General features: G+C 67.6%; 383 protein-coding genes, 5 tRNA genes, 3 rRNA genes and 14 pseudogenes (2 of these 405 only partly in view). 191 read left to right on the forward strand and 214 right to left on the reverse strand.

What is annotated here, in order from left to right; translation table 11 throughout:
- A protein-coding gene (locus CBM2586_RS06960) for a CaiB/BaiF CoA transferase family protein (protein ID WP_115687093.1) crosses the window boundary here: on the reverse strand, positions 1–10 show its start. 1,199 nt of this gene lie to the left of the window's left edge; the window shows 10 of its 1,209 coding nt (coding positions 1–10); its start codon is at positions 8–10; its stop codon lies off the left edge, out of view.
- Positions 11–27: 17 nt separating this feature from the next.
- Positions 28–1,002 (reverse strand): Bug family tripartite tricarboxylate transporter substrate binding protein, encoded by a 975-nt coding sequence (locus CBM2586_RS06965; protein WP_115687094.1) that lies wholly within the window; start codon positions 1,000–1,002, stop codon positions 28–30.
- A gap of 113 nt (positions 1,003–1,115) precedes the next feature.
- On the opposite strand from CBM2586_RS06965, the gene CBM2586_RS06970 reads away from it, so the two are divergent.
- Together CBM2586_RS06970 and CBM2586_RS32530 are read left to right on the forward strand one after the other, a co-directional pair.
- Complete coding sequence (locus CBM2586_RS06970; protein ID WP_115687095.1) at positions 1,116–2,099, forward strand: LysR family transcriptional regulator; 984 nt, start codon at positions 1,116–1,118, stop codon at positions 2,097–2,099.
- Positions 2,100–2,458: 359 nt separating this feature from the next.
- Entirely contained in the window at positions 2,459–2,962 is a 504-nt protein-coding gene (locus CBM2586_RS32530; protein WP_306418315.1) for a hypothetical protein, read from the forward strand.
- Here the strand turns inward: CBM2586_RS32530 and CBM2586_RS06980 are convergent.
- The 7 genes and pseudogenes from CBM2586_RS06980 to CBM2586_RS07010 all read right to left on the reverse strand — a co-directional run.
- Complete coding sequence (locus tag CBM2586_RS06980) at positions 2,929–3,723, reverse strand: c-type cytochrome (RefSeq protein WP_115662275.1); 795 nt, start codon at positions 3,721–3,723, stop codon at positions 2,929–2,931. The genes CBM2586_RS32530 and CBM2586_RS06980 overlap by 34 nt on opposite strands.
- Positions 3,724–3,771: 48 nt before the next feature.
- Positions 3,772–5,393, reverse strand: a pseudogene (locus CBM2586_RS06985) (cbb3-type cytochrome c oxidase subunit I).
- Positions 5,380–5,880, reverse strand: coding sequence for a cytochrome C oxidase subunit II (locus CBM2586_RS06990; protein WP_172583311.1), 501 nt, complete (start codon positions 5,878–5,880; stop codon positions 5,380–5,382). The pseudogene CBM2586_RS06985 and the gene CBM2586_RS06990 overlap by 14 nt, the downstream one beginning before the upstream one ends.
- 80 nt (positions 5,881–5,960) lie before the next feature.
- Complete coding sequence (locus tag CBM2586_RS06995) at positions 5,961–6,137, reverse strand: hypothetical protein (protein WP_172587064.1); 177 nt, start codon at positions 6,135–6,137, stop codon at positions 5,961–5,963.
- Positions 6,138–6,163: 26 nt separating this feature from the next.
- A complete protein-coding gene (locus CBM2586_RS07000) occupies positions 6,164–7,483 on the reverse strand; it encodes a c-type cytochrome (protein ID WP_240987897.1) in 1,320 nt (439 codons plus the stop codon).
- 10 nt (positions 7,484–7,493) lie between these two features.
- Complete coding sequence (locus tag CBM2586_RS07005) at positions 7,494–8,240, reverse strand: c-type cytochrome (protein ID WP_115687096.1); 747 nt, start codon at positions 8,238–8,240, stop codon at positions 7,494–7,496.
- 203 nt (positions 8,241–8,443) lie between these two features.
- Positions 8,444–8,752: pseudogene (locus CBM2586_RS07010) on the reverse strand (tyrosine-type recombinase/integrase); the annotation flags it as partial.
- An 89-nt stretch (positions 8,753–8,841) separates the two neighbouring features.
- On the opposite strand from CBM2586_RS07010, the pseudogene CBM2586_RS32535 reads away from it, so the two are divergent.
- The 3 genes and pseudogenes from CBM2586_RS32535 to CBM2586_RS07025 form a co-directional block, all read left to right on the forward strand.
- Positions 8,842–9,066, forward strand: a pseudogene (locus CBM2586_RS32535) (DUF4158 domain-containing protein); the annotation flags it as partial.
- A gap of 385 nt (positions 9,067–9,451) precedes the next feature.
- On the forward strand, positions 9,452–12,094 hold the full coding sequence (locus CBM2586_RS07020; protein ID WP_115687100.1) for a bifunctional diguanylate cyclase/phosphodiesterase: 2,643 nt from the start codon (positions 9,452–9,454) through the stop codon (positions 12,092–12,094).
- Positions 12,095–12,279: 185 nt separating this feature from the next.
- Positions 12,280–12,483 (forward strand): annotated as a pseudogene (locus CBM2586_RS07025) (hypothetical protein); the annotation flags it as partial.
- Between the two features lie 19 nt (positions 12,484–12,502).
- Here the strand turns inward: CBM2586_RS07025 and CBM2586_RS07030 are convergent.
- Positions 12,503–13,123, reverse strand: coding sequence for a hemerythrin domain-containing protein (locus CBM2586_RS07030; RefSeq protein ID WP_115687101.1), 621 nt, complete (start codon positions 13,121–13,123; stop codon positions 12,503–12,505).
- Between the two features lie 99 nt (positions 13,124–13,222).
- Here CBM2586_RS07030 and CBM2586_RS07035 point away from each other — a divergent pair, with 99 nt between their 5' ends.
- Both CBM2586_RS07035 and CBM2586_RS07040 read left to right on the forward strand, forming a co-directional pair.
- A complete protein-coding gene (locus CBM2586_RS07035) occupies positions 13,223–13,852 on the forward strand; it encodes a hypothetical protein (RefSeq protein WP_115687102.1) in 630 nt (209 codons plus the stop codon).
- Between the two features lie 791 nt (positions 13,853–14,643).
- Positions 14,644–16,716 (forward strand): hypothetical protein, encoded by a 2,073-nt coding sequence (locus CBM2586_RS07040; protein ID WP_240987899.1) that lies wholly within the window; start codon positions 14,644–14,646, stop codon positions 16,714–16,716.
- 498 nt (positions 16,717–17,214) lie between these two features.
- On the opposite strand, the gene CBM2586_RS07045 is transcribed toward CBM2586_RS07040, so the two are convergent.
- Entirely contained in the window at positions 17,215–18,318 is a 1,104-nt protein-coding gene (locus CBM2586_RS07045) for an extracellular catalytic domain type 2 short-chain-length polyhydroxyalkanoate depolymerase (RefSeq protein WP_115687104.1), read from the reverse strand.
- A 375-nt stretch (positions 18,319–18,693) separates the two neighbouring features.
- Here CBM2586_RS07045 and CBM2586_RS07050 point away from each other — a divergent pair, with 375 nt between their 5' ends.
- A complete protein-coding gene (locus tag CBM2586_RS07050; protein WP_115662265.1) occupies positions 18,694–19,152 on the forward strand; it encodes a fumarate hydratase in 459 nt (152 codons plus the stop codon).
- A 160-nt stretch (positions 19,153–19,312) separates the two neighbouring features.
- On the opposite strand, the pseudogene CBM2586_RS32005 reads toward CBM2586_RS07050, so the two are convergent.
- The 3 genes and pseudogenes from CBM2586_RS32005 to CBM2586_RS07060 all read right to left on the reverse strand — a co-directional run.
- Positions 19,313–19,556, reverse strand: a pseudogene (locus tag CBM2586_RS32005) (PHA-granule associated protein 4); the annotation flags it as partial.
- Positions 19,557–19,761: 205 nt separating this feature from the next.
- Positions 19,762–20,973, reverse strand: a complete 1,212-nt coding sequence (phaZ, locus tag CBM2586_RS07055; RefSeq protein ID WP_306418317.1) for a polyhydroxyalkanoate depolymerase — start codon at positions 20,971–20,973, stop codon at positions 19,762–19,764.
- Between the two features lie 122 nt (positions 20,974–21,095).
- Entirely contained in the window at positions 21,096–21,296 is a 201-nt protein-coding gene (locus CBM2586_RS07060; protein ID WP_115687105.1) for a hypothetical protein, read from the reverse strand.
- 714 nt (positions 21,297–22,010) lie between these two features.
- Here CBM2586_RS07060 and CBM2586_RS07065 point away from each other — a divergent pair.
- The 3 genes and pseudogenes from CBM2586_RS07065 to CBM2586_RS32540 all read left to right on the forward strand — a co-directional run.
- Positions 22,011–22,322 (forward strand): H-NS family nucleoid-associated regulatory protein, encoded by a 312-nt coding sequence (locus CBM2586_RS07065; protein WP_115662262.1) that lies wholly within the window; start codon positions 22,011–22,013, stop codon positions 22,320–22,322.
- A 76-nt stretch (positions 22,323–22,398) separates the two neighbouring features.
- Complete coding sequence (locus CBM2586_RS07070) at positions 22,399–22,725, forward strand: hypothetical protein (protein WP_115687106.1); 327 nt, start codon at positions 22,399–22,401, stop codon at positions 22,723–22,725.
- A 36-nt stretch (positions 22,726–22,761) separates the two neighbouring features.
- A pseudogene (locus CBM2586_RS32540) lies at positions 22,762–22,971 on the forward strand (HAD hydrolase-like protein); the annotation flags it as partial.
- A 290-nt stretch (positions 22,972–23,261) separates the two neighbouring features.
- Here the strand turns inward: CBM2586_RS32540 and CBM2586_RS07080 are convergent.
- Complete coding sequence (locus tag CBM2586_RS07080) at positions 23,262–24,281, reverse strand: Bug family tripartite tricarboxylate transporter substrate binding protein (protein WP_115687107.1); 1,020 nt, start codon at positions 24,279–24,281, stop codon at positions 23,262–23,264.
- A gap of 46 nt (positions 24,282–24,327) precedes the next feature.
- Positions 24,328–25,368, reverse strand: a pseudogene (gene uxuA, locus CBM2586_RS07085) (mannonate dehydratase).
- Between the two features lie 253 nt (positions 25,369–25,621).
- Between uxuA and CBM2586_RS07090 the strand changes: the two are divergent.
- Positions 25,622–26,362: a FadR/GntR family transcriptional regulator gene (locus CBM2586_RS07090; protein ID WP_115662258.1), complete on the forward strand. Its 741-nt coding sequence runs from the start codon at positions 25,622–25,624 to the stop codon at positions 26,360–26,362.
- Positions 26,363–26,937: 575 nt separating this feature from the next.
- A complete protein-coding gene (locus tag CBM2586_RS07095; RefSeq protein ID WP_115662257.1) occupies positions 26,938–27,525 on the forward strand; it encodes a hypothetical protein in 588 nt (195 codons plus the stop codon).
- Between the two features lie 67 nt (positions 27,526–27,592).
- Here CBM2586_RS07095 and CBM2586_RS07100 read toward each other — a convergent pair.
- Positions 27,593–27,705, reverse strand: a pseudogene (locus CBM2586_RS07100) (GMC oxidoreductase); the annotation flags it as partial.
- A gap of 376 nt (positions 27,706–28,081) precedes the next feature.
- Between CBM2586_RS07100 and CBM2586_RS07105 the strand changes: the two are divergent.
- From CBM2586_RS07105 to CBM2586_RS07125, 5 genes are all read left to right on the forward strand, one after another.
- Entirely contained in the window at positions 28,082–28,333 is a 252-nt protein-coding gene (locus tag CBM2586_RS07105) for a hypothetical protein (RefSeq protein WP_145987393.1), read from the forward strand.
- A complete protein-coding gene (locus tag CBM2586_RS07110) occupies positions 28,330–29,403 on the forward strand; it encodes a porin (RefSeq protein WP_115687108.1) in 1,074 nt (357 codons plus the stop codon). Before CBM2586_RS07105 ends, CBM2586_RS07110 begins: the two co-directional genes overlap by 4 nt.
- A gap of 162 nt (positions 29,404–29,565) precedes the next feature.
- The gene (locus tag CBM2586_RS07115) at positions 29,566–30,426 is read left to right on the forward strand and encodes an FAS1-like dehydratase domain-containing protein (protein WP_373424196.1); all 861 of its coding nucleotides are present in this window, start codon (positions 29,566–29,568) and stop codon (positions 30,424–30,426) included.
- 21 nt (positions 30,427–30,447) lie between these two features.
- Entirely contained in the window at positions 30,448–31,638 is a 1,191-nt protein-coding gene (locus tag CBM2586_RS07120) for a CaiB/BaiF CoA transferase family protein (RefSeq protein WP_115687109.1), read from the forward strand.
- 53 nt (positions 31,639–31,691) lie between these two features.
- Positions 31,692–33,038 (forward strand): class-II fumarase/aspartase family protein, encoded by a 1,347-nt coding sequence (locus tag CBM2586_RS07125; protein WP_115662254.1) that lies wholly within the window; start codon positions 31,692–31,694, stop codon positions 33,036–33,038.
- Between the two features lie 185 nt (positions 33,039–33,223).
- On the opposite strand, the gene CBM2586_RS07130 is transcribed toward CBM2586_RS07125, so the two are convergent.
- A complete protein-coding gene (locus tag CBM2586_RS07130; RefSeq protein WP_115662253.1) occupies positions 33,224–34,153 on the reverse strand; it encodes a LysR family transcriptional regulator in 930 nt (309 codons plus the stop codon).
- Between the two features lie 145 nt (positions 34,154–34,298).
- Here CBM2586_RS07130 and CBM2586_RS07135 point away from each other — a divergent pair, with 145 nt between their 5' ends.
- On the forward strand, positions 34,299–35,270 hold the full coding sequence (locus tag CBM2586_RS07135; RefSeq protein WP_115687110.1) for a Bug family tripartite tricarboxylate transporter substrate binding protein: 972 nt from the start codon (positions 34,299–34,301) through the stop codon (positions 35,268–35,270).
- A 1-nt stretch (position 35,271) separates the two neighbouring features.
- Complete coding sequence (locus tag CBM2586_RS07140; protein ID WP_115662251.1) at positions 35,272–37,299, forward strand: 4-oxalomesaconate tautomerase; 2,028 nt, start codon at positions 35,272–35,274, stop codon at positions 37,297–37,299.
- Positions 37,300–37,860: 561 nt separating this feature from the next.
- Here CBM2586_RS07140 and CBM2586_RS07145 read toward each other — a convergent pair.
- Positions 37,861–38,688: a fused MFS/spermidine synthase gene (locus CBM2586_RS07145; protein WP_115688676.1), complete on the reverse strand. Its 828-nt coding sequence runs from the start codon at positions 38,686–38,688 to the stop codon at positions 37,861–37,863.
- Between the two features lie 14 nt (positions 38,689–38,702).
- A complete protein-coding gene (locus tag CBM2586_RS07150) occupies positions 38,703–38,975 on the reverse strand; it encodes an HPr family phosphocarrier protein (protein ID WP_115687111.1) in 273 nt (90 codons plus the stop codon).
- A gap of 136 nt (positions 38,976–39,111) precedes the next feature.
- Between CBM2586_RS07150 and CBM2586_RS07155 the strand changes: the two genes are divergently transcribed.
- Positions 39,112–39,315, forward strand: coding sequence for a CopG family transcriptional regulator (locus tag CBM2586_RS07155; protein ID WP_115687112.1), 204 nt, complete (start codon positions 39,112–39,114; stop codon positions 39,313–39,315).
- Positions 39,316–39,672: 357 nt separating this feature from the next.
- Positions 39,673–40,014 (forward strand): zinc ribbon domain-containing protein YjdM, encoded by a 342-nt coding sequence (locus CBM2586_RS07160; RefSeq protein ID WP_115687113.1) that lies wholly within the window; start codon positions 39,673–39,675, stop codon positions 40,012–40,014.
- Between the two features lie 246 nt (positions 40,015–40,260).
- On the opposite strand, the gene CBM2586_RS07165 is transcribed toward CBM2586_RS07160, so the two are convergent.
- The gene (locus tag CBM2586_RS07165) at positions 40,261–41,541 is read right to left on the reverse strand and encodes a multidrug effflux MFS transporter (protein ID WP_240987900.1); all 1,281 of its coding nucleotides are present in this window, start codon (positions 41,539–41,541) and stop codon (positions 40,261–40,263) included.
- Positions 41,542–41,792: 251 nt separating this feature from the next.
- Between CBM2586_RS07165 and CBM2586_RS07170 the strand changes: the two genes are divergently transcribed.
- Both CBM2586_RS07170 and CBM2586_RS32010 read left to right on the forward strand, forming a co-directional pair.
- Entirely contained in the window at positions 41,793–42,026 is a 234-nt protein-coding gene (locus CBM2586_RS07170; RefSeq protein ID WP_145987394.1) for a hypothetical protein, read from the forward strand.
- Positions 42,027–42,125 (forward strand): annotated as a pseudogene (locus CBM2586_RS32010) (tol-pal system protein YbgF); the annotation flags it as partial.
- A gap of 276 nt (positions 42,126–42,401) precedes the next feature.
- On the opposite strand, the gene CBM2586_RS07175 reads toward CBM2586_RS32010, so the two are convergent.
- A complete protein-coding gene (locus CBM2586_RS07175; protein ID WP_115662247.1) occupies positions 42,402–43,844 on the reverse strand; it encodes an anion permease in 1,443 nt (480 codons plus the stop codon).
- A gap of 106 nt (positions 43,845–43,950) precedes the next feature.
- On the opposite strand from CBM2586_RS07175, the gene CBM2586_RS07180 reads away from it, so the two are divergent.
- The 4 genes from CBM2586_RS07180 (at position 43,951) to CBM2586_RS07195 (ending at position 48,083) form a co-directional block, all read left to right on the forward strand.
- Positions 43,951–44,589, forward strand: coding sequence for a 2Fe-2S iron-sulfur cluster-binding protein (locus CBM2586_RS07180; protein ID WP_115687114.1), 639 nt, complete (start codon positions 43,951–43,953; stop codon positions 44,587–44,589).
- Between the two features lie 15 nt (positions 44,590–44,604).
- Positions 44,605–46,254 carry an FAD-binding protein gene (locus CBM2586_RS07185; protein ID WP_115687115.1) on the forward strand — a complete coding sequence of 550 codons (1,650 nt, stop codon included), beginning with the start codon at positions 44,605–44,607 and terminating at the stop codon, positions 46,252–46,254.
- 19 nt (positions 46,255–46,273) lie between these two features.
- Positions 46,274–47,518 carry a complex I 51 kDa subunit family protein gene (locus tag CBM2586_RS07190; protein WP_115662244.1) on the forward strand — a complete coding sequence of 415 codons (1,245 nt, stop codon included), beginning with the start codon at positions 46,274–46,276 and terminating at the stop codon, positions 47,516–47,518.
- Positions 47,519–47,735: 217 nt separating this feature from the next.
- Positions 47,736–48,083, forward strand: a complete 348-nt coding sequence (locus tag CBM2586_RS07195) for a hypothetical protein (RefSeq protein ID WP_231942483.1) — start codon at positions 47,736–47,738, stop codon at positions 48,081–48,083.
- Positions 48,084–48,117: 34 nt separating this feature from the next.
- Here CBM2586_RS07195 and cax read toward each other — a convergent pair whose 3' ends face one another.
- From cax to CBM2586_RS07210, 3 genes are all read right to left on the reverse strand, one after another.
- Positions 48,118–49,191 carry a calcium/proton exchanger gene (gene cax / locus CBM2586_RS07200; RefSeq protein ID WP_115662243.1) on the reverse strand — a complete coding sequence of 358 codons (1,074 nt, stop codon included), beginning with the start codon at positions 49,189–49,191 and terminating at the stop codon, positions 48,118–48,120.
- 238 nt (positions 49,192–49,429) lie between these two features.
- Positions 49,430–49,918: a DUF1302 family protein gene (locus CBM2586_RS07205; protein WP_240987901.1), complete on the reverse strand. Its 489-nt coding sequence runs from the start codon at positions 49,916–49,918 to the stop codon at positions 49,430–49,432.
- The gene (locus CBM2586_RS07210) at positions 49,894–50,361 is read right to left on the reverse strand and encodes a GNAT family N-acetyltransferase (RefSeq protein ID WP_115662242.1); all 468 of its coding nucleotides are present in this window, start codon (positions 50,359–50,361) and stop codon (positions 49,894–49,896) included. Before CBM2586_RS07210 ends, CBM2586_RS07205 begins: the two co-directional genes overlap by 25 nt.
- 394 nt (positions 50,362–50,755) lie before the next feature.
- Between CBM2586_RS07210 and CBM2586_RS07215 the strand changes: the two genes are divergently transcribed.
- Positions 50,756–51,853 carry an enolase C-terminal domain-like protein gene (locus CBM2586_RS07215; protein WP_115687116.1) on the forward strand — a complete coding sequence of 366 codons (1,098 nt, stop codon included), beginning with the start codon at positions 50,756–50,758 and terminating at the stop codon, positions 51,851–51,853.
- 103 nt (positions 51,854–51,956) lie between these two features.
- Here the strand turns inward: CBM2586_RS07215 and CBM2586_RS07220 are convergent, their stop codons facing one another.
- On the reverse strand, positions 51,957–53,417 hold the full coding sequence (locus tag CBM2586_RS07220; protein WP_115662240.1) for an efflux transporter outer membrane subunit: 1,461 nt from the start codon (positions 53,415–53,417) through the stop codon (positions 51,957–51,959).
- An 89-nt stretch (positions 53,418–53,506) separates the two neighbouring features.
- Between CBM2586_RS07220 and CBM2586_RS07225 the strand changes: the two genes are divergently transcribed.
- The 3 genes from CBM2586_RS07225 to CBM2586_RS07235 all read left to right on the forward strand — a co-directional run bounded on the left by CBM2586_RS07225 (position 53,507) and on the right by CBM2586_RS07235 (position 58,437).
- A complete protein-coding gene (locus tag CBM2586_RS07225) occupies positions 53,507–54,121 on the forward strand; it encodes a TetR/AcrR family transcriptional regulator (protein ID WP_115662239.1) in 615 nt (204 codons plus the stop codon).
- A gap of 87 nt (positions 54,122–54,208) precedes the next feature.
- Positions 54,209–55,333 carry an efflux RND transporter periplasmic adaptor subunit gene (locus tag CBM2586_RS07230; RefSeq protein WP_115662238.1) on the forward strand — a complete coding sequence of 375 codons (1,125 nt, stop codon included), beginning with the start codon at positions 54,209–54,211 and terminating at the stop codon, positions 55,331–55,333.
- Positions 55,330–58,437, forward strand: a complete 3,108-nt coding sequence (locus tag CBM2586_RS07235; RefSeq protein ID WP_115687117.1) for an efflux RND transporter permease subunit — start codon at positions 55,330–55,332, stop codon at positions 58,435–58,437. Before CBM2586_RS07230 ends, CBM2586_RS07235 begins: the two co-directional genes overlap by 4 nt.
- 115 nt (positions 58,438–58,552) lie before the next feature.
- On the opposite strand, the gene CBM2586_RS07240 is transcribed toward CBM2586_RS07235, so the two are convergent.
- Both CBM2586_RS07240 and CBM2586_RS07245 read right to left on the reverse strand, forming a co-directional pair.
- Positions 58,553–59,950, reverse strand: coding sequence for an amino acid permease (locus tag CBM2586_RS07240; RefSeq protein WP_115662236.1), 1,398 nt, complete (start codon positions 59,948–59,950; stop codon positions 58,553–58,555).
- A gap of 266 nt (positions 59,951–60,216) precedes the next feature.
- Complete coding sequence (locus tag CBM2586_RS07245; RefSeq protein WP_115662235.1) at positions 60,217–61,311, reverse strand: branched-chain amino acid aminotransferase; 1,095 nt, start codon at positions 61,309–61,311, stop codon at positions 60,217–60,219.
- A 702-nt stretch (positions 61,312–62,013) separates the two neighbouring features.
- Here CBM2586_RS07245 and CBM2586_RS07250 point away from each other — a divergent pair.
- On the forward strand, positions 62,014–63,282 hold the full coding sequence (locus CBM2586_RS07250) for a patatin-like phospholipase family protein (RefSeq protein WP_115662234.1): 1,269 nt from the start codon (positions 62,014–62,016) through the stop codon (positions 63,280–63,282).
- A gap of 196 nt (positions 63,283–63,478) precedes the next feature.
- On the opposite strand, the gene CBM2586_RS07255 is transcribed toward CBM2586_RS07250, so the two are convergent.
- From CBM2586_RS07255 to cyoA, 8 genes and pseudogenes are all read right to left on the reverse strand, one after another.
- On the reverse strand, positions 63,479–64,270 hold the full coding sequence (locus tag CBM2586_RS07255; protein ID WP_115662233.1) for a transporter substrate-binding domain-containing protein: 792 nt from the start codon (positions 64,268–64,270) through the stop codon (positions 63,479–63,481).
- A gap of 125 nt (positions 64,271–64,395) precedes the next feature.
- Positions 64,396–65,295 carry a MipA/OmpV family protein gene (locus tag CBM2586_RS07260; protein WP_115662232.1) on the reverse strand — a complete coding sequence of 300 codons (900 nt, stop codon included), beginning with the start codon at positions 65,293–65,295 and terminating at the stop codon, positions 64,396–64,398.
- A 100-nt stretch (positions 65,296–65,395) separates the two neighbouring features.
- Positions 65,396–65,644 carry a hypothetical protein gene (locus tag CBM2586_RS07265; protein WP_115662231.1) on the reverse strand — a complete coding sequence of 83 codons (249 nt, stop codon included), beginning with the start codon at positions 65,642–65,644 and terminating at the stop codon, positions 65,396–65,398.
- 18 nt (positions 65,645–65,662) lie between these two features.
- Positions 65,663–67,377, reverse strand: a pseudogene (locus CBM2586_RS07270) (nitrite/sulfite reductase).
- A 27-nt stretch (positions 67,378–67,404) separates the two neighbouring features.
- Positions 67,405–67,782, reverse strand: coding sequence for a cytochrome o ubiquinol oxidase subunit IV (gene cyoD, locus CBM2586_RS07275; protein WP_115687118.1), 378 nt, complete (start codon positions 67,780–67,782; stop codon positions 67,405–67,407).
- The gene (cyoC, locus tag CBM2586_RS07280) at positions 67,779–68,423 is read right to left on the reverse strand and encodes a cytochrome o ubiquinol oxidase subunit III (RefSeq protein WP_115687119.1); all 645 of its coding nucleotides are present in this window, start codon (positions 68,421–68,423) and stop codon (positions 67,779–67,781) included. The genes cyoD and cyoC overlap by 4 nt, the downstream gene beginning before the upstream one ends.
- 2 nt (positions 68,424–68,425) lie before the next feature.
- Positions 68,426–70,402, reverse strand: a complete 1,977-nt coding sequence (gene cyoB / locus CBM2586_RS07285) for a cytochrome o ubiquinol oxidase subunit I (RefSeq protein WP_115687120.1) — start codon at positions 70,400–70,402, stop codon at positions 68,426–68,428.
- A gap of 1 nt (position 70,403) precedes the next feature.
- The gene (cyoA, locus tag CBM2586_RS07290) at positions 70,404–71,411 is read right to left on the reverse strand and encodes a ubiquinol oxidase subunit II (protein ID WP_115687121.1); all 1,008 of its coding nucleotides are present in this window, start codon (positions 71,409–71,411) and stop codon (positions 70,404–70,406) included.
- 168 nt (positions 71,412–71,579) lie between these two features.
- Here cyoA and CBM2586_RS07295 point away from each other — a divergent pair, with 168 nt between their 5' ends.
- On the forward strand, positions 71,580–72,959 hold the full coding sequence (locus CBM2586_RS07295; RefSeq protein WP_115687122.1) for a PLP-dependent aminotransferase family protein: 1,380 nt from the start codon (positions 71,580–71,582) through the stop codon (positions 72,957–72,959).
- Between the two features lie 55 nt (positions 72,960–73,014).
- Here the strand turns inward: CBM2586_RS07295 and CBM2586_RS07300 are convergent, their stop codons facing one another.
- A complete protein-coding gene (locus CBM2586_RS07300; RefSeq protein ID WP_115687123.1) occupies positions 73,015–73,236 on the reverse strand; it encodes a DUF2798 domain-containing protein in 222 nt (73 codons plus the stop codon).
- 95 nt (positions 73,237–73,331) lie between these two features.
- Positions 73,332–74,135: an SDR family NAD(P)-dependent oxidoreductase gene (locus CBM2586_RS07305; protein ID WP_115687124.1), complete on the reverse strand. Its 804-nt coding sequence runs from the start codon at positions 74,133–74,135 to the stop codon at positions 73,332–73,334.
- Positions 74,136–74,310: 175 nt separating this feature from the next.
- On the opposite strand from CBM2586_RS07305, the gene CBM2586_RS07310 reads away from it, so the two are divergent.
- The 4 genes from CBM2586_RS07310 to CBM2586_RS07325 all read left to right on the forward strand — a co-directional run bounded on the left by CBM2586_RS07310 (position 74,311) and on the right by CBM2586_RS07325 (position 80,030).
- On the forward strand, positions 74,311–75,261 hold the full coding sequence (locus tag CBM2586_RS07310) for a GlxA family transcriptional regulator (protein WP_115687125.1): 951 nt from the start codon (positions 74,311–74,313) through the stop codon (positions 75,259–75,261).
- Between the two features lie 81 nt (positions 75,262–75,342).
- A complete protein-coding gene (gene ppk1 / locus CBM2586_RS07315) occupies positions 75,343–77,466 on the forward strand; it encodes a polyphosphate kinase 1 (RefSeq protein ID WP_115662221.1) in 2,124 nt (707 codons plus the stop codon).
- 265 nt (positions 77,467–77,731) lie between these two features.
- A tRNA-Asp gene (locus CBM2586_RS07320) sits at positions 77,732–77,808 on the forward strand.
- A 287-nt stretch (positions 77,809–78,095) separates the two neighbouring features.
- The gene (locus tag CBM2586_RS07325; protein WP_115687126.1) at positions 78,096–80,030 is read left to right on the forward strand and encodes a SurA N-terminal domain-containing protein; all 1,935 of its coding nucleotides are present in this window, start codon (positions 78,096–78,098) and stop codon (positions 80,028–80,030) included.
- A 75-nt stretch (positions 80,031–80,105) separates the two neighbouring features.
- Here the strand turns inward: CBM2586_RS07325 and CBM2586_RS07330 are convergent, their stop codons facing one another.
- Complete coding sequence (locus tag CBM2586_RS07330; RefSeq protein WP_115687127.1) at positions 80,106–80,792, reverse strand: arylesterase; 687 nt, start codon at positions 80,790–80,792, stop codon at positions 80,106–80,108.
- Here CBM2586_RS07330 and CBM2586_RS07335 point away from each other — a divergent pair.
- On the forward strand, positions 80,791–81,489 hold the full coding sequence (locus CBM2586_RS07335) for an ABC transporter ATP-binding protein (RefSeq protein ID WP_115662218.1): 699 nt from the start codon (positions 80,791–80,793) through the stop codon (positions 81,487–81,489). The genes CBM2586_RS07330 and CBM2586_RS07335 overlap by 2 nt on opposite strands.
- A gap of 3 nt (positions 81,490–81,492) precedes the next feature.
- On the opposite strand, the gene pgi is transcribed toward CBM2586_RS07335, so the two are convergent.
- The 10 genes from pgi to CBM2586_RS07385 all read right to left on the reverse strand — a co-directional run bounded on the left by pgi (position 81,493) and on the right by CBM2586_RS07385 (position 92,917).
- Complete coding sequence (gene pgi, locus CBM2586_RS07340; RefSeq protein ID WP_115662217.1) at positions 81,493–83,136, reverse strand: glucose-6-phosphate isomerase; 1,644 nt, start codon at positions 83,134–83,136, stop codon at positions 81,493–81,495.
- A gap of 262 nt (positions 83,137–83,398) precedes the next feature.
- Complete coding sequence (locus tag CBM2586_RS07345) at positions 83,399–84,988, reverse strand: NAD(P)H-hydrate dehydratase (RefSeq protein WP_115687128.1); 1,590 nt, start codon at positions 84,986–84,988, stop codon at positions 83,399–83,401.
- 7 nt (positions 84,989–84,995) lie between these two features.
- On the reverse strand, positions 84,996–86,303 hold the full coding sequence (locus CBM2586_RS07350; protein WP_115662215.1) for a D-amino acid dehydrogenase: 1,308 nt from the start codon (positions 86,301–86,303) through the stop codon (positions 84,996–84,998).
- A gap of 45 nt (positions 86,304–86,348) precedes the next feature.
- The gene (locus CBM2586_RS07355; RefSeq protein WP_115662214.1) at positions 86,349–87,659 is read right to left on the reverse strand and encodes a TRAP transporter large permease; all 1,311 of its coding nucleotides are present in this window, start codon (positions 87,657–87,659) and stop codon (positions 86,349–86,351) included.
- The gene (locus tag CBM2586_RS07360) at positions 87,659–88,210 is read right to left on the reverse strand and encodes a TRAP transporter small permease subunit (protein WP_115662213.1); all 552 of its coding nucleotides are present in this window, start codon (positions 88,208–88,210) and stop codon (positions 87,659–87,661) included. Before CBM2586_RS07360 ends, CBM2586_RS07355 begins: the two co-directional genes overlap by 1 nt.
- Before the next feature lie 105 nt (positions 88,211–88,315).
- Entirely contained in the window at positions 88,316–89,281 is a 966-nt protein-coding gene (locus CBM2586_RS07365; RefSeq protein WP_115687129.1) for a TRAP transporter substrate-binding protein, read from the reverse strand.
- A gap of 124 nt (positions 89,282–89,405) precedes the next feature.
- On the reverse strand, positions 89,406–90,782 hold the full coding sequence (locus CBM2586_RS07370; protein WP_115662211.1) for an amidase: 1,377 nt from the start codon (positions 90,780–90,782) through the stop codon (positions 89,406–89,408).
- A 136-nt stretch (positions 90,783–90,918) separates the two neighbouring features.
- A complete protein-coding gene (locus tag CBM2586_RS07375) occupies positions 90,919–92,034 on the reverse strand; it encodes a sensor histidine kinase (protein WP_115687130.1) in 1,116 nt (371 codons plus the stop codon).
- Between the two features lie 164 nt (positions 92,035–92,198).
- A complete protein-coding gene (locus CBM2586_RS07380; RefSeq protein ID WP_115687131.1) occupies positions 92,199–92,417 on the reverse strand; it encodes a DUF2188 domain-containing protein in 219 nt (72 codons plus the stop codon).
- Between the two features lie 218 nt (positions 92,418–92,635).
- Positions 92,636–92,917 carry a hypothetical protein gene (locus CBM2586_RS07385; protein WP_115662208.1) on the reverse strand — a complete coding sequence of 94 codons (282 nt, stop codon included), beginning with the start codon at positions 92,915–92,917 and terminating at the stop codon, positions 92,636–92,638.
- 484 nt (positions 92,918–93,401) lie between these two features.
- Here CBM2586_RS07385 and CBM2586_RS07395 point away from each other — a divergent pair, with 484 nt between their 5' ends.
- A complete protein-coding gene (locus CBM2586_RS07395) occupies positions 93,402–93,989 on the forward strand; it encodes a winged helix DNA-binding protein (RefSeq protein ID WP_115687132.1) in 588 nt (195 codons plus the stop codon).
- 200 nt (positions 93,990–94,189) lie between these two features.
- A complete protein-coding gene (gene purL, locus CBM2586_RS07400; protein WP_115687133.1) occupies positions 94,190–98,236 on the forward strand; it encodes a phosphoribosylformylglycinamidine synthase in 4,047 nt (1,348 codons plus the stop codon).
- A 273-nt stretch (positions 98,237–98,509) separates the two neighbouring features.
- Here purL and CBM2586_RS07405 read toward each other — a convergent pair whose 3' ends face one another.
- The 6 genes from CBM2586_RS07405 to CBM2586_RS07430 form a co-directional block, all read right to left on the reverse strand.
- Positions 98,510–98,809, reverse strand: a complete 300-nt coding sequence (locus CBM2586_RS07405; protein WP_115687134.1) for a hypothetical protein — start codon at positions 98,807–98,809, stop codon at positions 98,510–98,512.
- 42 nt (positions 98,810–98,851) lie between these two features.
- Positions 98,852–99,646 carry a peptidylprolyl isomerase gene (locus CBM2586_RS07410; protein ID WP_115687135.1) on the reverse strand — a complete coding sequence of 265 codons (795 nt, stop codon included), beginning with the start codon at positions 99,644–99,646 and terminating at the stop codon, positions 98,852–98,854.
- A gap of 4 nt (positions 99,647–99,650) precedes the next feature.
- A complete protein-coding gene (locus tag CBM2586_RS07415; protein ID WP_115662202.1) occupies positions 99,651–99,977 on the reverse strand; it encodes a BolA family protein in 327 nt (108 codons plus the stop codon).
- Positions 99,978–100,026: 49 nt separating this feature from the next.
- A complete protein-coding gene (locus CBM2586_RS07420) occupies positions 100,027–100,566 on the reverse strand; it encodes a septation protein A (RefSeq protein ID WP_115663757.1) in 540 nt (179 codons plus the stop codon).
- 45 nt (positions 100,567–100,611) lie between these two features.
- On the reverse strand, positions 100,612–101,067 hold the full coding sequence (msrB, locus tag CBM2586_RS07425; protein ID WP_115687136.1) for a peptide-methionine (R)-S-oxide reductase MsrB: 456 nt from the start codon (positions 101,065–101,067) through the stop codon (positions 100,612–100,614).
- Positions 101,068–101,251: 184 nt separating this feature from the next.
- Entirely contained in the window at positions 101,252–102,829 is a 1,578-nt protein-coding gene (locus CBM2586_RS07430) for a protein adenylyltransferase SelO (protein ID WP_115687137.1), read from the reverse strand.
- Between the two features lie 438 nt (positions 102,830–103,267).
- Here CBM2586_RS07430 and CBM2586_RS07435 point away from each other — a divergent pair, with 438 nt between their 5' ends.
- From CBM2586_RS07435 to CBM2586_RS07460, 6 genes are all read left to right on the forward strand, one after another.
- Entirely contained in the window at positions 103,268–104,893 is a 1,626-nt protein-coding gene (locus CBM2586_RS07435; protein ID WP_115687138.1) for a 3-(methylthio)propionyl-CoA ligase, read from the forward strand.
- Positions 104,894–105,041: 148 nt separating this feature from the next.
- Positions 105,042–106,292, forward strand: a complete 1,251-nt coding sequence (locus CBM2586_RS07440; RefSeq protein WP_115662198.1) for a branched-chain amino acid ABC transporter substrate-binding protein — start codon at positions 105,042–105,044, stop codon at positions 106,290–106,292.
- A 220-nt stretch (positions 106,293–106,512) separates the two neighbouring features.
- Positions 106,513–107,460, forward strand: a complete 948-nt coding sequence (locus CBM2586_RS07445) for a branched-chain amino acid ABC transporter permease (protein ID WP_115662197.1) — start codon at positions 106,513–106,515, stop codon at positions 107,458–107,460.
- A gap of 4 nt (positions 107,461–107,464) precedes the next feature.
- Complete coding sequence (locus CBM2586_RS07450) at positions 107,465–108,778, forward strand: branched-chain amino acid ABC transporter permease (protein ID WP_115662196.1); 1,314 nt, start codon at positions 107,465–107,467, stop codon at positions 108,776–108,778.
- Entirely contained in the window at positions 108,775–109,551 is a 777-nt protein-coding gene (locus CBM2586_RS07455) for an ABC transporter ATP-binding protein (RefSeq protein ID WP_115662195.1), read from the forward strand. The genes CBM2586_RS07450 and CBM2586_RS07455 overlap by 4 nt, the downstream gene beginning before the upstream one ends.
- Positions 109,551–110,264, forward strand: coding sequence for an ABC transporter ATP-binding protein (locus CBM2586_RS07460; RefSeq protein WP_115662194.1), 714 nt, complete (start codon positions 109,551–109,553; stop codon positions 110,262–110,264). The genes CBM2586_RS07455 and CBM2586_RS07460 overlap by 1 nt, the downstream gene beginning before the upstream one ends.
- A 10-nt stretch (positions 110,265–110,274) precedes the next feature.
- Here the strand turns inward: CBM2586_RS07460 and CBM2586_RS07465 are convergent, their stop codons facing one another.
- On the reverse strand, positions 110,275–111,792 hold the full coding sequence (locus CBM2586_RS07465; RefSeq protein WP_115662193.1) for an amino acid permease: 1,518 nt from the start codon (positions 111,790–111,792) through the stop codon (positions 110,275–110,277).
- Positions 111,793–112,277: 485 nt separating this feature from the next.
- On the opposite strand from CBM2586_RS07465, the gene CBM2586_RS07470 reads away from it, so the two are divergent.
- The 10 genes from CBM2586_RS07470 to CBM2586_RS07515 all read left to right on the forward strand — a co-directional run bounded on the left by CBM2586_RS07470 (position 112,278) and on the right by CBM2586_RS07515 (position 123,735).
- Positions 112,278–114,359 (forward strand): 3-hydroxyacyl-CoA dehydrogenase NAD-binding domain-containing protein, encoded by a 2,082-nt coding sequence (locus CBM2586_RS07470; protein ID WP_115687139.1) that lies wholly within the window; start codon positions 112,278–112,280, stop codon positions 114,357–114,359.
- Between the two features lie 30 nt (positions 114,360–114,389).
- The gene (gene pncA / locus CBM2586_RS07475) at positions 114,390–115,034 is read left to right on the forward strand and encodes a bifunctional nicotinamidase/pyrazinamidase (RefSeq protein WP_115662191.1); all 645 of its coding nucleotides are present in this window, start codon (positions 114,390–114,392) and stop codon (positions 115,032–115,034) included.
- Between the two features lie 45 nt (positions 115,035–115,079).
- Positions 115,080–116,258, forward strand: coding sequence for an acetyl-CoA C-acyltransferase (locus CBM2586_RS07480; RefSeq protein ID WP_115687140.1), 1,179 nt, complete (start codon positions 115,080–115,082; stop codon positions 116,256–116,258).
- A 246-nt stretch (positions 116,259–116,504) separates the two neighbouring features.
- A complete protein-coding gene (locus CBM2586_RS07485) occupies positions 116,505–118,367 on the forward strand; it encodes an acyl-CoA dehydrogenase (RefSeq protein WP_115687141.1) in 1,863 nt (620 codons plus the stop codon).
- Between the two features lie 55 nt (positions 118,368–118,422).
- Positions 118,423–119,205 (forward strand): SDR family oxidoreductase, encoded by a 783-nt coding sequence (locus CBM2586_RS07490; RefSeq protein WP_115662188.1) that lies wholly within the window; start codon positions 118,423–118,425, stop codon positions 119,203–119,205.
- A gap of 92 nt (positions 119,206–119,297) precedes the next feature.
- A complete protein-coding gene (locus CBM2586_RS07495; protein WP_111521010.1) occupies positions 119,298–119,735 on the forward strand; it encodes a PaaI family thioesterase in 438 nt (145 codons plus the stop codon).
- Between the two features lie 96 nt (positions 119,736–119,831).
- Entirely contained in the window at positions 119,832–120,842 is a 1,011-nt protein-coding gene (locus CBM2586_RS07500) for an NADP-dependent oxidoreductase (RefSeq protein WP_115662187.1), read from the forward strand.
- A gap of 78 nt (positions 120,843–120,920) precedes the next feature.
- Positions 120,921–121,769 (forward strand): class II aldolase/adducin family protein, encoded by an 849-nt coding sequence (locus CBM2586_RS07505; protein WP_115687142.1) that lies wholly within the window; start codon positions 120,921–120,923, stop codon positions 121,767–121,769.
- Between the two features lie 62 nt (positions 121,770–121,831).
- The gene (locus tag CBM2586_RS07510) at positions 121,832–122,734 is read left to right on the forward strand and encodes an SDR family oxidoreductase (protein WP_115662185.1); all 903 of its coding nucleotides are present in this window, start codon (positions 121,832–121,834) and stop codon (positions 122,732–122,734) included.
- A gap of 53 nt (positions 122,735–122,787) precedes the next feature.
- Positions 122,788–123,735, forward strand: coding sequence for an alpha/beta fold hydrolase (locus CBM2586_RS07515; protein ID WP_115687143.1), 948 nt, complete (start codon positions 122,788–122,790; stop codon positions 123,733–123,735).
- A 55-nt stretch (positions 123,736–123,790) separates the two neighbouring features.
- Here the strand turns inward: CBM2586_RS07515 and CBM2586_RS07520 are convergent, their stop codons facing one another.
- Positions 123,791–124,312, reverse strand: coding sequence for an O-acetyl-ADP-ribose deacetylase (locus CBM2586_RS07520; protein ID WP_115662183.1), 522 nt, complete (start codon positions 124,310–124,312; stop codon positions 123,791–123,793).
- Positions 124,313–124,400: 88 nt separating this feature from the next.
- A complete protein-coding gene (locus CBM2586_RS07525; RefSeq protein ID WP_115687144.1) occupies positions 124,401–125,549 on the reverse strand; it encodes an iron-containing alcohol dehydrogenase in 1,149 nt (382 codons plus the stop codon).
- A 342-nt stretch (positions 125,550–125,891) separates the two neighbouring features.
- Between CBM2586_RS07525 and CBM2586_RS07530 the strand changes: the two genes are divergently transcribed.
- The 3 genes from CBM2586_RS07530 (at position 125,892) to CBM2586_RS07540 (ending at position 128,523) form a co-directional block, all read left to right on the forward strand.
- The gene (locus CBM2586_RS07530; protein ID WP_115687145.1) at positions 125,892–126,905 is read left to right on the forward strand and encodes an alpha/beta hydrolase; all 1,014 of its coding nucleotides are present in this window, start codon (positions 125,892–125,894) and stop codon (positions 126,903–126,905) included.
- A 73-nt stretch (positions 126,906–126,978) separates the two neighbouring features.
- Complete coding sequence (locus CBM2586_RS07535; protein ID WP_115662180.1) at positions 126,979–127,962, forward strand: tripartite tricarboxylate transporter substrate binding protein; 984 nt, start codon at positions 126,979–126,981, stop codon at positions 127,960–127,962.
- A gap of 120 nt (positions 127,963–128,082) precedes the next feature.
- Positions 128,083–128,523 carry a YbgC/FadM family acyl-CoA thioesterase gene (locus tag CBM2586_RS07540; protein WP_115662179.1) on the forward strand — a complete coding sequence of 147 codons (441 nt, stop codon included), beginning with the start codon at positions 128,083–128,085 and terminating at the stop codon, positions 128,521–128,523.
- A 190-nt stretch (positions 128,524–128,713) separates the two neighbouring features.
- On the opposite strand, the gene denD is transcribed toward CBM2586_RS07540, so the two are convergent.
- The 7 genes from denD to CBM2586_RS07575 form a co-directional block, all read right to left on the reverse strand.
- The gene (gene denD, locus CBM2586_RS07545; protein WP_115687146.1) at positions 128,714–129,688 is read right to left on the reverse strand and encodes a D-erythronate dehydrogenase; all 975 of its coding nucleotides are present in this window, start codon (positions 129,686–129,688) and stop codon (positions 128,714–128,716) included.
- Between the two features lie 26 nt (positions 129,689–129,714).
- Positions 129,715–130,497 (reverse strand): 2-oxo-tetronate isomerase, encoded by a 783-nt coding sequence (gene otnI / locus CBM2586_RS07550; RefSeq protein ID WP_115687147.1) that lies wholly within the window; start codon positions 130,495–130,497, stop codon positions 129,715–129,717.
- A 26-nt stretch (positions 130,498–130,523) separates the two neighbouring features.
- On the reverse strand, positions 130,524–131,888 hold the full coding sequence (locus CBM2586_RS07555; protein ID WP_115662176.1) for an MFS transporter: 1,365 nt from the start codon (positions 131,886–131,888) through the stop codon (positions 130,524–130,526).
- A 142-nt stretch (positions 131,889–132,030) separates the two neighbouring features.
- On the reverse strand, positions 132,031–132,684 hold the full coding sequence (locus CBM2586_RS07560; RefSeq protein WP_115662175.1) for an aldolase: 654 nt from the start codon (positions 132,682–132,684) through the stop codon (positions 132,031–132,033).
- Positions 132,684–133,955 (reverse strand): 3-oxo-tetronate kinase, encoded by a 1,272-nt coding sequence (gene otnK, locus CBM2586_RS07565; protein WP_115687148.1) that lies wholly within the window; start codon positions 133,953–133,955, stop codon positions 132,684–132,686. Before otnK ends, CBM2586_RS07560 begins: the two co-directional genes overlap by 1 nt.
- 12 nt (positions 133,956–133,967) lie before the next feature.
- A complete protein-coding gene (ltnD, locus tag CBM2586_RS07570) occupies positions 133,968–134,861 on the reverse strand; it encodes an L-threonate dehydrogenase (protein WP_115687149.1) in 894 nt (297 codons plus the stop codon).
- Positions 134,862–134,909: 48 nt separating this feature from the next.
- Positions 134,910–135,656: a FadR/GntR family transcriptional regulator gene (locus tag CBM2586_RS07575; RefSeq protein WP_115662172.1), complete on the reverse strand. Its 747-nt coding sequence runs from the start codon at positions 135,654–135,656 to the stop codon at positions 134,910–134,912.
- 194 nt (positions 135,657–135,850) lie between these two features.
- Between CBM2586_RS07575 and CBM2586_RS07580 the strand changes: the two genes are divergently transcribed.
- A complete protein-coding gene (locus tag CBM2586_RS07580; protein WP_115688680.1) occupies positions 135,851–136,279 on the forward strand; it encodes a GNAT family N-acetyltransferase in 429 nt (142 codons plus the stop codon).
- 104 nt (positions 136,280–136,383) lie between these two features.
- Here CBM2586_RS07580 and CBM2586_RS07585 read toward each other — a convergent pair whose 3' ends face one another.
- From CBM2586_RS07585 to CBM2586_RS07595, 3 genes are all read right to left on the reverse strand, one after another.
- On the reverse strand, positions 136,384–137,211 hold the full coding sequence (locus tag CBM2586_RS07585) for an NRDE family protein (RefSeq protein ID WP_115662171.1): 828 nt from the start codon (positions 137,209–137,211) through the stop codon (positions 136,384–136,386).
- Positions 137,212–137,300: 89 nt separating this feature from the next.
- On the reverse strand, positions 137,301–137,591 hold the full coding sequence (locus tag CBM2586_RS07590; RefSeq protein ID WP_115662170.1) for a DUF4936 family protein: 291 nt from the start codon (positions 137,589–137,591) through the stop codon (positions 137,301–137,303).
- Between the two features lie 17 nt (positions 137,592–137,608).
- On the reverse strand, positions 137,609–138,625 hold the full coding sequence (locus CBM2586_RS07595) for a YgfZ/GcvT domain-containing protein (RefSeq protein ID WP_115687150.1): 1,017 nt from the start codon (positions 138,623–138,625) through the stop codon (positions 137,609–137,611).
- A gap of 218 nt (positions 138,626–138,843) precedes the next feature.
- Here CBM2586_RS07595 and mltG point away from each other — a divergent pair, with 218 nt between their 5' ends.
- The 8 genes from mltG (at position 138,844) to CBM2586_RS07635 (ending at position 144,602) form a co-directional block, all read left to right on the forward strand.
- Positions 138,844–139,839: an endolytic transglycosylase MltG gene (gene mltG / locus CBM2586_RS07600; protein ID WP_115687151.1), complete on the forward strand. Its 996-nt coding sequence runs from the start codon at positions 138,844–138,846 to the stop codon at positions 139,837–139,839.
- Between the two features lie 7 nt (positions 139,840–139,846).
- Positions 139,847–140,458 carry a dTMP kinase gene (gene tmk, locus CBM2586_RS07605; protein WP_115662168.1) on the forward strand — a complete coding sequence of 204 codons (612 nt, stop codon included), beginning with the start codon at positions 139,847–139,849 and terminating at the stop codon, positions 140,456–140,458.
- Positions 140,459–140,535: 77 nt separating this feature from the next.
- Positions 140,536–141,543, forward strand: coding sequence for a DNA polymerase III subunit delta' (locus tag CBM2586_RS07610; protein WP_115687152.1), 1,008 nt, complete (start codon positions 140,536–140,538; stop codon positions 141,541–141,543).
- 65 nt (positions 141,544–141,608) lie between these two features.
- A complete protein-coding gene (locus tag CBM2586_RS07615; protein ID WP_115662166.1) occupies positions 141,609–142,016 on the forward strand; it encodes a PilZ domain-containing protein in 408 nt (135 codons plus the stop codon).
- Positions 142,017–142,053: 37 nt separating this feature from the next.
- Entirely contained in the window at positions 142,054–142,560 is a 507-nt protein-coding gene (locus CBM2586_RS07620; protein ID WP_115687153.1) for a GNAT family N-acetyltransferase, read from the forward strand.
- Between the two features lie 91 nt (positions 142,561–142,651).
- The gene (locus CBM2586_RS07625; RefSeq protein WP_115687154.1) at positions 142,652–143,446 is read left to right on the forward strand and encodes a TatD family hydrolase; all 795 of its coding nucleotides are present in this window, start codon (positions 142,652–142,654) and stop codon (positions 143,444–143,446) included.
- Positions 143,439–144,185 carry an ankyrin repeat domain-containing protein gene (locus CBM2586_RS07630; RefSeq protein WP_115687155.1) on the forward strand — a complete coding sequence of 249 codons (747 nt, stop codon included), beginning with the start codon at positions 143,439–143,441 and terminating at the stop codon, positions 144,183–144,185. The genes CBM2586_RS07625 and CBM2586_RS07630 overlap by 8 nt, the downstream gene beginning before the upstream one ends.
- Positions 144,186–144,200: 15 nt before the next feature.
- On the forward strand, positions 144,201–144,602 hold the full coding sequence (locus tag CBM2586_RS07635) for a YkvA family protein (RefSeq protein ID WP_115687156.1): 402 nt from the start codon (positions 144,201–144,203) through the stop codon (positions 144,600–144,602).
- On the opposite strand, the gene egtB is transcribed toward CBM2586_RS07635, so the two are convergent.
- Together egtB and CBM2586_RS07645 are read right to left on the reverse strand one after the other, a co-directional pair.
- Complete coding sequence (gene egtB / locus CBM2586_RS07640) at positions 144,599–145,888, reverse strand: ergothioneine biosynthesis protein EgtB (RefSeq protein ID WP_115662161.1); 1,290 nt, start codon at positions 145,886–145,888, stop codon at positions 144,599–144,601. The genes CBM2586_RS07635 and egtB overlap by 4 nt on opposite strands.
- 199 nt (positions 145,889–146,087) lie before the next feature.
- The gene (locus CBM2586_RS07645; protein ID WP_115662160.1) at positions 146,088–146,708 is read right to left on the reverse strand and encodes an FMN-dependent NADH-azoreductase; all 621 of its coding nucleotides are present in this window, start codon (positions 146,706–146,708) and stop codon (positions 146,088–146,090) included.
- 162 nt (positions 146,709–146,870) lie between these two features.
- On the opposite strand from CBM2586_RS07645, the gene CBM2586_RS07650 reads away from it, so the two are divergent.
- The 3 genes from CBM2586_RS07650 (at position 146,871) to CBM2586_RS07660 (ending at position 149,008) form a co-directional block, all read left to right on the forward strand.
- Positions 146,871–147,818: a LysR family transcriptional regulator gene (locus CBM2586_RS07650; protein ID WP_115687157.1), complete on the forward strand. Its 948-nt coding sequence runs from the start codon at positions 146,871–146,873 to the stop codon at positions 147,816–147,818.
- 136 nt (positions 147,819–147,954) lie between these two features.
- Positions 147,955–148,374 carry a DoxX family protein gene (locus CBM2586_RS07655; protein ID WP_115662158.1) on the forward strand — a complete coding sequence of 140 codons (420 nt, stop codon included), beginning with the start codon at positions 147,955–147,957 and terminating at the stop codon, positions 148,372–148,374.
- Between the two features lie 55 nt (positions 148,375–148,429).
- A complete protein-coding gene (locus CBM2586_RS07660) occupies positions 148,430–149,008 on the forward strand; it encodes a DUF4136 domain-containing protein (protein WP_231942481.1) in 579 nt (192 codons plus the stop codon).
- Between the two features lie 18 nt (positions 149,009–149,026).
- On the opposite strand, the gene CBM2586_RS07665 is transcribed toward CBM2586_RS07660, so the two are convergent.
- Complete coding sequence (locus CBM2586_RS07665; protein WP_115687158.1) at positions 149,027–150,250, reverse strand: EAL domain-containing response regulator; 1,224 nt, start codon at positions 150,248–150,250, stop codon at positions 149,027–149,029.
- Positions 150,251–150,510: 260 nt separating this feature from the next.
- On the opposite strand from CBM2586_RS07665, the gene CBM2586_RS07670 reads away from it, so the two are divergent.
- Both CBM2586_RS07670 and CBM2586_RS07675 read left to right on the forward strand, forming a co-directional pair.
- A complete protein-coding gene (locus CBM2586_RS07670; RefSeq protein WP_115687159.1) occupies positions 150,511–153,897 on the forward strand; it encodes an FtsK/SpoIIIE family DNA translocase in 3,387 nt (1,128 codons plus the stop codon).
- 26 nt (positions 153,898–153,923) lie between these two features.
- Complete coding sequence (locus CBM2586_RS07675) at positions 153,924–154,265, forward strand: cupin domain-containing protein (RefSeq protein ID WP_115687160.1); 342 nt, start codon at positions 153,924–153,926, stop codon at positions 154,263–154,265.
- 133 nt (positions 154,266–154,398) lie between these two features.
- Here the strand turns inward: CBM2586_RS07675 and CBM2586_RS07680 are convergent, their stop codons facing one another.
- The 4 genes from CBM2586_RS07680 to CBM2586_RS07695 are packed head-to-tail and all read right to left on the reverse strand — an operon-like array spanning position 154,399 to position 158,050.
- Entirely contained in the window at positions 154,399–155,001 is a 603-nt protein-coding gene (locus CBM2586_RS07680) for a peroxidase-related enzyme (protein WP_115687161.1), read from the reverse strand.
- Positions 154,998–155,531, reverse strand: coding sequence for a CMD domain protein (locus tag CBM2586_RS07685; RefSeq protein ID WP_115687162.1), 534 nt, complete (start codon positions 155,529–155,531; stop codon positions 154,998–155,000). Before CBM2586_RS07685 ends, CBM2586_RS07680 begins: the two co-directional genes overlap by 4 nt.
- A 34-nt stretch (positions 155,532–155,565) precedes the next feature.
- The gene (locus CBM2586_RS07690; RefSeq protein ID WP_115687163.1) at positions 155,566–157,029 is read right to left on the reverse strand and encodes an FAD-dependent oxidoreductase; all 1,464 of its coding nucleotides are present in this window, start codon (positions 157,027–157,029) and stop codon (positions 155,566–155,568) included.
- Positions 157,022–158,050, reverse strand: a complete 1,029-nt coding sequence (locus CBM2586_RS07695; protein WP_115687164.1) for a LysR family transcriptional regulator — start codon at positions 158,048–158,050, stop codon at positions 157,022–157,024. The genes CBM2586_RS07690 and CBM2586_RS07695 overlap by 8 nt, the downstream gene beginning before the upstream one ends.
- A 218-nt stretch (positions 158,051–158,268) precedes the next feature.
- Here CBM2586_RS07695 and CBM2586_RS07700 point away from each other — a divergent pair, with 218 nt between their 5' ends.
- Positions 158,269–159,747, forward strand: a complete 1,479-nt coding sequence (locus CBM2586_RS07700) for a glycine betaine ABC transporter substrate-binding protein (RefSeq protein ID WP_115688682.1) — start codon at positions 158,269–158,271, stop codon at positions 159,745–159,747.
- On the opposite strand, the gene CBM2586_RS07705 is transcribed toward CBM2586_RS07700, so the two are convergent.
- The gene (locus tag CBM2586_RS07705) at positions 159,744–161,159 is read right to left on the reverse strand and encodes a PLP-dependent aminotransferase family protein (protein WP_115662150.1); all 1,416 of its coding nucleotides are present in this window, start codon (positions 161,157–161,159) and stop codon (positions 159,744–159,746) included. The two genes, CBM2586_RS07700 and CBM2586_RS07705, sit on opposite strands and share 4 nt — an antisense overlap.
- A 156-nt stretch (positions 161,160–161,315) precedes the next feature.
- Between CBM2586_RS07705 and CBM2586_RS07710 the strand changes: the two genes are divergently transcribed.
- The 3 genes from CBM2586_RS07710 to CBM2586_RS07720 are packed head-to-tail and all read left to right on the forward strand — an operon-like array spanning position 161,316 to position 164,701.
- Positions 161,316–161,501 carry a DUF2970 domain-containing protein gene (locus CBM2586_RS07710; protein ID WP_115662149.1) on the forward strand — a complete coding sequence of 62 codons (186 nt, stop codon included), beginning with the start codon at positions 161,316–161,318 and terminating at the stop codon, positions 161,499–161,501.
- A gap of 13 nt (positions 161,502–161,514) precedes the next feature.
- The gene (locus CBM2586_RS07715; RefSeq protein WP_115687165.1) at positions 161,515–162,843 is read left to right on the forward strand and encodes a cytochrome c; all 1,329 of its coding nucleotides are present in this window, start codon (positions 161,515–161,517) and stop codon (positions 162,841–162,843) included.
- 7 nt (positions 162,844–162,850) lie between these two features.
- On the forward strand, positions 162,851–164,701 hold the full coding sequence (locus tag CBM2586_RS07720) for an NAD(P)/FAD-dependent oxidoreductase (protein WP_115687166.1): 1,851 nt from the start codon (positions 162,851–162,853) through the stop codon (positions 164,699–164,701).
- A 6-nt stretch (positions 164,702–164,707) separates the two neighbouring features.
- Here CBM2586_RS07720 and CBM2586_RS07725 read toward each other — a convergent pair whose 3' ends face one another.
- Together CBM2586_RS07725 and CBM2586_RS07730 are read right to left on the reverse strand one after the other, a co-directional pair.
- Positions 164,708–165,610: an acyltransferase gene (locus tag CBM2586_RS07725; protein WP_115662146.1), complete on the reverse strand. Its 903-nt coding sequence runs from the start codon at positions 165,608–165,610 to the stop codon at positions 164,708–164,710.
- A 205-nt stretch (positions 165,611–165,815) separates the two neighbouring features.
- On the reverse strand, positions 165,816–166,772 hold the full coding sequence (locus tag CBM2586_RS07730) for a SphA family protein (protein ID WP_115688684.1): 957 nt from the start codon (positions 166,770–166,772) through the stop codon (positions 165,816–165,818).
- 220 nt (positions 166,773–166,992) lie between these two features.
- Here CBM2586_RS07730 and CBM2586_RS07735 point away from each other — a divergent pair, with 220 nt between their 5' ends.
- The 13 genes from CBM2586_RS07735 (at position 166,993) to CBM2586_RS07795 (ending at position 184,532) form a co-directional block, all read left to right on the forward strand.
- The gene (locus tag CBM2586_RS07735) at positions 166,993–168,141 is read left to right on the forward strand and encodes a BamA/TamA family outer membrane protein (protein WP_115663753.1); all 1,149 of its coding nucleotides are present in this window, start codon (positions 166,993–166,995) and stop codon (positions 168,139–168,141) included.
- Positions 168,142–168,276: 135 nt separating this feature from the next.
- Entirely contained in the window at positions 168,277–169,521 is a 1,245-nt protein-coding gene (locus CBM2586_RS07740) for a formylglycine-generating enzyme family protein (protein ID WP_240987902.1), read from the forward strand.
- Positions 169,522–169,577: 56 nt separating this feature from the next.
- Positions 169,578–170,651 (forward strand): HAD family hydrolase, encoded by a 1,074-nt coding sequence (locus CBM2586_RS07745; protein ID WP_115662144.1) that lies wholly within the window; start codon positions 169,578–169,580, stop codon positions 170,649–170,651.
- A gap of 54 nt (positions 170,652–170,705) precedes the next feature.
- Entirely contained in the window at positions 170,706–172,463 is a 1,758-nt protein-coding gene (locus tag CBM2586_RS07750; protein ID WP_231942478.1) for an arylsulfatase, read from the forward strand.
- A gap of 68 nt (positions 172,464–172,531) precedes the next feature.
- Complete coding sequence (locus tag CBM2586_RS07755) at positions 172,532–175,150, forward strand: fused MFS/spermidine synthase (RefSeq protein WP_115687168.1); 2,619 nt, start codon at positions 172,532–172,534, stop codon at positions 175,148–175,150.
- A complete protein-coding gene (locus CBM2586_RS07760) occupies positions 175,147–176,121 on the forward strand; it encodes an AAA family ATPase (RefSeq protein ID WP_115687169.1) in 975 nt (324 codons plus the stop codon). The genes CBM2586_RS07755 and CBM2586_RS07760 overlap by 4 nt, the downstream gene beginning before the upstream one ends.
- 20 nt (positions 176,122–176,141) lie before the next feature.
- Positions 176,142–177,164: a DUF58 domain-containing protein gene (locus CBM2586_RS07765; RefSeq protein ID WP_115662140.1), complete on the forward strand. Its 1,023-nt coding sequence runs from the start codon at positions 176,142–176,144 to the stop codon at positions 177,162–177,164.
- Positions 177,161–177,676, forward strand: a complete 516-nt coding sequence (locus tag CBM2586_RS07770; RefSeq protein WP_115687170.1) for a DUF4381 domain-containing protein — start codon at positions 177,161–177,163, stop codon at positions 177,674–177,676. Before CBM2586_RS07765 ends, CBM2586_RS07770 begins: the two co-directional genes overlap by 4 nt.
- Positions 177,663–178,739 carry a VWA domain-containing protein gene (locus tag CBM2586_RS07775; protein ID WP_115687171.1) on the forward strand — a complete coding sequence of 359 codons (1,077 nt, stop codon included), beginning with the start codon at positions 177,663–177,665 and terminating at the stop codon, positions 178,737–178,739. The genes CBM2586_RS07770 and CBM2586_RS07775 overlap by 14 nt, the downstream gene beginning before the upstream one ends.
- Entirely contained in the window at positions 178,739–180,400 is a 1,662-nt protein-coding gene (locus tag CBM2586_RS07780; RefSeq protein WP_115687172.1) for a VWA domain-containing protein, read from the forward strand. The genes CBM2586_RS07775 and CBM2586_RS07780 overlap by 1 nt, the downstream gene beginning before the upstream one ends.
- An 11-nt stretch (positions 180,401–180,411) precedes the next feature.
- Positions 180,412–181,788 (forward strand): BatD family protein, encoded by a 1,377-nt coding sequence (locus CBM2586_RS07785; RefSeq protein ID WP_240987903.1) that lies wholly within the window; start codon positions 180,412–180,414, stop codon positions 181,786–181,788.
- A 36-nt stretch (positions 181,789–181,824) separates the two neighbouring features.
- Positions 181,825–183,522: an aspartate-alanine antiporter gene (aspT, locus tag CBM2586_RS07790; protein ID WP_115687174.1), complete on the forward strand. Its 1,698-nt coding sequence runs from the start codon at positions 181,825–181,827 to the stop codon at positions 183,520–183,522.
- Between the two features lie 131 nt (positions 183,523–183,653).
- The gene (locus tag CBM2586_RS07795) at positions 183,654–184,532 is read left to right on the forward strand and encodes a class II glutamine amidotransferase (RefSeq protein ID WP_115662137.1); all 879 of its coding nucleotides are present in this window, start codon (positions 183,654–183,656) and stop codon (positions 184,530–184,532) included.
- 30 nt (positions 184,533–184,562) lie between these two features.
- On the opposite strand, the gene CBM2586_RS07800 is transcribed toward CBM2586_RS07795, so the two are convergent.
- The 11 genes from CBM2586_RS07800 to CBM2586_RS07850 form a co-directional block, all read right to left on the reverse strand.
- Positions 184,563–186,974 (reverse strand): SAM-dependent methyltransferase, encoded by a 2,412-nt coding sequence (locus CBM2586_RS07800; protein ID WP_115688688.1) that lies wholly within the window; start codon positions 186,972–186,974, stop codon positions 184,563–184,565.
- Between the two features lie 39 nt (positions 186,975–187,013).
- The gene (locus CBM2586_RS07805) at positions 187,014–187,745 is read right to left on the reverse strand and encodes a protein-L-isoaspartate(D-aspartate) O-methyltransferase (RefSeq protein WP_240987905.1); all 732 of its coding nucleotides are present in this window, start codon (positions 187,743–187,745) and stop codon (positions 187,014–187,016) included.
- A 127-nt stretch (positions 187,746–187,872) separates the two neighbouring features.
- On the reverse strand, positions 187,873–190,653 hold the full coding sequence (locus tag CBM2586_RS07810; protein WP_115687175.1) for an Hsp70 family protein: 2,781 nt from the start codon (positions 190,651–190,653) through the stop codon (positions 187,873–187,875).
- Between the two features lie 16 nt (positions 190,654–190,669).
- Positions 190,670–192,517 carry an Hsp70 family protein gene (locus CBM2586_RS07815; protein WP_115687176.1) on the reverse strand — a complete coding sequence of 616 codons (1,848 nt, stop codon included), beginning with the start codon at positions 192,515–192,517 and terminating at the stop codon, positions 190,670–190,672.
- Positions 192,514–193,098, reverse strand: a complete 585-nt coding sequence (locus CBM2586_RS07820; protein ID WP_115687177.1) for a DUF2760 domain-containing protein — start codon at positions 193,096–193,098, stop codon at positions 192,514–192,516. The genes CBM2586_RS07815 and CBM2586_RS07820 overlap by 4 nt, the downstream gene beginning before the upstream one ends.
- 37 nt (positions 193,099–193,135) lie before the next feature.
- Positions 193,136–195,100 carry an RNA polymerase sigma factor RpoD gene (rpoD, locus tag CBM2586_RS07825; protein ID WP_115687178.1) on the reverse strand — a complete coding sequence of 655 codons (1,965 nt, stop codon included), beginning with the start codon at positions 195,098–195,100 and terminating at the stop codon, positions 193,136–193,138.
- Positions 195,101–195,428: 328 nt separating this feature from the next.
- A complete protein-coding gene (locus CBM2586_RS07830) occupies positions 195,429–195,887 on the reverse strand; it encodes an Lrp/AsnC family transcriptional regulator (RefSeq protein WP_115662132.1) in 459 nt (152 codons plus the stop codon).
- A 56-nt stretch (positions 195,888–195,943) separates the two neighbouring features.
- On the reverse strand, positions 195,944–196,507 hold the full coding sequence (locus CBM2586_RS07835) for a cysteine dioxygenase family protein (protein ID WP_115662131.1): 564 nt from the start codon (positions 196,505–196,507) through the stop codon (positions 195,944–195,946).
- 200 nt (positions 196,508–196,707) lie between these two features.
- Positions 196,708–197,472 carry a cell envelope integrity protein TolA gene (tolA, locus tag CBM2586_RS07840; protein WP_115662130.1) on the reverse strand — a complete coding sequence of 255 codons (765 nt, stop codon included), beginning with the start codon at positions 197,470–197,472 and terminating at the stop codon, positions 196,708–196,710.
- A 127-nt stretch (positions 197,473–197,599) separates the two neighbouring features.
- Positions 197,600–197,968: a VOC family protein gene (locus tag CBM2586_RS07845; RefSeq protein ID WP_115687179.1), complete on the reverse strand. Its 369-nt coding sequence runs from the start codon at positions 197,966–197,968 to the stop codon at positions 197,600–197,602.
- A 74-nt stretch (positions 197,969–198,042) separates the two neighbouring features.
- Positions 198,043–198,738, reverse strand: a complete 696-nt coding sequence (locus CBM2586_RS07850; RefSeq protein ID WP_115688692.1) for a TetR/AcrR family transcriptional regulator — start codon at positions 198,736–198,738, stop codon at positions 198,043–198,045.
- Between the two features lie 343 nt (positions 198,739–199,081).
- Between CBM2586_RS07850 and CBM2586_RS07855 the strand changes: the two genes are divergently transcribed.
- From CBM2586_RS07855 to CBM2586_RS07920, 15 genes and pseudogenes are all read left to right on the forward strand, one after another.
- Entirely contained in the window at positions 199,082–200,806 is a 1,725-nt protein-coding gene (locus tag CBM2586_RS07855) for an AMP-binding protein (protein WP_115687180.1), read from the forward strand.
- Positions 200,807–200,863: 57 nt separating this feature from the next.
- On the forward strand, positions 200,864–202,471 hold the full coding sequence (locus CBM2586_RS07860) for a carboxyl transferase domain-containing protein (RefSeq protein WP_115662127.1): 1,608 nt from the start codon (positions 200,864–200,866) through the stop codon (positions 202,469–202,471).
- 31 nt (positions 202,472–202,502) lie between these two features.
- On the forward strand, positions 202,503–204,530 hold the full coding sequence (locus CBM2586_RS07865; RefSeq protein WP_115687181.1) for an acetyl/propionyl/methylcrotonyl-CoA carboxylase subunit alpha: 2,028 nt from the start codon (positions 202,503–202,505) through the stop codon (positions 204,528–204,530).
- A 62-nt stretch (positions 204,531–204,592) separates the two neighbouring features.
- Positions 204,593–205,198 (forward strand): glutathione S-transferase family protein, encoded by a 606-nt coding sequence (locus CBM2586_RS07870; RefSeq protein WP_115662126.1) that lies wholly within the window; start codon positions 204,593–204,595, stop codon positions 205,196–205,198.
- Positions 205,199–205,390: 192 nt separating this feature from the next.
- Positions 205,391–205,885: a VOC family protein gene (locus CBM2586_RS07875; protein WP_115662125.1), complete on the forward strand. Its 495-nt coding sequence runs from the start codon at positions 205,391–205,393 to the stop codon at positions 205,883–205,885.
- 63 nt (positions 205,886–205,948) lie between these two features.
- Positions 205,949–208,315, forward strand: a complete 2,367-nt coding sequence (locus CBM2586_RS07880) for a DNA polymerase II (protein WP_115687182.1) — start codon at positions 205,949–205,951, stop codon at positions 208,313–208,315.
- Positions 208,316–208,509: 194 nt separating this feature from the next.
- Complete coding sequence (locus tag CBM2586_RS07885; RefSeq protein WP_115687183.1) at positions 208,510–210,396, forward strand: sigma-54-dependent Fis family transcriptional regulator; 1,887 nt, start codon at positions 208,510–208,512, stop codon at positions 210,394–210,396.
- A 290-nt stretch (positions 210,397–210,686) separates the two neighbouring features.
- Complete coding sequence (locus CBM2586_RS32415; RefSeq protein ID WP_258874940.1) at positions 210,687–210,809, forward strand: hypothetical protein; 123 nt, start codon at positions 210,687–210,689, stop codon at positions 210,807–210,809.
- Between the two features lie 18 nt (positions 210,810–210,827).
- Positions 210,828–212,105: pseudogene (locus CBM2586_RS07890) on the forward strand (aldehyde dehydrogenase family protein); the annotation flags it as partial.
- A gap of 112 nt (positions 212,106–212,217) precedes the next feature.
- Positions 212,218–213,123, forward strand: coding sequence for a transporter (locus tag CBM2586_RS07895; RefSeq protein ID WP_373424197.1), 906 nt, complete (start codon positions 212,218–212,220; stop codon positions 213,121–213,123).
- A gap of 34 nt (positions 213,124–213,157) precedes the next feature.
- Positions 213,158–215,338: a PQQ-dependent dehydrogenase, methanol/ethanol family gene (locus CBM2586_RS07900; protein WP_115687185.1), complete on the forward strand. Its 2,181-nt coding sequence runs from the start codon at positions 213,158–213,160 to the stop codon at positions 215,336–215,338.
- 544 nt (positions 215,339–215,882) lie between these two features.
- Positions 215,883–217,414 (forward strand): 16S ribosomal RNA (locus tag CBM2586_RS07905).
- A 322-nt stretch (positions 217,415–217,736) separates the two neighbouring features.
- Positions 217,737–220,611, forward strand: a 23S ribosomal RNA gene (locus CBM2586_RS07910).
- 113 nt (positions 220,612–220,724) lie between these two features.
- Positions 220,725–220,838: ribosomal RNA gene (gene rrf / locus CBM2586_RS07915) — 5S ribosomal RNA — on the forward strand.
- The 16S, 23S and 5S rRNA genes sit together here, the layout of an rRNA operon.
- Before the next feature lie 285 nt (positions 220,839–221,123).
- Complete coding sequence (locus CBM2586_RS07920; RefSeq protein ID WP_115662119.1) at positions 221,124–221,378, forward strand: RNA-binding protein; 255 nt, start codon at positions 221,124–221,126, stop codon at positions 221,376–221,378.
- 15 nt (positions 221,379–221,393) lie between these two features.
- Here CBM2586_RS07920 and CBM2586_RS07925 read toward each other — a convergent pair whose 3' ends face one another.
- From CBM2586_RS07925 to CBM2586_RS07935, 3 genes are all read right to left on the reverse strand, one after another.
- Positions 221,394–222,071, reverse strand: coding sequence for an SOS response-associated peptidase family protein (locus CBM2586_RS07925; protein WP_115687186.1), 678 nt, complete (start codon positions 222,069–222,071; stop codon positions 221,394–221,396).
- Positions 222,072–222,198: 127 nt separating this feature from the next.
- Positions 222,199–222,738: a DUF4142 domain-containing protein gene (locus tag CBM2586_RS07930; protein WP_115662117.1), complete on the reverse strand. Its 540-nt coding sequence runs from the start codon at positions 222,736–222,738 to the stop codon at positions 222,199–222,201.
- A gap of 71 nt (positions 222,739–222,809) precedes the next feature.
- Positions 222,810–224,537 carry a glyoxal oxidase gene (locus CBM2586_RS07935; protein WP_240988068.1) on the reverse strand — a complete coding sequence of 576 codons (1,728 nt, stop codon included), beginning with the start codon at positions 224,535–224,537 and terminating at the stop codon, positions 222,810–222,812.
- Between the two features lie 369 nt (positions 224,538–224,906).
- Between CBM2586_RS07935 and CBM2586_RS07940 the strand changes: the two genes are divergently transcribed.
- Positions 224,907–226,307 (forward strand): ISNCY family transposase, encoded by a 1,401-nt coding sequence (locus CBM2586_RS07940; protein WP_115687187.1) that lies wholly within the window; start codon positions 224,907–224,909, stop codon positions 226,305–226,307.
- 434 nt (positions 226,308–226,741) lie between these two features.
- A complete protein-coding gene (locus tag CBM2586_RS07945; RefSeq protein ID WP_115687188.1) occupies positions 226,742–227,794 on the forward strand; it encodes a glycosyltransferase family 4 protein in 1,053 nt (350 codons plus the stop codon).
- Here CBM2586_RS07945 and CBM2586_RS07950 read toward each other — a convergent pair.
- Positions 227,791–228,006: a hypothetical protein gene (locus CBM2586_RS07950; protein WP_115662115.1), complete on the reverse strand. Its 216-nt coding sequence runs from the start codon at positions 228,004–228,006 to the stop codon at positions 227,791–227,793. The two genes, CBM2586_RS07945 and CBM2586_RS07950, sit on opposite strands and share 4 nt — an antisense overlap.
- A 321-nt stretch (positions 228,007–228,327) precedes the next feature.
- Here CBM2586_RS07950 and CBM2586_RS07955 point away from each other — a divergent pair, with 321 nt between their 5' ends.
- Genes CBM2586_RS07955 through CBM2586_RS07975 form a run of 5 tightly spaced genes read left to right on the forward strand, consistent with a single transcriptional unit; the run spans position 228,328 to position 233,560 of the window.
- A complete protein-coding gene (locus CBM2586_RS07955) occupies positions 228,328–229,293 on the forward strand; it encodes a hypothetical protein (protein WP_115687189.1) in 966 nt (321 codons plus the stop codon).
- On the forward strand, positions 229,290–230,174 hold the full coding sequence (locus CBM2586_RS07960) for a HesA/MoeB/ThiF family protein (protein WP_115687190.1): 885 nt from the start codon (positions 229,290–229,292) through the stop codon (positions 230,172–230,174). The genes CBM2586_RS07955 and CBM2586_RS07960 overlap by 4 nt, the downstream gene beginning before the upstream one ends.
- 2 nt (positions 230,175–230,176) lie before the next feature.
- Positions 230,177–231,424, forward strand: coding sequence for a hypothetical protein (locus CBM2586_RS07965; protein WP_115687191.1), 1,248 nt, complete (start codon positions 230,177–230,179; stop codon positions 231,422–231,424).
- Positions 231,421–232,530 (forward strand): GNAT family N-acetyltransferase, encoded by a 1,110-nt coding sequence (locus CBM2586_RS07970; RefSeq protein WP_115687192.1) that lies wholly within the window; start codon positions 231,421–231,423, stop codon positions 232,528–232,530. Before CBM2586_RS07965 ends, CBM2586_RS07970 begins: the two co-directional genes overlap by 4 nt.
- 4 nt (positions 232,531–232,534) lie before the next feature.
- The gene (locus CBM2586_RS07975) at positions 232,535–233,560 is read left to right on the forward strand and encodes a hypothetical protein (RefSeq protein WP_115687193.1); all 1,026 of its coding nucleotides are present in this window, start codon (positions 232,535–232,537) and stop codon (positions 233,558–233,560) included.
- On the opposite strand, the gene CBM2586_RS07980 is transcribed toward CBM2586_RS07975, so the two are convergent.
- From CBM2586_RS07980 to CBM2586_RS07995, 4 genes are all read right to left on the reverse strand, one after another.
- Positions 233,557–235,224 carry a c-type cytochrome gene (locus CBM2586_RS07980; protein ID WP_115687194.1) on the reverse strand — a complete coding sequence of 556 codons (1,668 nt, stop codon included), beginning with the start codon at positions 235,222–235,224 and terminating at the stop codon, positions 233,557–233,559. The genes CBM2586_RS07975 and CBM2586_RS07980 overlap by 4 nt on opposite strands.
- Before the next feature lie 5 nt (positions 235,225–235,229).
- The gene (locus tag CBM2586_RS07985) at positions 235,230–235,415 is read right to left on the reverse strand and encodes a hypothetical protein (protein WP_115687195.1); all 186 of its coding nucleotides are present in this window, start codon (positions 235,413–235,415) and stop codon (positions 235,230–235,232) included.
- 117 nt (positions 235,416–235,532) lie between these two features.
- Positions 235,533–236,354 (reverse strand): class I SAM-dependent methyltransferase, encoded by an 822-nt coding sequence (locus tag CBM2586_RS07990; protein WP_115662109.1) that lies wholly within the window; start codon positions 236,352–236,354, stop codon positions 235,533–235,535.
- Positions 236,355–236,446: 92 nt separating this feature from the next.
- The gene (locus CBM2586_RS07995; RefSeq protein WP_115687196.1) at positions 236,447–237,238 is read right to left on the reverse strand and encodes a TorF family putative porin; all 792 of its coding nucleotides are present in this window, start codon (positions 237,236–237,238) and stop codon (positions 236,447–236,449) included.
- 257 nt (positions 237,239–237,495) lie between these two features.
- Between CBM2586_RS07995 and CBM2586_RS08000 the strand changes: the two genes are divergently transcribed.
- A complete protein-coding gene (locus CBM2586_RS08000; RefSeq protein WP_115663746.1) occupies positions 237,496–238,365 on the forward strand; it encodes a DUF72 domain-containing protein in 870 nt (289 codons plus the stop codon).
- Positions 238,366–238,519: 154 nt separating this feature from the next.
- Here CBM2586_RS08000 and CBM2586_RS08005 read toward each other — a convergent pair whose 3' ends face one another.
- From CBM2586_RS08005 to CBM2586_RS08030, 6 genes are read right to left on the reverse strand one after another with little or no spacing between them, the layout of a single operon-like run.
- Positions 238,520–238,864 (reverse strand): Na+/H+ antiporter subunit G, encoded by a 345-nt coding sequence (locus CBM2586_RS08005; protein ID WP_115662107.1) that lies wholly within the window; start codon positions 238,862–238,864, stop codon positions 238,520–238,522.
- Between the two features lie 11 nt (positions 238,865–238,875).
- A complete protein-coding gene (locus tag CBM2586_RS08010) occupies positions 238,876–239,148 on the reverse strand; it encodes a K+/H+ antiporter subunit F (protein ID WP_115662106.1) in 273 nt (90 codons plus the stop codon).
- Positions 239,133–239,636, reverse strand: coding sequence for a Na+/H+ antiporter subunit E (locus CBM2586_RS08015; protein WP_115687197.1), 504 nt, complete (start codon positions 239,634–239,636; stop codon positions 239,133–239,135). Before CBM2586_RS08015 ends, CBM2586_RS08010 begins: the two co-directional genes overlap by 16 nt.
- Positions 239,633–241,180 carry a monovalent cation/H+ antiporter subunit D gene (locus tag CBM2586_RS08020; RefSeq protein ID WP_115687198.1) on the reverse strand — a complete coding sequence of 516 codons (1,548 nt, stop codon included), beginning with the start codon at positions 241,178–241,180 and terminating at the stop codon, positions 239,633–239,635. Before CBM2586_RS08020 ends, CBM2586_RS08015 begins: the two co-directional genes overlap by 4 nt.
- Positions 241,177–241,563 (reverse strand): Na+/H+ antiporter subunit C, encoded by a 387-nt coding sequence (locus CBM2586_RS08025; RefSeq protein ID WP_115662103.1) that lies wholly within the window; start codon positions 241,561–241,563, stop codon positions 241,177–241,179. Before CBM2586_RS08025 ends, CBM2586_RS08020 begins: the two co-directional genes overlap by 4 nt.
- Complete coding sequence (locus CBM2586_RS08030; RefSeq protein ID WP_115688696.1) at positions 241,563–244,379, reverse strand: monovalent cation/H+ antiporter subunit A; 2,817 nt, start codon at positions 244,377–244,379, stop codon at positions 241,563–241,565. Before CBM2586_RS08030 ends, CBM2586_RS08025 begins: the two co-directional genes overlap by 1 nt.
- Positions 244,380–244,744: 365 nt before the next feature.
- Here CBM2586_RS08030 and CBM2586_RS08035 point away from each other — a divergent pair, with 365 nt between their 5' ends.
- The 3 genes from CBM2586_RS08035 (at position 244,745) to CBM2586_RS08045 (ending at position 248,280) form a co-directional block, all read left to right on the forward strand.
- Complete coding sequence (locus tag CBM2586_RS08035; protein ID WP_115687199.1) at positions 244,745–246,181, forward strand: amidase; 1,437 nt, start codon at positions 244,745–244,747, stop codon at positions 246,179–246,181.
- 29 nt (positions 246,182–246,210) lie between these two features.
- Positions 246,211–247,197 carry a Bug family tripartite tricarboxylate transporter substrate binding protein gene (locus tag CBM2586_RS08040; protein WP_172583259.1) on the forward strand — a complete coding sequence of 329 codons (987 nt, stop codon included), beginning with the start codon at positions 246,211–246,213 and terminating at the stop codon, positions 247,195–247,197.
- Positions 247,198–247,482: 285 nt separating this feature from the next.
- Entirely contained in the window at positions 247,483–248,280 is a 798-nt protein-coding gene (locus CBM2586_RS08045) for a crotonase/enoyl-CoA hydratase family protein (RefSeq protein WP_115662101.1), read from the forward strand.
- A gap of 30 nt (positions 248,281–248,310) precedes the next feature.
- On the opposite strand, the gene CBM2586_RS08050 is transcribed toward CBM2586_RS08045, so the two are convergent.
- Entirely contained in the window at positions 248,311–249,126 is an 816-nt protein-coding gene (locus CBM2586_RS08050) for an IclR family transcriptional regulator (RefSeq protein ID WP_115662100.1), read from the reverse strand.
- A 217-nt stretch (positions 249,127–249,343) separates the two neighbouring features.
- Here CBM2586_RS08050 and CBM2586_RS08055 point away from each other — a divergent pair, with 217 nt between their 5' ends.
- From CBM2586_RS08055 to purT, 7 genes are all read left to right on the forward strand, one after another.
- Positions 249,344–250,522 (forward strand): thiolase family protein, encoded by a 1,179-nt coding sequence (locus CBM2586_RS08055; protein WP_115662099.1) that lies wholly within the window; start codon positions 249,344–249,346, stop codon positions 250,520–250,522.
- 40 nt (positions 250,523–250,562) lie between these two features.
- Positions 250,563–251,327, forward strand: coding sequence for an SDR family NAD(P)-dependent oxidoreductase (locus tag CBM2586_RS08060; RefSeq protein WP_115662098.1), 765 nt, complete (start codon positions 250,563–250,565; stop codon positions 251,325–251,327).
- Between the two features lie 26 nt (positions 251,328–251,353).
- Complete coding sequence (locus tag CBM2586_RS08065) at positions 251,354–252,118, forward strand: crotonase/enoyl-CoA hydratase family protein (protein ID WP_115662097.1); 765 nt, start codon at positions 251,354–251,356, stop codon at positions 252,116–252,118.
- Between the two features lie 89 nt (positions 252,119–252,207).
- Positions 252,208–253,209 (forward strand): Bug family tripartite tricarboxylate transporter substrate binding protein, encoded by a 1,002-nt coding sequence (locus CBM2586_RS08070; protein WP_115687200.1) that lies wholly within the window; start codon positions 252,208–252,210, stop codon positions 253,207–253,209.
- Between the two features lie 292 nt (positions 253,210–253,501).
- Positions 253,502–254,671 (forward strand): MFS transporter, encoded by a 1,170-nt coding sequence (locus CBM2586_RS08075; protein ID WP_172583310.1) that lies wholly within the window; start codon positions 253,502–253,504, stop codon positions 254,669–254,671.
- Between the two features lie 145 nt (positions 254,672–254,816).
- Entirely contained in the window at positions 254,817–255,296 is a 480-nt protein-coding gene (locus CBM2586_RS08080) for a hypothetical protein (RefSeq protein WP_115662094.1), read from the forward strand.
- Between the two features lie 70 nt (positions 255,297–255,366).
- Positions 255,367–256,572 carry a formate-dependent phosphoribosylglycinamide formyltransferase gene (gene purT, locus CBM2586_RS08085; RefSeq protein ID WP_115662093.1) on the forward strand — a complete coding sequence of 402 codons (1,206 nt, stop codon included), beginning with the start codon at positions 255,367–255,369 and terminating at the stop codon, positions 256,570–256,572.
- A 22-nt stretch (positions 256,573–256,594) separates the two neighbouring features.
- Here the strand turns inward: purT and CBM2586_RS08090 are convergent, their stop codons facing one another.
- Positions 256,595–257,923: a mechanosensitive ion channel family protein gene (locus tag CBM2586_RS08090; protein WP_115662092.1), complete on the reverse strand. Its 1,329-nt coding sequence runs from the start codon at positions 257,921–257,923 to the stop codon at positions 256,595–256,597.
- 81 nt (positions 257,924–258,004) lie between these two features.
- Positions 258,005–258,322, reverse strand: coding sequence for a DMT family transporter (locus CBM2586_RS08095; RefSeq protein WP_115662091.1), 318 nt, complete (start codon positions 258,320–258,322; stop codon positions 258,005–258,007).
- A gap of 116 nt (positions 258,323–258,438) precedes the next feature.
- Between CBM2586_RS08095 and CBM2586_RS08100 the strand changes: the two genes are divergently transcribed.
- Entirely contained in the window at positions 258,439–259,347 is a 909-nt protein-coding gene (locus CBM2586_RS08100; RefSeq protein WP_115662090.1) for a LysR family transcriptional regulator, read from the forward strand.
- 44 nt (positions 259,348–259,391) lie between these two features.
- Here CBM2586_RS08100 and CBM2586_RS08105 read toward each other — a convergent pair whose 3' ends face one another.
- The gene (locus tag CBM2586_RS08105) at positions 259,392–260,603 is read right to left on the reverse strand and encodes an HD-GYP domain-containing protein (protein WP_115687202.1); all 1,212 of its coding nucleotides are present in this window, start codon (positions 260,601–260,603) and stop codon (positions 259,392–259,394) included.
- Between the two features lie 223 nt (positions 260,604–260,826).
- On the opposite strand from CBM2586_RS08105, the gene CBM2586_RS08110 reads away from it, so the two are divergent.
- Positions 260,827–261,120, forward strand: coding sequence for a putative quinol monooxygenase (locus CBM2586_RS08110; RefSeq protein WP_062799507.1), 294 nt, complete (start codon positions 260,827–260,829; stop codon positions 261,118–261,120).
- Between the two features lie 122 nt (positions 261,121–261,242).
- A complete protein-coding gene (locus CBM2586_RS08115) occupies positions 261,243–262,244 on the forward strand; it encodes a cysteine synthase A (protein ID WP_115662088.1) in 1,002 nt (333 codons plus the stop codon).
- 8 nt (positions 262,245–262,252) lie between these two features.
- Here CBM2586_RS08115 and prpR read toward each other — a convergent pair whose 3' ends face one another.
- Positions 262,253–264,226, reverse strand: coding sequence for a propionate catabolism operon regulatory protein PrpR (gene prpR / locus CBM2586_RS08120; RefSeq protein WP_115662087.1), 1,974 nt, complete (start codon positions 264,224–264,226; stop codon positions 262,253–262,255).
- A 280-nt stretch (positions 264,227–264,506) separates the two neighbouring features.
- Between prpR and prpB the strand changes: the two genes are divergently transcribed.
- From prpB to CBM2586_RS08145, 5 genes are all read left to right on the forward strand, one after another.
- Positions 264,507–265,415 (forward strand): methylisocitrate lyase, encoded by a 909-nt coding sequence (prpB, locus tag CBM2586_RS08125; protein WP_115662086.1) that lies wholly within the window; start codon positions 264,507–264,509, stop codon positions 265,413–265,415.
- A 102-nt stretch (positions 265,416–265,517) separates the two neighbouring features.
- Positions 265,518–266,675, forward strand: a complete 1,158-nt coding sequence (gene prpC, locus CBM2586_RS08130; protein WP_115662085.1) for a bifunctional 2-methylcitrate synthase/citrate synthase — start codon at positions 265,518–265,520, stop codon at positions 266,673–266,675.
- Between the two features lie 120 nt (positions 266,676–266,795).
- Complete coding sequence (acnD, locus tag CBM2586_RS08135) at positions 266,796–269,408, forward strand: Fe/S-dependent 2-methylisocitrate dehydratase AcnD (RefSeq protein ID WP_115687203.1); 2,613 nt, start codon at positions 266,796–266,798, stop codon at positions 269,406–269,408.
- Between the two features lie 235 nt (positions 269,409–269,643).
- Complete coding sequence (gene prpF, locus CBM2586_RS08140) at positions 269,644–270,834, forward strand: 2-methylaconitate cis-trans isomerase PrpF (RefSeq protein WP_115687204.1); 1,191 nt, start codon at positions 269,644–269,646, stop codon at positions 270,832–270,834.
- A 296-nt stretch (positions 270,835–271,130) separates the two neighbouring features.
- Positions 271,131–272,255: an asparaginase gene (locus tag CBM2586_RS08145; protein WP_115687205.1), complete on the forward strand. Its 1,125-nt coding sequence runs from the start codon at positions 271,131–271,133 to the stop codon at positions 272,253–272,255.
- A gap of 364 nt (positions 272,256–272,619) precedes the next feature.
- On the opposite strand, the gene CBM2586_RS08150 is transcribed toward CBM2586_RS08145, so the two are convergent.
- Positions 272,620–273,105 (reverse strand): PaaI family thioesterase, encoded by a 486-nt coding sequence (locus CBM2586_RS08150; protein ID WP_115687206.1) that lies wholly within the window; start codon positions 273,103–273,105, stop codon positions 272,620–272,622.
- Between the two features lie 207 nt (positions 273,106–273,312).
- Here CBM2586_RS08150 and CBM2586_RS08155 point away from each other — a divergent pair, with 207 nt between their 5' ends.
- Entirely contained in the window at positions 273,313–273,564 is a 252-nt protein-coding gene (locus CBM2586_RS08155) for a DUF1289 domain-containing protein (protein WP_115662080.1), read from the forward strand.
- Positions 273,565–273,584: 20 nt separating this feature from the next.
- On the opposite strand, the gene CBM2586_RS08160 is transcribed toward CBM2586_RS08155, so the two are convergent.
- The 4 genes from CBM2586_RS08160 to CBM2586_RS08175 all read right to left on the reverse strand — a co-directional run bounded on the left by CBM2586_RS08160 (position 273,585) and on the right by CBM2586_RS08175 (position 279,155).
- Positions 273,585–274,304 carry an MOSC domain-containing protein gene (locus CBM2586_RS08160; RefSeq protein ID WP_115662079.1) on the reverse strand — a complete coding sequence of 240 codons (720 nt, stop codon included), beginning with the start codon at positions 274,302–274,304 and terminating at the stop codon, positions 273,585–273,587.
- Positions 274,301–275,008 (reverse strand): glutamine amidotransferase, encoded by a 708-nt coding sequence (locus tag CBM2586_RS08165; protein ID WP_115687207.1) that lies wholly within the window; start codon positions 275,006–275,008, stop codon positions 274,301–274,303. Before CBM2586_RS08165 ends, CBM2586_RS08160 begins: the two co-directional genes overlap by 4 nt.
- A gap of 130 nt (positions 275,009–275,138) precedes the next feature.
- Positions 275,139–277,598 carry a penicillin acylase family protein gene (locus tag CBM2586_RS08170; protein WP_115687208.1) on the reverse strand — a complete coding sequence of 820 codons (2,460 nt, stop codon included), beginning with the start codon at positions 277,596–277,598 and terminating at the stop codon, positions 275,139–275,141.
- Positions 277,599–277,721: 123 nt separating this feature from the next.
- Positions 277,722–279,155 carry an aldehyde dehydrogenase family protein gene (locus CBM2586_RS08175; protein WP_115662077.1) on the reverse strand — a complete coding sequence of 478 codons (1,434 nt, stop codon included), beginning with the start codon at positions 279,153–279,155 and terminating at the stop codon, positions 277,722–277,724.
- Between the two features lie 246 nt (positions 279,156–279,401).
- Between CBM2586_RS08175 and CBM2586_RS08180 the strand changes: the two genes are divergently transcribed.
- On the forward strand, positions 279,402–280,004 hold the full coding sequence (locus tag CBM2586_RS08180) for a hypothetical protein (protein WP_115687209.1): 603 nt from the start codon (positions 279,402–279,404) through the stop codon (positions 280,002–280,004).
- Between the two features lie 81 nt (positions 280,005–280,085).
- On the opposite strand, the gene CBM2586_RS08185 is transcribed toward CBM2586_RS08180, so the two are convergent.
- The 6 genes from CBM2586_RS08185 to CBM2586_RS08210 all read right to left on the reverse strand — a co-directional run bounded on the left by CBM2586_RS08185 (position 280,086) and on the right by CBM2586_RS08210 (position 285,558).
- Positions 280,086–281,708: an ABC-F family ATPase gene (locus tag CBM2586_RS08185; RefSeq protein WP_115662075.1), complete on the reverse strand. Its 1,623-nt coding sequence runs from the start codon at positions 281,706–281,708 to the stop codon at positions 280,086–280,088.
- A gap of 164 nt (positions 281,709–281,872) precedes the next feature.
- Complete coding sequence (ldcA, locus tag CBM2586_RS08190; RefSeq protein WP_115687210.1) at positions 281,873–282,829, reverse strand: muramoyltetrapeptide carboxypeptidase; 957 nt, start codon at positions 282,827–282,829, stop codon at positions 281,873–281,875.
- Positions 282,826–283,419, reverse strand: a complete 594-nt coding sequence (gene tadA, locus CBM2586_RS08195) for a tRNA adenosine(34) deaminase TadA (protein WP_172587066.1) — start codon at positions 283,417–283,419, stop codon at positions 282,826–282,828. Before tadA ends, ldcA begins: the two co-directional genes overlap by 4 nt.
- 10 nt (positions 283,420–283,429) lie before the next feature.
- Entirely contained in the window at positions 283,430–283,906 is a 477-nt protein-coding gene (locus tag CBM2586_RS08200; protein ID WP_115687211.1) for a 6-pyruvoyl trahydropterin synthase family protein, read from the reverse strand.
- A 159-nt stretch (positions 283,907–284,065) separates the two neighbouring features.
- Positions 284,066–284,701 carry a 7-carboxy-7-deazaguanine synthase gene (gene queE, locus CBM2586_RS08205; protein WP_115662073.1) on the reverse strand — a complete coding sequence of 212 codons (636 nt, stop codon included), beginning with the start codon at positions 284,699–284,701 and terminating at the stop codon, positions 284,066–284,068.
- A gap of 350 nt (positions 284,702–285,051) precedes the next feature.
- Complete coding sequence (locus tag CBM2586_RS08210; RefSeq protein ID WP_115662072.1) at positions 285,052–285,558, reverse strand: DUF1993 domain-containing protein; 507 nt, start codon at positions 285,556–285,558, stop codon at positions 285,052–285,054.
- A 193-nt stretch (positions 285,559–285,751) separates the two neighbouring features.
- Between CBM2586_RS08210 and CBM2586_RS08215 the strand changes: the two genes are divergently transcribed.
- Complete coding sequence (locus CBM2586_RS08215; protein WP_115662071.1) at positions 285,752–286,153, forward strand: hypothetical protein; 402 nt, start codon at positions 285,752–285,754, stop codon at positions 286,151–286,153.
- 9 nt (positions 286,154–286,162) lie between these two features.
- On the opposite strand, the gene CBM2586_RS08220 is transcribed toward CBM2586_RS08215, so the two are convergent.
- A complete protein-coding gene (locus CBM2586_RS08220; protein WP_115687212.1) occupies positions 286,163–286,777 on the reverse strand; it encodes a DUF2239 family protein in 615 nt (204 codons plus the stop codon).
- Positions 286,778–286,972: 195 nt separating this feature from the next.
- Here CBM2586_RS08220 and CBM2586_RS08225 point away from each other — a divergent pair, with 195 nt between their 5' ends.
- Complete coding sequence (locus CBM2586_RS08225) at positions 286,973–288,502, forward strand: FAD-dependent oxidoreductase (RefSeq protein WP_240987906.1); 1,530 nt, start codon at positions 286,973–286,975, stop codon at positions 288,500–288,502.
- Between the two features lie 116 nt (positions 288,503–288,618).
- Positions 288,619–289,059, forward strand: a complete 441-nt coding sequence (locus tag CBM2586_RS08230) for a DUF2231 domain-containing protein (protein WP_115688700.1) — start codon at positions 288,619–288,621, stop codon at positions 289,057–289,059.
- A gap of 15 nt (positions 289,060–289,074) precedes the next feature.
- Here the strand turns inward: CBM2586_RS08230 and CBM2586_RS08235 are convergent, their stop codons facing one another.
- On the reverse strand, positions 289,075–290,385 hold the full coding sequence (locus CBM2586_RS08235) for an NAD(P)/FAD-dependent oxidoreductase (protein ID WP_115687213.1): 1,311 nt from the start codon (positions 290,383–290,385) through the stop codon (positions 289,075–289,077).
- A gap of 32 nt (positions 290,386–290,417) precedes the next feature.
- The gene (locus CBM2586_RS08240; protein WP_115687214.1) at positions 290,418–291,845 is read right to left on the reverse strand and encodes a homospermidine synthase; all 1,428 of its coding nucleotides are present in this window, start codon (positions 291,843–291,845) and stop codon (positions 290,418–290,420) included.
- A gap of 244 nt (positions 291,846–292,089) precedes the next feature.
- Here CBM2586_RS08240 and CBM2586_RS08245 point away from each other — a divergent pair, with 244 nt between their 5' ends.
- On the forward strand, positions 292,090–292,551 hold the full coding sequence (locus CBM2586_RS08245) for a hypothetical protein (RefSeq protein WP_231942472.1): 462 nt from the start codon (positions 292,090–292,092) through the stop codon (positions 292,549–292,551).
- A 33-nt stretch (positions 292,552–292,584) separates the two neighbouring features.
- Here the strand turns inward: CBM2586_RS08245 and CBM2586_RS08250 are convergent, their stop codons facing one another.
- The gene (locus CBM2586_RS08250) at positions 292,585–296,262 is read right to left on the reverse strand and encodes a putative Ig domain-containing protein (protein ID WP_240987907.1); all 3,678 of its coding nucleotides are present in this window, start codon (positions 296,260–296,262) and stop codon (positions 292,585–292,587) included.
- Between the two features lie 915 nt (positions 296,263–297,177).
- On the opposite strand from CBM2586_RS08250, the gene CBM2586_RS08255 reads away from it, so the two are divergent.
- The 4 genes from CBM2586_RS08255 to CBM2586_RS32015 all read left to right on the forward strand — a co-directional run bounded on the left by CBM2586_RS08255 (position 297,178) and on the right by CBM2586_RS32015 (position 299,331).
- Positions 297,178–297,726 (forward strand): phage tail protein, encoded by a 549-nt coding sequence (locus tag CBM2586_RS08255; RefSeq protein WP_115688702.1) that lies wholly within the window; start codon positions 297,178–297,180, stop codon positions 297,724–297,726.
- A 9-nt stretch (positions 297,727–297,735) separates the two neighbouring features.
- On the forward strand, positions 297,736–298,272 hold the full coding sequence (locus tag CBM2586_RS08260) for a phage tail protein (RefSeq protein ID WP_115662063.1): 537 nt from the start codon (positions 297,736–297,738) through the stop codon (positions 298,270–298,272).
- 13 nt (positions 298,273–298,285) lie between these two features.
- Positions 298,286–298,807, forward strand: coding sequence for a phage tail protein (locus CBM2586_RS08265; protein ID WP_115687215.1), 522 nt, complete (start codon positions 298,286–298,288; stop codon positions 298,805–298,807).
- A 344-nt stretch (positions 298,808–299,151) separates the two neighbouring features.
- Positions 299,152–299,331 carry a hypothetical protein gene (locus tag CBM2586_RS32015; protein WP_240987936.1) on the forward strand — a complete coding sequence of 60 codons (180 nt, stop codon included), beginning with the start codon at positions 299,152–299,154 and terminating at the stop codon, positions 299,329–299,331.
- A gap of 251 nt (positions 299,332–299,582) precedes the next feature.
- Here CBM2586_RS32015 and CBM2586_RS08275 read toward each other — a convergent pair whose 3' ends face one another.
- Positions 299,583–300,284 (reverse strand): helix-turn-helix transcriptional regulator, encoded by a 702-nt coding sequence (locus CBM2586_RS08275; protein ID WP_181924344.1) that lies wholly within the window; start codon positions 300,282–300,284, stop codon positions 299,583–299,585.
- A gap of 226 nt (positions 300,285–300,510) precedes the next feature.
- Here CBM2586_RS08275 and CBM2586_RS08280 point away from each other — a divergent pair, with 226 nt between their 5' ends.
- From CBM2586_RS08280 to CBM2586_RS08290, 3 genes are all read left to right on the forward strand, one after another.
- Positions 300,511–301,197 carry a VTT domain-containing protein gene (locus CBM2586_RS08280; RefSeq protein ID WP_115688704.1) on the forward strand — a complete coding sequence of 229 codons (687 nt, stop codon included), beginning with the start codon at positions 300,511–300,513 and terminating at the stop codon, positions 301,195–301,197.
- A gap of 191 nt (positions 301,198–301,388) precedes the next feature.
- The gene (locus CBM2586_RS08285) at positions 301,389–301,715 is read left to right on the forward strand and encodes a helix-turn-helix transcriptional regulator (RefSeq protein ID WP_115662060.1); all 327 of its coding nucleotides are present in this window, start codon (positions 301,389–301,391) and stop codon (positions 301,713–301,715) included.
- 2 nt (positions 301,716–301,717) lie between these two features.
- Entirely contained in the window at positions 301,718–303,064 is a 1,347-nt protein-coding gene (locus CBM2586_RS08290; RefSeq protein ID WP_172587067.1) for a type II toxin-antitoxin system HipA family toxin, read from the forward strand.
- A 61-nt stretch (positions 303,065–303,125) separates the two neighbouring features.
- On the opposite strand, the gene CBM2586_RS08295 is transcribed toward CBM2586_RS08290, so the two are convergent.
- The 8 genes from CBM2586_RS08295 to CBM2586_RS08330 all read right to left on the reverse strand — a co-directional run bounded on the left by CBM2586_RS08295 (position 303,126) and on the right by CBM2586_RS08330 (position 310,488).
- A tRNA-Thr gene (locus CBM2586_RS08295) sits at positions 303,126–303,200 on the reverse strand.
- Positions 303,201–303,233: 33 nt separating this feature from the next.
- Positions 303,234–303,309, reverse strand: a tRNA-Gly gene (locus tag CBM2586_RS08300).
- Positions 303,310–303,313: 4 nt separating this feature from the next.
- A tRNA-Asn gene (locus CBM2586_RS08305) sits at positions 303,314–303,389 on the reverse strand.
- 120 nt (positions 303,390–303,509) lie between these two features.
- On the reverse strand, positions 303,510–304,592 hold the full coding sequence (locus CBM2586_RS08310; RefSeq protein WP_115687217.1) for an alpha/beta fold hydrolase: 1,083 nt from the start codon (positions 304,590–304,592) through the stop codon (positions 303,510–303,512).
- Positions 304,593–304,760: 168 nt separating this feature from the next.
- The gene (locus CBM2586_RS08315) at positions 304,761–305,678 is read right to left on the reverse strand and encodes a transcriptional regulator (RefSeq protein ID WP_231942470.1); all 918 of its coding nucleotides are present in this window, start codon (positions 305,676–305,678) and stop codon (positions 304,761–304,763) included.
- A 658-nt stretch (positions 305,679–306,336) separates the two neighbouring features.
- Entirely contained in the window at positions 306,337–307,458 is a 1,122-nt protein-coding gene (locus CBM2586_RS08320; protein ID WP_115662056.1) for a hypothetical protein, read from the reverse strand.
- 193 nt (positions 307,459–307,651) lie between these two features.
- A complete protein-coding gene (locus CBM2586_RS08325) occupies positions 307,652–309,358 on the reverse strand; it encodes a hypothetical protein (RefSeq protein WP_115687218.1) in 1,707 nt (568 codons plus the stop codon).
- A 308-nt stretch (positions 309,359–309,666) separates the two neighbouring features.
- Positions 309,667–310,488, reverse strand: coding sequence for a transcriptional regulator (locus CBM2586_RS08330; RefSeq protein ID WP_115687219.1), 822 nt, complete (start codon positions 310,486–310,488; stop codon positions 309,667–309,669).
- A 661-nt stretch (positions 310,489–311,149) separates the two neighbouring features.
- Between CBM2586_RS08330 and CBM2586_RS08335 the strand changes: the two genes are divergently transcribed.
- Together CBM2586_RS08335 and CBM2586_RS08340 are read left to right on the forward strand one after the other, a co-directional pair.
- The gene (locus tag CBM2586_RS08335) at positions 311,150–312,529 is read left to right on the forward strand and encodes an undecaprenyl-phosphate glucose phosphotransferase (protein ID WP_115662053.1); all 1,380 of its coding nucleotides are present in this window, start codon (positions 311,150–311,152) and stop codon (positions 312,527–312,529) included.
- A gap of 48 nt (positions 312,530–312,577) precedes the next feature.
- Positions 312,578–313,690, forward strand: a complete 1,113-nt coding sequence (locus tag CBM2586_RS08340) for a glycosyltransferase (RefSeq protein WP_115662052.1) — start codon at positions 312,578–312,580, stop codon at positions 313,688–313,690.
- A 20-nt stretch (positions 313,691–313,710) separates the two neighbouring features.
- Here CBM2586_RS08340 and CBM2586_RS08345 read toward each other — a convergent pair whose 3' ends face one another.
- Genes CBM2586_RS08345 through CBM2586_RS08375 form a run of 7 tightly spaced genes read right to left on the reverse strand, consistent with a single transcriptional unit; the run spans position 313,711 to position 322,320 of the window.
- The gene (locus CBM2586_RS08345; RefSeq protein WP_115662051.1) at positions 313,711–315,021 is read right to left on the reverse strand and encodes a hypothetical protein; all 1,311 of its coding nucleotides are present in this window, start codon (positions 315,019–315,021) and stop codon (positions 313,711–313,713) included.
- A complete protein-coding gene (locus tag CBM2586_RS08350) occupies positions 315,008–316,207 on the reverse strand; it encodes a lipopolysaccharide biosynthesis protein (RefSeq protein ID WP_115662050.1) in 1,200 nt (399 codons plus the stop codon). Before CBM2586_RS08350 ends, CBM2586_RS08345 begins: the two co-directional genes overlap by 14 nt.
- Positions 316,207–317,445 carry a polysaccharide pyruvyl transferase family protein gene (locus CBM2586_RS08355; protein ID WP_115662049.1) on the reverse strand — a complete coding sequence of 413 codons (1,239 nt, stop codon included), beginning with the start codon at positions 317,443–317,445 and terminating at the stop codon, positions 316,207–316,209. The genes CBM2586_RS08350 and CBM2586_RS08355 overlap by 1 nt, the downstream gene beginning before the upstream one ends.
- On the reverse strand, positions 317,408–318,487 hold the full coding sequence (locus CBM2586_RS08360; protein WP_115662048.1) for a hypothetical protein: 1,080 nt from the start codon (positions 318,485–318,487) through the stop codon (positions 317,408–317,410). The genes CBM2586_RS08355 and CBM2586_RS08360 overlap by 38 nt, the downstream gene beginning before the upstream one ends.
- A 3-nt stretch (positions 318,488–318,490) precedes the next feature.
- On the reverse strand, positions 318,491–320,725 hold the full coding sequence (locus CBM2586_RS08365; RefSeq protein WP_115687220.1) for a polysaccharide biosynthesis tyrosine autokinase: 2,235 nt from the start codon (positions 320,723–320,725) through the stop codon (positions 318,491–318,493).
- Between the two features lie 21 nt (positions 320,726–320,746).
- Positions 320,747–321,184, reverse strand: coding sequence for a low molecular weight protein-tyrosine-phosphatase (locus CBM2586_RS08370; protein WP_115662046.1), 438 nt, complete (start codon positions 321,182–321,184; stop codon positions 320,747–320,749).
- Complete coding sequence (locus CBM2586_RS08375) at positions 321,181–322,320, reverse strand: polysaccharide biosynthesis/export family protein (protein WP_115687221.1); 1,140 nt, start codon at positions 322,318–322,320, stop codon at positions 321,181–321,183. The genes CBM2586_RS08370 and CBM2586_RS08375 overlap by 4 nt, the downstream gene beginning before the upstream one ends.
- A gap of 538 nt (positions 322,321–322,858) precedes the next feature.
- Here CBM2586_RS08375 and galU point away from each other — a divergent pair.
- The 3 genes from galU to CBM2586_RS08390 all read left to right on the forward strand — a co-directional run bounded on the left by galU (position 322,859) and on the right by CBM2586_RS08390 (position 325,329).
- On the forward strand, positions 322,859–323,755 hold the full coding sequence (gene galU / locus CBM2586_RS08380) for a UTP--glucose-1-phosphate uridylyltransferase GalU (protein ID WP_115662044.1): 897 nt from the start codon (positions 322,859–322,861) through the stop codon (positions 323,753–323,755).
- Positions 323,756–323,828: 73 nt separating this feature from the next.
- The gene (locus CBM2586_RS08385; protein ID WP_115662043.1) at positions 323,829–324,644 is read left to right on the forward strand and encodes an undecaprenyl-diphosphate phosphatase; all 816 of its coding nucleotides are present in this window, start codon (positions 323,829–323,831) and stop codon (positions 324,642–324,644) included.
- 133 nt (positions 324,645–324,777) lie between these two features.
- Positions 324,778–325,329, forward strand: a complete 552-nt coding sequence (locus CBM2586_RS08390; protein ID WP_115687222.1) for a GNAT family N-acetyltransferase — start codon at positions 324,778–324,780, stop codon at positions 325,327–325,329.
- A gap of 202 nt (positions 325,330–325,531) precedes the next feature.
- Here the strand turns inward: CBM2586_RS08390 and phaZ (CBM2586_RS08395) are convergent, their stop codons facing one another.
- The 5 genes from phaZ (CBM2586_RS08395) to CBM2586_RS08415 all read right to left on the reverse strand — a co-directional run bounded on the left by phaZ (CBM2586_RS08395) (position 325,532) and on the right by CBM2586_RS08415 (position 330,511).
- Entirely contained in the window at positions 325,532–326,401 is an 870-nt protein-coding gene (gene phaZ / locus CBM2586_RS08395) for a poly(3-hydroxyalkanoate) depolymerase (protein WP_172583256.1), read from the reverse strand.
- Positions 326,402–326,464: 63 nt separating this feature from the next.
- Positions 326,465–326,905, reverse strand: a complete 441-nt coding sequence (locus tag CBM2586_RS08400; protein WP_115687223.1) for a phasin family protein — start codon at positions 326,903–326,905, stop codon at positions 326,465–326,467.
- Positions 326,906–326,976: 71 nt separating this feature from the next.
- Entirely contained in the window at positions 326,977–328,659 is a 1,683-nt protein-coding gene (locus CBM2586_RS08405; RefSeq protein ID WP_115687224.1) for an alpha/beta fold hydrolase, read from the reverse strand.
- 120 nt (positions 328,660–328,779) lie between these two features.
- Positions 328,780–329,244 (reverse strand): MaoC family dehydratase, encoded by a 465-nt coding sequence (locus CBM2586_RS08410; RefSeq protein ID WP_115662040.1) that lies wholly within the window; start codon positions 329,242–329,244, stop codon positions 328,780–328,782.
- 247 nt (positions 329,245–329,491) lie between these two features.
- Positions 329,492–330,511 (reverse strand): AraC family transcriptional regulator, encoded by a 1,020-nt coding sequence (locus tag CBM2586_RS08415; protein WP_172583308.1) that lies wholly within the window; start codon positions 330,509–330,511, stop codon positions 329,492–329,494.
- Between the two features lie 248 nt (positions 330,512–330,759).
- Between CBM2586_RS08415 and CBM2586_RS08420 the strand changes: the two genes are divergently transcribed.
- The gene (locus CBM2586_RS08420) at positions 330,760–331,518 is read left to right on the forward strand and encodes a DsbA family oxidoreductase (RefSeq protein WP_115687225.1); all 759 of its coding nucleotides are present in this window, start codon (positions 330,760–330,762) and stop codon (positions 331,516–331,518) included.
- 119 nt (positions 331,519–331,637) lie between these two features.
- Here CBM2586_RS08420 and CBM2586_RS08425 read toward each other — a convergent pair whose 3' ends face one another.
- Together CBM2586_RS08425 and CBM2586_RS08430 are read right to left on the reverse strand one after the other, a co-directional pair.
- On the reverse strand, positions 331,638–333,284 hold the full coding sequence (locus CBM2586_RS08425) for a fatty acid--CoA ligase (protein ID WP_115687226.1): 1,647 nt from the start codon (positions 333,282–333,284) through the stop codon (positions 331,638–331,640).
- Positions 333,285–333,541: 257 nt separating this feature from the next.
- Positions 333,542–335,293: a SulP family inorganic anion transporter gene (locus CBM2586_RS08430; RefSeq protein WP_115687227.1), complete on the reverse strand. Its 1,752-nt coding sequence runs from the start codon at positions 335,291–335,293 to the stop codon at positions 333,542–333,544.
- 267 nt (positions 335,294–335,560) lie between these two features.
- Between CBM2586_RS08430 and CBM2586_RS32645 the strand changes: the two are divergent.
- Positions 335,561–335,893, forward strand: a pseudogene (locus tag CBM2586_RS32645) (hypothetical protein).
- A 515-nt stretch (positions 335,894–336,408) separates the two neighbouring features.
- Entirely contained in the window at positions 336,409–337,308 is a 900-nt protein-coding gene (gene ppk2, locus CBM2586_RS08440; protein WP_115663737.1) for a polyphosphate kinase 2, read from the forward strand.
- A 33-nt stretch (positions 337,309–337,341) separates the two neighbouring features.
- Here ppk2 and CBM2586_RS08445 read toward each other — a convergent pair whose 3' ends face one another.
- Complete coding sequence (locus CBM2586_RS08445; protein ID WP_115687228.1) at positions 337,342–337,728, reverse strand: hypothetical protein; 387 nt, start codon at positions 337,726–337,728, stop codon at positions 337,342–337,344.
- A gap of 10 nt (positions 337,729–337,738) precedes the next feature.
- The gene (locus tag CBM2586_RS08450; RefSeq protein ID WP_115687229.1) at positions 337,739–337,993 is read right to left on the reverse strand and encodes an RNA-binding protein; all 255 of its coding nucleotides are present in this window, start codon (positions 337,991–337,993) and stop codon (positions 337,739–337,741) included.
- 275 nt (positions 337,994–338,268) lie between these two features.
- Here CBM2586_RS08450 and CBM2586_RS08455 point away from each other — a divergent pair, with 275 nt between their 5' ends.
- Complete coding sequence (locus CBM2586_RS08455) at positions 338,269–339,288, forward strand: hypothetical protein (protein WP_115688706.1); 1,020 nt, start codon at positions 338,269–338,271, stop codon at positions 339,286–339,288.
- A 103-nt stretch (positions 339,289–339,391) separates the two neighbouring features.
- Here the strand turns inward: CBM2586_RS08455 and CBM2586_RS32550 are convergent.
- Positions 339,392–344,922 (reverse strand): annotated as a pseudogene (locus CBM2586_RS32550) (AAA domain-containing protein).
- Entirely contained in the window at positions 344,919–346,112 is a 1,194-nt protein-coding gene (locus CBM2586_RS08465) for a M48 family metalloprotease (protein ID WP_115687230.1), read from the reverse strand. The pseudogene CBM2586_RS32550 and the gene CBM2586_RS08465 overlap by 4 nt, the downstream one beginning before the upstream one ends.
- Positions 346,113–346,476: 364 nt before the next feature.
- Between CBM2586_RS08465 and CBM2586_RS08470 the strand changes: the two genes are divergently transcribed.
- Together CBM2586_RS08470 and CBM2586_RS08475 are read left to right on the forward strand one after the other, a co-directional pair.
- On the forward strand, positions 346,477–346,863 hold the full coding sequence (locus CBM2586_RS08470; RefSeq protein ID WP_115687231.1) for a hypothetical protein: 387 nt from the start codon (positions 346,477–346,479) through the stop codon (positions 346,861–346,863).
- Positions 346,864–347,406: 543 nt separating this feature from the next.
- Positions 347,407–347,718 (forward strand): DUF3303 domain-containing protein, encoded by a 312-nt coding sequence (locus tag CBM2586_RS08475; RefSeq protein WP_115662031.1) that lies wholly within the window; start codon positions 347,407–347,409, stop codon positions 347,716–347,718.
- A gap of 175 nt (positions 347,719–347,893) precedes the next feature.
- Here the strand turns inward: CBM2586_RS08475 and CBM2586_RS08480 are convergent, their stop codons facing one another.
- A complete protein-coding gene (locus tag CBM2586_RS08480) occupies positions 347,894–348,220 on the reverse strand; it encodes a hypothetical protein (RefSeq protein WP_115662030.1) in 327 nt (108 codons plus the stop codon).
- A gap of 31 nt (positions 348,221–348,251) precedes the next feature.
- Entirely contained in the window at positions 348,252–349,133 is an 882-nt protein-coding gene (locus tag CBM2586_RS08485; RefSeq protein WP_115662029.1) for a helix-turn-helix domain-containing protein, read from the reverse strand.
- A 242-nt stretch (positions 349,134–349,375) separates the two neighbouring features.
- Here CBM2586_RS08485 and CBM2586_RS08490 point away from each other — a divergent pair, with 242 nt between their 5' ends.
- The 9 genes and pseudogenes from CBM2586_RS08490 to CBM2586_RS08530 all read left to right on the forward strand — a co-directional run bounded on the left by CBM2586_RS08490 (position 349,376) and on the right by CBM2586_RS08530 (position 359,419).
- Positions 349,376–350,614, forward strand: coding sequence for an MFS transporter (locus CBM2586_RS08490; protein ID WP_115687232.1), 1,239 nt, complete (start codon positions 349,376–349,378; stop codon positions 350,612–350,614).
- 200 nt (positions 350,615–350,814) lie between these two features.
- Positions 350,815–351,531 (forward strand): dihydroorotate dehydrogenase electron transfer subunit, encoded by a 717-nt coding sequence (locus CBM2586_RS08495; RefSeq protein WP_231942467.1) that lies wholly within the window; start codon positions 350,815–350,817, stop codon positions 351,529–351,531.
- Positions 351,524–352,474, forward strand: a complete 951-nt coding sequence (locus CBM2586_RS08500; protein WP_115687233.1) for a dihydroorotate dehydrogenase — start codon at positions 351,524–351,526, stop codon at positions 352,472–352,474. Before CBM2586_RS08495 ends, CBM2586_RS08500 begins: the two co-directional genes overlap by 8 nt.
- 16 nt (positions 352,475–352,490) lie before the next feature.
- Positions 352,491–353,762 carry a Zn-dependent hydrolase gene (locus tag CBM2586_RS08505; RefSeq protein ID WP_115687234.1) on the forward strand — a complete coding sequence of 424 codons (1,272 nt, stop codon included), beginning with the start codon at positions 352,491–352,493 and terminating at the stop codon, positions 353,760–353,762.
- A complete protein-coding gene (gene pyrC, locus CBM2586_RS08510; RefSeq protein ID WP_115687235.1) occupies positions 353,759–354,802 on the forward strand; it encodes a dihydroorotase in 1,044 nt (347 codons plus the stop codon). Before CBM2586_RS08505 ends, pyrC begins: the two co-directional genes overlap by 4 nt.
- Positions 354,803–354,830: 28 nt before the next feature.
- A complete protein-coding gene (gene aspA / locus CBM2586_RS08515; RefSeq protein ID WP_373424198.1) occupies positions 354,831–356,252 on the forward strand; it encodes an aspartate ammonia-lyase in 1,422 nt (473 codons plus the stop codon).
- The gene (locus CBM2586_RS08520) at positions 356,249–356,941 is read left to right on the forward strand and encodes an orotate phosphoribosyltransferase (protein WP_240987909.1); all 693 of its coding nucleotides are present in this window, start codon (positions 356,249–356,251) and stop codon (positions 356,939–356,941) included. Before aspA ends, CBM2586_RS08520 begins: the two co-directional genes overlap by 4 nt.
- Before the next feature lie 86 nt (positions 356,942–357,027).
- Positions 357,028–358,290 (forward strand): annotated as a pseudogene (locus tag CBM2586_RS08525) (malic enzyme-like NAD(P)-binding protein); the annotation flags it as partial.
- Positions 358,291–358,351: 61 nt separating this feature from the next.
- The gene (locus CBM2586_RS08530) at positions 358,352–359,419 is read left to right on the forward strand and encodes a porin (protein WP_115662021.1); all 1,068 of its coding nucleotides are present in this window, start codon (positions 358,352–358,354) and stop codon (positions 359,417–359,419) included.
- Between the two features lie 56 nt (positions 359,420–359,475).
- On the opposite strand, the gene CBM2586_RS08535 is transcribed toward CBM2586_RS08530, so the two are convergent.
- The 10 genes from CBM2586_RS08535 to CBM2586_RS08580 form a co-directional block, all read right to left on the reverse strand.
- Positions 359,476–360,537, reverse strand: coding sequence for a phosphotransferase (locus tag CBM2586_RS08535; RefSeq protein WP_115687237.1), 1,062 nt, complete (start codon positions 360,535–360,537; stop codon positions 359,476–359,478).
- Positions 360,530–361,726 (reverse strand): acyl-CoA dehydrogenase family protein, encoded by a 1,197-nt coding sequence (locus tag CBM2586_RS08540; RefSeq protein WP_115687238.1) that lies wholly within the window; start codon positions 361,724–361,726, stop codon positions 360,530–360,532. The genes CBM2586_RS08535 and CBM2586_RS08540 overlap by 8 nt, the downstream gene beginning before the upstream one ends.
- A gap of 11 nt (positions 361,727–361,737) precedes the next feature.
- Complete coding sequence (locus tag CBM2586_RS08545; protein WP_115662018.1) at positions 361,738–362,529, reverse strand: SDR family NAD(P)-dependent oxidoreductase; 792 nt, start codon at positions 362,527–362,529, stop codon at positions 361,738–361,740.
- 46 nt (positions 362,530–362,575) lie between these two features.
- Positions 362,576–364,042, reverse strand: a complete 1,467-nt coding sequence (locus tag CBM2586_RS08550; protein ID WP_115687239.1) for an NAD(P)(+) transhydrogenase (Re/Si-specific) subunit beta — start codon at positions 364,040–364,042, stop codon at positions 362,576–362,578.
- Positions 364,039–364,392, reverse strand: a complete 354-nt coding sequence (locus CBM2586_RS08555; protein ID WP_115662016.1) for an NAD(P) transhydrogenase subunit alpha — start codon at positions 364,390–364,392, stop codon at positions 364,039–364,041. The genes CBM2586_RS08550 and CBM2586_RS08555 overlap by 4 nt, the downstream gene beginning before the upstream one ends.
- Positions 364,393–364,402: 10 nt before the next feature.
- Positions 364,403–365,521, reverse strand: a complete 1,119-nt coding sequence (locus CBM2586_RS08560) for a Re/Si-specific NAD(P)(+) transhydrogenase subunit alpha (protein ID WP_115687240.1) — start codon at positions 365,519–365,521, stop codon at positions 364,403–364,405.
- A 106-nt stretch (positions 365,522–365,627) separates the two neighbouring features.
- Entirely contained in the window at positions 365,628–366,422 is a 795-nt protein-coding gene (locus CBM2586_RS08565) for a TauD/TfdA dioxygenase family protein (RefSeq protein ID WP_115687241.1), read from the reverse strand.
- A 25-nt stretch (positions 366,423–366,447) separates the two neighbouring features.
- Positions 366,448–367,419 carry a zinc-binding dehydrogenase gene (locus tag CBM2586_RS08570; protein WP_115688710.1) on the reverse strand — a complete coding sequence of 324 codons (972 nt, stop codon included), beginning with the start codon at positions 367,417–367,419 and terminating at the stop codon, positions 366,448–366,450.
- A 43-nt stretch (positions 367,420–367,462) separates the two neighbouring features.
- Positions 367,463–367,828 carry a hypothetical protein gene (locus CBM2586_RS08575; RefSeq protein ID WP_115687242.1) on the reverse strand — a complete coding sequence of 122 codons (366 nt, stop codon included), beginning with the start codon at positions 367,826–367,828 and terminating at the stop codon, positions 367,463–367,465.
- Positions 367,818–368,279 (reverse strand): hypothetical protein, encoded by a 462-nt coding sequence (locus tag CBM2586_RS08580; protein ID WP_115687243.1) that lies wholly within the window; start codon positions 368,277–368,279, stop codon positions 367,818–367,820. Before CBM2586_RS08580 ends, CBM2586_RS08575 begins: the two co-directional genes overlap by 11 nt.
- Before the next feature lie 205 nt (positions 368,280–368,484).
- Here CBM2586_RS08580 and CBM2586_RS08585 point away from each other — a divergent pair, with 205 nt between their 5' ends.
- The 6 genes from CBM2586_RS08585 (at position 368,485) to CBM2586_RS08610 (ending at position 376,409) form a co-directional block, all read left to right on the forward strand.
- Positions 368,485–368,775, forward strand: coding sequence for a UxaA family hydrolase (locus CBM2586_RS08585; protein ID WP_115687244.1), 291 nt, complete (start codon positions 368,485–368,487; stop codon positions 368,773–368,775).
- A gap of 5 nt (positions 368,776–368,780) precedes the next feature.
- A complete protein-coding gene (locus tag CBM2586_RS08590) occupies positions 368,781–369,935 on the forward strand; it encodes a UxaA family hydrolase (RefSeq protein WP_115687245.1) in 1,155 nt (384 codons plus the stop codon).
- Positions 369,936–369,941: 6 nt separating this feature from the next.
- Positions 369,942–370,646, forward strand: coding sequence for a GntR family transcriptional regulator (locus CBM2586_RS08595; protein ID WP_011301409.1), 705 nt, complete (start codon positions 369,942–369,944; stop codon positions 370,644–370,646).
- Positions 370,643–371,677 carry an Ldh family oxidoreductase gene (locus CBM2586_RS08600; protein WP_115687246.1) on the forward strand — a complete coding sequence of 345 codons (1,035 nt, stop codon included), beginning with the start codon at positions 370,643–370,645 and terminating at the stop codon, positions 371,675–371,677. Before CBM2586_RS08595 ends, CBM2586_RS08600 begins: the two co-directional genes overlap by 4 nt.
- A gap of 94 nt (positions 371,678–371,771) precedes the next feature.
- The gene (locus CBM2586_RS08605) at positions 371,772–375,329 is read left to right on the forward strand and encodes an indolepyruvate ferredoxin oxidoreductase family protein (RefSeq protein WP_115687247.1); all 3,558 of its coding nucleotides are present in this window, start codon (positions 371,772–371,774) and stop codon (positions 375,327–375,329) included.
- Positions 375,330–375,428: 99 nt separating this feature from the next.
- A complete protein-coding gene (locus CBM2586_RS08610; RefSeq protein ID WP_115662007.1) occupies positions 375,429–376,409 on the forward strand; it encodes a tripartite tricarboxylate transporter substrate binding protein in 981 nt (326 codons plus the stop codon).
- Positions 376,410–376,620: 211 nt separating this feature from the next.
- Here the strand turns inward: CBM2586_RS08610 and guaA are convergent, their stop codons facing one another.
- The 3 genes from guaA to guaB form a co-directional block, all read right to left on the reverse strand.
- A complete protein-coding gene (gene guaA / locus CBM2586_RS08615) occupies positions 376,621–378,240 on the reverse strand; it encodes a glutamine-hydrolyzing GMP synthase (protein WP_115662006.1) in 1,620 nt (539 codons plus the stop codon).
- Positions 378,215–378,826: a hypothetical protein gene (locus CBM2586_RS08620; RefSeq protein ID WP_115662005.1), complete on the reverse strand. Its 612-nt coding sequence runs from the start codon at positions 378,824–378,826 to the stop codon at positions 378,215–378,217. Before CBM2586_RS08620 ends, guaA begins: the two co-directional genes overlap by 26 nt.
- 174 nt (positions 378,827–379,000) lie before the next feature.
- On the reverse strand, positions 379,001–380,464 hold the full coding sequence (gene guaB, locus CBM2586_RS08625) for an IMP dehydrogenase (protein WP_115687248.1): 1,464 nt from the start codon (positions 380,462–380,464) through the stop codon (positions 379,001–379,003).
- A 123-nt stretch (positions 380,465–380,587) separates the two neighbouring features.
- Between guaB and CBM2586_RS08630 the strand changes: the two genes are divergently transcribed.
- Both CBM2586_RS08630 and CBM2586_RS08635 read left to right on the forward strand, forming a co-directional pair.
- Positions 380,588–381,547 (forward strand): DMT family transporter, encoded by a 960-nt coding sequence (locus CBM2586_RS08630; protein ID WP_115662003.1) that lies wholly within the window; start codon positions 380,588–380,590, stop codon positions 381,545–381,547.
- A 185-nt stretch (positions 381,548–381,732) separates the two neighbouring features.
- Complete coding sequence (locus tag CBM2586_RS08635) at positions 381,733–382,254, forward strand: DUF4124 domain-containing protein (protein ID WP_115687249.1); 522 nt, start codon at positions 381,733–381,735, stop codon at positions 382,252–382,254.
- A gap of 55 nt (positions 382,255–382,309) precedes the next feature.
- Here the strand turns inward: CBM2586_RS08635 and CBM2586_RS08640 are convergent, their stop codons facing one another.
- Both CBM2586_RS08640 and CBM2586_RS08645 read right to left on the reverse strand, forming a co-directional pair.
- Positions 382,310–382,657, reverse strand: a complete 348-nt coding sequence (locus CBM2586_RS08640; protein ID WP_115687250.1) for an RnfH family protein — start codon at positions 382,655–382,657, stop codon at positions 382,310–382,312.
- On the reverse strand, positions 382,644–383,081 hold the full coding sequence (locus CBM2586_RS08645) for a type II toxin-antitoxin system RatA family toxin (protein ID WP_115663733.1): 438 nt from the start codon (positions 383,079–383,081) through the stop codon (positions 382,644–382,646). The genes CBM2586_RS08640 and CBM2586_RS08645 overlap by 14 nt, the downstream gene beginning before the upstream one ends.
- Positions 383,082–383,260: 179 nt before the next feature.
- Between CBM2586_RS08645 and smpB the strand changes: the two genes are divergently transcribed.
- Positions 383,261–383,713, forward strand: a complete 453-nt coding sequence (gene smpB / locus CBM2586_RS08650; RefSeq protein WP_115662000.1) for an SsrA-binding protein SmpB — start codon at positions 383,261–383,263, stop codon at positions 383,711–383,713.
- Between the two features lie 24 nt (positions 383,714–383,737).
- Here the strand turns inward: smpB and CBM2586_RS08655 are convergent, their stop codons facing one another.
- From CBM2586_RS08655 to ppsA, 3 genes are all read right to left on the reverse strand, one after another.
- Positions 383,738–384,670 (reverse strand): SPFH domain-containing protein, encoded by a 933-nt coding sequence (locus CBM2586_RS08655; RefSeq protein ID WP_115661999.1) that lies wholly within the window; start codon positions 384,668–384,670, stop codon positions 383,738–383,740.
- A gap of 108 nt (positions 384,671–384,778) precedes the next feature.
- Entirely contained in the window at positions 384,779–385,213 is a 435-nt protein-coding gene (locus CBM2586_RS08660) for an NfeD family protein (protein ID WP_115661998.1), read from the reverse strand.
- 151 nt (positions 385,214–385,364) lie between these two features.
- Positions 385,365–387,749, reverse strand: coding sequence for a phosphoenolpyruvate synthase (gene ppsA, locus CBM2586_RS08665; RefSeq protein WP_115661997.1), 2,385 nt, complete (start codon positions 387,747–387,749; stop codon positions 385,365–385,367).
- A 406-nt stretch (positions 387,750–388,155) separates the two neighbouring features.
- Between ppsA and ppsR the strand changes: the two genes are divergently transcribed.
- Positions 388,156–388,959 carry a posphoenolpyruvate synthetase regulatory kinase/phosphorylase PpsR gene (gene ppsR / locus CBM2586_RS08670; protein ID WP_172587068.1) on the forward strand — a complete coding sequence of 268 codons (804 nt, stop codon included), beginning with the start codon at positions 388,156–388,158 and terminating at the stop codon, positions 388,957–388,959.
- A 51-nt stretch (positions 388,960–389,010) separates the two neighbouring features.
- Here the strand turns inward: ppsR and CBM2586_RS08675 are convergent, their stop codons facing one another.
- The 16 genes from CBM2586_RS08675 to rpsB form a co-directional block, all read right to left on the reverse strand.
- Complete coding sequence (locus CBM2586_RS08675; protein WP_115687252.1) at positions 389,011–389,793, reverse strand: TrmH family RNA methyltransferase; 783 nt, start codon at positions 389,791–389,793, stop codon at positions 389,011–389,013.
- Positions 389,790–390,584 (reverse strand): ribonuclease HII, encoded by a 795-nt coding sequence (gene rnhB, locus CBM2586_RS08680; RefSeq protein ID WP_115687253.1) that lies wholly within the window; start codon positions 390,582–390,584, stop codon positions 389,790–389,792. The genes CBM2586_RS08675 and rnhB overlap by 4 nt, the downstream gene beginning before the upstream one ends.
- A complete protein-coding gene (gene lpxB / locus CBM2586_RS08685; protein WP_373424215.1) occupies positions 390,584–391,726 on the reverse strand; it encodes a lipid-A-disaccharide synthase in 1,143 nt (380 codons plus the stop codon). Before lpxB ends, rnhB begins: the two co-directional genes overlap by 1 nt.
- Before the next feature lie 87 nt (positions 391,727–391,813).
- Positions 391,814–392,617, reverse strand: a complete 804-nt coding sequence (gene lpxA, locus CBM2586_RS08690) for an acyl-ACP--UDP-N-acetylglucosamine O-acyltransferase (protein WP_115661993.1) — start codon at positions 392,615–392,617, stop codon at positions 391,814–391,816.
- Positions 392,618–392,750: 133 nt separating this feature from the next.
- Positions 392,751–393,200 carry a 3-hydroxyacyl-ACP dehydratase FabZ gene (gene fabZ, locus CBM2586_RS08695; protein WP_010809590.1) on the reverse strand — a complete coding sequence of 150 codons (450 nt, stop codon included), beginning with the start codon at positions 393,198–393,200 and terminating at the stop codon, positions 392,751–392,753.
- Between the two features lie 12 nt (positions 393,201–393,212).
- Positions 393,213–394,304, reverse strand: a complete 1,092-nt coding sequence (lpxD, locus tag CBM2586_RS08700; RefSeq protein ID WP_115661992.1) for a UDP-3-O-(3-hydroxymyristoyl)glucosamine N-acyltransferase — start codon at positions 394,302–394,304, stop codon at positions 393,213–393,215.
- A gap of 53 nt (positions 394,305–394,357) precedes the next feature.
- A complete protein-coding gene (locus CBM2586_RS08705; RefSeq protein WP_115661991.1) occupies positions 394,358–394,885 on the reverse strand; it encodes an OmpH family outer membrane protein in 528 nt (175 codons plus the stop codon).
- Between the two features lie 22 nt (positions 394,886–394,907).
- A complete protein-coding gene (bamA, locus tag CBM2586_RS08710; RefSeq protein WP_172583255.1) occupies positions 394,908–397,241 on the reverse strand; it encodes an outer membrane protein assembly factor BamA in 2,334 nt (777 codons plus the stop codon).
- A 99-nt stretch (positions 397,242–397,340) separates the two neighbouring features.
- Entirely contained in the window at positions 397,341–398,744 is a 1,404-nt protein-coding gene (rseP, locus tag CBM2586_RS08715) for an RIP metalloprotease RseP (protein WP_115687255.1), read from the reverse strand.
- Positions 398,745–398,846: 102 nt separating this feature from the next.
- A complete protein-coding gene (gene ispC / locus CBM2586_RS08720; RefSeq protein ID WP_115687256.1) occupies positions 398,847–400,028 on the reverse strand; it encodes a 1-deoxy-D-xylulose-5-phosphate reductoisomerase in 1,182 nt (393 codons plus the stop codon).
- Between the two features lie 11 nt (positions 400,029–400,039).
- Positions 400,040–400,861, reverse strand: coding sequence for a phosphatidate cytidylyltransferase (locus tag CBM2586_RS08725; protein WP_115661987.1), 822 nt, complete (start codon positions 400,859–400,861; stop codon positions 400,040–400,042).
- A gap of 36 nt (positions 400,862–400,897) precedes the next feature.
- Complete coding sequence (locus tag CBM2586_RS08730) at positions 400,898–401,668, reverse strand: isoprenyl transferase (RefSeq protein ID WP_012352950.1); 771 nt, start codon at positions 401,666–401,668, stop codon at positions 400,898–400,900.
- Positions 401,669–401,714: 46 nt separating this feature from the next.
- Positions 401,715–402,275 (reverse strand): ribosome recycling factor, encoded by a 561-nt coding sequence (gene frr / locus CBM2586_RS08735; RefSeq protein ID WP_115661986.1) that lies wholly within the window; start codon positions 402,273–402,275, stop codon positions 401,715–401,717.
- A 141-nt stretch (positions 402,276–402,416) separates the two neighbouring features.
- The gene (gene pyrH, locus CBM2586_RS08740; protein WP_012352952.1) at positions 402,417–403,127 is read right to left on the reverse strand and encodes a UMP kinase; all 711 of its coding nucleotides are present in this window, start codon (positions 403,125–403,127) and stop codon (positions 402,417–402,419) included.
- Positions 403,128–403,428: 301 nt separating this feature from the next.
- A complete protein-coding gene (tsf, locus tag CBM2586_RS08745; protein ID WP_115661985.1) occupies positions 403,429–404,307 on the reverse strand; it encodes a translation elongation factor Ts in 879 nt (292 codons plus the stop codon).
- Between the two features lie 282 nt (positions 404,308–404,589).
- Positions 404,590–405,333, reverse strand: coding sequence for a 30S ribosomal protein S2 (gene rpsB / locus CBM2586_RS08750; protein WP_012352954.1), 744 nt, complete (start codon positions 405,331–405,333; stop codon positions 404,590–404,592).
- Positions 405,334–405,667: 334 nt separating this feature from the next.
- On the opposite strand from rpsB, the gene map reads away from it, so the two are divergent.
- From map to CBM2586_RS08765, 3 genes are all read left to right on the forward strand, one after another.
- Entirely contained in the window at positions 405,668–406,486 is an 819-nt protein-coding gene (gene map / locus CBM2586_RS08755) for a type I methionyl aminopeptidase (RefSeq protein WP_111517873.1), read from the forward strand.
- A 77-nt stretch (positions 406,487–406,563) separates the two neighbouring features.
- Positions 406,564–409,146 (forward strand): [protein-PII] uridylyltransferase, encoded by a 2,583-nt coding sequence (locus CBM2586_RS08760; protein ID WP_115661984.1) that lies wholly within the window; start codon positions 406,564–406,566, stop codon positions 409,144–409,146.
- A 22-nt stretch (positions 409,147–409,168) separates the two neighbouring features.
- Positions 409,169–410,926, forward strand: a complete 1,758-nt coding sequence (locus tag CBM2586_RS08765) for a pseudouridine synthase (RefSeq protein ID WP_115661983.1) — start codon at positions 409,169–409,171, stop codon at positions 410,924–410,926.
- A gap of 137 nt (positions 410,927–411,063) precedes the next feature.
- On the opposite strand, the gene def is transcribed toward CBM2586_RS08765, so the two are convergent.
- The 4 genes from def to smc form a co-directional block, all read right to left on the reverse strand.
- The gene (def, locus tag CBM2586_RS08770) at positions 411,064–411,597 is read right to left on the reverse strand and encodes a peptide deformylase (protein ID WP_115661982.1); all 534 of its coding nucleotides are present in this window, start codon (positions 411,595–411,597) and stop codon (positions 411,064–411,066) included.
- Positions 411,598–411,611: 14 nt separating this feature from the next.
- Positions 411,612–413,741 carry an NAD-dependent DNA ligase LigA gene (gene ligA / locus CBM2586_RS08775; protein ID WP_115661981.1) on the reverse strand — a complete coding sequence of 710 codons (2,130 nt, stop codon included), beginning with the start codon at positions 413,739–413,741 and terminating at the stop codon, positions 411,612–411,614.
- A 12-nt stretch (positions 413,742–413,753) separates the two neighbouring features.
- The gene (locus CBM2586_RS08780) at positions 413,754–415,121 is read right to left on the reverse strand and encodes a cell division protein ZipA C-terminal FtsZ-binding domain-containing protein (RefSeq protein ID WP_115687257.1); all 1,368 of its coding nucleotides are present in this window, start codon (positions 415,119–415,121) and stop codon (positions 413,754–413,756) included.
- A 106-nt stretch (positions 415,122–415,227) separates the two neighbouring features.
- A complete protein-coding gene (gene smc / locus CBM2586_RS08785; RefSeq protein ID WP_115687258.1) occupies positions 415,228–418,743 on the reverse strand; it encodes a chromosome segregation protein SMC in 3,516 nt (1,171 codons plus the stop codon).
- 452 nt (positions 418,744–419,195) lie between these two features.
- Between smc and CBM2586_RS08790 the strand changes: the two genes are divergently transcribed.
- A complete protein-coding gene (locus CBM2586_RS08790) occupies positions 419,196–420,023 on the forward strand; it encodes a ferritin-like domain-containing protein (protein WP_115687259.1) in 828 nt (275 codons plus the stop codon).
- A gap of 11 nt (positions 420,024–420,034) precedes the next feature.
- On the opposite strand, the gene CBM2586_RS08795 is transcribed toward CBM2586_RS08790, so the two are convergent.
- Positions 420,035–421,003, reverse strand: coding sequence for a DMT family transporter (locus tag CBM2586_RS08795; RefSeq protein WP_115661977.1), 969 nt, complete (start codon positions 421,001–421,003; stop codon positions 420,035–420,037).
- 207 nt (positions 421,004–421,210) lie between these two features.
- Here CBM2586_RS08795 and dapC point away from each other — a divergent pair, with 207 nt between their 5' ends.
- The 10 genes from dapC to CBM2586_RS08845 all read left to right on the forward strand — a co-directional run bounded on the left by dapC (position 421,211) and on the right by CBM2586_RS08845 (position 430,755).
- A complete protein-coding gene (gene dapC / locus CBM2586_RS08800) occupies positions 421,211–422,410 on the forward strand; it encodes a succinyldiaminopimelate transaminase (protein ID WP_115687260.1) in 1,200 nt (399 codons plus the stop codon).
- A gap of 206 nt (positions 422,411–422,616) precedes the next feature.
- Positions 422,617–423,444 (forward strand): 2,3,4,5-tetrahydropyridine-2,6-dicarboxylate N-succinyltransferase, encoded by an 828-nt coding sequence (dapD, locus tag CBM2586_RS08805; protein ID WP_115661975.1) that lies wholly within the window; start codon positions 422,617–422,619, stop codon positions 423,442–423,444.
- A gap of 89 nt (positions 423,445–423,533) precedes the next feature.
- Positions 423,534–423,917 (forward strand): hypothetical protein, encoded by a 384-nt coding sequence (locus CBM2586_RS08810; protein WP_115663732.1) that lies wholly within the window; start codon positions 423,534–423,536, stop codon positions 423,915–423,917.
- Positions 423,918–423,944: 27 nt separating this feature from the next.
- Positions 423,945–424,292 carry an ArsC family reductase gene (locus CBM2586_RS08815; protein ID WP_115687261.1) on the forward strand — a complete coding sequence of 116 codons (348 nt, stop codon included), beginning with the start codon at positions 423,945–423,947 and terminating at the stop codon, positions 424,290–424,292.
- A 19-nt stretch (positions 424,293–424,311) separates the two neighbouring features.
- Positions 424,312–425,463, forward strand: coding sequence for a succinyl-diaminopimelate desuccinylase (dapE, locus tag CBM2586_RS08820; protein WP_115661974.1), 1,152 nt, complete (start codon positions 424,312–424,314; stop codon positions 425,461–425,463).
- 22 nt (positions 425,464–425,485) lie between these two features.
- On the forward strand, positions 425,486–426,379 hold the full coding sequence (prmB, locus tag CBM2586_RS08825; RefSeq protein WP_115687262.1) for a 50S ribosomal protein L3 N(5)-glutamine methyltransferase: 894 nt from the start codon (positions 425,486–425,488) through the stop codon (positions 426,377–426,379).
- Between the two features lie 181 nt (positions 426,380–426,560).
- On the forward strand, positions 426,561–427,832 hold the full coding sequence (locus tag CBM2586_RS08830) for an MFS transporter (RefSeq protein WP_115687263.1): 1,272 nt from the start codon (positions 426,561–426,563) through the stop codon (positions 427,830–427,832).
- A gap of 182 nt (positions 427,833–428,014) precedes the next feature.
- Positions 428,015–429,013: a tripartite tricarboxylate transporter substrate binding protein gene (locus CBM2586_RS08835; protein ID WP_115687264.1), complete on the forward strand. Its 999-nt coding sequence runs from the start codon at positions 428,015–428,017 to the stop codon at positions 429,011–429,013.
- Between the two features lie 30 nt (positions 429,014–429,043).
- Positions 429,044–430,594, forward strand: coding sequence for a class I adenylate-forming enzyme family protein (locus CBM2586_RS08840; RefSeq protein ID WP_115687265.1), 1,551 nt, complete (start codon positions 429,044–429,046; stop codon positions 430,592–430,594).
- An 84-nt stretch (positions 430,595–430,678) separates the two neighbouring features.
- Positions 430,679–430,755, forward strand: a tRNA-Val gene (locus CBM2586_RS08845).
- Positions 430,756–430,819: 64 nt separating this feature from the next.
- Here the strand turns inward: CBM2586_RS08845 and CBM2586_RS08850 are convergent.
- From CBM2586_RS08850 to CBM2586_RS08860, 3 genes are read right to left on the reverse strand one after another with little or no spacing between them, the layout of a single operon-like run.
- A complete protein-coding gene (locus CBM2586_RS08850; RefSeq protein WP_115661969.1) occupies positions 430,820–431,971 on the reverse strand; it encodes a CaiB/BaiF CoA transferase family protein in 1,152 nt (383 codons plus the stop codon).
- A 13-nt stretch (positions 431,972–431,984) separates the two neighbouring features.
- A complete protein-coding gene (locus CBM2586_RS08855) occupies positions 431,985–432,998 on the reverse strand; it encodes an NADPH:quinone oxidoreductase family protein (RefSeq protein WP_115663731.1) in 1,014 nt (337 codons plus the stop codon).
- 11 nt (positions 432,999–433,009) lie between these two features.
- Positions 433,010–434,017 carry a tripartite tricarboxylate transporter substrate binding protein gene (locus tag CBM2586_RS08860; RefSeq protein ID WP_115661968.1) on the reverse strand — a complete coding sequence of 336 codons (1,008 nt, stop codon included), beginning with the start codon at positions 434,015–434,017 and terminating at the stop codon, positions 433,010–433,012.
- Between the two features lie 184 nt (positions 434,018–434,201).
- Here CBM2586_RS08860 and CBM2586_RS08865 point away from each other — a divergent pair, with 184 nt between their 5' ends.
- On the forward strand, positions 434,202–435,101 hold the full coding sequence (locus tag CBM2586_RS08865) for a LysR family transcriptional regulator (RefSeq protein WP_115687266.1): 900 nt from the start codon (positions 434,202–434,204) through the stop codon (positions 435,099–435,101).
- A 13-nt stretch (positions 435,102–435,114) separates the two neighbouring features.
- Here CBM2586_RS08865 and CBM2586_RS08870 read toward each other — a convergent pair whose 3' ends face one another.
- The 16 genes from CBM2586_RS08870 to CBM2586_RS08945 form a co-directional block, all read right to left on the reverse strand.
- Positions 435,115–436,077, reverse strand: coding sequence for a phosphatidate cytidylyltransferase (locus CBM2586_RS08870; protein ID WP_115661966.1), 963 nt, complete (start codon positions 436,075–436,077; stop codon positions 435,115–435,117).
- Positions 436,074–436,700 (reverse strand): lysophospholipid acyltransferase family protein, encoded by a 627-nt coding sequence (locus CBM2586_RS08875; protein ID WP_115661965.1) that lies wholly within the window; start codon positions 436,698–436,700, stop codon positions 436,074–436,076. Before CBM2586_RS08875 ends, CBM2586_RS08870 begins: the two co-directional genes overlap by 4 nt.
- 6 nt (positions 436,701–436,706) lie before the next feature.
- Positions 436,707–437,150: a hypothetical protein gene (locus CBM2586_RS08880; protein ID WP_115687267.1), complete on the reverse strand. Its 444-nt coding sequence runs from the start codon at positions 437,148–437,150 to the stop codon at positions 436,707–436,709.
- Positions 437,140–438,516, reverse strand: a complete 1,377-nt coding sequence (locus CBM2586_RS08885; RefSeq protein ID WP_115661963.1) for a phosphatase PAP2/dual specificity phosphatase family protein — start codon at positions 438,514–438,516, stop codon at positions 437,140–437,142. The genes CBM2586_RS08880 and CBM2586_RS08885 overlap by 11 nt, the downstream gene beginning before the upstream one ends.
- Positions 438,513–440,282, reverse strand: coding sequence for a bifunctional alpha/beta hydrolase/class I SAM-dependent methyltransferase (locus tag CBM2586_RS08890; RefSeq protein WP_115687268.1), 1,770 nt, complete (start codon positions 440,280–440,282; stop codon positions 438,513–438,515). The genes CBM2586_RS08885 and CBM2586_RS08890 overlap by 4 nt, the downstream gene beginning before the upstream one ends.
- A 4-nt stretch (positions 440,283–440,286) precedes the next feature.
- Positions 440,287–440,913, reverse strand: coding sequence for a CDP-alcohol phosphatidyltransferase family protein (locus CBM2586_RS08895; protein ID WP_115688712.1), 627 nt, complete (start codon positions 440,911–440,913; stop codon positions 440,287–440,289).
- Between the two features lie 197 nt (positions 440,914–441,110).
- Entirely contained in the window at positions 441,111–442,181 is a 1,071-nt protein-coding gene (locus CBM2586_RS08900; RefSeq protein ID WP_115687269.1) for a M14 family metallopeptidase, read from the reverse strand.
- Positions 442,182–442,244: 63 nt separating this feature from the next.
- Positions 442,245–443,015 carry a hypothetical protein gene (locus tag CBM2586_RS08905; RefSeq protein WP_115687270.1) on the reverse strand — a complete coding sequence of 257 codons (771 nt, stop codon included), beginning with the start codon at positions 443,013–443,015 and terminating at the stop codon, positions 442,245–442,247.
- Positions 443,016–443,098: 83 nt separating this feature from the next.
- Complete coding sequence (locus tag CBM2586_RS08910) at positions 443,099–443,917, reverse strand: M55 family metallopeptidase (protein WP_115661959.1); 819 nt, start codon at positions 443,915–443,917, stop codon at positions 443,099–443,101.
- Positions 443,917–444,963 carry a P1 family peptidase gene (locus tag CBM2586_RS08915; protein WP_115661958.1) on the reverse strand — a complete coding sequence of 349 codons (1,047 nt, stop codon included), beginning with the start codon at positions 444,961–444,963 and terminating at the stop codon, positions 443,917–443,919. Before CBM2586_RS08915 ends, CBM2586_RS08910 begins: the two co-directional genes overlap by 1 nt.
- Positions 444,964–444,965: 2 nt before the next feature.
- A complete protein-coding gene (gsiD, locus tag CBM2586_RS08920; protein ID WP_115661957.1) occupies positions 444,966–445,880 on the reverse strand; it encodes a glutathione ABC transporter permease GsiD in 915 nt (304 codons plus the stop codon).
- 7 nt (positions 445,881–445,887) lie between these two features.
- Positions 445,888–446,808 (reverse strand): glutathione ABC transporter permease GsiC, encoded by a 921-nt coding sequence (gene gsiC, locus CBM2586_RS08925; RefSeq protein ID WP_115687271.1) that lies wholly within the window; start codon positions 446,806–446,808, stop codon positions 445,888–445,890.
- Between the two features lie 302 nt (positions 446,809–447,110).
- Complete coding sequence (gene gsiB / locus CBM2586_RS08930) at positions 447,111–448,667, reverse strand: glutathione ABC transporter substrate-binding protein GsiB (RefSeq protein WP_115661954.1); 1,557 nt, start codon at positions 448,665–448,667, stop codon at positions 447,111–447,113.
- Between the two features lie 28 nt (positions 448,668–448,695).
- A complete protein-coding gene (locus tag CBM2586_RS08935) occupies positions 448,696–450,555 on the reverse strand; it encodes a dipeptide ABC transporter ATP-binding protein (RefSeq protein ID WP_115661953.1) in 1,860 nt (619 codons plus the stop codon).
- 90 nt (positions 450,556–450,645) lie between these two features.
- The gene (locus tag CBM2586_RS08940; RefSeq protein WP_115687272.1) at positions 450,646–451,617 is read right to left on the reverse strand and encodes an isoaspartyl peptidase/L-asparaginase family protein; all 972 of its coding nucleotides are present in this window, start codon (positions 451,615–451,617) and stop codon (positions 450,646–450,648) included.
- Positions 451,618–451,633: 16 nt separating this feature from the next.
- Positions 451,634–452,596, reverse strand: coding sequence for a MurR/RpiR family transcriptional regulator (locus tag CBM2586_RS08945; protein WP_115661951.1), 963 nt, complete (start codon positions 452,594–452,596; stop codon positions 451,634–451,636).
- 302 nt (positions 452,597–452,898) lie between these two features.
- Between CBM2586_RS08945 and CBM2586_RS08950 the strand changes: the two genes are divergently transcribed.
- On the forward strand, positions 452,899–454,833 hold the full coding sequence (locus CBM2586_RS08950) for an ATP-binding cassette domain-containing protein (RefSeq protein WP_115661950.1): 1,935 nt from the start codon (positions 452,899–452,901) through the stop codon (positions 454,831–454,833).
- Positions 454,834–455,013: 180 nt separating this feature from the next.
- On the opposite strand, the gene CBM2586_RS08955 is transcribed toward CBM2586_RS08950, so the two are convergent.
- The 4 genes from CBM2586_RS08955 to alr form a co-directional block, all read right to left on the reverse strand.
- Positions 455,014–456,126 (reverse strand): IS481 family transposase, encoded by a 1,113-nt coding sequence (locus tag CBM2586_RS08955; RefSeq protein WP_115661616.1) that lies wholly within the window; start codon positions 456,124–456,126, stop codon positions 455,014–455,016.
- Positions 456,127–456,321: 195 nt separating this feature from the next.
- The gene (locus tag CBM2586_RS08960; RefSeq protein WP_115661949.1) at positions 456,322–456,807 is read right to left on the reverse strand and encodes a disulfide bond formation protein B; all 486 of its coding nucleotides are present in this window, start codon (positions 456,805–456,807) and stop codon (positions 456,322–456,324) included.
- Positions 456,808–456,948: 141 nt separating this feature from the next.
- Positions 456,949–458,310 (reverse strand): DNA repair protein RadA, encoded by a 1,362-nt coding sequence (radA, locus tag CBM2586_RS08965; protein WP_115687273.1) that lies wholly within the window; start codon positions 458,308–458,310, stop codon positions 456,949–456,951.
- Positions 458,311–458,469: 159 nt separating this feature from the next.
- On the reverse strand, positions 458,470–459,170 hold the 3' portion of the coding sequence (alr, locus tag CBM2586_RS08970; RefSeq protein WP_115661947.1) for an alanine racemase. Its footprint extends 421 nt past the window's final position; the window shows 701 of its 1,122 coding nt (coding positions 422–1,122); its start codon lies off the right edge, out of view — the gene reads right to left on this strand; its stop codon occupies positions 458,470–458,472.

Here is a 459,170-nt window from a genome sequence, read left to right on the forward strand (position 1 = left end):
ATGGTTGCATGGCTTGAGATTCCTTTTTCATTCCGGCTGGATGCCAAGTCCACGCGCAACGTTCGTCCAGCGCTCGGCGTCCGTTCGGACGAAGCTGACGAGCTGATCGGGACGGGTTGGCATCGGCTCTGCGCCACGATTGCGTAGCGCCGCAACGTATTCGGGGTCATTGACGGCCTTTGCCGCAGCCGCTCGCAAACGGTCGACCGCTGCCTTAGGAGTCTGTGCAGATGCCTGTAGGGAGAACCAGAACTTCAGGTCTGCGCCTGGGTATCCGGCCTCTTTGAGCGTCGGGACGTCCGGCAGCATGGGGGATCGCTGCGAAGCCGTAATGGCAAGTGGCTTCAGCTTGCCGCCCTGTATCTGGCCGATGCAAGTCGTAAAGGAGTCAAACACAAAATCGACCTGGCCGGCCATCACGTCCGTGAGCGCCGGCGAGCTGCCTTTATAGGGCACCGCAACCGCTTGGAAGTCCGCCTTTTTCTGAAGCAGGGAGCCATAAATGTGCGGCGACGATCCAGCACCAAAGGTGGCATATGTCAGTGCGCCAGACTTCGCCTTCCCCAGTTGGACCAGATCGGCTAGCGTCTTTGCCTTGAGTTTGTCGGGGTGCACGACCAGGACGTTTGGCATGGAGCCCGTCGTAGCGATGGGCACGAAATCTCGTCCTGGCTGAAAGCGGGCGTGCGGGTACATCAACGGATTCACCGCTTGCATTGCCACGGTGTTATGCAAGAGGGTGTAGCCATCGTTGCCGCTATCGAGCACATGCTGAGCACCGATGTTGCCGCTGGCGCCAGGGCGATTGTCAATGACCACCGCTTGGCCCAGTTCCTTGGACAAGGCCGTGGCCAGCAAGCGAGCGATAAAGTCGGTGGGCCCGCCGGCGGCAAATGGCACAACGATCCGTACTGGCTTGGTCGGCCATTCAGCGGCAAAAATGGGGCCCGCCATGACGGCCGCAGCCGCTCCAAGCACCAAGGTGCGTCGTCTCGGATTCATGCTTGTCTCCTGTGATTCTGCGCAAGCATGCCCATTTGCGAGATATAAATCCAAGACAGAATATAGATATCCGATATAAGATTTCGGTATATCTCACGATTGACGCGTGCCCCATGGCTCTCGAACTACGTACCCTGCGGGGATTCGTCGCGGTTTGTGCAGCTGGCTCCATTTCCCGAGCCGCCGAGCGCTTGCACATCGCCCAGCCGGCGTTGAGCCTGCAGATGAAGAATCTGGAGGAGGAGTTCGGCGCGGACCTGCTCGAACGGACCCCGCGCGGCGTGGTCGCGACCGCAGCGGGAGAAATGCTGCGGTCGCATGCGACGGACATCCTGCGGCGAGTCGAGGTCGCGTACGAGGACGTCAGAACAGCCATCAAGCAGCCTCAAGGCAGGGTCGCAGTGGGGCTGCCGCAGTCGTTGGCAAAGCTGCTAACAGTGCCGCTCGTGAAGGAAGTCTGCGCGGAATGGCCGGGGATTGATCTCCAGATCATCGAGCAGAGCACCGGATATATTCCGCAAGGGCTGCTGACTGGCCATCTGGACATTGGCATGACGTTCGGCGCTACGCCCGAGCCAGGGTTAAGAGCGGATCGCGTGCTTGAAGAGCGGCTGCTGCTTGTTGGCCCGCCGGGCGAGCTGTCCGCGCATGGGATAGGCGGCATCAGCGCTGCAGTCGGCGTCCCGTTTTCCCAACTGGGCCGCTATCCGTTAATTCTCCCTGCCGGACTACATGGTTTGCGTAGTCTCATCGACCGGTTCAGCGCGTCCCATGACACCGAGCTTCAGGTTATCGCCGAAGTGAATGCAATCCCGGAGCTCATTGCCCTTGCCGCAGCGGCGGCAGGCTTTACTATCCTGTCGCACGCATCAGTGCAAGAGGAGTGGCGAAGCGGGGTCGTGTCGTGCGGCCGTATCGCCGAAGAGGGAATCACGCGACAGGTGTACCTTTGCCGGGCGGCAACACTACCCGCCTCCTTGGCTGTGACGACTGTATGGCAACGTGTTCTCGCGATTACCAAACGGCTAGTGGACGGGGGGGAGTGGCCGGTTTACCGCTTCAATGCCGGAGGAGAAGGCATGGGTATCCAGCGGTGAGGGGCCTGCTTCAGGTCGAATCCGGGGTAAAGGATTTGAGGGGGCAGGTATCCAGCACATCGAAATGCGCCCGTGGATCGGGTAACGGGAGGTAGCCAAAACATTCGGCCTCGCTCCGGCACTGATGGTACGAAAAGTTGGTGGCGCTTGTAAGTCAATGGTTTATAAGGAAGTTCAATTCCCTTGCAAGGCGTAGGTCGGGGGGTTCGAACCCCTCAGCATCCACCACCGCACGGCCGGCAAGAATCAAAGGACTTGGAGCGATCCAGGTCCTTTTTTTATGCCTGTCTCACCACCGGCAGGATCTGGTGTTCCAGTGGTGGAATGGGGATGCGTCTCCGAAAGCCCGAGCCAAAACGTTGGACTATCTCTCAAAGCGGTTTGACGACATCTTCGGGCAGGCCGGCTGTGTCGGACTGAAATTCCACGACCTGCGGCACGAGGCGGTGAGCCGGCTCTTTGAAAAGGCGACCCTGGCCGAGAGCCAAATCATGAAGATCAGCGGTCATAGGTTTCGTGAAGCCTATTCATATCGGGGATATGGTCATGCCGCTCACCCTCAAACTGGCGCGGGCTATTTTGAAGAACCGAATGCCCCTTGTGGCAGGGCGTACGCCGCCTCAAGCTTCAGTCGTTCGCCTCGAGACTTGAGTGCCTGGATGCTCAGAGAGGGAGTAGCACTGACAAACCTGATTTGCGAGCAGCGTCTGATGCGAGCAATGTTTGATGTGTCGCAAGGCAAGCAACATGGCCGGTATGGATTTGCTTGTCGCGAACGCCGTAATACCGTCTTCTACGACCGCTTTGGCGAGACCCACTCTTGCTTTGACTACTGCCCTTCGGTCGCCGCTTTTCGCGCGTAAAAACCCGCCACCTCTTCAATCTCCTTGTCCGTCATTGCCCTGGCCATGTTGCGCATCTGGCCTTCGGCATCGTTGCGCCGCTGCCCATTGCGAAAGGCGCGCAGTTCAGTGGTGAGGTAGTCATGCGGCATGCCTTCCAGCCAGGGTGCGCCGAACTTCTGGTCAACGCCGCCGTGGCACGAGATGCACGGGGCAATGTTGCGCAGCGGGTCGCCCACGCGGACGAGTGGGGGCAGGGATTCGTCGTAGGTGGTCGGTGCGGTGCGAGCCTTGGGGAGCGAGGCGTAGTAGGCGGCGAGGTCGGTGATGTCGCGTTCGGACAGGTTGCGGGCCAGCGATTCCATAATCGCGCTGCCGCGCTTGCCGGATTTGTAGTCCTGCAACTGCTTGACGACGACTTCCGGGTACTGTCCGGCAAGGTTGGGCGCATTGGACGCGCTCATGCCGCGCGCACCGTGGCACATCGTGCAATTGTTCAGGGCCAGCGTGGCGCCGCGGCCGATGACGTCGGCGGGGGCGGCATGGGCCATGCTCCGGTCGAGCACGACGTTGGTGGCGATGTGGCTGTTGCGTGAGGTGCCCTGGCTATTCCAGCTGGCTGGCGCGCCGGCGGCGCGGCAGATGGCATCCCACACGCCGCGCGCGGAGAAATCGCCTTGTACGGAGGGCAACCAGATAAAGCCGACCAGCGCCAGCACCACCGTCAGCACGACCAGCGCCAGTACGCTCTTGTTGCCGATGGGATTGTGATGCGCGGACATTGACGGTTCTCCTGTTGAGCCTGTGGGCAGGCGAGTCAGCGGCTACCGTCATCGGCTTCCAATCGGCACCACCGGCACCGATGCGTTGTCAAGCACAGCCAGCTGGACGATCGGATAACCGTAGTTGACCAGCGTCAGCGCGATCATCATTGCCACCCACAGCGCGAAGCCGTTCAGCGCTGCCGGAGGACGGGCCTCCGGATGCAGCGTCTCGCTGAAGGCGTAGGGCGCGGGTGTGCCGGCCGGGCGGCGGTGGCCCATGACGAGGACAATGACGAAGAGCAGCGCCGACAGCACCATCACCAGCCCGCCGAGCGTAGAGGCGATGACCGTCCACGCCTGCGGCTGCAGCGCGGGGTGGCTGTAGTCGTAGTACGCCATGCGGCGTGGCATGCCGAGCAGCCCCACCCAGTGCCACGGTAGCGACAGCACCAGCATGCCAAGGAACCATAGCCACAGCTGCAGGCGCATCAGCCCGGCCGGCAGCGGCCCGCGGCCGGTCAGCTGCGGCCAGAGGTCGTAGGCGAGCGCCATGTACATGATGACGATCGCGCCGCCAAAGATCAGGTGGAAGTGGCCGGTGACCCATTGGGTGTTGTGGATTGTCTCGTTTAGCTGGTAGCTCATGTTGATGATGCCCCCCGCGCCGCCGAGGCCCAGCATGATGAACGAGAATGTCACCGCCAGCATCATCGGGTTGTGCCACGGAAGCGCAGCCAACCAGCCGAACGGGCCCTGGCCGCCGCGCAGCCGGGCGGCGATCTCGACCGAGGCGACGATGGTGAAGACCGTCAGCAGCGTGGGGACCGACACCATTGCCGTCATCGCTGCATGGACGAACTTGAAGCCTGAACCGACTTGCGGGTCGGCGAACAGGTGGTGGATGCCGATCGGCATCGAGAAGACCAGGAAGAGCGCAAACGCCACGCGGCCCATGGTGTCGCTGTAGAGCCGTCCGCCGATGGCGCGCGGTACGATGCTGTAGAAGGCGACGTAGGCAGGGATCAGCCAGAAATAGACGATGGCATGGAGTGTCCAGGAGAAAAAGACTCGTGCCAGTCCGGCGTTGATGGTGTCGGTCAGTCCGAGCGATGCTGGCAGGATCAGCACCAGCACCTCGATAGCCGCGCCCAGCGAGGTCCATGCCCAAAGGTAGGCGCCTGCCACGATGCCGTACATGGCAAGCGGCACGGTCGCGCCCGGGTTATCGCGCTTCCAGGCGGCCAGGTTGGCCGACATCAGCGCTACCCATATCCACGAGCCGACCACCACCAGCACTACGCCGAAGTAGTAGAACGGGCTGCCGATCATCGGCGGTAGAAGGTATAGAGGACCGACGCCTTGCCCAGCCCCATGGTCACCGCCGCCAGCACCGTGCCGGCGATGACCAGCCAATAGCCGATCCACGCCCAGCGCACGCCCAGCAGCGCCCGCTTGAGCGAGAGCTCGCTGACTGCGTAGCCGAACCCCATTGCTACCAGCGTGGGCATCACGTACGCCATCACGGTGCCGTGCGCGGTGACGGAGCGGTAGTAATGCTCGGGATTATTGACCCACTGCGCCAGCGGACTGCGGATGAACATCTGCCATTCGCCGAGCAGGATGGCGCCCAGAAAGGCGATGAATGCCACCCAGAAATGGGCGAGAACGAGCTTTCTAGCGAGGAACACAGGTCATCCTTTCCGTGTTGCGCGCACGGGCCAAGAAATCCTCACGCGGGAGGACCTGCACCTTCGCCCACATGGCCTCGTGGCCGATGCCGCAGTACTCGTGACAGGGCATCAGGTGCTCGCCCGTCTGGTTGAAGGTGGTGGTGAACGTCGCCACGAAGCCAGGAATCAACATGGTGTTGGCGTTGGTCGTGCCGACGATGAATCCATGCACCGCGTCGGCGCTGGTGCCGCGGAACGTCACCGGCATGCCCTGCGGCACTACGATGCACTGCGGCTCGAATGAATACTGCTGGGCAACCAGCCGCACTGTGACCTTGCCGTCCGGGTCCACCGCCGTGCCGAGGTTGCCTTCGACGAATTCGCCTTCGAGATGCAGTGTCCTGACATTGACCGTTTCCACCCGTGATGGCGGCATTGACGCCCAGTGGAGGCCGGCGAAGATCATGAGCAGGACGATGACTGCGATGATGAGCCCGACCACCATGGCCCAGCGGCGCTCGGCCGCCACGGCGACCGCCTCGGCGTGATGGCCATCCGGCGCAGCGGGCCTTTGCGGCGCGGCGGTCACTGGACCAGCCCCCGCGGCACGTGCACGAAGAAAAAGAAGACGAGGTAGATGAGAACGACGATAGCCGTCGCCACACCGGCCACGGCGAAGGTGCCGGACGGTCCCGCGCTGACCACGCGATGCACCTCGTCATCGGCCGGGCGCGGCTCGTTGTGATCGAGAGGTTCTGGCATATCTGGCCTCGTCTAGTTGCGCTCGGCTATTCCGGCAGCAGCTTGCGCAACTCGTTGACCTGCGTCGCTGCCACCGGGGTGCCGGTATTGCCCCAGGCTACGCGGATATAAGTCACCACGGCGGCGGCCTGGTCGTCATTGAGGATGTGCGAGAAGGGCGGCATGCCGTGCGGGCGTGGGTTCTTCTGCGTGCCGGGCGCATAGCCGCCGTTCAGCACCATGCGGATGGCATTGACCGGAGACGACATCGTGATCGACTGGTTTGCCGCCAGCGGCGGATAGGATGGCGGATGGCCCTTGCCGTCTTCGGCGTGGCACATCGCACATTGCTGCAGGTAGATCTGGCGGCCTGCCTCCATCACGGCCGGCTGTACCAGTCGCTCGTGGCTAGCGGGCGGCGCCTCGGTGTCGCGCTGCGGCAGGGCCTTCAGGTAGACGGCCATCGCCTGGACGTCCTCGTCGGTCATGTATTGCAGGCTGTTATAGACGACCTCCGCCATCGGGCCATACACCGTGGCACGGTGCGAGACGCCTACCTGCAGCAGGTCGACGATATCCTGGATCGGCCAGTTGCCCAGCCCTGCCTCGCGGTTCGAGGTGAGTGACGGCGCATACCAGTTCTGGTTCGGAATCATGCCACCTTCGAATTCCTTCGACTCGCTGGAGCCGCCCAGCGCATTGATGGCGGTATGGCACATGGCGCAGTGGCCGAGCCCCTGCACGAGATAGGCGCCGCGGTTCCATTGGGCCGACTGGTTCGGGTCGGGCTTGAACTCGCCTTCCGTGAAGTAGAGTGTGCGCCACCCGATCAGCAGTTCGCGCTTGTTGAACGGGAAGCGCAGTTCGTGTGGATGGTTCTTGCGCTTTACCGGTGGCACCGACATCAGGTACGCGTAGATCGCGTCCGAATCCTCGCGCGTGACCTTGGTGTACGAGGCGAATGGCATTGCCGGGTAGAGCAGGGAGCCGTCGCGCGAGACGCCGGTGTGCATCATCCGGTAGAAGTCGTCGGCGCTCCATTGGCCGATGCCGGTCTCGTCGTCGGGCGTAATGTTAGGGACATACAGGTTGCCGAAGGGCGTCGGCATGGCGCGTCCGCCGGCGAAGGCGGGATTGTTCGGCTCGGTATGGCAGGCCACGCAATCGCCGGCGCGGGCAAGGTACTCGCCCTTGGCGATGATCTGGCTGGCGGGGTTCAGCGCGCCGGCCGGCTTCCCGCCGCTTGCCGCGGTGACGGGTGGGGGCGCTTTTGCAGGTTCGCGATGCATCAGCCGCACGGCCAGGGCGCCCAACGCCGCCACAACGACGATGCCGATGACGAGAATGAGCAACCCGCGCGCTTTCATGGCGTGCCTCTCATCGCTGGCTGCCGCATGCCAGCGGCATGCGCACGACGTTGGACGACTCGGGCGACGGGTCCTTGGGCGGCTGTTGCTGCGACAGCCAGGCGGCTACTGCCGAGATGTCGGCATCCGACAGCCGCGAGGCGACGCGCTTCATGCAGTCCGGCTCCGCCGCGTGCCGTTCCCCCACCTTCCAGCGCGTGAGCTGGCCGACGATGTAGGCGTGCCGCAGGCCAACCAGGCCCGGAATGCCCGGCTCCATGCCGGTAAGCCCGGCGCCGTGGCAGGCGGCACAGGCGGGAATTCCCTGCTTGGGATCGCCGCTCGCGACCAGCGCCTGCCCGCGCGCCATGGTGGCCTGCGGGACGTCGGTAGGGGCACTTGGCGCGAAAGGTGGGCGCAGCTTGGCGAAATACTCGGCGATTTCCTTCAGGTAGGGGTCGGGCAGGTAGGCGACCAGGTAGTTCATCGGCGGATAGCGCCGGGTGCCATCTCGGAACGCGACCAGCTGGTTATAGAGATAGCCGGCTGGCTTGCCAGCAATGCGCGGGTAGTAGCCATTGCCAGTGCCCTGGCCGCTCTGTCCGTGGCAGGTAACGCAGCCCTGCACGCGGGCTTCCATTGAGTCGACTGTCTTGAAGGCGGGTATCACCTCCTGCGGTGGTGTCGGACCTGGCAGGGACTGCGCACGACCGTGGAGCGGCAAGCTGCTCAGCCAGACGAGAAGCGACGCCATCAGCCAATCACGCAGCAATGCCATCCGAGTGGGGCGCATGGTCCATCTGCTGTCCGGTGCAAACAGACTCATACTATGCGCTGTGCTGCATTTGTCAAAGTTGAGCTCAACCTCGACTGCGGGCGGCCGCGGCCTGGCGAAGCTACGTGCAGCCCAATCGCCTCGATTGGTCACGTGCCGTGGGGCGGGTCTGCCTTCGAGAAAAGCGATGATGTGGGTCGTGCCGGCTAGTACTTCTCATGAGTGCCCCAACCGATGCGGTGCCGCTCCTGCGTGGCCTCATGCCGCGAGTCCTCCTCGCTGTGCAGGTAGCCGCTCGTTGTCGAGATGGACGAATGCCCAAAGTTGTCCCGCACGTAACGCAGATCCACCTGCCGATCCGGCATGTGCGAGCCGGCGGTATGGCGCGGCCAGTGGGCCGGGGCGCTGGCCAGCACCGCGGCCTGTGCTTCCCACTCAGCCCCGCGTGCGCGCAGGCGCGCGGCCGCCAGGCCGAACACCTCCTTCAGAATCAGGTGCAGCGCCCCACCCGATAGGCCTCCGCAAATGGAGACTGGACAATCTGCGACGATGACGAGGTCCGGTACCTCTGGCGCATCAATCTGGACGTGGTGCGGCGCTGAGGATGCAGCCGAGCCACGAAACCGCCTATCCAACGCTGCCGGCTGAACTGACCGCCGCCGAACTGGAAGCTGCGTTCACGCCGACACCAGCCGAGATCCGCTTCGCGCGCAGCCAGTCTCGTCGGGCCTCAACGTCCGTCGTGATTCTCGTGCAACTCAAACTGCTGCAGCGCCTCGGCTACTTCCCGATGCTGACTGATGTGCCACCCATCGTGATAGCCAAGGTCTTCTCCCTGTCTTCCAGAACTGTTCCGCCGCCCCGGGGCCGATATCGGACATCCTCGAACAGCGAGCGTGCCAGGGAAAGGAATTTGGCCGCCTTTGATGACAGGTTGATGGGCCAAGCGCTCTTGTCTTCCCCTAGCCTAAGCATTCTCCGGAGCAACTCTCTTTTTTCCGTTGGTTGGGGCAGGGCGTGCCAAGCGGATGCTCAGGCGTGGATTCCCAGATAAATCAAAGGGTTGCAAGAGATGTGACGGATTTTTTTGGAAGCCCCGTCAACCCTCAGGTACCGTCCCATGCGGTGGGCAAATCTGAGCTGCTTGTCGGGTTCGCTGAACTCGACTAGCCTGCTATCGATGCCGATTCTTCGCTGCACTGCGATAACCATTAATGCTAGAACGCTCGACCACTGGGTATGGCAAGGCGCTGCAGGGCCTGCGGCAAGTCTTTTCCCCCTTGAACCTGGGCGCAGCGGCGTGGCTGATTGCAACATGGGCATTCTCGGCGTTCCAACTCGTGAGCGAGCGGGACCGTCTGCTTCACGAAGCCGCGGTGCGAACTCAGGCGCAGGCGCAGGCGTTCGCCGCATACTCGAAATCAAGCATCCTGCGGCTGTCCGAGTTCCTCCTCGATTTACGGGCCAGTTGGCTGGTCAGCCAGCCGGGGTTCGTCGACATGGTGCGCGAGCGGGAAAGCCTGGTGGTGGACCTTTCGTTCCAGGTGTCCGTGATCGACAAGCATGGCCTGCTCATCTACTCGTCCATCGCGGCGCCGGCGCCGGGCGAGAAGGTTGACCTGAGCGGGCGCGAACATTTCCGGGTCCATCAGAGTGCGGGCGGACGCGACATGCTGTTCATCAGCGACCCGGTGAAAGGCAAGGTCTCACGTAAATGGTCGATTCAATTCACGCGCCCCATCCTGCGCGCCGGCAGCTTCGACGGGGTCATCGTAGTCTCGGTCAGTCCAGAACAGTTCGCCAGTTTTGCGCAGACATTCATTAACCGCGATGGCGAAGTGGCGTCGGTTATCAAGGATTCGGGCCAGGTCATTGCGCGCGTGCCCGCCCTGGAGGGCTCGCTGGCAAGGGCGGTCAGCAACCGGCCGTACCTCGCCAGCGTGGCGCCCCAGTCTGGCAGTTATCGCGCGGTGTCAGGCTCGGAAGGCGTGGAGCGGGTCTTCGGCTATTACCGTATGCCGGAATTCGGGCTTAACTTCGTGGTGGGCGAGTCGGTGGGCTTGGTGCTGGCGCCCTACGAAGTCTATCGCCGCGTTGCCTTGGCGGGAGCCATCGCTTCTACGCTGCTGCTCGGCCTGTTGTACTACAGCCTGCGCCGCTCCATGGCGGATAGACGGCGTCATATGGAAGAGATGCGGCTGGCTTCGCTGGTCTATTCATCCAGTAGCGAGGCCATGGTGGTGACGTCGCTCGATGGCACCATCATCGACGTGAATCCGGCCTTTGCTGCCGCCACTGGCTATACCGCCGGGGAGATCAAGGGCCGCGCGGGCCATAGCATCAGCGGGGCAAGCAACGAGGCCGGGCTGGTTGACCGCCTGCGTGCTACCGTGCAAGCCAAGGGCAGATGGAGCGGTGAGTTGTCGATCCGCCGCAAGGACGGCAGCGAGTTTCCTGCATACCTGACCGTGGATACCTATCTGGCTCACGCGTATGGCGAGCGTCGCCGTGTCGCATTGATCCATGACATGACCGAGAAGCGCCAGGCGGAGCAAGTCATCCGCCACCAGGCAAATTTCGACGCGCTCACCGACCTGCCTAACCGCCGCCTGTTCTTCGACAGGCTGGAGTACGAGATTGAACGCTCGCGCCGTACGAAGGATGGCCTTGCGCTGCTGTTCATAGACCTGGATCGCTTCAAGGAGGTCAACGATACCCTCGGCCATGATCAGGGTGACCTTTTGCTGCTGGAGGCGACGCGGCGCATTGCGGCATCGGTGCGCGCGTCGGATACCGTGGCGCGGCTGGCGGGCGACGAGTTCACCGTGATCCTGCCCTCGGTAGGGGACTCCGCCGTTGCCGCAGACATCGCCCAGACCATCCTCGAGCGGATTGCTGCGCCTTACCACCTGGCCAGCGAGTTGGTGGCGGTGTCAGCCAGCGTCGGCGTGGCCACGTGTCCCAAGGACGCTGACAACGCCGAGGCCCTTCTGGTGTGCGCGGACCAGGCGATGTTTGCCGCCAAGGCGGAGGGCCGCAATCGATGGAAAATCTTCACCCCCTCTCTGCTGCAGGCAGAGAGGGAGCGCCTGCGTATCACCCAGGATCTACGCACAGCGCTGGCGGCCGGACAGTTCGCGCTGCACTACCAGCCGATTGTTAATCTGCACACGGGCAAGGTCTGCAAGGCCGAAGCCCTGATTCGCTGGGACCATCCGGTGCGCGGGCCGATCCAGCCTGCGGATTTTATTGCCGTAGCAGAGGAGTCCGGCCTCATCATCGACATCGGCCGCTGGGTGTTGACGGAAGCGCTGGACCAGCTTTCGCGCTGGCAGATGCTGATAGGCAAAGACTTCCAGATTTCGGTCAACAAGTCACCAGTGGAGTTCTGCGCGCCGTCGAACGGACCCGAATCTTGGTCGAGCGTGATAGAGCGCAGGAACGTGCCGGTGGGCAGCCTCATCATCGAGATTACCGAAGGCTCGTTGATGGAGCAGAACGCCGATGTTATGGATCAGCTCTCACGCTTTCAGGCAGCCGGCATCGAAGTCGCGCTCGACGACTTCGGCACCGGCTACTCTTCCTTGTCGTACCTGCGGCGACTGGACATTGACTACATCAAAATCGACCAGTCTTTCATCCGGTCGCTGACGCGCGGACCGGACGACGTGGCCCTGTGCCGCGCCATCATCAGCATGGCGCATGCACTACGCATCCGCGTGATTGCCGAGGGCGTCGAGACCGGATTGCAGCGCGACATCCTGGTGGCTGCCGGCTGCGATTACGGGCAAGGGCACTTTTTTTGCCCGCCAGTGGAGGCCAGCGAGTTCGAAGCCTTCGTGGGCGCCGTGACTTGAGGGGCACGCCGCCCTTCGACGGCTTGGCCGGGGGCTCATCTGGACGTCGTCCCTGGCTTACTCAGACGTACGGATTCTGCACTCTTACCCAGGTATCAAGCGCTCCGGCAACGCGTCCATGAATGGGCGCAACGCGTTCGACAAATACGGCTCACGGTATATCCCATCTTCTCACTCGCTTAAGCATCTCCCATTGGTCAAGTGTCGATTTTCATTTTCAGGCCGCCAAGAAGCGTTTACTGAAGCTGCGCGCCGACACGAAGAAGCCGATCGAATCAGCAAAGCGTGAGGTGGCAAAGGCAATCGAGGCGGCAAAGGCTGCGGCTCGCTTCGGAAAGCAGGCGGCAAAGGAAATGGCGGCCGCAAAGAACGCCAAGGCGGCCGGCAGTCCAGCGTAGCGGTCGGTGTTCAGTGCATGGACGCCTTCGCTTCGCTGTCGATCTGCTTGCGCAAGGTAGCGAAGCGCTTCTTCACATTGGCGCCGAACAGCGGATCGGCACTGGCCGGCTCGGTGGTGGCGACCTCCGCCCAGTCCGCGTCGGTCAGGAACCGGGCGGCGCGCGGCATAACCTGCTTCTCCTCGGTGGACAGATGGTTGCGGTAGTACACCAGGTACATGGCGGCGGCCGCTTCAAATGCCGATCGCGAGGTGACGGCTTCGCTCTCGACTTCACGCAGGCGGTCGAGCAAGTCTGCGCCGACCGTGGCGATCACGCGATGCTCTTGCAGCAGCCGGCTGATGATGATTTGCGTGCCGGGATCCCGTTCCACGAGCAGGGCGTAGGCGACATCCTCGCGGGGGTGGTGCACGCTATCGCCATAGTCGCGCATGTATTGGATGATCGTCGTCATCAGGCCGTAGTCGGGCTGCTCGCCCTGATGGAAGGTGCTGACCTGCTTTTCCAGAAGGTCGAGCAGCGAGGCAAAATGGATATGGTCGGTGTGCCAGGCGGCAAGCGGGTTCGGGCTCGGTGTGGGAAGCGTGGTAGACGGAGAAGTCGAAAGCGAAGTGACGAGTGGGGTGGCCATGGCGCGCTCCTGGAAGCTGGGCAAGCAGACCGTTAAGTCCCCGATATCGGGGCTCGCGGGGCCCTCATTGAAACCATAGTTTCCCTACATGAATTGGGTTTGACGAAGATCAACGCGGCGCTAAGGGGCGGCGGAGGCCTTATCCGCCGGCGTGTCCAGGTCCTGCTCACCACCCATAGTTCGCAGCTTGCGGCCAGTGCCGAGCTTGAGACCATGACAATGATCGTCGGTAACCGTGCCTTTCCGCCGGGTAGGTCCCATACCCGGCTCGAACCCGACGACTATGACTTCCTTCGTCGGTTTCTTGACGCTACAAAAGCTGACCTGTTCTTCGCCCGCGCGCTGCCGCCGATCAGGCCGATGGTCTTCATGTTCGCCGCGCCAGCCGGCGCGCCAACGCGCTTGCCACCTGTCGCGACGCTTTCGAATGGCAGCGCGGTCGATCTGCTCAGCTTGGCGGCACGGTACCGCTTCGGTAACGATCTCGATTACGCGACGATCGAGCCGGGATTCGACCGCGTGATCGAGCTGGTCGGCGAGGATGTAGCGCGGGCCATTGAGAAAGGTTGGATCAGTGCGGCCAAAACCATCGCGCTGGGCCCCGCCCAACGTGGCACACGAGGCTCCATCGCAGCCGCATCCCGTCGCACCGACGGTGCTGGCCGGCATCGATCGCATGCTCGCGATGGATCCGCCCGCAACCCAGGATTTGCCGTACCGCGGCCCTGATCGCGCTCAAATCGGCGGCTGCCTGGGCCCATACTGACCGTCCCGCTGAGGAACGGCGGTTGCGCTGGGCACTGGAATGCCTGGCCCGGGGCTGGGTGGGAGGGCAGTGCTGCCTTGGCGGCGTTCTGGCAAGCGTCCCTGGACAATGGCGCGCGCCGAAGACAAGCGGATGGGGCTGCGCCAGCGCGAGCAAGGCGTCGTCCCGGCGCTGACTGGTTCCGACTCCGGGAAGACGATGTCGAGCCCGACGCTGCCCCGAAGTTCGGGCTCTCGCCCGCCCAACATCAGCAGTAAGACAGGAGCGAGGTATTTTCGCAACCTGTTAATGGCGCTGGCGAGTGGCATTCATCAGGAATACATCTGGCATTAACCGCGGCGCGATGCGCCTGCCTCCTGCATTCATGGCAAGCGGGGCCGCTTCATTTCGACGCGATATCACGGAAGTCTTGATATCAAAAATCGCGCGCGATTATATGAGTCCGTACGGAATGGTGTCCATAACTTGAACAATTTCTCACATGTGATCCTTCCTCCGGTAATCAAAACGCCGCATCAATGCCCTGCATCAGTGCACATGTGGCGTGCGGGCAAAGCACACGTAACCCATTGTTACTTGTCTGTACGCTGTCCAACACATAGCCCTAGCATCGCGGCTGCCGGGTTTCCTCCAACGGGTTAACCCCATTCGCTTTTTCTGCCACAGCAACTCGTCGCGCACATCGCCGATAGGCGTCTGCCTTAGGTGCGGGGATGTTTTGTGCACTTTTAATTTTCAAGTTACTTATAAATCAATGACAGGGACAAAATCAGCCGCGAATACCGCGACTCAAGCACGACAAGCGCGTAATTCCTACATCCTCAGCGTCCTGGCCGCTACCGGCGCCGCTGTGGTGCTTTCAGCATGCGGCGGTGGCGACGAAGAATCCTCAGGAAGTTATTTTGCGACCCAGGCGGCCCATGGTTCGCGCCGCAATTCCACGAGTCCCACGACTTCGACGAGTTCCACGAGTCCTGCGACCACCACGACGCCTACGGACACTGCGACAGCCACGACCCAAAGCCCCGATGCCATTTTTGACGCCTCTGGCAATCTGAATGCCACTGAATATGTCGCCATTGGCTCGGATTACAGCAGCGACAAGGCCATCGCTTATCGGTACGGCGCAAGTAATTCGACCGCCGCAGCGGTCCAGACTTATTGGAAGCCCTCGGACAAAACCTTTTATCCGCATGGTAATACCTGCTACCAGCAGGAATTCCCCGGCGAGCAGATGGATACCAGCACCAGCATCGTTTATCAGCTGGGCAGCATCGATTGCGGCCGTAACGACTTCGGCAGCAACATGGGTGACGTGATTTACCGCTCCGACGTGGCTTCGGACCCCGGTGTCACGCCGCTGCTGACGCTGGACCTGAGCGCCGGCACGATTGCCGAAAAGCCGCAGACGGCCTGGTTCTTTGGCAATGCCACGACCAATCCGCAACTGAACAACCACGTTGCCGCCAACGGCGGCGTCATGCCGAAGCAGCCGATTGCAATGGGCCGTTGCAGCGAGCATGACTGCGCACAGTCGCTGGTGGCGTTCCAGGACGGCCTGATTGCCTCGGTCGGCAGCAATACCGCCTCGCACTCGGCATCGGTGAAGCTGCCCGCGGGCAAGGTGCCGACGGCAATCGCTATCACGACGAATTCCGAATTCGCCCTGGTCACCATCTGGGACACGATCAACCTGAAGGGCCAGGTGGCGGTGATCGCGCTCGGCAGTCTTGCCGACGGCAGCGAAGTGGGTGGTCCTTATGACTCCAGCGATATGTCATGGGCAGGTCTCTATCCGGGCCTGCGCAATATGTCGAACTTCGTCTTCATGAAGCTGCTGGGCTTCGTTGACCTGCCTGGCATGGTGGCACCGACGGACATTTCCGCGGTAACCGATTTCGGCACCATGCAGGACAACACGACCCAGGGCTGGCTGTACGACCCGGTCGGTAACGCCGGCGCCAGCCTGTCGCTGCGCCAGCTCACTCCTGCCTTGAGCGATGCCAACCGCAAGAGCTTTGCCCCGGGCGGTGTGAATGCCAACCTGATTTCCCGCTCCGGCGTTGCCGCGGTGATTTCGAAGTCGGAAAAGAAGGTGGTGTTCCTGGACCTGAAGCCGCTGTTCGACAAGGTCAACAAGACCTATTTCGAAGGCACTTTGACCAGCCTGAAAAGCACCCTGGCAAATACCGGCCTGGGGGACTCGCAGTGGCCGCAGGCGTTTTCTGTGAACAACTATGCGCCGACCATCGTCAAGACCATGGCACTGGCTCAAAAGCCCACGGCCGTGAAGGTGTCGATCCTGGCCAACCCTGGCCAGGCCTGGGTGGCGACGGAAGACGGCACGCTCCACGCGATTTCGGTGGCTGGCGTGCAGTCCGGTACCAACCTCGATCCGTCGCTGATTCAGGAAGTGACCAGCCTGCAGGTGGGCAAGAACCCCACCAGCATTACCCACAATGTGAACCGGGACGCGTTTGGCAACTCCAACACCAAGATCTGGGTGGTGTCGCGCGGCGAGCAGAAGGTTTCGCTGGTGGATATGGCCACGCAAACGATCGAGAAGACGCTGCAGGACGCGCGCATCGTCGATCCGATCTCGGTGTCTGAAACCCAGCAAAGTCCGCTGCTGACCAGCGTCATTTCGCTGACCGACTATGCCGGCAAGCAGGTGATGAACTACCGCTATGCACCGATTTCGCTGCAGGGCGGCAATACCCCGCTGAATATCGGCGTGGGTCAGTCGGGCAATGACCAGTTCGAGTTTGGCGGCGCCTATGCAGTGGCGGGCAAGCCGTTCAACTTTACCCAGAGCAATGTACCCTGAGCGTCATGTCAGCCTGAGCGTCATGTCAGCCTGAGGCGCGTCGGTTAATCCCGGCACGCTTCCCAAGCGGTCAGACCGCTTCCCTGAAGCCCGCACGGTTCGCGCCGCGCGGGCTTTTTCCATGTTTTGCGGACAGCCAATCCGGCCCATGGCTGTCGTGCTTGCCAAAATCCATCGTATTCACGATCCTTCTTCGTGAGGACGAGCAATCGCTTCAATCGAGGACTCAAGATGAACGCACTGGTCGCTTATGGCTCGTCGGACCGGCGATGGGTGATTGGGCCGCGGTAGGTTGCCGGTCGCTGGCTCGATGCCAACGCAGTGATAGCGATGCTCAAGGGAGAGCCAAGCATGCTTGATCGGCTGCGTGGGCCCCTGCCGTCCGACTTCGGGCTTCCGTCAATCGTTGCCCATGAGCTGGCGTTTTGGCATTGGCAGGCACACGGCTGTGCCACGACGCTCAACTTCCCGTTTATCCGACCAGAGCATGAAGACTCGTCATCGGATAGAGCTCAAGCGATCAATCATGCCCTTGACCGCCTTAAGCTGGACTCCCTCTTTCGTATCCCATTTGTCCGAGCCAGTGTAGCCCCACCAGTCCCAGCAACCCTTCGGATTGTAAGGTGTGCCGCCTGATGCCATGGTCTGGGGATAGAGGACCACGATGGAATTTGTGTCGGCCCATGGGTTATAGCCTGCGTGCTCGATAAATCTTCGCTGGACATCGGAGAAACTCTGACTGCAGCCGTGAAATACCACATGCAGACGGCAGCGCTTTGACGCACAGCTCTCTGGTACGTAGAGCCACCCTGTGCGCGCCATGCCCTGGCTCTCCGGGGCATGAAGGAACTCGGTCTGGTCGAATTCGATCAGGTGCCCACGGGGCAGGCCATCGTTACGCAGTTGAAGATTTCCATAGAGATGCTTCAGGATCCGTCCGGCGGCATCAAAGCCGCAATCGCTAATGTAAGGTGCGGCGGAAGTCGAGCAGCGGTTCCCGTCCCGGTAAGAATCGGTGGGGAAGGTATGGTCTGCGTCCGGGACCGTTTCATAGCGCAGATTTTCCGCTCGCACGAAACTCCGGTAATAGGCCTCCAATGCATTCATGACCGCCGGCTTGACGGTATGATCGCGCATTCCAGAGACTAAGAGAACGCGTTGAGTTCGCAGGTTTGTCACTGGATCAATTTCACCTGCGCTCGCTCGCTTGCGCGTTGCCTCTACCGAAAGAGCTACGTCGGGTGCATCCGTTCCGGCACAGATTGCAAGCCCCAGGAAACACCACGCGCGCTGCCAGATAGAGTAGCTACCAGCCATGCATGGGCCGAGTGCGCGCTGCAGATTCGCGTGCTCTCCTTTTCCCGTTTGCGCGCAGGCATATGGCCCACCTGCAATTACCCCGGCACCTTTGATGAGGGCGGAGTGGACCACATGCATTTGTACCGCCATGTAGCCGCCGGAGGAGATGCCGGACGTGGTGATCTGATCCGGCTGTACGTGTTCCGGCGGAAGTTGAACCGGCGCTGCCAAAGCCAAAGTGCCAAGTATCAGGCTGCAAGCGCAGATCATGCATTTCGTCACTGACTTGTGACGCAGGTCCATCAGTAGCTCCTTCAGTGCCCGCAAGATATACCACCTGACGGAGACAGGCCCATTTGGGAAGGCACGAAACGGCAGCAGGCGGGCCTTCCCCGAAGGAAGGCATGATCACTCTGCGCGAATTTCATTGTAGGGTAGATCGTGAAAACCACAGCCAGGACCATCCGAGGAGCAGTTTGGCCGAGGCCATCGCCGATGCCAGAGCAGCTGACTTCGGAAATGCAAGCGGTGGTGTCGCGGTGTCAACCGCCGGTGCAGTTTCTGATCGAACACCCACTGCATTAGAACGGTATTCCACGCCAAGACCAAGATCGACCTCTTTTGGGCGGGCACACATACGGTTATACTCCGCGCTTCACAACTAGCGGGTAATCGACAATGGTCGCTGCAACGAAAGCAACGAAGGTCAGGGCAGTCTCGAAGAGCAAGCCTGCCGAAAAGAAGGTCACCGTGCCAACGAAAAAGGCCAGCGTGCTCGCACGTGAGGCTCAGGCAGCAAAAAAGCGTTTGTTGAAGCTGCGCGCCGACACAAAAAAGGCGATCGAAGCGGCAAAGCGTGAAGTCGCTCAGGCAATGGAAGCCGCAAGGTCCGCGCTTCGCTTCGAGAAGCAAGCCGCGAAGGACAAGCTGGCGGCGAAGAGGGCAAAGGCTGCAGGCGGCAAGAAGGCCGCAGGCAAAGCGGCCGCCACGAAGGCTTCCACGAACAAGGTTGTGGCCGGCAGCAAAGCTCCTGCGAAAGCCGCCCCGAAGAAGGCCGCAGTGAAAGCCGTGGCGAAAAAGCGGACTTCCGCAAAGAAATCGGTTCGGGCCGTAGCGACACCGGAAGCTTCGGCATAATCATTGCCTTGGCGGTACGGTACTTCGCCAACTGCCAATGACGGAAGCAGGGCGCGCACAGCTTGGCGCCCTGCCGAATGCTCAGCCGAACCCGGGGGGCGAGAAAAAGAAGGCCAGGGTATTCAACGCCACGGCACGATCTGGGCCAACTGGCGAGGCGCTACTCGTTGCATGCCGCGTTGACGTCCCTCGCAAGATGTCCCGCCAGGATGTACTCCCCAAGTCGCGCTGCTTTTGCCTCCAGGCGCTTCCAGTTCACTGGCTGGCAGCTCGCTTAGTGCAAATTGGCAGTAAAGATTGCGTTGGCGAAATGTCCCCTTGAGCCGATTCAGTCCAGCAACAAGCACCGCCGGCGAACTGACCGCCATGCTTTCATGGCAGCGATACTGCACGCTTACGCCACGCGGGGGCATCATGGCGAGCCATGCAAATTGGCGCATCGATTTGGCGCCGTCGCTGGGATTTTCTTAGAGAGCCTTTTGCCATCAGGGTATCTGGCAGCTTGCGCGCCCCGCTATCGCGTCAGGTTCCAGCAGGGGAACGTCGTCGAGGCCCTGACGGCGCGTTTCGCGCGCAGTCGCCCGCCAAGCGGTTGCGCATAATGACGTGTCAAGTCGCAAATGCTGGGGAAGACTTTGGTGCGCCAGGTAGGTCCACGGAACAAATCGTAGTGACTGCATCCGGGATAGTGACGAGTCGCTTGTCGCGCGAGGACAGGCCTCGGCACAGATCATGCGCGGCGTGGGTCTGTCCGCGGCCGGATATGTCGTCAAGCTCGCCTTCGATGGTCAGCAACGCGGTAGAACGGATATCCTGCGGACGCACAGCCTGACCCCGCACTTGCCAGCTACCGAAGGCCATCTGGAACTCCTGAAACACGGTCCGAACAGTGTCGAGATAGAAGTCGGCGGCCATGTCAAGCACCGCGCTATAGTCCAGCAATGCTTGCCAGTGGGAATTGGCAAGCTCGGCGTCGCCACGCGCAAGAGTCGCACAGTAGTCCGCATATAGGTCCCACAGTGGAGCTGACTGGGCAGCGGCAAGTCCGGAAAGCTGCACGAAACTCGGACAGACCTGACGGCCGGCGCCTGCATATGGCTGGGGCACGGTGTACACCAGATTGCGTCGGAACCACTGAATTGAGTGGCTCGAGGCGAGGCGCCCAATTGCCGTGGGGCTGCGACGCGCATCGATGGGGCCACCGATGAGAGTCAGGCTGCTTGGCGTCCTCTCGTCGCGGCTTGCCAACAGGGCGATGGCGCCCAATGCGGGCACAGTGGCTTGGCAAACGGCGAGCACATGCAGCGACGCCACGTCGATCTCACGGATAAATTCCTGAACGTGAGTGACATAGTCGTCCAGATGAAACGAGCCGTCCGCCACCGGTATGTGGCGCGCATTGCTCCAGTCCGTGACATAAACAATGTGCTCTTGCAGCAGCGATTGCACCACCTCACGAAGCATGACGGCATGATGGCCGGCAAGGGGAGCACAGACGAGGACTGCGGGAACCGCTCGCTGCACGTCGCCGTGTCTCGCCGAGGTAGGGGCTTCAAACCGCCGCAAGCGGCAAAACGGACTCTCCCAGACGATTTGCTCGACCACGGGAACGACACAACCGTCACGAACAATGTCCGGGATGCCAAACGTAGGTTCGTCGCCGCCCGTACTGAGACAGTGAAGTCTTTCCCAGCCCGCAGCAAAGTGCTTCGCACCCGGAATATAGGCGAATGGACTGAACGGGTTGACAAAGGCTTGGGCCGATTGATCCGCCCACGCCAGCATCATTGCCCGCTGATACTCATAAATCTGATAGAGCATGGCGACCCCGACCAAGCAATCAGTCTCATGTAGCTACCCGGCTTCGATAAGTGCAATCGAAAGAAGCGAAGGCGGGTTCGCCCGTTGTGGCCCGGCGCACCGGTTGCTCGCGGATTGCGATCTCATCGAATGCGGCGCACCGCGTCGAGCATGGAATGCCCCTGGCTCGTCAGTCGCGGATGGGCATTGCCGCTGCTATGCCCATGCTCGATCGTCACGAGCTTGTGTTCCAACAAGGCATCCATTTGCTCGGGGTCGAGGTCGTGGATGTCTGGCGCATCACCGAGCAGCAGCAGAGCTGCGATTTCGTGCGGACTTAGCATGTCGGCCTCCTTTGTTGGGTCAAGAGGAAAATGCGACTGCTGATCCGTGGACTGCGTCACGGAGGAAAGCGAGAACCGCTATGGATGTATCGGTGCAAAAACGCGCTGGGAGCGCACACCGAACGGCCACAGTAAACCCTTTGATCGCAGGACGCAAGCGATCGCTATGCTGCGGAGCAGCGGGGAGAACCAGGCCATCCGTGATGGCGGGCCGATCAGGCAATTACCCCTCAGCGCTGTCCGTTGCCCGTCACTCGCCTGATTGAAGTGCAGCGAAGCGGATGTCTCGTGTTGGTGCTGCTTCCGACTCACGGGAAGCGCTCCCATTCCATAGCAATCTATCCCCGAGATTTCTCAAAGTAGCCTTCGGAGCAGCCTCGATCGCGTACCGTTGGAGTGTCGAGAATTTGCCGGAGGGGCTTCGGCTGCGGACCCCTTTCAGGTCCGTACCGGCGCAAGCCTGGACAGGTGTTCGCCTTGTTTTGGATGCAAATGGTGAGCGGCTCTTATCGCCGGTCCCGCGGCTCATCGCACGGCGTCGGCCATCTGTTGTGGTCGGATATTGTCGCGCATTTCTAGTGATGATTCAGAAGCCCCAAGCGAGTATTTTGGCTGGTCTTATACCGGTAAGATGAAAATTATGGTGTGACAAAGTTGATATTGGATATAAACTACCTTGTATCTGCATCCCTTCACCGGAAAGGAAAACAGCGAATGGCAACTTACAAAGAACTGATGGCGCAGAAGGCAGCTCTGGAGGCGCACCTGGAAGAGGTACGTGCCAATGAGGTTGCTTCGGTTATCGAAAAAATCCAGAATCTAATGGCGGAATACGGGCTGACTGTCGAAGATATTACCAAGCGCCGTCGTGGCCGTCCCGCCGGCAGTGGTGTTGCCAAGACAAAAGCGGCGCTGCCCCCGAAATACCAAGACCCGAAGACCGGAAAAACCTGGTCTGGCCGTGGCCGTCAACCGGCCTGGCTTGGCAAGAACCCCAACAAATTCCTGATCGCAGAAGAGGCGTAATCTAGGCCTCGCCCAGCGCGATAGCGTAGCGTCAACCCCTGCATGCAGGGGTTTTTCTTTTCTGAGTGCAAGCGCCATGTCCTTTGAAGCAATGCACGCCGACATCATGCTCGCCCGACCCTACCTGCTTCCCCGCGGACGTACAGAGCGAGGGATACGGAATGGATATTCTTATTGGCTGCGGCTTCCTCCTGGCAAGCAGCTCAGGATCATCCGCTTGTCGCAACAATTTGGGAAGAGCTATAAGTTGGTGCGTTCGGCCAGCGAGCGAAGAATGCGCCAAAAGATTCGTCAGCGCTTTTCCGGAGCGCTGGCCGAGCTTTTAGCCATCATTGACGAAGAAATCGACATCATCCGGGAGGATGCGCTCTCGATATCGAAGCCAGGTTCGTCGGCTTGCTAAGGCGCAAGGGAGAATTGGCTGCGCCTATGGGTAGAGCTTCGGGCGTTGGTCTCGTCCGCTGGTGTGCGTGCGCACGAGGCTTTGTATGTCGGCGACGATATCCGCGACGCGGAAGCCGCTAGCGCCGCCGGTATGGCGTTGCGCGGCGTAGCCTGTGGCTACGCGGCCGCGGCGGCGTTGCAGTTGCACTGCGCAACACCACCGCTTGCACGCCCGCAGGACCGGCTTGATTTGTCCCGCACCTGAACTACATGGCAATAATGTGCTCGTCGAATCCGGTAAAGCGCGGCTCATGCGTCGGGATCCGGGCCGGCTCAAAGATGCCATCGTGGTCGCGTGGCAATTCGACATCGCGCAATCGTATGCGTATGCGAGGCCTCGCTCATAAGACGTCCCTCGAGGGAAAGTGGACGACCGCTCATGTCCGGACTCAGCCGTCGGATCATCGGTCTTCCGTGCATTATCTGCGTGGAGCGCGGACGTAGTGTTGCGACGCGGCGCTGGCGACAGGCCGGCATTCACCGGCCTGCGCAGCCTTAATCAGCCGTGATGTTGTTGGCCTTCACCACCTCGCCCCACATCTTGTAGTGGGTGCGGGTCAGCGTTGCGAGCTGCTCGGGCGTGCCGCCGCCGGGCTCGTCGCCGCGGTCGACAATGCTCTTGACCACGGCCGGGTCCTTCAGCGCGGTATTCAATGCGGCGTTGGCTTTCTTGACGATGTCAGGGCTTAGCCCCGGCGGTCCGTACAGGCCGATGAACGAGATGATGGTGAAGTCCCTGATGCCGCTTTCGGTGGCCGTTGGCACGTCCGGGATCATGGCCACCCGCTTGGATCCCGTGACCATCAGCGGCCGCAACTGGCCCGACTTGATGAAAGGCGCCACGACCGACGTGGCATCGAACATCGCATCCAGGCGTCCGGCCATCAGGTCGACCATGGCCGGGCTGCTGCCCTTGTAGGGCACATGGTTCATCCTGGGGCCGCCCATGCGCTCGCGCAGCAGTTCCATCGTGACATGCGGCAATGCGCCGGAACCGCCCGAGCCATAGTCGACGGTCTTGCCCGACTTGTCGCGGGCCTTGACCTCCTCGACGAACTGCGCGTAAGTCTTGATGGGCGAACTGGCGGGCACGACAAGGACCAGCGGCGACTGCAGCATCATGCCTATCGGCGTCAGCTTCTGCGGATCGACGATGCCAAGCTTGGTGTAGACATGCGGCATGATCGTCATCGAGCCGTTGCCTACCAGCAGCTTGTTCCCGTCGGGCGCCGCGCGCATGACCTCAATGGAGGCGATATTGCCGTTCACGCCGGCCTTGTTGTCGATGACAAACGACTGCCCGAGCGAACTCTGCAGGCCGTTAAGCAGCGCACGTCCCGCAAAGTCGGTCTGGCCACCGGGCGGAAAGCCGACCAGCAGTGTCACCGGCTTGGTGGGCCAGGTGGTCTGCGCCCGCGCGGCGGTCGTCGCCAGCGCGCCAAGGCCGAGCACAGCGACGCTCAGGATCAATGCGGAACGGCGCGAATTCACGGGCGATTTCATAGTGATTGTCATGACAGGTCTCCGATTATGTTTTAAATGGACCGCAGTCCATGGCGCTTCAGGTCGCCTTTTCCATCGCTTCCCACATCCCGTTGATATAGACCGCGCCGAGTGCCCGGTCATAGAGGCCGTATCCCGGTTTGCCCGTCTCGCCCCAGATCATGCGGCCGTGGTCGGGGCGGTAATAGCCCTGGAAGCCGACGTCGTGGTACGCCTTGACGATCGCGGCAATATCCAGCGATCCGCAACTCGACAGGTGGGCGGTTTCCTCGAAATCGCCTTCCGGCGTGATCTTGACGTTGCGGATATGGGCGAAGTGGATGCGTCCCATGCCGCCGAACTCGCGCACCAGCGCCTCGACGTTGTTCTGCGGGCCGGCGCCAAGCGAGCCGGAGCACAGCGTCAGACCGTTTGCCGGCGTGTCGACGATCCCCAGGATGCGTGCCAGGTCGTCGCGGTTCTTGACGATGCGCTGCAGTCCGAAAATGGGGCGCGGCGGATCGTCCGGATGAATGGCCATCTTGATGCCGCACTCCTGGGCCACCGGAATGATCGCGCGCAGGAAATGCTCCAGGTGTTCCCAGAGGCTGCCTTCGTCGATGCCACGATATTCGGCCAGCAGCTACTGCAGTTCTCCTGGCGTGTAGCTGGAATCCCAGCCGGGCAGGGCGATACCCTGGCTGACGTCGACCTGTTCGACCTCGCGGTTGCTGAAGGCAAGGCAGGTCGAGCCGTCATCGAGCTTTTTTGCCAGTTCCGTACGGGTCCAGTCGAACACCGGCATGAAGTTGTAGCAGATGACCTCGATGCCCGCGGCGGCCAGGTTCCTGATGTTCTGCTGGTAGTTCGCGACCAGCCGCTCGCGCGTCGGCTTGCCGAGCTTGATGTCCTCATGGACCGGAACCGACTCCACCACCTTGAACTGCAGCCCCGCCGCCTCGATGGTGGACTTGAGCGCCAGGATCTTGTCCAGCGGCCATACCTCGCCGACCGGTTCGTCGTAGATGGCGGAGACGATGTGGGTCATGCCCGGGATCTGCCGGATGTATTCGAGAGGGATCGGGTCGGTGGGGCCAAACCAGCGGAACGACATCTTCATAGGGGGCTTCCTCGAGGCGTCTCTGTTGCGGCAGAAGGGGCGGAATGGGGTCTGGTCTGAACCCACGCCGTCATGGCCTGATCGTCATGCGGCATTGGTGTGCCGGATTGGATTAAGTGGTTCACCAATTGTGATCGTGGTTGCCCACTTTTGCCGTCATGGTTTACCATGGTCTGCATCAGGCACTGCCCGATAGGCCTTGTGGCGAGTGGTCAACCGGTGACCATACGTGGCAGATGCCGCCTAACCTGCGATGACACATTCTCCCAGCGATCTTGCAACCCGTGCGACAGTCGAGAACCCGCCAGCCGCCAGCGACCGTTCGTACCTGAGCCTGGCCAGCCAGGTGCAGGCATTGATCGCATCCGGAGAGTTCTCCGCCGGCATGCGGCTGCCATCCGAACGCACGCTGGCCGAGCGGTTCAGCGTCAGCCGTACCCTGGTGCGCGAGGCCATCATCGCGCTGGAGGTGCAGGGGCTAGTCGAAGTGCGCGGCGGCTCCGGGATCTACGTCTGCGCAGAAGCGCCCGCGCCTGGTCGCGAGCCGTTCGAGATGCCCTGGCGGCCGGGGCCGATAGAATCGCTGCGCGCCCGGGTGCTGATCGAATCGGAGATCGCCGGCCTGGCGGCCAGTGAGCGTAAGGACGGCGACCTTGACCGTATGTTCGCGGCCCTGAGCCTGATGCGCGAGCACATGGACGACAAGCAGGCCAACGAGGCGGCGGACCGGCAGTTCCACCTGTGCCTGGCCGAATCGACCGGCAACAGGGTCCTGCTGCATATGGTCACCGCACTGTGGGACAGCGGGCGCAGCGATCCGCTATGGGGCAAGATTGAGGAACACTTCCATACCACGCGGCTGCGGGAGGCGTCGCAGGAAGACCATCAGCAGATCTTCGCGGCGGTGATGGCGCGCGACGCGACAGCGGCGCGGGCGGCAATGCGTAACCACCTGGAGAGGGTGATCAGCGAGTTCACTCAGGCGTGGCGTTGAGGGATAGCCCGTTGGGCCAATTGGAAATTTGTTGCACGGACCGCTCAGGTCGGGCGTGGGGTAAAAACCGCCGGTCGCGCGGAAAGTCGCCTCAGGGCAAGGCGAACCAGCCGCACCGACCGGCGTCGCGACGCTTCAACAGCGGGGCGGACCATCAACTCCTTGATCTTGCCGATGGCCGGCCAGATAGCGGCGGTGCTGTAACGCCATGGCTAGCGGCTGCTTCGGGCACACTCAGGCCATGTTCGGTGATCGTTTGCGCTTCGCTTTCGACTGTTCACAGTGCGTATATCTCCCTTGCACGCTCCGCTCGGGAACCTCTATTCTCTTGGTTGGAAACCTCGACGTGAAGTACGGGTTACCGGAATACAACAGCACCGAGCGCATGGAAGGTAACGACACTAGGCCAGCCGTCAGGCTGAACTTTCGACACGCTCGGCGACATCAGCCAAAAAAAGCGGAAAGGCCATAGGACGACAAGCTCAATGATCTTGTGATTAGACAGGGCTTCAGTTGAGGCGCGACTGGAAGCGTTGGCTGGTTGACTACTGCAAGGCTAGCAAACGGAGGATGGCATGAAAGGCAAGACACTACTGGCCACGGCGGCGATGCTGGTGGCAATCACGGCTGCATGGGCGCAACCCAAAACCCGCGTGGACGTCACGCAGTCGCCTGAGGGGGCGACTGCGACTGGAACCGCGAAGCTCACCGCCACGATCACCAAGATCGATGCGCCGAGACGAACTGTCTCCTTGAAATCCGGCGACGGCAAGATAACAGATCTCGTGGTGGGGCCGGAGGCCAGGAACTTCGAACAGTTAAAGGTCGGCGACACTGTCTCGATCGAGTACAGGGAAGCGCTGACCATGAGCCTCAAGAAGGGAAGCGGACCGCTTGCTATGCATGAGCGCGAGATCTCGGAGCGCGCTGCGCCGGGTGCAAAGCCGGGAGGTTCAGTCGGCCGGGAAGTGACCGTCACGGCTGACGTCGTTGCCTTCGACACCGACGCCAGATCCGTCACCCTGAAGGGGCCAAAGGGACGCACCGTGGTTCTGCTGGTAGGCGATCCGACACGCCTAAACGGCATCCAGAAGGGAGACCGGGTCGAAGCGGTCTATACCGAGGCCGTTGCCGTGTCCGTTCAGCCGGTCGCAGGCAAGTAGGGGAAACCGAGGAGAGCGCCGGTCGACCACGCAGGCACGCCTTCCTTTCGACGCGGATCAGGGCCGTGATCGAGGAATCGGCTACGCGCAGCCCGAGGGTACCCCGGGCGCGCAGTTCGGGGTCAACCACCGCCATGTCGTCCACCCCCATCTTGCAGAACCTAACGGGTGCCACCTCGTCTGTCCCGTGGCCTTGATGTCGACCAGCAGGCCGGCATCGTCCTGACCGTCGATGCCCGGCCGGGTCTCCCTTTCCACCAATCCCGCGAGCCCGCGTTGCCGGGCCGGGCATGTGCTCGTCCAATACCAATGCGGCGTCGATCATGATCGGCGAGAAGGCCGCGGACCTAGTACTTGAATGAACCGGTTGCGTTGACGAAGGTTCGTTGTCGATAGACTTTCGGTCGTTCAAACGTCGCCTGGAAGCTCTGTGTGGTAGTCCGGCACGGGTTGGGCAAGCGACCGTTCGCCGGCCGTGATGTCGTCAAAACTTCAGTCTGCTCCGCTCTTTCCGGTGACCTCCAGCCACCAGCGCTTGATGCCTTGGACATAGCGCGTGCAGAAGAAGGGCTCCCATGGCCGCGTCGGTGACGTCGGCCACCAGGCACGGCGTGCACGTATTGAAGCTTCACAGCTAGTCGAGGAGGTTGGTCATCCTGGGTTGATGCGCTGGCTGCATCAATTCTTCGAAACATTGCAATTCCCCCTTTCTGCTGATCCGTCCAAACTGGCTTCAAATCGCCATCCAACCTTGCCCGCATGCAAGGAACGGCGAAATACCAGAACAAGCCCAGGGGAGATCAAATGAGCATCATGCTGCCGCGAGGGAATGGCGGAAACAAGAAGATGGCGGCTGCGGCCGTCCTTGGGATCATCATCACCGGTTCCGTTCAAGCGCAGACATCGTCCGGGGTAACACTGTATGGCATTATCGATACCACGGTCCGTTACTCGAACAATAATGCCGGCGACAACAACTTGGCCGAACTGACCGACGGGTACTTCAACGGCTCGCGCTGGGGCATGCGCGGCAGCGAGGCGCTCGGCGGAGGTCTGTCCGCCATCTTTAATCTGGAAAGCGGCTTTGATCCGACCACTGGGATATCGTCGCAGGGTACCGCAACGGCCAACTATGGGCAGCAAAGCACGGGCGGACAGGGACGTTTGTTCGGACGGCAGGCCTGGGTGGGGCTGAACCACGACACCCTCGGAAAGTTGAGCTTTGGGCGGCAGTTCACCACGGCCTACGATGCGACCTCCCGTTTCCAGCCTAATGGGCATCCGAATCTGGACGCCGTTACTATCCTCAACGGTTATACGGGGCCGCGCCAGGACAACATGGCGAAGTACTTTGGGCAATGGGGCGCGCTATCAGCGGGGGCGCACTATACCTTTGGCGAGGTGGCCGGCCATATGAAGCCAAGTTCCAGCTATGGGGTCTCCCTTGGCTATAAGCAGGGACCAGTGGACGTGGGCGCCTTCTGGCAACAGGCAAATGCACTGACGACACCTGAGGCGAGAAAGGTGTGGGGCTTGGGCGGCAACTACCAGTGGGGAATCGTCAAGCTGACCTTCGGCTATCTGAACAATCGATTTGACGTAAGTCCGACCCGCAACGACGTATTCACGGGTGGCTTTGCAGTGTCGGCCACCCAAGCCCTGACCTTATCGGTGGCGTCACATTACGACCGGCAGCGCAACGCTGACGGCAGCCGGATCATGGTCACCGGGGTCGCCGACTACAACCTTTCAAAGCGTACGGACGTTTATGCGGAGGTCGATTTTAACCGCATCAATGGAGCCTACGCACTCCCCGCGTTCATGGGCGTCAAGGGTAGCAAAGTCGGCGGCGGTATCGGTCTGCGACACCGATTCTGAGGCGTGGCCATTTGCGCTGAGGGATGGGGGCGCGTCCCGGACTTCGCCAGTGTATTGCGGAATCCCGCACCAGTATCGAAAGCATGCAACTCCCTCCGCAAGCGCGTGTACTCACAATCGGTGTGAGCCAGCGGGCCAATTACATATTGCAAGGAGTCATCAGTGGAAGAGCGGGCAATCGACCCTAAGACATGGATCGGACGCAGCGAGCAGCGGGAGGACACGGTTACAGCCGCACCCGTTGCGGCGCTACGGGCGACATTTGACTATCCGGCGACAGCGCAACCGGCCGGCACTCAGCTGCCACCCCTGTGGCATTGGCTCTACTTCTTGCCCATGCATCGCCAGAGCGAGATCGGGCCGGACGGACATGCCAAGCGCGGGGGGTTCCTGCCTCCCGTGCCGCTCCCGCGACGCATGTGGGCAGGGGGGCAGTTCGAGTTCCGCGCTCCTCTCCGGGTGGGCGACCGAATCGTACGCACTTCGACGATCGATGATGTCTCCCTGAAGCAGGGGAGAACCGGCAAGCTGGTATTCGTTAAGGTCCGCCACGAGGTATGCGTGGAAGGGGGCGTGGAGCCGGCCTTGGTGGAGTTCCACGACATTGTCTACCGCGAAGCCCAGCAGTCAGGCGATGTGGAGGCCATGCGCCAGGCCGCGCCGGCGGAAGCAGCGTGGCAGCGCCAGATCGTGCCGGACGACGTCCTGCTGTTCCGCTATTCGGCGCTGACTTTCAATGGGCACCGCATCCACTATGACCGCCGCTATGTGACCGAGGTCGAAGGCTATCCTGGCCTGATCGTCCACGGCCCATTGATCGCGACACTGTTGCTGGATCTGCTGGGGCGGCAGTTGCCCGCGGCCGACGTGGCCAGTTTCCGTTTCCGCGCAGTACGTCCGACCTTCGACCTCCATCCGTTCCACGTCAGCGGGCAACCTCAGTCAGACGGCAAGACCATTCGTTTGTGGGCGTCCGACCATGAAGGCCTGCTGACCATGGATGCCACCGCGGTTCTGCGCTGATTCGCCACACCGGAAAGCACCATGCAACCCCTCAAGAACCTGACTGTCGTGACTTTCGAACACGCTATCGCGGCGCCGTTCGCTACGCGCCAGCTTGCCGATCTCGGTGCGCGTGTCATCAAGATCGAGCGGCCGGGGGGCGGCGACTTCGCCCGTGGATACGACGAACGCGTCCGCGGCATGGCGTCTCATTTCGTCTGGACCAATCGGTCTAAGGAAAGCCTGACCCTTGACATCAAGCATCCGGCCGCCGCAAACGTACTCAAGCGACTGATCGAGGAGAAGGCGGATGTGATAGTTCAGAACCTGGCACCAGGCGCTGCAGCGCGCCTTGGGTTAGGTTACGACACACTTTCTGCCGTCAAGCCTGAATTGATTGTTTGCGATATCTCGGGCTATGGCGATGATCCGGAGCGTCCCGGGCCGTACCGTGACAAGAAGGCCTATGATCTCCTTGTTCAAAGCGAGGCTGGTTTCGTATCGGTCACGGGAACGGACGAAGTGCCCTGCAAGGCTGGCCCTTCGATCGCCGATATTGCGGCCGCTATGTACGCCTATTCAAACATCCTGGCAGCCCTGCTGCAGCGCAGCCAGACCGGACGGGGCCAGCGCATTGACATCTCGATGCTCGAGTCGCTGACCGAGTGGAACAGCTATCCCCTCTACTACGCATTCGATGGTGCCGAGCAGCCACCACGGACCGGTGCCAGCCATGCGACCATCTACCCGTATGGACCTTTTCCGGCGGGCGACAGCGCGACAGTGATGCTGGGGCTGCAGAACGAGCGCGAATGGGCGAGCTTCTGCCGAAATGTGCTGCTGCGCCCCGAACTCGTTGACGACTCTCGCTTCGGCTCGAACTCAAGACGCGTGGCCGAGCGCGCCGCTCTGCGGCAGATTATCGTGGACACCTTTGCTTCCCTGACCGGAGCACAAGTGGTGGAGCGTCTAGAACAGGCGCAGATCGCGAATGCCCGGGTCAACGACATGCGGGGCGTCTGGGAGCACCCCCAGTTGAGGGCGCGCGGGCGCTGGACCGAAGTCAACTCGCCACAGGGCGTGCTGCCGGCACTGTTGCCGCCTGGTACATGGAACGAACGGCCTCGCATGGATCCGATACCGGCATTGGGCGAACACACCGACGCGATTCTCGCGGAACTTGGATATGCCTCCCACGAAATCGCGACGATGCACGCGGAAGGCGTTGTGTGATAGTCCCTTGTCGGGCGGCGACACATCCGACACCAATGGAGAGGTAGAACACTATGGCTTCCACCATCATCGACTCCCGCATCTTTGGCGATATGTTCAGCGACGTACGCATGCGCGAGGTCTGGTCCGACGAAAATCGAACCGCCAGGTACCTTGACATCGAACGAGCGTTGGCAAAGGTGCAGGGTGAGCTTGGCATCATCCCGCAGGAAGCAGCGGATGAAATCGTTCGCAACTGCGAACTATCGAAAATTGACTGGGTGAAGCTTAAGGCGAAGACCGAGCAGATCGGCTATCCGATTATTGCGGTGGTCAACCAGATCAACGCTAACTGCAGGGACGGGCTCGGCGAGTTCTGTCACTGGGGTGCCACGACTCAAGACATTACGGACACGGCGGCAGTGCTGCAGATGCGTGAGGGGCTTGCACTCATCGAGACGGATCTCGATGAGATCGCCGACGCGCTCGCGGCGCTGGCCAGGAAGTACCGCGACACACCGGTAATCGGTCGGTCCAACCTGCAGCAGGCAACGCCCATTACGTTCGGCTACAAGATGGCCAGCATCCTCGCCGGCATTGATCGCCACCGCGAGCGGCTGCAGCAACTGAAGCCTCGCGTGCTGATGGGGGAGTTTGGCGGAGCATCAGGTACGTTGTCCTCGCTGCAGACGGGCGCCATGGAAACACAGGCGGCGCTGATGAAAGAACTAGGTCTGGTGCAGCCGCTGATTTCCTGGCACACGGTGCGCGATACCATCGCTGAAGTTGGCGCTTTTCTCGGCCTTGTCGGTGGTTCGCTGGGCAAGATCGCGATGGATGTGAAGCTGATGATGCAGACCGAGGTTGCCGAGGTGTTCGAGCCATTCGCCCCTGGACGTGGCTCTTCGTCAACCATGCCGCAGAAGCGCAATCCGATCTCCTGTCTGTACATCCATGCCAACATTTCGGTGGCGCGACAGCATGCGGCTGCACTGATGGACGCCATGGTCGCCGACCACGAGCGTTCGACCGGGCCGTGGGAGATCGAATGGGTTTCGCTGCCGGAAATCTTCTGCCTGATTTCTGGCGCGTTGAAGCAGGCGAAGTTCGTCTTGCAGGGATTGGAAGTAGACGCAGCTCGCATGCGTGAGAATATCGACATCACGAACGGTCTGGTGATGTCCGAGGCGGTGATGATGGGGCTCGGTCCCTACATTGGCCGCGAGTACGCGCATGACCTGGTCTACGACCTCTGTCGCGAGGCTATCACTACCAACCGGCAGTTGATCGAGATTCTCGCGGCCCACCCGGAGATCAGCCGCCACGTGTCTCGCGAACAGCTAGAGGCGATGTGCGAGCCGGGAAATAATCTGGGCCAAGCTGGAGTGATGGTCGACCGGGTGTTGTCGAGTCGCGCCTAGGCTGGGCGCCCGGTTGCGTGGCGGTGGAAAGGCCGGCTGGGCTTCGCACTTGAGCTGGACTCAGGCTGCCCCACTTTGGTACCTGGCTGCGGCCCCGGTCGTCAGCGCGCCGGGCACGCCAGTTTCCCCGGCCGCCATCTCGTCCAGGTTTGCGATCGCAAAAAGTCGCATTGCAGCCGTACCGGTCACCGCCCGCGCCGGCGACCGGCACCTTTGGTACGCACTGCCCTGATCTCGCTGAGAAAATCATAAAGCTGCTGCGCTGCTGGCGTCAGTGCGCGGCTTTTACGGCGTATCAGGCCAATCTTGCGCGTGACAACCGGATCGGTCAGCGGCACGCTGACAAGGAGCGGATGGTCCGGTCCCGGCATGGCGATCGATGGCACCGCAGCAATGCCGAGGCCAGCTTCCACCAGGCCCAGCGTGGTGGTCACATGCTGAGTCTCATAGATACTCTGAGGCAATCCTTGCACGTTGGACAGTGCCTGATCAAGGAGTAGCCGATTGCCGGATGCCTTGCTAACGGAGATGTAATCATACCCGGCAAGATCGGCCCATGTGACTTGCCGCCGCTTTGCGAGCGGGTGATCGCGGCGACAAGCTGCCACGAACCGCTCCTCCAGTAACGGGCTGAATTCAATATCCGCCTCTTGTCCACCCACGAAGTTGAGGCCAAAGTCCGCTTCGCTGCGCGACACCGCTGTCAGCACCTCGTTTGCACTGGCGTCGAGAATCTTGACCCGGATCTTCGGATACTGCGCGTGGTAGCGCGAAATGACCTGCGACAGAAAGTAGTAGACCGTCGAAGGTACGCAGGCGATGGTCACCTCCCCCATGCGCGTGGTCGTCACCCCCCGTATGCCAAGCAGCGTCTGATCCAGGTCATCGAGCAGCTCCTTAACCTTTCGATCGAACTCCCGACCGACCGCAGTCAGACTCACCCGGCGCGTGGTGCGCTCCAGTAAGCGCACGCCGAGTGCCTCTTCAAGTTTTTCTATGCGCCGACTGAACGCTGGCTGGGACACATGCAGGGAGGCTGCCGCCTTGCGAAAACTGTTCAGTTCTGCCACCGCGCGGAACGCCTGAAGATCGTTGAGGTTGAAGTTGATGGTCATTGTTCGTTCTCCCGTGCCTTGAGCCACTGATCCACAGTGTGCATCAATTGATCCTAAAAACTCAATTCACTTAAGAGCGGGAAATGACGACCATACGTATGCGGCCGGACCGGCTGACGGCATAACGACATTACGGAGCAGACAAATGCAATCGACCAAGCGGCTTTTTCTCAGGGGCCTTGCCATCGCGGCTGCACTCACCACGACAAGCGTCCTGGCCGCCTACCCGGAAAAGCGGATCGCCCTGGTGGTACCCACCGCCGCAGGGGGAGCCAACGATGCCATGGCCCGAGTGGTCGGCCAGGCCATGTCATCGATCCTCAAGCAAACCGTCGTGGTCGACAACAAGGCCGGTGCCAATGGCGCCATTGCGAGCGAGTTCGTAATGCGTGCCCCCGCTGATGGCTACACGCTGCTGCTCGGTTACGTGGCCACGCATGCGATGAACCCCGCGCTCCAGACCCTGCGCTATGACCCGATCAAGGATTTCGTGCCGGTCGGGATGGTCGGCTCTTCGGCCACCGTCATGGTGGTCAATCCGAGCCTGAAGGCCGCAGATGCAAAGGCAGTTGTAGCGCTGCTCAAGGCGGCGCCCGGAAAGCTGAGCTATGCCTCTGCCGGCAATGGAACAGCCCCTCATTTCGCGGCCGAAATGTTCAAGATTTCCACTGGCACAAACATGCTCCACGTACCCTACAAGGGATCCGCACCGGCGATCAATGACACGGTTGCCGGACAGACACAGGTGATGTTTCCGAGCCTTTTTACCGCTTTGCCCCAGTTGAAGAACGGCAAGCTCAAGGCCGTCGGTATTGCGGGCAGCAAACGCTCTGCGCTGATGCCGGAAGTGCCGACCTTGAAGGAGCAGGGTATCAACGACGTTGACGTCTCCCAGTGGTACGCCATTTTTGCACCAGCAAACACCCCGGCGCCAGTCGTGGAGACGCTTAACAAGGCGCTCAATCAGGCGCTGGCCGACAAGACGGTGGTGCAGCGCCTGGAAGGCCAGGGCGCGGAAGTTACGACCATGACCACCAGCCAGATGCGCACCTTCATGCAACAGGAGCAGATCAAGTGGAAAGCGGTGGTGCAAGCTGCAAAGCTGAAGGCGGACTGAGATGAGCAAGACGATACCTTGCGTGCTGATGCGTGCAGGCACCTCGCGCGGGCCGTTCTTCCTGCGGGAATGGCTTCCAGAGGGCGATGAGGCGCGCGACCAGGCGCTGATTGGCGCCATCGGCGCGTCGGATCCGCTGCAACTGGATGGCGTCGGCGGTGGCAGTACGCTCAATAGCAAGGTCGCAATCGTTTCGCGATCGACGCAGCCTGGCTGTGATCTGGATTACCTCTTCGCGCAGGTCGGCGTCGGCAACTGCTCGGTAGATACGCGGCCGAACTGCGGCAATATGCTGTCCGGCGTTGCCCCTTTTGCCATTGAGCAGGGACTCATCCCTGCCCAGGATGGATCTACCCGTGTCCGCGTTCATAACGTCAACACGGGCGCCAGGATCGATGTGACGGTACGTACGCCGGGAGGCCGGGTGAGCTATGACGGCGACACCCGGATCGATGGCGTTGCCGGCACCGGGGCCCCGATCTTGCTCGACTTCCTCGACGCCTGGGGTGCTGTGACTGGCAAGATCTTTCCTACTGGTAAACGCATCGACCTGATCAATGGGGTCGAGGTGACCTGCATTGACGCAGCAATGCCCCTAATGATTGTTCGAGCGCGCGACCTGGGAGTCAGCGGGCGCGAGGCGCCTGCCACTCTCGATAATGACGCCGCGCTTCTCGAGCGTCTTGAGGCGTTACGCTTGCAAGCCGGACGGATGATGGGGCTCGGCGATGTCTCCGACAGCGTCATTCCTAAGCCGGTGTTAGTCGCCCCTGGCGACTCGCCGAATAGCATCACGTCGCGTTACTTTACGCCGCGCAAATGCCATGCATCTCATGCCGTCACCGGCGCCATCGGTGTGGCAAGCGCGTTCGCACTGCCAGGCACAGTTGCCAGCGAACACAGCCGCCCGGCCGGCCGGCATGCCCTGGTGGTCTTGCATCCCGCTGGACGTATTGAGGTAGAGGTGGAACTGGAAGGTGAGGGTGATGAAGCGAGTGTTATTCGCGCTGCACTCGTTCGCACGGCACGGAAGATCATGGATGGGCAACTCCACCTGCCAGACTATGTCTTCTCGCGGCCAGAACAGGCGGACCAGGCGAGCCGGGTTTCGCAATCGAAACCCCTTCGGATCATCGTGCCGACGCGCGCGGGTGGCGGCAACGATGCGGTGGCGCACCTTGTCGGCGCTCGGCTTGCACGCCTGCTTGGGCAGGAGGTAATCATCGACAATCGTGCCGGCGCCAACGGCGGGATCGCATGTGAGTATGTGGCACGGGCGGTGCCTGACGGCCAGACCCTGTTGCTCGGCTATGTGGGCACCCACGCGATGAATCCGGCGCTTCAGCAGGTGGCATACGATCCCATCGACAGCTTCGCACCGATAGGGCTGATCGGATCGTCGCCGATCCTGCTGGTTGGAAACCCCGCCCAGACGCCCGCCGAGTTGGGCACACTGATCGACAACCTGCGGCGGACGCCCCGAAGCCTCAGCTATGCTTCCGCGGGCGACGGAACGCCGCCGCACTTTGCAGCCGAGCTGTTTCAGCTGGCCACCGGCACGTCGATGCGCGGTAACACCTTCGATGGGGCGGCACCCGCGATTGCATCGATCATCGATGGGCGCTCGCAGCTCATGTTTTCCAGCCTGCTTACCGCCTATCGCCCGCTGCGCGCTGGTCAAGTGCATGCGCTGGCGGTCGCCGCTTCACGACGCATCCCTGAACTGCCCGAGGTACCGACGCTTGCGGAGTTCGGCATCGCCGGGATGGAAATGACGCAGTGGTACGCTCTCTTTGCCCCGGCAGCTACTCCTGCAAAGGTGGTGGATCAAGTCAATTGCGCCCTAAGTGAGGTGCTGACGGATCCGGAGGTTAAGCTCGGCTTCGAGACCTTTGGGGCCGCGCCTGCCCCTGGCCGACCTGAACAACTCGCTGCACGCGTGGCGGCTGAGTTGGCGCGCTGGCGGCGCGTGGTGCGGGAATCATCCTTGTTGCCATCAAAACGAAACGTTGAATCGTTTGGAGAGTGATGGTGATCTGTATGCAATTGGATGTCCCGATGCAACTGCCCGGCAATTAGCAAAGGAGAATCGCGCGCATTGCCAACTCACGCCGGATCTCTGCCTATTTTTCCTTTTAAACGATGATAACTTGCGAACCCTCGGATAGCACCGAACCGTTGGAAGATCTTCCGCTTGGGAGCGAAACCTCGCCGTCTGCGCTGGCGCGTGGTAGCGCGTTGCCAGTGGTGGTCAAGCTACTTCTGCAGCAGCCTGACGGCGATGATCTCTGGAACATTGCCTTACTCGGATACAACTGAACACCAAGTGCCTTTGTTTCCATGACTGCACGCGTGTTCTAGTGCACGGGCCAGATCAAGCTGGCCCGCAACGGCGGGGCAGCGCCTTAAAGTGCAGACGAATATCGTCCAGCAATACTGGTGCACCGCCAGAAAACCTCCAGCATTGGGCGCTCCAGCAACCAACGTCAGGTACCGGCCAATTGCGATTGTTTCCGGGCTGCGATCCCATTTCGGTCAGCTTACGCAAGTATGGAATTGACATGGCTGAGGCTGGCGCCGGCGAGTGTTGTCACCGCATCTGAAGTCTTGCCGGCTTAGGCCAGGAGGCGCGATCCGACACAATGCGCTCGCCACGCTTCAACTGGCGTGCTGTCCTAGTCAGGTTCAGGGAATGCGTGGTCTCCAGGATGCGCGCACGCGCCAACAGTGCATTGAGAGCGGGTAGCTTCGCTGGTCCTTTCCAGGCGAACAGCGTGTAATTGGCACTGTCTTCGGCAAGGGAGAGGGACATCGACTGGCCGAATGCGGTACTGGCCTGCTCCAGGTAAAACGGGATATCGGGATCGCTCTCCAAAAAGTTCGCGACCAGCACCCCCGTATTGGCAAGCCGTGCATGACAGGCGGCATAGAAGTCGGCGGTGCCAAGCTGTACCGGCATGCCGTGGGCAAGAAACCCGTCCACCAGGATCACGTCGGGACGCGCGTTCTGGTTTGCGACATATTCGGCGCCATCCGCGCAAACCACTTCGAGTCGTTCATCCTCCGGAGGGATCTGGAACTGTTCGCGCAAGGCGATGACCTCCGGGTTGATCTCAATTGCCACAACTTTGGTATGGGGTAGATGGCGGTGGCAGTATTTGGCAAGTGAGCCGCCACCCAAGCCGATCATCGAGATTCTGGCTGGAGCCGGATGCAACAGCAGGAATCCCATCATCGTCCGGGTGTAACCCAGCACGAGCTTGTCGGGATCCTTGAGTGACATGAGGCTTTGGGTGGCCAGTGCGTTGAAATGCAGCGAAAGCGCATGCCGGGTTTCCAACACCTGGGGCGCCCCGTCGCTGGCCGCCTCTGCCAGGAATTTCATATAGGCCTCGAACGAGGAGCGGTCGGCTTGCATCTGGTCGGTTTTCACTAGAGAGACTTGGGGAGCGCCTCTCCCCGCAGCAGTGCGGCGACGGTGACGAGAGCAGCCGCCTCGTCTGGTCCGATTGTCTGGATTCGCATATGCGTGCCCGCCCGCGCAGACAGCCGCATGACCTCCATCACGTCCTTTGCATTGGCAACCCAGGGCCCGCTGGCGAGCAAGATCTCGCACTCGAACTGATTGGCCGTGAAAGCCAACCTCGCTGAGTTACGTCCCTGAAATGCGTCCCTGGCAGTGAGTTCGATCGTTACTTCTACCACTGATCCCTCATCAAGAAATAGTGCGCCTCAAGCCCCATCTGAACTGGCGTGCGGTCGGCGCGTCGTCGGATGCGCCGCATCCGTGTAGTTGTATACTATGATAATACAATTATCATGCAATGATACTCAAGAGCATATGGAAACGAAGACTGCTCGTCTGACCGTATTGATTGACCCGGTGAAGAAGAAGGCTTTTGAGGCGCTGTGTGCTGCCCAGGACCAAACACCGTCGCAAGTCGTTCGCCAGTTGATTCGTGACTATCTGCAACAGCACGAGGTCGACTACGCCACCAGGCCGAAAGCACCTTCGCTGGTAGAGGACGTGGGTGACGCGCCGTAGGAATTTCCTTCACCTGAGCCAGGCAGGTTGGATCCCTTCGCTGGTGGACCAGTCGCGAGCAGCGCCCTCCGACCTATGATGAGAAAGTTGGAGGGGGCGGACGAGGACCGCCTTCAATGCATCTCCCCTGTCTGCCGAAACTGCTCACGCGCCCAAGCGTGCGGCGACCATCCGCATGCTTCACGAGCGGATACGTTTGAGCCGCGTTCAGGCGAAGCTGAGGCCCGAGGGCTACGGCGGGATTCCCGATACTCTTCCAGCCCGTGGTTGGAGCGTGCTGCCTCCGACGCAATGTAGTCTGCCCGCCGGCGAGGGCGGTATACTTGCGGCCCTTCGCTACACACCGAAAGCTTACCCATGAGCGCGTTGCCTTCTTGCCCGAAATGTAAGTCCGAGCTCACCTATGAAGACGGAGGGCTCTTCATTTGTCCGGAATGCGCTCATGAATGGTCGGCGCAGACATCGGCGCCGGCCGAAGCGGAGGTCAGGATTTATCGCGATTCAGCGGGCAACGTACTCGAGGATGGGGATACTGTCACTGTCATCAAAGATCTCAGGCTGAAAGGATCGGCCGGTGTGATCAAGATGGGCACCAAGGTAAAGAACATTCGCTTGGTCGACGGTGACCACGATATCGATTGCAAGATCGACGGCATTGGTGCCATGAGCCTGAAATCAGAGTTCGTAAAGAAGGTTTGACGTCGGCGGCGACCGTGCGCTATTGGGCCAGGTCGCATAGAGAATCGACGAGCCGGTGTCTCAAACCGGCTACTGGCGCTGCGCTGCCCTGAGGTGCGTAGCGTTGCGGGCGATGAGCAAAGTGGCGGCGAAAAGGACCGCTGGCGTGCCGGGCCCCTTGATGTCATTCATCTGCTCAAGCAGGTTTCTGGCCATACCGCCCCGGATCGCGCAGGGGGGGCGCCACGCGCGATACCACGCGGACGATCATGGGTTGAAGGGTGGCGTTGGGATGACGGGACGATCCCCGCCGAGCGGTTGCGACTGGTCCATTGAACGTAGCGCCAGGCATGCCAGGAGAGCGCCAATGCACTGGATCGCCAGCATGCCAAGCGCCATTCGGGTGATCGAGACCGAAAGGAGCGGCATGACCAGCGCGGACAACAGCGCATTTCCGACCTGCTGAAACGTCAGGTAGCAACTGGCCGCCAGGCCTCGACGCTCCGGCGCGCAATCCAGAGCGAGCAATTGCAGGCTCGGCTGGGTCAGCATCATGCCGAAGGCAAAGCATGGCAGAGCCATCACGATCCACGGCAGCGCGGGTGCATGGGACATGGCGAGGGAAAGATTGACCACTGCCGCAGCGAACATGAGGACGTGCCCCCCGGCGATGGTCTTCCCTGGGCTCACCCTGCCAGCAACACCAAACAGCGTGAGCGAGCCTAGCAGCAAGCCCGTCACAATCGGCACGAACAGCCATGCGAAGGATTGCGGATTCAATCCGAGGTGCTGCGTGACGAAGCTGGGCGCGCCGAGTACATAGACGTAGATGGCCATGTTGACGCCAGCATTGGCCAGCGCCAGCAACACAAAGCCGGGATTGGAAAGAACGTCGCGATACGCCCGGGCAAGCCGGACGGGACGCAGCGCATGCCGTGCGGGCGGCGGCAGGGTTTCAGGCAGCCACAGCCAGCAAGTCCAGAGCAAGCCTGCGGACAGCAGGGCAAGAAAGAGGAAGATGCTTCGCCATCCCGCCCAGGCCAGCAGTAAGCCACCGCAGACCGGTGCCAGGGCGGGGGCCAGCGCGAACAGCATGCCGACCAGGGCCAGTTGCCTTTGTGCGGTTGCCCCGCTGGCGACGTCCCGGACCATGGCCCGACCAACGACGGCGCCAACTCCCGCACTCAGCCCCTGCAAGAAGCGGCCCGCGTACAAGGTCTCTATCTGCGAAGCCGCTGCACAGACCAGCGACCCCAAGGCAAACAGCGCGAGTCCGGCGAGGACGGACCGGCGACGGCCGATTGCGTCGGAGATGGCTCCGTGCCACAGCATCATCAGCCCGAAGGGAAGCATGTATGCCGTCAGAGACTGCTGTACTTCTGCCGGACTGGCCGACAACGCCGCGCCGAGGGTGCCGAAGGCGGGCAGATAGGTCCCGATGGCGAATTGACCAAGCATCACGAGGCCGCCCACGAGTATCGTAAAGCGCGGCCCGGTCCTGGTTGTGGCCGGCACCTGCGCTGGCATCTCCGGGCTTATCAGGTTCATGGAATCATCGCGTAACATCATGCTACCCATAAATGGATAACCGGCTGGAGATGGCGAGCGGACTGCCTTCTCCCATGGAGGTGGAGCGCGCGGGTCGCGGCGCTTTACGTGGCAGGTGGAATCAGGCAGGTACAGGGACGGACGATCCCCCGTACCTCCACGCGGTTGGATCCCGGCTTACAGAACCAAGATCCGCAATGCAATGACCGGATGCAGCTATCCTGCGTCTCCTTTTGCTATGGCTTCAACGCATGGCGCGTTGCTATCAAGGTAAGCGCTGGGGCTATTTCCAGGCTTTGCCTTCCATGCCAAAAGCTTTGCGTTCGGCGCCAGGAAACGGCGTCGCGTTTCTCGGCTTGATCGGGGTCAATGACCGGCCGCTGCAACTGGTCGATGTGCTGCGTACCAGTGATTCGCGCATGGAGTCGAGCGAATGGACTCCGAGCCCTTTTGCAAAGCGCGGAACGCGCACGAATCCGGCCTAGGAGGCTGCCGCGCGCAAAGCGCTGGAACAAGTGGTGGCCAAGTATCCCGGCACCGAAGGCGCGCGTGCGGCGAACAACCGGATGAGGACGCTGAAGTAAGTGCGTGCGGCTTCCAGCCGGCCGCACCACGCGCCGAAGGCCCTGCTTTAGGTGGGTCTCCGGATTTTGACTATGAGGTTGGAAAGCTTTGCTGCAAGCGGCTCCGGAAGGGGCGCCGTATCAATCCGCGACACAAGGACGATCACCCTGATTGAGCGTGCTGCTGGTCAATCCGGGATGATCGTGCTTTCGTAGCGAAATGAAACCCCTCGAGGTCGCGCAAGGGCCAGGGTCGGAGAAGGAATCGCATCGGGCCGCATGGCTAGAGGCTACGTTTCAAAGCAAGAGCGGCACGCCGATCGCCAGGAACACAGCAATGTAGATCACGCCAAAGATGGCGCCAAGCCTCCAGTAGTCACTGGCGGGCAGGTAGCCGCTGCCGAAATAGACCGGGCTCGGACCGGTGCCATAGGGTGTGAGGATGCCCATGAGGCCCAGCGTCAGGGCCAGCATCAACGCAAAGGATTCCATCGGCATGCCGGGTATGGTCGAGCCGACGCTGAGCATGACCGGAAGCATCGCCGTCGTATGGGCGGTGACGCTGGCGAACATGTAATGCGTGAAGTAGAAAACCAGCACCAGGATCACTGCCGCTGCCAGTGGCGGAAAGCCGCTCATGTGGCTGGCCATGGTGTCGGAGAACCACTTAACGAAGCCGGTCCGGCTCAGGCCGTCCGCCAGCGCGATAAGCGTTGCAAACCACGCCAGGGTATTCCACGCCTGCTTGTTCGCAAGCATGTCGTTCCAGCTCACCACACCGGTCACCAGCATCAGGCCAATGACCATCAACGCCGCGGTGGTCGCATTGACGTGCTTATCGCCGAAGATCCAGAGCGCCAGCGCGACCAGCACCAGCAGCGCGAGCAGCAACTCCCGGCGGCTAGGCGGACCCATTTGCTGGAGTTCACGCGCAGCCCAGGCCGGCACTTCCGTGCCTTCCTTCACTTCCGGCGGATACAGCAAGTAGGCGAGGAGCGGCACGGCCAGCAACAGCAGGATCCCGACGGGCGCGAAGGCCATGAACCACTGCATCCAGCTCAGGTCGACCTGGACCGTCTTGCGGATCAGCTCGGCGGCGAGCAGGTTGGGCGCCAGCGCGGTGAGGAACATCGAACTGGTAACGCACGTGGTGGCGATCGCGGTCCACATGATGTACGAGCCGATCCGCCGTGCCGACGGATCGTTCGGCTTCGAGTCGTACAGCGGCGGCAGGTTGCGGATGACGGGAAAGATGGTGCCGCCGCTGCGCGCGGTATTGGACGGGGTAAACGGCGCCAGCAATGCATCGGCCATCATCACCGCATAGCCCAGCGTCAACGTCCTGCGGCCCATCGCCCGTACCAGCAACAAGGCGATGCGCCGGCCCAGGCCGGTCTTCTCGTATCCCAGCGCGAACATGAAGGCGCCAAAGATCAGCCACACCGTACTGTTGCCAAATCCGGAAAGCGCCCACGCGAGGGCCGCGTTGGCCGGGTTGAAGCCGGGCTTGGCCAGTTGCTCGGGGCTGTAGAACACCCATTCACACAGCACGGTCACCAGCGTCACCGCGATCAGGCCAATGGCGGCGCCCGGGAGCGGCTCGAGCATCAGCCCCACGATGACGCCCACAAAGATTGCGAAGTATAGCCACGTGTGCAGCGCAAGCCCCGCCGGCGCCGGGATCAGGGCAACCACAATCGCTGCAACGACGGGCGCAAGCGCCTTCAGCCAGGTTTCCATGCGGCTCCCTTAGGCAAAGACCTTCGCTGTGCTATGGTTTATATGACCTTTTCGGACCGAGCGCCAGTAAATGTGCGGCTGGCGCCCCCGACCTACAGAGTGTGCAATGGTACGTCTGAGCATCGAAGGGCGGCCGATCGAGGCGCCGGCAAACTGCTCCATCCTCCAGGCCTTCCTGCACGCGGGAGAAATGCTGGTCGAAGGAGTGGGCTGCATGGGCCAGGGCGTGTGCGGCTCGTGCCGGGTCATGGTGCGCCGCAGCGGCGAGCAGGATGTGCGCACGGCGCTGGCCTGCGAGACGCTGGTCGAAGACGGCATGCAGGTCGCTTTCCTGGACTACTTCACCGCGTCGGAGCGGCACGTCTATCGCATGGACGAGATCGGCGAGAGCTGGGAGGCCTTGCAGACGATCGCCACGACCTTTCCTGAGGCCGCGCATTGCCGCCACTGCAGCGGATGCGACCGCGCTTGCCCGAAGGAACTGGCAGTCCAGCAGGGCGTGCAATTCGCGGTGGAAGGCAAGCTCACGGCGGCCAGCCAGGTCTTCGACGAATGCGTCATGTGCAACCTCTGCACGCTGGCCTGCCCGGAACACATTCGCCCCAACCATCTTGGCCTGTTCGTGCGGCGGATGATCGCGGCGCAAACGCTGCGGCCGGCCAATCTGATGCTGCGCCTGCAGCAGATCGAAAGCGGCGCGATGACGATCGACTTTGACGCGCCCGGCGCACAGCCGCTGCGCTGACGGGGGCACACGACCATGCCGACCGGCATCCCATACGACGAAGCGCGCCGGCGCTACCGGCCCGGCGCCGCGGCGGCGATGCGCGCCGACGACGCCAGCGTCGAAGCGCTGCTCAAGGGCTATCACCCTGACCACGGGCCCGATGCGCGCGTCGCGCTGGCCGTTGGCGTGAACCGTGGCGAGCCCTGCCAGCCGGATCTCGCGCGCTGCCTGCAGGCTAACGCGCTGATCGATGACGTCGACATCGCCGGTGCCCAACTGGTCTCCACCGATGTGCTGATCATCGGCGGCGGCGGGGGCGGCTGCGCGGCGGCATTGACCGCGGCCGGGCAGGGCGCGCAGGTGATCCTCGCCACCAAGCTGCGCCTGGGCGACAGCAACACCGTCATGGCCGAGGGGGGGATCCAGGCGGCCATCGGCGAGGATGACAGTCCGCAACTGCACTTCGAGGACACTCTGCGCGCCGGCCATTTTCGCGGTGAGCCGGAACTGGTGGCGCAAATGGTGATGGACGGACCGGATGTGATCCGCTGGCTGATCCGGCTGGGCATGATGTTCGACCAGGAGGAGGACCGTCCCTTTGGTGGCAACCTGCTGCGCAAGAAGCCGGGCGGGGCGTCCGCTGCGCGCATCCTGTCCCATCGGGACTACACCGGGCTGGAGATGATGCGCGTGCTGCGCGAGGCAGTGGACCTGGAGCCCGGGATTGCCGTGTGGAACCGCTGTCCCGCGGTCGAGCTGCTGTCCGACGAACGCGGCCGCTGCGCCGGCGCCGTGATCTACAACCTCGAATGGCGCACCTTCATGCTGGTGCGCGCGCGTGCCGTGATTCTCGCCACCGGCGGGGCGGGGCGGCTGCACCTGAACAGCTTCCCCACGTCCAATCACTATGGCGCTACCGCGGACGGCCTGGTGCTTGCCTATCGGCTGGGCGCGCGGCTGCGCGAGCTCGATTCGTTCCAGTACCACCCCACTGGCATCGCCTACCCGCCGCACCTGGCGGGCGGCCTGATCTCGGAGGCGGCGCGCTCGGCCGGCGCGCGGCTGCTCAACGGCGAGGGCGAGCGCTTTGTCGATGAGCTCAAGGCCCGCGACGTCGTGGCTTCGGCCATCCTGCGCGAATGCGCGCAGGGTCGCGGCATCGAGCGGGGCGGGCAGGTCGGGGTATTCCTCGACACCCCGACGCTGGAAATGGAGAACCCCGGCATCCTGGCCAGGCGCCTGGTCACACTGCGCCATCTCGCGCACAAGTGCGGACAAGATGCGGCGCAGGAGCCTTTCCTGGTCTATCCGACCCTGCATTACCAGAATGGTGGCGTTGCCGTCGACAAGGAAGGCGCGACCAGCGTGCCGGGACTTTACTGCGTGGGCGAGGTCACGGGCGGCATCCACGGGCGCAACCGGCTGATGGGCAACGCGCTGCTCGATATCCTGAGCATGGGTCGGCGTGCCGGAGCCAGCGCGGCGCAAGCCGGGCGCGCCGGGATGGCCGTGCGCGCCGGCATCGGCCACGTGCACGCGTGGCAGCGGGAACTGACGCTGGCCGGGCTGCCACTGCATGTCAAGGCACCGCAGCTGTTTCCCGGCTATGCGCATTTCGACCTGCGCGTCGATGCCGGATTGCGCGCCGGCGTACGGGGCCGCACGGTCGGCGGCACGCGGTGACCGATCCACGGAGCGCGCGATGGAACACCTGAATCAGGTACTCCTCAATGACGATATCCGCGTCGGCGCGGACCTCGATGGCTGGCTTGCGCGGGGCGGCGGAGAGGGGCTGGCCAGGGCGCTGCGCGATCCGGCCACGATCATTGCGGAAATCGAACAGGCGGACCTGCGCGGGATGGGCGGCGCCGGCTTCGCGACGCATCGCAAGTGGGCGCCGGTGGCCGCGGCCGCGGATGGCGACAAATACATCATCTGCAATGGCAATGAAGACGAGCCGGGAACCTTCAAGGACCGGTTCTTGCTGGAACATACGCCGCACCAGGTCATAGAGGGCGCCCTGATCGCCGCGGCCGCCACCCGTGCCAACCACGTCGTGCTGTACGTCAATCCGCACCAGCCGCAGGCCCTCGACATGACGCGGCAGGCGGTGCAGCAGTGGCAGGCGCATGCGCAGTTCGCCGAACTGGCGCAACGGGTCGGCGGGCCGGTATCGCTCAGCGTCGTGCCGAGTTCGGGCTTGTACATCGGCGGCGAGGAGACCGCGGTGATCGCGAGCGTGGAGGGCGGGTTCCCGTTTCCGCGCCGCAAGCCGCCTTTTCCCGCCCAACACGGAGTGCATGGCGCACCGACGGTCGTCAACAACACCGAGACGCTGGCCCACGTGCCCGGCATCCTGCGCCACGGCGCGCAGTGGTATCGCAGCCTCGGCATCGGCAATGCCGCGGGCACCAAGCTGTATTCGCTGTCGGGCGACGTGCTGCGGCCCGGGCTGTACGAGCTGCCGATGGGCACGAGCCTGGAGACCCTGGTGTTCGGGCATGGCGGCGGCATGCTCCAGGGCAAGGAGTTCAAGGCGGTCTTTACGGGCGGGCCTTCCAATACCCTGCTGACCAAGCGCGACCTCGACGTGGCACTGGACTTCGATTCCGTGCGGCAACGTCGTTCGCGGCTGGGGACCGGCGCGATGATCGTGGTGTCGGAAGGGACCAGCATCGTCCGCAAGGTGGCCGAGTATGTGAGCTTCTTCGCGCAGGGTTCGTGCGGCCAGTGCCCGCCATGCAAGGGCGGGACCTTCCAGCTGATGCGGCTGCTCAATCGGATCGATACCGGCCGCGGGGTGCGCGCGGACGTGGAAGCGTTGGAAAACCTGTGCCGCATCCTTCCGGGCAGCGGGCGCTGTGGCCTGATCGATGGCGCCGTGACGGTGGTGAACAGCTCCCTGGATCAGTTCCGGGAAGAATACGAGGCGCTTCTGATGGCATAGTCCCAGCAAGCGCGGCTGCCCGGCAGGACATCCGGCGCGGTCATGGAGTCAACCATGCATTGCATTGCAGCTTGCGTGCTGTCCTTGTCGGTGCCACTGGTTTCCGCATGCGGAAAGACCGAGCAGCTGCATACTGCTGAGAGCAGACGATGGCAACAGCCATGTTGCCCAATGCCAGGCCCTTTTCTGACTTGCGAAGAGGGACAGCCGGAATTCAATGGAGGGCATCACCATGCAGCACACCCGTATTGGCCTCGCAATAGCTCCCTTGCTCGCGCTGGCGGCATGCACCTACTATGGTTACCCCGCGCCGGGAGCACCGGCCAGCTACGAGCGCTCGTTCTACGCCGCGGCAGATGCGATGCGGGACCAGGGAGTGGTGATCACTGCCCAAGAGGCGAACACCGGCACTGTCGCAGGCACGGCAGGCAGTGATATCGTTACGGCCACCGTTCGCCAGCAGGGCGACGGCAGCGTACGGGTCGAATTCAACGCGGCCAATCCTCGCGACACCGGTTTGCTTGACCGCATTTCACGCAGCTATGACCGTCGCATGGGGCGCTGACACGGGCCGCAGCCGCCTTGGCCAGCATGACGGGCTAGCGCGGCAGGAAGAAAAAAGTAAGGGCGAGGGCGATGTAGACGACCAGGAGTTGTGCGCCCTTGAACCAGTCGGCGTGGCCGTCGCTCGCCATTTGTGCCGTGACCACGACGGAGAGAATCACAATCAGAACGAGAGCTGGACGGAAGGACAGATCCATCGGGGCTGGCCCCAGAAAGTGGCTTGCCAGCACCAGCACTGGCGCGACAAATAACGCCACCTGCACACTTGAACCCACCGCAATGGAAAACGACAGGTCCATCCGGTTCCTGAGGGCTGCGGTAATGGCCGACGCATGCTCGGCGGCGTTGCCGAGTATCGCGACCACGAATGCGCCGACGAAAATGTCGCTCAATGCGTAATCGCGCATAAGCGGGGCAAGCGAGCCCACCATGATCTCGCTCACCCAGGCTGTGCCTACGGTGGCTGTCGCCAATAAAGCCAGCGCCCGCCCTGAGGAAGAGGGGTTGGCCTTCATCTCCTCGCCGTCGGTGCCAACGCTCTGAGCCTCGTAGGCGCTTCGGAACAGCCCAGGGTGCGTGACCAGCGAGAACAGCAGATACAGCGCATAGACGACAAGAAGTGCGAACGAAATCCAGACGCTGAGTTGGTGCAGCGCTGCGGTCTTTCCCTCTACCGCTTCGAAGGTGGCAGGAAGAATCAGGGCAACGGCAGACAATATCAGCATGGTTGCCTGAGAACGTGCGCCGCGCGGGTTAAACCGTTGCTCGGGATACCGAATGCCCCCGACAAGCATCGCGGCTCCAAACACCAGCAGCAGGTTCCCGACAATGGAACCGACGATGGAGGCTTCCACCACTTCGTGGAGCCCGGCGCGCAAAGCGGCCAGTGCGATGATAAGTTCCGCCGCGTTGCCGAAGGTTGCATTGAGCAATCCCCCGACCGCCTCTCCCATACGTTCCGCCAACTGCTCGGTGGCATGGCTCATGCATCCCGCAAGCGGCAGGATCGCCAGGGAGGATGCAATAAAGATGAGCAGATGTTGATCAGCAGCCAGGAGTTCCAATGCAATCGCGATCGGGACAAAAATGAGAAGCAAATTCATCCACATGGATGACCTCCTTCTTCCGGGTAGGCCAGACCGTGCTCAGAGGCTGATTCAATCACCCAAGGACCGAAGAGGCGCTGTCACGCGCCGTCCGTGAGGATCCGCTTGCCAGGGATGCAGCCCTGGCAGGTGCCCCCGGATAATCGGTTTCCATCGCGGGAGAAGCACGCGCGCCGCGTCAGTTCAGCATAGCGCACCCCAATTCCGCTAGCAGCGGTCATTCAGCCGGTGGAAGATTCTCTTATCTCAGCGTCAGAAAAAATTCAATTCTGTTGTCGCGGAAGGCGACGGTGAGTATCAGCAAGACGGATGTTCCGCACTGGCCGCACCACACCCACCAAGTCGCTAGTACTGAAATAGTTGCCGGGTGCGGAGAGTCGTTGCCGGGTGCGGAGAGTCGGTTCGGCTTGCAGGTGAACAGGTAATAGCCCATCAGGCAAAAGGAAGGCGTCACCTCCCACTGGACCGGGACCTGTGGTACGGGCAGCAGAATGTCCTTTACTCCTGCGCCAGGCACGAACGCCTTGGTCGCATCCGCAGGCCCTTGTGTACCGGCAATATTGGCGATGAATACGCTTTCGCCCAGGGAACTACCTGGTTGCCGGGCTTGAACCTGAGCTGCGTGTTTTCCATCGGCACCGCGCCGCAGACATAGGCATCCAGCAGCTGGGCACGCGACGCCGCTGCCAAACTGGGCAACCGTTCCTACCGCAACTCGCAATGCATGCACAGTGCGGGCGGAATGCCAGCAATCTTCAATGTGTGCGAGGCACGGACCGCGGCGGGAAGCGTCTCAGCCGAGATCAGCGTGAATCCGTATCGAGAGAAATAGCTTGGCGCATGGCTGGTCGCCAGTACCGCGCGGCGCGCCCCCTGGGCGCGAGCGCGCATCAGGACAGCGGACACCAGATGGGTCGCCACGCCCTGTTGTCGGTACTTAGGAAGAACGGCAACCGAGCGTATCACGGCGACGTCGTCAAACCGCTCCACGCCGGCACATCCGATAATTTCGCCGTTGAGTTCGGCGACATGGAAGGCGTCTTGATCTCCACCCAGAAGGGGATCGACCGCGCCGCCGAGATCATCCACTTGGAGGTTGCACGCCGCGACGACCGTGGCCACGGCGGGTAGATCGTTGCTTGTCGCAAGACGAATGCGCAGGTCTCTGAGCATGATAAAGCGATGCGCCGGGAATGCTCTTAACCCGGCAAACAGTATGGCTGTCGTTCGAGCATTCAAAGTACCGTGTCAGACCCATGTCCGCCTAGGTTTTCGGACACGGGGAAAACCCCGGATTCCGCGAGCGGATTCAACCCGGGACTTGGCTGATCTCGCGGGCAGCGCATCCTGATTCAGCACTCTTTGGCACTACCGCAATAGCTGCCCCGCCTATAGTGAAACTCTGGTAGTGCAAGCGGCTCCACTCTGGCAAGAGGCGCAACGATGCGTCGGGGATGCGGCCCAAGACGTTGCGGTGCTGTTCGATGCGCTGGCCAGACTCGAGTCTCGATGAGAAGTTCTTTTTTCTGAATGGTGGGGTTGTACTGGTCCTCAGGGAGGTACCGTCATGGAGATCGAATCGCTCACTTACCAAAGCGTCGAGACCCGTGCGGTTCTGATTCCGTTAAGGCGATCGATCATCTCGAAGGTGGGTGCATACGACCAGTGGCCGCTGATTCTGGTCGACCTATACACCCGGGAAGGTATTGTCGGCCGCAGCTATCTTGAGCCATATCTGGTGCAGGCGGCGAAGTACATTGTGCCGGCGATCCGGGATCTCGCGGCATCGCGGGCCGGCAGCAGGATCGCACCGCTGGATGACTTCCAGAATGCCCGACGCTCAACGCATCTGCTGGGCTACGAAGGCATCGCGATGATCGCTATCGCAGGGCTCGACATAGCCGCGTGGGACGCGCTCGGCAAGGCTGCGGGCCTGCCTCTGGCCGCGTTGCTTGGCGGGACAGTGGGCAACGTGCAGGCGTACAACAGTAACGGGCTATGGCTGAGTAACGTGGACGGTCTTGCCGAAGAGGCAAGTTCGCTCGTTGCCGAGGGAGAGTTCAACGCTCTGAAACTGCGGCTGGGCCGCGAAAAGCTGCAAGACGACCTCGATGCCATTCGCGCCGTGCGCGAAGCGGCAGGGGACGAGATCAAGCTAATGGTGGATTTCAACCAGGGCCTGTCGTTTGATGAAGGTCTGCGCCGCTGCCATGCGCTCGACGATGAGGGGCTATATTGGTTCGAAGAGCCTCTCGCCTACAACAACACCAGCGGTCATGCGCAACTGGCCCGTGAGATCAAGACGCCGATCCAACTGGGCGAGAACTTCTATGGTCCGCGCGAATTGTTGAAGGCAGTGCAGGCCGAGGCATGTGACTGCGTCATGCTGGACATGATGCGGATCGGCGGCGTTTCGGGGTGGCTGCGATCTGCGCCGATCGCTTCGGCAGCGGGAATCCCTGTCTCCACGCATCTGTATCCGGAAATCTGCGCACACCTGATGCGCATCACCGAGTCAGCGCACTGGCTGGAATGGCAGGACTGGGCCTATCCCGTGCTGAAGGAGCCCTTTGCACTTGCGGGTGGCCAACTGGCGGTGCCGGACAGGCCTGGATTAGGCATCGGGTGGGACGAGAGCGCGGCAAAGCGGTTTCAGTACGACTAACGCTGGCGGCGACGCGCACGACGAACGTTGGTGTTGGGAGTTCGAGAAGATTACCGCAGCCGATGACGCTTCTATGGCATATGAGCCACCCCGGAATGCGCCGCTAACTGCTGGCAACGGCGGCCGCTTCGTCCGGCTGCCAGCCGCCGCCCAGCGCCTTGAATGCCGCGACGGCCGCGCGCGCTGCCTCCGTTTGCGCCTGTGCGCGGGCGTCTGACGCGCGCAACAGACTTTCATCGGCTTGCAGCACTTCGATCAGGCTGACGACGCCCTTCTGGTAGGCGGCAAACGAAGCGTTGCGGGCGCGGCCGAGCGAGTCCACGCCTTGGGCGAGCACGGCCGCCTGCTCCTCGCGCTTGACCAGCGTGGAGAAGGCGCCTTCGACGTCTTCCGCGGCGCGCAGCACGGCGAGCCGGTAGGCGGCGAGCATTTCCGCCTCTTGCCCCCTGGCCTGGTCGATTTGCGCATTGATGCGGCCGAAATCGAACAGGCGCCAGCGCAGGCCCAGCACGCCGGCAAACTGGCTGGCACCGCTGCCGAACAGGCTTCCGGCACCCAGCGACGTGGCGCTGCCGAGCAGCCCGCCGAGCGAGAATTTCGGGTAATACTCCGCCATGGCGACGCCGATGCGCGCGCTGGCAGCCGCCAGGCGGCGCTCGGCGACGATCAGGTCGGGGCGGCGTCGCAGCAATTCGCCGGGCGATGCGGTCGGGGTGAGCTGCGGCGCGGCCGGGATCTCCCCGCCTTGCGCAAGCTCAGCGCGGTGCGTACCCGGCAGCGAGCCGAGCATCACGTCGAGCGCGTTCATGGCTGCATCGAGGGCCGCTTCAAGCTGCGGGATGGAAGCGCGGACCTGCGCCAGCGCGCCTTCGGCTTGCCTGACCCGAAGCTCGGCCGCCAGTCCCTTGCCGTACAGCAGGTTGACGGTGGACAGCAGATCCTGCTGCGTCTGCGCCTGGTGGCGCGCCACCTGCAGGCGCGTCTGCAAGCCACGGATGGTGATGTAGATGTCGGCAGTCTGTGCGGCCACGGCCAGCCGTGTGGCCACCGCGCCCGCCTGGGAGGCCTGGTAGTCGGCCAGCGCCGCCTCGCGGCCACGGCGCAGGCCGCCGAATACGTCCAGTTCCCAGCTTGCGCTGGCATCGACCGCGAAAGCGTTGCCGTAGCGGTCGAAGCCAGGGCTTGTATTCAACACGCGGCCCAGAGGGGTTTCGACGGACTGGTACGCGCGCGCAGCGTGGCCGGTGACATTGCCGGAAGGCAACAACGCGGCGTTGGCTGCGCCAAGGCCGGCACGGGCTTGCGTGACGCGGGCGAAGGCCTGCGCCAGGTCCAGGTTCTGTGCCAGCGTGACCTGCACCAATCGCGTCAGTTCCGGATCGCCAAAGCCGGCCCACCACGCGGAAAGATCGGCTGTGGTGTTGACGGTTCGCTGTTCGACCGCCGTCTGTCCCAGGAATCGTTGAGGGACCGGTACTTCGGGTTTCGCATAGTCCGGGCCGACGGCACAACCGCTTGCCAGGCCGGCAAGGTAGAGGGCGGCAAAGGAACGCTTTGGCAACATGGGATCTTCCATTCAATCGGAGTTTTGGTGACTATAGTGCAAAACGGTCACAAGTTGTTCGATTATCCTGACTCGCGTAAGCTGTGCCCATGAAAGCCACTCCTTACCCCATCTCGGCCCGTGGCCCGGCGGACCACGACGTGCGTGACCAGATCGTCACCGCTGCCACCGAGCACTTCAGCCGCTACGGCTACGAGAAGACCGCCGTTTCCGACCTGGCCAAGGCCATTGGTTTCTCCAAGGCGTACATCTACAAGTTCTTCGAGTCCAAGCAGGCCATTGGCGAGATGATCTGCGCCAACTGCCTGCGCGAGATCGAGGCCGAGGTGGATGCCGCCATGGCCGCCGCCGACTCCCCGCCGGAGAAACTGCGGCGCATGTTCCGCGCCTTGACCGAGGCCAGCCTTCGCCTGTTTTCGCAGGACCGCAAGCTGTACGAGATCGCCGCGTCGGCGGCGACCGAGCGCTGGCAGGCGGTGATCGCCTACGAGGAACGCATCCAGAAGCTGCTGCGCGAGGTCCTGCAGCAAGGCCGGGAGAGCGGCGACTTCGAGCGCAAGACGCCGCTTGACGAAGCCACCAAGGCCATCTACCTGGTCATGCGCCCGTACATGAACCCGTTGCTGTTGCAGCACAGCTTCGATCACACGCAAAGTGCGCCCGGGCTGCTTTCCAGCCTCGTACTGCGCAGCCTTTCGCCCTGACGCGAAGATATTTGATTCGTGACCATTGACTAAAATGGTCACAAGAATAAGAATGAAGGCCCAGATCCTTTCATCGATGGGGCCTTCATGCTTCCGCGCCGCCTTGTTATCTCCGCCGTTACCTTTGCCGTTACCTCCGCGTTGGCGCTCGCATTGAGCGCTTGCGGTGAACAGGTCACTGTCGATCCCCGCAGCAAGGCGCCCCTGGTGCGGGCTGCGCTGGTTCAGCCAGTCGCTTCCGCATCGCGTTCTTTCACCGGGATCGTCGGGGCCCGGGTGCAGAGCGATCTCGGCTTCCGCGTGTCCGGCAAGGTGCTGGAGCGACTGGTGGACGCGGGCCAGCCTGTCAGGCGCGGCCAGCCGCTGATGCGTATCGACCCGGTCGATCTGAAGCTGGCCGCGCAGGCGCAGCAAGAGGCCGTGAGCGCCGCACGGGCACGCGCGCAACAGACCGCCGAAGACGAGGCCCGCTATCGCGATCTGCGCGGCACGGGCGCCATTTCAGCCTCGGCCTATGACCAGGCCAGGGCGGCGGCGGACGCGGCCAGAGCCCAGTTGAGCGCGGCGCAGGCGCAGGCCGATGTCGCGCGCAACGCCAGCCGCTACGCCGAGCTTGTTGCCGATGGCGACGGCGTCGTCATGGAAACGCTGGCCGAGCCCGGCCAGGTCGTCAACGCGGGGCAGGCGGTTGTGCGCCTTGCCCACGCCGGCCGCCGCGAAGCGGTAGTCCAGTTGCCGGAGACGTTGCGGCCGGCGCTCGGCTCGGCCGCACAGGCCACGCTTTTCGGCAACGAAAGCGCCGTCGTCCCGGCGAAGCTGCGGCAGCTGTCAGACGCTGCCGATCGGCTGACCCGCACCTTCGAAGCGCGCTATGTGCTGGAGGGCGAACTGGCCAATGCGCCGCTGGGCGCCACCGTGACGATCGAGATCGCCGATCGGCTTGCCACTGCGCCCGAGCTGCAGGTACCGCTCGGCGCCGTGTTCGATGCCGGCAAGGGCCCGGGCGTGTGGGTCATCCACGGCGACCCGGCCAGGGTGTCGTGGCGGTCGGTCACCATCGTGCGCGTCGGCGACGAAGCTGCACGGGTGGCAGGCCAGCTCAGGCAAGGCGACCGGATCGTCGCGCTCGGTGCACAACTGCTGCGCGAAGGACAGGCAGTCCGCGTGGCGGCAGAGGGTGCCACGACTGCCACGGCGGAGGTGCGACTGTGAGCCCGGGTCGTTTCAACCTGTCGGCGCTGGCGGTGCGCGAGCGCGCCGTCACGGTGTTCCTGATTTGCCTGATTTCCCTGGCAGGCGTGGTCTCCTTCTTCAAGCTGGGCCGCGCGGAGGACCCGGACTTCACCGTGAAGGTGATGACCATCGTGACCGCGTGGCCCGGCGCCACCGCCCAGGAAATGCAGGACCAGGTGGCAGAGAAAATCGAAAAGCGCTTGCAGGAGCTGCGCTGGTACGACCGCACCGAAACGTACACCCGGCCCGGCCTGGCGTTCACCACGCTGACCTTGCTCGACAGCACGCCGCCAGCGGAAGTCCAGCAGGAGTTCTACCAGGCGCGCAAGAAGGCCGGCGACGAGGTGGGCAACCTCCCGCCCGGCGTGATCGGGCCGATGCTCAATGACGAATATGCGGACGTGACCTTTGCGCTGTTCGCGCTCAAGGCACAGGGCGAGCCGCAACGCGCGCTGGTGCGCGACGCGGAGGCGCTGCGCCAGCGCTTGCTGCACGTGCCCGGCGTGAAGAAGGTCAACATCATCGGCGAGCAGCCGGAGCGCATCTACGTCGAGTTTTCCCATCAGCGCCTGGCGACGCTGGGCGTCAGTCCGCAGGACGTATTTAACGCGCTCAACAGCCAGAATGCGCTGACGGCGGCAGGCTCGGTGGAGACCAAAGGGCCGCAGGTCCTTATCCGCCTGGATGGCGCGTTCGACAAGCTGCAGAAGATTCGCGATACGCCGGTGGTGTCGCAGGGCCGCACCCTGAAGCTGTCGGACCTTGCCACGGTCAGGCGCGGCTATGAAGACCCGGCCACCTTCATGGTGCGCAATGGCGGGCAGCCGGCCTTGCTGCTGGGCCTCGTCATGCGCGAAGGCTGGAATGGGCTGGACCTGGGCAAGGCGCTGGACCGGGAGGTCAGCGCCATCAACGCCGACATGCCGCTCGGCATGAGCCTGACCAAGGTCACGGACCAGGCGGTCAACATCAGCGCCGCTGTCGACGAGTTCATGCTCAAGTTCTTCGCCGCGCTGCTGGTGGTGATGCTGGTGAGTTTCGTCAGCATGGGCTGGCGCGCGGGGCTGGTGGTGGCCGCGGCGGTGCCGCTGACACTGGCGGTGGTGTTCGTGGTGATGGCCGCCACCGGCAAGAACTTCGACCGCATCACCCTCGGCTCGCTGATCCTGGCGCTGGGCCTGCTGGTCGACGATGCCATCATCGCGATCGAGATGATGGTGGTGAAGATGGAAGAGGGCTACAGCCGCGTGGCCGCTTCGGCCTACGCATGGAGCCATACCGCCGCGCCCATGCTGTCGGGCACGCTGGTGACGGCAGTCGGCTTCATGCCCAACGGCTTTGCCCGCTCCACCGCGGGCGAATACACCAGCAACATGTTCTGGATCGTCGGCATTGCGCTGATCGCTTCGTGGATCGTCGCCGTCGTCTTCACGCCTTACCTGGGCGTGAAGATGCTGCCCGACTTCACCAAGGTCGAGGGGGGCCACGATGCGATCTATGACACGCCGCGCTATAACCGTTTCAGGCGATTGCTGGGGCGCGTGATCGCACGAAAATGGCTGGTTGCGGGTGCGGTAGTGGCATTGTTTGCCTTGTCGATCCTCGGCATGGCGGTGGTCAAGAAGCAGTTCTTCCCGATTTCGGATCGCCCCGAAGTGCTGGTCGAAGTGCAGATGCCCTATGGCACGTCGATCAACCAGACCAGCGCCGCGACGGCAAAGGTCGAAGCCTGGCTCGCGCAACAGCAGGCAGCCCGGATCGTGACGTCGTACATTGGCCAGGGGGCGCCGCGCTTCTACCTGGCGATGGGGCCGGAACTGCCGGATCCGTCGTTCGCCAAGATCGTAGTCCGTACCGATAGCCAGGCACAGCGCGATGCGCTGAAACTGCGCCTGCGCCAGGCGATCGCCGATGGCCTCGCCCCGGAGGCGCGCGTGCGGGTGACGCAACTCGTGTTCGGCCCGTACTCGCCGTTTCCGGTCGCCTACCGCGTGACGGGGCCGGACGCACGGGAACTGCGCCGCATCGCGGCCGAGGTCCGGCAAGTCATGGATGCGAGCCCGCTGATGCGCACGGTCAACACCGATTGGGGAGCGCGGGTCCCGACGCTGCATTTCACCTTGCAGCAGGACCGCTTGCAGGCGGTAGGACTGACCTCCAGCGCGGTCGCGCAGCAACTGCAGTTCCTGCTCAACGGCATTCCGGTGACGGCCGTGCGCGAAGATATTCGCACCGTGCAGGTGATCGCGCGCTCGGCGGGCGAGATCCGGCTCGATCCCGCCAGGATCGGCGATTTCACGCTGGCCGGTGCCAACGGGCAACGCATTCCGCTATCCCAGGTGGGCCAGATCGAGGTGCGCATGGAAGAGCCCGTGATGCGCCGGCGCGACCGCATGCCGACCATCACGGTGCGCGGCGATATTGCCGATGGCCTGCAGCCGCCGGACGTGTCGACGGCCATCAGCCAGCAGCTGCAGCCCATCGTCGAGAAGTTGCCGAGCGGATACCGCATCGAAGCAGCGGGCTCCATTGAAGAGTCGGACAAGGCCACCAGAGCCATGCTGCCGCTGTTCCCGATCATGCTGGCGGTGACGCTGCTGATCCTGATGTTCCAGGTGCGTTCCATCCCGGCGATGGTGATGGTGTTCCTGACCAGCCCGCTCGGCCTGATCGGCGTGGTGCCGACCCTGATCCTGTTTGGCCAGCCATTCGGCATCAACGCGCTGGTCGGCCTGATTGCGCTGTCTGGCATCCTGATGCGCAACACGCTGATCCTGATCGGGCAGATCCAGCACAACAAAAGGGAAGGGTTGGACCCGTTCAATGCCGTGGTGGAAGCCACCGTCCAGCGGGCGCGGCCGGTGATCCTCACCGCGCTGGCCGCGATCCTGGCCTTCATTCCACTGACCCATTCGGTGTTCTGGGGCGCACTGGCTTACACGCTGATCGGCGGAACCTTCGCCGGGACGATCCTGACGCTGGTGTTCCTGCCGGCGATGTACGCGATCTGGTTCGGGATCCGGCCCCTCAACGCCGAGGCGCGGCAGCGCTGGCAGGCCGCCGCCGAAGCGGTGCCAGAGTGATGCCGAGATCCGCGCGATTCTGGTCAGCGCAGGTTTTCGATTCTTCGCAAAGGGGTGTCAAGGAGGCGGGGCAAGTAAGGACCTGGAGCGATCCGGGTCCTCACCGTCCCGGCGCCTACCTGGCGCCACTATGCAGCACGGCATTGCGCCGCGCATAGGCGAAGTAGATCACCAGCCCCAGCACCAGCCACACCAGGAAGGCGGCCCAGGTCAGCGCCTGCAGGTGTGCCATCAGGAACAGGCAGAAGCCGATCGACAGCAGCGGCACCACCGGCACGCCCGGGCAGCGGAACGCGCGCGGCAGCTCTGGCCGGGTCTTGCGCAGCACCAGCACCGCCACCGAGATCAGCGTAAAGGCCGCCAGCGTGCCGATGTTGATCAGCTCGGCGAGCACGTTCAGCGGCACGAATGCGGCAATCGCGGCAAACACCAGGCCGACGGTCCAGGTGGCGAAATACGGCGTGGCATGCACCGGATGCACCGACGACAGCCGCTCGGGCAGCAGGCCGTCGCGCGACATGGCGAAGATCACGCGGGTCTGGCCGTAGGTCATCACCAGGATCACCGTGGTCATGCCGAGGATCGCGCCGAGGTCGACAAAGCCCGCCACCCAGTTCTGCCCGGCGAACTGCAGCGCCAGCGAGACCGGGTGGTCCACGCCGGCGAACTTCGCGAACGGCACGATGCCGGTCATGATCGCCGCCACCACCACGTACAGCACGGTGCAGACCGCGAGCGAGCCGATGATGCCGATCGGCAGGTCGCGGCGCGGGTTGCGCACTTCTTCCGCGGCCGAGGTCACGGCATCGAAGCCGATAAAGGCGAAGAACACCAGCGCCGCCGCATTGAAGATGCCGGTAAAGCCGAACGGCGCGAACGGCTGCCAGTTGGCCGGCTGCACGTGCCACACGCCCACCGCGATAAACAGCAGCACCACGCCGATCTTCACCGCCACCATCAGGTTGTTGACGCGCGCGGACTCGCGCACGCCGTAGGACACCACCCAGGTGATGGCCAGCATGATCAGGCACGCCGGCAGGTTCAGCACGGTGTGCACGCCCGGCACCGAGCCCGGCGCCGCGCTCAGCGCCGCCGGCAGCTTGATGCCGAAACCCGCCATCAGCGACTGGAAATAGCCCGACCAGCCCACCGACACCGCCGAGGTGGCCAGCCCGTATTCCAGCAGCAGATCCCAGCCGATCATCCACGCGACGATTTCGCCCAGCGTGGCGTAGCTGTAGGTGTAGATCGAGCCCGACACCGGGATCGCCGAGGCGAATTCGGCGTAGCACAGCGCGGCAAAGCCGCACGCCAGCGCCGCGATCACGAACGACACCGTCAGCGCCGGCCCGGCGGTCAGCGCGCCGGTGCCGGTCAGCACGAAAATGCCGGTGCCGATGATGGCGCCGATGCCCATCAATACCAGGTCGACCGGACCCAGCACCTGCTTCAGGCCGGCGACGTGCCTCTGCGCCAGCATGGCGTCAATATTCTTGGTTCGGAACAAGCTCATAGAGGGATCTCCTGCATGATCGTGCCGCGCGCGCTTACGCCTGCGCGCCAGAGATGGCGGCGAGGCCTGCGCTGCGATGGCATCCGGGGCAGCGCGCCGACGGGTAGACGGCGCGGGCTTGCCGGCACGCAGGTCGCGCACCGGCCCCGGTAGTTTTTTGCAATGGCCCGGACCGCGCGGGCGGCCGGGACGGACGTCAATCCTGATCAACGCGGCGCGCGTGCCTTGCGCTTCCTTGCACGCCGCCGAGGTCAATCACGCCGCTCTCAATCGACGTGATGCACCCATCCGAACGGGTCGGCGATGCTGCCGCGCTGGATGCCGGTCAGCAACGAGCGCAGGCGTTGCGTGACTTCGCCTTCGCCGCCGTTGCCGATGGTGAATTCCCCGCCAGCGTGGCGCACCTGCCCGATGGCGGTGACGACCGCGGCCGTGCCGCAGGCGAACGTTTCCCTGACCCGGCCACTGGCTGCATCGGCGCGCCACGACTCGAAGTCGTAGGGCGTTTCGTCGACCGGAATGCCCTCGTGGCGCGCCAGTTCGATGATCGAAGCGCGGGTAATGCCCGGCAGGATGGTCCCTTTGAGGGGAGGCGTGCGCAGCGAGCCGTCGTCCATCACGAAAAACACATTCATGCCGCCGAGCTCCTCGATCCAGCGGTGCTCCGCCGCATCAAGGAACACGACCTGGTCGCAGCCCTTGGCCGCGGCCTCGGTCTGGGCGATCAGGCTGGCCGCGTAATTGCCGCCGCATTTGGCGGCGCCGGTGCCACCCGATGCCGCGCGGGTGTATTGGTCCGAGACCCATACCGTCACCGCCGACTTGCCGGGCTTGAAATACGGGCCGACCGGACACGCGATCACGCAGAAGATATATTCGGCCGCGGCGCGCACGCCGAGAAAGCTCTCCGACGCAAACATGAACGGGCGCAGATAGAGGCTGCCCTGGCTACCCGGAATCCAGGCGCGGTCAATATCGACGAGCGCTTCCACGGCTTGCAGGAAGGTGGCCTCGGGCAGGTCCGCCATCGACATGCGGGCCGCGGAGGCGCGAAAACGCCTGGCGTTTTCCTCAGGCCGGAACAGCGAGATCTTGCCGCCCTCGCCACGGTATGCCTTCATGCCCTCGAAGATCTCCTGCGCGTAGTGCAGGACCGCGCAGGCGGGATCGATCTGGAAAGGGCGGCGTGCCTCGACCCTGGCGTCATGCCAGCCGCGACCTTCGGTCCACCGGATCGTGACCATGTGATCGGTGAAAACGCGACCGAAGACGGGATTCTCCAGCCTGGCAGCGATCTGGTCGGCGGGGGTGGGGGTGGGATGGGGTTCCAGATGGAACTGCAATGTATTTTCGGTGCTCATGCTTCAGGGCTCGGGGGATGTTGGGCCATATGGCCTGGCCGCCGCGGTGGCGTGACCGGGGCGGGTGCGCTACCAGGGCGTGCTGGTCGCGAAAAAGAGCGGCGCGCGGTCGGGCGACGGCAGACGCACCAGCGTGGATGGCGATTATGTCGACGGCGCCCGGTCGAGGTTGTGGTTGTTGCCCGGTCGTTGCGGGGCCGCGGCCTCGTGCGGCTTGGCGTGTATTGTCGCATTCACGATGTCTGTCTCCGGATGCTTTTATTTGTCCGGAGGAGTGTATGAAGCGGCCGCGCCGCCGTAAATTCAAGAATTCCAACATCTGGTATCTTCAAAACGCATAGCGGGCGATGGACTTTGACCTGCCGGAATTCGTGCTTTCTTGCCAGCGGAGCCACTCCGGCTGCCGAGGCGGCTACGTGCCGTTGCCTGCGTCATGCCATATCATGTCGAGGAATCGACCTCATCTCACCATTCCATCCTGCAGGCTGCGCCCCGCCAAGAATGTCTCGTCATGATCGCACTCTACGCCGCAAGCGCTGCCTGCCCGCGCGAAGCGGCAGGCCAGGCAGCGGGCGCGGCACTTGGGCAAGGGCCTGCCGGGCGCTGACGCTGCTTCTGCTTGCGGCAGTCGGTGCCTGCGGATCGCTTGCTCACAATGTCCCCCGCAATAAGCCTCAGGCGGCCGCCAGTGCAACCGTACCCATGCGCGAGCCCACCGACGTCGCCGGGCCGACTACCATCGCCATGGCGTTCTCGGGTGGCGGTACGCGGGCCGCGGCCTTCGCCTTCGGCGCGCTGCAGGGGCTCGATGCGCTGGGACGTCCCGGCGGCGCGACCTTGCTCGACGACGTGGCCTTTATCAGCAGCGTGTCCGGCGGCTCCCTCACCGCCGCATACTACGGGCTGCACGGCAAGGACAGCCTGGCTACGTTCCGAACGGTGCTTCTGAAGGACGGAGAGGCCCGGCTTCGCTTCAGCCTGCTGAATCCCGTCAACGTTGCGCGGCTCTTCGCCGGCGGGCTGAACAATCGGGAAGATCTCCAGGCATGGCTGGACGAAGACGTGTTCAAGGGGGCCACCTACGCCGACATGTTTCGCCGCGGCAAGCCGCTGGTGTGGATCAACGCCACCAACGTCTATTACCGGGTCGCGTTTCCGTTCAGCCAGCTGGCATTCGATGCGCTTTGCAGCGATCTCGCAAGCTTTCCCGTCTCCGAGGCCGTCGCCGCCTCCATGGCGGTGCCGCTGTTCTTTGCGCCCATCGTGCTGGAGAAGCATCCCGACGCATGCCGTGCGCCGCTGCCGAACCTTGAGCGCGCCCAGGAGCCCGGGCAATCGCTGCTGCTTGGCGCACTGGCGGTCGCGGTTCGCGGCCACCGGGATCTGTCGAAGGGGAAGTACATCAAGCTGGTCGACGGTGGCGTGACGGACAATTATGGCCTGGCCACCATTTTCCAATCCCGCCTGCTGCTGGGCACGGCTTACGGACCCATGAGCGAGAACGACGCGATCAAGGTGCGGCGGCTGCTGTTCGTCGTGGTGGATGCCGGCCAGGGTCCGCGTGGCGACTGGAACCAGAGCCAGGACGGCCCGTCGGGAATCGAAGTCGCCAACGCCTCGATCGATGCGGCAATGGCCACTAACGTGCGCATGAGCTATGACGCCTTCGTCCCGATGATGCGCCAGTGGCGCAACGACCTCGTCGCGTATCGGTGCGCCATGCCGTTTGGCCGGCAGCAGGAGATTGCCCAACACCGTCCGGGCTGGCGCTGCGACGACGTCGAGTTCTTCGTCACGCGAATTGCCTTCGACGCCCTCGACAAGGCGCGTGCTGCCAGCCTGAACGAGCTGCCGACCCGGCTTCGGCTGCCCGAGAAGGATGTCGATCGCCTGATCGAAGCGGGCCGGGATGCCATCCTGGGCAACCCGGTGATCCGCGAATTCGAGCGCGAAGCCAACGCAGCCCGATAGGCCCGGCACAAAAGTGGGCGGCCTTTCGGCCAAGCCGGCGGGAATGCCATCGCGCCGGACGATTGGTGTCGGCGCGGTCACAGTGCGTGTACCTCGGCGGCACTACCGGTGCCACCGCCGCGCGGCTACGATTCATCGCAAGCGGTTCCCGCGTGACCTCCGCCGCGGGTCCGCCGGCCATCCGGGGTGCGCAACGCTATTTCCCCAGCCAGGCCGCACGCCGTGCATCGAACTCACCGCCGGCCTTGGCCAGGTGCAGCCACTGGTCGACATACCGCTTGAACACCTCGTCGCCATTCGGCAGCAGATATCCCATTTCAGCGTACTGGAGCGGCTTGTCGGGATTGACGGCGCATAGCTCGGGATGAGCCTTGCTCTGGACGATGGCCTCGGCGGCTTCGGTGACGAAGACGTCGGCGCGGCCCTGGATGACCTCGTCGAAGATCGTCAGGTTGTCCTTGTGCATGGTCAGCCTGGCCTGGGGCAGGTGCGTGCGGGCGAAGCGCTCGTTGCTGCCGCCGGGATTGGCAATCACGCGCACGCCGGGCTGGTTGATGGCTGCCACGGTCTGGAAGCGCGATGCATTCTCGCAGCGAGTGAGCGGCGTCTTGCCATTGACCATGTAGGGCGCGCTGAAATATGCCTGCTTCTGGCGTTCCAGCGACACCGAGATGCCCCCGGCGCCGATATCGCACTTGCCGCCGACGAAGTCCGGCATCAGCGTCGCCCAGGTGGTCTTGACGAACTGCGGTCTGGCGCCGAGCGAGCTGGCCAGCGACACCATCAGGTCCACGTCGAGCCCTTCGTACTGGCCTTCCGACTTCATGAAGCTGAAGGGCTTGTAGTCGCCCGGCGTGCAGACCCGCAGCACGCCCGCTTGCGCGACGCGGGTCAATGTGGGCGACAGCCCGGCGGCCGGCGTGGCCGGCTGCGAGAACACCGGGGCGGCGCAGAGCAGGGCAACGGCGCTGACGATCGTCCTTGTCATTGGCATTTTCGTTTTTCTCTGTGTGGGATTCGGGAATATGGCCAGGGCGGCATGCGGAAATATATCGCATGGGTCTGCACGGAGCGCATCTCTACCGCCGCTAGGCAGTCAGGCGTGCCGTGGCCTTATTCCCGGCTCGGTACGTATGTCGATGACTGGCCGAAGATCCAGCTCAGGGCCAGTCCGGCGGCAAAGGCGTCGTTCTGGCGCACCAGCGGGCTGTTCTCGAAGCTGGCGCCGTCGAGCCGGTCATAGCGGACGAAGGCGCCGAACCAGACATGGCGAAAGCGCTTGGACAGCGAAGCCAGCGCCATGCTGCCGGAATAGCCGCCCGGTGCGCGGTAGGCCGGACGCGCCGCGGTCGCGAACTGCGCTTCGACCGAATAGAAATACTGGTTGTAGCGCGCGCTCGAGAACAGCGGCCCTGCCATCAGGCCCAGGTTCCAGCCGGGCAGGCCGCCGACGTTGGCAACGTCGAGGTTCAGGTTTGGCGAGAAGATCCAGCCGATCGCCCTGGGCGACGATTCGACCGTCACCGCCAGCCGGACCGGAAGCCGGAGGTCGAGCCGGGTACGGTCCTCGGCGGAACGCCAAAGCGTGACCGCCAGCGACGGCCCGATTTCCACGGCGGTCTTGAGATCGGGCATGCCGCGGCGGGCTTCGTCCTGGCTGCTGTCGACGGGGAGCGAGATGCCGAGGCTGATATTGGCCTCGATCCGGTCGCTATCGAACAGCTTGCCGCGCACGCCGCTGCGGTCGGCCCGCAGATGCTCGCCGCGATAGACAAAGTAGGGCACCGGGAACAGCAGGCTGGCGCGTGCATCCGAGCCCCGGTAGTGCGGCAGGGTGATGCCGCCGAGCCCAAGCCCGGCTTCCCACAGCGGCCGCTCGATGGCATCGAAATCCTGTGCCCAGCAGGTCGTAGCGAATGCCGCGGCAATTGCCGGGAACGCGCGGTAGCGCTTGCGCAACCCCGCTTCTGGCAAGGCAGGCCGTGGGCGGCTGGCGCAATGCCCGGTTCGCATGGCGTGGCTCCGGAGAACTTTGGTGGAACTGCGGGGGACAACCGAGCACGACGGAAACTAGGGCAAGTATAACCAGAGTGGTTGGCGGTGCGGTCCGCTTTCAGCCTCGGTATTTTTCCCACATCGCGCGCACGATCGGCTCCGGCGGGGGCGCCGGGGCGAATCCGGCGACATTGCCGAACACGCCGGCAATGCGGCGCCTGAACGAATCGAGGTCACCCGTCGGTCCCGGCGCCGCATGGTCGAGATCGATGATGGTATGCAGCTGCCCGGCGGAAAGCGCGGCGATCGCACGCCACAGGTCTTCCGGGCTGGACAGCGGCTGGGCCACACCAGGCAGGGCAAGCATCGGTCATCTCCACGCGGATCAAGAAGGCTGGTGCGGCGCCGCCCCGCGCTTGTTGCCGTCCCGGTACACGGCCGCCTGGAACGGGGCCAGGCCGATGCGCGCGACCACGTCGACGAAGCGCTCGGCGTCGCTGTCGCGGTGCGCGAGGTAGGTGCCGATCAGCTTCTCGATGACGTCCGGCACCTGTTCCTGCGCGAACGAGGGGCCGATTATGCGGCCGATCGCCGCGCCGCCGCCGCCGTCCTGGCTGTCGGCGCCGTTCTGCCGCCCGCCGATGGTGACCTGGTACCAGGCCTCGCCGGCCTTGTCGACGCCAAGGATGCCGATATGGCCGACATGGTGGTGCCCGCACGAATTGATGCAGCCCGAGATGTTCAGGTCGAGCTCGCCGATGTCGTGGACATGGTCGAGATCCTCGAAACGTTCCTGGATCGCCTGTGCCAGCGGAATCGACACCGCATTGGCGAGCGAGCAGAAGTCGCCGCCAGGGCAGGCGATGATGTTGGTGATCCTGCCGACGTTGGCGTGGCGAGGCCGGCGGCATCAAGCGCGCGCCACAGCCCGGGCAGGCCGCTGCGCCGCACATCGGCCAGGATCAGGTTCTGCTCGTGCGAGACCCGCAGCTCGCCAAAGCCGTGGCGCTCGGCGAGCTCGGCCATCAGGTCCATCTGCTCGGCAGTGATATCGCCCGGTGCGCGGCCGGTTGCCTTGAGCGACGCGGTCACTGCCGCATAGCCCGGAACGCGGTGCGGATGGACATTGCTGCGCAGCCAGAGCCGGAACGCGCGGTCGGTCCGGGCGAGTTCCGCGCTCTCATCGGCATCGTGCGCCGCGGCCGGATCATAAGGCGGCACCGTGAAGCGCGCCGACACCGACGCGACAAAGTCCTCGGTGACGGTATCCGGGCCGCCGCGGATGCGCTGCCACTGCTCCGCAACCTGCTCGCGGAAGACCTCGGGGGTGAGATCCTTCACCAGGATCTTGATGCGCGCCTTGTACTTGTTGTCGCGCCTGCCATGCAGGTTGTAGACGCGCAGCGTGGCCTGCAGGTAGGTCAGCAGGTCCTGCCACGCTACGAAGGGATTGATCAGCTTGCCCACCATGGGCGTGCGCCCCATGCCGCCGCCGACCCACACGCGGAAGCCGACCTCGCCGTCCTGCTCGACCGCCTGCAGCCCGATGTCGTGCACGCCGACCGCGGCCCGGTCGGTGGTGGCGCCGCTGATCGCTATCTTGAACTTGCGCGGCAGGTAGGCGAACTCGGGGTGCAGCATGGACCATTGCCGCACGATCTCGCACCACACCAGCGGGTTCACCAGCTCGTCGGGCGCGATGCCGGCGAAGTGGTCGGTGGTGGTGTTGCGGATGCAGTTGCCGCTGGTCTGGATGGCGTGCATCTGCACGGTGGCGAGTTCGGCGAGGATGGCGGGCGCGTCTTCCAGGCGCGGCCAGTTGAACTGCAGGTTCTGCCGCGTGCTGAAGTGCCCGTAGCCGCGGTCCCAGCGGCGGGCGATCTCCGCCAGCTTGCGCAGCTGCGTTGACGCCAGCATGCCGTAGGGAATGGCCACGCGCAGCATGGGGGCATGGCGCTGGATGTACAGGCCGTTCTGCAGCCGCAGCACGCGGAATTCTTCCTCGTCGAGCTCGCCGTCCAGGAAGCGGCGGGTCTGGTCGGTGAACTGCACGACCCGTTCGTCGACCAGCCTCTGGTCGATCTCGTCATAGACATACATGGTGAAGGTCTCCTTGCGCGCGCGGCGCTAGTCTTTTGCCCGTGCCCGTTCGATGGACATGTCGGTCGGCATCATGTTGAGGTCGGCGTTGTGCATCACCCACAGCGAGCCGGCGACGACGATGACGATCAGGAAGCCGGTGCAGGCGAAGATGGCGGTATTGCCGCGCTGGCCGGGAGCGGTGCCCAGGTGCAGGAAATACAGCAGCTGCACCAGCAGCTGCGCGACGCACAGGCCCACCACCAGCGTGATCGCGGCCTGGCTCTGCAGCGCGCCCGTCATGACCGTGGCAAACGACGCCACGGTGAGCGCAACCGACAGCAGCAGGCCGATGGTGTAGCTGCGCACGCTGCCGTGGCTGGCGTGCTCGCCCGGCTGGACTGAGTGAAGATGGGACGGCTTCATGCGAACTCCCGCAGGTAGACGAAGGTGAAGACGCAGATCCAGACCAGGTCCAGGAAGTGCCAGAACAGGCTCAGGCACGCCAGCCGGCGGCGCACGATGTCGTCGAGGCCGAAGCGGCGGATCTGGTGGATCATCACGGCCAGCCAGCACAGTCCCGCGGTGACGTGCAGGCCATGGGTGCCGACCAGCGTGAAGAAGGCCGACAGGTAGGCGCTCACGCCGGGGCCGGCGCCCTGGTGCAGCAGATGGGCGAACTCGTAGACCTCCATGGCGACGAACAGCGCGCCCAGCACGAAGGTGGCCGCGAGCCAGCGGATCATGCGCGGCGCGGCATTCGCGTCCTGCCGCAGCATGGCCAGGCCGAAGGTGTAGCTGCTGAGCAGCAGCACCATGGTTTCGGCGAACACGAACGGCAGCTCGAACAGTTGCCGCCCGCCCGGCCCGCCCGCCGTGTTGCCGGACAGCACGCCAAAGGTGGCGAACAGCACCGCGAAGATCAGGCAGTCGCTCATCAGGTAGAGCCAGAAGCCCAGCGTGGTATGGGCGCCGGCATCGTGATGGCCGTGGTCGGCGGCGTGGGTGGTCGCGTGTGCGGCGTCCGGGCCCGGTTGGTGCAGGGTAGGGGAAAGCGTCGGGGTCATGGTCAGGCAGCTTGCTGCAGTTGGGCGTAGCGGGCGCGCTCGATGCGCTCGACTTCGGCGGCCGGGACGTAGTAGTCGACATCGCGGTCGTAGCTGCGCAGCACGAAGGTCGCAATCGCTCCGAGCAGCCCCGCGATGGCCACCAGCCACATGTGCCAGACCAGCGCGAAGCAGGACACCAGCCCGAATACGGACACGAGGAAGCCGGCCGCGGTGGGGCGTGGCATGTGGATGTCCTCGTAGTGGGCCGGCTGGCGCCATGCGCGTCCGGCTTCCTTGTCGTCCCAGTGCTGTTCCAGCGAAGTGATGTGCGGCACCGTCGCGAAGTTGTAGAACGGCGCCGGCGATGCCGTCGACCATTCCAGGCTGCGGCCGTCCCACGGGTCGCCGGTCAGGTCCTGATTCTGCTTGCGGTCGCGGATGCTGACAGCCAGTTGCACGATCATCGCCAGGATGCCGGCGCCGATGACGAAGGCGCCGATCATCGCCACCACCAGGTAGGGATGCCAGTCCACATTGGCGTAGTGGTTCATCCGGCGCGTCATGCCCTTGAAGCCCAGCACGTAGAGCGGCATGAAGGCCAGGAAGAAGCCGGCCAGCCAGCACCAGAACGAGACCTTGCCCCAGAACTCGTTCAGCTTGAAGCCGAACACCTTGGGGAACCAGAAGCTGATCGCCGCCAGGCAGCCGAACAGTACGCCGCCGATGATCACGTTATGGAAGTGGGCCACCAGGAACAGGCTGTTGTGCAGCACGAAGTCCGCGCCCGGCACCGCCAGCAGCACGCCGGTCATGCCACCGACCGCGAACGTCACCATGAAGCCGATGGTCCACATGGTCGAGGTATGGAAGCGGATCCTGCCGCGGTACATGGTGAACAGCCAGTTGAACAGCTTCACGCCGGTGGGGATCGAGATGATCGAGGTCATGATGCCGAAGAAGGCGTTGACGTTGGCGCCAGAGCCCATGGTGAAGAAGTGGTGCAGCCAGACGAAGAACGACAGCACGCCGATCGACGAGGTGGCATACACCATCGACTTGTAGCCGAACAGCGGCTTGCGCGAGAACGTGGCGATGATTTCCGAGAACGCGCCGAACGCGGGCAGGATCAGCACATAGACCTCGGGGTGCCCCCAGATCCAGATCAGGTTCACGTACATCATGGCGTTGCCGCCCAGCTCGTTGGTGAAGAAGTGCATGCCGAGGTAGCGGTCGGCGGTGAGCAGGGCCAGCGTGGCAGTCAGCACCGGGAAGATGGCGACGATCAGGATGTTGGTGATCAGCGCGGTCCAGGTGAACACCGGCATCTTCATCAGCGTCAGGCCCGGCGCGCGCATGCGCAGGATCGTGACGATGAAGTTGATGCCGGTCAGCGTGGTGCCCAGCCCGGATATCTGCAATGACCAGATGTAGTAGTCGACGCCGACGGTGGGGCTGTAGCCGAGTTCCGACAATGGCGGGTAGGCCACCCAGCCGGTCGCGGCGAAGTCGCCGACGAACATCGACAGCATCACCAGCACCGCCCCCATGGCCGACAGCCAGAAGCTCAGCGAGTTGACGAACGGGAAGGCCACGTCGCGCGCGCCGATCTGCAGCGGCACGATCACGTTCATCAGCCCCACCACCAGCGGCGTGGCCACGTAGAAGATCATGATCACGCCGTGCGCCGTGAAGATCTGGTCGTAGTGGTGCGGCGGCAGGTAGCCGGCGGCATCGCCATAGGCGACGGCCTGCTGCGTGCGCATCAGGATCGCGTCGGCGAAGCCGCGCAGCAGCATGACCAGCGCCAGGATGATGTACATCACGCCGACCTTCTTGTGGTCGACCGAGCAGATCCATTCCGTCCACAGGTATTTCCACTTGCCGTATCTGGTGATGGCGCCGAGCAGCGCGGCGCCCAGCACCAGCACCACGGCCAGCGTCACCATGATGATCGGCTCGTGGTAGGGGATGGCCTCGAGGTTGAGTTTTCCTAGCATGTCATTGCTCCAGGCGGCCGGGGAGCGCCGACGGGACGCGTTGGAAGGCCTGCAGTGATTCGGGGGTGTTCGCGCGGCAGATCGCGCCGTTGGCCTGCATGTACTTGTCGACGACCTGGTCGAACAGCTTCGGCGCCACCGATGCATACAGCGCGACGGGGTCCTTGGTGCTGGGCTGCTCCAGCGCGCGGTAGGTGTCCGCGTCAAGCGCCTGCGCCGAGGCCCGCGCCTTGCGGATCCACGCGTCGAAGTCCTCGCGCGAGGTCGCCAGCGTCTTGAAATGCATGTCCGAGAAGCCCGCGCCGCTGTAGGCCGCGGATTGGCCGAGATAGACGCCCGGCGTGTCGGCGATCAGGTGCAGGCGGGTCTGCATGCCCGCCATGGTGTAGACCATGCTGCCAAGCTGCGGAATGAAGAAGGCATTCATCATCGATTCCGCGGTCAGCCGGAAGTTGACCGGCGTGCCGACCGGGATGGCGAGCTGGTTGACCGAGGCGACGCCGTACTCGGGATAGATGAACAGCCATTTCCAGTTCAGCGCGATGACATCGACCTGCAGCGGCTTGACCTCGGACTCGAGCGGCCGATAGGGGTCGAGCTTGTGCGTGGAGTCCCAGATCAGCACGGCCAGGCAGGCCACGATCACGCACGGGATGCCCCACACGACGATCTCGATCCTGGTCGAGTGCGACCACTTGGGCGCATAGGCCGCGCGCGTGTTGCTTTCGCGGTAGCGCCAGGCAAACCACAGCGTCAGGAAGATCACCGGGATGACAACCATCAGCATGACGAACAACGCGATCAGGATCAGCGATTTCTCCTGCTCGCCGATGCTGCCCCTGGGATTGAGCAGTTCGAGGTTGCAGCCGCCGAGCAGGGCGCTCAGGCCGGCGGCCAGCAGCAGGACGCCGATGCGCAGCGGCACGGCGCGCGATGCGCTACGGCTGGGGGACGGGGAGGGCGGGCCTTGTCGATCTTGGTTTGCCGGCCCGGCGTTAGGTTTGAGCATGTCGGACACCTTGGTTACGGATTACCGAAGGCATCCGGCCACGCGCTCCGATTCAAGTGCTGGGTTAGCCCCGCGCGGGCGTGGCTTGTATGGATTCCTTCGGCAATGTCTGGCATGCTAGTCGAAGACAAAGGCCATACATCGAGGAGAATTTTGGCGACAGGATCCATGCAAGATGACGGAATCGCGGCCAAATGGGATCTGCGGATCACGGCATCCGGCGGCGCGCGCTATCTGCAGATCGTCGACTTCATCGAGCGGGCCATCGGTGAAGGGCGGTTCGTGGCCGGCGACCGCGTGCCGCCGCAGCGCAACCTGGCGAAGTCCCTGGGCGTCGACCTGACCACCGTCACGCGCGCCTATAACGAGGCCCGGCGGCGCCAGCTGATCGAAGCCAGGGGTGCGCTCGGCACGTTCATCGCCGCGCCGCGCGCTGAACTCGCGCGGGTGGTCGACATGAGCATGAACGTGCCGCCGCCGGCGGGCGTGGATTTCCAGGACCTGTTGCGGCGCGGCCTGAACCAGGTCCTGCTGCGCAGCGACCCGCACCTGCTGATGACCTACCAGCTTGGCGGCGGCAGCGCTTCGGACCGGTCGGCCGGGGCGCTCTGGCTTACGCCGATCTTCGGGCAGGTCGACGCCGCGCGGCTGGTGGTGTGCCCCGGCGCCCAGGCCGCGCTGGCCGCCGTGATCCTGAGCCGGACCCGGCCCGGCGAGGCGATCGTGACCGAGCCGCTGGCCTATCCGGGCATTCGCGCCGCGGCGGCGCAACTGGGCCGGCGCGTGGTGGTCGCACCGTGCGACGCGGACGGGATGCTGCCTGATGCGCTTGCCGCTGCGCGCGCCAAAGGGGCCACGCTGGCCTACCTCAACCCGACGGCGCAGAACCCCACCACGCACACCATGCCGGCCTCGCGCCGGGCAGAGATCGCCAGCGCCGCGAATCGCTGCGATATCGCCTTGCTGGAGGACGACCCGTACTGGCTGCTGACGCCGTCAGCGCCGCCGCCGCTCGCCACCTTTGCGCCCGAGCGCACCTGCTACGTGGCGACGCTGTCCAAGGCGCTCACGCCGGGCCTGCGCACGGCGTATGTGCTGTTGCCGGAGGGGAGTGGTGGCGACGACCTGCTGGCAGCGCTGCGCGCCTTCGCGCTGATGGCGGCGCCGATGACCGCGGCGCTGGCCACGCAATGGATCCATGACGGCTCGGCCATGCAGCTGCTCGACGGCATCCGCACCGAAGCGCTGGCGCGGTGCGCGCTGGCAAGCCGGTGGCTGAGCGGGATCGGCCAGCTGCCGCCCAGCGCCATCCACGTCTGGCACCGCCTGCCCGCGCAGTGGTCGGCGCAGCAGCTCACCCGGGCCGCGCTGGCGGAAGACCTGCGGGTGACGCCTTCCGATGCGTTCTGGGACGGCGCGGGCGCACCCAATGCCATCCGGATCTCGCTGGGCGGCGTCGCCGACCGGGCCCAGCTGGCGCACGCGCTGCGCAGGCTCGCGGCGCTGCTGGAGCGTGGGCCGCGGCAGCATCCCATTACCATCGTCTAGCGCTGCGGCCGCCTGGGCCGGCGTCGTCAGCCCGAACTGGCTTGCGGCCCGGGCATCAACGGACCCAGCGCTCGACCTGCGCTTGCAGGCGCGGCCCGACCAGAAGGATGGCGGGGATGACGATCACATAGCCGAGGCCCCACGAGCGCAGCCAGGCCAGCGCAAAGTCCTCGGTGAATCCCCTGTTGAAAGCGATCAGGGCGAACGAGATGATCCCCGTGGTCACCACGCCCATCGACAGCGCGAAGGCGATTTTGCGTTTCAGTTCTACGTTCATGGCGAGTTGGTGTCGTAAAGGTTGCGGGCGGCAGCTTGGCGGCGGCTGCGCACCCGGCGGACATGGCGCGCAAGGCCGCCTCCGGACGCGGAGGTCTACCGTGCCATGCGGTACCGTGCGGCCGGCTGCGCACGCGAAAGACCGGGCCCCAGCGCGGCGCGTGCCGCCTCGAATGCGTGCCAGTCGGCAGCGTCAGGCAACGACGGAAGCGTGATCACTTCGCCCTGGTCCAGCCCTGCCAGCGCCGCGTCCACCAGGTCGTCACCGTCCATCACCAGCGCTGCGGGCAGGTTTTCGACGGGGTGCCCGGCAACGTCCCAGAACGCCGTGCGGGTCGCCCCGGGCAGCACCGCCTGGACCCGCACGCCCTTGCCGGCAAGTTCATGCTGCAGCGACTGGGTAAAGCCCAGCACAAAGGCCTTGGAGCCGCCGTAGACGCCGTTCAGCAGCTCGGGCGCGATCGCGACGATCGACGCAATATTGATGATCGTGCCCTGGCCGCGCGTCACGAAGGCCGGCGCAGCAGCATAGGTGAGGCGGGTCAGCGCGGTCACGTTGAGTTCGATCATCGCCTGCATCGTGTCCACATCCGACGCCAGCAAGGGCCATGCCCCACCGAAACCCGCGTTGTTGACCAGCGTGGTGATGCTGGCATCCGTCCTCAGGATGTTCTCGATGCGTCGCAGCTCGGCTGGCTGGCCCAGGTCGGCCGTCACGATTTCGACGGAGCGGCCGGTCTGGTCGGTGATGCGCCGCGCCAGTGCCTCGAGCCGGCTGCGGTTGCGCGCCACCAGGATCAGGTCATGGCCGCGGCGGGCGAGCCGATCCGCATAAATGGCCCCGATCCCCGAGGAAGCCCCGGTGATCAGGGCGGTGCCAGCGTAGGTGTCAATGGTCACGTTGCAGCTCCATAGCAGTGGTAAGACGGTGGGATGGTCCGTGGCAGCCGGCCGTGCGTGGCGCCGCTGCGTGCATCGAAGATTAGGTGCACAATGGCGATGGCAGCAATGTCGTAGATCCCACCTTTTATGCCATCGCAGGGAAGATGCCTGCCACTGCCGTGAGGAGTTCGCCATGCACCATGTGGCTCTTGCCCTTTATCCCGGCTTCCAGGCGCTGAACCTTGCGGTCTCGACCGTGCTCGAGTTCGCCAACCGGGCGCTTGGCGAGCCGCTGTACCAGGTTCACTTGCTGTCGGAACATGGCGGCCCCGTGGCCAGTTCCGGGGGCTTTGCGGTCAGCACCGCGCCCTTTGGCCGGCGTCGCTTCGATACCGTGCTGGTGGTGGGAGACAATGACGTCCTGCCTGCGCCGCCCGCCCTGGTGAGGTTCCTGCAGCGCGCGGGGCGGACTTCGCGGCGCATCGGCGCGACTTGCACCGGTGCCTTCAGCCTGGCGCAGGCGGGCTTGCTGGCCGGCCGCCGTGCCACCACGCACTGGTATTACGCGCAGGAGCTGCGACGCCGCTTCCCGGACGTCAGCGTGGAGGAGGACCGCATCTTCATCATCGACGGCCCGGTCTGGACCTCGGCCGGCATGTCGGCCTGCATCGACCTGGCGCTGGCACTGGTGGAGAAGGACGCGGGCGCCGCGGTCGCGCGCGGCGTGGCCAGGAACCTGGTTGTGTACCATCGCCGCGCCGGCGGTCAGTCGCAGTTTTCGGCGCTGCTGGAGCTGGAGCCGCGCTCGGATCGCATTCGTGGCGCGCTGGATTTCGCGCGGCAGAACCTGCAACAGGACCTCTCGGTAGCGCAATTGGCGAGTGCCGCGCACCTCAGCGCCCGCCAGTTCTCGCGCGCGTTCCGCGACGAAACCGGCCAGAGTCCGGCCAAGGCCGTCGAGCGCCTGCGCGTGGAGGCAGCGCGGCTGATGATGGAAAGCGGCCGCCATTCCATCGATGTGGTGGCCCGGGATACCGGCTTTGGCGATCCCGAGCGCATGCGGAGGGCCTTCCTGCGGGCGTTCGGGCAACCGCCGCAGGCGCTGCGCCGCATCGCGCGCGGCGGCGTACCGCAGCCGGCTTAGCTGGTGCAAGCGTCACATCGTCTTGAGGTGGGTGTTCCGCGCCAGCTAGAATCTGAAAACAGCTTCCCTTGGCACGGCATCATGAGACACGAATCTGGCGTCATGCAGGATGAGTCGCAGGGCCCACGCGGGGGTGAGCCGGCGGATGAGGCGATGTTGCCCAATGGCAATGCGCGCCACATCAACCGCGAACTGAGCCAGCTGGAATTTTTCTACCGCGTCTTGCAGCAGGCGGCCGACCCAGCCATTCCGCTGCTCGAGCGCCTGCGTGCCCTGTGCACCTTCAGCAGCAACCTCGATGAGTTCTACGAAGTCCGGGTGGCGGGGTTGAAGGAGCAGTGCGTGCTGACGTCGCCGGTGGTGGGCCCGGACGGGCTGACGCCGCAGGCGGTCTATGCCGCGGTCAACCGGCGGGTGCGCGAGCTGGTCGAGCAACAGTACGGGCTGTTCAATGACGTGCTGATTCCCGCCCTGGCACAGGAGCAGATCTGTTTCCTGCGGCGGCCATCGTGGAACGCCCGTCAGCAGGACTGGATTCGCGAATTCTTCTTTGCCGAGCTGATGCCGGTCCTGACGCCGATCAGGCTGGACCCCGCGCATCCGTTTCCGCGGGTCCTGAACAAGAGCCTGAACTTCGCCGTTGAGCTCGAAGGCAAGGATGCGTTCGGCCGCAGCTCGGGCAATGCCATCGTGCAGGCGCCGAGGGCGTTGCCACGCGTGATCGCGCTGCCCGCCGCAATTGCCGGATGCCGGCACGGCTTCGTTTTCCTTTCCTCGATCCTGCATGCCCACGTCGGCGAGCTGTTCAGCGGCATGACGGTTCGCGGCTGCTACCAGTTCCGGGTCACGCGAAACAGCCAGCTGTTTGTCGACGAGGAAGAGGTCAAGAACCTGCGCGAGGCGCTGCAGGGCGAACTGCCGCACCGGCATCTCGGCGATGCGGTCCGGCTGGAGGTGGCCGACAATTGCCCGCCCGCCATGACGGCATTCCTGCAGCAACAGTTTGGCCTCGCGCCAGGCGAGGTGTTCGCGGTCAATGGCCCGGTCAACCTGGTGCGCCTGATGCAGGTGCCGGACCAGGTCGACCGGCCGGAACTGAAGTACCTGCCGTTCCGGCCGGGTTTGCCGAAGGCGCTGCTGGACCAGCCCGACGTGTTCCGCGCCATGCGCGATGGCGACATCCTGCTGCACCATCCGTTCCAGTCGTTTGCGCCGGTGGTCGATTTCGTCAGGCAGGCGGCGCAGGATCCCGATGTCGTGGCGATCAGCCAGACCGTGTATCGCGCCGGGCACGACTCGGCGCTGCTGTCGTCGCTGATCGATGCGGCGCGCCACGGCAAGGAGGTCACTGCCGTGGTGGAGCTGATGGCGCGTTTCGATGAAGAGGCCAACATCGGCTGGGCGGCGCAGCTCGAGGAGGTTGGCGCGCATGTGGTCTATGGCGTGGTCGGCTTCAAGGCGCATGCCAAGATCCTGATGGTGGTGCGGCGCGAGGACGGACGGCTCAGGCGCTATGTGCATCTCGGCACCGGCAACTATCATCACGAGACCTCGCGCAGCTATACGGATTTCGGCTTGCTGACCTGCGATGAATCGCTGACCCGCGACGTGGCACAGGTCTTCAGCCAGCTGACCGGTCGCGGCCAGACGCAAAGCATGACCCATATCTGGCAATCGCCGTTTACGCTGAAGCAGCAGTTGCTGGCAGCGATCCGGGGCGAAGCCGAGCATGCCAGGGCCGGGCGCAAGGGGCGCATCATCGCCAAGATGAATGCGCTGCTGGAGCCCGAGCTGATCGAGGCTCTGTACGACGCATCGGGCCAGGGCGTGCACATCGACCTGATTATCCGCGGCGCATGCGCGCTGCGCCCGGGTATCGCCGGACTGTCCGAGCACATCACGGTGAAGTCGGTGATGGGCCGGTTCCTCGAGCACTCGCGCATCTTCTGCTTCCACGACGGCGGCGCCGACAAGGTCATGCTGTCGAGCGGCGAATGGATGGAACGCAGCCTGTCGCGTCGCATCGAGATTTGTTTTCCCGTGCTCGATCCCCGCCTGAAGCAGCGGATCATTGCCGAGGGCCTGGAGCCGTATCTTTCCGACCAGAGCGAAGCGTGGAGGATGACGCCTGAAGGCAACTATGTGCGCCAGCCCGTGCCGGACGGCGAGTCGGCGCAGCGCAGGCTGCTGGCCGCGCTGACCTGACTGCTGACAGCTGGCGGCACACCATGCATGTTGATGCCGCCTGGCAGCCGCGAGCGCGAACCGGGGGCAGGGTATTGCACCGCTGCGCGACACGCGCTATAGTTCGGCCTCCTGCAGCACGGCACTGCCCGCAAGGCACCCGGGTGATTGGCCCAGGTCCATGATTCGCAAAGGAAGTCTGGTTTCCTTAGAGGCATGGCCCGGACCGCACGAGGTTGCGCCAGCGCGATCCGTTGCATGCCATCACGATGCGGGAACCGACACAGGAGTGGTAGTTCAGTCGGTTAGAATACCGGCCTGTCACGCCGGGGGTCGCGGGTTCGAGTCCCGTCCACTCCGCCAGTATCAAGAAACGCCCGCGCCAGCGGGCGTTTTTCGTTTTGCGGAGTGGAGGAAGCCGCCTGCGCGGCTTCCGGCGGGAATCGAAGGGCTGCGCTTGCCAGCGCAGCCGCGGCCCGCAGGATGTGGGCGAGTCCCGTCCACTCCGCCAGTATCAAGAAACCCCCGCGCCAGCGGGCGTTTTTCATTTGTGGTCCATGTTCGCCACCCTGCACAAAGGGCGCCGGCCCACCGGCTCCTGATAGAATCGCGGAGTTTGTCTTTCGTGCCAATCCACTACCCGAATCCGCATGCTTGATTTCGTACGCAACAACCGGCGCCTGATGCTCTTGCTGCTGCTGGTGCTTGTTTTCCCGTCGTTCGTGTTCTTCGGCGTGGAAAGCTATTCGCGCTTCATGGACAGCTCGCACGATGCCGCCAAGGTCGACGGCCGGGCCATCAGCGTGCAGGAGGTCGACAATGTGGTGCGCGACCAGAGCGAGCGCGCGCGCCAGATCCTGGGCGCCAGCTATGACCCGCGCCAGTTCGAGGGCCCGGAGGCACGCAAGGCCGTGCTCGAGCAGCTGATCCAGCAGCGCGTGCTGGCCAATGCGGTGGCCAGCGAGCACCTGACGGTGTCGGACGCCAAGCTGCTCGAAGAGATCAGCAACCTGCCGGCGATTGCGCAGCTGCCGCGCGGCAAGGACGGCAAGATCGACGACAAGGCTTACCTGCAGCTGCTGCAAGCGCAGGGCATGACGCCCGAGCAGTTCGATGCGCGCATGCGCTTCGAGCTGGCCAGCCAGCAGCTGGGCACGTCGGTTGCCGCGACCGCGTTCGTGCCGAAGTCGCTGATCGAGCGCCTGATGGCGGTGCGCGACCAGCAGCGCGAGGTGCAGGCGCTGCTGTTCAAGCCCGCGGGCTACACCGCCAAGGTCCAGTCCGACGCCGCCGCGCTCAAGGCCTACTACGACAGCCACCAGCAGGACTTCTCGGTGCCGGAGCAGGCCCAGGTCGAATACCTGGTGCTGTCCGGCGAAGCGCTGGCCGCGTCGCAGGCGGTGACGCCGGAAGAGCTGAAGTCGTACTACGAAAGCAATATCGCGCGCTTCCGCGTCGACGAGCAGCGCCGCGCCAGCCATATCCTGATCAGCGCGCCGAAGGATGCGCCGGCGGCGCAGCGCCAGGCCGCCAAGGACAAGGCCACCAGGCTGCTGGAAGAAGTGCGCAAGCATCCTGACACCTTCGCCGAGGTGGCGCGCAAGAACTCGCAGGACCCGGGTTCGGCCGAGAAGGGCGGCGACCTCGGCTTCATGGGCCGCGGCGCGCTGGTCAAGCCGTTCGAGGACGCCATGTACGCGCTCAAGGAAGGCCAGATCAGCGACGTGGTCGAGACCGACTTCGGCTACCACATCATCAAGCTGACCGGCACCAAGCCCGCCGAAACCCGGCCGCTGGAGGCGGTGCGCACCGAGCTGGAAGCCGAGTTGCGCAAGCAGTTCGCCGACAAGAAGTTTGCCGAGCAGGCCGATGCCTTCGGCAATACCGTCTACGAGCAGGCCGACAGCCTCAAGCCTGCCGCCGACAAGTTCAAGCTGACCATCCAGACCGCCGACAACGTCACGCGCCAGCCGAATCCGACGCTGGGCGCGCAGAGCCCGCTGAACAACGAGAAGCTGCTCAAGGCACTGTTCAGCGACGACGCCATCAAGAACAAGCGCAACACCGAGGCCGTCCAGGTCGCCCCCAACACGCTGGTGGCCGCGCGCATCGTCGCGTACCGCCCGGCGACCGTGCGCAAGTTCGAGGAAGTCGAAGCGCAGGTGCGCGAAGGCTATATCGCGCAGCAGGCGGCGGCACTGGCGCGCAAGGATGGCGAGGCACGACTGGCGGCGCTGAAGCAGGCCGACAATGCCGAGGGCTTTGGCGCGGCGCAGACGGTGTCGCGCACCAAGGCCGAGGGCATGGCGCCGCAGGCGGTGGAAGCGGTGATGCGCGCCGATGCCGCCAAGCTGCCGGCGCTGGTGGGGGTCGACCTGGGTGCGCAGGGCTATGCGGTCTACCGCATCACCAAGGTCAGCCAGCCGGCGCAGGCCAATCCGGCCCGGCGCCAGGCCGAGGCGCAGCAGCTGGCGCAGCTGGCGGGCCAGACCGACCTGCAGGCCTTCTATGAAAGCCTGAAGGCCCGCTCCAAGGTCAAGCTGCTGGCGCCGGCGGGTGCGGCGAAGGAGCAAGGCGGCGAGTGATCCGTGCCGGGCCGGCGCCACGCCGGCCACGCCTGAATCAAGAACCCCTGGCTTGCGACAGGGGTTTTTTTATGGTCACTTGGCGGCGCCGCGCTTGAGCAGTGGCTTGAGCTGCGGCCACACCGTATCGAGCAAGGCGGGCTGCGCCGCGGCGGTCGGGTGGATGCGGTCGGGCTGGAACCAGTCCTGCCGCCCGATCACCTGGTCGAGGAAGAAGGGCACCAGCCGCACCTTGTATTCGCCCGCCAGCCTGGGATAGAGCGAGACGAACTTCTCGGTGTAGTCCTGGCCATAGTTGGGCGGGATGCGCATGCCGATCAGCAATACGCTGGCGCCGGCCTGCTGCGCCGTGGTGACCAGGTTGCGCAGGTTGGCCTCGGTCGACTGCAGCGGCAGGCCGCGCAGCGCGTCATTGGCGCCGAGCTCGATCACCACGATGGCGGGGCGGTGCCGCGTCAGCAGTTCGGGCAGGCGGGTCTTGCCGCCGATGGTGGTCTCGCCGCTGATGCTGGCATTGACGACGCTATAATCGAAGCGCTCCTGCCGCAGCCGGTCCTGCAGCAGCGTGACCCAGCCCGCGCCGCGCGCGATGCCGTATTCGGCCGACAGGCTGTCGCCCAGTACCAGCAGCGCGGGCCCGGCGGCCGGGGCCGCGGTCTTTGCCGGGGCCTGGGCCCGGGCCGGTCCGGCGGCCGCAAGCGCCAGCGCCATGCCGGCTGCCAGCAGCAGCCTGCGCTTTTTCCCTCGGATCCCTATATCCATGTCTTCTTCCATTCTTGCAGTCGAATCTCTTGGAAAGACCGTAGCCGACACGACCGGTTCGCTGACGATTTTGCACGACGTGACGTTTTCCGTCACGCCGGGCGAAACGCTCGCCATCGTGGGCGCGTCCGGATCGGGCAAGTCGACGCTGCTGGGGCTGCTGGCCGGGCTGGACCTGCCCAGCACGGGCACGGTGCGGCTGCAGGGCCAGGACCTGTATGCGCTGGACGAGGACCAGCGCGCCGCGGTGCGCGGCCGGCATGTCGGCTTCGTGTTCCAGTCGTTCCAGCTGGTGGCCCACCTGACCGCGCTGGAGAACGTGATGCTGCCGCTGGAGCTGCGCGGCGAGACCGCGCAGGTGCGCGAGCGCGCCGTCGACATGCTGCAGCGCGTGGGCCTGGGCGCGCGCCTGGGCCACTACCCGCGCACGCTGTCGGGCGGCGAGCAGCAGCGCGTGGCGCTGGCGCGCGCCTTCGTCGCGCGTCCGGACATCCTGTTCGCCGATGAACCGACCGGCAGTCTCGACACCGCCACCGGCGAAGCCGTGATCGCGCTGATGTTTGAACTGAACCGCGACGCCGGCTCGACGCTGGTGCTGGTCACGCACGACCGCTCGGTGGCGTCGCGCTGCGGGCGCGTGCTGACCATCGACGCCGGCCGCGTGGCCAGCGACGAATGGATCGGCGTTGAGGTCTAGCGGCTAGCTGGCCGCGCCCGCCTGCAGCACCGCGCGGGCTCGCGCGATCAGTGCGGCGGTGGAGGCATCGTGCTGGCCGGTGGCGGTGCCGGCGAGTTCGGCCTCGATTGGCCGCGCCAGGATCTTGCCCAGCTCCACGCCCCACTGGTCGAACGAGTTGATGCGCCACACCACGCCCTGCACGAAGGTGCGGTGCTCATACAGCGCAATCAGCGCGCCGAGCACATTGGGCGTCAGGTCCTCCATCAGCAGCGTGTTGCTGGGGCGGTTGCCGTCGAACACCATATGGGCGATGCGCACCTCGTCCTTCAGTCCGGCGGCGCGCAGCTCGTCGGCGCTGCGCCCGCGCATCAGCGCCTCGGCCTGCGCGAAGCAATTGGCCAGCAGCTTGGCGTGATGGCCCGGCAGGCGGCGCGGCGGCACCAGCGGCGCGACGAAGTCTACCGGCACCACCTGCGAGCCCTGGTGGATCTGCTGGAAGTAGGCATGCTGGCCGTTGGTGCCGGCCGTGCCCCACACCACCGGCGAGGTATGCGTGCGGATGCGCTGCCCGTCGAGCTGCACGGACTTGCCGTTGCTTTCCATCTCCAGCTGCTGCAGGAAGGCCGGGAACAGCTCCAGCGAAGTGGAGTAGGGCGCCATGCAGCTGGTGGGCAGGTTCCAGAAATTGCGGTACCAGATGCCCAGCATGCCGAGGATCACCGGCATGTTGCGCTCGAGCGGCGCGGTGCGGAAATGCTCGTCCATCGCGCGGCCGCCGGCGAGCAGGTCGGCGAAGGCCTCGAAGCCCACCGCGAGCGTGATCGACAGGCCGACCGACGACCACAGCGAAAAGCGCCCGCCGATCCAGTCCCAGAACTCGAACATATTGGCCGGGTCGATGCCGAACTCGCGCACCGCCTCGGTATTGGTCGAGACCGCGACGAAGTGCTTGGCCAGGTCCTGCTCGGCCACGCCGCCGGCGACAAACCAGGCGCGCGCGCTGCGCGCGTTGGCCATGGTCTCGAGCGTGGTAAAGGTCTTGGAACAGACGATCACCAGGGTGCGCTGCGGATCCAGCCGCACCAGGGTCTCGGCGAGGTCGGTGCCGTCGACATTGGAGACGAAGTGCATGCGCGGCGCGGTGTTGCCATCGGCATCGGCCAGGTGCGACAGCGCGCGGCACACCATGCGCGGCCCCAGGTCCGAGCCGCCGATGCCGATGTTGATGACATCGGTGATGCGCTCGCCGGTCGCGCCCTTCCAGGCGCCGCTGCGCACGCGCGCGGAGAAGTCGCGCATGCGCGCCAGCACCTGCTGGATCGCCGGCACCACGGCTTCGCCGTCGACCCTGTAGCCGGCGCCGGCGGTGGCGCGCAGGGCCACGTGCAAGGCCGCGCGGTCTTCGGTGGTGTTGATATGCTCGCCCGCGAACATCGCGTCGCGGCGCCGCGTGACGCCGGCCTCGGCCGCGAGCTGCATCAGCAGGCCCATGGTCTGCGCGGTGATGCGGTTCTTCGAGTAATCGAGGTAGAGGCCGGCGGCCTCGAGCGAGCATTGCGCGACGCGCTGTGCGCCTTCGCGATCGAACCATTCGCGCATCTGGGCGTCACGAAGGGTGTCATGGTGCCGCAGCAGGGCGTTCCAGGCGTGAAGGTCAGTGGGCATGCAGGACTAGCTGGGTTGCGGGGCGCGAGCCGCGTGGCAAATTGCCGGCTTGCAAGACGGAGCGGTAAGTATATCGCCAGCGATCGCGGCATCGAGGCTCGCGGCGGCGTCATATCGTTACCACTTGCAACATAACAGCCGTGGCGCCGCGCGGGTATCGGGCGTTGTCTGACGGCGGGTGCGGCGGGCGCCGCCGGTCGTTGCCGGAAACGTGCCCCTCACGCGTGCCTCACGCGTGCCTCACGCGTGCCTCACGCGTGCCTCACGCGTGCGCTGCGCCCAGCAACTGGTTGAATACGCCGCGTGCCGGCGCATACAGTTCGCTCGCGGTGACGCCTGCCGGGCCCGTGCCTTGTTCGACCAGCACATCGGCGGCACGGCCGTGGATCCACACCGCCGCCTGCGCCGCGGCCAGCGGCGCCATGCCTTGCGCCAGCAGCGCGCCGAGCATGCCGGCCAGCACGTCGCCGGTGCCGGCGCTGGCCAGCGCCGCATTGCCGGTGGGGTTCAGCGTCCACGGGCTGCCGTCGGCGGCGGCGATCACGCTGCCCGATCCCTTCAGCACCACCACCGCCTGCCATTGCGCGGCCAGCGCCGCGGCGGCGGCGGGGCGGTCGCGCTGGACCTCGGCCACCGTCACGCCCATCAGCCGCGCGGCCTCGAGCGGGTGCGGCGTCATCACGGTGGCCGCGCCGCGCGTGGCCAGCGCGCCGGCCAGCGCCGGATCGGACGCCAGCAGGTTCAGCGCATCGGCATCCAGCACCAGCGGCTGCGTGGTGGCCTGCAGCAGCCGCGCGAACTGCTGGCGGGCGTTGCCATCGGTGCCCATGCCCGGCCCGATCACCAGCGCCGACATCGAGGCGAGCGCCAGTGCGTCGACCGCATGCAGCATCAGTTCCGGATGCAGCGGATCGAGCAGCGGCGCCGGCTGCGCCAGGAAGCCGATATGCACCTTGCCGGCGCCGAGCCATTGCGCGGCCCGCGCGCCGAGCAGCGGCGCGCCGGTCATGCCGAGGTTGCCGCCGATGACGGCCAGCGCGCCATGCGTGCCCTTGTTGCTGGCGTGGCGTCGGCGCGGCAGCGCGGCACCGAACAGCGCGGGGCCGTTCACCAGGCCTTGCGGCGCTTCGTGGGGGGGATAGTCGAGGCCGATCGGCGCGATCTCGACCGCGCCGGCGCAGTCGCGCCCGTCCAGCGTCAGCAGGCCGGGCTTGGCGGCAATGAAGGTCAGCGTGCGCCGCGCGCGCACGGCCGGCGCGCCCGCGCCGGTGTCGGCGCACAGGCCGCTGGGAATGTCCAGCGCAAACACCGGCAGCGCGGCGCGGTTGAGTTGGTCGATCCACCATGCCATGCGGCCATCGGCGGGGCGGTTCAGGCCGATGCCGAGCAGGCCGTCGATGATCGCGGCGGTGCCGGCGGGCCAGTGCGCGTCGCGCGCGGCATCCACCTCGGCCATCACGCTCGCCGGCACGCCCGCGGCCTGCGCCTGCTGCCACGCGATGGCGGCATCGGCGGGCAGGCGCTGTGGCTCGGCGGCCAGCCAGACCTGCACCGTGCGCCCGGCGCGGTGCAGCTGCATGGCGGCGACCAGCGCATCGCCGCCGTTATTGCCGGGGCCGGCCAGGAACAGCAGCGGGCCGTCGGGCGCATGGCGGGCGAGCCAGCGCGCCGCCGCCGTGCCGGCGCGCGACATCAGCGTGAAGGCCGGCAGCTGTGCCAGCGCGGCGCGCTCGATGCCGCGGATCGCGGCCACGTTGTAGAGCGGCACCGGGGCCGGCGCGGCCGCATCGAGGGCAAGCCAGTCTGGCTGGTGGTCGTCGGGCGTGATGGCGGTGGCGGCAGGGCGGGTCATGTCGGGCTTAGTTGGCCGGCCCCAGCCCATAGCGATCCGGCAGCAGGCCTTCCATGTCGATGTCCGGACCGCCACGGCTGGCGCAAGTGCCAGCGCTGGCGGCGATCTGGTCAGCCGCAATCTTGCCTGATCCGCAGCTCATCGCCCAGCCCGTCGAACCATGGCCGAGGTTGAGGAACAGGCCGGGCACCGCGGTAGGGCCGATCAGCGGCGGGCCGTCGGGCAGCATTGGCCGCGCGCCGGCCCATTGCGTGGCTTCCTGGTAGTTGCCGGCCACCGGGAACCAGTCGCGCGCCACCTTGACCAGCGTGTGCAGCGCGGCGGGGCGCAGGTCGAGCCGGCGCGAGCCCAGTTCCGCCGTGCCGGCCACGCGCAGCCGGTTGCCCATGCGCGTCATCGCGACCTTGTACGACTCATCCATCAGCGCGCCCAGCGGGGCCTGCAGTTCGTCGCGGATCAGTACCGTCACCGAATAGCCCTTGACCGGATACAGCGGCACGCGCAGGCCCAGCGGGCGCAGCAGCGCGGCGCTGTCGGCGCCGGCCGCGACCAGCACGCGGTCGGCGCTCAGCACCGGGGCCGCACCCTGTGCGCCGGCGCGGCACAGTTCGAGCTCGAGCCTGCCGGCCCGGCCCGGGCGGATGCGCATCACCCTGGTGTCGAAGCGGAACGACACGCCCGCCGCCTGCGCATGCCGGTGCAGCGCGCGCACGAACATCGGGCAATTGCCGGACTCGTCTTCGGGCAGGTGCAGCCCGCCGGCCAGCGGCGTGCCGGCGGCCAGGCCCGGTTCGATCCGGCGGCATTCCTGCGCGCTGACCAGCCGGTGCGGCACGTTGTTCTCGCGCAGCAGGGCCACGGCGGGCGCGGCCAGGTCCAGGTCGCGTGCGGTGCGGAACAGCTGCAGGTAGCCTTGCGACTGTTCGTAGTCGATCTCCAGTTCGCTGCGCAGCCGGTGCAGGCAGGCGCGGCTGTAGAACGCCAGCCGCTGCATGCGCAGCTTGTTGGCGCGGTAGCGCTCGAGCCGGCATTCGCGCAGCCAGCGGGCGATCCAGCGCCACATCGCCGGGTCGGCGGCGGGGCGGAACAGCACCGGCGCCTCGCGCGCGAACAGCGTGCGCAGGATCTTGGCCGGCATGCCGGGCGCGGCCCAGGGCGTGACGTAGCCGGGCGCGATCACGCCGGCATTGCCGAAGCTGGCTTCCTGCGCCGGCGCGCCGCGGCGCTCGAGCACGGTCACGTCGAAACCGGCCTGGCGCAGGTACCACGCGGAACTGACGCCGATCGCGCCGGCGCCGATGACGATCACATGCATCGGTCCGGGTACCTCGGTACGGAGTGGTTGCGGTGCCCGCCCATGCTATTTGACTTCCTGCTGCATGACCATGTCCGGCAGCCAGGTGACCACGCCGGGCCAGATCGTGACGATGGCGATCGCCACCACCATCATCATGAAGAACGGCAGCGAGACCCGCGCGATATAGTTGCTGTCCTTGCCGGTCATGCTCTGCAGCACGAACAGGTTGAAGCCCACCGGCGGCGTGACTTCGGCAATCTCCACCAGCAGGACGATGAAGATGCCGAACCAGACCAGGTCGAAGCCCGCCGCCTGCACCATCGGCAGCACCGTGGCGGTGGTCAGCGCGATCATCGAGATGCCGTCCAGCGCCGTGCCCAGCACGATGTAGATCACCGTCAGCACCGCGATCAGCGCCCACGGCGACAGCTGCAGCGCCGCCACCCACTCGGCCAGCGCGCGCGGGATGCCGGTAAAGCTCATGGTCACCGACAGGAACGAGGTCGCGCCCAGCACGAACATGATCATCGCGGTCAGGCGCGTGGCCGACATCAGGCTGTCCCAGAACGCCGCGCGCGTGAGCGAGCCGCCCACCCACGCCAGCGCCAGCGACGCGACCACGCCATAGGCGGCGGCTTCGGTCGCGGTGGAGTAGCCGGTCACCATGATGGCGGTGATGAAGGCGATCAGCACGATGCAAGGCAGCAGCTGCCGGATCGACGCCAGCCGCGCGCGCCAGTCGAAGTGCTCCGAGGGCGGGGTCTTGTCCGGATTGGCCAGCGCCCAGGCCACGATGTAGCCCGAGAACAGCAGCATCAGCAGCAGCCCCGGGATAAAGCCCGCCAGGAACACGCGGATGATCGACACGTCCGCCGAGACCGCGTACACCACCATCGTGATCGACGGCGGGATCAGGATGCCGAGCGTGCCGGCGCACGACAGCGAGCCCAGCGTGATGCGCTCGTCGTAGCCGCGCCGCGTCAGTTCGGGCAGCGCCGACTTGGCGATGGTGGCGCAGGTGGCCGCCGACGAGCCCGACACCGAGCCGAAGATGCCGCAGCCCAGGATGTTGACGTGCATCAGCCGCCCGGGCAGCCAGCTCAGCCATGGCGACAGCCCGCTGAACATCTGCTCCGACAGCCGGGTGCGGAACAGGATCTCGCCCATCCACACGAACAGCGGCAGCGACGCCAGGGTGTACGAGGCGCTCGATGACCACCACGCATTGGCCAGGCTGACCAGGGCCTCGCGGTCGGAGAACACCACCAGCCCGACCCACGACGTGACCGCGATGGCCACGGGAATCCACGCGCCCAGCGCGAGGAAGACGATCAGCACCAGCAGCAGGATCAGGGCAACCACGACCGTGCTCATCAGACCGTCTCCCCGAAATCGCCGGCGGCAAGCTTGGCTTCCTGGGCCAGCTGGTAGCGCGGCTTCTGCCGCCGCACCACGCGCAGCCATTCATCCGCGACCGCCAGCAGGAAACCGGCACAGCCCAGCACGGCGAAGCTTTGCGGCATCCACAGCGGGATCACGATCTGGCCCTGCGAGACATCGCCGATGTCCCAGCTTTGCCAGGCAAAGGTGCCCAGCGCCCAGACCGCGTAGGCGGCGAACCCCAGGCAGATGGTCAGCGAGACCAGCTCCAGCAGCCAGCGCCGGCGCGGCCCGACCGCGCCCAGCAGCATCTCCACGCGCACGATGCCGCCATGCTGGAAGGTCTGGCCCAGCACCAGGAAGGCGGAGGCGGCGCACAGCCAGGCCACGATGTCGTCGCCGCCCTTGAAGATCACCGAGGTCTCGCGCGACAGCGACATCAGGATCATGATCACGCAGACGGCGAGGATGCACAGCGCGCCGAGCGCGGCGAACAGGTCCAGCACGCGGTCGAGCCAGCGCTTGGAGGAGGGGGCAGTGGGCATGGTTGGCGGCGCAAGGGAAGGATGGGTTCCCCGCAAGGCAGCCGGCGCGGCCGCGATGCAGGGCGCTGGAGGTCGGTGGACGCGGATCGGGTGCGGCCCGCGCGCTTACTTGCGGTAGGCGTCGAGGATGGCCTTGCCGTCGGCGCCCGCGCTCTTGGCCCAGTCGTCGACCATGGTCTGGCCGAGCTTCTGCATGTCGGCCTTGAGCTGCGGCGACGGCTGCTGCACCGTCATGCCGTTCTTGGCCAGCGTGGCCAGGTACTCCCTGGTCTTCTGCTCCGACACCTGCCAGCCGCGCTTCTCGGCGTCGGCGACGGCCTTGAGCAGCGCGTCCTGGGTGGGCTTGTCGAGCGCGGCGAAGGCCTTCTTGCTGACCACCAGCATGTTCTTGGGCAGCCAGGCATCGACGGCATAGAAGTACTTCACGCTCTCCCACACCTTGGTGTCGACGCCGGTGGCGCCCGACGACATGAAGGAGTTGACGGTGCCGGTGGCCAGCGCCTGCGCCAGGTCGGCGGCCTGGATGGTCACGGGCTGGGCGCCCACCAGCTCGGCGATGCGCGAGGTGGCGGGATTGTAGGCGCGCCACTTCAGGCCCTTCATGTCGGCGGCCGAGTTGATCGGCTTGTTGGCGTAGATGCCCTGCGGCGGCCAGGCCACCGCGTACAGCAGCTTGAGCCCCTGCTTGTCGAGCACCTTTTCCGTGACCGGCCGCGACGCCTGCCACAGCCTGTAGGCATCGGCATAGCTGGTGGCCAGGAACGGCACCGCGTCGACGCCGAACACCGGGTTCTCGTTGGCCAGCAGCGACATCAGGATCTCGCCCATCTGCACCTGGCCGGTCTGCACGCCGCGCTTGATCTCGTTGGCCTTGAGCAGCGAGCCGTTGGGATGCAGCACGATCTTGAGCTTGCCGCCGGTGGCCTTGTCGACATCGCTGGCCATCTGCTGCAGGTTCTCGGTGTGCAGGTTGGCGACCGGGTAGCCGGTGGGCAGGTCCCACTTGGTGTCCGCCTGTGCCGCCACGGCGGCCAGCATCAGCGTGGCCGCGATCATTGCCTTGACTCGCATCTCGATCTCTCCTGGTGTGCGCGCGAGGGCGCGGTTGTACAGCGGGTTGCGTACTACCTGGTGCCACGCGCAGGCCTGGTTTTGGGCCGGCGCGTGGCGCAAGATCAACGGCGCGGCGGCGGGCTCAGTCGTCGCGCGCCGAGGGCTGTATGACGGGCTGCACGATGCGTTCCAATGCAAGCGCCGTGCCGAGCAGGGCCGCGTCGCGCATCGGCCCGTGCGACAGCATCAGCCCCACCGGCAGCTCGTCCGGCGCGTGGCAGGGCATGGACACCGAGCAGCCGTCGAAGAAATTGAAGGCGGAGGTATTGCGCAACAGCAGGGCATTGACGCGGAAGAACTGCGCGTCATCGGTGCGCAGCGGTGCAATCTCGGGCGCCACCATCGGCACGGTGGGGCAGACCACGGCGTCGAAGCCGGCCAGGCGCGCTTCCATGCGCGCAATCCACTCCAGCCGCGCGCGGCCCAGGTCGATATAGTCGGCGGCGCTGATGCCGGCGCCGCGGTCGATGCGCGACGCCACGCGCGCGTCGTAGCGGTCGCGGCGGGCCGCCAGCAGGTGGCGGTGGATGGCATAGGCCTCGGCCGCGCTGAAGCCGCCATGCGCGTTCAACGCGGCCAGTTCGGCGAGTTCGGGCAGGTCGACATGCTCGAGCCGCACGCCGGCGGCCGAGAGCCGGCCCAGGGCGCGGTCGAAGGCGCGCGCCACCACCGGGTCGAGATCGTCCAGCAGCAACTGGCGCGGGATCGCCAGCCGCGTGGCGGCGGGATCGGTCACGCGCGGCAGCACCGCGCTGTCGGCGATCACGCTGTCGACCGCGATGCAATCGCCGACCGTGCGCGCCATGGCGCAGGCGGTGTCGAGCGTGTACGACAGCGGGAAGGCGCCGGCCAGCGGCACGCGCCGCGCGGTGGGCTTGAAGCCGGTGATGCCGCACAGCGCGGCCGGGATGCGGATCGAGCCGCCGGTGTCGCTGCCGAGCGCGGCCACCGCCAGTCCCAGCGCCACCGATACCGCGGCGCCTGACGACGATCCGCCCGGGATGCGCGCGGCGCCATCGCCGCCGGCCGGATTGGCGGGCGTGCCGTAATGGGGATTGATGCCCACGCCCGAGAACGCGAACTCGGTCATGTTGGTGCGACCCACCAGCGCCGCGCCGGCCGCGCGTAGCCGTGCCACCACGGCGGCGTCGGCGGCGGCCGGCGCGGCATCGGCGCGCACCAGCGAGGCGGCACGGGTGACCTCGCCCGCCACGTCGTAAAGGTCCTTGACCGAGACCGGCAGGCCCGCCAGCGGATGCAGCGCCTTGCCGGCACGGCTGGCGGCATCGGCGGCGCGCGCCACCTGGGCGGCGGTGTCGAAGGTGCTGTGCAGGAACACGGCCGCGGCCGCCGGCCCGGCCGCGCGGGCCGCGGCCTGCTCGATGACCTGCGCGCGGCTGGTGGCGCCGTCGCGCAGGCGGGCGTTGAGGGTATCGAGGTCGGGAAGCATCAAGGGCATGGGTCTGCAAATGAGGTGCGGAGGCGCGCGCCCGGGGGGCGGCCTGGGAACCTCAAGGGTAGCAAGAAGCCCTGCAAGGCGACAGGTAGGGATGGCCTCTATGTGATGGCGCGCAGGCCGCTGGTAGCACCGCCGGCTAGGCCTGGCGCGGCAGGCGTACCTCGAACACGGTGCCGGCCGCATCGGAGCGGACCTCGATCGAGCCAAGGTGGGCCTTGGCGATTTCGCTCGCGATATACAGCCCGAGCCCCAGCCCGGGGGGGTTCTTGTCGTGCGGATCGTCGCCCCGCCGGAGCGGGTCGAAGATCTGGCTCAAGGTCTGCGGACCGATCGGCGGCCCGCTGTTCCAGACCGCGACACGGACCTCCGCATCATCGCCGGTAACGACCACGCGGACCGGCGCATCCGCCTCGCCGTACATGACCGCATTGGTGACCAGGTTGGAAAGCAGCTGCTGCAGCCGCAAGCCGTCCCAGACGCCTTGCACGTTGCCACGGACCACGAACTCGATGCGGTGGTCCGGGTGGGCGGCGCGCAGCTGGTCCACGGCGTCGCCGAACACCTGTGCCAGATTGACGTCGCCGGGAGCGATGTTGATGCCCAGGCCGAGCTTGGTCCGGTTGAAATCGCACAGGTCGTCCAGCAGCGCGTTCATGCGGGCACCGCTGCGGATCAGGCGGGCCGCGGCCTCGGAGACTTTTTCGCCGGCATTGAGCGCCGCGAGGTAGCTCGCGGTGGCCTGGATGGTCTGCAGCGGGCTGCGCATGTCGTGGCCCAGCATGCCGAGCAGGAGGTTGCGCGACTGCTCGACTTGCGCATCGAAATAGCCGACCGATTCGGCGACGGCCTGGTCGATGGCTTCGTTGAAGCGGATCATGTCACCGCGATCCGGCAGGTCCGGATGGCAAGCGTCGATCCACAGGCGCAGCACGCTCGCGCGCAGGGCGCGGTACTCGCCGACTATCTGGTTGATGTTGAAGCCATGGCGCGCCCGCAGCAGCGCGTGGGTCTGGGCCGCGGTCTCCGGGGCGTCGGGCAGGCGCGGGGCCCGCCCCAGCGATTTTTCCCGCTGGGCGTGGGGCGTCTGCGGAGTCGACAGGTCCCTGGCCACGGCCTGGAGGATCTGCAGCGCGTGATCGCGCAGCGCGGGTGAATCCATGTGCCTGGCGGCCGGCATCAGGGTGGCGGCAAACGCCTCCCATTCCGTCAGGATCCGGCTCATGTCGCGCAAGATGAAATCGGCAAGTCGCATGTGTGCTCCGGCAGGATTGGGGAACCCGTCTATGCACCTGGGTGGGAGCCATCTTACGCTGATTGCCGGCGATTCCGACGACCGCAGGTCCATGGGGGCGCGCCACCGGTCACGGCAAGAGCCTCGGCAGTGATCCGTGCCGGGGCCTGCGGCCGCCGGCGATCTCAGCCTTGTGATGCTTCGGCGCTGCTAGCCGCAGCGCGCAGGCGTACGCCGCCATCATGGCGATGGACATGCAGTTCGCCGTTCACGCGTTCGGCCTGCGCCCATCCCGCCGAGATTGCCGCCTCGAGTGTCGCGAACCGTTGTGTCCGTATCAGGCTTTCGGACTCCAGTGCCCAGCCATAGTCGATCGGCATAACGCGAATGATTCGCGCTTGCATGTTGCCTCCCGAGTCAGGGGCCGAAAAAAAAGCGCCCGCTACGTCTAGCGGGCGGTCGAAGCCGAATGGGTGAACGCATTCGACAGGCCGATATTGCCGCGCCGTGTTGGCCTTAGCATATCCCCACTCAAGTGGTAGCGTCGCAAACATGCATCACGACCTGATGCTTCGTGGCGAGGCCACGGCTTCGGCCATCCGGGCGCGGAACCGTCCCTGCTTCAGGCAGGCTCGGCGCGATAGGCCGACCAGTAATAGTGGCTGTGGCGGTTGTGGCGCGCAAGCTTCTTCACGATAAACAGCCGGACCGTGCCGAGATGGCCGGCTTCGACCAGCACCTCGTGGTGATTGGGCGCGTCTGCCGTGGCGCGCGGCAGGGTCTGCAGCGCGGCGGCGACATGGTGCCCCTGCACTTGCGCCAGGATGCCGTTCGCCCCGGGCACCGGATACTCGGGCGCTGCGGCCGGCAGGTGGCAGCTTGCCGCCCGTTTGCGGTTGCCCATGGTTACCTCCCCCCGGGCACGATGCGCACGCCGTCCCGGCAGACCTCGATCCGGGGCTGGTGGCCATAGGCGCGCAGCAGCCGGACCTCCGTCCTGGCGGAAGCGGGAATGTCCTGGCGGCAAGCCAGCGCGCTGCGGCTGATATGGTAGGCGCCGCAGGCTGGGCACCGGTAGAGGTAGCCGCGGGGCGCGGCGCGCGTGCGCTCGGCAGCAGCGCCGCAGAGGGGGCAGTTTGCAGGTTCGGGCGACATGGGGGGGGCTCCGTGAGTACTGTATGGATATACAGTATAGCGCCTCCGGACGCTCTGAGAAGAGTCCGAAACGCCGCGGGGCCGGTCAGGGCACCCGGCCAGGCGGGGTGCCCGAAATGTCGTTTTATTCCTGGTAATTCACCGATAAACTGTCAGGCCCAAGGCGGTGGCCCCTGGTCGATCCGGCGTAATCCGGCCGTGCAACCCGCCCCCAATTGAAAGGATCCAGCCCCATGTCACGCAAGCCTGCCGCAAGCGCGCCCGCCGCCGTGGCCAACGATGCCTCTGCCGGCAGGCCAGCCGCGCTGTCGCGCGCCGCCGGCGCCAATATCGTGTCGTCCTCGCACCTGGTGTCGGTGCGCAGCCCCGAACTGTCGGAATTCGAGTTCGGCCTGAACACCGCCTACAACGCTTACAGCCGCTGGGTGGTGCGCTGCATGGGCGCGGCCGGCGTGCGCGACCTGACCTTCCTCGACGTGCTGGTGCTGCACCATGTCAACCACCGTGGCCGCTCCAAGCGGCTGGCCGATATCTGCTTCGTGCTCAACGTGGAAGACACCCACCTGGTCACCTACGCGCTGAAAAAGCTGCAGGGGCTGGGGCTGGTGAGCGGGGAGCGGGTGGGCAAGGAGGCGACCTATTCGACCACCGAGGCCGGCGCCGAGGCGTGTGCGCGCTACCGCGAGATCCGCGAGCAATGCCTGACCAGCAATTTCACCGAGGGCAGTGAAGAGAATGCCGAAATCGGCGAGCTGGCCCGGCTGATGCGCGTGCTGACCGGCCTGTACGAGCAGGCCGCGCGCTCGGCGACATCACTCTGATGCTCTCGTCGCCATCAAGTGATGCATAGGCATTATCACGAATTGGCCTGACACAGCGCGGCCGCGATGTCGCAGTGCAAAAAGCGGGGGCCGGCAAGGTACAATAGCGGTTTCCCGCCAGCCGGCACCCCATGCAGCGGTGCCGAGCAAGCAGCAGCCCCTACCAGGCTTTACCTCCACGCCTTCCGACCGCTACGATCATGGCGCATTTCTCGTGCTTCCCCGGCGCTTTGGCGCTTTCCGCCTTCCGTCAGCAACGCCTGCTCACCGCTCTCCGGCAAATCGACGCCGATATCGAGTCGGTGCACGGCCAGTTCCTGCATTTCGTCGACGCGCAGACGCCGCTGTCGGCCGACGACCAGTCGCGCGTGGCGGCGCTGCTGACCTATGGCGCACCGTTCGCCGAGCAGCCCGAGGGCGACCGCTTCGTCGTGATCCCGCGCTTCGGCACGATCTCGCCGTGGGCCAGCAAGGCGACCGACATTGCCCACAACTGCGGCCTCGCGCATATCCACCGCATCGAGCGCGGCATCGAGATCACCGTGATCTGCAAGAAGGGCCTGCTGCGCGGCCGCAAGTCGCTGGACGCGGATACACGCGCCGCCGTCGCCGCGCACCTGTTCGACCGCATGACCGAGACCGTGGTCGCCACGCGTGACGATGCCGCCGGCCTGTTCCAGGAACTGCCGGCCAAGCCGCTGCGCTTTATCGACATCGCCGCCGGCCGCAGCGCACTGGCAGCGGCCAACGTCGAGATGGGCCTGGCGCTGTCCGAGGACGAGATCGACTACCTGGTCGATGCCTACGCGAAGCTGGAGCGCAACCCGACTGACGTCGAGCTGATGATGTTCGCGCAGGCCAACAGCGAACACTGCCGCCACAAGATCTTCAACGCCACCTGGACCATCGACGGCGTGCAGCAGGACAAGTCGCTGTTCGCGATGATCCGCAATACGCACCAGCTCAATCCGCAAGGCTCGATCGTGGCCTACTCGGACAACTCGGCGGTGATGGAAGGCGATGTGGCCGAGCGCTGGTTCCCGCGCGGCAACGACCACAAGTACGGCCGCCACGAGGCGCTGACGCACACGCTGATGAAGGTGGAGACGCACAACCACCCGACCGCAATCTCGCCGTTCCCGGGCGCTTCGACCGGCGCCGGCGGTGAAATCCGCGACGAAGGCGCGACCGGCCGCGGCGCCAAGCCCAAGGCCGGCCTGACCGGCTTCACGGTGTCCAACCTGATGCTGCCGGACGCCGTCGAATCGTGGGAGAACGACCGCGACGCCGCGCAGCCGGTGGCGCACCGCAACCCCGACGACAAGCCCGGCGTGACCGGCAAGCCAGACCGCATCGCTTCGCCGCTGCAGATCATGATCGACGGGCCGCTGGGCGGCGCCGCGTTCAACAATGAATTCGGCCGCGCCAATCTGGGCGGCTACTTCCGCGTCTACGAGCAGAACGTCGGCGGTACCGTGCGCGGCTACCACAAGCCGATCATGATCGCGGGGGGCATCGGCAATATCGACGCCTCGCACACGCACAAGAACCCGCTGCCGGCCGGCACGCTGCTGATCCAGCTGGGCGGCCCGGGCATGCGCATCGGCATGGGCGGCGGCGCCGCCAGCTCGATGGCGACCGGCACCAATACCGCCGACCTGGACTTCGATTCGGTCCAGCGTGGCAACCCCGAGATGGAGCGCCGCGCGCAGGAAGTGATCAACGCCTGCTGGCAACTGGGCGACGCCAATCCGATCCTGTCGATCCACGACGTCGGCGCGGGCGGCATCTCCAACGCCTTCCCTGAACTGGTCGACGGCGCCGACCGCGGCGCGCGCTTCGACCTGCGCCAGGTGCACCTGGAAGAGTCCGGCCTGTCGCCGGCGGAGATCTGGTGCAACGAGTCGCAGGAGCGCTATGTGCTGGCGATCGCGCCGGACAGCTTCCCGCAGTTCCAGGCCATGTGCGAGCGCGAGCGTTCGCCGTTCGCCGTGGTCGGCATTGCCACCGAGGAAAAGCAGTTGCAACTGGTCGACGCCAGCGTCGACGCCGCGCTCAAGGAACACTACGCCGTCAACATGCCGATGGACGTGCTGCTGGGCAAGCCCCCGCGCATGCACCGCGACGTCAGGCGCGTCGAGCAGCCGCTGCCGGCCGTGGACGTGACCGGCATCAGCCTGGAGCAGGCCGTGCGCGATGTGCTGCGCCATCCGACCGTGGCCAGCAAGTCGTTCCTGATCAGCATCGGCGACCGCACCGTGGGCGGCATGAACGCGCGCGACCAGATGGTCGGGCCGTGGCAGGTGCCGGTGGCCGACGTGGCCGTGACCACGCTGGACTACCAGGGCACCGCCGGCGAGGCGATGACCATGGGCGAGCGCACCCCGCTGGCCGTGATCGACGCGCCGGCCTCGGGCCGCATGGCGATCGGCGAGGCGCTGACCAACCTGGCCGCGGCGCCGGTCAAGGACCTGGGCAAGGTCAAGCTGTCGGCCAACTGGATGGCGGCCTGCGGTGTGGAAGGTGAAGACGCCAAGCTCTATGACACGGTGCACGCCGTTGGCATGGAGCTGTGCCCGGCGCTGGGCATCAGCATCCCGGTCGGCAAGGATTCGCTGTCGATGCGCACCAAGTGGCAGGACGATGGCGTCGACAAGGAAGTGGTCGCGCCGGTATCGCTGATCATCTCGGCCTTTGCCGCGGTCGACGACGTCAACCGCACGCTGACGCCGCAACTGCGCACCGACGCCGGCGACACCGTGCTGATCGCCATCGACCTGGGCCGTGGCAAGAACCGCATGGCCGGCAGCATCCTGGCGCAGGTGACGCAGCAGGTGGGCGACAGCGCCCCCGACGTCGACAACGCCGAAGACCTGAAGAACTTCTTCAACGTGATCCAGCGCCTGAACCGCGAACGCAAGCTGCTGGCCTACCATGACCGTTCCGACGGCGGCTTCCTGGCGGCGCTGGCGGAGATGGCCTTTGCCGGCCATTGCGGCATCTCGCTCAACGTCGACATGCTGGCGCTGGACCCGCAGCAGGAACAGGACTATGGCGACGCCAAGAACTGGGCCCAGCAGATCGCCGAGCGCCGCAATGACCAGACCCTGCGCGCGCTGTTCTCGGAAGAACTGGGCGCGGTGGTGCAGGTGCGCATGGAAGACCGCGACGCCGTGTTCGCGGTGCTGCGCGAGGCCGGCCTGTCGGCATGCAGCCATGTGGTGGGCAAGCCCAACACGACCGACCAGGTGGAAATCTATCGCGACGCCAAGAAGGTGTTCGGCGCCTCGCGCACCGACCTGCAGCGCAACTGGAGCGAGGTCAGCTGGCGCATCGCGCGCCTGCGCGACAACCCGGCCTGCGCCGACAGCGAGTATGACCGCCTGCTGGACGCCGCCGACCCCGGCATCAGCCCGGTGCTGACCTTCGATCCGGCCGACGACATCGCCGCGCCGTTTGTCACCACGGGCGCGCGTCCGCGCGTGGCGATCCTGCGCGAGCAGGGCGTCAACTCGCAGATCGAGATGGCGTACAGCATGGACCGCGCCGGCTTCGACACGCACGACGTGCACATGAGCGACCTGATCGCCGGGCGCGCCAACCTGGCCGACTTCAAGGGCTTCGTCGCCTGCGGCGGCTTCAGCTACGGCGACGTGCTGGGCGCGGGCGAGGGCTGGGCCAAGACCATCCTGTTCAACGCGCAGATGGCCGAGCAGTTCGCGGCCTTCTTCAACCGCCAGGACACGTTTGCGCTGGGCGTCTGCAACGGCTGCCAGATGATGAGCAACCTGGCCCCGATCATCCCGGGCGCCGGCGCCTGGCCCAAGTTCACGCGCAACCAGTCGGAGCAGTACGAGGCGCGCTATGTCACGGTCGAGGTGCAGTCGTCGCCGTCGATCTTCTTCGCCGGCATGGAAGGCAGCCGCATCCCCATTGTGGTCGCGCACGGCGAAGGGTTTGCCGACTTCTCGCAGCAGGGCAATATCGACCAGGCCCATGTGGCGCTGCGCTTTGTCGACAACTACGGCGCGGTCACGCAGACCTATCCGCTCAACCCGAACGGCTCGCCGGACGGCATCACCTCGGTGACCACCGTCGACGGCCGCTTCACCGTGCTGATGCCGCACCCGGAGCGCGTGTTCCGCGCCGCGACCATGAGCTGGGCACCGGACGCGTGGAAGCAGGTCGCCGACGGCGGCAGCCCGTGGATGCGGATGTTCCGCAATGCGAGGAAGTGGGTGGGGTAAGGCGCTGCGCCAAGGCGACGAACTGCTGAGGGCTTGCCCGCTCTTGCATACGGAGAGGGCAGTCCTCACCCCAACCGTCTCCCGCAAGCGGGGGAGCCAGTACACAAACGGGAGCTGCAAGGCATCGAAGCAATGATGCCGCTGCGTGTTTGCTTCCCTCTCCCCGCTTGCGGGAGAGGGGCGGGGGTGAGGGCCGGAGCATCAACGAAGTCAGGCGCTCAATCCGGAACGCATCAGCCCGATATCCACATCCCCTGAGCCACAACCCCAGCGTCAGGCGGCAGCCACACTTCCCGGCCTCGAACTCCAGGCCACATGCACATACGTCAGCATCCGCGCGCCCTCATATCCGCGCGCAGGCACCAGCGCGCCGCTGGCCACTTGATAGGCCACGACCGCATACAAAGTCTTTTCCGGGGAATACCGATCCCGCAAAGGGAGGTGGGGATGGAGCCGGCGCCAGCCGGGGGCGGCGCCGTCCAGGGTGGCCCAGGCCAGTGCGCAATAGCACAGGCCCCGGGACGAGAGATGCCAGAGCTGCCAGTAGCGGCCGGTCTTCTGCACGCGCTGCATCCTGGATGGCTGCAGGCCGGCGGGGGCGACCGGCACGCGCGCTTACTGGATCTTGGCCTTGTCCTTCAGCGACTTCATCATGGCCTGGAACTGCTCGCGCTGCCAGTTCTGGTCGCCCATCAGCATCTGCGTCAGCTGCGGCTTCACTTCTTCGAACGACGGGATCTTGGCGTCGCGCACGTCGAGCAGCTCGATGATGTGCCAGCCGAACTGGGTCTTGACCGGGGTATCGGTCATCTGGCCCTTCTTCAGGCCGGTCATGGCGGCGGAGAATTCGGGCACGTAGCTGCTGCTGTTGGCCCAGTCCAGGTCGCCGCCGTTGGCGCCCGATCCCGGATCCTTGGACGAGGTCTTGGCGATCTCCTCGAACTTGGCGCCGCCCTTGATCTTGGCGATGATGGCCTTGGCGTCGGCTTCCTTTTCCACCAGGATGTGGCGGGCATGGTATTCCTTGCCGTTGCCAAACTGCGACTTGATCTTGTCGTATTGCTTGCGCAGCTCGGCGTCGCTGGCGCCATGGCTCTTGACGTAGTCTTCGAACACCGCGCCGGCCAGCACGTTCAGGCGGGCCTGTTCCAGTTGCTCCTGCACGTCGTCGCGCTGGGTCAGGCCGCGCTTGTTGGCTTCCTGCACGAGCAGTTCGCGGTCGATCAGCATGTTGCGGGCGCGCGTGCGCAGCTCCGGGCTGTCGGGCTGGCCGGTGCCGGCGATCAACTTGTCCAGCTTTGCCGACGGAATGGCCTTGCCATTCACGACGGCGGCATTCTGGGCGATGGCCGGCAGGCTGCCGGCAGCAAGCACAGCCGCCAGGCTGAACGAGAGGACGGTGGTCTTCATGGAATCAGGTCTGAGAGTTGCTGGAAGAATCGCGTGACGATGCGAGGGATTGTGCGCGGGACTGGTACTCCTGGTCGGTGAACGCAGTCACGGCGAGGGCGTGGATCTGCGTGGGGAACAGACCGCGCAGCGCATCATACACCATGCGGTGTCGGGCAACCCGGTTGTGACCCGCAAAGCGCTCGCTGACGATTGTCACGTCGTAATGTCCGCCGCCGGACGCGGCGCCGGCGTGTCCGGCGTGCAGCGCGCTGTCGTCGCGCACGGCCAGGTGGCTGGGGGCGAGCGCTGCGCGCAGCATTGCCTCGATCGTAGCGGGATCGGCTGCCATCAATGGTTTCCTTCGGTTCTTGGAGGCGGGACGGGGCGCGGCGGCGCCGTCAGTCCTGGGTGTTTTCGGGCATGTGGCGCGACAGCCAGACGCTCTGCGCGACGATGAAGACCAGCATCAGCCCCATGCTGCCGAACAGCTTGAAGTTGACCCAGGCCTCGGTCGAGAACTGGTAGGCCACGTACAGGTTGAGCACGCCCATGGCGGCGAAGAAGCCGGCCCAGGCGAGGTTCAGCCGCGCCCACACCGGATCCGGCAGGGACACCTGCTTTTCCATCATGGCGCGGATCAGGTTCTTGCGCCACACCAGCACCGAGCCCAGCAGCGCGGCCGCGAACAGCCAGTACAGCACGGTCGGCTTCCACTTGATGAAGGTCTCGTTGTGCAGCACCAGCGTGGCGCCGCCGAAGACCGCGATGATCAGCAGGCTGATCCACTGCATCGGTTCGACCTTGCGGTGGCGGAACCAGACCCAGCCGATCTGCAGCACCGTGGCGCCGATGGCCACGGCGGTGGCGGTGTAGATGTCGGCCAGCTTGAATGCGGCAAAGAAAAGGATGACCGGGAACAGGTCGAACAGGAATTTCATGCGGGTCCAGGTTGTGCCCGGCGGCATGGCCGGGCAATTCGGGCGTCAGGGCTGTGGGTCGCGCTTGGGCGCGTCGCCAGCGTGGGCATCATCCGCCGCACGCTGCGCCGGGTCGCGATCGTCGAATTTTAACGCAGCCGAGTTGATGCAATAGCGCAGCCCGGTCGGCGCCGGGCCATCCTCGAACACGTGCCCCAGGTGGCTGCCGCATTCCTTGCAGCGGACTTCGATGCGCGTCATGCCGTGGCTGTGGTCGACATGCTCGGCGATGACCTCGCCGTTGATCGGGCGGAAATAGCTGGGCCAGCCGCAGCCGGCATCGAACTTGGTGGCGGATTCGAACAGCGGCGTGCCGCAGCCGACGCAGTGGTAGATGCCCTGGTCCCAGTGGTCCCAGTAGCGGCCGGTGAACGGGCGCTCGGTGGCGGCTTCGCGGGTGACGCGGTATTCGATCTCGGAGAGTTGTGCACGCCACTCGGCGTCGGTCTTGGTGGTGGTCATGGTTGTCCTCGCGGTGTTCCCTTGGAGTAGCAGGCCGGTCAGTCGTTCAGCGCCCGTCGCCGGTCCTTGCCGCTGATCCTTGCCGCTGGTCCTCGGCATTGGTCCTCGGCGTTCGTCGCCGGAAATGCGCGAACCTTACACCGGCTTGCGCCGGCTTGCATGCGCGCGCATCGCAGCGCCGGCTTCAAGACGAGCAGCTGACCTCCAGCCCCGCGGCCCAGTCCGGCGGCAGCGCGGCGTAGTGCTCGGCCTCGGGCTGTTCGTCGAACGGGCGCGACAGCACCGCCAGCAGCCGGTCCACCTCGCTGAAGTCCTTGTCCTCGCGCGCACGGCGGATGGCGGTCTCGGCCAGGTGGTTGCGCAGCACGTATTTGGGGTTGACCGCCAGCATTTCCAGCTCGCGGGCGGCATCGTGCGATTGCTCGGCGCGCAGGCGCACGCGGTAGTCGGCCACCCAGGCGTCGAAGGCCGCGCGGTCGAGGAACAGGTCGCGCACCGGCGCGTCGCGCGAGGCATCGGTGGCCGAAATGCCGCACAGCTTGCGCCAGAACAGCGTGTAGTCGACGCGCTGGCCGTGCAGCAGCTGGAACAGGCTGGTCAGCAGCGGCTCGTCGGTCTTGTCGTCGCCGCCGGCGGGGGGGCGCAGGCCCAGCTTGGCGCGGTAGTGGCGGAAGAACGCCGCGGCGTAGCGCTCGCGGAACGGGTCCAGCGCGGCGCGCGCGGCTTCGACCGCGGCATCGCGCGCGGCTTCCTGGTCAGCCTGCGCGGGCGGCAGCCACAGCGGCAGCAGCGCCTGCGCCAGGCAGTGCAGGTTCCAGAACGCCACCTGCGGCTGCTGGCTGTAGGCGTAGCGGCCCTGGGTGTCGGAGTGGTTGCAGATATGGTTGGCGTCGAACGCGTCGAGGAAGCCGAACGGGCCGTAATCGATGGTCAGGCCCAGGATCGACATATTGTCGGTGTTCATCACGCCGTGGCAGAAGCCCACCGCCTGCCAGTGCGCGATCAGGTCGGCGGTGCGCAGCGAGACCTCGCGCAGCAGCGCCTGGTAGGGCTGGCTGTCGTCGCGGCAGGCGGGCATGAAGTTATCGATGACGAAGTCAGCCAGCTTGCGCAGCGCGGCCACGTCGTCGTGCGCGGCGAAATGCTCGAAGTGCCCGAAGCGGATGAAGGTGGGCGACAGCCGGGTCACCACCGCGGCGGTCTCGATGGTCTCGCGCCGCACCGGCGCGTCAGAGCCCATGATCGACAGCGCACGCGTGGTCGGCACGCCCAGCGCGGCCATGGCCTCCGAGCACAGGTACTCGCGGATCGAGGAGCGCAGCACCGCGCGTCCGTCGGCCATGCGCGAATAGGGCGTCAGGCCCGCCCCCTTGAGCTGGATTTCCCAGGGACCGGTGTCGGTCTGCGCCTGCGCCAGGCGGATGGCGCGGCCGTCGCCGAGCTGGCCGGCCCAGACTCCGAACTGGTGCCCGGAATAGACCGTCGCCAGTGGCTCGGCCCAGTCCGGCACCTGGTTGCCGATGAAGGTGTCGATGAAGTCCTGCCGGCTGCCGACGCCGGCATCCCAGCCCAGCAGCGCCGCGGCCGCCGGCGCCACGCTCACCAGGTATGGCGACGGCAGCGGCGTCGGACGCAGGCGCGTGAAGAAGTGCGGGCCCAGTTCGGCAAAGCCGGGCGCGGTCGGGAAGGGCAGCGGCAGGGTCGCCGGCGTGGCGGTATCGGCAACGGCTTGCGGAGCGTGCGGCGGGGGCGTGTCGGGCATCGCGTAGGGGCGCTCGGGCGCCGGGTGGCAGTGCGCTTTCGGTGCCCTCGGTGCGGTACCGCGGCACGCGTTCGAGGCGGTGCGGCGCGGCATGCGGAAGGCACGAAAATGCGATGGTGGCTAGGGAAAACGACATGTTGAGGTGCAACATGCCACGCAGTATTGTACGTCCTCAACGGTACCAGACCGCGGCACAGACTGCGCCCGGCCAGACATGCCGCCATGCACCGCAAGGTTATTTCCCGCCTTCACTTAGCCCATGAATCCGGTGCATGGACTTCCGCAGAATTGCGGCCCCGACGAAAGCAGCGCGACGACAGTACGGCAGTGCACGACCGGATCGGCTCCATGCCGATGCCATAGATGCGAACGACCGTCCAAAAATAGAACGGTTGTTCGTTTTTCGGTGGAACAGAACAGCATTCAGGAGGCAGGTTCATGGCATTGATGGGTCAAATGATGAGCGCACCGCTGCTCATTTCCTCCATCATCAAACACGCCGCGCGTTATTACGGCAGCACCGAGATCGTCTCGCGGCGCACGGAGGGCGACCTGCATCGCCATACGTACCGCGACTGCGAGCTGCGTGCCCGCAAGCTGGCGCAGGCGCTTGGCGCGCTCGGCGTGAAGCAGGGCGAGCGCGTCGGCACGCTGGCCTGGAACGGCTACCGCCACCTCGAGGTCTACTACGGCGTGTCCGGCATGGGGGCCGTCTGCCATACCGTCAATCCGCGCCTGTTCCCCGAGCAGATCGCCTATATCGTCAACCACGCGGAAGACGGCTATATCTTTTTCGACCTTACCTTCCTGCCGCTGGTCGAAGGCGTGGCCCCGCATTGCCCCAACGTCAGGGGCTGGGTGGCGATGACCGACCGCGCGCACATGCCGGCCGAAGCCAAGGTGCCGCTGCTGTGCTACGAGGAACTGCTCGAGGCCCAGGACGGCAACTACCAATGGCCGCAGTTCGACGAGAACCTCGCGTCGAGCCTGTGCTACACCTCGGGCACCACCGGCAATCCGAAGGGCGCGCTGTATTCGCACCGCTCCACGGTGCTGCACTCCTATGCCTCGGCCATGCCGGATGCGCTCGGCTGCTCGGCCAGCGACGTGATCCTGCCGGTGGTGCCGATGTTCCACGTCAATGCCTGGGGCCTGCCGTATTCGGTGCCGCTGGTCGGCGCCAAGCTGGTGCTGCCGGGGCCCAAGCTCGACGGCGCCTCGCTCTATGAGCTGTTCGAGCAGGAGCAGGTGACCTTCTCCGCCGGCGTGCCGACGGTGTGGCTGGGCCTGCTGCAGCACGTACAGGCCAACCAGCTCAGGTTCTCCACCTTCCGTCGCACCGTGATCGGCGGCTCGGCCGCGCCGCCGGCGATGATCCGCGCGCTCGAGGCGCACGACGTGGAGGTGATCCACGCCTGGGGCATGACCGAGATGTCGCCGCTGGGCACCGCAAGCAAGCTGCTGGCCAAGCACCACGACCTGCCCGACGCCGAGCGCCACAAGATCCAGGAAAAACAGGGCCGCGTGATCTACGGCGTCGACATGAAGATCATCGACGGCGAGGGCAAGGAACTGCCGTGGGACGGCAAGGCCTTCGGCGACCTGCTGGTGCGCGGGCCGTGGATCATCGACCGCTATTTCCGCAATGACGCCAGCCCGCTGGTCGACGGCTGGTTCCCCACCGGCGACGTCGCCACCATCGATGCCGACGGCTTCATGCAGATCACCGACCGCAGCAAGGACGTGATCAAGTCCGGCGGCGAATGGATTTCGTCGATCGATATCGAGAACGTCGCCGCGGCGCATCCCGCGGTGCATATGGCGGCCTGCATCTCCGCCTACCACCCCAAGTGGGACGAGCGCCCGCTGCTGGTGGTGGTGAAGAAGCCCGGCGCCGAGGTCAGCCGCGAGGAACTGCTTCAGTTCTTCGAGGGCAAGGTCGCCAAGTGGTGGATTCCGGACGACGTGGCCTTTGTCACCGAGATTCCGCTGACCGCCACCGGCAAGATGCAGAAGCTGCGGCTGCGCGAGCAGTTCAAGGACTACAAGCTGCCGACGGCCTGAGGCCGGCGGGCCAGCATCCGGTGCGCCGGCCGGCTTGCGGCACGGCGCTGCCGGGGCCGGCCGCGCGGCGCGAACAGGAGGGCGCCACGCGTCCGGCCGCATCGACGACATCGAACCATAAGCCACGACAAGAGTGAAGGAGACAGGTATGACGAAAATGCGTCCGCTGGTGGCCGGTGTGGCCACGTTTGCCGCACTGGGTTCTGCGCTGGTTTCGGGGTCCGCACTCGCGGATACGGTGAAGATCGCCTTTATCGATCCGCTCTCGGGGCTGATGGCCCCGGTTGGCCAGAACCAGCTCAAGAGCTGGCAGTATGTGGCCGATGTCGCCAACCAGAAGGGCTGGGCCGGCCCGCACAAGTTCGAGGTGGTGGGCTTCGACAACAAGCTGTCGCCGCAGGAAAGCCTGACCATCCTCAAGCAGGCGATCGACCAGGGCATCCGCTACGTGGTGCAGGGCAACGGCTCGTCGGTCGGGCTGGCGCTGCAGGATGCGGTGGCCAAGCACAACGAGCGCAACCCCGGCAAGGAGATCGTCTACCTGAACTACGCCGCGGTGGATCCGGACATGACCAATGCCAAGTGCAACTACTGGCATTTCCGCCTGGACGCCAACTCCGACATGAAGATGGAGGCGCTGACCACCTTCCTGGCCAAGGATCCGAACGTCAAGAAGGTCTACCTGATCAACCAGAACTACTCGTTCGGCCACCAGGTGGCGCGCGCCGCCAAGGACTACCTGAAGCGCAAGCGCCCGGACATCCAGATCGTCGGCGAAGACCTGCATCCGCTGGCGCAGGTCAAGGACTTCGCGCCCTACGCGGCCAAGATCAAGGCCTCCGGCGCCGACACCGTGATCACCGGCAACTGGGGCAGCGACCTCGCGCTGCTGATCAAGGCCGGCAAGGACGCCGGCCTCGCCACCAACTACTACACCTACTACGCCGGCACCACCGGCGTGCCGACCGCCATGGGTTCGGCCGGCGCCGAGCACGTCAAGTACGTGGGCTACTACAACCCCAACAACAAGGGCTTCCGCGGCGCCGACATCATCGAGGGCTACAAGAAGAAGTACAACGACGACTTCTACGTGATGGCCTCGTACACCGGCATTGCCATGCTCAGCAAGGCGATCAAGGACACCAACTCGACCGACCCGGTCAAGGTGGCCAAGGCGCTCGAAGGCATCAAGGTCGACAGCATGAACGGCACGGTCGAGATGCGCAACACCGACCACCAGGCGCAGCAGTCGCTGGTGGTGGCCACCTGGACCAAGGTCGACGGCAAGGAAGTCAAGTACGACCAGGAAAACACCGGCTACGGCTGGAAGACCAACGCGCTGATGGACCAGTACGTGTCGGCCCAGCCGACCTCGTGCCAGATGAAGCGGCCGGGCTGATCCTTGCGGGAACGCGCGGCCGCGCTGGCAAGGTGGCCGCGCGGCCTGCATACTTCCGGTCTTTCCGGCCGGCATTCCGGTCTTTGTCTCAGACCATAACGGGGCGTTTCCGGGGGCGATGTCCGTCCCCGGGGGCGGCGCTCACCCCCGATCGACCCCGATCGACCCGGACCGATGCCGGCATGCCCGCGCGTGGCGGCACCAGCTTGAAGGACACGCTGTGGAATTCTTCGTCATCTCACTGCTGAACGGCATCAGCTACGGGCTGCTGCTGTTCATGCTGTCGTCGGGCCTTACGCTGATCTTCAGCATGATGGGCGTGCTCAACTTTGCCCATGCCAGCTTCTACATGCTGGGCGCCTACTTTGCCTACACCATCGCCAGCAAGGCCGGCTTCTGGCCGGCGCTGATCTTCGCGCCGCTGCTGGTGGCGGGCGCGGGCGCGCTGGTGGAGCGCTTCGGCCTGCGCACGGTGCACAAGTATGGCCATGTGGCCGAGTTGCTGTTTACCTTCGGCCTGGCCTACCTGATCGAGGAGGGCGTCAAGCTGGTGTGGGGCCTGGCCGCGGTGCCGTACCGGATTCCGGCCGAACTGGACGGGCCGCTGTTCACGGTGTTCACGTCGTCGTTCCCCAAGTACCGCGCCTTCATGATGCTGGTGTCGCTCGGCATGCTGGTGGCGATCTACCTGGTGCTGACCCGCACCCGCATCGGGCTGGTGATCCAGGCCGCGCTGACGCATCCGGAAATGGTCGAGGCGCTGGGCCACAACGTGCCGCGCGTGTTCATGATGGTGTTCGGCGGCGGCGCCGCGCTGGCCGGGCTGGCCGGCGTGATCGGCGGCAACGCCTTCGTCACCGAGCCGTCGATGGCCGCGGCGGTGGGGTCGATCGTGTTCGTGGTGGCGGTGGTGGGCGGCATGGGGTCGCTGGTGGGCGCGTTCATCGCGTCGATCCTGATCGGCGTGCTGCAGACCTTCGCGGTCACCATCGACGCCTCGCTGGCGGGCCTGCTGACCGGCCTGGGGCTGGCGGTGAGCGAGGCCACGCCGTTCTATTCGCTGTGGAAGCTGACGGTGGCCCAGGTGGCGCCGGTGCTGCCGTACCTGCTGCTGGTGGTGATGCTGATCTTCCGCCCGCGTGGACTGATGGGAACCCGGGAGAGCTGACGCCATGGAGCAAGCGATGCAACAACCCCGCGATCCGGTGGCGACCGGCCGCACCCTGCGCTACCGCCCGCTGAACCTGGCGCGCTGGATCATCTGGAGCCTGACGGTGCTGGTCATGCTGGTGCTGCCGCTGTACTTCACCGGGGGTTTCGCCATTACGCTGATGTCGCAGATGGGCATCATGATCATCTTCGCGCTGTCGTACAACATGCTGCTGGGGCAGACCGGCATGCTGTCGTTCGGCCATGCGGTGTATTCCGGGCTGGGCGCCTTTATCGCCGTGCATGTGCTGAACATGGTCGGCGCCGGCAAGATGTGGCTGCCGGTGTCGATGCTGCCGCTGGTGGGCGGCCTGGCCGGCGCGTTCTTCGGCGTCATCTTCGGCTACGTCACCACCAAGAAGGCCGGCACCACCTTCGCCATGATCACCATGGGCATCGGCGAGATGGTCTTTGCCAGCTCGCTGATGTTTCCGGAGTTCTTCGGCGGCGAGGGCGGCATCTCCACCAACCGCGTGGTCGGCGACCCGTTCCTCGGCATCAGCTTCGGGCCCGGGCGCCAGGTCTACTACCTGATCGCGGCGTGGTGCCTGGTGTCGATGGTGGCGATGTACGCCTGGACCCAGACGCCGCTGGGCCGCATCGCCAACGCGGTGCGCGACAACCCCGAGCGGGTCGAGTTCATCGGCTACAACACCCAGCGCGTGCGCTACCTGGTGCTGATCCTGTCGGCGTTCTTCGCCGGCATCTCCGGCGCGCTGGCGGCGATCAACTTCGAGATCGTCTCGGCCGAGAACGTCAGCGCGGTGCGTTCCGGCGGCGTGCTGCTGGCGGTATTCATCGGCGGCGCCGGGGTGTTCTTCGGGCCGGTCATCGGCGCGGTGGTGTTCGTGCTGTTCGCGGTGGCGCTGTCGGACCTGACCAAGGCCTGGCTGCTCTACCTGGGCCTGTTCTTCGTGCTGATGGTGATGTTCGTGCCGGGCGGCCTGGCCAGCCTGCTGCTGATGCAGCTGCCGCTGCTGGGCAAGGGCAAGCTGGGCCGCATGCTGCCGTACTACGCGCGTGCCGGCGGCGCCGGCGTGGTGCTGCTGCTGGCCATGATCGTCACGGTCGAACTGGTCTACAAGGTCCAGGTCGACAGCGCCAACGGCACCGCCATGAAGCTGTTCGGCATCGGCTTCGATGCCGCCACCTGGGCCCCGTGGCTGGCGGCCGCGGCGCTGTGGGCGGTGGGGCTGGCGGCGTGGCGGCTGGCGGTGCGCGCGTCGCGCGCGCAATGGGACAAGGTGCAGGCAGAAATCGCAGGAGGCAGGGCATGAGCGCGGCGGCACTGGAACTGACCGATGTACGCAAGAAGTTCGGCCAGACGGAAATCATCCGCGGCGTGAACCTGAGCATCCCCAAGGGCGAGCGCCATGCGCTGATCGGCCCCAATGGGGCCGGCAAGTCGACCACCTTCAACCTGATCTCGGGCCGCTTCGCGCCGAGCAGCGGCACGGTGCGCCTGAACGGCGAAGAAATCGGCGGGCTGCAGCCCTTCGTCATCAACCGCATGGGGCTGTCGCGCAGCTTCCAGATCACCAATATCTTCCACCGGCTGTCGGTGTTCGAGAACCTGCGCTGCGCGGTGCTGTGGTCGCTCGGCTACAAGTATTCGTTCTGGCACCGGCTCACCGGCCTGCGCGACGCGCGCGAACGCGCCGAGGACGTGCTCGAGCTGATCGGCATGCAGCATCGCCGCGATACCCAGGCCGGCCTGCTCACCTATGCCGAGCAGCGCGCGCTGGAAATCGGCATCACCATCGCCGGCGGCGCCGAGGTGATCCTGCTGGACGAGCCCACCGCGGGCATGAGCCGCTCGGAATCGGACCACGCGGTCGAGCTGATCCGCAAGGTCACGGTGGGCAAGACGCTGGTGATGGTCGAGCACGACATGAGTGTGGTGTTCGGGCTGGCCGACCGCATCTCGGTGCTGGTCTACGGCGAGGTCATCGCCACCGATACGCCGCAGGCGATCCGCACCAACCGCAAGGTCAAGGAAGCGTACCTCGGCACCACGCTCGACGAGGCCACCACCGAAGGAGCGCACTGATGGGCAAGCGCATGCTGGAAGTCACGGGCCTGCACGCCTACTACGGCAAGAGCCATATCCTGCACGGCGTCGACGCGCATATCGACGAGGGCGAGATCGTGGCGCTGCTTGGGCGCAACGGAGTCGGGCGCTCGACCATGGCCAAGGCCATCCTCGGCATGGTCAAGGCCGAAGGGTCGGTCAGGTTCCGGGGCGAAGAGATCCTCGGGCGGCGCACCTTCGAGATCGCGCATCTCGGCATCGGCTACGTGCCGGAGAACCGCGACATTTTCCCGACGCTGACGGTGCGGCAGAACCTGCTGCTGGGCGAGAAGCGCAACCCGCGCCAGCCGAAGCCGCGCTGGACCGTCGAAGACATGTTCAAGATGTTCCCGCGGCTCAAGGAGCGCGAGAACACCTCAGCCGGCGTGCTCTCCGGCGGCGAGCAGCAGATGCTGACGCTGTGCCGCACGCTGATGGGCGATCCCGACCTGGTCCTGATCGACGAACCCACCGAAGGGCTGGCGCCGATGATCGTGGCGCTGGTGGGCGATTACCTGAAGACGCTGAAGGAACGCGGCGTTTCCGTGCTGCTGATCGAGCAGAAGCTGGCGATTGCGCTGGATATCTCGCAGCGCGTTTACGTCATGGGCCACGGGCATATCGTGTTCGAGGGTACGCCGGCTGAGTTGAAGGCGAACGGGCAGGTGAGGAAGGAGTGGCTGGAGGTGTAGGACCAAGCCCTTATTTCCCCCGTTCCGTAAACTCAAACGGCATATCCTCATACGCAATCAGCCGCGATCCGGTAACCAGCCGATATCCCAGCCACAACACCAGAAACACCGGCACGCCAATATAGGTAGCGACGATCTCCGGCCACCGGTTGGGGATGTCCGCGAAAGCCTGGTAATTCTGACCCCCGATAATCACCAGGCACAGCACCGCCGAAAAGATCGGCCCGAACGGATACAGCGGCGAGCGGTAAGCGAGCTTGCCAGGGTCATGCCCCTGGTGCGCCATGCCCTGGCGGAAGCGATAGTGGCTGACGGCGATGCCGAGCCAGGCGATGAAGCCGGTCATGGCCGAGGTGTTGAGCAGCCACAGGTACGCGGTCTTGTTGCCGAGCAGCGAACTGAGGAAGCACAGCGCGCCGATGCCGGTGGTCGCCAGCAACGCACAGAACGGCACGCCGTTCCGCGTCAGCCGGGCGAACACGCGCGGCGCGCGGCGGCTGGCGGCGAGGCCATACAGGATTCGCGTCGACACGTACATGCTGGAGGTGCCCGCCGACAGCAGCGCGGTCAGCACCACCGCGTTCATCAGCCCGGCGGCGGAGGCCAGCCCGGCGTGGCGGAACACCAGCGCGAACGGGCTCACGCCGACGTCGGTCACGTCGTTGCGCAGCAGGTTGGGGTCGGTATAGGGGATCAGCACGCCGATCACCAGGATCGCCAGCACGTAGAACAGCAGGATGCGCCAGAAGGTCTGGCGGATCGCGCGCGGAATCGTGATGGCAGGCCGTTCGGCCTCACCGGCGGCGACGCCGACGGTTTCGGTGCCGAGGAAGGAAAAGCCCGCGATCATGGCCACGCCGAACATGGCCGGGATGCCGCCGACGAAGGGCGCGTCGCCGGTGGTGAAGTTGTGCCAGCCGGACTGCGGGCCGCCCCGCATGATGCCGAAGATCATCAGCAGGCCCACGCCCAGGAACACCACCACGGTGACCACCTTGACCAGCGCGAACCAGTACTCGGCCTCGCCGAAGCCGCGCACCGAGAACGCGTTGAGCCCGAACATCAGCAGCAGGAAGCCGGCGCTCCAGAGCACCCCGGGCACGTCGGGTAACCAGTACTGCATCACCAGCTGCGCCGCGGTCAGTTCGACCGCGATGGTCACCGCCAGGCTGAACCAGTAGTTCCAGCCCAGCGCGAAGCCGAAGCCTTCGTCGACATAGAGCGCGCTGTAGGTGACAAAGGAGCCGGCCACCGGCATGTGCACCGCCAGCTCGCCCAGGCTGGTCATCAGGCAATAGACCATCAGGCCGAGCAGCATGTATATCAGCAGCGCGCCGCCGGGGCCGGCCTGCGCGATCGAGGCGCCCGAGGCCACGAACAGGCCGGTGCCGACCGCGCCGCCGACCGCGATCATGGTCAGGTGGCGGGCCTTGAGCTTGCGCTGGAGGTCGTCGTGTTCGACCACCGGGTGCTGGTGTTCCTGCACCCGGGCAGGGTGTTCGGATGAAGTATGGATGGGGGAAGACATCAGGGTCGCCGGACCTTCCGCCGCCCGGCGTCTGGTGAAGGCCGGGGGCAAAAAACGAAAAGCCGCGAGTCTACCGTGTCTGTCCGGCCGATTTTCCCGTACCGGTCAAATAAAGTCCGATACTGGTCTGGGGGCGTCGTGCGCGCAGGACGGCAAAGTGGCTTGACCGGCATCGCGGACGGCTTCCTTGCTGTGGTTAAGCAGCGGCTCCATGCAGCGCGATCAGGGGCGACATTCGCGTTGCGCATGGCCCCGTAAATGTTCGGAAATTAAAATTGAACGACCGTGCTATTTTGTGTATGCTTGTTTCGCCCAGGCGCCGGAGTGCGTTGCAGGGCGCGGGAAAGCGGCAACTCTGGTCAAGGGTTAACCCACCCATGACAGCCGCCACCCGGGGCGCCGGCCGCAGCCGGCACGCCCGCGCTGCATAAAACATTCATTCGAGAATTCGAATCCCGAGACAATACTTTCGTAAAGGAACCAGCATGACAGCGCAGTATCAGGTTCAGGACGGCGTAGCCGTCATCACGCTCGACAATCCCCCTGTCAACGGCCTGGGTCACAGCACCCGGCTTGGCATCGTCGAAGGCATGACCCGTGCGCTGGACGATGCCGCCGTCAAGGCCGTCGTCATCACCGGCGCCGGCAAGGCTTTCTCGGGCGGCGCCGACATCCGCGAATTCAATACGCCCAAGGCCATGCAGGAGCCGACCCTGCACTCGGTGATCCGCGTGCTGGAAGCGTCGTCCAAGCCGGTGGTCGCGGCCGTGCACTCGGTCGCGATGGGCGGCGGCCTGGAACTGGCGCTGGGCTGCAACTACCGCGTGGCCTCCAAGGGCGCGCAGATCGCGCTGCCGGAGGTCAAGCTGGGCCTGCTGCCCGGCGCCGGCGGCACGCAACGCCTGCCGCGCGTGATCGGCCTGGAAGCCGCCGCCAACATGATCGTGTCGGGCACCGCGGTGCCGTCCGAGAAGTTCGCCGGTACCAAGCTGTTCGACGAGATCGTCGACGGTGACGTGCTGCCCGCGGCGGTCAAGTTCGCCCAGAACGTCGGCGCCGCCAGCGGCCCGCATCCGAAGGTGCGCGACCTCAAGGTGCGCCACGAAAACGCGGAAGGCTACCTCGGCTTCGCCCGCAACACCGTGGCCGCGATGGCCAAGAACTTCCCGGCGCCGCTGAAGTGCCTGGAAGCGGTGGCCGGCTCGCTCAAGCCGTTCGAGCAGGGCCTGAAGCAGGAGCGCGAGGGCTTCCTGTTCCTGGTGACCACGCCGGAATCGCGCGCGCTGCGCCACGCCTTCTTTGGCGAGCGTGCCGCCAGCAAGATCCCCGACGTGCCCGAAGGCACCCCGGTGCGCAAGATCGAGAAGGTTGCCGTGATCGGCGCCGGCACCATGGGTGGCGGCATCAGCATGAACTTCCTCAACGCCGGCATCCCGGTCACCATCCTGGAAACCAAGCAGGAAGCGCTGGACCGCGGCGTCGGCATCATCCGCAAGAACTACGAGAACAGTGCCAAGAAGGGCAAGCTCACGCAGGAGAAGGTCGAGCAGCGCATGGGCCTGCTGAGCACCACGCTGTCCTATGACGACATCAAGGATGCCGACATGGTCATCGAGGCCGTGTTCGAGGAAATGGGCGTCAAGGAAATCGTCTTCAAGAAGCTGGACGAAGTGATGAAGCAGGGCGCCATCCTGGCTTCGAACACCTCCACGCTGGACGTCAACAAGATCGCCTCGTTCACCAAGCGTCCGCAGGACGTGGTCGGCATGCACTTCTTCAGCCCGGCCAACGTGATGAAGCTGCTGGAAGTGGTGCGCGGCGAGAAGACCGGCAAGGACGTGCTGGCCACGGTCATGCAGATCGGCAAGAAGATCAAGAAGACCGCGGTGGTGTCGGGCGTGTGCGACGGCTTTATCGGCAACCGCATGATCGAGCAGTACAGCCGCCAGGCCGGCTACCTGCTGGACGAAGGCGCGCTGCCGGAACAGGTCGACAAGGCCATCGAGAAGTTCGGCTTTGCCATGGGCCCGTTCCGCATGGGCGACCTGGCCGGCAACGACATCGGCTGGGCCATCCGCAAGCGCCGCGCCGTGGACAAGCCGGACATCCAGTACTCCAAGACCGCCGACCTGCTGTGCGAGATGGGCCGTTACGGCCAGAAGACCGGCGCGGGCTGGTACGACTACAAGGCGGGCGACCGCAAGCCGTACCCGAACCAGCAGGTCAACGACATGATCGTGCAGCACTCCAAGGACCTTGGCATCACGCGCCGCAAGATCTCTGACGAAGAGATCGTCGAGCGCCTGGTGTTCGCGCTGGTCAACGAAGGCGCCAGGATCCTGGAAGAGGGCATTGCTTCCAAGGCCTCGGATATCGACATGGTGTACCTGACCGGCTACGGCTTCCCGCTGTTCCGCGGCGGCCCGATGCTGTACGCGGACCAGGTCGGCCTGTACAACGTGGCGCTGGCAATGAAGCGCTACGCCAAGGGCTACCACGGCGAAGCCTGGCAGGTCGCGCCGCTGCTGCAGAAGCTGGCGGACGAAGGCAAGGGCTTTAACGGTTAATACGCCACGAGGGTTCAGCCTGGAGCTGAGATGAACACCACCATCGGACCGGACGATTGCCTGCTGGTGATCGACGTGCAGAACGACTTCATGCCGGGCGGCGCGCTTGCCGTGCCCAGCGGCGATGAGGTGGTGCCCGTCATCAACCGGCTGGCGCGCGCGTTCGGGCATGTGGTGGTGACGCAGGACTGGCATCCGGCCGCGCACGTTTCATTCGCGGCCAACCATGCCGGCACGCAGCCGTTCCAGATGCTTACGCTGCCGTATGGCGAGCAGGTGTTGTGGCCGGTGCACTGCGTGCAGGACACACCCGGCGCCGCGCTGCATGCGGGCCTGCACGTGCCGCACGCCCGGCTGGTGATCCGCAAGGGCCACCATGCCGACGTGGACAGCTACTCCGCCTTCCTTGAAGCGGACCGCACCACGCGCACCGGGCTGGCAGGCTACCTGCGCGAGCATGGCGTGAAGCGCGTGTTCTGCGCCGGGCTGGCGACGGACTACTGCGTGGCCTGGAGCGCGCTCGATGCGCGCGCCGCGGGCTTCGAGGCCGCGGTGATCGAGGATGCGTGCCGCGCCATCGACCTGCGGGGGTCGCTGGCCAGGGCATGGCAGGACCTCGGCGCCGCCGGCGTCGCGCGTGTCATGTCCGCGGATGTGCTCAAGGGCCAGGGCTGAACCGAACCACCGAACTGATCGACACAAGATTCCGAGGAGCAACACATGAACGAAGCAGTCATCGTATCCACCGCACGTACCGCGCTGGCAAAGAGCTGGAAGGGCGCCTTCAACATGACCCACGGCGCCACGCTGGGTGGCCACGCCGTGCAGCACGCCATCGCCCGCGCCAGGATCGAGGCCGCCGAAGTGGAAGACGTGCTGATGGGCTGCGCCAACCCGGAAGGCGCCACCGGTGCCAATATCGCGCGCCAGATCGCACTGCGCGCCGGCTGCCCGGTCACCGTGCCCGGTGCCACCGTCAACCGCTTCTGCTCGTCGGGCCTGCAGACCATCGCCATGGCGGCGCAGCGCGTGATCGCCGATGAGGGCGACATCTTCGTCGCCGGCGGCGTGGAGAGCATCTCGTGCGTGCAGCAGGAGATGAACCGCCATATGGTCCAGGAAAGCTGGCTGACCAAGAACAAGCCGGAAATCTACTGGAACATGCTGCAGACCGCCGAGAACGTGGCCAAGCGCTACAGCATCTCGAAGGATCGCCAGGACGAGTACGGCGTGCGCAGCCAGCAGCGCGCCGCCGCCGCGCAGGAAGCCGGCAAGTTCAAGGACGAGATCGTGCCGATGACGGTGCTTGCCGGCGTCGCCGACAAGTCCACCGGCCAGCTGGTGACGAAGGAAGTCACGATCTCTGCCGACGAAGGCATCCGCGCCGACACCACGCTGGAAGGCGTGGCCAAGATCCGCAGCGCGGTGCCGGGTGGCGTGATCACCGCCGGCAATGCCTCGCAGTTCTCGGACGGCGCCTCGGCGGCCGTGGTGATGAATGCACGCGTGGCCGAGGCCAAGGGCCTGCAGCCGCTGGGCGTGTTCCGCGGCTTTGCCGTGGCCGGTTGCGAGCCGGACGAGATGGGCATCGGCCCCGTCTTCGCGGTGCCCAAGCTGCTGAAGAAGGCCGGCCTGAAGGTCGAGGACATCGGCCTGTGGGAGCTGAACGAAGCCTTCGCCGTGCAGGTGCTGTACTGCGCCGACAAGCTGGGCATCCCGATGGACCGCCTCAATGTCAACGGCGGCGCGATTGCGGTGGGGCATCCGTATGGTGTGTCGGGTGCGCGCCTGGTCGGCCATGCGCTGATCGAGGGCAAGCGCCGTGGGGTGAAGTATGTGGTGGTGACGATGTGCATTGGCGGCGGGCAGGGAGCTGCCGGTCTGTTCGAAGTTCTGTAACGACCGACCGCTTGTTTGCTCTCCTCTCCCGCCTGCGGGAGAGAGGCCGGGGGAGAGGGCGGGAGCTCGCAGTACCGACGCGCGTCCCTTCGTGGCCACGCCGGCCCTCTCCCCATCCCTCTCCCGCAAGCGGGAGAGGGAGCCCGCCATTGGTCATCCAAAGCAAAGCGTTCTTCAAGCGCTACGCCGTCCCGAGAACAGAAAAAAATTGCGAGCGCCCCACGCAGCGCTCCGCCTGGAGACACCATGTCGATGATCCTTTCCCGCCGCGACCTGAACTTCATTCTGTATGAATGGCTCAAGGTCGACGAGCTGACCCGCATTCCGCGCTACGCCGACCACTCGCGCGAGACCTTCGATGCCGCGCTGGATACCTGCGAGAAGATCGCCACCGACCTGTTCGCGCCGCACAACAAGAAGAACGACCAGCACGAACCCGAATTCGACGGCGAGACCGTCACCATCATCCCCGAGGTCAGCACCGCGCTGAAGGCCTTCTGCGAGGCCGGCCTGATGGCCGCCGGCCAGGACTACGAGCTGGGCGGCATGCAGCTGCCGGTGGTGGTCGAGAAGGCCGGCTTCGCCTACTTCAAGGGCGCCAACGTCGGCACCAGCTCCTACCCCTTCCTGACCATCGGCAACGCCAACCTGCTGCTGACGCACGGCACGCCAGCGCAGGTCGAGACCTTCGTCAAGCCGGAGATGGCAGGGCGCTTCTTCGGCACCATGTGCCTGTCGGAGCCGCAGGCCGGCTCGTCGCTGTCGGATATCACGACGCGCGCCGAATATGAAGGCGAATCGCCGCTGGGCGCGCAATACCGCCTGCGCGGCAACAAGATGTGGATTTCCGCCGGCGAGCACGAACTGTCGGACAACATCGTCCACCTGGTGCTGGCCAAGATCCCCGGCCCGGACGGCAAGCTGATCCCGGGCGTGAAGGGCATCTCGCTGTTTATCGTGCCCAAGTACCTGGTCAACGAGGATGGCTCGCTGGGCGAGCACAACGACGTGGTGCTGGCCGGCCTGAACCACAAGATGGGCTACCGCGGCACCACCAACTGCCTGCTGAATTTCGGCGAGGGCATGAAGTACCATCCGGGCGGCAAGGCCGGCGCCATCGGCTACCTGGTAGGCGAGCCGCACAAGGGCCTGGCCTGCATGTTCCACATGATGAACGAGGCGCGCATCGGCGTGGGCCTGGGCGCGGTGATGCTCGGCTATACCGGCTACCTGCATGCGCTGGACTATGCGCGCAACCGTCCGCAAGGCCGTCCCGTCGGCCCCGGCGGGAAGGACGCGGCCAGCCCGCAGGTGAAGCTGGTCGAGCACGCCGATATCCGCCGCATGCTGCTGGCGCAGAAGAGCTATGTCGAGGGCGGCCTGGCGCTGAACCTGTACTGCGCGCGGCTGGTGGACGAGGAAGAGGCCGCTGGCGCCGCCGGCGACCAGGAAGCGCATGCGCGCCTGGCGCTGCTGCTCGACATCCTGACCCCGATCGCCAAGAGCTGGCCGTCGCAATGGTGCCTGGAGGCCAACAACCTGGCGATCCAGGTGCATGGCGGCTACGGCTACACCCGCGAATACAACGTCGAGCAGTTCTACCGCGACAACCGCCTGAACCCGATCCACGAAGGCACGCATGGCATCCAGGGCCTGGACCTGCTGGGCCGCAAGGTGGTGATGAAGGATGGCGCCGCGTTCAGGCTGCTGGGCGAGCGCGTGCAGGCCACCATCGGCCGCGCGCTGGGCGCGGACGATGCCGAACTGGCGCGGCAGGCGCGCTCGCTCGGCGCCGCTGCCGCGCGCCTGGCCGAAGTGACCCAGGCGCTGTGGAGTGCCGGCGATGCCAACGTGACGCTGGCCAACGCCTCGGTCTACCTTGAAGCCTTCGGGCACGTGGTGGTCGCGTGGATCTGGCTGGAGCAGGCGCTGCTGGCACAGGTGGCGCTGGCGCGGGACAGCGGCAAGGAGGACCAGGACTTCTATCGCGGCAAGCTGGCGGCGGCGGCGTACTTCTTCCGCTTCGAGCTGCCCAGGGTCGGCCCCCAGCTCGACTTGCTGGCATCGCTCGACCGCACCACGCTGGACATGCAGGACGCCTGGTTCTGATCGCTGGTTCTGATCGCTTGCCACATCATTCAAAGACAACCAAGGAAGAGACAACATGCGCACCATCCAGCAACTGTTTGACCTGAAGGGCAAGACCGCGCTGATCACCGGCGGCTCGCGCGGCCTTGGCCTGCAGATCGCCGAGGCATTGGGCGAGCAGGGCGCGCGTATCGTGCTGTCGGCGCGCAAGGCCGACGAGCTGCGCGCGGCGCAGGAACACCTGAAGGGCCTCGGCATCGAGGCCGACTGGATCGCCGCCGACGGCTCGCAAGAGGCGGACATCGCGCGCCTGGCCGACGAGGCCATCGCCAGGCTCGGTCACGTCGACATCCTGGTCAACAACGCCGGCGCCACCTGGGGCGCGCCGGCCGAAGACCATCCGGTGGAAGCGTGGGACAAGGTGATGAACCTGAATATCCGCGGCCTGTTCCTGCTGAGCCAGCGCATCGGCAAGCTGTCGATGATCCCGCGCCGCTACGGCCGCATCATCAACGTGGCGTCGATCGCGGGCCTGGCGGGCAATCCGCCGGGGTCGATGGAGACCATCGCCTACAACACCTCGAAGGGCGCGGTGGTCAATTTCACCCGCACGCTGGCGGCGGAGTGGGGCGAGCACAATATCACCGTCAATGCGCTGGCGCCGGGCTTCTTCCCGTCCAAGATGACCAAGGGCTCGCTCGAGCGCATGGGCGTCGAGGCCATGTGCGCCGGCGTGCCGCTGCACCGCCTGGGTGACGACGAAGACCTCAAGGGCGCCGCGCTGCTGTTCGCCAGCGATGCCGGCAAGCACATCACGGGTCAGATCCTGGCGGTCGACGGCGGCGTCAGCGCGGTCTGAGCGACTGCCGTCGTTTGCGGCAATAATGCGGGGTCGGCGCCGGCGGGCAAACTGCCGGTGCCTCTCCAACCCCCACTCCCATTCGCATTGCCATGAACCAGTACACCGGCTCCCTGAGCCATATCCCGTTCCTCGCCGAGCTCGGCGTGACCTGTAGCCTGGCCGAGGGCGGGCGCAGCGAGATCTCGCTGCCGACCGAAAAGCGCCACCAGAACAGCTGGGACATGGCCCACGGCGGCGTGATCATGACGCTGCTCGACGTGGCCATGGCGGTGGCCGGGCGCAGCAGCGATGCCGACGGCCGCGGCGTGGTCACCATCGAAATGAAGAGCAGCTTCATGGCGCCGGGCCGCGGCCACCTGACCGCGCGCGGCACCACCGTGCACCGCACCACCACCATGGTGTTCTGCGAGGCCGAGATCGTCGATGCCGACGGCAAGACCGTGGCGCGCGGCTCGGGCACGTTCAAGTACATCCGGCGCATGCCGCCGCAGCGCCCCGGCGAAACCGATACCGGCGCCGACGGCTGAGCGCCGGCGCAGGACAGGCGGGGCGCTCATGTGCCGGATTGCCCCGCAGCAGCAGTTTCCATGCAGTTTCCATCTCCCCTTGGAAGGAACCCGACCATGTCCAACACGTTCAAGCGCATCGTCCTGGCCTCGCGTCCCGAAGGCGCGGTGACGCCGGCCAATTTCCGCCTGGAAGAAGTGCCCGTGCCGCAGCTCGCCGACGGCCAGGTGCTGGTGCGCAACCATTACCTATCGCTCGACCCGTATATGCGCGGCCGCATGAATGACAGCAAGTCCTACGCCGCGCCGCAGCCGCTTAATGAAGTGATGATCGGCGGCACCGTCGGCGAGGTGGTGGAAAGCAAGAACAGCAAGTTCAAGCCGGGCGACAAGGTCGTCGGCATGTTCGGCTGGCAGGAAATGGGCGTCAGCGACGGCACCGGCCTGCAGCCGGTCGATACCACGCACATCCCGCTGTCGGCCTACCTCGGCTCGGTCGGCATGCCCGGCGTGACCGCATGGTATGGCCTGAACAAGATCATACAGCCCAAGGCGGGCAAGACCATCGCGGTCAGCGCCGCGTCAGGCGCGGTCGGCAGCGTGGTGGGCCAGCTGGCCAAGCTGGCGGGCTGCCGCGCGGTGGGCTTCGCCGGCGGCAAGGACAAGTGCGACTACGTGGTCAACGAGCTGGGTTTCGATGCCTGCATCGACTACAAGGCGGCGAAGGACCCGAAGGAGCTCTACACCATGCTCAAGGAGGCCACGCCCGACGGCATCGACGGCTATTTCGAGAACGTCGGCGGCGACATCCTCGACGCGGTGCTGTCGCGCATGAACGCCTTCGGCCGCATCGCCATGTGCGGCATGATCGCCGGCTATGACGGCCAGCCGCTGCCGCTGAAGAACCCGCAGCTGATCCTGGTTTCGCGCCTGACCATCGAGGGCTTTATCGTCTCCGAGCATATGGAAGTCTGGCCGCAGGCGCTGAAGGAACTGGGCAGCGCGGTCGCCCAAGGCAAGCTCAAGTTCCGCGAAAGCATTGCCGAGGGCCTGGCCAGCGCGCCGGAAGCCTTCATGGGCCTGCTCAAGGGCAAGAACTTCGGCAAGCAGCTGGTCAAGCTGGTCTGACGGCGCCTGCAGGGCCGCGGCGCGCCGGACCGGCGCCGCGGGCAACGGATATCACTGGACCCGCCACAGGAGACACCGATGAATGCCCCGCAAGCCCCGCAAAGCCAGGGTGCCGACGAGATCGGCGCCGGCCTGCCTGAAGAGGTCAAGGCCCGCTACCGCAACCTGCCGCGGCCGCCGCAGTTCGCCACCGTGGGCGAGGAGCGCCTGCACCGCAAGCAGCGCCTGGCCGCCGCCTTCCGGCTGTTCTCGAAATTCGGCTTCGACGAAGGCGTGGCCGGCCATATCACCGCGCGCGATCCCGGGTTCCCCGACACCTTCTGGGTCAATCCGTTCGGCGTGCATTTCAGCCAGGTCAGGGTCTCCAACCTGATCCGCTGCGACCACCACGGCGACGTGGTCGAGGGCGACTACCCGGTCAACGCCGCGGCCTTTGCCATTCATTCGCGCGTGCACCAGACCCGCCCCGATGCGGTCGCCGCCGCGCACTCGCACAGCACCCATGGCCGCGCGTGGTCGACGCTTGGCCGGCCACTCGACCCGCTGACGCAGGACGTGTGCGCCTTCTACCACGACCATGCGGTCTATGACGACTTTGGCGGCGTGGTGGTAGAGCTCGACGAGGGCCAGCGCATCGCCAATGCGCTCGGGCAGAACAAGGCCGCGATCCTGCAGAACCACGGCCTGCTGACGGTCGGCAAGACCGTCGACGAAGCGGCGTGGTGGTTCATCACCATGGAGCGCTCCTGCCAGGTGCAGCTGCTGGCCGAAGCGGCCGCGGCGCGCACGCAGGCGCCGCTGAAGGTGATTGCCGACGCGGCCGCACGGCAGGCGTATTCGATCGTCGGCACCGCGCAGGCGGGCTGGTTCCAGTTCCAGCCACTCTACGCCCGCATCGTCAAGGAACAGCCCGACCTGCTGGACTGAGCCCGCATGCCTGCCATGCGGCGGGCAGCCCCCCATTTGATTCACGCGACAGGACAGACGACATGAAGGATTTCTCCAACAAGGTGGCCGTGATCACCGGCGGGGCCTCGGGCTTCGGCAAGGAATTTGCCCGCATCGCCGCCGACCTCGGCATGAAGCTGGTGCTGGCCGATGTGCAGGAAGACGCGCTGGACGCGACCGTCGCCGAATTCCAGGCGCGCAACGTGCCGGTGATCGGCCTGCGCACCGACGTCTCGCAAGCCGCGCAGGTGCAGGCGCTGGCCGATGCCGCGATCGAGACCTTCGGCCAGGTCAACCTGCTGTTCAACAATGCCGGCGTCGGCGCGGGCGGCCTGATCTGGGAAAACTCGGAGCGGGACTGGGAATGGGTGCTGGGCGTCAACCTGTACGGCGTGGTGCACGGCGTGCGCATCTTCACGCCGCTGATGCTGGCCGCCGCGGAGAAGGACCCGGCGTTCGAGGGGCATATCGTCAACACCGCATCGATGGCGGGCTTGCTGAATCCGCCGGCGATGGGCGTCTACAACGTGTCCAAGCACGCGGTGGTGGCGCTGACCGAAACGCTGTACCAGGACCTCGGGCTGGTGACGCAGCAGGTGCGCTGCTCGGTGCTGTGCCCGTATTTCGTGCCGACCGGCATCAGCCAGTCGCAGCGCAACCGGCCCGCCGGCCTGGCCAACCAGGCGCCGCCGACGCGCTCGCAGCTGGTGTCGCAGGCCTTGTCCGACAAGGCCGTCGGCTCGGGCAAGGTGACCGCGGCGGAAGTGGCACGGATCACCTTCGATGCCATCCGCGACGAAAGCTTCTATATTTATTCCCACCCCCAGGCGCTCGCCCCCGTGCGCCAGCGCTTCGAGGATATCGTCGGGCAGCGCAATCCCGGCGATCCGTTTGCCGACAAGCCCGAGGTCCGCGCGGGCCTGGTTGCCGCGTTGCGCGGCTGAGTCGACGTTCGCCAACGCTGGCCAGCACCACGCCACAACCAGGAGGACCGCATATGGAGAGCAACATGGCAGCGCCCGCCGCCGTGATCCGCCACCTGCAGTACGCCACGCTGCCCAATGAAACCCGGCTGCACTACGCCAGCGCCGGCGAGCGCGGCAAGCCGCTGATGCTGTTCGTGCACGGCTTTCCGGAATTCTGGTTCGAATGGGAGGCGCAGCTGGCCGAGTTCGGGCGCACGCATTTCGCCGTCGCGCCCGACCTGCGCGGCTTCAACCTGTCGAGCAAGCCCGCCGACTTCAGCGCCTACCGGCCGCGCCATATCGTCGAAGACCTGGTGCAGCTGATCGGCGCGCTGGGCTATGACCAGGCCGTGGTGGTGGCGCACGACTGGGGCGGGGCGATCTGCTGGAACCTGGCGATCCAGTTCCCGCAGCTGGTGCGCCAGCTGGTCATCGTCAATTCGCCGCACCCGTACCTGTTCGCGCGCGCGCTCGCCACCGATCCGGCGCAGCAGGCGGCCTCGGCCTACATGAACTGGCTGCGCAAGCCGGGCTCGGAACAGGCGCTGGCGGCCAACGACTTCGCGCTGCTGGACCGGATGCTGTCCGACGACGACGGCAAGCCGGCGGCGTGGTACACCGCCGAGACCCGCGCCAGGTACCACGCGGCGTGGTCGCAGCCGGGCGAGGGCAGGGACATCGGGGTGCATCCGCTCACCGGCGGTGTCAACTTCTACCGGGCTTCGCCGATGCATCCGCCGGGCGAGGGCGAGCCGCCGCCCGACATTGCGCGGCTGGACCCGGCCGCGTTCGTGGTGCGGGTGCCGACGCTGGTGGTGTGGGGCGAGCGCGACCGCGCGCTGCCAAAGTCGCTGGTGGACGGCCTGGCCGACTTCGTGCCCGACCTGCGGCTCGAGCGCATCCCCGAGGGCACGCACTGGGTGATCCACGAGCAGCCGGAACGGATCAACCTGCTGATCCGCAGCGCGCTGCCGGCCTGAGCGCTGGCTCCGCAAAACCCCGCCTGCGGCGGCACCGGCCGCCGCGGGCAGGGTTTCAGCTCAGCCGCTCGCGGTAAAGCCGGTAGTTCTCGTCATCGAAGCAGACGAAGGTGACCTGCTCGATTTCCGGCGCCCCCGCCAGCGCCTCGCGCACCGCGGCGATGGCGATATCCGCCGCGCGTTCGCGCGGGAAGCCATAGATGCCGGTGCTGAGGTTGGGAAAGGCGAGCGTGCGCAGGTGGTGCTGCGCGGCCACGCGGATGCTGTTGCGGTAGGCGTTGGCAAGCTGTTCGTCCTCGTCCTGGCCGCCGCCATGCCAGACCGGGCCGACCGCGTGGATCACGTACGGCGCGGGCAGGCGCCCGCCAGTGGTGATCACCGCCTCGCCGGTGGGGCAGCCGCCCTGCGCGTCGCGGATCGCGCGGCAGGCCTCCATGATGGCAGGGCCGCCGGCCCCGTGGATGGCCCCGTCGACGCCGCCGCCGCCGAGCAGGCCGCTGTTGGCCGCATTGACGATGGCATCGACTTCCATCCGGGTGATATCGCCATGGACTACCTGCAAGTGCTCGCCGCTCATGGTGTCTCCTGCGCTGTGGAGGGAGGGCCGCCGGACAGCCGCTTGGTCGGTCCGACCGGCGGGAAGCCGCTGGGTGCTACGCGGTGTGCTACATGGACTGCTCAAGCATACGCCGATAATCCGCGGCGCTGGCTTCTTTCGGGTTGGTCTTGTGGCAATGGTCGAGCAGCGCGCCGGCGATCACCTTGTCGAACATGTCCTCGGTGACGCCCATCTGGCGCAGCCCGGTCGGCAGGCCCAGGCGCGCGGTCATGTCATGCACCGCCTGCGCCAGGTCGGCGCCGTCGGGCAGGTGCATGGCGCGGCGCAGGCGCGCGTAGCGCTGATCGCGCACCACGGTGGGCGCGTCGGCATTGAAGCGCAGCACCGCCGGCATCACCACCGCGTTGAGGGTGCCGTGGTGCAGGCCGGTGCGGCCGTCGATCTTCAGCCCGCCCAGCGGGTGCGACAGCGAATGCACGCAGCCCAGTCCCTTCTGGAACGCCATTGCGCCCTGCATCGACGCGCTCATCATGTTCAGGCGCGCATCGCGGTCCTTGCCGTCGCGGGTGGCGCGCTCGATATGGGTCCAGCCGCGCTCCAGGCCGTCGAGCGCGATGCCGTCCGCGGGCGGGTTGAAGGCGGGCGCCAGGAAGGTCTCGATGCAGTGGGCGATGGCGTCCATGCCGGTGGCGGCGGTCAGGCCGGCGGGCAGTCCCAGGGTCAGCTCGGGGTCGCATACCGCGGACTTGGGCAGCAGGTGCCAGGAATGGAAGCCCAGCTTGCGGCCGTCGTCCAGGATGATGATGGCGCCGCGCGCGACCTCGCTGCCGGTGCCGGACGTGGTGGGCACAGCGATCAGCGGCGCGGCCTGGTCGGTGATGCGGCCGCTGCCGCCCTCGATGGTGGCATAGCTGGTCAGCTCGCCCGCGTGCGTGGCCAGGATGGCGATGCCCTTGGCCAGGTCGATCGACGAGCCGCCGCCCACCGCGACCAGGCCGTCGCAGCCTTGCTCGCGGTACTGCGCGGCGGCCTTGCGCACCATGGCCTCGGTCGGGTTCGACGGGGTCTCGTCGAACACCGCCACCGGCAGGCCCTGCATCGCATCGATGGCGCGCTGCGCCACGCCGGCCGCAACCACGCCCCGGTCAGTCACCAGCAGCGGCCGGCGGATGCCGATGCGCTCGCATTCCGACTTCAGCACGTTGACCGCGCCGAAATCCAGGTGAATGTGGGTCAGATAGTAGATGAACGCCATGTTTGCTTGTCTCCTGCTGGGATCTGCCGCGAAAGCGTTGGAATTCGTTGTTGTCACGGGCCTGGCGCGCCGCTGGCATCGTGCGCCGGCTTGGGGTTCAATGGCACTGTCGCACCGTTTCCGCAGGTCCCGGCGCCGCTGCAGCCGATGATCGCGCAAAAACTGCTGGCGTGGCAGGGCGGGCAGGACTTTTCCGGGTTATCTCGGACTGCCCGGGCTCGGAAACATCTGGCATCATACTAAAATCGAACGATCGTTCACTATTCGAACTTGTCCCGATGCCGACGCCGCGCCAGCGCTGCTGCGCGGGGCCGGCGCCGGGTTTGCGCCGCATCACGCCCTATGTCTGTTGTACCGTCTTCCCCATCCGCCACGCCAGGCCTGCCGGACAGCCCGCTGGACCCGCAGCTGGCCGCGTTGCTGGCCCTGATCGCGCGCGCCAAGCGGCCGCCGATCCACGCCATGGCGCCGGAAGACGCCAAGATCGCCTACGAGAAAAGCGCGCCGATCCTCGACATCGACCCGCCGCCGGTGCATACCGCGGAAGACCTGCTGGTGCCAGCCCGCGACGGCCACGCCATCCCGGTGCGGCTGTACACGCCGCGCGCGGCCAGCTGGATCGAGCCGCTGCCGCTGCTGGTGTACTTCCACGGCGGCGGCTTCACGGTGGGCAGCGTCGATTCGCACGATCCGCTGTGCCGCCTGCTGTGCGGCCAGGCCGATTGCATGGTGCTGTCGGTGGCTTACCGTCTGGGGCCCGAGTGGCGTTTCCCGACCGCGGTCGACGACGCCTTCGATGTGCTGCACTGGGTCTTCGCCGAAGCCGACAAGCTCGGCGCCGACCCGGCGCGCATCGGCCTGGGGGGCGACAGTGCCGGCGGCACGCTGGCCGCGGCCTGCGCGGTCGAGGCGCGCGATGCCGGCCTGGCACCGGTGCTGCAGCTGCTGATCTATCCGGGCACCAGCGCGCGCCAGGATACGCCGTCGTACCGCGCGCTGGCCGATGGCTACCTGCTGACGGCGGACATGATCGGCTGGTTCTTCGCGCAGTACCTGGACCGGGATGCCAGCCGCGACGACTGGCGCTTTGCCCCGCTCGACGGCGGCGGCACCGGTGCCGAGGTGGGCGGGGTGTGCCCGGCCTGGATCGCGGTGGCCGGCTACGACCCGCTGCATGACGAGGGCGTGGCCTACGCCGAAAAGCTGCGCGCCGCCGGCGTTGCCGCCACGCTGGCCGACTACCCCGGCATGATCCATGATTTCTTCAAGCTGGGCCGGTTCGTGCCAGCGGTGGCACAGGCGCATGCCGATGCCGTCGCCGCGCTGCGCGCCGCGTTCGGCACCTCGCCGGACTAGGCCACCGCCTTGCGGTCGCGCCGGTCCATGCATTTTTCATGCAGTGATTTGCAGTACTAGGAGACATCGTCATATGCAACGCCGCCAATTCCTCGCCCGCGCGGGCCTCGCCGCCGCCACCGCGGCCCTCGGTCTTGCCGCCGTGCCTGCCCAGGCCCAGGCCGACAAGTTCCCGCAGCGCCCGATCCGGCTGGTGATCGGCTACACCGCCGGCGGCTCCACGGATATCCCGTTCCGCGTGCTGGCCGACAACGCCTCGAAAATCCTGGGCCAGCCCGTGATCGTCGAGAACAAGCCTGGTGCCGGCGGCGTGCTGCCGGCGCAGCTGATGCAGAGCACCGCGCCCGACGGCTACACGCTGGCGCAGGTGGCCATGCCGGTCTACCGCCTGCCGTACACCACCAAGATCAACTGGGACCCGGTCAAGGACCTGAGCTACATCATCAACCTGGCCGGCTATTCGTTCGGCCTGGTGGTGCCGGCGGATTCGCCGATCAAGACCATGCAGGACTACATCGCCTACGCCAAGGCCAACCCCGGCAAGCTGACCTACGGCTCGCCGGGCTCGATGACCACGCTGCACCTGACCATGGAAGAGCTGGCGATGAAGCAGGGCGTGCAGTTCTCGCACATTCCGTACAAGGGCAATTCGGAATCGATGCAGGCGCTGCTGGGCGGCCACGTGATGTCGGTGGCCGACACGCCGGCCTGGGCGCCGTACGTGGAGCAGGGCAAGCTGCGCCTGCTGTCGACCTGGGGCGAGAAGCGCTCGGCGCGCTTCCCCAACGTGCCGACGCTGAAGGAGCTGGGCATGGGCATCGTGCAGACCTCGCCGTTCGGCCTGGTCGCGCCCAAGGGCACCGACCCGAAGATCGTGCAGAAGCTGCATGACGCCTTCAAGAAGGCCATGGAGATGCCCAACTACCGCGAGTCGCTGGCCAAGTTCGACATGGAGCCGTTCTACATGAACACCCAGCAGTACGCGCAGTTCGCGGCCGACACCGTCAAGAAGGAAAAGGCGATCATCGAAAAGCTGGGGCTGGCCAAGCCGCAGTAAATCCGCAGCGATCCATCACCTTGCATGCATCCAGGCCGCCGCGCCTGCCGGCCTCGCTCCGGCGGGCGCGGCGGCCTGGCTGCTTTGCGTCCGGCACCATCAACAAGGAAACCGACGTCCATGGCCAAAGAGGAATTCCGCCATACCATCCCGCTGCGCGTGCGCTGGTCCGAAGTCGATCCGCAATCGATCGTCTTCAATGCGCACTACCTGACGTATTGCGATATCTGCGTGACCGAGTACTGGCGCGCGCTGGGCATCCGCTATCCGGAAGACGTGCTGCACGCGCACGGCGTCGATATCTTCGTGGTCAAGTCCACGCTGGAGTACCACGCCTCGGCGCGCTTCGACGATGAGCTGGACATCCGCGGCCGCATGGCGCGGCTGGGACGGTCCAGCATGCTGTTCCGGGTGGAGATGTACCGCGGCGACGAGCACCTGATCACCGGTGAGATCGTCTATGTGTGCGCGGATCCGGCGACGCAGAAGTCGGCGCCGATTCCGGGGGTGGTGCGGGAGGTGATCGAGGGGTATGAAGCGGTGAAGCCGGCTTCGGCTTGACCATTTCGCTTGTTTGCTCCCCTCTCCCGCTTGCGGGAGAGGGGCCGGGGAGAGGGCAGGCGTGTGCCTTGCGATAAGGCATCCTGGTCATCGACGTCCTGCCCTCTCCCTAACCCTCTCCCGCAAGCGGGAGAGGGGACCGGCGCTCAGAAAACGAAGAGGCGGTCGCCAATGCGAAGGGATAGTGGCCTTACTTCCCCACCCCCGCATCCTCCATATAAGCCCGGATCACCGCATCAAAGCTGGCATCGCTTGCGAACCCCAGCGCCAGCGCACGCTCGGCATTCCATGCCGCCGGCCACGTGCCGACGATCTTCTCGACGCGTTCCTCGCGTTGCCACGTCACCAGGTCCGCCACCGCATCGCCGGCGACGCGACGCAGCGCGTCGACCATGCCCGCGGCGGTGACCGACAGCCCCGGCAGGTTGACCACGCGGCGGTTGCCCAGGCGCTCGCCCGCCAGCTCGATACCATTGACCAGCGCGGCCACCGCCGCGCGCGGCGACAGCAGCCACAGTCTGGTCTCGGGCGCCACCGGGCAGTTCGCTGCCACGCCCGCCAGCGGCTCGCGGATGATGCCGCTGGCGAACGACGACGCGGCCGCGTTGGGCTTGCCCGGGCGCACGCTGATGGTAGGCAGGCGCAGCACGCGGCCGTCGACGAAGCCGCGGCGGCTGTAGTCGGACAGCAGCAGTTCGCCGATGGCCTTCTGCACGCCGTACGACGATTGCGGATTCAGCGCGGTGTCGTCCTGCACCACCGGCGGCAGCTCGCCGCCATAGACCGCGACCGAGCTGGTGAACAGCACGCGCGGCTGGTGGCCGAGTTCGCGGCAGGTTTCCAGCAGCGCGCGCGACGCGTCCAGGTTGACGCGCATGCCGAGCTCGAAATCGGCCTCGGCCTGGCCGCTGACCACGGCGGCGAGATGGAACACCGCGCCGGTGTCCTGGTCGATGGCCTGGCGCAGCACCGCCGGATCGGACAGGTCGCCGGTGACCACGCGCACGCGCGCATCGTCGAGGCCCTGCGGCGCGACCACGTCGAGCAGCGTCAGGCGCTTGAAGGCAACGGCCTCGCCGTCCAGGTTCAGGGTGCCGCGTTGCAGCAGCAGCCGGGCCAGCTGCAGGCCGAGGAAGCCGGCGCCGCCGGTAATCAGTACGTTCATGGCAAGAGCTCTTCAGTGGTTTGCGATCAGCGGCCGAGGTAGGGCTTGAGCCAGCCCAGGCCTTCCGACGTGCCGGCGCGCGGGCGGTATTCGCAGCCGATCCAGCCGGCATAGCCGAGCGCGTCGATGACGTCGAACAGGTAGGGGTAGTGCAGTTCGCCCAGGTCCGGCTCATGGCGCTCGGGCACGCCGGCAATCTGGATATGGCCGATGCCGGCGAAGTCGCGCCTGAGCTTCATCGCCACATCGCCCTCGACGATCTGGCAGTGGTAGCAGTCGAACTGCACCTTCAGGTTGGGCGCGCCGACCTCCTTGCAGATCGACTGGCCGTCGTCCTGGCGGTTGAGGAAATAGCCCGGCATGTCGCGCGTATTGATCGGTTCGATCAGCACGGTCACGCCCTGCGCGGCCGCCGCCCTGGCGGCGAAGGCCAGGTTTTCCAGGTAGGCGGCGCGGCAGCGCGCGGGGGCGGCATCGGCCGGGACCAGGCCGGCCATCACGTGGATGCGGTCGTTGCCGATCACGCCGGCGTAGTCGAGCGCGCGGCCGATGCTGCCGCGGAATTCCGCCTCGCGCCCGGGCAGCGCGGCGAGGCCTCGCTCGCCCGCCGCCCAGTCGCCCGGCGGGGCATTGAACAGCGCCTGCGCGAGGCCGTTCGCGTCGAGGCGCGCGCGCAGCTCGGCGGCGGGGTGCTCGTACGGGAACAGGTACTCGACCGCCCGGAAGCCGTCGGCCGCGGCAGCGGCAAAGCGGTCCAGGAAGGCGTGCTCTTGGTACATCATCGACAGGTTGGCGGCAAAGCGCGGCATGGGAAACTCCGGAAGCGAAAGCGGGTTCAGCGATTGACCAGTTTAGCGGGCGTCAGCCACACCAGCACGGCGCCCACCACCAGGATCGCCGACAGCACGTACATCGGCAGCTGCGTGCTGTGCGTCAGGTCCTTGAGCGCGCCCACCATGTACGGCGACACGAAGCCCGCCAGGTTGCCCACCGAGTTGACCACCGCGATGCCAGAGGCCGCGGCGATGCCCGACAGGAACGAGGTCGGCAGCGACCAGAACAGCGGCGCGCAGGTCAGCACGCCGGCGGCGGCCAGCGACAGCGCGGCAATCGCCACGGTCGTATTGGTGGTGAACGAGGCGGCGATGGCAAAGCCCGCCGCACCCATCAGCGCCGGCACGATCAGGTGCCAGCGGCGCTCGCGGCGCGCGTCGGCACTGTGGCCGAGGATGTTCATCACCACCACCGCGCAGAGGAACGGGATCGCCGACAGCAGGCCGATGTTGAAGTTGCCGGTCACGCCGCTGGACTTCACCAGCGTGGGCATCCAGAAGGTCAGCGCGTACTGGCCGGTGACGAAGCAGAAGTAGATCAGGCACATCCACCACACGCGGCGGTCGGCAAACACCGCGCCCAGCGAGTGGCCATGTCCCTTGCCGGCGGCGGCGCCCGCATTGCGCTGGTCTTCCTCGATATTGCGCTTGAGCACGCGCTTCTCGTCGGCGTCGAGCCACGGGGCCTTGTCGATGCCGTCGCGCAGCACGAAGATCGTCAGCAGGCCGATCACGAACGCCGGCAGGGCCTCGAGCAGGAACATCCACTGCCAGCCGCGCATGCCGTGGGTGCCGTTGAACGCGTCCATGATCCAGCCCGACAGCGGGTTGCCGAACATGCCGGCGATGGGGATGCCGGACATGAACAGCGCGATCATCTTGGCGCGGCGGTTGGCCGGGAACCAGTAGGTCAGGTACAGGATCACGCCGGGATAGAAGCCCGCTTCGGCCAGGCCCAGCAGGAAGCGCATCACGTAGAACTGCGTCGGCGTCTGCACGAACAGGAACAGCGCCGAGATGATGCCCCACGTGATCATGATGCGCGCGATCCAGATGCGCGCGCCGATCTTGTGCATCAGCAGGTTGCTGGGCAGCTCGAACAGGAAGTAGCCGATGAAGAAGAGTCCGGCGCCGAGGCCGAACACGGTTTCGGAGAAGGCCAGGTCCTGGCCCATCTGCAGCTTGGCGAAGCCGACGTTGACGCGGTCGAGGTAGGCGACCACGTAGCACAGCATCAGGAACGGCATGATGCGCCAGAACACCTTGCTGTAGGCACGCTTCTCGATCTGGGCGTCGGCATCGAGCCGGGCGTTGCCGCCCAGGCTGTCGAAGGCGGGCACGCTGGCCGCCGGTTGGTTGGATGGCATCGGTGGTCTCCGGGTATGGTGGTGGGTCTGGTCTTGTCGTAGCGGCCACGCGCGGATCGCAGGCGTGCGCGTCCCCGCGCGGTGGCCGGGGCCGCCGCGCCAGGATCAGGCCGGGGTGGTCAGGGAAGCAGCGGGGCTGGTGCTACCAGCGCGCCTGGAAGGCGTCGCGCAGCTCAGCCAGGGCGCTGTCGGGCAGCGCCGCGCGGGCGGCAAAGCCCGGCACGTCTTTCATGGTCATCCATAGCTTGGCGGTCTCCTCCAGTTCTTCCAGCGCGAACGCGGCGCGCGAGACGCTGGACTCCCACACCACCGGTCCCAGGCGCTCCAGCAGCACGCCTCGCACCTGCGCGGCCAGCGTGGCCACGCGCGCGGCCACCGCGGGATCGCCGGGGCGATGGTAGGGAATCAGCGGGACATGGCCGACCTTCATCACGTAGTAGGGCGTGAGCGGCGGCAGTACGTCGTCGGGTTGCCAGACCCCGGCCAGCGTCAGGGCCACGAGGTGCGTCGAGTGCGTATGCACCACGGCGTGCGCCCCGGGGTTGTTGTCATAGATGGCGCGATGCAGCGTCAGGGTCTTGGACGGCTTGTCGCCCGAGACCCAGCTGCCGTCGGTAGCCACCTTGGCGACCGCGGCCGGATCCATCATGCCCAGGCAGGCATCGGTCGGCGTGATCAGCCAGCCATCGTCGAGCCGTGCGCTGATATTGCCGGCCGAGCCGACGGTATAGCCGCGCTGGTACAGGCTGGCGCCGATGCGGCAGATCTCTTCGCGCAGCTTGCTTTCGGTGCTCATCACTGGCCTCCCAGCTGGCGCAGCGCTTCGTCGAAAAAGTCCGGGCCGCCGAAGTTGCCCGACTTGAGCGCCAGCGCCAGCGGCGTGGCATCCAGCGTGACGGTGGCCGGCACGCCCGGGGCGATCTGCGCGCCGATGCGCAGCGCGCGCACGCCCAGCGCCTGCACCACCGCGCCCGAGGTCTCGCCGCCCGCCACCACGAAGCGGCGCGTGCCGCGTGCCTTCAGCGCGGCGGCGACCGTGGCCAGGCATTGCTCGACTAGGTGGCCGGCGCGCGCCACGCCCAGCTCGGCCTGCACCGCCTTGACCTCGTCCGGGCTGGAAGTCGCATAGACCAGCACAGGCTCGTCATGCGCGGCGGCAAAGGCCAGCGCCGCGTCGGCCACGACCTCGCCGCGCGCCAGCGCGAGCGGGTCGATGCGCAGCGCCGGGCGGCCTTGCTCGAGCCAGCGTGCCACCTGGCCATTGGTCGCGCGCGAGGCGCTGCCGGCCAGCACCACGCCGGGGCCGTCGATGGCCGGCACCGCGTCGGCGTCGGCGCGCTGCGGCAGCAGGCCGGCGCGGCGGAAGTTCGCGGGCAGGCCCAGCGCGATGCCGGAGCCGCCGGTGACCAGCGGCAGGCCGGCGCAGGCCTCACCCAGCGTCAGCAGGTCGGCGTCGCAGACCGCATCGGCAATTGCCATGCGCACGCCGTCGCCGCGCAGCGCGGCGATGCGCGCGGCCGTGGCGTTTGCGCCTTGCGCGACCGCGTCATGGCGCAGCAGCCCCACCTTGTGCTTGCTCTGGCGCTGCAGCACCCGCACCAGGTTGGCATCGGTCATCGGCGTCAGCGGATGGTGCTCCATGCCCGATTCGTTCAGCAGCGCATCGCCGACGAACAGGTGGCCGCGGAAAATGGTGCGGCCGTTCTCGGGGAAGGCCGGGCAGGCGATGGTGAAGTCGCTGTTCAGCGCCGCCAGCAAGGCCTCGGACACCGGCCCGATATTGCCGGCGTCGGTCGAATCGAAGGTGGAGCAGTACTTGAAGACGAACTGGCGGCAGCCCTGCGCGCGCAGCCACTGCAGCGCGGCCAGCGACTCGGCCACGGCCTGGGCCGCCGGCACGGTGCGCGACTTGAGCGCGACCACCACCGCGTCGGCGCTGCCGATATCGGCCATGGATCCGGGCACGCCGATGGTCTGCACGGTACGCATGCCATTGCGCACCAGCGTGTTGGCGAGGTCGGTGGCGCCGGTAAAGTCGTCGGCGATACAACCAAGGAGGGCGGTCATGGTTCCGGCTCCTTATTCAGCCTGGCCCGGCAGTTCGATGCCCGGGAAGATCTTGATCACCGCCGAATCGTCCTCGCCGCCATGGCCGGCGGTGGACGCCATCATGAACATCTGGTGCGCGGCCGCCGACAGCGGCAGCGGGAATTTGCTGGTGCGTGCGGTGTCGAGCACCATGCCCAGGTCCTTGACAAAGATGTCGACCGCCGAAAGCGGCGTGTAGTCGCCCTTCAGGATATGCGGCACGCGGTTCTCGAACATCCACGAGTTGCCGGCGCTGTGGGTGATCACGTCATAGAGCGCGTCCGGGTCCACGCCTTCGCGCAGGCCCAGCGCCATCGCTTCGGCGGCGGCGGCGATATGCACGCCGGCGAGCAACTGGTTGATGATCTTGACCCTGGAGCCGGCGCCGTGCGCGGCACCCAGGCGATACACCTTGCCGGCGATGGCGGCCAGCACGTCCTCGGCGAGCGCATAGGCTTCGGCGGGGCCGGAGGTCATCATGGTCATCTCGCCGCTGGCGGCGCGCGCGGCACCGCCCGAGACCGGCGCGTCGAGCATCAGCAGGCCTTTTTCGGCGAGGCGCTGTGCCAGGGTCTCGGCAAAGCCGGGCGGCACCGTGGCGCTGGCGATCACCAGCTTGCCCGGCTGCATCGCCGCCACGGCACCGTCGGCGCCGAACAGCACGGCCTCGGTCTGCTGCGCGTTGACCACCAGCGTCAGCACCACCTCGCAGTGGCTGCCCAGTTCGGCGGGCGAGGCGCACGGCACGCCGCCGGCATCGGCAAAGCGCTGCAGCACTTCGGCACGCAGGTCGCAGGCATGCACGTTGAAACCGGCCCGCAGCAGCGACTGCGCGACACCAAAGCCCATGGCACCAAGGCCGATGACGCCGATATTCCTGGACATAGGGACTCCCTGAAACAGATTCGGATGATTCGGTGCTAGCGGCGCGCTTCAGTTGGTGGCGCCGCGCTGGTTACCGCTCTTGTCGCCGCTCTCGTCGGCGCCCAGCTGGGCCAGCCGGTGCGCGGCGTTGTACATGTGGTTCTGCGCGGCATTGCGCGCGGCCAGCGGGTCACCGGCGCGGATCGCGGCGACGATGGCCTGGTGTTCCTCGCGCACCTGGCGCGAAAAGTCCGCGCGCCGCGCCTCGTTGGTGCGGGTCACGCGCGTGGCGGCTTCCAGGTACTGGCTCAGGAATTCGAGCGTCTTGAGGAAATAAGGGTTGCCGGTCGCTTCGGCGATGGCGCGGTGGAAGCCCACGTCCTCGGCGACGCCGTCGCCACCCTGCGCCACCACCTCGTCGAGCCGGGCCAGCGCGGCGTCGATCGCCGCCATCGAGGCATCGGTGCGGCGCCGGGCCGCCTGCGCGGCGACCTCGGCCTCGATCGCCCGGCGCAGCTCGACGATCTGCAGCACGGATTCCAGCGTGCCGGTGTCGGTGTAGTCGATGCGCAGCGGCCGGATGCCGGCCTGCAGCGTCACGAACACGCCGCTGCCCTGGCGCGACTCGACCACGCCTTCGTATTTGAGCCGGGAGATGGCCTCGCGCACCACGGTGCGGCTGACGCCGAACTCTTCGGACAGCACCGCCTCGGTCGGCAGCTTGGCGCCGCGGGCGAAGGCGCCGCTCTGGATCTTGTCCAGCAGCTGTTCGGCGACGTTGTCGGTCAGGGCACGGGCAGGGACTTTCTGGAACACGGCAAGTTTCCCGGTGATGCGGTAATCAGGTCATCATACAAATTTGCTATACGGCTGCCGATCCCAGGTAAACCCTGACATGGTGCAGATGGACAGGGAATAGTGCGGACAGCGCTCCACATTGGTGCGGCTGCTATGGGTCCGGTCCTGGCGTATCATTGGCGCCCGCCTTCCACTTGCCCGCTTTCACCGCCATGCCCGCCACAGTGCTGATCTGTCCCTGGTCCGAAGCCCGCGAACGCGCGCGCGCCATCCGCTACAACGTTTTTGTCGAGGAGCAGGGTGTGCCGGTGGAACTGGAGTGGGACGAATGGGACGAGCCCAGCTGGCACGCGCTGGCGCTGGCCGACGACGGCACGCCACTGGCCACCGGCCGGCTGCTGCCCGACGGCCATATCGGCCGCATGGCGGTGCTGAAGCCGGCGCGCGGCAGCGGCGTCGGCGCGCTGGTGCTGGAGGCGCTGATGCGCAAGGCCGAACAGCTGGGGTATCCGGAACTGGTGCTCAACGCGCAGACCCACGCGGCGCCGTTCTACGCGCGCGTGGGCTTCGAGCAGGTGGGGCCGGAATTCGAAGAGGCGGGCATCCCGCACGTGGAGATGCGCAAGCGCCTGCCGGGATAAGGCGATAAGGCGATAAGGCGATAAGGCGATAAGGCGATAAGGCGATAAGGCGATAAGGCGATAAGGCGATAAGGCGATAAGGCGATAAGGCGCCGGCGCGGCGCTCAGCGCGGCGCCGGCACGATGCCGGTGTCGCGCGACAGGTTCAGCGTGCCGTGGTATGCCACGTCGCCGATGCGGCCGTCGGCGTCGAAGCTGCGCTCGTTCAGGTCGAAGCGCCCGTCGTGGCGGATGCGCAGTACCGTGCTGGCGCGCGTGCCGTACATCGGCGAGCGGATAAAGGCGGACGACAGCAGCTTTTCCCACTCCGGCGCCACGCCGGTGGCGGGCAGCTCGAAATCGGCGGCCTGGCGTTCGTCGGCCAGCATCTGCAGGTAGGGTTCGGCGCTGGCGGTGGCCTGGCCGCTGTCGGCGGCCAGTACTTCGGCCAGCGCGCCGACGCGGCTGCGCACCTTGGGCCAGGGCGTATCGAGCAGCGCGTTGGACAAGCCGTACAGGCCCGGACGCAGCCGCTGCGGCTGGCGCGACGCCGAGCGGTTGCTGTACCACCACAATTCGCGTAGGTCGCTCGCCAGCAGGTTGAAGCCGTTGTAGCCGCCGTCTTCGCCGGCGAGGCCGTCGAGGTAGTCGAACGGGGCCGCGTGGCCGCGCAGGAAGCCCGCCACCAGTTCGCCGCGCGAGCGCGCGTCGGTGCGTTTTTCGGAGGGGGCGCGGTAGTTGGTCAGCGCGGCGAAGCGGCCGTCGGCGTTGACGCCCATCCAGGTGCCGGGCTCGCCGATGACCTCGGCGAGGTCGCGGCCGGCCAGCACCTGGGGCGCATCCTGCCACCAGTGCGCGGCCGCCGCAGGGCGGGCATAGAATTCATCGCGGTTGCCGGCGACGACCAGGGCATAGTCCGGGTGGGATTGCCAGGCAACCAGGATCAGACACATCGTTTTGCTTCCTTTGCCGGGGGACCGCGCCAGCGGTTCCCGCATACTTCAGTCCGACGGCGCCCGCGCGACGTCGTGTCATCAGGCGCCTACAGCACGTCCAGGTCGATAAAGTGTTCGGTGCGCCGCTCGCCTTCGACCCACTGGTCCAGCCCGCTCTGTCGCCACAGCCCTTCGAGCGTGGCATCGAACGCGGGCGGCACGTCGGCGTAGCATTCCATCCAGGTCTGCACGCCGGCGCGGGTTTCCGGCCTGCGCATCAGCGTACCACCAATTCCGGTGGCTTCGGCCACCGTTTCCATCCAGCGATGCCAGTGCGGCAGCGCCTCGGCGGCGACGGCCTCCGGCACACGGAAATAGACGTAGAGGTGAGCGCTCATGGCGGCTCCCGTGGCAATCAGCCGGCGGCCTGCGCGGCTTCCCCCAGCGGCACCGCGTAGGGCAGGGTGGCGGTGGCCACCGGCGCGCCCTCGGCGCTGCCCAGGCGCAGCACGCTGCCGGCGGCATCGATCTTCAGTTCGGCCAGCCCGGCCCAGCCGCCATCGGGCGCGGGCGCGGCGTTGACGATCATGCCGCAGGGCTGGCCCGGATCTTCCGGTCGATAGATCTCGGTCGCGGGGGCGGGCACCTCGCCTTCGCCTTGCACCAGCCACATGCGGCGCTTGAGCGTGCCGCGGTACTGGCTGCGCGCCACCACTTCCTGGCCGGGATAGCAGCCCTTGCGGAAGTTGACGCCGCCGACCAGCTCGAAATTGATCATCTGCGGCACGAACTGCTCCTGCGTCGCGGCGACGATGCGGGGCAGGCCCGATTGCACTTCGAGCCAGTCCCACAACGCCGGCGCGGCGGCTGCCAGCGTGGCCGACAGTGCCGCGCGCACCGCGTCGGCGCGCTCGGCCGGCAGCACCAGCTGCCAGCGCGGCCGGCCGGCGCTGTCCGGCAGGCGGATCACGGTGGCGCCATCGGCCGCGGCCACGGCAAAGGCGGCTTCGGGCGCGGCCAGCCCGGCCGCGGCCAGCGCCCGGGCGGCGCCGGCGCCGGCGACGCCGAGGATGACGTGGGTCGGGGTGATATCGGACAGCCGGGCCTTGGCGCGCAGCACGAACATCGACAGCCGCTTCTGCACCGCGGCCTGGATCTCGGCCGACAGCTGCAGCACGATGCCGTCGGCGTCGCGCCACATCAGGAAGGTGGCCAGCAGCCGGCCCTTGGGCGAGCAGTAGCCGGCCAGGCGCGCCGTGCCCGGCGCCAGGTCTTCGACCGCGTTGGTCAGCTGGGTGTGCAGGAAGCTGGCGGCATCGTCGCCCGCAACGCGAACGAGGCCGAGCCCGGCCGGGGCGCAGACCACGCCGCCGGCCTGCAGCGCGTCAAGGTTGGCGGCGAGTTGCTGGGCTTGGGGATTCAATGCTGGCATTGCGAGGCAGTCGTCGAGGCAAATCGGGTAGGAAAGAAAACGGGCCGCACCGACGGTGCGCGGCGCCGGGCGCGCGGGAGGCGCCGGCGCCACGGCTCACGGTCGGTGCCAGGCTGCCGGTTATTATATGGGGCTATGAGATTTTCGGCCGGCGCCGGCGGCTGCCGCGGCGCATCCTTGCCCCGGCGGTGCCGGGGGGCGGTCGCGACGACTGATACATGAAACGTTTATTCCTCAGCCTTGGGCTTGCCGTGCTGGTGTTCGCGCTGGCGGCCGTGGGCGGCTTTGCGTGGTGGGCCAATCAGCCGGTGTCGCTGGTCAAGTCGCCGGTGGAAGTGGTGATCAAGCCCAATTCCGGCGTGGCCAGCGTCGGCCGGCAGATCCAGCGCGGCGGCGTGGGCATGGATCCGCGCCTGTTCGTGCTGCTGGCGCGCCTGACCGGGCATGGCGCGGACCTGAAGGCCGGCGGCTATGAGTTCGAAACCGGCGCCACGCCGCTGTCGATCATCGGCAAGCTTGCGCGCGGCGAGGTCACGCACTACGTGGTCACGGTGATCGAGGGCTGGGAATTCCGCAAGATGCGCGCCGCGGTCGATGCCAGCCCGGCGCTGCGCCACGACACGCGCGCCATGTCCGACGCCGAACTGATGAAGGCCATCGGCGCGACCGAGGTTTCGCCCGAGGGGCTGTTTTTCCCCGACACCTACCTGTTCGCGCGCGGCAGCAGCGACCTCGAGCTGTACAAGCGCGCCTACCGCGCCATGCAGCGCCGCCTGAACGAGGCCTGGAACGCGCGCTCGCCCGACCTGCCCTACAAGACCCCGTACGAGGCGCTGGTGATGGCGTCGATCGTCGAGAAGGAAACCGGCCAGGCCGCCGAACGCCCGATGATCGCCGCGGTGTTCATCAACCGGCTGCGCAAGAACATGCTGCTGCAGACCGACCCCACCGTGATCTACGGCCTGGGCGAGGCCTTCGACGGCGACCTGCGCAAGCGCGACCTGCAGGCCGACACCCCGTACAATACCTACACCCGCACCGGCCTGCCGCCCACGCCGATCGCGCTGCCGGGGCTGGCCTCGCTGGCGGCGGCGACCACGCCGGCGCCGTCCGACGCGCTGTACTTCGTCGCCCGCGGCGACGGCAGCAGCCATTTCTCCAACTCGCTACCCGAACACAACCGCGCGGTCGACAAGTACCAGCGCGGCAAATAGGCATTCCATGCGCGGAAAATTCATTACCTTCGAGGGCATCGACGGCGCCGGCAAGAGCACCCACATCGACTGGGTCGCCGACCGCCTGCGCGCGCGCGCCGACATCGCCGGGGTCGTCACCACGCGCGAGCCCGGCGGCACGTCGCTGGGCGAAGACCTGCGCCAGATCCTGCTGCATCGCAAGATGCACCTGGAAACCGAGGCGCTGCTGATGTTCGCGGCGCGGCGCGAGCATATCGCCGAAGTCATCGCCCCGGCGCTGGAGCGCGGAAAGTGGGTCATTTCCGACCGGTTCACCGATGCCACCTTTGCCTACCAGGGCGGCGGCCGGGGCCTCGCCACCGGCCGGCTCGAAGTGCTGGAAAGCTGGGTCCAGGGCGGCCTGCAGCCGGACCTGACGCTGCTGTTCGACGTGCCGCTGGAAACCGCCAGCGCGCGCCTGGCCGCGGCGCGCATGCCGGACAAGTTCGAGGCCGAGTCGCGCGCCTTCTTCCAGCGCACCCGCGATGAGTACCTGCGCCGCGCGGCGCAGTCGCCGCAGCGCTTCCGCGTCATCGACGCCACGCGCAGCATTGCCGATATTCGCGACGAACTTGAGAAGATCCTCGCAACTATCTGATTGGCCGGCATTTTCAGCCGGCGTCACGGCAATATTCAGTCAGTACTCGAAGTTTGACCGCTAACCTGTTGATTTACATGCTATATCCCTGGCAGAACGAAGACTGGAAACGGCTCGGCGCGCTGCGCGCGCGGCTGCCGCATGCCTTGCTGATCCACGGCCAGCAAGGCATCGGCAAGCGCGACCTGGCGCTGCATTTCGCCCAGGGGCTGCTGTGCGAGGCGCCGCTGGCGGACGGCCAGCCCTGCGGCCAGTGCGCCGCCTGCCACTGGTTCACCCAGGGCAACCATCCGGACTTCACCGTGGTTCGGCCCGAGGCCCTCGACGCTTCGGCCGAGGCGGAAACCGACGAAGGCGGCAAGAAGAAGGCCCCCAGCAAGATCATCCGCATGGAGCAGGTGCGCGCGCTGATCGAGGCCGTCGGGGTGGGCACGCACCGCGCCGGGCTGCGCGTGGTGGTGGTCTATCCGCTCGACGCGCTGCAGGCCGAGGGCGCCAACGCCTTGCTCAAGACGCTGGAAGAACCGCCGCCGTCGACGGTGTTCCTGCTGGTGACCGACCGCCTCGACCGCATCCTGCCGACCATCCTGTCGCGCTGCCGCCAGTTCCCGGCCCAGCGGCCGACGCCCGAGGCCGCATTGGCGTGGCTGCGCGGCCAGGGCGTGGCGGATGCCGAGGCCCAGCTGGCGCTGGCCGGCGGCTCGCCGCTGACCGCGCTGCACGCCGCGGAGGCGGAAGAGCAGCCGCTGCAGCGCTGGCTGGTCGGCCAGCTCGGCGCCGCAGCCGCGTTCGATCCCGCCGCGGCGGCCGAGCAACTGCAGAAGCTGCCGGTGCCCGCCGTGCTTGGCATCCTGCAGCGCTGGACGTACGATCTGCTGGCGCTGCGCCTGGATGGCGGTGCCACGCCGCGGTACTTCCCCAGGGAGCGGGCCGTGCTGGTGCGCTGCGCCGGCGCCACCGACGCGCACGGCCTGCAGGCGTTTGCCGCACGCCTGAACGCGCATCGCCGCAGCGAGAACCATCCGCTGGCGGCGCGGCTGGTGATGGAAGCGGTATTCCTGGAGTACCGGCAACTGTTCCGCTAGCGCGGCAGGTCGCCGGAGCCAGGCCATAACAACAAGCAGCACGGTCATTACTCAGGGGGTCAACCATGAACACTGCAGTCGCCGGCCCGGAGCCGGCCGCGCCGGGGTTTGGCAACGCAACGGGCAGCGGGGCGGCATCGCGCCCCAACGTGCTGTCGCTGTCGATCAAGGACCAGGCCGGGCTGTACGCGGCCTATATGCCGTTCCTGGCGCGCGGCGGCATCTTCGTGCCGTCGAACCGGCCGTTCCGGCTGGGCGAGCAGGTGTTCCTGGTATTGTCGCTGCTGGACCGGCCGCAGAAGTACCAGATCGCGGGCCACGTGGCATGGATCACGCCCGCCGGCACGCCGATGAAGACGCCGGGGGTCGGCGTGCACCTGCCCGACGACGAAAACGGGCGCAACCTGCGGCGCGCCGTGGAAGAAATCCTGGGCAAGATGCTGGAGTCCGGGCGCCCCACCCAAACCTTATGAACGTTGCGAGGATTCGCTCGCAACCTTTTGATTCTCGATGAATTTTTCGCTGCGTATTGCCGAGCCCCGCGACCTGCCGGGCATCGTCGCCATCTACAACAGCACCGTGGCTTCGCGCATGGTCACCGCCGATACCGAGCCCGTCACCGTGGCCTCGCGCCAGGCCTGGTTCGACGCCCACCAGCCCGGGCGCCGTCCGCTGTGGGTGTGCGAAGATGCTGACGGCAGCATGGCCGGCTGGATGAGCTTTTCCGACTTCTACGGGCGCCCGGCCTACGGCGCCACCGCCGAGGTGTCGATCTACCTCGACGCGCAGCGGCGCGGCCAGGGCCTGGGGCGCTACCTGCTGCAGCAGGCCATCGAGCACGCGCCCGCGGTCGGGGTGAACACGCTGCTGGGCTTTATCTTCGGCCACAACGCGCCCAGCCTGGGCCTGTTCGCGGCGCTGGGCTTCACGCGCTGGGGCAACCTGCCGCGCGTCGCCGTGCTCGACGGCGTCGAGCGCGACCTGATCATCGTCGGTCGCCGCGTGGACGCGGCCTGAGGGGCCCGACCAAGGGCCCAACCGAGGGCCCAACCAAGGACCAACCGAGGGCCAATTGAGCACCAGCTGAAGGCCGCACCAGAGAATTCCCATGTTTGTCGATTCCCACTGCCATATCGATTTCCCCGAACTGGCCGCGCGCCTGCCGGAACTGCTCGAGAACATGCGCGCCAACCAGGTCACGCATGCGTTGTGCATCTCGGTCACGCTGGAAGATTTCCCGCGCGTGCTGGCGCTGGCCGAGCAGCATCCCAACCTCTACGCGTCGGTCGGCGTGCATCCGGACTATGAAGAAGGCGAAGACCCGACCCTGGAGCGGCTGGTGGCGCTGTCCGCCCACCCGCGCGTGGTCGGCACCGGCGAGACCGGGCTGGACTACTACCGGCTGAACGGCCGCAGCATCGCCGAGATGGAATGGCAGCGCGAACGCTTCCGCACCCATATCCGCGCCGCGCGCCAGACCGGCAAGCCGCTGATCATCCATACCCGTTCCTCGGCAGATGACACCTTGCGGCTGATGCGCGAGGAAAACGCGGGCGAAGCCGGCGGCGTGATGCACTGCTTTACCGAAACCTGGGAAGTCGCCCGCCAGGCGCTCGACCAGGGCTTCCATATCTCGTTTTCCGGCATCGTCACCTTCAAGAGCGCGGCGGAGCTGCAGGAAACCGCGCGCAGGGTGCCGCTGGACCGCATGCTGATCGAGACCGATTCCCCCTACCTGGCACCAGTGCCGTACCGCGGCAAGACCAACGAGCCGGCCTGGGTGCGCCATGTGGGCGCGTTCATCGCGCAGCTGCGCGGCCTCCCGGTGGAGCAGGTGGCGGAACAGACGACGGAAAATTTCTTTAATCTATTCACGCACATTGACAGGAAATCTCATGGTTGACATGAAGTTTGTCCGCCGTGCCGTTGGCGCGGTCGCGCTGGCCGCCGCCGCGCTTGCGCAGGCCGCCCCGGCCGACGACATGCGCAAGGCGGTGGAATTCGACGACGCCAATACCGTCAAGAAGCTGCTGGCCAGGGGCGTCGACCCCAATGTGGTCGACAACCGCGGCAACCCGGCGCTGGTGCTGGCGCTGCGCGAGAAGTCGCTGAAGGCCGCCACGGTGCTGATCCGCGCCAAGGACATCGATTTCGACAAGGCCAACCCGGCCGGCGAAACCCCGCTGATGATGGCGGCGCTGCAGGGCCAGCTCGACATGGTCAAGCTGATGGTCGACGACATGGAGGCCGAGATCAACAAGACCGGCTGGGCCCCGCTGCACTATGCCGCCACCAACGGCCACAACGACGTGGTCAAGTACCTGGTCGACCATGCCGCGTATATCGACGCCGAAAGCCCCAACGGCACCACGCCGCTGATGATGGCCGCGCGCGGCGGCCATATCGAGACCGTCAAGCTGCTGCTGGACGAAGGCGCCGACATGCGCCTGAAGAACCAGCAGGGCATGACCGCGATCGATTTTGCCGAGCGCTACAACCAGGCCGAGATCGCCAGCGGGCTGAAGGCGCGCTGGCAGAAGCTGTATCCGCAGGCGCCGATCGTGCCGGCGCCGCCGCTCAAGCCGCCCGTCGCCGAGCCCGGCGGCCAGCGGCCCGCGGCGCCGCAAGGCAAGGGCTGGTAAGCCGGCGCGGCGGCGATGGCGAGCGGCTCGCGCCTGCGCCAGTGGGCGCGCCGGCTCAAGGGCAGCCTGCTGATGCTGTGGTTCTGCAGCCGCCACCCCGGCACGCCGTGGGCGGCGCGGCTGCTGGGCGCGCTGGTGGTGGCCTATGCCTTCAGCCCGATCGACCTGATCCCGGATTTCATCCCGGTGCTCGGCTATCTGGATGACGTGCTGCTGGTCCCGCTGGGAATCTGGCTCACGCTGCGGATGATTCCCGTCGCGGTCAGGGACGAATGCCGCGACCGCGCCGACGCCTGGCAGGCCACCCACGCGCAACGGCCGCGCAATCGCGCGGCCGCCGTGGTCATCGTGCTGGTGTGGGTGGTGCTTGCCTGGCTGGCGTGGCGCTGGCTGGCGCCGCACTGGCGCCAGCCCTAGGCATCGTCGGCGAGCCGCACGCCGGTGAACTGCCAGCGCTGGTGCGGATAGAAGAAGTTGCGGTAGGTCGCGCGGATATGCGATTCGGGGGTGACGCAGGAACCGCCGCGCAGCACCATCTGGCCGCTCATGAACTTGCCGTTGTACTCGCCCACCGCGCCCGGGTTGGGGCGGAAGCCGGGATAGGGCAGGAAGGCGCTGGCGGTCCATTCCCATACGTCGCCGAACATCTGGCGCAGCACGCCGGCGGTGTTCTGCCGGTCGGGCAGCGGCCGCAGCGCGCGCCCCTCGACGAAATTCCCGGTGGCCGGCAGGCGGCTGGCGGCATGTTCCCATTCCGCCTCGGTCGGCAGCCGGCGCTCGGCCCAGCGGGCGAACGCGTCGGCCTCATAGAAGCTGAGGTGGGTCACCGGGCTGTCCGGGTCGACCGGGTGCATGCCGCGCAGCGTCATCTGCCACCAGGTGCCGTCGCGCTCTTCCCAGTAGAGCGGCGCCTGGATGCCTTGCTCGCCGACCCAGCGCCAGCCGTCGGACAGCCACAGCCCGGCGCTCTGGTAGCCGCCATCCTCGATGAACTCGAACCATTGCCGGTTGCTGACGGGGTGCGAGCACAGCGTGAAGGGATGCAGGTAGGCCTTGTGGCGCGGTCCTTCGCAATCGAAGGCGAAGCTCTCGCCGCGGTGGCCGATTTCGACCAGCCCGCCGTCGAAGCCGATCCAGTCCGGCGCGGGGCGCGGGTCGGCAATGACCGGCGCGGGCAGCTCCGGGGCAAAGGCGGGGCGCAGCGGGTTCTGCGCGAACAGATGCAGCACGTCGGTCAGCAGCAGCTCCTGGTGCTGCTGTTCATGCTGCAGGCCGAGCGTGATCAGCGCGGCTTCGCCATCGGTCTGCGCGCTGCCCAGCAGCGACAGCATCGCTTCGTCGACGGCCTCGCGATAGGCCAGCACTTCGTCCAGCGACGGCCGCGTCAGCAGGCCGCGCTGCGGGCGCGGATGGCGCGCGCCGACCGCTTCATAGTAAGAGTTGAAGAGATAGCGGTAGGCCGGGTCGACCGGCTCGTAGTCCGGCAGGCGCGCGGCCAGCACGAATTCCTCGAAGAACCACGTGGTGTGCGCCAGGTGCCATTTTGCCGGGCTGGCGTCGTCCATGGACTGCACGGTGGCATCGGCATCGGACAGGTCGGCCACCAGGGTCTCGGTGGCGGCGCGTACGTGCCGGTACTGCGAAAGCAGGGCGGGTTCGTGCGGCGGATGGAGGGCGGCTCCTGGCAACAGGGCTGAAGTCATGCGGGCTCCCGGGTTGGATCGGTCGATGACTGCAGGCGGTGCACTGCCGCGGCCAGGGGCCGTGGCCGCGCGCCGCCCATGGCACGCGGGGCGCCGTAGCGCCCCGAACCATCATAGACCCGATCCGGTCCCGCGGCGAGCCGGCGCCGTCCTACAGCGCCGGCCCGGTCCCCGTGGCTTCAGTCGGCTTCAGTCGGCGTCAGGCCGCCAGGCGGCTGGCGTCGTTCAGCGCCGCGATCTCGGTGCGGGCGCTGGCCAGGCCGGCTTCGCGGAACTGCGGCCCCATCGCCAGGCCGTGGGCGCGCACGTAGGTGATGTCGGTGATGCCCAGGAAGCGGAACACGACATCGACGGTCTTTTCGTGCAGGTCCAGCTCGCTGGCATCCTGGCGCACGCCGCCACGCGACGACACCACGATCACGCGCTTGCCGCCGGCCAGGCCGACCGGGCCGTTCTCGGTGTACTTGAAAGTACGGCCAGCCTGCGCGATGCGGTCGATCCAGGCCTTGAGCTGGCTGGGGATGCTGAAGTTGTACTGCGGCACGCCCACCACCAGCACGTCGGCAGCCAGGAACTCGGCCAGCCACTGCTCGGTGCGCTGCAGCTCGGCTTGCTGCACGGCGTCGAGGCCGTCCTTGGGCCCGCCCAGCACGGGCAGCAGGTTGCCGGAGAGGTGCGCCGGTGCATCCTGGTCCAGGTCGCGCACGGTGACGACGGCGCCGGGGTTGGCGGCGACCAGGTCGGCCACCACGCTGGCGGTCAGGCTGCGCGAAACGGAGTTGTCGCCGAGGACGCTGGAATCGATCTGCAGGATGTTCATGTCTATCTCCACAAGGGTGCGGTTGCGATGGAGGAAAGATAGCGGCTGGCCATTGGTATCGGTAGTGAGGCAAAATGCAAATGATTGTTCTACCGATGCAACGCCATTGCGGGCGGCATCCGCGCCGGGCCGCGGGCCGTCCGGGTGACTCCGGAGCCCTCCATGCAAGACCTCAATGACCTGTCGCTGTTTGCCCAAGTGGTCGAGCACGGCAGTTTCTCGGCCGCCAGCCGCGCCACCGGCGTGCCCAAGTCGCGCCTGAGCCGGCGCATCGCCCAGCTCGAGCGCGACCTCGGGGTCCAGCTGCTGCGGCGGACCACGCGCCAGGTGCGCGTGACTCCGCTGGGGGAATCCTTCTACGAGCGCTGCCGCGCCATGCTCAACGAGGCCGCGGCGGCGCGCGAGGTCATCGAGCAGGCGCGCGAGCAGCCCGGCGGCACGCTGCGGGTGAGCTGCCCGATCGCGATCGCGCAGATCCTGCTGGCGCCGGCGATCGGCCATTTCATGCGGGCCAACCCGGCGGTGCGGATCGAACTGGAAACCACCAACCGGCGCGTCGACGTGATCGGCGAGGGCTTCGACCTGGCGCTGCGCGTGCGCGAGGTGATGGAAGACTCCAGCCTGGCGGTGCGCACCTTTGGCGAAAGCGAACTGATGCTGGTGGCCAGCCCGGCGCTGCTCGACAGCATCGGCCGGCCACGCACGCCGCAGGCGCTCGACGGCATGCCCGGCGTCGGCCAGCAGCCGCACGACGGCAAGCATGCCTGGATCCTGCGCTGCAAGAGCGGCGACTCGATCCAGATCGCCTACGATCCGCGCCTGGTCACCGACGAGTTCGCGCTGCTGCGCGAGGCCGCCATCGCCGGCGTCGGCGTCGCCATGCTGCCGCGCATGTTCTGCCGCGAGGCGCTGGAGAACGGCGAGCTGGAACTGGTGCTGCCGCAGTACGACATGCCGGTCGGGACGTTGCACGCCGTGTTCCCGTCGCGCAAGGGCGTCACGCCGGCCACCCGGCGCTTCCTCGACTTCCTCGGCGAGGTATTGCCCGAGTGCGCGCACAAGGTCGGCATGCAGGAGCCCCGGCCGCCGTCGATGCACCGGGTGGTGTAGCGCCGGCCGCCCGCGCGCATTTGCGGCTTTACGTTCACGCCGCCCCGAACTAAGGTACAGGGGGCGAACTTTGCGCGTGAGGGTAAAGGCGCATGGATCGACGACCAATACGCAGACAACGGCAAGGAGAATGGCCATGGCTGGCTCTCAGGATTCCCAGGACTTGGGCAAGGCGCTGCTGCGCATCGTGCTTGGCGTGCTTATCCTGATGCACGGCATCGCCAAGCTGACCGGCGATTCCGGCATCGGCTTCGTGTCGAAGCTGGTCGCTGACGTCGGCTTGCCGGCCTGGGTGGCCTACGGCGTCTACATCGGCGAAGTGGTGGCGCCGATCCTGCTGATCATCGGGCTGTGGAGCCGGCTGGCGGCGCTGGTCGTGGCCATCAACATGCTGTTCGCAGTGGCGCTGGTGCACACCAAGGAGCTCGCCATGCTGTCCAAGACCGGCGGCTGGGCCCTGGAGCTGCAGGGCATGTTCCTGGGCGCGGCGCTGGCGGTGGCCCTGCTGGGGGCGGGCAGGTTCAGCGTGGGCGGCATCAACGGCAAGCTCAACTAGTGCCTCCCGCGGCGGCGCGGCACGGCGCGCCGCCGTCAATTCCTGGAGATGTATCGTGAATGCGTTCCGGCAATTCTTCCCGGTGGCGGTCCCGGTGGCGGCCGCGGCGCTGCTGCTGTGGGGCTGCGCCAGCGTGCCCGACATCAAGACCGACTATAACCGCGCCACGGACTTCAGCGCCTACCGCACCTTCGGCTTCGTCGAGCGTCCCGGCACCGACCGCGCGGGCTATGAAAGCCTGACCACCCAGTACTTCAAGACCGCGGTCGAGCGCGAACTGGGCGCGCGCGGCTACCGCTACGCGGCGCAGTCGCCGGACCTGCTGGTCAACTTCAATGCCAGGCTGCAGGAAAAGGTGGAGGTCAGCCCGGCCCCCGCGCCGATGATGGGCTATTACGGCTATCGCGGCGGGCTGTATGCGCCGTGGCCGGGGTATGGCTTCTATAACGACGTGTACCGCTACACCGAGGGCACCGTGAACATCGACCTGGTCGACCGGCGCCAGATGAAACTGGTGTGGGAAGGCGTGGCGGTCGGCAGCGTCGACACCAGCGACAAGGCCAGCGCCCAGCAGCGCATCGACAAGACAGTGGCGCAGATCTTCGCCAAGTATCCGTTCCGGGCCGGGCAGTAAGGCTGGTGGCGGCGCCGCTCAGGCCGGTGGCGTGGCCGCCGCGCGCTCGATGGCGTCGGCGACGAAGGCCTCGGCCGGTCTGGGCGCCGACCACAGGTAGCCCTGGCCCAGTGGGCAGCCCAGTGCCCGCAGCGCGGCGCGCTGGGCCTCGGTCTCGACGCCCTCGGCCACGCACTCCAGCCCCAGCTCCCGCGCCAGGCCGATCATGCTGCGGCAGATCGTGGCGCGCTGGCCGTGCCGGTCGACTTCGGCGACGAACCAGCGGTCGACTTTCAGTTGCGTAAACGGCAGGTCCGCCAGCAGCTTGAGCGTGGCGATGCCCACGCCGAAATCGTCGATCGCCACGCCATAGCCGAGCAGCCGCAGCCGGTTCAGCGCCACCGACAGCGCCAGCGTGTCGGGCACCGGGCAGCTTTCAGTCAGCTCCACCGTCAGCGCCTGCCGCGGCACGCCGCTGGCTGCCACCAGCGCATCGAACGATTCCAGCACGCCCGGCCGGCACAGCGTCTGCGCCGACGCGTTGAGGCCCAGCGCAATTTCGACCCCGGCGGCACGCAGGCGCTGCAGCGCCGCCAGGCACTGCCGCGCGACCAGGAAGAACACCCGGTCGGCCGCGTCCATGGCCTCGAGCTGCGGAATGAACTGGTCGGGTGGCACCAGCCCATGCTCTGGATGGCGCCAGCGCACCAGCGCTTCGGCCCCGGCCAGGCGGCCGCTGGCAAGGTCGTGCTGGGGCTGCAGCATGACCAGCAGGTCCGCGCCGGCCCGGGTCGCGGCGAGCAGTTCCTCGGCGTCGGGCGTCCAGGCGGGCACGCCCGCCGCGGTATCCTGGCGCACCAGGGCGTCGGCCAGGATCACTTCGAGCGCGTCAGGCGACAGCGGCTTGCGCAGCGCGTGCACGCGCGGGATGCCGGCGGCATGCGCCAGGCCGCGATTGGAATCGAGGATGTCTTCGGCCAGCGCCGTGACCCAGACCCAGACCGGCGGCGCGCCGGCAAAGGCGCGCGGGCCGCGCCGGTGCAGTTCGGCGATCAGCTCGGGGCCGTTGCAGCCGGGCATTTCGATGTCGCACAGCACCACGTCGAATGGCTCGCGCGCCAGCAGCTCGGCCGCCTGCGTGCCGTCGTGCGCGCTGGCCAGGGCCTGCACGCCGACATGGCGCAGCAGCCCCTCGGCGGCGGCGCGCTGGAACGGGTGGTCTTCGACGACGAGGATGCGCAGCCTGGCGTAGTGGATTGGCATGGAGCGTGGGCAGAAGGGCAGCGCGGCGCGTCGCCGCCATGCGCGGCGAGCGGGTTTGCCGAATGGTAGCGCGGCGCGGCTGCGCCAGGCGCCGGCGGCGTCATGGCATGGGCGTGAAGATGCCCGCGATCGCCCTGCCATCGTTGCGCAATGGCGTTGAAACCGCGCCGCGTTACGAATATTTGCGCTTTCCGATTCAATCGCCGACTGCCATAACCGCTACAATCGCTGCCCGGTGTTTTGAAGATGGCATGTCGATAATGGGTTTGGGCTGGTTCGGGTTTTCGACTTTCTGGATAGTACCGCTGCTGTGGCGGCTGGTGACGCGCTGGCTGGCCGGCGAGCGGCGCCTGGCCGGGCCCGGCTCGCTGCGCGTGTGGCTGGGCACGCTGGCCGTGCTGTGCGCGAGCGCCAGCCTGGAGGCACTGACCAGCGGCGCGGATCCGGAATCGACCGCCGGCGGCGGCGTCGGCCGCGCGCTGGCCGGCGGCTTCGGCAACCTGTTCGGCTGGACCGGCGCCCTGCTGCTGATGCTGGGCGTGCTGGCGCTGGCCGCGCCGATGGTGTTCGGCGAGACCTGGCGCAGCCTGTTCGCGCGCAAGCCGCGCCGTGCCGCCGCGCCCCCCGCGGCGCCGGAAGAGGCGCCGGTGTCCTTCGCCGCCACCCAGCCGCTGCGCGAGGCCGAGCGTCGCGACGCACCGGCAGCCGGCCACGCCGGCTGGACTGCGCCCGCGCCGCGCCATCGCAGTTTTGAAGCCGTCTCCGCGCGCCGCCAGCCGGCCTGGCAGCCGCCGCGCCGCACCCGCGAATCGCCGCCGCAGCCCGGTGAAATCTGGCTGCATCATGCCGACGCGCCGGGCGCGCCCAAGCCCGTGCGCGCGCCGCAGCCAGCACCGGCCGCCGCCGCGCCGGCAACGCGTTCCGCCCAGCCCGCGACACGCAAGCCGGTCGCCGCCGCGCCCGCACCGGCTTCCACACCGGTTTGCGCACCGCGGCCGGCACAGCCGTTGCGCGGCACCGTGGTCAGCAGCCCGTTCCGCCAGCCGCAGCCGCTGGTCCGTTCGGCAATCACGACGCTGCCGGTAGCGTCCGCGCAGCCCGCCGCCGCAGCGGTGCCGACCGCCGCCGCCACTGCCACCGCCACCGCCACCGCAGCGGTTGGGATGGCTGTCGCCACGCCGGCGGCCGCGCGTGCCGAACAGCATGCGATCGCACCGGCGCAGGCCATCGCCGCGCCCGAGACAGAGCCGTCGCCCGAGCCGACGCCCGAGCCGACGCCCGAGCCGACGCCCGAGCCGGAAATCGTGATGGCGGCGCCGGCCACCCCATCCGCTCCGGTGGACGACGCTGTCGCCGCCGTCCCGGCCGAGCCCCTTGCGCTGGATGGCGATGCCCCATCGCTTGACGCGATCCGGCAGGAAGCGCTCGACCTGCTGGCCGAATTGAAGGCGCTGGCGGGCAAGTCCGCGGCCATGCAGGCTGCCGCTCCGGCATCGGACCAGGTGCCCGAGGCCATGCCCGATGCGGCCGCAGTCCTGGCCGTCGACGCAAGCGCTGCAGAGCCCGCCCCGGTTGCGATACAGCCGCTGGCTGACATTGCGGTGGAAACCCCCATCGAGGCTGTGGCTGAAGCGCTGCTGGCCGACGTGCCGGCTAGCACGAGCGCGACCGCGCCGGCAAGCGAAGCAAGCGAGCCTGATAACTGCGCCGACGCCGTGGCCCACGCCGTGGCAAGTTCCGCGATGGAGGAGGGCGGCGAGTCCGGGTCCATGGCGCTGGCGCCGGCAGACGAGGCCGGCACGGAAAGCGCCCTGATGGATGGCAACGGCCTGGTGGGCGAGGTCGAGCCGGAGGACTTGCCGGCCCTCGACGCAGCCGACGCCGAGACTGTCGCAGCCGTCGCCGAAACCGTCGCCGAAACCGACGCCGAGACCGACGCCGAAACCGCCGCCGAAACCGTGGCCGTCGAGCCTGCCGCATCCACTGAAACCCGGACCCCGGTCGAAGCCGAGCCGGCCAGCGCGCCGCCCGCGCCGCCAGCCAAGCCCCGCATCGTGCTGCCCGCCGTGGTCGGCCGCACCGTGCCGCTGGCGGCCGCGACGCAGCCTGCCGCCGCCCCGGCGCCCGCACCGGTGGCGCCACCGCCGCCGCGCCCGGCGGTCGACTACCGCCTGCCGCCGGCGGACCTGCTCGAGCGCGAAGTCGACAGCGCCGAGCAGGTGTCGGAAGAACGCCTGCGCGAAACCGGCGAACTGATCGCCCAGCGGCTGGCCGAGTTCAAGGTGCCGGTCGCCGTGGTCGGCGCCGGCGCCGGCCCCGTCATCACCCGCTTCGAGGTCGAGCCCGCCATGGGCGTGCGCGGCGCGCAGGTGGTGGGGCTGATGAAGGACCTTGCGCGCGCGCTGGGCGTGACTTCGATCCGCGTGGTCGAGACCATCCCCGGCAAGACCTGCATGGGGCTGGAGTTGCCCAATGCGCGCCGCCAGATGATCCGGCTGTCCGAGATCGTCAACGCCGCCTCGTTCCAGGCGCATCACTCGCGGCTGGTGCTGGCGATGGGCAAGGACATCACCGGCCATCCCGTGGTGACCGACCTGGCCCGCGCGCCGCACCTGCTGGTGGCCGGCACCACCGGCTCGGGCAAGTCGGTGGCGGTCAACGCCATGATCCTGTCGATGCTGTACAAGGCCACGCCGGAAGATGTGCGCCTGATCATGATCGACCCGAAGATGCTGGAGCTGTCGGTCTACGAGGGCATTCCGCACCTGCTGGCGCCGGTGGTCACCGACATGAAGCAGGCCGCGCACGCGCTCAACTGGTGCGTCGGCGAAATGGAAAAGCGCTACAAGCTGATGTCGGCGCTGGGGGTGCGCAACCTGGCCGGCTACAACCAGAAGATCCGCGCCGCCGAGGCCGCGGGGCAGAAGGTGCCCAACCCGTTCTCGCTGACGCCGGACGCGCCCGAGCCGCTGTCGCGCCTGCCGATGATCGTGGTGGTGATCGATGAGCTCGCCGACCTGATGATGGTCGCCGGCAAGAAGATCGAGGAACTGATCGCGCGCCTGGCGCAGAAGGCGCGCGCCGCCGGCATCCACCTGATCCTGGCCACGCAGCGCCCCTCGGTCGACGTGATCACGGGCCTGATCAAGGCCAATATCCCCACGCGCGTGGCGTTCCAGGTCTCGTCCAAGATCGATTCGCGCACCATCCTCGACCAGATGGGCGCCGAGAGCCTGCTCGGCCAGGGCGACATGCTGTTCCTGCCGCCGGGCACCGGCTATCCGCAGCGCGTGCATGGCGCCTTTGTCGCCGACGACGAAGTGCACCGCGTGGTCGAGCACTGGAAGCAGTTCGGCGAGCCCGACTACGATGACGCCATCCTCGCCGGCGACCCGGCCGAGGCCGGCGGCGCCGACCTGTTCGGCGACGGCGGTGGCGGCGATGGCGAGGCCGACCCGCTCTACGACGAGGCCGCCAGCTTCGTGCTGACCAGCCGCCGCGCCTCGATCTCGGCGGTGCAGCGCCAGCTGCGCATCGGCTACAACCGCGCGGCGCGGCTGATCGAGCAGATGGAGGTCGCCGGACTGGTCTCGCCGATGGGCCGCAACGGCGCGCGCGACGTGCTCGCGCCCGGGCCGGCGGAATAACGCAACGTTACCTTCGGGAGGCGGTGATGGCGCTCGAGCATGGAAGCTTGCTGGCCGACGTGCCGGTGAACCTGGCGGAGGAAGTGTTCGAGCCGCTGCTGGCGCGGCCTGGGCTGAAGATCGAGCGGATCGTCTCCAACGGGCAGGTCACTCCGGAAGGATTCTGGTACGACAGCGCCCAAGCCGAATGGGTGTTGCTGGTCAGCGGCAGTGCTGCGCTGGAGATCGAGGGTAAGGAAGGCCGGCATGTGATGCGGCCCGGCGACTGGCTGCACTTGCCCGCGCAATGCCGGCATCGCGTGGCGTGGACTGACGAAGGGCAGCCGACGGTCTGGCTGGCGGTGCATTATGGGAGTGGCGAAGGCTAGGAGCAGTGCAGGCTCGCGCTCGCAGATGCGCGTCAGAACCGCGTTAGAAGCGCGCATCGGGCTTGCGATGCGCGGCTGTCTGCTCCCCTCTCCCGCTTGCGGGAGAGGGGAATGCGTGGGATCGTGGCCTTGGTCAAGCGACCGCCACCTGCTCCTGCGGAAACACCGGCTCCCCAAGATTCAGCATCAACCGGTTCGCCCACGCAAAGATGGCAATCGAGTGGATCAGGTCCAGGATCTCCCCATCGCTCAAACCGGCCTCGCGCAGCGGCTTGAGCTGTTCGGCGGTGACTTCGGCCGGCCGCTCGGTCAGTTCCGCCGAGAACCTGGCGATGGCGCGTTCGCGCGCGGAGGTGCCGGCGCTGTAGGGATCGTCGAAGACCTGGCGGATCACGTCGTTGCGCTTGGCCAGCTGTTCGAAGCGCTGGGCATGGACCGAGGCGCAGTAGACGCAGCCATTGATGCGCGACACGACCGTGGTCGACAGCTCGCGTTCGGCGCGCGGCATGCCGCCGGGCGCGTACATGATGGCGTTGAAGGCGGTCGAGCGCTGGCGCAGGATCTCGGGCTGGTGGACCAGGAAGCGGTAGTAGTCCTGCACCTTGGCCTTGGGGTGGCTTTCCTCGAGCACGGCGATCTGCTCGGGCGTGGCCTGGTCGAGGTCGACCACGTCCAGCCATGCCTTCCAGTCGAGCACTTCGTTGGTGAAGCCGTGGGATTTGATGATTTCGCTCATGCCTGCGCTCCTGCGGCGTCGTTCAGGGATTTCAAGGCGTCGATGCCGGCCACCAGCCGCACCTGGTACGACAGGAACGCAATCAGTTGCGCCAGCGTGACCACGGCAGGCGTGCTCAGGCCCGCGGCCGGCAGCGCCTGCAGCGCGTGCTTGTCGCCTTCGACCGGTTTTTCGATCAGCTTGCGGGTGAATTCAAGCATGGCGCGCAGACGCGGCTCGGCGATGTCCGTGGGGGCGCCTTCGGCGGCGGCGCGAACCTGGCCGGCGTCGGCGCCGAGCTGTTCGAGCCGGCCCCGGTAGTGGGCGGTCAGCGCCGGCGACGGCGTCAGCCGGGCGGCGTACAGCGCCACCAGCAGCCGTTCCGGCAGCGACACGCCGGGCAGATCGGGGTCGAACAGCGCGTCGTAGCTGCCCTGGGTGGCGGCGACGACCTTGTCGCGCTGGTGCCGCAAGGCGTGGGTGGCGCTGCCCGGCGCGAGGCCGGTGAGCTGGTCGATCAGGTCGACCGGGGAAGTCGGGGGCTGGGTCATCGGAGGCTCTTTTCTGGGTTGGATCGGGGTGGCTTCAGGCCTTGGCGGTGCGCAGCGCCGGCGGCGGCGCCGGCGCCCATTCGTCGCCGAAGACTTCGGGCTCGGCATAGGCCTGCAGCGCGGCGTAGTGCAGTTCGATGTCTTCCTGGTACAGCCGCGCGGCAATGCCCTGGCCGAGCCGGCGCGCGCCATCGCTGATCGCCGGGATGTCGCCGGACACGGTGCCGTGCGACAGCGCTGCCGGATAGCAGAAGCAGTGGATGCGCGTCAGGCCGGGGCAGGCGCCGGGCGTCTTTTCCTGGAATTCGAAGGCTTCGCCGAGATCGGGCGAATCGGACAGCTCCCGGTCTTCCTGGCCAGCGGGCGGCGCATGGCGGTCGCGCCAGAAGCGGATATGCGGGGCGAAGGCGGCGAACTCCGGCCGTGTTTCCAGCGCGATGCGGAAGCCCGTGGAGAAGATCAGGAAGTCCAGCTCGAACTCGCCCTGCGGGGTGCGCACGCGCAGCACGTCGCCCTGCGCCTCGATCGCTTCCAGCGCCGCGCCCAGGTTGAAGTGGGCGTTGGCATGGCGTGACACGCGCAGGGTGCTGCCGCGCGGCGGCGGCACCTGCTGGCTGTTGATGTAATGGCGCAGGCGCCATTTCCACGCGTCCGGCAGGCCGTAGTGGCCGAAGGTCAGGCCCGGGTTCCCGGCGCCCTTGCTCTTGTTGACGCGCGGAATGTCGGTGCGGCGGATCAGCATCTCGACGCTGGCGGCACCGGCCTCCAGCGCGGTCGCGGCGCTGTCCATGGCCGAGGCGCCGGCGCCGACCACGCCCACGCGCTTGCCGCGCAGCGCGGCGTAATCCATCTGGTCCGACGAATGGGCCCACAGGTGGCGCGGCAGCGCGGCCGCCAGCGGCGGCACGTAGGCGCCGCCGAGGCCGTCGCGGCCGGTGGCCAGCACCACGCGGCGCGCCAGTACCGTGTCCGGGCCGGCGGGGGTCCGCATCGACAGCGCCACCAGCCCGTCGGCGCGCGGCACGATGCGCTCGACCTGGTGCTGGTTGCGGATATCCAGCGCCAGCACCTGGCGGTACCAGCGCAGGTAGTCCATCCACTGCAGGCGCGGGATCTTGTCCAGCGCCTGCCAGGCGGCCTCGCCGAACTGGGCTTCGAACCAGGCGCGGAAGGTCAGGGCCGGCAGGCCCAGCGCGGGTCCGGTCAGCTGCTTGGGCGAGCGCAGCGTCTCCATGCGCGCGGTGGTCGCCCACGGGCCTTCATAGCCCGCCGGGGCACGGTCGAAGGCGCGCACGCGCACGCCCAGGTGGGTCAGCGTGGCGCTGGCCGCCAGGCCGGCCATGCCGCCGCCGATCACGGCGACGTCGAGCACCTGCTGGCCGTCGACGCTGCGCGGCATGGTCCAGGCCTTGGCGGGCAGCTCCAGCCAGGACAGGTCCTGGCGCAGCCGGGCTTCGAGGGCGGCCAGGCCCGCGGTCGCAACGGTGGGGTCAGTCATGGCTTGTCAGTCCGGAATCTTGGGTTGGGTGGTCCGTGGCATCGCCGGCATCATCCGGGCCGCCCGCGTCGCCATAGAGCGATTGCAGCAGCGCGCCGTGCTCGGCCGGCTCGCGCCGCACCAGGTCGGGCAGCAGCGCGGCGGCCGCGTCGGCCACCGCCTGCACCAGCCCCTGTACCGCGGCGCTGGCAGGGCGTGCCTGCGGCGTGATCGCCCCGAAAAAGAAAGGAATATCGGCATCGACGGGCCGCACCGCGATATCGGTCAGCGGCAGCCCGCGCGCGGTCACCGGCTCCAGCAGGGCGATGCCCAGCCCCGCGCGCACCAGCGTCAGGGCACTGATCGAGGTGTTGGTGTCGATCACGCCGGCCGCCGGCACGCCGGCGCCGGCCAGCGCGCGGTCGACGCGGCGGCGCAGCCGGTAGGGGTTGTGCATGGTGATTAGGCGGCGGCCGCGGCAGTCCTGCAAGGTGAGCGCGGGCTGCGCCGCGAGCGGATCGTCGGCGCGCAGCGCGGCCACGCAGGCGGACTGGCCGATCCAGTGCACGGTCACGCCGCGGTGCTCCAGCGGCAGGCTGTTCAGGCCGATGTCGGCGGCGCCGGTCAGCACCGCGTGCACCACCTGCTCCGGCGACTGGCTCTGCACCGCCACGCGCTCCGGCGCGCACAGCCCGCGCGCGAACGCCAGCACCAGCGCCGGCGGCAGCAGGCCCGCGGCCAGCGCCGGGGTGGCGGCAATGCGCAGGGGCCTGCCATCGCCACGCGCCAGCGCGGCGGCGCGGGCGCGGATCCGCTGCATGCCCGCCAGCGTCTGCTCGACTTCGTCGTAGAGCAGGAAGCCCTGTTCGGTCGGGCTCACGCGCGGGCCGCTGCGGGTGAAGAGCGCGAAGCCGAGTTCCGCTTCCAGTTCCTGGATCAGTCGCGTGATCGCCGGCTGCGAGCGGCCGAGCAGCCGCCCGGCGGCGGTGACGCTACCGGTGGTGACGACTGCGGCGAAGGCTTCCAGCTGCCGGATTTCCATGAGTCGCGCCGGGTATGGCGTTGTATATCGAAACTGGATTCTGGGGCTTTCAGCATGCGAAATGCAAATACTATTTCGGGATAAGTTCATGCGGCAGCTATGATGTAGCGATGCCGGGCGCACACCGGCGCCACATCGGGATGGACGTGTTGGCCGGGATTCGTGGAAATCAGGCAAGCGGGAGGTCGTGGCAGCGGCTGGGGATCGCCGTGGCCTGGGTGCTGGCTGCGGCACTCGCGGCGAGCCTTCCGGCCGGCGCGGCCGAACCGCTGCGCGTCGGTTCCAAGCGCTTTACCGAGTCGTACATCCTCGGCGAACTGCTGAGCCAGGCCGCGGGGCCGCCCGGCACGGCGCAACACCAGCCCGGGCTGGGCAACACCGCGATCGTGTTCGCGGCGCTGCAGGCCGGCAGCATCGATCTCTACCCCGACTACACCGGCACGCTTGCCGCCGAAATCCTCAAGCTGCCGCCCGGCGCCGGGCTCGACCAGATCCGGCGGGCGCTGGCGCCGATGGGACTGGGCGCGGCGATTCCGCTGGGATTCGAGAACACCTATGCGCTGGCCGTGTCCGAGGCCCGCGCGGGTGCGTTGGCGCAGTTGAGCGACCTCGCCGCGCAGCCAGGGCTAAGGCTCGGGCTGTCGCACGAGTTCCTGGGCCGCGCCGACGGCTGGCCCGGGCTGGCCCGCCGCTATGGCCTGCCGCAACGCCCGCTCGGGCTCGACCACGGCGTCGCCTACGAGGCCCTGGCGGCAGGGCAGGTCGACGCCATCGACATCTATTCCACCGACGCCAAGATCCGCAAGTACCGGCTGCGCGTGCTGGCTGACGACCGGCATTACTTCCCGCGCTACGACGCCGTGGTGGTGTACCGGCTCGACCTGCCGCAGCGCTTCCCGCAGGCCTGGCAGGCACTGCAACGGCTGACCGGACGCGTCAGCGCCGACGACATGATCGCCATGAACGCGGCGGCGGAGCTCGATGGCCAGCCGTTCGCCGCGATCGCGCGCGCCTTCCTGGACGGCGCCGGGGCGCCGGCAACGCATGCCGCCGACGCAGGGCGCGGCCGGCTGCTGGCGGCGCTCTTCGGCCCCGACACCGTGCGCCTGGCGCGGCGCCATGTCGGGCTGGTGGCGGGCGCGGTCGGTGCCGCGACCCTGGTGGGCGTGCCGCTGGGGATGCTGGCGGCGCGGCGGCGCCGCACCGGCCACGCGGTGCTGGGCGCGGTCAGCGTGCTGCAGACGGTGCCGTCGCTGGCACTGCTGGCGATGCTGATCCCGCTGCTGGGCCGCATCGGCGTGTGGCCGGCGATGGTGGCGCTGTTTCTCTATGCGCTGCTGCCGATCGTGCGCAATACCGCCACCGGGCTGGAGCAGGTGCCGCAGGGCATGCGCGACGCGGCGCGCGCGCTGGGGCTGCGCGGCGCCCAGGTGCTGCGCTACGTGGAGCTGCCGCTGGCCTTGCCGGTGCTGCTGGCCGGCGTCAAGACCGCGGCCATCATCAGCGTCGGCACGGCCACCATCGCGGCGTTCGTCGGCGCGGGCGGTTTCGGCGAGCGCATCGCCACCGGGCTGGCGCTGAACGACACCACGCTGCTGCTCGCCGGCGCGATCCCGGCGGCGGTGCTGGCGCTGGCGGTGCAGGCCGGCTTCGAGGCGCTGGAGTGGGCGCTGCGCCGCCGGCGCGACGCGCGCTAGCCGGACTGCTGCGCGATCAGGCGCCCCAGCGTGGCCACCGCGGCCTCGGCCTCGCCGTTCCACAGGTGGCCGTAGTTGAGCCGGATGCAGTTGCGGTAGCCTTGCCTGGCCGAGAAGATCGGGCCCGGCGCGATGCCGATGCCGGCGGCCAGCGCGGCATGGTGCAAGGCCAGTGCGTCGAAGCCGGCGGCAAACTCGACCCACAGGAAGTAACCGCCCTCGGGCCGCGACACCCGCACCTCTTCCGGGAAGTGCTGGCCGATCGCGTCTATCATGCGGCCCTGCTGCATCTCCAGCACGTGGCGCAGCTTGCGCAGGTGCTTGTCGTAGCCGCCATGCTGGAGGTATTCGGCCAGCGCTACCTGCGCGGGCACGCCGGCCGACAGCGTGGTCATCAGCTTGAGCCGCTGGATCGCCTCGCCAAAGCGGCCCGGCGCGACCCAGCCGATGCGGAACCCCGGCGCCAGGGTCTTGGAGAACGAGCTGCAATGCATCACCAGGCCGTGCGTATCGAAGGCCTTGGCCGGCAGCGGGCAGCGGTTGCCGAAGTAGAGCTCGCCATAGACGTCGTCCTCGATCAGCGGCACCTGGTGGCGCGCCAGCAAGGCCACCAGCGCCTTCTTCTTGTCCTCCGACATGCTGGCGCCGAGCGGATTCTGGAACTGCGTCATGAACCAGCATGCCCTGACCGGGTGACGCGACAGCGCCGTGTCGAGCGCGCCCAGGTCGATGCCTTCGGCGGGATCGACCGGGATCTCGACGGCCTTGAGCCGCAGCCGCTCCAGCGCCTGCAGCGAGGCATAGAAGCCGGGCGATTCGATCGCGACCACGTCGCCCGGCTGCGTCACCGCCATCAGGCACAGGTTCAGCGCCTCGAGCGCGCCGTTGGTAACGACCAGGTCTTCGGCCGGCTGCGGCACGCCCGCACCCAGGTAGCGCAGCGCGATCTGGCGGCGCAGCGCGGCATTGCCGGGCGGCAGGTCATTGACCGAGTACCACGGGTCGAGCGCGCGGCCGGCGCGCGCCAGCGACTTGCCCAGCCGCTCCCACGGGAACAGCTCGGGCGAAGGGAAGGCCGAGCCGAACTGCACCAGCTCGCGGTCGCGCGCGCCTTCGAGCACGGCGAACACCAGCTTGGAGATGTCCACCTGCGTCGACACCTGCCGCGACGGGCGCGCCTGCGGCTGCGGCAGCTCGCGCCGCGCCGGCCCCGCCACGTAGTAGCCGGAGCGCTCGCGCGCCCGCACCAGCCCGCGCTCTTCCAGCCGGTAATAGGCCTGGAACGCGGTCGACGGGCTGACGCCGTACTGGGCCACGGTCTTGCGGATCGACGGCAGGCGCGTGCCGGGGGGCAGGCTGCCGTTGCGGATATCGGCGGCCAGGGTTTCGGCCAGGGCTTCGTACCGTTTCATGGTGGGGGCAGGGCGGCGGCGGTCAGGGGATTATCACCCGGGCGCAACCAACTGATACGTAATTTTTCCAGTTATCTGATGCTGGTATGGCAGGCGGCGCCGGACCATAATCGGCCTCTCGACCCGATACCCGTTGCCGTTGCGCCAGGAGATGCCATGACCCCGTTGAGGCTGTTGCGGACCGTGCTGTGGGGCTTCTTTGGCCTGCGCCAGGGCAGCGAGCACCAGCGCGACCTGGACCACCTGCGCCCGGTGCCGCTGATCGCGACCGGCGTGGCCGTCGCCGCCGCACTGGTGGCCTGCCTGGTGCTGGCGGCCAACTGGGCCGTGTCGGCGGCATGACCTGACTGCACCCATGCGCTTTCCTTTTCACGGGCCCGGCCTCGCTGTGTCCCGCGCGTTGCGCCGGCTGGCCGGCATGGCGCTGGCGCTACTGCTGACCGCGGGCCTGGCGCAGGCCGCCGCCGGCGACGCGCAGCAGTTCGAGCGCGGCCGCTACCTGGCCCGCATCGCCAACTGCGCCGCCTGCCATACCAGCGCCGGCGGCAAGCCCTTTGCCGGCGGGCTGCCGATCCGCACCGCGGTCGGCACGCTCTATTCGACCAATATCACGCCTGATGCCGGCAGCGGCATCGGCGCCTACACCCTGGCCGAGTTCGACCGTGCCGTGCGCCACGGCGTGGCGCGCGACGGCAAGCGCCTGTATCCGGCCATGCCGTACCCGTCGTATGCGCGCATGCAAGGCGACGACGTGGCGGCACTGTACGCCTACCTGCGCGCCGAGGTGGCGCCGGTGGCGCAGCGCAACCCCGCGCCGCAGATGCGCTGGCCGTTCGGCATGCGCAGCCTGCTGGCGGTGTGGAATGTGCTGTTCCTCGATGACGACCCGGTCCGCACCGACCCGGCGCGCGATGCCGCCTGGAACCGCGGTGCCTACCTGGTGCAGGCGGTGGCGCACTGCGGCGCCTGCCATACCCCGCGCGGCACGCTGTTCGCCGAGAAGGGCCTGGACCAGCGCAGCCGCCATTTCCTGTCCGGGGCCAGCGTGGAGGGATGGTCCGCCACCAACCTGACCGGCGACCAGGTCACCGGGCTGGGTGCCTGGTCGCGCGCGGACATCGCCGAGTTCCTGCGCACCGGGCGCAATGCGCACGCCACCTCGTTCGGCCCGATGTCGACGGTGGTGTCCACCGCCACCCAGTACATGAGCCCGGCCGACCTCGACGCGGTCGCGGCCTACCTCAAGTCGCTGCCCGGCGCGCGCGGCGAAGACAAGCCGTTCCGGCACGATCCCGCCACCGCGCAGCAGCTGCGCCAGGGCCGCTTCGACCTGCCGGGCGCGCGCCAGTACGCGGTGTTCTGCATGCCTTGCCATGGTGCCGATGGCAAGGGCTTCGCCCGCGTCTTCCCGCCGCTGGCCGGCAACCCCACGGTGGCCGATCCGGATCCGGCCTCGCTGGTCAACCTGCTGCTCGACGGCGCCGTGACCGCTCGGGTCGCCACCGCGCCCTCGGACTACCACATGCCCGGCTATGGCTGGACCCTGGACGACCAGGAGCTGGCCAACGTGCTGAGCTTTATCCGCGGCAGCTGGGGCAACCGCGCCGCGCCGGTGACGGAGGCCGACGTGGCCGCGCGGCGCCGGGCGCTGGCCGCGCAGCGCCAGGCCGACGCCCAACCATGAGCCGCCGATGACGATCACCCGAAGAGACTTCCTCAATGGCACCGCGCTGGCGATTGCCGCGGGACTGGCGCCGGCGCAGGTGCTGCACGCGCAGCCGCGCGCGGGCGCGCCGTCCGCTGCGTACCCGCCGGCGCTGACCGGGCTGCGCGGCAACCATCCGGGCACCTACACGCTGGCCCACAGCCTGGCGCGCGAAGGCGCGAAGTACCCCGCGGTGCTGGCGCGCGAAGCGTTCGACCTGGTGGTGGTAGGCGGCGGCCTCAGCGGCCTGGCGGCGGCGTGGTTCTACCGCCGCCGCTTCGGCGCCAACCGCCGCATCATGATCCTCGACAACCACGACGATTTCGGCGGCCACGCCAAGCGCAACGAGTTCACGGTGCGCGGCAAGCGGCTGGTGACCTATGGCGGCAGCGCCGAGATGCCGGCAAGCGCCGCCGGCGACGCCGCGGTGCGCGAGCTGCTGGCCGGGCTCGGGCTCGATGCCGCGCAGCCGCCCGCGGCCGTGGCCGCGGACCCGTATGCCGCACTCGGCATGGGCCGCGCGGTGTTCTTCGATGCCGAGCACTTCGGGCGCGACCAGTGGGTGGCGGGCGACCCCTTCGGCGAAGCGATCGATGCCCGCAGCAGCCAGCGCGTGGGCGGTCCGGGCGCGGCGGCGCTGTCGCGCTTCCTGGAGCGCGCGCCATTGCCCGCGGCGGACCGCGCCGCGCTGGCGCGGCTGGCCGCCGGCACCACCGATTATCTGCCGGCGCTGTCGGGCGCCGAACGCAGCGCGGCGCTGCGTACCATGCGCTACGCCGCCTTCCTGCGCGACCACGCCGGCATCGGCCTGGCCGGGCAGCGCTTCCTGCGCAGCCGCAGCGTCGATGCCTACGCGCTCGATGCCGACGGCATCTCGGTGGCCGACGCCATCGCCATCGGCCTGCCTGCAGGCGCCAACATGCCGGCGCCGGCGGACCATGCGCGATTGGGCAAGTCGCCCGCTTCGCGGCTGTGGTTTGCCGATGGCAATGCCTCGCTGGCGCGGCTGCTGGTGCAGAGCCTGATCCCGGGAGTGGCGCGCGTGGCCGCGCCGGCGCAGGTGGCATCGGCAGCGTTCGACTACAGCCGGCTGGATCGCGAAGGGCAGCCGGTGCGCCTGCGCCTGAACAGCACCGCGATCGCGGTCGAGCCCGACGGCCCGATCACGCGCGTCACCTATGGCTTCAGCGGCGACCTGCATCGGGTCGAGGCGCGCCACGTGGTGCTGGCCGGCTACAACATGATGATCCCCTACCTGCTGCCGTCGCTGCCGGCGCAGCAGAAGGCCATGCTGCACAACGAGGCCAAGGCGCCGCTGGTCTATACCAAGGTGGCGCTGGACCACTGGCAGGCGTTTGCCGCGCTGCGCACGCGCCGCATCCATGCGCCCGCCATGCCCTACACCGATCTCTGGCTGGAGCCGCCCGCGGGCCGGGAACCCTCCGACCCGGCGGTGCTGCACATGCTCTACGTGCCGACCGTGCCCGACAGCGGCATGCCCGCGCGCGACCGCTTCCGCGCCGGCCGCGCCTTGCTGCTGGGCACGCCGTTCGATGCGATGGAGCGCGACATCCGCACGCAGCTCGACCGCATGCTGGGACACCAGGGCTTTGCCTCGAAGGATGTGATCCGCGCCATCACCGTCAACCGCTGGGCGCACGGCTACAGCTACATGCCCGACAGCCTGGCCGGCGAGAACGTCGCGCCCGAGGCAGCGTGGCCCGGGCTGGCCGGCGTCGGCAACATCAGCATAGCCAACAGCGACAACGCCGGCAGCCCTTCGCTGACGGCCGCGGTGGCGCAGGGCAAGCGCGCGATCGAGCGGCTGCCCGGCTAGCCCGGCTCAGCCGTGGCGCGGCGGCGTCAGCGCCTCGATCTCCGCGTCCTTGGCCTCCCACTGGCGTGCCAGCCAGTGGTGGAATTCGGTGCGGAAGGCCTTGTCGCTGCCGTAGTCGGCGTCGCAGAAGGACGGCGGCACCGGCAGCTGGCGCATGCGCACCAGCACCGGGCCCGCGCGCCCGCAGGCCAGGTCCCAGAAGCCCGGCGCGCCTTCCGGATAGACGATGGTGACATCGATCAGCGAGCGGAACTTGTTGCCCATCGCGTTCAGCGCCACCGCCAGGCCACCGGCCTTGGGCTTGAGCAGGTGGCGGTAGGGCGAATCCTGCGCGGCGTGCTTGGCCGCGGTAAAGCGCGTGCCTTCGGCAAACACCATCACGCTGGTCGGCACCAGCGAAAACTTCGCGCAGGCGCGCCGGGCGGTCTCCTGGTCCTGGCGCCGCAAGGCCGGGTTGCGGCGCAGCTCGGCCTTGCCGTGGCGCTTCATGAACGGGAAATCCAGCGCCCACCAGGCCAGGCCGATCACCGGCACATAGATCAGCTGCTGCTTGAGGAAGAACTTCAGCAGCGGGATGCGGCGGTTCAGCGCCCGTTGCAGCACGAAGATGTCGGCCCACGACTGGTGGTTGCAGTTGACCAGGTACCAGTCGGCATAGCGCAGGCCCTGGTTGCCGCGAATGTCCCAGGGCTCGCGCTGGATCCACGCGAACCAGCCGGTGTTGCCGGAGATCCAGGCGGTGGCGATGCCATTGAGCAGCGGGTCGATGCGGCGCCCGGCCGCGGCGAACGGCAGCGCCAGCTTCAGCAGCGCCAGCGGAAACAGCAGCGCGCACCAGAACAGCGTGCTGGCGATCAGCAGGGTCCAGCTCAGGATGCCGGTGACAAAGGCGAAGCGGCCGCGCGGCACCGGCGCCCGGCGCCGTGGCGGCACGGCAGGAGCGGCGGAGAGGGGCTGGCTGGCGTCGGCGGAATCGGGGGCGGCGGAGGAAGCGGGGGAAGAAGAGGGCAACGTCGTCATGGGCGCCAGTTTGCGGGCAGTAAAGGAATTGGAGCTTGCGCTTGATCAACGCGGACGCTGGCTCGTGGGTATCTCAAGTTGACGCGTGATGCCTTCAGAACACCAGCGTCGCCGTGCCCATGAAGGTGTTGGTGCTCTTCAGCCGGTTCTTGCTCGCCACCGACGGCACCCAGCGCAGGCCCAGCGACAGCAGGCTTTTGGCGCCGACCTTGGTGTCGTAGGTGACGATCGGGCCCACCGCCCAGTCGTGGCCGCGGAAGCCGTTCAGGCGGTCCGCCAGCGGGCCGCTGTCGTCGCCCAGCTGCTGCGTGGTGCCGGCGATCAGGCCCACGCCGGCGCCGTTGGCAAAGCGCTTGAGCAGCATGGTGTCGAGCGTGAACAGCGGCGCGTTCTGGTAATCGGTGGCTTGGTTGCGGGTGTAGAACTGGATGCCGGCGACGGCATCGAACTCGAGCCCGTGTTCTGGGAACAGTCTGGTGTAGGCCACCTGCGGAATGAAGGTCCAGTTGTTGAGGCTGGGATTGGCCAGGGCGTTGGGGTCGTACTTGCCGGTCGGCGCCCACACGTTCAGGCTCAGCGCCACGTGTTCCGTCTTGGAAAAATGGTAGCCGGCGATGATCGGCGCGAAGGTGATGTCGAACAGGTTCGAGGCGGTGTCCTGGGTGCTGCTGCCGCTGCCGCCCACGGCAAGATTGGCCGTGACCTTGGTCCATACATAGGGCAGCGTGAAACTGGAGGCAAAGTTCCAGGCGCCGGTGTCGGTGTCCCACACTGTCATCACGGTGGCCAGGGTGAACGCGAGCTTGCCGTCGATACCCGCCGAGGCCTTGCCCGCGACCGGCACGGTGCGGCTGCCGCCGATTGAGCCGTCGAGGTAGATTTCGCCGACGTTGACGATCAGCGCAGGCTCCGGCGACACGACCCCGGCATTGGGCAGAACGCTGGTGCCGGTGACGGGACGCCCGAGGGCGCCTTCGGTGGCGTGGGCGCCGGCGCAGGCCAGCACCAGCGGTGCAGTCAAGGCAAGCCGTTGTGCGAGGGTCTTTGGCATGGGCATCGACATGAAGGACAGACCGGGCCGGGCCCGCTGCGATGAGACGTTCGGTGAAGCGAGGCGCTGCCGCCGGTTTTCGACATTGCATACTAGCAGCAAACCCCCGCGTCACTGCTGGCGCCGCAACACGAAGAAACTTTCATCACGGCATCGCAAATATTGACTTCCCAAGGCCAAAGCCGCTCGGCGATGATGCATGCCGATGAACCGTTCCGCCATGACAAGAGGCATTGCCGCGCTGGCGAGCGCACTGGCTGTGTGCTGGTGCGGTGGCGCATGGGCGCAGGCCGAGGGCGCTGCCGAAACGAAGTCGCTGTCGTTCTTCGACCCGGAAGACGGCGAGTTCGACATGAGCGACTTCCTGCTCAACCACCGCGGCGCACTGCCCGTGCCCACCATCATCACCGAGCCCGCGGTCGGCTACGGCGTGGGCCTCGGGCTGCTGTTCTTCTCGCAATCGATGGCCGATGCCGCCGCCAGCGCCAGGGCCAGCGGCAAGGGCCCGGCGCCGCCCAACATCACCGGTGTCGGCGGCGCCTATACCGAGAATGGCACCTGGGCCGCCGGCGTCGCGCATTTCCACACCTGGGACGGCGACCGCTACCGCTATCTCGGCGCGCTGGCCAAGGTCGATGCCAACCTCGACTACTACGGCTTGCGCGACCAGCCGCGTGCCTATGGGCTGCGCGGGGTGTTGCTGGTGCAGCAACTGCTGGTGCGCGTCGCCGACACCCGCTGGTACGTGGGCCCGCGCTATGTGTATTTCGATTCGACCGCGGCCTTCAAGTTTGGCGATGCCGGCGAGCTGGGCGGCTTCGACCGGAGCCAGCGCATCGGCAAGGCCGGCCTGGTGATCGACTACGACTCGCGCGACAACATCTTCTATCCCAGCCGCGGCAGCTACGCCGAACTCGAGGCGCAGTTTGCCCGCGGCGGCTTCGGCAGTACCCAGTCGTTCGACATGTATAACGCGCGCGGCTTTACCTGGCTGCCGCTGACGCGCACCGTGATCCTCGGCCTGCGTGCCGATACGCGTTTTTCCAGTGGCGACGTGCCGTTCTATGCGCAGCCGTACGTCGACCTGCGCGGCGTGCAGAAGGGGCGCTACCAGGACCGCAATGCGCTCGCGGCGGAAATGGAACTGCGCTGGGACGTGACCCCGCGCTGGTCGCTGCTGGGCTTCACCGGCGTCGGCAAGGCCTATGGGCGCTGGCACGATTTTTCCGATGCGTCGACCATCTACAGCGTCGGCGCGGGCTTTCGCTACATGATCGCGCGCAAGCTGGGCGTGTCGATCGGCCTGGATGTGGCGCACAGCAAGGGCCAGAACGCCTTTTATATCCAGGTCGGCAGCGCGTGGCGCTGAGGCGACAGCGGAATGAGAAAAAAACTTAATTCACTGCTGCCGGAAATCATAAAAAGCTCACTTCTGATCGCCGAACCCATCTGAGATCATTGTTTTCGTCGAATCGGGTGATGTTTTGTACACAGAGGCAATGGCATGGACGGACCACGGAGCGGACCACGTGACAGCGGCAATCCCGGTGCGGGCCCGGCAGCCCTCGCGGCCGAACGGCGCGGCGGCGGGCGGGCGTGGCTGCTGGCGGGCCTGCTCGGGGTCGGGCTCGCGGCCGGCCTGGGCGGCAGCTACTGGTATCTGCAGGAGCGGACCGCGGCCGCGCCAGCGATTGTCGTCGGCGATGGCAAGAACGGTCCGGCCGGCATGGTGCGCGTGCCCGGCGGCGAGTTCCTGATGGGCAGCGACAGCAAGCTGGCACAGCCCAATGAAAAGCCGGCACACAAGGTGCGCGTGCATGCGTTCTGGATGGACCAGCACCACGTCACCAACGCGGAATTCCGCAGGTTCGTCGAAGCCACCGGCTATGTCACCACCGCCGAGCGCGCGCCCGACTGGGAAACGCTGCGCGTGCAGCTGCCGCCCGGCACGCCGCGCCCGCCCGACAGCGCCATGGTCGCGGGCGGCATGGTCTTCGTCGGCACGCCGCGCCCCGTGCCGCTGCAAGACTATTCGCGCTGGTGGCGCTATGTGCCCGGCGCCGACTGGCGCCATCCGACCGGCCCCGGCAGCTCGATCGAAGGCAAGGATAACCACCCGGTGGTGCAGGTCTCGTACGAAGACGCACAGGCCTATGCCAGGTGGGCCGGCAAGCGGCTGCCGACCGAGGCGGAATGGGAGTTCGCCGCGCGCGGCGGGCTGGAGCAGGCGACCTATGCCTGGGGCGAACGGTTTGCGCCGGACGGCAGGCAGATGGCCAATGTCTGGCAGGGCCAGCAGCACCAGCCCTTCCCGGTGGTCAGCCCCAAGGCCGGCGGCGCGCTCGGCACCAGCCCGGTCGGCACCTTTCCGCCCAACGGCTACGGCCTCGCCGACATGACCGGCAACGCCTGGCAGTGGGTCGCGGACTGGTACCGGGCCGACCAGTTCCGGCGCGAAGCCGGCAAGGCGCAGCCGATCCGGAACCCGCTGGGCCCGCTGGCGTCCTGGGACCCGTCCGAGCCGGGGGTGCCGGTCAACGCGCCCAAGCGCGTCACGCGCGGCGGCTCGTTCCTGTGCAACGAGGATTTCTGCCTGAGCTACCGCCCCAGCGCACGGCGCGGCACCGACCCCTTCAACAGCATGTCGCACCTCGGCTTCCGCCTGGTGATGGACGAGGGCCGCTGGGCTGAAATGCAGCGGCGGCCAGCGGTGGCAATGGCCGCACCGACCAGCCCGGCCGCGCGCTAACGCCGCGCGCGGCATGTTTCTTTCCAGCAGGGCAACACGCGACAGGAGCGAGCAACATGACCATGGCAGCGCCTCCCGCAATCCTTGCCGGCCACACACGCAAGGCCCTCGCCGCGCTGGCGCTGGCCGGCCTGGCGCTGGCCGGCTGCTCGACCCCCGCCACCGCGCCGGCTGCGCCGGATGCGGCCGCGCAGTCGGTGCAGGACACGGCAGCGGCGCTGCCATCGTGGCGCGACGGTGCGGCCCGGCAGGCGTTGCTGAAGTTCGTTGCCGACGTGACGCGGCCCGGCTCGCCCGGCTTCGTGCCGCCCGAGGAGCGCGTGGCCGTGTTCGACAACGACGGCACGCTGTGGAGCGAGCAGCCGCTGTACTTCCAGTTCTTCTTCCTGCTCGACCAGGTCCGCGCCGCGGCGCCGCAGCACCCGGAGTGGCGCAGCAACCCGGCCTTCAAGGCGCTGATGGCCAACGACATGCAGGGCCTGATGCGCAACGAGAAGCAACTGGCGGCGCTGGTCGCCAAGGCCAACAGCGGCATGACCGTGGACGAGTACGACCGCACCATCCGCGACTGGCTGGCGAAATCCCGGCATCCCAGGTTCAACCGGCCGTACACCGAACTGGTGTACCAGCCGCAGCTGGAATTGCTGTCCTACCTGCGCGCCAATGGCTTCAAGACCTACATCGTCTCGGGCGGCACCATCGATTTCATGCGGCCGTGGAGCCAGGCCATCTACGGCATCCCGCCCGAACAGGTGATCGGCTCCTCGCAGGCGGTGCGCTACCAGGCGCGCGACGGCAAGCCGGTGCTGGTGCGCGACCCCAAGCTGGACTTCATCGATGACGGACCGGGCAAGCCGGTCGGCATCTACCGCCATATCGGCCGCCGGCCGATCCTCGCCGTGGGCAATTCCGACGGCGACCTGCAGATGCTGGAGTACACCACGGGCGGCGACGGCCCGCGCCTGGCGGTGCTGGTGCATCACGACGATGCCGAGCGCGAGTTCGCCTATGACCGCCAGTCCAAGGTGGGCAAGCTCGACAAGGCCCTCGACGCGGCCCGCGCCAGGGGCTGGACGGTGGTCAGCATGAAGCGGGACTGGCAGCAGGTCTATCCGGCCGGCAAGCCATGACCACACGTAGCAGCAGCAAACCGACCGTAACGGGTCAATGAACGGAGGCGGGACATGCTCAGAGTTGAAGAACGCATGGTCAGAGGGCGGAGTTCCAGGCTGGCGATGCTGGCCGTGGCTGCCGTGGTGGTCGCGGTGACCGGCTGCGACAAGAAGGAAACCCCGCCCAAGGCGCAGCAGCCGGCGGCGCAGGCGCCCGCCACGGCGCCGGCACCGGCCGCGGCCGCGCCGGCACCCGGCAGGGAGAATCCCCCGGTCGCCACCAGCGCACCGGTTGCGGCGGCATCCGCGCCGGCGCTGGCGGCCCCGGCGACGTCCGGCAAGAAGCCGAACATCCTGGTTATTTTCGGCGACGACGTCGGCCAGACCAACATCAGCGCCTACAGCCACGGCGTGGTGGGCTACCGGACCCCGAATATCGACCGCATCGCCCAGGAAGGGATGCTCTTCACCGACTACTACGGCGAAAACAGCTGCACCGCCGGCCGCTCCACCTTCATTACCGGTGAGGTCGGGCTGCGCACGGGCCTGCTGAAGGTCGGCGTGCCGGGTGCGCCGGTGGGCCTGCAGGCGCAAAACGTGACCATTGCCCAGGCGCTGAAGCCGCTCGGCTATGCCACCGGCCAGTTCGGCAAGAACCACCTGGGCGACCGCAACGAGTACCTGCCCACCGCACATGGCTTTGACGAGTTCTTCGGCAACCTCTATCACCTGAATGCGGAAGAGGAACCCGAGCGGCCGTACTACCCGAAGAACGACCAGGCCTGGGTCAAGGCCAACGCACCGCGCGGTGTGATCCGCTCCTTTGCCGACGGCAAGGTGGAAGACACCGGGCCGCTGAACCGCAAGCGCATGGAGACCATCGATGACGAGACCACGGCGGCGGCGATCGGCTTCATGGACAAGCAGGTGAAGGCCGACAAGCCGTTCTTCGTGTGGATGAATACCACGCGCATGCACGTGTTCACCCACGTGCGCGAGTCGATGCGAGGGCAGAGCGGCATGCCCGGCAACGAGTATGCCGACGGCATGATCGAGCACGATGGCCACGTCGGCAAGCTGCTCAAGGCGCTCGACGACCTGAAGGTGGCCGACAACACCATCGTGATCTACAGCACGGACAACGGCCCCAACCAGTTCAGCTGGCCCGATGCCGCGACCACGCCGTTCCGCAGCGAGAAGGACACCAACTGGGAAGGCGCGTTCCGGGTGCCGGCCATCATCCGCTGGCCGGGCCGCATCAAGCCCAACACCGTGTCCACCACGATGATCTCCGGGCTCGACTGGTTCCCGACGCTGCTGGCCGCGGCCGGCGATTCCGATATCAAGGAGCGCCTGCTCAAGGGCGCCAGCATCGGCGGCAAATCGTTCAAGGTGCATCTGGACGGCTACAACTTCATGCCCTACCTGACCGGGCAGACCAATACCGGGCCGCGCCAGGATTTCTTCTACTTCAACGATGACGGCGTGCTGGTGGCGATGCGCCACAACGACTGGAAGTTCGTGTTCTGCGAGCAGCGCCAGCCGGGCGGTTTCCAGGTCTGGGCGAACCCGTTCACCTGCCTGCGCGTGCCCAAGGCGTTCAACCTGCGCATGGATCCGTATGAGCGCGCGGATGTGGTCTCCGACCAGTACTACGACTGGACCGCGAAGAACGCGTACATGATCAGTTATGCGTCCTCCCGCGTGGCACCGTTCCTGCAGAGCTTCAAGGACTATCCGCCCAGCCAGCGTCCGGCGAGCTTCACCATCGACCAGATGACCGAGGCGGTGATGTCGTCGCTCGACAAGGGCGCGGCCGGCGCCAAGTAGCCGCCGGCGTGACCGGCCAGCCGGCTCCAGCTGCAGGGCTGGCTGGCCCATTCGACAGGGGTCGCACCATGGTAGAAGCGCGCGCCGGCGCAAGCTCCGGCAACGATAAGGTGCGGAACGCGACGGCCACCAACGGGCAGGGCGCCCTGGCCGCGCTGGCGCCTGCCCTGCTGCTCTTTGCCTCGGGCGCCGCGGGGCTGGTGTTCCAGGTGCTCTGGATCAGGCAGCTGGCGCTGGTGGTGGGCGTCGAGGTGCACGCCGTCACCACGGCGGTGAGCGCGTTCTTCGGCGGCCTGGCGCTGGGCGGCTGGCTGTTCGGCCGCATCGCCGACCGCCATGGTGATCCGCTCAGGCTGTATGCGTGGCTGGAAATCGCGGTGCTGGTGCTGGGCCTCGGCGCGACACTGGCACTGGCGCGGGCCGCCGCGCCGTTTGCCTGGCTGGAGGCTCGGGCGGGCCTGCTGGCGTGGGCGTTGCCGATGGTGCTGGTGATGCTGCCGGCGGCCGCCATGGGCGGCACGCTGCCAGTGCTGATGCGCGTGCTGGGGTCGCGCCCCGGCCGCGTCGGCACGCACGGCGGACGGCTCTACGCCGCCAACACCGCCGGCGCGATCGCCGGCACGCTGCTGGCCGGCTTTGTGCTGGTGCCCGGGCTTGGCGTCCTCGGCAGCGCCATTGCGGCGGGCGTGCTCAGCGGCGTCGCGGCGCTGGGCGCCTGGCTGCTGGCGCGGCGCGCAAGGCGTCCGTCCGCTGCCATCGGCGCCGACGCGGAGCGCGCTGCCGCCGACGCTGCCGAGGCTGCTGACACTGCCGCCGGCGATGTCGCCAACGGCCGGCTCGCATTGCTGCTGTATGCCGCCGCCGGCGGCATTGCGCTGGGCTACGAGGTGGTCTGGTCGCAGGCCATCGTGCAGTTCCTCAGCACGCGCACCTTCGCCTTCACCGTGGTGCTGGCGACCTACCTGGCCGGGCTGGCCAGCGGCAGCGCGCTGGCCGCGCGCCATGCCGACCGCGTGCGCGACCCGTGGGGCGCCTTCGGGCTGCTGGTGGCGGCGGCCGGGCTGGTGGCATTGCTGGAATTCGTGCTGCTGGGCGAATGGCTGCTGCACGCGCAGGGCAGCCTCTCGGCCTGGATCCAGGGCCTCACCGCGAGCCCGCTGCTGGCGGCCTGCGCGCGCTTTGCGCTGGCGGCGCTGACGGTGGTGTTCGTGCCGACGCTGCTGCTGGGCGCGGCGTTTCCGTTCGTGCTGCGCGTCAGTGTCGACAGCCGGCGCATCGGCGCGGGCGTGGGCAGCGTGGTCGCGCTCAACACGCTCGGCGGCATCGCCGGCACGGTGCTGGCCGGCTTTGTGCTGGTGCCGTACCTGGGACTGGTGCGCACGCTGTCGCTGCTGGCGGTTGCGGCGGCGGTGGTCGGCGTGGTGGCGGTGGCGCTCGGCAGCGGCGTGCGGCCCGCGGCGCGCTGGGCGGTGCCGATGCTGGGCGTGCTGGCGGTGATCGCCGCCGCGCTGGCGCCGCCGGATCGCCTCGCCATGCTGCTGGCGCGGGCGCGCGGCGGCGAACTGGTGTTCTACGAGGAAGGGCGCGGCGCCACCGTGGCGGTGGTCGAGCAGGGCTCCGCCACCAACCGCTTCCGCCGCCTCTATATCCAGGGCGTGTCCAATTCCGGCGATGCCATGACGTCGCAGCGCTATATGCGGCTGCAGGCGCTGCTGCCGCTGATCGTGCACAACGGCGCCCCGAAGTCGGCGCTGGTGATCGGCCTGGGCACCGGCATCACGGCGGGCGCGACGCTGGCGTGGCCGGGGCTGGAGCGGCGCGTGGTGGCGGAGTTGCTGCCGCCGGTGGCGCGCGCGGTGCCCAGCTTCAAGGGGAATTTCGGCGTCGCCACCGACCCGCGCGTCGAGATCCGCCTGCGCGACGGCCGCCGCGAGCTGCTGCAGAGCCCGCAGCGGTACGACCTGGTCACGCTGGAGCCACCGCCGCCATCGGCCGCCGGCGTGGCCAACCTGTATTCGACCGACTTCTACCGGCTCGCGGCAACGCGGCTGCAGCCCGGCGGGCTGGTGGCGCAGTGGCTGCCACTGCCGACGCAGAACGATGCCGATACGCGCATGCTGGTGCGCAGCTTCCTCGACGTGTTCCCGCACGCCTCGCTGTGGACCACCGAGCTGCACGAGATGCTGCTGGTCGGTTCGATGTCGCCGCTGGCGCTGGATCTGGCGCAGGTCCGCGCGCGCTTTGCGCAGCCCGAGGTCGCGGCGGCGCTGCAGGCGGTCGGCGTGCGCTCGGCGGCGGCGCTGCTGGCCACCTGGGTCACCGACCGCACCGGGCTGGACTGGTATGCGGCCGACGCCCCGGCCGTGACCGACGACCGCCCGCGCATCGAATACGCCGGCTGGGTCCGCCCGGATGCCTTCCCGGAATCGCTGTCCAGGCTGCTGTCGCTGCAAGGCGAACCGCCGCTGGCGGGCGCCGACGATGCCTTCTGGCGCGAACTGCGCCACGAGCGCGAGATCCTGCACACCTTCTACCGCGCCGGCCTCGACGCCTACCGCGGCGACCGCGAGGCCTGGGCCAGCCATATCACGCAGGCCCTGCGCGCCGATCCCGACAATCCTTACTATGCGTGGTTCGTCGGCGGCCAGGCCCGCCGCGCCCCGGCCGCGCCAAGGAACGCCCCATGAGCACACGCGACGACGTGCTGGCCCTGCAGCAGCGCATGGGCGAATCGATCGTGGGCCAGCAGCGCATGATCGAGCGCCTGCTGCTGGGCCTGCTGGCGGACGGCCACCTGCTGGTGGAAGGCCTGCCGGGGCTGGCCAAGACCCGCGCCATCAAGATGCTGGCGCGCAACCTCGATGCTCGGCTGTCGCGCATCCAGTTCACCCCGGACCTGCTGCCGGCGGACATCACCGGCTCGGAAATCTACTTCAGCGAAGGCGGCAAGGGCGAGTTCCGCTTCCAGGCCGGCCCGGTGTTCGCCAACCTGGTGCTGGCCGACGAGGTCAACCGCTCGCCGGCCAAGGTCCAGGCGGCGCTGCTGGAGGCGATGGAAGAGCGCCAGGTCACCGTCGGCGGCACCACCCACAAGCTCGAGCCGCTGTTCCTGGTGATGGCCACGCAGAACCCGATCGAGCAGGAGGGCACCTACCCGCTGCCCGAGGCGCAGATGGACCGCTTCCTGATGCATGTCAGCGTGGGCTATCCCGAAGCGCAGGCCGAGGCCGACATCGTCAGGCTGGCGCGCGCGGAAGAAGCGGGCGGCGCGGCCGCGGGCGCAACCGCGCCGGTGCGGCTGGCGCCAGCGGCCATTTTCGCCGCGCGCGCGGAAATCCATGGCATCCATGTCAGCGAGGCGGTGGAGCGCTACATCGTCGCGCTGGTGCAGGCCACGCGCGCGCCCAAGCCGGTCGACGACGATCTCGACAAGTGGATCCAGGTGGGCGTGAGCCCGCGCGGCTCGATCGGGCTGGACAAGGTGGCGCGCGCGCATGCGTGGCTGCACGGGCGCGACTTCGTCACGCCCGAGGACGTGCAGGCCGTGGTCGGCGATGTGTTCCGCCACCGGCTGATCCTGTCGTACGAGGCGCATGCCGCCGGCGTCGGCGCCGATGCCGTGATCGAGCGCCTGGTGCAGCAGGTGGCGGTGGCCTGAAAGATCCGCGAGGTCATCCCATGCGCCTGCCATTCCGCGCCCTTGCCCGCGCCGCCCCGGCGGCGGCGCACGCGCCGTCTTCGCAGGCCCCGGCCGGTGTCAGCGTCGACGCCGCGGCGCTGGCCCGGCTGGAGCTGGCCGCGCGCGATTTCCATTTCCTGCCGCGCCAGCCCGTGCACAGCGTGCTGGCGGGGCGCCATGCCTCGCGCGTGCGCGGGCGCGGGCTGACCTTCGAGGAACTGCGCCTGTACCTCCCCGGCGACGATATCCGCAGCATGGACTGGCGCGTGACCGCGCGCACCGGACGGCCCCATGTGCGCGTCTACACCGAGGAGAAGGACCGTCCGGTGCTGCTGGTGGTGGACCAGCGCATCAACATGTTCTTCGGCAGCCGCCGCGCGATGAAATCGGTCAGCGCGGCCGAAGCGGCGGCGCTGGCGGCGTGGCGCGTGCTCGCCGAAGGCGACCGCGTCGGCGGCGTGGTGCTGGGCGACGACCGCATCGAAGCGTTTGCGCCGCGCCGCAGCCGCGACGCCGTGCAGCAGCTGCTGGGCGCCATCGCGCGCTTTAACCAGGCCCTGCGCGCCGACGCGCCGGCGCGCCGCGCCGCGGGGCAACTGAACACGGCGCTGGAGCGCACCGCGCGCATGGCGCGCCACGATTGCCTGGTCATCGTCATCAGCGACTTCGACGGCCATGATCGCCGCACCCGCGACCTGATGCTGGCGCTGGCGAGGCACAACGACGTGCTGACCATGCTGGTCCACGACCCGTTCCTGGGTGAGCTGCCGGGCTCGGGGCAGCTGGTGGTCAGCGACGGCGAGCTGCAGGTCGAGCTGGGCTTCGGCCACGCCGCCACGCGGCGCGGCATCGCCGGATTTGCCGATGCCCGCGCCAGGGCGCTGCTGGACTGGCACCATGCCATGGGCGTGCCGCTGCTGCCGCTGTCCGCCGCCGAGGAAACCGCGCCGCAGTTGCGGCGGCTGCTGGGCCGGCCGCTGCAGCAGGCGCCGGTGCGGCAACGCGCGGGGGCGGCGCGATGAGCCTGACCCACAGCGCCGCCCCGGCGACCCTGGCCACGCTGGCCGACCTCGCCGTGCCGGCGCCGCCCTCATGGATGCCGCAGACCATCGGCTGGCCGATCGCCGGCGGCGTGCTGCTGCTGGCGCTGGCCTGGGCCGGCTGGCGCGCCTGGCGGCGCTACCGCGCCAACCGCTACCGGCGCGAAGCGCTGGCGGAACTGGCGGCACTGCCGCGGGACCCGGACCCGGCACAGCGCGCCGCGGCCTTGCGCGCGATGGCGGCGCTGCTCAAGCGCACCGCGCTGGCGGCGTGGCCGCGCGCACAGGTGGCGAGCCTGGCCGGCGGCGGCTGGGCCGAATTCCTGCGGGCGCATGCGGGACGGGCGCAGGATGTCGCGCCGCAGCTGGCCGCGCTGGTGCACGACGCCGAGTACCGCGGCGACGCCGCGCTGGCGCAATGGCCCGATACCCAGGTGCGCGCCGTGGCCGCGGCGTGCCGGCGCTGGATCGCGGAGCACCATGTACCAGTTTGAATATCCCTGGCTGTTCGCGCTGCTGCCGCTGCCCGTGCTGCTGTGGTGGTGGCTGCCGCCGTACCGCGAGGAAAGCCCGTCGGTGCGGCTGCCGTTCTTTGGCGAGGTTGCCAGTGCCGCCGGGCTGACGCCGGCCGCCGGTGCCGTGGTGCCGCGCCGCAACCGTCTGCAATGGGTGCTGGCGCCGCTGGCGTGGGCGCTGGTGGTGACGGCGCTGGCGCGGCCGCAGTACCTGGAGGCGCCGGTGCAGAAGGTGCAGCCCGCGCGCGACCTGCTGCTGGCGCTGGACCTGTCGCAGTCGATGGACACGCGCGACTTCCGCGATCCGTCCGGCGCGCTGATCCCGCGCGTGCAGGCGGTGCGGCAGGTGGTCAGCAACTTCGTGGCGCGGCGCCCGGGCGACCGCATCGGCCTGGTCGTGTTCGGCGACGCCCCATACCCGCTGGCGCCGTTCACGCTGGACCACCAGCTGGTGCAGACACTGCTGGCCGACCTGCTGCCCGGCATGGCCGGACCGAGCACGGCGCTGGGCGACGCCATCGGGCTTGGCATCAAGATGTTCGCGCACAGCGAAGCGCCGCAGCGCGTGATGATCGTGCTCACCGACGGCAACGACACCGCCAGCCGGATGCCGCCCGAGCGCGCCGGCGGCATCGCGCGCGAACGCAAGGTGGTGGTGCATGCCATCGGCATCGGCGACCCCAACGCCGCGGGCGAGGACAAGGTCGACCTCGAGGTGCTGCAGCGGCTGGCGGCGCAGACCGACGGGCGCTATTTTTTCGGCGCCGACCAGGCTGGCCTGGAGGCCATCTACGCGACCCTCGACCGGATCACGCCGCAGCAGCAGAAGACGCTGTCGTGGCGGCCGCGGCGCGAGCTGTTCATGTGGCCGCTGGGCGCGGCGCTGGCGCTGGTGCTGGCGTACCAGCTGGTGATGTTCGGCTATTCGGCGTGGGTCGCGCGGCCGCGGCCGCCCCGGGCGAGCGTGGCCGAAGCGACGGAAGGGCCGGAACGGGCGGAGCGGCCAGGCGCAATGGCGGATGCCGCCGGGAGCGGGCGCTGATGCCGGCCTGGCTGGACACCCTCGCGCACTTCCATTTCCTGCGCCCATGGTGGCTGCTGGGGCTGCTGCCGGCCGCGCTGCTGGTGTGGGCGGCGCGGCGCCGCGGCGACGTGCGCCGGCGTTGGCGCGAAACCATCGCGCCGCACCTGCTCGACGCGCTGATGCTCGGCCGGCGCCGCCGCCTGGCGCTGCGCCCGGTGCACCTGACCGCGCTGCTGCTGGCGCTGGGCACGGTGGCGCTGGCGGGCCCGAGCTGGCGCCAGGAGCGACCGCCATTCCTCGACGACAAGGCGCCGCTGGCGATCGCCGTGAACCTGTCGACGAGCATGGACGCGGTCGACGTCACGCCCACGCGGCTGGAGCGCGCCAAGCTCAAGATCAAGGCGCTGCTGGCGCGCCGCGACGGCGGCCGCACCGCCATCTATGCCTATGCCGGCTCGACCCACCTGGTGCTGCCGCTGACCGACGACGCCAGCCTGCTGCAGACCTTCGCCGATGCGCTGCAGACCCGCATCATGCCGGCGCCGGGCCGCGACATGGCGCAGGCGCTGCGCGTGATCGACGCCGACCTGAAGCGCGAGCCGGTGCCCGGCACCATCCTGTTCCTGACCGACGGCGTCGACCCCGCCGCCGCCGCGGCGTTCCGCGCCCAGGCCGACAGCGGCCGCAGCCAGCCGGTGGTGCTGGCGCTGGGCACCGCGCAGGGCGGGCCGCTGCGCAACGCCGCCGGCGGCTTCGTCGAGCGCGACGGCGCGCGTGTGTTCGCGCGGCTGGACGTGGCGGCGCTGGAGCGCTTCGGCGATGACAGCGGCGTGCCGGTGGCGACCTTCACGCCCGACAGCGACGACGACGTGGCCTGGGTGCAGCGCCACGTGCAGTCGCATCTCGAACAGATGCAGGCCGGCGACCGCACCCGCTGGAAGGATGAAGGCTGGTGGCTGGTGCCGCCGCTCGCGTTGCTGGCGATGCTGTGGTTCCGCAAGGGCTGGACCGTGCGCTGGAGCGCCGGCCTGCTGCTGGCGCTGGCGCTGGCCGCGCCGCCCGAGGCGCGCGCGCAGTCATCCGCGCCAGCCACGCAAGCCAGTGCGGTACGTCCATGGCGCTTCGCCGACCTGTGGCTGACGCACGACCAGCAAGGCCGGCGCGCCTTCGAGCAGGGCGACTATGCCCGCGCCGCGACGCTGTTCGACGATCCGATGTGGCGTGGCATCGCCCAGTATCGCGCGGGCCAGTACGCGCAGGCGGTGCAGAGCTTCGCACGGGTCGATTCGGTGCAGGCGGACTACAACCAGGGTAATGCGCTGGCGCGCCAGGGCCAGTACCGGCTGGCCGCCGCCCGCTACCGCCAGGCGCTCAGGCGCCAGCCGCAGTGGACCGAGGCAGCCGCCAACCTGGCGCTGATGGAAAAGCTGCTGGCGCAGCAGTTGCCGAAGGAAAAGCCGGACCCCGACGACGGCGAGGAGCCGCCCGACCTGCCGCCGGACCAGGTCAAGTACGACGCCCCGAAGCCGTCGGCGCCGGGCGGCAAGTCGCTGCAGGTGGTGCTGACGCAGGACGCCGAGATGTGGATGCGCGCGATCCAGACCACGCCGACCGACCTGCTGCAGCGCAAGTTCGCGCTGCAGCACGCACCGGCCGCGCCTGCGCAGGGCGCGCGATGAGGCGCCACGCCATGCCGCCTCGCGCCTGGCTGCGGCGCGCCGCGCCGCTGGTGCTGCTGCTGGCGGCGTGGCTGTGGCCCTGGCTGGCGCGGGCGGCCGCGGGACCCATCGTGCGCGTCGAGGTGGGCGCGCGCCAGCCGGTGCTGGTGGGCCAGCAGGTCGGCATCGACGTCACCATCCTCGCGCCCAACTATTTCCTGTCGGCACCAGAGTTCCCGCCACTCGGGGTACCGGGCGCGGTGGTCACCTTGCCCGATGCGCGCGCCGTGAATTCCACCGAAACCATTGACGGCGTTGCCTATGCGGGCATCCGCAAGACCTACGCCTTCACCGCCGAGCAGGATGGTGAGTTCCGGCTGCCGGCCGCGACCATCCAGGTCACCTATGCCGGCGATGACGGCGCGCCGCGCGCGGGCAGCGTCACCTTGCCGGCCACCACGATCCGGGCCGGCACGGGAGGCACGGGCACCGCGGCGGCGGGCGCCGCCACCGGCCGGAGGATGCTGCCGGTAGCGCGGCTCAGCGTGACGCAGACGCTCGACCACGACCCCGACCACGGCGTGGTCCGGCTGCATGCGGGCGATGCGCTGGTGCGCACCGTCACCACCTTCGCGCCGCAGACCCAGGCGATGATGATCGTGCCGCCGCATGCCGACCCGCCGCGCGGCGTGCGCATGTTCCGCGCGGATGCGCGGCTGTCCGACCAGGCCCGCGACGCGCCGGGGCCGGGCGGCACGCGCGTCGATGCGCTGACCTATGTGTTCGAGCGGCCCGGCACCTATACCTTGCCCGCGGTCACGGTGGACTGGGTCGATCCCGCCACGGGGCGGCCGGCCAGCTCCGCCGCGCCGGCGGTGAAGGTCGAGGTGGCCGCCGCGCGCAACGCCGGGGCGCTGGCGCCGGGCGGGCCCTCGGCCGGCGCGCTGCCGGGCGCGGGCGGCCTGCCGTGGCGCACGCTGCTGTGGGGCGCGGGCGCGCTGCTCGGCGCCGCGGCGCTGGCGCTGCTGTGGCGGCGGCTGCGACCGCGCCTGGCGCGCCTGCGGCAACGCCGCGCCGAGCACCGCCGCGCCCGCGCCGACGGTGCCGAGGCACGGCTGGCGAGCACGCTGCGGGCCTGTCGCGCGAACGATGCGGCCGCCGCCAGCCAGGCGCTGGGCGGCTGGACCCGCGCTGCCCACGGCACCACGCCCGCGGCCTGGGCGGAGGCGCTCGGCGATGCCGCGCTGGTCGCAGCCGTGACCGGCCTGCAGCGCCACCTCTACGGGTCGGCGCCAATCCCATCCGCCTGGTACGGCAACGCGCTCGCCCAGGCGCTGGGACGCCACGCCACCGCCGCCCCGCCGCGCCGGCGGCACGCCGGGCCGGCGCTGCCGCCGCTCAATCCCTGACCCGGACGCTCGCCACCACTACAACCCGCGCCCCCCATGACCTGTAACGTTGCCTTGTTTGCCGCCAACCCGTTGCTGGTGCTGTTCATCACCGTCGGACTCGGCTATTTCGTCGGCAAGGCGCGGGTCGGACCGATCCAGCTGGGGGGCGTGTGCGGCACGCTGATCGTTGCGCTGTTGATGGGGCAGACCGGCTGCCAGATGCATGGCGAACTGAAGGACATGGCCTTCGCCCTGTTCATCTTCGCCATGGGCTATTCCGGCGGGCCGCAGTTCTTTGCCAACCTGAACCGCTCGAGCCTGCGCTACATGGTGCTGCCGCTGGTGGAGGCGGTGGTGGTGCTGGCGATCGCGCTCGCCGCGGCGGCCTACCTGGGTTTCGATCCGGGCACCGCCGCCGGGCTGGCCGCCGGCGCCGCGACCGAGTCGGCGGTGGTGGGCACCGCCGCCGAAGCGCTCAAGCACCTGGGCCTGGATGCCGCCACCGTGGGTCGCTACGAGGCCAATATCGCCACCGCGTATACGCTGACCTACCTGGTCGGGCTGATCAGCATCGTGTTCTTCACCAGCCAGATCGCGCCGGCGCTGCTGGGCATCGACCTGCGCACGGCCGCGCGCGAGGTCGCGGCGCGCATGGAGGCGGCATCCGACGACGACGTCGCCACCCAGCCGGCGCTGCCGCGGCTGATCGGGCGCGCCTACGCGGTGCAGCAGGCCGCCGGCATGACGGTCAGCCAGCTGCAGCACCAGGCTGGCGGCCGGGCCTCGGTGGTCAAGGTGCTGCGGGGCGGGGCCAGCATCGAGCTGGGCGATGACGACGCCGTCCAGGCCGGCGATATCCTGGCCATGGTCGGCATCCGCAGCAACCTGCTGAAGGCCGCCGCGCTGATCGGCCCGGAGGTGCTGCTGCCCGAGGCGCACACCGATGCGATCCAGCTGGTGGAAAAGCAGGTGGTGGTGAACCAGCGCCGCGTCAACGGCAAGACCCTGGGCGAGCTGGCGCGCCTGGCCGGCCCGCGGCGGCTGCGCGAGGTCTGGGTGCTGGAAGTGCGGCGCTCGGGACTGTCGCTGCCGATCACGCGCTCGACCCCGCTGCAGCTGGGCGACGTGATCACCATCGTCGGCCTGGAGCCCTCGCTGTCCGAGGTCATCGGCGGCATCGGCGTGGAGGTCAAGGCCACCGAGGTGACCGACCTGGTGTTCCTGTGCGCGGGCATTCTGGCCGGCTTGCTGGTCGGCACCCTGAGCCTGCGCGTGGGCGGCATGGACCTGACGCTGGGCAGCGGTGGCGGGGCTCTGCTGAGCGGGCTGGTGTTCGGCTGGCTCCATTCGCGCAAACCGTCGCTCGGCACCTTTCCCGCATCCGCGGTGCAGATCCTGAAGGACCTTGGCCTGGCGGTGTTCGTCGCCTGCGTGGGCCTGTCTGCCGGGCCGGATGCGATTGCGCTGATCCGCGAGCACGGCGCGGTGCTGCCGCTGATCGGGCTGGCGGTGTCGCTCGGACCGGCGTGCCTGTCCTTGTGGATCGGGCACAAGCTGCTCAGGATCGAAGGCCCGCTGCTGGTCGGCGCGATTGCCGGGCAGCATGTCAGCACCCCGGCGATCAGCGCGATCCTGGCCGCCAGCCAGAGCTCGGTGCCGCTGCTGGGCTACACCATCACCTATGCCATCGCCAATGCGCTGCTGCCGGTGCTGGGGCCGGTCATCGTCTCGCTGGCCTACCACTTCACCTGAGCACCCGATGGCCGCGGGCGCCGGCAGGTGCCTGACGGACCATTTCTTTGCCGTTCGCGCTGCGCCGTCCTACAACTGGAGAGGGGGCGGAGGGCACCGCGCCGCACCCGCAAAGGACAAGGAGGAGCAATATGTGCCGCTGGCTGGCTTACTCGGGCAGATCCGTTGCATTGGAAACGGTGCTGTTCCAGCCGGAACACTCGCTGATCGACCAGAGCCTGAATTCCCGGCTCGGACATACCACCACCAACGGCGACGGCTTCGGCGTCGGCTGGTACGGGCGCCATGCCGAGGTCCCGTTCCGCTACCGCTGCCTGCACCCGGCGTGGAGCGATACCAACCTGCGCGAGACCGCCAGGGCGGTGCGCGCGCCGATGTTCGTCGCCCACGTGCGCGCCGCCACCGGCACGCCGACGCAGGAAACCAACTGCCATCCGTTCCGCTTCGGCCGCTGGCTGTTCGTCCACAACGGCCTGATCCGCGACTATCCGCTGGTGCGGCGCGACCTGATGATGGCGGTGGCGCCGCACCTGTTCCGCTGGATCGAGGGCTCGACCGATTCCGAGGTGATGTTCTTCCTGGCGCTGAGCTTCGGGCTGGAACGCGACCCGGTCGGCGCGCTCGAGCAGATGGCCGGGCTGATCGAGGACGTCGGCCAGCGCCACGACGTGCAGTTTCCGCTCAACATGACGGTGTGCGTGACCGACGGCCGGCAGATCGTGGCGGTGCGCTATTCGAGCGAGACCAACTCGCGCTCGCTGTTCCACAGCACCTCGTTCCGGCAGCTGCGCGAACTCTATCCGGACGACCCGCGCATCGCCGCCGCGGGCGACGACGCCTTCCTGGTGCTGTCGGAGCCGCTGATCGACGTGCAGGGCGTGTGGGAGGAGATTCCCGAGGGCACCATCCTGGTGGCGCGCGGCGGCGAAATCGAGCGCCACCGCTTCGTGCCCCGCCGGCCAAGCCCGCCGGCCTTGCACGCCGCCCAGGGCAATGCGGCCGCGGGCTGATGCCGCGGGCTCGGCGGCACCACGCAAGCCTCAGGGGCAAGCCAGCGCGGCGCCGGCATACAGCAGCAACGCCACCAGCACCACCACGGTAAAGCCGGCGTGGATCGCCAGCAGCGTGGCCAGCACCGCCGCCACCACCGAGGCGCAGGCATTGATGCCCCAGGCCCACGGCACCAGCGTGTGGTCGCGCGCCGCGAGTCCGGACAGCGCGAGCGGGAACGGCATCCCCATCAGGAAGGCCAGCGGCGCGATCAGCGCCACCGCGATGGCGACCCTGGCGGGATCCGGCCAGGCGATCAGCAGCGGGAATACCACCGGCAGTGCCACCAGGTAGAGCAGCGACACGGCGCACACGCCGCCGGTCGCCAGCGCCACCTGGCGCCGGCCATGCCCGGGGCCGGGGCGCGCGGGCAGGCGCGGGGCAAAGCGGCTGCCCAGTCCGGCAAAGCACAGGAACGCGCACAGCACCACCGCCACGGCATAGAGCGGGTGGCTCAGGAACAGGATGAATTTCTGGATAAAGGCGATCTCGACGAACATGAAGCCAAGGCCGACCGCGACGAAGTAGAAGCCGGTGCGCGCCGCCGGCACCCGTGACGCTGGCGCGCGCCGCCGCAGCACCCGCAGCGGCACGCCGATCAGCAGCAGCGCCGCGGCGGTGGCCTGCAGCAGCGTCGCCACCAGCACCGGATAGCCCCAGTCCAGCAAGGGCAGCCCGCCCTGCGCCTTCAGCGCGATCAGTTCCGGCAGCGTGCGCCATTTGAAGAAGTGGAAGAAGTAGGGCCGGTCGTCGGTGGCGGGCCGCACGTCGAACTTGTAGCGCGACAGGAAATGCTCGCGCTCGGGGCCGAGCAGCGCCTGCGCGGCATCGAAGAAGTCCGGCTGGTCGAGCACGTTGTAGCGGTTGGCTGCGCCGGGCCGGATGCCGGGATGGTATTCGACGTCGAACGAGCGCGCCCGGCTGAAGTCGAGCAGCGCGCCGATTTCCGCGGGCTCGAAATCGCCGTGCTTGACCACCAGCGTGGCCGTCTTCCAGCCGCGCAGCAGCACCAGCCGTCGCGACGGATCGGACACGCCCGCGCGCGCCATCGCCGCCACGGCGGTGGCGAAGAGTTTCGGGATATCGCGCGGCGGCAGCGAGACCCAGCGCGTGATCGCCAGCAGGCCGCCGGGCCGCAGGTGGCGCAGATAGGCCTCGAACGCTTCCACGGTATAGAGGTAGCTTTCGGAGAGCGCGTACAGGCCCGCCGACGAGGTGCTGAAGGAATCCAGCAGCGCCACCTGGATCAGGTCGTAGCGCTGCCGGCTGGCCGCCAGGAAGCCGCGCGCCTCGCCGACATGCACCTGCACGCCCGCGGCGCTGTACGGCTTGCCCGAAAACGCGCCAAAGCGGTCCTGCACCAGTCCGATCACCTGGGGGTTCAGCTCGACCGCATCGACCGCGCTGGCGCCGTGGTAGAGCGCCTGCAGCACGTCGGCGCCGGCACCGCTGCCCAGCACCAGCACGCGCGGCGCCTGCAGCAGGTGATACGGCAGCGCCGAGGTCAGGTCGCCCAGGTAGGCCAGCGGCTCGCGCCGGCCGTCATAGCGATTGAGCGCGCTCAGGCCGTCGCCGTCGGTAAACACGGCGAGCTGCGGCGGCGGTTCCGCGCTGGCATTCAGGCTGAGGCCGGGCGCATGGCGCAGCGGGATCGACGGACTCTCGACCACCGTGACCAGGCCGAGGGGACTCGAGCGCTGCGCCACCACGCGCGCGTCGCCGATGCGCAGCGCCTGGCTCAGCTCCTTGTACTCCGACGGCCGCAACGCGATCCAGCCGCCGGGTATGGCCGCCGGCACCGCTGCCGCGGCCAGCAGCAGCGCCGGCAGCCAGGGACGGTGCGCCCGGCATTCGCTGCAGGCCAGAGCCGCCGCGGCCATGCCTGCCATGCTGACCAGGCGCAGTGCATCGACCGGATCCAGCACGAACAGCGCCGCGATGATGCCCAGGCTCCCCAGCCCCGCGCCAAGGATGTCGAAGCTGTAGAGCCGTGGCACCTGCCCGGGGAAGCGGGCAAAGGCCAGGCACACGCTGGTGGCCGCGCACAGGAACGGCACCAACAGCAGCAGGTAGATCGCCACCAGGCGCAGCGGCTGCGTGGGCTCCCAAAGGATTTCCAGCGGGTTGAAGCCGACGCGCTGCGCGAGTTCGAAGCAGACCAGGGCGCTGAGGCCGAACAGCAGCGCGCCGCCGGCAAACACCGGCACGAAACGCCGCACCAGCGCCGGCTGCGCCAGTGCCACCAGCGCGCCCGCGGCGCCGTAGCCGAGCAGGGCCACGCTGATCATCATGTAGGCGAAGTGATGCCACAGGATGATCGAAAGCAGCCGCATCAGCAGGATTTCGTAGGCCAGCGCGGCGGCCGAGAGCAAGGCCAGGGCAAACAGCGGCGGGCGTGGCATCGCGTTCATCGCGCAAGCCGTGCGGCCGGGTGCCGCGCCTCAGTGCTTGCCGACCAGCGGCACGAAGCGCACCGGCAGGATCTGGCGGGTGCTGACGCTGCCGTCCGCGGACTTTTCGACCAGCAGCAGGTACTGCGTCAGGAACTGCGCGCCCACCGGGATCACCATGCGCCCGCCCGGCCTGAGCTGGCGGATCAGCGGCGGCGGCACGTGGCTGGCCGCGGCGGTGACGACGATGGCGTCATAGGGGGCATGCTGGTCCCAGCCGTAGTAGCCGTCGCCGACCTTGCACGCCACCTGCCGGTAGGCCAGCCGCTGCAGGCGCTCGCACGCCTGGCGCCCGAGCGGCTCGATGATCTCGATGGTGTAGACCGCGCGCGCCAGCTGGCTCAGCACCGCGGCCTGGTAGCCGGAGCCGGTGCCGATCTCGAGCACGCTGTCGCCGGGCTGGACCCGCAGCAGGTCGGTCATCAGCGCCACGATATATGGCTGCGAAATGGTCTGGCCATGGCCGATCGGCAACGGCCGGTTCTCGTAGGCGTGCGGCTTCTGCGGGTCCGGCACGAACTCATGGCGGGGCACCTGGCCCATTACGGCCATCACGCCCGGGGCGATGCCGTGGCTGCGGCCAGGCACGCCGGCGCCGGCGTCGATCGCGGCAATCTCGCTGACCATCTCCGCGCGCTGCGTCAGCCGTGCATCGTCGGCCGCGCGGCACAGCCCCGCCGATGCCATGGCGGCAACGGCGAGCAAGGCGATCAAGGCGATCAAGGGATGGCAGGTAGACGGCGGCACTTTGGGACCCCAGGGAGCCTACCGTCATCGTAGGCCATCGGCTGCGCCGGCGCCGGCAAGTGGCAGGCTAGGCGCTTGCCGGCGCGCTCCGGCCCCCGGCGGGCTAGCCCGCGATCAGCTTGAGGCCCGCCGGCAGGGCCTCGCCGAACACCCGTCCCTCGTCCGCGGCATCGAGCGCCACCACCTCGCGCACCATCGCGATCCAGCCCGGCGGCGCGTTGGCGGCTTCCAGCCGGCGCACCACCTCCGCGCGTCGTTCGTCGGGCAGGTCACGGGTGCGGTCGCCGGTCATGCGCGCGATCTGCACCGCGGCGAACGCGGCCGGTTCGACCTTTTTCCAGTCGAGCGCCAGGATGGCGTCCAGCCACTGGCCGGCGGTGTCGGCCGGCACCACGCTGTGGGCGCTGCCGTAGAACGGCATGCGCGCGCCGATGCGGCCCACCGCCCACCAGCCCTGGCTGTTCTCGGACGGCTTGCGCAGCCGGGTCAGCAACCAAGCGGCCAGCTCGGTCTTGGCGTCGACGGGCAGGCGCTCGAGCGAGCCGGCCAGCCGCACCATGTCGGCATAGCCGCCACGGGTGGGCCCGGCCGGTTTCCTGAAGTGCGCGCTGCCCGGCGGCTGCAGGGTGAAGGCCATGTCTTCGAGCAGGCGCAGCTGCGCGCTTTCGTCCAGCCCGCCGGCGGCGCGCCGCCACAGCGTCCACCATTCCGACCAGTTCTGGCTTTCGTTGACGTACTGGATGCCCTGGTCGTACTGCGACCAGAGCTGCGCGACGCGCCATTCGTCGAGCGGGTAGCCGAAGCCGGGGCGCACGCAATAGCCGGCCAGGTTCAGCCACAGGCGCTCATGGTCCGCCGTGCGGCGGCGGCGCCTGGCGCGCTCCCACAAGGCGCCGAACAGCTCGCGCAGCAGCGCGCTGTCCCACTGCTCGCGCGCGCCCAGGATCTGCTCCAGCTGCGCGCGCAGGCGCTTGACCTCCTTCGGCCCGACCTCCTGCGAGCGCGCGCCGAAGGTGCGGTCGATCAGTTCCAGCGCCTGCGGCAGCGACGGGTGGGCGGTCGGCGCCGGGGGGGCCGCCGCGGCGTCGTTGCCGCGCAGCTGGAACTCGAGGCGCCAGCGCTGCGCGGCATCGCCGGTGTTGATGCAGTGGACTTCGAGCGTGCCGACCTCGGTCAGCGACGTGGTGATCTGCACCGGCGTTTCGCGCGGGCCGCCGGCGCCGCGCGTCGGCACCACGGTGGCGATCGGGGGCAGGCGCACGAAATCGCCGCCGGACAGGTCGGTCAGCGCGCCCGGCTGGTAGGGTGTCTCGGCCACCGACGAGACCAGGTGGAACTGCACCGGGTGGCCCAGGCGCAAGGCGAAGGTGCGGTCGCTGAGATGGATCTCGTGGCCTTCCTCGGTGCCGCGCGGCAGCAGGCAGATGCCTTGCCGGCCCGCGGCGCCGTCGTCCAGCACCAGGAAATAGCTGCGCGCCGAGCCGCCGCCGATGCGCGGCGCCTGGCCGGCGCGGGCGCGCGCATACGCGACCGCGCCGCGTGCCACGGCAATGTCGGGATCGGCGTTGTGCAGCACCTGCAGCGGCGCGCCGCGCCAGCCGCCCAGCGTGTCGGCGATGCGCTCCGCCAGCGCCTGTGCGCGGAACACGCCGCCGTTGAGCAGCAGCGTGTCGGGCACCGGCAGGGCATCGTCCGGCGCGTGCTCCATCCCGAGCGCGGCACGCGCCTGCGCCGCGTGCTGGCCAAGGAAGGCGGCCACGTGGCGGGTCACGCCCGGGTCGGCGGCATAGGGCAGGCCGAACTCGACGATGGCACCGCGTGCGCGCCGCGGCCGTTCGCTCGCCGCCACCCTGGGGAAGAAGCCGTCGACCACCCGCTGCTCGACTTCCTGCCGCGTCACCTGCACCGAGCGCGCGCCTCCGACCAGCCGGGCGCCCGCGCCGAGCAGCGTCACGTTGACGGCATCGGGCGCGTCCCCGCCCAGCAGTTGTTCCTTGGCGGCGCGGCAGCGCGCCACCAGCTGTGACAGGCTCGCGGCCGACAGGCGGGGCTGCGCCGGCGCGCCGTCGCCCAGGCGCGCCTCGACCTGGTGCGCCAGCGCCAGGTCCATGTTGTCGCCGCCGAGCATCAGGTGGTTGCCCACGCCGATGCGGGTCGGTTGCGGCTGCCCGTCCTGCATCGCCACGCGGATCAGCGTGAGGTCGGTGGTGCCGCCGCCGACGTCGCAGATCAGCACCAGGCGGGTTTGCGCAAGGTCCTGGTCGAGCGTATGGCGATGGTGGTACAGCCAGTCGTAGAGCGCGGCCTGCGGCTCTTCCAGCAGCCGCAGCGCGGGCAGGCCCGCGAGGCGCGCGGCTTCGAGCGTCAGCGCGCGCGCACCCTCGTCGAACGAGGCCGGCACGGTCAGCACCACGTCCTGCTGTTCGAGCGGCGCGTCGGGGAAGCGGTGGTTCCAGGCGGCGCACAAGTAGCCGAGATAGCTCGCGCTGGCGACCACCGGCGAAATCTTGTCGAGGTCCTCCTCGCCGCCCCAGGGCAGGATCGGCGCGGTGCGGTCGACCGAGGCATGCGACAGCCAGCTCTTGGCGCTGGCCACCAGCCGGCCTGGCACCTGCGCCCCCAGTGTCGCCGCGAGGCGGCCGAACACGGTGCGGCGCGCGGCCGCGCTGGCGGCCGATTGCCAGGGCAGCTGCAGGTCATCGCCATTGAGCTCGCCCGGCGCCGCGTGGTAGCGCACCGAGGGCAGCAGGGGGCGGGCCGCGACCTCGCCGGGCGCGACCAGCTGGTCGATGTCGAACACGCGGATATCGTCGGAGCCGGCCCGGGCGTAGGCCACCACCGTGTTGCTGGTGCCGAGGTCGATGCCGACGATGTACTGCTTCATCGCCGCTGCCGCGGGCTCAGGCATCGGCGTTGCCGCGCACGTCGAATTGCACCTTCCAGCGTTCGCCGCTGCCGCGCGGCACGGCCTCGAGCTCCAGCGTGCCGGCCTCGGTCACGCGCGCATGCAGCCTGACCGGCACCACTTCGCCGGCGCTGCGGCCTTCGGCGGGCAGCGTTGCCTGGATTTCTTCCAGCTCCTGCAGTTCCTCCGGCCCCCAGAAGTCGAGCAGGGTGCCGACCTGGTCCTGGCGCCGCACCGACGAGCCGAAGAAGCGGAAGTGCACCGGTTCGCCGACCACCAGGCCGAATTCCTGCGGCGGCAGCTCAGCCTCGGTGCCTTCTTCCATGCCGAACGGGGCCACGCACAGCGCCTGGATCGGCGGCTCGAAGCCCGGCACGGCGGGCATCGACGATTCCACCGCGACGTAGTAGGCGCGCGCGGTGCCGCCGCGGATGCGCACGCCCTTGCCGCGCCGCACGTAGCCGTAGTAGGCGGCGCCGCGCGCCACCGCCAGGTCCAGCTCGGCGCCGTCGAGCAGGCGCGCCGGCGCCGCGCCGGCGGCAGCGAGCCAGCCGTTGAGCGTCTGCAGGATGCGCTCGACCAGCAGGCCCGACTTGAACACGCCGCCGTTGAACAGCACGGCGGTGGGGCACAGGAAGCTGGCGCCTTCCGGCTGCGTGGCCTGCAGGCCTTCGAGCTCGGCCAGCGCGCCCGCTTGCCGGCCCAGGAACGCCGCCAGGTGGCGCGTGATGGCCGCGTCCTGCGCGTACGGCAGGCCCAGCTGCGTCAGGCCGGCGCGCGCCCGGGTCACCGGGCGCGCCGCGGCGTCGACCTGCGGGAAGAACCCTTCGAGGATGGTCTGGGTCAGCTCGGCGCGGGTCAGCTCGGTGCGCAGGGAGCCGCCGATCAGCTTCGCGCCGCGGCTGGGCACGACCAGCGGCACGCTCTCGGCGGCCGGGTCGGTCAGCAGCGTTTCCTTGGCGGCGCGGCAGGCGTAGGTGAGCGCGCGCAGCTGCCACGGATCGGCCTGCGTGCCCTGCGCCGCCAGCTTGCGCGCCACCACGTGGGCCAGCGCCAGGTCCATGTTGTCGCCGCCCAGCAGGATGTGGTCGCCGACCGCGATGCGGTGCAGTTCCAGGTTGCCGTCGCGCTCGATCACGGCGATCAGCGACAGGTCGGTGGTGCCGCCGCCGACGTCGACCACCAGGATGATGTCGCCCACCTTGACCTGCTTGCGCCACTGCCCGGCGCTCTTCTGGATCCAGCTGTAGAGCGCGGCCTGCGGCTCCTCGAGCAGCGTCATGCGGGCATAGCCGGCCGCCGCCGCGGCTTCGGCGGTCAGCTCGCGCGCGGCGGGATCGAACGAGGCCGGGATCGTCACGGTGACGTCCTGCTCGCCGAACGGCGCGTCGGGATGGGCCTGGTCCCAGGCTTCGCGCAAGTGCGTCAGGTAGCGCACCGAAGCCTCCAGCGGCGACACGCGCGGCACTTCGGGCGGCGCATCGGCGGGCAGGATCGCCGCGCGGCGGTCGACGCCGGGATGGCACAGCCAGCTCTTGGCGCTGGACACCAGCCGGATCGGCGTGCCGGCGCCGCGGCTGCGCGCCATCTCGCCGACCGCAAAGTCGCGCGCGGCGCTCCACGGCAGGTTCAGGTCGCCCGGGGCCAGTTCGCTGGCGTGCGGCAGGTACAGGAACGAGGGCAGCAGGTCGAGGTCCTCGACCGCGCCGGGCGCGGTCAGCTGCGTGATCGGCAGCACGCGCTGGCTGGTCTTCTCGCCATCGCTGGCGGCCAGGTCGACGTAGGAGACCGCGCTGTGGGTCGTGCCCAGGTCGATGCCGATGGCATAGCGGGCCTCGCTCATAGCTCCACCTCGGCGGGGGCGATCACGCTGGCGTCATGGCGTTCGGCCAGGCGCGGCAGGCGCACTTCCTCGACCTTCCAGCCGCGATGGCTGATGGCGCCATGGAACGGCGCGCTGCCGACCACGTTGCCGGTCAGGCGGATCGCGCTGGCGTCGAAGCCGTCGGCCAGCGTCACGCGGCTGCCCTCGGCTTCCGCGCGCACCGGGCGGATGGTGAAATGCTCGCGCAGCACCGCGCGGCAGCCGTCGTGCACCAGGCGCGCGGCGGCGCCGATCTCGGCGTCGGCATAGCGCGCGATGTCTTCCTCGACGAAGTCGACGAAGCGGGCGTCGCGCTGCAGCAGTCCGAGCAGCTGCAGCGCGGCCACCGGGCTGGCTTCCTTCAGCGCGGGCGCGGGCTCGGCAACCGGCGCGGCAACCGGTGCCGGGGCGGGTACGGTCACCGGCGCCGCCTGCACAGCGGTTTCGCCCTGGCGCAGGCGCCTGATGCCGGCGGCCAGCTCGCGGTTGCCCAGGATGGCGAAGAACGTGCCCATGGCAAGCGAGAGCCTGCCAAAGAAAGAGAGGTTCGGGTCAGGCATGGATAACACTCCTCTGTGCGCGGAGGCGGAGGACCGCTCAGGCGTCGCGCAGATAGGTGATCAACTGGTCCGCGCGGCTGGGATGCCGCAGCTTCTTCATCGCCTTGCTTTCGATCTGGCGGATTCGCTCGCGCGTGACGTCGAACTGCTTGCCGACTTCTTCCAGCGTGTAGTCGGTCGACATGTCGATGCCGAAGCGCATGCGCAGCACCTTGGCTTCGCGCGGCGACAGTTCATCGAGCATCTCGCGCACCACCGCGCGCAGGCCGGCCTGCAGCGCGGCGTCGGCGGGCGTGGCGGTGTCCGAGTCGGCGATCATGTCGCCCAGGCTGGTGTCGCCGTCCTCGCCCACCGGGGTCTCCATCGACACCGGCTCCTTGGCGATCTTCATGATCGAGCGCACCTTGTCCTCGGTCATGTCGAGGCGCTCGGCCAGCAGCGCCGGATCGGGTTCCTTGCCGGTCTGCTGCATGATCTCGCGCGACAGGCGGTTGAGCTTGTTGATCTGCTCGATCATGTGCACCGGCACGCGGATGGTGCGGGCCTGGTCGGCGATGGCGCGCGTGACGGCCTGGCGCACCCACCAGGTGGCGTAGGTGGAGAATTTCCAGCCGCGGCGGTATTCGAACTTGTCGACCGCCTTCATCAGGCCGATGTTGCCTTCCTGGATCAGGTCCAGGAACTGCATGCCGCGGTTGGTGTATTTCTTGGCGATCGAGATCACCAGGCGCAGGTTGGCCTGCGTCATCTCGTGCTTGGCCTGGCGCATCTGGCGCTCGGCCGCCAGCATCTTGCGGTTGACCGCCTTCAGCTCGGCCAGCGACAGCGCCGCGCGCGCCTGGATGTCGATCAGCTTCTGCTGGTGGGCTTCCAGGTCCGGCAGCGCGCGCGCGACCGCGGCGCTGTAGGGGCGAGCTTCGGCCGCCAGGCCCTGGCCCCAGGCCAGGTTGGTCTCGTTGCCGGGGAAGCGCGCGATGACGTCGTCGCGCTCCATGCCGCAGCGCTCGACCAGCAACTGCACCACCTGGCGCTCGATCGCGCGCACCTCGTCGACCATGCCCTGGACGTTGGCGCACAGGCGCTCGATGGTGCGGGCGGTAAAGCGGATCGTGCGCAGCTCCTCGCGCACCGCGTCGCGCGCGGCGGCGAAGGCGGGCGATGCCGCGCCGCCGGCTTCGCTCTCGGCGCGCATGCGCTCGAACTGCTCGGCGACGCGCGCGAAGCGCTTCATGCACTCGTCGCGCAGCCGCGCCAGGTCGGCTTCGGCGCTTTGCTGGCCGCTGCTGCCCTCGTCGGCGCTGTCGTCGTCGTCTTCGTCGGACTCGTCGGCGCTGTCGAGGCTGCTGTCGTCGGCGTCATCCGCGGCGGCGGCCGGCTCGGCGATGGTCTCGTCGCTGAGGCCGTCGACCAGGTCGTCGATGCCGATCTCGCTGGCGGCGACCTTCTCCGACAGCTCCAGGATCGTGGCGACGGTGAACGGGCACGCCGAGATCGCGTGGACCATGTTGTTGAGGCCGTCCTCGATGCGCTTGGCGATCTCGACTTCCTGCTTGCGCGTCAGCAGCGTGGCCGAACTCATTTCGCGCATGTACATGCGCACCGGGTCGGTGGTGCGGCCGAACTCCGAATCGACCGTGGCCAGCGCGACCTCGGCTTCCTCTTCGGCCTGTTCGTCGGAGGCCACCACCGGGCCGTCGCTGAGCAGCAGGGTCTCGGCATCCGGGGTCTGCTCGTAGATCTTCACGCCCATCTCGGCGAAGGTGCCGACGATGCTTTCCATCGCGGCGGTATCCGTGAAGTTCTCCGGCAGGTGGTCGCTGATATCCGCGTGCGTCAGGTAGCCGCGCTGCCTGCCCAGCTGGATCAGCGCGCGCAGCTGCTGGCTGCGTGTGGCGGCGTCCGCCGACGGATCGGAGTGTGCCGCGGCCGCGCTGGCCTGGCCGGTGTCCTTGACTGCTGCTGCTCGTGTTTTGGCTACCGTTCGTTGTGCGCCACTTGTCATTGACTGCTGTTTCCTTCGTGCATCGCGTTTCGACGGCAGTGCGCACGAGGGCGCGCGTGATTCCAACCTGCTGTCAAGGCTCGCGTGGGGTTCGGCGGGGGCGGGGCGGATAACCGTACGCCGCGGCCGTTTGAATAGGGGCCGCATATTCTACAGCCATTGCTGCGTCGCAGCAGGTTCCGGGCCCGGAATGCGTGGCGGCTAGTCTGCCGGAATGCGGGGTATTTGCAACAGGATGCGCTGAAAAGCGCGGCAGAAGCCGCTGCCATGGCGGAAAATGCGAGCGCCGGGGGGTCCAGCCGCCACGCGATGACGGGTAAGTGCCGCCTCAGGCATAGTCCAGCGGCAGCGCGGTGGTGTACTTGATCTGCTCCATCGCGAAGCTGGAACTGACGTCGGCCAGGTCGGCGCCCTGGATCAGCTTCTTGTAGACGCGGTCGTAGGCGGCGATATCGGGCACCACCACGCGCAGCAGGTAGTCGGTATCGCCCGCCATGCGATAGAACTCGGTCACTTCCGGGATCGACGACACCAGTCCGTGGAACTGCTTGAGCCATTTCACGTTGTGCTGGCTGGTGCGCACGGAGACGAACACGGTGACGCCGGCATTGAGCTTGCCGGCATCGAGCAGCGCCACGCGCTTGCGGATCAGGCCGGCTTCTTCCAGCTTCTGGATGCGGCGCCAGCACGGCGTCGAGCTCAGGCCGACCCGCTCGCCGATTTCCGCCACCGGCAAGGTGGCGTCTTCCTGCAGCAGGGCGAGGATCTGTTTGTCGTAGCGGTCCATGGCGCGTGGCGGTCAGGGGGACAGGGCGCGCCCGCACCCGGCGCCGGGCGGGGCGGCTAGGCCTCGGCGGGCACCAGCAGGTTCACGCCGGTTGCAATATGGTCGCGGCTGACCCCGTAGAGATGCAGGGAAACCGCGATCTCGTCGCTGCTGTTGCCGAGCGCGTGGATATGCTGCAGGCCGCCCGGCACGCTGAAGGTATCGCCCGCGCTGCGCGTCACGGTGTTGGCATGGCGCGCGTGCCGGCTGGCGGGGTCCCAGCGGTAGTGCTGCTCGGTCAGCGTGCCGCGCAGCACCCGGTAGGCGCACCAGGTGCGGTGGCCATGCACCGGGCTGGCCTGGCCCGGGCGCCACACCAGCACCATGGCCGAGAAGCGTTCCAGCGGATCGCCGTAGACCAGGTGCCGGGTATAGGTGTCGGCCGCGCCCAGCAAGGCGCCCGGCGGCAACGCCGTCAGCAGCGTTTCGGCGTCGGGCAGGTGCTGCGCGATATGGCTGGCAACCAGGCGCGCGCTGTGGCTGAAGATCTCGGCGAGGTCGAGCGCCAGTTGGTCGAGCGGGGCGGCGGCCAGCCGGCCAGCGGCGAGGGGGGTGGCAGTAACGGGGGAAGCGGTCGTCATGGCGGGCTGCGTCGGCTTGTTCTTGTCTGTTCATGATATGGAGCCGCGCGAGCACCGGCATGCGATTTTTCCTTCCAGTCACGCCAGAATTGTAATGCCATTCCCGTAAGTCGAGAATTATTGGAATTTTTTTCTATCGGATTGGTGCCGGTGCGATAACGCGCCCGACCGGACGCTGGCGCCGCCCGGGCGGCGGGGGCCTAGCCGCCCTCGTCCTTGGGCCAGAACGTGATCAGGATGTTGGACGGTGCCACGCCGTTGCTGTCGCGCGGCAGCGGGTCCGAGCGCTGCACCGCGCGCAGCACCGCGTTGTCCCAGCCGGCATTGCCGCTGGATCGGGCAAGCCGCGTCGACAGCAGCGAGCCATCGGGCGCCATGTGCACGGCGACCACCGCCGCGGGATTGCCTGGCACGTCCTCGTTGAAGATGATGTTGGGCTTGACCCGCTGGCGCACGCGCTCGGCATAGCCCGACGACGGCCGGGCCGACGATCCTGAGCCGGCCCCGGTGTTGGCGGTGGCGCCGGCTCCGCCCGCCTGCGCGCGCAGGCGGGCCAGTTCGGCCTGGCGCTCGGCATTGCTGGCCTGGCGCTGCGCTTCCAGGGCCATGCGCTGCGCCTCCTTGCGTGCCGCGTCGGCGCGGGCCTGGCTTTCGCGCTGCCGCGCCTGCTCGGCCTCGCGCTCGGCCTGCCTGGCCTTGCGCTGCTTTTCCTGCAGCGAGATATCGGCCTCTTCCTCGTGGACCGGCTGGGGCACCGGGGCCGGCTTGACGTCGGGCTCGGGCGTGATGGCCTCCGGCACGGGCTCCCACAGTTCTGCCGCAACTCCGGTGGGCACGGCGTTGCGCCAGCGCACGCCGTAGTAGAGCAGGGCCCCCAGCAACAGGTGCATGAGCAGGGCCAGCAGGAAGCAGGGCAGCGTGCGCCGCTCGGGCACGGGCTGGTAGGGATAGGCGACGGTCTGCATGGTCCTTGGATGCGGCGGAAACCAGGCCATTTCATTCTATGAGGCGCAACCGCATCGACCAAGTGCAGGACGGTACAGGCGGAGCTTGCCGGTGTCTCGCCGAAGGCACGGCAAGGCCGCGCCGGCTTCAGCCTTTAGTGAAGATCTCGAGGAAGTGCTTGCTGGGATCCTCGAAATAGATCCGGCGGCCACCGTCGTCGGTATTGACCTCGCCGGGGCGGCGCCGGTACGGGTCGGCCCAGTAAGGGAGTTGGTGCGCGCGGACGCGCGCAAGACCGTGATCGAACTCGGCGTCGCTGACCAGGAAGGCATAGTGCTGCATGGCGATCTCGCCTTGCGCATCCATGAAGTCGAGGGTCACGCCGTTGTCGAGCGCCACGCCCAGGAAGGGCCCGAACGGCTCGGCCGGGGGGCGGCCCAGGACCTCGCACAGGAAGTCCGCGGCGACCTGCTTGTCGCGAGAGAAGACGATGGTGTGGTTGAGCTGGATGGCCATGTCGCTACCTCCGTGCCGGAAACAACGCCGCCTCCAGCGTACAAGGATTTTGCGCGTGGCGCCCCGCGCTCGGGTCAGGCGCCGTCCAGCTTCCTCAGCGCCGCGCCGACTTCGCCATGGAAGGCGCGCAGCGCCTCCAGCTCGATATTCGCCGGCTGCAGCGCGGGCCACAGCAAGGCCACCATGCCCGCGGCAGTCTTGTCGATATCGACCTCGCGCTCGCGCGCGATGGCATCCCACAGGATATGCTCCATCGGCCCGAGGATGGCGGAGCGCAGCAGGCTCAGCGGCAAGTCGGCGCGAATCTCGCCATGTTCGCGGCCGCGCGCCAGCAGTTCCATCAGCGGCGCCGTATAGCTGCGCTGCAGCGGCACGAACTCCTGCCCCAGGTCCGGCCCCTTGGCCCGGCCTTCCGACAGCACCAGCGCGCACAGCCCGGTGCCCTGGATCAGGAACAGGCGCAGGTGCGTCTTCACGTAGAACGCCAGCTGCGCCCGGGTGCTCTGGTCGCGCGGCATGCCGCGCTCGACCGCGTCGATGATTTCGTCGTACCAGTCCTCGATGACCCGCACGCACAGCTTGCGCTTGCTTTGGAAGTACGTGAACACCGTGGCCTCGGACACGCCCAGGCGCTGGGCAATCTCGGTGGTGGTGGTCTTGTCGTAGCCGAGTTCGGCGAATACCTCGCGGCTGACGCGCAGGATGTCGCGGATGCGTTGTTCCGCCTTGGCGCCGGACGGGATCCGGCGGGTGGCGGCGTTGTCTTCCATGATGGCGGTTCCCGGCAGGCGAAAGCGCGAATGATAGGCCGTGCCCCCGGTGGGGCGCGGAACGGCGGCAGCGCGGACCAGGCGGTGGCCGCGCGATGCCGTCACATCGTACTCCATTCTGGCGCGAAGTTGAGTAATCCTCAAATTAATGTTGAATTTTCCCGGCAGCCCGTATACCTTTTCGTCATTCCGATGTGACGAGACCGGAAGTCGAATAATCATCCGGCAGCACTGACAGCAGCTTCACGGGGGTTAACCCGGACTGGGCGAATCACCCCGGCGATATGCGTGACCTTGAGTTGTGCTCAACTCAAGTCGAAACCGACGCGTTTTGGAGACAACGATGAAGATGCAGGGAGAGCCGCTTCCCACCATCCTGCCGGCAGGCGGGCTATCGCATGTCCGTGGTGACACCAGTATTGCGCTGTCCGAGCAGACCGTGCCGGCGCTGCTGGCACAGACCGTGGCAGCGTTCCCGGAACGCGAGGCCGTGGTGTTTCGCGAGCAGGGCGTGCGCTGGAACTGGCGCGAATTTGCCGAAGCCATCGATGCGCTGGCCGGCGGGCTGCACGCGCTCGGCCTGGTGCGGGGCGATCGCGTCGGCATCTGGGCGCCGAACCGGGTGGAGTGGCTGGTGACGCAGTTCGCCACGGCCAGGCTTGGCCTGGTGCTGGTCAACATCAATCCGGCGTACCGGCTGGCGGAACTGGAATACGCGCTGAACAAGGTTGGCGTGAAGGCCATCGTCGCCGCCGAGGCCTTCAAGACTTCGCGCTACCTCGACATGCTGCAGGCGCTGGCGCCGGAACTGGCCACCAGCGCGCCGGGCACGCTGCAGGCCGGGCGGCTGCCGTCGCTGCGCTGGGTGATCCGCATGGGCGAGGGCGAGACCCCCGGCATGATCCGCTACGCGCAAGTGCTGGCGCGCGGCGCCGGCGTGGCGCGCGCGGAGCTCGACCGCATCACGGCGCAGCTCGACCGCCACGACGCGATCAACGTGCAGTTCACCAGCGGCACCACCGGCGCGCCCAAGGGCGCCACGCTGACGCATCGCAATATCGTCAACAACGCGCGCTTCATCGCCATGGCGATGCGCTTCTCCGAGCAGGACAAGCTCTGCATCCCGGTGCCGTTCTACCACTGCTTCGGCATGGTGCTGTCGGTGCTGGCGTGCGTGTCGACCGGCGCGGCGATGGTGTTCCCGGGCGAGGCCTTCGACCCCGAGGCCACCATGCGCGCGGTCAGCGAAGAGCGCTGCACCGCGCTGCACGGCGTGCCGACGATGTTTATCGCGCAGCTGGACCACCCGCGCTTTGCCGACTACGACTTCTCCTCGCTGCGCACCGGCATCATGGCCGGATCGCCGTGCCCGATCGAAACCATGAAGCGCGTGGTGGCGCAGATGCACATGTCCGAGGTGACCATCGCCTACGGCATGACCGAGACCAGCCCGGTGTCGTTCCAGAGCAGCACCACCGATCCGCTCGACAAGCGCACCACCACCGTGGGCCGGATCCAGCCGCACCTGGAGGTCAAGATCGTCGATGCCAGCGGCGCCACCGTGCCGGTGGGCGAGAAAGGCGAGCTGTGCACGCGCGGCTATTCGGTGATGCTCGGCTACTGGGACGACGAGGCCCGCACCGCCGAAGCCATTCGCGACGGCTGGATGCACACCGGCGACCTGGCCACCATCGACGAGGAGGGCTACTGCAATATCGTCGGCCGGGTCAAGGACATGCTGATCCGCGGCGGCGAGAACATCTATCCGCGCGAGATCGAGGAATTCCTGTTCCGCCATCCCAAGGTGCAGGCGGTGCAGGTGTTCGGCGTGCCCGATCCCAGGTACGGCGAGGAGGTGTGCGCGTGGATCGTGCTCAAGCCGGGCGAGAGCGCCACCGAAGACGAGATCCGCGCGTTCTGCCGCGACCAGATCGCGCACTACAAGATCCCGCGCTACATCCGCTTTGTCGACGAGATGCCGCTGACCGTGACCGGCAAGGTGCAGAAGTTCGTGATGCGCGACCAGATGGTGCGGGAACTGAACCTCGACGAATCCCGGACGGCCTGAGCGCCCGGCCCGACAGATCAACCCGACCCAACCGATAACCGATTGCCCGAGGCCCCTATGGCGGTAATTGAAACCAAGTTGAACGCCCGCTCCGAGTCGTTCAGGACCAATGCGCAGGCGATGCAGGATCTGGTTGCCGACCTGCAGGAAAAGATCGCGAAGCTGGCCGAAGGCGGCGGCGCGGCCGCACGGGACAAGCACCTGGCGCGCGGCAAGCTGCTGCCGCGCGAGCGCGTGCAGCAGCTGCTCGACCCCGGCACGCCGTTCCTGGAGCTGTCGCAGCTGGCCGCGTACGACATGTACGACGATGCCGCGCCCGGCGCCGGCATCATCACCGGCATCGGCCGCGTGGCCGGGCAGGAATGCGTGATCGTCTGCAACGACGCCACCGTCAAGGGCGGCACGTATTACCCGATGACGGTCAAGAAGCATGTGCGCGCGCAGGAGATCGCCGAGGAGAACCACCTGCCGTGCATCTACCTGGTCGATTCCGGCGGGGCCAACCTGCCCAACCAGGACGAGGTCTTCCCCGACCGCGACCACTTCGGCCGCATCTTCTACAACCAGGCCAACCTGTCCAAGCGCGGCATCCCGCAGATCGCGGTGGTGATGGGCTCGTGCACCGCGGGCGGCGCCTACGTGCCGGCGATGAGCGACGAATCGATCATCGTCAGGAACCAGGGCACCATCTTCCTGGGCGGCCCGCCGCTGGTGAAGGCGGCCACCGGCGAGGAGGTCAGCGCCGAGGACCTGGGCGGCGCCGACGTGCACACGCGCCTGTCCGGCGTGGCCGACTACTTCGCGCAGAACGACCACCACGCGCTCAGCCTGGCGCGCAATATCGTGCAGCACCTGAACCGCCGCAAGCCGGACCAGATCCGCCTGCACCAGCCGGTCGAGCCGCTGTACCCGGTGGAGGAGCTGTACGGCGTGATCCCGACCGACACGCGCAAGCCATACGACGTGCGCGAGGTGATCGCGCGCCTGGTCGACGGCTCGGAGTTCGACGAGTTCAAGGCGCGCTATGGCACCACGCTGGTATGCGGCTTCGCGCGCATCTGGGGCTATCCGGTCGGCATCGTTGCCAACAACGGCATCCTGTTCTCGGAGTCGGCGCTGAAGGGCGCGCACTTTATCGAGCTGTGCTGCCAGCGCAAGATCCCGCTGGTGTTCCTGCAGAACATCACGGGCTTCATGGTGGGGCGCAAGTACGAGAACGAAGGCATCGCCCGCAACGGCGCCAAGATGGTGACGGCGGTGGCGACCGCGCAGGTGCCCAAGTTCACGGTGATCATCGGCGGCTCGTTCGGCGCCGGCAACTACGGCATGTGCGGGCGCGCGTATTCGCCGCGCTTTTTGTGGATGTGGCCGAACGCGCGCATCTCGGTGATGGGCGGCGAGCAGGCCGCGAGCGTGCTGGCGACGGTGCGCCGGGATGGCATCGAAGCCAGGGGCGGCCAGTGGAGCGCGCAGGAAGAAGATGCCTTCAAGCAGCCGATCCGCGACCAGTACGAGCACCAGGGCCACCCGTACTACGCCAGCGCGCGGCTGTGGGACGACGGCGTGATCGATCCCGCGCAGACGCGCACGGTGCTGGGACTGGGCCTGTCGGCCAGCCTCAATGCGCCGATCGACGAGATGAAGTTCGGCGTGTTCCGCATGTAAGCGTGGCATGTCACAACGACTAGGAAGCTCAATGTTCAACAAGATCCTGATCGCCAACCGCGGTGAAATCGCCTGCCGCGTCGCCGCCACCTGCCGCCGGCTGGGCATCCGCACCGTCGCGGTGTATTCCGATGCCGATGCCGAGGCGCGCCACGTCGCCTTCTGCGACGAGGCCGTGCATATCGGCGGCGCCGCCGCGCGCGATAGCTACCTGCGCGCCGACCACATCATCGAGATGGCGAAGGAGACCGGCGCCCAGGCGATCCACCCGGGCTACGGTTTCCTGTCCGAGAACGAAGCCTTCGCCGAGGCCTGCGCCGCGGCCGGGCTGGTCTTTATCGGTCCGCCGGCCTCGGCCATCCACGCGATGGGCAGCAAGAGCGCGGCCAAGCAGCTGATGGAACAGGCGTCGGTGCCGCTGGTGCCGGGTTACCACGGCGAGGACCAGGACCCGGCGCTGCTGCGGCGCGAGGCCGACCGCATCGGCTATCCGGTGCTGCTCAAGGCCAGCGCGGGCGGCGGCGGCAAGGGCATGCGCGTGGTCGAGTCGGGCGACGGCTTCGAGGCGGCGCTGGCGTCGGTCAAGCGCGAGGCGTCGGCCAGCTTCGGCGACGACAAGGTGCTGGTCGAGAAATACCTGACCCGTCCGCGCCATATCGAGATCCAGGTGTTCGCCGATACTCACGGCAACTGCGTCTACCTGTTCGAGCGCGACTGCTCGGTGCAGCGCCGCCACCAGAAGGTGCTGGAGGAAGCGCCGGCGCCGGGCATGACCGAGGAGCGCCGCCGCGCCATGGGCGAAGCGGCGGTGGCCGCGGCCAAAGCCGTGGGCTATGTCGGCGCCGGCACGGTCGAGTTCATCGCCAACCAGGATGGCTCGTTCTACTTCATGGAGATGAACACGCGCCTGCAGGTCGAGCACCCGGTGACCGAGATGATCACCGGCCAGGACCTGGTCGAATGGCAGCTGCGCGTCGCCGCCGGCGAGCCGTTGCCGCTGGCGCAGGAGCAGCTGCGCATCGACGGCCACGCGCTGGAGGCGCGCATCTACGCCGAGAACCCCGACAAGCAGTTCCTGCCGTCCACCGGCACGCTGCGCTTCCTGCGCACGCCGCCGGCGGTGCAGTTCATGCGCGGCGACGGGGTTGACGGAAACCCGCACGGCCCGGCCGGGGTGCGCATCGACGCCGGCGTGCGCGAGGGCGACACCATCAGCCCGTTCTACGATCCGATGATCGCCAAGCTGATCGTCTGGGGCAAGGACCGCGACGAGGCGCTGGCGCGCATGCGCCAGGCGCTGGCGGCCTACCACGTGGTGGGGCTGTCGACCAACGTGGCGTTCCTGCAGCGGCTGGTGAAGTCCGAGGCGTTCCGCACCGCCGACCTCGACACCGGGCTGATCGGGCGCAACGAGGCGGTCCTGTTCCCGCCGCCCGCGCCGGTCGGCATGGAGCTGATCGCGCTGGCGACCGCCGCGCTGCTGGCGCGCGAAAACCGGCAGCGCCGCATCGACGCTGCCGACCAGCACTCGCCGTGGACCCACGCCGGCGCCTGGCGGCTCAATGGCGGCGCGTCGCGCCGGCTGCGCTTCGGCTATGGCGAGCAGGTGCTCGACGTGACGCTGGACAGCAACGCGCGCGGCAGCACGCTGGTCTACGCCGACCAGGCCGCGCCCTTTACCTATACCTGCCAGGCCGACGATCTCCGCGTCAACCTCGGCACGCGGCGCGCGCACGGGCAGGTCCACCTGGATGGCGACGAATTCCATGTGTTTCATGGCGGCCGCCACGCCACGCTGGCCTGGCTCGATCCGCTCGCGCATGCGGGCGAGGCCGAAGGCGAGGGCGGCAAGCTGACCGCGCCGATGCCGGGCAAGGTCATCGCCGTGATGGTCGAGGCCGGCAGCACGGTCGCACGCGGCGCGCCGCTGCTGGTGATGGAGGCGATGAAGATGGAGCACACCATCTGCGCCCCCGCCGACGGTGTCGTCAGCGAAGTGCTCTACGGCATCGGCGAGCAGGTCGCCGAAGGCGCGCAACTGCTCGCGTTCAGCGACTGACGGTGCCGGGTCGGTGCTATCCTGCTGCCTCGAATCCATTTGGCCGAGGCCGGGAGGACGGTATGACCATGACGCTCTACTACAATCCCCAGAGCCGCGCGTCGGTGGCGCGCTGGATGCTGGAGGAGGTTGGCGCCGACTACGCGTTGCAGCACATCGATATTGCCAAGGGGGAAAGCCGGGAACCGGCTTTCCTCGCGATCAATCCGATGGGCAAGATTCCCACGCTGGTGCTGGACGACGGCACCGTGCTGACCGAGAACGGCGCGATCATCGCCTGGCTCGCCGATGCCTATCCGAACGCCGGGCTGATGCCGCCGCCGGGCTCGTCCGCGCGCGGCACGGTGCTGCGGTGGCTGTTCTTCTGCGGCAGCTGCTTCGAACCCGCGCTGACCGACCGCATGATGCGCGCGCAGGCGCCGCTGCCCCGGCAGACTGTCGGCTGGGGCGACTATGACGAGGTCATCGACACCATCGAGAAAGCCCTGTCTCCGGGTCCCTTCGTGCTCGGCGACAGCTTCAGCGCCGCCGACGTCTATCTGGGCGCGTCGCTGGCGTGGGCCGGGCAGTTCGGTGCGCCGCGCATCCGCGAAAGCCGCCGCATCCAGGATTACGTCGAACGCATCACCGCGCGCGACGCCTTCGTCCGCGCGGCCAAGGGTCCGTGAAGCGGCCAGTGAAGCCGGCGTGCCTGCGGGCGCAGCCTGCCGGCAGGCCTCCGCTCGATGTGATGCCGCCACGGCCTGCATTGCGCCCCGGAGTGTGAGACATTGGAGCCCCGGCCAACGGCGTCGGTCGCAACGGCGCGCTGGCCCACACCGGCCCGGATTCCCGGCGCCGTGTCTTCAAGGAGACGCAATATGGCTAGCAAGAACACGATCTGCCTGTGGTACGACCGCGATGCGCTGGAAGCGGCAAACTTCTATGCCAAGACCATTCCCGACAGTGCGGTCGGCGCCGTGATGCGCGCACCGGGCGACTATCCGGACGGGAAGGAGGGCGATGTGCTGACGGTCGAGTTCACCGTTGCCGGCATCCCGTGTGTCGGATTGAACGGGGGGCCGCACTTCAAGCACAGCGAGGCCTTCTCGTTCCAGATCGCGACCGACGACCAGGCCGAGACCGATCGGCTGTGGAACGCCATCGTCGGCAACGGTGGCCAGGAAAGCGAGTGCGGCTGGTGCAAGGACCGCTGGGGCCTGTCGTGGCAGATCACGCCGCGCGCACTGCTGGCGGCGATCACCGACCCCGACCGCGCCGCGGCCAAGCGGGCGTTCGATGCGATGATGACGATGCGCAAGATCGACATCGCCACCATCGAGGCAGCGCGGCGGGGCGGCAACGCCGCGGCTTGACCCGGCAGGCGCGCGGCATCCGCCCCAACGCGCCTGCATTTCCATTCCTGACCCTGCAGCAACGTGGCACTCCAGCAAGGCTTCATCCTGACCCGGCACTGGCGCGATACGCCGGACGGAACCGAAGTCGAGTTCTGGCTGGCGACGGATGACGGGCCGCGCCGGCTGCGGTTGGCCCCGCAGCCGTCGGTTGCGTTCGTGCCGCAGGTGCAGCGCGAGCGTGCCGAGGCACTGCTGTGGCGAGAGCGTGGGGTCGAGCTGCGGCCGCTGGCGCTGCGCGATTTCCGGCGCAGGCCGGTGCTGGGACTGTACTGCGCCCAGCACCGGCAGCTGATCCAGCTGGCCAGGTCGCTGCGCGATGCCGGCGTGGACGTGTATGAAGCCGATATCCGGCCGCCGGAGCGCTACCTGATGGAGCGCTTTATCACCGCGCCAGTGTGGTTCGACGGTGAGCCGGATGCCGCCGGCGTGCTGCGCAACGCGCAGATGAAGCCGTCGGCCGATTGCCGGCCCGCGCTGCGGCTGGTGTCGCTCGATATCGAAACCAGCGCGGCGGGCGAGCTCTATTCGATCGCGCTCGAGGGCTGTGGCCAGCGCCAGGTCTACGTGCTGGGGCCGGCGCCGCAAACGCCCGCGGACGTCGATTTCTCGCTCGCCTACTGCGACACCCGGCCGGAATTGCTGCACCGGCTGAACCAGTGGCTGGCCGACCACGATCCCGATGCGATCATCGGCTGGAACCTGGTGCAGTTCGACCTGCGCGTGTTGCAGGAGCAGGCACGCCGGTTCCAGGTGCCGCTGCGGCTGGGGCGGGGCGGCGCGGAGATGGAATGGCGCGAACATAATGCGCAGCAGCACTTCTTTGCCAGTGCGCCAGGACGCCTCATCATCGACGGCATCGAGGCGCTGCGCTCGGCCACCTGGAGCTTTCCATCGTTCAGCCTCGAAGCCGTGGCCCAGTCGCTGCTGGGCGAGGGCAAGGCGATCGACGATCCGTATGACCGGATGGACGCCATCGACCGCATGTTTGCCGATGACAAGCCGGCGCTGGCGCGCTACAACCTGCGTGACTGCGAGCTGGTGACGCGGATCTTCGCCAAGACCGAGCTGTTGCCGTTCCTGCTCGAGCGCGCCACCGTCACGGGCTTGCCGGCCGACCGCAGCGGCGGCTCGGTGGCGGCCTTCACGCATCTCTACATGCCGCTGATGCACCGCCAGGGCCTGGTCGCGCCCAACCTCGGCGAGAAAGCGCCGGAGGCCAGCCCGGGCGGCTTCGTCATGGACTCGCGCCCCGGCTTGTATGAATCCGTGCTGGTGCTGGACTACAAGAGCCTGTACCCGTCGATCATCCGCACCTTCCTGATCGATCCGGTCGGACTGGTGGAAGGGCTGGCGCATCCGGACGATGCCGATGCGGTGCCGGGCTTCCGCGGCGCACGGTTTTCCCGGACGAAACACTGCCTGCCGGCCATCGTGGCGCGGTTGTGGCAGGGCCGCGAGGCCGCCAAGCGCGATGGCAACAAGCCGCTGGCGCAGGCGCTCAAGATCATCATGAACGCGTTCTACGGCGTGCTCGGTTCCAGCGGCTGCCGCTTCTTCGACGCGCGGCTGGCGTCGTCGATCACCATGCGCGGGCACGAGATCATGCGGCAGACCCGTGCGCTGATCGAGGCGCGCGGCTACGAGGTGATCTACGGCGACACCGACTCGACCTTCGTCTGGCTGGGCCGCGCCCGCACCGAGGCCGACGCCGCGCAGATCGGGCGCAGCCTGGTTGCCTACGTCAACGACTGGTGGCGCGACCATCTGCGGCAGGCCTATGGGCTGGAGAGCGCGCTGGAGCTGCAGTTCGAGACCCACTTCCGGCGCTTCCTGATGCCGACCATCCGCGGCGCCGAGCTGGGCAGCAAGAAGCGCTATGCCGGCCAGGTGGAGCGTCCCGACGGCACGCGCGAGATGGTGTTCAAGGGCCTGGAGACGGTGCGCACCGACTGGTCGCCGCTGGCGCAGCGCTTCCAGCAGACGCTCTACCAAAAGGTCTTCAACCGCGAGCCGTATGCCGACTATGTGCGCGACATCGTGCGCCGCACGCTGGCCGGCGAGCTGGACCAGGAACTGGTCTACCGCAAGCGGCTGCGGCGCAGGCTCGAAGAGTACCAGCGCAACGTGCCGTCGCATGTGCGCGCCGCGCGCCTTGCCGACGACTATAACGAGCGGCAGGGCAGGCCGCGCCAGTACCAGCAAGGCGGCTGGATCAGCTATGTGATGACGGTTGCCGGCCCGGAGCCGCTGGAAGCGCGGACAGCGCCGATCGACTACGGCCACTACGTGACAAGACAGCTCCAGCCGATCGCCGATGCCATCCTGCCATTCCTCGACGACGGCTTCGAGACGCTGGTATCCGGCCAGATGGCGCTGTTTCCGCATTAGCCCAAGTCTGATTCCAGCCACGGCAGCTGACTCAAATTGAGACACCTGCCTGGAAGCGAAACAGCACCGGCTTAGGTGAAAACCATGCTGCTCCTGTCACAGGCTTGAAAACAGGGTAGGCCTCACATAAAGTTCCCTTCCACCGGGCGCCCCAGGTTGTAGCCCGAGTACAGAAACAGTGTGGAGACAAGGGAATGAGGCATGCGGCGGATGGCCTGGTACGTGACGTGCAAATCGCGCGGCGGAACTTCTTCGACGGCAAACTGATTCCGCCTGGAACGGTCCCCGAGCTGGTTGCCCGCTCCTGGGGGCGCGCCGCGAGTTCGGGGCTGCGGCCAGAGGATCGTGCCCTGTTCAGCAACTTCGTCACGCATGGCCAGCTGCAGCGGCTCGAGGACGAACACCGTGTGTTGATAGATGCCGCTGGCGAGGACATGGAGATCCTGGCGCGCGCGTTTCCCGCGCAACACTGGCTGGTGTTCTGCACCAACGCGGCAGGCATGATCGTCAGCGCCAGCAGCAGTCCGAGCGCGGCGCCCACCGCTGCGGCCGCAATTCGTGGTGGCAAGCAAGTGTGCGAAGCCGCGCTCGGCACCAATGCCCCTGGCTGCGTGCTGAGCGAAGGGGGCGTGTCGGTGGAGATACGTCGTGGCGAGCATTACCTGAACGAGCTCATCGATGTGGTCTGCGCGGCGGCGCCGATCTACGACTGCCACGACCGGCTGATCGGCGTGCTCGATGTTACCGGCTTCGGCGTGGACCTGCCCGCCTACGCGCTCAGTCGCGTGCAGGCTGCCGCCATGTCGATCGAAAACCGCCTGTACGCGAGGCTGCCGGCTCGCCGCATCGTGCGTCTGCATCACGACCATCGCATGCTGCATACGCCTGCCGAAGGCATTATCGCCATTTCCGACGACGACGTGATCATCGCCGCCAACCGCGCCGCCCGGCAAATGCTTGGCCTGCGCGCCGGTAGCGGCGAGGGCACCGATTTGCGCGAGATTTTTGCCGGCGCTCTGCATGGCGCCCCGGGACCGGCCCTGGCCTCGCTGAGCGCCCGCAGCGGCGAACGCTTCTTCGTTTCGCTGGAGCCGCACGCACGGCGACGCCGCACCGCCGCGGCCATGCCAGCCGGCGGCGCAGGCTGCCGGATTGCCGACGCGGCCCTCGGGCGTGCCTTCGAAAAGGCCGTGACCGTCATCGGCGAGCAGGTCCCGGTGATCCTGCTGGGCGAGACCGGCACCGGCAAGAGCCTGCTGGCGCGCGCGCTGCATGACGCCAGCCGCCCTGGCACCGCCTTTGTTGCGCTGGACTGTTCGTCGATTCCTGAAAGCCTGGCCGAGGCAGAACTGTTCGGCTACGCCGACGGCGCGTTCACAGGCAGCCGCAAGGGCGGCAGCATCGGCAAGATCGAGCAGGCCAACCATGGCACCCTGTTTCTCGACGAGATCGGCGATATGCCGCTGCCGCTGCAGACGCGGCTGCTGAGCGTGCTGCAGGAGCGCAGCCTGATGCGCGTCGGCGGCAGCAAGCCGGTGCCGGTCGATATTTCCGTGATCTGCGCCACCCACCGCAACCTGGACGAACTGGTGCGCCAAGGCAGCTTCCGCCAGGACCTGTTCTACCGCCTGAACGGCATGTCAGTGCGCATGCCGGCGCTGCGCGAGCGCACCGACTTGCCTGAACTTATCGACGCGATCGTGCAGTCGCTGGCGCGCGGCCGCCCGAAGCGGCTCGAAGCCGATGTGATGGCGGTGCTGATGGCGCATCAATGGCCGGGCAACATCCGTGAACTGCACCAGGTGCTGCGTGCCGCCATGGCGCTGTCCGGCGACAGTGAACTGGTGCAACGCGAACACTTCGACGAGGGCTGGCTGACGGTGGCGGCGATCGGCGCGCCGGCTGCCGGCATCTTGCCAGCCAGGCCGGACGCGCAGTCGACCATGCTGGCCGACATGCAGAGCGAGCTGATCCACCGCACCCTGGCAGCGCTCAGCGGCAACCGCTCGCAGGCCGCGCGCGCGCTCGGCACCTCGCGAGCGACCTTGTATCGCAAGCTGGCGCGCAGCAAGTCCGCCTGAGCTATGGCGCTGGTGCGCTTCAGCCCCCCGCAGCCTGTGCAAGGGCTGCGGGGGGTTTTCTTTGCGTGCCAGCAAATTCGGTGTCGCAGCTGTATCGAGACACTGGTTCAGACTGCGACAGGCAGGCGCATCGCCCGCGCCGCGAAGCGGGCAAAGCCTGCGGGATGTCGGGCCATGGCGCAGCCTGCAGGCGCCGGTACACGGCTCAGGCACAGCCTTTGCGTCCAGGGAGCCGAGCGTGCGGCAAACACCGCGCGTACGGAACAAGGGGACCAAAGGAGACCATGCACATGGCAATCAACGCAGCACTGCTGATAGGCGGAAAACTGGTCGAGGGCACAGCCCGCCTCGATGTCATCAACCCGGCCACCGGCCAGGTATTCACTACCGTGTCGTGCGCCACGGAACGCTAGGCGGGCGACGCGGTAGCCGCATCCAGGCAGGCCCAGCCCGGCTGGGCTGCAGCAGGCCTGCCGGCACGGCGCGCGCTGCTGCTTCGCTTTGCGGACGAAATGGGGGCCAATGCCGAGGAGCTGGCGGCCTTGCTGGTGCTGGAACAGGGCAAACCGCTTGCGGAAGCGCATCAGGAACTGGCGTACGCACAAGCCTTCGTCCGGCATCTCGCCGGACTAGAGCTTCCGGTTGAGGTGGTTCAGGACGACACCAGTCATCGCATCGAAATCCATCACAAGCCGCTGGGCGTGGTGGCGGCGATTGCCGCGTGGAATTTCCCGCTGCTGATAGCGGCCTACAAGATCGCTCCCGCACTGCTGCTGGGCAATACGGTCGTGCTCAAGCCCGCGCCGACCACGCCGCTGGCTTCGCTGCGGCTGGGCGCGCTGGCCAAGGACATCTTCCCGCCGGGCGTGCTCAATGTGATCACCGACCGCAACGACCTCGGCGGCTTCCTGACCGCGCACCCTGACGTGGCCAAGGTGTCCTTCACCGGTTCCACCGCAACTGGCAAGAAAGTGATGGAAAGCGCCGGTCCGCGGCTCAAGCGCGTCACGCTGGAGCTGGGCGGGAATGATGGCGCCATCGTGCTCGACGATGCCAGCGTGGCTGAGATCGCACCAAAGATCTTCGCCAGCGCCTTCTACAACTGCGGCCAGGTGTGCCTGGCACTCAAGCGCCTGTACGTGCACGCTTCGATCCATGACGATCTGTGCGAGGCGCTGGCCGACCTGGCCAGTGCAGCGGTGGTCGGCAATGGCGCGGAGCCCGGCGTTGCCATCGGGCCGCTGCAGAACGCCATGCAGTTCGACAAGGCGGGCCGCTTCCTGGCCGCCGCCCGTCGCGACGGCAAGATTCTGACGGGTGGTGCCGCGCTGCGTGGCGACGGCTATTTCGTCGCGCCCACCATTGTGCGCGACTTGCCCGACCACAACGAACTGGTGGCCGAAGAGCAATTCGCGCCGATCCTGCCGGTGCTGAAGTACCACGACATCGACGAGGCGCTGGCGCGCGTCAACGCCTCGCCTTACGGCCTGGCCGGTTCGGTATGGTCGTCCGACCTGCAACGCGCCTACGCGGTGGCGCAGCGGCTCGATGTCGGTACCGCCTGGGTCAACCAGCATCTGCATTTCGGCCCGCATATCCCGCTGGTGGGCGCCAAGGAGTCCGGCCTAGGCGTGGAGTTTGCGGCCGCGGGCCTGGCCGAGTATGCGCAACTGAGCGTGATCAATATCGCGCGCCAGCAAGCGGGCTGAACCGCTTCCCCCCTTGATCGCTTACCTGCTTGCCCGCCGCCCGGGCGGGGCTGCGCGGCAACCTGGCCGTGCCGGCGCACGGGCAAATCCAAATAGAAGAAATGGAGGAGACATGAGGAAGCTACGGACGGCATTCCGCCCGGGGATGCGCTCGGCCCTGCGCCGCAGCGCGGCCGGCGCGGCGCTGCTGCTTGGCGCGGCGCCGGCGCTGGCGATCGACGTGGATGCAGGCGACTACACCGCACTGCCGGCAGGCACCAATCTTGGCCTGCTGTACTACCAGCACGTCGAGCGCGACAAGCTCTACGCCGGCGGCCAGCGCATCGCCGGCGGCAACCTGGATTCGGATATCGGCATCGTGCGCTATGTGCGCTTCATGGAGATCGGTGGCTACACCGTCGACCCGCAGTTCCTGCTGCCGTTCGGCAAGCTGCGCGCGACCGATAACCTCAGCGCGCTTGGCAGCGCCAGCGGCGTGGGTGACCTGATGCTGGCCGCCACGGTCTGGCTGGTGAACCAGCCGGAAAAGAAGCGCTATTTCGGCATCACGCCCTTCCTGTTCGTGCCGGTGGGCAGCTACGACAAGGACCGGCCGCTGAACCTGGGCGAGCATCGCTGGAAGTTCGCGCTGCAGGCGGGCTATATCACCCCGCTGGTCGACAAGTTCACGCTGGAACTGGTCGCCGACGTGACCTTCTTCGGCAGCAACGATAAATTCGGCCCGACCGCTGCCACGCTCCGGCAGGATCCGCTGTTCCAGGGGCAGGCATGGCTGCGCTACCACCTGACCGACAGCTTCGACATCCGCGGCGGGCTGTCATACGCGAGCGGCGGCGAAAGCAAGGTGAACGGCGTATCGCGTAATGACCACACCAATACGTCCAAGTTCTCCGTAGGCATGGCGTGGTTTCCCATGCCTACGGTTCAGGTGCTCGGCACCTATGGACGAGACATCTCGGTACGCAATGGCCCGCGGGAGGGCAGCCGTTTCAACCTTCGTTTGCTCAAGGTGTTCTGACAGAGCCACGAACTGACAGAGAGAGGAGAACAACATGGCAGGACGCAAACAATGCGGGGCGGGCGGGCATGCGCGCACTCTGGCCGCGGTGGCGCTGGCGCTGGTGGCACTGCCCTCTGCGGGCGCGCTTGCGGCGGATGCAGCGGATGTAGCGGCTGGCAGCCGGGCGAAGTCGCTCGCCGCGCATAAAATCCGCGCGGCCACGACGCGCATCGATGGCGCAGCGATTCGCGCCAATGAGGCCAGCACCCCGAACTGGCCTACCTACGGGCTGGATTACGCGGAAACGCGTTTCAGCAAGCTCGACCAGATTCACAGCGGCAACGTCGGAAGCCTCGGCCTGGCCTGGTCCTATGACCTGGAATCGACGCGCGGTGTCGAGGCCACGCCGCTGGTAGTGGACGGCGTGATGTATGTCACGGCGCCGTGGAGCGTGGTCCACGCCATCGACGCGCGCACCGGCAGGAAGTTGTGGAGCTACGATCCCAAGGTGCCGCGCGAGATGGCCTACAAGGGCTGCTGCGACGTCGTCAACCGCGGCGTCGCGCTGCATAAGGGGAAGGTCTATGTCGGCGCGTTCGACGGCAGGCTGATAGCCATCGACGCCGCCACCGGCAAGAAGGTCTGGGAGCAGGACACCATCGTCGACCGCAGCCATTCCTACACCATCACCGGCGCGCCGCGCGTGTACAAGGGCAAGGTCATCATCGGCAATGGAGGCGCAGAATATGGCGCACGCGGCTATATCACCGCCTACGACGCCGAGACCGGCGCCCAGCAGTGGCGCTGGTTTACGGTGCCGGGCGACCCGTCCAGGCCATTCGAGAACGAAGCCATGGCTCGCGCGGCCGGCACCTGGGATCCCGCCGGCAAGTACTGGGTCAACGGCGGCGGCGGCACGGTGTGGAACACCATGGCCTTCGACCCCGATCTCAACCTGATGTACATCGGCACCGGCAATGCCGGTCCCTGGAGCCGCAAGGTGCGCAGTCCCAAGGGCGGCGACAACCTCTATGTGGCCTCGGTGGTGGCACTGAACCCGGACACCGGCGAGTACGTCTGGCACTACCAGGAAACGCCGGGGGACAACTGGGACTACACCTCGACCCAGGACATCATCCTGGCCGACCTGAAAATCGACGGCAGGCTGCGCAAGGTGCTGCTGCACGCGCCCAAGAACGGCTTCTTCTTCGTGGTCGACCGCACCGACGGCAAGTTCATCTCGGCAAAGAACTTCGTCGATGTCAACTGGGCATCTGGCTATGACAAGAATGGACGTCCGATCGAGACGCCGCAGGCGGACACTTCGGGCAGGCCGGTCGATGCCGTGCCCGGACCCTTCGGCGCGCACAACTGGCATGCCATGTCATACAACCCGCGCCTGCGCCTGGCTTATATCCCGGCGCAGCACGTACCGCTGACCCTGGCCGACAACAAGCACTGGGTGCATAACCAGAAGGACTCGCCGGAAGCGCACCGCGGAGTGGGCTGGAACCTCGGCATGCTGGTCAACGCCGAGCCGCCGAAAAGCAAGCCGATGGGACGGCTGATCGCCTGGGACCCGGTCCGGCAGAAGGCGGTCTGGCAGCAGGACTACACCGGACCGTGGAACGGCGGCACGCTGACCACCGCCGGAGAACTGGTGTTCCAGGGCACCGCCGACGGCCGCTTCATCGCCTACCATGCGGCGACCGGCGAGAAGCTGTGGGAGACCCCGACCGGCACCGGGGTGGTGGCGCCGCCGGTCACCTACATGGTCGACGGCAAGCAATATGTGTCGATCGCGGTGGGCTGGGGCGGCGTGTTCGGCCTGAGCACTCGCGCCACCGACCGCAAGGCGCCCGGCACGGTCTACACCTTTGCCATCGGCGGCAAGGCCAAGGCTCCGCCGTCCGCTCCGTATCCGATGGCCGAGTTGCTGCAGGGCGTAAAGTACGATCCCGGCCATGTGCAGGAAGGGCAGAAGCTGTACGTCAACAACTGCGTGTTCTGCCATGGCGTGCCGGGTGTGGACAAGGGCGGCAATATTCCTAACCTGGCTTATGTGGGCTCGGGCCTGATCCAGAACCTGGACAAGATCGTATTCAACGGCCCTTACGTCGGCCAGGGCATGCCGGATTTCCCCGGCAAGCTGAGCGCAGAAGACGTCATCAAGATCCAGGCCTTTATCCAGGGTACGGCCGATGCGGTACGCCCCAAGAAACTGACCGACTGAGGCTCTTGCGGCCGTTCAGGTAAATGCGGGCGACGCCGACGGCACCGCGCCACCGGGCAAATATGACGCGCCTGGTGGGGCGGAACGCCTCTAGGTGACAGAAGAGGCTCTTTTTGTTGCGTGGGATAAAACACTTGCAAGGCACGCATCCAGGCATTAAGATTCGCCCCCTCGTTCGCAAGACATCGCGCAACGGGAAAGGAACGGCGCGCGAGAGTTGACTCGAAAGAGGGCGTCCGGCGCAATAAAGAATTTTTCGAAATCAGTTGCTTAATCGAAAAAATTTCTTTAAAGTCTCGTTCCTTCGCTGCTGACAACGCAGCGCGCTGAACGGCAAAGCCGGGCGGCGAAGTTCTTTAACAAACAAACAACCGATAAGTGTGGGCGCTTGATAGCGGATGCGAAAGACTTCGGTCTTTTAGCTTAAAAGTTATACAGTGCTCGCACAGCAAAACGTGACCGGGTCTTCGGATCTGGTCAGTCAGTTTTCTGAGAGTGAGCGACCGCTCGAAAGAGCGAGGGTCTTCGGACCCACACAGAGATTGAACTGAAGAGTTTGATCCTGGCTCAGATTGAACGCTGGCGGCATGCCTTACACATGCAAGTCGAACGGCAGCGCGGGCTTCGGCCTGGCGGCGAGTGGCGAACGGGTGAGTAATACATCGGAACGTGCCCTGTCGTGGGGGATAACTAGTCGAAAGATTAGCTAATACCGCATACGACCTGAGGGTGAAAGCGGGGGACCGCAAGGCCTCGCGCGACAGGAGCGGCCGATGTCTGATTAGCTAGTTGGTGGGGTAAAGGCCCACCAAGGCGACGATCAGTAGCTGGTCTGAGAGGACGATCAGCCACACTGGGACTGAGACACGGCCCAGACTCCTACGGGAGGCAGCAGTGGGGAATTTTGGACAATGGGGGCAACCCTGATCCAGCAATGCCGCGTGTGTGAAGAAGGCCTTCGGGTTGTAAAGCACTTTTGTCCGGAAAGAAATGGCGCTGGTTAATACCCGGCGTCGATGACGGTACCGGAAGAATAAGCACCGGCTAACTACGTGCCAGCAGCCGCGGTAATACGTAGGGTGCGAGCGTTAATCGGAATTACTGGGCGTAAAGCGTGCGCAGGCGGTTTGATAAGACAGGCGTGAAATCCCCGAGCTCAACTTGGGAATGGCGCTTGTGACTGTCAGGCTAGAGTATGTCAGAGGGGGGTAGAATTCCACGTGTAGCAGTGAAATGCGTAGAGATGTGGAGGAATACCGATGGCGAAGGCAGCCCCCTGGGACGTCACTGACGCTCATGCACGAAAGCGTGGGGAGCAAACAGGATTAGATACCCTGGTAGTCCACGCCCTAAACGATGTCAACTAGTTGTTGGGGATTCATTTCTTCAGTAACGTAGCTAACGCGTGAAGTTGACCGCCTGGGGAGTACGGTCGCAAGATTAAAACTCAAAGGAATTGACGGGGACCCGCACAAGCGGTGGATGATGTGGATTAATTCGATGCAACGCGAAAAACCTTACCTACCCTTGACATGCCACTAACGAAGCAGAGATGCATTAGGTGCCCGAAAGGGAAAGTGGACACAGGTGCTGCATGGCTGTCGTCAGCTCGTGTCGTGAGATGTTGGGTTAAGTCCCGCAACGAGCGCAACCCTTGTCTCTAGTTGCTACGAAAGGGCACTCTAGAGAGACTGCCGGTGACAAACCGGAGGAAGGTGGGGATGACGTCAAGTCCTCATGGCCCTTATGGGTAGGGCTTCACACGTCATACAATGGTGCGTACAGAGGGTTGCCAACCCGCGAGGGGGAGCTAATCCCAGAAAACGCATCGTAGTCCGGATCGTAGTCTGCAACTCGACTACGTGAAGCTGGAATCGCTAGTAATCGCGGATCAGCATGCCGCGGTGAATACGTTCCCGGGTCTTGTACACACCGCCCGTCACACCATGGGAGTGGGTTTTGCCAGAAGTAGTTAGCCTAACCGCAAGGAGGGCGATTACCACGGCAGGGTTCATGACTGGGGTGAAGTCGTAACAAGGTAGCCGTATCGGAAGGTGCGGCTGGATCACCTCCTTTCAGAGCGTGCAGCCAACGTTGAGCGTCCACACTTATCGGTAGTTTGTTGGTTAAGGCCAGGTGGCCAAATGCAAGCGCTTAGCATTGAGCGTTTGCATTTGGCATTGCCAAGCGATCGCAAGATCGGCTGTTCTTTAACAATATGGGATGTAGTAAAGGTGTCACGGTGCGTTGATGAGACGCACATGTAGTTTAACGTGATACCGGGTTGTGATTGTATCAACCAAAATGTATTTAAGTGATCGAAAGATGACTTGGAATACGGCACAAATGCGAGAACTCAACCTGTAGTGAGCGTGTCGATGAGACACACTTGTTATAGGGTCAAGCGAACAAGTGCATGTGGTGGATGCCTTGGCGATCACAGGCGATGAAGGACGCGGTAGCCTGCGAAAAGCTTCGGGGAGCTGGCAAACAAGCTTTGATCCGGAGATGTCCGAATGGGGAAACCCGGCCCGTATGGGTCATCCCACACTGAATCCATAGGTGTGGGAAGCGAACGCGGCGAACTGAAACATCTAAGTAGCTGCAGGAACAGAAATCAACCGAGATTCCCAAAGTAGTGGCGAACGAAATGGGAAGAGCCTTGCACTCTTTAGCAAGACTGTTAGCAAAACGGGATGGAAAGCCCGGCCATAGCAGGTGATAGCCCTGTATGCGAAAACAGACTTGTGGAACTAGGTGTGCGACAAGTAGGGCGGGACACGTGAAATCCTGTCTGAAGATGGGGGGACCATCCTCCAAGGCTAAATACTCGTGATCGACCGATAGTGAACCAGTACCGTGAGGGAAAGGCGAAAAGAACCCCGGGAGGGGAGTGAAATAGATCCTGAAACCGCATGCATACAAACAGTCGGAGCCTCGTAAGGGGTGACGGCGTACCTTTTGTATAATGGGTCAGCGACTTACATTCAGTGGCAAGCTTAACCGATTAGGGAAGGCGTAGCGAAAGCGAGTCCGAACAGGGCGTTGAGTCGCTGGGTGTAGACCCGAAACCAGATGATCTATCCATGGCCAGGTTGAAGGTGCGGTAACACGTACTGGAGGACCGAACCCACTAACGTTGAAAAGTTAGGGGATGAGCTGTGGATAGGGGTGAAAGGCTAAACAAATCTGGAAATAGCTGGTTCTCTCCGAAAACTATTTAGGTAGTGCCTCGTGTCTCACCTTCGGGGGTAGAGCACTGTCATGGTTGGGGGGTCTATTGCTGATTACCCCGCCATAGCAAACTCCGAATACCGAAGAGTGCAATCACGGGAGACAGACATCGGGTGCTAACGTCCGGTGTCAAGAGGGAAACAACCCAGACCGCCAGCTAAGGTCCCCAAATATAGCTAAGTGGGAAACGAAGTGGGAAGGCTAAAACAGTCAGGAGGTTGGCTTAGAAGCAGCCACCCTTTAAAGAAAGCGTAATAGCTCACTGATCGAGTCGTCCTGCGCGGAAGATGTAACGGGGCTAAGCTATATACCGAAGCTGCGGACGCACGCAAGTGCGTGGTAGGAGAGCGTTCTGTAAGCCTGTGAAGGTGTCTTGTAAAGGATGCTGGAGGTATCAGAAGTGCGAATGCTGACATGAGTAGCGATAAAGGGGGTGAAAGGCCCCCTCGCCGTAAGCCCAAGGTTTCCTACGCAACGTTCATCGGCGTAGGGTGAGTCGGCCCCTAAGGCGAGGCAGAGATGCGTAGCTGATGGGAAGCAGGTTAATATTCCTGCACCGTCGTATGATGCGATGGGGGGACGGATCGCGGAAGGTTGTCCGGGTGTTGGAAGTCCCGGTCCCTGCATTGGAGAAGGCGCTCAGGCAAATCCGGGCGCGGAATTCAAGAGTGTGGGGCGAGCGGCCTAGTGCTGCGAAGCAATTGGAAGTGGTTCCAAGAAAAGCCTCTAAGCTTCAGTCATACGAGACCGTACCGCAAACCGACACAGGTGGGCGAGATGAGTATTCTAAGGCGCTTGAGAGAACTCGGGAGAAGGAACTCGGCAAATTGGTACCGTAACTTCGGATAAGGTACGCCCTGGTAGCTTGACTGGCCTGCGCCAGAAGGGTGAAGGGGTTGCAATAAAATGGTGGCTGCGACTGTTTAATAAAAACACAGCACTCTGCAAACACGAAAGTGGACGTATAGGGTGTGACGCCTGCCCGGTGCCGGAAGATTAAATGATGGGGTGCAAGCTCTTGATTGAAGTCCCGGTAAACGGCGGCCGTAACTATAACGGTCCTAAGGTAGCGAAATTCCTTGTCGGGTAAGTTCCGACCTGCACGAATGGCGTAACGATGGCCACACTGTCTCCTCCCGAGACTCAGCGAAGTTGAAGTGTTTGTGATGATGCAATCTCCCCGCGGCTAGACGGAAAGACCCCATGAACCTTTACTGTAGCTTTGCATTGGACTTTGAACCGATCTGTGTAGGATAGGTGGGAGGCTTTGAAGCGTGGACGCTAGTCTACGTGGAGCCGTCCTTGAAATACCACCCTGGTTTGTTTGAGGTTCTAACCTTGGCCCGTGAATCCGGGTCGGGGACAGTGCATGGTAGGCAGTTTGACTGGGGCGGTCTCCTCCCAAAGTGTAACGGAGGAGTTCGAAGGTACGCTTGGTACGGTCGGACATCGTACCTAAAGTGCAATGGCAAAAGCGTGCTTAACTGCGAGACCGACAAGTCGAGCAGGTGCGAAAGCAGGACATAGTGATCCGGTGGTTCTGAATGGAAGGGCCATCGCTCAACGGATAAAAGGTACTCTGGGGATAACAGGCTGATACCGCCCAAGAGTTCATATCGACGGCGGTGTTTGGCACCTCGATGTCGGCTCATCTCATCCTGGGGTAGCCGGTCCCAAGGGTATGGCTGTTCGCCATTTAAAGAGGTACGTGAGCTGGGTTTAAAACGTCGTGAGACAGTTTGGTCCCTATCTGCCGTGGGCGTTGGAATCTTGACGGGGGCTGCTCCTAGTACGAGAGGACCGGAGTGGACGTACCGCTGGTGTACCTGTTGTCTCGCCAGAGGCATCGCAGGGTAGCTATGTACGGAAGAGATAACCGCTGAAAGCATCTAAGCGGGAAACTCGCCTGAAGATGAGGATTCCCTGGCGGCTTGACCGCCTTGAAGGGTCGTTCGAGACCAGGACGTTGATAGGCTGGGTGTGGAAGCGCAGTAATGCGTTAAGCTAACCAGTACTAATTGCCCGTAAGGCTTGATCCTATAACCAGTGTGTTTCACCTGGTGAGCGATCGCCTTGTGCCTCGATACACACACAACCGACACTACATCCCGATTCGTGACGCTGTCCCACGACAGCGCCACAACCCCTCATGCCTGGTGACCATAGCGAGTTGGAACCACCCCTTCCCATCCCGAACAGGTCCGTGAAACGACTCCGCGCCGATGATAGTGCGGATTACCCGTGTGAAAGTAGGTCATCGCCAGGCTCTTATTGTGCAAAACCCCTCGACAGCGTGTGCTGCGAGGGGTTTTGTCTTTGGCGCGGCCAGACGCCGGCCGCCACCCGCCCTGGCGTGAGCTCGGCATCGGCATGGATTATTTGCAAGCCCTGCCGGTGCTGGTAAAGGAATTCGTTCAATCTTGGCAGTGCAAAAGGCGATGGCTGGCAGCGGCTTGGCGCGAAGGCATGAACGGCGTCCTGCAGCGACGGTGCCGAGATGCTAACCTCCAAGCAGGCACCCGCCGTCATCTTTGCAATTGGGAGAGAGAAAATGAGCCGCCTGCTGCTCAGCAATATCGACCCCGACACCTCGGACGAAGAGATCCAGGCGTTCCTGGAAAAATACGGATTTCCGCCGTTCGACAGTCTCGAGCACGAGGACGGCGACGGCACGCATCCGGCCGTGCTGTTGAACTTCGGCAGTCTCGATTCCGCAGTGCTGGGCAAGCTGCAGCAACGCATCGACCATATGTACTGGAAGAAGCGCCAGCTGAGCGCTTCCATCCTGCATGACCGTTTCGCGTAGGCGGCGATAGCGCGGCTACAGCGACAGCGCACCAAGGCCGTCCGTGCCGGAGTCCTCGGTGGAGGGGGGCGGGAGCGGGTCTGGCACAGCCATCATTTTCTCGGCCGGGTAGAGCGCCATGAAGCTTCGCGCCAGTTCAGGGTCCCGGCATGCGAGCCATGCCCCCCACTGCAGGTGCGGAATCATCACGACCGACCGTTTTTCCTTGCCCGGCGCATGCATCAGCTTCATCACCGCATGGCCCGGTGCGCTCACCGTGAACATGGCGAAGGAATACGATCCATCCGGCCATTGCCTCCACAGTCCGGCAATGCCGAGGGCCGGCTCGTCCGGTAGCCAGATCCGGTACCGCATCCAGCCCTGGCCGGCGACGTAGCACGGCTCGTAAATGGCCATCGCAGGCACCAGGCAAAACTGGGTGCGATGCCACGCGCTGCACGACGCTCGCCGGTCGCCGACGCTCTCGGCGCGGACGTTCATGGTTTCAAAATCCCGCGCGCCGTGGACGTGGCGCGAGCGTGGCACGAGACCAAAGGTGGCCAGCAAAGATTCGCGCCGGCCGCCTGCATCCGTACGGATGATCGGCGCGGCCTCGCCCGCACATATTTCCGGCTTCCATGTGCCAGGCGGCGGCTCGGCCTCGAACACCTCGCGCAGCACAGGGCCAGTCACTGCGGCGAAATTGGTACACACGATCTTGCCTCCCCGACGTCAGATGCCTTGCCTGATGCACCGGTCAGCCGCGATTCGCCACACCTGTTCAACTGGCGGCGCGAAGGGAAGGGCGGGCGTAGCTCCAGCTGACCGGCATTGCGCTCAGCTATCGCGATACCTCCGACGCCATCTTCCTGGCCGATTCCAGATGGTGCTCGAGTGTGGGCAAGGTCTTCTTGGCGAAATCGCGTACATCGCTGTCGCGCGCGTCGCTTGCGGCCTTGCGGAACAGCGCCACCGCATCATTGTGCGCCTTGACGCCGACCTCGTCGGCGTACTGCTTGTCGAAGGTGGCGCCTTGGAGTGCGCCCATTGCTTCCAGCTTCTTCTGATCTGCGGGAGCCGGGGTGGTCGGCAATTGCACGCCCTTGGCGTTAGCCAGCCGCTTGAGGTCTTCCGCCGCGGCGCGGTGGTCCTGCAGCATCTGCCCGGCAAAACGCTTGACCGCGCCACTGGTGGCCTTGCTTTCGGCCAGCTTGCTGGCATCGATCTCCATCTGGCCTGCCTGTGCCGCCTTGTTCATGAACTCCACATCGCCAGCCGGTGGCGCGGCGTACAGGCCGCTCGTCAGGCAAAGCAATATCGCCGCAAGCGCGGCTGTGGCATGGCGGCCAGGGCGGCCGGGCTCGCGTGCATCGCATGGCATGACTGTCTCCTGAACGGGCAACCATACCCGCCCTTGCAACAATCATGCCGCCATACCGGGCGGTTCCGGCCTCAGGAAACCCGGACGAACTTGGCGACCGACGGCACTCCCTGCGAATCGAGGATGAACAGCATGTAGTATCCGGGCGGCACCAGTGAACTGGAGGCGGGCAGGGTCACGCGCAGGTTCTTCGCGCCCTGCTTGGTATAGCGCAATTTGACATAGCGCTGGTGCATGTCGTTGGCGTGCGTCACAGCCCCTGGTGCCACCAGGGCAACGCTGGAAACATTGGGGGTGCTGGAGCCAACGGTAAAGGTCTGTCCCAGGCTCAATGTACCGGGTGCGCTGGTGATACTGGGGCGTGCGCCCTTGAACAGGTAAGGTGGCGAATACACCTGTGCCTGGTGCGTGGCGGCGGCCAGGGGATTCATATCATCCTGGGACAGCAAGACGGTGGCGTCAGGCAGCAGAATGGCACTGGAGTGGTAGCCCGCCTGTATGGTGTTCGGACTCATCTGAATCCAGGTCCCGGTCGGATCCCCGGCCGGCTTGTTGTAAAGCTCGCTGTCAAAATGCGGGTTGTCATAACCGGTGCTGGCGGCATTTCCACCCACCGTAAACAGCGTGCCATCGGGCAGGATCACGGTATTGGCGTTATGGCGTGGCTGCAGCCATTGCGGAAACTGTCGCCACCCGGCGTTGGGGGCGCCGACATCGAACCATTCGTTGTTGCGGAAGGCGCTGTCGCCCTCGGCGCCGCCAGCGATCATCACGACCTGCTTGACGGGCGTAACCGAGGCATCGGTATACAGAACGCCGTTGGCCCACTCATAGTGCGAGCTCAGCATGTTCGGAATGCCGCTCCATGACCACGTGCCAGGCGTCAACAGCACGGTATTGTAGAAGGCCGGCCCCGCCTGCATCATCTGGCCTGAACCAAGCAGGTATTGGAACGGGTACATGCCGGACGGGTCGTGGAACGAAACCGTGCTCATCGTGCCAACGCTGTCCATGCCCGCGGCAGGGGTGAACAGTTCGACTACCGACGTGGTATTTCCGGATCCCGTTTCATCGAGGCCACTGGTGATGACCACCCTGTTGTCTGCCAGCTTGGTCAGCGTCGGATACCAGCGGCCGACCGACATATTCGGTTGGGCGGTCCAGGTCTCGCTGAGCGGATTGAACGTATAGCTGCTCAGCGCGCCCTGGAAGTTCTGCTGGCCCTCCGGCGCATTCGGGTCCGGATAGCGCAGATTGCCACCGGCGAGGAAAACCCTGCCGTCGCTCAATATCGTCTGGCCGGCACACCAGATGTTCTCGGGAGGGGTAATGGGATGCCCCGTGCGTGTCACAGGATCCCAGACATAGGCGACACCGGTGTTCGATGCCGCGGGATTATGGTATTCGGTCGGCTCGTACGACCAGAACAGCACCTTGCCGGTGTGCAGCAATACCGCAGTGATGCCGACGACCGGGATGACGAACGGCGCGCTCCATTGGCCGGCTGTATTGGTGGCCTGGGCTTTGGCCGCTGCCAGCACCTGATCATCCGGCGTGGCAACCCGGTCCAGCCCGGCTGCCACGCGACATTGCTTGGCACGTGCCCTGGCATGCGACTCGGCATGGGCAGGACCGAGCACGGCAGCTTCTCGCTGCCTCAGCCTGGCTTCCGCAGAAGGGTTGTTGCAGGCGTCATTGTCAAAGCTGACGGGGGAAGCCGCGTGAACCGGCGGCGCCAGCAGGGAAAAGCCAAGCACTGACGCCCACACGGTTTTCCGGAAAATCATGCGTTGACGCATTTGCATCACCTCCTGCGGTGACAGCGTTGCCAGGGAATGCGGAAGTTCCGCGCTGGGAAATCGCGGTGGAATGAATGCCGCGAGGACATTGACAGCGGACTTTTCTAGCTTAGGGTGGCAGGCAGAGAGCCAATGTGGGCTGGCGCACGGAAGGAATGCGATTGGGCGCTTGCGTTTTTCTAAAGCAGCGTGGGGGACGCAGGCAAACACTGCGATGCTGGCTATCTTATTTAACATAAGATACATTATGCGAAACACACATGTAGCGGCTAAGTTGTAATGTCCGCTTCTGGCTAAGTAGAAATGTCCGCCCGAGGCGCTGCCCATGGTATTCAGCCTGCCCGGTTGAATGCAATGGAGACGCCAGGCATGGCAAGACCAGAGGTCATTACAGTAAGCATGCGCGAGATTGACAGGCTCAAGACCGTCCAGGCGGTCATGGATGGTCAGTTGCGGCCCGGCGTGGCCGCCGAACGATTGGAGATCACTGACCGGCAGCTGCGGCGGTTACTGGAGCGCTACCGGCTGGAAGGCCCAGCCGGGCTGGTCTCGCGCAAGCGCGGCCGACCCAGCAACAACCGTCTGTCTGGCGAGCGCGAAGCCGCAGCGCTCGGCCTGATCCGGGAACACTATGCCGACTTCGGCCCGACCCTGGCGGCCGAGAAGCTGCGCGAAGCACACGGGCTCACTCTGGCGAAGGAAACGGTCCGGCGGCTGATGATGGTTGCCGGCCTGTGGGTACCGCGCAAACAGCGCCCGCTCAAGGTCTATCAGCCTCGTAATCGGCGCGCCTGCTATGGCGAACTGATTCAGATTGATGGCTGCGATCACCGCTGGTTTGAGGAACGCGCGCCTGCCTGCACGCTGCTCGTTTATGTCGACGACGCCACCAGCCGGATCATGGAGCTGCGCTTTACCCATTCGGAGGCCACGTTCACGTACTTCGCGGCGACCCGCGCCTACCTGGAGCGCCACGGCAAGCCGGTGGCGTTTTACAGTGACAAGGCCAGCGTTTTCCGGGTCAACAAGCAAGGAGCAACTAGCGGCGACGGCCATACGCAGTTTGCGCGGGCCTTGTTCGAACTGAACATCGAAGGCATCTGCGCCAACAGCAGCCAGGCAAAAGGCCGCGTGGAACGGACACACCTGACCTTGCAGGACCGGCTGGTCAAGGAGCTGCGCCTGCGTGGCATCAGCACCATGGAGGCGGCCAATGGCTTCATGGCGGAGTTCATCGCCGACTACAACGCGCGCTTTGCCAAGGTGCCGCGCAACAACCACAACGCCCATCGACCGCTGCGACCGGACGAGAATCTGGATCTGATCTTCGCGTGGCGCGAGCCACGCTGCGTGTCCAAGAGCCTGACGATCCAGTACGACAAGATGCTCTACCTGCTGGCGGACACGCCGGAGCATCGCAAGCTGGCTGGCTGCTACATCGACGTCTATCACTACCCAGATGGCAGGATCGAGCCGCGGGCTAATGGCGCCGCCCTGCCCTACACCACCTATGACCGGCTGTCGGAAGTGGACCAGGGCGCGATCGTGGACAACAAGCGCCTGGGACATGTGCTGCAGTTGGCGCAATACGTGCAGGAGAAGCGCGATAACACGCGTTCGCTCTCTGTGCCTGGCACGGAGGGGGTTCCGCGCAAGCGTGGACGGCCGCCCGGCAAGAAATCGCAGCGGTCGCTCGGCCAGAACGATATGTTGGAAGCGTTGCAAAGGCTGCAGGAGCAGCCGTGGCCGCTTAACGGAACGGAAAACTGATTCAGCTTGCGCTGGCAGTTCAACAGGGCTCAGGCAGCACGGCTTGGACTCAGTCACGTCAGGACAGCACTACCGCCCTACGCTCACCCCAATAGCCGATCAACCGGACATTTCAACTTAGCCAGAGACCGGACATTTCAATTTAGCTTTGACAACACATGTTGGCCCCAAATAGTAATGTCCGCTTATAGCCAGATTCAAATGTCCCAGTGAACCGGGTAACCCGTACGGCCTTTTGCCCGCCCGGGTTCAACCAGCGGCGATGCACCATCTGCCGCCCGCGACGCTGTCGATGCCGGGTAACGATGTTCTTGCGCGCCTGACCCTTCTCGGTGCGCCAGCGCACAGAACGCCGCACGGCCGGGCGGCATGCTTGACGCTGCCGTCCCCTTAAGTGGGGGCCTGTGCTGTGCAAGCCATGGAGCGCAACGAGGATGAGCCAGCCCGAGCCCCCGGAGATCGCGCCGCCGCTGCCCGATCTCCTGATATTCAGCGCCCCGTTCCATCCCTCCGTGGGCGGGATGGAGCGCTTTGCCGAAGACCTGGCGCTGGGGCTGACCGAGCTGGGTTATCGGATCGAGCTGGCGACGCGCACGCCGGCGGGCGCTGGCGACGCGCCGGCGTTTCCCTATCCGGTCACGCGCGTGGCGGGCATGGCCGAACTGGCGCGCGCCATGCTGCGGCACCCGCTAGTCGTATTCGTCGGCCTGACCTTCTACGACGTATTGCTGGCCACCGTGCTCCTGCGCCGCATCGTGCTGACGCATCATGGCCCGTATAGCAACTATGGCGAGACGCGGCGTTTCACGGCGGGCAACGTCAAGCGCTGGATGTCGCGCTTCTACGACAACATCTGCGTCAGCCGGTACCTGGCCGGATGGCTGCCAGGCCAGCCGCTGGTGATTCATAACGGCTATTGCGACGACCTGTTCAAGTCCGCTGCCGCGCCCCGCCAGCCGGGCAGCTTCGCCTTCGTCGGAAGGCTGGTGACGGAGAAAGGGGTCGACCTGTTGCTGCGCAGCTTCGCCAGATTGCGCGCCCTGCGGCCCGAGGTGCGCCTGACGGTGATCGGCGACGGGCCGCAATACGCGGTACTGGTGGCTCTGGCGGCGACACTGGAGTGCGCCGAGGCCGTGACCTTTGCCGGCGCGCAACCGGCCGCGGTGGTGGCGACGATGCTGGCGCAGCATGCCTGCCTGGTGGTGCCGTCGATCGGCTATGAGCCTTTCGGCATCGTGGCCCTGGAGGGCCTGGCGGCGGGCTGCGAGGTCATCGTCACGCGTCGCGGCGGGCTGCCCGAGGCCGTCGACGGCTTCGGCTGGGTGACGGAGCCCCGCGAGGACTCGCTGTGCGAAACGATGCTGGCCGTCTGCGCGGGCGAGTCGCACCGTCGCGAGCCAAGCCTGCGACTGTTCCTGGCCGACCACCAGCGCAAGACCGTTGTGCGCCGCTACGCCGAAGCCATTGCCGGCTTCATGCGGCGTTAGCGCGCGGGCTTTTTCGGCTTGCCGCTATCCGCCTGGTGCTGCCGGCGCGGATCCTCGTTGCGGAAGCCGCCATAGCTGCTTTGCCCCGGATCGGCGCTGCGGCTCCTGATCTCGCTGGCGTCGCGGTCCATGCGCGCGCCCGGGTTCTTCTTGTCGGCGCCGGCCTTGCCAGCGGTCTTGCCTGCGGTCTTCCCGCTCGAACCTGGTTTCATTGCCAACTCCTTGTCATGACACATTGGTCGGTCTGAGAACTTGCCCTCCCCCACCGGCCGGCGCCGCTTCTGCGGAGCGGGCTGCCGGAAGAGGAAGCGAAACCACGCAACTTTCGTTCCACGATCACGGGCCGCGCCGTCGCCAAATGGCTGCCGGTACGGCGGTCGCACCCAGGCAAGCCGTGCGTCAGCGTTGCAGGATTTGCATGCCGGCGGCGCGCGCCGGCCCCGCCGTGACACCAGGGGCGCGGTGTTATATCCTCCACATCACGCTCCCCCGCCGTCCGGCCATACAAGAACAAGGCACCGCGCCAACCCTGCATGCTCAAACTCCTCGGGCGTATCCGACCACGGCTGCGCCAGCGGCTGCGCTACCTCGACCTGAGCCTGAACGCCAGCCGCACGGTGCGGATCCGGGTGGTGGAGCGGCCCGGCATGTGGATGGAGTCCGCCCGGCTCGACGCCATGCTGGCCGAGATGCGCGGCATCGTGCAGCGTGGCATTGGCAAGGACCTGGATTACGGCGTGCTCTCCGGGGATCCGGAAAGGCTGCGGCGGGCCGTGATCACCCTGCTTTATGACCGCGACAGTGGCCGTGCCATCGCTTTCAATGCGCTCTCGGTGATGCCGATCGAGCTGCGCGGCGGGCCGGTGGAAGCGATCCACCTCGGGCTGGTGATGGTGGATCCGGGCTATCGCACGCAGGGGCTGTCCTGGGTGCTGTACGGGCTGACCTGCATCCTGCTGTTTTTCCGCCGCGGCCTGCGCCCGGTCTGGATCAGCAACGTGACCCAGGTGCCGGCGATCATCGGCAAGGTGGCCGAGGTGTTCGTCTCCGCCTACCCGAATCCGTTTGCGCCATCGCGCCGCAGTTTCGAGCACCTCAGCGTGGCGCGCGAGATCATGCGCTCGCACCGCCATGTGTTTGGCGTCGACCGGGCCGCGGGCTTCGACGAGGCCCGCTTCGTCATCACCGATGCCTACACCGGCGGCTCGGACAACCTGAAGAAGACTTTCGACGAGGCGCCGAAGCATCGCGACGCGCGCGCCAACGAACTGTGCCGGCGCGAACTCGACTACCGGCGCGGCGACGACTTCCTGCAGATTGCCTGCCTGGACCTGGCCAGCGCGCGCAAGTACCTGCTGCGCGAAGTGCCGCGCGACTCCCTGCCCGCCATCCTGTACCAGGTGGCGTTTCTCGCGGTGGGCCGCATCGCCCTGCCGCTGTTCCACTGGCTGAACCCGCGCGAGCCGATGGGCGACCTGCGCGCAAGGAAGAGCCCATGACGGCGCCGTTCTCGTACCAGGAATTCACCACCCGCAATATCGGCTTCGTCACGGAGGCGGAGCAGCGGCAGCTGCGCCAGGCGCAGGTGCTGGTCTGCGGTGTCGGCGGCATGGGCGGCGCCTGCCTGCAGGCGCTGGCGCGCATCGGCATCGGCCGCTTTGCGCTGGCGGACTTCGACGCCTTCGACATGTCCAACCTGAACCGGCAGGTCTTCGCCAGCCTGGACACGGTCGGCGTGGACAAGGTCGAGGCCACCGTGGCGCAGCTCCGCCGCATCAACCCGGAGCTTGCCATCGAGACCTTCGGTGCCGAGTGGACCGACCACCTCGATGCCCTGCTCGGCCGCTACAAGATCGTGGTCAACGGCATGGACGACATCGCCGCGGGGCTCGCGCTCTACCGCAAGGCCCGCGAGCACGGCGCCACCGTGATCGACGCCTATACCTCGCCCCTGCCCTCGGTCACGGTGGTGCGCCCGCACGACCCCCGGCCGGAGGAACGGCTGGGCTATGCCACCGCCGGCGTGGACTGGAAGGCGCTGACGCCGGAATTGCGCCAGGCCTGCCTGGGCAAGGAACTGGAATACGTGATGGTCCACTCCAGCTCCGTGCGCCATGTCGAACTGGACCTGGCCCGGGAACTGCTGAGCGGCAAGCGCAAGCGCATGTCGTTCGCGCCGATGGTGATCACCACCGGCAACCTGATGGCGTTCGAAGCGATCAAGCTGGTGCTGGGGCGGCCGCGGCTGGCCGATTGCCGGGGCTATTTCTTCAATCCCTGGAGCCTGCGCGTCGAGCGGCCGCGCCATCCGCTGTCGGCATGGGCCATGCGCGCGCTGGTGCGGCGCTTCATGGCGAGGCTGATGCGGGATGGTGGCTGACGGTGATTGACGCACTCGCAAGCGATGTGGCCGTGACCTGGCTCGGCGCGGCCGGCTGCGGGCTCTACCTGCATTTCCTGTGGAGCCGGCGCGAGGCCGGCGCCGGCACGGGCCTGTTCCTGTTCGGCGTGCTGACCGCGCTGCTGGCGGTGCGGGGCTTTGCCTGGCTGTTCGGCGCCGCGTGGCTGGCGCAGCTGGTGTTCGCCGCGGCCACGCTGCTGCCGATCGCGATGACCCTGTTCGCCGAACACCTGTTGCGGCGGCACCATCCGCTGTGGCTGAAGGGGCTGGCGCTGGGCGTGTCGGCGCTGTTCTTCACCCTCAACCTGTTCACGGACCTGGCCGGCAATGCCCCGCTGCTGCTGGCCTTGCTGGCCTGCCTTGCCGTGGTCACGGCCAGCAATGGCTGGTTCCTGCTGTGGCTGCGCGAGGCCGACCTGTCGGCCAACGAGGCACGGCTGGCGCGCGCGGTGGTCGTGGTGGTGGTGCTGGCGCTGCCGCTTGCCGTCACCGACTTCCGCGAAGAGCTGGGCCAGGTGCCGGTGCGCCTCGGCGCGCTGGGGGCGCTGGCGTTCGTCTATGTGTTCCTGCACCTGTCGGAATCGCAGCGGGTCGTGCGCGGGCTGCTGGCGCAGATGGCCGCGGCGCTGGTGTTCGCGGCGGTGCTGGCCGGCGTGATGGCGCTGGCCACGCACGGCCCCGGTCCGGGCTTTGCCGAGGCCGGCCTGCGCGGCATGCCCGTGGCCATGGCCTGGGTGCTGCTGACCGCCATCTTCGTGCGCATCCGCGCGGTCTCGCTGGCGGGCGATGGCAGTGCCTTCCTGCGCTGGCTGCTGCACGCCCGGCTCGATACGCCGGAAGGCTTCCTGCATTCGCTCAGGCGCCTGCCGCAGACCGCGGATCACGTGGTGCTGGGCGAAACGGAGCTGGCCGGCTATGCGCTGGACGCGCTGTTCGAGATCGCCGGCAGGCGGCGCGAGCCGGTCTCGATCGGCGAAGCGAGAGCGTGGGCCGGGAACGGCGCCGACAATGCCGCCGAAAGCGGCACCGGACAGCGGATCGAAGCCGCGGAGCAGCTGGCAGACCTGCTCGCGCGCCACCAGATGACGCATGCGCTGCTGGTCACGCGCCGGCCCGCGCAGGTGGTGCTGCTGAACCTGCCGCAAGGCGCCAACGCGGCCATCGGCGAGCTGCGCGCCGCGGTGATCCTGCGCCTGGCGCGCCATCTCGGCCAGCGGGAGGCCGCATGACGGTGACCTTGCGCGAAGGCGATTTCGACGCGTTCTTCGAGGCGCCCTTTGCCTGCTATGGCCACGCGACGCACTTCGTCTCGCCGATGAAGGGCGACCTGGCGCGCGCGCTGGATGCGGCGAAGAACCCGCTGTTCCGGCAATTTGCGCGGCGCACCTGGTTCACCGCGCATCGCGGCGGGCGCATCGTGGGCCGGATCCTGGCGCATGTCCACGATGCCGCCAACCAGCGCTTCGGGCTGCAGCGCGGCTATTTCGGCCTGTTCGACTGCATCGACGACGTGGCGGTCGCGCAGGCGCTGCTGGAGGCCGCGGCGGACTGGGCCAGGCGGCATGGCTGCGACGAACTGGCCGGCAGTTTCAACCTGACCATCACGCAGATGATCGGCATCGTCACCGATGGCTTCGCGCATGCGCCCTACACCTACCAGGAATACACGCCACCGCATATCGCCAGGCTGCTCGTGGCATGCGGCTTCGAGCCGTTCTTTCCGATGCGCACCTTCGAACTCGACGTGCGCGGCTGCGATCCGGAGCGACTGATCGGGGACAAGCAGCGCGCGCTGCTGGACGACCCCGCCTGGCAGTTCACGCCGATCCGCCGGCGCGGCTTCGAGCAACGCCTGCGCCAGGCCTGTGCGGTGCTGAACGACGGCTTTGCCGACAACCCGATGTTCGTGCCGCTGACCGAAGCGGAATTCCTGTATCCCTGCGCCGGCATGATGTGGATCATCGACGAGCGGCTGTCGTATGTCGCCAGCTGCAATGGCGAACCGGTCGGGGTGCTGTTGTGCGTGCCGGACCTCAACCCGTTCCTGCGCGCCACCGGCTTCCGGCTGAAGCTGGCCACGCCGTGGCACCTGCTGCGCTTGCGCGCCCGCCGCCAGCGCGCGGCCATCCTCTTTTTCTCGGTACGGCGGGACTTCCACGGGCTTGGCGTCAATGGCGTGATGCTGCATCACCTGGTGGCCGCGATGCGCGGGGCCGGCTACACCCACCTGGGCATCAGCTGGGTCTCGGACACGAACGGCGCCAGCCTCAGGCAGATCGAAAAGATCGGCGCCAGCCCGCTGCATCGGCTCAACCTGTTCCGCAAGGCGATCTAGCGACATGCTTACCCGCGCGCAGCAACTCATCCTGGTGGCACAGGCCGGCCGCGCGCCCAGCGCGCACAATATCCAGCCGGCGCGCTGGCACTTCAAGGGCGACCGGGTGGCGCTGCTGGAGGATCCGGGCCGCTGGCTGCCGGTGGGCGATCCCACCGGACGCGACAACCAGATCGCACTGGGGATGGCGTGGGAAGGCATGGCGATGGCACTGTCGACCATCGGTGTGGGATTGGCGCGGCCCGCGGTGCATCCCCTGCCCTATCCCTGCACCTCGCCAGGCTTGCGCATCGCGGCCACGGCCACCATGGCGGCCGGCGCGCACACCGATCCGCTTGCCGTCCAGGTCGACCAGCGCCACGCCTATCGCGGCAAATTCCGTGGCGCGAGTCCGTCGCAGCGCACCGCGCTGGCGCAATGCGTGGCGGCGCACGCCGCCCATGTCATGCCCGCCAGCGAGCACAGCAGCGCCGGGATCGCGCGATGGTACGACGAGGCCGCGGCGGCGGCATTCGCCATGCCGGGCTTCGCCGACGAACTCTACCGCTGGCTGCGCTTGTCGCCGGACCATCCGCAGTGGCGGCGCGATGGCCTGTCGGCGCCGTGCCTGGCGCTGTCGCGCTGGGAAGCATGGGGCGCGTCGATGGCGCTGCGGCCTGGCGTGGTGCGGTGGCTGTCCGCGCTGTCGCTGACCGGCATGCTGGCTGGCGAGAGCGCGAAGATCCGCAGCGCGGCCGGGATCGTGCTGATCCACGCCAGCCCGGAGGTGTCGAATTTCGATCTGGGCCGGCACTGGTACCGGTTCTGGCTGGCCATGACCGCGCATGGCCTGGCCGGCGTGCCGATGTCCGCACTGGCCGATTCCCCCGGCCATGCGGCGCTGCTGGCGGAAAGCCAGCGGCTGCCGCGCGGCAACCGGCTGGTCAACGTGATGCGCTGCGGGCCCGCGCCGGCGGGCGTGGCGCAAAGCGCGCGGCTGCCCGCGGCCGAACTGCTCGTCGATGACGCAAGCTGGCCCGCAGAGGCCTAGAGCAGTTTCAGGAATTCCAGCAGCGCCTCCTTCTCGTGTTCCGCCAGCATCGAAAATTCCCGCTCATGGCCACGGTTGCTGCGCCCGGGCGTCGCGGTGTCGTAGCGCATCGGCGCGGACCACGGCCGGTAGCCCGCCGGATAGGCCCAGTCCCCTTGCGCATCGGGCTGCCCGGCAATGCCCAGCTTGCTGTAGTCGAGCGCGTGCCCGCCCACCCAGAAGCGCGCGGGCCGCGCCTGCGGATGCATCAGGTGCCACAGCGTCGGCACCGAGCCGTTATGCAGGTAAGGCGCGGTGGCCCAGAGGCCGGACAGGATCGGCGCGACATAGCCGCCGGTGTTGGCGGCGTCGATATGCCGGCCCAGCTCGGAACGCTCGATCGCCCGCAACAGGCTCGCATCGATGGCTTGCCAGCGCGTCGGGTCGGTGCCGAGGTCCGCCTGCGCCACCAGCCGGTTGGGGAAGTCCGTCAGGCGCGGGCGTTGCGCGTGCTCGCTGTAGCGGCCGTGGCAGTGCGCGCAGTTCGCGCCATAGATGGCGCGGCCGCGCGCGGCGCGGGCCAGGTCGATCGGACCCGGGAACGGCGGCGGCGTGTAGCCTGCCAGGAAGCGCATGACGTCCGCCACCGGCGCAATCGCGCGGGCGGCGCGCTCGGGTGGCATGCCCATGGTCGGCACGGTAAAGAAGGCGACGATCGGCGCGAGGCGCGCGGCATCGCCGGCCGCCTCGGGCAGCGCCGGTGCGAAGCGCGCCGTGCCCTTGCCGGCATAGACGCCGTCGTACAGCAGCGAGGTGCGCAGGTTGCGCTGGCCCAGTTCCGGGATCGAGGTGGCGCCGCTGGCCGCGGTGCCCGCGGCCAGCAGGTGGAACTGGAACTTGAGCGCGGCGACGCCGTTGGTGCTGCCGGGTGCGCCGTTGCTGAACGGCAGCGGCGCATCGCCATTCGCCTCCAGTTCGGCCACACGCTTCACCAGCCGCGGCCAGACGAACTGGCGCAGCGTATGCAGCTCCTGCGCGCTGGTGTCGGGATAGAGCTGCGTGATCGCCGACACCAGCGCCTGCGGGTCGGCGCGGACCCGCTTGACCGCCTGATAGACCGCGGCGACGAAGGCATCGAGGTTGAGCGAGGTATTCGGCAGCCCGAGCCAGACGCTGCGCGCGGGATACCCGTCGGCGCCGTAGGTCACGCCGGCATGGCAGGCGGCGCAGCCCAGGTTGGACACCTCCAGCCGGATCGTCGGGACCGCGCGGCCGATCATGCCGCTGACCACGCCGAGCGGCTTGTCGAAGCGCGGCTGGCGCGCCCCCGGCCAGTTGACGACCGTATCGGGATAGATAAAGCCGAATTCACGCAGTGCCCGGCGCAGGCGCTCCGGCGTGACCGGGGCATCGGCATTGCCCGCGACCAGCAGCGCCGCGGTGGCCAGCTTCCACGGCAGCGCGTTGGTTTCCAGCGTGTCGGTGCTGAGGCCGCCGAAATCGTCGAAGACGAAGCGCATCGCGCCGATGGCGGCATCGGCATCGGCATCGGCGCCGCCGGCGCGGAAGTCCCGCATCACGGCGGATTCGCCCTGCGCGTAGCCGCGCAGGAAATCGCACCCTGACAGCAGCCACGGCAGCAGGGCCAGCAGCAGGCCTAGCGGGAGCAAGCGTACAAGCGGCATGGTCCTCATCGTCCGAGCTGCGCGCCGGGACCTCCCGGCGACGCCGGCAGATGGTAGCGGACCATGCGCACCAGGTTCAAGCCGGCCGGCGCGTCGCTGCCGCGGTCGGCCGCCTGGCTGCGCTCGCGCTCCAGCCCGATCGCCAGTCCGATGCCCGGTGCCACCGATGCGGAAATGATCAAGGGGTTCATGCCATGTGTCCGAGGTTGCGGTCGTCGTGAAGCACTGGCGGACGCCTGTGGCGACAGTATCGGTGCCAGCGGCGATTTGCGCACCCCTGGCGGGCCGTGACCAGCCCGGAGCTCGCCTCAGGGCGCGGCGACCATGACCACGTGCGCCTGCATCGGGCCCGCCAGCGGCCCGGTGCCGTAGGCCTCGATCAGCGCCCGCTCGCAGTGCCCGGTCGCGCGCGCCAGGGTGTCCGGCCCGCGCGCCTCCAGCTCGGTGCGCAGCGGCGTGCCCTGGCAGAACGCCGTGGCGGGGATGCGCGCGGCGGCGGCGTGGCTGGTTTCGGGGACGGTCTCGAACACCGCGCCCGCCGTGAACCCGCCCGTGCGCAGGTCCTGCTCGATGGCGGCCTGGCTGTGGTAACCGTGCGGAATGCGGACCATGAAATCGGGCGGTGCCTCGGGGAACAGCGTGGCCAGCGCCGCGGTGATATCGCGGGCAAAGGCGTTGAACGCGATCCGGTCCCAGACGTTGAACACCAGCGTGCCGCCCGGCACCAGCACGCGGCGGGCCTCGGCGAAGGCCCTGCCCTTGTCCGGGAAAAACATCGCGCCGAACTGGCACGCGACCAGGTCGAAGCTGGCGTCGTCGAACGGCAAGCGCATCGCGTCGGCCTCGCGCCATTGCACCGGGCGCGCGGTGCCCGCGGCTTGCGCGCGCGCCAGCATCGGTGCATTGAGGTCGGTGGCGACCACCAGGGTGTCCGCCGGCAGGCGCCCGGCCAGCTCGCGGGTCAGCGCCCCGGTGCCGGCGGCCAGCTCCAGCACCCGGCGCGGCCGCAGCGCGGCGATGCGCCGCCCCAGGTCGGCGGCATAGGGCGCAAAGATCATGGGCACCATCAGCGCCTCGTAGACCTCGGCAATCGCGCCGGCAAAGACCTTGTCCTGCTGCTGCATGCCCATGGCGCCGTCCTCCCCTTGCCTGCCCGGCCGCAAAGTCGCCGGGTCGCCTGACTGGGTGTAGGACACATCGAGGGGAATGTAAACCGGGCCCGCTAGAACGTCTTGCTCAGCGAGCCCCACACGGTGGCGCCGCCAAGGTAGCGCCCCTTGGCGCTGGTGTATACCGCCCGGTCGGCATTGGTATCGAGATACGCCAGCGCCAGCGCGAAGCCGTGGCCCAGGTCTTTGGTCAGGCCAAGCTTCCAGTCAGCGTACGAGGCCGCGGCCACCTGCACCTTCTGGTAGCCGAGGTGCGCGTTGAGCGTCAGCCCCCAGAACCCGAGCGGGACGTTGGCCGACAGGTCGGCATACCAGCTGTGGCGGCTGTCGGCCAGCCCGAACAGGTTGGTGGGCGCGTAGGAGTATTTCAGCGTCACTGGGCCATAGCCGATCCCGGCGTACAGCTCGGTGGTATCAGGGCTGGTGTAGCGGTCGGGATAGCTGCCCGGATAGTAGTACTGCAGCACGCCCGCGTCGGCGCTCCAGCCGCTGTCGCCAAATGCATGGCGATAGCCGCCGTAGAAGTCCATCTCGATCGGCGCGGATACGTCCGGGTGGCTGTCACCCAGCCAGCTGATGCTGGAGTTCCAGTTGCCGAGATAGAAGCCGCTGGCATGGCTGTAGTCGAAGCCACCCTGAAGGGCCGGACGGCCGCCGCTTTGCGTCAGGCCTCGGTAGCGGTAGTCGCTGGCGAGCGCGAGGTTGGCTCTGACAATGTGGACTGCGGGGCCGGCCGCGTTGGCGGTGGCTTGCGCCAGTACGGGCGTGGCGCCGGCCAGCCACAGGGCGGCGGCCAGCGCGGCAGTTGCGGCGTGGCGGCCGGCGGGGGTGCGAAGCAAGGTCATGGTCGAAGGTGGCGGATTGAGGAGCGCGTACGCATCCGGACGCCCCGCCACGATAGGGACTTCGACATAAATACGGCGTCAAGAGACGCCGTGACCGTATTGAAATGCGGTAAATGCCCATGTCTGGGCAAGGCGCGAATCTTGCGAGAACAAACCTGCGAGAACGGCTTCGCCAGGCTCCCGCGACGCAAGCCCGGGATCCACCGCATGAACCGCGGCGCCGTCGATTGCAAAATGTACAGACCACGGGCATCACGATGATCCGGATCGGCATCTCAGGCTGGCGCTATGCCGGCTGGCGCGGCGTGTTCTATCCCGACGGACTGGCGCAGCGGCGCGAGCTCGAATACGCGTCGCGCGCGGTCGAGACCATCGAGATCAACGGCTCGCACTACGCGCTGCAGACGCTGAAAAGCTATCGCGCCTGGCATGAGGCCACGCCGCCGGGCTTCGTCTTCAGCGTCAAGGGCCCGCGCTACCTGACCCACATGCTGCGCTTTCGCGACGACTCGGCGCGGCCGGCGATGGCCAACTTCTTTGCCTCCGGCGTGCTGGCGCTGGAGGAAAAGCTGGGGCCGGTGCTGTGGCAGTTTCCGCCCAACTTCGGCTTCGATCCTGAGCGCATGGAACGCTTCCTGGCGCTGATTCCGCATGACACGCACAGCGCGCGCGAACTGGCGCGGCAGCACAACCGCAAGGTCAGGGAGCCGTGGTGCGAGACCCGGCGCCGGCGCCCGATCCGGCATGCGGTGGAAATCCGCCACGGCAGCTTCTGCACGCCGGAATTCCCGGCCTTGCTGCGCCGGCACCGGGTTGCGCTGGTCATCTCCGACGCCGTGGCCGACTGGCCCTATGCCGAGGACGTCACCAGCAATTTCCTGTACCTGCGCCTGCATGGCACCGAGACGCTGTATGGCGGCGCCTATTCCGATGCGGCGCTGGACCGCTGGGCCGCGCGGCTGGTCAAGTGGGCCAATGGCGGGGAGCCCGCCGACGCGCAGCGGATCTCGCCGAAACGGCCCCGCGCAGCCGCGCATCGCGACATCTACTGTTATTTCGATAACGACAAGAAGGTCAAGGCGCCGTTCGATGCGCAACGGCTGCGCGCGCGCATCGAGGAGAAATAGCGTTCGTCGCTGAATGCCAGGGGATCCGGCAGGTGCGCACGGATTGATGCGGTTACTTCGTGGATGCGCCGGCCCTCACCCCCGCTCCTCTCCCGCGAGCGGGAGAGGGGAGAAAAGCGCTCAACAAGTGCATGCCGTGGACACCGGCTTCCACTCAATCACGAATCCGCGGCATCCACCCGCTCCCTCGCGTGCGCGGGTCTACCGGCAGTTGCCGCTGCAGCGCGGCCTTGGCCAGCATATGGGCGCTGATCGGCGCCGTCAGGAACAGGAAGGCGGTCACCAGCAGCTCATGCAGGCTGGCGTCGCCGCGGAAGCTGAAATACGCCACCGAAGCCAGCACCACGCCGCCCACGCCGAGCGTGGTCGATTTGGTCGGCCCATGCAGGCGCATGAAGAAGTCCGGCAGCCGGAACAGGCCGATGGCACCGACCAGCATGAATGCGCTGCCCACCAGCAGCAGCGCGCAGACGATGAATTCGGCAATGGGATGCAGCATGGGCCTGGCTCCTAGTATTCAATGATATCGCCGCGCTGCAGGTACTTCGACAGCGCCACGGTGGCGACGAAGCCCATCACCGCGATCAGCAGCGCGGCCTCGAAAAACACCGCGGAATCCAGGCTGATGCCCAGCACCACGATCAGCGCGATGGCGTTGATGTTGAGCGTATCGAGCGCGACGATGCGATCGGGCAGGCTCGGTCCGCGCAGCAGCCGGAGCAGCGTCAGCAGGAAGGCCAGGCCCAGGATCACCAGGCAGACCGGAATCACGATGGCAAGCATTGGAAGATCTCCTTGAGCGGGGCTTCATAGCGCGACTTGATCAGCGCGACCAGCGCGGCCTCTTCCTCCAGATCCAGCACATGGACCAGCAAGGCGCGGCGGTCGTCGCTCAGTTCGGCGCACAGCGTGCCGGGGCTGAGCGAGACGATGCTGATCAGCGCGGTGGTGGCGAGTTCGTGTTCGACGTCGAGCGGCACCACGATAAACGCCGGGCGCAGCCGCGCGGTGCGTCCGAGCACCATCACCGCCACCTCCAGGTTGGCCTTGACGATGTCGATCAGCACGTGGCAGCTCAGGCGCAGGATCAGGTCCGGGCGCGACAGGCGGAAGGCGCCCAGCACCAGCCAGCGGTCGGCCAGCCGGCCGATGGCCCAGCCCAGCGCCGCGCCCAGCAGCCAGTGGCCGGGCGCCACGCTCTGCACCAGCATCAACCACATCAGCAGCAGGATCACGCTCAGCCAGGGATGGGGCAGCAGACGGCGCATCATGGCGCGCCCCGCTCGCCGGGCAGCACCACGCGCAGGTAGGCGGCGCGGTCCAGCAGTTGCGCGGCGGCGTCCGCCACGTAGTCGCTGACCGGAGCCGCGCCCACCGTCAGCGCCAGGTTGCCCGCCAGCAGCAGCATGCAGCAGGCCAGCTTGCGCGCATCCGGCCGCAGCCGCAGGCGCGCCGCGCCCGGATGGTCTTCATCCAGGTATTCGGCGCCTTCGGCAATGCGCTGCGCCTCATGCGGCAGGCGCCACAGCAGCCGCGTGCCGGTGCGCGAGACCGCGATCAGCAGCAGCAGGCTCGAGCCCAGCACCGCCGGCCACAGCAGCGGCATCCACGGCGCCGGCGTGGCGCGCAGGATCATGGCCTTGCCGAGGAAGCCCGACAGCGGCGGCAGCCCCACCGCCGCGACTACGCCCACCAGGTACAGCAGCCCGGCCAGGCGCGAGGCAATGACCGGCGCGCCGTCGGCACGCGCGGCTTCGGGCTCGAGTGCATCGGCCAGCAGGAACAGCGCGGCGGTGCACAGCGTGGTGCTGAGCAGGTAGTACAGTGCCGCGGCCCAGCCGGCCTGGCTTTGCATCGACACGCACGCCGCCAGCAGCCCGACCGACGCCACCACCAGGTAGCTGGTCATGGCGCGCAGCGCGGTCGCGGCCAGCGCGCCCAGCGCGCCGACCGCCAGCGTGGCCAGCGCCAGCGCGAACACCCAGTCCTGCAGGAACGGCCCCAGCAGCCCCTGCGCGCCGCCGAAGATCAGCGCATCGCAACGCAGCATGGCGTAGATGCCGACCTTGGTCATGATGGCGAACAGCGCCGCCACCGGCCCCGCCGCGCTGCCATAGGCGCGCGGCAGCCAGAAGTACAGCGGGAACAGCGCCGCCTTGAGCGCGAACACCAGCATCAGCATCGCGCCCGCGGCCACCGCCAGCGGCAGGTCCGCGGCCGGCAGTCCGGCCAGGCGCAGGCCCAGGTGCGCCATGTTGAGCGTGCCCGAGAGCCCGTACAGCACGCCGATCGCGACCAGGAAGAACGACGACGCCACCAGGTTCAGGATCACGTAGTGCAGCCCGGCGCCGACGCGCGCGCGCCCCGCCCCGTGCACCAGCAGCGCGTACGAAGCGATCAGCAGGATCTCGAAGAAGACGAACAGGTTGAACAGGTCGCCCGCCAGGAACGCGCCGTTCAGGCCCATCAGCTGGAACTGGAACAGCGCGTGGAAGTGCCGCCCCTGGCGCGCCGTGCCCTCGCCCGCCGCGGCCAGTGCCGCAAGCGCCAGCAGCGCGGTCAGCGCCAGCATCATCGCGCCGGTGCGATCCAGCTGCAGCACGATGCCGAACGGCGCGCTCCAGTTGCCCATGGCGTAGACCGCGATCTCGCCGCCGGCGGCATGGCGCAGCAGCAGCACCGCCACCGGCACCAGCAGCAGCGTCGGCACCGCGCTGGCCAGGCGCTGCGCGTGCAGCCGCTGGGCCGGCATCGCCGCCAGCAGCGCGCCGGCGAACATCGGGATCAGGATGGGCAGCAGCACGGCATGGTTCATGGCCGCGGCTCCTTGTCGCCAGCGGCGCCGCCTGCGGCGGCGTGGCCGTCGCGCGCCTCCGGCTGGCTGGCGGCGTCGACATGGTCGCTGCCGGTCAGCCCGAGCGAGCGCAGCGCCAGCACCACCGCGAACGCGGTCATGCCGAAGGCAATGACGATGGCGGTCAGCACCAGCGCCTGCGGCAGCGGATCGGCATAGCTCGCGCCCGGCGCGATCACCGGCGGCCGGCCGATCGACAGGCGCCCCATGCCGAGCAGGAACAGGCTGACCGCATACGACAGCAGGGTCAGCCCCAGCACCACGGTGAACACGCGCTCGCGCAGCAGCAAATAGATGCCGGCGGCGCTCAGGACGCCGATGGCGATGGCGTAGAGCGCGGCCATCAGTCGTCCTCCGTGGCCCGTGCCGGCGGCAGGTTGCGGACGCCCAGGTGGGACACGATCACCAGCGTGGTTCCGGTCACGGTGCAGAATACTCCCAGGTCGAAGATCATGGCCGTGGCCAGCTCCACCTCGCCGATGCCCGGCAGGTGAAAGTGGCCGAAGGCGGTGGTCAGGAACGGATGACCGAAGGCCAGGCTGCCCAGCCCGGTCAGCCCCGCCAGCACGATGCCGGCGCCTGCGATGGCGCGGTAGTCCGGCGCGATGCGGGCTTCGGTCCAGCGCACCCCGCTGGCGACGTACTGGAGCAGCAGCGCCACCGAGGTGATCAGCGCCGCGATAAAGCCCCCGCCCGGTTGGTTGTGCCCGCGCAGCAGGATAAAGGCCGCCACCAGCAGCGTCAGCGGCAGCATCAGCCGCGCCAGCATCGCCAGCAGCAGCGGATGCGCCTGGCTGGTCCACGGCAGGCCGTCGGGAGCCGCCGACGGCGTCGGCAGGCGCATGCCCTTGAGCAGCGCCTGCACCGCCAGGCCGGCGACCAGCAGCACGCAGATCTCGCCGAGCGTGTCGAAGCCGCGGAAGTCCACCAGCAGCACGTTGACCACGTTGTGCCCGCCGCCGCCCGGCACCGACTGTTCGATGTAGAACGCCGACACCGGGTCATACGGCCGCGTCATCACCGCGTAGGCCGCCACCGCCAGCAGCGTGCCGCCGCCCAGCGCCAGCACGGCGTCGCGCAGGCGGCGGCCGGCGCGCGGATGGTCGTGCGGATGGTCGTTCGTTTCGCGCGGCAGGTAGAACAGCGCCAGCACCAGCAGCAGGATGGTCACCACCTCGACCGAGATCTGGGTCAGCGCCAGGTCCGGCGCCGAGAAGCGCAGGAACACCAGCGACACCATCAGCCCGCAGCCGCTCAGCAGCACCAGCGCCAGCAGCCGCTGCCGGTGCGCCGCCACCACCGCGATGGCGCACAGCGCCAGCAAGGCCAGCGTGGCGGCGCCGATCGGGTCGATGGCGCCGGCCGGCACGCTGCCGGCCAGCGCCGCGAGGTCGGCCAGGAAATACGCCGGTACTGCCAGCATCGCCAGCAGCATCCAGGCGATATAGGTCGGCAGCGAGCCGTCTTCGAGCCAGCGCGTGACCGCCGCGGCAAAGCGCTCCAGCGCGCGCATGCCATGCTCGAACGAGCGCCGCGCGCTCAGGTGCTCGATCGCCTGCTGCCAGCGCCGCAGCGCGTCGCGGCGCAGGAAGAACAGGGTCGCGCCGCCCGCCATCGACACCAGGCTCATCATCAGCGGCAGGTTGACGCCGTGCCACAGGTTCAGGCTGTACTCGGGCAGCGGCGCGCGCAGCGTCGCCAGCGACGCGGCCGCGAGCAGGTCGCCGACGGTGTAGGCCGGCACCAGCCCGACCACCAGGCAGATCACCACCAGGAACTCGACCGGCACCTTCATGAAGCGCGGCGGCTCGTGCGGCGGGTAGTTGGGCAGGTCGGGCTGGCCCCCGCCGAAAAACACGCCGTAGATGAAGCGCAGCGAATACGCCATGGTCAGCGCCCCGGCCATGGTCGCCGCCGCCGGGATCACCCAGTTGAACTCGCCCAGCAGCCCTTGCGCCAGGGTCTCGCCGAAGAACATTTCCTTGCTGAGGAAACCGTTGAACAGCGGCACTCCCGCCATCGACAGCGACGCCACGATGGCCAGCACCGCGGTGTGCGGCATATAGCGGGCCAGGCCGCGCAGGCGGTCCAGGTCGCGCGTGCCGGTTTCATGGTCGATGATGCCGGCGGCCATGAACAGCGAAGCCTTGAACACCGCGTGATTGATGATGTGGAAGATCGCCGCCACCGTGCTGAGCTGGGTGTCGAGGCCGAACAGCAGCGTGATCAGGCCCAGGTGGCTGATGGTGGAATACGCCAGCAGGCCCTTCAGGTCGCGCTGCAGCAGCGCCAGCCCGGCGCCGACGATAAGCGTGGCCAGCCCCGTCATGCTGACCAGGTAGAACCAGCTGTTGGTGCCGTCCAGCACCGGATAGAGCCGCGCCAGCAGGAACACGCCGGCCTTGACCATGGTGGCAGAGTGCAGGTAGGCCGAGACCGGGGTGGGCGCGGCCATCGCGTGCGGCAGCCAGAAGCTGAACGGAAACTGCGCCGACTTGGTGAACACCGCCAGCAGCACCAGCACCAGCATCGGCAGGTACAGCGGGTGGTGCTGCACCTTGCCGGCCTGCGCCAGCACCACCGACAGCTCGAAGCTGCCGCAGATATGGCCCAGCAGCAGCACCCCCGCCAGCAGCGCCAGCCCGCCGCCGCCGGTCACCGCCAGCGCCATGCGCGCGCCCTGGCGCGCATCGGCGCGCCACGACCAGAAGCCGATCAGCAGGAACGACAGGATGCTGGTCAGTTCCCAGAACACCACCAGCAACAGCAGGTTGCCGGCCAGCACCACGCCGAGCATCGCCGCCATGAACAGCAGCAGCAGGCAGAAGAAGCGCACCGCCGATTCATTGCGCGCCAGGTAGTAGCGCGCATACAGGATCACCAGCAGCCCCACCCCCAGCACCAGCAGCGCAAACAGGAAGGCCAGGCCGTCGAGGCGCAGCGACAAGTCCAGCCCCAACGCCGGCAGCCACGCCACGCGCCAGCCCAGTGCGTGGCCCGGTTGCGCGAAGACCTCGCCGCGCAGGCTCAGCAGCAGCAGCAGCGCGGCCAGCGGCAGGCCGATGATGACCGGTGCCAGCAGCCGCGCGGCACGCGTGCCGATCAGCCACGCCAGCGCCGCGGCCAGCAGCGGCAGCGCAATCAGCAGCGGCAGCGCCATGCCTGCCACCATCAACCGTTGCCGGGGTGCGCGGCCGGCGCCTGCGAGCCGGCCGCGCGCCGCATTGCCGGCCGCACCGCGGGGCGGGTGGCGGGATGAAGGCAAAGATGGGGTGGTCGGACAGTCGGGGCGTTGGTCATGTTCTGGATTCTCCCGGCAGGCGATCGCGGCCGTTACTGTCCGGATTCTGCCGGCATTGTGCAGGCGGTGCCAGTCAATTGGCGCGATTTGCAAAAAAATCAATCGTATCGCCCCAGGAACCTGAAGGCGTGTCGCGATGGGCATGCCGCGCGCCGGTGCCAGGCACGGCAAGTTGTAAGATGGCGGGACACGGCCACGCCCCGGCCGTCCGGAGAGCCCCACCCATGAGCGACGCGCTTTGCCTTGCCAGCGCTGCCGAACTGCAGCAACGCATCCGGCGCAAGGAGATATCCCCGGTCGAACTGACCGCCGCCGTGCTGGACCGTGCCGCGCGGCTGCAGCCTTCGCTGAACTGCTTCATCACCTTGTGCGCGGACCAGGCCATGGCCGCCGCGCGTGCGGCCGAGGCGCAGGTGATGGCGGGCGCGCCGCTGGGCGCGCTGCACGGGATCCCGTTCACGGTGAAGGACATCGTCAACACGCGCGGCGTGCGCACCACCTTTGGCGCGGTGCCGATGCGCGACCATGTGCCCGCCGAAGACGCCGTGGCGGTGGCGCGGCTGCGCGCGCAGGGCGGGATCCTGATCGGCAAGACCACCACGCCGGAATTCGGCTCCAAGTGCCTGACCGATGCGCCGCTGTTCGGGCGCACCCGCAATGCCTGGCATGCCGGGCGCACCAGCGGCGGCTCCAGCGGCGGCGCGGCGGTGGCGGTGGCGAGCGGCATCGCCCCGCTGGCGGTGGCCACTGACGGCGGCGGCTCCACCCGCATTCCGGCCGCGTGCAATGGCGTGGTCGGGATCAAGCAGAGCCAGGGCGTGGTGCCTCACAGCCAGGCCCAGGACCTGTTCGGCAACCAGACCTACGTCACCCCCACCACGCGCACCGTGGCGGACACCGGCCTGATGCTGCAGGCCATGGCCGGCGAGCATCCCTGCGATCCGTGGTCGATCGGCGTGCCCGTGCCCGACTATGTCGAGGCGGCGCGGGCACACGGCGACCTGCGCGGCCGCCGCATCCGCTATTGCCTGGCGCCGCCGGGGCGACCGGTGGCCGCTGACGTGGCGCGCGCGTTCGAAGCCAGCCTGGACCCGTTGCGCGCGCTCGGCGCGGAACTGGAACCGTTCAGCGGCGACGGTTTCGACATCGAGCCAGTCTGGCGCACCATCAACCATACGGTGTGGCGCACGCGCTTTGCGCCGATCGTGACGCAGCACCGCGACGCGCTGAGCCCGACCTTCGTGCGCCAGGTCGAATCCGCCGCCGCCTTTACCGCGGTGGAATACCAGCAGGCCATGTTCGCGCGCTCGCAGCTGTTCCTGCGCGTGCAAGCGTTGCTGGCCGACGCCGACTGGCTCGCCATGCCCACGCTCACGCGCACCGCGCTGCCGCTGGAGCAGGACCTGTTCGGCCAGATCGACATCGACGGGCAGGCCTGCCCCGATGTGCGCGCAAGCTGGTTCCCGTGGACCATGCCGTTCAACCTGACTGGCCATCCCGCCATCAGCCTGCCGTGCGGTTTTGGCCAGGACGGCCTGCCGCTCGGCCTGCAGCTGGTGGGACGGATCCGCGGCGATGCCGCGCTGCTGCGCGCCGCCGCGCTGTTCGAATCCGTGCACGACTTCACCGGCCGGTGGCCTGCCCTGCCCTGGCCACCCTGATCGACTTGCCCCATGACCTGCCGACTGCCATGACCCAATCCTTCCGATCGAGGCGCCGCCTGCTGGCCGCTGCCGCCGCCTCCGCCCTCGTCCTCACCGCGCCAGCCAGCGCGGCTGACGCCGAGCCGATGCATATCATTGTCGGCTATGCCCCCGGCGGCGCCGCCGACAGCCTGGCCCGGCTGTATGCCGAGCAGCTGCGCCAGGATGGCCATGGCACGGTGGTGGTCGAGAACCGCCCCGGCGCCTCCGCACGGCTCGCGCTCGACTACGTGAAGCGCTCCAGGCCGGATGGCAAGACCGTGTTCATTGGCCCTTCGCCGCTGTTCACCATCTTTCCGCTGACGTACAAGAAGCTCTCGTACGACGCCGACAAGGACCTGGTGCCCGCTGCGGTGCTGACCGATGTGCCGACCGTGGTCGCCACGGGCGTTCAGCAGCCCTACCAGAACATGAAGGAATACGTCGGCTGGGCCAGGCGCAACCCGGGCGGCGCCAGCCTGGGCCTGGCCACCATCGGCAGCGCCGGCCACCTGGGCACGGTGGCGCTGGGCAAGGCCGAAGGGATCGCGATCACGCCGGCGGCGTACCGTGGCGCGGCGCCGATGCTGGTGGATGTGGTCAGCGGCAATGTCTCGATCGGCTGGGACGCGGTGGCCAGCATGATGCCGCTGTACAAGGGCGGCAAGCTGCGCTTCCTCGGCGTCAGCGGCACGCGCCGCGCCAAGGCGCTGCCCGAGGTGCCCACCATGAAGGAACAGGGCTTCAGCCAGTATGAGTACGCCACCAGCTGGTACGGCGTGTTCCTGCCCGCCGGCACCCAGCCGGACGTGGTGGCGCAGGTCGAAAAGATGTTCCTGGCGGCATCCGCCAATCCCGCCACCGCGGCGAAGCTGGAAGCGCTGGGGCTGGAAGTGGCGGCACGCCCGGGACAGGAAGCGCGCCGCCGTATCCAGCTGGAGCGCGCCGCGTGGAAGCCGATGGTCGAGGCAAGCGGCTTCCAGGCCGAGGACTGAACCGGGCCGCCCCTTCCCCCGTGCTGCGGCATGCCGGATTTCACCGGCAAGCTGACCCGCACGACGTCAACAAGTCGCCGAGTCGTCCATCGGTTTCAGCGGCACATGCTGGGCAGGTCCTGGCCGCGGCGGCCCTCGACACCTCGAACGGAGGCGCGGCCGGCCCACGCGATCAATATCCAGTGGATATCGCGCTGCAAGAAATGAATATTGGACGCAGCCGGCCAGGGTCGCTTAGCCTTGGCGCCAGGACAGACCCCCACATCCCTACCCGGAGCCCCCGACATGAGCCAGTTCCTTCTCTACCAACAGCAGGACCACATCGTCACCCTGACCATGAACGAGCCCGAGCGGCGCAACCCGCTTACCGGCAACACCGCGGTGGCGGAGTTCCTGGCGGCGATCGACCGCATCCACGCCGACCGCAGCGTGCGCGCGGTGGTGATCACCGGTGCCGGCACGGCGTTCTCGTCGGGCGGCAATATCAAGGACATGGAGCGCCAGGCCTCTGGCACGGTGCCGGGCATGGAGATCCGCCAGGACTACCGCTGCGGCATCCAGCGGCTGCCGCTGGCGCTGTTCAACCTGGAGGTGCCGGTGATCGCGGCGGTCAATGGCGCGGCCATGGGCGCGGGGCTGGACCTGGCCTGCATGTGCGATATCCGCATTGCCTCGGAACGCGCGCAGTTCGCCGAGTCCTTCGTCAAGCTCGGCATCATTCCCGGCGACGGCGGCGCGTGGCTGCTGCCGCGCGTGATCGGCCTGTCGCGGGCGGCGGAGATGACCTTCACCGGCCAGCCCATCGACGCCAGGCTGGCGCTCGAATGGAACCTGGTGTCGCGCGTGGTCGCGCCCGAGGCGCTGCTGCCCACCGCCTATGAACTGGCCGGCCGCATCGCCGCCAATCCGCCGCACGCGGTGCGGCTGGCCAAGCGCCTGATGCGCGAAGCGATGCATACCCGGCTGGATACGCTGCTGGAACTGTCGGCCGGCTTCCAGGCGCTGTCGCACCAGACCGCCGACCACCGCGAAGCGGTGCAGGCCTTCCTGGACAAGCGCACGCCGGTCTTTACCGGCAACTGAAGCGGCCGCCGGAATCTCGCCGGCGTGGCCCTATCCCGCCACGCCCAGTGCACCTTCGACATTGCGCACCAGGCTGACCAGGCGGGGGCCGATGTCCTGTTCCAGCTGCCTGCTCTGCTGGCTGAATACCGGCACCGACGCGGCGAAGATCCACGCCTCGCCGTCGCGGCGCGTGCGCAGCGGCACGGCCAGCGATTCCACCTCGCGGTGCAGGTCGCGATGGCCGCGGCAGAAGCCATGTTCCTGCAGGTCGCGAGCGGCATCGTCCAGGCGCGCCTGCAGCCAGTCGGCGCGCGGCGGGTCGGCGGCGCGCAGCTGCGCCAGGTAAGCGTCGCGCTCGGCCTGGTCCAGCCGCAGCAGGTAGGCGCGGCCCGAGCCGGTGCGCGCGACCGACACGCGCGTGCCGACTTCGGGCCGGAACACATGGCTGCCGACGCCCTGCGCGATCTCGACATAGGTCAGCGCATGGCCGCTGCCGACGATCAGCTCGACCTGTCCGGCGATATGGTCGGCCAGTTCCTGCATCGCCGGCCGCGCCAGCTGGCGGATGGTCATGCGCGCCAGCGCCGGCGCCGCCAGGTTGATCAGGCCGACGCCGGGCACATAGCGCGACAGGCGCTCCGAGTAATGCAGCAGGCCCAGCCCGCAGAGCGTGTCGAGCAGCCTGAACAGGGTCGGCTTAGCCAGGCCGGTGCGCTCCATGAGTTCCCGGCTGCTCAGTTCCTGCACCGTCGGCGAGAAGCAGTTGAGGATCGAGACGCCGCGCGCCAGCGCGCTGACAAGACGTGCCTCGCCGTCGGCATCGGCGGACGGCTGAGCTACGGCGGCATGTGGAGCATTAGTCATCGCAGGGCCTGAATCTGAAGGTTTTTTGATACACGTGTCTCAAAACACGGATGTTGCCCTTCGTGTTTTCGAAAGTCAAACCTGGTTTTTTGCGTTTACATAGCGATTTTCCGACGCCAGAATCCGAATTCATCGTATCGGACGAGCACTTTTCGATACAGACGTCTCACTATCCCAGCCACGAATCGCAACGCTCAGCATTCTCAGGAGACTCCGCATGCAACAAGCCGTCATCGTCGACGCCATCCGCAGCCCGATGGGCCGCGCCAAGCCGGGCTCGGCCTTTACCGAACTCCATGCCACCGAACTGCTGGCGCAGGTGCTCAAGGCGCTGGTGGAGCGCAACCGGCTGGACCCGGGACTGGTCGACGACGTCATCACCGGCTGCGTGACGCAGGCCGGGGAGCAATCCGCCGGCCCCGGCCGGGTGGCGTGGCTGGCGGCGGGGTTCCCCGAGCACGTGCCGGCCACCACCATCGACCGCAAGTGCGGCTCCAGCCAGCAGGCGGTGCACTTTGCCGCGCAGGGCATCATGGCCGGCGCCTATGACATCGTCATCGCCTGCGGCATCGAGTCGATGAGCCGGGTGCCGATGGGCTCGGCGCGCATCGGCCAGAACCCCTATGGCCCGTCGATGGAAGCGCGCTACGCGCCGGGCCTGGTATCGCAAGGGGTCGCGGCCGAGCTGGTCGCCGCCAGGTACGAGCTGTCGCGCGAGCAGATGGACACCTACTCGGCGCGCTCGCACGAACTGGCCGCCGCCGCGCGCGAAAGCGGCGCGTTCCGCCGCGAGATCGTCGGCATCGGCACGCCCAACGGCGTGGTCGAGCACGACGAGACCATCCGCCCCGGCACCTCGGTGGAGAAGCTGGGCACGCTGCAGGCGTCGTTCCGCAACGACGAGCTGAGCGCGCGTTTTCCGCAGATCGGCTGGAACGTGACCGCTGGCAATGCCTCGCAGATCAGCGATGGCGCCGCCGCAATGCTGCTGATGAGCGAAGCGATGGCGCAGCGTCTGGGTTTGAAGCCGCGCGCGCGCTTCGTCGCGTTCGACGTCTGCGGCGACGATCCGATCGCGATGCTGACCGCGCCCATTCCCGCCAGCCAGCGCGCGATCAAAAAGAGCGGCCTGACGCTGGACCAGATCGACCATTACGAAATCAACGAAGCCTTTGCCTGCGTGCCGCTGGCGTGGCAGCGCGCGCTCGGCGCCGACCCGGCGCGGCTGAACCCGCGCGGCGGCGCGATCGCGCTGGGCCATCCGCTGGGCGCCTCGGGCGTGCGGCTGATGACCACCATGCTGCATGCGCTGGAAGACCGCGGCCAGCGCTATGGCCTGCAGTCGATGTGCGAAGCCGGCGGCATGGCCAATGCCACCATCATCGAGCGCCTGTAAGCGGCGCTGCCCCATCCCGACCCCATCAAGGAGACACACCATGAAACTGACCAATATGTCCGCCGTCGTCACCGGCGGCGCTTCCGGCCTGGGCCTGGCCTGCGTGCGGCGCCTGGTGGAACGCGGCGTCGACGTGGTCATCGCCGACCTGTCGGAAGAGCGCGGCAACGCCGTGGTCGACGAGTTCGGCGGCAAGGTCCGCTTCGTCAAGGCCGACGTCACCGACACCGAGCAGATGAACGCGGTCTACGACGCCGCCGAGGCCATCGCCCCGCTGCGCGCGCTGATCCATTGCGCCGGCCTGGGCGGCCCGGTGCGCGTGGTCGAGAAAGACGGCTCGCCAGGCTCGCTGGAAAAGTATGAGTCGATCGTGCGCATCAACCTGATCGGCACCTTCAACGCGCTGCGCCTGGGCGCCGCGCGCATGGCGAAGAACGAGCTGGTCGACGGCGAACGCGGTGCCTGCGTGCTGACCGCGTCGGTGGCTGCCTACGAAGGCCAGATCGGCCAGATTCCCTATGCCTCGGCCAAGGCCGGCATCGTCGGCATGACGCTGGTGGCCGCGCGCGACCTGGCGCAGCGCGCGATCCGCGTCTGCACCATCGCCCCGGGGCTGTTCGACACCCCGCTGCTGGCCAAGCTGCCGGAGAACGTGCGCGCCTCGCTCGGCGCCATGGTGCCGCACCCGGCTCGCCTGGGCGCGCCCGATGAATACGCCTCGACCGCGCTGCACATCCTCGAGAACCCCATGCTCAACGGCGAGACCATCCGCCTGGACGGCGCCATCCGCATGGCCCCGCGCTGAGCGGCGGACCAGACAGGAGACAACTCATGAGCGATACCCTGCTGAAGGAAATCCGCGGCAACGTGATGGTGCTGACCATCAACCGCCCCGAGGCCCGCAACGCGATGGATTTCGAGACTGCCACGGCAATTGCCGCGGCGCTGGATGAGCTCGACGCGCGCGACGACCTGAGCCTGGCGGTGCTGACCGGCGCTGGCGGCACCTTCTGCTCCGGCATGGACCTGAAGGGCTTCCTGGCCGGCAAGCGCCCGAGCATTCCCGGCCGCGGCTTTGGCGGCGTCACCGAGCAGCCGCCGCGCAAGGTGCTGATCGCCGCGGTCGAGGGCTATGCGCTCGCCGGTGGATTCGAGCTGGTGCTGGCCTGCGACCTGGTGGTCGCCTCGCGCGCGGCGAAGTTCGGCCTGCCCGAGGTCAAGCGCGGCCTCGCCGCCGCCGCCGGCGGCCTGATCCGCCTGCCGCGCCGCGTGCCATACCACGTGGCGATGGAATACGCGCTGACCGGCGACATGCTGCCGGCCGAGCGCGCCTACGAACTCGGCCTGGTCAACCGCCTGACCGATGCCGGCGGCGCGCTCGACGCCGCGCTGCAGCTGGCCGGCGCGGTCGGCGCCAACGGGCCGCTGGCCATTGCCGCCAGCAAGCAGGTGGTGGCGCAGTCCGGCGACTGGACCCGCGAGGAAATGTTCGTGAAGCAAAAGCCGCTGATCGACCCGGTGTTTACCTCGGCCGACGCGCGCGAGGGCGCCGCCGCCTTCGCCGAGAAGCGCAAGCCGGTGTGGACGGGCAAGTGAAAGCTCCCGCCCCGACCTGAGAACGGCCGGCCGCAAGCCGGCCGTCCTGTCCTTGCCAAGCAGCACATAAACATTCGTGGAGGAGACCCATGACACCCAAGCTGCCCGTATCGCTGTCCCCTGCCAGCGCGGCACTGCTGCTGGCCGCCGCCGCGGCGCTGCCCGGCATGGCCCCTGCCGCCGCCCACGCCGCGGCCTGGCCCGAGCGGCCCATTACCATCATCGTGCCGGGCGCACCCGGCGGCACCACCGATATCCCGACGCGGCTGGTGGCGCAGAAGCTGTCGGCCATCCTGGGCCAGCCGGTGGTGGTCGACAACAAGCCCGGCAGCGGCGGCATCATCGGCACGCAGGCCTTCACGCGCGCGGCGCCGGATGGCTACACGCTGCTGGTCGGCAATACCGGCTCGCATGCGATCAACTACAGCGCCTACAAGCAGCTGTCCTACCAGCCGCAGGATTTCCTGCCGCTGACCGACCTGATTTCGTTCGCCAACGTGCTGGTGGTCGGCGCGCAGGCGCCGGTGCGCAGCGTGGCCGAGCTGGTGGCGCAGCTCAAGCAGTCTCCGGGCAAGTATTCCTATGCCTCGGCCGGCATCGGCCAGACCACGCACCTGACCGCGGAACTGTTCCGCCTGCGCACCGGCACCGAAGTCATCCACGTGCCGTACAAGGGATCGACCCCGGCCACCACGTCCGTGCTCTCGGGCGAAACCACCTTCATGTTCGACAACCTGACCCAGGCGCTGCCGCAGATCCGTGCCGGCAAGCTGCGCGCGCTGGCGGTGACCAGCGCCGAGCGCCTGCCCGCGCTGCCCGACGTGCCCACCATGGCGCAAGCCGGCGTGAAGGACTTTGTCGTGATGGGCTGGCTGGGCTTCTTCGCCCCGGCCAGGACCCCGCCGGCGGTCGCCGCGGCGCTGCAGGAGGCGCTGGGCAAGGCCATGCGCGATCCCGAGGTGGCGGCCCGCTTCCGCGGCATGGGCGGCACCCCAGGCGGCGAGCCGCAGCCGCAGTTCGCCGCGCTGGTCCGCGGCGAGATCCAGCGCTGGGGCGAGACCATCCGCGCGTCAAAGGTCAGCCTGGACTGATTGCCGGGCCTTGCCGGGCCGCCTTTGCCAAACCGGAAGGCGGCCCGGCCCAAAGCCAAATTGACACGGCCGGGCGCCGCGGCATACCCTCGCCTTACCCCGCGGTATATTCAGTGCCCGCTTAAATCCCAGACATTGCGGACATGGAAGGCGCCCGGGGCTCACAACGATAACGATAACCGCCGCGACCAGACCTACCGTGCCCCTCTCCCACGCACCTTCCCCGTCTTCATCCCCGTCCCGCTTCGAGGGCCTGCGCCCGGCGCTGCCGATCCTGCTCGGTGCTTCGGTGATGCTGAGCCTGGCCATGGGCTTGCGCCAGAGCCTGGGCATCTTCATGCCGCCGCTGACGCGCGATATCGGCATCTCGGTGTCGGATTTCACCGTCGCCATCGCCGTGCAGAACCTGGCCTGGGGCCTGCTGCAGCCGCTCGCCGGCGCCTGGGCCACGCGCATCGGCTTCCGCCCGCTGATGATGGCGGGCTCGCTGCTGTACGTGATCGGGCTGGTGCTGCTGGCGACCGCGCACAGCATGGTCGGCGTCACGCTGGGCGCGGGCGTGGCCATCGGCGCATCGATGGCCTGCACCGGCAGCGCGCTGGCGATGGCGGTGGCGGCGCGTCCGGTGCCGGCGGCGCTGCGCAGCACGGTGCTGGGGCTGGTCTCGGGCGCCGGCTCGCTGGGTGCGCTGCTGGCGGCGCCGATCGGGCAGATGGTGACGCAGGCCTACGGCTGGCGCACCGGGCTGGCGGCCTTCGTGCTGCTGGCGCTGGTGATGCTGCCGGCGGCATGGTCGGCCGGGCGCGTCGACCGGCTGCCGCTGGCGACGCCGGCGGGCATCGGCCAGGACAACGCGCGCCAGGCGCTGGGCACCGCGCTGCGCCACGCGCCGTTCGTGGTGATGGCGCTGGCGTACTTTGTCTGCGGCATGCAGCTGGTGTTCCTGACCACGCACCTGCCGTCGTATCTCGATGTGTGCGGCATGGACCCGATGCTCAGCGCCGAGGCCCTGGCCGTGATCGGCGGCTTCAACGTGCTGGGCAGCATCTTCTTCGGCTGGGCCGGCGGCCGCTTCAACAAGCTGATGCTGCTGGGCGGCATCTATACGCTGCGCTCGCTGGCGCTGACGTGGTACTTCTCGTCGGCACCGACGCCGCAGAGCACGCTGGTGTTCGCCGCGGTGATGGGCTTCCTGTGGCTCGGGGTGGCGCCGCTGGTGTCAGGCTGGATCGCCGAGACCTTCGGCCTGCGCTGGCAGGCAATGCTGGGCGGCGTGGCCTTCTTCAGCCACCAGATCGGCAGCTTTGTCGGCGCCTTCGGTGGCGGGCTGGTCTATGACGCGCTCGGCTCCTATACCGTGGCCTGGCAGGCCGGCGTGGCGCTCGGGCTGGCGGCGGGGCTCGCGCAGATCGCTTTCGCGGTGGTGACGCGGACGCGGCCGCCGTTGATGGCGACGTCCTGAGCGCGGCGGCGGTAAGAACGGGCGCGCATTGTAAATCTGCCGTCACGCGGCGCCCGCACGGCCCGGCACCGCGCGGCGGACGCTGCTGGAACGGTTCATGCCTGTCTGCGCAGAGACGCAACGCCCAGACCCAAGGAGGGCCCCCATGACCTCGACCGAACAGGAAATCCTGGTGTGCGGCCCGGAGGATGGCCGCTGGCATCTGGAAATGCGCACCGGCAAGGGCGCGCCGGAGCGGCTCGACGGCGAGTTCGACTCGCCCGAGATGGCGATCGCCGGCGCCCAGCAGGTCTATCCTTCGATTCCGGTACGCGTGACCGATATCTCCGGAGCGCCGGCCCCGTCGGCGCCCGCGCATGAGGGCTCGCTGACCGACTACCACTACGGCGGCCACGGCGTGACCCGCGACGAGAAGCTGAGCGGCCGGGCCCACCCGTCCAGCGACACCTCGCAGCCGCCGCCAGGCCCGCATCCCTACCAGCCCACCGATCTCGGCAACCTGCCCCCGGGCACGCCGCGCCACGGCATGTACGGCGTCGCGTCGAGCCCGGCCGAGGCCGAGGCCGCAGACCGCCAGGACCAGGCGGCGCGGCGCCCCGGCGGCGCGCGCGACGCCGAAGACTAGGCGCGGCGGCGCCAGGGCGGACGCCAGCAGTACAATTCCGGTTTTCCTTTCGCCTTGCAGCGCTGCCGCCATGACCACCCTCGGAACGCCCCTCTCCCCCTCCGCCACCAAAGTGATGCTGCTCGGCTCCGGCGAGCTCGGCAAGGAGGTGCTGATCGCGCTGCAGCGCCTGGGCGTGGAGACCATCGCCGTCGACCGCTATGACAACGCGCCCGGCCACCAGGTCGCGCATCATGCGCGCACCATCGCGATGAGCGATCCCGACCAGCTCAAGGCGCTGATCGAAGCCGAAAAACCGCACCTGGTGGTGCCCGAGATCGAGGCCATCGCCACGCCGATGCTCGAAACGCTGGAAGCCGCCGGCACCGTGCGCGTGATCCCGACCGCCCGCGCCGCGCGCCTGACCATGGACCGCGAGGGCATCCGGCGGCTCGCCGCCGAGTCGCTCGGCCTGCCGACCAGCCCTTACAAGTTCTGCGATTCGCTCGAGGAACTGCAGGCCGCGATCGATGGCGGCATCGGCTACCCGTGCGTGGTCAAGCCGGTAATGAGCAGCTCGGGCAAGGGCCAGAGCAAGATCGACGGGCCCGCGGGCGTCAAGGCGGCGTGGGACTACGCCATGGCCGGCGGCCGCGTCAGCCACGGCCGCGTGATCGTCGAGGGCTTTATCGATTTCGACTACGAGATCACGCTGCTGACGGTGCGCGCGGTGGGCGCCAGCGGCCAGGTGGAGACGCAGTTCTGCGCGCCGATCGGACACGTGCAGGTCAGCGGCGATTATGTTGAAAGCTGGCAGCCGCAACCGATGCATCCGGCCGCGCTCGGCAGCGCCCAGCGCATCGCGCAGGCGGTCACCGCCGACCTCGGCGGCCTGGGCCTGTTCGGCGTCGAGCTGTTCGTCAAGGGCGAGCAGGTCTGGTTCAGCGAGGTCAGTCCGCGCCCGCACGATACCGGCATGGTCACCATGGCCACGCAATGGCAGAACGAGTTCGAGCTGCATGCGCGCGCCATCCTAGGTTTGCCGGTCGACACCGCGCTGCGCAGCCCCGGCGCCAGCGCCGTGATCTACGGCGGCGTGGAGGCCCGTGGCGTGGTCTTTGACGGCGTCGACCAGGCCTTGCGCGTGCCGCAGACCGAGGTGCGGCTGTTCGGCAAGCCGGAAAGCTTCGCCCGCCGCCGCATGGGCGTGGCGCTGGCCTATGCCGACGATGTCGACACCGCGCGCACGCGCGCCAAGGAGGCCGCCAGCCGCGTGCGCCCGCGCGCGGTCGGCTGAGCCGCGTTCCCCCGCATCGCCGCTACATCGGGTGGCTGCCCGCGGCGGCCCCGTTGGCCGGGGCATGCTGGAGCGCCTGCGCCGCTGCCACCTGCGCGGCGGCCAGCACCGGCGCAATGCGCACGCCGTTCAGGTCGGCGCCCGACGGCGCCTGGTACAGCCGCAGCCCCAGTTCCGGCAGGATCGCCAGCAGGTGGTCGAACACATCGCCCTGGATGCGCTCGTAGTCCATCCAGGCAGTGAGCGCGGTGAAGCAGTAGATCTCGACCGGGATCCCCTGCGAGTCCGGCTCCATCATGCGCACGTTCAGCAGCAGGTCGTGGTGGATCTCGGGGTGCGCCTTCAGGTAGGCGATGCCATAGGCGCGGAAGGTGCCGATATTGGTCAGCCGGCGCCGGTTGACCGGGTCGTTGCCGGCGGCGATCAGCAGCCGGTTGGCCTCGTCGACCTCGCGCTGCTTTTCTTCCAGGTAGTCGTGCAGCAGGCGGAAGCGCATCAGCGCGTGGACCTCGCGGTCTTCCAGGAAGCGCACGCTGCCCGCGTCGAGCCGCAGGGTGCGCTTGATCCGGCGCGCGCCGGACTCGAACATCTGGCGGTAGTTGCGATAGCTCTCCGAGAACAGCTTGTAGGTCGGGACCGTGGTCACGGTGTTGTCCCAGTTCTGCACCTTGACCGTATGCAGCGCGATGTCCTTGACGTAGCCGTCGGCGTTGCACTGGGGCATCTCGATCCAGTCGCCGATGCGCAGCATGTCGTTGGAGGTCAGCTGCGTGCTCGCCACCAGCGACAGCAGCGTGTCCTTGAACACCAGCAGCAGCACCGCCGACAGCGCCCCCAGGCCGGACAGCATCCACAGCGGCGAGCGGTTGATCAGGATCGACAGCACCAGCACCGCGCACACCAGCCCCAGCCCGAGCCGGCCCACCTGGATATAGCCCTTGATCGAGCGCGTCTGCGCCCGGCGGCTGCTGGCGTACACGTCCTGCCAGGCGCCCAGCACCCCGCCCAGCATCAGGAAGAAGCACACCCACAGGCCGGCATGCGCGAGGCGCTCTACCGCCAGCGCATAGCGGCCCATGTGCGGCACTTCGCCAATGCCGACGGTGATCACGGCAAAGCCCACCGCGTAGCCGAAGCGCCGGTAGGCGCGATGGCGCGTCAGCGCCGTGCTCCACGGGGTCTTGCCCCACACCTTCAGCAACCGGTGGGCGAGGCGCGACATGACATGGCCGAACAGCCATTGCGCCAGCGCGGCGATCAGCACCAGCGCCACCAGGTACAGCGCGATCTGCGCCCACGGATGGGCGGGAATACGTTGCTGGAAGAGCTCCAGCAGGGCATCGAAATTCATGGCGGGGCGACTCTGGCCTTGGACTGGGCCAGATAGTGTACCGAACGCGCCCGCCACCCCCGCGTGCCGTGCGGATGCGGGCTAGGCCGGCAGCAGCTTCAATCCGCCGATGCCGACGAAGATCAGCCCGATCAGCACCAGCCGCAGCGGCGACGCGCTCTCGCCCAGGAACACGATGCCGGCCAGCGTCACGCCGATCGCGCCGATCCCGGTCCAGATCGCATAGGCCGTCCCCACCGGCAGGTCCCGCAGGGCCGCGCTGAGCAGGTAGATGCTGGCCAGCGCCGCGCCGATGCCCAGCGCGGTCGGGCCGACGCGGGTCCAGCCATCGGTATGCTTGAGCGCCAGCGCCATCACGATCTCGATCAGTCCTGCCAGCACCAGCAGCGTCCACGCCATTGCCATGTTTTCCTCCGCGTCTGCCATCCGGCACCCCTTGCCGGCCTGGCTCCGCCACTGTAGGCTGTGCGGATCCGCACGAATACTGGCAAATTTCGCAAGAGGATTATGCAAACATGCAGGAAGCAGACTGGGACGACCTGAAGTACTTCCTTGCCGTGGGCCAGTCCGGCTCGCTGGCCGGCGCCGCGCGCGTCCTGCACGTCAACCACTCGACGGTGCTGCGCCGGCTGGCGCGGCTGGAAGACACCCTCGGCACGCTGCTGTTCGAGCGCCATGCCACCGGCTACGCCATGACCCCGGCCGGCGAAGCGCTGGCGCAACGGCTGGCCGGCGTGGGCGAACAGATCGATGCGGCGCAGCGCCAGCTGTCCGGCCTCGACCGCCAGCTGAGCGGGCCGTTGCGCGTGACCACCACCGACACACTGCTGGGCGCGCTGCTGATGCCGCTGCTTGCCGAATTTCGCGCGCTGCATCCGCGCATCCAGCTGCAGCTGGTCGTCAACAACAGCTTCCTCAGCCTGAGCCGGCGCGAGGCCGACGTGGCGATCCGCCCGGCCAACGCGCCGCCGGAGTACCTGGTCGGCCGTCGCATCGGCCGGCTCCAGACAGCGCCGTACGCGGCGCGCGGCTACCTGCGGCAGCTCGGGCTGCCGACCGCGGCGGACAGCCCCGCGCTGGCGGACTGGCCGGCCTATGACTGGGTGGTGCCGGACGAAGCGCTGTCGCACCTGGCCCAGGCGCGCTGGATTCGCGAGCACGTGCCGGAGCCGCGCCGCGCGGTCAGCGCCGACAGCCTGGTGGCGATGGCCGACGCGGTCCGGCACGGCATGGGCGCCGGCATGCTGCTGTGCCTGCTGGCCGGGGACGATCCGGCGCTGGTGCGGCTGGCACCGCCCGATGCGGCCATGGACACCGACCTGTGGGTGCTGACCCATCCCGACCTGCGGCACAGCGCGCGCGTGCGGGTGCTCGCGGATTTCCTGCATGAGCGCCTCAGGCAAGGGCGATGGCTGGCGGGATGAGCGCTAGGGGGACAGCACCCGCCCCGCGCCACGGCGGCGCGGGCTCACGCCGCCGGCGCGTACATCTCCAGCAGTTGCTCATCCGTAAAGCCCCACTCCGCCGCGTTCTCGAACGCCACCACGGTCTCGTCGCCATGGCGCAGGTCGATCAACTCGGTCGGTACCGGCCGCGACTGCGACACGGAATAGAACGCCATCACCTTGGGCCGCAGCGGGTCCGCGTCATGCTGCGCGCAGACTACCGCCAGCCGGTTGGAGCGCAGCCGCAGCACGGTGCCGAGCGGGTAGATGCCGACGGTGCGCGAGAAGGCCTTGAACACGCGCCGGTCGAACAGGGTGTCGACGCGCACCGCCATGTATTCCATGGCGCGCGCCGGCGACCACGGCTGGTGCCCGGGATGGCCGGCGGTGAGCGCGTCATAGGTATCGCAGATCGCGCCGATCCGGGCGTGCACGCTCAGTTCGCGCCCGACCAGGCCGAAGGGAAAGCCGCGCCCGTCGACGCGCTCATGGTGGTGGACGCAGACATCGAGCGGGATATTGGAATAGAGCCGGGCTTCGTTGAGGATGCGATAGCCCGCCGAGGGATGGCGGCGGTAGGCCTCCTCCTGCTCGGATGAGCGCTCGCCGGCGCGGAGGCTGGCGGCGCTGGGCACGGCGAGCTTGCCGATGTCATGCACCAGGCCGGCCAGTCCCAGCTCGCGCACCTCGTCGTCGGGCAGGCCCAGGGTGCGGCCGACCGCGATCATCAGCGCGCAGACCGCGAAGGCATGCAGGTAGTTGTCGTCGCCGCGCGCCTTGAGCCGCGCCAGCGCCAGCAGCGCCTGGCCATGGCGCGACAGCGAGCGCGAGGCCGCGTCGACCAGCAGCAGCGCGCCGCTGACCTCCAGCGCCCGCCCCATGCGCACGTCGGCAAACATCGAGCCGAGCACGGCCTTGCCGGACTGCAGCAGCTCGCGCGCATGCAGGATCTCGGCCTCGAGCGTGGTGGCTGGCGCCGCGTCAGCCGGCCCATCGGCGCCGGGCGCGGGCCGGGCCGGGGCTGCGCTGGCCTGCTCTTGCGGCGCCGGCAGATTGCGGCCCTTCAGGATATCGATCCAGATTTCGCGCACGCCCGCCGACTGGATCTGCCGTACCTGCTCCTCGCTGGCGACCAGGAAGCGCGCGCGCCAGAACGGGTGGCGGATCCAGGGCCCGCCCAGCCTGGCGACGAACATCCCGACCTGCAATTGCTCCGACCCAATGCGTCTCAGCATGCACCAACCCCTCGGATGATGGTTTTCTTGTTGTCGTTCCGGCTATCGGCAGCGGCGGGCATAACTTGAGCGGTCACGGCGGCAGGAACCGCGCCGCGCACCCTTGTCAAGCGCCCCCAAAATGCCCGGACGGCGCCGTCGGGCATTGCCGGCGCGGCCATGGCCGCCGCTACAATGGCTGGCCCAGTGCTCACAGACGCCAGCCAGTCGCCCCCGTTCACCCATGTCCGGAACGTACACGCTAGTCGGCATCGCCCGTGCCAAGACGCACCGCCGCGACGCGCTGGTCTCCCAGCTCGCTGCGCTGCGCTCGCGCGGGCTGACCGAGCCCGGCTGCCTGGACTACCACGTCGGGCAGGACGCCGAGGATGCGCGGGTGTTCGTCATCTACATGGTCTGGGACTCCAAGCGCGCGCTCGAATCGCACCTGAACCGGCCTTACATGCGCGATTTCCACGCCGCGCGCGCCGACTTCGTCGAAGGCGATTTCAGCTTCCGCTGGCTCAACGCGGCCTGAGCGCAAGTCGCTATCCCGGTCACTTCCCGCGCGCCTGCCGCCGCGCGCCCCCGCTTGTCATTCCCGCCGCACCGATCTATCACTCAAGGTGACGCCCGCCACGGGCGCGGCAGGAGTGCACCATGGAAATCAGGGATGGATTTGCCGGCACCATCGGCCACACGCCGCTGATCCGGCTGGCCGGCCTGAGCGCGGAAACCGGCTGCGACATCTACGGCAAGGCGGAATTCCTCAATCCCGGCGGCTCGGTCAAGGACCGGGCGGCGCTCTACATCATCCGCGACGCCGAGCGGCGCGGGCTGCTGAAGCCGGGCGGCACGGTCATCGAAGGCACCGCCGGCAATACCGGCATCGGCCTGGCGCACCTGTGCGCGGCGCGCGGCTACCGCTGCATCGTGGTGATTCCCGACACCCAATCGCCGGAAAAGATGGAGCGGCTGCGCATGCTCGGCGCCGAGGTGCGCGCGGTACCCGCCAGGCCCTACGCCGACCCCGACAACTACCAGAAGATCGCCGGCCGGCTGGCCGACGAAACCGACAACGCGATCTGGGCCAACCAGTTCGACAACCTCGCCAACCGCCAGGCCCACTACGAGACCACCGGCCCCGAAATCTGGCACGCCACCACCGGCCATATCGACGCCTTCACCTGCGCCACCGGCACCGGCGGCTCGCTGGCGGGCATCGCGCGCTGCCTGAAGGAACACAAGCCCGGCGTGCGCATCGTGCTGGCCGACCCGCACGGCAGCGGCCTGTTTCACTTCGTCAAGCACCGCGAGGTCAAGGCCGAAGGCAGCTCGATCACCGAAGGCATCGGCTCCAGCCGCGTCACCACCAACCTGCAGGACACGCCGATCGACGATGCCGTGCGCATCGACGACCAGACCTGCGTCGACATGGTCTACCGGCTGCTGCGCGAGGAAGGGCTGTTCGTGGGCGGATCGTCCGGCATCAACGTCGGCGCCGCGGTGGCGCTGGCGCGCGAGATGGGGCCGGGCCACACCATCGTCACGCTGCTGTGCGACCGTGGCGACCTGTATATGGGGCGGCTGTTCAATGAAGCGTGGCTGCAGGGCAAGGGGCTGCAGCCGATTCCGTTCCGCCGGTCCAGCCCTGCCGGATAACGGCCGGGTCAGGCCGCCTTGAGCCGCCGCCACAGCGTGGTCGGGCTGATGCCGAGGATATGGCAGGCGGCGGTGCGGTCGCCGCCGCACTCCTCCAGCACGCGCCGGATATGGTCGACCTCGCTGGATTGCTTGACGCGCGCCAGCGAGCGGCGCGCCCGCGCGGCCGGCGCCGCGGGTGCGGCTTCCGCTCCGGCCGCGGGCGCGGTGGCAAGCGCGGCCTCGCCGAACAGCTCGGGCGCCGCGGCCTGCAGTTCGCGCTGCAGGGCCTCGCCCTCCAGCCGCCGACCGGCCACCAGCACCGCGATGCGCTCGGTCACGTTTTCCAGCTCGCGGATATTGCCGGGCCAGCGGTAGCGCGCCAGCCGCGCGCGCGCCGCCGCCGGCAGTCGCTGCGGGCGTTCCAGCCCGAGCCGGTCCTGCGCGCGGCGGTACAGCAGCTCGGCAAGCTCCGGCAGGTCTTCGGCGCGCTCGCGCAGCGGCGGCATGGCAATGCGCAGGATGTTGAGGCGGTAATACAGGTCCTGGCGGAAGCTGCCGTCGCGCACCATCGCGGCCAGGTCGCGATGGGTGGCGGCGATCACGCGCACGTTCACCGGCACCGCGTCGAGCCCGCCGATCGGCAGCACCTGCTTTTCCTGCAGCACGCGCAGCAGGCGCGTCTGCAGCGCGGGCGGCATGTCGCCGACCTCGTCGAGAAACAGCGTGCCGTTGTGGGCCGATTCGAACAGGCCGGCCTTGCCGCCGCGGCGCGCGCCGGTAAAGGCGCCCTCTTCATAGCCGAACAGCTCGCTTTCCAGCAGCGCTTCGGGAAAGGCGGCGCAGTTGACCGCCACGAACGGGAACGCGCGGCGCGGGCTGGCATCGTGCATGCCTTGCGCCAGCACCTCCTTGCCGGTGCCGCTCTCGCCGCCGATCAGCACGGTCGAGTCCACCACGGCGTAGCGCCGCGCCAGCTCGCGCAGCGCCGTCATCGCCGCCGAGGTGCCGGCCAGGTCGTCGAGGCTGTAGCGCACCGCCGCCGGCCGCGCGCGGCTGCGCGAGCGCAGGTTGCGGTCGACCCGCTGGATCGCGCTGGCGTCCTGGATGGTCAGCACCGCGCCGGTGGTGCCGGCCTCGGAGAGAATGGGAATGCGGTTGACAACCACCATCTTGTCGCCCAGCTTGTGGATCGCCTCGAGCTCCTTGTCGCCGGTCTGCATCACGCCTTCCAGCGCCAGGCTGGGCGCCAGCGTCTGCAGCTTGCGCCCCACCGCGGCGGCGGCCGAGGTGCCGAGGAAGCGTTCCATCGCCGGGTTGAACGACTGGATCCGCCCCTGCGCGTCGACCGCCGCCACGCCCTCGTTCAGGTGCGCCAGGATGGTGTTGACGTAGTCGCGCCGGGTGGCCTCGATGCGGCGCAGCCGCGCGGCCTCGATCGCGTCTTCCAGCGCCATCCGCACCGAGTTGCCGGAGTACAGGAACACTCCGGTCAGGCCATAGCGGTCGGCCAGGTCTGTCACCAGGCCGGGGCCCACCACCACCTGGATGCCCTCCTGCTTGAGCGCCTTGACACGCGCCACGGCGTCGTCCTCGGTCAGGTAGGTATAGGCCGGCACCGACAGCGAGAACGCGCGCACGAATTCATCGACCTCGGCATAGGTCGCCGCGTGCGTGACCAGCGCCACCCGCGGCGAGATCCGCCGCGCGGTGGCCAGCGCGCTCATCACGTCGAAGCCCGTGACCTTGACCAGCACCACCGGCACGTCGACGTGCTGGCGCAGGTAGGCGCCGTTGGAGCCGCCGGCGACGACCACGTCGAGCCGGCCCTCGCGCACCTCGCGCGACACTGCGCTGGCGGCGGCCTCGAAACCCTTGCCGACGATGCGGAATTCAGCGCGGTCGGCATAGGCCGGGATCAGGTCGGCGAAGGCGCGCGCGAGGCGGCTGATGCCGATCGCCCAGATGCGCGGACGGCCTTGCGTGGAGACGGGGGGAGCCATGATGCGGTGCGGAAGGAAAGTGGGATGAAAGGCGTGCGGAACAGGCGTACAGTGCTGTCACATTGTCCGTCAGGCGGCCCCGGATTTCAACTTTGAAATCCAAAGGACGGGAGCTGGATTTCAAATGTGCCGAAATTCCGCCACGGGGGTTCCCATGAGGCTGCCCGCCCTGCCCGCCAGACCAGTACTGGCAAGGGATTCGGGGTTTTCCGGTGGCTTTCGCAGGGCCTGGCACACCCCTTGCAGTATCTGGCTCGTCCTGTTCAACAACGCATACGCCATGACCTACTCCGCTTCCGACCTCGCGCGCTCCGCCGGCGCCCGTTTCCGCCAGGCGCTTGCCGAAGAACATCCGCTGCAGGTGGTTGGCGCCATCAATGCCAACCATGCGCTGCTGGCCAAGCGCGCCGGCTACCGTGCCATCTACCTGTCGGGCGGCGGCGTGGCGGCCGGCTCGCTGGGCCTGCCGGACCTGGGCATCTCGAACCTGGATGACGTGCTGACCGACGTCCGCCGCATCACCGACGTGTGCGACACGCCGCTGCTGGTCGACGTCGACACCGGTTTCGGCGCCTCGGCCTTCAACGTAGCCCGCACCACCAAGTCGCTGATCAAGTTCGGCGCCGCTGCCATGCACATCGAGGACCAGGTCGGCGCCAAGCGCTGCGGCCACCGTCCCAACAAGGAAATCGTCACCCAGGGTGAAATGGTCGACCGCATCAAGGCCGCCGTCGACGCCCGCACCGACGAGAACTTCGTCATCATGGCCCGCACCGACGCGCTTGCCGTGGAAGGCCTGGACAAGGCCATCGAGCGCGCCGTGGCATGCGTGGAAGCCGGCGCCGACGCCATCTTCCCGGAAGCCATGACCGACCTGGCCATGTACCGCAAGTTCGTCGACGCGGTAAAGGTGCCGGTGCTGGCCAACATCACCGAGTTCGGCGCCACGCCGCTGTTCACCACCGAAGAACTGGGCAGCGCCGGCGTGTCGATGGTGCTGTACCCGCTGTCGGCCTTCCGCGCCATGAACAAGGCTGCGGAAAACGTGTACGCGGCGATCCGCCGCGACGGCACGCAGAAGAACGTGGTCGAGACCATGCAGACCCGCTCGGAGCTGTACGAGAGCATCGGCTACCATGACTTCGAGCAGAAGCTCGACGCCTTGTTCGCACAAGGCAAGGGCAAGTAAGACACCACAGAGGCAGGCGCGGCCGGGCCGGGGCATCTTCCCCTCCCGGCCGTTCGCCTGACAAAGACAGGCAACACCAGGCATCACACCAAGGAGACCCAGATGTCCGAAGCGCAACCGCTCGTCACTCCCAAGCCCAAGAAATCCGTCGCGCTGTCCGGCGTTACCGCCGGCAATACCGCGCTGTGCACCGTCGGCCGTACCGGCAACGACCTGCACTACCGCGGCTATGACATCCTCGACATTGCCGAGACCTGCGAGTTCGAAGAAATCGCCCACCTGCTGGTGCACGGCAAGCTGCCGACCAAGTCCGAGCTGGCCGCCTACAAGGCCAGGCTGAAGTCGCTGCGCGGCCTGCCCGCCAACGTCAAGGCGGCGCTGGAATGGGTGCCCGCCAGCGCCCACCCGATGGACGTGATGCGCACCGGCGTGTCGGTGCTCGGCACCGTGCTGCCCGAGAAGGAAGACCACAACACCCCGGGCGCACGCGACATCGCCGACCGGCTGATGGCCAGCCTGGGCTCGATGCTGCTGTACTGGTACCACTACAGCCACAACGGCAAGCGTATCGAGGTGGAAACCGACGATGACTCCATCGGCGGCCACTTCCTGCACCTGCTGCACGGCGAGAAGCCCTCGGCGCTGTGGGAAAGCGCCATGAACACGTCGCTCAACCTGTACGCCGAGCACGAGTTCAACGCCTCGACCTTTACCGCCCGCGTGATCGCCGGCACCGGCTCGGACATGTACTCGTCGATCGCCGGCGCGATCGGCGCGCTGCGCGGCCCCAAGCATGGCGGCGCCAACGAAGTCGCCTTTGAAATCCAGAAGCGCTACGACAACGCGGACGAGGCCCAGGCCGACATCACCCGCCGCGTCGAGAACAAGGAAGTCGTGATCGGCTTCGGCCACCCGGTGTACACCATCAGCGACCCGCGCAACCAGGTGATCAAGGAAGTGGCGAAGAAGCTGTCGAAGGATGCCGGCTCGATGAAGATGTTCGACATCGCCGAGCGCCTGGAGACCGTGATGTGGGACATCAAGAAGATGTTCCCGAACCTGGACTGGTTCAGCGCGGTCAGCTACCACATGATGGGCGTGCCCACCGCGATGTTCACGCCGCTGTTCGTGATCGCGCGCACCTCGGGCTGGGCCGCGCACATCATCGAGCAGCGCATCGACAACAAGATCATCCGCCCCAGCGCCAACTACACCGGGCCGGAGAACCTGAAGTTCGTGCCGATCAAGGATCGCAAGTAAGACCGGCTGCCGGATTGCCCGTCGGGTTGCATTGATCCGAGCCTGCGGGCAAAGGGGGTAGTTGGTCGCTGACACGGGGCCACTACCCCTTTTTCATACTTATATAGATTTCCCTACACCATGAATTCTGCAAACCGCAAACCGCTACCGGGCACCAAGCTGGATTACTTCGACGCGCGCGCCGCGGTCGAGGCCATCGAGCCGGGTGCCTACGACAAGCTGCCGTACACGTCGCGCGTGCTGGCAGAAAACCTGGTGCGCCGCTGCGACCCCGCCACGCTGACGGATTCGCTGAAGCAGCTGATCGGGCGCAAGCGCGACCTCGACTTCCCGTGGTTCCCGGCGCGCGTGGTGTGCCACGACATCCTCGGCCAGACCGCGCTGGTGGACCTGGCCGGCCTGCGCGACGCCATTGCGGACCAGGGCGGCGACCCCGCCAAGGTCAACCCGGTGGTGCCGGTGCAGCTGATCGTCGACCACTCGCTGGCGGTGGAATGCGGTGGTTTCGACCCGCAGGCGTTCGAGAAGAACCGCGCCATCGAAGACCGCCGCAATGAAGACCGTTTCCATTTCATCGACTGGACCAAGAAGGCGTTCAAGAACGTCGACGTGATCCCGCCGGGCAACGGCATCATGCACCAGATCAACCTGGAGAAGATGTCGCCGGTGATCCACGCTGACAACGGCGTGGCCTACCCCGATACCTGCGTCGGCACCGACAGCCACACCCCGCACGTCGATGCGCTGGGCGTGATCGCCATCGGCGTGGGCGGCCTGGAAGCCGAGAACGTGATGCTCGGCCGCGCCTCTTGGATGCGCCTGCCGGATATCGTCGGCGTCGAGCTGACCGGCAAGCGCCAGCCCGGCATCACCGCCACCGACATCGTGCTGGCCCTGACCGAATTCCTGCGCAAGGAAAAAGTGGTCGGCGCCTACCTGGAGTTCCGCGGCGAAGGCGCGTCGAGCCTGACGCTCGGCGACCGCGCCACCATCTCCAACATGGCCCCGGAATACGGCGCCACCGCGGCGATGTTCTTCATCGACGAGCAGACCATCGAATACCTGCGCCTGACCGGCCGCACCGACGAGCAGCTCAAGCTGGTAGAGACCTATGCCAAGACCGCGGGCCTGTGGGCGGATTCGCTGCAGAACGCCGAATACGAGCGCGTGCTGAAGTTCGACCTGTCGAGCGTGGTGCGCAACATGGCCGGCCCGTCCAATCCGCACAAGCGCCTGCCGACCTCGGCGCTGGCAGAGCGCGGCATCGCCGTGGACCTGGACAAGGCCCGCGCGCAGGAGGCCGAAGGCCTGATGCCCGATGGCGCCGTGATCATCGCCGCCATCACCAGCTGCACCAACACCAGCAACCCGCGCAACGTGATTGCCGCCGCACTGCTGGCGCGCAACGCCAACGCGCGCGGGCTGACGCGCAAGCCATGGGTCAAGTCGTCGCTGGCGCCTGGTTCCAAGGCGGTCGAGCTGTACCTGGAAGAATCCAACCTGCTGCCTGACCTGGAGAAGCTCGGCTTCGGCATCGTCGCGTTCGCCTGCACCACCTGCAACGGCATGTCGGGCGCGCTCGATCCTAAGATCCAGCAGGAAATCATCGATCGCGACCTGTACGCCACCGCGGTGCTGTCCGGCAACCGCAACTTCGACGGCCGCATCCACCCGTACGCCAAGCAGGCCTTCCTGGCCTCGCCGCCGCTGGTGGTCGCCTACGCCATCGCCGGCACCATCCGCTTCGATATCGAGAAGGACGTGCTGGGCACCGACCAGGACGGCAAGCCGGTCTACCTGAAGGACATCTGGCCGACCGACGAAGAGATCGACGCGATCGTCAAGCAAAGCGTGAGGCCCGAGCAGTTCCGCAAGGTCTACGAGCCGATGTTCGCCCTGACCGCGGAAACCGGCGAGAGCGCCGAGCCGCTGTACGACTGGCGCCCGCAGAGCACCTATATCCGCCGCCCGCCCTACTGGGAAGGCGCACTGGCCGGCGAGCGCACGCTGCAGGGCCTGCGTCCGCTGGCGGTGCTGGGCGACAACATCACCACCGACCATTTGTCGCCGTCCAACGCGATCCTGCTGAACAGCGCGGCTGGCGAGTACCTGGCCAGGATGGGCCTGCCGGAAGAGGACTTCAACTCGTACGCGACCCATCGCGGCGACCACCTGACCGCCCAGCGCGCCACCTTCGCCAACCCCACGCTGATCAATGAAATGGCCGTGGTCGATGGCCAGGTCAGGAAGGGTTCGCTGGCGCGCATCGAGCCGGAAGGCAAGGTCGTGCGCATGTGGGAAGCGATCGAGACCTACATGGACCGCAAGCAGCCGCTGATCATCATCGCCGGCGCGGACTATGGCCAGGGCTCGTCGCGCGACTGGGCCGCCAAGGGCGTGCGCCTGGCCGGCGTGGAAGCCATCGTCGCCGAAGGCTTCGAGCGCATCCACCGCACCAACCTGATCGGCATGGGCGTGCTGCCGCTGGAGTTCAAGCCGGGCGTGAACCGCCTGACGCTGGGGCTGGATGGCACCGAGACCTACGACGTGATCGGCGAACGCCAGCCGCGCGCGACGCTGACGCTGGTGGTGCATCGCAAGAACGGCGAGCGCGTGGAAGTGCCGGTGACTTGCCGCCTCGACAGCGATGAGGAAGTGTCGATTTACGAAGCCGGCGGGGTGCTGCAGCGGTTTGCGCAGGACTTTCTGGAGTCGAGCAAGGCGGCGGCTTGAGGCGTTGCCGTCGGGTGGCTCCCCTCTCCCGCTTGCGGGAGAGGGGTTGGGAGAGAGGGGCGGCGCTCGGCAAGCACGATATCGCTTCACTTCGTGGCAACGCTGCCCTCTCCCCCACCCCTCTCCCAGAGGGAGAGGGGAGAAAACAAGCGTTGCCTGCTTCCCGACGATTGATTCTTAAGCTGACTGAGTGAGACAAGGCCCCGAAAAGGCCTAACCAGGATTAGAGATTCCCATGGCCCACGTACCCCAGATCAAGATCCCCGCCACCTACATCCGTGGCGGCACCAGCAAGGGCGTGTTCTTCCGCCTGCAAGACCTGCCCGAGACCGCGCAGGCCCCCGGCCCTGCCCGCGACGCACTGCTGATGCGCGTGATCGGCAGCCCCGACCCGTACGGCAAGCAGATCGACGGCATGGGCGCTGCCACCTCCAGCACCAGCAAGACCGTGATCGTGTCGAAGAGCACGCGCCCGGACCACGATGTCGACTACCTGTTCGGCCAGGTCTCGATCGACCAGTCGTTCGTGGACTGGAGCGGCAACTGCGGCAACCTGTCCGCCGCGGTCGGCCCCTTCGCCATCAGCGCCGGCCTGGTCGACCCGGGCCGCATCCCGCAGAACGGCGTTGCCACCGTGCGCATCTGGCAGGCCAATATCGGCAAGACCATCATCGGCCACGTGCCCATCACCAACGGTGAAGTGCAGGAAACCGGCGACTTTGAACTCGACGGCGTGACCTTCCCGGCCGCCGAAGTGCAGCTCGAGTTCATGGACCCGGCCGCCGACGAAGAAGGCGCCGGCGGCGCGATGTTCCCCACCGGCAACGTGGTCGACGACCTCGAGGTGCCGGGCGTCGGCACGCTCAAGGCAACCATGATCAACGCCGGCATCCCGACCATCTTCGTCAATGCGGAGAGCATCGGCTATACCGGTACCGAACTGCAGGACGCCATCAACAGCGACACCAAGGCGCTGGCGATGTTCGAGACCATCCGCGCTCATGGCGCGCTGCGCATGGGCCTGATCAAGGACGTGGACGAGGCCGCCAAGCGCCAGCACACGCCCAAGGTGGCCTTTGTCGCCAGGCCGGTGGACTACACCGCCTCCAGCGGCAAGCAGGTGGCTGCGGCCGACGTCGACCTGCTGGTGCGCGCGCTGTCGATGGGCAAGCTGCACCATGCCATGATGGGCACCGCGGCGGTGGCGATCGGCACCGCCGCGGCCATTCCCGGCACGCTGGTCAACCTGGCCGCCGGCGGCGGCGAACGCAACGCGGTGCGGTTCGGGCATCCGTCCGGCACGCTGCGCGTCGGCGCCGAGGCACAGCAGGTCGACGGCGAATGGGTGGTCAGGAAGGCCATCATGAGCCGCAGCTCGCGCGTGCTGATGGAAGGCTGGGTGCGCGTGCCCGGCGACGCATTCTGAACCGGCTGCAAGCGCAAAGGCCGGTGCCGATGACGCGCGCCGGCCGGCCCGGCGAAGTATGCGCCTGACATTATGGCGAACGCAGTTTTATGCCGAATCGGCATAACCCTTGCGCCGCCCTTCCACCGCGAATTTCTCCTCACGTATAGTCTCTGCCGCTGCCTGAACCGGGTCCTGCACCACAGTCCCGGCGCGGGCAGCCACCGACTGAACAAGGACGGCACCATTCCACCCATAAGGTATGTCGTGCCGCTGCCAGTACGGGCCACACGTTCGTATAGATACCGAGGAGAATCATGAAATATTCCGCCCGCGTCACCACGCTGGCCGCTGCCCTGCTGTCGGCCAGCCTGATCACCGGCGCCGCCCACGCCCAGCTCGCGCCCGCGGCCCAGCCTGCCGCCGCCGCTGCCACGGCCCCCGCTGAAGCGCGCAAGGCCAACATCGTCATCATCGGCACCGGCGGCACCATTGCCGGCGCCGGCGCCGCGGCGACCAACACCGCCGCCTACCAGTCCGCCGTGGTCCCGGTCGACAAGATCATCGCCTCGGTGCCGGAAATCTCCAAGGTTGCCAACGTCAAGGGCGAGCAGATCTTCCAGATCGGTTCGGAAAGCTTCAACAACGAACGCCTGCTCAAGCTTGCCAAGCGCGTGTCGGAACTGCTCAAGCAGCCTGACGTCGACGGCATCGTGATCACGCACGGCACCGACACCATCGAGGAAACCGCTTATTTCCTCAACCTGACGCTGAAGAGCGACAAGCCGGTGGTGGTGGTCGGCTCGATGCGCCCGGGCACCGCCCTGGGTGCAGACGGCGCGCTGAACCTCTACGACGCCGTGCTGGTCGCCTCCAACCCGGCGTCCAAGGGCAAGGGCACGCTGGCGGTGCTGAACGACGAGATCCACACCGGCCGCGACGTCTCCAAGACCAACACCTTCAAGACCGAGACCTTCCGCTCGCCGTTCGGCCCGCTCGGCTACGTGGTCGAAGGCCGCACGCTGTTCTACCGCCTGCCGGCGCGTCCGCACACGCTGCAGACGCAGTGGGACATCGACAAGATCGACAAGCTGCCCGAGGTGGCGGTGGTCTATGCCTACGGCAACGCCAACCCGGCCGCGGTCGACGCGGCGGTGAAGAGCGGCGCCAAGGCCATCATCTACGCCGCCACCGGCAACGGCAGCGTCGGCGACTACATGGTCGAGTCGCTCAAGGCGGCGCGCGGCAAGGGCGTGCAGATCGTGCGCGCCTCGCGCACCGGCGGCGGCGTGGTGGTGCGCAACGCCGAGCAGCCCGACGACAAGTATGACTGGATCGTCACCGACGACCAGTTGCCGCAGAAGGCGCGCATCCTGATGGCGCTGGCGCTGACGCAGACCAACGACAGCAAGGCGCTGCAGCAGGTGTTCTGGAAGTACTAAGGCTGTGCCAGGGCGTTGGCGGGAATGCCGCCCGACGCCCTTCCCTCCCCCTCTGCGGCGTGTTCGGACCGGGCACGTAGGCGACAGTTGTGAGAGGACACGGTGAGACGTTCGGACGCTTCGCCGTCCGGAGATTCCATGCCCTGGACCACAAGCGACACCATGAGCCTGCGTCTGTAGTTCATTGCCATGGCGACCGAACCCGGCTGCAACGGCGGGCGCTGTGCCTGCGCTTTCTACATCCCCCGACTCCAAGCCATTGTGCGCTCTGCGCCATGCGGTGTATCGAAACGCGTGGCGGTTAATTGCGTTATAGGGAACAAGAAACCGCTGACGCTGGCCAGCTGTCCGCCCGCGCCGGCCCTCAGAACATCGCGCTGCTCATCAGCGCCTTGGCAACCAGCACGTCCGTCGCGTCCTCCTGGTTGGCTCCCGCCCGGTCGGCATACACCGCCACCTCGGTCACCACCTGGCGCCGGCCGCGCCGCACCACCCCGGCAACGGCGCGCAACGCCACGCCCTGGGCGGCAGCAAGGTACTGCACCGACAGCGAGCTGGTGGCCCCGCCCTTCACCGCGTCGGCACTGGCGCCTGAGGCAGCCGCGGCGGCGCCGGCGATATCGATCAGCGTCGCGATCACGCCACCGTGGACAGTGCTGCCATGGGTCACGTTGGTGGGCAGATACGGCATGAACAGCTCGACATGATCGGGCGCCAGCTGGTCGAGCCGCACGCCGAGCGCGCGCGCCACCGGCGACGCCATCAGCACGTTGTCGATCATGGCGCGCATGCGCGGGTCGACCGCGGCAGTGCCGTCGGTCCCGGGCTGGCGGAGTATGGCTTGCAGCATGGCGGCTCCCTGGTCTGGCCTGGCATGCCATGAGGGTAGAAGCCGGCGAGCGCTGCCTCAATGACGTCGCAGGTAATCGGAGCGCGGCCGGCAGGGCTGCATGGCCGAGGCGTTCCGGCACTGCGGCCGGCATGGCGGTTGGGCGGGGCGTGGCGCGCGAGGCCGTATAATGTGCTCCCGCTTCACCGCCCCTTGCCTTTTCCGACGATGCCGCTGCCGCCCGAATCCCACGCCGTCCACGCCGAACCGGACCCGGGCACGACCGACGCCACCTTGTCCGAGCGCCCGGACAGCCCCTGCATCGGCATCTGCTCGACCCTGTTCGACGAGGTGTGCCAGGGCTGCGGCCGCACCGCGGCCGAGGTCAGCAACTGGGTTTTTTTCAGCGACGAGGAAAAGCGGCAGGTGTGGCAGCGCATCACGCGCGAAGGCACCGGCAAGCGATTCCGCCAGGGCTGAGGCCCCTCGCCCGCGGCCCGTCACTCCCCGCACAGGCGCCGCTCCATCGCTTCGACTTCGCGCCGTTCCAGCCGCTGCCGTGCCAGCTTGCGCCAGCTCTCGGCCAGCGGCGCCAGCGCGGCCATGGCTTCCAGCGCGGCATAGTCGAGCCGGTCGACATACAGCACCTGCAGCAGACGGTGCAGCGACCATCCGGGACAGGGCCGCGCCACCAGTTCCAGCCCATCGCCCGCGGCCACCTCGCCGGTTTCCAGCACGCGGTAGTACCAGCCGGTGCGCAGGCTCTGCTGCACGGCGCGCGACATGCCCGCATAGCCGAAGCGGTGATTGAGCTTCCAGCACGGCTGGCGCGCCTGCGACACCTCCACCAGCGCCGTGCCCAGGCGAAAGCGGTCGCCGACGCAGACGTCCGCTTCGGTCAGGCCCGTGGTGCTCAGGTTCTCGCCGAAGGCGCCGGGGGTGTCGAGCACGCCGTCGGCCGACGCGCCCTGCTCTTGCAGCGCCAGGCGCCACGCCGGGTAGTGGTCGAAGGCATAGTGGTGCAGCGCCTTTTCCGGGCCGCCATGATGGCGCGGATCACCCTGCCCGTCGCCCTCGAGCCCGGTAGCGGTCACGCGGATGCGGGCGCGCGTTGCGGCCTTGGCAATGCCGCTGGGTACGCCCCTGGGGCCGAACGGGAGCACGGCTCCGGTCAGCACCGCAGCGATCGGCACGCGCAGGATGGATGCGGGCTGGCTCATAGTCCGGCTTGCTCCAGCCAGCGCGCGAACATGCGTTCTCCCGCCGCCGCCACGGTGGCGCCCACTTGCGCGGTGCGCGCACGGATGGTGCGCGGATCGATGCCGGCCTTGCCCAGTTCGACGGTATGGCCGATCAGCCAGGCCTCGATATCGGCCGGCATGACTTCGGGGTGGAACTGCAGCGCCAGCACCTGGTTGCCGATGGCATAAGCCTGGTTCGATACCGCCGCGGTTGACGCCAGCAGCTGCGCGCCGGCGGGCAGGTCGAAGGTGTCGCCGTGCCAGTGCAGGACTTCCCAGTGGGCCGCGGCCAGCTCGGCCAGCGCCGAATCCAGTCCGGCCGGTGTCGGCGAGATCGGCGCCCAGCCGATCTCGCGGGAGCCGGGGTAGACCCTGGCGCCGGCGGCGCGCGCGATCAGCTGTGCGCCCAGGCACACGCCGATAAGCTTGCCGCCGGCGGCCAGGCGCTCGCGGATCAGCGCGATTTCCGCCTCCAGCCACGGATAGGCGTCGGTTTCGTAAACCCCGATGGGACCACCAAGCACCAGCAGCAGGTCGGCCGGCTCGCTGGTGATCCGCGCCAGGTCATCGACGCCGGCCTGGAACACCCGCAGCGTGTGCCCGCGCGCGCGCAGGGCGTTGCCGATCACGCCCGCGTGCTCGAAGGCGACGTGCTGGATCACATGAGTGGTTGGCGTTGTCATCAGGGGCTCCTGCCGGAAGTGAGGGCTAGAAAGGCCCTCATGTTAGCGTCTGTCGCCAGCTCCCGGCGGACGCCCCTGGCATGACCTCGCCAGTTTGAGAACGTTCCAGGCGAGACGGGCGTGGCCCGCGCTATTTTGCCGCAGGCGCCAGCACCAGGGCGTCGGCCGCGCCGTTCGCTCCCGGCGCTGCCACCGGCGGCATGGTGATGTACTCCACCGCCGCCCACTTGCCGGTCCAGTCGCGGTAGCGCGGCAGCAGCGCATTGCCGGATTGGCCGGTGGAATCCATGAAGCGCGACGCCGCCAGGTCGGACAGGTCATAGAGCGCGCGCACGCTGGCCGCATGGGTGTTTTCGAATGGCGCCTTCTCGTCGCGCAGGTTATGCCGGCCGACGTTGACGGTGTAGGTGTCGCCGCCGGTCGGCACGCGCAGGTTGAACAGCGGCGCCAGGTAGCCGACCTTGCCGAGCGGCCGGTGCTCCAGGCGCGCCGCGTGCGCCTCGCCCCAGCGCCAGCGGGCGGGATCGTCGCCATAGCGGCGCGACAGGTCCGCCATGGCCTGGCTCCAGGCATCGGCAATGGCATCGTCGCAGCTCTCGGCCGGGCCGGTATGGGGACGGTCGCACCAGAACGCGCCCAGCTGGCGCGGATCGCGCAGGATGTTGAGCATGGGCTGCTGCACGTTGCGCTGCTCCCACAGGCGCCCGAAGATTGCCTCGCCGGTTTTCTCCTCGAACAGCCGGCGCGACAGCTCGCGCAGCCACGCGGTGACCAACAGCGGCTCGGCGCGCGCGGGATCCATGGTGCCGTCCCACCGGCGCAATGCCTCCAGCAAGGCGCGTTCGCGCGCCGGGCGCGCGGGATCGCGGCTGACCGGCGCGGCCAGCAGCAGCGGCAAGGCATCGCGCACCGCCAGCGAGAGCACGTCCTTCTGGATCGCCGCGAAGCTTTCGAAGCTATGCCTGGGCGTGGCCGCCAGCAGCGTGCGGATGCGGTCGAAGCGATACGGCACGGTCCACTCGCTGGTGATGAAGTACGGATAGTCGGGCGCGACGATGCGCTGGTTGGCCGTCACGATCACGCCCCCGGCGGGGTTGTACTGGTGTGGCAGCGCCTCGAACGGGATAAAGCCGGTCCAGTCGTAGCGCGCATCCCAGCCCGGCGCCGGCGCCAGCCCCTTGAGGTCGTTGTCGGCGCGGCGCAGCGGCACGCGCCCGGGCGCATAGAAGCCGATATTGCCGTCGACGTCGGCATAGACGATGTTCTGCTGCGGCGAGTGGAAGTCGCGCAGCGCGTCGGTGAAGCAGCTCCAGTCGCGCGCCTGGTTCAGCCGCAGCCCCGCCAGGAAGGTGCGGTCGTCCGGGCGCAGCGCGGTCCACTGGAACGCCACCACGTATTGCGCGCCCAGCGGCGCCGCGGCACTGGCGAGCGACTCGGCCACATCGGAGATCACCGGCCCGTGGCGCGTGCTGCGGACCTTCAGCGTTATGTCGGCCGCGCCCTTGACGCGGATGGTCTCGGTGCGGGTCTCGAACGCGGCCCAGCCCTGCGGTGTCTGGTACTGGGTGTCGTTGCCCGGACGCACGCGCTCGAGATACAGGTCCTGCACGTCCGGCGCGGTATTGGTCAGGCCCCAGGCGATGCGGTCGTTGTGTCCCAGCACCACCAGCGGCATGCCCGGCAGCGTGGCGCCGGCCACCTCGAGCCCGGGCGCGCTCAGGCGCGCGAAGTACCACAGCGCCGGCGCCTGCAGCCCCAGGTGCGGATCGTTGGCCAGCATCGGCTTGCCCGATTGCGTGTACGCGCCCGACACCACCCAGTTGTTCGAGCCCATGCCCTCGACGTAGCCCGGCGGCGCCTGGTCGCCGACGCTGGCCATCGCGCTCGCCAGCGGCGCCAGTTGCCGGTACAGGTGGCCGTAATCCATGGTGCGTACCGGCCGCTCGCCCGGATACGGCGCCAGCAGTTCGCTGATGCGGGCCACCGGCAGCACCTGCGCCAGCCGCATGCGCAGCGTCTCCTGGGTCCAGTTGCCGCCCAGGTCCCATGCCATCATGGTCTGCCAGCCCAGCGTGTCGGCCGGCTCCCAGCGCTCCGGCCGGGTGCGCAGCAGCAGGAACTCCGGCGGCAGCGGGCCCTTGCGCTGGTCGATCCATGCATTGACACCGTCGGCATAGGCCTGCAGCGCCGCGCGCGCTTCCGGCGAGGCCTGCGCCAGGATGGCCTCGGCGTTGCGCCGCACGCCCAGCGTGCGCAGGAACTTGTCGTTATCGACCGCGGACGGGCCCAGGATCTCGGCGAGGCGGCCGGCGACGATGCGCTTGTTCATCTGCATCTGCCACAGCCGGTCCTGCGCGTGCACGTAGCCCAGCGCGAACCACGCATCGGTCTTGCTGGCGGCGCGGATATGCGGCACGCCATGGCTGTCGCGCACGACCGTGACCGGCTCGCGCAATCCCGCCAGCACCTCCGTGCCCGTGACCGGTGGCTGTGCCGCGTCGCGATACCAGACCAACGCGCCCGCGGCTGCGGCCAGCGCCAGCCCCAGCAGCACTGCCAGCCACCTGGCCAGCCGAACGAACCCGCGCATCGTTGCTCCCCCCTTTGTCCTGGTCATGTTTTGTTCGCGCATTATCTGCGCATTATCCGTACGAAAAAATGCCCGGACCAGCCGGGCATTTCCTCGTTCATGGCCTGCTTGCCCGCGCGCCCGTCAGGCGGCCGGCTTCTTCAACTGCAGCGACTTGTACTCGAGGAATTCCTCCAGCCCGTACTTGCCGGCTTCGCGGCCGTTGCCGGACTGCTTGTAGCCGCCGAACGGCGCCTGCATGTTGAACGGACCGCCGTTGATATCGACCTGCCCGGTGCGGATGCGGCGCGCCACGCGGATCGCGCGCGCCTCGTCGCCGGACCAGACCCCGCCGCCCAGTCCGTAGATGCTGTCATTGGCGATGCGCACCGCGTCTTCCTCGGTGTCATAGCAGATGATCGACAGCACCGGCCCGAAGATCTCTTCCTGCGCCACGGTCGCGCGCGGCTCGACGTTGCCGAGCACGGTCGGCTTGACGTAGAAGCCCTGGTCCAGCCCTGCCGGGGCCTCGGGGCCGCCGGCCACCAGCTCGGCGCCCTCTTCCAGGCCGCGGCGGATATAGCCGGTCACGCGTTCCTTCTGCACCGCGGAAATCAACGGGCCCAGCTTGCTGGTTTCCTGCAGCGGATCGCCCACGGTAAAGCCGGCCACCACCTTCTGCGCGATCGCCTTGACTTCGTCGTAGCGGGCGCGCGGCACCAGCATGCGGGTGTGCGCCGAGCAGGTCTGGCCGGAGTTGAGGAAGCAGGCATTGATGGTGCCCTTCACCGCCGACGGCAGGTCGGCATCGTCCAGGATCACCGAGGCCGACTTGCCGCCCAGCTCCAGCGCCACGCGCTTGACGGTCTGCGCGGCCAGCTCGGACACGCGCTTGCCGGCGCGGGTGGAGCCGGTGAACGACACCATGTCGACTTCCGGATGGCTGGCCAGCACCTCGCCCACCACCGGGCCATAGCCGGTGACCAGGTTGAACACGCCGGGCGGCAGCCCGGCGGCCTCGATCACCTCGGCCAGCACGAAGGCGTTGAGCGGCGCCACCTCGGACGGCTTGAGCACCACGGTGCAGCCCGCGGCCAGTGCTGGTGCCACCTTCAGCGTGATCTGGTTGAGCGGATAGTTCCACGGCGTGATCGCCCCGACCACGCCCACCGGCTCGCGCACCACCAGCGAGTTGCCGACTTCTTCCTCGAAGCGGAACCCTTCCAGCAGCCTGGCGGCCTGGCCCCAGTTGTAGACCGGGCCGCCCACCTGGATCGCGCGCGCCAGCTTGATCGGCATGCCGACTTCGCCGGCGATCAGCTGCGCCAGCTCTTCGCTGCGCGCCTTCAACCCCTCGGCGATCCTGGCGATATAGCCCGCGCGCTCTGCCGGCGGCGTGGCCGACCAGCCGTCGAAGGCGGCGCGCGCGGCCTGGATCGCGTCTTCCGCGTCGCGCGCCGAGCCTTCCGGAATGGTCCCCATCACCGCTTCGGTGGCGGAATGGATCACCTCGATCTTGCCGGTGCCGTGGGGCGCGACCCACTTGCCGTTAATAAAGAGTTTGTCTCGTTGTTGCATGGCCACAGTTCTCGGTTTGGTGAATTGGCAATTGCAATTTTTTGTTACTTTTATGGTGCACGCACATTGTAGAGCGGATTCCGGCCCAGGTTATGGCGCTGCGGCATATGCCGACGGCCGTGCCAGCCGCCACGCACAACAACATGGCGATAATCGGCCGCGGGTGACAGACGGGAGACTCGCGGCTCGCGCACGGGCGGACTGGCCACGGCGCGTGCACATAACAAGACTGAGGGGACGAAGGGCATGGTCGATCCGATCTACCGCAAGACCGACGCGGGTCAGGACGAAATCCGCAGCCGCGCGCGCAAGCTGGACCACAAGCTGCGCGCGCTGCTGCTGATGGTCAACGGCGAGCGCCGCGAGCAGGACTTGCTGGCGCAGCTGGCGGGCATGGGGATCGGCGCCGAGGCCATGGCAACGCTGCTGGCCGAGGGACTGGTCGAAGCCGTCGCCGAGCCGGCAGCGTTGCACGCCGCCGCGCCACAAGCACCGGCGCGTGCCGCGCCGCCGGCTGCCGACACCAACCTGTTCTCGGTCTACGCGATGCGCCATGCGCCGGTGGCCGAGGCAGCGGCGCCGCCACACGCCAGCGACGCCCCAGCGCACTCGGCCGCCGAAATCCAGGCCTACCAGCGCCTCTACCATTTCTATACCGACGTGATCGGGCAGCATCTCGGGCTGCGCGGCTACATGCTGCAGGTGAAGGTGGAGAAGGCCGCCGACCTGCCCGCGCTGATGGCGCTGCGCGAACCGCTGCACGCGGCGCTGCTCAAGGCGCGGGGCGAGATCACCGCCCGCGCCATCATGGCGCAGCTCGACCAGGTCGGCGACGGCGGCGCCGCCTGACACCGCGCGGCCCGGCACACCTGGCCGGACAGCAAAAAGGCCGCCCGCAGGCGGCCTTCGGCATGCGGCGGCGCGCGGCGCTCAGCCGTCGATGCCCTGCGACTGCAGGTACTCGTCGTACGTACCCAGGTAGTCGGTCAGCGTGCCATCGGTGCGGACCTCGATGATGCGCGTAGCCAGGCCGCTGACGAACTCGCGGTCGTGCGAGACGAAGATCAGCGTGCCCTGGAACTTGTCCAGCGCGATCTGCATCGACTCGATCGATTCCATGTCCATGTGGTTGGTCGGCTCGTCCAGCGCCAGCACGTTGTGGCGGCCCAGCATCAGCTTGCCCCAGATCATGCGGCCCTTCTCGCCGCCGGACAGAACCTTGACGTTCTTCTTGATGTCGTCGGCCGAGAACAGCAGGCGGCCCAGCGTGCCGCGCAGCGAGGTCTCGTCATCGCCGGCCTGCGTCCACTGGCTCATCCAGTCCATCACGTCGCGATCTTGCGGGAACTCCTCGTAGGTGTCCTGCGGCATGTAGCCGACATTGGCGTTCTCGGCCCACTTGACCGTGCCGCGATCCACCTCGACGCCGCGCTGCACGCCGGTCTGCACCGCGCCGTCGAGCAGGCTGCGCAGCAGCGTGGTCTTGCCCGCGCCGTTCTCGCCGATGATGGCCACGCGTTCGCCGGCCTGGATCGCCAGCGACAGGTTATCGATGATCTTGCGGTCGTAGCTCTTGGTGATGCCTTCGACCTCGACCGCCAGGTTGTGCAGCTTCTTCTCGAACTCGAAGCGGATGAACGGGTTCTGGCGCGACGACGGCTTGATGTCCTCGACCTTGATCTTCTCGATCTGCTTGGCGCGCGAGGTGGCCTGGCGGGCCTTGGACTTGTTGGCCGAGAAGCGGCGCACGAAGTCCTGCAGTTCGCTGATGCGCTCCTTGGCGCGCGCGTTGGCGGCCATCTGGCGCTCGCGGGCCTGCATCGACGCTTCCATGTACTCGTCGTAGTTGCCCGGGTAGACCTTGAGCGTGCCGTAGTCCATGTCGGCCATGTGGGTGCAGACCGAGTTCAGGAAGTGGCGATCGTGCGAGATGATGATCATGGTGGAGTTGCGCTCGTTGAGCACGGTCTCCAGCCAGCGGATGGTGTTGATGTCCAGGTTGTTGGTGGGCTCGTCCAGCAGCAGCACGTCCGGATTCGAGAACAGTGCCTGCGCCAGCAGCACGCGCAGCTTCCAGCCCGGGGCGACGTCGCTCATCGGGCCCTGGTGCTGGCTGGTGGGGATGCCCACGCCCAGCAGCAGTTCGCCGGCGCGCGCCTCGGCGGTGTAGCCGTCGTACTCGGCGTACTTGGCCTCGAGCTCGGCGGCCTTCATGTAGTCTTCGTCGGTCGCCTCGGGATTGGCGTAGATGGCGTCGCGCTCCTGCGCGGCGGCCCACATCTCGGTGTGGCCCATCATCACCACGTCGAGCACACGCATGTCTTCATAGGCGAACTGGTCCTGGCGCAGCTTGCCCAGGCGGATGCCCGGCTCCAGCATGACGTTGCCCGACGACGGCTCGAGGTCGCCGCCCAGGATCTTCATGAAGGTGGACTTGCCGCAGCCGTTCGCGCCGATCAGGCCGTAGCGGTTGCCCTCGCCGAACTTGACCGAGATATTCTCGAACAACGGCTTGGGGCCGAACTGCATGGTGATGTTTGCGGTAGAAAGCACGTCTTGAACCTTGTCTGGAGATTGTGGCGCCGCCATCGCCGGCACTGCGGCACGGGCCACGCCGGGTTCATGCGAGAACCCGGCAGGAAATCAGGAAATAACCGCGCATTCTATCATCCGGACGCATTCCTTGCGACCGGCGCGCGCGGTGGCGACCCGCGTACTCAGGCCAGCGGCGGCAGCACCGGGTAGCCCGAGAACGCCATGCTGAAGCCGTCGGCGTGCGCCGACAGCCGCACCCGCGCACCGACCGGCAGCGTCAGCTTGCGCGCGCAATGGCCGAACGGCAGCCCGGTCAGCACCGGCACCGGCAGCTGCTCGCGCAGGTAGGCCACCACGGCGTCCATGTCGTAGCCGTTGTCGTAGTCGGTGACGCGGTAATTGGAGAAATCACCCAGCACGATGGCGCGCTGGGCGCCCAGCACGCCGGCCTGCTGCAGCTGGAGCAGCATGCGCTCGACCCGGTAAGGAGGCTCGTTGATGTCTTCCAGGAACAGCACCCCGCCCGGCACCCGCGGCATGAACGGGGTGCCCAGCAGGCTGCACAGCATGGCCAGGTTGCCGCCCCACAGCGTGCCCTCGACGCTGACAGAGAACGGCTGGCCACCCGGCTGCGGCGCAGCGATGTCGATGCGGTAGGCGGGGTTGCGCAGGATGCCCTCGAAATGCTCCCACATATAGGCGTCGACGCCTTCGGCGCCGAAGTCTGCCAGCAGCATCGGCCCGGCAAAGGTGACGCCGCCGGTGGCCGCCAGGTAGGCCAGCTGGAACGCCGTGAAATCGCTGTGGCCCACGATGGGCGTGCCGCTGGCGCGCGCCTGCGCGGCGATGCGGTCAAAGTCGATCTGCGCGAGCAGGCGCGCGATGCCGTAGCCGCCGCGCACCGCCAGCGTCAGTTCATGCGGTACGCCGGTGCCGATCGCGTGCAGGTCGGCCAGCCGCTCGGCGTCGGTGCCGCCGAAGCGCAGGTAGCGCCGCGCCAGCACGTCCGGGTTGGTCATGTGGTAGCCGTGGTGCCTGAGCCAGGCGCAGCCGCGCGCGGCGGTGGCGACATCGTGCGGATAACCGGACGAGGCGATCAGTCTGACTTCGGTATGCGGCCTGCTGTTCGGCGTGCTCATGCTTCGGTGTCGTGGTTCTGGTCGGGGCCGGCGGCCGGCTCCGGCTGGCGAGCGGCCTTCTGCGCGCGGCGCCGGGCGCCGAAGAAGTCCTTCAGCATCTGGCCGCAGTGATCAGCCAGCACCCCGCCGGTAATGCTGGTCTGGTGGTTGAGCCGTGCCTGTTCGAACAGGTTGACCACGCTGCCGGCGGCGCCGGTCTTGGGGTCGCTCGCGCCGAACACCACATGGCGCAGCCGCGCGTGCAGGATCGCGCCGCTGCACATGGCGCACGGCTCCAGCGTCACGTACAGCTCGCACTCGGGCATGCGGTAGTTGCCGATGACCCGGGCGGCGGCGCGCAGGGCCTGCATTTCGGCGTGCGCCGACGGGTCGACCGAGCGGATCGGCAGGTTGTGGCCGCGCGCGATGATGGTGTCGTTCCACACCACCACCGCGCCCACCGGCACCTCGCCCGCGGCTTCGGCCAGGCGGGCCTCTTCGAGCGCGGCGCGCATGTAGCGCGCGTCGCGCTCGGCGGCTTGCGCCGGATCGTCCGGCAGCGCGCGCGGGGCGCGCAACGGCAGTGGCGGCTGGGGTGGCGGCCGGGTCATCGTCGCCCGCTCAGTCCTGCGCGGGCAGTTGCACCGGCGCGCTGACCTCGGCCCAGCAGTTGGGCGTTTCGAACAGCACCAGCCTGGTCAGCTGCAACTGGTGGCCGAAGCAGTCCTTGAACACCGGCGCCAGGATGTCGAAGGCCACCTGGGCCAGGTTCTCGACCGTCGGGATCGCGTCCAGCACCACGGTCTTGTGCCCTTCCATCGATTGCAGGAAGTTCAGCAGCGCGGTGTCGCCGCGATAGATCAGGAAGGCGTGGTCCCACTTGCTGACCAGGTGCTCGTTGGCGAGCGCCTTGATGTCGCCGAAATCCAGGATCATGCCGTCATCCGAGGCGCCCTCGCGATGCAGCACCTCGCCCGACAGGGTCAGGTCGAGCCGGTAGCGGTGGCCGTGGATATTGCGGCACTGCCCGCAGTGGTCGGGGATGCGGTGGCCGGAGTCGAACTCCAGCCGGCGGGTGATGGAAATTTGTTTGCTCATGTGTACCGGCGCCGGTGCCGGCCGCCTGCGTGTAAGCGGACGCCGCGCGTGCGTCCGAAGCCTCTATTGTGGACTGAATTGCCTGCCTGATGCGGCCTTCGTCGTCGCCTTCGTGGCTGGCCTCATGGCTCGCGCGCGGCCGGCCAGCGGCACCGCCGCTCAGCGGATGCCGAGCAGCTTGTGGGTCTGCAGCGACAGCCGCCACTGCGGGTGGCGCTGGCAGAAGGCCACCGCGGCGGCGGTATTTTCCCGCGCCAGCGGACCATCCATGGCCTGCACCAGGAAATGGCGGAAATCAAGCTTCTCGTATGCGGCAAAGTCCTGCCCTGGCTGCGGTATCACCACCTTCAGCTCGTCGCCGCGCGTGACCACCAGCTCAGAACCCATCTTGGGGCTGACGCAGACCCAGTCGATGCCGGGCGGCACGGCGATGGTGCCGTTGGTCTCGATCGCGATCTCGAAGCCCTGCGCATGCAGCGCGTCGATCAGCGGCGCATCGAGCTGCAGCAGCGGCTCGCCCCCGGTGCAGACCACCAGCGGCTTGCCGCCGGCGCCCTGCGGCCACTCCGACGCGACCACCGCGGCCAGTTCGTCGGCGCTGCGGTACTTGCCGCCGCGCGTGCCATCGGTGCCGACGAAATCCGTATCGCAGAACTGGCACACCGCGCTGGCGCGGTCCTGCTCGCGGCCGCTCCACAGGTTGCAGCCGGCAAAGCGGCAGAACACCGCGGCGCGGCCGGCGTTAGCGCCTTCGCCCTGCAGCGTATAGAAGATTTCCTTGACGGCGTAAGTCATGCGTGGGGGTCTCTCTCGGACCGTAAAACAGCGGTTCGCAGCGTTCGGCAGCGCCTGGCTGGCCGGGGTTCAGTAAAGGATGGGCAGGGCCGGAGCCGGACCTCGCGCCGCGTGGTCGCATTGACGCGAGGTCGCGCCCTCGATGTGGACCGGATGTGGAGCGAAAGGTATCGATCGGGGCGGGTGCTGGCAGCAAGGGTGCTGCCCGGTGGGGCTGTCCTGGCCTGTCGCAGGCTGCGCCCGGCATTGGGCCGGACGTGCCGCAAGTATACCAGAGGCCCCAGGGGTTCCGCTTGCCCGCCGCCCCGGCAATGGTGAAGCCCGGTGCTCGCGCCGGGCCCGGTGCGAGCCTACTTCAGCCCGAGGTAGTCGCGCTTGCCGATCTGCACGCCCTTGTGGCGCAGGAGGTCGTAGGCGGTGGTCACGTGGAAATAGAAATTGGGCAAGGCAAAGCCGAGCAGGTAGGACTTGCCGTCGAAGCGCAGCGGGCCCTGCGGCAGCTTCAGTTCGACCACGCGCTGTTCGCTGCCTTCCAGCTGCGCCGGCGTGATCTGCTCCAGGAACACGATGGTGCGGCCGATGCGGTCCTGCAGTTCGGCGAAGGTCGTTTCAGTATCGGCAAAGGACGGCACCTCGATCCCGGCCAGCCGCGCGGCGCAGCCCTTGGCGGCATCGCTGGCGCGCTGCACCTGCGCCGGCAGCGGATCCATGTCGGCGATCAGGCGGGTCTGGATCAGGTCGGCCGGATCCATTCCCTGCGCCTGCGCGTGGGCTGCGCCCCGGGCGAGGATCGCGTCGAGGTTGCCCAGCGCGCGGATAAACGGAGGGATCGAAACGTCGTACATCGAAAGTGCCATGAAGGGTCTCCTGTGCAGGGGCGGGTTTCTTGTCTTGCGGCCCGGCATGCGGACCGGACCGCAGCCGCGAGCATAGACCGGATCGGCCTTCGCTGCCGGACCATGCGCCGCAGGCCGGCATCCTGATTTAACATAGCCAGCCACCGCCCCCGCAATCCTGCAATCCTGCCGCCCTGCCCCGCCCGCGCCCGACATGAACGCGCCGTTCCCCCTCCGCACGGAATGCCCGCCCGGTGCCTGCATCTGCGGGCGCGAAGCGCTGCTGAGCGCCCCCGATGCCGACCTGCGCGTGCTGCGCCTCACGCGCGCCGAGGAAAAGCGGCTGGTCGAACGGCTCGAGAACCTGACCAGCCTGGCCGAGCTGCAACGGCTGGAGGGCCTGATGCAGGCCCAGCTCGGCATCGTGCTGAGCATCACGCCCAGCGCGCGCGGCGTGCGCACCGTGCGCGGCATCAGCATCCAGGTACTGGAGCAGCCCGGCCTGTGCCGCAAGATCCGCCAGTCGATCCCGGCCGCGATCCGGCGCAGCATGGAGGCGCATCCCGAGATCGCCTACGCGATCGTCGATGCGCACGACCTGCTGGGCGGGACCTGAACCCGCCGCTCAGGCGTTGCGGTCCGCCAGCCGCAGCGCGTGTTCGCGCACATCCGCCGGCCAGGCCGCGATGTGCCGGGCGAACCCCGCCAGGTCGTCGGCGAACAGCGCCCGGCTCGCCTCCTCGAAACCGGCCAGGTCCCCGGCAATCGCCACCATGAAGTGATAGGCGCGCTCGCTGGCCGCGCGGCTGCGATCCTTGCCGGCGGGATCGCGACGCGCCTGTTCGACCAGCTTGCGCAGTGCCACCGATGCGCCGCCCGGCTGTGTGGCGAGCCATTCCCAGTGGCGCGGCAGCAGCGTCACCTCGCGCGCTACCACACCCAGTTTGGGCCGGCCGCGACCGCGCGGTGTCTGCGGCGCATCGCCGCCCTCACCGGCCGCCGGGTGCGGCGCTGCCAGCCGTGCCGCGCGCACTGCCGACCGTTCAAGCACCTCGTCTTCGGTGCCGCTGGTATCCAGGTCGATCGAGCGGCCGGTGCTGTCATCGAATACCAGCACCGGCCCGGCCGCGCCGTGGTCCAGGGCCCGTCTTAGCGCGAGCGCGTTGTCCGGCAGCGGACCCGAGGCAATGCGGCGGTGGCCGTCGAAGGTGGTGAAGTGGTGAGGCATCGGCGCTGTCATGGCAGGTCTGCGCAAGAGAAACAGGAACATCGCCAAATATTACCCGGATAAAATATAAAGTCAATATTACCCGGGTAATTTCTGGCGATCCGGCCATCCGGGTGTAGGACCGCGCCCGATATCTGCGCCGCCGGCCCTGACCTATCACTGAGACATAGACAGAGACATAGGCAAGACAAGCGGAGGCCGGGCGGCATGACGATTTCATACTGGGCAGCCGGGACAACCCTTTCCAGTCCGCCGCTGGACGGCGACGCGAGCTGCGACGCCTGCGTGATCGGCGCGGGCATCGCCGGGCTGTCGGTCGCCTATGAACTGGCAGCGGCCGGACAGGCCGTGATCGTGATCGATGCGCAAGGGCCTGGCGCCGGCGAAACCGGCAGGACCACCGCGCACCTGATGACGGCCTTCGACGATTATTTTTTCTACATCGAACGCCATCTCGGGCAGCGGGCGGCGCGGCAGGTGGCCCAGAGCCACGCGGCGGCCGTGTCCCGGATCGAGTCGATCTGCGCGGCAGAGTCGATCCACTGCGACTTCCGGCGCGTCGACGGCTTCCTCTTCGCCGAATCCTCCGAGGGCGAGGAGCTGCTGTCGAGAGAACTGGATGCCGCGCACCGGGCCGGCCTCGACGACGTCGAGCGGGTCAGCGACGTGCCGACCGGCAAGGTGGCGCTGCGCTCGGCGCTGCGCTTCCCGCGGCAAGGGCAGCTTCATCCGCTGCAGTACCTGGGCGGCCTGGTCGACGCGCTCCGGCGCCGCGGCGGCAGCGTGTACGGCAACACCCGCGCGATGGAGGTGGAGGATGGCCGGCCCGCCACCGTGCGCACCGACCGCGGCGCGCGCATCGAGGCGGGCAGCGTCATCGTCGCGACCAATACGCCCTTTATCGACCGCTTTGCCATTCATACCAAGCAGGCCGCGTACCGCACCTTTGTGGTCGGCATGAAGGTGCCGCGCGGCAGCATGCCGCCGTGCCAGTTCTGGGACACGCTCGATCCCTACCATTACGTGCGCATTGCCGGCGATCTCGACGCCGACTACCAGCTGCTGATCAGCGGCGGCGAAGACCACAAGGTCGGCCAGGCCGACGATGCCGCGCAGCGCTTCGCCCGGCTGGCCGACTGGACCCGCCAGCGCTTCCCCGTGGTCGACGAACCCGTGTTCGCGTGGTCGGGCCAGGTGATGGAGCCGGTCGACGGGGTCGCCTTTATCGGCCGCAACCCCGGCGCTACCAACGTCTATGTCGTCACCGGCGATTCCGGCAACGGCATGACCCACGGCGCCATCGCCGGCATGCTGATCCGCGACCAGATCACCGACCGCACCAATGACTGGGCCGATCTTTACGATCCGTCCCGCAAGTCGGTGACGGCCGTGGTCGAGTATGCGCGCGAGAACGCCAACGTGGTGGCCCGCTACGCCGACTGGCTCGGCAAGGACGGCGGCGTCGCGCTCGATGCCATCGCCCCGGGCGAAGGGCATGTGGTCAGGACCGGCGGCCGCCACGTGGCCGCGTTCCGCGCCGCGGACGGCGCCCTGCACACCTTCGACGCCACCTGCCCGCACCTGAAATGCCTGGTCCAGTGGAACAGCCTGGAGCAATCCTTCGATTGCCCCTGCCATGGCTCGCGCTTCGGCGTCGATGGCGCGGTGCTGCATGGTCCGGCGAAAGGTGGCCTGGAGCCGGTCAACGTGACCCGCGACGACCAGCGCCATCATTGAACGGGGAGGCACGCCGCGCCGGCGCTGCGATGGCATTGCGATGGCGCGGCGAACGCGAGGGCCCGTGCGCGCCATGAATGCGCCATGAATGCGCCCTGAACGTCGAAGGAGTCGCCATGCTCACTCCCGCCAGCATTGCCAGGCACCCGATCCATCCGATGCTGATCACCATCCCCATCGGCTTGTGGATCTTTTCCTTTGCCTGCGACCTGATCCGCTATTTCGGCGGCGACAGTCCCAACTGGCCGGTGGTGGCCTTCTATGCCATGGTCGGCGGCATCATTGGCGCGTTGCTCGCGGCCGTGCCCGGCCTGATCGACCTGTTGTCGCTGCCGAGCGGCATCCGCCGCATTGCGCTGCTGCACATGGGCATCAACCTGACGGTGGTCGCGCTCTATGTCGTCAATGCCTGGTGGCGCATGCGCGGGGCCGGGGCCGGCGCCATGGTGCTGTCGGCAATCGCCATCGGCCTGCTGGTGGTATCCGGCTGGCTGGGCGGGAAGATGGTGCATGTCCATGGCGTGGGCGTGCAGACCCCACCGGCACCGCCGCGGTGACAAGGCTGGCCGCCCTTAAAGCAGGTCGCGCAGCTTGTAGTACCACATCCCCAGCACCAGCGCGGGAGTCCTGAACAGCGCGCCGCCCGGAAAGCGGTGATGCCGGATGCGGGTAAAGACATCGAATCTCGAGGCATCGCCGCTCATGGCCTCGGCGATCAGTTTGCCGGCCATGCCGGCAAACGACAGCCCGTGGCCGGAGAACCCCTGCGCATAGTAGAGGCTGGTGCCGATGCGGCCGAGGTCGGGCGCCCGGTTCATGGTGATATCGACGAAGCCGCCCCACGAATACTCGATATTCAGGTCCGCCGTTTGCGGAAACACCTGCAGCATGCGCGTGCGGATGCGTTGCACCAGGTTGCCGGGCGGGCGCGCGCTGAAGGTCTCGCCCGCGCCGAACAGCAGGCGGTTGTCGGCACTGAGACGGAAATAGTCGACGATCAGGTTGTTGTCTGAGACCGCGACCCGGCTCGGCATCAGCGCGGCGGCACGTGGCGCGTCCATCGGCTCGGTCCCGATCATGTAGGTGCCCACCGGCATGATGCGCGCGGCGATTTCCGGCGCGAGATGGTCGCCGAACTCGCCCAGGTAGACGTTGCCCGCCAGCACCACCTGCCGGCACCGCACTTCGCCCTCGGCCGTCCTCACCACCGGTCCCTGGTCGCGCTCGACGCGATAGGCGGCCGAATTCTCGAACACCTCGACACCCTGCCGGCGCGCCGCGTCGCCCAGTCCCAGGCAGTACTTCAGCGGATGCAGGTGGCCCGAGCGCGGGTCATACGCCCCGGCGACAAAGCGGTCGCTGGCGACATGGCGGCCAAGTTGCGGGCGTTCGACCCATTCGAGCGGATAGTCATAGCGCTCGCGCATATGGCGCACCCAGCGGCGCAGGCCCTCGACCTTGTGCGCCCTTGGCGCCAGCGTCATGTAGCCGCGCACGTGGTCGCAGGCGATGGCGTAGGTGGCGATGCGCTGCTCCAGCAGGCGCATGCCCTCGACCGATGCATTCCAGGCCGCCTGCGCAAGCTCGGCCGGGCACTGGCGCTCGATCGCGCCCTCGCCCTCGGCGCCGAATCCGACGATGGCCTGCCCGCCATTGCGTCCCGAAGCGCCCCAGCCGATCCGCTGGGCCTCTAGCAGCGCCACGTGGAAGCCGCGCGCGGCCAGCTCCAGCGCGCACGACAGCCCGGCATAGCCGCCCCCCACCACGCACACCTCCGCATCCGTGCGCCCCTGCAGCGGCGGGTTCGGCGCCGGCCGCTCGACGCTCGCCTCGTAGTACGAGTTCTCGATGACGCCCAGTTCCTTTTGCAGCAGCCCCGACATCGTCTTCGGCTCCGGTTGCGCCAGGCCTGCGCCTACGGCACGCGCACGTTGACGAACTGCCAGGGGTCTTCATCGCCCGCTTCCGGATACAGCTGCGAGTGCTGCGCCAGCGGGGTCCAGTCGCCATAGACGCCGGCCACTTCGCCCAGGTAGGGCCGCGCGACGCGCAGCACGGTTTCGTAATCCAGATCGTCGGGCTCGACCACGCCCGCGCGCGGATGCTCCAGCGCCCAGACCATGCCGCCCAGGATGCCGGCACCCACCTGCAGGCTGGTGGCGGTGTTGTGCTCCACCAGTTCCCGGGCCTGATCGATGCGCAGTCGGGAGCCGTACCAGTAGACGCCGCGCGCATTGCCCATCAGCAACACCCCGAGCTCGTCCATGCCGGCGACGATATCGTCGCGCAGGATGCGCTGGTGGTCCTGCTTGCGGCCGCCGTTGCCCATCAGCTCGTCGATCGACAGCAGCGCGTCGTCGCAGGGACGGTAGGCATAGTGCACGGTCGGCCGGTAGACGACTTCGCCGTTGTCGCGCAGCGTCAGGTGGTCGGCAATCGAAATCGATTCGCCATGCGTGATCAGGAAACCGTGGTACGGGCCGCCCAGCGGGGTCCAGCTGCGCACGCGCGTGCCGAAGCCCGGTCGCGTCAGGTATACCGCCGCATCCGAGCCGAACCCATGCCGCCGCGCGTCCGCCGGCCAGTGCCGCTCGTGCGTGCCCCAGCCCAGTTCCGCCGGCTGCATCCCTTCCTCGATGAAGGCATCGACCGACCAGGTATTGACGAACTCGTTGGCAAGCTTGCGCCGGCCACCCACCTGCGTGTCTTGCTCGGCGATGTGGATGGCGCGGATATCGAGCTGCCGCGCCAGGGCCGCCCAGTCCTCGAAGCTTGCCGGCCGCTCGTGGTCGACGTCGTTGTCCGCTGCGATATTGACCAGCGCCTGCTTGACCAGTGCCGACACCAGGCCGGGGTTGGCGCCCTGGGTCAGGATCGCGGTGGGCCCGTCGCGCTTGTCGAGGCGGAACGCCAGCACGCCTTCGCGCAAGGCATAGTTGCTGCGGCGTGACAGCGGCGCGGCCGGGTCCGTGGCAGCGCCCGCCCAGGGTTCGATCGAGGTATCCAGGTACAGCGCGCCGTGCTCCCAGCAATAGCGCACCAGCGCCTCGCTCGAGACATTGACCGACAGGTTCAGCAGGAAATCGCCCGCGCCGACCAGATCCTGCAGCACCTGCTTGTGGTTTTCCTCGGTCAGCGCCTTGGTCACCACGCGGATGCCATAACCCTGCGCAATCGAGGTGTCGTTGTCCGCCGGACAGATCACGGTGATCTGCGCGGGCGTGATGTCGAGATGGCGCAGCAGCACCGGCACCACGGAACGCGCGATGCTGCCGAAACCGACGATCAGCATGCGGCCGCCCAGTCCCCCGAATTTCTTGAAAGTGGTTGCCGGCGCCCCCATCGCGTGCTCCCGAGATACCGCCGCTGCCAAGATCACTTCTAATCTCATAAGCAATCCGCATGCCCGTGGCCGGGGCCGCATCATGCGCAGCGCTATGCCGCTGGCCGCCCACACCGGCCGATGTGGCCTCAGGTAACTATTGCCTGCCGGCCCCGGCAAAGCTTGCAACGGTGTGCGCGCCAGCATGCGCGCCAGGGTGGAACGCCCCTTGCGGCTACCGTGCTTCCACCGCAAGGAGACGATGATGAAAGCACGGACATGGATGATGGCCTGGCTTGCCTGCACGGCGCTGGCAAGCGGTGCGGCACTGGCGCAGGGCGCGGGGGGTGCCGGCGGGGGTTCAGGGGGCAGCTCGGGCGGCGGCAGCGCCGGTACGGGCCCGTCCGGCACGACCGGCACGCCGGGCAGCCCGGGCACGCCCGGCACCGGCACCAGCATGACCGACGGCGGCGGCAAGGCCGCCAGCGGCGACACCCACGGCGGCTCGCGCTCGTCGGCCGGCAAGCGGCATGGCACCGATGCCGGCGCTGGCCGCGCGGCAGGTGCGTCTGGCGTGGCCGCGCCATCCGGCGCGACCGGTTCGCCGTCGGTTACCGGCCCGGGAACCATGCGCGGCAGCGGACCGGACGCACCCAGCACGGGCACCGGCGGCACCGGCACGACCGGGCCGTCGGGCGGCGCGCCCGGAACCGGCATGAGTCGCTGAGCGCGGAGCGCGGCACGGGCGGCGCCCGCGCGGCTAGAACGGCGCCGCGAACGTGAGCCGCACGCCCTGCTGCAGCCCGCCCATGCCGGTCATCACGTTGTAGTCCAGGCCGAACGTCATCGAACGCGTGCGCAGCCTGCCGCCCAGCCCCAGCTGCAGGCGATCGCGCCCGTACGGCGCGTTGGACACCGTGTAGGCGGGGCCGGTGCCGGCAAGGTCGGCGTACGCCAGCCCGGCCGCACCCTGGCCGCTGAAATCGTGCTGGTACTCCAGCCGCGCGAACGGCAGGAACAGGCCCCATCGTGTCGACGTGGCGTATTCCGTGCGCAGCCCGAGCGTGCCGGACACCGTGGTCACGGTCTGGCCAAAGTACTTCAGCGCGCTGAACCCGGCGCCGGTCTCGGTGAAGGGGTCGAGCGTGCTGTCGGATACTGACAGGCGTCCGTACGGCGACACCAGCCAGGCCTGGCTCCGATACTCGTATCCCGCCGACAGCGAGGCAAAGACCTGGTGCCCGTCGCGCTTGCCGTAGGCGAACGCGCTTTCGTCGCCGACCCAGCGGCGCGAATCGAAACTGAGCGAGCCATAACCGGCGACGCCATCGATAAACAGCGACGGCTGCGGCCGGTAGCTGCCGTACAGCGCGGCGCTGAAACTGTCCGCCGTGCTGCGGGTGCCGGCCGAACCCACGTCGGTGCTGTCGCGGCCATAGCCGAAGCCGATGCCGAGCGTGAGCTGGTCGGAGAAGCGGTAGTCGGCCCCGGCCGTCACGCCGCCGGTGGTGAAGCGCAGGCCCGAGCGCTGCGTGCCCGCATTGGCGAAGCCGAAGTCGACGGTGCCCGCGGTCCAGAACGCCAGGCGCGCGTCGTCGGCATCGTCGGAGTCGTCCGCGCCAGCCGCGTCGGCGCCGCTGCCGGGGTCAGCGCCACCGGGCAGGTCCGGGACGTTGCCGGCGCCGGCGCCGGCGCCGGTGTCGGCGCTCGCGCGCGCGTCACGGGAGCCGGTCGAGCCTTCATTTGCGCCTCCTCGCTGGCCGGCCACGGCGGTGCCGCGCAGGCAGGCATCGCGCGCGGCGAAGCCCGCGAGCGCCTGGCAGCGTTGCGGATCGGCCTGGGCGCGCGGCATCACCACCGAGATCTGGTTGCCCGAGCGCGCCCTGCCCTTGCCGTGCAGCGCCTCGAGGCGCTGGTTGTAATTGGCGATCTGCGCGCTCGCGAAGCGCCGCGCCGCCTCGATCTGGGCGTTGACCAGCCCGACCACGTCGGGATCGGTGGACGGGTCCCGGCGCGCCGTCACGACCACCTGGATCAGCGCCGGCGACGAGGTCGCCACGGCATTGCTAAGCGTATAGGTCACCACCGCGGTACCGGCGAAGGCGGCCGCCGGTACGAAGTTCACGGCGTAGGCCGTGGCGGCGGGCTGCCTGCCATCAGCGGCCGGCGTCTTCGGCGCGGCGCTGGCCACGGTCGCGGTGCCGGCCTCGGCGGGCACCACCGAGACGATCGCGGCGCCGGTAAACGGCCCGCCGCTGGCGCCCTCGGTCACGTCGACCGCAACCGGCCGGCCCGCCAGCGTCGACACCTGTTTCTGCGCCACCGGAACCGGCACCGCGTTGACTGTCACGGTCACCGGCACCGGCGCCGAGGTCCCGGCGCTGTTGACCAGTGCATAGGTGAACGTGATCGGGCCCGCGGCGGTCGGCACCGGCGTATAGATGATGTCGAGTCCGTTCACCACGGCGCTGCCGCTGGCCGGCGGCGTGACGATGCTGACGCCCGCAAAGGGCCCGTTGGCGGCATTGGCGGCGGCGTGGATGGTCACCGGCGCATTGGACAGCGTGGTCACGGCCACCGGCGGCGCCGAAGGCATGCCCTGCCCCGTGGCCAGCGTATAGACGCGGCTGATGCTGTAGGGCGCGCCGGTGCCGGTGCTGCTGTCGGTCACGCGCACCGTGAAGGTCTGCGTGCCGGCCGTCGGCGGCGTACCGCTCAGCACACCCGTGGACGGGTTCAGCGACAGCCCCGCGGGCAGCGTTCCTGCGGCGACGGCAAAGGTGTACGGCGCGGTGCCGCCGCCCGCGGTAAATGCCTGGCTGTAGGCAACCCCTGACACCGGCGCCTGCAGCGACGCGGGCGACAGGGTCAACGCCGGCGCGCTGACGGTCAGCGTGTAGGCCTGGCTGCCGGTATAGGGACCGGTGCCGGCGCTGCTGTCGGTGGCGCTCACGGTGAAGTGGTGCGTGCCGCCGCCGCTTGGCGTGCCCGCCAGCACGCCGCCTGCCGACAACGACATGCCGGCAGGCAAGGCGCCCGCCGTGATCGCAAACGTGTACGGCGCCGTGCCGCTGGTGGCCGTGAGGGCCTGGCTGTAGGCCGCAGCCACGGTCGCCTGCGGCAGCGTGGCCGGATTGATGACGATGGTCGGCGCACCGAGCGCGAGGCTGTACGCGCGGCTTCCCGTAAAGCCCAGGTTGTCGGTCGCCTGGATCGTGAAGTTGTAGCTGCCGCCGGCTACCGTCGTGCCCGCAACCGCGCCGGTGCTGCCATTCAGCGTCAGCCCCGGCGGCAAGGCGCCCGCGACCACGCTGTAGGTGTAGGGCGCGCTGCCACCGCTCGCGCTCACGCTCTGGCTATAGGCGACTCCCAGCGCGGGATTAACCAGCGTCGCGGGCGACAGCATGACCGTCGGCGCGGCGATGGTCAGCGCATAGGCGCCGGCCACGCTGTACGGCCCGGTGCCCGTGCTGCTGTCGTTTGCCTGGATGGTGAACGACACGGTGCCCGCCGTGCGGGGCGTACCGGCCAGCACGCCGCTGGCGCTGTTGAACGCCAACCCGGCCGGCATGGTGCCGCCATTGATCGTGATCGAGTAGGAATAGGGACCGGTGCCGCCGCCCGCCGTGAAGGCCTGGCTGTACGGGCTGCCCGCCGTCGCGCTGAGCGGCCCCGGCGCCGGCGACAGGCTCATCGCGGCCCCGCCCAGCACCAGCGACAGCGTGCCGCTGGCGGCGCTGAACGGTCCCGTTCCCGAGCTGCTGTCAGTGGCCCGCACCGTGAAATTGAAGGTGCCGCCCGCAGTTGGCGTACCCGCCAGCAAACCCGCGCTCGACAGCGTCATGCCGGGCGGCAATGCGCCCGATGCCAGCGTATAGGTGTAAGGCCCGCTGCCGCCGCTGGCGACCGCCAGCGACTGGCTGTAGGCGCCCCCCACCGAGCCCGGCGGCGGCGATGACGGCGCATAGATGAGCGTCGGGCTGGACACGGTGATGGTCACGGTGGCGGGAGCCGAGGTGCCGGAAGCGTTGGTGGCCGTATAGGTGAAGCTGTCCGGTCCCGCGTAGGACGAGGTGGGCGTATAGGTGATCGACGTACCGCTGGCAATCGCCGTGCCGTGGGCGGGCGACGATCCCACGGCGACGCTGGTCGCCGCGGCGCCGGTGAGGTTCAGCGTGATGGCGTTGCCGGCGCTGCCGTACGCCACCGTGGCACTGACGCTGTTGGCCACCGGCGGGCCCGAGACAAAGGTGAACTGATCGGCGGCGCTGGTGGCGCTGGTACCGCCGGCGGTGGTCACGGTGATGTCGACCGTGCCGGCCGGGCGGGCCGGTGCCGTGGCGGTCAGGGAGGTCGCGCCATTGACCACGAACGATGCGGCCGTACCGCCGAACCTGACCGCGGTCACGCCGACGAAGTTGGTGCCGGTAACAGTCACGGCGGTGCCCCCACTGGTCGGGGCCGGACGAAGGCGTCACGGCGGTCACGGTCGGCGGGCCGGCGGAGACGTTGAAATTCACCGTACCGTTGGGCGCCCAGGTTGCGCCATCGTCGCTGGTGAAGAACGTCGCGCTGTCGGTGCCGACGAAACCGGCGGGCGGCATGTAGACGAAGCCGTTCTCGTTCTGGCCATTCGGCAGTTGGCCGTTGTAGATGTACAGCGTGCCGCCCTGGGCGGTGGGGGTGCTACGGGTGGATGTGCCGAAGTTGGCGGTGCCGGCGGCGTCGTAGGCGATGGTGAACTGATTCGGATCGCAGGCAGCGTAGTCCGCGGCGGTGAAGCCATAGACCGTCTGCTGGTTGGACGTGGCGGCAAGGTTCAGCGTGCACGAGACCGCAAGTGCCGGCGCTGGCGCCCCCAGCAGCAAACCCAGCCACAGTGCCACCAGCACCAACCCGGGCCGGCAACGCCAGCCCTGCCACCACCGATGGACACATGCGACGGCCGCCGCCCTCCGCCCCGCACGCTCCGCGCCGGCGCAACCCCTGGCTTGTGTAGACACCCGATTTCTCCCGACACCCGCGGCTTGCGGCGGGTTGCCATTGCCGTCGGCGAGCGCGGCGCGCCGATGCACGGTCGGGGCGCGGCTCGGGTCGGGCGTTGTTATTTTTGTTGACTTTCCGCTGGCATCGCCAACACTTCGGTCTGTCTGCGAATCGCGTAGAACGGGTCTGCGGAAGGGGCCGCAGCAGTGACGCGGCCCGGTGCAGAAAATACGTCAAATCGATCAATTCGCAATTGATCAAATTTGATATCAGCTATCAAATTCAATTAAAACTGTTTTATTGCGGCGCCGCGCGCAGGCAGGTTGCCGCGTCTTTTTGGGTGTGGTTCGACCGGGGAAGGATGATCGTGGACCAGTATCTGGGGGAAATCCGGCTGTGCGCGTTCGACTTTGCGCCCAAGGGCTGGGCGCTGTGCAACGGCGCCCAGCTGTCCATCGCGCAGAACCAGGCGCTGTTCAGCCTGCTGGGCACGCAATACGGCGGCAACGGCACCACCAATTTCGCCTTGCCCGACCTGCGCGGCCGCACGCCGCTGCACCGCGATTCCGGCGGCATCGCGCAGGGCCAGATGGCCGGCGTCGAAACGGTCACGCTGACCACGGCGCAGGTGCCGGCCCACAGCCATCCGTTCAACGTTTCTTCCAGCCCGGCAACGGCGCTGAACGTCGGCGTGTCGCAAGACCGGGTGCTGGCGGCCAGCAACCTGTACAACGCCAGCGACCCATCGGTCTCCGGGCCCGGCCAGCCGTTGTACGGCACACCCGACTCGCTCGCGCCACTGCTGGACGAGGCCTGCGGCAGCAGCGGCGGCGGGCAGCCGCACGACAACATGCAGCCGTCGCTGGTGCTGAACTACATCATCTCGCTGGCCGGCATCTACCCGGGCCGGGGCTGAGGAGAGATCATGGCGCAACCATTCGTGGGTGAGATCCGCATGTTTGCCGGCAACTTTGCGCCGGCGGGATGGCAATTCTGTGCTGGCCAGACGCTCAGCATTGCCCAGTACGAGATGCTGTTCTCGCTGCTGGGCACTATCTACGGCGGCGACGGCACCAGCACCTTCAGGCTGCCCGACCTGCGCGGCTGCCTGCCGCTGGCCCAGGGCACGGGGCCGGGACTGAGCGCGCGCACCATCGGCCAGGCCTTCGGCAGCCCGGACGTGACCCTGCTGCCGGGCCAGATCCCCGGGCACACCCATCCGCTCCAGGCGACCAACACCATGGCCTCGACGGTGATCCCGGGACCGGACGTGCTGCTCGGCACCACGCCGTCGCCCAATGCGTTCTACGACGCCGGCACCGCCAACCCCCCCGGCAAGAACGCCTTTGCCTCCGGCACGCTCGGCATGAGCGGCGGCACCCAGCCGCACAGCAACCAGATGCCAACGCTGTCGCTGAACTACATCATCGCCACGGATGGACTCTATCCGTCGCAAGGCTGAACACGGAGGCCATATGTCAGACCAGTACCTGGGAGAAATCCGCATCTTCGGCTGCGCCTACCCGCCGGCGGGCTGGGCCGCCTGCGACGGGCAATTGATGGCGATCCAGCAGAATCCGGCGCTGTTCTCGCTGCTGGGCACCCAGTACGGCGGCAACGGCACCACCAACTTTGCCCTGCCCGACCTGCGCGGCCGCGCGGTGACCGGCCCGGTCGACCAGCAGCTGGGGAATCCGCAGGGCGATGCCACGGTCACCCTCACCGCGACGGAAATGCCCGCGCACAACCACGCGGCCTACGGCGACACCGCGCGCGCGGTCTCGACCGAAGCCAGCGCCAGGCTGCCCGCCCGCTTCATGGTGCCCAACAACCAGAGCTGCATCCCCGTCAGCGCGTCGCCGGCACCGGTCATGACCACGCTGTCGCCCCAGGCCGTGGGCGCGGCCGGCGCCAGCCAGCCGCACGAGAACATGCAGCCCTACACGGCGCTGATGTACTGCATCGCGCTGAGCGGGGAATATCCGCCGCATCCGTAGGCCGCCGATGCCCGCCATCGACGTGCCGGGCATCGCGCTGCGGCCGGTCGCCGATTCCGACGAGACCTTCCTGGCATGCCTGTACGCCTCGACCCGGGAGACGGAACTGCGCCGCACCGGCTGGAGCGAGGCGCAGCGCGCCGCCTTCCTCGCCATGCAGTTCAACGCCCAGCAACGCGCCTACCGGGCCTGCCCGGATGCCGAGTTCCTGCTGATGCTGCGTCATGGCGAGCCCATCGGGCGCCTCTACCTGCAGCACAACGCCGGCTCGCTGCACGTGATCGACCTGTCCTTGCTGCCCGGACACCAGAACCGGGGGCATCGGCAGCGGCGTGCTGGCAGCGGTGCTGGCGCTGGCCGCGAATGCGGGCAAGACCGCAGACCTGCACGTGGAACGGCACAACCGCGCGCAGGCGCTGTACCGGCGGCTCGGATTCCGGACCGTGCAGGACCACGGGTTCTATCGACGGATGGTCTGGGACGGTGCCTGCCGGGCCGCCCATGATGACCCGGTGCAGGCCTGAGTTAAACGCTGCCTACTGCCAGCCGCGCCGGCACCCGCCCTGCCCCCAGCCCTAATCCCGATGAGTAATGGCGACCGCCATGGACGGATCCTATATTGCCCCAGCAGCATGCATGCGGCGCCGGGCGCCACGCGACAAGGCTGCCGGAGCGCAGGGCACAGAAGATCCTCAGCCGCCACCTTCGCTTCCGTCCCGCATGCCAAGCAACAAGGCGGCACATCGTTGCAGGGGTGAATGCGGTTCCCGTTGCTTCATGACCGATTCAAGAATCCGAGGGGTAACACCATGAACGCTCCAACTGTCAGTGCATTCGATTTCCCGTCGCCCGGCGCCGTGCATGGCGTCAGCGTCGGAAAGGCCAGCCGCAGGCGTTCGGCCGGCCCCAGCCTGGCCACGGTGCGCTGCTGCGCCTGGCGGTAGCAGCGCAGCAAGTGCGGGCGCAGCGCCTGCAGGCGGTCGCGGTCGCCATCGCTGAACGGCGGACTGCCGCTGACGCGCAAGCTCACCACGGTGACCGCATAGCCCTCGTGCTGGAACACGATCGCCAGCAGCCGCCGCGCATTCGACGGCAGCAAGGCTTCGCGCGCCATCGGCAGCGCCATGAACTCGTCATCGCTGAAGAAATCCGATTCGCGCAAGGCGCGTTCGCCATAGAACTGGGGCTGGTACTGCCAGAACGGATGGCGGTGCCGGTGCCTGGCAAAGGCCTGCATGCCACGCGCCCGCGCGGCGGGGTCGTCGTCAACCGAGGCCAGCGCGCGCAACGCCTGGCTGCGATGGTGGAATTCCGCATAACTGACGACGTCGCCATCGCTGAGCCTGGCCACGCTGGGGAACAGCACGTCCGGCAGCGCCAGCAGGTCGGGCTCGTGCTCGTACAGGGAGATCACTTCGTCCCGGAATGCCTGCAGCTTCTTGTCCTCGGACGTCAGGGCGGTCGGTGAGGGGCGCATACTGGCCTTTCGCCTGCGGGGCACAAAGGTAACGACAAGAATGATGAAAATGCCAGACCGTGCGATTGTAGCGTGCCGCACGCGCAGGCGACATGCAGCGCTCGCACGCGTCCGCGCCCCGGCCACCCGCGTCGTCACCCGCGTCGAGTCGAGTGCGTCCCGAGCCGAAACTTTGCCCCCGGCCCCGCGTTCTAATTTTTATATGCTGCGCACTTTGTCCGCCACATTGTCTGGGAAGCGACACACCCTCCGGCACGCGCTCTGGTTCTCGCTGGCGCTCGGCACCGTGGCCGTGCTGGTGGTCGCGGTCGCGATGTCGCCTGCCTTCAAGGACCTGGTCGAACGGGTGGTCGACTGGGCACGCGAGGTCATGGCCCAGCACCCGGTGGCGGGGGCGCTGGTTTTCTTCGTGTTCTCGGCGGTTTCGGCAATGCTCGCCTTTGCCTCGAGCGTGGTGCTGGTGCCGGTGGCCACCGAAGTATGGGGCAAGCCGCTGACGGTGCTGCTGCTATGGGGCGGCTGGCTGCTGGGCGCGAGCGCGGCCTTCGGCATCGGCCGCCTGGCCGGTCCGCTGCTGGCCCGTACCGGCTACGCCGACAAGCTCGAGAAGTACCGGGGCTATGTGTCGAAGCGGATGAAGTTCTGGGCGGTGCTGCTGTTCTGCATCGCGGTGCCTTCGGAAATCCCCGGCTACCTGTTCGGCACCATGCATTACCCCTTGCCGAAATTCCTCGCCGCCATGGCCATCGCCGAAGCCGGCTATGCCTTGGGCATCGTCGTCGCGGGAGCAAGCCTGGCCATCGACCGCCCACTGCACTTCGTGGTCGCCGTGGGTGTGCTCGCGGTGGTTGCGGTGGCAGCCGGCCTGGTGCTGCGTGCGCGCAAGCGCCGGTCGCGCCGCCTGCAGCGCTGAGCGGACCGCTGCGCGGGACGCTGGCGCCACCGCAACCGCTTGACCGCCCAGGCATCCCACAGGTTTTGCCCGGTAGTCGGCTGATACAGGAAATAGCCTGTTTTCATGAATAACAGGCCAAAGATTGTAAATTCACGCAACAGGCCATATCCTGTATCTGTCCGGCCGCGGGCCGGCTCCGGGACCGCGCCATGCACTACGCCATCAAGACCATCCAGCAGTTGCGTCCGATTCTGCAGGGCTTTCGCAAGTCACGCGGCATGACCCAGGCCGTGATGGCAGAGCACCTCGGGGTCACGCAGCAAACCTATGCCGAACTGGAAGCCAACCCCGCCGCAGTCAGCGTCGAACGCCTGCTGAGGGTGCTGCGCGTGCTCGGTGTCGAACTCGTGCTGTCGCAGGCGGAGGCCGGCGCCACCGCGCCGCCCGCGCCAGCCCGGCCCCCGGCCAAGACGCCGGCGAGCAAGACCGGCACGGATCGCGCCGCGACTGGCCGGCGCCCGCGCGAGGACTGGTGACCATGGCGCGCGCGCGGCAAGGCAACCGGCTGGACCTGTGGATGAACGGCATCCCGGTGGGCTATTGGGAAACCGGCGCCGGCGGTGACCGGCTGGTCTATCGCGAAGACTGGATCGCCGACCCGCAGGGACGGCCGCTGTCGCTGTCGCTGCCGTTCACACCGGGCAACCAGCCGCATCGCGGCCCGGCGGTGGCCAACTATTTCGACAACCTGCTGCCCGACAGCGATGGCATCCGCCGCCGCATCGCGGCGCGCTATCGGGCCGGCGGCACCGACGCCTTCGCGCTGCTGGCCACGGTGGGACGCGACTGCGTCGGCGCCATCCAGATGCTGCCTCCCGGCGCTGCGCCCGAGGCGCTGCAGACGGTCAGCGGCCGCGCGCTCAGCGAAGACGAGATCGCCACGCTGCTGCACGAAACCACGTCGGCGCCGGTGCTGGGCCAGCGCGAGCCCATCGACGACCTGCGCCTGTCGATCGCCGGCGCGCAGGAAAAAACCGCGCTGCTGCGCTGGCGCGGACAATGGCAGCTGCCCCAGGGCAGCACGCCGACCACGCACATCTTCAAGCTGCCGCTCGGACTGGTGGGCAACATGCGCGCCGACATGCGCACCTCGGTGGAAAACGAATGGCTGTGCGCGCAGATCGTCGCGGCCTATGGCCTGCCGGTGGCGCGGTGCGAGATCGCCCGCTTTGCCGGCACCAAGGCGCTGGTGGTCGAGCGCTTCGACCGCAGGCCGTCGAGCCGCGGCACCTGGCTGCTGCGCCTGCCGCAGGAAGACATGTGCCAGGCCGCCGGCATCTCGGCCTTGCAGAAATACGAGTCCGATGGCGGACCCGGCATCCGGCAGATTGCCGAGATCCTGTCCGGCTCGCGCGCCGCGGCGAGCGACCGCCGGCATTTCTTCATGGCGCAGGTGGTGTTCTGGCTGCTGGCGGCAACCGACGGCCATGCCAAGAACTTCAGCATCAGCCACCTGCCGGGCAGCGAGTACGAGGCGACGCCGCTGTACGATGTCCTGTCGGCGCACCCGGTGATCGGCCGCGGCCGCAACCAGCTGGCGCCGCAAAAAGCGCGGCTGGCGATGGCGCTCCATGGCCGGAACAGCCACTACGCCATCCATGAGATCCGCGCGCGCCACTGGTTTGCACAGGGACAACGCATCGGCTTCTCTCCCGCCGAGGTCGAGGCCATCCTGGACCACGTGAGCGGGCAGACCGCCCAGGTCATCGACAAGGTTGCGTCGGCATTGCCGGCTGACTTCCCGCTCGATGTGGCCGACGCGATCTTCGACGGCATGCGCCGGCATAACCGCAGGCTGGCGGCGCGCGCCGAGGCTGACCTGTGAACGCGGGCGCAACGCCCGCGCAGGCATCGACCAGCCGGAAGGAAATAAAGCGGAAGAAAAGTGGTGCCCATGGGCAGGATCGAACTGCCGACCTCTCCCTTACCAAGGGAGTGCTCTGCCACTGAGCCACATGGGCGGGGGTTCCGGCGTGGAACCACGCCGAATCATCTGGAGCGGGAGACGAGTCTCGAACTCGCGACCTCAACCTTGGCAAGGTTGCGCTCTACCAACTGAGCTACTCCCGCATGCTGGCTCCCCGACCTGGGCTCGAACCAGGGACCTGCGGATTAACAGTCCGTCGCTCTACCGACTGAGCTATCAGGGAACATATCGCCGTTCAGCGAAGCGCGAATTCTACAACATCATCGCGCAGAATTGAAAGCCCCGATTTGAAAGCCCCGCTTTGAAGTCCCTTGGGCAGTGCGTGCAGAGCCCGCGCCGGCCATCACGCCGCGCTGCCCACGCCGCGCCCGGGTGCATGCCGGTCGACGTCGAGCACCGCCTGCGCAAACGCCGTCGGCGCTTCCTGCGGCGGATTGTGGCCCACCCCGCCGCTCAGGTTCCGGTGCTGGTACCAACCGGTGAACTTGCTGGCATAGGCGCTCGGCTTCGGGTGCGGCGCGCCGTTGGCATCGCCCTCGATGGTGATGGTGGGCACGCCGATGGCGGGCGCCATGGCAAGCCGCTGCTCGATCGCGTCGAACCTGGGCTCGCCGGCCGCCAGGCCCTGGCGCCAGCGGTAGTTGTGGATGGTGATGGCAACGTGGTCGGGATTGTCGAGCGCCGCGGCGCTGCGGGCGAAGGTGGCGTCGTCGAAGTTCCACTGCGGCGAGGCCAGCTTCCAGATCAGCCGGGCGAACTGGTGCGTGTACTGCTGATAGCCGGCGCGGCCGCGCTCGGTGGCGAAATAGAACTGGTACCACCACTGCAGCTCGGCCTCCGGCGCCAGCGGCTGCCGGCCGGCGGCCTGGCTGCCGATCAGGTAGCCGCTGACCGACACCAGCGCGCGCACGCGCTCGGGCCACAGCGCGGCCATGATGTCGGCGGTGCGCGCGCCCCAGTCGAAGCCCGCGACCACGGCATTCTTTATCTTGAGCGCGTCCATCAGCGCGATCATGTCGGCGGCGAGCGCCGAAGGCTGGCCGTTGCGCAGCGTGTCGGCCGACAGGAAGGTGGTCGAACCGTAGCCGCGCAGGTAAGGCACGATCACCCGATAGCCGCGCGCCGCCAGCAGCGGCGCCACGTCGGCAAAGCTGTGGATGTCATAGGGCCAGCCATGCAGCAACAAGGCGACCGGGCCGTCGGCCGGGCCCGCCTCCGCGTAGCCGACGTTGAGCACGCCGGCATCGATCTGCCGGAGCGAAGCAAAACCGGTATGCGTGCCTGGCGCGATGGCGGGCAAGGCCTCCGCCCCGGACACCCGGGCCTGTGCGCGCGCCGCGCGCGGCAGTCCCAGCGAACCGGCCGCCAGCGTCACCGCGGCGACACCGAGAAAGCCCCGACGGGGCAGGTTGATGGCGTTCGACATGTTGTTCTCCTGTATGCGTGGTGTGAATCCGAACGCAAGTCTAGGAGGCGGGTGCAAGCGGCATGTGTCTGAAACCGGGCCCTGTGTATCGCCGTGTATCTGGATCCGCGGCGCCCGATACAGCGATACAAAATGGCGATGCAACCTGGCCCGTGCTGCGCCGCGGCGCTACGCGTAGGTTTCGCAATTCTCCGTCATGGCGGCTTCGCTCCAGGCAAGCCCCGGGCGCAGGCGATGCCCGATCTCGCGCTCGGCCATCGCCAGCGGCGGCACGGCGTACCGCTCCGCCTGGGGCTGCGGCCGGGCCGCCGGCGCGTGCGCATCCAGCTCGACGCAATGCCTGAAGTCGCTCGCCGCCAGGCGCGCGCCAATGAACTTTCCGAACGCGTCGAGCTGGACCTGCGAGGTCATGCCGGCGCTGCCGCCGATCGCCGGGCAGATGATCCATGTCGTATCGCCCCGGGTGAACAGGTGCAGCCGCCGCGCCTGGTCCGCCGGCCGCAGCGCGTGCTCTTCGCCGGCGACGCCGTCCAGCGCAAAGGCTTCGATATATTCGTCGGTATGGCGGGGGCTCAGGCAGATGACCACCTTCGGACGCCAGCGCTCGCAGGTCCTGGCGATGAAGCGGAAGCGTTCGCCCTGCCGGCACAAGGCGACGTAGCGCTTCTGCGGAATCAGCTCTGGCTGGCCCCGGAACGCCTTGGACCAAGTCGTCCTGCCATCGACATGCGCGGGCAGCGGAAACAGGCTCAGGCGGAATTCAGCGCTGCCCGGCCCGTAGAGATGGCTCCAGTAGTACTGTTCCCAGTCGTTGTCGCCGAGCCGCACCCCCAGCGCCTCGGCCCGCGCGGCCGCCATGATGCGCGCCACGCACTGGTGGCCGAACCACCTGGCCATGTCTTGTCGATGCTGCTGGCGGAACACGGCATCCCAGGCCGGTGGTGCCAGCTGCGGATTGAGCGGCGCGACGATAGGTTCCGACCACGCCGGGCTTCGGTCGCATATCCAGACGGCAGCCCTTGGATTGCCTCCTTCCATGCCGACATAGGAGGCAAAATACCGGTCCAGTTCCTGACGCGTGAACATCCGTGAATGCTGCATTTTATCCCTTGCTGCTTAGTGGGACCCCCAATATTTAATGCCGCAACATGCCGCCGCCGCGACGGGCGTACGTACTGCCGTGGTCATATGCAAATTCTTTTTTAAGCAGAACGGGAAAATAGACGGACCCGGCATGCCCCTCCCCCGAGCGGCATGCTTCCATCGCTTTTTATAATGTCCCAAAGGGCCTGCTTAACGGCCTGCTTAAGCGCCTGCCTGAGTGATTGGAACAGGCGTGTTCCGGCGCGCGGCGCCGCCCTGGCAGGCGGTTCGGTCGCGGCTGGGTCGAATACCATTGGTGCCACCGGCGAGACGCCTGGCGTCTGCGCTGATTTAATCAGGCCAAAGCTTATTCATTATTTTACTTCCCCCAGAAACACAAAAAATTACAAATGTTTCGAACCTGACATCAAACGCACCATGCCGGTGCGGGCTCGACTGATATTAGGGTCTGATCGCCCTTTGATTGAGATGATTTTATCCAATGCTTCCGGATATAGGAATTTCAATCTTCTAAGGTCTGAAATAAGCGATCTGCTGCGGCGCAATATATTTTGCGCTGCGATTTTCCATCCCCTCGCCGGAGGGGATGGAAAACAGCTGACGAATTAGCGGAATCCGGGCTGCGCCGGGCGCTCGCGACTCAGAATCCGGAAAAGCGGATGCCGATCGAACCGTAGCCGTAGTAGCGGTCCAGCTTGCCGGCGGTGGTCGCGTTGTAGAGGAACGGAATGGTGCCGACGAAGTTGTACAGGGAGGCCTGGCCGCGCAGGAACACCTCCACGTTCTTCGCCACCCCATACGACAGCTCCAGGCCCAGGGTATGGTTGGACCGGATCGGGGCGTTGCCGTAGGTCTCGGCGCGGCTGTCGACATTGCTGCGCAGCAGGTACTGGAACTGGTAGCCCAGCCGCGCCGCGAAGCGCTCGTATTTCCAGCGCCACGATCCGCCCAGGTTCAGGTAGCCGGCGGTGTAGTTGAAATCGTCGTTGAAATCCAGGCCGAACTGGCTGGCGTTGACCGAAAACGACGCCGACTGCAGGGTAACGTTGCCCACGTTGCAGGGAGCCGCGAGCTGGCCGTTGGCGAGATTGTCCGAACCGATGGCAACGTTGAAATTGCAGTTGCCGCGCTGCAGGCGCGTATTGAGGCTGCCGATCGAGACCCGGCTGATGCCGAGCCCGACAAAGCCGGTGAGCTGGTTGCGCTCGCTCAGCTCACCGGAGAAGATCACGTCGGCCTGGGCCTGGACATCGTTGGCATTGTTCACGGTGAGGCTGTTGAACGTCGTATTGCGCACCATCACCGGCGACGAGCGGTTCAGGCTGCCGGCATGGTCGCCCCACAGCGAGAAACGCAGCATGATGCGTTCGCGCGCGCCGGCCTCGGCCAGCGGGTCATAGTGCATCGCCAGCATCCAGGTATCGATGTGGTTGCGGTCCTGACCGTACTCGATGCCGCGGCGCCAGTAGGTCGCCGATCCCGACCAGTGCGGCGAGAACTTGTAGCCCAGCATCAGCTTGCCGCCGCGGTAGTCGCCGGCGTTGTCCGATACCGGCCCCTGGCGCCCGCGCAGGTTGAACACGTCGACGCTGCGGTTGACCATGTCGTAGCTGGCCTCCACCCGCACCGAGGTGAACTCGCCCGTGGCGGGCTCGGCTTGCATGAACACATCGTCCGGGGCGGCCCTGGCCGCGCCGACGGCACACAAGCCCAGCATCAGGGCGCAGGCCTGGTCGAGCCGGCGCTTGCGAAGCAGCTGCATAGGAAACTCCGAGGCCACTGGGCGAGCCTCATGCCCGGCGCGTTCCGCGGAAGCGCCCGACGCAGACAAAAATGACCCGGTCAGCCTGGGCGCGAGAGCTGCTGAACGCGGCCGGCGGCACGCGTTGCGGATGACCGGGGCCTGGCCTTCCGCCGTGCCGGCGGAAGGCCTTCGCCATGGCGCTACGCGCCGGTCACGGGTTGAGCGTGACCGTGGTCTTGAGGCCGTCGCCGACCACCATCTCGGCATCGGTCTTGACCAGTGCCGTCTTGGCGAATGCGACGTCGTTGTTGACCAGCATGCCCACGCGCACATCCCTGCCGGGCAGGCCGGTGGTGGTGGCGAACGTCACCGGGAACGTGCTGGTCGCCTTGGGCGTCAGCGCGTCGACCTGCGCCTGGCTGAGCGCGCCGGAAGAGCGCAGCTTGCCGAGGAAGGTGGTGAACGGCAGGTTGAGCGAGCCGCCGTTGGCGCTGGAGAACAGGCTGTCGGCGGCGGCGTTGGTCAGGCTTGCCGCGACCGACAGGCTGCCGCTGACACGGAACGAGTACGCGGTGTTGGCCGGCACCACCGCATTGACCAGTTGCGAGCCGTTGAAGGTCAGCGTCACGTTCTCGATGATCACGTCGACCTGGTTGCCGTTATAGGTGTAGCTCAGCCCCGCGCGCACTTGCGTCGGCCCGCCGTTGAAGGCATCGCCATTCTGCGCCACGGCTACCTGGATCGCATCGAGCGAACCGCCGGTGGCGGTGATGGTGTCGGTGATCGGCTGCGTCACACCGTTGATGGTCAGGTTGGACAGCACCAGCGAGTTCTTCAGCCGGACCGCATCGGCCACGCTGTTGATGGCGCCGGCATCGACCACGCCGCCGAGGTTGGCAGCGACCTGCTGGATCTGGGCGGCACTCCCGCTCGATACCGCGCCGCCGAGTTGCGCCAGCCCCGCCGCGTTCGCCGCATTGGCCAGCGCGCTCGGCGAGACCGCCTGCACCAGCGCCGTGGTGGTCGTCTGGGCGCTCTGCGTGACGATGTTGATCGATCCGCCCTCGATCAGGGCCGACAGCGTTTCGGTGGGGCTGCTGCTGACGTCGATCGCTTCCAGCGCGGTGCTGACGCTATCCACTTCGCTGGCGATCACCGGCGCGGCCAGTGCGGCCACATTGGTGGCCACGGCGCCGATGTTCGCCTGCAGGCTGGCGGGCAGGCCCGCTTGCGCGTTCTGCACGGCGCTGGACACCACACCCGCCACCAGCGCACCGCTGCTCAGGTCCGCCGTGCCCGGCGCGCCCGCCACCGCGGTGGCGACGGCCTTCGACGCCGCCGCGGCCGAGTCCGCCGGCGTCAGCGTACCGCCCTCGCCCAGCCCGGTCAGGGTCTTGGCGACGTGGTCGACCAGTTGCTGCACCACCACCGCCGCGCGCAGCGCTTGCGCATCCTGCATCGGATCAAGCGTGGCCAGGTCCTTGCCTGCCAGGCCCAGCCCCGTCGCCAGCGGCGCGGCCTGGCCTGCGCCGAGCTGCAGCGCGAGCGTGGTCAGCGGCGAGACCACCTGCGTCACGCCCTCCCGGTAGTCGATCGCCGCGGCCTGCAGCACGCCGGCGAACGGCAGCTTGGTGCCGACATCGGTGCCGCCGGTCACCTTCAGCGCGCTCTTGCTGCAGCCTGCCGGGAAAGTGAAGTCACCCGTGGCATTGGTGACCGCGGTCTTGTTGTCGCAGTCGAGGAAGGTAACGGTCGAGCCCGACAGGTAGAAGTCCACCGCCTTGCCGCTCACCGTGGCGGAGGGCTGGGACGGTTGAGAAGGGGCTGGCGCATCGTCGCCGCCGCCGCAAGCCACGAGCGTTGCCGCCGCGCCTGCCATGATGCCAAGGACAAAGATTTTCCGGGTTTTGGTTTGCACGCTGCTCTCCTGAGATCAATACTGCGCTACGACGAAACATGGTGGCGAAGCCTGCGACGGTGAACCTGCCGCGTACTGTCTGCGGCGCCGTTCGTTGCCTTTGCTGCCTCTGCTGCCTGTGCTGCCTGTGCTGCCACGCGCGGCGCTGCAGGCGGATGCCGCGGCAGCAGCTTGCAGGTCGCGGCAGGCCGCAGATAAACGCATCCACCAATCCGTGTCACCCCTGCATGCCGGGGGAAAGCCAGAGCGCCGGCACGGCGCTTGGCGGGGGCCGGCCAGGCGCGTCCAGGACGCTCGCTGGCAATGGTTCATGGCAGGCTCACCGGCTCCTGCGCCGCCGCCAGGGCGTGCCCCGGGAAATCGTCCGGGCGCAGCCAGCGCGACAGGTACTGCCCCATCGCGTCCAGCAGCACATCCGACATCATTCCCCCGGCCCCGGCCAGCGGTGGACAAATCAGCCACGTGGTGCCGTCGCGCTCCAGCACGCGCAGCGTCTTGGGCTGGTCGGCGGGCTGCAGGACGTGCTCGCTGGCGTGTGCCTGCGCCAGGCCGAATGCGTGCGCGAAGTCATCGGCGTGCCGCTCGCCCAGGCATATCACCACCTTCGGCCTCCACAGCCGGCGGATGCCGTCGATGAAGGCAAAGCGGCGGCCCTCGCGGCACAGGTCGAGATAGCGCTGTCGCGGAAACAGTTGCGGCTGGCCGCGAAACGCCTTCGACCAGGGGATCTCGTCGGTCAGGCGCGCCGGCAGCGGAAACAGGCTGAGCTTGAACTCGGCGCCTTGCGGGCCGTACAGGTGGTGGTCGAAGTAATGCTTCCAGTCCTGCTCGCCCATGGTGGTCTTGAACACCCTTGCGCGCGCCGCCGACATGATGCGCGCGATCTTCTGGTGCGATTGCCAGCGCTCCATGTGGTGCCGATACTGGCGGCGGTACGCAGCATCCCAGGCGGTCGGGCGCGCATGCGGGATCAGCGGGCCCGCCAGCGGCGCCACGCCGGGATGCGGGGAGCTGTCGCAGAACCAGACCGCAGCGCCTGGATTGCCGCCCTCCATCCCTACGTACGACGCGAAATACGAATCCAGCTGTTCGCGCGTGAAGACCGTCAGTGGCTCTGTGTTCTTTCTCATTCCTCTACCGCAGTGGAGTGAAGGATGCCCGGACGCTGCACCGCATCCGCCGTGCCGGTGCGTGGCACCTGGCCGGCAGTCCCGGACCTGCTCGTCATCGCTTTTTATTCTCGCCGCCGCAGCGAGGGGTGCGCTGCCCTGTCGTTTCCCTCCTTGCGCGGGGTAACGCAGAAGCGCGATCGGCGGCATTTTCGCGCGCGAAAAAACGCGCGAAAGTCGACCACGTTCCCCACCAATCGCCGCGCGCACGCCCACGCAAGACGCTGCCCTGCGCTTCCGGAGTTTCCCTTCTGATGAAGGGTACCGACGCTTTTGGCCGCATCGCACTATTCGCTCCTGAAAACACGGAGCACGCCGGCGCCTTCAGCGCACCGGCAGAAAGAGAGCGTTGCAGTTCGATGGACGGCCCTCACCGATGCGGCCCGTGGCAGGTCATGCGCTGACCGCCGCCACACCATCGAACCGCTGCCGCAAGGCAGCCCCGCACGACTCTGCTTGATCACGCCATGAGCAGGCACGGTCAGATGCATGCCATACGACGAGCCTGGCCGCCAGTTCGCGCGGACCGGGAGTTCGGAGGAGACAACAAGGGCGTGGGCACTCGCTTGAGTACCCATTACTCGAACGCTTCTGGGAGAAGCAATTGGGTATCTATCGCGATATGTTTGCCAGGCACCAGGATCAGCTCGCGCTGATGGCTCGCCTGTTCGACGCCGGCGCCATCTGGGTGGCGGCAATCCTCGCCACTGAAGCGCGCTTCGACAACGCGCAGGCGCCAATCCACCAGTTCATCCAGTACTTTGCCTGCGCCATCGCCTTCATCGTGCTGCCCGGCTTCGACGTGTACACATCCTGGCGCGGGCGCAGCCTGTTTTCGCTTGCCTGGCGCTTGCTGTCCGCATGGAGCCTGGTCTGGCTGGTCAGCCTGCTGCTGATCTACCTGCTGCACCAGACCGACTCGCTGTCGCGCCTGTGGATGGTGTACTGGTACCTGTTCGCGCTGGCGGGCCTGGTGGCGCTGCGCGTGGTCAGCCGTGCCGTGCTCAGCCTGCTGCGCGTCGCCGGCGCCAACAACAAGCGCGTCATCATCGTCGGCTTCGGCCGCACCGGCCAGGAGATGTACCGCCGCGCCACCGCCAGCCACACCACCGGCTACAAGATCAGCGGTATCTATGCCGCCGAAGGCGAGCCCACGCCGGAAGGACGCCGCCGCATCAACGACAGCGCCGACATCGCCGCGTTCGCGCGCGAGCATGGCATTGCCGAAATCTGGCTGACCCTGCCGATGAGCGAGCACCGCCTGATGCAGGAGATCGCCTTCTCGCTGCGCAATGACTTCATCGACATCAAGTGGATGCCGAGCGTGCTCGACTTCGACCTGCTCAACCACAACGTCGGCAACTTCCTCGGCATGCCCGCCGTGGAGATGAACAAGCCGCCTTCGCTGGGCGTGCGCGGCACCATCAAGGCGATCTTCGACCGTACCTTCGCCGCGCTGGTGCTGCTGGCGCTGTCGCCGCTGTTCCTGCTGATCGCCGCGCTGATCAAGCGCGACTCGCCCGGCCCGGTGTTCTTCAAGCAGGAACGGCTTGGCCTGGACGGACGCGTGATCCACGTCTACAAGTTCCGCAGCATGAAGGTGCATGCCGAGCACGGCATCGTCACGCAGGCCACCAAGGGCGACAGCCGGGTCACGCCGATCGGCGCCTTCCTGCGCCGCACCAGCCTCGACGAGCTGCCGCAGTTCATCAATGTGCTGAAGGGCGAGATGAGCGTGGTCGGCCCGCGTCCGCACGCCATGGCGCACAACAACATGTACAAGGACCAGCTCGACTTCTACATGCTGCGCCATCGCGTCAAGCCGGGCATCACCGGGTGGGCGCAGATCAACGGCTATCGCGGCGAGACCGACACCCTGGACAAGATGGCCAAGCGGGTCGAGCACGACATCTTCTATATACGGAACTGGTCGTTCTGGCTCGACCTGCGCATCATTTTCTGGACTGCGTTCCGCGGCTGGATGGGCAGCAACGCCTACTGAGCCACGCCCGCCTGCCCGAACCTGTTACCCCATCGCATCCGCAAGCCAATGATCAAAGTCCTGCACGTGACCGAGTGCCTGGGCGGTGTCGAGACTTATCTGCACCTGCTGGCCTCCCATATCAATGACGAGCACATCAGCTTCCACTTCGCGCTGCCCAGGCAATGCTCGGTGTCGGCGATTGCCGATGCGCGCAATTTCGGCGTCAGCTACCTGCCGATCCCGCGCAAGCTCGATCCGCTCAACGACCTGAAGGCGGCGCTCAGCCTGCGCGCGCTGGTGAAGCGCGTGGCGCCGCAGATCGTCCACCTGCACAGCTCCAAGGCCGGCCTGGTGGGCCGGCTGGCGTGCATCGGCCTGAACGTGCGCGTGGTCTACACCCCGCATGCCTACTATTACCTGGGTCTGCGCGGGCTCAAGCGGCGCGTGTTCCTGATGGCCGAGCGTTTCCTGCACCGGCTTACCGATGCGGTGCTCGCCACCTCGCCGTCGGAGCGCGACCGCGCCATCCATGAGGTGGGCCTCCCGCGCGAGCGCGCGCATTCGATCCTGAACGCCGTCGAGCCCCGCTCCGTGCCGGTGGAACGGCAGCTGGGCGCCGGCGTCAAGCGCGTGATCATGGTGGCGCGGATCAGCCCGCAGAAGAACATCCCCATGTTCCTGGACGTGGCCAAGCTGTTCCAGGGGCGCGCCGACATCGAGTTCATGCTGGTTGGCTATGGCCATTACGACAATGACCGGGCCACGCTCGACGCCATGCTGGGGGAACGCGGGCTGGTGGAGGGCCAGGACATCACCGCCATCGCGTGGATGAGCCGGACCGCGCTGCAGGAACTGCTGGCGCATGCCACCGTGGTGGTGCTGACCTCGCACTACGAGAGCTTCGGCTACGTGCTGGCGGAAGCCAATGCGCTGGCGATCCCGGTGGTCGGCACCGACGTCGACGGCATCAAGGACATCATCGTCGATGGCCGCAACGGCTTTATCGTGCCGGTGGACGATGCGCCTTCCATGGCCAGCTCGATCGAAGCCATCGTCGGCGATGCCACGCTGTGGCAAACCATGTCGGAGCATGCCGTGACCCGCGCCAAGTCCGAATTCAATATCGTGACCCAGGCGAGAAAGTTCGAGACCTTCTACTCCCGCGCCCTGCTCGCCTAGCCCCGCGCCGGCCGCGCTGGTCAGGGCGGCGCATTGCCGCCGGGCCAGCTCGCCAGCAGCATCCCGGCGTCGGCAAGCGCGGTACCATCCTGCAGCAGCGCCGCGCACGGGCGCGCGCCTGCGGTGGCGCCCAGGGCCCGCACCGTGCAGCCCTCCGGCCCTGCCTGCGCCAGCGCTTCGCGCAACAGCGAACGGCCCTGCGGCCCCCAATAGATGCGATGGGCCGCGCCGTCCTTGCGCAACGACAGCACGAAGCTGTCCTGGCGCTGCTGCCATTGGGCGTCCTTCGCTCCGGCCAGCAGGCCCAGCAGGTCGCGCAGCATGGCGATGACCGGCTTCTCCGAGCCATCGATCCTGAGCAGGCCGAAGTTTGCCTCGCGGTCCCATCTTGCCTGCCCGCGGTCGCGCCAGGCATAGATGCCCAGCATGGGCACCTGCGCCATGACGCCGGCGAGCACTTGCCGGGCGATCAGCGTCGCCTGCGTGGCTTCGCTGCGCACCGGCAGGTACGAGGCATAGCCCCATTCGCTGACGATCAGCTGCGCGCCCGGACGCGGCGAGTTGCGGATGCGGCCGCCCAGCTGCCGATAGTCGCGCAGCAGCGTTTCGGGCGTGGCGCGATAAGGATGGATGCTGAGTCCCTTCATGCAGCCCAGGCGCGGATCGGTCAGCAGGCGCGACAAGGACTGTTCCGCGACGGGATTTGCCGGCCCGGGCAGCCGCGCCAGGCCGAACAGGTAAACCGATGGCAGCGGCGCCGTGCCGGCCTGGGCCAGCGCGTCGCAGATCTTGCCGGCGCTCGAGAGCAGCCGGGCAATGGGTACCGACGGATGCAGGAAGGTCTTGTTGTCGGGCTCGTTCCAGATCTCGTAAGACAGGTCCGGCCCCGCGTTGCGCAGCATGAACTGGCTGGCGAACGCGGCGAACTTCGCCTCGCTGGCGTCGCTGGAGCCGTCTGCCCCGTCATCCCCCCAGATATAGCGCCCGCCATACAGCGTCACCAGCATGTGCAGGCCGGCCTGGCGCGCCTGGGCGATGACCTGCGCGTAGCGCTGCGGCGGCAGGTGCCCGCGCACCACCTCGGGCCGCACGCCGAAACGCACATGCGAGAAGCCCAGGCGCCTGATCTCGGCGAGGTCGCGGGCCGAGACCGTGGCCGGATCGATCTGCACGGCAAAGGCTGGCATCGACGCGATCCGGCCGGAGGCGTGCCAGTTTTCGGCATGCGCCGGCCGGGCGGACCACCCGCCCGCTACCGCGATCAGCGCAGCCAACGCCAGCGTGCGCGCCCGCGCTCCGGCGCGCACCATGGCGGCGCTATGCGGCGACATGCCTGCGCAGTACGCCCATGGCGAGCGCACCAGTCTGGAACAGCGCGATGACGAGGAACGAGACCAGCATGACCTGCGCCGCCACCAGGTAGTCGAGCTGCGGATAACGCCAGGCCCCCAGCGCGATGCCCGCCAGCAGGCCGACGCCCGCGGCCAGGAAGATGGCGCGCGCCATGCCGAATGATTTCAGCAAGGTGCGCAGGCACATCACCACCGCGAACACGATCGGAAACAGCGAAAAGAAGCGCACGTCGAGATCTCCATAGGCCGCGCCGAACAGCAGGACCACGGCCTGGTCGCCAAACAGCAGCAGCAGCACGCTCAGTGCGCCGGACAGCACCACGCCGCCCAGCACGAACGCGGCCGCGTTACGCGCCAGGGTCCGCGTGTCGTCGCGCCGGAACGACGCCGCGAACCTTGGCATCAGGTGATAGCCCAGCGCCATCAGGACATATTGGGCCGGCAGCAGCACCGTCAGCAGGATGCGGAACTTGGCCGAGTCGGCAAAGTGTCCGAGCGAGCCGAGCAGCACCACCAGTCCCGGCCCGACCAGCCAGCTCATCAGCTGCGCGCTGGCCGAGCTGGCCCCGAACCCGAGCCACTGGCGCGGCGACTCGGGCCGGCCAGGGATGATCTCGATGCGGCCGCGGCGGCGCAGCGTGGCGGCGGCCACCAGCGTCGGCAGCAGGATCGCGGCCGCGAGCAGCAGCATCGCCGCGGGCGCGGGCTGCGTACCAGCGGCAAGCCCGATCATGGCCACGCCGCCGCCGATCAGCGTGTGGCAGACCAGCAGCCCGGCATAGCCGCGCGCCTTCGCGCCCACGGTCCTGAGCACCCAGTAGGCGGTGTAGCTGGCAAACAGCACCGCCGCCGCCGCGCAGGCCGACGTGCTCAGGCCATGCCCGTACAGGTAGAGGATCGAGCCGGCCGCGACCGGAAACACCGTCAATACCGCGACCTCGACCGAGAAGCGCACGCGCAGCTTGATCCCCTCGATCAGCGCCGGCTCGTGCAGGAACGAGACATAGAAGATGTTGATGAACACCACCAGCGACAGCACCACCGCCACCAGCCCATAGCCCGCCACATCCATGGAGCGGGCCAGCGCCACGTTGATGCCGAACTGCACCGCCGTATACGCGGCTTGCTCGAACACCGCGCCCAGCGCCGACAGCATGCGGCGCATTATGGCGTCCCCCCGAGCGAAGGCGCCGCCTGCAGCGGCGCGGATGCGGCCGGCACCGCCAGCTTCTGCTCGAACACCAGCGCCAGCCCCTGCCTGATATCGCGGCCCAGCCGCGCCGAGCGCTTGAACTGCGCCGCGCCGAGCGCGCGCGCGTAGGCCAGCCTTTCCATCACGTCGTTGGCGCTGGCGTTCTGCCGCACCGCGAAATCGCCGCGCCCGCTCAGCTTGAAGAACGACGCGACCTTGGTGTCCCAGACAATGCCGACCGATGGCACGCCGAAACTGAAGGCAATGATGTTGGCGTGCATCCGGTGGCCGACCATGCTGTGGCAGCCGGCAATGATCGACGCCAGCGCCGCCGGGGACGCGGGCAGCATGTAGTCCACGCCATCAGCAACCTCCGCGCCCAGCCGGCTCCTGACCGTAGCCGCGGCAAGGTTGTCTTCCTCGGCGCCGTTGGTGAACAGCACCACGCGCTGGCCGCCCTGCCGCAGCTTGCGCACCAGTTCGACGAACATGCCCAGCCCAGCGCCCTGCTCGCTCTGCGCCGACAGCGCGGCGAGGTCCGCGTTGTAGTGCAGCGATTCGACGTCCGAGACGCAGATCCCCACGTCCCAGCGCTTCTCCAGCCCGTGCTCCGCATACAGCGCCGAACTCAGGATGGCGGGGTCGGGAATGATGGCGACGTCGCAAGGCTCGCCCGCGCCAAGGCCGACGATATTGCGTCGCGAGCTTTCATCCCGGACCGAGACGAATTGCGGCGCCGCCAGTGCGAAGAAGCGCGACACGAGGTAGCGCCCCAGGCGCGACCAGCCGGCCGCCACGCCCACCGATACGAGCGCGACCTTCGCGTCCTGGCCAAGGCAGCGGGCCAGCAGGTAGAGCTTGAGCGGGAAATTCAGGTCCACATCGCACAGCAGCTGGCCGCCGCCGACCACCACCATATCGGCATCGGCCAGCTGCTGCTGCCAGCGGGCGCGCCACTGCCGCCGGTATTTCAGCCAGATGGCGGTGCTCAGCACCGGCACCCGGGCCCAGCCTGGCAGCCGCGAGAAGAGCCGCATCAGGTGGCCCTTCTTCAGCGAGTGCTCTCCGAGCCGGGTGCGCCCGGCGATGTCCAGGAAGCTGACACGGCAATCCGGCATGGCCTGGCGGATCAGGTGACCCAGCGTTTCGGCGATCACCGCATCGCCGAGGTTGTCACTGTACGGCACCGCGCATATGACGACGTGCTTCATCTTGTTTGGCCGGCAAGGCAGTTAGCAAAGGGATGAGGAACAAGCTGACCGAGGTGAGATGGCGAACATAGCTGCCCAGGTCCGGCTCGAAGATAAACTGCACCAGGATATGCGCAACCACCAGCGTGGCGAACCAGCGGCGCTTGCGCTCGTCCGCGCCCGCCCCCGGCGTGCCGGACAAGCCGCGCAGCGCCACGCGCAGGATCGCCGCGTGCATCAGCATCATGGCCAGGTCGACCGGCGCGCGGAAGCTGATCACAGGCAGCACGAACATGACCGCCGCGTACAGGTAGTTGACAATGAAATTGACACCGGATGTGGGCGGATACAGGTTCCAGATCATGGTGCGGTTGTCGCTGCCGATGCTCAGCGCATAGTTGTTCGAGATATCCCGCGGCGACTGCAGGATGTACAGGATCTCGGACGGCGCCACCAGGACCGCCCCCACCACGCAGGCCAGCACGATCGCCTTCCATGCCGGCGACAGCCGCGCCGACGCGCGGATGCCCAGCGCCAGCACCAGGATCATCGCGTAGTAGTTGCGGATGAAGAGCGCGTAGCAGCCGTACAGAACCATGGTCATCACCACCAGCGCGCGGAACGACACGCCGCGCGACATGCCGCCCATGACCAGCACGATCGACATCGCGATCACCACGGTCTCCTTGCCCGGCGAGAGCAGGTTCAGCAGCATGCAGGGCAGCACGAACAGCCAGCGCGTGGCGAGGTCGCGCAGGCCCGCCACCCGGCTCGACGCCAGCGCAAGATAGGCTACGCCGACCGTGGCGGTGACGACATTCACATACTCCGCCCCGAACACCGAGAACACCTTGGCGGTGGCGGCGAACGAATCGTCAAGGTCGGTCGAGCCGCTGACCAGGAATTCCAGCATCTTGTTGGAATCGGTGACCCATTTTTCCGGCAGCGCGTCGCGGCCGAAGAAATAGACCGTCAGGTAGAGCAGGCTCAGCACCAGGCTCGCCACCGTGGCCAGCCCACGCTCGGCCAACACCCAGTCGCGGTCCAGTCGCGCGGCGTGCATGGCTTACGCCTTCTCGCTCTGCGAGTAGCCGTAGTAGGCATAGCGATAGCGCCCGTACTTGGAGCCATAGCCGTAGCGGAAGGCGTTGGGATCGAGGCCGTTGAAGATCACCCCCTTCACGCGCACGCTGACCTGCGCCAGCTGCTTGGCGCACTCCGAGATCTCGCCGATCGAGCTCTTGCCGAAGCGCGTCACCAGGAACACCGTGCCGCAACGCTCGGCCAGGATCGCGGCATCGGCGACGGCCAGCACCGGCGGGGTGTCGATCATCAGCATGTCGTAGCGCGCGCTGAGTTCCTCCAGCAGCCTGACCATGCGTTCCTTCAGCATCAGCTCGGCGGGATTCGGCGGAATCGTCCCCGTGCCGATGAAGTCCAGTCCCGCCACCACGTCGCGGTGGATCACGTCTTCCAGTGCCAGCTTGCCGGCCAGCACGTCGGACAAACCCGGATCGCGATCCTTGCCGAAATACTGGTTCAGGTAGCCCTTGCGCATGTCGGCGTCGACCAGCAGCACGCGCTTGCCACCCGCGGCCATCAACGCGGCCAGGTTGACCGAGACGAAGGACTTGCCCACGCCGGCGGTGGCGCCCGTCAGCAGCACGCGGTTGTTGGGCGCATCCAGCATGGCGAACTGCAGCGACGTGCGCAGGCTGCGCAGGCTTTCCACCGAGGGTTCGTTGGGAAAGCGGTCGGCCAGCAGGTAATGGCCGCGCTTGCGTGCCTGGATGTCCTTGCTGATGGTGAGCTGGTGTTCGGACTGGGGCACCGTCGCATAGACGTTGAGCCCGGTGTGTTCCTCGATGTCCTTGGGGTCGGTGATGCCGCCATACAGGGCATTGCGGACAAAGGCCACCACGGCCCCGGCCAGCAGGCCAAGCATTGCCGCCAGCACGATCACCAGCGCCTTCTTCGGCTTGACCGGCTCCTCGGGCACCGGCGAGCTGTCGACCAGGCGCACGCTGCCGACCTTGCCGGCCTTGACCAGCTTGAGCTGCTGCATATTGTTTAGCATGCCGACATAGAGGTCGTTGTTGACCTGCACGTCGCGCATCAGCCGCACGGTGTCCTGCTCCAGGTTAGGCAGCGTCTTGACCCGGCCGGCGACCGCCCCTGCCTTGGCCGCAAGCGCGGCAATCTGCTTGTCGATCGCCTGCATCGACGGATGGCCGGGGGCAAAGCGCGTGACCAGCTCGGCGCGCTTCTGCTTGAGCTCCAGCAGCGAGGTTTCGGCGGTCACGCTTTCCTGCAGGAAGGCCTTGCCCTCTTCGCTGAGGTTGAAGGTGCCGCGCTCGTTGCGCATGGCGTTGTACTTCACTTCCGCGCGCTCGAGCTCGCCCTTCAGTTGCGGCAGCAGGTTGTTGAGGAACAGCAGCGACTTCTCCGCTTCCGCGGCCTTGCGGTTGATGTTCTGCGCCACGTACTCGTCGCCGATCTCGTTGAGGATCGCCGCCGTCAGCCTGGCGTCATTGCCCTCCAGCGAGGCCCCGATCACGCCGCTCTGCTTGCCCTTCTCGGCGATGTTGAGCTGCTGCTGCAGCTGCTCCAGCGTCTTCAGCCGCGACTGGCGCACCAGGTTGAAGGCAATGCCGGGCTTGGCCTTCAGCGCAGTCACCAGCAGCCGGATCGCGCCGACCGCATGGTTGGCCTCGGTCACTTCGCCGACGCGGCCGACGATTGGCTTATCCAGACTGCTCTGCTCGAGCCGGTAGCGGCCGTCGCCCAGGCTTACCAGCAGGAAGTTCTCGCCTTGCAGGGCCTCGGGCACGTCGAAGGTCGGCACCTCGATCGATTCCGCGCCCCAGGCATAGCCGCCCATGCCGAACAGGCCGGGCTCGGACAGGCCCTTCGACTGGCTGGCGATCCAGGGCCCGACCAGCGGGAAATACCTGGGCTTGGCGTCGATATAGAGGCGCAGGTTGTCGACCGCCTTGCCGACCACCATGCGCGAGCGCAGGATCTCGATTTCCGCGGTCGCCTGCGTCTTGACGTCGAACAGCGACGAGACGTCGCCCAGCAGGCCGTTGGGACTGTTCTGGCTGTCCTCGACCTGCACCAGGATGTTGGCCTCGTACACCGGACGCGCCAGGAACGCGTAGCCGACCCCGAGCGCCAGGATGGCGAATGCAATCGCCGCGATCAGCCAGCGGTTGGCCACCAGCACGTCCAGGTAGCGGACGACGGCAATCTCGTCCGACTGGGACGGCGCCGCGACGGGAACATAAGTGGACTGGTTCATGGCAGGCAGGACAGTATCGGTTTAACCCAGGGCCCGGATGCGCGGCACCCAGGACTCCACGCCACGCTGGATCAGCTGCAGCGCGCTCTCGAATGCCGCACGGGGCTGGCGGTAGGGATCGGGCACATCGAGCTGTTCCAGCTCGCCCAGGCGGAACACCCGTCCGGTGGTCGCGGGATGCAGCCGCTGGATCTCCTGCCGCTGCGCACCGTCCATCACCAGGATCAGGTCCGCGCGCCGGATCAGCACATGATTGAGTTGCTGGGCCCGGTGCCCGGAAATATCCACGCCCTGGCGGCTCATCAGGTCCACCGCCTGCGGATCCGCCGCGTGCCCGGACAGCGCGCCGAGGCCAGCGGAAACTACCTCTGCGTCGGGCAGCGCCTGCCGGAGCAGGCCCTGCGCCATCGGGCTGCGGCAGATATTTCCAATGCAGACCACGAGTACGGTCTTGATCATTTGACTGCGTTCGCGGTGGAGGTGAAGAAGTTGCCGCTGGGCACCAGCTGGTTGATCACGCGGCTCCAGCGCACCACGCCTGCGGCATCGACATAGACCACGTCGCGCGGCTTCAGCTCGAAGGCCTCGGCCAGGGCAAAGGCGACCGGCGACTTGCCGTCGAGGTGGAACACCTCGGCCTCGCCGTCGGCGGCCTTGCGGATCACGTAGAGTTCCTTGGCGTTGGCGGAATTGGGGTTCAGGCCGCCGGCCTCGCCGATCGCCTCGCTCAGGGTGAGCCGGCCGTTGCGCGGCATCACCGGGGTCGGCTTCACGACTTCGCCGGTGACGAAGACCTTGCTGTCCTCGCGTTGCTCCACGCGCACGATGTCGCCATTGCGCAGCAGGATGCGCGCCGGGTCGATGCCTTGCTGCAGCAGCGCCGGCAGGCTGACGTAATAAATCTTGCCCTCGCGCGAGATGCGGATGCGGCTGTTGTCGCCGGTCAGCACGTTGATGCCGCCGGCGCGGTTGAGCGCCTCGACCAGCGTCATCGGCACGTCGTCGATATTCTGCGGCCCAGGCGTCTTCACTTCGCCGTCGAGGTAGACACGCTTGCTGCGAAACGCCAGCACGCGCACCGTGACCTGCGGCATCGTCACCACGGGCTTGAGCTGGGTGCTCAGCTGCCCGCGGATCTGGTCCGGGGTCTGGCCCAGCACCTTGAGCACGCCGGCATAGGGAAACTGGATGGTGCCCGCCGGACTGACCACATAGCCCGGAATGTTGGCCGCGCCGCTGTAGCTGGGAATCTCGTAGGCGGCGCCGATCGAGTAGGTCTGCGTGGGGAACACCAGTTCCGGGTGGTCCCACACCACGATCGAGAGAATGTCGCCGACCCCTACGGTATAGGGTCCGGGCTCGCCGAACAAGGCTTCGACGCCGGCGTTCGCGGCCGGCACGGCGGCCTTCAGCGTGCGCACCAGCGCCGGCGTGATCTGCGTGATCTTGGGCACCGACTGCGGATCCTCCGGATCCAGCGGGCGCTGCGGGTCAAAGCGCATGCCCGGCGCCAGCGCGCACGATGCCAGCAACGGAACGATCCCCAGGCACATGACGGCCCTGCCAAACCTCAAGCTGCTTGAAAGCTTTAGCACTCTCGATGATTCCCTTGTTTGCAAGAAGACCCGCATGGCCCGCCGCCACCCTGGCGTAATGCACAGCGGTGACCCCGCTGGCTCGGCATGGCACCGGGGTGCCTGTCCGCTTGTGTGTACGGCTGCGGAACTGAACCTGGCGGTTTGACTGGTTGTGCCCGGCGCGCTGGGCGCGCTCTTTTCTGCACTGCGTCATCCGTAAATGACCGGCGAAGTTTATGGCTCGCGGGACTACATCTTCAAGGCGCGGCCGGCGTTTTTGCCAAGTTTCCGATCCCCCCATCGGAGTGGAACCGAATTCCGTCCCAACGCCTGAGGGGTACCGCGGGTGGTGCGACGCAGCACAATCGCGGGTGGCACCCCGTGCCGACTTAAGGGTGTAGGCGATTGATTCCCTGTTGCGCCTACACCCTCTTTCTTTGCCGGCGGCTGAAGGCAGGCGTCGCCGCAAACGCGTCAATCTCCGTAATCGCCGAAATTGCCATAGTCGCCGCCATCGCACCCGAGCGTTGCCGAACCTTTGAAGGGAACCACTGAAATGACAAGTCGCGTTAGCAAGGCCGTCTTCCCGGTCGCAGGCCTGGGCACCCGCTTCCTGCCGGCCACCAAGGCCAGCCCCAAGGAAATGCTGCCGGTGGTGGACAAGCCGCTGATCCAGTACGCCGTGGAAGAAGCCATGGCCGCCGGCATCACCGAGATGATCTTCGTCACCGGCCGTTCCAAGCGCGCCATCGAGGACCACTTCGACAAGGCCTTCGAACTGGAAGTCGAGCTCGAAGCCAAGAACAAGCAGGCGCTGCTGGACGTGGTGCGCTCGATCAAGCCGTCCAACGTCGAATGCTTCTACGTGCGCCAGTCCGAGGCGCTGGGCCTGGGCCACGCGGTGCTGTGCGCGGCCAAGCTGGTGGGCGACGCCCCATTCGCGGTGATGCTGGCCGACGACCTGATCGACGGCAACCCGCCGGTGATGAAGCAGATGGTCGATGCCTACGACCACTACAACTGCTCGGTGCTGGGCGTCGAAGAGATCCTGCCGGAACAGAGCCGCTCGTACGGCGTGGTCGAGGGCCGCGAGTGGGCCGAGGGCGTGATCAAGGTTTCGGGCATCGTCGAGAAGCCCGCGCCGGAAGATGCGCCGTCCAACCTCGGCGTGGTCGGGCGCTACATCCTGACGCCGCGCATCTTCGACCACCTGCGCGCACTCAAGCCCGGCGCCGGCGGCGAGTTCCAGCTCACCGACGCGATCCAGTCGCTGCTGAGCCAGGAACAGGTGCTGGCCTACCGCTACCAGGGCACCCGCTATGACTGCGGCAGCAAGCTGGGCTACCTCAAGGCGACCGTCGAGTATGCGCTCAAGCACCACGAGACCGGCGCGCAGTTCCGCAGCTACCTCGAGCAGCGCGAGCCCCGGCTGCTCCACAGCCTGGCGGCCTGACGCCCCCTTCCGCCCCTTCCGAACCGCAAGGCAACCGCAAGGCAACCGCAAGCAACCACAAGGCAGCCGCCACATGATCGACTGGATCCACCTGGGCAAGGCGTTCTTTCTCGGCCTGCTCGAGGGCCTGACGGAATTCCTGCCCATTTCGAGCACCGGGCACCTGATCCTGGTCGGCGACTGGATCGACTTCAGCTCGCACGAGGCGCGCGTATTCGACGTGGTGATCCAGCTGGGCGCGATCCTCGCCGTGTGCTGGCTGTACCGGGCCAGGATCACGCACCTGTGCGAGGGCGTGCTGCGGCGCGATCCCGACGCGCTGCGCTTCGCCACCGCGGTGCTGGTCGCCTTCCTGCCCGCCGCTGTCATCGGCGCGCTGCTCATCGGCCCGATCAAGCACCACCTCTTCGATCCGGCCGTGGTCGCCGCCGCGCTGATCGCTGGCGGGCTGGTGATCCTGTGGGCAGAGCGGCGCAGCGCCGCGCCGCGCATCCACGCCATCGAGGACTTCGGCTGGAAGCAGGCCATCGGCATCGGCTTCGCGCAGTGCGTGGCGATGATCCCCGGCACGTCCCGCTCCGGCGCCACCATCGTCGGCGGCATGTTGTCAGGCGTGTCGCGGCAGGCGGCGACCGAGTTTTCGTTCTTCCTCGCCATCCCCACCATGCTCGGCGCCGCCGGCTACGACGCCATGCGGCACTACCACCTGCTCAGCCTGCAGGATATCTGGTCCATTGCCGCCGGCTTCACCGCCGCGTTCATTTCTGCGCTTTTCGTCGTCAATGCGCTGGTGCGGCTGGTGGCGCGGCATTCGCTGCGGGTATTTGCGTGGTATCGGATCGGGTTGGGGCTGGTGATCGGGGTGTTGAGTCTGGGGTGGTCGTTCTGAGGCGGGTCTCGCTGGCGGCGCCTGGCAGCCGCGGCCGCCTTTTCCAGGCACCGGCATTGCGCATCAGCTACTATGAAGGGCGTCGGCCCAGATTATTCCCCGCTCACGTCTTCCACCCCGCTGCCATCTGCCCATGCAAGAGCGCGATCCGGCAACAGTATTCGCACCATTCAACCTGACCTTGCACGACGGTCGGGAGATCCTGGTGCGAGAAATTGGCGAAGGTGACAAGGCCAGCCTGCTGGCTGCGTTCGACCGGCTTTCCGCCGATGCGCGGTATACCCGCTTCATGGCGGCCATGCGGCAGCTGCCGGAGTCGATGCTCGAGCAGGCGACCCATCCGTCGCCGGAGCGCGAGTTTGCCCTGGTGGCGATCGCCACCGAGACCGGCGCGCCGGTCATCGTGGGCGGTGCCCGCTATGCTGCCGCACCGGGCAGCGACGCTTGCGAGTTCGCCGTGACGGTCGGCGACAACTGGCATGGGCTCGGCCTCGCCAGCCAGTTGATGCGGGCCCTGGTCGATGTTGCCAGGCGCCGCGGATACCGGCGCATGGAAGGTTATGTGCTGTCGTCGAATACCGCCATGCGACGCCTGGCCAAGCGATTGGGATTTGCCGACACACCGTGTCCTGACGACGCCACGCTACGCGTCGTTGCGCTGGCGTTGCAGGGCAACGAGCAATAGCCGGTGCGTGCGCCAGGTCAGGGGCGGCTCACGCCATGATGTTGACGCCGCACTTCTACGGGACCGGCTCCGCTGCAGAGAGAAAATTTTTCCAGGCGCGAGACAAGACAGCCGCGCATTGGCTTGGGTGACGCCTGATCCATGCCATGCGCCCCCGCCTGGGGGGCAAGCTGCGTCCGCGCCCAGGCGATGAAGCAGGAGGCTATGCGCGCAGGAAGCTGCCGATGGCCCTGGCTGCGCTGTCCGCGCCAGTCACCAGAAAGAGGTGCCCGTCGTCGACCAGCTGCAGGGTCGCGTGGGGAATGGCAGCGGCCAGGATCCTGGCATTGAGCAGCGGCACGATCGGGTCGTCGGTGCCATGCATCACCAGCGTGGGCTGCTTCAGCGCGCCCAGCCAGGGCAGGCTGCTCCAGCCCCAGGCCGCCAGCAGCTGGTAGAGGTAGCCGCGTCCGCGCGGCGGCTGCATGTGCCGGCCGTGCTCGTCGAGCCAGGCGGGGTCATGGCGCAAGGCGCCGCCATACAGGTCGGCGCCAACGCGGCGCAGGTACTGCGGATCGGTATAGCGGCGCAGGCCGATCATCTTGGACAGCACCGACAGCCTGCCGGGCACCATGATGACGCCGGGCGAGGTGGCCGCCAGCACCAGGCGCCGGCAACGGTGGGCGTGAAGCCGGGCAAACTCCTGGGCCAGCGCCCCGCCCCACGACACGCCAAGCGTATCGACCTGGCCATCGTAGCCAAGGTGCGACAGCAGCCGGTCGGCCAGCACGCAGAGATTGGAGAAGCGGTAAGGCACCAGCGGCGCGGGCGAGCCGCCGACGCCGGGAACGTCGAAGAGAATCACCTCGAAGTCCGGCAGTGCCTCGACAAAGGGCTTGAGCAGTTCGAAGTTGGCGCCGATGCCGTTGAAGATCAGCAGCGGCGGCCCTGCGTCGCGGCCTCGCCGGATGCCGGTCCTGAGTACCTGGCCGCCCAGATCCACGGTCCGGACCTGGAGCTCGTGGCCGGCTTGTTTGCCGGCTTGTTTGCCGGCTTGTTTGCCGGCTTGCGTGCCGGCATCGATGGTTGTCATCGGTTCGTCCTGGAGACGTTGGCGCAGGGGCATGGCCGGCGCACCGGCCATGCCCGCCGGTTCTCATGACTTCGGGCGCAGAATCCCCTTCACCTCCTCGACATTCTCCGCGATGCGCCGGCCGACCGTGGCGATGCTGTCCGCCTGGGTCTTGTAGAGCGTGTCGCTCAGGCCGCGCAGGCCTGCCACGGCCTTGTGCAGCGAGCGCGGCAGCGTTTCCGCGACCCTGGCAGAAGCCTTGCCCTCGGCGGACTCGCCGCCGCGCGCCAGCGCCTGCAGGTCGGCGGCGGTATCGCACAGGTACTCGGCCTGCTGGCGCACCAGCGACTGCAGGCCGCCCAGCAGCGTGATGTTGATGCTGGCCAGCGCCTCGATGTCCTTGCGGCGCGACTCGAGGATCGCGGCGGGGTCCAGGCGATTGTGCCGGACGAAGTCAAGCAGCTTGCGGTGCGGGGCCTGGGAAGCCTGTTGGGCCGAGGCGCCCGCGGTGTTGGTCGATTCCATTTAAGTATCTCCTCACGGTTGGGTTGAAAAAATCGAAACTGCGGCTGGGCGCCGCGCCATGGGCCGGCGCATCACGCTTCGGTCACATAGCGGCCGGGCGCTTCGCCACAGGGCGCGAATTGCGCGCTGCCGAAAGCGTCCGGGGCGCGGCGCCTGGGTCCCGAGCGCGCCTTCAGCCACTGGCCCCAGTGCTCCCACCACGAGCCCTGCACGGCGGTCGCGCCGTCAAGCCAGGCCTGTGGATCGGCGCCCGGCGCCTCGCTGCGGAAGAACCGCGCCTTCGGGTTGCCGGGGGGATTGACCAGGCTCTGCACGTGGCCGCTGGAACTCAGCACGAACTCGGTGCGCCCGCCAAAGGCGCGCATCGACCGGTAAACCGCCTTCCATGGCGTGATGTGGTCGGTCATGCCGGCCATCACATACTTGTCGCAGTTCACGTCCGACAGCGTGATGGCGTGGCCGAGCACATGCAGCGTGCGCGGCGTGGCGAGCTGGTTCAGCGTGAGCATGTCGAGGAACTGGCCGTGCAGGCCGGCCGGCAGCCGCGTGGTGTCGTTGTTCCAGTAGAGGACATCGAAGGCGGGCGGCGCATTGCCGAGCAGGTAGTTGTTGACCCAGTAATTCCACACCAGGTCGTTCGGCCGCAGCCAGGCAAAAATCCGTCCCAGCGCCTCGCCGTCGAGCACCCCGAGCGCGTGGCTGCCCTGCCGTGACGCCGTGACGGCCTCGGGCGTGCTGAACAGCCCGAGCTGCGACTCCGCGTCGAGTCCGAACACCGATACCATCAGCGTCGCGGCATGCACCAGCTTTTCGCCGCTGGCGGCGCAGTAGCCCATCAGCGCCGCCATGGTCATCGCGCCGGAGCAGGCGCCGTGCAGGTTGACGTCGGCACTGCCGGTGATGTCGCGGATCGCCCCGATCGCCTCGAGCAGCGCGCTGACATAGCTGTCCAGGTTCCAGTCGCGCTGCGCCGCCGTGGGATTGCGCCAGCTGACGATGAATACCTGCAGCTCCTGCGCCAGCAGGTACTCCACCATGCTCTTGCCCTGGGCCAGGTCGAACACGTAGAACTTGTTGACCTGCGGCGGCACGATCAGCTGCGGCCGCGCATGCACGCGGGCCGTGGATGGAGCGTACTGGATCAGTTCCAGCAGCTCGTTGCGGAACACCACCGCGCCCGGCGTCGTCGCCAGGTTCTTGCCGACGCTGAAGGCTTCCTTGTCCACCTGGGCCGGCATGCCGCCATTGGTCAGGGTATCGCTGACCAGGTTGGCCAGCCCGCTGAACAGGTTCATCCCGCATGACTCCACCGTCTTTCTCAGCGCGGCGGGGTTGCCCAGCAGGGTATTGGTCGGGGCCAGCGCATCGATCACCAGCTCGGTGAAGTACTGCGCGCGGTGCTTGCTGCGCTCATCCATCGCCGAGCGCCGCACCAGGCCGCCCAGTGCTTCGCGCCAGGCCTGGTAGCCCTGCAGCGACATGCGGTACAGCGGGTTGTCGCGCCAGGCCGCATCGCCAAAGCGCCGGTCCCGCGCCGGCGGCAGCGGCGCCGAGCCATCGAGGACGCCGACGAGATCGTGCGCCAGTTGCGCCTGCTGCTCGAGCACCAGCACCGGCTCCTGTACGCACTGCGCGCCGATCTGCTGCGCGGCGCTGACGAAGTCTTCCGGCCTCAGGCCGACGAATGGGTTGGGACCGGCCAGCGCCGGGTTCATGTCGATGGCCTCGAAGGCCCCGGCCGCGGTGGCGGCCATCACCGTCGCGGCTTGCTTGTTCCTGCCGGCTTTGGAGGCCGGCCCGCGCGCCCTGGATGCGGTTGTCATCTTGCTGCTCCTGCTTTTCCTTGTACCCTGCCCGGTTTCCCGTTTGCCGCCTCACGCCATGACCAGCGCCAGGGCTTCCGCCACCATTGCCGGCCTTGCTTCACCCTCGACTTCCATCGTGTTCTCCGTGCGCAACAGCACGCGGCCATCGCCCTTGTTCTCCGCGGACAACAGCCTGACGCGATTGCGCACGCGCAAGCCTGCCCTGACCGGCGCCAGGAAACGGGTCTTGTCCAGGCCGTAGTTCACCGCGGCGCGTGCGTCGCCGGGCACCACGCCCATGCCGGTCAGCTTTCCCGCCAGCAGCGACAGCGTCAGGTAGCCATGGGCGATGGTGGAGCCGAACGGGCTTTCCTTGCGGGCTCGCTCGACGTCAACGTGAATCCACTGGTGGTCCTCCGTGCATGCCGCGAACGCGTTGATGCGTGCCTGGTCCACTTCCATCCACTCGGACACGCCGAGTTCCTTGCCGACGAACGCGCAGAGCGTTGCCATGCTGTAGCCTTCGATTGCCATATGTCTCCTCGCTTGATCTGGCTTGCGCCGTGCCGCGCGTTGGCCCGCGCGGATCTGATGGTGGCATCGTAGTGGCGACGCGCGCCAAGGCGGCTACCAAAACCAGCCCAATCGCTGACAAAACCTGCCGCTTTGCGCGCGTGTGCCGTGGCCGCCGTGCAATGCGCACGCGAAGCCGCTCGCGCTGGCGGGAATTGTCAGTCGCCGGCCAGCCGGCCAGGCGCATTGCCTGGCTGTGGATACGCGGCTACGCCGCGCGGCGGTAGGCGTTCGGCGTGCTGCCGGTCCAGTGGCGAAAGGCACGATGGAACGCGGTGGGATTGTCGAAGCCCACGTCGAAGGCAATGGCCGCGATCGGATCCTCCGAGCGCGTCAGGCGCTGGATCGCGATATCGCGCCGGACATCGTCCTTGATGGCCTGGAAGGTGGTGCCTTCCGCGGCGAGGCGGCGGCACAGCGTGCGCACCGAACAATGCAGCGCCAGCGCCGCGGCCTCGATCGTGAGCGGCTCCGGCAGGCGGTCGGCCAGGAATTGCCTCACGCGATGACAGGTCATCTGCTCGGCGAACGAGACAAAGATCCAGTCCTCGGGCGCGCGCGCCAGGAACCTCTCCAGGTCCGGCTTGCGTTGGCGCACCGGCAGGTCAAGGTACGCCGCGTCAAAGACGATGCGGGTCCGCTGGCAGCCGAAGTGCACCGGGCCCGGAAACAGGTAGAGGTGGTCGCTGGTCAGCGGCGGCCGGCCGGATGCCAGCTCCACCGCCTGCAGCGGAATCTCCCGGCGAACCAGCCACGACGCCACGCCGTGCACCAGCTTCAACATCAGTTCACGGCCGAGCATGCTCATGGGGGGCGACACCGGATGCTCCATCAGCTCCACACAGCCCGAAGCCCCATCGCGCCGCGACTCGACGCGGAAATCGTCGAGGATCAGGTGAAAGAACTGTCCGAACCGGTGCAGCGCCACTTCCAGCCTGGGTGCATCCAGCAAGCTCAGGCACAGGTATTTGAGCGTGCCGTTGCGCAGCGGGCGACTGAAGATGCCCGGCATTTCATCGTCGTGTTCGTGCGCGAGCAGCCGGTACAACGTGGCGAACTGCTCTTGCGTCACGCGCGCCGCGGGCTCCGCCAGCAACGCCGCCGCAATGCCGGAGCGCTCGGCCAGCCGTGCGATCGCCACGGGGTCGGCGCCGCAGAGAAAGCCATTGACGACGGAGATGGGGACGGTAGGAGACAGGGCGTTCACGCTAGCGCGCTGGCAATGCATGCCAGAGGAAACAGGTCGGCGCATTCTGCGGCTGCCGCCCGCGAATGCGCAAGCTGGCAGGGTGCCGCCAGACATCGTGTTTTCCCTGCCTGTCTCGAAATGTCAATTGATCGTCCCGTATCGTCAAAATTTCTTCGCCCCATTGGACCAAACTCCGTGCTCCCCACTGACGGCAACCAAGGCCGACTGGCCGCGCCGCCGGATGCCCGGCAGGCGCGCGCGCCCATAAGATGATCAGGAGCCACCGCATGCAATGTCCCGACGATTCCCCGCACCCCGATGGCGATTCCAGGCGCCAGTCGTTTGCCTCGGACCAACCGCCCGTGCTGTCGGTCGAGGCCTATTTCGACCTGATCTGCCCCTGGTGCCTGATCGGGAAAAGACACCTGGAAACCGCCATCGACGGGCTTGGCCGCGAGCGCCCGGACGTCGCCGTGCAGGTCACGTGGCGTTCCTACCCGCTGATCCCGACCACCCCGCCTGCCGGGCTTCCCTACCGCCAGTTCTACCTGGCGCGGCTGGGCAGCCCCGCGGCCGTGGCGATGCGCCAGGCGCAGGTGTGTGCCGCGGCAAAGGAGGCCGGACTCACGCTGGCGCTGGACCGCATCGAGACCTTCCCGAACACGCTGCTGGCCCACCGGCTGGTGGCCCATGCGCGCCAGCAGGCCGGCGCGGGCGTGGCCGCCTTGCTGATCGACGAACTGTTCCAGCGCTACTTCATTCGCGCCGAGAACATCGGCGACCCGCAGGTGCTGCGCCAGGCCGCGGCGTCGTGCGGCCTTGCCTTGCCCGAGCGTGGCGATAGCGCGGCCGGGCAAGACCTGGACTGGCTTGCGTCGCTGCCTGGGCCGCTGGAACCGCCGGCGCGCGCCGGCCTTGGCGTCCCCTGCTTTGTGTTCAACGGCACGCACAGCGTGTCGGGTGCGCGGCCGCCCGAGGTGCTGCTCCAGACCATGCACAGGGCGCTGGCACGCGCCAGACAGCGCGCCACCTTGGCGGCCGGCTGAGGACCTGTGCGCCGGCCGCAACCAAGGCAGGCGAACCCTCCCGCCGCGAATCCAGGATCGCAAAAAAAAAGAGCGCCGCCCCGACACGGGAACCGGCGCCCCAACCCTTGACAAGCCGTTCAGGCTACGTCTTCGCGCAGCTGCTTCTTGTTGATCTTGCCCACGCTGGTCTTGGGAATCCCCTCGACAAACACGATGCGCTCTGCCTCGGGCACGGCGTACTTGCTGATCCGCCGCGAATCCACATAAGCCATCAGTCGAGTACGGATCTGCTCGGCGCTCACGTCATCGCCGGCCTTGCGCACGACGAAGGCCATCGGCCGCTCCCCCCATCTGGCATCCGCCACCCCGATCACCGCGCATTCCAGCACGCCGGGCACCGTCGCAATCAGGTTCTCCACCTCGATCGAGGACACCCACTCGCCACCCGTCTTGATCACATCCTTGATGCGATCCACGATCTGCACGAAGCCATCCTTGCCCATCACGGCAACGTCCTGCGTATGCAGGTAGCCGCCCGACCAGAGCTCTTCGGAAGCCTCGGGCTTGCCGAAATATCCCTTGGTCAGGAACGGTGCCCGCAGCACGATCTCGCCCTGGCCCTTGCCATCGCGCGGGACGTCCTCCATGTCCGCGCTGACGACGCGGAAGTCGATCATCGTCACCGGACGCCCGGTCGAGCAGCGCATGCGCACTTCCTCGGCACGGTCCAGGGGGGCCTGACCAGGCGGCAACTGGGCCAGCGATACGATCGGACCGGTCTCGGACATGCCATAGCCCGCAAAGATATCGATGCCGCGCGCGAGTGCCGCCTCGCACAGTGCCGGCGGCAGCGCCGAGCCGCCGATGATGATCTTCCATCCGGACAGGTCAGGCGTGCCGTCCGCGGAAGCCTGCAACAGCATCTGCATGATGGTCGGGACGCAGTGCGAGAACGTGACTTTCTCGGCCTGGCGCAGCTTCAGCAGCAGGTCGGGCGCGTAGCGCCCCGGCAGAACCGTACGCAGCCCCAGCATCACGGCGATATACGGAATCCCCCATGCCAGCACATGGAACATGGGCGTGATCGGCATATAGACATCCTCGCGATGCAGACGCTGCCCTTCGCGCGGGGAGCACAGGCTGGTGGCCGATGCCAGCGTGTGCAGCACGATCTCGCGGTGGCTGTAGCAGACGCCCTTCGGGTCGCCGGTGGTGCCGGTGGTGTAGAAGGTGGCGGCCTTGGTGTTCTCGTCGAAATCGGGGAATTCGAACGCAGTCGATGCCTTGGCCAGCAGCGCCTCGTATTCGCCCGCCAGCGGCACCGTGGTCTGCGGCACGTCCTGGCCGTCGGCCAGCAGGACAAAGCAGGGGTTGCCGGTGAGCTGCGGGCGGATCTGCTCGATCACCGGCAGGAAGTCGGGGTGCACCAGCACGATCCCGGCACCTGCGTCGTTCAGCGTGTACAGGATCTGCTGGGGCGAGAGCCGCACGTTCACCGTAAACAGCGTGGCGCCCATCATGGGCACGCCGAAATAGCATTCCAGGTAGCGATGGCTGTCCCAGTCCATCACCGCCACGGTGGTGCCGTGCCGGGCGCCCAGGTCGGCCAGCGCCGAGGCCAGCTGGCCGATGCGATGGCGAAAATCGCGGAAGGTATAGCGCATCTCGCCGCGGTAGCTGATTTCCTGGTCGCCATAGAGGCTCAGGGCATTGGTCAGCAACTGCTTGACCAGCAGCGGGTAGGCGTAGGCCGACCTGGTCGGCGTTATGAGGTTGTCAGTCATGTTGTCTCGGATGCTTGTCTGCTGTGTTCCAGGGGTTCGGAACGCCTTGGTGCCGATCTTGGCGGCGCACTCTAATGTAAGAGCCGGCGGGCGGCGCGGCTTTGCAATCGGCCCCCGCGACTGTGCATTTCATGCCAGGGACGGCGGTAGCCGGCAGACAGGGCGCTGGTGGCATTCAGGCTGAGCCGTCCACGTCCCGGCGCCCGGGAGCGGCTGCGTGGAGGTTGCGGCGCACGTCGCTGCCGAACCGCTGCGGATCACCGCGCGCCCGGCGCCGGCGCCCTGCCCTTGCCGAGGTAGTCATCCACCGCGGCGCTGACGGTAGCGTGGAAGTTCTGCTCGCCGATCAGCTCCAGCAACTCGAAGCGCTTCAGCTTGTCGCGCACCGGATCCTTCATCTCGGCCAGGTGCATCGCGATCCCGCGCTGGTGCAGCGCCCGGATCAGTTCGCGCAGCATGTCGGCCGAGGTCACGTCGACGCTGGTGACGGGCTCGGCGGCCACCACCACGCGCCGAACCGGCGTGGGCGAGTCCTCCACCGCCTCCATCAGCCGCTCCTGGAACAGCTCGGCATTGGCGAAGAACAGCGGCGCATCCCAGCGGAACAGCAGCAGGCCGTCGACGCGTTTCGCATGCGGATAGCGTTGCACGTCGTGATAGCCACGCAGGCCTTCCACCCTGCCGAGCACGGCAAAATGCGGGCGCCAGCCATCCCACAGGAACTCGATCACGGCAATCACCACGGCCAGGAAGATGCCCGGGATCGCGCCAAACACCGCCACCGCGGCAAAGCACACCATGGACAGCCAGAATTCCCATTGCTGGATGCGGTAGATGCGCCTGAGATCGGTGAACTCGAACAGGCCGAGCGCGGCGGCAATCACCACCGCCGCCAGCGCGCTGCTGGGCAGGTACTGCAGCAGGTTGGGCGCCACCAGCAGCAGCACCGCCACGGCCAGCGCGCCGACCACGCCGGTCAGCTGCGTCTTCGCGCCGGCGGCCTCCGCCACCGGCGTGCGCGAGGCGCTGCTGCTGATGGGGAAGCCCTGGAAGAAGCCCGCGGCCAGGTTGGCGGCGCCCAGGCCGACCATCTCCTGGTTCGGGTCGACCCGGCTCTTGTAGCGCGCGGCATAGGTGCGCGACAGCACGCTGGTATCCGCAAACGCAATCAGCGCCACGGCGCAGCCGCCCACCACGATCTTGACCAGGTCGGCGCCGCTGAGCCACGGCAGCGCCAGCTGCGGCAGCCCCTGCGGGATCGGGCCGAGCACCTTCACCCCGGCCCGGTCCAGGCCAAGGACGCTTACCGCGATGGTGGCCACCACCACCGCGATCAGAATGCCGGGCACCCGCTCGAAGCGCTTGAGGAGCAGGATCAGCACCAGGCTGCCGGCGCCGACGGCAAAGCTGTACCAGTTGGTCTGGCCGTCCAGGATGGCCCGGCCCAGCGCCAGGATCTCGCGCAGCGGGCCATCCTCGTCGATCGGGATGGCAAAGAGCTTGGGCAGCTGGCTGACCAGCACCGTCATTGCGATGCCGTTCATGTAGCCGTAGCGGATCGGCTTGGACAGCAGCTCGGTGATGAACCCCAGCCGCAGCAGCCCCATCACGATGCAGACCACGCCCGAGACCACCGCCATCATGCTGGCCGCGGCGATCGCGCGCGCGGGATCGCCGGCGGAGACCTGGATCACCACGGCGAGGATCGGCGCAGCCAATGCGGAATCCGGGCCCAGCACCAGGACCCGGCTGGGACCGAACACGGCATAGACCAGCAATGGCACGATCGTGGCGTACAGCCCGTATACGCCGGGCACGCCCGAAGCCTCCGCATAGGCAATGCCGACCGGCACCAGCATGGTGGTCAGCACCAGCCCCGCGGCAAGGTCATGCGGCAACCACGCGGCCTGGTAGGTCCTGACCATGGTCACGCAGGGCAGCCAGCGCCACCAGGCGGGCTCGCGCTGTGCGCTGCGCTCGCCGGGCGGGGTTAGCGGTTGAGTCTGCATGGGGGCCTTCCTGGGCTATTCCTGGGTTAAGGTGCGCTACCACTTGCTGGACTATAGGCGCTGGAGGCGTGTCACGGCTGTGCCCGATCAGGGCGTGCGGCAGTTTGCGGCGCCTGCCCCGGCAACCAGGCACTGGCAATCCAGGCCCTGGCACATATCATGGTTGTCGGGCCGGACGATCGGGCAATGGTGCCCGCGGCCCGCGGCACCGCCATGCGGCATCGCCGATCGCATCCGGGGGGTTGTATGCTGATGTCCTGACAATGCATGGCCGCCGCGCTGCTGGCGCTGGGCTGCACCGCCGCCGGCGCACAGCATGCGCCGGCGCCGGCCCCGGATGCAGCCGGCGCCATCGCAGAGGCCGTGCAGGGCGGCGCCAGCCCGTACCGCCCGCCGGCTGCCCCCGGCGAAGATCCCGACGAGGCCAGGCGCGCCAAATGCGAATAGCTGAAGGCGCAGTACAACGCCACCTCGAAGCGGCGCTCCTACCAGTCTTCCGGTCCGGCCACGCAGACTGCGCAGGGACGGACGATCCCCAGGATCGAGCGCGACCAGAGCCGCAAGTCGCTGCAGGAAGCCTACCGGGCCAACTGCACGTAGCCGCGCCGCGGGCTGCCCTGGCATGGCTGTGGCCGGCTCCGCGCCCCATGCGCGCGTCATAGCTGCGCGAGACGCGCTGCATCAGTCCCGGGTCGTCGGGGTCACCGCCGTCGAACTGCACCCGCACCGTGCCTTCCGCCTGGCGCCGCACGCTTGCTGTCACCGGCCGGTTGTTGCGGCTGCCGGCAATGTTGCCGGCGGTTGCGTCCTGCACCAATGATGCCCTGGTCGCTCGGGGCGCCGGCCGCGGCGTCAAAGGCGCGGTCGTAGCGCGTGGGCTGCGAGCCGCGCTAGGTGCTGGGCACGCGATATGAAGGTAGTACGACGTTTATGGGATTTCAACCGATTTACCGCGCAAACCGGCATTACCGAAAAATTAATCATAGAATTGATTCGCGTCAGATCCCGTTGACGCCTGGCTTCCATCGTGAAAATGGTCTGCCATTCCGCGCCGGATGCGCGCGCGGCGCCATGGCAGAAACAGAATGTGGCATTTCAAGGCGGAGGAAAAAACAATGGCCAAGGGCAAGGGCAAGGGCAAGCGCCACGACAAGCACGACATCGACGAGATCGCCGCGGAGAACGCCGCGAACGAAGGGAACGAGGCCGCGGACGAGCCCGCCGAGGCAGGCAAGCAAAGCGGGCGGCTGTCCGAGAAGGACTACCGCAAGCACCTGTTTGCGCTGCATGTCGAGCTGGTCAAGCTGCAACAGTGGGTCCAGGCACGCGGCATCAAGGTGTGCGTCGTGTTCGAAGGGCGCGATGGCGCCGGCAAGGGCGGCACCATCAAGGCGCTCACGGAGCGCGTCAGCCCGCGCGTGTTCCGCGTGGTCGCCCTGCCCGCGCCGACCGAGCGCGAGAAGACCCAGATGTATATACAACGCTATCTGCCCCACCTGCCTGCGGCCGGCGAGATCGTGATCTTCGACCGCAGCTGGTACAACCGCGCCGGCGTCGAGCGCGTGATGGGGTTCTGCACCGAAACGCAGACCGAGGAATTCCTGCGCGCCGCGCCGCTGGTCGAGCGCGCCATCGTGAATTCCGGTGTCATCCTGATCAAGTACTGGCTCGAGGTCAGCCAGGAGGAGCAGACGCGCCGGCTGCAGGCGCGCATCCAGGACGGTCGCAAGCTGTGGAAGCTGACCGACATGGACCTGCGCTCGTACAGCCGCTGGTATGACTATTCGCGCGCGCGCGACGCCATGTTTGCCGCCACCGATACCGACTTCGCGCCGTGGCACGTCGCCAATTCCAATGACAAGCGGCGCGCCCGGCTGAACATCATCACACACTTGCTGGCGCAAATCCCGTACGAGCAGATCCCGCGCAAGGCGGTCAAGCTGCCCGACCGGCAGAAAGCCGGCGGCTATCGCGAGCCGAAATACCCATACCGCTACGTGGAGGAACGGTACTAGCCGCACGCGCCCCGGGGCGGCCCGGGGCCCGCGCTAGTCCCGCAGCTTGCGCGACTTCCAGCCGCCCTGCTCCTTGCAATACCATCCGGTCCACGATTCCGACTGCCCGGCGCGGCGGAACTCGCTGCGCACCTGGCGACAGGCGTCGCCGCGATCCTTGCGCGTCTGCAACGGCGTGAACGATCCTTCCACCGCGCGGTGCCGCTGGTCGGCCGGCAAGCTGAACGCGACACTGGCACCGTCGGCGGACTGGTCCATGGTCTTGCCAAACACGCCCCACGCGGCATTCAGCTGGGCCTTGCCCAGCGTGCCGACGATGGTGCCGGACAAGTAGTGGTCAAAGTAGCCCCATGCCGGCCATGCCGACACGGCCGCGGCAAGCCCGGCGGCAGCGGCTACGCGTCGGCAGCGGATGGCCATGGCGCCCCCCTTACTCGAAGCGCTCGGCCAGCACCATGGCGTCGACCTTGCGCTGCTTCCAGAAAATGTGATTGATGCGCGGCACCAGTCCGCGCAAGGTGGCGGCATCGACTTCATTGAAATGCAGCGTCACGGCCGGCCGCGAGCCATCGCCCGCCACGCGGGTGATGTCGTCGAATGCCGGCAGCCCGTAGCGCACCAGAAAGTCGCGGATCTCGTCGTCGGTGGTCGCCGCGTCGATATTCACCAGCATCATTGCGCTCATGGTCCTCTCCTTCGCGTTGCGCGCCGGCCGCCGCGCCGCTGCCTGCCCATATGCCAGGAAGGATCGGCGGGCGCACTTCGATGCGCGCAATGCCACCGCCGTGCTTACGCCTCGTCATCAAAGTCCTGGCGGACTGCGTCAATGAATCATAGATTGATCAGGCAAGCAAGACACGGCATCGCAGCAACACCCCCTGCCAACGGCGGGTACGCGCGCATGCCACGACGCGTTGGCCGCCCGGGCGGCATGGGCAGGAACTAGGCAGGAGCATGCTGATGGGCTTCCTGGGATGGATGCGCCGGCGCAAGACGCAAGTCCCTGCCCGCGAAGCACGGGAGCTTGCCGAACTGACGGAACGCGTGACCCGCCTCAGTCCGCGCCTGCGCCTGGTGCCGCGCTACCAGCAGCGGGTCCGGCCCGCGCTGGCACAGGCACTGGACTATGTGCGGGGACTGGTCCAGGACCTTCCCGCCCCACGCGACGCCAGCCAGCAGGCCTGGGCCATCGACCCCTATATTCACGCCTTTTTCGGCACGCCGCGTGACGTGGAACTGGGCTTCAGCCGGTCTGCCGAATTGCGCGAGTTCTTCGCGCAGTCGCCCGATGCGGCGCAGGCCTACGCGGTGCTCGGGATGGCAGTGGCCGAGCGGCGCACGCTGGGAGTGGCGCTGGAAGGCGATGTCATGCGCTCGGACGTGCCGCAGACCGCCATCAGTTTCAGCGATCACAAGGTCAGGATCATCGCGAGTACCGAAGCGGCCCTGCGCGACGAAATCGTGCGGCGGCTGTTCGACCAGCTGACGCTGGAGAGCCTGGCCCGCTTTGCAGCCGGCAAGTCGCGCCGCGACGTGCTCGAGCGCGAGCAGGCGCTGCTGGTGGCGCGCCTGCGCCTGCTCGAGCGGCAAGGCACCGGCATGCGTGCGGTGCTCGGCGGCGAGGGCGAGGCCGGACCGGGCGAGCAAGCCACGCTGCGCGGACAGGTCGCGGACAACGACCGGGAACTGGCGCAACTTGGCAAGGATGCCGGAGCGCTCGAGCGCCAGCTGGAATGCCTGGCCGAGGTATTGACGAACGCGCGCGCCTTCCTGTCGATCGAGCCAAGACACCTGCGGCTCAGCGCGATGAACGTGCTGCTGACACCGGAAAGCACGGCGCCGGCACACGAGATCGACCTGCTTACCGCACGCGTCCCGGGCGATCCGCCGCTGGTCCGATCCTTTGCGCTGGTGCGCTTCGCGCGTGGCGGCATGCTGTCATCGGGCGCGCTGCTCGATGAAGCGGCACGGCTGCTCTGAAGCGGGCAAGCGCATCCACGCCGGCGCCTAGCCGTCATCGTCGGAACCGGCATGGCGGTGCCAACGCCCCGCCGTGCCTGGCATCAGTGCTCTGCCCCCGGCGCTACGCCTCGACATAGCCCTTGCGCAGCTTCTCCGCCACCAGCTTGTCCATCTCGCGCCGCGCACGCTCGGCGCTGTCGAACGCTTTCATGCTGCTCTGCCCCGCACTGCCGATACGGCCGTAGTTCACGGTGAGCTCCGCCCCGCACACACTGGCCCGCCAGAACTTGCGCGACGTGCCATGCTCGAAGCGCAGCGTCCGCACCAGCTCCGCCGGCGCGGCCGGTGCCGTCGCATCGATGCGGGCCGCGTCCGTTGCTGCCGCGCCGGGCACGGCTGCCGTCGTCGTCAACGGCACCGGCATCTCGACCTCCAGGTCCAGCGCGCGGTCCTCGCCATCGGCCAGCATGGTCTCGATGCGGGCCAGCACCGCATCCCGGTCGTCGAGCCAGTCCTTGCCCGGGATGTCCAGCACGCGCCAGCCGAAGCTGCGCAGGATGCCGGGACGGAACACGTAGCGTTCGGCGGTATCCGTCACCGCCTCGGATGGCGTGTCGAGCAGGATCGCCAGCGCATAGCCCTGCCCCGACGGATCGGCGATGGCCAGGTCGCAGCGGAACTGCGAGCGGCCGACGTTGGCGTGCACCTGGTGGCCGCGCGCGCGCAACGCCTCGGCCAGCGCATCGCGGATGCTGTCGGGCGCGGCTGCGCGCGTGAAGGCGTCGCGCGCGCCTGGGTTCAGCGCGCCCAGCACCGACTGGGCGCGTTCGAACTGCCCGCGCGCACTGGCTTGCGCGAACTGCAGGAAGGCGCGCAGCGCGGCGGCGCCGTCGTTGTGCACGTTGGTGATTGCCTCGGCCTGGATCGTCGACACCACCGCCATCCGATGGCGTGCACGGCTGAAAATCACGTTCAGGCGCTTCTCGCCGCCGCGCTGGTTGATCGGGCCGAAGTTCATCATCATCCTGCCGTCCGGCCCCGGCGCGTAGCAGATGCTCAGGATGATCACGTCGCGCTCGTCGCCCTGCACGTTTTCCAGGTTCTTGACGAACAGCCCGTTGAACTGGTCGTCATCCTCGCGCACATACTCGCGCTCCAGGCGCATGGCGAAATCCGCGTCTTCGGCGGCCAGCGCCTCGAGCGCCGACTCGATGGCACCCTGCTGCGCTTCGGAAAATGCCACGATGCCCAGGCTCAGGCCGGTCTCGCGCCGCAGCAGCTCGCGCACGGTGCGGGCGATGTAGCCCGCCTCGGGCGCATTGCGGCGGTCGGCGTAGACGCCGTCGGCCAGCCGGTGGAAGCTGACCGGCCGCGCCAGCAGCGCGTCGGCGCCGGCGATGCCGGCATCCTCCTGGTCCGAGCGCAGCGGCGCCGCCTCATCCTCCGCCTGTTCCAGCACGCGGTCGGGAATGGTGACGAGGCGCCCGTCGTAGAACGCGGCGTTGGAAAAGCTGATGAGCGACTCGTGGCGGCTGCGGTAGTGCCACGCCAGCAGCGTGGCGGGCAGGTTGCGCGCGGCCTGGTTCAGCAGGCTGTCCGAATCGAGGTTGATGGCGATGCGCTCGCCCTCTTCTTCCACCACGATTTCGTCGTCGCCCTCGGCGCCGCCGGCCGTGAAGAAGGTGGTCGGCGGCAGCTGCATCTCGTCGCCGACCACCACCACCTGGCGTGCGCGGCTCAGCGCGGGCACGGCCTCCTCGGTGGGGATCTGGCTGGCCTCGTCGAAGATGACCACGTCGAACAGGTCCGGCGACAACGGCAGCGTGTCGGACACCGACAGCGGGCTCATCAGCCAGATCGGCTTCAGGTCGTTGATGACCAGGCCGGTCTCGTCGTCGGCGAGATCGCGGATCGAGCGGTGGCGCATGCTCTTGCCGAATTCATGCTCGAGTTCGCGGCGGCCGGTGGCGTATTGCTTCTTGAACGCCTTGCCATCGGCGTCGAGCATCGTCGCCGACAGCGAGGTCACGCGCACGTTTTCAGCGAACTGCCGGTGCCGCGCGGCACGCACCACCTGCGCGTTCAGCGCGAGCAGTTCGCGCTGGCCCTGGGCCACGGCGCGCGCTGCCTGTGCCAGCGCCGCGCCGCCAGAGCGCGCCAGCACCGGGTTGGCGCGGGTGAGGCGGCGCAGCGCCTCGTCGGCCACCAGGGCCTCCAGCTGCGCCGGCGCATGATCGAGCCATTGCAGCGCGGCGGCGCAGGCGGGATCGCCTGCGTGCACCGCGCGCAGCAGCGGCAGCAGGTCCGGCAGACAGTCGAGCGCCTCGCGCAGGTCACGCAGCAGTTCGGCGATGTCGCCCAGGCGCGCGTCGGCGGCCAGCGCCAGGCCGTCGCGCACGCGCTGCGCCAGCTTCTCCAGCGCCTCGCGCGCGCCGGCCTCGGCACGCGCCGCCGCGACCGGGTCGACGGCCTGGCGCAGGTGCGCGACCAGCTCGCGCGGTCCGGCGCCCGACTGCAGGCGCTGTTCGAGTTCGCCCAGCGCGCGCAGGAAGGCCTGCATCTCGCTCACGCCGTAGCGCCGGCGGCTGTCGGCATCGGCGGCCGCCAGCGCCGCGCTGGCGGCGTGCTCGGCGGCCAGCGCCTCCAGCACCTTGACGTAGCCCGGATGCACGGCGTGCTTGCCGAAGCCGTAGCGGCGCTTCAGTTCGCCGCGCAGGCGCCACCATGCGGGCTGGAGCCAGCGCGTGAACGACGGCTCCAGCCGCCGCGCCAGCGCCAGCGCGGCTTCCGTATCGCCGGGACTGAGCTTGTCTTGCCAGTGCGCGGTCGCCGCCTGCGCGTCGGCAAGCGCCTGCGCGCGCGCCTGCAGTTCCGCGCGGACCTCGCGCAGCGCGCCGTGCGCCGGCGCAGCCGGATCGAGCAGGTCAAGGTGCGCGGCGAGGCCCATGTCGAGCAGCCATTGGCTGTCGGCGGCAAGCGAGCGTGCCTGTTCCAGGCCGGCGTCATGGCTGATCAGGCTCGCGGTGCTGTCCAGCAGCGGATCAAGCGCGTCGAACAGCGCCTCGGCGTCGCTGCACAGTTGCTCGGCGCGGCCATACGCGCGCTCGTCATCCAGCAGCTGCCGGGACAATCGCGCAAAAGGATGCGCGGCCAGGCTGTCGACGCCGAAGCGCTCGCGCATCGCGCGGTGCACGCGGTGCGCCAGCTCGCGCTGGCGGTCCCAGGCCGCCAGTTCCGGCAGGCGCTCGCGCATGGCAGGCCCGCCTCCGGTACGGCCGGGTGCGCGGCGACGCGGCGCAGCAGCGCGCGCACGCTGTCGTCGAGCGCCGCGGGCGCGGCGGCCAGCGCCGACTCGAACGCATCGATGCGCTGCTGGTGCACGGCCATCGTCTCGGCCACGCGGGCGCGGCGCGCCGCCAGGGCATCGCCGTCGTGCGGCTGTGCGACCCACTGCTCGTAGCACGCGCGCAGGTCGGCAATAAAGGCCTTCTTGTCGGTCTGCGAATCGTGGATCAGGCAGCACAGCGGATCCAGCCCGCTCTGCTTGAGCCGGTGGAACACCACGTCGAGCGCGGCGCGTTTTTCGCAGACGAACAGCACGCGCTTGCCGCGCCCCGCATAGTCGGCAATCAGGTTGGTGATGGTCTGCGACTTGCCCGTGCCGGGCGGGCCCTGGATGATGAAGCTGCGCTGGCTGCGCGCAAGGCCGACCGCGGCGTTCTGCGTCGCGTCGGCCGCCACCACGTTCCACTGCTCGGCCGGTGCGAGCGGCGCCGGCGCCTGTGCCTCCACCTCGCGCGGCTCGATCGAAAACACGCGGTCGAACGCCGGATTGGCGCCGGGCTCGTCCAGCAACTGCGCGTAGTCGCGCACCAGCGACATCTTGCGGTAGTTGAAGTTGGCGAGCGTCACCTGCGTCAGGTCCAGGTCCCAGGCATAACGGTGCCCCTCGGACTCCTCCAGCACGTAGCCCTGGCGCGCTTCGCTTGCGGCGGGCGCGCTCATGTGCGGCCGGCGCGGACCAGCGCCTGGCGCGGCACCCGCCTCGAAGCGCTGCGGCAGTTCGCTCGGCCGCACCCAATGCTCGAACAGCGCGCGGCCCAGCGGCCGGTAGTCGTCCTGCGCATAGCTGTACGGCGGCAGCCAGCCGCCGCTGCGCGCGGCGGCCGCGCCCGGCCTGCGGCGCTGGAACTGCTGCATGCGCTGCAGCGCCTTCTGCCGCACCAGCCGCACCGCGGCCTTGTCGACCAGGCGCAGTTCCACCGACGGCTCCGAAGCGCGGATCTGCGCCAGGATGCCGGCGTGGATCGCTTCGAGCGAGGTCTTGCCCAGGTCCACGGTCTGGTCCAGCCGGATATCGTACAGCTGGCTCAGGGCGTGGCGCAGCACCGGGTTGAATTCGGCCTCGCCACCCGTGCACTGGATCACGTACTGGTCGCGCACGCCCTTGCGTTTGACCAGTTCCACCGGCACCCACAGCAGTGGCGTCACGATGCGCTCGTCCGGCGCCTCCTTCAGATTGTGCCAGCGCAGGAATGCCACCACCAGGCGCAGATTGCTGAAGCCGTACTCGGCCCGGTCGCGGCGGGTTTCGGCGATCAGGCGGTCCAGCGACGCCGGCAGGTAAGGCTGGTCGTCGAAACGCAGCCAGCGCTGCAGCGCGACCGGCTTGCCCGCAACCAGGTCGGCGGCGAACGGGCCGCCCCAGGTACAGATGTGCTCGGGCCGCACGCTTTCGATCTGCAGCATCAGCGGCACGCTGGCCACCGTCAGGTTCACACTGGCCGCGGTCGGCCGGAAATGCAGCAGGCGGTTGCGCCGCGAGAGATCGAACAGGCGGTCGCGCAGGTGCGTGAGCACGGCGGCGCGGCGCGGCGTGGCGCCGGCGGTGCCGGCCAGCGCGCGTTCCAGGTCGAGGCCTGGCGGCTGCTCGCGCCACGTGCGCAGCCGGGTCGCCAGCGCGGCAACATCGGTGGCGCGGTCGTGGCGGTTGATCTCGGTCATCTCGACGATCACCGCGGCGACGATCGGATGCAAGCGCTCGTCAAGCAGAAACAGGTTGCGGCGCTGCGCCACGAAGCTGCGCAGGTCGTCGTGGTCGGCGAAGTCCAGGCCGCAGGCCAGGCTCGCCAGCATCATGCCGAGCAGGAAGACGTCGCCGATCTCGTCATGGTGGCCGATGCGCCGCTCCCAGCTTGCCGGCCCCGGCAGGAATACCGGGCGCTCGATGGGCGCGGCCGCGTCAAGCTGCAGCGCCAGATCGGCATGGTCGCGCTGTCCGTCGTCGGCATGGCCGAGTTGCAGCGCGCCGACGATATTCAGGCCCGAGGCCGGATGCGGCTGCACGCGGTGCACGGCGCCGATGTCCATGACGGGCGTTTCGCCATCGGGCCGCCGCAGTCGCAGCCCGCCGTCCGTTTCCACCAGGATGCTGTCAGGATCGAGCGCGGCCACCCTGCCCTGCGCGTGCAGCGCGGCAACCTGCGCGAACAGTGGCAGCACCAGCACCAGCACGTCGTCGGTCGGCAGTGCCGCGCCCGCCTGCGCCTCGATCAGCGCGCGCAGCGTGCGCGGCTCGCGATCGCGGCCCGTACCGCCGCCCGTACCGCCGCCCGTACCGACGGGCGAGCCCTGAGTCGTGCTGTCAGTCATGCCCGGCCCTCCCTGGCCAGTTGGCGTTGGTAGCGGTCCAGCTCGCGCTTGCCGAAGCCGGCATCGCGGCGCAGGTTGCCTTGCAGCGCCGCCAGGCTGCCGAGCGCCTGCGCCACCTGGCCGGCGCGCAGCAGCGCTGAATCCTGCTGGTCGGGATCGGCGAGCGCCAGGTCCATCATCAGCGCGTTGAGATAGCCGCGCACGCTGTCGTCGGCCACGTCCGGACCCAGCCCCTCGGGGCCAAGCGCCGGTTCGTCGTCGCGCCAGTCGGGGAACATCATTCGTACCTGCGCGAGCACCGCCTCGCTCGCCAGCGACGTGCCGGCAAGAAAATGGGCCAGGAAGCCGCGCGTCAGCGCCTGCAGCCGGACCTGTCCCGGCAGGTCCAGCCTTTCCAGCGCCAGCGGGCCGTGCAGGCGGGCGCCGATCCATGCGTCAAGATCGGCCGCGCCCTCCCACCACAGCGCCAGCGCGCGGGCGCGGATAAAGGTCTCGGGATGGCCGTGGGCGGCGCTCGCATCCGCTTCGCGGGATTCGATCTCGGCCGCCTGGCGCAGGTAGGCTGCCGCGTCCACGCTGCCCATGCCGGTCTGCACCTTGACCAGCGTCGACACGGCCGGCGCCACCGCGGCGGCGGCCACGGCACCGCCGCGGTCGGCGAACAGCTCGGTGTGCAGCGCGTAGCGGCGCCAGGTCTCGCGATGGCTGGCGCTGGCGCCGGGGGCGGCCAGTGCGTCGTTGAGGACGCGGTCGGCCACCAGGAACTGGCCTTCGTCGCGCGACCACAGCAGGTAATGAGCGAGTTCGTGGCCAAAGACCGCCAGCAGTTCCGGCGGCGACAGCCGTTCCAGCAGCGGCCCCTGCACGACGATGTGGATCTCGCCCGGCACGTAGACCAGCGCGGCGTTCATGTCCTGGCCCGGGGACTGGTAGAGCGTCGCGGGCGCGTCGATGCCGAGCCGCGCCATCGCCCCGGCCAGCGCCGCATGCACGTCGGCATGCGCCTGCGCCTCGATGCGGTAGGTGTCGCGCAGCAACATCGCGCGCAGTGCCTCGCGGTGATCGGCAGCGGTCGCGCGGGCGCCGGCCCAGCGCCAGACCTCGGGCTCATGGCGGCGCAGGTAGTCGACCACAGATTGATGATAGGCCAGCGGCACCAGCGCGCCGCGATCCGGAGCGTGTGAGTCCATGCGGGACGTCCCAGGGTTGCGTGGTGGCCGATTCTACAGGGGCCACATGGCTTGCACGCCATCCATCGGCGCGGGCAGTGCCGGCACGGGCAGGGCCAGCGTCACGCTGTCGAAAAAAAGCGGGAGGCCAGCATGCCGACCGCGCGGGAGCGCGCGTGACGGCGGCAACAGTTGGTTTGCGTGGGCGGCTGCTGCGCCGCAAGTTTGTTTCCGCCCGACATTTGCTCCGGCTATCCTGGGAATTTGCTGATGACGGGGCTGCCACTGCATTTCTTCGGTCCGGATCCGGTGGCACGGCTTCTGCGTATGAGGGTGAGGACGCCCGCCGCGTTCTGCCCTTCTTACCGCAAACCGGAGTACCGCCATGATTCGCCAGTTCACCAACACGATCCTCGCCAGCGCCGCCATTGCAGCCGCCTGTACTGCCGGCGTCGCCAATGCCACCGCCCTCCCCGACCGCGCTTTTGCCGGCGACAAGTACGGCTGCACGTTGCGCGCCGACATGCGCGACGTCTATGGCGACGGCGCGCGAGCCGGCCGCTTCGACGTATTCATCGACGGTACCCGCGTCGAGGCATCGCCCGCCAGCGAGCACACCCTCTCCGGCCTGGACCGCAGTGGCGTGTCGGCCGACCCTGCCCGCAAGTTCGACGTCTACACTGACGGCGCACTGGCCGGCATGGACCGCAGCGGGGTATCGGCCGATCCCGCGCGCAAATTCGACGTCTATACCGATGGCGCCGTGGCATAAGCCCGTGCAAGGCGGGCCTGCCTCGGGCAGGCAGCCATCCAGACGCGACTGCCGGCGCTGGGCTGACGCGGGCTCCGCCGGCCGCAGAATGGGTCTCTTCTATAAGCATGGTGAAGAGGTCTGGGCGTGCAATGCCATGTATGCCGCGGCCCATTTCGACTTTGCCCCCTTGCCTCTCGACCCGCTGCGGAAGAAAAACCCCGCCTGAGCCGTGAGCCAGGTGCCAGGTGTGTGCGGTTCCACACAGAGCGACAACGCTGGACCGGACTGGCCAGCTCCCTCAGAGGGATATGCTCCGTCTGATCGCACGACGATATCTCCCCGAGGAGTCAGCGGTCCTGTCGGTGTCGGCTGCGACCTCAGCAAGTACGCGGGACAGCGAGAACCGCCTGGCAGTGTCGTCTGCTCCCATCCGTGTGGCGAACCATACGGCGAGCGACGTCCCAAGGTCTACAACTATTGGCTCTGGACAATATGCACAGTTGCAAGAAATGGTCGACCGCCACTAGTTAGATGAAGCCAACGTCTCAAAGGAGGAAAGCAATGAAGTACATGATCAGTTGGTTCGAACGCCCGCAAGGTTCGGCTACGGAGTACGAGAATGCCCAAAAGCGAATCCTCGATGTGTTTAGTCAGTGGAAGGCTCCGACCAATCTCAAGATCGAGTTTTTTGTCGTACGTGTGGGTGAGTGGGGTGGGCATATGCTGGTGGACTGCGACGATCCGTTGACAGTTCACAAGGCATGCTCAACATTCCCTGCGTTCGAATTCCGAGCGCACCCCGTAGTGCCCGTCGAAGACGCAGTCAGGGTTGAACTCGAAGCAATTGCTTGGCGTGACGGACTGAAAGGCTAGATATTCGAGAGCATCACGACAGCTTCCAACCGGCTCAGCGACTCGCCGGGGAGCCTGAGCCAGGGCTTGCCTAGCCAACTGGTGCCCGGCGTCAGACATGTGTTACAGATCGCCTTACACCTGGCCTTCCGGCCGGGCGGCACCGCGCAACTTGGCACTGCCCGCTTTGGCAATGTTAAAAAAGCTGGCGCCGGCCATCATAGTCGAGAACGATCTGGTTCATCGCGCCCAGCAGCGCTTGATCGCCGCCACCGAGCGACTGCCCGATCGCGCGCATATAGTCCAGCAATTGCGCCTGCGCGGCGTTGGCTACCTCTGTGGTAATCCCCTCGTCATCATGCAGGATCACGTACGACCGCGCGAAACCGTAGATCAGGAAGTAAGCCGCGGCGTGGCCCGGATCGGCGGACATCAGCGCCAGCGACTGCTCCTTGACCTTGAGGAATGCGTCCGTTCCCGGAACGCTGCTGGCAAATTGCTCGGTAACCGTCTTGAAGTCCATGGGATGTCTCTCAGGGGAAAAATCGAACTGCTCAGACCTGCTGCAACATGCGCCGCAACAGGCTGGCTCCGTCGGGACCCTTGTAGGCGCGCTGCCAGAGAGCCTCGACCATATTGGTGTAAAGCGACACAGCCTCCGGCGCGGCGGTCACCGAGGCGATGCCTGCCGAAATGTTGGGGAACTCGCCGAAGCGGAACGGGCTGATGGCCACGTATGAGCCGGTAGGTCGCTCGAAGACCTGGAACGTGGCGTTCGGCATGCTTTCATTGACGATGCCGATCTGCATGCCGGCATGCTGCTGTTCGAGCAACACCGCAATGCGCTCCACTTCCGCTCGCGCCGCCAGCGATCGCTCCATCCGGGTCGCGGGCGGCAGGTCCATCCGGCCGATCAGCCCGAAATGGACAAAGCGCTCAAGCTCGCGCAATCCGATCAGGCTGAGGATTGGCGCGGGATGCGACACATACGATTCCTTACGCTCGCGCAGCAGGGCCATGATGGCCTGGATTCGGCCGTCGTCGTTGTCGCCGCTCTCCCTGAGCATCTGATCGAGATAACGCTCATAGTCCGGCGAGGTCAGCAGGAATGAAATCGGCTCGAAATGCGCCAGGATCCGGGTAGCGCCTTGCTCGAGCTGGCGCATCCGTTCGATGTAGGCGATGGCCGACGGGTAGTATTCCGTGCCGGCGCCGAGCAGCGATTCCAGCGAGGTATCGAGGATGCCGGCCAGGCGCTCCAGGGTCTCGATCTTGACGATCTCGCCCTTCTCCATGCGATAGACCGCTGCGCGGGAAATGCCCAGCACTTCGGCAACCTGCTCGGCCCGCAGTTGCGCCCCGAGCCGGTAGGCACGCAGTCGCGCGCCCAGTGCCTCGAAGTCGATTCCGTCCGTGCCGGTGGCGCGACGTTCCATTTCAGTCTCAATAATTAGATTGAAGCCACTATAGCATGATGCCGCCGACGTGCGCGTTCTCTGTTAACGCGGGCTAGGGACAAACCCGGAGCGGCAGCAAAAACGCTTGCCATACCGCCACCGGCCGCATAGTCTAAAAAAATAGATTTTTACTGTCACTGCATGATTCCCGTAGGCCATGCGCGCCCAAGGAATCAACGCAGTGCTTTTTGAGGCTCTTTTAGTCTAAAAATGGAGACAGCATGACAAGCCAGCCCCTGACCCAACCCGCAGCCGCGACGGAGGCGCCAACGTCTCCCTATGCGTGGAAAGCCCTGGCTGGATCCGCAATCGGCTACGCCATGGACGGGTTCGACCTCCTGATCCTGGGCTTCATGCTGCCGGCGATCAGCGCGGCGCTTGCGCTCACCACCGGCCAGTCCGGCGCGCTGGTCACGTGGACCCTGGTCGGTGCCGTGGCCGGCGGCATCATCTTCGGCGCGCTGAGCGACCGCTATGGTCGCGTGCGGGTGCTGACCTGGACCATCGTGCTGTTCGCCGTATTCACCGGCATGTGCGCCCTGGCCCAGGGCTTCTGGGACCTGCTGGTCTACCGCACCATTGCCGGCATCGGGCTCGGCGGCGAGTTCGGCATCGGCATGGCGCTGGCCGCCGAGGCGTGGCCGGCCAGCAAGCGTGCGCGCGTGTCGTCCTATGTCGCGCTGGGCTGGCAATCGGGCGTGCTGATGGCCGCGTTGCTGACGCCGTTGCTGCTGCCGGTGGTCAGTTGGCGCGGGATGTTCGTGATCGGGGTACTGCCGGCGCTGGTGGCATGGTTTATCCGCAACCGCCTGCACGAGCCTGAAGTCTTCGTGCGCAGTGCGCGCACGGAAAAGAAGCCCAATGCATTCAGGCTGCTGGTCGCGGACCGCAACACCACACGCACCAGCCTGGGCATCGTGATCCTGTGTTCGGTCCAGAATTTCGGCTACTACGGCATCATGATCTGGCTGCCGACCTACCTGTCCAAGGCGCTCGGGTTTTCGCTGACCAAGTCTGCCTTGTGGACCTCGGTGACCATCGTCGGCATGATGATCGGCGTCTATGTCTTTGGCCACCTGGCGGACCGCATCGGACGCAAGCCGACGTTCCTGATTTTCCAGGCAGGCGCGGTGGCGATGGTGCTGACCTACGCCAGGCTGTCCGACCCCATGACCATGCTCTGGGCCGGCGCCGTCATGGGCATGTTCGTCAACGGCATGATCGGCGGATACGGCGCGCTGATCTCCGAGGCCTACCCGACCGCGGCCCGCGCCACCGCGCAGAACGTGCTGTTCAACATCGGCCGTGCCGTGGGCGGGCTGGGGCCGATCGTGGTTGGCGCCATCGCCGCGGCGTACTCGTTCCAGCTTGCCATCGCACTGCTTGCAAGCATCTACGTGATCGACATGATCGCCACCATCTTCCTCATCCCCGAACTGAAGGGCGTGGAACTGGAATAACGCCGGAGCCCTCCGGGCATTCTTCCGCTGCGCCGTCCGGCGCAGCGCCATCCTCAGGAGTCACCAACATGTGTGCCACCGTGTGTAGCGCGGATTCCGCGGCTACCGTAGCCTCCTATCGCTGTCGAATCGTTGAACACCACTGGGTCAACCAGCGCTACAAATACATCCGGCTCGAATCCGGGACCCCGATCGCGCCGATGACCCGGCCTGGACAGTTCTACCAGCTCAGCTGTCCCGCCACCGCCGATGCGCAGCCGTTCCTGCTGCGGCCGATGAGCGTCTATGGCGCCGGCCCGGAAAGCGGGCGCATCGAATTCCTCTACAACGTCACCGGCGTCGGCACGCGGGCGCTGGCCACGCTGCCGGTCGACGGCCACCTGGATATCGTCGGCCCGCTCGGCAATACCTTCACGTTCAAGCCGTCGTTCCGCCGCATCCTGGTGGTCGCGCGCGGCGTCGGGCTGGCGACGATGGCGCCGTTGATCCGCCAGGCCGCCGAGGCCGGCACCGCCATCACCGCGATCATGTCGGCGCGCACCGCGGGCGACCTGATGGAGAAGGAGTTCCTGCGCGGCGCCAGCGCCGAGGTTCACGCCGTGTTCGATGCCGACGGCACGTCTTCGGTCGAGGCCGTCGAAGCCCTGGCCCGCCGGCTAATCGACGCGCAACGCCCCGATGCCATCTACACCTGTGGCTCCCACCGTCTGCTGATGCTGCTACAGCGCGTGCTGGAGGACCACCCCGGCATCCAGGGCGAAGTTGCCATGGAGCAGCGCATGGCCTGCGGCATGGGCGTGTGCCTGTCGTGCGTGCGGCTGTTCGATTGCGACGGCGACAAGCAATTCCTCCGCGTCTGCCGCGAGGGTCCCGTTTTCAAGATTCGTGAAGTGGTTGGGGAGGTGGAATTTGGCTAATCTTACTGTCCGGGTTGGCGACCTGACGTTGCGCAACCCCGTGATGCCCGCATCGGGCTGCTTCGCCATCGAGTATCGCGAGGCGATGGATCTCAACCGGCTGGGCGCGCTGGTCATCAAGAGCGTTTCGCCGAAGTCGCGCGCGGGCAACCCCACGCCGCGCGTGGCGGAGACCTTCAGCGGCATGCTGAACTCGATCGGCATCCCCAGCAAGGGACTCGACTACTACCGCAATGAAGTGCTGCCGGCCTATACGCGGTACGACACGCCGGTGGTGGTATCGATTTCCGCAGATACCGCCGAGGAGTTCGGCGCCGCGTGCGCAGAAATGTCGTTGCCGGAAGTCGACGTGATCGAGGCCAACATCTCCTGCCCCAACCTGGAAGCAGACGGCATGGCCTTCGCCATGCTGCCCGAGACCACCTACAAGGCAGTCTCCGCCATCCGCCGCCGCACCCGGCATTCGTTCTGGGTCAAGCTGACGCCCAACGCCGGCAATATCGCCGCCGTGGCACGCGCGGCCGAGGAAGCCGGCGCCGATGCGATCGTGATGGGCAACACCGTGCTGGGCATGGCGATCGATATCCGCACGCGCAAGCCCAAGCTGGGCAATGTCATGGGAGGCCTCTCCGGGCCGGCAATCAAGCCGATTGCCCTGCGCCTGGTGCACCAGTGCTATCGCGCCGTGCGCATTCCCATCATTGGCTGCGGCGGCATCCAGAGCGCCGATGACGCGGTCGAATTCATGCTGGCGGGGGCGTCGGCCATCCAGGTGGGCACGGCCTCGTTCCGGGATCCGGCGGTCATGCAGAAGATCATCGACGGGCTCGATGCGTATTGCAAGCAGGCCGGCGTCGCCTCGATCCGGGACCTGACCGGGCAGGTGATCCTTGACCGCCAGCTCAGCGACCGCTGGCTGCGCTTTGCCCAGCAGTCGGGTTGAGCAACGGGACTTGCATATGGACATTCTGGAACTCAAGCCACTGGCCGAGCAGTTGTTCGCAGACATCGGCGCGTTGTCGTTCGATGGCGTCGGCATTACGCGCGACAGCTATGGTGCCGGCGAGTCTGCCGCGGTCGATTACCTGCGGCGCTTTGCCGGGCAGCACGGGCTGCAGGTGCAGAGCGATCGGGCCGCGAACCTTGTCTTCACCCTGCCCGACGAGGAGGCCGGCGCGCCGGCCGCATGGGTCGGCTCGCATGTCGATTCGGTCCCTCAGGGCGGCAACTTCGACGGTCTCGCGGGGATCGTCGCAGGTCTGCTGTGCCAGATCGCACGAAAGGCGCAAGGCATGTCCGGTGCCGCGCCGCTGCGCGTGATCGCCTTCCGTGGCGAGGAAAGCGCCTGGTTTGGCAAGGCTTACATGGGCTCGGGCGCCGCGCTGGGCAAGCTCACTCCGGACGACCTGGCGCTAAGGCACCGCAGTTCCGGCAAGGCGCTCGCGGACTGCATGGCGGCTGCTGGCGCGGATATCGAAGCCATTGCCGCGCAGCAACCGTTGTTCGACCGTACCGCGGCCGCGGCATACCTGGAGCTGCATATCGAACAGGGCCCGGTGATGGTGGCTCGCAAGCTGCCGCTGGCGGTGGTGCCCGGCATTCGCGGCAACGTGCGGCACAACCGCATCACCTGTCTCGGCGAACCCGGCCATTCCGGCGCGGTGCCGCGCTGGCTGCGCAAGGATGCGATGTTCGCCGTGGCCGAACTGATCACGCGGCTGGACGAACACTGGAAGGTGCTGCTTGAACGCGGCATCGACCTGGTCGTGACCACCGGGATTGTCTCCACCGATCCCGCCGAGCATTCGATTTCCCGGATTCCCGGCAAGGTCGATTTCAGCTTCGAGGCACGCAGCAAGAGCGTGGACACGCTGGAAGGCTTTTACCAGCTGCTGCGCACGGAATGCCAGGCCATCGGCCGCGACCGCGGCGTGCATTTCGAGTTCGACCGCCGCATCGAATCGGCGCCGGCGACGATGGACCTGGCGCTGTCGAACCTGCTGCGCGACGCGTGTACCGGCGCCGGCCTGCCGGTCGAGATGGTGCCGAGCGGCGCCGGACACGATGCCTCGCTGTTCGCCAATGCCGGCATCCCCACCGCCATGCTCTTTGTCCGCAACGAAAACGGATCGCACAATCCGGACGAGGCAATGGACCTGGATGATTTCATGCTCGGCACGCAAGTCATGTATCGGGCGCTCGAAGGCATCCCGTCCAGGAGGCAGGCATGACCGTGCAGACCCTGACCATCCGCCGCCCGGACGACTGGCACCTGCACCTGCGCGATGACGAACTGCTGCGCGCAGTGCTGCCGGCGTCCGCGCGCCAGTTCGGCCGTGCCGTCGTGATGCCCAACCTGAAGCCGCCGGTCACCACGGCGCAAGCCGCCATGGCCTATCGTGAGCGTATCCTTGGCGCATTGCCGCCGGGCTCCGCGTTCACGCCGCTGATGACCTGCTACCTGTGCGACACCACCGATCCGGCGGACATCCGCGCCGGCTTTGACGCCGGTGCCTTTGCCGCCGCAAAACTGTATCCCGCCGGCGCCACCACCCATTCCGAATATGGCGTGACGTCGATCGACCGTGTTGCCGGCGTGCTGTCTGCCATGCAGGACATCGGCATGCCGCTGCTGATCCACGGCGAGAGTACCGATCCGGCGGTCGATGTCTTCGACCGCGAAACCGCATTCCTGCACGCCACGCTGCAGCCGTTGCTGGCCCGCTACCCGCGTTTGAAGGTGGTGCTGGAACACATCACCACCGCCGAAGCAGCCGACTTCGTCATGCGCGACTCCAGCGGCAGGCTGGCTGCCACCATCACGCCGCAGCACCTGATGTTCAACCGCAATGCCATCTTTGCGGGGGGCATCCGGCCGCACTACTACTGCCTGCCGGTACTGAAGCGCGAGCGGCACCGGCTGGCGTTGCGGCGCGCCGCCACCTCGGGCTTGCCAGCGTTCTTCCTCGGCACCGATTCGGCACCGCACGACACGACCGCCAAGGAGTCCGCCTGCGGTTGTGCCGGCATCTTCAGCGCGCACGTCGCGTTGCAGGCCTACCTGACCGTATTCGAGGAGGAAGACGCCTTGGGGCGCTTTGAAGCCTTCGCCAGCGACAACGGCGCGCGCTTCTACGGCATGCCGCCGAACCGGGAGACGATTACGTTCCATCGCCGCCCCATGCGCGTGACGGAGCAGATCGACTTGCCGGATGGCCGGCACATTCGCCAGTTCCTCGCTGGCGAGACGCTGCCATGGACGCTCGCCTAGCGGACGACCACATTTATCGGATCGCATCATGACCAATACCTATCGCACCGAAACCGATCTGCTTGGCGAACGCCAGGTGCCGGCCGACGCCTACTACGGCGTCCACACCCTGCGGGCCTGGGAGAACTTCCAGATCAGCGGCACCCCCATCTCCTCATGGCCGGAGCTGATCATTGCGCTGGCCTCCGTCAAGCAGGCCGCCGCCGAGGCCAATGCCGAACTCGGCCTGTTGCCGGCCAACCTGCGCGACGCCATCCTGGCCGCCTGCCATGACGTGCGCGAAGGCATGCTGCACGACCAGTTCATCGTCGACACGATCCAGGGCGGCGCCGGCACGTCGACGAACATGAATGCCAATGAGGTCATCTGCAACCGCGCGCTCGAGCACATGGGCCACCGCAGGGGCGAATACCAGTTCCTGCACCCGAACGAGCACGTGAACATGGCGCAGAGCACCAACGACGTCTACCCCACAGCGCTGCGCATTGCCACGTACTTTGCCATCGAGCACCTGCTTGAAGCGATGGAAGTCCTGCGCGCCGCGTTCGACCGCAAGTCGAGTGAATTCTCCGGCCTGCTCAAGCTCGGCCGCACTCAGTTGCAGGATGCGGTGCCGATGACGCTCGGCCAGGAGTTCTCCACGTATGCGGTCATGCTCGAAGAGGACATGGCGCGCCTGCGCGAAACCGCCTTGCTGATCCGGGAAATCAACCTCGGCGCGACCGCGATCGGCACCGGCATCACTGCGCATCCCGACTACGCGCCGAGGGCCCTGTCCGCATTGCGGCGGATCACCGGCATCGACCTGTGCCTCGCACCCAACCTGGTGGAAGCCACGCAGGATTGCGGCGCCTTCGTGCAGATTTCCGGCGTGCTCAAGCGCATCGCCGTGAAGCTGTCCAAGACCTGCAACGACTTGCGGCTGCTGTCGAGCGGGCCGCGCGCAGGCTTCGGCGAGATCAACCTGCCGCCGATGCAGGCGGGGTCGTCGATCATGCCGGGCAAGGTCAACCCGGTCATCCCGGAAGTCGTGAACCAGATCGCCTTCGAGGTATTTGGCAACGACACCACCATCACCTTTGCCGCCGAGGCCGGCCAGTTGCAGCTCAATGCCTTCGAGCCGGTGATCGCCGCGAGCCTGTTGCGCAGTTTCCGGCACTTGACCAATGGCTGCGGGACGCTGGCGCGGAAATGCGTCGATGGCATTACCGCGAACCCTGAGCGCCTGCGCGAGACCATCGAGCGCTCGATCGCACTGGTTACGGCGCTCAATCCCGTGATCGGCTACAAGAACGCGACCTCGGTCGCAGCGGAAGCCCATGCCAAGGGCACCACCATCCGCGAAGTGGTGCTGGCACGGGGCCTGATGACCGCCGAGGCGCTCGACGAAGCATTGCGCCCCGAAACGCTGATCCGGCCGCGTGCCGACAAGCTGGCGGGCAAGCCATGAACGAGGGAATCCACATGTGCCATCGCAACGCTGTCGCGCTCGAGGGATCGGTCGGACGGGCGCTGCTCGAGGCCGGCTGTGTTCGCTTCCGCAGCGACGAGCCATTCCGCCTGCCCTCGGGTTGGGCCAGCCCGGCCTATATCGATTGCCGTCGGCTGATTTCCTACCCGGCTTTGCGTGGCGCGCTGTTGCGGCGCGGCCTGCGCCTGTTGCGCGAGCGCGGCCGTTTGAACGGCATCGACGTGGTCGCCGGCGCGGAGTCGAGCGGTATCGCGTTCGCTGCGTGGGTGGCCGAAGCGCTCGACCTGCCACTGGTCTACGTGCGCAAGGAAGCGCGCGGCATCGGCCCCGCCGCGCAAGTCGTCGGCGACATCCGCGCCGGCGACCGCGTGCTGCTGGTCGACGACATGATGGCAGCGGGCCGGTCCAAGGCCGTCTTCTGCGCGGCACTGTCCGACGCCGGCGCGGTCGTGCAGGACATCCTGGTCCTGTTCGACTACGGCACATTCCCGACGCAGGCGGCACTGTCCCGCTGGCAGCCGGGCATCCATGCCCTGGCCACGTGGCGCGACATCCTCGACGCAACGCTCGATTCGGGCGAAGTCGCGGAAGCGGACCTGGCCGAGCTGCAAGCCTTCCTGGCAGACCCGCCGCGCTGGTCCAGCGAGCACGGCGGCATCGCCGCCTAGCCCTCAACCACAAATTGTTTGCCAGCCTCTCGCCCGTCATGCACGGGCGGTGGCCCCCTTTTTCCCGATTTTCCTGAATCCCCGCCATGGACGACGCCTTCAAACAAAGCGCCCTCGCCTATCACCGCGCCCCCACGCCCGGCAAGATCTCGGTCACGCCGACCAAGCCACTCGGCAACCAGCAGGATCTGGCGCTGGCCTATTCCCCCGGCGTGGCCGCCGCTTGCGAGGCCATTCATGCCGATCCGCTCGACGCCCGGCATTACACAGCCCGCAACAACCTCGTCGGCGTGATCACCAACGGCACCGCGGTGCTGGGGCTGGGCAATCTCGGGCCGCTCGCCGCCAAGCCGGTCATGGAAGGCAAGGCCTGCCTGTTCAAGGCGTTCGCGGATATCGATGTGTTCGACCTGGAACTGGCGGAGACGGACCCCGACAAGCTCGTCAATGCCATCACCATGCTGGAGCCGACCTTCGGCGGCATTAACCTCGAAGACATCAAGGCGCCGGAATGCTTTCACATCGAGCAGGCTCTGCGGCAAAGGATGCAGATCCCGGTATTCCACGACGACCAGCACGGCACCGCGATCATTGCCGCCGCGGCGATCCTGAATGGCCTCAAGGTCGCTGGCAAGTCGATCGATCGCGTGAGGCTGGTGTGCTCCGGCGCAGGGGCCGCCGCGCTGGCGTGCCTGGACCTGCTGGTAAGCCTGGGGCTGCCGCGCGACCGCATTGCCGTGCTCGATTCGCGCGGCGTGGTCCTGGCGGACCGGCACGCGCTCGATCCCAGTAAGCGCCGCTTCGCACAGGCGCCCGGCATCTACGCGGCACGAACGCTCGGCGAGGCGCTGGAAGACGCCGACGTGTTCCTGGGCTGCTCCAGTGCCGGCGTGCTCAATCCGTCCATGTTGCGCGGCATGCGTGAACAGCCGCTGATCCTGGCCCTGGCCAACCCCGAACCGGAAATCCGACCGGAAGCGGCACGCCAGGCGCGGCCCGACTGCCTGATCGCGACGGGCCGCTCCGACTACCCGAACCAGGTCAACAACGTGCTGTGCTTCCCGTTCATCTTTCGCGGTGCGCTCGATGTGGGTGCGACCACGATCACCGAATCGATGAAGCTGGCATGCGTCCACGCGCTGGCCGCGTTGGCCGAAGAAGCGCCCGGGCACGAAGTCGCGGCCGCCTACCCCGGCGAGTCCTTCGAATTTGGCCGTGACTACCTGATTCCAAAGCCGTTCGATCCGCGCCTGATCACACGACTCGCACCCGCCGTCGCTCAGGCGGCCATCGACGCCGGCGTCGCACGCCGACCGATCGCGGACATGGCGGCCTATCGGGCGCAACTCGCGGCACGTCGCCTGCAAGCCTTCCCACGCCACACCAACTGAAAACAATCCGGAGGAGACCATGCAACTGAAACACCGGGCCCTGGCGACAGCCGCCATGGCCCTAAGCCTTACACAGCCTGCGCTGGCGCAATCCGGCGTCACCCTTTATGGCCAGGTCGACGCCTTCGTCGGCAGCACCCGCGCCTCGGGCGGCGAGCGCACGGCAATCCTCGGCGCGGGCGGGATGCAGACCTCGTACTGGGGCATGCGCGGCACCGAAGACCTGGGCGACGGGCTCAAGGCCATCTTCGACCTGAATGGTTTCTACCGCGTCGACACGGGGCGCTTCGGCCGCGCCGACACCGACGGCTTCCTGACGCGCAGCGCCTACGTCGGACTGCAATCGTCGCGGTATGGCACGGTGCGGCTCGGGCGCAATACCACGCCGTATTTCCTGTCGACGATCCTGTTCAACCCGCTGGTCGACTCCTACAATTTCGGCCCGTCGATTTTCCACACCTACAAGACGGCCACCGATGGGCGCGTGTTCGATCCCGGCATCATCGGTGATTCAGGGTGGTCGAACTCGGTGGTGTACTCGTCGCCAACGGCCGGCGGCCTGACGGTGAACCTGATCTATGCGTTCGGCGAGCAGCCGGGCAGCACCGGCCAGAATAAATGGGGCGGCAACCTCAACTATTTCGCCGGCGCCTTCGCCGCCACGGCCGCCTTCCAGCAGGTCAAGTTCAACACCGTGCCCGGCGACGTCACCGCACCCGCGGCACTCGTCGGCTTCGACAAGCAGACCGCGGCACAGCTTGGCGTCAGCTATGATTTCGGTGTCGCCAAGTTGTTCGGGCAGGCACAGTACATTCGTACCGCGATCCACGGCGCGCAGGATGATATCCAGCACGCAAACGGGCAGGTCGGCGTGTCGGTTCCCGTCGGGGCGGGCAGCCTATTGACCTCCTACGCCTATGGCAACACACGCAATGATGTGGCCGGGATGGGCCGGCATACGGCCGCGATTGCCTATGACTACAACCTGTCGAAGCGGACCGATCTGTATGCCGCGTATTTCTACGACCGCGTGACGGGGCGGCCGCATGCTGAGACGATAGGCGCCGGCATGCGGCATCGGTTCTAGGGCCCGGCGTGGGGCAGTTGCGCCGCGCCTGATGGTCGCGTTCGAGCACGACCATGTCAGCCCACGCGTTGCGCCTGTGCCCAGGCCAGATCCGCCACGCGCGCGAAACGCTCGCCCATCGCATGCGCCTCGGCACTGGACGCCGTGCCGCGTGCCGCACGTCCCCTGACGCCGTGCAGGATCGCCGCGAAGCGGAACATGTTGAAGGCGATGTAGAAGTCCAGGTCGGCGATGCCGTCGCGCCCGGTGCGGCGGCAATAGGCCGCGACGTACGCCGCCTCGTCCGGCAGGCCCGCCGCCGCCAGGTCCCGTCCCGCGATGCCACCCAGGATATCGGGTGGCATGCGGAACATCATGGCGTGGTAGGCAAAATCGGCCAGCGGATCGCCCAGTGTCGACAGTTCCCAGTCCAGCACGGCCAGCACGCGCGGCTCGGTCGGATGGAAGATCAGGTTGTCGGCGCGGAAGTCGCCGTGGGTGATGGCAACGTCATCGGTAGCGGGCAGATGCTCCGGCAGCCACTCGACCAGCCGGTCCATGGCCGGATGCCGGCCCGCCAGCTCGTCCCCGAGGTACTGCTTCGACCAGCGCGCAACCTGCCGCGCGACATAGCCGCCCGCCCTGCCATAGTCACCGAGCCCGGTCGCGTGCGGGTCGATGATATGCAGGCTGGCCAGGGTCGCGTTCATCGCTTCCATGTACGCGGCGCGCTCGTCGCGCGGCACATCGGCAAAGCCGGCATCCCAGAAGATGCGGCCTTCGACCATGTCCATGACGAAGAACCAGCTGCCGATCACCGAATCGTCGGTGCAGAGCCCGTGGATACGGGGCACCGGAAAACCCGCCTGGCCCAGCGCCGCCATCACCCGGGCTTCGCGTTCCACCGCATGCGCGCCCTTGAGCAGTTCGCCGGGCGGCTTGCGCCGCAGCACATAGCTGTGTCCGGGCGTGCGCAGCCGATAGGTCGGGTTGGACTGCCCGCCGTTGAACTGGTCGATCGTCAGCGGTCCGGCATAGCCCTCGACGTGCTGCGCCATCCAGCGCTCGAGCGCCGCCTGGTCGAAGCGGTGCTGTTCGCGCACCGGCACCGTACCGGCGAAATCGTTCGCCTCAGCCATGGCTCGCCTCGCCGTTCAGGGTCTTGCGCTTGATCATCTTCGCCAGCGACCACTTGTGAACTTCGGTGGGGCCGTCATAGATGCGGAACGCGCGCACTTCGCGGAACACCTGCTCGACGATCGTGTCGCGCGACACGCCCGTGCCGCCCATGACCTGCACGCAGCGGTCCGCGACGCGGTACACCGCTTCGGACACCGCCACCTTGGCCATCGAGCTTTCGTTGGTGCCGAGCACGCCGCCGTCGAGCACGCCCGCGCACCAGTCGATCATCAGCGCTGCCTGCTGCAGGTCGATCAGGTTCTCGGCCAGCATGAAGCCCACCGCCTCGTGGTCGATCAGCAGCTTGCCGAAGGCCTTGCGCCGGGTCGCGTAGGCCGTGGCGATCTCATTCGCGCGCGTCGCGCAGCCGTGCCAGCGCATGCAATGCGACAGACGCGCCGGCGACAGCCGCACCTGCGCGTAGCGAAAGCCTTCGTTGACTTCGCCGAGCACCTGGCTGGCCGGCACGCGCAGGTTCTCGATGACGATCAGCGCATGGCCGCCCGGCATCGAATTGTCGATGGTGTCGAGCACGCGTTCGATGCGGATGGCCGGGTGCGGCAGGTCCACCAGGAACATGGTCGATTGGACCTTGTCGTCGCTGCCGGTGCGCGCCATCACGATGCCGACCGCCGCTCCTTCTGCGCCGGTGATGAACATCTTGCGGCCATTGATGACCCACTCGTCACCTTGCTGCACGGCGATAGTCTGCAGCATCGACGGATCCGACCCGGCGCCGCCTTCCTCGGCCGGCTCGGTCATGAAGAAGGCCGAACGCGCCTCTCCGCTCACGAGCTTGTCTAGGAAGCGACGCTTCTGTTCCGGCGTTGCGACCTTGCCGAGCAGGTACATATTGCCTTCGTCCGGCGCCATCGTATTGACGGCCACGGGCCCCAGCGGCGACAGCGCCGAACGCTTGAGCACCGCCGCCGTCTCCAGCTGCGTCAGGTGGCTGCCGTCGGGCAGGATGTGCGGCGTCATCACGCCGGCTTCGCGCGCCCTGGCGCGCAGTTCGCGCACCAGCTCCTCGGTCGGGCCGTGGCCGGCGTTGCGGGGATCGCGCTCATAAGGCGCGACAACCTCGCGCACGAAGGCCTCGACGCGGTCGGCAATGGCCTTGCTGCGCTCGGTGGGACAGGGAGTGAACATGGGAGCTTGCCTCAAAGCGAATTGATGGAATGGCCGCCGTCGACGGGCAGCACCGTGCCGGTCATGAAGTCGGACGCCTCGGAAGCCAGCAGCAGCAGCGCGCCGTCAAGCTGGCGCGGCTGCCCGAGCCGGCGCTGCGGGATGCGCCGGATCAGCGCCTGTCCGCTCTCGGTCTCGAAGAAGCTGCGGTTGATATCGGTCTCGAAGTAGCCCGGCGCCAGCGCGTTCACCCGGATGCCATGGCGCGCCCATTCCAGCGCCAGCGAGCGCGTCAGGTGGATCAGGCCCGCCTTGGCCGCCGTGTACGCCGGCACCTGCTGGGCCACGCGCAGCCCGAGGATCGACGCGATGTTGATGATGCTGCCGGGCGTGTCGGTATCGCGCATCATGCGCGCGGCACGCTGCGCCACGCGCCAGGCGCCGTTCAGGTTGGTATCGATCACGCTTTGCCACTGCGACTCGTCCACATCCATGGCCGCGCCGGTGGTCGCGATGCCGGCGCTGTTGACGACGATCTGCACCGGCCCCAGTTCGCGCTGCGCGCCCTCGAACGCCGAATCGACCCAGATCGGATCCCTTACGTCGAGCGCGACCACGCAACCCTGTCCGCCTTGTTGGCGCAGTTCGGCCAGCAGCGCCTCGCCTTCCGCCACGCGCCGTCCGGCCAATGCCACCTTGCAGCCCGCGCGCGAGAGGGTCTTCGCGAAATGCAGGCCGAGCCCGCTGAAGGCGCCGGTGACCAGCGCCACCTTGCCCTCGAGGTCTGCGAACGGGTTAAGGCTGCGTCCTTGCTCGCAATTCATTGCCATGTCTCCTCTGATACGGTTCGATCTTGCCCTGACATCGACCTTATGCCGCCTTGACCATGTCCTCGACCACCTTCTTGGCGTCGCCGAACACCATCATGGTCTTGTCCATGTAGAACAGCTCGTTGTCCAGCCCGGCGTAGCCGGCCGCCATCGAGCGCTTGTTGACGATGATGGTCTTGGCCTTGTACGCCTCCAGGATCGGCATGCCGGCGATCGGCGACTTGGGATCGGTCTTGGCCGACGGATTGACCACGTCGTTGGCGCCCAGCACCAGCACCACGTCGGCCTGGCCGAACTCGCTGTTGATGTCCTCCATCTCGAAGACCTGGTCGTACGGCACCTCGGCCTCGGCCAGCAGCACGTTCATGTGCCCCGGCATGCGGCCCGCCACCGGGTGGATCGCGTACTTTACGGTCACGCCCTTCTCGGCCAGCTTCTCGGTCAGTTCCTTGAGCGCGTGCTGGGCGCGCGCCACCGCCAGGCCGTAGCCGGGCACGATGATCACGGTCTCGGCGTTGCCCATCAGGAAGGCGGCGTCATCCGCCGAACCCGACTTGACGTTGCGCTGCGCCTGCGCGCCGGCCGCCGCGCCAGCCGATGCATCGCCGCCGAAGCCGCCCAGGATCACGTTGAAGAACGAGCGGTTCATCGCGCGGCACATGATGTACGAGAGGATCGCACCGCTGGAGCCCACCAGCGAGCCGGCGATGATCAGCATCGGGTTGTTCAGCGAGAAGCCGATGCCGGCCGCGGCCCAGCCCGAGTACGAATTCAGCATCGACACCACCACCGGCATGTCGGCGCCGCCGATCGGGATGATGATCAGCACGCCCAGCACGAAGGCGATCGCCAGCATCACCAGGAACGGCAGCCATTCCTGCGTCATGAAGAAGGCGATGCCGAAGCCGACCATGGCCACCGCCAGCGCCAGGTTCAGCAGGTGCTGGCCGGCGAACACCACCGGCGCGCCCTGGAACAGGCGGAACTTGTAGCGCCCGGCCAGCTTGCCGAAGGCGATCACCGAGCCCGAGAACGTGATCGCGCCGACGAAGCAGCCGATAAAGAGCTCGATGCGGTTGCCCAGCGGGATCAGGTGCGAGCCGGCCGGGCTGATGCCGAAGGCCGCAGGCTCGGCCACCGCGGCCACCGCGATGAACACCGCCGCCAGGCCGATCAGCGAGTGCATCGCCGCGACCAGTTCGGGCATCTTGGTCATCTCGACCTTCTTCGCGACATAGGCGCCGATGCCGCCGCCGACCACCAGCCCGGCCAGGATCAGCGCCAGACCCGACCCCGCCCCCGTGCCGCTGCCGGCCGCCAGGAACTCGTTCCTGAGCTTGAGGATCAGCGCCACCGTGGTGAGTGCAGCCACCGCCATGCCGATCATGCCGAAGGCATTGCCCTTGCGCGCCGAGGCCGGGTGAGACAGCCCCTTGAGCGCCTGGATGAAGCAGACCGACGCGCCGAGGTAGAACAGCGTCACGGTATTCATGGACAGTCCATTCATCTCGGCATCTCCACCAGTTCGCCGCCGGCGGTCGCGGGCGTTTTTGCGGGCTGCGCCTTGGGCGCCTTCTTGCGGAACATCTCGAGCATGCGCTGGGTCACCAGGAAGCCGCCGAACACATTGACCGCGGCCAGCGCCACGGCGAGCGTGCCCATCGCGCGGCCCACGCCGCCTTCGGTCAGGCCGGCGGCCAGCATGGCGCCGACGATGATGATGGCCGAGATCGCGTTGGTCACCGCCATCAGCGGGGTGTGCAGCGCGGGCGTGACCGTCCACACCACGTGGTAGCCCACGTAGATCGCCAGCACGAAGATGATCAGGTTGATCACCGTGTGGTTCACCATTTCCATGGATGTCTCCTTAGCCGGCCAGCGCCGCTTCTTCGCGCCGCGTCATCAGGCAGGCGGCGACGATGTCATCTTCGAGGTTGAGCGTGAACTGGCCGTCCTTGTCGATGACCAGCTTGAGGAAGTCCAGCACGTTGCGCGCATAGAGCGCCGAGGCGTCGGCCGCGACCATGCTGGCCAGGTTGGTATGGCCGATCAGGATCACGCCGTTGTGGTTGACCACCTGGTCGGCCACCGTCAGCGGGCAGTTGCCGCCCTGCGCGGCGGCCAGGTCCACCACCACCGAGCCGGGCTTCATCTGCGCCACGGTGGCTTCCTGCAGCAGCACCGGCGCCTTGCGGCCCGGAATCAGCGCGGTGGTGATGACGATGTCGGCCTGGAGCGCGCGCTGGTGCACCAGCTCGGCCTGGCGCTTCATCCAGTCCGGCGGCATCGGGCGCGCATAGCCGCCCACGCCCTGCGCGATCTCGCGCTCTTCGTCGGTCAGGAACGGCACGTCGAGGAACTTGCCGCCGAGCGATTCGATCTGCTCCTTGACCGCGGGGCGCACGTCCGAGGCTTCGATCACCGCGCCCAGGCGCTTGGCGGTGGCGATTGCCTGCAGGCCGGCCACGCCGGCGCCCAGGATCAGCACGCGCGCGGCCTTGACGGTGCCGGCGGCGGTCATCAGCATCGGCATGAAGCGCTGGTAGTGGTGCGCGGCCACCAGCACGGCCTTGTAGCCGGCGATATTGGCCTGTGACGACAGCACGTCCATGCTCTGCGCGCGCGTGCTGCGCGGCGCGGCCTCGAGCGCGAAGGCGGTGATGTTGGCGGCCGACATGCGCGCGTTGTTCTCGGCATCGAACGGGTTGAGCATGCCCACCAGCACCGCGCCGGGCTGCATCTGCGCCAGTTCGGCGGCCTCGGGCGCGCGCACCTTGAGCACCAGCGGCGCCGACAGCGCGTCGGCTGCGGTGCCAATCGTAGCGCCGGCGGCTTCATAAGCGCTGTCAGGCTGGCTGGCACGCAAACCGGCGCCAGCTTGCACCACGACCTGGTGGCCTTGTGCGACGTATTTCTTGACCGTCTCTGGCGTAGCGGCGACGCGCGCCTCTCCCGCCCGAGTCTCAGTCGGGATGCCTATCTGCATGGTTCCATCTCCTGTGATCCGCTGCGCCTGCCGGCATGGGGACGCTGCGTGCCGGGCACCGCTTGCGGGCCACTGCCGCCTGCGGTGCCGGCCGGGTGGTGCCCCCTCAGCGGGGCACTTCGCCTTCGAGCGTCACGCGGTTGAGTACGCGCTCGGCATTGCCGTAGTCATGGACGGCGTAGTGCATGGTGCAGCGGTTGTCCCACATCACCACATCGCCTTCCTGCCACATGTGGCGGTAGACGTTGTCCGGCGTGACCGAGTGCTCGTACAGGAAGTCGAGCAGCGGACGGCTTTCCGCCACGGTCATGCCGTCGATGCACTCGGCGGTGTCCGGGTGGCCGACGTACAGTGCCTTGCGGCCCGTTTCAGGATGCGTGCGCACGATCGGGTGCACGGCCGAAGGCACTTTGTCGGCGCCGGTCATCCTGGCCAGCCGCGCGCCGGTGAAGCGTGCGCGCAGGCCCTCGATCAGCCGCTGCATGGCCGGCGACAGGCGCTCGTACGAGAGATACTGGTTGCACCACATGGTGTCGCCGCCGATCGGAATCGTCACGCCCGACAGGATCGAGATCTTGGGCGGCACCGCGGTGTAGATCGAGTCCGAGTGCCACGCTTCGGTCGAGGCGGTCTCTTTGGGGATCCTGGTGACCTGGAACAGCTCCGGGAACTCCGCCAGCCCCTTGAGCAGCGGGTTGCCCTGCACCGGCGTGCCCCACAGCCGGGCAAAGGCTACCTGCGCAGCCGGCTGCAGGAACTGGCCGCGGAACACGAGCATGCCGTGCTCGAGGAAGGCCTGGTGCAGCACCTGGAAGGTGGCGTCGTTGATCGGGTCGTTCAGGTTGACGCCGGTCACGGATGCTCCGACCGAACCGGTCAGCGGCTTGATTTCGATGGTCATGATGTCTCCTCTCGTGTCGATGGCTTCAGTCGACCAGCAGCACGATCTTGCCGACGTGCTGGTCTTGCTTCATGTATGCATGCGCCGCGTGGATGTCGGTCATGGCGAAGGTGCGGTCGATCGGCAGCCGCACACGGCCCGCGCGCAGGAACGGCAACAGGTCGCGCGCGCACGCCTGGATGCATTCGAGCCGCTCCTGCTCGGTACGGGTACGGAAGGTCACGCCGATCAGCTGCAGGCGCTTGAGCCACAGCTGGGCCAGGTCGATCTGCGCCGTGGCCGAGCCCAGCCGCGCGATGTTCACGAGCCGGCCCTGGACCGCGAGGCTCTTCATATTGGCTTCGAACACCGGCCCGCCGACCGTGTCGATGATCACGTCGACGCCCTTGTTGCCGGTCGCCGCCATCACCTTCTCGACCTGGTCGTCAGTCGACGAGTCGATGCCGACGTCCACGCCGTACTGGCTGAGCTTGTCGAGCTTGGCAGCCGAGCGCGACTGGGCCATGACCGGCCTGGCGCCCATCAGCGACGCGATCTGGATGGCGGCCATGGCCACGCCGCCCGACGCGCCGTTGACCAGCACCGACTCTCCCGGCTGGAGCCGCCCGTTCACCACCAGCGCGTCGTGCGCGGTGATAAAGACATTGGGGAACGCGGCGGCATCGATCCACGACATGCCATCCGGCACGGCGATCAGCGCCATCGGGTCCGACACCACATACTCGGCCTGGCAGCCCTTGCCGTGCCCCATGACCCGGTCGCCCTTGCGCCAGCCGTGCACGCCGTCGCCGACTTCGGCCACCTCGCCCGCGAACTCGACGCCAGTGGTGATGGTATTGCCGGTACGCAACTCCTTCGCCTGGTTGATCTCACCGCGGTTCAGGCCCGACGCACGCACCCTGACCAAAACCTGCCCCGGCCCCGCGACCGGCGCCGGAATATCCTGCACCTCGACCGTGCCGCCCTCCGGGCCCGGCACCACACGAATTGCTTTCACCATTGACTCCTTCCTGGTTTCCTTCTGTTCCTGGCTGCCAATCTCAAGCACACCCGAGCGCCGCCGCACGGATCAGCGCAAGCCGCGTCAGCGCGCGTTCGGCCGCGGCTTCTCCGCCAGGATGGTTGCCCCGCACAAACGGCGCCCGCAGGTCTTCGATGGCCGCCAGTGCGGCCACCGGCTTTTCCGCCGCCACTGACAGCCGCCGGAACTCATTCACCGTCAGCAAATACGTGTGAAACACATCCTGCTGCGCCGGCGCAGTCCCAAGCTTGTGGAGCAGCACGTTCAGCCAGTGCGTGCCGGCGAGCATGGCGGCTTCGATCGTCATCTCGTAGTCGGCCGGTCCGCATTTCTGCAGCGATGCCTCGATGCGGCGGGCTATCGCGATGTGTCCTTCAATGTCCATGTGCGCCCCCTTCCATGCGCGTCGCCAGCAAAGCCAGGCAATGCCGCAGCGCCGTGTCGCAGCTGCGGGCGATCGCATCGGTCGGGACCAGGCCCTCGCGCAGGCACGGGTCGCGGTAATGCTCGATGCGCTCCATGTCGTCCATCATCGCCGCGATGTCGGCGGGTACGGGCGCTTCCACTTTCGGGCGCCCGACATGCAGCACGTCACCCAGCGGCCGGAGCGCCGCCTGCAGCTTGCCGTCAGGTTGCGGCACCAGATAGACGCCGGGTTGCGTGGCGAACATGTCGTCGTCCAGCGTGATCCCGGCCTGATGCAGTGCTGCATTGACCGCATGTGTGCCGGCCGTCATGCCGGCCCAGAACCACAGCTCGAAATCCTGGAGCGGATCCAGGCGCTCGCGCAGTGCCTGAAGCTTCGCAATCTTTTCCAGGTGTGACACCACCTTCATGCCTGTCTCCTGCTGTTGAACAGATTGGCGCAGAACTGTGGCGCCGTTGACATGACGATAGACACGCCGCATGCCGATGTCAACAACTTCTATATAGGACTTTCATGGAGGAGTAGTGGTTTTCTCGGATGAATGCGCGATTCGTCTTGACTAAGCCCGGTGCAATTCCCTACATTGCACTCAACACCTATACAGGAGTTGATCAATGCCCCGAGCCATCGTACTGAACCCAACCGACAATGTGGCCACGCTGCTGGACGCGGGCCACGCCGGGCAAGTGTGCGTCCTGCAAGGCGAGCGGTCAGGAGAACTGGTCCTGCTGCAGGACGTGCCCTTCGGCCACAAGATTTGCATCACCGACACGCCTTCGGGCGTCGACATCGTCAAGTACGGCCAGGTGATCGGCCGCGCCAGTCACATGATCCGGGCCGGCGAACACATGCACGTTCACAACATCGAATCGGCGCGCGCGCGCGGCGACCTGCACCAGGGCTGACACAGATGGCAACCACCTTTCTCGGATATCCGCGCGAAAACGGCGCGGTCGGCGTGCGCAACTGGGTCGCCGTCGTTTCGGTCATGGACAACTGCAACCCGGTGACGCGCACGATTGCGCGCACCGTTGGCGGCTGCATTCCCGTCACCACGCTGTTCGTGCGCGGCCAGTTCGGCGCGGACCTCGATTTCGCGTTCGAATCGCTGGCCGGGCTGGGCCGCAATCCCAATATCGCGGCGGTGCTGCTGGTGGGCCTGGAGCCTTCGTCCACGGAAGAGGTGGCGCGCCGCATCCAGGCCAGCGGCAAGCCGATCGAGCGCGTGCACCTGCAACCCAACGGCACCGTCGACTGCATCGCCGAAGGCACGCGCAAGGCGGCCAGGCTGTCGCTGGCCGCGTCGCGTGCGCGCCGCGTGCCGTGCCCGGTGTCGTCACTGGTGATCGGCGTGGAATGCGGCGGATCGGATACCACCTCGGGCCTGAGCTGCAATCCGGTCATCGGCCGCATGGCGGACATGGTGATCGCCGAAGGCGGCACCGTGATCATCTCGGAGACCTCGGAGTTCATCGGCGCCGATCACCTGTTCGCCGAACGCGCCGCCGACGGCCGCGTGCGCGAGGCCTTCGTCACCGCGGTGCGCAATATGGAAAACCTGGCGATCTCGCGCGGCGTCGACATGCGCGAAGACCAGCCTTCGCCCGACAACAAGCGCGGTGGCCTGACCACCGTCGAGGAAAAAGCGCTGGGCGCCATGGCCAAGGCCGGCAGCACGCCGCTGGTGGGCGTGCTGCGCTACGGGGAGGCACCGCGCAAGCCGGGCCTGCATTTCATGGACGCACCGGCCGCGGCAGTGGAAAATCTGACTGCGCTTGCCGCCGGCGGGTGCCAGCTCACGTTCTTCGGCACGGGCGTGGGCAACCCGATCGGCAGCATGGTGGCACCGACCGTCAAGGTGTGCGGCAACGTCAATACGCTGCAGACCATGGCCGACAACATAGATTTCGACGTCAGCGGCGTCCTGCAGCACGGAGAGAAGATCTCCGACCTCGGCGAGCAGCTGTATGCCTATGCGATGGACATCGCATCGGGCACGCAACTGACCAGCGAGGTGCTCGATGTCCGGGAGATCGCGATCAGTCGATTCGCACTGAGCCTCTGAGCAACCATGACCAAACTGAACAGCGTCTCCGACGCGATCATCCGCTCCATCGAATCCGGCGCACTGCGCGAGGGCGACCGCCTGCCGTCAGAGGCAGAGCTGGCCGCCATGCATGGGGTAAGCGTCGGCACCATTCAGAAAGCGCTGATCCGGCTGACGCACTCGGGACTGATCACGCGCGAACAGGGGCGCGGCACCTTCGTGTCCGGTACGCGGGTTGCGCCGGCGGACGTGCGCTACCTGCGCTTTCGCGACGAAGAGGGCAACGAGCTGCCGTCCTACGTCCACGCGCGCTCGGTCAAGCGCATCAAGAAGAAGGGGCCGTGGGCGGACTTCCTCGAAGGCGATGGCTACGTGCGCATCGAGCGCGTGATCAACGTCGGCGGGCGCTTTGACCTGTACAGCGAATTCTGGCTGCGCGAGGAAGACTTCGCGCAACTGGGCGGACTCGACCGCGAGGCGCTCGAGAAGAACCTGCGCGAACTGATCGGCCAGCGCCTGTCGCTGCCGACGCTGCGCGTGGACCAGTGGATCCGCTTTGAAAAGCCGCCGGCAACGGTCGCGCGCCAGCTCGGCATCGACCCCGAGGCGCCGGCCTTCATCATGGAAATGCGCGGCTACACGCTGCGCGACCAGCCGCTCTATTACCAGTCGGTCTACGCCGCGCCGTTCACCGAGCGGCTGATGATCGTGCGGGAGAAATCGTCATGACGACCCGATGGAATGTCCAAGGCCTGGAGCAATGGACGTCGGCCGTATTCGAATCGTGCGGCGTGGCGCCCGAACATGCCGTCGAGGCCGCCACCGCGCTCGTGCGCAGCGAACTGCGCGGCTACAAGACGCATGGCATGACGCGCGTGCCGTCCTACGTCGATCGCCTCCGCGCCGGCGACTTCAATCCGCGCGCGGCGATGTCGCACCGCGCCTTTGCCGGTGGCATCGTGCTGGACGCCGATGGCGCCATGGGCCAGGTTGCCGGGCCGCATGCCGTCCGGCTCGGGCTTGAGGCCCTGGAAGCGAGCGCGTCCGTGCTGGTCGCGGTGCAGGCGTGCGGCCACCTCGGCGCACTCGGCATCCATGCACTGCTCGCGGCCGAGGCCGGCGCGTTCTGCATGGTCGGCCAGCGCACCCCGCCGGTGCTCGGCATGGAAGGCTTCTCCGGCCCCGCCATCGGCCACAACCCGATCGCCTTCGGCTGTCCGCTGCCGGGCCAGGCGCCGATCGTATTCGACGTGGCGTGCAGCGTTGCCGCGCGCGGCCACATCCTGCTTGCCGCCCGCGAGGGCAAACCCATTCCCGAAGGCTGGGCGCTCGATGCCGACGGCCAGCCGACCACCGATGCGCAACGCGCGCTCGCCGGCTCGCTGCTGCCCACGGGCGGCCACAAGGGCATCGGCATCGCCATGATGGTGGAGTGCCTGGCGGGTGCGCTGGCCGCCACGGCAGATTCGCTATCGCCGGAGCGCAACCACGTCGGCAGCGGCGGCGCGGTCGGACGCCAGGGCGGCTTTGTCTGGCTGGTCAAGCCCGAGGCCTTCTCCGGCCAGGGCGTCTTCGCCGACTACATGGCGCAGTGGACCGGAAATTACCTTGCCGCCGGCGGCGGGGATGCAAGGCTCCCCGGCCACCGCGGCGACACGCTGGAGCGCGAGGGCCGCGCACGCGGCGTCGCGCTGCCCGATGCCATCGCCCGTGAACTGGGCGCGCTGGGCCAGCAGCTAGGTATCCCCTTTCCCGACTGATCCGGCCGCATAGACATAGAGATTGCAGAGATCCGGGCTACCGGCAGACGCTGGCCGTCCCTACCCCATCAAACACACTGGCTCAATCCGCCCCATGAACGCTCCAATTCTCCCCGACGCGGCCCGGAAGGCCATGGCAGCCGTCTCGATCGACGACAAGTACGCGCTCGAATCCGGCCGCGCCTACATGAGCGGCGTGCAGGCGCTGGTGCGCCTGCCGCTGCTGCAACGCCGGCGCGACGCCATGGCGGGCCACAACACCGCGGCGTTCATTTCCGGCTACCGCGGCTCGCCGCTCGGCAACTATGACCAGGCCATGTGGCAGGCGAAGAAGTACCTCGCCGACAACCACGTCGTGTTCAAGCCCGGCGTCAACGAAGAGCTCGGCGTCACGGCCGTGTGGGGATCGCAGCAGCTGGACTTCGATGCGGACAGCAAGAAGTACGACGGCGTGTTCGGCATCTGGTACGGCAAGGGCCCCGGCGTCGACCGCAGCGGCGACGCGCTCAAGCATGCCAACCTGGCCGGCACGTCGCGGCTCGGCGGCGTGATCGCGCTGGCCGGCGACGACCACGTGTCCAAGAGCAGCACGCTGGCGCACCAGAGCGACCACACCTTTATCGCCTGCGGCCTGCCGGTGTTGTTCCCGTCGAACGTGCAGGACATCCTGGACCTGGGCGTGCACGCGTTCGCCATGAGCCGCTTCAGCGGCCTGTGGTCCGGCATGAAGACCGTGCAGGAGGTGGTGGAATCGGGCTCGTCGGTCATCACGGATTCGGACCGCGTGCGCATCGTGCTGCCCGAAGACTTCGCCATGCCCGAGGGCGGCCTGCATATCCGCTGGCCCGACGACCCGCTCGCCGCCGAGGCGCGCATGATGGAGTTCAAGTGGCCGGCGGCACTCGCCTACGTGCGCGCCAACCGCCTGAACCGCAACGTGGTGGAAGGCCCGAACGACCGCTTCGGCATCATCGCCAGCGGCAAGGCCTACAGCGATACGCGCCAGGCGCTGCTCGACCTGGGGCTCGACGACGCCACCTGCCGCGCACTCGGCATCCGCGTCCACAAGGTCAGCGTGGTGTGGCCGCTTGAATCGCTCAGCGTGCGCGAGTTCGCGCATGGCCTGCGCGAAGTGCTGGTGGTGGAAGAAAAGCGCCCGCTCATCGAGCAGCAGCTCAAGGACGAGCTGTACCACTATCCCGAGCAGGCGCGCCCGGCCGTGTTCGGCAAGTACCACCACACCGAAGGCGTGGGCGGCGAATGGAGCCACGCGCGGCCGGCCGAGGACTGGCTGCTGCGCGCCAAGGCCGACCTGTCGCCGGCGCTGGTGGCCAAGGCCATCGCAAAGCGTCTCAAGGCACTCGGCGTGCCCGCCGACGTGGCCGCACGCATGGACGTGCGCCTGAACGAAATCGAGGCCAAGGAGCGCGCCACCGCCCAGGGCGATTCGCGCGGCACCGACCGCCTGCCGTGGTTCTGCCCGGGCTGCCCGCACAACACCAGCACCAAGGTGCCGGAAGGCTCGGTCGCCACCGCCGGCATCGGCTGCCACGGCATGGTGGTGTGGATGGATCGCTCGACCGGGTCGTGGTCGCAGATGGGCGGTGAAGGCGTGCACTGGATGGGCCAGTCGGAGTTCAGCAAGCGCAAGCACATGTTCGCGAACCTGGGCGACGGCACCTACAACCACTCCGGCCTGCTGGCGGTGCGCCAGTCGATCCACGCCGGCGTGAACATGACCTACAAGATCCTGTTCAACAGCGCCGTGGCCATGACCGGCGGCCAGCCGGTTGACGGGCAGCTTGACGTACCGGCGATGTCGCGCGAACTGCATGCAGAAGGCGCCCGCCAGATCGTGGTGGTCACGGACGAGCCGGAAAAGTACAAGGGCGTCGCCAACCTCGCGACGGGCCTCACCGTGCGCCATCGCGACGAACTCGACGCCGTGCAGCGCGAACTGCGCGAAGTGAGCGGCGTCACCGCCATCATCTACGACCAGACCTGCGCCACCAAGAAGCGCCGCGAACGCAAGCGCGGCACCATGGCCGATCCCGACAAGCGCGTGGTCATCAACGAACTGGTGTGCGAAGGCTGCGGCGACTGCTCGGTGGAGAGCAACTGCCTGGCCGTGCAGCCGGTGGAAACCGAGTTCGGCCGCAAGCGCAAGGTGAACCAGGACACCTGCAACAAGGACTTCTCTTGCACCAAGGGTTTCTGCCCGAGCTTCGTCACGGTCGAGGGCGGCAAGCTCAGGAAGCCGTCGACGCATGACAAGACCAATCCCGTGCCGACCGACATCCCGCTGCCCGCGCTGCCCGAGGCGGCCCGCATTGTCGTCGCCGGCATCGGCGGCACCGGGATCGTGACCATCGGCGGCGTGCTGGGCATGGCCGCGCACCTGGAAGGCAAGGGCGTGATCACGCAGGACGCCACCGGCATGGCGCAGATGGGCGGGTCAACGTGGAGCCACATCCAGATCGCCGCGAGCCCCGATGCGCTGCACGCGAGCCGCGTCGACATGGCCATGGCGGAGCTCGTGATCGCCTGCGACACGGTGGTGGCGGCCAGCAAGGCAACGATTGCCGCCATGTCGCCGCAGCGCACTTACGTCGTACTGAACAGCCATGTAACCCCGACCGCCGCGTTCGTGCGCAACCCGGACTGGGATCCCCAGACCGAGGAAGCCGTCGGCCGCATCGCGCAGGCCGTGGGCACCGGCCAGGTCGGCAGCTTCGACGCCGAGCAGGTGGCGAAGCAGGTGATGGGCCAGTCGATCTACGCGAACCTGATGATGCTCGGGTACGCATGGCAGAAGGGCCGCGTGCCGCTGTCGCATGACGCGCTGATGCGTGCGATCGAGCTCAACGGCGTGCAGGTCGACAGCAACAAGGCCGCGTTCGAATGGGGCCGGATGTGTGCGCACGACATGTCGCGCGTGCCGATGCGCGCCGCCAATGCACAGGTGATCCAGTTCGTGCGCAAGCCCTCGCTGGACGACCTGATCGCGCGCCACGTCGAGTTCCTGACCGGCTACCAGAACCGCGCCTACGCCGCGCAGTACGAAAGCTTCGTCGACCGCGTCAGGATCGCCGCGTCAGTCACGGGCAGCACACGGCTGACCGAGGCCGTGGCGCGCAGCCTGTTCAAGCTGATGGCCTACAAGGACGAGTACGAGGTGGCCCGCCTGCACACCGGCGCCGCATTCCGCAAGCAGATCGAGTCGATGTTCGAAGGCAACGTGCGCCTGGTACACCATCTTGCGCCGCCGCTGCTCGCGAAGAAGAACGACAAGGGTGAACTCGTCAAGGGAACCTATGGCCCGTGGATGCGTACTGCCTTCGGCGTGCTGGCCAGGTTCAAGGGCCTGCGCGGCACCGCGTTCGATCCGTTCGGCTACACCGCCGAGCGCAAGGAAGAACGCACGCTGATCGCCGAGTACCGCCACTGCATCGAAATGCTGTTGCCGACGCTGTCCGCGCAGAACCTGGAGCTGGCGCTGGAGATCGCACGGCTGCCGATGGACATTCGCGGCTATGGCCACGTCAAGGCACGCAACCTGGACGCCGTGCGGGCGCGCTGGGAACGGCTGACGGCGCAATGGAAGCATGGCGAGGTACGGCGCGAAGCGGCCAGGCCGACCGTCGCCGCGTGAAGACGGCAAGCGAAAGACAAAAGACGAAAGACGAACGGTGAAACCAATCCCCGCAAGCTGAAACGCGGGGACCATCAAAAGGCAACAAGGAGACAAAGCATGAAATCCGTACTGCACCGAGTGGGTCATGCCCTGGGCGCCATTGCACTCGCCGCGGGGGCCGCCAGCGCCCTGGCACAGGGCGGTTATCCGAATCGCCCTGTGCGCATCATCGTGCCGTGGCCGGCTGGTGGCGGCGTCGACACCGTCACGCGTACCGTGGCCGAAAAGATGACGGCGAGCCTTGGCCAGCAGTTCGTGATCGACAACCGGCCGGGCGCCACCGGCAATATCGGCGCCGGCATGGGCGCCAAGGCCGCGCCGGACGGCTACACGCTGCTGGTGGCCAGCGCGCCGATGGCCATCAATGCCAGCCTGCAGAAAAACCTGCCGTTCGACCTCGGCAAGGATTTCGCGCCGCTGGGACTGATGGCGAGTTCGCCCTACATGCTGGTCGTCAATCCCTCGGTTGGCGCATCGGTCAAGGACCTGGTGGCCCGGGCGAAGGCTGAACCCGGCAAGCTGAGCTACGCCTCGGTCGGCCCCGGCACGCAGCAGAACGTGGTCAGCGAGGTCTTCAAGGAAATGGCTCGCGTCGACATCGTCCACGCGCCCTACAAGGGCGGCCCGCAGGCCCTGACCGACATGGTGGGCGGACACATCCACATGATGTTCCACGGCGTGCCGGCGGTGATGCCGTTCGTGAAGGGCGGCCAGCTCAAGGGGATCGCCGTGGCAAGCAAGCAGCGCCTGCCGCTGTTCCCGGACATCCCGACCATGGCGGAGGCCGGTTTCCCGGGCATCGAGGCGAGCGAGTGGTATGGGCTGGTGGCCCCGGCGGGCACGCCGAAGGACATCGTCGCGCTGCTGGGCAAGGAGATCGAAAAGGCGCTGAATGCGCCCGGCGTGCGCCAGCAACTGGCCAGCAAGGGTTATGAACCGGCCAGCGGCGGCTCGCCGGACCAGTTCGCGACCTTCATGGCCGCCGAGCAGAAGAAATGGGCGCTGGCCATCAAGCAGACCGGCTTCCACCTGGAATAGCGCATGGCTGCCCCGCCCGGTGCGGGCGGGGCATGTCCCGATAGCGAACGGGAAGGTCCTGATCCGGCCTCCGGTTCTTACCGCCACAACATTTACCGCCAACCCGTTCCGCTGGCCGGCGCTAGCCACCGCTAGCTGCCGCAATGCATTTCTTCCTGAATCAACACATTACGGCGGTTTTTCGAAAACGATGGTCGCCGCAGGACGTCGATTACTCCCATTCGATCGTCGCCGGCGGTTTCCCCGACACGTCATACACGACCCGGTTCAAACCCCGGACTTCGTTGATGATGCGGTTCGAGCAGCGGCCCAGCAACGCATACGGCAGGTGCGCCCAGTGCGCGGTCATGAAGTCGGTGGTCTGCACCGCGCGCAGCGCGACCACGTAGTCGTAGGTGCGGCCGTCGCCCATCACGCCCACCGACTTCACCGGCAGGAACACGGCGAAGGCCTGGCTGGTCAGGTCGTACCAGCTCTTGCCGACGTGATCGGGCTCGCACAGGCCGGCGGCGGCGTCGTGTTCGGTGGCGATGGTCTTGCGCAGTTCCTCGATGAAGATGGCATCGGCGCGGCGCAGCAGGTCGGCGTAGTCGCGCTTGACTTCGCCGAGGATGCGCACGCCCAGGCCCGGGCCCGGGAACGGGTGGCGGTAGACCATTTCGGGCGGCAGGCCCAGCGCCACGCCAAGCTCGCGCACTTCGTCCTTGAACAGGTCGCGCAACGGCTCCAGCAGCTTCAGGCCCAGCGTCTCGGGCAGGCCGCCAACGTTGTGGTGGCTCTTGATGGTGGTGGCCTTCTTGGTCTTGGTGCCGCCCGACTCGACCACGTCCGGGTAGATCGTGCCCTGTGCCAGCCACTTGGCGTTGGTCAGCTTCTTCGCCTCGGCCTGGAACACTTCAACGAACTCGCGGCCAATGATCTTGCGCTTCTGCTCGGGGTCGGTGACGCCGGCAAGGTGGCCCAGGAACTGGTCGGAGGCATCGACATGCACGACCTTGGCGTGCAGGCGGCCGACGAACATTTCCATCACCAGCTTGCCCTCGTCCTGGCGCAGCAGGCCGTGGTCGACGAACACGCAGGTGAGCTGGTCGCCGATGGCGCGATGGATCAGCGCCGCGGCCACCGACGAGTCGACGCCGCCGGACAGGCCCAGGATGACTTCTTCATCGCCGACCTGCTCGCGGATCTTGGCCACCGCTTCCTCGATATGGTCGCGCATGACCCAGTCGGGCTTGCAGCCGGCGATCTGCAGCACGAAGCGCTCCAGCATCTGGCGGCCCTTGACCGTGTGCGTGACCTCGGGGTGGAACTGCACCGCGTAGTAGTGGCGGGTCTCGTCGGCCATGCCGGCGATCGGGCAGCTCGGCGTGGACGCCATCAGCTTGAAGCCCGGCGGCAGGCCGGTGACCTTGTCGCCATGGCTCATCCACACCTTGAGCATGCCGTGGCCTTCCGGCGTGCGGAAGTCCTCGATGTCCTTGAGCAGCTCGGTATGGCCGTGCGCGCGCATCTCGGCGTAGCCGAATTCGCGCTGGTCGCTCCACTCGACCTTGCCGCCCAGTTGCACCGCCATGGTCTGCATGCCGTAGCAGATGCCCAGCACCGGCACGCCCAGGTCCCACACCGCCTGCGGCGCGCGCAGCTGGTGGTCTTCATAGGTGCTGGCGTGGCTGCCGGACAGGATGATCGCCTTGGGGGCGAATTCGCGCACGAACGCGTCGCTGACGTCGTTCGGGTGGATTTCGCAATAGACGTGCGCCTCGCGGACGCGGCGGGCGATCAGCTGCGTGACCTGCGAGCCGAAATCAAGAATGAGGATTTTGTCGTGCATGATGGGCCGATGGCGTGTCTTCCGGGATGGGCTCGGTCACGACTTCCGTGCCGGGGCCATAGCCCGGCGGCGGCGTGATGACCGGCTCGCGCCGGTATTCTGGGGTATTCGTGGGGCGCGCCGCGGGGGCAACGCCGGGTTCCTTCCTGCTTTCCTGTTCCTGCAGCGCGCGTTCCATCTTCCGTTGCTGTTCGCGCACGCGCACGCGCTTGGCCGCCGGGATCTGCACCACGGCAAAGAACAGCAGCACCACGGCCATGGTCGGCAGCCAGAGCTTGCCGGCGCCTTCCAGCGGCAGCTCCAGGAACACCATCCAGGCGATGATGAGCACCGCGCTGGCGAGGTTCACGTAGCCGGCGGTACGCGCTACCGGCACCGTCAGCTGGCCATTGAAGGCGGCCTGCCACAGCAGCACCGACAGACCCACCAGCGCCACGCCCAGCAGCTGTCCGAACAGCGCCGGCTGCGGCTGCGGCAACTGCAGCGCCGCGTACAGCGTGGTGAACGGGGACATCAGCAGCAGGATGCCCAGCAGCAGGTCCACCAGGGCATCGAAAAACAGCACGGCTCGCAGCAACACCTTCATTGGCGCTCCTCGTCTTGGCCCCGGCCGGTGGTGCGGCGGGCATCAGGACAACGCCTGCGTGGCGCGCGGCCAGGTTCGGATGGGATGGTGGTCGAGCGCGGGCACGCGCCGGCGCCCCGCCCCGATGCCGGCGGCCGCGCACCGCCTGCAGGGACGGTGCGCGGCCGCGGGACATCAGTCGATATGGTAGTTCGGCGCTTCCTTGGTGATCTGCACGTCGTGCACATGCGATTCGCGCATGCCGGCTGCCGTGATCTGGACGAACTGCGCGCTCTCGTGCCAGTCGGCAATCGACTTGCTGCCGCAATAGCCCATCGAGGCCCGCACGCCGCCGGTCAGCTGGTGGATGATCGCCATCACCGAGCCCTTGTACGGCACGCGCCCTTCGATGCCTTCGGGCACCAGCTTGTCGACGTTGGCGGTGTTGTCTTCCTGGAAGTAGCGGTCGGCCGCGCCGTCCTTCATCGCACCCACCGAACCCATGCCGCGGTAGCTCTTGAACGAGCGGCCCTGGAACAGGAAGGTTTCGCCCGGCGCTTCCTCGGTGCCCGAGAACATGCCGCCCATCATCACGGTGTGCGCGCCGGCCGCGAGGGCCTTGGCCACATCGCCGGAATAACGCACGCCGCCGTCGGCGATCAGCGGCACGCCGGTGCCCTTGAGCGCTTCGGCCACGTTGGAGACGGCGGTGATCTGCGGCACGCCGACGCCGGCAACGATACGCGTGGTGCAGATCGAGCCCGGGCCGATGCCGACCTTGACGCCGTCGGCGCCATGCTCGACCAGCGCTCGCGCGGCCTCGCCGGTGGCGATATTGCCGCCAACCACCTGTACCTGCGGGAAGTTCTGCTTGACCCAGCGCACGCGGTCCAGCACGCCCTGGCTATGACCGTGCGCCGTATCCACCACAATCACATCGACGCCGGCCTTGACCAGCAGCTCGACGCGCTCGTCGTTGTCCGGGCCCACGCCGACCGCGGCGCCAACGCGCAGCTGGCCGTGGTCATCCTTGCTGGCGAGCGGGTTGTCCACCGCCTTCTGGATGTCCTTCACCGTGATCAGGCCGCGCAGCTCGAAGGCCTGGTTCACCACCACCACGCGCTCGAGGCGGTGGCGGTTCATCAGCCGCTTGGCTTCGTCCAGCGGCGCGCCCTCGGCCACGGTCACCAGCTTGTCGCGCGGCGTCATCTTGGCGCGCACCGGGGCGTCGAGCTCTTCTTCGAAGCGCAGGTCGCGGTTGGTGATGATGCCGACCACGGCCTTGCCCTCGACCACCGGGAATCCGGAAATGCCGTGCTGCTGCGACAGCGCGATCACATCGCGGATCTTCATGTCTGGCGAAATGGTGATCGGATCACGCAGCACGCCGGACTCGTAGCGCTTGACGCGCGCGACTTCGCGGGCCTGGTCGGCGGGCTTCAGGTTCTTGTGGACGATGCCGATGCCGCCGGCCTGCGCCATGGAAATCGCCAGGCGCGCTTCCGTCACGGTGTCCATCGCCGCGGATACCAGCGGGATGTTCAGTTCGATGGAGCGGGTCAGGCTGGTGCGGAGGGAAACATCCCGGGGAAGGACGGCCGAATAGGCCGGGACGAGCAGCACGTCATCGAATGTGAGTGCTTTCTGGACAAGACGCATAGCAAATCCTCTAGGCGCAAAACCGAATTATACAGGAATGCGCGATTTGCTGAGGTCCGGCAACGGCGTTTCCGGGGTGCCGTCTGCTATGCTCGTTGTCTTTTTATCCGGGCACGGCGAAGTATGGGAATCGGCGTATTGTGCGGGCTGCTGGCTGGTGCGTTCTGGGGCATGGTGTTTATCGCCCCCAAGCTGCTGCCCGCGTTTTCGCCGTGGGAACTGGCCATCGGCCGCTATCTGGCGTACGGGCTGGTGGCGTGCGTGGCGGCGCTGCCGCTGCTGCGCCGCATCGCGCGCAAGCTGACCCGCGCCGACTGCGTGGCGCTGCTGCGCCAGGCCTTTACCGGCAACCTGCTCTACTACGTGCTGCTGGCCTTTGGCGTGCAACTGGCCGGGGTCGGCCCGACCTCGCTGATCATCGGCATCCTGCCGATCTCGGTCACCATCATGGGCCGGCGCGACCATGGCGCGGTGCCGCTGGCGCGGCTGCTGTGGCCGCTGCTGGTGGTGGCCGCCGGCATTGCCTGCATCAATATCGACCTGTTCGGCGGCGGCCAGAGCGCCCATGCGGCGGCGGCCGGCGACGTGGCACGGCCGGTGTGGCAGAAGCTGGCGGGAGTCTGCTGCGCTGCCGGCGCGCTGGTCTGCTGGACCCTCTACGCAGTCGACAATGCGCGCTACCTGCAGCGCAACCCGCATTACAGCGGCAATGAATGGTCGGCGCTGTACGGGCTGTCGACCGGCGCGGTGTCCGCGATGCTGGCTGCGGTTGGCTGGATCATCGCCGGCGACACCCTGGGCGCCGCCGACAGCGGCCGCGACTGGCAGTGGTTCTGGATGGTCAACGCCGCGGTCGCGCTGGGCGCTTCGCTGATCGGAAACAACCTGTGGAACATCGCCAGCCGGCGACTGCCGCTGACGCTGTCGGGCCAGATGATCGTGTTCGAAACGCTGTTCGCGCTGGCCTATGGCTTCGTCTTCGAGCAGCGCTGGCCGCGGCCGCTGGAAATCGCCGCGATCGTGTTGCTGATGGTCGGCGTGGCCTGGTCGGTGCGCTTGCACGCCACCGACAAGTCTGCGTAGACTAGCGAACCATGGCGCGGGGGTCACACGCGCCATCTAAAAGTACAAGGCACACCCAGGGTCAAACCGGCGCTTCGCTTGCCATGCGGGCGAACGCCACGCCATCGCCGCGCTGTCCTGCCGCGGCATCGCCATGCCTGCAGCCGGCGGCCCGTGCCTCGAGAGCCACTCTGAGACGTCCCGCCATGCTACGATCGTCCGCGCCGTGCCTGCTTGCCGCTACCCTTGCCGCCGTTCTGGCCGCACCCGCGCCGGCCCTCGCCTACTGGCAGTGGCGCGATGCCAACGGCCACATGGTCTACAGCGACGTGCCGCCGTCCACGGCCGCGGCCAGGGCCCTGCGCGCCCCGGGGCGCCATGCCGGCGAGCTCCAGCCGGCCCAGGCGGCCCCGGCAGCGGAGGCCGCCAGCGCCGCCCCGGCTCCCGCCAAGGCCTCGGCCAGGCCCGCCGCACCGACGCCCGAAGAAGCGTTCCAGAAGCGTCGCGAAGCCAGCCTCAAAGCCGCTGCCGACGAAGCCCGCAAGGAAACCGAGGCGGCCGAGCGCGCCGCGCGCTGCGCGCAGCTGCGCAACTACGCCACCGGACTGCAACAGGGCATGCGCGCCGCGGTGGCCGGCCCGGATGGTTCGCTGCAGCACCTGAACAGCGAACAGCGCCAGGCGGAAATCCTCAAGACCAGCGCCAACCTGGAAAAGCATTGCAACTGAAGCCATGAAAAACGGGGCCGCACGGGCCCCGTTTGCTTTGGCGGCAAGGCGCGGCTCAGCTGTTGCCGCGCAACCATTTCTGGCCCTCGCGCGTGCCGCTGGCGCGCTGCTTCTGGACCCGCTTGCGGCGTGCCTGCTTCGGATCCGCGGTCAGCGGCCGGTAGACCTCGACGCGATCGCCGTCGCGCACCACCGTCTCCGGGGTCTTGAGCTTGCCGAAGATGCCCACCCGCATGGTGGCCGGGTCGACCTCCGGGCAGGCCTGCTGCAGTCCGGAGCCGACGATCGCCGCGGCAATCGTGGTGCCCTCGGGGACGTCGATGTCCTTCAGGAACACGGCCCCCGGCCGCGCGTAGCAGACCGCGATATGCACCGTGCCGGCGCTGCGTTCAGCTGGCGCCATAGACCACCTCGGCGCGCTTGACGAAGGCATCGACAAAGGTATTGGCGATCATGCTGAAGACCGGGCCAATGAGCTTTTCCAGCAGCAGGCTGGAAAACTCGTAGTGCAGGTGGAACTCGATCTTGCACGCGTCTTCGCGCAGCGGCGTAAAGCGCCATGACCCGTTGAAGGTCTTGAACGGCCCGTCGGCAAAGGTCATGTCGATACGCGTCGGGCGTTCCTGGGTATTGCGCGTATGGAAGAACTGCTGGATGCCCTTGAAGTGGATATGGATCTTGGCGTCGAGTTTCGTCTCGGTCTGCTCGAACACCTCCACGCCGCCGCACCATGGCAGGAACTTGGGATAGTCCTCCACGCGGGTGACCAGGTCATACATCTGCGCGGCCGAATAACCGAGCAGGACGGATTTATGGACGTCTGCCATGTAAGGGGAAATCTGGCTTGCGGCCATGCCGCGCGCGCTGCGCGGCAGGCATGCGCCTGTGCCGGGGGCTGGTTTGCTAGAATCCCGATTTTAGCCGACCCGCGCGCTCCGCGGCATCCCGCCATGCGGCGCCGCAGCGAACCGGCCGGAATCCAACCTACCGCACCCTACCCGCACGCATGACCATTGCAGATAACAAGAAGGCCTTCTTCGACTATTTCATCGAGGAACGATACGAGGCCGGGATCGTGCTGGAAGGCTGGGAGGTCAAGGCGATCCGCGCCGGGCGGGTGCAGATCAAGGAAGGCTATGTGGTGGTGCGCGACGCCGAGATGTTCCTGATCGGCGCCCATATCAGCCCGCTGCAGAGCGCCTCCACCCACGTCAAGCCCGATCCGGTGCGCACGCGCAAGCTGCTGCTCAAGGCCGACGAAATCAAGAAGCTGATCGGCAAGGTCGAGCAGCGCGGCTACACGCTGGTGCCGCTGAACCTGCATTACACCCGCGGCCGCGTCAAGTGCGAGATCGGCCTGGCCAAGGGCAAGAAGCAGTTCGACAAGCGCGAGACCGAGAAACAGCGCGATTGGCAGCGCGAGAAGGCCCGCATCATGAAGGGCGACACCAAGGCATAGCGCCGCCCGCCCGCGCCTGCGTGTTCAGGCGCCGGCCTTCTGCCCCTTCACGATCTGCAGCGCTGACGCGATCATGCTGCTCATCTCGCCCAGGTTGCCGGGCACGATCAGCGTATTGCCTTGCTTGGCCAGGTTGCCGAATGCGGCAACATATTCCTCGGCCACCTTCAGGTTGACCGCGTCCATGCCGCCTTCGGTGCGGATCGCGTTGCCGATCTTCTGGATCGCCTGCGCGTTCGCCTCGGCCACGGCCAGGATGGCCTGGGCCTCGCCCTGCGCGGTATTGATCGCCGCCTGCTTCTCGCCTTCCGATTTCTGGATCGCCGCCTCGCGCGCGCCCGAGGCCAGGTTGATCTGTTCCTGGCGCCTGCCTTCCGACGCGGCGATCAGCGCCCGCTTTTCCCGCTCGGCGGTGATCTGCGCCTGCATCGCATGCAGGATCTCCTTGGGCGGGGTCAGGTCCTTGATCTCGTAGCGCAGCACCTTCACGCCCCAGTTGGAAGCGGCTTCATCCAGCGCATTGACCACGCTGTGATTGATGAACTCGCGCTCCTCGAAGGTCTTGTCCAGCTCCAGCTTGCCGATCACCGAGCGCAGCGTGGTCTGCGACAGCTGCGTGATCGCGACCACGAAATTGCTGGAGCCGTACGACGCCTTCATCGGGTCGGTGACCTGGAAGTACAGCACGCCGTCGACCTGCAGCTGCGTGTTGTCCTTGGTGATGCAGACCTGGCTGGGCACGTCCAGCGGGATTTCCTTGAGCACGTGCTTGTAGGCGACGCGGTCGACGAACGGCACCACGATCGACAGCCCCGGCGTCAGGGTCGCGTGATAGCGGCCCAGGCGCTCCAGCACCCAGGCATGCTGCTGCGGCACGATCTTGATGCCCTTGGCAATCAGCACGATGACGGCGATGAGGATGATCAGCGGCAGCAAACCAAGCTGAAAAGCGAGCATGTAACGACCCTCCAGGCAGAATACATCGGTACGGCGCCGCCGGTCGGCGGCAGGCGGAACACACCGCGGCCGCGGCCGCGATGCGCGAAAGACTCGGAAGACAGGGCTTCAGCGGGGCGATACCACCAGCGTGCTGCCGCGCACCGCGACGATGCGGTAGCGGCCCGGCGCAAGGGCGCGATCGGGGGGGCAATCTGGCGCCAGCTCGACGGTCCAGTCGGCGCCGCGATACGGCACGCGCGCGCGCCGGTTGGCATCCCACGCGGGCACGTCGAGCTCCTGGCCGATATCGAGGTTGACGTTGGGATCGGCCGCGGCATTGCCGCGGCGCAGCTTGCCGAAGCGGGTACCCCGCAGCCCGGCGATCAGCGCCGCCGCGACCAGCGCTCCGATCAGTGTCTGCGCCGCGGGCGATGCGCCGAGCAAGGCGGCCACGCCGGCGGCGGCCAGTCCCACCGCCACCATCAGCAGGTAGAACGTGCCGGTGTTCAGTTCGACGATCACCAGCAGCACCGCTGCCACGAACCAGATGTAGTACGCCATCCAAGCTCCCGTTCGTCCACGGATTTCCCGAAAAAGTAAAAGCCCCGCAGCGCCATACAGCGTCTGCGGGGCTTTGCAACACCTGACGCAGGGCCGGTGCCTCCGCCGGCTGCCCGAGGGCGCCGGCATCGTTATTGTGACGTCAAAGGCCTCAGGAAGCCAGCTGTTGCCAGGTCTCGACCACCGAGTCCGGATTCAGCGAGATCGACTTGATGCCTTCCTTGGCCAGCCAGGCGGCAAAGTCCGGATGGTCCGAAGGACCCTGGCCGCAGATGCCGACGTACTTGTCCAGGCGGATGCAGGCCGAGATCGCGCGCGACAGCATGAAGCACACCGCCGGATCGCGCTCGTCGAAGTCCTTGGCCAGCAGCTCCATGCCCGAGTCGCGGTCCAGGCCCAGCGTCAGCTGGGTCAGGTCGTTCGAGCCGATCGAGAAGCCGTCGAAGAACTGCAGGAACTCTTCGGCCAGGATCGCGTTGGACGGCACTTCGCACATCATGATGATGCGCAGGCCGTTCTCGCCGCGCTTCAGGCCATGCTTGGCCAGCAGCTCGATCACCTTCTCGGCCTGGCCGAGCGTGCGCACGAACGGCACCATGATCTCGACGTTGGTCAGGCCCATTTCGTCGCGCACGCGCTTCATGGCCTTGCATTCCATCTCGAAGGCCTCGGCGAAGTCTTCGGCGATGTAGCGCGAGGCGCCACGGAAGCCCAGCATCGGGTTCTCTTCATCCGGCTCGTAGCGTGAGCCGCCGATCAGCTTCTTGTACTCGTTGGACTTGAAGTCCGACAGGCGCACGATCACGGGCTTCGGGTAGAAGGCCGCGCCGATGGTGGCGATGCCCTCGGCCAGCTTGTCGACGTAGAACGCGCGCGGGCTGGCGTGGCCGCGGGCCACGCTTTCGACGGCCTTCTTCAGGTCGGCATCGACCTGCGGGTAGTCGAGGATGGCCTTCGGGTGGACGCCGATATTGTTGTTGATGATGAATTCCAGGCGGGCCAGGCCGACGCCGTTGTTCGGGATCTGCGCGAAGTCGAACGCCAGCTGGGGGTTGCCGACGTTCATCATCAGCTTGACGTCGATCTCGGGCATCTCGCCGCGCTGGACCTCGGTCACTTCGGTTTCCAGCAGGCCGTCGTAGATGCGGCCTTCGTCGCCCTCGGCGCACGACACCGTCACCAGCGTGCCGTCCTTGAGCACGTCGGTGGCATCGCCGCAGCCGACCACCGCCGGTACGCCCAGTTCCCGCGCGATGATGGCGGCGTGGCAGGTACGGCCGCCACGGTTGGTGACGATGGCCGAGGCGCGCTTCATCACCGGCTCCCAGTTCGGGTCGGTCATGTCGGCGACCAGCACGTCGCCGGGCTGCACGCGTTCCATCTCGGACGGGTCGTTGATCACGCGCACCGGGCCGGTGCCGATCTTCTGGCCGATGGCGCGGCCGCTGGTCAGCACCGGGGCGGTGCCCTTGAGCTTGAAGCGCTGCTCGGCCTTGCCGGCCGACTGGCTCTTCACGGTTTCCGGGCGGGCCTGCAGGATGTAGATCTTGCCGTCCTTGCCGTCCTTGCCCCACTCGATGTCCATCGGGCGGCCATAGTGCTTCTCGATGATCATCGCGTAGCGCGCCAGCTCGGTCACGTCGTCGTCGGTGATCGAGTAGCGGTTGCGCAATTCGCCCGGCACGTCGACGGTCTTGACGCGGCCGGCTTCGCCCGGCTTGGTGAATTCCATCTTGATCAGCTTGGAGCCGATCGAGCGGCGGATGATCGGGTACTTGCCGGCCTGCAGGGTCGGCTTGAAGACGTAGAACTCGTCCGGGTTGACCGCGCCCTGCACCACGGTTTCGCCCAGGCCGTAGCTGGAGGTGATGAAGACCACGTCGGGGAAGCCCGATTCGGTGTCGATGGTGAACATCACGCCGGAAGCGGCCAGGTCCGAGCGCACCATGCGCTGGATGCCGGCGGACAGCGCCACCACGTCATGGGCAAAGCCCTTGTGCACGCGGTAGGAGATGGCGCGGTCGTTGTACAGCGAGGCGAACACGTGCTTGATCTTGTCGAGCACGTCGTCGATGCCGCTGACGTTCAGGTAGGACTCCTGCTGGCCGGCGAACGAGGCGTCGGGCAGGTCTTCGGCGGTGGCCGACGAGCGCACCGCGAACGAGGCTTCGGCGCCTTCGCGCTCGGACACGCGCGCGTAGAACTCGCGGATTTCCTGTTCCAGGCGCGGCTGGAACGGCGCGGTCGCGACCCAGTCGCGGATCTCGGCGCCGGCCTCGGCCAGGGCCTTGACGTCGTCGACGTTCAGGGTCTTCAGGCGCTGCGAGATGCGCTCGGTCAGGTTGTTGTGGGCAAGGAAGTCGCGGAAGGCCAGCGCGGTGGTGGCAAAGCCGCCCGGAACCCGGACGCCGGCTTCCGCCAGCTGGGAGATCATCTCGCCCAGCGACGAATTCTTGCCGCCGACGATTTCCACGTCAGCCATGCGCAACTGCTCGAACGGCAGCACATAGGCGCCGTTATCTGCCTGGTTAGTCATGAGAGCCTCAAAACAAAGTAGAAAACTGGTTGCGCATGCCCGGTATGTTGTTGATGTTCTGTTCCCGGACGGATCGCTTGGCTAAGCAACCCCGGACTGGCGCTGCGGACCTGGCGCTACGGCTCTCATCGCGCAGCGCGCATTGTCGACAATTCCGGGCGCAGTTTGTGGCGCGCGCATGTTGCGGAGCCGGCCACCCTATGGAATTGCTTAGCGAAAAGATCGCCGCTATTCTACCGTGCTGCGCCGCACTTTTCTGCGGAAGATTCAATCTATTTATTCCACCCTCCCCATGTCCCAGCCAGAAGCGCCCGGAACGGCGACACCCGGGTCCAAGCCTGGAACTCAGCCCGAAACCCCTGCGGCGCCTACGCCCCAGGCAGCCGAGCGCCCCGCGGTGCGCACCGTGTTCATCGTCTCGGATGGCACCGGCATCACCGCCGAGACCTTCAGCCACTCCATCCTGGCCCAGTTCGAAATGCGCTTCCGCAAGGTGCGCATGCCCTTTGTCGATACCCCGGAAAAGGCACATATCGCCGTCGGCAAGATCAACGAGGCGTTCCACAACGAAGGCGTGCCGCCGATCGTCTTCACCACGCTGGTCAACCAGGAAGCGAACAAGGCGCTGCGCCGCGCCAAGGCGATGATCCTGGACATGTTCCAGACCTTCATCGAGCCGCTCGAGAAGGAACTGGGCGTGAAATCCACCCACGCCATCGGCCGTTTCCACCAGAATGCGGACACCGAGGCCTACAAGAACCGGATCGAGGCGATCAACTTCTCGCTGGCGCATGATGACGGCCAGTCACACAAGAACCTGGAGGAAGCCGATGTGATCCTGGTGGGCGTGTCGCGCAGCGGCAAGACCCCGACCAGCCTCTACCTGGCGATGCAGTACGGGCTGAAGGCGGCCAACTATCCGCTGATTCCCGACGACTTCGAGCGCGGCAGGCTGCCGTCGGCGCTCTATGCGTTCAAGCCGAAGATCTTCGGCCTGTCGATCGACCCGCAGCGCCTGACCGAGATCCGCAACGAGCGCCGCCCCGGCAGCAAGTACGCCGCGCTGGAAAACTGCCGCTACGAGGTCAACGAGGCCGAGGCGATGATGCGGCGCGAAGGCATCAAGTGGCTGTCGTCGACGCACAAGTCGATCGAAGAGATCGCGACCACGATCCTGCAGGAGATCAAGGTCGATCGCGACAACTACTGAAGCAAAAAAGCGGCCGTACTGGCCGCTTTTTTGTGGGCCGCGCGGCCCCGGTCAGCCGGCGCGCCGCTGGCGCACCGCCTCGAACAGGCAGATCGCCGTCGCCGCGGCGACGTTCAGCGACTCCATCCCGCCCGGTTGCGGAATGCCGACCTTGCGCGTCACATGCGCCATCCAGCCCTCGCTGACCCCTGCCCCTTCGTTGCCGACCACCCACGCCACCGGTCCGCGCAGGTCGGTATCGAACACCGCGGTCTCGGCGTGCGACGAGGTCGCCAGCAGCGGGATCGCCAGGCGCGGCGCCAGCGCCTCGAGCGTGCAATGCTCGACGATATTCAGGTGGAAGTTCGCGCCCATGCCGGCGCGCAGGGTCTTGACCGACCACGCGAAGGCGCAACCGGTGGCAAGGAAGGCGTCGCGGATGCCCGCCGCGGCCGCGCTGCGCAGGATCGAGCCGACGTTGCCGGCGTCCTGCACCCCGTCCAGGATGATGCAGTCCTGCTCGATGCGCGCCGGCAGGCGGCCCGCCGGCGTCTCGATCACCAGCATCAGGTCGATGCCATTGACCACGCCGCTGATCTGCGTGAACAGCGCATCGGCCAGCACCACCACGCGCTCGCTATCCACCTGCGCCAGCAGCGGCGCCACTTCGGCGTGGTCGTAGTGGCGCTCCGACACCACGCAGGTCACCGGCTGGCCGCGCGCGGCGACGTAGGCCTGCGCCAGGTGCACGCCGTCGAGCAGCGACTGGCCCGCCTTGCGGCGCTGGTGCGTGGAACCGGCAAGCGCCTTCAGGTGCTTGAACAGCGCGTTGTCGCGCGAGGTGACGTGCTTCACGATGCTTCGGGTGGCAGGAAGGTGCCGAGCTTGGCGGCGGCGGGCGCGGCACCGGCAAAGGCGTCTGCGTCAGCGTCGGCGTCGGCGTCGGCCTCAACGATGGCAATGTCTTCGATGGCTGGCGCGGCGGCGGCCATGGCGGTAAACAACGGCCGCAGCGCCAGCGCCTCGCGCACGGGCGCGAACGAGCGGCGGTGGTGCGGGGTCGCGCCGAATTCGGCCAGCGCGGCCATATGCTGCGGGGTGCCGTAGCCGACGTGCGAATCGAAGCCATACTGCGGATAGGCCGCGTGCAGCTCCATCAGGGCACGGTCGCGCGCCACCTTGGCCAGGATCGACGCCGCCGAGATCGCCTTGACCAGCGCATCGCCCTTGACGATGGCTTCGACCGGGTACGCCACCTGCGGGCAGCGGTTGCCGTCGACCTGCACCAGGTCCGGCACCACGCCGCTGGCGGCCAGGCCCTGCACGGCACGCTGCATCGCCAGCATGCTGGCGTGCAGGATGTTGATGGTATCGATTTCCTCGACCGTGGCGAAGGCGATATGCCAGCCCAGCGCGCGCTCGCAGATCTTCTCGTACAGCGCCTCGCGTTTGGCGGCGGTGAGGATCTTGGAATCGGCCAGGCCGCGGATCGGGCGTTTCGGGTCGAGCACCACCGCGGCGGCATAGACCGGGCCAGCCAGCGGGCCGCGGCCGGCCTCGTCGACGCCGCACAGGCGCTGGATGGCGCCGGCGGCCGGCGCCAGGTCCAGTCCCAGCTGCGGCGAGGCAGCATGGCGGCGTGCCATCAGACGGTCCCCCGGCTGCGCAACAGGTCGACCACCACATCGGCCGCCAGTTGCGCGGTGTTGCACTTGAGCGTCTCGTGCATGCGCGTGAAATGCTCGTACAGGAAGGCGGTGTTGCCCTCGTCGTTGAGCTGCAGCAGGGTCTCGCGCGCCAGCGCCTCGGGCGTGGCGTCGTCCTGCAGCAACTCGGGCACGACAAAGCGCCCTGAAAGGATATTAGGCAATCCCACGTAAGGCAGATAACCCTGGCGCTTCATGATCTGCGCGGTCAGCCAGGGCACCTTGTACGAGATCACCATCGGCTTCTTGTACAGCGCCGCCTCGAGCGTGGCGGTGCCGCTCGCCAGCAGCACCACGTCGGCGGCCTCCATGGCCTGGTGCGACTTGCCGTCGACAATGGTAAGGCACAGTTCCGGATGCTGGTGGTGCAAGTCTTCGACGATGGCGCGCAGCGGTGCGCTGGCCGCCGGCAACACGAACGCCAGCTTCGGGTCCATGCGCTGCATGCGAGCCATCGCCGCGAAAAAGGTGGCGCCGAGGTTGCGCACCTCGGACTGGCGGCTGCCCGGCAGCACTGCCACCACGCGGTGTCCGGCCGGCAACTTCAGCGCGGCGCGCGCGCCGGCCACGTCGGGCACCATCGGGATCACGTCGGCGAGCGGATGGCCCACGTAGGTGGCCGGAATGCCGGCCCTGGCGTAGATCTCGGGCTCGAACGGGAACAGGCACAGGATGTGGTCGACCGCGCGCGCGATGGTGCGGATGCGCCCGCCGCGCCAGGCCCAGATCGACGGGCTGACGAAATGCACCACCGGGATGCCGGCGCGGCGCAGCGGCACTTCCAGGCCGAAATTGAAGTCGGGGGCATCGACGCCGATAAAACACAGCGGCGGCTCGGCCAGCAGCCACTCGCGCACCGCGCGCCGCGTGGCGAGGATCTCGCGCAGCGAGCCCAGTACCTCGACGTAGCCGTTGACCGACAGCGTTTCCATCGGCCAGCGCGAGGCGAAGCCCTGCGCCATCATGCGCTTGCCGCCGATGCCGGCGTAGTCGACGCTCTCGCCGGTCTCGGCCAGGCGGGCCTGCAGCCCGCCCATCATCAGCGAGGCCAGCAGGTCGCCCGAGGCCTCGCCGGCCACCATGGCGATGGTGCCGCGCTTGCCCGCGGCGCTACCGTTGCCCGCGGGCAGGTCCTTCCGAATCGCGGCGTCAGCCATGTGGGACCGGTCTCAGCGCACGATGCCGCGCTGGGTGGCGGCAAGGAAGTCGACAAAGGCCTGCAGCGGCGCCGCGGTGCCGGCATCCACCTGGGCCAGCAGTGCGGCAATCTCGTTGCGCGCCTCGTCGAAGCTGAGGTCGGACTTGTAAAGCAGCTTGTAGGCCTGGCGCAGTGCGGCGATCTGGCCGGCGTCGAAACCGCGGCGGCGCAGCCCTTCGACATTGATGCCGTGCGGCGTGGCCTTGTTGCCGCTCTTGTCGCTGGCCGCAATCACGTACGGCGGCACGTCCTGCACCAGTGCCGAGGCGCCGCCCAGCATCGCATGGGCGCCGATGCGCACGAACTGGTGCACGCCGCTCATGCCGCCCAGGATGGCCCAGTCGCCGACCTCGACGTGGCCGGCGATCTGCGCGTTGCTGGAAAACACGGTGTGGTTGCCGACCATGCAGTCATGGGCGATATGGACGTAGGCCATGATCCAGTTGTCGTTGCCGATGCTGGTCAGGCCGCGGTCCTGCACCGTGCCGGTGTGGATCGTGGTGAATTCGCGGATGGTGTTGCGGTCGCCGATCTCGAGCCGGGTCGGCTCGTTGCGGTACTTCATGTCCTGCGGCACGCCGCCGACCGAGGCATAGGGGCCGATGTTGTTGCCCGCGCCGATCGTGGTATGGCCCTCGACCGTCGTATGCGAGCCGATCCGGGTGCCGCTGCCGATCCGCACGTTGGGGCCGACGATGGAGAACGGGCCGACGCTCACGTCGGCGGCCAGCTCAGCCTTCGGGTCGACCAGTGCGGTGGGGTGGATTTGCGTCATGCGTACTGTCCTGTGATGGGTCTGGTGAAGGATGGGCCAATGCGCCGGGCAAAGGTTCCCGTCCGGGCCGTGCGCCCCGCGGCGCGGGGACGCGGCGGTCAGCCCGCGGCAGCGCCGCGGGCCGCGGGCGGCCTCACTCGGCCTGCTTCACGGTGCACATCAGCTCCGCCTCGCAGGCCACCTTGTCGTCGACCGTGGCGAACGCCTTGAACTTCCAGATGCCGCGGATATAGCGCTCGACCGTCACGTTCATGTGCAGCTGGTCGCCCGGGTACACCACCTGCTTGAAGCGGGCGCCGTCGATGCCGACGAAGTAGTACAGCGCGCCTTCCTTGCGCTCCATGTCGGCGCCGAAGGTCAGCAGGCCGGCCGACTGCGCCAGCGCCTCCAGGATCATCACGCCCGGCATCACCGGCTGCTCGGGGAAATGGCCCTGGAAGTACGGCTCGTTGATGGTGACGTTCTTCAGGGTCTTGATCCGCTTCTGCGCCTCGAACTCCAGCACGCGGTCGACCAGCAGGAACGGGTACCGGTGCGGCAGCAGCTTGAGGATCTTGCGGATATCGATTTCGGCCGCGCTCATGATGATTTCTCTTTAGTCTTGTGAGGGTTGGGACCCGGCGGCCTGGCCGCGCAGGCGGCGTTCCAGCGCCACCACCCGTTCGCGCAGCTTGCTCAGGCCGCGCACGATGGCTGCGTTGCGTTCCCACTCGCCGTGCGGCAGGAACGGGAACACGCTGGTGAAATGGCCGCCGGGCTTGGTGATGGATTTGGTGATCGAGGTGCCGCCCGACACCGTGGTGCGGTCGGCAATGGTCAGGTGGCCGGCAAAGTTGGCCGCGCCGCCGATCACGCAGAAGCGGCCGATGCGGGTGCTGCCCGACACCGCGGCGCAGCCGGCGATCACCGTGTGCGCGCCGACCCGCACGTTGTGCGCGATCTGGACCTGGTTGTCGATCTTGCAGCCGTCCTCGATCACGGTGTCGGCCATGGCGCCGCGGTCGATCGCGGTATTGGCGCCGACCTCGACGTCCTGGCCCAGCACCGCACGGCCGGTCTGCGGGATCTTCACGTATTCCACGCCGGTGGCGCTGATGTCCGGGGCGAAGCCGAAGCCGTCGGCACCGATCACCACGCCGCTGTGCAGGATGGCGCGGGCGCCGACCACGCAGTGGTGGTAGACCGAGACATTGGCGTAGAGCAGCGCATCGTCGCCGATCTCGGCGTGCGCGCCGACATAGCCGTTGGCCAGGATGCGCACGCGCTCGCCCAGGCGCGCGCCGGCTTCGATGACCACGTTAGGGCCGATGTAGCACGAGGCCGGCACCACCGCGTCGGGCGCCACGGTGGCGCGCGCGTCGATGCCGGTGCGCGCATCGGTATTGGCGGCGCGGTCGAAACGCTGCGCCACGCGGGCAAAGCATACGTAGGGATTGCGCGCCACCAGCCAGTTGCGGCCGTCGGCCTTGCCTTCGGCGCGCACGCGCTCGAGGTCGGCGGCCGAGACGATCACGGCGCCGGCCTTCGCCTCCAGCGCCTGCTGCAGGTAGAGCGGATTGGACAGGAACGAGAGCTCGCCCGGTCCGGCCTGGTCCAGGGGGGCCAGGCCGGTGATCGCCAGGTCGGGGTCACCCACAACCTGCGCGCCGTTCTCGGTGGCGAGCTGACCCAGTGTGGGTGTCTGCATGGCGGTACTTCCTGATGAAAGAACGAATGAAGGAACGAAGCAGCGGCGTCGGCTTACCTGCCGCCGGCGTTCAGCACCTTCATCACGTCGTCGGTGATATCGATGCGCGGATTCACGTACACCGCTTCCTGCACGATCAGGTCGTACTTGCGCTGTTCCGCGAGCTGACGGATCACACGGTTGGCGCGCTCCAGCACCTGGGCCAGTTCTTCGTTGCGGCGCTGGTTCAGGTCCTCGCGGAACTCGCGCTGCTTGCGCTGGAACTCGCGGTCCAGGTCGGCCACTTCGCGCTGGCGGCGCTGGCGGTCGGAGTCGGCCAGCACGGCCGTGTCCTTGTCCAGCTTGTCGGCCATGCCCTTGATCTTCTGCGCCATGTCCTGCAGCTCGCGGTCGCGCTTGGAGAACTCCTGCTCCAGCTTGACCTGGGCCGCCTTGGCCGGCTGCGAATCGCGCAGGATGCGCTCGGAATTGACCGCGGCGATGCGCGCTTCCTGGGCCGCGGCCGGCAGCGACGCGCAGAGCGCCGCGGTGGCGAGCGCGGCGGCGCCCAGGGACTTGACCAGTTTGGATGTTGTAGTCATGAAAACAGATCCTTTTTCAGAATCAGAATGCCGTGCCGATCTGGAACTGGAAGCGCTGGACCTTGTCGTTGTCGTCGCGGTTGAGCGGGAAGCCCATGCTGAGCTTCAGCGGTCCGATCGGCGACAGCCACGACATGCCGAAGCCGGTCGAGTACTTCAGTTCGCTGAAGCTCAGCGGCTGACCTTCCTGATAGACGTTACCGAAGTCAAAGAACGTGAACAGGCGCAGCGTGCGGTCCACGCCCGAGCCCGGCAACGGGAAGATGAATTCGACGTTGCCGATCATCTTGGAGGCACCGCCCACCGGGTTGCCGTTCTGGTCCTTCGGGCCCAGCGTGCTGGTCTGGTAGCCGCGCACCGAGCCGATACCACCGGCGTAGAAATACTTGAACACCGGGAACGGCGTGTTGCCGTAGCCGTGGCCGTAGGCAACTTCGCCGTTCAGTGCCAGCGTGAAGGACTTGGAGATCGGGTAGAAGTACTGCTGCTGCACGCTGGCGCGGTAGTACTGCGTATCGCCGCCCGGCAGGCCGACTTCGAGGTTGGCCTGGGTGTACGGGCCCTTGGTCGGGACCAGCGCGCTGTCGCGGCGGTCGCGCGCCCAGCCGATCGTGAACGGGAAGTTGTTGATGCCGTCGCCGGATTCCTTGCCGATCTTGTTCAGCCAGTCGGTGTACTGGGTCGGCGTATTGACCGAGGTGTACACCTGGGTGCGTTCGTAGCCGATGCCGAAGAACACGGTATCGACTTCCGAGAACGGCACGCCGAACTTGAAGCCGCCGCCGGCCGAGACGATCTTGTAGTCCTGGTCGCCGGTGTAGTACAGCGGGCGCGAGGTGCGGTAGTAGATATCGGTCGAGCGGCTGATGCCGTCCACCGTGAAGTACGGGTCGTACTGCGTCAGCGCAATGGTGCGGAACGACTTGGCGGTGTTCACGTCCAGACCCAGGCTGGTGCCCGAGCCGAACACATTGTCCTGACGCAGGCCGGCCTGCAGCACCAGCTTGTCGGTCGACGAGAAGCCCACGCCCAGGCTGATCTGGCCGGTCGGCTTTTCGGTCACGTTGACGTTCACATCGACCTGGTCGGGCGCGCCGGGCACGTCCTCGGTGGTGATGTTGGTGTCGGTGAAGTAGCCGGTACGGTTGATACGCGCCTGCGACTGCTGCAGCTTTTCACTGTCGAACCACGAGCTTTCCATCTGGCGCATCTCGCGCCGCACCACTTCGTCGCGGGTCTTGCTGTTGCCGACCACGTTGACGCGGCGCACGTAGACGCGGCGGCCCGGATCGACCATCAGGGTCAGCGCGACCTCGCGCTTTTCCTTGTCGATCTGCGGCTGCGGATTGATGGTGGTGAAGGCGTAGCCATAGGTGCCGAGCAAGTCGGTAATCGCCTTGGTGCTCTGCGTCAGCTTCTCGGACGAGAAGATATCGCCCTTCTTCAACTGCAGCAGTTTTTCCATTTCCTCCTGCTTGCCCAGCAGTTCGCCCGCCAGGCGCACGTCGGAAACCTTGTACTGCTCGCCTTCCTTGATGTTCAGCGTCAGGAAGATGTCTTTCTTGTCGGGCGTGATCGAGACCTGGGTCGATTCGATGGCGAATTCCAGGTAGCCGCGGTTCAGGTAGTACGAGCGCAGCGCTTCCAGGTCGGCGGTCAGCTTCTGCTTCGAGTACAGGTCGTTCTTGGTGTACCACGACAGCCAGTTCGGCGTGGACAGCTGCATCTCGTCGCGCAGCGTGCTTTCCTTGAAGGCCTTGTTGCCGACGATATTGATCTGGCGGATCTTGGCGACCGGACCCTCGTCGACATTGAACACCACCGAGACGCGGTTGCGGTCCACCGGCGTGATGGTGGTCTGCACGTCGGCGGCATAGTAGCCGCGCGCGACGTACTGGCGCTTGAGCTCTTGCTCGGCCTTGTCGATCAGCGCCTTGTCATAGTAGCGGGCCTCGGCCACGCCGACCGCGCGCAGCGAGCGGCGCAGCGTGTCCTTGTCGAATTCCTTGATGCCGACGAACTCGAGCTGCGAGATCGCCGGGCGCTCCTCGACCTGCACCACCAGCACGCCGTCTTCGGAGCGGATCTGCACGTCCTTGAAGAAGCCGGTATTGTAGAGGGCACGGATGGCATCGGCGCCCTTGTCATCGGTGAAGGTTTCCCCGACGCGCACCGGCAGGTAGCCAAACACGGTACCCGGTTCGACGCGTTGCAGTCCCTCAACGCGGATGTCCCTGACGACGAACGGATCGGCAGCCCAGCCCGCCGGGCTCCAGGCTGCAATAACGGCACTCGCCAGCAAGCCCAGCGAAATGCGCTTATGTCTGATCAATGTTGATCCCCTCTTTGATTCCATCCAGGATTGCGCTCCAATGCCTCATTGGACTGCGCCTGGCAAATGGCGTCCCCGGCGATGGTGCCCGACGACACCACCACCCCTTGCCGACACACGTTTCTAGCCGTTCGCCAGAAACATTCGGCTGACGTCATTGAACAAAGCGAGCGAAGTCAGGAGCAAGATGCAGGCAATGCCAACCTTCTGCAGCATTGCCTGCCAGTGGTCTGGGACGGGCCGGCCAGTCAAAAATTCCACGCAATAATACAGCAAATGCCCCCCATCCAGAACCGGAATGGGTAACAAATTGAGTACGCCAAGACTAACGCTGACCAGCGCCAGGAAGCTGACAAAGGCTTGTATGCCGAGGTTTGCGGCACGCCCGGCGTAGTCCGCGACGGTCAGCGGACCGCTCAGGTTCTGCAGCGAAGCCTGACCCACCAGCATCTTGCCCAGCAGCTTGAGCGACAGCGCGCTGGTATCCCAGACCTGCCCCGCCGCGCGCGCCAGCGCCTGGTCCGGCCGGTAGCGCACGGTCTCCATCTGCACCGCCTGGCTCAGCGCCGCGCCCAGCTTGCCCGCGGGCGCCGGCGCGGCGCCGCTGGCATCGGTGGCGCCGTCGCGCGCCGCGGCGGTGTCGAGCGTGACCGGCACGTCCAGGCGCTGGCCGTCGCGTTCGATCCCCAGCATCACGGCCTGGCCCGGCTGGCTGCGCACCGCCTGGATCAGCGCGCTGGCCTGCGTCAGCGGGCTGCCCTGCCAGGCCACGATGCGATCGCCCTTGCGCAGCCCGGCGCGTTCGGCGGCCGAATCCGGCAGCACCTCGGTGATCGTCACCGGCCCGCCCTTCAGGTTCAGGCCGAGCGTGGCCAGCGGGTCCTGCTCGGGATTGCCGCCGGTATTGGGCAGGCGCGGCAGCGTGACATCGCGCTCGGAGCCATCGGCGCCGCGCACGCGCAGCACCGCGCGCGCATCGCCGAAGCCTTCGGCAAATACCGCCATGCGCAGGTCATTCCAGGAGCGGACTGGCTCGGTGTGGCCGTTGGCGGTCAGCGACAGCACCCGGTCGCCCTCGCGCACGCCGGCCTGCGCCGCCATGGTGCCGGCCGCGGGCGCCGCCACCACCGGCACGGGCTCGCGCATGCCACCGGCGAACAGCGCGAAATACAGCACGATCGCCAGTGCGAAGTTGGCCAGCGGGCCGGCCGCGACGATGACGAAGCGCTTGCCCACCGGCTGGCGGTTGAAGGCGCGCGGCAGGTCGGCCGGGTCGATGGCGGTGTCGCGCGCGGGATCGAACTCGCGCTCGTCGAGCATCTTGACGTAGCCGCCCAGCGGGATCGCCGCCACGGTCCATTCGGTGCGGTCGCGGCTTTTTGAGATCCAGCGCAGCAGCGGCCGCCCGAAGCCGATGGAAAAGCGCAGCACCTTCACGCCGCAGGCGCGCGCGGCCAGGTAGTGACCCATTTCGTGCACGTAGATCAGCACGCACAGGGCAACGATGAAAGCGAGTACGGTTTGCATGGTGCGGGAGGTCGGTAAGATCGCTGGGCCGGCCCGCGCGGTCCCCGGGGACCGGCCGGCGCAGCCGCTATTGTCGCAGATGCGGCAGACCGCCCCGCCGGCTCAGCGGGCGCTGGCCCGCGCGGTGACGCCGGCCCTGGCCGCCTCGCGCGCGAGCGCGTCGGCCGAGAGCACGGCCTCGAGCGTATCGGCGGGCCCGTTCGGTGCCGCCTCCAGCACCTCGCGCACGATGCCGGCGATATCGGTAAAGCGCACCTGGCCCGCGAGGAATGCCTCCACCGCCACTTCATTGGCGGCATTGAGCACCGCCGGCGCCACCCCCGCCGCGCGCAGCGCGTCGAAGGCCAGCCCCAGGCACGGGAACCTCGCCAGGTCCGGCTTCTCGAAATGCAAGCCGCCGGCGAGGGTCAGGTCGAGCGGGGTCACGCCGGCGTCGATCCGTTCCGGGTAGGCCAGGCCATAGGCGATCGGCGTGCGCATGTCGGGGTTGCCCAGTTGCGCCAGCACCGAGCCATCGGCGTAGGCCACCATCGAATGCACGATGCTCTGCGGGTGGATCAGCACCTCGATGCGTTCGGCCGGAGCGCCGAACAGCCAGTGCGCCTCGATCACCTCGAGGCCCTTGTTCATCATGGTGGCGGAGTCGACCGAGATCTTGCGGCCCATGACCCAGTTGGGATGGGCGCAGGCCTGGTCGGGCGAGATATCGTGCAGCGTGGCCGGATCGCGCGTGCGGAACGGCCCGCCCGAAGCGGTCAGCAGCACCTTGGCCACGCCGCGGCCGTAGCGCGGGTCGTCGGCGGGCAGGCACTGGAAGATGGCGTTGTGCTCGCTGTCGATCGGCAGCAGCGTGGCCCCATGCTCGCGCACCGCGTCCATGAAGATGCGCCCGGACATCACCAGCGCTTCCTTGTTGGCCAGCAGCACGCGCTTGCCCGCGCGCGCCGCCGCCAGCGTCGGACGCAGGCCCGCCGCGCCGACGATGGCGGCCATCACCGCGTCGGTCTGCGTATCGGCGGCGATGGATTCCAGCGCGGCTTCGCCGTAGCCGACCTCGGTGGCGACGCCGGCAGCGCGCAGCAGCGTCTCCAGCTCGCGCGCGGCCTCGGCCGTCCCCACCACGGCGCGCGCCGGGCGGAACTCGATGCACTGCTCGGCCAGCTTGCGCACCTGGCGGTGGGCGCTGAGCGCATGCGCGGCGTAACGGCCGGGATGGCGCCGGATCACGTCGAGCGTGCTTTCTCCGATGGAGCCGGTGGCGCCCAGGATGGTGATGCGATGCATAGCAGACGGCTTCAAAGAAAAATCAGCATCAGGGCAGCCAGCGGGAACACCGGCAGCAAGGCGTCGATACGGTCCAGCACACCGCCATGGCCGGGCAGCAGCCGGCTGCTGTCTTTCTTGCCGACCTGGCGCTTGAGCAGCGATTCGAACAGGTCGCCCACCACGCTCGCCGCAACCAGCAGCGTGGTCACCGCGGCGACGAAGCCCAGTCCGCCGCGGTCGCCCATGGCCGAGAACCAGGTCGGGGCAAAGGCGTGGGTGGCGGCCAGCGCGAGCCCGATCGCCAGTGCCAGCAGCCAGCCGCCGAGGGCGCCCTCCCACGACTTGCCCGGGCTGATGCCGGGCGCCAGCTTGCGCCGGCCGATCGCCTTGCCGGTGAAATACGCGCCGATATCGGCGGCCCACACCAGCACCGCGGCGCTCAGCAGCACGCCGATGCCGGCGCCGCGCAGGACCATGGTGGCATGGGCGAACGCGGGCAGCATCACCAGCCCCAGCACCGCGCCCAGCGCGGTGAAGGCCGGGGTCGCGGTGCGCACGCCGCGCGCCAGCAGCACCACCGCCACGCCCCAGCACACCACCGCGGCCTCGAGCAGCCAGGTGATGGCGTGGCGCTGCGGCAGGTCATGCCAGGTGATGGTGGCGATCAGGCAGGCCAGCGCATAGACGTAGGGCCACGGCCCGCGCAAGCCGATCAGGCGGCCGAATTCCCAGCCGGCCAGCAGCACGATCACGCCGAGCAGTCCCGCCAGGCCCGCCGGCGGCGCCAGGAACAGGATCGGCAGGATCAGCAGCAACAGGCACAGGGCGGTGATGACGCGGGTGAGGAGCATGCGCTGCAGTCCCGTGAAAAGTTGGAGCGGCCGGGTTCAGGCCGTACCGGAAAGCCCCGGCGCAACCAGCTGCGCGCTGGTGCGGCCGAAGCGGCGTTCGCGCTGGCGGTACGAGGCAAAGGCCTTGTCGAGTTCCGCGGCGTCGAAATCCGGCCAGTAGACGTCGGTGAAGTACAGCTCGGAATAGGCGAGCTGCCACAGCAGGAAGTTGCTGATGCGCTGTTCGCCGCCGGTGCGGATGAACAGGTCCGGCTCAGGCGCATAGGCCATCGCCAGGTGCGGGGCCAGCAGGGACTCGTCGATCGTTTCCGGATCGAGCATGGGCGAGCGCGCCAGCATCTTGCGCATGGCCTGCAGCAGGTCCCAGCGTCCGCCATAGTTGGCCGCGATGGTCACGGTCAGGCCGGTATTGCCGGCGGTGCGCGCCTCGGCATCCTTGATCAGCCGCTGGATGCGCGGGCTGAAGCGGCTCAGGTCGCCCACCACCCGCAGCCGGATGTTGTTGGCGTGCATCTTCACCACTTCGCGCCGCAGCGACATCATGAACAGCCGCATCAGGAACGAGACCTCGTCGGCCGGACGGCGCCAGTTCTCGGAGCTGAACGCGAACAGCGTCAGGTACTGCACGCCCCGGGCGGCGCAGGCTTCCACCACCGCTCGCACAGCGTCCAGCCCGCGGCTGTGCCCCGCCACGCGCGGCAGGTGCCGCTGGGTCGCCCAGCGGCCGTTGCCGTCCATGATGATGGCAACGTGCCGGGGCACGTAGGAAGTATCGGGTACGGCAAGCGTCGAGCTGATGTGCTGCATGGGCGTGAGACGATCGCTGACAGTCCCGGCCAGGCCGGGACGGGCGTCAGACCGTCATGATCTCCTTCTCTTTTTCGGCGACCATCTTGTCGATCTCGGCCACGTACTTGTCGGTCAGTTTCTGCACCTCGTCCTGGCCGCGGCGTTCTTCGTCCTCGGAAATGGTCTTGTCCTTGACCAGCTTCTTGAACTGCTCGTTGGCATCGCGGCGCAGGTTGCGCACCGCCACCTTGGCACCCTCGGCCTCGCCCTTCACGACCTTGGTCAGCTCCTTGCGGCGCTCTTCGGTCAGTGCCGGCATCGGCACACGGATCACTTCGCCCATGGTGGCCGGGTTCAGGCCCAGGTCGCAATCGCGGATGGCCTTCTCGACCGCGCCCACCATTTTCTTTTCCCACGGCTGCACCGTGATGGTACGGGCGTCGGCCAGGCCGATCGCCGCCACCTGGCTGATGGGCACCATCGAGCCGTAGTAATCCACCTGAACGTGGTCGAGCAGGCCGGTATGGGCACGGCCGGTGCGGATCTTAGCCAGATCGGCCTTGAAGGCTTCGATCGACTTCTGCATTTTCTGCTCGGCGCTCTTCTTTGTGTCGGCGACGCTCATTTTTACCTCCGGAAATCAGCCAACCAAGATCCCCTCTGGTGGGGATCGAAAATGAATCATTCTACTCTTTGCCCGTCTGGATACCAGCGCCGCGGCGCGGCATCCGTTACCGGACTCACAGATGCAGCTCAGAGACGGGGATCACACATGCACCAGGGTGCCCTCGTCCTCGCCCAGGATGACGCGCTTGAGCGCGCCCGGCTTCACGATCGAGAACACCTTGATCGGCAGCTTCTGGTCGCGGCACAGCGCGAAGGCGGTGGCGTCCATCACCTGCAGGTTGCGCGAGATGGCTTCGTCGAAGCTGATGGTGGTGTAGCGCGTGGCGCTCGGATCCTTCTTCGGGTCGGCGGTGTAGACACCGTCGACCTTGGTCGCCTTCAGCACGATCTCGGCGCCGATCTCGGAGCCGCGCAGCGCGGCCGCGGTGTCGGTGGTGAAGAACGGGTTGCCGGTGCCGGCGGCGAAGATCACGACCTTGCCCTCTTCCAGCTGGCGGATCGCGCGCGGGCGGATATAGGGCTCGACCACCTGGTCCATGCGCAGCGCCGACTGCACGCGGCCTTCGATGTTGGCGTGGCGCATCGCGTCCTGCAGCGCCAGCGCGTTCATCATGGTGGCCAGCATGCCCATGTAGTCGGCGGTGGCGCGGTCCATGCCGGCGGCGCCGCCGGCGACGCCGCGGAAGATATTGCCGCCGCCGATCACCACCGCCACCTGCACGCCGAGCTTCACGATCTCGGCAATGTCGTTCACCATCGCCTCGATGGTGGAGCGGTTGATGCCGAAGGCATCGTCGCCCATCAGGGCTTCACCGGACAGTTTCAGAAGGACGCGCTTGTAGGCTGGCATGTTCACCCTCGGAAGGAGCAGTTCGCTCGGTTGAGCCGACTCGGTCGAGTCGACCCGGTTGAGACACACTGGGACGTATGTTTTGGCACCGGCGGCACGGGTCATCGTGCCGCCGGCAGGAGGAAAGCCGGTTTTCGGGGTGCCCCGGCCGGAACCGGACCACCGCGGAAACGGACTGCTGCAGTGCAACGCCGGCTGCGCCGTGCCGCACTACTTATGCAGAGGGGCACCTTGCGGCGCCCCTGCGGCATTATAGGCGCCCGGACCAGCCCACAGCGGGCCGGCCGGCGCGCCCCTGACATCAGCCCTTCTGGGCAGCGGCCACCTGGGCGGCCACTTCAGCGGCGAAGTCGTCCTGCTTCTTCTCGATGCCTTCGCCCACGACGTACAGGGTGAAACCCTTCACGGTCGTGTTGGCGGCCTTCAGCATCTGCTCGACGGTCTGCTTGTCGTTCTTCACGAACGGCTGGTTGAACAGCGAGACTTCCTTCAGGTACTTCTGCACCGAACCCTCGACCATCTTGGCGGCGATCTCGGCCGGCTTGCCCGACTCGGCAGCCTTCTGCTCGGCGATGCTGCGCTCCTTGGCGATCAGGTCGGCGGGGACCTGCTCGGCCGACAGCGACACCGGCTTCATCGCGGCCACGTGCATGGCGACGTCCTTGGCGGCGGCTTCGTCGCCGTCGAACTCGACCATCACGCCGATACGGGTGCCGTGCAGGTACGAAACCAGCTTGCCGCCGTCGGCGTAACGCACAAAGCGGCGGATCGTCATGTTCTCCCCGATCTTGCCGATCAGGGCGGTACGGGTGGCTTCAACGCTCACGCCGTCGATTTCCAGCGCCGACAGCGCGGCCACGTCGGCCGGGTTCTGCCTGGCGACCAGTTCGGCCACCTTGGCCGAGAACGCCAGGAAGTCGTCGTTCTTGGAGACGAAATCGGTCTCGCAGTTCAGTTCGACCAGCGCACCGGTGGTGCCGTCGATGAAAGAAGCGACCACGCCCTCGGCGGTCACGCGCGAGGCGGCCTTGCTGGCCTTGTTGCCCAGCTTGACGCGCAGCAGCTCTTCAGCCTTGTTCAGGTCGCCGTCGGCCTCGGTCAGGGCCTTCTTGCATTCCATCATCGGCGCGTCGGTCTTCGCGCGCAGTTCTGCAACCATGCTTGCGGTAATTGCCGCCATTTGTCACTCCTTGAATGGTTCGCGCCGGCTGCCGGCAGTCGCCCGCGGCACCCGGTCGGTGGGTCTTCAGCGCACCCGCGGCAGATCTTGCCTGCGGCGGATGACAACAATTCAAATTCGAAAAAAGGGGGCGCCAGATGTGCCCCCTTTTTTCCCTGCTGCCGAAGTACCCCGGCTTGCGCCCTGCGCGCTGCCCGGCGTGCCGGGCGGCAGGCGATGCCTGCCTGTCGTGTGTTGACGTGCGCGCTATCGGGTTCCTTTCAGCAGCAGGCCGGGAGGCGTTCAGCCTTCCTGCACTTCGACGAATTCGTCGTCGCCGCGGGCGGCTTCAACGACTTCCTGCACCGCATTGGCACGGCCTTCCAGGATCGCGTCAGCCACGCCGCGCACGTACAGGGCCACGGCCTTGCTCGAGTCGTCGTTGCCCGGGATCACGTAATCGATGCCTTCCGGCGAGTGGTTGGTATCGACCACGCCGATCACGGGGATGCCCAGCTTGTTGGCTTCGGTCACGGCGATCTTGTGGTAGCCGACGTCGACCACGAAAATCGCGTCAGGCACGCCGCCCATTTCCTTGATGCCGCCGATCGACTTTTCCAGCTTGATCATCTCGCGCTCGAACATCAGCGCTTCCTTCTTGCTCATGGTTTCCAGCGCGCCGGCTTCCTTGGCAGCTTCCATGTCCTTCAGGCGCTTGATCGAGGTCTTGACCGTCTTGAAGTTGGTCAGCATGCCGCCGAGCCAGCGGGCGTCGACGTAGGGCATGCCGGCACGGCCAGCTTCTTCAGCCAGGATTTCGCGCGACTGGCGCTTGGTGCCCACGAAAAGGATGGTGCCGCGATTGGCCGCCAGCTGACGCACGTACTTCATGGCGTCCTGGAACATCGGCAGCGTCTTTTCGAGGTTGATGATGTGGATCTTGTTGCGGTGGCCGAAGATGAAGGGGGCCATCTTCGGGTTCCAGAAGCGGGTCTGGTGGCCGAAGTGGCAACCGGCTTCCAGCATTTCGCGCATGGTCACGGACATGTAAATCTCCAAAGGGTTAGGTCTGAAGCCCGCCCCGACATTCCTGAAAAGGAACACCCCGGATAGGCGGGCCAGCGATTTCAAGCGGCAGGAAGGGCCCTGCCAAAAACCGAACCGGCCGGCGCAATTGCTGCAGCGCAACCAGGTCAGCCCGCTATTCTAGCAACAAAAGCGCCGCCCGCTCAAGCCGCCCCGACCTCTTGCGCCACTGGCGCCCGCTTCCGGACGACTTGGAACAGGCTGCGATCCGCCCTCGATGGTGCGATAATCCCACTTTGATCCTTCTTTTCCGGCGTGGCCAGAGGCCCCGCCATCACTTTTCTGGCGACGCAGCATGAGCATTTACCTGAACACGGCCGAAGACATCGCCCACATGCGCGTGGCTTGCCGCCTTGCCTCCGAAGTCCTCGACTACATCACGCCCTTCGTGCAGCCCGGCGTCACCACCGGCGAACTCGACCGCCTGTGCCACGCCTATATGCGCGACGTGCAGGGCACCGTGCCGGCGCCGCTGAACTATGCGCCCCCCGGCTACCCGCCCTTCCCCGGCGCGATCTGCACCTCGGTCAACGACGTGATCTGCCACGGCATTCCGGGCGAGCGGGTGCTCAAGAGCGGCGACGCGGTCAATCTCGACATCACCGTCATCACCAAGGATGGTTATTACGGCGACACCAGCCGCATGTTCATCGTCGGCGAGGGCTCGATCCTGGCCAAGCGCCTGGCGCAGGTAACCTATGAGTGCATGTGGAAGGGCATCGCGCAAGTGCGCCATGGCGCGCGCCTGGGCGATATCGGCCACGCCATCCAGGTGCACGCCGAGGCCGCCGGCTACAGCGTGGTGCGCGAATACTGCGGCCACGGCATCGGCAAGAACTTCCATGAAGACCCGCAGATCCTGCACTATGGCCGTCCCGGCACCGGCGCCGAGATCAAGGCCGGCATGATCTTCACGGTGGAGCCGATGATCAACGCCGGCAAGCGCGATATCCGCACCATGCCCGACCAGTGGACCGTGAAGACCCGCGACCGCAGCCTGTCGGCACAGTGGGAGCACACGGTGCTGGTCACCGAGACCGGCTACGAGGTACTGACGGTGTCCGCCGGCACCCCGGCGCCGCCGGCCTTCATTACCGATTCCGTGGCGGCCTGACGCCGCGCAGAAGCCAGGGCGCCTGACCGGGCGCCCTTCTTTTTCCAGCCGTGCCCAACAACCCTTCCGCCCTCTCCATGGACACCACGCCGGAACTGCTGCTGGCCGCGCGCGTGCGCGACCGGCTCAAAGCCGACAAGCAGGCGCTGTTTGCGGACTTCAGCATCAGCGCCAATGCCGGCACGCTGACCACGCGGCTGCGCCGCGCCGTCGATGCCGCGCTGGGCGAGGCCTGGCGCGGGCTGGCGATGCCCGCCGACGCGGCGCTGGTGGCGGTGGGCGGCTACGGCCGCGGCGAACTGTTCCCGTACTCGGACGTCGACGTGCTGCTGCTGCTGCCGGCCGAGCCCGACCGGGATACCGCGGGCAAGCTGGAACGCTTTATCGGCCTGTGCTGGGACCTCGGCCTCGAGATCGGCTCGGCGGTGCGCACGGTCGATGACTGCATCCGCGAATCGCGCCAGGACGTCACCATCCAGACCTCGCTGCTCGAGGCGCGCCTGCTGACCGGCAACCCCAAGCTGTTCGAGGCGCTGCGCGGCCGCTACCAGGCCGACCTGGACCCGGCGGCGTTCTTCCAGGCCAAGCTGCTGGAAATGCGCCAGCGCCATGCCAAGTACCAGGACACGCCGTACGCGCTCGAGCCCAACTGCAAGGAGAGCCCCGGGGGGCTGCGCGACCTGCAGGTGATCCTGTGGATGACCAAGGCCGCGGGCCTCGGCGACAGCTGGAAGGAACTGTTCGAGAAGGGCCTGCTGACGGAGCGCGAAGCGCAGGAGCTGGCCCGCAACGAGCGCCTGCTGAAGACCATCCGCGCGCGCCTGCACCTGGTCGCCGGACGCCGCCAGGACGTGCTGGTGTTCGACCTTCAGACCGCGCTGGCCGAGGCCTTCGGCTACCGCCAGAACGCCCACAAGCGCGCCAGCGAGCAGCTGATGCGGCGCTACTACTGGGCCGCCAAGGCGGTGACCCAGCTCAACAGCGTGCTGCTGCTCAATATCGAGGCGATGCTGTTCCCGAGCGAGTCGCAGGTGACGCGCGTGCTCAACGAGCGCTTCGTCGAGCGCCAGGGCATGCTGGAGATCACCAGCGACGACATCTACGAGCGCGACCCGCACGCCATCCTCGAAACCTTCCTGCTGTACGAGCGCACGCCCGGCGTGAAGGGGCTGGCGCCGCGCACGCTGCGCGGCCTCTACAACGCGCGCACGGTGATGGACGCGCGCTGGCGCAACGACCCCGAGAACCGCCGGCTGTTCCTGGCCATCGTGCAGGAGCCGCAGGGCATCACCCATGCGCTGCGGCTGATGAACCAGACCAGCGTGCTGGGCCGCTACCTGATCAACTTCCGCCGCATCGTCGGCCAGATGCAGCACGACCTGTTCCACGTCTACACCGTGGACCAGCACATCCTGATGGTGGTGCGCAACATGCGCCGCTTCGCCATCGTCGAGCACACCCACGAGTTCCCGTTCTGCAGCCAGCTGATGGCCAGTTTCGACAAGCCCTGGGTGCTGTGGGTGGCGGCGCTGTTCCATGACATCGCCAAGGGCCGCGGCGGCGACCATTCCCGCCTCGGCACCGTCGATGCGCGCCGCTTCTGCAAGCAGCACGGCATCGCGCGCGAAGACGCGGACCTGATCTGCTGGCTGGTCGAGCACCACCTCACCATGAGCCACGTCGCGCAGAAGCAGGACCTGACCGACCCGGACGTGGTCCATGCCTTTGCCGAAGTGGTCGGCAGCGAACGCTACCTGACCGCGCTTTACCTGCTGACCGTGGCCGATATCCGCGGCACCAGCCCAAAGGTGTGGAATGCCTGGAAGGGCAAGCTGCTGGAAGACCTGTACCACATCACGCTGCGCGTGCTGGGCGGCGCCCGGGTCGACTCGCATTCGCTGTGGTCGCAACGCAAGGAAGACACCATCTCGGAGCTGCGCCTGAAGGCGTTCGATCCGGCGCTGGGCAAGTCGCTGTGGGCGCAGCTCGACGTGGCCTTCTTCCTGCGCCACGATTCGCACGATATCGCCTGGCTCACGCGCCATCTCTACAACAAGGTCGACAGCCCGGTGCCGGTGGTCAAGGCGCGCGTGTCGCCGGCCGGCGAAGGGCTGCAGGTGGCGGTCTACATCAAGGACCAGCCCGACCTGTTCGCGCGCATCTGCGGCTATTTCGAGCGCAAGGCGTTCTCGATCCAGGACGCCAAGATCCACACCACGCGCCACGGCTACGCGCTCGATACGTTCCAGGTCACCGATCCCGGCATGGCCGGCGATGGCGGCAATTACCGCGACATCATCGCGCTGGTCGAGCATGAGCTGTGCGAGCGGCTGCGCCTGCAGGGCGCGCTGCCCGAGCCCACGCAAGGACGGCTGTCGCGCCAGTCGCGCAGCTTCCCGATCAAGCCGCGCGTCGACCTGCGCCCGGACGAGCGCGGCCAGTATTACCTGCTGTCGCTGTCCGCCAACGACCGCACCGGCCTGCTGTACGCCATCGCCCGCGTACTGGCACGGCATCGCGTGTCCGTGCACACGGCACGCATCAACACCCTGGGCGAACGCGTCGAAGACGTGTTCCTGGTAGACGGCAGCCGCCTGGCCGCCGACAACCGATTGCAGATTCAGCTTGAACAGGACTTGCTCGCCGCCCTCGCCATCTGAGGCGGGCGGGCAGCATCAACATATGACCGACAGCAATTCGCCGAAGCGCAAGACGCTAGGCATCAAGGCCGCCAGCGAAACCGGCACGGCCGCGCGCAAGGGCGGCAACCGCCCGGTGCGGGTTTCAGACCTGAACCGTAACCGCGTGCGGGCCGTGACCGAAGGCATCAAGCGCGCGCAGCAAAGTGATGGTGGCAAGAGTGCCGGCCGCCGCGCGCCAGGCGAAGCGCAAGCCGGCGGCGACGTGCGCAAGCCGCGCCCGCCGCGCCCCGCTGACGGCGAGCGCCAGGCGCGGCCACGACGCCCCGAGGGCGAAGCGCGTGCGCCGCGGCGCTTTGGTGACGACGAAAGCCGTCCGCGCCGCTATGGCGACGATCGCGGCGAAGCGCGTCCGCGCCGTGCTGGCGATGACCGTGGCGAAGCCCGTCCCCGCCGTTTCGAAGGCGGCGAAGCGCGCCCGCCACGACGCTTCGGCGACGACGACAATCGTCCGCGCCGTGCTGGCAATGACCGCGGCGAAGCGCGTCCGCGCCGCTTCGAAGGCGGCGAAGCGCGCCCGCCGCGACGCTTCGGCGACGACGACAACCGTCCGCGCCGCACCGGCGGTGACCGCGCCGAAGCGCGCCCGCGCCGCTTCGAAGGCAGCGAAGCGCGTCCGCCGCGACGCTTCGGCGATGACGACAACCGTCCGCGCCGCACTGGCGACGATCGTGGCGAGGCGCGACCGCGCCGCTTCGAAGGCGCTGACACTCGCCCGCGCCGCTTTGGCGACGACGAAAACCGCCCGCGCCGCTTCGAGAATGCCGACTCGCGTCCGCGCCGCCATGGCGATGACGACAAGCGCCCGCGCCCCGCGCCGTCGGGCGAACGCCGCCGCGAAGGCACGGCGCCGGCACGCCGCTTCAGCGACGCGGCCGACCGTATCCGCACTGCCGGCCCGGCACGCCAGCACGCACCGGCCGCGCGCCAGGAAAAGCCTGCCCCGGTCCGCGACGAGTCCACCCACGACGACGGCCTGGTACGGCTGTCCAAGCGCATGTCCGAACTCGGCCTGTGCTCGCGCCGCGAGGCCGACGAATGGATCCCGCGCGGCTGGGTGCTGGTCGACGGCAAGCCCGTGACCGAACTCGGCAGCCGCATCCGCCCCGACGCCGAGATCGAGATCCTGCAGGAAGCGCGTTCCGAGCAAGGCGAGCGCGTCACCGTGCTGCTGAACAAGCCGGTGGGCTACGTTTCGGGCCAGGCCGAGGACGGCTACGAGCCCGCCGCGGCGCTGTTTGCCCCCGAGAACCAGTGGGAAGGCGATCCCACGCGCAAGCGCTTCGCGCCGTGGCAGCGCAAGAACCTGGCGCCGGCCGGCCGCCTCGATATCGACTCCACCGGCCTGCTGGTGCTGACGCAGGACGGCCGCGTCGCGCGCGCGCTGATCGGCGAGGACTCGACCGTCGAGAAGGAATACCTGGTGCGCGTGGTCTGGCACTCGCCGCACGGGCCGGTCGAGCGCAACATCAGCGCGGAATTCCCCGCCGACGACCTCGAACTGCTGCGCCACGGCCTGTCGCTCGACGGCGTGCCGCTCAGGCCGGCCAAGGTCAGCTGGCAGAACGAAGAGCAACTGCGCTTCGTGCTGCGCGAGGGCCGCAAGCGCCAGATCCGCCGCATGTGCGAGCAGGTCGGGCTGCAGGTGGTGGGCCTCAAGCGCGTGCGTATGGGACGGGTGGTGCTGGGGGATCTGCCGCCGGGCAAGTGGAGGTTCCTGGGGCAGTTCGAGAAGTTCTGATAAAAAGAAAAGCGGCCGGGACGGCCGCTTTCTTTGATGGGTTTTGGCAAATCGCCACACCCTCATTTCCCTACCGCCGGTGTGCTCCCTCTTCCGCAAGCGGGAGAGAAGAGCAGGCCAGAGGTCATTCTGCGCCGTCAATCGTCGCCGTTCGCCGGCAAATCCGGAAACAGGATCTCGGTAAACCCGAAGTTCGAAAAATCCCTGATCCGCATCGGATAAAGAATCCCCTGCAGGTGGTCGCACTCGTGCTGCACCACGCGCGCATGGAAGCCCTCGGCGACGCGTTCGATGCGGTTGCCCATCAGGTCGTAGCCGCTGTACTTCAGCCGCAGGTGCCGCGGCACCACGCCGCGCAGGCCCGGCACCGACAGGCAGCCTTCCCAGCCGTCCTCCATCTCGTCGGACTGCATTTCCAGCACCGGATTGATCAGCACGGTCTTGGGCACGGTCGGCGCTTCCGGGTAGCGCGGATTGCGGTCGAAGCCGAAGATCACCACCTGCAGGTCCACGCCGATCTGCGGCGCCGCCAGGCCCGCGCCGTTGGCGTGGTCCATGGTGTCGAACATGTCTTCGATCAGCGTGCGCAGCTCCGGCGTGTTGAAGCGCTCCACCGGCCGCGCCACCTGCAGCAGGCGCGCATCGCCCATCTTGAGAATCTCGCGGATCATGGTTGTATTCCCGGTTATTGCCCGTCCGGCGCGGCACCGGCCTGCGCCAGCAGCGCCAGCATGCCGGCCTCGTCCAGCACCGGCACGCCCAGCGCCTCGGCCTTGTCCAGCTTGCTGCCGGCCTCGGCACCGGCGACCACGTAGTCGGTCTTTTTCGAAACCGACCCGGCCACCTTGGCGCCGGCGGCTTCCAGCAACTCCTTGGCGTCTTCGCGCGACAGCGTCGGCAGTGTGCCGGTCAGCACAAAGGTCTTGCCCGACAGCGGCGCCGGCGCCCTGGCCACCGGCTCGCTTTCCGCCCAGTGTACGCCGGCCGCCCGCAGTTGCTCGATGACTTCGACATTGTGCGGCTCGGCCAGGAAGTTGGCGATCGACTGCGCCACCACCGGCCCGACATCGTTGACCTCGAGCAGCGCGGCTTCGTCGGCCGCCATCAGCGCATCCAGCTTGCCGAAGTGTTTGGCCAGGTCCTTGGCGGTGGCCTCGCCGACGTGGCGGATGCCGAGCGCGAAGATAAAGCGGTTCATGGTGGTCGCGCGCGACTTGTCGATCGCCGCGACCAGGTTGGCGGCGGACTTGTCCGCCATGCGCTCGAGCGCGGCCAGCTTGGCGACGCCCAGCTTGTACAGGTCGGCCGGCGTGCGCACGATGCCCTGGTCGACCAGTTGCTCGACCAGCTTGTCGCCCAGGCCTTCGATATCCATGGCGCGCCGTTGCGCGAAATGCAGCAGCGACTGCTTGCGCTGCGCCGCGCAGATCAGGCCGCCGGTGCAGCGGGCAATGGCTTCGTCCTCGAGCTTCTCGATATGCGAGCCGCACACCGGGCAGGCGCTCGGCATGACGAAGGCGCGGGCATCGGCCGGGCGCCGTTCGGTCACCACGGCGACCACTTCCGGGATCACGTCGCCGGCGCGGCGCACGATCACGGTATCGCCGACATGCACGTCCTTGCGGCGGATCTCGTCCTCGTTGTGCAGCGTGGCATTGGTCACGGTCACGCCGCCGACAAACACCGGCTTGAGCCGCGCCACCGGCGTGATCGCGCCGGTGCGGCCGACCTGCACCTCGATGTCCTCGACGATGGTGGTCATTTCCTGCGCCGGGAACTTGTGCGCCAGCGCAAAGCGCGGCGCGCGCGAGACAAAGCCCAGGCGCTCCTGCTCGGCCAGCGCGTTGACCTTGTAGACCACGCCGTCGATGTCGTAGGGCAGGTCGTCGCGGCGCTTGCCGATATCGCGGTAGAAATCGAGCAATCCCTGCGCTCCCTTCACCACCGCGCGGTCCTTGCACACCGGCAAACCCAGCGCGGCGAAGCCGTCGAGCATGGCGCTGTGGGTCGGCGGCCGCTCCACCCCCTGCAGCTCGCCCAGCCCGTAGGCGAAGAACGACAGCGGACGCCGCGCGGTGATGCGCGGATCGAGCTGGCGCAGGCTGCCGGCGGCGGCATTGCGCGGGTTGACGAAGGTTTTCTCGCCGGCCTCGGCCTGGCGCGCGTTGAGCTTGTCGAAGTCGCGGCGGAACATGAAGACCTCGCCGCGCACCTCCAGCACCGCGGGCGCCTGGCCGCGCAGCTTGAGCGGAATCGCCTTGATGGTGCGCACGTTGACGGTGACGTCCTCGCCGGTCTCGCCATCGCCGCGGGTGGCGGCCTGCACCAGGCGGCCGTCTTCATAGCGCAGCGACATGGCGAGGCCGTCGAACTTCAGCTCGCAGGCATATTCGACCGCGTCGGCGGCGCTGAACAGGTCGGCCTCGCCCGCGGCGGGCGCACTGCGGCCCAGGCCCTGCGCGCAGCGGCGGTCGAAGTTCAGCACGTCGTCGTCGGCGAAGGCGTTGTTGAGCGACAGCATCGGCACGCGGTGCCGCACCGAATCGAACCCTGCCAGCGGCTCGCCGCCCACGCGCTGGGTGGGCGAGTCCGGGGCCTGCAGCTCGGGATGCTCGAGCTCCAGCGCCAGCAGTTCGCTGAACAGCGCGTCGTATTCCGCATCGGGAATGGTGGGCGCGTCCAGCACGTAATACTGGTGGTTGTGGCGGTCCAGCTCTTCGCGCAGCCAGGCCACGCGGCTGGCCGCGGCGTCGGCCGGCAAGGCGCCGGCGGGCGCGGAGGCATCTGCCTGCGCGCCGCGGTGTTTTGCGGTCATGGCAGGCCCCGGCTAGTTGCTGAACAGGCGCAGCGCCACCGGCGAACCGGCCGGCATGCCGCGTGCTTCCAGCTTCTGGTACAGCGTTTCGAGCTGGGTGAAGATGGCGACGAACGAGGCTTCGGTGAGCGGCCGCATATTGTCGTCGACCAGTTGCGCCCCCATGCGCTGCGCCAGCGTATGGCCGTACTCGCACACGGTCTTGAACGGCTTGGCGGCCTGGTCGGCCACCGGCACGTCGAGCAGCAGCGTGATCTGGCGGCCGGCCTTGACGGTGAGATCGTCGCGCAGGAAGTTGGTGTCGCCGAACTGCAGCGTGAACAGCGGGCGCTGCACGCCCTCGGCATTGGCCTGGTAGCGGATAAAGCGGGTGCCGTCGCGCGACAGCACCAGCCCGTCCTGCGTCGCCACGTTCTGCACATAGGCGGCCGACCATGGCGCGCCGTCGGAGATCACGTTGACGCCCAGCTGCACGTCGCAAGCGGCGGCGAAGCCGTCGAGCTCGCGCGCGTTGGCCACGGTCTCGCCCATGTCGGGCAGGTCGGCCGAGGCGTCGAGCGATTCGGCCAGCGACTCGACCGCGGTGACGAATTCCGAGAACTCGAGCGCGTTGAGCGGGCCGCCGCGGTTGGCCAGCTGCACGCCGACCTGCAGGTCTTCGTACTGATGGCCGGCGGTGACGGGCTCCCAGGCGTTGGCTTCGGCGCGCAGGCCTTCGATATGGACCGGCTTGGTGCCGGCGCGGCGCAGCCGGCCGGTCAGCGGCAGGATGCGGTCGCCGGAGGCCTTGCGCTCCAGATGCAGCGGCACTATGCAGTCGATCAGCGGGTCGACCACGGCCGGTGCGGGCTGGCCATCCGGCACGGCGGCGACCGGCCCCTGCACCGGCGCCGGCGCCGGTGCAGGTGCAGGTGCAGGTGTGGCGGCAACCGCGGGGGCGGGTGCCGGGGCCATGCCGGCTTCGACCGCATCGGCCTGGTCCGCCTCATCGGCCGCGGCACGCGTCGCGGCCGCTGCCAGGGCAACTTCCTCGGCGACGGCCTCGTCGGCATCGGCGGTGCTGGCCGCAGCGACAGCGGCGGCAGCGGCGTGGTTGTTGCCGGCCACGGCGGCCGCCCCGGCGCCGGCTGCTGCCTGGGCAAGCGTCGGCTCGCGCCGCGGCGGCTGCTCGGCGGCGGCCTCGTGCAGGCGCGCGGCGGTTTCCGGCGTGGTGCTCTGGCCGACCACCGGCTCGCGCATCGGCGGCAGGTCGTCCTCGGGCCGCAGCTCGCGCGGGCGGCGCGCCTTGCGAATCTGCCACTGGTTGTAGCCGAACACCAGCACCACGAAAACCAGGCCGGCGACGATCAGCGCGGTCTGCAGGTCCATGTTGAGCTTCATGCTGCAGTCTCCAAAGCGCCGCGGTTGGTTACAGCACGGTAGTGTCGGTTGCGCGCAGCATTCGCGGACGTGCGCTTCCCCGCTGCGCGGGGTCCCTGCTTACTGCTCATGCTGCCTCCGCCATCGATACTGCCGCGTCCATATCTACTGCCACGATCCGCGAAACGCCCTGCTCCTGCATGGTCACGCCAATGAGTTGATGAGCCATTTCCATGGCAATCTTGTTATGTGAGATGAAAACGAACTGGGTCTTGTCCGACATGCGCGCCACCATATTGGCGTAGCGCTCGGTATTGGCATCGTCCAGCGGCGCGTCGACCTCGTCCAGCAGGCAGAACGGCGCCGGGTTCAGCTGGAACATCGCGAACACCAGCGCGATCGCGGTCAGCGCCTTCTCGCCACCCGACAGCAGGTGGATGGTCGAGTTCTTCTTGCCCGGCGGTTGCGCCATCACCTGCACGCCGGCATCGAGGATTTCCTCGCCGGTCATGATCAGGCGCGCCTGGCCGCCGCCGAACAGCGACGGGAACAGCTCGCCGAAGTGATGGTTGACCTGGTCGAAGGTGCCCTGCAGCAGCGCGCGGGTTTCCTGGTCGATCTTGGCGATCGCGTCCTCGAGCGTGCCGATGGCGTCGTTCAGGTCGGCCGACTGCGCGTCGAGGAAGGTCTTGCGCTCGCGCGCCGCGGCCAGTTCGTCGAGCGCGGCCATGTTGACCGGGCCCAGCGCGTTGATGGCGTTGTTGATGCGCGTGACCTCGCCCTGCAGGTAGGACGGCTTCAGCTCGCCGGTCAGCTTGTCGGCCAGCGCGGCCTCGTCCACCGCGGCGGCGCTGAGCTGCTCGCTGAACTGCTCCTGGTTCAGGCGCGCGGCCTGTTCCTTGAGCTGGAGCTCGGTGATGCGATCGCGCAGCGGCTGCAGGCTGCGCTCGGCGGCCAGGCGCTGCTCGTCGTGCTGGCGCAGCTGCGCCGACAGCGCATCGAGCTCGGTGCGCGCGATGGTCAGCTTCTCTTCCTTTTCGGCACGGCGCTCCAGCGCTTCCTGCAGGCCGGTATGCGCGGTCTGCTCGTTGATGGTCTCGAGTTCGGCGCGGGCGTTTTCCAGCGATTCGGCGATGCGCTCGGCCTGGTCAGCCGCCACCTGGATATTGCGGCGCAGCTCGTCGATGCGGCTGGCCAGGTTGCGCTCGGCAAACAGCGCTTCCTGCGCGGCGCGCTCGAGGTCGCGCAGCTGGTGGCGCGCGCCGGAGAGCTTGCTGTCCAGCGCCTCGAAGGCCATCTGCTGGTCTTCGTGGCTGGCCTGCATCTCGGCCAGCGCGGCGTCGTGCTGCTCGAAGCTGGCCTCGGATTCGGCGCGGATGGCACGCTGCTCTTCGACCTGCGCGTGGATCTCTTCCAGTTCCTCGCGGATCTGGCCGCTGCGCGCGGCATAGCGCTCCATCGCCTGCGACAGCTTGAGCACGTCCATCTGCAGCGCATGCACGCGGCGGGTGGCCTGCTCGGCACGGGCACGGGCTTCGCCCAGCGCCTGGCTGGCCTGGGTGTAGGCCGCTTCGGCGCGCACCGCCTCGGTCTTGGCCTCGTCGGACAGCAGCAGCTGCGCGCGCGCCTGCTTGTGCAGGTTTTCGATTTCCTGCTCGCGCGCGAGCATGCCGGCCTGCTCGGAATCGGCGGCGTAGATCTGGATGGCGTTGCGGCCCACCAGGTGGCCTTCGGCGACCACGAAGGAAGCGCCGTCGGGCAGCGTGTTGCGCGCGGCCAGCGCCTGCGCCATGTCGGTGGCGACATAGACGTCGGCGAGCCAGTCCTGCATCACCGCGCGGATGCCGGGCTCGGTGATCTGCACCAGCGCCATCAGCGGGCGCAGGCCGGCCGGCGTTTCGAGCGGACGGGCCGCGGCCGGCGGCGAGTAGAACGCCAGCTTTGCCGGCGGCGCGTCGGCCAGGAAGGCCTTGACCCAGTCCAGGTTCGACACTTCCAGCGCTGCCAGCTTCTCGCGCAGCACGGATTCGAGCGCGTTTTCCCAGCCCGGCTCGATATGGACCTTCTTCCACAGCCGCGGCAGCTCGGACAGTTCATGCCTGGCCAGCCAGGGCTGCACCTTGCCGTCGGTCTGCACGTTCTCTTGCAGCTGGCGCAGCGCCGCCAGGCGCGCCTCCAGCGTGGCGATGGCGGCGGCCTCGCTGTGCACGCGCGCCTGCGCGGCGCGGCGCGCCTCGTCCAGGCGCGGCACGCTCTCTTCGGCGTCGGCGAGCACGGCCTGGGCTTCCTCGACCAGCGCCTCCTGCTCCGCCAGCTCGGCGCGGGCCTGCTCCAGCCGGGTTTCGTCGGGCCGGTCCAGGCCCTTGTCTTCGGCCGACAGCCGTTCGCGGCGCTGTTCCAGCTGCTGCAGCATCTGGTCGGCGCTGCGCTGCTGCGCGGCCTCCAGCTTGAGCGCCTGCTCGGCCTGCATGATGCCGGCGCGCTGCTCGTTGAGCAGCAGCTGGGCTTCGCGCCACTGCGCTTCCAGCGTCGGCAGCTCGTCGTTCTGGCGCGCGACGGCCTCCTGCGCCTCGACCGTGCGGCCTTCGGCCACGGCCAGGTTTTCTTCGGCCTGCGCCAGTTCGTCGGTGGCCTGTTCGGCCTTGCCCTGCCACTGCTCGCGCTGCGCGGTCAGCGCGGCGATCTGGGCCTGCACGCGGTTGCGCGACTCGACCACGTAGCGGATCTCGGCCTCGAGCTTGCTGACCTCGGCATTGGCCTCGTACAGCGCGCCCTGCGCCGCGTGCATGCCATCGGATGCGGCATAGTGCGCGGCGCGCATGGTTTCCAGCTCGGCTTCGACATGGCGCAGCTGCGCGGTCTGGGCTTCCAGGTCGATCTGGGCCTGCTTGATGGCGCGCTGGTGGCGTTCCTGCTCCTGCTGCGCCTCGCGCTTGCGCAGCAGCCACAGCAGGTGCTGCTTCTCTTCGCCGTCGGCCTGCAGCGTCTTGAAGCGCTGCGCCACTTCGGCCTGGCCCTCGAGCTTTTCGAGGTTGCTGCCGAGTTCGCGCAGGATGTCTTCGACCCGGGTCAGGTTTTCACGGGTGTCGGACAGCCGGTTCTCGGTCTCGCGGCGGCGCTCCTTGTACTTGGACACGCCCGCCGCTTCTTCCAGGAAGATGCGCATGTCATCGGGCTTGGCCTCGATGATGCGCGAGATCATGCCCTGGCCGATGATGGCGTAGGCGCGCGGGCCGAGGCCCGTGCCCAGGAAGATGTCCTGGATGTCGCGCCGGCGCACCGGCTGGTTATTGATGTAGTAGGACGAGGTTCCGTCGCGGGTCAGCACGCGCTTGACCGCGACTTCGGCGTACTGGCTCCACTGGCCGGCGGCGCGGCCTTCGGCGTTGTCGAACACCAGTTCGACGCTGGCCCGGCCGGCCTGCTTGCGCGCGGTCGAGCCGTTGAAGATGACGTCCTGCATGGATTCGCCACGCAGCTCGGACGCGCGTGACTCGCCCAGCACCCAGCGCACCGCATCGATGATGTTGGATTTGCCGCAGCCGTTGGGACCGACGATGCCGACCAGTTGGCCCGGCACCTGGAAATTGGTGGGATCGACGAATGACTTGAAGCCCGCCAGCTTGATCGAGGATAGTCGCACGGTTTCTCGTGTGGTATCGGCCACTCCGGCAGGGAAGCGGGGGCGGCCTGGTATCGGGTATCGGGGCTATTGCACGGTTCGGAACAGCCGGGCTGCGCGGGAGCCCGGCACGGCGTGACGCCAGCACCTCAAAACACCCCTCCAGCCCGAGAATTGGGGCTAATCATACCATCGCAGATGCCTTCGCCGGCCCGTTTGGGGTCCTCCGGGGGAGGTGGCCGGGTGGCGGAATTCCTTTGCGTTTCCGGCCCTTACAAGCGGTTTCACAAGCACTTTGGCAAACCGCGCGCCGGCAGCCAGCTACGCTTGCGGCGTGATCCACCCGGAAACTAATCAGGGTAAATGCTAGTCTCTGCTCTGTCGGCGTGATGCCGGATACGCTCCGGCCCCACGCACCATGAACGACCCCCAGCCCGCCTTCGCCACCGTAAGGCCAACCAGGAGGACAGAGCATGAGTGAACCGTCAGCGGCCGCCCGGCCGTGGTCTGTCAGCGACATCCATTACGAGGCGATCGACGTGGCGCGCGTGCGCGGCGACCGCGACCTGTTCTACCTGCTGGTGTCGGCATCGTTCATCGAGAGCGGCTCCGACACCTATGCCGGCAACCTTGCCACCTATTACGCCCGCGTGCCCGAAGCCGCCGGCTGGCTTGCCGCGCACTGGGAAGCCGAGGAACTGCAGCATGGCGTGGCGCTGCGGCGCTATGTCGAACATGTCTGGCCGGAATTCGACTGGGAGCGCGGCTATGCGCGCTTTTTCGACGAGTACCGCCAGACCTGCTCGATCGACCAGTTCGAGCCCACCGAGGCGCTCGAGATGGCGGCCCGCTGCGTGGTCGAGACCGGCACCGCGGCCTACTACCGGGCGCTCGAGCAGGCCAGCGACGAACCGGTGCTGCGCGACCTGACGCGGCGCATCTCCAACGACGAGGTGCGACACTACAAACACTTCTTCCACTTCTTCAACCGCTTCGCCGAAGCCGAGCGCCCGGGCCGGCTGCGCGTGCTGCGCGCGCTGGCGCGCCGGCTGCTGGAGATCAAGAACGAGGACGCGGCGATCGCGCTGCGCAACGTGCTGCGCATGGAACGCGGGGTCGAGTCGGTGCCCGAGGCGGAGGTGCGCGCGCTCAATACGCGCGTGTCAGGCGTGATCCGCCGCAATATCCCGATCGAGATGACCGTCAAGATGCTGCTGCGCCCGCTGCACCTCCACCGCGGCGTCGAGCGCGCGGTGCGCGCACCGCTGGTGGCGATGGTGTCGCGGGTGATCCTGCACTGAGCCGCGCCGGGCTAGTGGCAGGCCGCGGCCTCGGCCCCCGCCGTCAGCGCGGGCGCGGCGCGGCTGCGGTGCACCAGCCCGGACAAGGCGCCGGCGGCGATGATGCACAGGCCGCCGGCGGCCTCCTTCCAGCTCAGCACTTCGGTGGCCAGCCACCACGACGAGACCGCGGCAATGACGATCTCGAACAGCATCAGCAGCGACACGCGGTTGGCCGGCAGCCGCTGCAGCCCGTACTGGACCACCGAGTTGCTGACCACCAGCACCGCCGCCAGCCCCAGCACCAGCATCGCTGCGCTGACCTGCGCGCCTGGCACGATGGCCAGCGCCGGGCCATCGAGCAGCAGCGCGGCCGGCACGCCGACCACGGTGCAGCCCAGGTAGACCACCACGGTGCGCACGCGTGCGTCGGTGTCCGGAAAGCGCTGCCCGGCCCGGCGCGACAGCACGTTGTTGACGGCAAAGCCCATGCCGCCGACCAGCCCGGACCATTCCGCGGCGGAGCCTGGCAGCGGCACGCCGACCGCGGGCGTCCACAGCATCAGCCCGGCGCCGAACAGCGCCAGCCCCACCAGCGCTAGCCCGGCCGCCGACAGGCGCTCACCCAGGAACAGCCGTGCGCACAGCGCGGTCCAGACCGGGGTCAGGTAGAACAGCAGCAGCACCCGCATCACATGCCCGTTGACGCTGCCCCAGACAAAGCCGGCGTTGGTCACGCCCGCCGCCAGGCCGATCGCGACGAACAGCCAGTGCGGGCGCAGGCCGCCCAGGTGGCGGCGGAAGGCCAGCAGCGACAGCACTGCCGCGACCGCGCTGACCAGCGCCGCGGCATGCATGCCGCCCAGGCCCCAGCCGGCCAGGACCCGGTACGGGAACCAGGCGATGCCCCACACCGAGGCGCCGATCAGGATGGAAAGCGATGCCTTGACCGCATGGCGGTCGGCCGGCGCCGGCGGCGCCGCAACTGTCTTTGTGCTCATAAAGGGAATCGGTGCGAGGCGAGCCGGCCCGCCTGCCGTCACCGGCGGGCAGCGTCCGGACGGCGCCGGCGGCATCACCGTGGCGTGATGCCCGCCATCCGTGGCGGCCCAACCCTGGCCAAAGACCGCCTGGCGGGCCGGGCCGGCGCACGGAAACCCGCGCCGTTCCTCTATAATGCGTCGTTTTAACCGGCCCCGACTGACACTGTGAATCCGCGCCTCGACCTGCTCCAGCCCTACCCGTTCGAGAAACTGCGGGTGCTCTTTGCGCAAGTAAAGGCTGCCGACAAGCCGGCCATCAGCTTCGGCATCGGTGAACCCAAGCATCCGACGCCTGCCTTCATCAAGCAAGCGCTGGCCGAGTCGCTTGCGGGGCTGGCGAATTATCCCACAACGGCCGGTTCCGATGCACTACGGCAGTGCATTGCGGGCTGGCTGGAGCGCCGCTACGGCCTGCCCAAGGTCAACGCCGCCACCGAAGTGCTGCCCGTGACCGGCTCGCGCGAGGCGCTGTTCGCATTTGCCCAGACCGTGGTCGACGGCACCCGGCCGGGCGCGCTGGTACTGTGCCCCAACCCGTTCTACCAGATCTACGAAGGCGCGGCGCTGCTGGCCGGCGCCACCCCGGTATTCGCCAACAGCGACCCGGCGCGCAATTTCGCCCCGGCATTCGACCGCATTGCCGACGAGGTCTGGCAGAAGGTGCAACTGCTCTTTGTCTGCACCCCCGGCAACCCGACCGGCGCGGTGCTGTCGCTGGAGGACTGGAAGCAATTGTTCGCGCTGTCCGACCGCTACGGCTTCGTGATCGCCTCCGACGAGTGCTATTCCGAGATCTATTTCGACGAGGGCCGCGCGCCGCTGGGCGCGCTCGAGGCCGCGCACAGGCTGGGACGCGGCTTTGACCGCCTGGTGGTGTTCTCGAGCCTGTCCAAGCGCTCCAACGTGCCGGGCCTGCGCTCGGGCTTCGTCGCCGGCGACGCCGCGCTGCTCAAGCAGTTCCTGCTCTACCGCACCTACCATGGCGGCGCGATGAACCCGGCAGTGCAGAGCGCCAGCATCGCCGCCTGGAACGATGAGGACCACGTGCGCGAGAACCGCGCCGCCTATGTGCGCAAGTTCAGTGAAGTGACGCCGATGCTGGCCGAGGTGCTGGACGTGGCGCTGCCCGATGCCGGCTTCTATCTGTGGGCGGATGTGTCGCGCACCGGCCTGAGCGATACCGGGTTCGCCGCCCGCCTGCTGGCCGAGCAGAACGTGACGGTGCTGCCGGGCAGCTACCTGGCGCGCGAGGCCGACGGCATCAACCCGGGCGCCAACCGCGTGCGCATGGCGCTGGTGGCGACGCCGGAGGAATGCCTGGAAGGCGCGCGCCGGATCGTGGAATTTTGCAGGTCACTGGGCTGAGGCCTGAGTTTGTCCAATTGTGTCCTCCCTCTCCCCTCAGGGGGAGAGGGTCGGGGTGAGGGGTGGTTCAGCAAGGCACCACGCCAGTAGAACCGCCCGCCCTCACCCCCGGCCCCTCTCCCGCAAGCGGGAGAGGGGAGCAAACAAAGGGTCGAGGCCCAGGCCCGACGATCGAACATCAACATTCAACACCTGAGAAACCAAACATGACGCAAGCACTGCAAGCCCTGATCGACCAGGCCTGGGAAGACCGCGCCAGCCTGTCGCCCAAGTCCGCCCCCAATGACATCCGCGAGGCAGTCGCCAACGTCATCGGCCAGCTCGATTCGGGCGCGCTGCGGGTGGCCGAGAAGCAAGGCAAGGACTGGATCGTCAACCAGTGGGTCAAGAAGGCCGTGCTGCTGTCGTTCCGCCTGGAAGACAACGCGCCGATGAGTGCCGGCGGCTTTGCCCAGTTCTACGACAAGGTGCCGACCAAGTTCGCCAACTGGAGCGGCGACGACTTCGCCAAGGCTGGCTTCCGCGTGGTGCCGCCCGCGGTGGCCCGCCGCGGTTCGTTCATCGCGAAGAACGCCGTGCTGATGCCGTCGTACGTCAACATCGGCGCCTATGTCGATGAAGGCACCATGGTCGACACCTGGGCCACGGTCGGTTCGTGCGCGCAGATCGGCAAGAATGTGCACCTCTCGGGCGGCGTGGGCATCGGCGGCGTGCTGGAGCCGCTGCAGGCCAACCCGGTGATCATCGAAGACAACTGCTTTATCGGCGCGCGCTCGGAAGTCGTCGAAGGCGTGATCGTCGAGGAAAACTCGGTGATCTCGATGGGCGTGTACCTGGGCCAGTCGACCAAGATCTACGACCGCGAAACCGGCGAGATCCACTATGGCCGCGTGCCGGCCGGCTCGGTGGTGGTGGCGGGCAACCTGCCGTCCAAGGACGGCAAGTACAGCCTGTACTGCGCCGTGATCGTGAAGAAGGTCGACGCGCAGACCCGCGCCAAGACCAGCCTGAACGACCTGCTGCGCGGCGACTGAGGGCCGCTCGCGGCCCGCATGGGCTGCGACGCCCCGGGGCCCGGCTCCGGGGCTGATTGACCGTCGTCACCCGCCTGGCCAGGCTGAACATGCCCTCCCTCCGCAAGCGACTCATGGCCCTGGATCCCACCACCGTCAGCACCGTGCTTTCCCTGCTGCCCACCATTCTCGAGCAGGCCAACAAGACCCTCGAGAAACTGAAGAAGAACAAGCGCAAGGACGGCACCCCCGACGCCGCGGTGGCCGACGCGCGCGATCCCGCGACGCGCATCGCCGAACTCGAAGCCGCAGTCGTCCAGCAGGCGGAGGCCGTCAAGCTGCTGGCCGAGCAGCACGCCATCACCATCGACGCGCTGCGCAAGGAAGCCGCCCGGCTGGACCGGCGCCTGCGCCTGATGACGGCGGTGGCGATGGGCGGCGTGGCGCTGGGCCTGGGCGGCCTGGTGATCGCGCTGAACCTGCTGTTGCGCTGAATCCCCCGAATTCCATCAAGACTTGCCATGACCGTCCTGCTCTACGGCATTTTCAACTGCGATACCGTCAAGAAGGCCCGCACCTGGCTCGATGCCAACGGCGTGGCCTACACCTTCCACAACTTCAAGAAGCAGGGCGTGGACGAGGCCATGCTGCGCGGCTGGCTGCGGCACGTGCCGCTGGCCACGCTGCTCAACCGCAAGGGCACTACCTGGCGCGCACTGTCCGACGCCGACAAGGCCCGCGCCGACGAAGAAGCCGGCGCGATCGCGCTGATGCAGCAAAGCCCGTCGCTGATCAAGCGCCCGGTGCTGGCCCACGATGGCAAGGTGATGGTCGGCTTCTCCGCCGACCAGTACGCCAGCCAGTTCTGATTTCCGATTCCGCCGTCCGATGAACCCCACCCTCGCCCTTACCGAAGACCTGATCCGCCGCCGCTCCGTCACGCCCGCCGACGAAGGCTGCCAGGCCATCCTGGAAACCCGCCTGAAGGCGCTCGGCTTCGACTGCGAAGCGCTGGTCAGCGGGCCCGACGATTTCCGTGTGACCAACCTGTGGGCGGTCCGGCGCGGCACGCAGGGCAAGGACGGCAAGCTGCTGGTGTTCGCCGGTCATACCGACGTGGTGCCGACCGGCCCGCTGGAGCAGTGGCACTCGGACCCGTTCGCGCCGACCCACCGCGACGGCAAGCTGTACGGCCGCGGCGCCGCCGACATGAAGACCTCGATCGCCGGCTTCGTGGTGGCGGTGGAAGAGTTCGTCAAGGCCCATCCCGCCCATGCCGGCTCGATCGGCTTCCTGATCACCAGCGACGAGGAAGGCCCCGCGCACGACGGCACCGTCAAGGTGGTCGAGGCGCTGGCCGCGCGCGGCGAGCGCCTGGATTACTGCGTGATCGGCGAGCCGACCTCGGTCAACGCGCTCGGCGACATGGTCAAGAACGGCCGCCGCGGCTCGCTCTCGGGCAAGCTCACGGTCAAGGGCATCCAGTGCCATATCGCCTACCCGCACCTCGGCCGCAACCCGATCCATGACGCCGCCCCGGCGCTGGCCGAACTGGCCGCCGAGGTCTGGGACCAGGGCAACGAGTACTTCCCGCCCACCAGCTGGCAGATGTCGAACATCCACGGCGGCACCGGCGCCACCAACGTGATCCCGGGCCACGTCACCATCGACTTCAATTTCCGCTTCTCGACGGCGAGCACGCCCGAGGGCCTGAAGGCGCGCGTGCATGCCATCCTGGACCGCCACAGCCTCGACTACACGCTTGACTGGACCCTGGGCGGCGAGCCCTTCCTGACGCCGCGCGGCGAGCTGTCCGAAGCGCTGTCGTCGGCGATCAAGGCCGAGACCGGCTTCGACACCGAGCTGTCGACCACCGGCGGCACCTCCGACGGCCGCTTTATCGCCAGGATCTGCCCGCAGGTGATCGAGTTCGGCCCCCCCAACGCCAGCATCCACAAGATCGACGAGCACGTCGAAGTGCGCTTCATCGAGCCGCTGAAGAACGTGTACCGCGGCGTACTGGAACGCCTGGTCGCCTGATTTTTTCGCAAAGACAACCCTCATGGCAACGCCCTCTCCCCTGCGCACCGTGCGCGACCTGCTGCGCCTGGCCGTGTCGCGCTTCACTGCCGCGCGCCTGTCCTTCGGCCACGGCAGCGCCAACGCCTATGACGAGGCGGCCTACCTGGTGCTGCATACGCTCAACCTGCCGCTCGATACGCTCGATCCCTTCCTCGACGCGCGGCTGCTGCCCGAGGAAGTCGAGGCCGTGCTCAAGGTGATCGACCGCCGCGTCAACGAGCGCGTGCCGGCGGCCTACATCACGCATGAGGCGTATATGCACGGCCTGCGCTTCTACGTCGATTCACGCGTGATCGTGCCGCGCAGCTTTATCGGCGAACTGCTGCAGGAAGGCCTCGAGCCCTGGGTCGGCGAGAGCGACAGCATCGGCCCGGTGCTGGAGCTGTGCACCGGCTCCGGCTGCCTGCCGATCGTGGCCGCGCACGTCTGGCCGAACGCCCGCGTCGACGCGGTCGACATCTCGCCCGACGCGCTCGCCGTGGCGCACCGCAATGTGGCCGACTACAAGATGGAAGACCGCATCCGGCTGTACCAGGGCGACCTGTACGCGCCGCTGCCGCACGGCGCCAGCTACGACGTGATCCTGACCAACCCACCCTACGTCAACGAGACCTCGATGCAGGCGCTGCCGCCGGAATACCTGGCCGAGCCGCGCATCGCGCTGGCCGGCGGCGACGACGGCATGGACGTGGTGCGGCGGATCATCGCCGGGGCCAAGGCGCGCCTGAATCCGGGCGGCGTGCTGGTGGTGGAGATCGGCAACGAGCATGCCAACGTGGCAGCCGCCTTCCCGGAACTGGAGATCGTGTGGCTGCCGGTCAGCGCGGGGGATGAGCAGGTGTTCTTGCTGACGTACGACGCGTTGCCGGGCTGATACGGTAAATTCCGCGACGGCTTGCTCCCCTCGCCCGCTTGCGGGAGAGGGGCTGGGGGAGAGGGAGCAAACAAGCGGCACAAGGTCACCGCCCGCGCAATCTGGGCGAACACCGGCCATCCGTTGATCCCGCAACGCGCGCAGGCCCTACACTCGCTGCAGAGCCAGCGCCACTGACGCCGTGACCCCCAGCAATTCCCCCCCTTCCGGATCGCCCCCCGGCGCCGCCGCCCTGCCCGCGCGCAGCCCGGCGCGGTATGCCGTGCGCGGCATCGCCCTCCTGACCTTCGCGTTCGCCCTCAGCCAGTTCTTCCGTTCTTGCCTGGCGGTGATGGCGCCGGAGCTGCAACACGATTTCGGCTTGTCGCCGGCGGGCTTCGGCGCATTGTCCTCTTCGTTCTTCCTGGCCTTTGCCGTGGCGCAGATCCCGGTGGGCATCGCCTTCGACCGCTATGGCGTGGGCCGTCCGACCGCGCTGCTGCTGGCGGTGGGCGCGCTGTCGTCGATCCTGTTCGTGCTGGCGCCCAACGGCGCCGCGGCCACGCTGGCGCAGGTGGGGCTGGGACTGGCGTGCGCGCCGGTGTTCATGGGCCTGCTGCATTTCGCCTCGGAGCAGCTGTCCGAGCGCGACTACACCCGCGTGGTCAGCCGCTCCAACGCCACCGGCATGATCGGCTCGCTGTGCGCGACCGCGCCGCTGGGCTGGGCCATCTCGCTGGTGGGCTGGCGGCCGTCGATGGCGGTGTCGGCGCTGGGCATGGTGGCGGCCTGCTATGGCGTGTGGCGCTGCGTGCGTGACCAGGGCCATGCCGAGGCCCGCAGCGCGTCGTGGCCGGCGATGCTGTCGGAAAGCCTGCAGCTGCTCAAGCTGGCACCGCTGTGGACGCTGATCCCGGTGTGCGTGGCGATGGCCGCCGGCACCGCCTTCCGCAATGCCTGGAGCGGCCCCTACCTGGCCGACGTGTTCCGCCTGGGCTCGGCGCCGCGCGGCGTGGCGCTGACACTGCTGAGCCTGGCCGGCTTCCTGACCGCCTTCCTGCTGCCGGTGCTGGTGCGGCGCAGCACGCTCAAGACCACCATTGCCGGCTGGTCGTGCCTTGCCATGGCCGGGTCGATCCTGCTGGCGCTGTGGCCGGACCGCGGCATCGGCTCTGGCGTGGCGATGATGGCGCTGCTGTCGACCATCGGCATGCTGCATCCGCTGGTGATGGCGCAGGGCCGCGGGCTGATCCCGCCGTCGCAGCGCGGACGCGGGCTGGGGCTGCTCAATACCTTCGTGTTCCTGGGTTCGGCACTGACCTCATGGGCCTTCGGCCTGATCGCCAATGCCGGCCATGTGCGCGGCTGGCCGGCGCCGACCACCTATGCGGCGATCTTCCTGTCGGCGGCGGTGCTGATCGCCGCCGCGCTGGTGCCCTACTGGTTCAGCCCGGCGCATCCGACCAGCCATTAGCCGCAACCGGATGCCGGCCCCGGATTACCCGGTACCGCTTCGCCTGCAAAAAGCCAGACTTATCGATTTAAGAATTCCGCTGGCAGCCTGACGCCATTACCGTTGGTGACACCAACGTCCCAGCCGGATCCGGCGCAGGGACCCCGGCTGCGCGCGCGGCCGGCACCACGAGGAGACACCCGATGGCATCCACATCCCGCCCCGCCCGGGGCCGCCGCGCATGGCTGGCGGCCATGCTGGCCACCGCCGCCGCAGCCGCCCTGCCCGCCGGCGCCGGCGCCGAGACCTGGCCAGCGCGCCCGATCCAGCTGCTGATCCCCTATCCGCCCGGCGGCAGCGCCGACCTGCTGGCGCGTCCCGTCGCCGCGAAGCTGCAGGAGCGCCTGGGCCAGCCGGTGGTGCTGGAATACCGGCCGGGCGCCGGCGGCACCATCGCCAGCCAGGCACTGACGCGCGCCAAACCAGACGGCTACACGCTGATCATGGTGCTGGCCGCGCATGCCATCAACACCAGCCTGTATCCCCGCCTGCCCTACGACACGCGCAAGGATTTCGCGCCGGTATCGCTGGTGGCCAACCTGCCGATGATCCTCGCGGGCAGCCCCTCGCTGCAGGCCACCAACGTGAAAGAGCTGATCGCGGCGGCCAAGGCCGCGCCCGGCAAGCTGACCTTTGCCTCGGCGGGCAACGGCAATACCGGCCACCTGGCCGGTGAACTGTTCGATTCCGTGGCGGGCATCAAGATGACCCATGTGCCGTACAAGGGCAGCGCCCAGGTGGTGACGGCGATGCTGTCCGGCGAAGTCCAGGTCACCTTCGACAGCATCTCGACCACGCTGCCGCATGTGAAGAGCGGCAAGCTGCGCGCGCTCGCCGTCACCGGCAGCCAGCGCGCCGCCGTCGCCCCCGAAGTACCGACGCTGGCCGAGGCCGGCGTGCCCGGCATCAGCATTACCGGCTGGTACGCGATGCTGGCGCCGGCCGGCACGCCGCAGCCCGTGATCGACCGGCTCAGTACCGAGATTGCCACCGTGCTGCGCCAGCCGGAGCTCAAGGCCACGCTGGCGGCCAACGGCTATGAGCCGGTAGGCTCGACGCCCGCCGCGCTGCGCACCCATATCGACGCCGAGATCGACCGCTGGAGCAAGGTGGTGAAAGACTCCGGCGCGCAGATCCAGTAAGGCTTGCCGCATTCACCAACACTGTCCGACATGACCCAGCCGACTCCGCTCCAACGTCCCTTCACCACCATGTCCGTGCTCGTGCGCGAGCACGCCGCGCAACGCCCCGTGCAACGCGCGCTGATGCACGGCGAGCGCGTGCTCGACTACGCCGGGCTCGACGCCGCCATGGATCGCATTGCCGCGGCGCTGGCGCGCGACGGGGTGCGGCCCGGCGCAGCCATCGCCATCTGCGCCGCGTCGTCGATCGAATACGCCGCGGTGTACCTGGGCGCGGTGCGCGCCGGCGTGGTGGTCGCGCCGCTGGCGCCGTCATCCACGCCCGACAGCCTGGCCGGCATGATTGCCGACGCTGGCGCGCGCATCGTGTTCATCGACGCCAGCGTCGCCGACGTGCTGGCGCCGGTGCGTGCCAGGCTGGCTGGCACCCCCGTGGTGGCGCTGGACGGCAGCGACGCGGGCGTGCCGTACGCGGACTGGCTGGCGCCCGCCGGGACGCCGGTGACGGAACCCGAGATCCGCCCGGAGCTGCCGCTCAACATCATCTATTCCTCCGGCACCACCGGCGCGCCCAAGGGCATCGTTCAGTCGCACGGCATGCGCTGGGCCCATGTGTCGCGCGGCGCCGCCACCGGCTATGGGCCCGATGCGGTCACGCTGCTGTCGACGCCGCTGTATTCCAACACCACGCTGGCCAGCTTCTTCCCCACCATCGGGCTGGGCGGCACCGCCATCCTGATGGCGAAGTTCGATGCGGGCCAGTACCTGGCGCTGGCGCAGCGGCATCGCGTCACGCACACCATGCTGGTGCCGGTGCAGTACCAGCGCCTGCTGGCGCATCCGGAATTCGATCGCCATGACCTGGCGTCGTTCCGGCACAAGTTCTGCACCAGCGCGCCGTGCAGCCCGGCGCTGAAGGCCGAGATCCTGCGGCGCTGGCCCGGCGCGCTGACCGAGCTGTACGGCATGACCGAAGGCGGCGGCGGCTGCCTGCTGTTCGCCGACCAGTTCCCGCACAAGCTGCACACCGTCGGCCGCCCCGCCACCGGCGCCGACGTGCGCATCATCGACGAGGCCGGCCGCGAGCTGCCACCCGGCAGCACCGGCGAAGTGGTGGGCCGCTCGGCGGCGATGATGAACGGCTACCACAACCAGCCCGAAAAGACCGCCGAGACCGAATGGCATGACGCGCAGGGCCAGCGCTTTATCCGCACCGGCGATATCGGCCGCTTCGATGAGGACGGCTTCCTGGTGCTGCTCGACCGCAAGAAGGACATGATCATCTCGGGCGGCTTCAACATTTACCCGAGCGACCTCGAGGCGGTGGTGCGCGAGCATCCGGCAGTGTCCGAAGTCTCGGTGGTGGGCGTGCCGTCGGAGCGCTGGGGCGAGACCCCGGTGGCCTTTGTCGCGCTGCGCGCCGACGGCGGCGCCAGCGCGCAGGAGGTGCTGGCGTGGGCCAATGAGCGGCTCGGCAAGACCCAGCGGCTGGCCGCGATCCACGCGGTGGAGCGCCTGCCGCGCAGCGCCATCGGCAAGGTGCTCAAGCGCGAACTGCGCGACCGTATCGGCACTGCCTGACGCGCCCTGGCATGCACCCCGGCAAAAAGTCGCGCGGGGTGCTTGCGCAATCGTGAAGGGCTCTCTATAATTCGCGCCTTCGCTAGGCTCGTAGCTCAGCTGGTTAGAGCACCACCTTGACATGGTGGGGGTCGTTGGTTCGAGTCCAATCGAGCCTACCAACGCACAAGGGAACACGGACGGTACGCATTCGCGCACCGTCCGTTTTTCTTTTGCGGGTCCGCTTCAGGCGCCGATGCCGAACTCCGCCAGCACCGCCCCGGTATGCTGGCCAAGCGCCGGCGCAGTCCCTGCCGGCCGCTCCCGCCCTGCCATGCCGGGCAGGTTGGCCCACGGCACCTCGCCAACGCCCGCCAGCGGCAGCCGGCCGAACACCCCCGCCTGCGCGCACTGCGCGCTCTGCAGCAGATCGCGGGCATGGCCGACGCGCGCGAACAGCACATCGTGCTCGGTCAGCAGCGCCTCCCAGTGCGCCAGCGGCCGCGCGGCCAGCGCCTGCGCCACGCGCCGGCCGAGTTCCGCCGCGCGCGGCAGCCGGCCGGCGCTGGAGTGCAGCGAGGCATCGGCAAGCCAGTCGTCGAATCCCAGCAGCGCGGCCAGCCGCAGGAACATCGCGTCGTTGAGCATGCTCAGGTACAGCGCGCCATCGGCCGCCTCGAACAGCCCGGTCGGCGCGTTGGCCGCCGCCAGCTCGGCATGGGGGAACATGGCATCGTCGACCATCAGGTAGGACTGCAGCGCGGCACTGGTCTCGAGCAGCGACAGCCGCACATGGCGGCCGCGGCCGCTGCGCGCGGCCTTGTACAACGCCGCCGACGCCTGCTGCGACGCGTACAGTCCGGTGGCCAGGTCGACCATGAAGAAGGCGATGCGGCGCGGCTGGCCGGCGCCATCGCGATTCAGGTGCATCAGGCCGCTGTAGGCCTGCATGGTGGTATCCACCGCGGGCCGGTTCGCCAGCGGCCCCGCATGGCCGTAGCCCGAGATCGAGACATAGACCAGCGCCGGGTTGTGCGCGGCCAGGGCCTCGTAGCCGACGCCCATGCGCTCGGCCACGCCGGGGCGGAAGTTCTGGATCACCACATCGGCGCGCTGCGCCAGCCGGCCGATCGCGGCCCGGCCGTCGGCGCTGCGCGCGTCCAGCACCACGCTTTCCTTGCCGGCGTTGCACGCGATCGCGATCGCGGTCTGGCCGGCGCGGATGCGCCCCATCTGCCGCGACCAGTCGCCGCCCGGCGGCTCCACCTTGATCACGCGCGCGCCCTGCTGGCGCAGGATCAGCCCGCAGTACGGGCCGGCGATGCCCTGGCTCAGGTCGAGCACGGTCAGGCCGTCGAACATGGCATCGTCCGCGCTCGCCGCGGTTGCATGGTGCATAAGTTGGCTCCGTTCAGATATCCAGCATGACCTTGCCGATAGCGCGGCGCGACATGGTGGTGTCGACCGCGTTGAGCCAGTCGCCCAGCGCAAAGTGCTGCAGCACCGGCGGCGCCAGCCTGCCACTGGCCGCGGCCTGCATGATCTCCCCGACCATGGCCTGCACCCGCGGCGCAAAGCGCCGGCGCTCATCGGTCAGCCCCCAGCCGATGTAGTAGCCATAGTTGAAGCCGACCAGCGTCAGGTTTTTCACCAGCAGCAGGTTGGCGGGCACCGACGGGATGCGCCCGCTGGCATAGCCGATCGACAGCAGCCGCGCGCCCGGCGCCGCGCAGCGCAGCGAGGCGTCGAACAGGTCGCCGCCGACCGGGTCGAACACCACGTCGGCACCGCCGGCCGGGCACAGCGCCTTGACCGCGGCGGCCAGCGTGTCAGGATCCGGCTCCAGCACGTGCGCGGCGCCATTGCGCAGCGCCGCGTCGCGCTTGGCCGCGGTGCTGGCGGTGGCGATCACGCGCGCGCCCATCAGCCGGCCCACCTGGACCGCTGCGGTGCCGAGCGCGCCGCTGGCGCCGTGGACCAGCATGGTGTCGCCCGGCTGCAGCGCCGCGCGCCATGCCAGAGCGGCCCATACCGTGCCATAGGTGATCGGCAGCGCGGCGGCGTGCGCCAGCGGCAGTCCTTCGGGCACGGGATAGACCGTCGCGGCGGTCGCCACCGCCTCCTCGGCAATGCCGCCCCAGTCCAGCGCCGCGGCCACACGCTGGCCTGGGCGCAGCTGCGTGACGTCGGGCGCCACTTCGATGATCTCGCCGGCGACCTCGGTGCCCGGCGTGAACGGCAGCGGCGGCTTGCGCTGGTATTTGCCCGACACGAACAGGCTCAGCGCGAACCCCACGCCGGCGTGGCGCACGCGGATGCGCACCTGGCCCGGCGCCAGCGGCCGGCGCGCGATGCGTTGCAGCGCCAGCTCGCTCCAGTGGCACCAGCGGGAGCAGACCAGTCCCTGGTAATCGTCGGCTTGCATCGGCGTCCCCGTCATTCGAGCGTGATGCCGACATCGCGGATGATGCGGCTCCATTTGTCGCGGTCGTTCTTCATCACCGTGGCGAAGGCCTCCGGCGTGCCGCCCACCGGCACCAGGTTCAGGTCCTGCATCTTCTTCGCGACCTCGGGCAGTCGCACGATGCGCGCCACCTCGCGCGACAGCGCGTCGACCCGCGCCCTCGGCACGCCGGCCGGGAACAGCAGCCCCATCCATGCATCCGGCTCGAAGCCCTGGTAGCCGGCCTCGCGGAAGGTCGGCACCCTGGGCAGCAGGGCCGAGCGCTCGGCGCCGGCAAGCGCCACCGGCACCAGCTTGCCGCCCTGCAGCAGCGGCATCGCCGTGCCCACGGCAATAAAGCCGAGCTTCACATGTCCCGCGGCCAGGTCGGTGGCCAGCGGCGCGCCGCCCTTGTACGCCACGTGCTCCATCTGCACGCCGGCCTCGCGCTTGAGCAGCTCGCCCAGGATATGCCCGGTGGTGCCGGCGCCATAGGAGCCATACGGATACTTGCCGGGATTGGCCTTGAGCAGCGCCACCAGCTCGGGCAGCGTGCGCCCCGGAAAGTCCGGCGACACCGCCAGCATGGTGGACGAGATCGCGACCTCGCTGACCGGCGTGAAATCCGCGATCGGGTCATAGCCGATGCCGCGGTACAGCGACGGGTTCTGCACGTGCGCGGTGAAGGTCAGCAGCGCGGTGTAGCCATCCCGGGCCGCCCTGGCGACGTACTTGGTGCCGGTGGTGGTGCCCGCGCCGGGCCTGTTGTCGACGATCACGGGCTGGCCCCAGCTCCTGGTCAGCTCCTGCCCGATCAGCCGCGCCACGGCGTCATTGACGTTGCCCGCCACCGACGGCACCACGATGGTCAGCGGCCGCGACGGATAGGGTTCGGCAGGGCCGGGATCGGCGGCCGCGGCTGCGGCCGGCATCACGGCGGGAACGGTGGCCATCAAGATGGCGGCCATGGCTGTGCGCAGCCATGCGGAACGGTATGGCATCGATGGGTCTCCTGTCTGGCGCCCTTCTGTAGTGCCCGCCGCAGTGTCCACTGCCGTGCGGTGCGCGAGGGATGCCACGCAGTCTAGGCCAGCGCCCGCGCCGCCGCGATTCCCGCGCGGCGCGAAGCAAGTCCCGGCAGGCATGGCGCTACAATGGCCCGCACCCCCAGCGCCATCCCGCCCCATGCGATTCGAGGATCTAGAAGCCTTCCTGGTCGTGATCGGCCAGGGCAACCTGCACCGTGCCGCCGAGACCCTGGGCATGACCCAGTCCGGGCTGTCCAAGACCCTGGCGCGGCTGGAAGGCGAAGCCGGCATGCCCCTGTTCGAGCGCACCCCGCGCGGACTGGTACCGACCGGCGCGGGCCACACCCTGGCCGCGCATGCGCGCCGGATCTCGCTGGCCGCCGGCGACATGCGTAGCGAACTGGCCGAGCAGCGCGCGGCGCGCGCCGGCACGGTGCGCCTGGGCGCCATCCCCTACCTGCTGCCCTCGCTGCTGTCGCCGCTGCTGGCGCGCTTCTTCCTGAGCCGGCCGCTGGCCACGTTCTCGATCGAGACCCACCTGAGCGCGCGCCTGCTGGCGATGCTGCAGAACGGCGAAGCCGACCTGATCCTCGCTGCGCGCCCCGCCAGCGTGCCGGCGGAGGTTGCCTGGGCGCCGCTCGGGCCGCTCAGCATGCAGATCGTGTGCCGCAGTGCCCATCCGCGCCGCGAAAGCTTTCGCACCCTGGCGGACCTTGCCGGCGAACGCTGGGTGGTGCCGGCCAGCTCGCTGTACCTGCGCCAGTGGCTGGAACAACGGTTCACCGCGGTGGGGCTGCCGCCGCCGCGCGTGGCGGTGGAAAGCACGGCGTCGCCGGTGGCCTTCGGCGAGCTGCTGCGGCACTCGGACCTGCTCGGCATCATGCCGCCGCGCATGCTGCGCCAGGCCGAGGGCCAGGGGCTGGCCGCGATCGAGGCCCCGGGCACGTCGTGGCAGCACGAACTGGCGGTGCTGTGGCGCGCCGACGGCTACCTGTCGCCGATCTGCCAGGACTTCCGCGATGCGGTGGTGGCGTGGTGCGAAGAGATGGCGTTGTAAGCCGCTGAGCGGATCAGGGCACCCACCAGTAGCGCGTGACGTGGAAGAACACCGGCGCGGCGAACACCACCGAGTCGAGCCGGTCGAGCATGCCGCCGTGGCCCTGGATCATGTGACCCCAGTCCTTGATGCCGCGGTCGCGCTTGATCGCCGACATCACCAGCCCGCCAAGGAAGCCCATCAGCGCGATCACCAGCGCGATCGCGCCGGCCTGCCACGGCGAGAACGGCGTGATCCACCACAGCGCCGCGCCCAGCGCGGTGGCGCTGGCGACGCCGCCGACAAAGCCCTCGACGGTCTTGGACGGCGACAGCAGCGGCGCGATCTTGCGCTTGCCGCACAGCTTGCCCCACACGTACTGCAGCACGTCGCTGCCCTGCACTACGATCACCAGGAAGGCGATCAACAGCAGGTTGCGCCCGTCGAAGCCCGGGATCGGCAGCGTCAGCAGCGCCGGCACGTGCGAAATGCAGAACACGCACACCATCACCGCCCACTGCACCCCGGCGCAGCGCTCCAGGAAGCGCGTGGTCTCGGACGACAGCGCCGCCAGGATCGGCAGCACCAGGAAGGCGTAGACCGGGATCAGGATCGAGAACATGCCGTACCAGCCGATATAGACCAGCACGTACTGCAGCGGCAGGAACACGAAGAACGCGGCGACGATGGCGCGATGGTCGCCGCGCCGCGTGGTGATGATGGTGACGAACTCGCGCAGCGCGAAGAACGACAGCAGGGAGAACAGCACGATCACCGCGGTGCGGCCCAGCGCGAAGGCCACGCCCATGATGCCGATCATCCACCACCAGGCGCTGACGCGCTGCGCCAGGTTGTCGATCACCGCGTGCCGGCCGCCGCCCGCCACGCGCCAGCGCAGCAGCGCGGTCACGGTCGAGGCCAGCAGCAGCACGCCGAACAGGCCGCCGAACAGCAGCCAGGTCTCGCGGCTCCAGTGCAGGGTGGGCATGGCGTTCATTCCAGTTCCGGGGCCAGCGCGAGCAGGCCCGCGCGGCAGCGCGCAAGGAAGGCGTCCTTGCTGTCGTCGGCGGCCAGCCGCAGCGGCTGGCCGAAGGTCACGGTGCACAGCAGCGGCACCGGCACGATTTCGCCCTTGGGCATCACGCGGTTCAGGTTGTCGATCCATACCGGCACGAACTCCGCCTCGGGGCACGCGCGCGCCAGGTGGTAGATGCCGCTCTTGAACGGCAGCAGGCGCGCATCGGTGGTGTTGCGCGTGCCTTCGGGAAACAGGATCAGCGAGTCGCCCGCCGCCAGCGCGGCCTGCATCAGCGCCACCGGGTCGCTGCCGGGATCGCTGCGGGTGCGGTCGATCAGCAGCGCTCGGAACACGTCGCGGCCGATAAAGCGGCGCAGCGGCGATGTCTCCCAGTAATCGGCGCCCGCCACCGGCCGCGTCACCGTGCGCAGGTCGGGCGGCAGGCAGCCCCAGATCAGCACGAAGTCGCCGTGGCTGCTGTGGTTGGCAAAGTAGACGCGCTGCACCGCGGCCGGGATGCAGCCCTGCCAGTTGGCGCGCATGCCTGTCAGCAGCCGGGCGAAGACGATGATGGCGCGCGCGGTGGCGCGGGCAAGCCACATGGTTGTTTACCTCAAGACCAGGGACAGCAGGGCCAGCAGCAGCTGGCACACGGTCAGCGCGGCGCTGGCGCGCACCAGGCGCAGCGCGCCGCGGGCGCGTTCGGACAGCGGGCGTGCGGCCCGCGCGGCCGGCATCCAGCCCAGTTCAAGCAACGCGCCATCGAGCCCGCCCAGGTCGGCCTGGTCCGGCACGCGCCCGGCAAGCGCGCCGAACAGGCGGCGGTCGATCGCGACGCGCAGCAGCAGCCACAGCTGGGGCAGCGCCAGCAGCAGGGCCAGCGCCGCCGGCCAGCGCGAGAGCGCGGTGCCCGCGCCCAGCCACGCCGCCAGCATGGCGAACGCCAGTCCCGCGGCGCCGATCCACGCGGCCCCCGCGAGCGCGCCCGTCACCGCGTGCGCGATCCAGGCGTCGGTGCGATGCGCCAGACCTGCGTCGTGATCAGCGGCCATCGCCAGGCTCCTGCGTGGCCGCACGGTCGAGCCAGCGTTGCAGCGCTTCGGCATGTTGCTGGCCGAGCACCACCGCCGGCCGATGCTGGCGCAGCGCCGCCAGCGCGGCGCCAGCATCGCGCAGCCCCTGCCGCCGCGCCAGCCACGCTGCCGCGACCAGCGCGCTGCGCGAATAGCCCAGCGCGCAGCTGACCAGCACGCGGCGTCCCTGGCGCTGCCAGGCGTCGAGCTGCGCCACCGCCTGCCCGATCTGCTGCGGCGTCGGCACGGTCAGGTCCAGCACCGGCACGCAGCGATAGGCGAGTCCGGGCGCCGTGGCCGCGCGCGGCAGTTCGGCGCTGAGGTCAAGCACGGCATCCGCGCCGAGCACGCGCAATTCGGACCGCGTCGGGAAGCGCCCCACCCAGACACCCGGCGCGATCGCGCTGGCCTGCGGCGCGCGCCGTGTCCACCAGCGTGAGTTGAGGAAGGCGCCCAGCAGGTAAGGCGCGAGCACCCAGCGCGCGGCCGGCGCGATCTTGCCGTCGCCATCCTTCTGGAACCACGCCGGCGCCGCCAGCGCGTAGATGCGCGCCACGCAGGCCAACGCCAGCGCGGCCCACAGCAGCAGGAACGCGAGCGTCACCGATGCGCCCACCGCCAGCAGCGCGCACAGCAACGCCACCACAGTGCCCGCGCCGTAGCGGCGCGACAGCTGCCGCGTGCGCGCATCAGGCACGCCGGCCGCGGCGGCGGGCAGCTGCATCGGCAACAGGTAGACGCATAGCCAGCCCACCAATGCGCCCGTGGGCACGTCGATCAGGTGATGCTGCCAGGTGGTCAGCACCGACACCCCGATCAGCGCAAACCAGCCGTGCAGCAACCAGCGCCAGCCGCCGCGCAGGTGCGCCGCGAAGGCAAGCCACAGGATCACCAGCAGGCTGATATGCAGCGACGGCGCCTGGTTGAACGGCAGGTCGAAGCCGCCCAGCAGCGTGAACAGCTGGCCCGGCAGGCCGTCGGCAGCGGGCCGCGCAAAGCTGAAGCGCAGCGGGAAGGCGATAAAGCACGCCACCGACACCAGCTGCGCCAGCACCAGCCGCTTGACGTGCGTGAGCAGCGCCGCGCGGCTGCGCCACAGGAAGAACGAGATGCCGTACAGCAGGTCGATCGACCAGTACGGCACGATGGTCCAGGGCAGGAACGGAATGCCCCGCTCCCATGCGAAGTGGAACGACGGCACCTCGGCGCGCTGGCTCGCCAGCCAGTTGGCAAAGCCATAGCTGGAGAAGAACAACGCGCCGGCCAGCGCCAGCAGCAGGCAGGCCAGGCCCCACGGCCGCCGCGCCGGCGCGGCGGCGCCGGCCTGCGTCGGCACCGTGCTCATGCGCCGCGCCTGCGCGCCAGGCTGACGGTAAAGATGCCCCACGGATCGATGCGCTGCGTGACCTTGTCGAAGCCCGCGGACCGCACCAGTTCATCCATCTCGGCCTGCGAGCGGCGCCGCATCACCCAGGCCGCGCCGGCGCGATGGCTGGTCAGCGCGCGCGCGATGAATTCCAGCTGTGGATGCCAGGGCTGGCCGGTGTAGACCAGGTAGCCGCCGGGCGGCACCGCGCGCGCCAGGCCGTCGAGCGAGCGTCGCACCATGGCGTTGTCGGGGAACAGCTCGTACAGGCCGGACACCACCGCCAGCGTCGGCGCGGGCGCCAGCGCGGCCAGGCTGTCGCCGTCGAAGGCATCGCCCTGCTCGAAGCGGGCCACGTGCTGCAGGCCCTTGGCGGCAATCAGGGCGCGGCCCTGCTCCACGTTCAGCGCGCTGTAGTCGCGCAGCAGGATCGACGCGACCGCGGCCGCGCCGCCCTCCAGCGCGCCCAGCGCTTCCAGCACGTAGCGGCCATGGCCGGCGGCGATATCGACCATGCGCACCGGCATGCCGGCCGCGCGCAGGCGGCGCACGGCCTCGGCGATCAGCGCCTCGGCGTTGACCTTGCGCTGGCGGATGCCGCGCCAGCCGATCGCGTCGAGGTATTGCCGGTCGGCCAGCCGGCCCAGCGCGCCGCGGCCGGACGGCGTGTTGCGGTAAACGTAGTCGAGCGTCGAGCCCGAGTCGAAGCCGGTCTGGTGGCCCAGCCGGACCCCGTCCGACAGCATCCCGCCCAGCCTCAGGTTGGCCCGCGCCGCGCGCCAGTACCAGGCGGCCAGGCCGCCGGGCGCCGACGCCAGCCGGTCGGCTTCCTCGCGGAACGGGCCGATCTGGTCGGCATCGAGCAGCGAGCGCGGTGCCGAGGGCGCGTCGAATTCGCGCAGGATAAAGCGGCGCGCGGCATCGACCGCCAGCTTGCGCTCGCGTTCGCCAAGGGTGTCGTGGTAGAAGCCGTCCAGCACGATGCGCTCCTTGGTGCGCGAGCCCAGGCGCTCATAGAAGCGCTCCTGCGGCCCGCGGTGCACGACCCAGTCGGCGCCGGAGATCAGCAGCTGCGTCGGCACCGTGATCGCGGCCGCGTCGGCGACGATGCGCTCGGCGGTCTGGTACAGGTCCAGCAGGATATTGACCGCGATCGGGCGCGTGATCAGCGGATCGCTGTCATAGCTGGCGATGCGCTCGGGATCGTGGCTCAGGAACTTTGCCTTGACGTAGCTGTTGACGAAGAACTTGCCGCGCAGGCGCTGCATCAGCTTCAGCCCCGGCCGCGCGAACGGTACGTACAGCTTGACCTTGAACGCCGGCGACGCCAGCACCAGCGCGCGGATCGGCGGCGCGTAGTCGTGCACCCAGGTCGCGGCCAGCACCGCGCCCACGCTCTGCGCGACCACCGCGGTGCGTTCCAGCGGGATGCCGTGGACTTCGGCGATATGCGCGGTGAAGGTCTGGATGTCGCGCACGGAATCGGCCAGGCTGGGGCTGTAGCCGCGTTCGCCGGGCGATTTGCCGTGGCCACGCGCGTCCCAGGCAAAGATGTCATGGCCGGGCAGGTGGAGCTCGTCGGCGAGGTGGGCGACCCGGCCGGAATGCTCGTGGCCGCGGTGGAACAGCAGCACGGCGCCGCGCGCCGGGCCTTCCACCGCGGGCCAGTGGCGATAGAACAGCGCCTGGCCGTCGTGGGTCTCGAATTGCCGCTCCAGCGGCTGGCGGGAAGACGGTCGGTCCATCGCGCTACTCCGCAAGGCGGGACTGCGCCTCGGCAATGCCGCGGCGCACCCGGTTGGCCATCGTGAACAGCGACAACAGCGACAGCAGCAGCCACAGCCAGCTGGCGGCGACGCCGAAGCCCAGCCCCAGGCCCGCCCACAGCGCGAGCGCGCCCACCGCGAAGGCGCGGTCGCTCTTGCCGAGCGGGCCGTCATAGCGCCGGCTGGCGCCGGCCAGCGGCCCGATCAGTCCGGCCGCCTCGACCAGCAGCGCCAGCAGCGCGAAGGTGCCCACCTGCCCCAGGCTGAAGCCGGGCAGCGCGGCCAGCGGCAGGATCAGCGCCAGGTCCGAGACCATGTCGCCGAGCTCGTTCAGGTAGGCGCCCAGCACGCTCTGCTGGCCATGCTCGCGCGCCAGCAGGCCGTCGATGGCATTGAGCGCCATGCGCGCGAACAGCCACAGCGGAAACAGCAGGAACAGCGCCGGGGTCTCGGCCACCAGCATGCCCAGCGTGGCCAGCACGCCGACCGCCAGCGAGCCCGCGGCGGCGGCCAGCGTGACCTGGTTGGCGGTCACGCCGCGCTGCGCCAGGTCTTGCACCAGGGGGCGCAGCCAGGCCTGGAACCTGGGTTTCAGTTCGTAGAGCGTCATCGCGCCGGCCTCCCTGCCGAGCTGATGCCGGAAGCGCACCGCGCGGCGGCCGCTTCCGTCCTGTTCTTGGTGTTGGTCTGGCTCCTGGCCCGGCCACGGCACCCCCCGGGCCAGGGCATGGCGGCAGTGCCTGGCCCAGCACTCTACCGCCAAGCCCGGACAATACCAGATGACGCCTGCTGCCTGAACCCCACCCGCTAGGCCGACGCGATCGTGCTGCGCACGGCGTCGCCCACCTGCGCCACCACGCCCTCGCGCCAGTCGTCGGCGTCGCCGTAGAAGGCGCGCCACATTGCCTGGCGCACCAGCGCGCGCTGGTTCTCGTCGGCCTCGGGGTGCCGGTGCAGCCAGTGGTCGCCGCGCAGGGCGTCCAGCACCTCGCCCACCGGCAGCGTGCCGAACTCGAGCGCGATGCCGGCGTAGTCCACCGCCGGCAGGGTCTGCGGCACGGCGTGCCAGGCCAGCCCGGTCAGGTTGGCCGAGGTCGACGAGCCATCGTAGATCGAGGTCACGCGCTCGCCCCAGATCGCGCGCGTGCGTGTGATTGACTCGGGCGTGTCCGGGCCCATGTGGATCGGCTCGCCGTAGCCCCACGGGCCCAGGCCGGTATGGATGTCGATCCAGCGCAGCGCTGCGCGGCCGGCGCCGAAGCGCGCCAGGATGCGGCACAGCGTGTAGTTGCTCCAGGTGGCCTGGTCGCCGCCGTAGAACATGCCGCCCGGATCCTGGTACTGGCCGCTGCTGACCGCGGCCTGGTACCACGCCATGCCGCGCTCGGCCACCGCCTTCATCAGCCGCGCCTGGTCGGACTCCGACGGCGGCCATTGCGCCGGCAGCAGCAGCGGCGCGATTTCGGCATAGGCGGCGTTGTGCGGCAGCGGCTGCGAGAAATCCATGAAGTTGCGGTTCAGGTCGACGTTGTCCTCGTTGACCCGGCGCAGGTGGGAGAAGCCGTAGGGGTTGACCGCATGCACCAGCAGCAGGCAGGCGTCGGCGGCGGCGCAATCGGCAAGCAGCGCCGCGTCGCGCAGCAGCGCCGTTTGCGCCCCGGAACCGGCAAAGCCCTCGGCACCGTGCGTGCCCGAGGTCACCATGATGCAGCGCCGGGCCTCGGGCGCGCCGGCCAGCGCCACGTCGATCGCGAGTTCTTCGCCGGCGCTGCCGCGCCGGGTGGGATGCGGAAATTGCGCCAGCGCGGCGCCCGCGGCGCGGGCGGCGTCGAGGAAGGCCCGGCGCGCTTCGGCGTAGCTGCGAGAAAAATGGCTCATGGCGTCACCCGGGGATGCGATGCAGGCATTAGACGCCAATTCGCCGGGTCTCGCCAGTCGCGGCTAGAACAGCGAGCCGGACTGCGGTTTGCCCGCCGCGGGGGGCGGCTCCGCCTCGGCCTCGGCCCCCCAGATGCCGGCCGAGGTGAAGGCCTGCGGATGCATCGCGATCCCGGCCGCGGCCAGCTGCCCCGCGGTCAGCACCAGGTGCCGCGCCAGCCAGTCATGCAGGCTGCGCAGGAAGCGGATGTTGTCGACGCGGGTGGATGCCGCGATCAGCCGTTCAAGCTTTACGTGCGCGGTATAGACGTCGAGCAGGTTGATCGCGCGCAGCCGCGGCGGCGTCGACGGGCTGCGCTCGATCGCCAGGATGCGGCGCACCTGCGCCGGGGCGATGTCGCCGCTGCGCTGGTATTGCGCGTAGACGTCCTCGAGCGCCGGGAAGCGCACGGTGGGCTGCACGCGCGGCACCGCGGCCACCTTCTCCATGCGCAGCACCAGGTAACGGATCGCCGCGGCGCGTTCGGCCGCACGGGCCTGCGCGGGGTCGCGCCGGCGCGGCCCCGCGGGCAGCTCCGGCAAGGCCGTGCGCGGCACCATGTCGCGTTCGGTGTAGTCCGGCACCTGCCGCAGCAGGGCCGGCTGCGCCAGCGCGGCGCGCGCGCAGTCCTCGCCGAACGGGTATTCGTGCCCGGCGGCGTCGCGCAGGATAAAGGCCTGGCCTTCCGGAAAGCCGTGATGGCGGCGGCTGGCGCCGCGCGCGTGGCAGCGTGTGGCGGGATCGACGAAATCCTTGCGTACCGGGATCCAGCCGCCGTCGTGTGCCTGGGTCATGCGTTGTGTCTTGCCTGCCTGTTGCTCGACCCGCCATTGTCGCCGATCTGCGGGAGATGGCCGGCCCGCCGCGCGGCGCCTGGCTACTTCAGCATGAACGACATGGCCGACAGGCAGTTCAGCATGCGCACCGCGGCCTGCACCGAATCGGCCTGGAACGACAGCGTCACGCCGTCGCGCCGCTCCAGCGCCGGCCACTGGCAGAACAGGTCGGCGTGCGCCGGCGTCTGCGTCTGCAGGGTGCAGGCCACCGGCGCGGCGATGCGCAGGCATTGCGCCTGCGCGCGCTCGCGCACCGCGGCCGCCGCCGCCGCGGCAATGGCCGCGCGCGCGGCCGCCGGCGACAGCGACGCGCCGCTGCCGAAGCCGCCCGCGCTCTTGGTCTCGACAAAGCGCACCCACGGCATCAGCGCGTGGGTTTCCTGCACGAACACGTCGTCGCCGCTGGCCATCAGCACCGGCGCGCCGAACTCGCCCGCCAGCGCCGCGTACAGCCCGGCCTCGCCGAGCTCCTTGCCGTTGAGCCAGACCCGCGCAAAGGCGCCGCTGTTGATGGTGTGCGCGAGCACGCCGCGGCTCTGCGCGCGGCCGTGGTAGCCGATCATCAGCACGCCGTCGACGCCGGCCTCGACGCCCGCCATCATGCCAAGGTAGCGCGGCTTGCCCAGCACCACCCGCGCGCGCGGATCGAGCTGGTCCGGCAGCAGGTTGCGAAAGCCGCCGTGCGAATCGTTGACCAGCACTTCGGCCGCGCCGCCGGCAAAGGCGCCTTCGATGGCGGCGTTGGCCTCGCCGGTCATCCAGGCGCGGGCGCGCTCGTATTCGCCATTGCCGGCACGGGTCTGCTCGGCGTGGAACACGCCGGCCACGCCCTCGATATCGGTGGAAACAAGGATCTTCATCAGCAGCTCTGGCCCAGTTCGGGCATCAGGTCCAGCAGCGCGGCGCGGCCGTGGCCGTCGCGGCCCTGCACCGGCGCGGCATGCCACAGGGCATGCAGGATGGCTTGCTCGACGCTGTCGGCCGCGGCGCGGAACAGCGGGTCGAGCAGGGTCTCATGCAGCAGCGCAAGCGCCGGCATCGGCCGCGCCGCGTCGTCGGGGACGGTGTATGCCGTCGAGAACGCCAGCGCGATATCGCCCGAGCCATGCCCGAACACCGAACCGGTGCGCGCCAGCCCGGCGCCGGCGCGCAGCGACAGCCGGCGCAGCTGGCGCGCGTCCAGCGGCGCATCGGTGGCAACGATCATGATGATCGAGCCTTTTTCCGGTGGCGCCGCGCCGGCCGGCAGCGCCAGTCGCCGCGCCAGTTCGGGGCCGACCATCCGGCCGGCGACGGTGAGCGATTCCGGCGTGCCGAAATTGGCCAGCACCAGCGCGCCGACGCGATGGCCGCCTGCCACGCGCGACGCCGAGCCGATGCCGCCCTTGACGCCGAACGCCGACATGCCGCGGCCGGCGCCCACGGCGCCCTGCGCGACCTCGGCGCCCGCGTCGGCCAGCGCTGCATCGTAGTGCGAGCCTGCCACCGCCATGCGCTGGATATCGTTCAGGTAGCCGTCATTGCATTCGAACACCAGCGGATTGACGGTCGGCAGCGCGCGGCCGATTTCCGGATTGGCCGCCACCGCCGCCCGGATTTGCGCCTGCGCGACGGCACCGACGGCAAAGGTGTTGGTCAGCGCGACCGGCGTCTCCAGCACGCCCAGTTCGTCCACCTGCACCAGCCCCACGCTCTTGCCGAAGCCATTGAGCACCGTGGCCGCGGCGGGCACCTTGTCGCGGTACGGATCGCCGCCATGCGGGCGGATCACGGTCACGCCGGTCTGCACGCCGCCCGCGGCCAGCGTGCAGTGGCCGACGGTGACGCCGGCGACGTCGGCAATGCTGTCCAGCGGCCCCGCGGCAAGGCTGCCGACCCGCGGCACGTCCGGGTTGGAGGCACTCATCTTCAGCGGCGGTCGATCTTGGGGTCGAGCGCGTCGCGCAGCCCGTCGCCCAGCAGGTTGAAGGCCAGCACGGTCAGGAAGATCGCCAGGCTGGGAAAGATCGCCACGTGCGGCGCGGTGACCATGTCGGCGCGCGCCTCGTTGAGCATCGCGCCCCATTCCGGCGTGGGCGGCTGCGCGCCCAGGCCCAGGAACGACAGGCTGGCGGCGGTGATGATCGAGGTGCCGATCCGCATCGAGAAATACACCACGATCGACGACACCGTGCCCGGCAGGATATGGCGTGCCAGGATGGTCCAGTCCGACGCGCCGATGCTGCGCGCGGCCTCGACGTAGGTCAGCCGCTTGAGCATCAGCGTATTGCCGCGCACCAGCCGGGCAAACGCCGGGATGCTGAAGATGGCGACGGCGAAGATCACGTTGGTCATGCCGTTGCCGAGGATGGCGACGATGCCGATCGCCAGCAGGATGCCGGGAAAGGCGAACAGCACGTCGGAGATGCGCATCACGATGCGGTCCCACCAGCCTTCGTAGTAACCGGCCAGCAGGCCGAGCACGGTGCCGATCACCGCGCCGATGATCACCGACAGGAAACCGGCCGCCAGCGAGATGCGCGTGCCGGCCAGGATGCGGCTGAAGATATCGCGTCCGAGCGAATCGACGCCCATCCAGTGCGCGGCCGACGGGCCGGCATTGAGCGCGTCGTAGTCGAAGAAGTTCTCGGGGTCGTACGGCACGATATGCGGCGCCAGGATCGCGACCAGCACCAGCACCAGCACGAACGCGCCGGCACCCAGCGCCAGGTGCTGCTTGCGGAATTTGCGCCAGAACTCGGTCCAGGGGGTACGCACGGCCTCTGGTGCGGCCGCGGTGGCGGATGCCGCTGGCGTTGCGGCGGGCGTGGAAAGCTCAGTCATGCCGGCCTCACTTGTAGCGGATGGTGGGATTGATCACGGTGTAGAGCATGTCCACCACCAGGTTGATCAGGATGAATTCGAGCGAGAACAGCAGCACCTCGGCCTGGATCACCGGGTAGTCGCGCATCTCGACGGCATCGACCAGCAGGCGCCCGAGCCCCGGCCAGTTGAACACCTTCTCGACCACGATCGAGCCGCCCAGCAGGAAACCGAACTGCAGGCCCATCATGGTCACCACCGGGATCATGGCGTTGCGCAAGCCATGCTTGGCCACCACCAGGGTCTCGCGCACGCCCTTGGCGCGGGCGGTACGGATAAAGTCTTCCTGCAGCACCTCGACGAACGAAGCCCGGGTAAAGCGCGCCATCACTGCCGCCACCGCGGCACCCAGCGTGGCCGAGGGCAACACGTAGTGCTGCCAGCTGTCGGCGCCGATCGACGGCAGCCAGCCCAGCTGCACCGAGAACACCTCCATCAGCAGCATGCCCAGCGCAAAGGCCGGAAAGGAAATCCCCGAAACCGCCAGCGTCATGCCGAAGCGGTCCGGCCAGCGGTTGCGCCACACCGCCGAGCCGATGCCGATCGCCATGCCGAACACCACCGCCCACGCCATCGACGCCACCGTCAGCAGCAGCGTCGGCATGAAGCGGTCGCCGATCTCCTCGCTCACCGGACGCTTGGTGCGCAGCGAATTGCCGAACTCGCCGCGCAGCGCGTTCGAGAAGAAGTTGACGAACTGCTCGTGCATGGGCCGGTCCAGGCCCAGGTCCTTGCGCACCAGTTCGACCGTGGCCGAGTCAGCCTCCGGACCCGCCGCCAGGCGTGCCGGATCGCCCGGCAGCAGGTGGACGAACAGGAACACCAGCACCGCCACGATCAGCAGCGTTGGGATCACGCCCAGCACACGTTTGAGGAAGTAATTCAGCATCACACACCATGAAGAAGGGCCGCGGGCCGCCCGCCTGCGAACCCCGCGTCGCGAGGCAGGCGGCCACTCTCGGCTTACTGCTTTACTGCTTGCTGCTCGATGGATGGGATTGCGCGGTTGCGCGGATCGGGCGCATCGTTACTGCGAGCGCCTGCCCTCTCCCGCCCCTCTCCCAGAGGGAGAGGGGAGAAACCATCGGGCCCCAACATCGGCCGCTGTTTGCTCCCCTCTCCCGCTTGCGGGAGAGGGGCCGGGGGAGAGGGCGGGATCGTCAAGGAAGTCGCGCTCCTGCACTTCACCCCTCACTGCTTGAGGTCGACCTCGTCAAAATTGAACGACCCGTCCGGCATCACATAGGCGCCGCTCATGCGCTTGCTGCGCGCGAACAGCACCTTCTCCGTCACCAGGAAGGCCCACGGCGCATCTTTCCAGATGCGTTCCTGCGCGTCCTTGTACAGGCGCGCCTTCTCGCCGCGGTCGGTGGTGCGCAGCGCGCCGGCGATATCGGCGTCGACCTGCTCGTTCTTGTAGTAGGCGGTGTTCAGCAGCTTGGGCGGCATCGATTCCGAAGCCAGCAGCGGACGCAGCGCCCAGTCGGACTCACCGGTCGACGACGACCAGCCGACGTAGTAGATGCGCACGCCGGCGTCTTCCGGCTTCTGCACGCTCTCGACCTTCTCGACGCGCTGGCCGGCTTCCAGCGCCTGCACCTGCGCCTTGATGCCGACCTGCTGCAGTTGCTGCTGCACGAACTGGATCACCTTCTGCGCGGTGGTGTGGTTGTAGGCCGACCACAGCGTGGTCTCGAAGCCGTTCGGGTAGCCGGCTTCCTTCAGCAGCGCACGCGCCTTGGCCGGATCGTACGGCCACGGGCCCAGCTTCTCGGCATAGTCCACGCCGTGCGGCACCACGCCCTCGGCCGGCACCGCGTAGCCGGCAAAGGCGACCTTGGCCAGCGCCTCCTTGTTGATGGCGTAGTTGATGGCCTGGCGCACCTTGGGGTCGTTGAACGGCTTGACCATGGTGTTCATGGTCAGGTAGCGCTGGATGATCGACGGCGCCGCGATCAGGTCCACCTTGGCGCTGCTCTTCAGCACCGCGGCCTGCTCGAACGGAATGCTGAAGGCAAAGTCGGCCTCGCCGGTCTGCATGATGGCGGCGCGCGTGTTGTTGTCGACCACCGGCTTCCAGGTGATGGTATCGATCTTCGGGTAGCCGGTCTTCCAGTAGCCGGCAAACTTCTTGCCCTTGAGGTGGTCGGGCTGCTTCCACTCGACGAACTCGAACGGGCCCGTGCCGACCGGATGGAAGGCAATGTCCTTGCCGTACTTCTGCAGCGCGGCCGGCGAGATCATCACCGCCGACGGATGCGCCAGCACGTTGATGAAGGGCGAGAACGGCTCCTTCAGCGTGACCTTGACGGTGTTGGCGTCGACCACGTCGGTCTTCGCCACGCGGTTGAACAGCGTGTAGCGCTTGAGCTTGTTGGCCGGGTTGGTGACGCGGTCCAGGTTGGCCTTGACGGCGGCGGCATCGAAGGTGGTGCCGTCGTGGAACTTGATGCCCTTTTTCAGCTTGATGGTGTAGCTCAGGCCATCCTTGCTGACGTCATAGCTGTCGGCCAGCACGTTGACCAGCTTCATGTCCTTGTCCAGACCGAACAGGCCCTGGTAGAAGGTCTTGCCGACCGCCTGCGACAGCGTGTCGTTGGAATCGTACGGGTCCAGCGTGGTGAAGGTGGACGCAACCGCCATCACCGCGTCCTTGGCGGCAAAGGCGGACAACGGCGCCAGCGCGCCCGCCGCGCCAGCCATCAGCAGCCCGGCCAGCAGCCTGGGCGAAACCATCCGTGCAGACATCTCGATTCTCCTTGGATTGACTTCCGTTTCAGTAGGCGCCGCCAACGGCGTGCCGCGCAACAAAGTGGCCTGCCCCGCCGCCCGCGACCGGCACCAGCGGCTGCACCACCGGCTCGTCGCCGACCGCGCGGATCGGGCTGGGGATCTCGTCGTTGAGCGGCTCGCGCCGCAGGTGCCGCCGCGCCGGGTCCGCGATCGGCACCGCCGACATCAGTTTCTTCGTGTAAGGGTGCTGCGGGTTCTCGAAGATCGCGCGGCGCGGGCCGATCTCGACGATCTGGCCCAGGTACATCACCGCGACGCGATGGCTGACGCGCTCCACCACCGCCATGTCGTGCGAGATGAACAGGAAGGCGATACCCAGTTCGCGCTGCAGGTCCAGCATCAGGTTGACGATCTGCGCCTGGATCGACACGTCCAGCGCCGACACCGACTCATCCGCCACCACCACCTTGGGGTTCAGCGCCAGCGCGCGCGCAATGCAGATGCGCTGACGCTGGCCGCCGGAAAACTCGTGCGGATAGCGCGCCGCGTGCGACGGGTCCAGCCCGACCTTGTCGAGCAGCCAGGCCACGCGCTGCTCGGCCTCCTTGCCGCTGGCGACCTTGTGCACCAGCAACGGCTCCATGATCGAATAGCCCACCGGCACGCGCGGATCGAGCGACGCGAACGGGTCCTGGAAGATGAACTGGATATTGCGGCGCAGGGTCTGCAGCGCCGCGCCCTCGAGCTGGCTGATGTTCTGACCGTTGAATTCGATGGTGCCGCTCTGGCTTTCCACCAGCCGCAGCAGCGAGCGGCCGGTGGTGGACTTGCCGCAGCCGGATTCCCCCACCAGCGCCAGCGTCTCGCCGGGATAGAGGTCGAAGCTGACCTGCTCCACTGCATGCACGCGCCGCGTCACGCGGCCGAACAGGCCGCCGGGCACGTCGAAGCGCGTGACCAGGTCCTGCACGCGCAAGATCGGCGCCACGCCGGGCGGCACGGTGTCCTGCGGCGCCGCCTGCTCTGCCTTGGCGCTGTCCAGGCGCAGCAGCGGGAACTTGGCCGGCAGGTCGGTGCCGCTCATCGCGCCCAGGCGCGGCACTGCCGACAGCAGCGCGCGCGTGTACGGATGAGCGGGCGCGCGGAACACATCGTCGGAGCTGCCCTCTTCCACCTTCTCGCCGCGGTACATCACCAGCACGCGGTCGGCGACCTCGGCCACCACGCCCATGTCGTGGGTGATGAAGACCACGCCCATCTGCATCTCGGCCTGCAGGCCGCGGATCAGCTGCAGGATCTCGGCCTGGATGGTCACGTCGAGCGCCGTGGTGGGCTCGTCGGCGATCAGCAGCGCCGGCTTGCACGACAGCGCCATCGCGATCATCACGCGCTGGCGCATGCCGCCGGAGAGCTGGTGCGGATAGCGCTCGAGCACGCGGCGCGCTTCGGGAATGCGCACCAGCTCCAGCATGCGCAGCGCCTCGGCGCGCGCGGCGGCGCGGCTCTTGCCCTGGTGCAGCCGGATCGATTCCGCGATCTGCTCGCCCACCGGGAACACCGGGTTGAGCGAGGTCATCGGCTCCTGGAAGATCATCGCCACGTCGGCGCCGCGCACGCTGCGCAGCGTGGCGTTGTCGCTGCGGGCGAGGTCGATCACTTCGCCGCCGCGCCGGCGCAGCGCCATGCTGCCCGACGCGATCTTGCCGCCGCCATGCTCGACCAGCCGCATCAGCGCCAGCGACGTCACCGACTTGCCCGAGCCCGACTCGCCCACCACCGCGAGCGTCTCCCCGCGCTCGACATGGAAGGACAGGTTGCGCACGGCCTCGACGGTGCGCTCCGAGGTGGCGAAGCGCACGGTGAGCCCGTCCACCTGGACCACGCGCTCGGGCGGCAGGACCATGCCGGATGCGGGAACGCGCGCTGGCGCTGGGGTAGTGACCACGGGAACTCCTTGTATGGCGGGATGCGGGACGGCCTGGCGGGCGGCGCGTCAGCCGTAGATCGACACGTCGACGGCTCCGCCCACCCGGGCGACACCGCGGTACATGCCTTCGGTATTGAACGGCAGCGTGACGTTGCCGGCGCGGTCCACCGCGATCAGGCCGCCGCGGCCCTGGATCGCGGGCAGCTTCTCCATCACCACGCGCCGCGCCGCCTCGTCGAGCGGCAGGCCGGCATAGCGCATCTGCGCCGCGACATCATGCGCGGCCACGGTGCGGATAAACATCTCGCCGGTGCCGGTGGCCGACACCGCCGCGACGTCGTCGGCATAGCAGCCCGCGCCGATCAGGGGGGTATCGCCGACGCGCCCCGCCTGCTTGTTGGTGACGCCGCCGGTCGAGGTGGCCGCGGCGAGGTTGCCGCGGCTGTCACAGGCGACCGCGCCCACGGTGCCGAACTTGCTGTCGGGATCGATCGGCTCCGTGCCGCGCGCCTGCTGCGCGACCAGCGTGGCGGCATCGTGGTCGAGCAGCGCCATGCCGGCGTTGCCGCGCGCACGCTGCCACTGGTCGTGGCGGGCCTGGGTGAAGTAGTACTCGGGCTCGACCAGCTCCAGCCCTTGCGCTTGCGCGAAGGCCTCGGCGCCGGCACCGGCAAACAGCACGTGTTCGCTGTGCTCCAGCACCGCGCGCGCGGCCAGCACCGGGTTGCGCAGGCGCGTGACGCAGGCCACCGCGCCGGCATTGAGGGTGGCGCCATCCATCACCGCCGCATCCAGTTCATAGGTGCCGGCATGGGTCAGCACCGCGCCCTTGCCGGCGTTGAACAGCGGGCACTCTTCGAGCAGGCGCACCGCCTCGGTGACCGCGTCGAGCGCGCTGCCGCCCTCGCCCAGGATGCGCTGGCCGGCCTGCAGCACGTGCTGCAGCGCTTCGATGTATTCGCGTTCGCGGGCCGCATCCATCGCCGCGCGGGTGATGGTGCCGGCGCCACCGTGGATGGCAATGACAGCTGCTTGCATAAGGAGGTTCAGGGACTCAGGACTTGCGGGTATTGGTCGAGCGCGCGCGGCGCGCGCCGGTATTGGGTTCGGCGGGCTGCGCGGGGATCGGCGCGGGCCGGCGCGCGGGCTCGGCATCGGGCGTGCCATACAGCCACGGCAGCAGGAATTCGGTCATTTCGGCGGCGGCCTTGACCGGACGTTCGGCCCGGTGCGCGACCGCGCCGCACAGCGCCTCGATCAGCGCCAGCACGGTGGCATCGGAGTTGGCCGAGAGCCGGTTGCCGGCCTGCGCATACAGCGCGATATCGGCCAGCGGCGCCAGCGGCGAGGTCGGGCCGTCGGTCAGCGCCAGCACCTGGCCGCCACGCAGCCTGGCGCGCTGGGCCAGCTCGATGGTGTCGGTGACATAGCGCGGGAAGGCGATCACGATCAGCAGGTCGCTCGGCTGCAGCTTGAACAGCTGCCGCGCGGCATGCGAGGCGCCGCCCGCGCCCGCCACCGAGGTCACCATGCGGCAATGCATTTCCAGCCCGTGCTGCAGCAGGCCCGCCAGGAAACCGCTGGCGCCGAAGCCCGCCACGTAGACGCGCTGCGCGGCAAGGATCGCCGCCACCGCGCGCTCGCACGCGGCCGGGTCGATATTGCGCCGGGTGGCTTCCGCATTGGCCGCCGCGTCTTCCAGCGACGCCGCGAACACTTCGGCGACGGTGGCGGGCCGCTCGAGTTCGCTGCGCAGCCGCTCCACCGGCGCCAGCGTGGCTTCGAAACCGCGCACCAGCTCGGCACGGAACTGCGGATAGCCGTCGAAACCGAGCGCCCGCGCAAAGCGGTTCGCCGTCGCCACCGACACCTCGACCGCGGCGGCGAATTCATCGATGCGCATGGTCGCCGCGCGAAACAGGTTGGCCAGCACGTATTCCGCCATGCGTCGGTGCGCCGGCGTCAGCGCCGGCAGGCTGCGTGCAATGCGGTCCGAGATCGAATGGCCAATGGGCATGGTGGAAGCGGTGGATCGACAGCGCGGCGGGGAGCGCATCGTTGTGAAAATGAATTTACACGTAACCGACTTCCAAGAAAATAGAGTTTTGTCAGACCAAGGGTAATCCCTAGATTTGCCGCGCTTGCCGGCACTTTCACGGTGCACGCATCGACGCGCCGCGACCCGCTTCGGCGCCCCTGTCGCACCGGCACGGCGTGCGCCGCACCGGAAACGCTACAATGCGGGCCAGCGCCAGAACGCCGGCCGCGGCCCGCCTTCACGGCGCTTTTTCTGTTTTTCACTCAGGCATTTCCCCTCTCGTGATCCGAATCGACCAGCTAGTCCTTCAGCGCGGCACCAAGGTGCTGTTCGACCACACCAGCGTGACGCTCAACCCGGGCGAGCGCGTGGGCCTCGTCGGCGCCAACGGCAGCGGCAAGTCGACGCTGTTCGCGCTGCTGCGCGGCGAGCTGCATGCGGATGGGGGCGATGTCAGCGTGCCGGCGCAGTGGCGCGTCGCCCACGTGGCGCAGGAAACGCCGGCGGTCAGCCGCACCGCGGTCGACTACGTGATCGACGGCGACACCCGCCTGCGCGAGATCGAGGCCGCCATCGCCGCGGCCCAGGCCAGCGGCGACGGCAGCGCCGAAGGCGAAGCCCATGCCGCCTATGCCGACGCCGACGGCTACACCGCGCCGGCGCGCGCCGAGGCCCTGCTGCTGGGCCTGGGCTTCACGCTGGCGCAGGTGTCGCAGCCGGTGGCATCGTTCTCGGGCGGCTGGCGCATGCGCCTGAACCTGGCGCAGGCGCTGATGTGCCCGTCGGACCTGCTGCTGCTCGACGAACCGACCAACCACCTGGACCTCGACGCCATCGTCTGGCTGGAAGACTGGCTGGCGCGCTATCCCGGCACGCTGGTGATGATTTCGCATGACCGCGAATTCCTCGACGCGATCTGCAATGTCACGGTGCATATCGAGAACCAGCAGCTGCGCCGCTATGGCGGCAACTACACGCTGTTCGAGACCCTGCGCCTGCAGCAGATGGCGCAGCAGCAGGCCGCCTACGTGCGCCAGCAGAAGGAAATCGCGCACCTGGAATCGTTCATCACCCGCTTCAAGGCCAAGGCGACCAAGGCGCGCCAGGCGCAGAGCCGGGTCAAGGCACTGGAGAAGATGGAGCGGCTGGCGCCGGTGCACGTCGCCGCCGGCTTCGCCTTCGAGTTCCGCGAGCCGGATGCCGCACCCAACCCGATGATGGTGCTCGACGGTGTCGATTGCGGCTACGCCGAAGCCGATCCGCCCGTCACCATCCTGCACAACCTGGCGCTGTCGATCCAGAACGGCCAGCGCATCGGCCTGCTGGGCGCGAACGGCCAGGGCAAGTCGACGCTGGTCAAGACCCTGGCCGGCACGCAGGATCCGCTGCGGGGCAACCTGCGCCTGGGCAAGGGCCTGCAGATCGGCTACTTCGCCCAGCACCAGCTGGAGACGCTGCGCGACCACGACTCCGCGCTGCAGCACCTCGCGCGCCTGGCGCCCGAGGTGCGCGAGCAGGAGCTGCGCGACTTCCTCGGCAGCTTCAACTTCCGCGGCGACATGGCGACCACGCCGATCGAGCCCTTCTCGGGCGGTGAAAAGGCACGGCTGGCGCTGGCGCTGATCGTCTGGCAGAAGCCAAACCTGCTGCTGCTCGACGAACCGACCAACCACCTAGACCTCGATACGCGCGAGGCGCTGACCATGGCGCTGGCGCAGTTCGAAGGCACCCTGATCCTGGTCTCGCACGACCGCCACCTGCTGCGCGCCACCGCCGACCAGTTCATGCTGGTGGCCGACGGCACCATCCGGCCGTTTGACGGCGACCTCGACGACTACCGCGACTGGCTGCTCCAGCAGGCCGCGGCCAAGCGCAACGCCGCGGCCGCGGCGCACCAGTCCGAGCTCACCGGCGATGGCGCGGCCACGGTCAACCGCAAGGACCAGCGCCGCGCCGAAGCGGACCAGCGCCAGCGGCTGTCGGCGCTGCGCAAGCCGCTGGCGAAGGAACTTGAGAAAGTGGAAAAGCGCATGGCGGTGCTGCAAGACGCCAGGGTCGAGATCGACCGGTTCATGGCCGATGAAGGCAGCTACGCCGAGGCCAACAAGGCGAAGCTGATGGAGATGCTGAAGCGCCAGGGCGAGGTCAACGGCGAGCTGGAGACGCTCGAGGAGAAGTGGCTTGAGCTGCAGGAGCAGATCGAGCAGATTGCCTGACTCCGCCATGGTTTGCTCCCCTCTCCCGCTTGCGGGAGAGGGGCCGGGGGAGAGGGCCGGCGCGTGGCAAGCATCGCGCCGCGTCACTGCGTGGATGCACTGCCCTCTCCCCCGCCCTGTATGGACCGGTGACATGGGTAACACATGTGCCAGGACATGGGTAACAGTCCAGTCTCCAGTTTAATCGGCCTGCTGTAGGTCTATTGTGGCGACCTTTTGATGGCAGAAGTAGACGTCAAAGGTGCCGTCCAGATCCACGCGAGGGCGCAGCGCTACGGGCGTTCCGACCAAGGCTCGTCCGACCCGGAACGTCTTTCCTCGGAAGCAGATGCGCCCGCCGTCGCCTACCTTTCGCACGATGTCATTGCTGCCGTACTCGATGGGCGGGAGTTCGCGCGGCATCGCCCGTGGGCTAGGCGCATAGCGGCTTGCGGGGGTCTCCATATCCAGCGCGTGGTGGGGGCGCTTGAAGTTGTACACGTGGCGCCAATGGCTGAAGTGATGCTGGGCATCGTCCAGATCCCGGAAACGCTGGTTGGCCAACAGCTCAGCCTGCATGGTTCGATGGAAGCGCTCGTCCTTACCGTTGGTCTGAGGATGGCCAGGTCGGCTATGACTGAGCCGCACGCCCAGGCGAATCAGCCACGCGCCCAGCGTGGTTAATGCTCGGGGCACAGGAGAACCCCAGGGCGGGCCGTTGTCTGCATTGATCCGTTCGGGCAGCCCATAGCGCGCAAAAGCCATCTCTAACGCTTCCTGTACGGATTCAAACTGTTCGTTGCCTAAGGCCTTGAGCAGCACATTGAACCGGGAGTGATCGTCCAAGACCGTGAGCGGGTGGCACCTCTGCGTGTCGGTAGCGAAGTGGCCTTTGAAGTCAATTTGCCATAGTGCATTGGGCCGGTCGTGCTCGAAGCGCTGCCATGCTGTAGCGGCCGCGCTGGCGGCCGGATCGATCAAGCCATGGCGGCGCAGCACCCAATTGACTGTGCTCGGGGCGATTTGGATGCGGTGGTCGCGCTCCAGCACGCGTGCGATCTTGCGGGCGCCCCAGGCCGAATGTTCGGCTCGTATCGCTAGCACGCTCTCTTCGATGGCAGCTGGAGTTCGGCCGGGAGAGCTATGTGGCCGCCGAGTTCGGTCGTCCAGATCCTCTCGGTTCAACCACTTGTAGCCGGTCTTGCGGCTGATGCAGAAGCGGCGGCAAAGCTCCGCAATATTGGCGTCCGCCTGGCGTGCCAGGCGGACGAACTCTTCTCTTTGCTGCTTCACGGTGGTTTGGCTCCAGGGCAACGTTTTCCTCCCGCTGACTAAGCGGGAAAAGTGTTACCCATGTCCTGGCACACCTGTTACCTATGTCCCCGGTCCATACACCGCCCCTCTCCCAGAGGGAGAGGGGAGCAAACCCTCAGACCAGGGACGCCGCGGCGGCCTCAACAAAAAACCGGCGCACACAGCGCCGGTTTTTCCTTCGAACACCGCCATCCTTCAGCGGAAATTCTTCTCCCTCCGGATCAGCCCCACCGCCAGCGTCAGCGTCAGGATAAACAGCCAGATCAGCGACCATGCCGGCACCGACAGCCCCAGCACCGGCGGCAGCGGCGCGGTGCACAGGCCGTCGGAGTAGAACAGCTGCGGCAGCACCTTGGCGGTGGGCAGCGCATTGACCCAGTTCTCGAGCGGATCGATGCCGCACGATGCCTTGGGATTGAGCAGCAGCGACACGTGGTAGACCGCCACCGCGATGCCGGCGATGCCGGACAGCATGCCCAGGCCCTGCCACAGCGAGCGCGTGTTCTGCGCCACCGCCGCCAGCAGCGAGAACACGCCGATGCCGATAAAGGCGAAGCGCTGCATCACGCACAGCGGACAAGGCTGGTAGCCCTTTTCGAACTGCAGGTAGAGCGCGACGCCGACCAGGGCGAACGAGACGATGGCAATCAGCAGGAAATAGGCGCGGGAATTGGCTTGCATTGGAATTCAGATGATCCGGTAGTCGTTGCCGTCAGTGGAGGGCGCGGCTGTGCTGCGCATTATTACCGATTTTGCCGCGCCTGCCGCCGGCGCCACATGCGGCAACCCGGTGGGCCTCGGACGCGACGCCGGTGTCCATGCTCAGTCCAGATGGCGCACGCGGTCGATGGCCTGCTCGATGCGCTCCACCGCGATCACTTCGAGCCCGTCGATCTTCTGCTTGGGCGCATTGGCCTTGGGGATCACGGCCAGCGTAAAGCCCAGCTTGGCCGCTTCCTTCAGGCGCTCCTGCCCGCGCGGGCTGGGGCGGATCTCGCCGGCCAGCCCCACTTCGCCGAACACCACCAGGCCGCGCGGCAGCGGCTTGTTGCGCATCGACGAGTGGATCGACAGCAGCACCGCCAGGTCCGCCGCGGGTTCGGTGATCTTGACCCCGCCCACCGCATTGAGAAACACATCCTGGTCGAAGCAGGCGATGCCAGCGTGCCGGTGCAGCACCGCCAGCAGCAACGCCAGCCGGTTCTGCTCCAGCCCCACCGCCAGCCGGCGCGGGTTGGGCACGTGCGCGGTATCCACCAGCGCCTGGATCTCCACCAGCAGCGGCCGCGTGCCTTCCTGCGTCACCAGCACGCACGAGCCCGGCACGGTCTCTTCATGCTGCGACAGGAACAGCGCCGACGGATTGCTGATGCCGCGCAGGCCGCGCTCGGTCATGGCGAACACGCCCAGCTCATTGACCGCGCCGAAGCGGTTCTTGAAGGCGCGGATCAGCCGGTGCGACGAATGGGTATCGCCCTCGAAATACAGCACCGTATCGACGATATGCTCGAGCACGCGCGGCCCCGCCAGGCTGCCCTCCTTGGTCACGTGCCCGACCAGGATGATGGTGGTGCCGCTGCTCTTGGCGATGCGCGTAAGCTGCGCCGCGCATTCGCGCACCTGCGCCACCGACCCCGGCGCCGAGGTCAGCGCCTCGGAATACAGCGTCTGGATCGAATCGATCACCGCGACCTCGGGCCTTTCCGCTTCCAGCGTGGCCTGGATCTTCTCCAGCTGGATTTCGGCGAGCAGCCCCAGCGACGGGCTTTCCACGCCCAGGCGCTGCGCGCGCAGCGCGATCTGCGCGCCTGATTCCTCGCCGCTGACATAGAGCACGCGGCGCTGTCCGGCCAGGTTGGCCAGCGCCTGCAGCAACAGCGTCGACTTGCCGATGCCGGGATCGCCGCCGATCAGCACCACGCCGCCCGATACCAGGCCGCCGCCCAGGACCCGGTCGAACTCGTCGATGCCGCTGGAAAAGCGCGGCACGTCGGCGGCCTCGATCTCGGCCAGCTTGCGCACCGTGGCCGATGCCGCGAGCGGCTGGAAGCGCTTGTTCCCGGCGGACTCCGCCACGGTCTCCACCAGCGTGTTCCACTGCTGGCAATGCGGGCACTGGCCGGCCCAGCGCGGCGTGGTGCCGCCGCATTCGGTACAGGTATAGACAGTCTTGCTCTTGGCCAACGGAGGTCCTTGCAGAAAGAATCGAGCCGGGCCTGAAGCGACCCGGCCCGCGGAGTGGCGTAGTGGGCGAAGCGGCCTGAGGCAGCGCACGCGTGCAGAGCGTAACCGTGCGGCGCTGCGCCCGCACCCGCCCCGCCTATCGGCGCAATTTAGGCCATATCAGGCGACCGCAGGCGCGGCGCTGTCGGAGGCGGTGATGGTCGCCACCGTGGCCGGCACGCGCGGCGCCAGCGCGCACATCAGCTCGTAGCCGACCGTGCCGCTGGCCTGCGCCACTTCGTCGATCGGCAGGCCCTGGCCCCACAGCGTGACCGGGCTGCCGACGCGGGCCTTCGGGCACGGCGCCAGGTCCACGCACAGCATGTCCATCGACACGCGCCCGACCAGCTCGGTGCGCACGCCGTCGACCAGCACCGGCGCGCGCTGCTCGCCCCAGCCGGCGGCATGGCGCGGGTAGCCGTCGGCATAGCCGCAGGCGACCACGCCAATGCGCATCGGCCGCTCCGCGGTGAAGAGCGAACCGTAGCCGACGGTATCGCCCGGCTGCAGGTCCTGCACCGAGATCAGCTCGCTGTGCAGCGACATCGCCGGCTGCAGCCCGGTGCCCGCGATATCGGCATCGCGGCCGGTGGGCGAGCCGCCGTACAGGATGATGCCGGGGCGCACCCAGGCGCGGTGCGCGTGCGGATGCCACAGCACCGCGGCGGAATTCGACAGGCTGGCCTCGCCCGGCAGGTTAGCGGTGGCGGCGTCGAAGGCCTCGACCTGGTGGGCGATGCCGCGCGGGCCGTCGGCATCGGAAAAATGCGTCATATGGACGATGCTGCCCACGCACGGCATGGCGCGCGCGCGCTCCCAGG

This window comes from Cupriavidus taiwanensis (assembly GCF_900250115.1).
GTDB lineage: Bacteria > Pseudomonadota > Gammaproteobacteria > Burkholderiales > Burkholderiaceae > Cupriavidus > Cupriavidus taiwanensis_B.

Excerpts from the sequence above, each read along its gene's own strand:
- ltnD (WP_115687149.1), bottom strand. The coding sequence starts at position 134,861 with ATGTCCAGGAATATCGGCGTCATCGGCCTTGGTGCCATGGGCTTTGGT.
- CBM2586_RS07875 (WP_115662125.1), top strand. The coding sequence starts at position 205,391 with ATGGCTAGCAAGAACACGATCTGCCTGTGGTACGACCGCGATGCGCTG.
- cax (WP_115662243.1), bottom strand. The coding sequence starts at position 49,191 with ATGTGGATGAATTTGCTTCTCATTTTTGTCCCGATCGCGATTGCATTG.
- denD (WP_115687146.1), bottom strand. The coding sequence starts at position 129,688 with ATGAACGTACTGATTACCGGCGGCGCCGGCTTCCTCGGCCTGCAGCTG.
- CBM2586_RS07935 (WP_240988068.1), bottom strand. The coding sequence starts at position 224,537 with ATGCGTCAACGCATGATTTTCCGGAAAACCGTGTGGGCGTCAGTGCTT.
- CBM2586_RS08235 (WP_115687213.1), bottom strand. The coding sequence starts at position 290,385 with ATGTCGGGGCTGCTGCAAAAGGAACTGGGCGTCATCGAGAACTCGTAC.
- CBM2586_RS07045 (WP_115687104.1), bottom strand. The coding sequence starts at position 18,318 with ATGGACCTGCGTCACAAGTCAGTGACGAAATGCATGATCTGCGCTTGC.
- CBM2586_RS07610 (WP_115687152.1), top strand. The coding sequence starts at position 140,536 with ATGCTATATCCCTGGCAGAACGAAGACTGGAAACGGCTCGGCGCGCTG.
- CBM2586_RS08040 (WP_172583259.1), top strand. The coding sequence starts at position 246,211 with ATGACCCAATCCTTCCGATCGAGGCGCCGCCTGCTGGCCGCTGCCGCC.
- CBM2586_RS07795 (WP_115662137.1), top strand. The coding sequence starts at position 183,654 with ATGTGCCGCTGGCTGGCTTACTCGGGCAGATCCGTTGCATTGGAAACG.
- CBM2586_RS07190 (WP_115662244.1), top strand. The coding sequence starts at position 46,274 with ATGGAACACCTGAATCAGGTACTCCTCAATGACGATATCCGCGTCGGC.
- CBM2586_RS08310 (WP_115687217.1), bottom strand. The coding sequence starts at position 304,592 with ATGTCGAACGCCATCAACCTGCCCCGTCGGGGCTTTCTCGGTGTCGCC.
- CBM2586_RS07355 (WP_115662214.1), bottom strand. The coding sequence starts at position 87,659 with ATGAGCACGGTCGTGGTTGCCCTGATCCTGCTGCTGGTGCTGATCGTC.
- CBM2586_RS06990 (WP_172583311.1), bottom strand. The coding sequence starts at position 5,880 with ATGGTGGTCGGGCTCATCATCGCAGTCATCGTCCTGCTCATGATCTTC.
- CBM2586_RS07900 (WP_115687185.1), top strand. The coding sequence starts at position 213,158 with ATGGCAGGACGCAAACAATGCGGGGCGGGCGGGCATGCGCGCACTCTG.
- rpoD (WP_115687178.1), bottom strand. The coding sequence starts at position 195,100 with ATGACAAGTGGCGCACAACGAACGGTAGCCAAAACACGAGCAGCAGCA.
- CBM2586_RS08035 (WP_115687199.1), top strand. The coding sequence starts at position 244,745 with ATGAGCGACGCGCTTTGCCTTGCCAGCGCTGCCGAACTGCAGCAACGC.
- ldcA (WP_115687210.1), bottom strand. The coding sequence starts at position 282,829 with ATGAGCACGCCGAACAGCAGGCCGCATACCGAAGTCAGACTGATCGCC.
- CBM2586_RS08020 (WP_115687198.1), bottom strand. The coding sequence starts at position 241,180 with ATGAACCATGCCGTGCTGCTGCCCATCCTGATCCCGATGTTCGCCGGC.
- CBM2586_RS08410 (WP_115662040.1), bottom strand. The coding sequence starts at position 329,244 with ATGGCAATCGAAGGCTACAGCATGGCAACGCTCTGCGCGTTCGTCGGC.
- CBM2586_RS07585 (WP_115662171.1), bottom strand. The coding sequence starts at position 137,211 with ATGTGTCTGATCCTGGTTGCCTGGCAATCCCACCCGGACTATGCCCTG.
- frr (WP_115661986.1), bottom strand. The coding sequence starts at position 402,275 with ATGAGCGTCGCCGACACAAAGAAGAGCGCCGAGCAGAAAATGCAGAAG.
- CBM2586_RS08065 (WP_115662097.1), top strand. The coding sequence starts at position 251,354 with ATGAGCGATACCCTGCTGAAGGAAATCCGCGGCAACGTGATGGTGCTG.
- CBM2586_RS07220 (WP_115662240.1), bottom strand. The coding sequence starts at position 53,417 with ATGTTGCCAAAGCGTTCCTTTGCCGCCCTCTACCTTGCCGGCCTGGCA.
- CBM2586_RS08090 (WP_115662092.1), bottom strand. The coding sequence starts at position 257,923 with ATGAATTTCGATGCCCTGCTGGAGCTCTTCCAGCAACGTATTCCCGCC.
- CBM2586_RS07950 (WP_115662115.1), bottom strand. The coding sequence starts at position 228,006 with ATGAAACCAGGTTCGAGCGGGAAGACCGCAGGCAAGACCGCTGGCAAG.
- CBM2586_RS08405 (WP_115687224.1), bottom strand. The coding sequence starts at position 328,659 with ATGGCCGCCACCGCGGCCGGGGCCTTCGAGGCCATCGACATGAACCCG.
- CBM2586_RS07330 (WP_115687127.1), bottom strand. The coding sequence starts at position 80,792 with ATGGATATAGGGATCCGAGGGAAAAAGCGCAGGCTGCTGCTGGCAGCC.
- lpxB (WP_373424215.1), bottom strand. The coding sequence starts at position 391,726 with ATGGTGGCCGGCGAGGCCTCGGGCGACCTGCTGGCCTCGCTGATGATG.
- CBM2586_RS07740 (WP_240987902.1), top strand. The coding sequence starts at position 168,277 with ATGGACGGACCACGGAGCGGACCACGTGACAGCGGCAATCCCGGTGCG.
- CBM2586_RS08575 (WP_115687242.1), bottom strand. The coding sequence starts at position 367,828 with ATGGACATTGAAGGACACATCGCGATAGCCCGCCGCATCGAGGCATCG.
- CBM2586_RS08535 (WP_115687237.1), bottom strand. The coding sequence starts at position 360,537 with ATGGCTGAGGCGAACGATTTCGCCGGTACGGTGCCGGTGCGCGAACAG.
- CBM2586_RS07755 (WP_115687168.1), top strand. The coding sequence starts at position 172,532 with ATGGTAGAAGCGCGCGCCGGCGCAAGCTCCGGCAACGATAAGGTGCGG.
- CBM2586_RS07855 (WP_115687180.1), top strand. The coding sequence starts at position 199,082 with ATGAAGATGCAGGGAGAGCCGCTTCCCACCATCCTGCCGGCAGGCGGG.
- CBM2586_RS07690 (WP_115687163.1), bottom strand. The coding sequence starts at position 157,029 with ATGACTGACCCCACCGTTGCGACCGCGGGCCTGGCCGCCCTCGAAGCC.
- CBM2586_RS07885 (WP_115687183.1), top strand. The coding sequence starts at position 208,510 with ATGAGGCATGCGGCGGATGGCCTGGTACGTGACGTGCAAATCGCGCGG.
- CBM2586_RS07325 (WP_115687126.1), top strand. The coding sequence starts at position 78,096 with ATGCTTGATTTCGTACGCAACAACCGGCGCCTGATGCTCTTGCTGCTG.
- pyrH (WP_012352952.1), bottom strand. The coding sequence starts at position 403,127 with ATGCCAGCCTACAAGCGCGTCCTTCTGAAACTGTCCGGTGAAGCCCTG.
- CBM2586_RS07180 (WP_115687114.1), top strand. The coding sequence starts at position 43,951 with ATGGTACGTCTGAGCATCGAAGGGCGGCCGATCGAGGCGCCGGCAAAC.
- CBM2586_RS08420 (WP_115687225.1), top strand. The coding sequence starts at position 330,760 with ATGCAATGTCCCGACGATTCCCCGCACCCCGATGGCGATTCCAGGCGC.
- CBM2586_RS07195 (WP_231942483.1), top strand. The coding sequence starts at position 47,736 with ATGGAGGGCATCACCATGCAGCACACCCGTATTGGCCTCGCAATAGCT.
- CBM2586_RS07245 (WP_115662235.1), bottom strand. The coding sequence starts at position 61,311 with ATGAGCACCGAAAATACATTGCAGTTCCATCTGGAACCCCATCCCACC.
- CBM2586_RS07770 (WP_115687170.1), top strand. The coding sequence starts at position 177,161 with ATGAGCCTGACCCACAGCGCCGCCCCGGCGACCCTGGCCACGCTGGCC.
- CBM2586_RS08840 (WP_115687265.1), top strand. The coding sequence starts at position 429,044 with ATGACCCAGCCGACTCCGCTCCAACGTCCCTTCACCACCATGTCCGTG.
- CBM2586_RS07760 (WP_115687169.1), top strand. The coding sequence starts at position 175,147 with ATGAGCACACGCGACGACGTGCTGGCCCTGCAGCAGCGCATGGGCGAA.
- CBM2586_RS07405 (WP_115687134.1), bottom strand. The coding sequence starts at position 98,809 with ATGCAGCGCGTGCAGAAGACCGGCCGCTACTGGCAGCTCTGGCATCTC.
- CBM2586_RS08960 (WP_115661949.1), bottom strand. The coding sequence starts at position 456,807 with ATGCAAGCCAATTCCCGCGCCTATTTCCTGCTGATTGCCATCGTCTCG.
- CBM2586_RS07830 (WP_115662132.1), bottom strand. The coding sequence starts at position 195,887 with ATGGACCGCTACGACAAACAGATCCTCGCCCTGCTGCAGGAAGACGCC.
- gsiC (WP_115687271.1), bottom strand. The coding sequence starts at position 446,808 with ATGCTGAATTACTTCCTCAAACGTGTGCTGGGCGTGATCCCAACGCTG.
- CBM2586_RS08605 (WP_115687247.1), top strand. The coding sequence starts at position 371,772 with ATGAACGCTCCAATTCTCCCCGACGCGGCCCGGAAGGCCATGGCAGCC.
- CBM2586_RS08565 (WP_115687241.1), bottom strand. The coding sequence starts at position 366,422 with ATGACCATCGAAATCAAGCCGCTGACCGGTTCGGTCGGAGCATCCGTG.
- CBM2586_RS07160 (WP_115687113.1), top strand. The coding sequence starts at position 39,673 with ATGAGCGCGTTGCCTTCTTGCCCGAAATGTAAGTCCGAGCTCACCTAT.
- CBM2586_RS07835 (WP_115662131.1), bottom strand. The coding sequence starts at position 196,507 with ATGACGACCGCTTCCCCCGTTACTGCCACCCCCCTCGCCGCTGGCCGG.
- CBM2586_RS08430 (WP_115687227.1), bottom strand. The coding sequence starts at position 335,293 with ATGCAGACTCAACCGCTAACCCCGCCCGGCGAGCGCAGCGCACAGCGC.
- cyoB (WP_115687120.1), bottom strand. The coding sequence starts at position 70,402 with ATGCTAGGAAAACTCAACCTCGAGGCCATCCCCTACCACGAGCCGATC.
- CBM2586_RS08055 (WP_115662099.1), top strand. The coding sequence starts at position 249,344 with ATGCAACAAGCCGTCATCGTCGACGCCATCCGCAGCCCGATGGGCCGC.
- guaB (WP_115687248.1), bottom strand. The coding sequence starts at position 380,464 with ATGCGTCTTGTCCAGAAAGCACTCACATTCGATGACGTGCTGCTCGTC.
- CBM2586_RS07955 (WP_115687189.1), top strand. The coding sequence starts at position 228,328 with ATGCTCAAACTCCTCGGGCGTATCCGACCACGGCTGCGCCAGCGGCTG.
- CBM2586_RS07615 (WP_115662166.1), top strand. The coding sequence starts at position 141,609 with ATGAACACTGCAGTCGCCGGCCCGGAGCCGGCCGCGCCGGGGTTTGGC.
- CBM2586_RS08455 (WP_115688706.1), top strand. The coding sequence starts at position 338,269 with ATGGGCTTCCTGGGATGGATGCGCCGGCGCAAGACGCAAGTCCCTGCC.
- CBM2586_RS08285 (WP_115662060.1), top strand. The coding sequence starts at position 301,389 with ATGCACTACGCCATCAAGACCATCCAGCAGTTGCGTCCGATTCTGCAG.
- CBM2586_RS07165 (WP_240987900.1), bottom strand. The coding sequence starts at position 41,541 with ATGAACCTGATAAGCCCGGAGATGCCAGCGCAGGTGCCGGCCACAACC.
- CBM2586_RS08875 (WP_115661965.1), bottom strand. The coding sequence starts at position 436,700 with ATGTGGCTTGCCCGCGCCACCGCGCGCGCCATCATCGTCTTCGCCCGG.
- CBM2586_RS07985 (WP_115687195.1), bottom strand. The coding sequence starts at position 235,415 with ATGAACCCCTTGATCATTTCCGCATCGGTGGCACCGGGCATCGGACTG.
- CBM2586_RS07230 (WP_115662238.1), top strand. The coding sequence starts at position 54,209 with ATGCTTCCGCGCCGCCTTGTTATCTCCGCCGTTACCTTTGCCGTTACC.
- CBM2586_RS08555 (WP_115662016.1), bottom strand. The coding sequence starts at position 364,392 with ATGGAAATGGTGAACCACACGGTGATCAACCTGATCATCTTCGTGCTG.
- cyoC (WP_115687119.1), bottom strand. The coding sequence starts at position 68,423 with ATGACCCCGACGCTTTCCCCTACCCTGCACCAACCGGGCCCGGACGCC.
- gsiD (WP_115661957.1), bottom strand. The coding sequence starts at position 445,880 with ATGACTGAGCTTTCCACGCCCGCCGCAACGCCAGCGGCATCCGCCACC.
- CBM2586_RS07385 (WP_115662208.1), bottom strand. The coding sequence starts at position 92,917 with ATGGGCAACCGCAAACGGGCGGCAAGCTGCCACCTGCCGGCCGCAGCG.
- CBM2586_RS07225 (WP_115662239.1), top strand. The coding sequence starts at position 53,507 with ATGAAAGCCACTCCTTACCCCATCTCGGCCCGTGGCCCGGCGGACCAC.
- CBM2586_RS08445 (WP_115687228.1), bottom strand. The coding sequence starts at position 337,728 with ATGGCCATCCGCTGCCGACGCGTAGCCGCTGCCGCCGGGCTTGCCGCG.
- CBM2586_RS08200 (WP_115687211.1), bottom strand. The coding sequence starts at position 283,906 with ATGAGCAAACAAATTTCCATCACCCGCCGGCTGGAGTTCGACTCCGGC.
- CBM2586_RS06980 (WP_115662275.1), bottom strand. The coding sequence starts at position 3,723 with ATGTCCGCGCATCACAATCCCATCGGCAACAAGAGCGTACTGGCGCTG.
- CBM2586_RS08495 (WP_231942467.1), top strand. The coding sequence starts at position 350,815 with ATGACCCGGCCTGGACAGTTCTACCAGCTCAGCTGTCCCGCCACCGCC.
- CBM2586_RS08245 (WP_231942472.1), top strand. The coding sequence starts at position 292,090 with ATGAAAGCACGGACATGGATGATGGCCTGGCTTGCCTGCACGGCGCTG.
- CBM2586_RS07525 (WP_115687144.1), bottom strand. The coding sequence starts at position 125,549 with ATGGCGTTCATCTACTATCTGACCCACATTCACCTGGATTTCGGCGCG.
- CBM2586_RS08915 (WP_115661958.1), bottom strand. The coding sequence starts at position 444,963 with ATGAGTGCCTCCAACCCGGACGTGCCGCGGGTCGGCAGCCTTGCCGCG.
- CBM2586_RS08475 (WP_115662031.1), top strand. The coding sequence starts at position 347,407 with ATGAAGTACATGATCAGTTGGTTCGAACGCCCGCAAGGTTCGGCTACG.
- CBM2586_RS08780 (WP_115687257.1), bottom strand. The coding sequence starts at position 415,121 with ATGAAGCTCAACATGGACCTGCAGACCGCGCTGATCGTCGCCGGCCTG.
- CBM2586_RS08765 (WP_115661983.1), top strand. The coding sequence starts at position 409,169 with ATGACCGACAGCAATTCGCCGAAGCGCAAGACGCTAGGCATCAAGGCC.
- map (WP_111517873.1), top strand. The coding sequence starts at position 405,668 with ATGAGCATTTACCTGAACACGGCCGAAGACATCGCCCACATGCGCGTG.
- CBM2586_RS07765 (WP_115662140.1), top strand. The coding sequence starts at position 176,142 with ATGCGCCTGCCATTCCGCGCCCTTGCCCGCGCCGCCCCGGCGGCGGCG.
- CBM2586_RS07860 (WP_115662127.1), top strand. The coding sequence starts at position 200,864 with ATGGCGGTAATTGAAACCAAGTTGAACGCCCGCTCCGAGTCGTTCAGG.
- CBM2586_RS32415 (WP_258874940.1), top strand. The coding sequence starts at position 210,687 with ATGGCAATCAACGCAGCACTGCTGATAGGCGGAAAACTGGTCGAGGGC.
- CBM2586_RS08160 (WP_115662079.1), bottom strand. The coding sequence starts at position 274,304 with ATGAGCCAGCCCGCATCCATCCTGCGCGTGCCGATCGCTGCGGTGCTG.
- CBM2586_RS07460 (WP_115662194.1), top strand. The coding sequence starts at position 109,551 with ATGGGCAAGCGCATGCTGGAAGTCACGGGCCTGCACGCCTACTACGGC.
- CBM2586_RS07185 (WP_115687115.1), top strand. The coding sequence starts at position 44,605 with ATGCCGACCGGCATCCCATACGACGAAGCGCGCCGGCGCTACCGGCCC.
- CBM2586_RS07050 (WP_115662265.1), top strand. The coding sequence starts at position 18,694 with ATGGTCGCTGCAACGAAAGCAACGAAGGTCAGGGCAGTCTCGAAGAGC.
- CBM2586_RS07635 (WP_115687156.1), top strand. The coding sequence starts at position 144,201 with ATGGCGAGCGGCTCGCGCCTGCGCCAGTGGGCGCGCCGGCTCAAGGGC.
- CBM2586_RS07065 (WP_115662262.1), top strand. The coding sequence starts at position 22,011 with ATGGCAACTTACAAAGAACTGATGGCGCAGAAGGCAGCTCTGGAGGCG.
- tsf (WP_115661985.1), bottom strand. The coding sequence starts at position 404,307 with ATGGCGGCAATTACCGCAAGCATGGTTGCAGAACTGCGCGCGAAGACC.
- CBM2586_RS08100 (WP_115662090.1), top strand. The coding sequence starts at position 258,439 with ATGCAGGAAGCAGACTGGGACGACCTGAAGTACTTCCTTGCCGTGGGC.
- dapE (WP_115661974.1), top strand. The coding sequence starts at position 424,312 with ATGAACCCCACCCTCGCCCTTACCGAAGACCTGATCCGCCGCCGCTCC.
- CBM2586_RS07000 (WP_240987897.1), bottom strand. The coding sequence starts at position 7,483 with ATGAAAGCGCGCGGGTTGCTCATTCTCGTCATCGGCATCGTCGTTGTG.
- CBM2586_RS07780 (WP_115687172.1), top strand. The coding sequence starts at position 178,739 with ATGCCGGCCTGGCTGGACACCCTCGCGCACTTCCATTTCCTGCGCCCA.
- CBM2586_RS08400 (WP_115687223.1), bottom strand. The coding sequence starts at position 326,905 with ATGGAATCGACCAACACCGCGGGCGCCTCGGCCCAACAGGCTTCCCAG.
- CBM2586_RS07595 (WP_115687150.1), bottom strand. The coding sequence starts at position 138,625 with ATGCCAGCATTGAATCCCCAAGCCCAGCAACTCGCCGCCAACCTTGAC.
- CBM2586_RS07990 (WP_115662109.1), bottom strand. The coding sequence starts at position 236,354 with ATGGGCATGCAGCAGCAGGACAAGGTCTTTGCCGGCGCGATTGCCGAG.
- CBM2586_RS07335 (WP_115662218.1), top strand. The coding sequence starts at position 80,791 with ATGTCTTCTTCCATTCTTGCAGTCGAATCTCTTGGAAAGACCGTAGCC.
- rseP (WP_115687255.1), bottom strand. The coding sequence starts at position 398,744 with ATGCAAACCGTACTCGCTTTCATCGTTGCCCTGTGCGTGCTGATCTAC.
- lpxD (WP_115661992.1), bottom strand. The coding sequence starts at position 394,304 with ATGCAGACACCCACACTGGGTCAGCTCGCCACCGAGAACGGCGCGCAG.
- CBM2586_RS07090 (WP_115662258.1), top strand. The coding sequence starts at position 25,622 with ATGACACATTCTCCCAGCGATCTTGCAACCCGTGCGACAGTCGAGAAC.
- CBM2586_RS07455 (WP_115662195.1), top strand. The coding sequence starts at position 108,775 with ATGAGCGCGGCGGCACTGGAACTGACCGATGTACGCAAGAAGTTCGGC.
- CBM2586_RS08550 (WP_115687239.1), bottom strand. The coding sequence starts at position 364,042 with ATGAATGGACTGTCCATGAATACCGTGACGCTGTTCTACCTCGGCGCG.
- CBM2586_RS08610 (WP_115662007.1), top strand. The coding sequence starts at position 375,429 with ATGAAATCCGTACTGCACCGAGTGGGTCATGCCCTGGGCGCCATTGCA.
- CBM2586_RS08080 (WP_115662094.1), top strand. The coding sequence starts at position 254,817 with ATGACCTCGACCGAACAGGAAATCCTGGTGTGCGGCCCGGAGGATGGC.
- CBM2586_RS08075 (WP_172583310.1), top strand. The coding sequence starts at position 253,502 with ATGCTGAGCCTGGCCATGGGCTTGCGCCAGAGCCTGGGCATCTTCATG.
- CBM2586_RS07005 (WP_115687096.1), bottom strand. The coding sequence starts at position 8,240 with ATGGCATTGCTGCGTGATTGGCTGATGGCGTCGCTTCTCGTCTGGCTG.
- CBM2586_RS08320 (WP_115662056.1), bottom strand. The coding sequence starts at position 307,458 with ATGCAGCTGCTTCGCAAGCGCCGGCTCGACCAGGCCTGCGCCCTGATG.
- CBM2586_RS07510 (WP_115662185.1), top strand. The coding sequence starts at position 121,832 with ATGAAGGATTTCTCCAACAAGGTGGCCGTGATCACCGGCGGGGCCTCG.
- CBM2586_RS07940 (WP_115687187.1), top strand. The coding sequence starts at position 224,907 with ATGGCAAGACCAGAGGTCATTACAGTAAGCATGCGCGAGATTGACAGG.
- CBM2586_RS08015 (WP_115687197.1), bottom strand. The coding sequence starts at position 239,636 with ATGATGCGCCGTCTGCTGCCCCATCCCTGGCTGAGCGTGATCCTGCTG.
- CBM2586_RS07450 (WP_115662196.1), top strand. The coding sequence starts at position 107,465 with ATGGAGCAAGCGATGCAACAACCCCGCGATCCGGTGGCGACCGGCCGC.
- phaZ (WP_306418317.1), bottom strand. The coding sequence starts at position 20,973 with ATGCTCTATCAGATTTATGAGTATCAGCGGGCAATGATGCTGGCGTGG.
- CBM2586_RS08215 (WP_115662071.1), top strand. The coding sequence starts at position 285,752 with ATGAACGCGCCGTTCCCCCTCCGCACGGAATGCCCGCCCGGTGCCTGC.
- CBM2586_RS07515 (WP_115687143.1), top strand. The coding sequence starts at position 122,788 with ATGGAGAGCAACATGGCAGCGCCCGCCGCCGTGATCCGCCACCTGCAG.
- CBM2586_RS07715 (WP_115687165.1), top strand. The coding sequence starts at position 161,515 with ATGCGCTTTCCTTTTCACGGGCCCGGCCTCGCTGTGTCCCGCGCGTTG.
- purL (WP_115687133.1), top strand. The coding sequence starts at position 94,190 with ATGGCGCATTTCTCGTGCTTCCCCGGCGCTTTGGCGCTTTCCGCCTTC.
- CBM2586_RS07485 (WP_115687141.1), top strand. The coding sequence starts at position 116,505 with ATGTCGATGATCCTTTCCCGCCGCGACCTGAACTTCATTCTGTATGAA.
- CBM2586_RS07020 (WP_115687100.1), top strand. The coding sequence starts at position 9,452 with ATGCTAGAACGCTCGACCACTGGGTATGGCAAGGCGCTGCAGGGCCTG.
- CBM2586_RS07530 (WP_115687145.1), top strand. The coding sequence starts at position 125,892 with ATGTCTGTTGTACCGTCTTCCCCATCCGCCACGCCAGGCCTGCCGGAC.
- CBM2586_RS08000 (WP_115663746.1), top strand. The coding sequence starts at position 237,496 with ATGATCCGGATCGGCATCTCAGGCTGGCGCTATGCCGGCTGGCGCGGC.
- CBM2586_RS08645 (WP_115663733.1), bottom strand. The coding sequence starts at position 383,081 with ATGGCAGACGTCCATAAATCCGTCCTGCTCGGTTATTCGGCCGCGCAG.
- prpB (WP_115662086.1), top strand. The coding sequence starts at position 264,507 with ATGACCTACTCCGCTTCCGACCTCGCGCGCTCCGCCGGCGCCCGTTTC.
- dapD (WP_115661975.1), top strand. The coding sequence starts at position 422,617 with ATGACGCAAGCACTGCAAGCCCTGATCGACCAGGCCTGGGAAGACCGC.
- CBM2586_RS07850 (WP_115688692.1), bottom strand. The coding sequence starts at position 198,738 with ATGGAAGACAACGCCGCCACCCGCCGGATCCCGTCCGGCGCCAAGGCG.
- CBM2586_RS08260 (WP_115662063.1), top strand. The coding sequence starts at position 297,736 with ATGGCGCAACCATTCGTGGGTGAGATCCGCATGTTTGCCGGCAACTTT.
- CBM2586_RS07250 (WP_115662234.1), top strand. The coding sequence starts at position 62,014 with ATGCGCGAGCCCACCGACGTCGCCGGGCCGACTACCATCGCCATGGCG.
- CBM2586_RS08210 (WP_115662072.1), bottom strand. The coding sequence starts at position 285,558 with ATGGCACTTTCGATGTACGACGTTTCGATCCCTCCGTTTATCCGCGCG.
- phaZ (WP_172583256.1), bottom strand. The coding sequence starts at position 326,401 with ATGACAACCATCGATGCCGGCACGCAAGCCGGCAAACAAGCCGGCAAA.
- CBM2586_RS07650 (WP_115687157.1), top strand. The coding sequence starts at position 146,871 with ATGCAAGACCTCAATGACCTGTCGCTGTTTGCCCAAGTGGTCGAGCAC.
- CBM2586_RS07110 (WP_115687108.1), top strand. The coding sequence starts at position 28,330 with ATGAGCATCATGCTGCCGCGAGGGAATGGCGGAAACAAGAAGATGGCG.
- fabZ (WP_010809590.1), bottom strand. The coding sequence starts at position 393,200 with ATGAGCGCGGCCGAAATCGATATCCGCAAGATCCTCAAGCTGCTGCCG.
- CBM2586_RS07415 (WP_115662202.1), bottom strand. The coding sequence starts at position 99,977 with ATGGCAGCCGATCCCGCTACGATCGAGGCAATGCTGCGCGCAGCGCTC.
- CBM2586_RS07580 (WP_115688680.1), top strand. The coding sequence starts at position 135,851 with ATGCCCGCCACAGTGCTGATCTGTCCCTGGTCCGAAGCCCGCGAACGC.
- CBM2586_RS07745 (WP_115662144.1), top strand. The coding sequence starts at position 169,578 with ATGACCATGGCAGCGCCTCCCGCAATCCTTGCCGGCCACACACGCAAG.
- CBM2586_RS08335 (WP_115662053.1), top strand. The coding sequence starts at position 311,150 with ATGTTTGCCAGGCACCAGGATCAGCTCGCGCTGATGGCTCGCCTGTTC.
- CBM2586_RS07720 (WP_115687166.1), top strand. The coding sequence starts at position 162,851 with ATGACGATCACCCGAAGAGACTTCCTCAATGGCACCGCGCTGGCGATT.
- CBM2586_RS07440 (WP_115662198.1), top strand. The coding sequence starts at position 105,042 with ATGACGAAAATGCGTCCGCTGGTGGCCGGTGTGGCCACGTTTGCCGCA.
- CBM2586_RS07095 (WP_115662257.1), top strand. The coding sequence starts at position 26,938 with ATGAAAGGCAAGACACTACTGGCCACGGCGGCGATGCTGGTGGCAATC.
- CBM2586_RS08730 (WP_012352950.1), bottom strand. The coding sequence starts at position 401,668 with ATGCAGCACATCAGCTCGACGCTTGCCGTACCCGATACTTCCTACGTG.
- msrB (WP_115687136.1), bottom strand. The coding sequence starts at position 101,067 with ATGACCACCACCAAGACCGACGCCGAGTGGCGTGCACAACTCTCCGAG.
- CBM2586_RS08885 (WP_115661963.1), bottom strand. The coding sequence starts at position 438,516 with ATGAGCACGGTGCCGACGCAGGCCGGCGCCGCCGCGCCGGCGCGGCGG.
- CBM2586_RS08545 (WP_115662018.1), bottom strand. The coding sequence starts at position 362,529 with ATGAATTGCGAGCAAGGACGCAGCCTTAACCCGTTCGCAGACCTCGAG.
- CBM2586_RS08630 (WP_115662003.1), top strand. The coding sequence starts at position 380,588 with ATGGGAATCGGCGTATTGTGCGGGCTGCTGGCTGGTGCGTTCTGGGGC.
- CBM2586_RS08005 (WP_115662107.1), bottom strand. The coding sequence starts at position 238,864 with ATGCTGCATCCCATTGCCGAATTCATCGTCTGCGCGCTGCTGCTGGTG.
- CBM2586_RS07735 (WP_115663753.1), top strand. The coding sequence starts at position 166,993 with ATGACAAGAGGCATTGCCGCGCTGGCGAGCGCACTGGCTGTGTGCTGG.
- CBM2586_RS07465 (WP_115662193.1), bottom strand. The coding sequence starts at position 111,792 with ATGTCTTCCCCCATCCATACTTCATCCGAACACCCTGCCCGGGTGCAG.
- CBM2586_RS07240 (WP_115662236.1), bottom strand. The coding sequence starts at position 59,950 with ATGAGCTTGTTCCGAACCAAGAATATTGACGCCATGCTGGCGCAGAGG.
- CBM2586_RS07375 (WP_115687130.1), bottom strand. The coding sequence starts at position 92,034 with ATGCGACTTGCCGATTTCATCTTGCGCGACATGAGCCGGATCCTGACG.
- CBM2586_RS07620 (WP_115687153.1), top strand. The coding sequence starts at position 142,054 with ATGAATTTTTCGCTGCGTATTGCCGAGCCCCGCGACCTGCCGGGCATC.
- CBM2586_RS07155 (WP_115687112.1), top strand. The coding sequence starts at position 39,112 with ATGGAAACGAAGACTGCTCGTCTGACCGTATTGATTGACCCGGTGAAG.
- pncA (WP_115662191.1), top strand. The coding sequence starts at position 114,390 with ATGAACACCACCATCGGACCGGACGATTGCCTGCTGGTGATCGACGTG.
- CBM2586_RS08145 (WP_115687205.1), top strand. The coding sequence starts at position 271,131 with ATGAAATATTCCGCCCGCGTCACCACGCTGGCCGCTGCCCTGCTGTCG.
- CBM2586_RS08490 (WP_115687232.1), top strand. The coding sequence starts at position 349,376 with ATGACAAGCCAGCCCCTGACCCAACCCGCAGCCGCGACGGAGGCGCCA.
- CBM2586_RS07300 (WP_115687123.1), bottom strand. The coding sequence starts at position 73,236 with ATGAACGTAGAACTGAAACGCAAAATCGCCTTCGCGCTGTCGATGGGC.
- tolA (WP_115662130.1), bottom strand. The coding sequence starts at position 197,472 with ATGCAGACCGTCGCCTATCCCTACCAGCCCGTGCCCGAGCGGCGCACG.
- CBM2586_RS07395 (WP_115687132.1), top strand. The coding sequence starts at position 93,402 with ATGTCACGCAAGCCTGCCGCAAGCGCGCCCGCCGCCGTGGCCAACGAT.
- CBM2586_RS08620 (WP_115662005.1), bottom strand. The coding sequence starts at position 378,826 with ATGAAGGTGTTGCTGCGAGCCGTGCTGTTTTTCGATGCCCTGGTGGAC.
- CBM2586_RS07630 (WP_115687155.1), top strand. The coding sequence starts at position 143,439 with ATGGTTGACATGAAGTTTGTCCGCCGTGCCGTTGGCGCGGTCGCGCTG.
- CBM2586_RS08890 (WP_115687268.1), bottom strand. The coding sequence starts at position 440,282 with ATGGACCGACCGTCTTCCCGCCAGCCGCTGGAGCGGCAATTCGAGACC.
- CBM2586_RS08910 (WP_115661959.1), bottom strand. The coding sequence starts at position 443,917 with ATGAAGATCCTTGTTTCCACCGATATCGAGGGCGTGGCCGGCGTGTTC.
- CBM2586_RS07865 (WP_115687181.1), top strand. The coding sequence starts at position 202,503 with ATGTTCAACAAGATCCTGATCGCCAACCGCGGTGAAATCGCCTGCCGC.
- CBM2586_RS07555 (WP_115662176.1), bottom strand. The coding sequence starts at position 131,888 with ATGCCATCCAACCAACCGGCGGCCAGCGTGCCCGCCTTCGACAGCCTG.
- guaA (WP_115662006.1), bottom strand. The coding sequence starts at position 378,240 with ATGCACGACAAAATCCTCATTCTTGATTTCGGCTCGCAGGTCACGCAG.
- CBM2586_RS08045 (WP_115662101.1), top strand. The coding sequence starts at position 247,483 with ATGAGCCAGTTCCTTCTCTACCAACAGCAGGACCACATCGTCACCCTG.
- CBM2586_RS08835 (WP_115687264.1), top strand. The coding sequence starts at position 428,015 with ATGGCATCCACATCCCGCCCCGCCCGGGGCCGCCGCGCATGGCTGGCG.
- CBM2586_RS08485 (WP_115662029.1), bottom strand. The coding sequence starts at position 349,133 with ATGGAACGTCGCGCCACCGGCACGGACGGAATCGACTTCGAGGCACTG.
- CBM2586_RS08600 (WP_115687246.1), top strand. The coding sequence starts at position 370,643 with ATGACGACCCGATGGAATGTCCAAGGCCTGGAGCAATGGACGTCGGCC.
- CBM2586_RS07535 (WP_115662180.1), top strand. The coding sequence starts at position 126,979 with ATGCAACGCCGCCAATTCCTCGCCCGCGCGGGCCTCGCCGCCGCCACC.
- CBM2586_RS07120 (WP_115687109.1), top strand. The coding sequence starts at position 30,448 with ATGCAACCCCTCAAGAACCTGACTGTCGTGACTTTCGAACACGCTATC.
- CBM2586_RS08725 (WP_115661987.1), bottom strand. The coding sequence starts at position 400,861 with ATGCTCCTCACCCGCGTCATCACCGCCCTGTGCCTGTTGCTGCTGATC.
- CBM2586_RS07520 (WP_115662183.1), bottom strand. The coding sequence starts at position 124,312 with ATGAGCGGCGAGCACTTGCAGGTAGTCCATGGCGATATCACCCGGATG.
- CBM2586_RS07945 (WP_115687188.1), top strand. The coding sequence starts at position 226,742 with ATGAGCCAGCCCGAGCCCCCGGAGATCGCGCCGCCGCTGCCCGATCTC.
- CBM2586_RS08945 (WP_115661951.1), bottom strand. The coding sequence starts at position 452,596 with ATGCCCATTGGCCATTCGATCTCGGACCGCATTGCACGCAGCCTGCCG.
- CBM2586_RS08850 (WP_115661969.1), bottom strand. The coding sequence starts at position 431,971 with ATGCACCATGCAACCGCGGCGAGCGCGGACGATGCCATGTTCGACGGC.
- CBM2586_RS07625 (WP_115687154.1), top strand. The coding sequence starts at position 142,652 with ATGTTTGTCGATTCCCACTGCCATATCGATTTCCCCGAACTGGCCGCG.
- lpxA (WP_115661993.1), bottom strand. The coding sequence starts at position 392,617 with ATGACGCAAATCCACCCCACCGCACTGGTCGACCCGAAGGCTGAGCTG.
- CBM2586_RS08795 (WP_115661977.1), bottom strand. The coding sequence starts at position 421,003 with ATGAGCACAAAGACAGTTGCGGCGCCGCCGGCGCCGGCCGACCGCCAT.
- tmk (WP_115662168.1), top strand. The coding sequence starts at position 139,847 with ATGCGCGGAAAATTCATTACCTTCGAGGGCATCGACGGCGCCGGCAAG.
- prmB (WP_115687262.1), top strand. The coding sequence starts at position 425,486 with ATGGCAACGCCCTCTCCCCTGCGCACCGTGCGCGACCTGCTGCGCCTG.
- CBM2586_RS08290 (WP_172587067.1), top strand. The coding sequence starts at position 301,718 with ATGGCGCGCGCGCGGCAAGGCAACCGGCTGGACCTGTGGATGAACGGC.
- CBM2586_RS08220 (WP_115687212.1), bottom strand. The coding sequence starts at position 286,777 with ATGACAGCGCCGATGCCTCACCACTTCACCACCTTCGACGGCCACCGC.
- CBM2586_RS07490 (WP_115662188.1), top strand. The coding sequence starts at position 118,423 with ATGCGCACCATCCAGCAACTGTTTGACCTGAAGGGCAAGACCGCGCTG.
- CBM2586_RS08655 (WP_115661999.1), bottom strand. The coding sequence starts at position 384,670 with ATGCTCGCTTTTCAGCTTGGTTTGCTGCCGCTGATCATCCTCATCGCC.
- CBM2586_RS08940 (WP_115687272.1), bottom strand. The coding sequence starts at position 451,617 with ATGCAAGCAGCTGTCATTGCCATCCACGGTGGCGCCGGCACCATCACC.
- CBM2586_RS07145 (WP_115688676.1), bottom strand. The coding sequence starts at position 38,688 with ATGCAAGCCGACCGCTCCTCGTTCGAGGCCTATATGAAATTCCTGGCA.
- pyrC (WP_115687235.1), top strand. The coding sequence starts at position 353,759 with ATGACCGTGCAGACCCTGACCATCCGCCGCCCGGACGACTGGCACCTG.
- CBM2586_RS07845 (WP_115687179.1), bottom strand. The coding sequence starts at position 197,968 with ATGGCCATCCAGCTCAACCACACCATCGTCTTCTCTCGCGACAAGCAG.
- CBM2586_RS07705 (WP_115662150.1), bottom strand. The coding sequence starts at position 161,159 with ATGAAACGGTACGAAGCCCTGGCCGAAACCCTGGCCGCCGATATCCGC.
- CBM2586_RS08230 (WP_115688700.1), top strand. The coding sequence starts at position 288,619 with ATGCTCACTCCCGCCAGCATTGCCAGGCACCCGATCCATCCGATGCTG.
- CBM2586_RS07260 (WP_115662232.1), bottom strand. The coding sequence starts at position 65,295 with ATGCGAACCGGGCATTGCGCCAGCCGCCCACGGCCTGCCTTGCCAGAA.
- otnI (WP_115687147.1), bottom strand. The coding sequence starts at position 130,497 with ATGCCGCGCTTTGCCGCCAACCTGTCGATGATGTACCAAGAGCACGCC.
- CBM2586_RS07345 (WP_115687128.1), bottom strand. The coding sequence starts at position 84,988 with ATGACCCGCCCTGCCGCCACCGCCATCACGCCCGACGACCACCAGCCA.
- CBM2586_RS07215 (WP_115687116.1), top strand. The coding sequence starts at position 50,756 with ATGGAGATCGAATCGCTCACTTACCAAAGCGTCGAGACCCGTGCGGTT.
- CBM2586_RS08900 (WP_115687269.1), bottom strand. The coding sequence starts at position 442,181 with ATGAGCCATTTTTCTCGCAGCTACGCCGAAGCGCGCCGGGCCTTCCTC.
- CBM2586_RS08870 (WP_115661966.1), bottom strand. The coding sequence starts at position 436,077 with ATGAACGCCATGCCCACCCTGCACTGGAGCCGCGAGACCTGGCTGCTG.
- CBM2586_RS07675 (WP_115687160.1), top strand. The coding sequence starts at position 153,924 with ATGGCGCTCGAGCATGGAAGCTTGCTGGCCGACGTGCCGGTGAACCTG.
- CBM2586_RS07420 (WP_115663757.1), bottom strand. The coding sequence starts at position 100,566 with ATGAAATTCCTGTTCGACCTGTTCCCGGTCATCCTTTTCTTTGCCGCA.
- queE (WP_115662073.1), bottom strand. The coding sequence starts at position 284,701 with ATGACTTACGCCGTCAAGGAAATCTTCTATACGCTGCAGGGCGAAGGC.
- CBM2586_RS08760 (WP_115661984.1), top strand. The coding sequence starts at position 406,564 with ATGGACACCACGCCGGAACTGCTGCTGGCCGCGCGCGTGCGCGACCGG.
- ppk1 (WP_115662221.1), top strand. The coding sequence starts at position 75,343 with ATGAGACACGAATCTGGCGTCATGCAGGATGAGTCGCAGGGCCCACGC.
- CBM2586_RS07125 (WP_115662254.1), top strand. The coding sequence starts at position 31,692 with ATGGCTTCCACCATCATCGACTCCCGCATCTTTGGCGATATGTTCAGC.
- CBM2586_RS08815 (WP_115687261.1), top strand. The coding sequence starts at position 423,945 with ATGACCGTCCTGCTCTACGGCATTTTCAACTGCGATACCGTCAAGAAG.
- otnK (WP_115687148.1), bottom strand. The coding sequence starts at position 133,955 with ATGACCGCCCTCCTTGGTTGTATCGCCGACGACTTTACCGGCGCCACC.
- CBM2586_RS08480 (WP_115662030.1), bottom strand. The coding sequence starts at position 348,220 with ATGGACTTCAAGACGGTTACCGAGCAATTTGCCAGCAGCGTTCCGGGA.
- CBM2586_RS08450 (WP_115687229.1), bottom strand. The coding sequence starts at position 337,993 with ATGAGCGCAATGATGCTGGTGAATATCGACGCGGCGACCACCGACGAC.
- CBM2586_RS08390 (WP_115687222.1), top strand. The coding sequence starts at position 324,778 with ATGCAAGAGCGCGATCCGGCAACAGTATTCGCACCATTCAACCTGACC.
- rpsB (WP_012352954.1), bottom strand. The coding sequence starts at position 405,333 with ATGTCCGTGACCATGCGCGAAATGCTGGAAGCCGGTTGCCACTTCGGC.
- CBM2586_RS07140 (WP_115662251.1), top strand. The coding sequence starts at position 35,272 with ATGAGCAAGACGATACCTTGCGTGCTGATGCGTGCAGGCACCTCGCGC.
- smpB (WP_115662000.1), top strand. The coding sequence starts at position 383,261 with ATGACCATTGCAGATAACAAGAAGGCCTTCTTCGACTATTTCATCGAG.
- CBM2586_RS07975 (WP_115687193.1), top strand. The coding sequence starts at position 232,535 with ATGCTTACCCGCGCGCAGCAACTCATCCTGGTGGCACAGGCCGGCCGC.
- CBM2586_RS07500 (WP_115662187.1), top strand. The coding sequence starts at position 119,832 with ATGTCCAACACGTTCAAGCGCATCGTCCTGGCCTCGCGTCCCGAAGGC.
- CBM2586_RS08560 (WP_115687240.1), bottom strand. The coding sequence starts at position 365,521 with ATGCAGATAGGCATCCCGACTGAGACTCGGGCGGGAGAGGCGCGCGTC.
- CBM2586_RS08590 (WP_115687245.1), top strand. The coding sequence starts at position 368,781 with ATGGCAACCACCTTTCTCGGATATCCGCGCGAAAACGGCGCGGTCGGC.
- purT (WP_115662093.1), top strand. The coding sequence starts at position 255,367 with ATGACCACCCTCGGAACGCCCCTCTCCCCCTCCGCCACCAAAGTGATG.
- CBM2586_RS06995 (WP_172587064.1), bottom strand. The coding sequence starts at position 6,137 with ATGCCAGAACCTCTCGATCACAACGAGCCGCGCCCGGCCGATGACGAG.
- CBM2586_RS08025 (WP_115662103.1), bottom strand. The coding sequence starts at position 241,563 with ATGGCCGCGCTCTACGCCATCGCCATCGGCGTCCTGAGCGCCGCCGGC.
- CBM2586_RS07080 (WP_115687107.1), bottom strand. The coding sequence starts at position 24,281 with ATGACAATCACTATGAAATCGCCCGTGAATTCGCGCCGTTCCGCATTG.
- CBM2586_RS07210 (WP_115662242.1), bottom strand. The coding sequence starts at position 50,361 with ATGCTCAGAGACCTGCGCATTCGTCTTGCGACAAGCAACGATCTACCC.
- galU (WP_115662044.1), top strand. The coding sequence starts at position 322,859 with ATGACAAGTCGCGTTAGCAAGGCCGTCTTCCCGGTCGCAGGCCTGGGC.
- CBM2586_RS07435 (WP_115687138.1), top strand. The coding sequence starts at position 103,268 with ATGGCATTGATGGGTCAAATGATGAGCGCACCGCTGCTCATTTCCTCC.
- CBM2586_RS07030 (WP_115687101.1), bottom strand. The coding sequence starts at position 13,123 with ATGGCCACCCCACTCGTCACTTCGCTTTCGACTTCTCCGTCTACCACG.
- CBM2586_RS07590 (WP_115662170.1), bottom strand. The coding sequence starts at position 137,591 with ATGAGCGCTCACCTCTACGTCTATTTCCGTGTGCCGGAGGCCGTCGCC.
- CBM2586_RS08585 (WP_115687244.1), top strand. The coding sequence starts at position 368,485 with ATGCCCCGAGCCATCGTACTGAACCCAACCGACAATGTGGCCACGCTG.
- CBM2586_RS08855 (WP_115663731.1), bottom strand. The coding sequence starts at position 432,998 with ATGCAAGCCGACGATTACCAGGGACTGGTCTGCTCCCGCTGGTGCCAC.
- CBM2586_RS07540 (WP_115662179.1), top strand. The coding sequence starts at position 128,083 with ATGGCCAAAGAGGAATTCCGCCATACCATCCCGCTGCGCGTGCGCTGG.
- CBM2586_RS07995 (WP_115687196.1), bottom strand. The coding sequence starts at position 237,238 with ATGACCTTGCTTCGCACCCCCGCCGGCCGCCACGCCGCAACTGCCGCG.
- CBM2586_RS08370 (WP_115662046.1), bottom strand. The coding sequence starts at position 321,184 with ATGATCAAGACCGTACTCGTGGTCTGCATTGGAAATATCTGCCGCAGC.
- CBM2586_RS08580 (WP_115687243.1), bottom strand. The coding sequence starts at position 368,279 with ATGAAGGTGGTGTCACACCTGGAAAAGATTGCGAAGCTTCAGGCACTG.
- CBM2586_RS07265 (WP_115662231.1), bottom strand. The coding sequence starts at position 65,644 with ATGCTTGCCCTGCCTGGTGTGGCCCAGCCGCTGTCCAGCCCGGAAGAC.
- CBM2586_RS07670 (WP_115687159.1), top strand. The coding sequence starts at position 150,511 with ATGGGTTTGGGCTGGTTCGGGTTTTCGACTTTCTGGATAGTACCGCTG.
- CBM2586_RS08275 (WP_181924344.1), bottom strand. The coding sequence starts at position 300,284 with ATGCGCCCCTCACCGACCGCCCTGACGTCCGAGGACAAGAAGCTGCAG.
- CBM2586_RS07040 (WP_240987899.1), top strand. The coding sequence starts at position 14,644 with ATGACAGGGACAAAATCAGCCGCGAATACCGCGACTCAAGCACGACAA.
- CBM2586_RS07070 (WP_115687106.1), top strand. The coding sequence starts at position 22,399 with ATGTCCTTTGAAGCAATGCACGCCGACATCATGCTCGCCCGACCCTAC.
- CBM2586_RS07685 (WP_115687162.1), bottom strand. The coding sequence starts at position 155,531 with ATGACCCAGCCCCCGACTTCCCCGGTCGACCTGATCGACCAGCTCACC.
- ligA (WP_115661981.1), bottom strand. The coding sequence starts at position 413,741 with ATGACCGCAAAACACCGCGGCGCGCAGGCAGATGCCTCCGCGCCCGCC.
- CBM2586_RS07695 (WP_115687164.1), bottom strand. The coding sequence starts at position 158,050 with ATGGAAATCCGGCAGCTGGAAGCCTTCGCCGCAGTCGTCACCACCGGT.
- CBM2586_RS07480 (WP_115687140.1), top strand. The coding sequence starts at position 115,080 with ATGAACGAAGCAGTCATCGTATCCACCGCACGTACCGCGCTGGCAAAG.
- CBM2586_RS08360 (WP_115662048.1), bottom strand. The coding sequence starts at position 318,487 with ATGCACGCCGCGCGACTGGACCGCGACTGGGTGTTGGCCGAGCGTGGG.
- CBM2586_RS08895 (WP_115688712.1), bottom strand. The coding sequence starts at position 440,913 with ATGACGCTCTACGAACTGAAACCCAGGTTCCAGGCCTGGCTGCGCCCC.
- CBM2586_RS06965 (WP_115687094.1), bottom strand. The coding sequence starts at position 1,002 with ATGAATCCGAGACGACGCACCTTGGTGCTTGGAGCGGCTGCGGCCGTC.
- CBM2586_RS08265 (WP_115687215.1), top strand. The coding sequence starts at position 298,286 with ATGTCAGACCAGTACCTGGGAGAAATCCGCATCTTCGGCTGCGCCTAC.
- CBM2586_RS08030 (WP_115688696.1), bottom strand. The coding sequence starts at position 244,379 with ATGGCGCTGCCGCTGCTGATTGCGCTGCCGCTGCTGGCCGCGGCGCTG.
- CBM2586_RS08105 (WP_115687202.1), bottom strand. The coding sequence starts at position 260,603 with ATGCTGAGACGCATTGGGTCGGAGCAATTGCAGGTCGGGATGTTCGTC.
- CBM2586_RS07380 (WP_115687131.1), bottom strand. The coding sequence starts at position 92,417 with ATGCAAGCGCGAATCATTCGCGTTATGCCGATCGACTATGGCTGGGCA.
- CBM2586_RS07370 (WP_115662211.1), bottom strand. The coding sequence starts at position 90,782 with ATGCCCTTGATGCTTCCCGACCTCGATACCCTCAACGCCCGCCTGCGC.
- CBM2586_RS08345 (WP_115662051.1), bottom strand. The coding sequence starts at position 315,021 with ATGTCGCCGCATAGCGCCGCCATGGTGCGCGCCGGAGCGCGGGCGCGC.
- prpF (WP_115687204.1), top strand. The coding sequence starts at position 269,644 with ATGGCCCACGTACCCCAGATCAAGATCCCCGCCACCTACATCCGTGGC.
- cyoA (WP_115687121.1), bottom strand. The coding sequence starts at position 71,411 with ATGCTCAAACCTAACGCCGGGCCGGCAAACCAAGATCGACAAGGCCCG.
- CBM2586_RS07255 (WP_115662233.1), bottom strand. The coding sequence starts at position 64,270 with ATGACAAGGACGATCGTCAGCGCCGTTGCCCTGCTCTGCGCCGCCCCG.
- CBM2586_RS08705 (WP_115661991.1), bottom strand. The coding sequence starts at position 394,885 with ATGACTACAACATCCAAACTGGTCAAGTCCCTGGGCGCCGCCGCGCTC.
- CBM2586_RS08860 (WP_115661968.1), bottom strand. The coding sequence starts at position 434,017 with ATGCCATACCGTTCCGCATGGCTGCGCACAGCCATGGCCGCCATCTTG.
- CBM2586_RS08595 (WP_011301409.1), top strand. The coding sequence starts at position 369,942 with ATGACCAAACTGAACAGCGTCTCCGACGCGATCATCCGCTCCATCGAA.
- CBM2586_RS07655 (WP_115662158.1), top strand. The coding sequence starts at position 147,955 with ATGGCTGGCTCTCAGGATTCCCAGGACTTGGGCAAGGCGCTGCTGCGC.
- CBM2586_RS08050 (WP_115662100.1), bottom strand. The coding sequence starts at position 249,126 with ATGACTAATGCTCCACATGCCGCCGTAGCTCAGCCGTCCGCCGATGCC.
- ispC (WP_115687256.1), bottom strand. The coding sequence starts at position 400,028 with ATGCATCGCATCACCATCCTGGGCGCCACCGGCTCCATCGGAGAAAGC.
- CBM2586_RS08365 (WP_115687220.1), bottom strand. The coding sequence starts at position 320,725 with ATGAACCAGTCCACTTATGTTCCCGTCGCGGCGCCGTCCCAGTCGGAC.
- CBM2586_RS07960 (WP_115687190.1), top strand. The coding sequence starts at position 229,290 with ATGACGGCGCCGTTCTCGTACCAGGAATTCACCACCCGCAATATCGGC.
- CBM2586_RS08225 (WP_240987906.1), top strand. The coding sequence starts at position 286,973 with ATGACGATTTCATACTGGGCAGCCGGGACAACCCTTTCCAGTCCGCCG.
- tadA (WP_172587066.1), bottom strand. The coding sequence starts at position 283,419 with ATGACCCGGCCGCCACCCCAGCCGCCACTGCCGTTGCGCGCCCCGCGC.
- CBM2586_RS07920 (WP_115662119.1), top strand. The coding sequence starts at position 221,124 with ATGAGCCGCCTGCTGCTCAGCAATATCGACCCCGACACCTCGGACGAA.
- CBM2586_RS08880 (WP_115687267.1), bottom strand. The coding sequence starts at position 437,150 with ATGGCCGCTGATCACGACGCAGGTCTGGCGCATCGCACCGACGCCTGG.
- CBM2586_RS08790 (WP_115687259.1), top strand. The coding sequence starts at position 419,196 with ATGAGTGAACCGTCAGCGGCCGCCCGGCCGTGGTCTGTCAGCGACATC.
- CBM2586_RS07060 (WP_115687105.1), bottom strand. The coding sequence starts at position 21,296 with ATGCTAAGTCCGCACGAAATCGCAGCTCTGCTGCTGCTCGGTGATGCG.
- CBM2586_RS07820 (WP_115687177.1), bottom strand. The coding sequence starts at position 193,098 with ATGCCTGACCCGAACCTCTCTTTCTTTGGCAGGCTCTCGCTTGCCATG.
- aspT (WP_115687174.1), top strand. The coding sequence starts at position 181,825 with ATGACCTGTAACGTTGCCTTGTTTGCCGCCAACCCGTTGCTGGTGCTG.
- CBM2586_RS08425 (WP_115687226.1), bottom strand. The coding sequence starts at position 333,284 with ATGACTGACAACCTCATAACGCCGACCAGGTCGGCCTACGCCTACCCG.
- gsiB (WP_115661954.1), bottom strand. The coding sequence starts at position 448,667 with ATGTCTGCACGGATGGTTTCGCCCAGGCTGCTGGCCGGGCTGCTGATG.
- CBM2586_RS07895 (WP_373424197.1), top strand. The coding sequence starts at position 212,218 with ATGAGGAAGCTACGGACGGCATTCCGCCCGGGGATGCGCTCGGCCCTG.
- CBM2586_RS07710 (WP_115662149.1), top strand. The coding sequence starts at position 161,316 with ATGACCCCGTTGAGGCTGTTGCGGACCGTGCTGTGGGGCTTCTTTGGC.
- CBM2586_RS07645 (WP_115662160.1), bottom strand. The coding sequence starts at position 146,708 with ATGAACATCCTGCAGATCGATTCCAGCGTCCTCGGCGACAACTCCGTT.
- CBM2586_RS07815 (WP_115687176.1), bottom strand. The coding sequence starts at position 192,517 with ATGAGCGAGGCCCGCTATGCCATCGGCATCGACCTGGGCACGACCCAC.
- CBM2586_RS07970 (WP_115687192.1), top strand. The coding sequence starts at position 231,421 with ATGACGGTGACCTTGCGCGAAGGCGATTTCGACGCGTTCTTCGAGGCG.
- CBM2586_RS07170 (WP_145987394.1), top strand. The coding sequence starts at position 41,793 with ATGGCGCGTTGCTATCAAGGTAAGCGCTGGGGCTATTTCCAGGCTTTG.
- CBM2586_RS08340 (WP_115662052.1), top strand. The coding sequence starts at position 312,578 with ATGATCAAAGTCCTGCACGTGACCGAGTGCCTGGGCGGTGTCGAGACT.
- CBM2586_RS07775 (WP_115687171.1), top strand. The coding sequence starts at position 177,663 with ATGTACCAGTTTGAATATCCCTGGCTGTTCGCGCTGCTGCCGCTGCCC.
- acnD (WP_115687203.1), top strand. The coding sequence starts at position 266,796 with ATGAATTCTGCAAACCGCAAACCGCTACCGGGCACCAAGCTGGATTAC.
- CBM2586_RS07360 (WP_115662213.1), bottom strand. The coding sequence starts at position 88,210 with ATGCCCACTGCCCCCTCCTCCAAGCGCTGGCTCGACCGCGTGCTGGAC.
- CBM2586_RS08520 (WP_240987909.1), top strand. The coding sequence starts at position 356,249 with ATGAACGAGGGAATCCACATGTGCCATCGCAACGCTGTCGCGCTCGAG.
- CBM2586_RS08095 (WP_115662091.1), bottom strand. The coding sequence starts at position 258,322 with ATGGCGTGGACGCTGCTGGTGCTGGCAGGACTGATCGAGATCGTGATG.
- CBM2586_RS08330 (WP_115687219.1), bottom strand. The coding sequence starts at position 310,488 with ATGAGAAAGAACACAGAGCCACTGACGGTCTTCACGCGCGAACAGCTG.
- CBM2586_RS06970 (WP_115687095.1), top strand. The coding sequence starts at position 1,116 with ATGGCTCTCGAACTACGTACCCTGCGGGGATTCGTCGCGGTTTGTGCA.
- CBM2586_RS08355 (WP_115662049.1), bottom strand. The coding sequence starts at position 317,445 with ATGAAGCACGTCGTCATATGCGCGGTGCCGTACAGTGACAACCTCGGC.
- prpC (WP_115662085.1), top strand. The coding sequence starts at position 265,518 with ATGTCCGAAGCGCAACCGCTCGTCACTCCCAAGCCCAAGAAATCCGTC.
- CBM2586_RS08640 (WP_115687250.1), bottom strand. The coding sequence starts at position 382,657 with ATGGCGCCAGCTGAACGCAGCGCCGGCACGGTGCATATCGCGGTCTGC.
- CBM2586_RS07175 (WP_115662247.1), bottom strand. The coding sequence starts at position 43,844 with ATGGAAACCTGGCTGAAGGCGCTTGCGCCCGTCGTTGCAGCGATTGTG.
- CBM2586_RS08175 (WP_115662077.1), bottom strand. The coding sequence starts at position 279,155 with ATGCAACAACGAGACAAACTCTTTATTAACGGCAAGTGGGTCGCGCCC.
- CBM2586_RS08155 (WP_115662080.1), top strand. The coding sequence starts at position 273,313 with ATGCCGCTGCCGCCCGAATCCCACGCCGTCCACGCCGAACCGGACCCG.
- CBM2586_RS08465 (WP_115687230.1), bottom strand. The coding sequence starts at position 346,112 with ATGGACTCACACGCTCCGGATCGCGGCGCGCTGGTGCCGCTGGCCTAT.
- CBM2586_RS07470 (WP_115687139.1), top strand. The coding sequence starts at position 112,278 with ATGACAGCGCAGTATCAGGTTCAGGACGGCGTAGCCGTCATCACGCTC.
- ppk2 (WP_115663737.1), top strand. The coding sequence starts at position 336,409 with ATGGCCAAGGGCAAGGGCAAGGGCAAGCGCCACGACAAGCACGACATC.
- CBM2586_RS07750 (WP_231942478.1), top strand. The coding sequence starts at position 170,706 with ATGCTCAGAGTTGAAGAACGCATGGTCAGAGGGCGGAGTTCCAGGCTG.
- CBM2586_RS08905 (WP_115687270.1), bottom strand. The coding sequence starts at position 443,015 with ATGACCCAGGCACACGACGGCGGCTGGATCCCGGTACGCAAGGATTTC.
- CBM2586_RS08530 (WP_115662021.1), top strand. The coding sequence starts at position 358,352 with ATGCAACTGAAACACCGGGCCCTGGCGACAGCCGCCATGGCCCTAAGC.
- cyoD (WP_115687118.1), bottom strand. The coding sequence starts at position 67,782 with ATGAAGCCGTCCCATCTTCACTCAGTCCAGCCGGGCGAGCACGCCAGC.
- CBM2586_RS08660 (WP_115661998.1), bottom strand. The coding sequence starts at position 385,213 with ATGGCGTACTACATCTGGTTCGTGGCAGCGGTGCTGCTGGTGATCGTC.
- CBM2586_RS07135 (WP_115687110.1), top strand. The coding sequence starts at position 34,299 with ATGCAATCGACCAAGCGGCTTTTTCTCAGGGGCCTTGCCATCGCGGCT.
- egtB (WP_115662161.1), bottom strand. The coding sequence starts at position 145,888 with ATGACTTCAGCCCTGTTGCCAGGAGCCGCCCTCCATCCGCCGCACGAA.
- CBM2586_RS07870 (WP_115662126.1), top strand. The coding sequence starts at position 204,593 with ATGACCATGACGCTCTACTACAATCCCCAGAGCCGCGCGTCGGTGGCG.
- CBM2586_RS07350 (WP_115662215.1), bottom strand. The coding sequence starts at position 86,303 with ATGCATGTGATCGTCATCGGCGCCGGCGCGATCGGCGTCAGTTCCGCG.
- CBM2586_RS07130 (WP_115662253.1), bottom strand. The coding sequence starts at position 34,153 with ATGACCATCAACTTCAACCTCAACGATCTTCAGGCGTTCCGCGCGGTG.
- rnhB (WP_115687253.1), bottom strand. The coding sequence starts at position 390,584 with ATGGCACGCCGCCATGCTGCCTCGCCGCAGCTGGGACTGGACCTGGCG.
- CBM2586_RS07800 (WP_115688688.1), bottom strand. The coding sequence starts at position 186,974 with ATGCCACGCCCGCCGCTGTTTGCCCTGGCCTTGCTCTCGGCCGCCGCG.
- CBM2586_RS07365 (WP_115687129.1), bottom strand. The coding sequence starts at position 89,281 with ATGCGAGTCAAGGCAATGATCGCGGCCACGCTGATGCTGGCCGCCGTG.
- CBM2586_RS07295 (WP_115687122.1), top strand. The coding sequence starts at position 71,580 with ATGCAAGATGACGGAATCGCGGCCAAATGGGATCTGCGGATCACGGCA.
- CBM2586_RS07560 (WP_115662175.1), bottom strand. The coding sequence starts at position 132,684 with ATGAGCACCGAAAGCAAGCTGCGCGAAGAGATCTGCCGCATCGGCGCC.
- pgi (WP_115662217.1), bottom strand. The coding sequence starts at position 83,136 with ATGCCCACTGACCTTCACGCCTGGAACGCCCTGCTGCGGCACCATGAC.
- CBM2586_RS08935 (WP_115661953.1), bottom strand. The coding sequence starts at position 450,555 with ATGGTCCTGCCGCCCGAGCGCGTGGTCCAGGTGGACGGGCTCACCGTG.
- CBM2586_RS07505 (WP_115687142.1), top strand. The coding sequence starts at position 120,921 with ATGAATGCCCCGCAAGCCCCGCAAAGCCAGGGTGCCGACGAGATCGGC.
- CBM2586_RS07430 (WP_115687137.1), bottom strand. The coding sequence starts at position 102,829 with ATGCCCGACACGCCCCCGCCGCACGCTCCGCAAGCCGTTGCCGATACC.
- CBM2586_RS08415 (WP_172583308.1), bottom strand. The coding sequence starts at position 330,511 with ATGCATTGCCAGCGCGCTAGCGTGAACGCCCTGTCTCCTACCGTCCCC.
- CBM2586_RS08470 (WP_115687231.1), top strand. The coding sequence starts at position 346,477 with ATGATTCGCCAGTTCACCAACACGATCCTCGCCAGCGCCGCCATTGCA.
- bamA (WP_172583255.1), bottom strand. The coding sequence starts at position 397,241 with ATGGAATCAAAGAGGGGATCAACATTGATCAGACATAAGCGCATTTCG.
- CBM2586_RS08070 (WP_115687200.1), top strand. The coding sequence starts at position 252,208 with ATGACACCCAAGCTGCCCGTATCGCTGTCCCCTGCCAGCGCGGCACTG.
- CBM2586_RS08115 (WP_115662088.1), top strand. The coding sequence starts at position 261,243 with ATGGAAATCAGGGATGGATTTGCCGGCACCATCGGCCACACGCCGCTG.
- CBM2586_RS07810 (WP_115687175.1), bottom strand. The coding sequence starts at position 190,653 with ATGAAGCAGTACATCGTCGGCATCGACCTCGGCACCAGCAACACGGTG.
- CBM2586_RS07930 (WP_115662117.1), bottom strand. The coding sequence starts at position 222,738 with ATGCCATGCGATGCACGCGAGCCCGGCCGCCCTGGCCGCCATGCCACA.
- CBM2586_RS07410 (WP_115687135.1), bottom strand. The coding sequence starts at position 99,646 with ATGAAGACCACCGTCCTCTCGTTCAGCCTGGCGGCTGTGCTTGCTGCC.
- CBM2586_RS08060 (WP_115662098.1), top strand. The coding sequence starts at position 250,563 with ATGAAACTGACCAATATGTCCGCCGTCGTCACCGGCGGCGCTTCCGGC.
- CBM2586_RS07310 (WP_115687125.1), top strand. The coding sequence starts at position 74,311 with ATGCACCATGTGGCTCTTGCCCTTTATCCCGGCTTCCAGGCGCTGAAC.
- CBM2586_RS07665 (WP_115687158.1), bottom strand. The coding sequence starts at position 150,250 with ATGCCAATCCACTACGCCAGGCTGCGCATCCTCGTCGTCGAAGACCAC.
- CBM2586_RS08315 (WP_231942470.1), bottom strand. The coding sequence starts at position 305,678 with ATGTTCACGCGTCAGGAACTGGACCGGTATTTTGCCTCCTATGTCGGC.
- CBM2586_RS07680 (WP_115687161.1), bottom strand. The coding sequence starts at position 155,001 with ATGAGCGAAATCATCAAATCCCACGGCTTCACCAACGAAGTGCTCGAC.
- ppsA (WP_115661997.1), bottom strand. The coding sequence starts at position 387,749 with ATGACTAACCAGGCAGATAACGGCGCCTATGTGCTGCCGTTCGAGCAG.
- CBM2586_RS08180 (WP_115687209.1), top strand. The coding sequence starts at position 279,402 with ATGGTCGATCCGATCTACCGCAAGACCGACGCGGGTCAGGACGAAATC.
- CBM2586_RS07980 (WP_115687194.1), bottom strand. The coding sequence starts at position 235,224 with ATGCCGCTTGTACGCTTGCTCCCGCTAGGCCTGCTGCTGGCCCTGCTG.
- prpR (WP_115662087.1), bottom strand. The coding sequence starts at position 264,226 with ATGGCTCCCCCCGTCTCCACGCAAGGCCGTCCGCGCATCTGGGCGATC.
- CBM2586_RS07495 (WP_111521010.1), top strand. The coding sequence starts at position 119,298 with ATGAACCAGTACACCGGCTCCCTGAGCCATATCCCGTTCCTCGCCGAG.
- CBM2586_RS08865 (WP_115687266.1), top strand. The coding sequence starts at position 434,202 with ATGCGATTCGAGGATCTAGAAGCCTTCCTGGTCGTGATCGGCCAGGGC.
- CBM2586_RS08505 (WP_115687234.1), top strand. The coding sequence starts at position 352,491 with ATGGACATTCTGGAACTCAAGCCACTGGCCGAGCAGTTGTTCGCAGAC.
- CBM2586_RS08810 (WP_115663732.1), top strand. The coding sequence starts at position 423,534 with ATGCCCTCCCTCCGCAAGCGACTCATGGCCCTGGATCCCACCACCGTC.
- CBM2586_RS07730 (WP_115688684.1), bottom strand. The coding sequence starts at position 166,772 with ATGCCAAAGACCCTCGCACAACGGCTTGCCTTGACTGCACCGCTGGTG.
- CBM2586_RS08350 (WP_115662050.1), bottom strand. The coding sequence starts at position 316,207 with ATGCGCCGCATGCTGTCGGCGCTGGGCGCGGTGTTCGAGCAAGCCGCG.
- CBM2586_RS07785 (WP_240987903.1), top strand. The coding sequence starts at position 180,412 with ATGCCGCCTCGCGCCTGGCTGCGGCGCGCCGCGCCGCTGGTGCTGCTG.
- CBM2586_RS08635 (WP_115687249.1), top strand. The coding sequence starts at position 381,733 with ATGCTACGATCGTCCGCGCCGTGCCTGCTTGCCGCTACCCTTGCCGCC.
- CBM2586_RS08240 (WP_115687214.1), bottom strand. The coding sequence starts at position 291,845 with ATGGGGGCGCCGGCAACCACTTTCAAGAAATTCGGGGGACTGGGCGGC.
- def (WP_115661982.1), bottom strand. The coding sequence starts at position 411,597 with ATGATCCGCGAGATTCTCAAGATGGGCGATGCGCGCCTGCTGCAGGTG.
- CBM2586_RS08540 (WP_115687238.1), bottom strand. The coding sequence starts at position 361,726 with ATGTTCACTCCCTGTCCCACCGAGCGCAGCAAGGCCATTGCCGACCGC.
- CBM2586_RS08170 (WP_115687208.1), bottom strand. The coding sequence starts at position 277,598 with ATGCGCGGGTTCGTTCGGCTGGCCAGGTGGCTGGCAGTGCTGCTGGGG.
- CBM2586_RS08385 (WP_115662043.1), top strand. The coding sequence starts at position 323,829 with ATGATCGACTGGATCCACCTGGGCAAGGCGTTCTTTCTCGGCCTGCTC.
- mltG (WP_115687151.1), top strand. The coding sequence starts at position 138,844 with ATGAAACGTTTATTCCTCAGCCTTGGGCTTGCCGTGCTGGTGTTCGCG.
- CBM2586_RS08165 (WP_115687207.1), bottom strand. The coding sequence starts at position 275,008 with ATGACAACGCCAACCACTCATGTGATCCAGCACGTCGCCTTCGAGCAC.
- CBM2586_RS08150 (WP_115687206.1), bottom strand. The coding sequence starts at position 273,105 with ATGCTGCAAGCCATACTCCGCCAGCCCGGGACCGACGGCACTGCCGCG.
- CBM2586_RS08010 (WP_115662106.1), bottom strand. The coding sequence starts at position 239,148 with ATGCTTGCCATCGTGATTCCGGTCTGCCTGGTGATCCTGGGCCTGGCC.
- CBM2586_RS08110 (WP_062799507.1), top strand. The coding sequence starts at position 260,827 with ATGTCCGGAACGTACACGCTAGTCGGCATCGCCCGTGCCAAGACGCAC.
- aspA (WP_373424198.1), top strand. The coding sequence starts at position 354,831 with ATGACCAATACCTATCGCACCGAAACCGATCTGCTTGGCGAACGCCAG.